The following is a 452,241-nucleotide window of genomic DNA, read 5'->3' on the forward strand; positions in this document are numbered from 1 at the left end:
AGACAACACCGTTCTGGTGGGCTGAAGCCCACCCTGCATTTCTAGGTGCATGCGAGCACTGGATCTTACTGAACCGTCGCCCTCGCCTGCCGCCACTCACGCAGGCCCATCACCGCCAGCAGCGTGAACAACCCGTACAGCCCCGCGGTGAGCCAGTACGCCTGAAAGAGGAAGAACGCTACATAGAGCACGTCCACCACTATCCACAATACCCAGCACTGCCAGCGCTTGAGCGCCATCCACAGCTGTGCGAGCAGGCTGAACGCCGTCAAGGCCGCATCCGGCCAGGGATAGGCCGCTTCGGTAGCCGTCGCCATCAACAGCCCAAGCCCGACACTGCCCAGCGTCGCCACAAGCAGTCCCGCGCCCACCTCCAGTGCCGTCGCACCCACCACGGGCCGCCCGCCGTCCCCTCCGCTACCCCGCGTCCACTGCCACCAGCCATACAGCTGCATGGCGGCGAACACACCGTTGAGTAACACCTGCGAATACAAGCGCGCCTCGAAAAAGAACCAGCCATAAAGCGACACCATCACCAGCCCAATGGGCCAGCACAGCGGGTTCTGGCGCACGGTGAGCCAGACGGCAAGCACGCCGAGGGCGGAGGCGATGAGTTCGAGGGTGGTCATGGGAGGGGTCAGTAGCGGTTGCGGTCGGGCATGATACGACAGACGCTCGGCGCTATTTGACGCACTCCTGTTGCTGCAAAGATAAACGCACAGGTTGCGCCCGCTCCACATAGCTGAATGACGAGCAACCGGAGCGTAATTCAACGTTCGGATGGGCGTATCCGGTGCGGGGGCGATGGCCGCGGCCGTGTCGCGGTTAACGACGTAAGCGCCTCCGGCGATTCCGTCACACGAAACGCAATCGGCCATACCCCGATATTTGTACTTTTGATCCACGCTTACACGCAGCGCACTGAAACTATCGGTCCCTACACCTTAGTTACCTACAAACATGACCCGTCCGGAGGGCAAGTGAAAGAATCTGATACGTCCATGTCGACGCAAATGGCAGACTTTGAAAGCATCTGTGGGTACCACGCACACGTTTATTTCATGACCAGCGAACAGGAGCAGACGGCGCAGTGGATTCGCTCGCAGATCGCGGAGCGATACCCGGACGTGCGAATCGGGCGTTGGCATGAACGCCCCGTCGGACCGCATAGCCAGCCGATGTATCAGCTGGCCATTTCAGTAGCGGACATGCCGAGCGTACTGCCGTGGTTGATGTGCAACCAGCGTGGCCTTTCCATCCTGATCCATCCCGAAACGCGGGATGCCTACCGAGAGCATGCCGAGTACGCGGCTTGGCTGGGTACACCGCTGCCCTTGAACCTGGGCGCCCTGCCTCGCACGACTAGCTAGCTGCCACTTCGCTGTGCTCGGCATACGGACGTTGTGCTCGGTAGCCATTCTCGTGGGCTAAAGCAGATCGCAGCCCGGCGCACCCTACCTATCATTCAGCCGGTTGGTAATTCAGCGCTCAGAGAAACATGGATGCGGTAGCGGATAGAAACTTATGAGATGGAAGCGCCTCGCGATATACCACGGAAGCAGCTGCGGCAATCTCATCTTACGAAGCAATCCGCCACACAGAGACCACGCTAACAAGCGCCCCTTTCGATGGGTATGCTTCAACCTCGTATCTATGTAGCGCAGCGCGATGAACAGACTCAGCACAGACCGCGACTGGCTTGCGCGCGCCACGCCCTCGACGAAGATGGAGCGCATCGAAGCCTATTTCCGCGGTCACGGCTATACGCCCCATCGACACGACACCTACGCCATCGGCACCACGTTGTCGGGCGTGCAGAGCTTTCATTATCGACAATCGATGCGGCATAGCCTGCCGGGCGGCACGATCGTGCTCCACCCGGACGAGGTCCATGATGGCGAGGCCGGTACAGAGGCCGGCTTCCGCTATCGAATGCTCTACATCGAACCGTCGTTGATTCAGGACGTGCTGGGCGGCGAGCCGTTGCCCTTCATACCGGGCGGGCTGTCGAATGACCCTCGGCTGCTTTCAGCCACCCGGCGCTTGCTTTACAGCCTGGACGCCGCACTCGACCCGCTCGAAGAAGACGACGCCATCTACGACCTGGCGCAAGCGCTAAAGGCTGCGGCGGGCAAGCCACGGGGACGTCAGGCCGTTGATTACGTGGCGGCTGAGCGGGCCCGTGCGTTCATCCATGACGCACTGGGCGAAGGCATCACCCTGGATGCCCTGGTGCAGGCCAGCGGTCGCGACCGCTGGAGCCTGTCGCGTGATTTCCGTGCGCTGTACGGCACCAGCCCCTACCGCTACATCACCCAACGGCGCCTTGCCGAGGCACGCAACCGAATGCTGGCAGGTCAGTCGCTAACCGATGCGGCGCTTGCGAGCGGCTTTTTCGATCAAGCCCACATGACCCGGCTGTTCACCCAGACCTTCGGCATATCCCCTGCCCGTTGGTTGAAGATGCTCAAGCACCGGTAGCCCACCCAATCGGTGCTTGCACGATCATGCAATACGGATCGACCGGTACAGCGATAGCGTAGTGGGCAACTACCGCACCCCACTCGCGAGCCCCGCCATGAACACTCAGAACCCTCCCTACTCCGCCATCAACTTCGCCGATAAATTTGCGCTGTTCCGAGACCAATGGGCACAAAAGGTCGTCGCCGAAATGAACGACTACCAGTTCAAACTCGCCCGGCTAGAGGGCGATTTCATCTGGCATCAGCATGCCGACACCGATGAAACCTTCATCGTGCTGGAGGGCGAGCTCGTGATCGAGTTTCGAGACGGTGAGGTCACCGTGCGCGCCGGTGAGATGTATGTGGTGAAGAAAGGGATAGAGCACAAGCCCCATGCGCCGAAGGAGGTGAAGCTGCTGCTGATTGAGCCCAGGGGCGTGTTGAATACTGGTGATGAGACGAATGAGCGGACGGCGGTGAATGATGTTTGGATCTAATCCATAGCTGCCAAAAAAGGCGTGTGGGCAGATCAATAAAGTTCTGCCGCTTTCCTGCTCAAACAATCTGTAGGGTGGGCCGGGCGGCGTTCCGCTTCAGCCCACCAACCATCCAAGGCACCCTCCGGGCGAGCACGCGGACATCGCATGCAGTATCGAGCATGGCGTCGCCAATATCTGATCGCCGAGTGGACAAAAAAAGCGTTGTCCACCCTACGTCACTGAGAATGATGTTTGGATCTGATTCGGAGCGACGAGCAAGCGAAGAGGACAGATGAATAAGTCTGTCCCCTTTTCCTGTTGGTTCGCGGTGGCTGACGCAAAGCGCCCTCGGCAGCGCCATCAGCTGGCGAAAACGTTAACAAGTTGGACTCCTTGGGATGGCGGAGTCGATGAGCTCCGCCAGACTTGTTAGGGTCTTGAGCCTCACTCATGGATTACGAAAGGAACTCGTATGGCCAAGCCCGCTGCCCGCTTATCCGACACCCACTCCTGCCCTATCCCCGGTCACGGTTCCAACCCGATAGCGGTTGGTTCGCCGGACGTCTTGTTCAACAACCTACCTGCTGCCCGAGTCGGTGACACCAGTAACTGCGGTGGCGCGATATCAGAAGGCGAAGCCACGATTTTGGTTAACGGCAAGCCGGTTGCATTCCTCGGCAGCCCCACCACGCACGGAGGCAGTATCGTGACTGGCTCCGGCAACATCCTGGTCGGCTCGTCGGTGAGCACGGCGCCCTTCACCGCGCCAGCGCCGATGCCTAACCAGTTGGACGAGCATTTTGTGCTCAGCGATAGCGATACCGGTCTGCCTTTGGCCAACCGCCCTTACAAGCTGAAGACGGCCTCCGGCAACGTCATCGAAGGGGTCACTGATGAGCACGGTAAGACCAAACGTGCCGCGGCCTACACGGCCGAGACCGTGTCCGTCGAGTTCGCGCCACAAACCGAAATCTACATTGGCTGAGGGCGCAGCATGTCGAGCACGGAGCCATTAGTCGCACAATCGAACCTGAGCCCTGCGAGCAATACGCAAGGCACCCCCGTTCAGGCCAGGCTATTCAAGATCACTGACATTCCGGCAGCCATGGATGCCATCGATTGGCCGGTTTCCGCCGCGCTGATGCGCCACTGGTTTCAGGGGCAACCCTGGCCAACGGAAAATGGCGGCATGTCGCAGCGGGTCAAGGAGCACGCCGAATGGCCCCCAGCGCAGTACATCGAGGAAAGCATCGTCAAGATGAGTTGGGTGGCCGGTTTCGAAAAGGTCCAGCCGGTTCTCGCCGAGCTGCGCAGAAGCTGGAACAACGCCGCCGCCATGGGTGAGATTCGTAAACATCTGCTCAAGGCCTATGGCGACAAGGGGCTCGGCTGCCATCGCCTGGTTTTCCCGAACCTGGCGAGCGCGGTGGAGCGCTTCGGCTACTTCAACTCACGCGCGATCACCTTTTCCAAATGGAGCAGCGAAGGTCTCAACGACCTGCGCGGAGCGCTGGCGGACTTCAACCTGCGGGTGGCGGCCGAGGGCGACGTAGAGGTTCATGCAGATCGCATCCTGTTTCGCCCGAGAACATTGCTGTTCTATGCCGAGGACAATTACGACTTCAACGACGACGGCTCGGTGTTCAGCCAGCCGCTGGGCTACTGGAACTTCGATGGCATCGCTCCCAGCCTGCTGGCGGCCACGGCGCACAATGCCGGCGTCGATGCCGTCTCCCGCGGCATCATGCAGCGGTCGTTGTTCAACATGAGTGAGCAGAACCAAAGGCGCTATATAGACGAGCAGCGCAAACGCTACATGCTTGTGTTGAACAGACATTTCGCCGATTACCGGGCCAGATACAAACGAGGCGGAGACTTCCGCGTGTTTTCCGATCTGCTACGCGAACCCTTGCCACCTGGCACGCCCGCCATCACCCTGCCGAAACACTGACATGAATAAAGCCATTCTCGCTGTATGCAGCCTTCTCGCCGCGCTCGCCCTGCTCTTTGGCTGGAGCCTTAACGATGCACTGAGCGCGCCGCCGTCGGTTTCGCAAGTCAGTCCGCAAGGCGGCCATTTGATCGAAAGCGTGCCGGTACAGGGCCTGCTCGCCCCTGGCGGTGGCCTGTCGTATCTGCGCATCGTCGACCGTGCGGATCGGTCGAAAGTATTTCGCAGCCCGCTCTTTACCAGCCGCTCAGTGGACATGCGGACGAGCGAGGACAACCAAAGCCTGGGCGTGACCTGGATCGCCTTCGACAAGCGCACCCATGGCTTTACCCTGAGCATCCCTCAATGGCGCCCGGACTGGCGCAATATCTTCTTCAGCAATACGCCTTATGAGGTCGTGCCGAACGGGTGAGTCATAAGAGGGGGCAGTTGAAGCTAAGTGCGACATGGCTGGATAGAAATCGGGCGGACATAATGCCGCAGCGGTGCCAGACCATTTCAGACGCGCCGGGATATTAAGGACGCGACAGGGGGCAGAAAATAGATCTGTCCCCTCACTGGACGAATGAGCGGACTGCTGTGAATGATGTTTGGATTCGATTAGGGGCGGCCAGCAGAGGTAGATAGGATGGATAAATCCATACCTGTATTTCTATGCCTCCTTTCTGTCGATTTGTCAGGTGGGCTTCAACCCACCGCCCATCCAAGGAACCACCCGGCGTGCGGGTATGTCATTCCATGAGTTTCAAGCGAGGCGTTGTTATCATGTAATCGCCGCATGGACAAAAAAGCGTTGTCCACCCTACGTCGCCACACCCGCCTGCATGATCGAAGCCCCGCCATTGCGTAGGGTGGAAAACGGCGAAGCCTTTTCCACGCGTCACATCCAGGCTACCTCGCTACCTCGCTTTGTTAATTAACTGCATCATCAGCGTTGGGATCGGGCTTCATCGCCAACCCTGCCCTTAGCATTAAAACGAAATATTTCGCCAGCAGGTGTAATTCATATATCTCCTCAGATGTTTTTTCAATGGTGTACTGCCCGAAATTCTGATGTACAAGCCTATTACGCTCGGCTCCAATTTCAATAAAGGCTTTAATTGCTTTATCAAGCGCATCGTCCATCGTTATTAACTTGCAAAACTCAGTTTTGAAATCTTCGCCAAACAAACCGAGAAACGCATTGCAATTTTTTGAATCCCAATTGAATAGGCTATGATATTGTCTTGCTAGGCCTTTCTTTTGCACAAAAGATACTATCCTGTGATCGTTTTTCGTAACTTCTTGGGCTAGAGATACTATAATATTTGTTATCTCGGTCTCAAAAAAACTGGCAGACGCAAGTAGCACGGACTTCCTGAAGTTAGAGTCAGCTGCACTCTTCAATGAAATCTCACCACTTCCCATAAGAAACTCATCGATTTCTTTAACTTGACCATATAGAACTTGGACAGTATCCATAGTCAAGCTCCGAGATAGCTTTCGACGACTTCAAACCGCTTTATGACGTTAGCTGTATTCATGGTCCCAGCTACACAGGCTGCGGCGAAACCATCGTCATCAAGGATACTGCAAACTACATCGTTTGAAATTTTCGCTTCTATTAAAACGTGGTCTGCACGTCGTTTATTCGCGAGCACCGCAAATAAAGATTCCAAAACAAAAATATTAAACCTTCTAGATTTCGAGCTTACAAACAAACTAGCATCTACTTCAGCGATAGATTGTAGGAATGATATAAATAGCTTTTCTAATAAAAGGATTTGCTCAACATCGAATTTTTTTGCTTTTTTTGAAAAAATATTTAGGAAATTTGCCAATGATGGCTTGTAGCTTTTATACGCGTCAGCCATGGCGAAACAACGTATTAAAAGCTCATTATCCTTCATATGTATATCTAGATCCTGCATGCCTAGAACTCTCCGCCACTCCGGATGATAATTAAGCCTAGCCACCATTGAGAAGAATTCTGAATGATAAAGACAAGCTCTAATTTCTTGTGGTCGTAGATTCACACCGCCTGAGTTTAGCCTGTTGAATATTTCGTATATAGCAGAGTCCCCGTCCTTTGGGGCGTTCTGCTTGACGATGATATTTCTGATAGGTCTCAGATCAAACTGAGACTTATAATCCCCCAACGTTGAGTAATTTAAACCATGAAATTTGTTTTTATGTGCGTCCGCGACTTTCGATAATATAAGCTTAAATGGCTGAAAGTATTCGTCATCTTCAAGAACCTCGTCAGGAATACCGTTATGCTCAGTAAAAATTCTCCTGATTTCGGCGCGCTTTTCTTTCCTTGGAAACCTTTTTTTAATGAAATAGAAAATGGACATCATGCGCTGCTGTCCGTCAATAACAAGAAACTTATTTCTACCACTCTCATATAGAAATAGCTGAGGGACTGGCAAACCTAATAATAACGACTCAATCAGCTTGGATGCCTTCTTTATATCCCAAACAAAGTTTCTTTGAAAGCCCGGTATGATTATCGAGCCAGAATCTATGAAACTATTAATCGTCATTACATTGAAGTCATTCGGCGTTGCGGTAAGGTCATACTCGTCTATCTGGAACTCAGTATCTAACTCTTCTTGCTCTTCCTCTACATTTAACTGTGAGGAATGGTCTTCGTAAAGGTCATCTTTGTTTTCAATCATATTCTTAGCACTCTCACTAGTATTAAGCTTTAACGTAGTTGCTTTGATTACAAAACAGGTACATATCAATTTTTTCAGCAGGATGGTCCATCAATGATGATAAAACTGTACCTGCCCCTAAAATAACAAAATCTGCCAAACAAATCGTTCGCTTTATCAATTGGCGATTCTTTAAATGAACAAACTGCCTTGTCCTTCGATATATTTTTTTGCATGACGGTATTTTTTTCCTTGTATTGTTTCAACCGATAAAGGACCGTCAACTTTTTCAATCACGGTTGTGACAGCATATCCGGTGATCTTAACATCCCCAACTTCGTCTAGCTCGCGCTCTATACGTAACACACATAGGATGGATGACCCATGCTGAAAACTAATACTGTCTAGCAACACCATATCTTTAAAAGCCAAATCTAGCATGTCAAAGCCAATTGGCTGACCGTTGTACAAACCTTTCCACTTATATTTACCTTCCTTTAATACAGGAGAAACTATCTCAATTTCTGCCTCGACCTCTTCAGCTTTTAGCTTATTGCTATTTAGCACATGCTTTCTAAAATCATGCCTTTCTACCTGTCGCTCTGCAAAGCGCGGAACAAAGTCCGAATCAAGAATAGCAAATCCGATTTTAGTGACTTCAGATCGCTGGCTAAGCATGGAATAAAAATTTGATTTTCGCTTGATTATTCTTAAATTTTTAGAAAGATTATTAGAAATATTTTCTGCTTTTTCAGGAGCAGGGCTTGATCCATTTGCCTCTTCCCGTAAATTTTCGATATTTAGCTTAGCCTCTTCTATCAGTAACCTGTTTAGCTCTTTTTCCAGTTCCTCTTTCTCGGACTTGTGCAGCATGGGCGCTAAAGTAAGCATCAGCTGGGCCACCATAAGCACCACTGTGATTGCATTCGCATTGCCTTTGATAACGTCCCAAAAATCCCGAAAACCACCTTCCCTTGCTGCAGTTGCAATTAGCTCTGCCTCGACATCTAAGATCGCAGCAATTTCTGTGACTATCGCTAACAACTCAGCCTCGCACTTATTTCTAAGAAGCGCATTTATTTGGTGCGCCCCATCTCTCAAGTAATAGTGCAATTCAAACTTGTTGGCAATTTCCATATCCACATACCCATTGTAAAAATAAGAGAACAGGTTGATTTTAATCACGCATATCTCTGCTGCAGTTCCCCAAGCCCCTCCCTTACCCCACCAATCGCCTCCTGCACTCTCTTCGTAAAATCCGAATGCGCCTGATACGTCATCACTAACCGATCAATCGCCCGCGTCATCGCCACATACAGCAACCGCGCTTCATCCGCTTCGGCCTCGCCCTTCTTCGGCATTTCACCCAGGCCCGGGACCAGCACCAGCCCGAATTCCAGGCCTTTGCTGGAGTGCATGCTGACGATCTTCACGCTGTCTTCGCTGCCGTAGAGTTCACCGCGGCCTTTGGAACTGGTGCCTGAAGCGTAGGCGATGCCGGCTTGGGTCAGGGCGCGTCCGGCGGCTTCGGCCTGGGCGTTGTTGCGGTAGATGATGGCCATGTCGTTGAGCACGCGGCCGTTGGCCTGTTCGTCGCGGATGCGGGTGACGAGGCAGTCCCATTCCTGCCAGTGGCCTTCGCAGTGGATGAGTTCGGGGAAGGCGCCGCGGCGGCCGGCGCTTTCGGGGACGATGATGGGGACGCCGTCTTCACCGGCATCGCGGCCGGAGAGCAGTTCGGTGGCGAAGGCGCGGGCGACCGAGAGCACTTCTAGCGTGTTGCGGTAGTTGAGTTTGAGGATGGTGGTGCGGCCCTGGGCCTGGATGCCGACGCTGGCGAAGCTGAAGTCCAGCCCGGTCTTCTTGCCCTTACCGCGGTAGATGGACTGGGCGTCGTCGTAGAGCACCAGCAGCGCGTTGGTGGCAGGATCGACCATCTGAACGACGAGCTTGAACCACTCCGGTGCGAAGTCGTGGCCTTCGTCGATCAGCACGGCGGAGTATTGCGCGCGCGGGATCTGGCCACGGTCGACGCCGTCGATGGTGAGCTGAATCATCTGCTCCATCTTCTGGCCGACCGGCAGGCGCGGGCTGGGCTTGTCCACCTGGTAGGCCGTGAGCATGTCGGAGCACCACGCATGGAAGTTGCGCACGCTGACCTTCTCGCCCAGGCCTTTCTCCTCCAGCACTTGGCACAACCGGCCTGCCAGGGACTTGTTGTAGCAGAGCACCAGAATCGGCTTGGGCGAGACCTTGGCCAGCTGTTCGCAGCGGTAGCCGAGGATCATGGTCTTGCCGCTGCCGGCCGCACCGTGGATAACGCGATGGCCTTCGCCCAGTGAGCGGGCAAGTTGTTCCTGCTGGAGGTCCATCACCTTGATGAGGCTTGGGATCGGCACGTCGCCATCGGCAAACAAGCCAAACTGGCCGGGCAGGGCGCTGACGCGGACCTCGGGGTATAGGTGATAGCGCACGCGGTCGATCTGCGGCAGCGTCAGGGTGCAGGGAAACACGTGAGGGAACATGTTCCACAGCCGCTGCTGAAAGGCTTCCGGATCGGCCGTTTCGGTCATTTCATCTTGGAAGATGACACGCTGCGGGTCGAGCACGTCGTGGAGGTCGGTCTGTTCGAACTGGCGGCGAGTGATATTGGTCAGCACCACGCCCCAGCCCCACGGCATGATCAATTCGCCCGGCCGGGGTGAGCTTTTGCTCTGGCGCAGCAGCGGGTCCTTCTTCAGCACCATGTCGACTTCTTTGACGTAGGTGTGAGCTTGCAGCATCGGGTTGGCCACGGTCTTGAGGCCGCTGCTGGTGTGCAGGGTGGCCTGGCCGTGATTCATGCTCTGGATGGTGGCGAGCTTCCAGTCCTTGACCTCAAGCACAAGGATGCCGCGCCGCGGATGCAGCACGACGAAGTCGGGGTAGCGGGCCTTGGGGCCGACCGGGACGTTGCTCCAGCAGAGGTAGTCGTCTTCGAGCAGCTTTTCCAGCCGCTCGGCAAAGCGGCGTTCGCCAGGCGTATCGAACTGGCATTGCGACCGAACGGGGAAGAAGCGCGCCATCTGTACCTTCCTTGGTAGCGGACCGGTGCAGATCGTAGCGTCGCAGCGGAACCGTGAACGAATGCGCAGGTGCTGCGCGTGATGGCACATTAACCACTGCTTACGTACGGGTAAAGCAGACGATGGATTAATCCCGACTTTTCACGCCGGCTCCTGACGCGCGGTCATTCGCGCCATTTGCACTTTCCCCTTGCCAACCCTGTCCACCCTGCATGACCCACTTGCGGAGGTGATCATGGAAGGCATGTTTTTCAGTAGCGGAACGACGCTGATACGCACACTGGTGGTTGGCGTGCTGGCCTATATCAGCCTGATCTTGCTGTTGCGCCTTTCGGGGCGGCGTACGTTGTCGAAAATGAATGCGTTCGATCTGGTGGTAACGGTGGCGCTGGGGTCGACCTTTGCGACGATTCTGCTCAATCGCAATGTGTCGCTGGCCGAGGGGGTGCTGGCCTTCGCGCTGTTGATCGGGCTGCAGTATGTGGTCACCTGGTCGAGCGTGCGGGTGGCGTGGGTGCGGCGTACGGTGACGGGTGAGCCGGCGCTGCTGTTCTATCGCGGGCGCTTTCTCGGCGACGCCTTGCGCGCGGCGCGGGTGACCCAGGACGAGGTGCGTGCCGCGGCGCGCAGTCAGGGGCTGGCCGCGCTGGATGGCATCGAGGCGGTGGTGCTGGAGACCGATGGCAGTTTTAGCGTGATTACCGATGGCGCGGGCGAAAGCCGTTCCACGCTGGACGGGGTGAATATTCCAAGGCCGAATGAAAAGGGCGTTTAAGGCCCTGGCAGGGTGCCGCGGCGGCTGATCGACAGGCCTATGCCCAGGCGACCGCGCCGGTCCGGTTGCCACAACGGACTGGCATTGCGACCGAATGGGGAAGAAGCGGGCCATCTTTAGCTTCCATGGTGACGGGCCGGATGCCCCGTCGTGGTGGCCGCTTTTGGCTTAAGCCGAGCGGCTTGTTGGTGATCCGCGTGCGCAATTCCAGACGCGTGCGCGCCACGTTACCGATGCGTTTGACGGGCAAAGCGTCGCCGCCGATGAATCGCTATTTTTGGGTTATCAAACGTATGGCTAGGCAGGATGCGAGCCCGCTTGGCGCAGGCTCGCATGGAAGTAGAGCTTACTTTTGCTCGTCTGAAGACTTGGGCATAGGGATCGCGACACTACTTTCAACACTGCCGGCCGTGGCATCGCCTTCCTTGTAGAAGGGCTCCATCTCGTCTCTTGCTTGCGCCCAGTGTTCGCCTTCCTGTCCTTCCGGTCGGCCTTTGGCCTCCCAAATTTCGTATGCCTTTTCACGAATGCGTTGTTCGTCGCTCATCTCGCTCACCTCGCCGTGTGGATTAAGCCGGCATCGGCCGCAACGTTGCCTTGGACGTCGTCGACCCACCTGTTCAGCAGAGAGGGGTAACGCGAAGATGGTTCCGATATTCCTTGCGCAGCCGACGAACCGACTGTTCGCTGATGCCCATGGCGAACGTTGTGCGGCTTCGCTTGATTACTGGCGCGGGCCGGTTGCAGTGGCAGGCGTCTGCTCTCGTTCGATTTCGATCTGCAAGGCGTAGGCGGGGCGTTCGACGCTGCGATGGTCGCGGGTATAGCGCCGGGCGAATTCGCCGACCCCCCATTGCAGATATTGCTCGACGTGCTTGAGCTCATGAGCCCAGAGCGCGACGTTGTCGAGGGCATCCGCCTCGTTGCGAAAGACGATGATGTCGATCAGCGTCACGGCAGTGACGTCGGGGTGTTGCAGCAGAGTATTGGCGGCGTTGAGCACGGCGTCATCGCCCACCCGGTAACGTGCCGTTTCCAGCACGGCAAGATCGAAGCGCGACTCAAGCTGCGAGCGGATATGCAGCGGTATCGGATGGCTCTCCTGTAGCGCCAGCTGGTCACGGGATTGGCGTATCCAGGTTTCCAGTCCGGCGGCGGCCAGCCATTGCACCTGCTCGTAAAACGCCTCGGTATCGCGTGGCGAGCCGGGCAGGCAGACACAAACGCCCAGGCAGATGGGCTGCTCGCCCGGCGGGCAAGCGGTCTGGGCGGGCGCCGCGGTGGCGTAAAAGCAGGCAGCGCCAAGCAATACTTGGCGGAACAGGCGAAGGGCAGCGGTGAAGGGCACGCGAATGACTCTCGGATCAGAGATGCGGACGGCACCGAGGGGTGCCGGACGGCGCGCACTATAGCCGCGCCGTCTAGCGCGGCGAAGGGCCAGTCACGCCGTCACCCTCGGTTAAAGCACCGACGAAGCCGCACTCACCACGCGCAACGCCAGCCCTTCATAGGGATCGAGGTTGAGGGTCACTTCGCAATTGTCGGTCAGGTCGCCCTCGACCCGCTCATGGATGATGTCCACCACCGGGCCGGGCGCGATGCCGGGCAGGCAGAGGGTTTCACTGATCGGCTCGGCGCTGAAATTCAGTGCGGTAATCTGTACACCCTTGCCAGCCGGCAGCTCATGCACCATGACCAGCAGCCCTGGCGTCTGGACGTCGGGAATCATGATTTGCTTGCTCGCGGCTATGTCATAGGCGCGACGGACGCTGAGGATGTGCTTGAGCTGACAGGCGAAGGAGCCAGGGCGCTGCAACTGTTCGACCAGGCTGCCGTAGAGCGAGCGCGCCTTGGGCAAACCTTCGGTTGAAGCGTCGGCCTCGGGTGCGAGGTCGGCCAGGTCGTAGGCACCGCGGTGCAGCCAGCGGGTATCGCCGTCGCCCATCAGGTGTGCAACCTGCTCGGCTTCCAGCGGCAGGGCGCCGACCAGGTCCCAGCCGGAGAGGGCGAACACACCGGGCTGCATGGCGTTGAACATGACCAACAGGATATGCAGGCGTTGGATCTGTTCGATCTCGGCCGCGCCGATGGTGTTCAGGTCGCGAATGCCCAGCGCGGCGGTAATCACGCTCACGGTGGTGCAGGACACGCCATTGGTGACGAACTTGAGGTTGTAGGGCGCGTGCTCACCGGTCAGCCGCTCGTACATTTCCTCGCGGATGTGCTCGCGCAAGATGCCGCCCGACAAAGTCTGGCCGTGGTAGTGGTAATGGTCGTAGGCATGAAGCGTCCAGAAGTGCACCAGCTCCAAGGTCAGCTCGTCGTGGTTCTGCATCGCGTGGATCAGCGAGGCCGGGTCGATGCCGAAGGCGTGAACCTCGCGCAGCATCAGCCGCAGGAACTCGGTGTCGCCGGTCAGCAGCGCATGGTGGTAGGCCGGGCGGGTGATGAAGTCATAGGAAAGGTCGGCGCCGCCATGGGACATGCTGGCGATGTCGTCGATAGTCAGATTCAGCTCCTGGAAGCTGAAGCCGCCGGCCTTGCGGATGGTGCTCGCGATCAGCTGGTTGCCGGTGACCGACAACGGGTGACTTTCAGACCAGGCGGTGCCCTCGGCACGGCGCTCGACCCCGAGAAAACCGTTGGCATCCAGCCGCAGCACGCGCGCGCCTGACACGTCGATGGCATGCAGGGCATCGCCGATGATCAGTTGCTGCGCAGCGAAGGTCGGGTCGAGCCAGTTCAGCGAGGGCTGACCTTCCTTGAAATAATGCAGGTACACCCAGCGGCGGCGCTTGCCGTCCACGCCGGTCACAACCCCGGTGGCGCTCCAGTCGGTGTCCTTGATCCCCGGTTCGAAGAAGATCACCCGCTGCAGCTGGCCGACGATGTAGTGCTTGTCCTTGAGCTGGTCGACCACCGGCGGCGCGAGGTTGACCGAATCGCGGCCGGCTGGCACCTCGGGCAGCAAGGGCCAGTCCTCCTCGTTGATCTCCACCATGTGGTACAGGCCCGGATAGTCCCCGTAGGCCATCTCGGCCAGCCGGAAATCGGCGCCCTTGCCAGTGTGCGCAGGGACGATGTCGTCGATGACGATGGCATTGTGCGCGGCGGCCATGCGGCTGAGCTGCAGCATTTCCGCCTCGGTGCCGAGATTGGGGTCGATATCGAAGCTGATGCGGTCGAAGTTGCCGTCGATGGTCGGGGTGAATTCACGCCCGCGCAGACCGCCGGAGCGTTTCATCGGGCCGTTGTGAATGCCTTGCACGCCAAGTTCGGAAAGCGCGCTCCACAGGCGGTCGTCGCCCAGCGCCTGCAGCACCGAGCCGCCTTCCGGCGTGATGATGGCGGCAGGGTAGGCGGTGAACCACACCGAGGAAATCGCGCTCGCATCGCGCGGTCGCGCCTGGGCGTAGGGGCGCTGCCAGAGTCGGGCTTGCCCGGCATAGAGACGGGCCCGCTCGCGGGCTGTACGAAGCATGGATTGGCTTTCCAGCCATTCGATGTAATTGCTGTCTGGTGTGCTCATAGCGACGTTCGTTTCCCGGTGCGCTGAGGGACGATGTTGTCGTTTGAGTCGGACGCACCGGCATCGTTGCATCAAGAGTGCGATGCGTTGAAGCCAGACGCTCGTTGCCGGTTAGTCAGTGTAGGAGCCAGCTCGCGAACTGCCGCGTCGTGCAGCCCTGTTCGCGAGCAAGCTCGCTCCTACGCGTCTTGGCTCGCCTTCTCGCGGGGGCGCTTCAACGCTCGGAAAGCACCGCAGCCGCCGCATCGCCAGGTTGCCCGGCCAGTTGGCGCGCGGCCTGCTTCTGCTGCTTGTAAGCCAGCGCGGCAGGCGCCACTGGCGTGACCTTGCCGGTCTCAAGCCATTTCTTTAGACGACTGGCATCGGCCATGTGGGTGTACTTGCCGAACGCATCGAGCACGACGAAGGCCACTTCGCGTTGATCCATGACGGTGCGCATCACCAGGCAGTGGCCGGCGGCGTTGGTGAAGCCGGTCTTGGTTAGCTGGATGCTCCAGCCGGGTTTGCGCACCAGGGCGTTGGTGTTGCGAAAACCGAGGGTGTAGTTGGGCTTGTGGAAGGCGACGGTCTTTTCGTCCGTGGTGCTGAATTGTTCGATCAGCGGATAGCCCTGGCTGGCCTTGAGCAGCTTGACCAGATCACTGGCGCTGGAGACGTTCAGCTCGGACAGGCCGGTCGGTTCGACATAGCGTGTGTGGGTCATGCCCAGCGCCAGCGCCTTGGCGTTCATGGCCTGGATAAATGCGGCGTAACCGCCCGGATAGTGATGCGCGAGGCTGGCGGCAGCGCGATTCTCGGAGGACATCAGGGTCAACAGCAGCATCTCGCGGCGGCTGATCTCACTGCCAATACGCACCCGCGAGAACACGCCTTGCATTTCCTGCGCATCACGGATGGTAACGGGCAGTCGTTGATCGAGAGGCAGCTTGGCATCGAGCACGACCATCGCCGTCATCAGCTTGGTCACCGATGCGATGGGCACCACCCAGTCGGGATTGCTCGAATAGAGCACTTCGTTGCTGTTGAGATCGATCAGCAGGGCACTGCTGGAGGCCAGCTCTTGTTGCACGGTCGATTGTGGGGCAGCGCTCACCGCCGGAGACGCGATGACGCTGCCGCAAGCAAGCAGCAGGCCGAGGATGGATTGACGAAATTTCAAAATGGACACCGATGAATTGGCATTGAAGAAAGACGCGCCGAGGCCGACAGACGCGGCGCGCATTTTATAGATAAACCCGAACCGCGCCTTATATTTCTGCACGTTCGGCACCGTTACCACCAGTTTGCGGGCATACCGCTGCGCTTGTTATTCCGCGAATGTGGCGACGCTCAACGCAGCGCTGCAGAGTGTAGAAGAACATTGCGAGCCTCGCTTGGAGTCGGGTGGGCCATTCCCTCGCTATCGGCAGCGGGGCGCAGCCAACCAATCAGCCCGACGGACGGGAACCCGCGCGGATGCTGCTGGTCCGCTACCTACCAGGACGATGCCGGGAGGCTGCACCTTCGCCCGCCCATGGGGTCCAAACAGCACATTCAAACGGGGAGGACCGATTATGTCCCGCTTCAGCAAGCCCACCACACGCGACGAAATCGAGCGCGAGATCCACAACCTGATGACGGCGCTCGACGAGCTCAAGCACGACGCGAGCCGTGGTTCACGGCATCGCTTCGATTCCCTGCGCTCGCGTGCCGAGTCGCTGTGGCACGACGCCGATCTGGACGCGCACTATCGTGATCTCTCCAAGCGAAGCCGCGAAGCCAGCCGCCTGGCTAAGGATTGCGTACGCGAACATCCGCTGAGCACTCTGGCGCTGGCCGCCGGTGCAGTGGCGCTGATTGGCTATCTGGCCACACGTCGGTAGTCGTTAGAGGCATCCGCTCATGCTCAACGCCGAGACGCCGCGCCTCAAGTTCGCCCTGTACGGGGCTCATTCCAGCCTGGGCAACGCCTTGTTGTGCGAGTTGCTGAGCCGGCAGCACGAAGCCGTGGCGCTGGTCAACGACCTCAACTCGATGACCGCGCGTCCCGGACTGCGGGCCAAGCCCGGCGACCTGTTCGATGCCACCAGCGTCGCGCGCAGTGTCGCCGGCATGCATGGGGTGATCTGCCTGTTCGACAGCCCCTCGGTTCCCACCGCTCCAGGCGCCGCCGCCGTGGGGCAGCCGCAGGATCTGTATCAGGCGGTGGAGACGCTGCTGTCAGGGCTACGTGAGGTGGGCGTCGAACGCCTGCTGCTGGTGGCAGACTTCACCGCCCATGCCGATGAGCCAGAAGTCATGGCCGCCTTGCAAATACTCGCCGCCGAGCATTCGCTGAAATGGACCCTGGTGGATGCCAACAGCGCGGGTGAGGATTTGTCGATCGAAGACTTCACCAATCTCGAAGGGATGGACACCGAGGACCGTCGCGTGCAGCTGCGACGCATCGCGGCGGGCATGGTCGACGAGCTGGAGAACCCGCAGCACCTGCATCAGGAAATCCGCTTTCGTATCTGATCTGAAGCCTGTTTCGTGAAGCGGTGACGGCTCGGAGCGCTTACCTGAAGTCGTGCCGTTCCATTGGCGTGCATTCGCCGCGGGGCGAAGCTTTTGCTCTTGTGTTGGCAGGTTCCGAATTCGCCGCGAGGCGCGCCTCCTACAGACTGGTGCGCACCGTCAGGCCGCGAGCTGGCGGCGCAGCTCAGCCAGCACCGGCGCCGACTCCGGGCGCACACCACGCCATAGCTCGAAGGCCGCCGCAGCCTGTTCGACCAGCATGCCCAACCCATCGCGGGTGACCGCGCCGCGTGCTGCGGCCCATTCACAAAAGGGTGTGGGTTTGGCGTCATACATCATGTCGTAGCAGAAGGTTTCGCCGGCATGGATCAGGCCTTCGGCCAGCGGCGGCAAATCTCCACCGAGACTGGCCGAGGTGCCATTGATGATCACATCGAAGTGGCCTTCCAGCTGCTCGAAGGCGCTCGCGCTCACCGCACCCAGCTCGTCGAATTCCGTGGCCAACCGCTCGGCCTTTGCCAGGGTGCGATTGGCGATCACCAGTGCGCTGGGGCGCTGAGCCAGCAGCGGTTCGAGTACGCCACGCACCGCGCCACCCGCGCCCAGCAACAGGATGCGTTTGCCCTGCAGATCGATGCCGGCGTTATCCAGCAGATCGCGCACCAGGCCGATGCCGTCGGTGTTGTCGCCTAGCAGGGTGCCGTCATCGAGTTTCTGCAGGGTATTCACCGCACCAGCACGACGTGCGCGTTCGGTCAGTTGATCGGCCAGCCGATAAGCGTCTTCCTTGAAGGGCACGGTGACGTTGGCGCCCCGGCCTTCGGTGAAGAACTGACGGGCATTGCCGGCGAAATCGTCCAGCGGCGCCAGCAGGGGCTCGTAGCTGAGCGACTGGCCCGTCTGCTCTGCGAACAGGCGATGAATCTGCGGCGACTTGCTGTGGCCGATGGGGTTGCCGAATACGCCGTAGCGATCCATGGGATTCCTTAGCTGGAAGCTTAAAGCCGGAAGCTTGAAGCTTTTTACTCCCAGCTTCCAGCTTCAGGCTTCAGCCAGTCGCGATCCGTCAAAAAGTATTCGGTCAGCCGCGCTTCCGGCGTGCCGGGCTCGGGGTGCTTGTCGTAGCCCCAAGCGACCTGCGGCGGCAGCGACATCAGGATCGATTCGGTGCGCCCACCCGATTGCAGGCCGAACAGCGTGCCGCGGTCGTAGACCAGGTTGTATTCCACGTAGCGACCGCGGCGCAGCAGCTGGAATTCCCGTTCACGCTCACCGAAGGGCATGGCCTTGCGCTTGCGCACGATGGGCAGGTAGGCCTCGATATAGGCATCACCGACCGCGCGCATGAAGGCGAAGCTGGTATCGAAATCCCATTGGTTGAGGTCATCGAAGAACAGCCCACCAACGCCGCGCGGTTCGTTGCGATGCTTGATATGGAAGTAGCGGTCGCACCATTCCTTGTAGCGCGGATAAACATCGGCGCCGAAGGGGGCGCAGGCGTCACGGGCGACCCGATGCCAATGCACGCAGTCTTCATCGAAGCCGTAATAGGGCGTCAGATCGAAGCCACCACCGAACCACCAGACCGGCTCTTCGCCTTCCTTCTCGGCAATGAAGAAGCGCACGTTGGCGTGGGAAGTCGGCACGTAGGGGTTGTTCGGGTGAATCACCAGTGACACGCCCAGTGCCTCGAAGCCGCGCCCGGCCAACTCGGGGCGATGCGCGCTGGCCGAGGGCGGCAGACCGCTGCCGTGCACGTGGGAGAAATTCACCCCACCTTTTTCGATCAGTGCGCCGCTCTCGATCACTCGGGTCCGTCCACCGCCGCCGGCCGGGCGGGTCCAGGCGTCCTCGACGAAGCGCGCGCCGCCGTCTTCGGCTTCCAGCGCGGCGCAGATACGATCCTGCAGATCGAGCAGGTAGGCTTTGACGGCTTCGGTTCGGTCGTTCACGAGATCACCTTGGCAAGAGGAGGGCAGTGCGATGAAGCGAGCAAGCATATCATCCGCCCGGTTGACGAATGCCCGCCGGAGGGGTTGGATAGCCTCCTTTATGCCCGCCAGGAGCTCTTCATGTCGCAGCGTATCCAGTTCAGCCAGCACGGTGGTCCCGAGGTTCTCGAACAGGTCAAGGTCGAGGTTCCCGTCCCCGCCGCCGGTGAGGTTCGCGTGCGCAACCACGCTATCGGTCTGAATTTCATCGACACCTATTTCCGCAGCGGCTTGTATGCGCCGCCGAGCCTGCCCTCGGGGCTGGGCACCGAAGGTGCAGGGGTGATCGAGGCGGTGGGCGAGGGCGTCGATCAATGGCAGGTTGGTGATCGCGTCGCCTACGCCACCGGTCCTTTGGGTGCCTACGGCGAGCATCACGTGCTGCCGGCGCGGCATCTAGTGAACCTACCGGAAGCGATCAGCTTCGAGCAGGCAGCCGCAGTGATGCTCAAGGGCCTGACCACGCAATACCTGCTGCGTCAGGTGCATCCGCTGCAGGCAGGCGAAACCATTCTGTTCCACGCGGCGGCCGGTGGCGTCGGCTCGATTGCCTGCCAGTGGGCGAACGCATTGGGCGCACGGCTGATCGGCGTGGTCGGTTCGGCGGAAAAGGCCGAACGCGCCAAGGCGCTGGGCGCCTGGGCCACCATCGACCGCACCCGCGAGGACGTGGTGCAGCGAGTCATGGAGCTGACCGATGGCCAGAAATGTCCGGTGGTCTACGACTCGGTGGGCAAGAGCAGCTGGGAAGTTTCGCTCGATTGCGTCGCGCCGCGCGGGCTGCTGGTCAGCTTCGGCAATGCCTCGGGCGCGGTGACTGGAGTCAACCTCGGCGTGCTGGCGCAGAAGGGCTCGCTGTTCGTTACCCGACCGATCCTGGCCGGCTACGCGGACACGGCGCCACGGTTGCAGGCGATGGCAGCCGAGCTGTTCGAAATGATCGCCAGCGGCAAGATCAAGGTGGAGATCGGCCAGCGCTTTGCGCTCAGTGAAGCGGCCGAAGCACAGCGGCTGCTGGCCGAGGGACGCACTACGGGGTCGACGATTCTGGTGCCGTAATGCAGCTGGAAGCTGGAAAGTACTTTGAGACTCCCAGGCTTTTTCTTCCAGCTTCAGGCTTCAAACTGCTTTTAAGCTAACTTGCCCGTATGACTTCTCCGCTACGTACATCCCGGATGGTGCTGGGATTGCGCCTCCCACCCAGCCGGCCACCGAGCACTGCGTCGAGCTGGCGAGGAAAATACTGCTCGACGCGCAAACGTGTACGGGCCGATGGGCGCCCGGCGGGATTTGCCGAGGTGGATACCAGCGGACCCGTCAGCTCGCAAAGCCGCGCGACCAATGGGTGATCGCTGACGCGCAAGGCCACGCTGTCATGTTTGCCGGTAATCCACTCGGGTAGGCGCTGCTGGTGCGGTATCAGCCAGGTATTGGGACCAGGCCAACTGCCCGCCAGGCGATCCAGCCAGCGCTCGGGCAGGTCTTCCAGAAGAAAATCGAACTGCTCGATGCGGTCAGCCACCAGAATCAAACCCTTCTCCACCGGACGATCCTTCAGCGCCAGCAACCGGTGCACTGCTTCGCTGTTCCAGGGATCGCAACCCAGCCCCCAAACGGCTTCTGTCGGATAGGCGATGACACCGCCGTTTCTGACCGCCCGAGCCGCCTGTTGCACACGCCAGTTACCGACCATCGCCACCTCCGCTGACTGATCTGCGCAGTGTACCCAAGCGCATGTGGCGAGACAGCTGCACTCAACCGGCTCGCGCGATCCACACTCCGTTTTCGCAGGCGACCAGCCCTTCGATCTCCAGCTCGGTCAGTTCCGCCAGGACCTGCGCCAGCGGCTGCGCGACCGCCCCGGCCAGGGTCTCGCTGGTCATTGGCGCAGCGTGCAGCTGGTCAAGCAGCGGATGGGTCGGTCGATCGGGTTGCTGCTGGCTGGCAGGAGCTGTCTGCTGCCAGCCCCGGAGTGCCTGAAGGATGTCGTCGACGCTTTCCACCAACGCCGCGCCCTGGCGGATCAGCTGATGGCAGCCGCGGGCGCCTGGATGATGAATCGAGCCGGGGATGGCATAGACCTCGCGTCCTTGCTCGGCCGCAAGCCGGGCGGTGATCAGCGAACCGCTGGAAGGGCTGGCCTCAACCACCAAGACACCCAGGGACAGTCCACTGATGATTCGATTGCGACGCGGAAAATTGGAAGCATGAGGCGCGCAGTCCAGCGGTAATTCGGAAACCAGTGCGCCCCCCGCTTCGACGATGCGCGCGGCGAGACCGATGTGACGGCGCGGGTAGAGATGCTGCAGACCCGTCCCTAGCACCGCCACGGTCTTGCCGGCGACATCCAGCGCGCCCTGGTGCGCCGCACCATCGATGCCGAGTGCCAAGCCGCTGGTGATCACGAAGCCGCCATTCGCCAGGCTTCGTGCGAACGCCGTGGCGTTGTCCAGCCCGGGACGCGAAGCGCGGCGGCTGCCGACCATCGCCAGTTGCGGTCGCTCCAACAGACTTGGGTCGCCGTCGATGAACAACAGCGGCGGTGCGTCCGGCAGTTCTGCCAACAGAGCAGGGTAGGCGGGATCGTCCCACATCAGTAGATGGTGGCCTGGCTGCTCCAGCCAACTCAGTGCCGTAGCGGCCTGCTCGCGTATCGCCGGGCTGCGCCTGGGTTCGGCACAGCTGGCCGGCAACCCCAGGGCACGCCAGGCAGTTGCAGGTGCGCTGAGCGCGGAAGAGGCGTCGGGAAAAGCGCTGAGCAGTTTTTGCAGGCGCCGTGGGCCGAGCTCCGGCAGCAGATGGAGGCGCAGGCGGGCTTCGAGTTCGGCAGGAGAGATCGCAGGCACGTAAACGTTCCTTGTCTTGGCGCACCGCATCCATACGGTGCCAGTCAGCAGAAAAAGCCCCGCATCGGCGGGGCTCGGGTAACTCAGGGATTGCGGACCTTGTCCATCACCGACAGCGAGCGGGTCGCTTGCAGCACCAGACCGTAGCTGAGCTTGTCATAGGTGCGGAAGACCATCAGCAGGCCCGAGCGCTCGTCGGGAATCTTGACGTTTTCGCCCGTGACCCGGTCGCGTACGGTTTCGCCGGTCTTGTACACCGCCAGTACGTTGCCAATGCTCAAGCCGTCACGCGCGCCCTTGTTCACGGTAACTACGTCGAACTGACCGATCTGCGTCACGCCGCGCGGCACGTCGAGAATCACGCCGTTAACTTCTTCTTCCGGCTCGCTCGGCATGAAGGTCGAGTTCACTGCGCGCTCTTCGCTGGGGAACATGCGGTCGCCGATGCGTGCTTCCTGGGTGACACGCGTGAGCATCATAGTCGCGATATCACCTTCCATGTCGATACGCTCGGCGGTTCCGACGTCATCGGCATTGATGCCCAAAAACTCACCTGTCTCAGGATCCGCGTAAGTCTTGCCCTGACGGAAGATGCCATAGACGGCGATATCGTCCTGGAACTCGCCACGCCCGTAGATGCGATCGCCGGAGCCGCTGATGACGCGCTCGGCGTTGCCGGCGACGATATAGGGCGCGGCTTCGAATTCGGCGGCGCTGTCGACGATGCGGTTGCTCAGCAGAAAACTGTTGATGGCCTCCAGCGGGATGGTGCTGATGGCTTCGGCCATGGGCGTCGAACGTACGGTGGGGGAGAGCTTGATGGTCCCACGCGATGCGCCGCGGTTGAGCATGACGCGCGGCTGCCCGTCGATATAGACCAGGCTCAAGCTGTCGCCGGGGTAGATCAGATGAGGGTTTTCGACCTGGGGATTGGCGTGCCAGAGTTCTGGCCATTTCCAGGGTTCGCTGAGAAAGCGCCCGGAAATATCCCAGAGGGTGTCGCCTTTCACTACGGTGTACTGCTCCGGATGATTATCCTTGAGCTGCACAGCGGCCTGCGCCATGCCGCCAACCGCCACCAGCAGCAGGGCGAGTAGTGATTTCCTCATGTGGTGAATCCCTTTATGATGTGCCTTCACGTAAAGCGCCCTAGCGCCGCAGAAACCCTTGTGGAAAGCGGCGTTAAGCCGTTTACAAGCTGCCCGGCATCTTAGCAGCGGCTTTTCACTTTATTCCATAAGTGCATCACAAACGCATATGGCAATCCTGAACATCCTTGAGTTTCCCGATCCACGCCTGCGTACCATCGCCAAACCGGTGGACGTGGTCGACGACGGTATTCGTCAGCTGATCGACGACATGTTCGAGACCATGTACGACGCGCCGGGCATTGGCCTGGCGGCGACGCAGGTCAATGTGCACAAGCGCGTGGTGGTCATGGATCTGTCCGAGGACAAGTCCGAGCCGCGGGTTTTCATCAACCCTGAGTTCGAGTTTCTCACCGACGAGATGGAGCAGTACCAGGAAGGTTGCCTGTCCGTGCCCGGTTTCTACGAGAACGTCGACCGTCCGCAGAAGGTCAAGGTCATGGCGCTGGACCGCGACGGTCAGCCCTACGAGCTGATCGCCGAAGGCCTGCTCGCGGTGTGCATTCAGCACGAATGCGATCACCTCAACGGCAAGTTGTTCGTCGACTATCTATCCAATCTCAAGCGCGACCGGATCAAGAAGAAGCTGGAAAAGATCCACCGTCAGCAGGCTTGATTCCCGACACCAAAGGCTTGCAGCAGCAAGCCTTTTTTATTGATGAGTGTTTGACATGCGCATCGTTTTTGCCGGAACGCCGGAATTCGCCGCCCAGCACCTGCAGGCTCTGCTCGACACCAATCGGCAAGTGGTGGCGGTTTACACCCAGCCGGATCGGCCTGCAGGTCGCGGGCAGAAGCTGATGCCCAGCCCGGTCAAGCAGCTCGCGCTGCAGCACGGGATTGCCGTGTACCAGCCACAGACCCTGCGCGATCCGGCGGCTCAAGCGGAACTGGCGGGACTGCAGGCCGACCTGATGGTGGTAGTCGCCTATGGCTTGATCCTGCCGCAAGCGGTGCTGGATATGCCGCGGTTGGGTTGTATCAACAGCCATGCCTCGTTGCTTCCGCGCTGGCGCGGTGCGGCGCCGATCCAGCGTGCAGTCGAAGCCGGCGATGCCGAATCCGGGGTCACGGTGATGCAGATGGAAGCCGGCCTGGATACCGGTCCGATGCTGCTCAAGGTCAGCACACCGATCACAACTGACGACACCGGCGGCAGCCTCCATGACCGCCTTGCCGAGCTCGGCTCGCGCGCAGTGGTCGAAGCGGTCACGGCGCTGGAAGCCGGCTCGCTGAAAGGCGAAGTGCAGGACGACAACCTGGCGACCTACGCGCACAAGCTGAACAAGGACGAAGCGCGCCTCGACTGGAGCCGCCCGGCCGTCGAGCTGGAACGTCTGATCCGCGCCTTCCATCCCTGGCCGATCTGCCACAGCAGTCTGGACGAAGCCGCCGTGAAGATTCACGGCGCACGTCTGACGGATGGGCAGGGCGAGCCGGGTCAGATCATCGGTGCCGGCAAGGACGGCCTGCAGGTCGCGTGCGGTGTAGGCTCGTTATTGATTACGCGTCTGCAACTGCCGGGCGGCAAGCCGCTTGGTTTCAGCGATCTGTACAACAGCCGACGTGAGCAATTCGCGCCGGGCAAGGTGTTCGAATAATGTCGATGAACCCGCGCCTCGCCGCGGCCCGTGCGCTCGGTGTGGTACTGGCCGGCAAAGCCTCGCTGAACAGCAGCCTGCCCGATGTGTTGAGCAAGGTCGACGCGCGCGACCGCGGTCTGACCCAGGAACTGGCGTTCGGTGCTGCACGTTGGCAGCCGCGTCTGGCCGGCCTGGCCGAGCGCCTGCTGCAGAAGCCATTCAAGGCCGCCGATCGAGACGTCGAAGCTCTATTGCTGATCGGCCTGTATCAGCTGTTCTACACCCGCATACCGCCGCACGCCGCCATCGGCGAAACCGTCGGCTGCGTAGACAAACTGAAGAAGCCCTGGGCCAAGGGCCTGCTCAACGCCGTGCTGCGCAATGCTCAACGCGAAGGCGAAGCGCTGTTCGCCGAACTGGAGCGTGATCCGGTGATCCGCTTCGCCCATCCGCGCTGGCTGCAGAAATCGCTGAAGGCGCATTGGCCGGAACACTGGGAGGCGATCTGCACCGCGAACAACATCCATCCGCCAATGATGCTGCGGGTCAACCACCGTCAGATTGAGCGCGACGACTATCTCGCCGAGCTGCGGACTGCCGGTATCGAAGCCTTCCCCTGCAGCCACAGCGAGGACGGCATCCGTCTGGCCGAGGCCTGCGACGTCAATCAGTTGCCGGGCTTTGCCGAAGGGCGGGTCAGCGTACAGGACGAAGCGGCGCAGCTGGCTGCCGGCCTGCTCGATCTGGCGCCCGACCAGCGCGTGCTGGACGCCTGCTGTGCGCCGGGCGGCAAGACCTGCCATATCCTCGAACGCGAGCCCAAGTTGGCGGAAGTCGTCGCGCTGGATCTGGAGCCCAAGCGGCTGCAACGCGTGCAGGAAAACCTTGATCGTCTGCAACTGAAGGCACAGCTCGTTGCCGCCGATGCACGCACGACGGATCAATGGTGGGATGGCCGACCCTTTCAACGGATTCTGCTCGACGCGCCCTGTTCGGCGACCGGCGTGATTCGCCGTCATCCAGACATCAAGCTGGCCCGCCAGGCCGATGACATCGCGCCGCTGGCCGCGCTGCAGGGCGAAATGCTCGATGCGCTCTGGCCAACGTTGGCGGTCGGTGGGGTGCTGTTGTATGCCACCTGCTCGGTGCTGCCGACCGAGAATCGCGAGGTGATCGAGGCGTTCCTGGCGCGCATGCCCGGTGCCCGTCAGTTGGATCTGCCGAAAGGTTTCGGTGTCGAGCAGTCTCATGGGCGTCAACTGCTGCCGCAGGAGAACGGCCATGACGGCTTCTATTACGCCAAACTGATGAAGATCGCGGCCCAACCCACGGCCAGCGTGTCTCAATGAGACAGGCCGGGGACATCGGTAGGCTGAAGCCCACCCTACGGCTTTGTGCCGGGCAGCGCCCCGCTTCAACCCACCGACAGGCAATCGACAAGTTTGGCCAATATGGGCGTTGAAAGCTGCCCTTCAGGAGCGACTTTGTGAAAATCATCATTCTCGGTGCGGGGCAGGTGGGCGGTACGCTGGCCGAAAACCTCGCCAGTGAAGCCAACGACATCACCGTGGTCGACACCGATCCTGATCGCCTGCGCGATCTCGGTGATCGCCTGGACATTCGCACCGTCGTCGGCCGGGGCTCGTTTCCGACCGTGCTGCGACAGGCCGGTGCGGACGACGCCGACATGCTGGTGGCGGTGACCAACAGCGATGAAACCAACATGGTTGCCTGTCAGGTTGCCTACACGCTGTTCCACACCCCGACGAAGATCGCACGGGTGCGCGAGTCCGTATACCTCACCCGCTCCAATCTGTTCAGCAACGAGGCGATACCGGTCGACGTGCTGATCAGCCCCGAGCAGGTGGTCACCAACTACATCAAGCGCCTGATCGAGCATCCCGGTTCGCTGCAGGTGATCGACTTTGCCGGTGGCAAAGCCCAGCTGGTCGCGGTGCGGGCCTACTATGGCGGGCCGTTGGTGGGCCAGGAGCTGCGCCAGATTCGCAAGCACATGCCCAACGTCGACACGCGGGTGGCGGCGATCTTCCGTCGCAACCAGGCGATCCTGCCGAAGGGCGATACGGTCATCGAGGCCGACGACGAGGTCTTCTTCATTGCAGCGCGTGCGCATATCCGCGCGGTAATGAGCGAGATGCGCCGACTCGACGATTCCTACCGCCGCATCGTCATCGCTGGCGGTGGACATATCGGCGAGCGCCTCGCCGAGGCCATCGAAAGCCGTTATCAGGTGAAGATCATCGAGATGAATCCAGCACGCTGCCGCTACCTCTCGGACACCCTCGATAGCACTATCATCCTCCAGGGCAGCGCCTCGGACCGCGATCTGCTAGTGGAGGAGAACATCAACGACGCCGATGTGTTCCTGGCGCTGACCAACGACGACGAGGCCAACATCATGTCGTCGCTACTGGCCAAGCGCCTGGGCGCGCGCAAGGTGATGTGCATCATCAACAACCCGGCTTACGTGGACCTGGTGCAGGGTGGCGAGATCGACATCGCCATCAGCCCCCAGCTGGCCACCATCGGCACGCTGCTAACCCACGTACGCCGCGGCGATATCGTCAGTGCCCACTCGCTGCGCCGGGGCGCGGCGGAGGCGATCGAAGTGATTGCCCATGGCGACTCGCGTTCGAGCAAAGTCGTCGGTCGCGCCATCGGCAAGATCACCTTGCCGCCGGGCTCCACCATCGGAGCGGTGATTCGCGCCGAGCAGGTGCTGATCGCCCATGACGACACCGTCATCGAGTCGGGCGACCATGTGATTCTGTTCCTCGCCGACAAGAAGCACATTCGCGACGTGGAGCGGCTGTTCCAGGCGGGCCTCACCTTTTTCTGATCTGGCGGATTGCTGCCGTTTTCTCACCGACGCCGGGCAAGCCCGGCACCGCAGTAGCTGGCCGGATTCAAGCCAGACGGTGACCCTTCTCTTTTTTGCAGCTGATTCGAGACGAATCGGCTCAGATAGCCTCTACATTTCCGTTAACTGCTCGGCTTTTGTATCCTCCGGTCAGGATACGAAGCCAGCAAGCCGTGTGACGGCGCTTCGTTAACCTGCGGTGATGGCAATAACAACAACCGAGGCAACCGCATTCAACACAGGTTTGACCACGTTCGCCCCTGGCGGCGGCCTCCTAAAGCTAATGATCCGCCTTGCGGATTTCAAAGGAACACAGGAGAGACACCCCATGAGGAATTTCAGCATCTCACCCATTGCCCGGCTACTGGTCGGTTGTACTGCGCTAGCGAGTGTGACCATCAGCAGCCTGGTCCAGGCCGATACCCTGGATGACATCAAGGACAGCAGTAGCGTCCGCATCGGCTACGCCAACGAAACCCCCTTCGCCTACACCGCCACCGATGGCAGCGTCACCGGCGAGTCCCCCGAAATAGTCGAAAAGATTTTCCAGCAGATGGGCATCGAGACCATCAACCCCGTCCTCACCGAATGGGGCTCGCTGATTCCCGGCCTGCGCGCCAGCCGCTTCGACCTCATCGCTGCCGGCATGTACATCACGCCGGAGCGCTGCAAGCAGGTGCTGTTCACCGATCCGCACTACCAGTTGCCCGATACCCTGCTGGTGAAAACCGGCAACCCGAAGAACCTGCGCAGCTACGCCGATATCGCCAACGACCCCGAAGCCAAACTGGCCATCATGTCCGGCACGGTCAATCTCGCCTATGCGCGCGAAGCCGGTATCAAGGATTCGCAGATCGTCCAGGTGCCCGACACCACCTCGCAACTGCAGGCCGTACGCACCGGCCGCGCCGACGCCGCGATCGGCACCCAACTGACCATGAAGGGACTGGCCGATAAGGCCGGCGATCAGGTCGAAGCGACCACCGACTTCAAGGACGACCCGGCCCACACCGGCTATGGCGCCCTGGCATTCCGTCCCCAAGACAAGGCGCTGCGTGATGCGGTCAACGCCGAGCTGAAGAAGTGGCTGGGCAGCGACGAGCACCTGAAAACCGTCGAGCCGTTCGGCTTCGATCGCTCGAACATCACCGACAAGACTGCCGAGGAGCTCTGTAGCGCCTGAATGGATTCGGTGCGGCCACGCTGATGCCGCGCTGGACTTCCCTCGGTGAACAGTCCTTCGATAGTGCTTCTGCCTCCGGTCGGTCGCCGCGCGTCATCGCGCTGCGCCGACTTACGCATGCCTGCTTCCCACCGCCGGACGCAAGACGCCACGCGGTGGCCGGACCGCAGCCCGCTCACGCAGCCGGCCTTACCGGGTCACCTGCGATCCCAGCTCCAACATCCCCGGAGCCAACCGGAAATCCAAGATGAATGAATTACTTCCCCTTCTGCTGCAAGGCGCCTGGGTGACCGTGCAGGTCACCTTCTGGGGCGCCTTGCTGGCCATTGCCGCGGCGCTGATCGGCGCACTGGGTCGGCTCTCGCCAATCGCACCGCTACGATGGCTGGCGATCACCTACATCGAGGTGTTTCGCGGCAGCTCATTGCTGGTCCAGCTGTTCTGGCTTTATTTCGTGTTGCCGATGCCGCCGTTCAATCTGTCCATGAGCGCCTTCAGCGTCGCGGTCGTCGGCCTCGGTCTGAACATCGGCGCCTATGGCGCGGAAGTGCTGCGCGGCGCCATACGTTCGGTGCATGAGGGGCAATACGAGGCGTGCCAGGCGCTGAACATGACCGCTTGGCAGCGCTTGCGCCGGGTGATCCTGCCACAGGCCCTGCTGGCGGCGATTCCGCCGGGCACCAACCTGCTGATCGAGCTGCTGAAGAACACCTCGTTGGTTTCGTTGATCACCCTGTCGGATCTGGCATTTCGCGCGCGCCAGCTGGATCAGGCCACGCTGATGACGCTGGAAATCTTCGGCCTGGCACTGGTCATGTATTTCGTTCTTGCGCAGCTCATCAATTTCTCCATGCGCATGCTCGAGCGGCGCCTGGCACGCGGACGCGTGCGGGGAGGGCTGTCATGAGTTTCTTCGATTGGGCATTCGCCCTGGAGATTCTGCCCAGGCTGCTCGACGCCTCGCTGAAAACCATCGGCATCACCCTGGCGGGCTTCTCCATCGCCATCGTTCTGGGTCTGTTCCTCGCCGTGGGCCGACGCAGCCGGCATCGCTGGTTGTCCTGGCCGGTGACCGGGCTGATCGAATTCATCCGCAGCACGCCGCTGCTGATTCAGGTGTATTTCCTGTTCTTCGTGCTGCCCAACTACGGCCTTAATCTGTCAGCGCTGCAGGCTGGCATCATCGGCATCGCGCTGCACTACGCCTGCTACACCGCAGAGGTCTACCGTGCCGGGCTCGATGCTGTGCCGCGTGCGCAATGGGAAGCGGTGACGGCATTGAACATGAAGCCGCTCAACGCCTACCGCACGATCATCCTGCCGCAGGCGCTGCGGCCCATTCTGCCGGCGCTGGGCAACTACCTAATCTCGATGCTCAAGGACACGCCGGTGCTGTCCGCAATTACCGTGGTGGAAATCATGCAGCGGGCCAAGAACATCGGCTCCGAGCATTTCCGCTATCTGGAACCGATCACCATGGTCGGCCTGTTTTTCCTCATTCTCAGTCTCGGCCTCGCCTGGTTCGTGCGCCGTCTGGAAAACCGTATGGAGCTCGCCCGATGAACGCAGTGATGCCCGCCACCGAAAACCCGAACCCGACCGCTGCGGCCAACGAGCCGGAAACCATGGTGCAGTTTCGCGACGTGACCAAGCGCTACGGCGACCTGACCGTGCTCAATCAGCTCGATCTGGATGTGCGCAACGGCGAAAAGGTCGCCATCATCGGCCCCAGCGGGTCCGGAAAATCCACACTGTTACGCGCGTTGATGACGCTGGAAGACATCGACGAGGGCGTGATCATGGTTGATGACGAGCCGCTGACGCATATGCCCGGCGCCAACGGCGAACTGGTCCGCGCCAACGCCCGGCATCTGCGCCGTGTTCGTGGCAAAGTGGGCATGGTATTCCAGAGCTTCAATCTGTTTCCGCACATGAGCACCCGGCAGAACGTGATGGAAGCGCCGGTGCAGGTGCTGGGGCTGTCGAAAAAGGAAGCGCGCGAGCGCGCCGAGGAACTGCTGGCGATGGTCGGGCTGGAAGACAAGCTCGACCATTACCCGTCGCAGCTGTCCGGAGGCCAGCAGCAGCGGGTTGCCATCGCCCGCGCGCTAGCCATGCGGCCAAAGGTGATGCTGTTCGACGAGGTGACGTCGGCGCTGGACCCCGAGCTGTGCGGCGAAGTGCTCAATGTCATCCGCCGGCTGGGAGACGCGCATAGCCTGACCATGCTGATGGTCACGCACCAGATGGGCTTCGCCCGTGAGTTCGCCGACCGCGTATGCTTCTTCAACGAAGGCCGGATCCATGAGCAGGGCACGCCGGAAGAGCTGTTCGGCAATCCGCAGGAAACGCGCACTCAGGAATTTCTCAGCGCGGTCACTCAGGCAAGCTAATGTCCTGATTCGGATTCATTGAAAAATGGCGGCTGGTGTGTAACCGGGCAAGGCACTCTTTGGGGCGGCGGCCTTAGGGCCGAACTTGTTCGGCCTTCCTACTCTCAGGCCGAATGAATCGGCCCTACGGACTTGAGCTCCAACCTGTCGCACGTGCTTATTGAAGGGGAGCGCAGATGCTCGAATCACTGGAAAAGATGCTGGCCAAGGGCATGGATAATCCCATGCTGCGCTTCGGCCTCGGCAAAGGTTATCTGGATGCCGGCGATGCGGCGCAGGCTGCGACGCATCTACAGCGCTGCGTCGAACAGGATCCGAAGTATTCCGCGGCCTGGAAATTGTTGGGCAAAGCGTTGCAGACCAGCGGTGACCGCGACGGCGCGCGTCGGGCCTGGGAGCAGGGCGTGGTCGCGGCGCAAGCACACGGCGATAAGCAGGCGGAAAAGGAGATGGGCGTGTTTCTGCGCAAACTGGACAGGCAGGCCGGTGTCTAGTGCCAGCCATTGCGCGACAGGTTCGGTCTCAGCTGTCCTGCACGAAGCGCAAGCCGACACCTTCGGCATCGACACGCATCACTTCCATCTGCAGCACAGGCGCCGGGATCGGCAGATCCTGCACCTGTCCGCTGACGATCATGCCGGGCCGAAGCTCGGTCAGCTGAGGGTGTTTGACGTACACGCCGCCATCGGACAGGTCGCGGGTGTGGGCGAGCACCTCGCCGAAGGACTCATGAGTGATGCGTATCCGGCACTTCATGGGCGCGCGTGGATGCTGTCGCTGGTTGGCCATCTGACGTTCCTATTTGTCTTCGTTAGCTTTCAGTACCAGCGACGCTCGCCGGCAGGGCGCTTTTTGAAGCGCTTCATGGTCCACATGTACTGGCTCGGCCAGGTGCGCACGTAGCGCCCGATGACGTCGCTCATGGCCGCGACCGCGACCTCGACGTCCTCGTCGTACATGGCCGGTGGTGCCGCTTCGATGATCACCTTGTAGCCCGAACCGTCCTCCAGACGCAACGCATGGAGGAACACGCCGATGGCCTTGCCGCCAGTGAGCATGCCGGGTACGAACTTGCTGGTCAGCGCCTGCGTGCCGAGGAAGGGGACGAATACGCCGGCACCTTCACTGGGCTCCGGGTCCGCCGGAATACCCACGGCGCCGCCGCGGCGCACTTCCTTGATCACGCTGATAATGCCTTCGCGGGTCGATGGCGCAACCTTGTTGCCCATTTGTACCCGCTGACGTTGCAGCAGGTCATCGACCGCCTTGAGCTTTGGCGGACGATAAAAAATGATCGGCTTGCACTGCGCGCAGTAGAAGTGATTGAGCACTTCCCAGTTACCCAAATGGCTGGTGATGCCGACGACGCCCTTGCCGGACGCCAGAGCCTGTTCCAGCACCTCGAGTCCTTCGACCTGTCTGACCAGACGCAACGTCCTGTCCGCCGGCCAGATCCAGGCGCAGGCGCTCTCGGTAAAGGCTTTGCCGATCTGCTGCAGGCTTTGCCCCAACAGCGCTTCGTGTTCGACGGCAGACAGTTCTGGAAAACACTTGGTCAGGTTGATCCGGGCGACTTCGCGGGAACGGTTGGGCAATTTCCACATTAACCAGCCGATGGCGCCGCCCACGCTTTGCACCGCGCGCCAGGGCAGCAGGGCGAACAGGCGCAGGAAACCGACCACCAGCGCACCTTTGAACTTGTCCAAGGATCTCTCCCGAAAATCAAAGCCGCTAGTGTAACTGCTTCCAGTGCTCGGCTACTCGTACTAGGCACTGGCCGAGGTGCCGGCGAGCATCGCGTAGCGCTCGCAATCGATGGTGTGGTCCATGACCATGCCGCAGGCCTGCATGTAGGCGTAGCAGATGGTCGGGCCGACAAAACTGAAGCCGGCCTTCTTCAGCGCGCGGCTCATGGCCTCGGCTTCAGGGGTCACCGCCGGAACCTCGCTGTGCGACCGGAAATGGTTGACCTTCGGTTGGCCGCCGACGAATGACCATAGCCAGCCAACCGGGTCCTCCAGCGCCAACCAACGCTGGGCATTGCTGCGTGCAGCCTCGAGCTTGCGTCGGTTGCGGATGATGCCCGCGTCGAGCATGCGCTCGTTGATTTCGGCGTCGCTCATCTGCGCCAGCCGCTGCGGATCGAACCCGAACAGCACCTGGCGATACCGCTCGCGCTTGCGCAAGACGGTGATCCACGACAGCCCAGCCTGAAAGGCTTCGAGGATCAGGAATTCGAACAGAACCTGGGGATCACGCGTCGGCACGCCCCATTCACTGTCGTGATAGTCGATGTATAGCGGGTCATCGGTGCACCAGGCGCAACGCGGCATTTTCCGGATCTCGAAAGGGGACGTGAGCAGAGTGCCGAGGTCACCGCTGCATCCAACCCAAAGGCAAGCGCCACCACGGGTTGGAACGGTTATCGGGTATACTCCGAGGCTTTCTGTCGAAGCCAGCACAGGTGAAATTTTGACCCAGCCTACGCCTGCCGTGCGCACCTTCCAAGACCTGATCCTCGCCCTGCAAAGCTATTGGGCAGAGCAGGGTTGCGTCGTCTTGCAACCCTATGACATGGAAATGGGCGCCGGTACTTTTCACACCGCCACTTTCCTGCGCGCAATCGGTCCCGAGACCTGGAATGCGGCCTACGTCCAGCCTTCACGCCGCCCGGCCGACGGCCGTTATGGCGAGAACCCCAACCGCCTGCAGCACTACTACCAGTTTCAGGTGGTGCTAAAGCCCAACCCGGACAACATTCAGGACCTGTACCTGGAGTCGCTGCGCCGTATCGGCGTGGATACCTCGGTGCATGACGTGCGCTTCGTCGAGGACAACTGGGAATCGCCGACGCTCGGCGCTTGGGGCCTGGGCTGGGAAGTCTGGCTGAACGGCATGGAAGTCACCCAGTTCACCTACTTCCAGCAGGTCGGTGGCATCGAATGCTACCCGGTCACCGGTGAGATCACCTACGGTTTGGAGCGCCTGGCCATGTACCTGCAGGGCGTCGATTCGGTCTACGACCTGATCTGGACCGATGGCCCGTTCGGCACCGTCACCTATGGCGACGTGTTCCATCAGAACGAGGTGGAGCAGTCCACCTATAACTTCGAGCATGCCAACGTCGACAAGCTGTTCGAACTGTTCGATTACTACGAGTCGGAAGCCAACCGGTTGATCGAGCTGGAGCTGCCACTGCCAACCTACGAAATGGTGTTGAAGGCGTCGCACACCTTCAACCTGCTGGATGCCCGTCGGGCCATCTCGGTGACGGCGCGTCAGCAGTACATCCTGCGCGTACGGGCACTGGCCCGCTCGGTAGCGCAGAGCTACCTGCAGGCCCGCGCCAAGCTGGGCTTCCCTATGGCAGCCCCCGACCTGCGTGACGAAGTACTGGCCAAGCTGGAGGCAGCAGAATGAGCGCACTGGATTTTCTGGTCGAACTCGGCACCGAAGAGCTGCCGCCCAAGGCGCTGGGCAGGCTGTCCGACGCCTTCCGCGCCGGTATCGAGAAGGGTCTGAAGGAAGCCGGCCTCAAGCATGCCCGCGTACAGGCCTTCGCTGCGCCGCGGCGTCTTGCGGTGCTGGTCGAGCAGCTCGACACCGACCAGCCCGATCGCAGCATCAACCTCGACGGACCACCGCTGCAGGCCGCCTTCGACGCTGAAGGCGAACCGACCCAGGCCGCGCTGGGCTTCGCTCGCAAGTGTGGTGTGGATCTCGCAGAGATCGACCGCAGTGGCCCAAAACTCCGCTACAGCCGCTCGATACCCGGCCAGCCGACCGCCGAGCTGTTGCCTGACATCGTCGAAACCTCGCTGAATGAGCTGCCGATTCCCAAGCGCATGCGCTGGGCCGCGCGCAAGGAAGAATTCGTTCGTCCAACTCAGTGGCTGGTGATGCTGCTAGGTGATCAGGTCATTGACTGCACCATTCTCGCGCAGCGCGCTGGACGCGAATCGCGCGGCCACCGTTTCCACAGCCCGGGTCAGGTGCGCATTTCCAAGCCAACCAGTTACTTGGAAGACCTGCGCGCAGCCCGTGTGATCGCCGACTTCGCCGAGCGCCGCGAGCTGATCGCTAAGCGCGTCGAGCAGCTGGCAAGCGAGCAGAACGGCACCGCCATCGTGCCGCCGGCCCTGCTCGATGAGGTCGCTGCGCTGGTCGAATGGCCGGTTCCGCTGGTGTGCTCCTTCGAAGAACGCTTCCTGGAAGTCCCGCAAGAAGCGCTAATCACCACCATGCAGGACAACCAGAAGTACTTCTGCCTGCTGGATGTAAACGGCAAGCTTCTGCCGCGCTTCATCACCGTGGCCAACATCGAATCGAAAGACCCGGCGCAGATCGTTGCCGGCAACGAGAAGGTGGTGCGCCCGCGCCTGACCGACGCCGAATTCTTCTTCAAGCAGGACAAGAAGCAGAAGCTGGAAAGCTTCAACGAACGGCTGAAGAACGTGATCTTTCAGGCGCAGCTGGGCACCGTTTACGACAAGGCCGTGCGGGTATCGCAGCTCGCCGCTTTCATCGCCGAGCGCACCGACGGCAATCCGCAATGGGCCGCTCGTGCCGGCCTTTTGAGCAAGTGCGATTTGGCCACTGAAATGGTCGGCGAGTTCCCGGAAATGCAGGGCATTGCTGGTTACTACTACGCGCTCAACGATGGCGAGCCGCAGGACGTGGCGCTGGCGTTGAACGAACAATACATGCCGCGTGGTGCCGGCGCCGAGCTGCCAAGTACCCGTACGGGTGCGATTCTGGCAGTGGCGGACAAGCTGGACACGCTGGTCGGGATCTTTGGCATCGGCATGTTGCCTACCGGCAGCAAAGACCCCTACGCGCTACGTCGTGCGGCGCTGGGTATTCTGCGCATCCTCATCGAGAAGCAACTGGATCTCGACTTGGTAGAGGCCGTGCGCTTCTCCATCGGCCAGTTCGGCAAGCAGGTCAAGGCCGACGGGTTGGCCGATCAGGTGCTGGAGTTCATCTTCGATCGCCTGCGGGCACGCTATGAGGATGAGGGCATCGAAGTTGCCTCCTATCTGTCGGTACGCGCCGTGCAGCCAGGCTCCGCGCTGGACTTCGATCAGCGTGTGCAGGCGGTGCAGGCGTTCCGCACGCTACCGGAAGCAGAAGCGTTGGCAGCGGCCAACAAGCGTGTCTCGAACCTGCTGAGCAAGTTCGAAGCGAAGCTGCCGGAAACCGTCGAGCCCCGCTGGTTCGACAATGCCACCGAGTTCTCGCTTTATTCGGCGCTGCAACAAGCCGAACAGGCCGTGCAGCCGCTCGCAGCGGCGCGCCAGTATCGCGAGGCGCTCGAGCGTCTGGCGCATCTGCGCGGCCCGGTGGATGCCTTCTTCGAGGCGGTACTGGTCAATGCCGAAGACGCTTCGGTACGTGCCAACCGCTATGCCTTGCTTGCCCGGTTGAGAGGACTTTTCCTTGGCGTCGCCGATATTTCCGCACTTGGCTAAGCCGGTGAAACTGATAGTGCTCGACCGCGACGGCGTCATCAATGAGGACTCCGATGCATATGTGAAGAACCTGGATGAATGGATTCCGATTCCAGGCTCTCTCCAGGCCATCGCCAGCCTGTGCAAGGCGGGCTGGACGGTGGCGGTCGCCACCAACCAGTCCGGGCTGGCGCGAGGCATGTTCGATGCCTCGATGCTCGACGATATGCACTTCAAGATGCAGCAGCTGGTGATGGAGCAGGGCGGACGCATCGACCTGATCATGCATTGCCCGCATGGTCCGGACGATGGCTGTGACTGCCGTAAGCCCCTGCCGGGGCTGTTCCATAAAATTGCCGAGCATTTTCATTTGCCCGATCTCAAAGATGTACCGGTGGTCGGCGACAGCCATCGTGACCTTCATGCCGGTATGCTCTTGGGCGGTGCGCCTTACCTGGTCAGGACTGGCAAGGGCATGCGTACACTGGAAGGCGCACTACCGCCTGGAACCCAGGTATTCGATGATCTCGCGGCGGTTGCCGAACATCTGCTGAGGGCATCGTGATGAACCTTCTGTTTGCTGCTCGGATCGCGCTGTTCTATTTCCTCCTGGCCTTCACCGCTTTCGCCTGGTGCCTGGTCTGCCTGGTCTGCGCGCCGTTCATGGCATTCCGCATGCGCTATCGCTTCGTCGTACAGAACTGGTGCCGCTGCGCCGTATGGCTGGGTAAGACGCTGGTCGGCCTGCGCTACGAGGTGCACGGTGCGGAGAACGTCCCGTCGCGCCCTTGCGTGATTCTGGCCAAGCACCAGAGCACCTGGGAGACGTTCTTCCTGTCGGCCTACTTCGAGCCTCTGACCCAGGTGCTCAAACGTGAGTTGCTGCGTGTGCCGTTCTTTGGTTGGGCAATCATGTTGCTCAAACCCATCGCTATCGATCGCGACAATCCCAAGGCTGCGCTGCGGCAGGTGGCTAAGCAAGGCCATGAGCGGCTGGAGCAGGGCGCCTGGGTGCTGATTTTCCCAGAAGGCACGCGCGTACCGGTCGGCGAGCAGGGTAAGTTCTCCCGGAGCGGTGCGGCGCTTGCCGCCAACGCCGGGTTGCCAGTCCTGCCGATCGCACATAACGCCGGGATGTTCTGGCCCAAGAGTGGCTGGGGCAAGAAACCCGGCACCATTCAGGTGGTTATTGGGCCAGCTATGTATGCCGAAAGCGAAGGTCCTCGCGCTGTCGCCGAACTCAATCAGCGCGCTGAAGACTGGATCAATGCGCAGGTCAGGCTGCTCGAGGATGGGTATCTGACCGCAAAGAAATAGCAGTCCAGAGCACAACGAAAGGGAGAGCAGACCGAAAATCTGCTCCCCCTTTTTTGTGCTCGTCAGACTCAGTCTTCGACGGAGCTGCGGATCAGATGGTCAAAGGCGCTCAGCGAGGCCTTGGCGCCTTCGCCGACTGCAATGACGATCTGCTTGTACGGCACCGTGGTGACGTCGCCCGCCGCGAAGATGCCCGGCAGCGAGGTCTCGCCCCGCGCATCGACGATGATTTCGCCGCGCGAAGTCAGTTCGACGGTGCCCTTCAGCCAGTCGGAGTTGGGTAGCAGGCCGATCTGCACGAAGATGCCTTCCAGTTCCAGGTTGTGGAACTCGCTGGAGTTGCGGTCCTTGTAGGTCAAACCGGTGACCTTCTGCCCGTCGCCGATGACTTCACTGGTCAGTGCACTGGTGATCACGGTGACGTTGGCCAGGCTGTGCAGCTTCTTCTGCAGCACGGCGTCGGCACGCAGCTGGCTGTCGAACTCGATCAGCGTGACGTGAGCGACGATGCCGGCCAGGTCGATGGCCGCTTCTACGCCTGAGTTTCCGCCGCCGATCACCGCGACACGCTTGCCCTTGAACAGCGGGCCGTCGCAGTGCGGGCAGTAGGCAACGCCACGGCCACGGTATTGCTGCTCACCCGGCACGTTCATTTCACGCCAGCGGGCACCGGTGGCTAGGATCAGCGTCTTGGCCTTGAGCGAGCCGCCATTTTCCAGCTTGATTTCGTGTAGGCCGCCTTCACCGGTAGCCGGTATCAGAGCCGCAGCGCGCTGCAGGTTCATGATGTCGACGTCGTATTCGCGCACGTGGTTTTCCAACGCACGGGCCAGTTTCGGGCCTTCGGTCTCGTTGACCGAGATAAAGTTTTCGATGGCCATGGTGTCCAGCACCTGACCGCCGAAACGCTCGGCCGCCACGCCGGTGCGGATGCCTTTACGCGCCGCGTAGATGGCCGCTGCGGCACCCGCCGGGCCACCGCCGACGACGAGTACGTCGAAGGCGTCCTTGGCGCTGAGTTTTTCGGCATCACGCGCCGAGGCGCCGGTGTCGAGCTTGGCGAGAATTTCCTCTTCGCCCATGCGGCCTTGGCCGAACAGCTCACCGTTGAGGTAGATGCTCGGTACGGACATGATCTGCCGGGCTTCGACTTCGTCCTGGAACAGCGCGCCGTCGATGGCGACATGGCGGATGTTCGGGTTGAGCACGGCCATCAGGTTCAGCGCCTGGACCACGTCGGGGCAGTTCTGGCAGGACAGCGAGAAGTAGGTTTCGAAGCTGTAGTCGCCTTCGATGTTCTTGATCTGCTCGATGACTTCCGGTGCGGTCTTCGACGGATGGCCGCCGACCTGCAACAGGGCGAGCACCAGCGAGGTGAACTCATGGCCCATCGGGATGCCGGCGAAACGCAGGCTGATGTTGCCACCGATGCGGTTGAGTGCGAACGACGGGCGACGGGCATCATCACCATCGGTGCGCAGGGTGATCTGGTCGCTAAGGCTGGCAATGTCTTCCAGCAGGGCGAGCATTTCCTGGGATTTCTCGCCGTCACCGAGGGACGCGACGATCTCGAACGGCTGAGTGACCTTTTCCAGATAGGTTTTCAACTGGGTCTTGAGATTGGTGTCCAGCATTGGATTACCTCGTAAGTGATTTGACGGCTTCTTGGGAAGCCGAGGAACCTGAAAGTCTCGATAGAGAAAGCTTACGTACCGCAAGGGAATTCGGAAAATTGATAAAACCAAGAAGGCCCATGGGGTAAAGCTATCGAAGAGCGGGAAACTTTTTATGTTCCACGTGAAACAAAAAACCCGGCGGAAGCCGGGTTTTAGGAAGTAAGTAACTAGAACGAGAGAATCAGAAATCCAGATTGGATACTGCCAGCGCATTGGATTCGATAAAATCCCGACGGGGTTCTACCGCGTCCCCCATCAAGGTATTGAAGATCTGATCAGCCGCTATGGCATCGTCGATAGTGACCTTGAGCATCCGCCGAACCGCTGGATCCATGGTGGTTTCCCACAGCTGATCCGGATTCATCTCTCCCAGCCCTTTGTATCGCTGGACGCTGTGCCGACGTGTGCCTTCCGTCATCAACCACCCCAGCGCGTCCTTGAAGGTGCTGACCTGCTTCCTTCGCTCACCGCGCTTAACGTAAGCACCTTCTTCTAACAGGCTGTTGAGCTTGTCACCCAACACTGTCACGGTCTTGTAATCGTTACTACCGAAGAAATCTCGGTTGAACGTGACGTAACTGGCCAACCCATGGGAAAGGATCTCGACTTCCGGCAGCCACAGGTTGCGCTCTTTATCTTCTCGCAGGCTCGCCTTGTAGGTCAGTCCAGACTGCTCGACGCCTTTCAGTAGCGAGGAATACGACTCCATCCAGGCTTGCATTGCAGCGTGGTCGCCCAGTTGGTCGATCGATACGCGTGGCAAATAAATGAAGTGCTCAGTCAATTCCTGAGGGTAGAGTCGGGACAACCGTTGTAACGTCTTCATCACTGTGCGGTAGTCGTTTACTAGACGTTCAAGCGCCTCACCCGAAAGGCCGGGAGCATCTTCATTGACGTGCAAGCTTGCATCTTCGAGCGCCGATTGGGTGAGATACTCATCCATCGCCTCGTCGTCTTTAATGTATTGCTCCTGCTTCCCGCGTTTGACTTTGTAAAGTGGCGGTTGAGCGATGTATACATACCCACGCTCGATTAGCTCGGGCAATTGACGGAAGAAGAAGGTGAGCAGCAGCGTACGAATGTGCGAACCGTCAACGTCGGCATCGGTCATGATGATGATGTTGTGATAGCGCAGCTTGTCGATGTTGTACTCGTCTCGACCGATACCGCAGCCAAGGGCGGTGATAAGCGTGCCGACTTCCTGCGAGGAAATCATCTTGTCGAATCGAGCTTTCTCGACGTTCAGGATTTTGCCCTTGAGAGGCAGAATCGCCTGGGTCCGGCGGTTGCGTCCCTGCTTGGCAGAACCGCCCGCGGAGTCACCCTCCACTATGTAGAGTTCGGAAAGGGCAGGGTCCTTTTCCTGGCAGTCGGCGAGTTTTCCGGGGAGGCCGGCAATATCGAGAGCCCCCTTGCGCCGGGTCATTTCACGGGCTTTTCGCGCCGCCTCACGAGCGCGTGCAGCGTCGATCATCTTGCCGACGACCGCTTTCGCTTCGTTGGGATGCTCAAGCAAGAAGTCAGCAAAATGCTTGCCCATTTCTTGTTCCACGGCCGTTTTGACTTCGGACGAGACCAGCTTGTCCTTTGTCTGCGAGCTGAACTTTGGATCCGGGACCTTCACCGAAATGATTGCAGTCAGACCTTCACGGGCATCGTCACCGGTGGTCGCCACCTTGTGCTTTTTCGCCAGACCTTCCTGTTCGATGTAATTGTTGAGATTACGCGTCAATGCCGATCTGAAACCGGCCAGATGCGTACCGCCATCGCGCTGAGGAATGTTGTTAGTGAAGCAGAGCAGATTCTCGTTGAAGCTGTCGTTCCACTGCAGAGCTACTTCGACACCGACCCCGTCGTCACGCTGGACATTGAAGTGAAACACCTCATTGACCGGCGTCTTATTGGTGTTGAGGTAGGCGACGAACGCACTCAAACCGCCCTCGTACTTGAAAAGCTCGTCCTTGGCGTTGCGCTCGTCGCGCAGCACGATACCCACACCGGAGTTAAGGAACGACAGCTCGCGTAACCGCTTTGCCAGGATATCCCAACTGAAATGGATGTTCTGAAAAGTTTCTGACGACGGCTTGAAATGGATCTGAGTACCTGAATCTTCGGTCTCACCAACGGCTGCCAGCGGTGCCTGTGGCACACCATGGCGATAAATCTGCTCCCATACTTTACCTTCCCGACGGATCGTCAGCACAAGCTCTTCGGATAGGGCGTTCACCACCGACACACCAACACCGTGGAGGCCACCGGAAACTTTGTAGGAATTGTCATCGAACTTACCGCCGGCGTGGAGCACAGTCATGATGACTTCGGCTGCCGACACACCCTCTTCGTGAATATCGACGGGAATCCCACGGCCGTTATCACGAACGGTAATGGACTCATCGACATGGATAGTGATCGATATGTCGCTGCAGTGTCCGGCGAGCGCCTCGTCAATCGAGTTATCGACCACTTCGAAGACCATATGATGCAGGCCGGTGCCATCATCCGTGTCGCCAATGTACATGCCGGGACGTTTGCGTACGGCATCGAGGCCCTTGAGAACCTTGATGCTGGATGAATCGTACGTGTGATTTTCGCTCATGCCTTCACTCCCGAGGGGCCGTGGACTGGGTGATCGCACCATGTTCCACGTGAAACAATGAGACTGGGGTATCGTCACGCCAGCCTTCTCGCAATACATTCGAATCGACGCAGGTGATGAATACCTGGCAATTCAGTTGTTCAAGCAGCCGGCATAGTGCCAGCCGATGTTGGCCATCCAGCTCGGACGGCAGGTCATCAACCAGATAAACACACTGGCCTCGCTTGGTCTCGCTCACTAAGTGCCCCTGGGCAATCCGCAGGGCACACACAACCAGCTTCTGCTGGCCTCGCGAGAGAATCTCCGCAGCGTTGTGACCGGCTATTCGCAAGCGCAGATCGGCTCGCTGCGGCCCCGCCTGGGTGTGTCCCATTATTCTGTCGCGGTCAATCGATGCCGTTAGAACCTCGGCCAAAGAACGTTCTTTGTCCCAACCGCGGTAATAACTCAATTGAAAGCCTTCGAGTTCAAGAAGAGACGCCAGCGTTTGCTCGAATACAGGCTTCAATGCCTGAATATAAGCTCGCCTATAAGCATCTATTTCGTCGCTCGCTACGCTCAGTTCTTGGCTCCAGGCGGCCTGCGAAGCGGCGTCCAGTGTACCATGCCGCAGCCAGGAGTTTCGTTGCCGCAGCGCCTGCTGGAGACGCTGCCAGGCTCTGAGAAAACGTGGTTCCACGTGGAACACGCCCCAGTCAAGGAACTGTCGGCGAAGCTTGGGGGCGCCTTCCAGAAGCCGGAAGCTATCTGGATTGATCAGCTGCAGCGGCAGGGTTTCAGCAAGCTCAGCCGCACTACGCGCGCTCTGGCCGTTGATGCGAATGCGAAATTCACCAGAGCGTTCTCTGGCGATGCCCAGCGCATTGGACTGGCCCTCACCCAGCTCAACCTGGCCAAACACCGTACAACTGACGTGCTCGTGGCTGATTACTGGGTTCAGCCGCGTACTGCGAAACGAACGGGCCATTCCAAGCAGATGAATGGCTTCGAGAAAACTGGTTTTCCCGCTGCCGTTGTCGCCGTGAAGGATGTTGATCCGAGGGGAGGGGATGAGCGTCACCGGCTGCAGATTGCGAACGCCGGTGACAGATATACGGCTGAGGGACATTAAGGGTCGAGCGTTACAGACGCATCGGCATCACGACATAGGCTGAATCGTCGTTGTCGTATTCCTGAACCAGCGCACTGCTGTTGGCATCGGAAAGAATCAGACGAACCTGGTCAGTGGTCATGACACCCAGCACGTCGAGCAGATAGCTGACGTTGAAACCGATCTCCAACGATCCGCCGGCGTAGTCGACCGCAACTTCTTCTTCCGCCTCTTCCTGTTCCGGGTTGTTGGCCTGGATTTTCAACAGCCCGCTTTCGAGCTGCAGGCGGATACCGCGATATTTCTCGTTGGAGAGAATCGCCGTGCGGCTGAATGCTTCGCGCAGCGTCTGGCGCTCACCGACGACCAGCTTGTCACCGCCGCGGGGCAGTACGCGCTCATAATCGGGGAACTTACCATCCACCAACTTAGAAGTGAAAGTGAACTCATTGGTCGTTGCGCGGATGTGGTGCTGACCAAGCACGATGCTGACGTCGCCGTCCTGATCGGTCAGCAAACGGGCCAGTTCGAGAATCCCTTTGCGCGGCACGATGACTTGGTGACGATCCGGTTGCTCGATACCGGCCTGCATGGAACACATCGCTAACCGATGGCCATCGGTCGCGACCGCACGCAGCATTCCGCTGGAAACTTCGATTAGCATACCGTTCAGGTAGTAGCGCACGTCCTGCTGTGCCATGGCAAAGCTGCTGCGTTCGATCAAACGACGCATCTTGCCCTGGTTGACGCTGAAATTGAGAGAGCCTGGCCCTTCCTCGACGGTAGGGAAATCGTTGGCCGGCAGGGTCGAAAGGGAAAAACGGCTACGCCCCGACTTGATCACCACTTTCTGATCATCCAGCCGTATATCAATCAACGCATCGGGCTGCAGGCTCTTACATATGTCCATCAGCTTACGCGCCGGTACCGTTATCTCCCCCGGCTCGGATGCATCCTCTAGGGCTACGCGGCCGACCAGTTCGACTTCGAGATCAGTGCCGGTAAGGGATAACTGATGATCCTGAACCACCAGTAACACGTTGGACAAAACGGGCAAGGTCTGGCGTCGCTCGACGACGCCGGCCACCAACTGCAGAGGTTTCAACAGGGCTTCGCGCTGAATAGTGAAATGCATGGTCTGGTCCCTTGCCTATTAATTGGCCGCAGTTCAGGTTGTCAAAGTACGCAGCAGATTTTTGTAATCTTCGCGAATATCCGCGTCCAATTCACGAAGTTCAGCAATTTTACGACAGGCATGAAGCACGGTCGTGTGATCGCGCCCACCAAACGCATCGCCGATCTCCGGCAGGCTATGGTTGGTGAGTTCTTTTGACAAAGCCATCGCGACCTGCCGCGGTCTCGCCACTGATCGGGAACGTCGTTTCGACAGCAGATCGGAGATCTTTATCTTGTAGTACTCTGCGACGGTGCGCTGAATATTATCCACACTGACCAACTTGTCCTGCAGAGCAAGCAAGTCTTTCAAAGACTCTCGAATGAGCTCGATGGTGATATCGCGGCCCATAAAATGAGCGTGAGCGATGACGCGCTTCAGTGCGCCTTCAAGCTCACGCACATTCGAGCGGATCCGCTGCGCGATGAAGAACGCAGCATCATGTGGCAAATCCACATTGGCTTGGTCAGCTTTCTTCATCAGGATCGCCACTCGCGTCTCAAGCTCTGGCGGCTCGACAGCAACCGTCAGGCCCCAGCCGAAACGGGACTTGAGTCTTTCTTCTAGTCCGTCGATTTCCTTCGGATAGCGGTCACTGGTGAGAATCACCTGCTGCCCACCTTCCAATAACGCATTGAAGGTGTGAAAGAACTCTTCCTGGGAGCGCTCCTTCTTGGCGAAGAACTGAATGTCGTCGATCAGCAGCGCATCCACCGAGCGATAGAAGCGTTTGAATTCATTGATGGCATTGAGCTGCAGCGCCTTGACCATGTCGGCGACGAAACGCTCCGAATGAAGATAGACCACCTTAGCGTTGGGATTTTTCTTCAGCAGGTGGTTGCCCACCGCATGCATCAAGTGAGTTTTACCGAGACCCACCCCACCATAAAGAAACAGCGGGTTATAGCCATGCTTGGGATTGTCGGCGACTTGCCATGCAGCAGCGCGAGCCAGCTGATTGGACTTGCCCTCGACGAAATTTTCGAAGGTAAAGGTCCGGTTGAGGTAACTGGTGTGCTTGAGTCCACCTTCGACCTGGACGTTACGCTCCGCACGCGCAGGCGCAGCTGCTGGTGGCGGAGCAGATGGAAGTGCAACGGCAGCGGGTTCCGAATGTGCCGTTTGCGAGGGCGCGGCAGAAACGCTGGCCTGCTGTTGAGCACGGGCCATCGATGCAGAAGGGAGCGCGGCGGCGGCCGTACGTTTGCTTCCTATCAATAGAGACAACGAAGGTGCCGGGCCGGTAGCGCGTTCGGATAGCAACTCAAGCAAACGGGAAAGATACTTTTCGTTGACCCAATCAAGAACGAATCGATTGGGTGCGTATACGCGCAGCTCATCTCGCTCAGCCTCGACTTGAAGCGGACGGATCCACGTGTTGAATTGCTGGGCCGGCAGCTCATCTCTCAAGAGGTCAACGCACTGCTGCCAAAGTTCCACCGACACGGAATCTCCTAGACGCTGTCGAGCTTCAAACGGCAGTCATTGTAGCCTTGGCCAGCCCGGTTATCCACAGTCGGCATCCTTATAGGGGCGAACTCAGGCAAAAATATAGCTAGTAACAATCTCGGCACAGGGCCTGAGCGCTGTTGATAACCCCCCGTCAGGGTTCCGGATAAGCCTGTGCAAAGGTCAGTGCGGAACCTGCCTGTTGATAACCTGCAAAAGTGTTCACAGGAAATCAAATGCGTTCCCACCGTAAACGCACCGTTTACGAAGAGAGTTTAGTAACGCCTAAGATGGCGTGTGTCCTGGGCTATAGGAGGTTATCCACAGAACAGGTACACACCATTAATAAGCTCTGTTTTAAGAAAGCTTTAAAACTCTTTCTATCTTTTTTATTTGTCTTTCGTGCCGCTGGTTGGAAATTGACCTCGCAGCGCAGCTTCTCTACAATCGCCGGTCTCTTAAAAGGGGGCCATTCCGGCCCGCAACGGATCACCAGGTAAACGCATCATGAAACGCACTTTCCAACCCAGCACCCTCAAGCGCGCTCGCACTCACGGTTTCCGTGCTCGTATGGCCACCAAGAACGGCCGTGCCGTCCTGTCGCGCCGTCGCGCCAAAGGTCGTAAGCGCCTGGCAGTCTGAACACGTCGGAACAGGTAGTGAGTCGAGACTTCGCTCGGGAAAAGCGATTGCTGACCCCGCGTCAGTTCAAAGCAGTCTTCGACTCCCCTTCCGGCAAGTTACCGGGCAGGAACGTCCTGCTCCTGGTGCGCGAAAACGAACTGCCGCACCCCCGAATCGGGCTGGTGATCGGCAAGAAGAGCGTCAAGCTCGCGGTTGAACGCAATCGCATCAAGCGGCAACTGCGTGAGACCTTTCGTCTCCACCAGATGGAACTGACGGGGTGGGACATCGTGGTTATCGCTCGCAAGGGATTGGCTGATCTGGATAATCCCGAACTGGCACGGCAATTCGCCAAACTCTGGAGGCGGTTGTCCCGTACACCCTCCCAGACCGCCGGCAGTCCGGAACAGAGCAAGTCCGCCCATGCGTAAACTGGCCTTGATTCCGATTCGGATCTACCGGTACGCCATCAGCCCCATGATGGCGAGCCATTGTCGTTTCTACCCAAGTTGCTCCTGCTACGCACAAGAGGCCATTGAGAATCATGGCCTGCTGCGCGGTGGCTGGCTGAGCCTCTGCAGGCTTGGCCGTTGCCATCCATGGAATCCGGGCGGCTATGATCCCGTGCCTTCCAACAACACCTCCAATTCATCTTCGATGACCGAGTAACCATGGATATCAAACGCTCGATCCTGCTTGTCGCATTGGCAGTCGTTGCCTACCTGATGGTTCTTCAGTGGAATCAGGACTATGGTCAGGCTGCTCTGCCTGCCGAGACAAATCAGGAACAATCTTCGGCCACTCAGCTACCCGAGACGCCAACCACTGTTACTGCTGAAGGTTCGCAGGGTGACATTCCTGCTGTCGCTGGCGAGCAGTCGGTCAGCGCGCTTCCTGAAACTCAGGTCAGCTCTCAGCTCATCCGTGTGCGTACCGATGTCCTCGACGTGGCGATCGATCCACGTGGCGGTGATATCGTCGACCTGCGCTTGCCGGAGTTTCCGCGCCGCCAGGATCGGCCGGATGTTCCTTTCCAGCTTTTCGAGCGTAGCGCCGAGCGAACGTACGAAGCTCAGAGCGGGCTGATTGGCGATGGTCCAGACAAAGCCAGCGGCCGCCCACTGTACAGCAGCGAGCAACAGCACTATCAGCTCGCCGAAGGGCAGGATCAGCTCGTCGTCGACCTGAAGTACAGCGAAGATGGCGTCAATTACACCAAGCGTTTCACCTTCGATCGTGGCGATTACGATCTGGGTGTACGTTACCTGATCGACAACCAGAGCCAGAAGGCCTGGACTGGTTACATGTTTGGTCAGCTCAAGCGCGACGACAGTGGGGATCCCTCTTCGAGCACGGCAACCGGCACGGCAACCTATCTAGGTGCGGCACTGTGGACCAAGGACGAGCCCTATACCAAGGTGTCCATGGGCGACATGGACGACCAGAACCTGAAGAGAACCGTCGACGGCGGCTGGATCGCCTGGTTGCAGCACTACTTCGTGACCGCCTGGATTCCTGCGCCCGATCAGACCAACCAGGTACAAACGCGCAAGGATAGCCAAGGTAACTACATTATCGGTTTCACCGGTCCTGCCATTGCAGTCGCGCCCGGTAGCCAGGGTGAAACAGCCGCGACCCTCTATGCGGGTCCCAAGAGGCAGGACAAGCTCGAGGAACTTTCCCCCGGTCTGCGTCTGACCGTCGACTACGGCATTCTCTGGTTCATCGCCCAACCGATCTTCTGGCTGCTGGAAAACATTCACGCACTACTGGGTAACTGGGGCTGGTCGATCATCGTACTGACCATCATCATTAAGCTCGCGTTTTTCCCGCTGTCTGCCGCCAGCTATAGGTCGATGGCGCGCATGCGTGCGGTATCGCCGAAGATGCAGGCACTCAAGGAACAGTTCGGCGATGACCGCCAGAAGATGTCCCAGGCGATGATGGAGCTGTACAAAAAAGAGAAGATCAATCCGCTTGGCGGCTGTCTGCCGATCCTGGTGCAGATGCCTGTTTTCCTTGCGCTCTATTGGGTTCTGCTGGAAAGCGTCGAGATGCGCCAGGCGCCCTGGATGTTCTGGATCACCGACCTGTCGATCAAGGATCCGTTCTTCATCCTGCCGATCATCATGGGCGTGACCATGTTCATCCAGCAGCAGCTGAACCCCACTCCACCGGATCCGATGCAAGCCAAGGTGATGAAGCTGTTGCCAGTCATCTTTACCTTCTTCTTCCTGTGGTTCCCGGCAGGTCTGGTGCTGTACTGGGTCGTCAACAACGTCTTGTCGATCGCTCAGCAGTGGTACATTACCCGCAAGATCGAGAGACAGGCCGCAGCCTGATCTGCTGAACGAACAGAACGCCCCTTGATTGGGGCGTTTTGCTTTGGATCCTCTGGAGAGACGCATGAGTCACGATCGTGAAACCATTGCCGCAGTCGCCACCGCACCCGGGAGAGGGGGAATAGGGGTCGTGCGTGTTTCCGGCCCGCGGGCGAAAGCGGTGGCCATCACTCTCAGTGGCCGGGAGCCGACAGCCCGCCATGCACATTACGGCCCGTTCCATGCCGACGATGGAGAGGTCATCGATGAAGGGCTGATGCTGTTCTTCCCAGGTCCTAATTCCTTTACCGGCGAAGATGTACTGGAACTGCAGGGCCATGGTGGCCCGGTGGTGATGGACATGCTATTGCGCCGCTGCGTGGAGTTGGGCGCGCGCCTGGCTCGCCCCGGCGAATTCAGCGAGCGGGCTTTCCTCAACGACAAGCTGGACCTGGCGCAAGCCGAGGCGATCGCCGATCTGATCGAAGCAAGCTCCGCCCAGGCCGCCCGCAACGCCGTGCGCTCGTTGCAGGGCGAGTTTTCCCGGCGGGTGCATCAACTGACAGAAAAACTCATCCAGCTGCGGATCTACGTGGAGGCAGCGATCGATTTCCCGGAAGAGGAAATCGATTTCCTGGCCGATGGTCGAGTGCTTGCATTGTTGCAGGGTGTCAGACAGGAACTGGGCGAGGTCATCCGTGAAGCCGGTCAGGGTGCACTGCTGCGAGAGGGCATGAATGTCGTGATCGCCGGTCGCCCCAATGCTGGAAAGTCCAGCCTGCTCAACGCACTGGCCGGTCGGGAAGCGGCGATCGTCACCGATATCGCAGGCACCACGCGCGACGTGCTTCGCGAGCACATTCATATCGACGGTATGCCGTTGCACATCATCGATACCGCCGGCTTGCGAGATACCGATGATCAAGTGGAGCGCATCGGAGTGGAGCGCGCCATCAAGGCCATCGAGGATGCCGACCGGATACTCCTGGTGATGGACGCCAGCGCAGCATCCGGCGACGCTGGCGAGCCAGGTTGGCCCGAGTTTCTCACCATCTGGCCGGACCGCACCAAAACCACCCTCATCCGCAACAAGGCCGACCTGACCGGCGAAGCCGCCAGGCTTGCTATCAATCCTGACGGCTATACCACCCTGAGCCTCTCGGCGAAATCAGGTGACGGCCTCGAAATGCTGCGTGAGCATCTAAAGGACTGCATGGGCTATGACCAGACCGCCGAGAGTGGTTTCAGCGCCCGTGGTAGACACCTGGATGCGCTGCGACAGGCTGCGGAGCATCTGGAACATGGTCATGCCCAGCTCACGCTCGCTGGAGCGGGGGAGCTGCTGGCCGAGGACCTCCGCCAAGCTCAGCAAGCGCTTGGCGAAATCACTGGAGCCTTCAGTTCAGATGATCTGCTGGGCCGCATATTCTCCAGCTTCTGTATTGGTAAGTAGCTCGAAGCCTCGTTCGACGGCTCCTTAGGCTTCGCTAATTCCCGCGCGCTTGAACGCCACCGTGCTTCGTTCTGCGGCTGCCTGCGGGAAACCTCGTCATTAACATCGCCAATGCCCTTCAACCCTACCCAACGTCTCCACTGGCTTGCCGCAAGCTATGGCAGAGCTTACCAATCCCTACCGCTAAGCTCTGTGGAAAAGTACGCCTAAGATCGGTCTATAACCAGTTGAACAACAGGCATGCAGATTGCCCTGTGCATAACTTGCCCTTTCATACACAGCCTATGAACCGGCAGCGCACGGGTAGAGCGCAGCATTAACACAACCTTTTAAATCGCTGTAAGCCTTTAAATACGGGGCTTCTGGTGATCTATCCACAGAAATTTTGGTCCTATTTATAAACATAAACATAAGCTTTAAATACTTTCTCTATTCTTTCTAATGATGCGTCTGTTTTACCTAGTCATGCCTGAAGCGGCAGCTGGTCAATTTTTGTTCAAAGGACTTCTTTCGAAATCTTCTAACCCCTATACTTGCGCGTTTCCCAGAACTCATCTGAACAGGCACGAGGTGCGTGGTGGATTTCCCTTCCCGTTTTGACGTCATCGTTATCGGCGGTGGCCATGCCGGTACCGAAGCTGCTTTGGCAGCCGCTCGAATCGGCGTGAAGACATTGCTGCTCACTCATAACGTCGAGACGCTAGGGCAGATGAGCTGCAATCCGGCCATTGGTGGCATCGGCAAAAGTCATCTGGTCAAGGAAATCGACGCGTTGGGCGGCGCCATGGCGACTGCCACCGACAAGAGTGGAATACAGTTCCGCGTGCTCAACAGCCGCAAGGGTCCGGCGGTCCGGGCTACGCGTGCGCAGGCCGACCGTGTGCTCTACAAGGCTGCGGTGCGCGAATCGCTGGAGAATCAGCCGAACCTGTGGATATTTCAGCAGGCTGCTGACGATCTGATCGTAGAGGCGGATCAGGTCAAAGGTGTCATCACACAGATGGGCCTGCGTTTCTTCGCCGAGTCGGTTGTTCTGACGACCGGGACCTTCCTTGGTGGACTTATCCACATTGGTTTGCAGAATTACTCAGGTGGACGCGCTGGCGATCCGCCGTCCATTGCTTTGGCCGCACGTCTGCGCGAATTACCGCTTCGTGTCGGTCGTCTGAAAACCGGGACGCCGCCTCGTATCGACGGCCGCAGCGTCGATTTCTCGGTGATGACCGAACAGCCGGGCGACACGCCCATTCCGCCGATGTCATTCCTCGGTCATGCGGCGCAGCATCCAGAGCAGGTCAGTTGCTGGATTACTCACACCAACGCCAAAACCCATGAAATCATCGCGGCCAATCTCGACCGCTCGCCGATGTATTCCGGTGTCATCGAGGGGGTCGGGCCACGCTACTGTCCATCGATCGAGGACAAGATCCATCGTTTCGCCGACAAGGACAGCCACCAGGTTTTCATCGAGCCCGAAGGCCTGACTACCCATGAGCTTTACCCCAATGGCATTTCCACCTCGCTGCCGTTCGATGTTCAGTTGCAGATCGTGCAGAGCATTCGTGGGATGGAGCAGGCCCACATCGTCCGACCTGGCTATGCCATCGAATACGATTATTTCGATCCGCGCGATCTGAAATACAGCCTGGAAACCAAGGTTATCGGCGGGCTCTTTTTCGCTGGCCAAATCAATGGCACCACGGGTTACGAAGAAGCCGGCGCGCAGGGCTTGCTGGCCGGTACCAATGCGGCCCTGCGCGCGCTAGGAAAGGACAGCTGGTGTCCACGTCGCGACGAAGCCTACCTGGGCGTGCTGGTCGACGATCTGATCACCCTGGGAACCCAAGAGCCGTATCGCATGTTCACTTCTCGCGCCGAGTATCGGTTGATACTGCGCGAGGACAACGCCGACCTTCGGTTGACCGAAAAAGGCCGGGAGTTAGGACTGGTGGATGATGTTCGCTGGGCGGCGTTCGAGCGCAAGCGCGAAAGTATCGTTCAGGAAGAACAGCGTCTGAAAAGCACCTGGGTGCGTCCTGCCACCCAGCAGGGCGATGCCATCGCCGAGCGTTTCGGCACACCGCTGACCCACGAGTACAACCTGCTCAATCTGCTTGCGCGTCCGGAAATTGACTACCAAAGCCTGATTCAGCTCACTGGCGCTGGGGTCGAAGATCCCCAGGTCGCCGAGCAGGTCGAGATCAAGACCAAGTACGCCGGATACATTGATCGCCAGCAGGAGGAGATAGTCCGCCTGCGTGCCAGCGAAAGCGTGGTGCTACCGGCGGACCTGGTTTACGCGACCATCAGCGGCTTGTCGAAGGAGATCCAGCACAAGCTTTCCCAGGCGCGCCCCGAGACGCTAGGCCAGGCTTCGCGGATACCCGGCGTGACACCGGCAGCCGTATCGCTCCTGATGATCCATTTGAAAAAACGCAGCGCCGGTCAGAAGCTGGAGCAACGCGCTTGATGGACGCCGAATACTCCCGCTATGCCGAAGAACTCAAGCAGGGTGCGGCCTTGCTGGGCGTCGATCTGAACGAAACCCAGCAAGAGCTACTGCTCGGCTATTTGCGGCTGCTGAACAAGTGGAACAAAGCCTACAACCTGACCGCCGTGCGCGATCCGGCGGAAATGGTTTCGCGGCATCTGCTCGATAGCCTCAGCGTCGCGCCGCAAATAGAGCAGGGCGGCTCGCGCTGGCTCGATGTAGGGAGCGGTGGTGGTATGCCTGGCATACCGTTGGCAATTCTGTTTCCCGAGTGCAGCTTTACACTGCTCGACTCGAACGGCAAAAAGACCCGCTTTCTGACGCAGGTCAAGCTCGAACTGAAACTCGCAAATCTGGAAGTTGTCCACAGCCGCGTCGAAGAGTTCAGACCGGAGCAGCCCTTTGCCGGTATCACCTCCCGGGCTTTCAGCTCTCTGCGTGACTTTGCCGACTGGACGCGCCATCTAGGCGATCGCGATACGCACTGGCTTGCCATGAAAGGTATCCAGCCGGACGATGAGCTACAGGCGCTGCCGGAGGATTTCCAACTGGAGCGCTGTCTGGTTCTCAAGGTTCCCGGTTGCCAAGGGCAACGCCATCTGTTGATACTGCGCCGCACTTCATGACTCCGGACAGACACTGACCATGGCTAAAGTATTTGCCATCGCCAACCAGAAGGGCGGTGTCGCCAAGACCACCACCTGCATCAACCTCGCCGCTTCGCTGGTTGCGACACGCCGTCGCGTCTTGCTTATCGATCTTGATCCACAGGGCAACGCCACCACCGGAAGCGGTGTGGATAAGTTGAGTCTCGACTACTCGATCTATGACGTTCTCATCGGCGAATGCAGCTTGATCGATGCGATGCAGTTTTCCGAGCACGGTGGTTATCAGTTACTGCCGGCCAACCGTGACCTGACGGCCGCAGAAGTCGCCCTGCTCAATTTGCCGGCCAAGGAAAACCGCCTGCGCGAGGCGCTTGCGCCAGTACGCGAGAATTACGATTACATCCTCATTGATTGTCCGCCTTCTTTATCGATGCTGACCATCAACGCCCTGACAGCGGCGGACGGCGTGATCATTCCGATGCAGTGCGAATATTACGCCCTCGAAGGTCTGACTGACCTGGTCAATTCCATTCAGCGCATCGGTCAGGCGTTGAATCCAACGCTGAAAATCGAGGGCCTATTGCGCACCATGTACGATCCGCGCAGCAGCCTGACCAACGATGTCACCGAACAGCTCAAGGCGCATTTCGGAGAGAAGCTCTACGACACCGTCATCCCGCGCAATGTGCGACTGGCCGAAGCGCCCAGTCATGGCATGCCGGCGTTGGTCTACGACAAGCAATCCAAGGGCGCCTTGGCCTATCTGGCACTGGCGGGCGAACTGTCGCGTCGTCAGCGTCGAGCCGCCCGCAGCGTAACCGCATAAGGAACTTTCATGGCGACCAAAAAACGAGGCCTAGGACGCGGACTGGATGCCCTGCTCGGCGGCGCCAATGTAACAGCGGCGCAGGAACAGACCGTTCAGGTCGACGAGCGCGAGCTGCAACAGCTGCCCCTCGACGTCATCCAGCGGGGCAAGTATCAGCCGCGTCGCGATATCGACCCGGTGACCCTCGATGAATTGGCGAATTCGATTCGTAGCCAAGGCTTGATGCAGCCGATCGTTGTTCGCTCTATCGGCTCGGGCCGCTACGAGATCATTGCAGGTGAGCGGCGCTGGCGTGCCAGCCAACAGGCGGGGCTCGAGAAAATTCCGGCATTGGTACGCGAAGTCTCGGACGAAGCGGCCATCGCCATGGCGCTGATCGAAAACATCCAACGCGAAGATCTCAATCCGATCGAAGAAGCTGTGGCTCTGCAACGACTTCAGCAGGAATTCCAGCTGACCCAGCAGCAGGTCGCTGACGCGGTGGGCAAGTCACGGGTGACCATCAGCAACCTGTTGCGTCTGATTTCCTTGCCTGAAGAGATCAAGACGCTTCTGTCCCATGGCGATCTTGAAATGGGACATGCGCGGGCGTTGCTGGGGTTGCCCGTTGAACAGCAGGTCGAAGGCGCGCGTCATGTTGTCGCACGAGGATTGACGGTGCGCCAGACCGAGGCGCTGGTTCGGCAGTGGCTCAATGGCAGCAAGGACACCAAAGCCGAGCCGAAGAGCGATCCGGACATTGTTCGCCTGGAACAACGGCTAGCCGAGCGCCTGGGTTCTCCAGTGCAAATCAAGCATGGCGAAAAGGGCAAGGGTCAGCTGGTGATCCGCTACAATTCGCTGGATGAGTTGCAAGGCGTACTGGCGCACATTCGTTGATACAAAATTTATGTAGTGCCGATCGGAAATAACTACCGGAAGGTTGAACGCCGCTGGGGCTGCTCCTATACTCGCGGCGCTTTTTTGACTGCCGTCATTTTCAGATGGCATGGGTATTTGGCGGTGGTTGTAGGTGAATATACGTAACAGAACACCTCTCCATCGGATGCCTGTAGTACGTGTGCTGGTGGTACAGGCGCTCGTTGCGTCGGTCACCGGCATTTTTTGTGGTGTTTTTTTTGGTATGGTTGCGGGCTATTCCGGCCTGCTGGGCGGTTTGATAGCTCTATTGGGCAATACATATTTTGCATTCAAGGCGTTTCGTTATTTCGGCGCGCGTTCGGCAAAGGCCATCGTTCAGTCATTGTGGGCTGGCGAGATGGGGAAGCAGATTCTGGCAGCAGCGCTATTCGCGCTGGTGTTTGTGGGAGTGAAACCTCTGGAACCGGTAGCGTTGTTTGCCGGCTATCTGATGGTTCTTGGCGCCGGAGCGAGCGCCCTCCTGCTGATGAAAAATAATCCGAAGCATTGAACACTGAGGCGTTTATGGCGAGTACCCCGGCGGAATACATCCAGCATCACCTACAGAATCTGACTTACGGAAAATTGCCGGAAGGTTACGTTCGCGCAGACGGCTCGGTGGTCGACCAGGCCACCTGGACCATCGCCCAGACGGGCACTGAAGCCCGCGACATGGGCTTCATGGCCGTCCATCTCGATACACTCGGATGGTCGTTGTTCATGGGCCTGATCTTCGTCCTGGTTTTCCGCATGGCCGCCAAGGGCGCAACCGCTGGCATTCCGGGGCGCCTGCAGAACTTCGTGGAGATGTGCGTCGAGTTCGTCGAAGGCGTGGTGAAAGATACTTTTCACGGCCGCAACGCGCTTATCGCGCCACTCGCTTTGACCATTTTCGTCTGGGTGTTCCTGATGAACAGCCTGAAGTGGATTCCTGTGGATTACATCCCGGGCCTGGCTACGCTGCTTGGGCTGCCCTACTTCAAGATCGTCCCGACTGCCGACCCGAACGGCACCTTCGGCCTGTCGTTGGGTGTATTCATCCTGATCCTGTTCTACAGCTTCAAAGTCAAGGGCGTCGGTGGTTTCACCAAAGAGCTGGCCTTCACCCCGTTCAACCACTGGTCTCTGGTTCCGTTCAACCTGTTTCTCGAAATCCTCGGTCTGCTGACCAAGCCGCTGAGCCTGGCTCTGCGTCTGTTCGGCAACATGTATGCCGGTGAGGTGGTATTCATCCTCATTGCGCTGCTGCCGTTCTACGTGCAGTGGACCCTGAATGTACCCTGGGCGATTTTCCACATCCTGGTAATCCCGCTTCAGGCGTTCATCTTCATGGTTCTGACCGTGGTGTACCTGAGCTCTGCACATGAAGATCATGGGCACGCCGAGCTCACGCCATAACAGCTGAATCGTTCGAAACGTTTTTGCTTTACCCGAAAAACCTTAACCCCCTTAGCTTCAGGAGCTTTACATGGAACTCGTCTACATCGCCGCCTCCATCATGATCGGTCTGGGTGCCCTGGGCACTGGCATCGGCTTCGCCCTGCTGGGCGGCAAGCTGCTGGAATCCACCGCTCGTCAACCCGAGCTGGCTCCTCAGCTGCAAACCAAGACCTTCCTGATGGCCGGTCTGCTCGACGCCGTACCGATGATCGGTGTTGGTATCGCGATGTACCTCATCTTCGTTGTCGCTGGCTAATACATTCCGGTTCCTGATGGGGTTCGCTCGCCGAGCCCCGTTGCCGTGGAATTGACAACCGCGTCGAACGAGATAGCACGAGGTATATCGCTGTGAACATTAACTTGACGCTGTTCGGTCAAACGTTCGCTTTCGCTATTTTCGTCTGGTTCTGCATGAAGTTCGTATGGCCGCCTATCACCAAGGCCATGCAGGAACGCCAGAAGAAAATTGCCGAAGGACTGGACGCCGCAGGCCGTGCGCAGCAAGACCTAAAATTGGCTCAGGAAAAGGTGTCCAACACCCTCCGCGAGACCAAAGGGCAAGCTGCCCAGATTCTTGAGCAGGCCAACAAGCAGGCCAACGCCATTGTTGAGGAAGCCAAGCAGCAGGCGCGCGCCGAAGGTGAGCGACTGGTAGCCGGCGCCCGCGCCGAAATCGAGCAGGAAGTGAATCGTGCCAAGGAGCAACTGCGCAATCAGGTAGCGGTATTGGCCGTGATGGGTGCGGAGAAGATCCTGGAGTCCCAGGTGGACGCCAAGGCGCACAACGATCTGGTCGAAAAACTGGCCTCCCAACTCTAAGCGAGGCAAGCGATGATCAATACCCAGACGCTTGCCCGGCCTTACGCGAAGGCAGCTTTCGAGTTTGCCAGCGCAGCTGGTCGGATCGATGCCTGGTCAGGCATGTTGAGCCTGGCTGCGGTCGCCGTTGACGTTCCCCAAGTTGCCGAACTGCTGAAGAACCCCCGTCTGACTAGCGAAAGCAAGGTACAGACGCTGGTACAGCTGTTTGGTAGCGACATCGATGAAGCCTTCCGTAACTTCGTCTCCACCCTAGGCGATAACGATCGTCTGGACGTGTTGCCGATGATCGGAGAGCTGTTCGAGGAGCTCAAGGCTGAAGCTGAAAAGACACTCGACGTAGAAGTGCAGACAGCTTTCGAGCTGTCACCTGCACAACTCCAAACTTTGGCTGCCGCCTTGTCGAAGCGGCTAGATCGTACCGTCAACCCCCAGCAGGTCGTGAACCCTGCGCTGATCGGCGGCGTTGTCATTCGCGCCGGCGATGTGGTTGTCGATGGTTCGGTCCGCGGCAAACTGAGCCAGTTGGCCGAATCGTTGAAATCCTGATTTGAGGGTCGTGGCATGCAGCAACTGAATCCTTCCGAGATTAGTGAAATCATAAAGCAGCGCATCGGTAGTTCCGATGTGTCTGCCCAAGCGCGCAACGAAGGTACCGTCGTCAGCGTTTCTGACGGCATCGTTCGCATTTACGGCCTTGCCGACGTGATGTACGGGGAGATGATCGAGTTCCCTGGTGGCGTCTTCGGCATGGCTCTGAACCTGGAGCAGGACTCCGTAGGTGCCGTGGTACTGGGTGCCTACCAGAGCCTGACCGAAGGCATGAGCGCCAAGTGCACCGGTCGCGTACTGGAAGTTCCGGTAGGTCCGGAGCTGCTGGGTCGTGTCGTCGATGCACTGGGCAACCCGGTTGACGGCAAGGGCCCGGTCAACGCGCAGGCAACTGACGCGGTTGAAAAGGTCGCCCCTGGCGTGATCTGGCGTAAGTCGGTCGACCAGCCGGTACAGACCGGTTACAAGTCGGTGGATGCGATGATCCCGGTTGGTCGAGGTCAGCGCGAGCTGATCATTGGTGACCGTCAGATCGGCAAAACCGCTCTGGCCATCGATGCGATCATCAACCAGCGCGACAGCGGCATCAAATGCGTTTACGTCGCGATCGGCCAGAAGCAATCGACCATCGCCAACGTGGTGCGCAAGCTCGAGCAGCACGGTGCACTGGCCAACACCATCATCGTCGCCGCTTCGGCTTCCGAATCCGCTGCGCTGCAGTTCCTGGCTCCGTACGCTGGCTGCACCATGGGCGAGTACTTCCGTGACCGCGGTGAAGACGCGCTGATCGTTTATGACGATCTGTCCAAGCAGGCCGTGGCCTATCGCCAGATCTCTCTGCTGCTGCGTCGTCCGCCGGGACGTGAAGCCTACCCGGGCGATGTGTTCTATCTCCACAGCCGTCTGCTGGAGCGTGCATCGCGCGTTTCCGAGGAGTACGTCGAGAAGTTCACCAACGGTGCCGTGACTGGCAAGACCGGTTCCCTGACCGCTCTGCCGATCATCGAAACCCAGGCCGGTGACGTATCCGCGTTCGTTCCGACCAACGTGATTTCGATCACCGACGGTCAGATTTTCCTCGAGTCGTCGATGTTCAACGCGGGTATCCGTCCGGCCGTCAACGCCGGTATCTCGGTATCCCGTGTAGGTGGTGCCGCTCAGACCAAGATCATCAAGAAGCTGTCTGGCGGCATCCGTACCGCGCTGGCTCAGTATCGTGAACTGGCGGCATTCGCCCAGTTCGCGTCCGACCTGGACGAAGCGACCCGCAAGCAGCTCGAGCATGGTCAGCGTGTCACTGAGCTGATGAAGCAGAAGCAGTACGCGCCGATGTCTATCGCCGACATGGCGGTGTCTCTGTATGCGGCCGAGCGTGGCTATCTGCAGGATATCGAAGTCGCCAAGGTTGGTGCCTTCGAGCAGGCGTTGATCGCCTATTTCCGTCATGAGCACGCTGCTCTGCTGGACAAGATCAACGTGAAGGGCGACTTCAACGACGAAATCGACGCAGGCATCAAGGCCGGCATCGAGTCGTTCAAGGCCACCCAATCCTGGTAAGCCGCAGCGGGAGCCGCAAGGCTCCCGCCTGCTAACCCGATAGGTGTCAAATGGCAGGCGCAAAAGAGATTCGCAGCAAGATTGCGAGCATCAAAAGCACGCAGAAGATCACCAGCGCCATGGAAAAGGTGGCGGTCAGCAAGATGCGCAAGGCACAGATGCGCATGGCTGCCAGCCGTCCTTATGCGGAGCGGATCCAGCAGGTAATCGGCCATCTGGCCAATACCAATCCTGAGTACCGTCACCCGTTCATGGTTGAGCGCCCGGTCAAGCGTGTCGGTTACATCGTCGTTTCGTCCGATCGCGGCCTGTGCGGCGGCTTGAACACCAACCTGTTCAAGGTGCTGGTCAAGCACATGAAGGAATGGCACGACAGCAAGGTCGAGGCCGACCTCTGCGTGATCGGTAATAAGGGCGCGAGCTTCTTCCGCAGCTTCGGCGGCAACGTGGTCGCGGCAGTCAACGGGCTTGGCGAAGAGCCGTCGATCAATGATCTGATCGGTAGCGTCAAGGTTATGCTGGATGCCTTCGATCAGGGCCGTCTGGACCGTCTCTTCTTGGTGTCGAACAAGTTCATCAACACCATGACGCAGAAGCCGACCGTAGCCCAGCTGCTGCCGTTGGCAGCCAGTGACGATCAGACCGCGCCGAAAGGTCAGTGGGACTATCTGTACGAACCCGACGCACGGCTACTGCTGGATGCCTTGCTGGTTCGCTACGTCGAGTCCCAGGTGTACCAGGCCGTGGTCGAGAACGGTGCCGCCGAACAGGCAGCCCGGATGATCGCCATGAAGAACGCAACCGACAACGCCGGTGAGCTGATCAGCGACCTGCAACTGGTCTACAACAAGGCCCGTCAGGCTGCGATCACGCAAGAAATTTCGGAAATCGTCGGCGGCGCTGCCGCGGTTTAAGAACGGTTCAAATGTTAACAATGGCTGAAAGGTCAGAGGAACCAAACATGAGTAGCGGACGTATCGTTCAAATCATCGGCGCCGTTATCGACGTGGAATTTCCGCGCGATCTGGTACCGAACATCTATGACGCGCTGAAGGTGACTGGCGCCGAAACCACCCTGGAAGTCCAGCAGCAGCTGGGCGACGGCATTGTCCGTACCATCGCCATGGGTTCGACCGAAGGCCTCAAGCGCGGTCTGGACGTCAGCAACACCGGCGCTGCCATTTCCGTACCGGTGGGCACTGCCACGCTGGGCCGGATCATGGACGTGCTGGGCAACCCCATCGACGAAGCCGGTCCTATCGGCGAAGAAGAGCGTTGGGGCATCCACCGCGCGGCGCCGAGCTATGCCGAGCAGGCTGGCGGCAATGAGCTGCTGGAAACCGGCATCAAGGTTATCGACCTGGTCTGCCCGTTCGCCAAAGGCGGTAAGGTCGGTCTGTTCGGTGGTGCCGGTGTCGGCAAGACCGTAAACATGATGGAGCTGATCCGTAACATCGCCATGGAGCACAGCGGTTATTCCGTGTTCGCCGGCGTGGGTGAGCGTACTCGTGAAGGTAACGACTTCTATCACGAGATGAAGGACTCCAACGTTCTGGACAAGGTTGCGCTGGTCTACGGCCAGATGAACGAGCCACCAGGAAACCGTCTGCGCGTGGCACTGACCGGCCTGACCATGGCCGAGAAGTTCCGTGACGAGGGCAAGGACGTTCTGCTGTTCGTCGACAACATCTACCGTTACACCCTAGCCGGTACCGAAGTATCCGCGCTGCTGGGTCGTATGCCGTCCGCGGTGGGTTATCAGCCGACGCTGGCCGAGGAAATGGGCGTTCTGCAGGAGCGCATCACCTCCACCAAGAACGGTTCGATCACCTCCGTTCAGGCCGTTTACGTACCTGCGGACGACCTGACCGACCCATCCCCGGCGACCACCTTCGCCCACCTCGACGCCACCGTGGTTCTGTCGCGTGACATCGCTTCCCTGGGTATCTACCCGGCAGTCGATCCGCTCGACTCCACTTCGCGTCAGCTGGATGCCAACGTGATCGGCCAGGAGCACTACGACACCGCTCGCGGCGTTCAATACGTGCTGCAGCGCTACAAGGAACTGAAGGACATCATCGCGATCCTGGGCATGGACGAGCTGTCCGAAGCCGACAAGCAGCTGGTATCCCGTGCTCGTAAGATCCAGCGCTTCCTGTCCCAGCCGTTCTTCGTGGCTGAAGTCTTCACAGGTTCGCCAGGCAAGTACGTCTCGCTGAAAGAAACCATCCGTGGCTTCGCCGGCATTCTCGCAGGTGACTACGATCACCTTCCGGAGCAGGCGTTCTACATGGTTGGCGGCATCGACGAAGCCATCGAGAAAGCTAAGAAACTGTAACTGGCGCGCCCGCTTGCGGGCGCCAATAAGCTCGACCGGCGGCACCAGTCGTGGGTCGAGCTGATTACCGAGGCATAAGTATGGCTATGACAGTCCACTGTGACATCGTCAGTGCGGAAGAAGAGCTGTTCTCGGGGCTGGTGGAGATGGTCGTCGCTCACGGTCACCTGGGTGATCTGGGCATTCTGCCGGGCCACGCTCCTTTGCTTACTGATCTCAAGCCCGGTCCGGTGCGTGTGATCAAGCAAGGTGGTGAGGAGGAGATCTTCTATATCTCCGGCGGCTTCATTGAAATCCAGCCGAACATGGTGAAGGTGCTTGCCGATACCGCTACGCGCGCCAAGGATCTGGACGCAGCGGCGGCGCAAGCTGCCGTGACGGCCGCTGAGAAAGCGCTGCATGAGAAAGGCGCAGAGTTCGACTACGGGTCTGCTGCTGCTCGTCTGGCCGAGGCAGCCGCTCAGCTGCGGACGATCGAGGCGATGCGCAAGAAGTACGGTCGCGGTTGATTCGCTAACGCTTCATCGCGCACGAGTAAAAGGGTAGCCTTGGCTACCCTTTTTCTTTTCCGTTTCGCAAACTTCTCGCGTGGGCCCACGGGTCACGATTGTTCAGGATCTGCCATGTCTCTCGATATCGTCATTCTCGCTGCTGGTCAGGGCACGCGTATGCGGTCCGCTCTACCCAAGGTACTTCACCCGGTTGCCGGTCAGTCCATGCTGGGGCATGTGATCGAGACCGCCCGTGGGCTCGAGCCTAAAGCCATCCACGTGGTGATTGGTCACGGCGCCGAGCAGGTGCGTGAGCGCCTGGCCGCAGACGATCTGAACTTCGTGGCCCAGGCCGAGCAGTTGGGAACAGGACATGCGGTGGCCCAGGCACTTCCTGCGCTTACGGCCGAGCGGGTGCTGATCCTTTATGGTGACGTGCCGCTGATCGAAGCGGCGACGCTCGAGCGACTCCTGCACAAGGTCAGTCCGCAGCAGCTTGCGTTGCTTACGGTGAATCTGGCTGACCCAACTGGTTACGGCCGAATTGTGCGCGACAGCCAGGGGGTGGTCCGGGCAATCGTCGAACACAAGGACGCTACCCCCGAACAGAAGCTGATTGCAGAAGGCAACACCGGCATTCTGGCAGTGCCTGGCGAGCGACTGGGTGACTGGCTGGGACGGCTCTCCAACAGCAATGCACAAGGCGAATACTATCTGACCGATGTGATCGCCATGGCCGTCGCCGATGGGCTGACGGTCGCTACCGAGCAGCCGGAAGATGCGATGGAAGTACAGGGCGCCAACGATCGCATTCAATTGGCCGAGCTCGAGCGGCACTATCAGCAGCGTGCGGCGCGTCGTCTGATGGCGCAAGGGGTCACGCTGCGCGATCCGGCACGCTTCGATCTGCGTGGCGAAGTGAGTGTCGGCCGCGATGTCTTGATCGACGTGAATGTAATCCTCGAAGGCCGAGTGGTGATTGAGGATGGTGTGGAAATCGGCCCCAATTGCCTGATCCGCGACAGCACGCTGCGCCGCGGCGCGGTGGTCAAGGCCAACAGCCATCTGGAAGGCGCCGAACTGGGCGAGGGCGCCGACTGCGGGCCATTCGCGCGCCTGCGTCCCGGTGCGGTGCTGGGAGCCAAGGCGCACGTCGGCAACTTCGTCGAGGTGAAGAATTCGCGCATGGGCGAGGGCGCCAAGGCCGGCCACCTGGCCTATCTCGGTGACGCCGAAATCGGCGCGCGGACCAACATTGGCGCCGGCACCATCACCTGCAACTATGACGGTGCCAACAAGTTCCGCACGGTGATGGGCGAGGACGTGTTCATCGGATCCAACAGCTCGCTGGTGGCCCCGGTCAATCTCGGTGATGGTGCTACCACTGGCGCCGGTTCGGTGATCACGGCCGATGTGCCGGCCGGCACCCTGGCACTCGGGCGCGCTCGGCAGGCGTTAATCAAGGGCTGGCAGCGCCCGCAAAAAACGCGCAAATAAACACCTGATGAGACGCAGCCAGGGCTCGGTGCGTTTCGTTGTTCTTACAGGCGGTACTCAACGGATGGGATATCTGGTCGATCCTTAAGGGCATAACGTCACGAGGAAGCGATGATGCCCTCCCTTATCCGCCTGTCCATCCAGTGGAAGCTCACCCTGCTGGCTGGTCTTTGTCTTTTGCTTATAGTCGGCTTGTTGGTCGGTGCTTCGCTCTATCAATCGCGTCAGGCCGCAGTTCTGGTCAGCGCATCGAGCGGTGCCATGCTGGAAGAGTCCGCGCACAACAATCTGCAGGCGCGTGGCCTGGCGCAGGCCCTGCGCATTGAGCGACAGTTCAACGATGCCTATCAGTACGGCCACGGTATCGTCCGTCAGGTGCTGTCCCTGCGCGAGCAGGCCATCGAGCGGATGGCCAACGCCTTCGAGCTTCGTGAGGATTTGCACCATCAGATCAAGACGGCGCTAGAGGCCAATCCCGACCTGATCGGCCTTTACGTGGTGTTCGAGACCGACGCGCTGGATGACAGGGATGGCATGTTCATAGACAACGCCGAAATGGGCGGCAACGACAGCGGGCGCTTTTCGCTGTACTGGTCGCAGCGCAAGCCTGGCCAACTCAGTGCTGAGACCATGAGCGAAGAGGAGCTCGCCGATACCTCACCCAGCATCACGGGCGCACCTTATAACGCCTGGTACAGTTGCCCGCGCGACAACGCCAGGGTCTGTGTACTCGAGCCGTATTTCGACGAGGTGGAAGGTAAGCCGCTGCTGATGACCAGCGTCGCCTTCCCCCTGATAGAAGGCGGCAAGGTCATCGGCGTCGTCGGCGTCGACATTAGCCTGGCTTCGCTGCAGCAGCTCAGTCAGGAGGCGCAACAGGTTCTTTATCAGGGCGAAGGCCACCTGAGCGTGATCAGCCCTGCGGGATTCCTGGCTGGTCATAGTCGCGACGCCGGGCTGCTCGGCAAACCGTTGAGCGCCGCGTTCGGTGCCGAGAGCGAGGCGATCGGACGCGTGGTCGATGCCGGTAAGCCGGCCTTGCTCGGCGATGGCGATATGTTGCGGGTGTTGCAACCCGTACAGCCAGTGCCGGAACTCGAATCCTGGGCGATTCTGCTGGAAGTGCCACGTCAGGTGCTGCTCGCTCCGGCAGCGCGTCTGGAGCAGACGCTGCAGGCTCAGAACCGGGAGAACAGCATGATCGCCCTAGCCATCGGCCTTGTCGCGGTGTTACTGGGCCTGGCACTGATGTGGCTAACCGCGCGGGGAGTGACCCGTCCTATCGAAGGGGTCGCCGCGATGCTCAAAGACATCGCCAGCGGTGAAGGTGATCTCACCCGGCGGCTGGGCTACACCCGCCAGGATGAATTAGGCGAGCTGGCCGGCTGGTTCAATCGCTTCCTCGACAAATTGCAGCCGACGATCGCCGATGTACAGCGCTCGGTTCAGGATGCGCGCAGCAGCGCCGACCAGTCTGCTGCGATCGCCACGCAGACCAGCGCTGGCATGCAGCAACAGTTCCGCGAAGTCGAACAGGTGGCGACCGCATCGCATGAAATGAGCGCCACGGCGCAGGATGTCGCGCGCAACGCTGCGCAGGCAGCGGAGGCCGCACGGGCAGCCGATCAGGCAACCCACGAAGGGCTGAGTGTCATTGATCACACTACGCGCAGCATCGACAGCCTCGCCGATGAATTGAACCGTGCCATGGGGCAGGTCGAAACGCTGGCTGCCAGCAGCGAACAGATCGGCTCGGTGCTCGAAGTGATTCGCGCGATCGCCGAGCAGACCAACTTGCTGGCGCTTAATGCCGCCATCGAGGCGGCACGGGCAGGCGAGGCCGGGCGTGGTTTCGCCGTAGTGGCCGATGAAGTTCGCAACCTCGCTCGACGCACCCAGGAATCCATCGAAGAAATCCGTCTGGTCATCGAACGTCTGCAGAGCGGAACCCGCGACGTGGTCACGGCGATGCAGGGCAGCCATGCTCAGGCGCAGGGCAGTGTCGATCAGGTAGGCAATGCGGTCGCTGCGCTGCGCAAGATCGGCGACGCGGTGGCGGTGATTTCCGACATGAACCTGCAGATCGCCAGCGCAGCCGAGCAGCAAAGTGCGGTAGCCGAAGAAATCAACCGCAACGTGGCCGGTATTCGCGACGTTACCGAATCGCTGTCTGGCCAGGCGGACGAATCGGCCCGCGTCAGCCAGGCGCTGAATCAGCTGGCCAACCATCAGCAAAATCTGATGAGCTATTTCCGGGTTTAATGCCTGGGAGTTGACGGCGTTGCTAGTTTAGGTTTTGATTCGCGCGTTTTTCTTTCGAATCGAAACTTAAGTATGTCGAAGCGCAACACCCCTCAACGACGCCACGCCATCCTCGCCTTGCTCAACGAGCAGGGCGAGGTGAGCGTCGATGAGCTGTCCAGACGTTTCGAGACCTCCGAAGTGACTATCCGCAAGGACCTTGCCGCACTGGAAAAGAACGGCCTGTTATTGCGCCGTTACGGTGGCGCTGTGCCCTTGCCGCAGGAACTCATCGGCGACAGTGCACAGCCGATTTCCCCTTGGAAGCAGGCCATCGCCCGAGCCGCCGTCGGCTGCATTCGCGAGCACGCGCGCATCATCATTGATAGCGGCACCACGACCGCCGCGATGATTCCGGAACTGGGCCGCAAGCACGGCCTGCTGGTGATGACCAATTCTCTGAGCGTGGTCAATGCCCTGCGCGAGCTAGAGCACGAACCGACCCTGCTGATGACGGGCGGCACCTGGGACCCGCATTCTGAATCCTTCCAGGGGCAGGTGGCGGAACAGGTGCTGCGCTCCTACGATTTCGATCAGCTGTTCATTGGTGCCGATGGTATCGACCTGCAGCGCGGCACCACCACATTCAACGAATTACTCGGCCTGTCGCGTGTCATGGCTGAAGTGGCGCGAGAAGTCATAGTGCTTGCCGAATCCGACAAGATCGGCCGTCGCATTCCCAATCTGGAGTTGCCCTGGGGCGACATCCACACCCTCATAACGGACGACCGCCTCACCGCCGAGGCGCGTTCAAGCATCCAGGCTCGCGGCATCAAGCTGATCTGCGCAGCCATCGGAACCCATCAGGAGACCTGACCATGTGTGGCATCGTTGGCGCCGTCGCTGAACGCAACATCACCGCAATTTTGCTCGAAGGCCTCAAGCGTCTCGAGTACCGAGGCTATGACAGCGCCGGTGTGGCCGTGCTGGATGCAAGCGGCCAACTGCATCGCTTGCGCCGCTCCGGCAAGGTCGCCGAGCTGGAACAGGCGCAACAGCTGGAACAGCTTACCGGTCGCCTGGGCATCGCCCACACGCGCTGGGCCACTCATGGCGCGCCTTGCGAGCGCAACGCGCATCCGCACTTTTCCGGCGAAGACCTGGCGGTGGTGCACAACGGCATCATCGAAAACCACGAAGCCCTGCGCCAGCAACTGAAAGCACTGGGTTACGCCTTCGTTTCCGACACCGATACCGAAGTCATCGTGCATCTGCTGCGGCATAAGCTCGACGAATACGGCGATCTGACCGTGGCCCTAAAGTCGGCCGTTAAGCAGCTCCATGGCGCCTATGGCCTGGCCGTGGTCAGCGCCAACCAGCCTGATCGCCTGCTGGCGGCCCGCAGTGGTAGTCCCCTGGTGATCGGGCTGGGTATGGGAGAAAACTTTCTTGCCTCGGATCAGCTAGCTCTGCGTCAAGTAACCGACCGGTTCATGTACCTGGAAGAAGGCGATATCGCTGAGATTCGCCGCGACAGCGTCAAGATATGGGATGTGAACGGTCAGCCGGTCGAGCGCGAGAGCGTGCAGTACCACGAGGGCGCGGAAGCCGCAGACAAAGGCGAGTACCGCCACTTCATGCTCAAGGAAATTCACGAGCAGCCCAAAGTCGTGCAGCGAACCCTGGAAGGCCGCCTGGGTGATCAGCAAGTGCTGGTGCAGGCATTCGGCCCGCAGGCAGCCGAGTTGTTCGCCAAGGTGCGCAACGTGCAGATCGTCGCGTGCGGTACCAGCTACCACGCCGGCATGGTTGCGCGTTACTGGCTAGAGGAGTTGGCGGGTATTCCCTGTCAGGTCGAGGTCGCCAGCGAGTTTCGTTACCGCAAGGTGGTGGTGCAGCCCGATACGCTGTTCGTCACCATCTCCCAATCCGGCGAAACCGCCGATTCGCTCGCGGCGCTGCGAAACGCCAAGGCGCGCACGGATGAGGAGGGCCGCTATCTGGCCAGCCTGGCGATCTGCAACGTCGGTATCAGTTCGCTGGTACGCGAGTCAGACCTTACCCTGCTGACCCAGGCCGGCCCGGAGATTGGCGTGGCCTCGACCAAGGCCTTCACTACCCAGCTGGTCGGTCTGTTACTGCTGACCCTTTCGTTGGGTCAGGTTCGAGGCACGCTTGCACCAGCGCTGGAAGCCGAGCTGGTTGATGAACTGCGTCGTCTGCCGACCCGTCTGGGCGAAGCGCTGGCGATGGACACTACGGTCGAGAAGATCTCCGAGCACTTCGCAGAAAAGCACCACACGCTGTTTCTCGGCCGTGGCGCGCAGTATCCGGTGGCGATGGAGGGGGCACTCAAGCTCAAGGAAATTTCCTACATTCATGCCGAGGCTTATCCGGCGGGGGAACTCAAGCATGGTCCTCTGGCGCTGGTCGACGCCGACATGCCAGTCGTCACCGTAGCGCCAAACAATGAGTTGCTGGAAAAGCTCAAATCCAATCTGCAGGAAGTACGCGCTCGCGGTGGCGAATTGATCGTCTTCGCCGACCGCGAAGCGGGCATCGAGAACGGCGAGGGCACGTTCATTGTTAGCATGCCGCATATCCATGACGTGCTGGCGCCGATCCTCTATACGCTGCCGTTGCAGCTGCTGTCCTACTACGTCGCTGTGCTGCGTGGCACCGATGTCGACCAGCCACGTAACTTGGCGAAGAGCGTGACGGTGGAATAACAGCGGCCCTGTTAACCAGCCACCATCACACAACGATTGGTACTGGTTAGCCAATGCGCGGGCTTGTATAAACGGCGCATTCCGGAAGACGACTAAGGGGACTGTTGTGGAAGAGGTGATCGAGCAACTGCGTGAGCTCAACGAGCCGGTACCGGTTCCGTTGGAACTGCCGGACGATGAGCGTCTGGTTGAGGTCGAAGAAGAGTTGCTGATCAATTTGCCGTTCGGCCTGCGCGAGTTTCTGCTCACGGTCAGCGATGTCGTCCATGGCCGGCTCGAGCCGGTCACGGCAGTCGATCCGCAGGCGCACACCTATCTGCCGGAAGTCGCGGCTCTGGCATGGGATGCCGGCGTGGAGCGCGACCTGCTGCCGCTCTGCCAGGACGGTAACGACTTCTATGTCGTCGATCTGGAAGGCGAGGTCACGCTGTTTGACGGTGATGAACACGAAATGACCGACGAAACCTGGGAGTCGGTCTGGCATTGGGCGCGGGACGTCTGGCTGGAGAGCTGAGGCGCTTCAGCGACGCAGTTGATCGGCGCATCAGCTTGCCGGGCGAGTGTTCGATGCCCACATTGGCCGGCTACTGGATCGATGCGATAGATCAGGACGTACAACTGCAGAGGCTGACTGAGCGGCGTGGCTCGAAACGTCGCCAGGCCAGCGCGCCGAAGGGTAGAGCACAACAGGCAACCTTCATGGTCTTTGCCGGATTGAATCCGACCACTGTTGATGCTTCATTGGCTATGAGCGATGCCCGCAGGATGACGGCTGTGGTTGCACATCGCGGACATCGCCCAAGCAGTCGAGGCTCAGGTTAAACCTCGAAGTCGAATGGCCCTCTAGAAGCCCTTCGGCCTGTGACCGTTCCAGGGGCAGGCCTCCTCCAGCGCAGCTGCAGCACGGAAAATCGCGCACTCCCCATGCATAGACCCAACGATTTGCAACCCCACGGGCAGCCCATCCTTTGTCATACCAGCGGGTGCAGAGGCAGCTGGCTGCCCAGTCAAGTTGAACGGATACGTATAAAAGACCCAGGAAACAATATTCCGCCCAGCGACTTCCGGTGGCACATCCACTCCGATCTCTGGTGCTGGAACCGGAATGGTCGGCGTCAATAGCAGGTCGTATTTGCTGAAGAACTGCCGCATCTTTTCGCGGAAGTCATAGCGGGCGAATACCTTGGCGTAGTACTCATCAAGCGTCTGATCAAGGGCTCCGGCCAAGACGTCGGAAACGGCGCTGTCGATCAGGTCAGGTTGATCGCGCAGGACGTTCTGCAGCCTGGTCCCGACGCCCGCATAGAATTCGGCCATCCAGAGTTCACCCGGATCGTCCATGACATTCTCGACCAGCTCCAGGGTGCATCCCATCTGCTCGTACGCACGGGCCGCACGCTCGGCTATCTCGACGACCTCCGGGAGCGGTTTCGCGTAGCCCAAGGTGGGCGACCAGGCGATACGCATTCCTTTGACCGGCTTGTCGCAAGCTGAGAGAAAGTCCGGTACTGCGCCGGCGACCGAGAACGGGTCACGCTGGTCATACCCGGCGATGGCCTGCAGCAGTAATGCGGAGTCCCGAACGGTACGTGTCAGGGGGCCCACATGGGCCAGAGTCGGTGTGGCGGATGCAGGAAAGACCGGGACCCGACCGAACTGAGCCTTCATCCCGAAGAGGTTGGTCATCGACGCCGGGATGCGCAGCGAACCGCCGCCATCAGTGCCGAGCGCCAGCGCACTGACTCCAGCGGCCACACTTGCTGCGGCCCCGGCGCTGGAGCCGCCGGGCGTCTTGGTCAGATCCCAGGGGTTACGAGTGATGCCTGTTAACGGGGAGTCGCCGACCGCCTTGCAGCCGAACTCACTAGTCGTAGTTTTGCCGATGATGCAGCCACCGGCAGCCTTGATCCGCTCGGCGGCCGGGGCGTCTACCTGGGCAAGATTATCGGCAAGGGTACGGGAGCCGAAGGAGCAGGGCGCCCCGGCCACCGTGATGAGGTCTTTAACCGATACGGGAAGGCCATGCAGTAGCCCGAGTGGCGCGCCATCCATAACGGCTTGCTCTGCCTTTCTCGCGGCGGCCAGGGCAAGATCGGGTGTGCGGGTGGCGAACGCGTTGAGCCTGGGCTCGGTTTCTTCCATCCGCTCCAGTGCCCGCTGCACCACTTCGACGGGGGAAACCTCCTTGCGAGCAATGGCTGTGCGCATTTCCAACGCCGACATGAAATCAAGTTCTTGTTTCATAGGTGTCCTTCTCAGATGGCGCCCAGGGCGCGGTCCAGCGTCGCCCTTGCTTGCGCTTTGCACAGAGACAGGCGTTGCAGGATCACGTTGCGCTGAAGGTTCTTGCCGATCAGAACCAGACGCGAGTCCGGTACATCTCCAGGCCAGGATTCGGCGTAGGTCAGCGGGCTATAGACCTGCTGCACGCCCTGAAGAATGACGGGGCGTGAGTCATTGCCGAACTGAATAAGGCCCTTGATACGGAAGAGGTTATCGCCGTATTCCTCGGTGAACTCGGAAAGCGCCAGCATCAGCTCTGCGTAATCCAGCGGCGCCTCTTCGCGGAACGATACGGAAACGATATCTGCGTGCTGGCTGGCTTGGTCAGGGGTATGGCCATGATGCGCATGACTGCAGTCCTGCCCACACGCGGCATGATCATGCTCATGGTGTGCCGGTACGGTCTCGCCGATCCAGGTTGCGACGGCGCTTTCCTTGGTATTCGGGTCGAACAGGCTGAGATCCATGACCTTAGAGGCCGACAGTTCAGCGTAGGTTGTGGTCTCCACAGGACAGCTGGGGTTCAGGCGCCTTACAGCGGCCAGGGCTGCTTCGTAGGTTTCGTCATCCACCAGGTCGCGCTTGTTGAGAATGATCTTGTCGGCCATTGCGATTTGCTTGCGCGCCTCATCCGAGGCTTGCAGCTGTTGAACGACATGCTTGAGATCGACCATGGTGACGATAGCGTCCAGGCGATAGCTCAGGTTGAGCTGCATGTCCGTGTAGAAAATCTGTGCCAGTGGCGTGGGGTCGGCGATTCCGGTGGTTTCGATCAGCAACTTGTCGAACTCGATCTTGGGCTCGAGGGCACCGACCTTGCGCATGAACAGCTCATAGATGGTTTTGACCAGGTCGTCCTTGCTTGCGCAACAGATGCAGCCGTTCTTGAGTTCCAGCATGTCTTCGGAAGCCGATGAAACCAGGTCGCCGTCGATGCCGATTTCGCCGAACTCATTGACGATGACTGCGATGCGTCCCGCTTCGGGATCGGTGAGCACGCGGTTGAGGCAGGTGGTCTTGCCTGCTCCCAAGAAGCCGCTGAGCACGGTGATGGGGATTCGTTGGTCCACAGGGGTTCCTCCGCAGGAGAAGGCTGCGGCGCGAGCCGCAGCCAGAGTCGATTACTGCACTTCAGCCCAGGCGCGCACCGGCGAGCCGCTGCCGTTGTCGATCTTCAGGGGTGGGCCGTAGAACATGAATTCGCCCTTGCCGACAAGCTCCTCCAGGTTGACCAGCCACTCGTAGTGGGTGATGCCGCGGTCACGGCATACGCGGTGGCTGGGGAACTCGTTGTGCGAGGGTTTATCGGTGGAAGGGCCTTCGACGCCATGCAGCTTGGAATTACGGTCGGCGAGCCAGTGGGTGGCGGCCTCGGTCAGGCCAGGGTTGGACCAGACGACCTTGACGTCCGGATAGTATTTCTTATGCAGGCCGGTACACATCAACACGATATGACCGTCGATTTTCACGCCAGCCATTGCCTCGGCTTCTTCCAGGTCCGCGACATCGATGTCGCCCAGGTCCGGGATATGGCGAAGATCCAGGCAGACCGCCTTGCCCATGAACATATCCAGGGGCATGTTATCGATGGTCAGTCCGTTAGGGCCCACATGGTAAAAAGCGTCCACGTGGGTGGCGATATGGTCGAGCATCGACAGGTGCGTGGTGGCGAAGGTCATCTGGTCGCCAGGCACGCCGAGATTGAACTTCTTCGAGGTTTCGTGGGTGAAGTGAGCCGTGATGACCGGACGCTGGAACAGCTTGTGCGCCGGCATGTTGTCTTCGATCTTCAACGTAAGGTCGATGATGGGCATTGCGTTTTTCCTTTTGTTAGACGCAGTGGAATAACGTAGGCGCGATTGCGACTACATCATTTTCGTGGGAAGCCAGCTGGCGATCCCGGGAAAGAGAGCTACCAAGAGGACGACTAGAAGCAGGATGATCCAGTAGGGGATCGAGCCCCGGAAAATGAGCCCCAGCGTGGCGTCGGGGTCGGCTATGCATCCCTTGACCGTGTACACGCATAGCCCGAGTGGGGGGGTGAGTAGGCCTGCCTCGATGGCCAGGATGCCGAGAATTGCGAACGCCAGTGGCTCGAAACCCAGCGCCGTGGCGATCGGCGCGAAGATCGGTACCGTCAGCAGGATGATGGAGGTGCTGTCGAGAAACATGCCCAGCACCAGCCAGATTCCGACCATGATGGCCAGGGTCAGATAAAGGCCGCCAACGCCCAGGAACAGGTCGCCGATCATGTCGCCGATGCCGCCCATGGACAGCAGGCGGGAATACATCTGCGCGGTGATCAGCAGGAAAAGCAAGGGTGCGGAGATGCGTCCGGTGTTGAGGATCGATGCGGAAAAGTCGCGCCATCCCATGCCCTTGGCGAGCCCGACCACTACGGCACCAAGCACGCCGATGCCGGCTGCCTCGGTTGGCGTGAAGAGGCCGAACCAGATGCCGCCGAAGATCATCATGATCATCAGGATCACGCCCGTGGCACCGATCTTGGCGCGAGCATCGGCTTTTTCCACGACGGCGTCATGCTCGTGGTCAGCACCGAAAAGGTGCGGACGCAGCAGGGCGAAAACCAGCAGGAACAGGAAGAACAGCGATGCCAGCAGCACGCCGGGAACCACGCCTGCAATAAAGAGCTTGCCGATGGATTGTTCGGCCATGACGCCCCAGATGATCAACAGTACGCTGGGCGGTAACAGCATGCCGAGGGATGCGCTGCCGGCAATGCATCCCAGCGCAATGCCTTTGTCGTATTTGGCGCGTGCCATCTCCGGATAGGCGATGCGGGAAAAGGCGGCAGCCGATGCGATGGAGACCCCGGTGACCGCACCAAAGGCCGCGTTGCCTCCGACGGTCGCGAGCGCCAGGCGACCCGGCAGGCGCTTGAACGACTGGTTGATCAGCTGGAACAGATCGGTTGCGGCTCCCGACCTGGCCAGTATCTCGCCCAGTAGCACAAACAGGGGAATCGTCGCGAATTCATAAGCCCGAATAGCTCCGAAAGCACTGCTGGCGAGCAATGAGCTGGCAATATCGAAGGTGCCCATCAGATAGGCGAGGCCAAAGAAACTTGTCAGTCCGAGCGAAATAACCACCGGTACTCCAAGAAGAATGCTCATTATCAGAACCGCAATGATGATTGCGGCAAACTCTGGACTACCCATGTTCAACCTCCTGCCCCTTTAACATGTTGAGCGGCTCTTCATTTCCAGTGAAAAGGGCAACTGCTGCGGGAATAGCCATTACCAGATAAGTCATGGTGGCGAGAATGGAACCTGCCACGATAGCCAGCCGACTTGGAAATACAGGTACCGCAAAGGTTACATGCCCTTCAAACTCGCCATTGATAAAGGCATTGACCATGTTTTCCCATTCGGCTATTGCAAGAATTGCAAACAGAAACGCCCCCAGCAGGTAACCAGCCAACCATAGGAAGCGCTTGACTGACGGTGGCGCTAACATATCCATCAGCTCTGTACGCAGCATGCCGCCAATCCGCACGGTATAGGGCAACTGAAGAAAGGCGATGATGACCAGGCCATTAATAACGACCTCGGCAACGCCAATAATGGGCGTATTAAATAAGCCTCGTCCGAAAACATCTGCGGCAATCAGCAATGCCACTAATATCAATAGCGTTGCGGCTATTACCATTAGTGCCTTACTGATTATTCGGAGCGTAGAATCCAGGATTCCGACCCAGCCTGTGGTGGAACTCTTGTGCGCTAACATGAAACGCCCTCGCTTGCGGTAGGTCGCTTATTTCAGATCAACTCATGAGCAGTACGGCCGAGCCTCTCGGCTCGGCCACAGATATCAGTCGATTTCATAGGCATACGGGAATTCGTAGCCACGCTTCTCGAGTTCACTGATATAGGTCTTCATGATGGCGGTGCCAGGCATCCCCTGCTTGTTCACTTCCTGGGCCATGCGGTTGGGGAAGTCTTTCAAGGCTTCGGCCCAGGTTTGGCGCGCTTCAGGGCTGATCTCTTTCACGTTGACACCCAGTTCCCTGGCTTTCTGCAGACCGTTACGGTCATTGGCGGCGCAGACTTCAGCAGTAGCGTCTTCGTAATCCCTGGCTACTTCTTTAAGTATCTGCTGAACGTCGGCAGGCAGTTTGTTCCAGGTTTTCAGGTTTACCGTAACGCTATTGACCGGCATTGCGCCGAAGTCAATCTTGGTATAGTGCTTTGCAATTTCGTTGAGTTTGAACGTCGTCCACCAGGTTGAAGTACTGATGTAGCCCTGATACACGCCAGTCTGCATTGACTGGTAGGCTTCGTTCAGATTGGACGCGACAGGAGTTGCGCCCTTGATCCAGTCCAGGTTTACCCCGGCGCCTGCAATCTTGTGTCCTTGGAGATCAGAAAAATTCTCCCAGGCAAAGGTGGTACCCAGGCCATAGTTTGACAGGCAACTGACCGCGAGCAGCTTCTGGTTGTGCTTCTTCTCGAAGGTCTCGGCCAGTTCGGGGTGAGCTGCATACGTGGCGCGTACGGCTTCGCTTGCCATTTTGGCGTCGGGAGAGCCGAAAGGCAGGAACAGGGGGAAGTTCTGCGCGAGCAGTTCCGAAGGCTCGAAGATCATGCTTGTGAAACCTATGTCCAGCAATCCGTCCCGTGTTGCCTCTAGAACCTCGGTTACCTTGGCGATCTGGCCCGCATGAAGTTCCATAACCCGGATGCCGTGGTCCGTATTGGCTTCGATTCTTTTCTTGAGCTCTGGCACGAAAAAGTGGTGTGCCGTTTCCATATAGGACAATAAGCCAACCGGGTGGCCGGAACCTACTCGAAGGTTGATCTGGTCCGCTTGCGCGCTTGTCACGGCGGTTAAGAGCCCAGCTGATAGCAAGAAATGAAAGCCAGTTTTCCTTATTTGTTTCATACCAGTCCCCGATGCGATTAGCGCGTGCGGCGCCAGTTCGCTTGTTGTGAGATTCCAGTCCGGGTGGTTGCTCTACTGCGTAGTCGATAACCTGCAATAAAAGAACCCCGGTCTCTTTATGTGCGCATTCTTGGTGTTGTTTGATACGCCAGGTGTAAGCCGCGTCCTGTTCTTTGCCGCATGTCATTTGGAGGTATCAGTGAACGACTAAAGATCACATAAGACAAATACTGTTTATGCCTGGCTAATATCGTTTATTCTTATGGGTTCAAGCTGGTGCGAGACGCGTGCGCGATGCACCATTAAGTGGCCTTTATGTGGGAGTCTGGTGAACTATTTAGGGGCGTTAGGAGTGATATTTGCTTTCTTATGGGGAAATTCTGCGGATTTGATAGGCTGAATTTGCAGGCGCAAGCTATATTCCTGTCCTTATGGCTAAGAACTAGCGAATCTCTATAATCAATGGCTGGAACGCGATGAATCTCAAGCAGTTGCGTTATTTCGTGCGGATTGCCGAGTGCGGAAGCCTTTCGAAAGCCGCTGAAGAGCTGGGGATCGCTCAGCCGGCTTTGAGCCAACAGTTGCGTGCTCTGGAAGATGAGTTAGGCGTCGAACTCGTAACCCGCCATTCTCGGGGTATCGCGCCCAACGACCTAGGCACGATGCTGTTGAGCCATTTCGGCACCATACTCAATGAAATCGACAGGACGCCTCTGCTAGTACAGGATCTGACTCGCAATCCAGCCGGGGAAGTAAGGCTCGGCGTCACCACCACCGCCGCCCGCTCCCTGACCGCGCCGCTCGTAGCCAAGGTACATGAGCACTATCCGGGCATCACTTTGCACGTGGTCGAGGCCATGAGTGGGAGCTTGAGCCAGTCCCTGCAGCGCGGAAGCCTTGACCTGTCGATTCTTTACGAGCCGAAGCTTCTGGAACTGGATGATGCCGACCTCATGCCGATGCTCACGGAAGAGCTGTACCTCATTTCCAAGAACAAAGGCATCGTAAAAAACAGAAAGGTCGTGCCGTTCTCAATGCTCGAAGAGCTTCCGCTGGTCCTTCCGTGTTATCCGAATGTGTTGACGAGGCTGTTGTACGAATTGGCGGCCAAGCGGGAAGTCAAGCTGGACGTGAAGTTTGAAATCGACTCACTGAGCAGCATCGTCGAATTGGTGAATGCCGATTTCTGTACGGTCCTCCCGCTTGTCTGCCTGGGTCGTGAGATCGAGGAAGGAAGAGTGGTAGCAACGCCTATCACTGACCCGCGCGTGAGCTGGAGCGTGCATATTGCCGCCGCCCGCAAGGGGGTGCGTTCACGCGCGGTGCGTGCCGTCCATAAGCTTCTGATCGAAGTGGTGCATGAAATGGTCGAGAGCGGCTCATGGCCCGCTCGGCTTATCTAAAGAGCGCCGCCCTGTTTTAATTGTCCGGCCCCGAGGAGCTTCTCCCTATGCGTGGTGGGCCTCAAGATAAATGTAGAAGCATGTAATCTCGCCCCGGGCTCCGCTTGGAGAAGCGTGCCGGGAATGGATTTAGTCTGTCTGCTCATGGCTGTTAAGCTGGCGCCCTGTTTCGAAGAGTTCTTTCCATGCTGACCCTGGGCAATTTCACCGTCTTTCTTCTTTTCGCTGCTATTGCTGCCTGGCTCTGGCATTCGCACGGTATTCGCGAGCGCGCACTGGTGGCAGTGCAGCGTCACTGCAAAAAGATGGATGTCGAGTTGCTCGACGGCAACGTGGCATTCCGGCGCATCGGCTTGCAGCGCGACAGCCGTGGCCGGCGCCGGATCGGGCGTGTTTACGGCTTCGAGTTCACCGTCACCGGCGAGCAGCGGCATCCGGGGAGCATCGTCATGTTCGGCGCGCAGGTGGGACGTATTGAGCTGGCGGCGCATCCCTTCGAGCCGGCTGCCGAGTCCGCGCGCGTCATTACGCTCGATGAATGGCGTCGGCCGCCGCATTGAGCCGGCGTGTTGGCTAAGCCATTACGGTTTCGCGAGCAAGCCCGCTCCGAACGATACGCAACCGATGCTCTTGTAGGAGCCAGCTTGCTGGCGATTGCCACGCCTCACCAGCTCTACGGAATACGAGATGGTTCAGCCAGGCAGCGGCGTAGTCCTTGGGTTAGTGCCTCTTCCAGCTGTGCCTCGGCAAAAATCAGTTCCAGACGCGAATCACGCCGCCATTCGCTTGCGCTAAATTCCAGCGGCTCGCCATCTAGCGCATTGGCCGACAGCCATGACTGTTCGCCATGCAACACTAGCTTGGCGCGCCGCCAGGGCAGCGAGACTAGCCATTCGCGGACCTTGCCGATGTCGAACCGTAAATCTGGCTGCCAGCGCCAGCCGATGCTCCAGCCTTCGGCAGCGGCATGGCTGAGCATGATCGGCTGTAGCGGATCGAGCCAGATACTTGCCAGCGGCGGCTGGGCGGTCGACGGCAAACTTCCCGTTTCAACCTCACGAGCACCGACTTCGATACCCGGTAGTCGCGCCAAGTCGAGCTGGCCTTGTTGGGTCCAGCAGATGGGCCGCGCCGGCAACCGTCGTTGTAAATGCCGGCGAGCATCGTCATCCAGCGTTTCACTCTTGTTCAGCACCAGCAGCCCCGCGTGATCGACAATGCTCTGCTGGCTGGCTGTGAGCGCTTCGTTTCTTGCCAATGCCGCAGTATCCAGCACCACCAGGCTCGGTTGCAGCGCAAGTACGCGATCCCAAGGATGCTGGCGCATCTGATGCAGCAACTGCTGCGGATGACTCAGCCCGGAAGGCTCGATCAGCAAACGGTCCGGCTTGGCCTTGCGCAACAAGCGGTTCAGGCCAACCTGAAAGGGCACGCCGTTGACGCAGCACAGGCAGCCGCCTGCCACTTCCGCCAGGCTGATACCTGCTTCATTGGTGGCCAGCAGCGCCGCGTCGAGTCCGATCTGGCCGAACTCATTGATCAGCACCGCCCAGCGCTCAGCCACGGGCTTCTGCGCCAGCAGTGAACGGACCAGGCTGGTCTTGCCGGCGCCAAGCGGTCCGCAGATAAGATGAGTGGGTATTTGAGTCAGCATGGGCGCCATGGTGCGCATTCGGCTAATGGATTGGAAGCGGCCGTGCAGCCTGCATGCTAGAGTCGCCGCGGTCAAATCGAGGGGCTAATCGATGCGTTTATTGGGTTTTCTGCTTTCGCTGAGCGTGGCGGGTCAGGCGTGGGCCGAGGGCTGCGTGATCCATAGTCAGGACGAGCGTATCGAGGTAAAGGTCTGTCAGCAGAACCTCAATATTCCGGCCGAATTGTTCCGGACCGGATTCTGTCAGCCCGAGCTCAAGGGACAGAAGGTCGAAGTCAGTTTCGTCGAACAATGCCCTGACGGCGCCTTCGGTATCTGCCGCAACGCCCAGGTATCCAACATGCCCTATCGGCAGGACATCCATTATTACGGCGTCGCCAGTGATGCGCGCTTCCTCCAGCCCGCCTGCGAGCAGTCCAGCGGTGGTGAATGGTCGGTTCCCTGAGCATTTTCGGACGTTCCACGTGAAACCCTCACGCCTCGCTGGGATAAACACACTGCCGTAGCTTGCGAAGTTGAGAAGCGTTAGCATTACGATCTCGACAACGAAGGGCAGCAACCATGGCAACCCAGGGGATGGTCCGGCAACAGCTTGTACATCGACTCTATGTCGACCATCAGGGCTGGCTGAATGGCTGGTTACGCCGTCAGCTCGGCTGCAGCCAGAAGGCAGCGGACCTGGCGCAAGACACCTTCGTGCGTGTCCTGACCAAGGATCATTGCCTCGAAGCGATTCGTGAACCGCGCGCCTTTCTGCATACCGTCGCCAGGGGGCTGTTGATCAATCACTGGCGTCGCAAGCAGATCGAGCAAGCCTATCTGGACGCGCTGGCTTTGCAGCCCGAGGCATTCGCGCCGTCACCCGAATCCCAGGCGCTGGTCGTCGAAACCCTGTTGCAGGTCGATGCGATGCTGGCGCGGTTACCGCATAAGGTTCGTCGCGCCTTTCTGTTTTCCCAGCTGCAGGGGATGACCTATGCGGCGATAGCCGCCGAGCTTGCCGTCTCCGAACGCATGGTCAAGAAGTATATGGCGCAGGCCATGCTGCACTGCCTGACTCTGCTCGACGACGCGCCATGAGCCTCGATTATCAGGTACTGCAAGCCGCAGCCCAGTGGTTCGCGGTGCTGCAGTCCGATGCGGTCAGCGAGTCCGATCGCCAAGCCTGGCGCGCTTGGGTCGCCATACCGGAGCACGCCGAGGCCTGGCAGCGGGTGGAGCAGATCAGCGGGCGGTTCGAGCCGTTGACGGGCAGCCCGTTCAGTCCCGCGGCGGCTGTTCTTCTGCGGCGCCGTGAGCCAAACCGGCGGCAGGCACTCAAGACCCTTTCGGTTCTGTGCGGCGGCGCATTGCTGGCATTCGCCGGTGGTTCGCTGCCTTGGCGTAGTTGGGCGGCAGACCATCGAACGGCCGTGGGAGAGGTGCGCGACTGGCGTCTGGATGATGGCTCGCGGCTGTGGCTGAACACCGATAGCGCGTTGGCTGTCGCATTCACCGCTCAGGCTCGGCAGCTGTCGCTGTATCGGGGCGAGGCGTTGCTGCAAGCCTCTGACGAACGACGCCCGCTGCTGTTGCGCACGTCCGAAGGCGACCTTCAGGCACGCGGCGCTGCGAAATTTTCGGTATTGCAGCGAGACGGCAGCACTCAGCTCAGCGTGTTCGAAGGCGCCATCGATATCCGGCCCGCCGGGCGTGATGGCGTCCATACCGTCCTGCAAGGCCAGCAGGTGGCGTTCGATGCTCGGCTGCTCAGGCCTGAGCGGCTCGCTCAGCCGGGCCGTCAGGCATGGAGCAGCGGCGTTCTGTTGGCCGATGATCTGCGCTTGGACGAGTTCGTGACCGAGCTGGCACGCTACCGCCAAGGCTATCTCGGTTGTGATCCGCAAATCGCCGGCCTGCGCGTGGTGGGCGCCTATCCGCTGGCTGATACGGAGCGGATTCTCGAGGCTCTGGCCAGTACATTGCCGCTGCGCATCAACCGGCGGTTGCCCTGGTGGGTCAGTATCGAGCCGTTGTCAGCCTGAAACGCGAATGTAAAAAGTTCTTATCCGCAGTTCCCTTTTGTATGGCGTCGCTGGGCATAACCGCATCGATCACGATTTTTGCTCTCGCAAAAGGATGACCCATGCGCTCCATCGCTCCGCTTCGCCGTTCCAGTCTGTCCCGCGCCATCCGCGCCGCCATGTTTTGCTTGCCGCTGACAACGCTCGTCGCCTCGCCAACGGCGCTGGCACAGGCGGCCAGTCAGCAGGAGGTGCGCGGCTACGATATCCCAGCCGGTCCGCTGTCCAGCACGCTGAGCCGCTTTGCCGGCGAGGCTGGCGTGATGCTGTCCGTCGATGGTCGTCTCACCGAGGGGCGCGAATCGGCTGGCCTGCAGGGACAGTACGGCGTCGCGGAGGGCTTCGATGCATTGTTGCAGGGCAGTGGTCTGCAGGCGGTGCGCGATGAGCGTGGCACTTACTCGCTGACGTTATCGCCGCCTCGCGAACAGGCCGAGGCCGTCGAGCTGAAGCCGATGGTGGTTGAAGGTTTCGCGCTGGGTAACGCCTTGGGCGAGATGGAAGGCTACAACGCCACCCACAGCAGCGTGGCGACCAAGACCAGCATGCCGCTGGTGGAAACCTCGCAGACGGTCTCGGTGGTCACGCGTCAGCAGATGGATGATCAGGGCTCGCTGACCGTGGCCCAGGCGTTGCGTTATACCCCCGGTGTGATGAGCACGCCTTATGGAGCCACCAGCCGCTACGATTATGTGGCCATGCGCGGGTTCAACGATGGATCGGTGGACAACCTGTATCTGGACGGCCTCAAGATCATGGGTGACAGCGGCACCTACAGCACCATGCAGATCGATCCTTACTTTCTCGAGCGTATCGACGTACTGAAGGGGCCATCATCGGTTCTGTATGGCCGCAGCCTGCCTGGCGGCCTGGTAGCCATGACTTCCAAGCAGCCGACGGAAGAGGTTTATCGGCAGGTCCAGGCAACGCTCGGCAGTAACGATCAGAAAGGCATCGGCGTCGATTTAGGCGGGCCGCTGGACGAAGGAGGAAAGCTCTCCTATCGGCTGGTCGGCCTGGCCGACAAGGGCGATACCCAGTACGACCATGTGGAGTCGGAGCGCTACGCCATCGCCCCATCGCTGCGTATCGCCTTTTCCGAAGACACCGCGCTGACCCTGCAGGCCTATCTGCAGCACGACCCGGAAAGTGGTTATCACGGCGGCCTGCCTGCTGAAGGCACTCTATATCGTCGTAATGGACGCTATCTCTCCGACGATTTCTTCGAGGGTGAGCCCGGGCACGAGAAGTTCGAGCGCACCCAGCAAATGCTCGGCTATCAGTTCGAGCATCGTTTCGACGATGTCTGGTCGATGCGTCAGAACTTCCGCTACCTGGATTCGAAAGTCGAGTCCGAGCAGGTCTACAGCCTAGGCTGGGTGGGCGATTCGTCAGAACTACTACGTGGTTATACGGGCGCGGATGAGCGCCTGCATTCGTGGATCATCGACAACATGCTGCAGGCCGAATTCGACACGGGTGCTGCCCGGCATACCTTGATTACTGGCGTCGATTATCAGCGTGGAAAGGCCAAAGTGGACTATTACGGCGGCACCGTCGGCAATCTCGATGCGTTCGATCCGGTCTATGGCACGCCTGTGGTGGTTGGCGGCCCGTTCGGCCAGACCCGCCGGCTGGAGCAGACGGGTCTGTACATGCAGGACCTGATCGAGCTGGACCGTTGGCGTGTTTCCCTGGGCTTGCGTCAGGACTGGGTAGAAACCGAAGTGGTGTCAGACGGGGCGAGTGCGCCCTCGGGGAAAGACTCGGACCAGCTGACGACCCGCGCTGGCGTGCTTTATCTGTTCGATAACGGCGTCGCGCCTTATATCAGCTACTCGGAGTCGTTCAACCCAAACTCGACCAGTGACGCCAATGGTGATCCGCTTGACGCGACCGAAGGCACTCAGTGGGAACTGGGCATCAAGTATCAGCCGGTGGGTACCGACGATCTGTATACCGCTTCGCTGTTTCACATCGAGCAGGAAAACCTCGCTTCCAAGCTCCCCAACGAGGATTTCTACAGGCCTATCGGGGCCGTACGCTCGCAGGGCCTGGAACTCGAAGCGCGTCTGCAGCTGACCGACAGCCTGCGTCTGCTGGGCAGCTACACCTTCACCGACATCGAATATTCCAAATCCGTGTTCAGCGCTGTGGACGCGACTCTAGATAACAAAGGCAATACTCCAACACAGTCGGTACGCCACATGGCGTCCATCTGGGCGGACTACCGTTTCATCGGCGATAGCCTGGACGGGCTGAGCACCGGCGCTGGCATTCGTTATGTCGGCGAAGGCTGGGCCGATGCCGAAAATACGCAGCGCATACCGCCCTACACATTATTCGATGCTTCTATCGGCTATGACCTCGCCAGGGTCGGGCTCGATGGCATGGATGTCCGGTTGAATGCCAACAATCTCACCGACAAACGATACGTGGCGGGCTGCGGTAGCAGCCTGAACTATTGCTATCTGGGTGAAGAGCGCAACGTCACGGCGACGGTCAGCTACGAGTTCTGAATACATGCATACCTCGCCGCCAGCCTTCGGGCCGGCGGCTTTCGCGTTCTCCAAGCGGTTATAACTGATGCGTTACCTCCTTGTTCTGCTGCACCGTTACATCGGCCTGGCCACCGCGTTGTTCCTGTTTCTCGCGGGCATTACCGGCGCGATCCTGGCCTTTCACCACGAACTGGACGAGTGGCTGAACCCCGAGTTCTACCACACCACCAGCGAAGGCCCGGTGCTCGCACCGGGTACGCTGGTCGAGCGCGTCCAGCAGGCCAACCCGCGGATGCAGGTCTGGTACATGGAATTCCCCGACGAGCCGGGGCATGCCGCGCTGATGGCATTGGTACCGCGCGACGATCCGGCCACCGGCAGGCCCTATGACGAAGAACCGGTGGTGCAGTACCTCGACGCGGTGACGGGCGAGCAGGTGGGCACACGTTACTGGGGCGAATGCTGTTTCTCGCGGGAGAACTTCGTGCCCTTTATGTTGGAGTTCCACTACAACCTTTCGCTGTCGGGCAACTGGGGGCTGTGGCTGATGGGCATCGTGGCGATCGCCTGGACGCTCGATTGCTTCGTCTCGCTGCTGCTGACGTTCCCACGTGGGCGGCCGTTCTTCGGCAAATGGTGGATGTCGTGGAAGATCAAGCGGCAGCGCATGAATCACGACGTGCACCGTGCCGGCGGGTTGTGGCTGTGGCTGCTGCTCACGCCAGTGGCGGTGAGCAGCATTGCGATGAACCTACCCGAGCAGGTGTTCAAACCGGTGGTGTCGCTGTTCTCACCAGTTGAGCCGAGCGTCTACGAGGCCCGTGGTCGGTTGCCGGCCGACCAGCTGGGCGCCACCGCCTACGACTTCCATCAGGCCTACGACTACGCCATGCAGCATGCGGCCGAGCTGGGCCTGAGCGAACCCATCGGCGAGCTGTACTACAGCTTCGAATACAACTTCTACGGCGCGGGCTTCGGCGATCACGACAGCAACCAGGGCAACGCCTGGCTGTTCTTCCATGGCACTGATGGGACGCAGTTGCTGGGGCAGGAAATACCGGGGCAGGGCACTCTGGGCGAGCAATTCCACATGCTGCAGCCAGCGATCCATGGCGGGCGCATCCTTGGCATGCCGGGGCGGATTCTAATAGCGGTGCTGGGCGTGGCGATTGCCGTGTTGTCGGTGACCGGTGTGGTGATCTGGTGGCGCAAGCTGCGCGCGAGGAGGGCGGCGGCGCTTAGGCGGGAGGCGGAACTGGCGGTTTGATGGATTGCTCACGTGATCGTGGGGTCGGTTGTCGAGCGGACCTGCCGTCAGGCTGATGTCTGATCGTGCCACGCTCATGCGTGGGCACGCCTGGTGGCCTGCGTATGGATCACAGCACCGGTTGGAGGAGTCCCACGCAGGAGCGTGGGAAGAACCATCAGGGCCATGGTGCAGTGAGTCGCCTCTCACCGATTCATTCTGCGCACCGAGGTTGGGCGCGGTTTTTATGCTTTGCTGGTGTGCGGAGCGCACCCTACTGCGGAACTCGAGCGGACTTGCTGTACTCAAGAGGAACTGTTTGCCGGCACGCTGCAACTCCACAGCTCCAGCGTGGGCTGCTCCGAAGTGGGCGGGCCGAGCCATTCGCTCAGCGCGTGGCAGCGCTGGTCGAAACACAGCTGATAATCGCCGGCTTCAGGGGTTCGCCCCACACGCAGCGGTTGAAGAGGCGGCAGCTGGCGCTGGTAGTGCCAGCTGCCGTCGCGCAACTGGGCGTCATCCGGAACTTCCATGCCGGCGCCGGTGCCCTTGATCCGCGCTTCGCCGAGCAGCAGCCCGTCCGGCGTCACGCGATAGTCTTCTTCCCAGCGGATCTTCTCAACCGTGTGGTTCCACGCCAGGGTGAAGGCGGGTGTGGGCACCTGCGCCCACACCACACCGGCCAGCCCCAGGCACAACCCGATCACGCTGCCGCCAGACGCTCGGCGCGGCGGGCGCGCCAGACGTGCTGGGCTACCAGTGCGATCCCCAGGGCGAAGCCGATTTCGTCGCTGATCGGCATCGCCAGGATCAGGGCGACTCCGGCCCCAAGTGCCCACAGCCGTTCCCACAGCGGCATGCGTATGCTCAGGTGGCCTGTTACCGCCATGCCCCACAGGCACACCGCGAAGAGCGCCTTGATCACCATATAGAGGGTGGCCAGCCAGTTATCGCCCTGCATCATCAGCGCTGGATCGTAGACCGCCATGAATGGCACGACGAAGCCGGCGGCGGCGATTCGGATCGCCCAGAGGCTGATCTTGAAGCCGTTCTCGCGCGCGATCGGTGCCGCGGCGAAGCAGGCCAGCGCTACCGGCGGTGTCAGGTCGGCCATCAAGCCGAAGTAGAAGACGAACATGTGCGACACGATCAGCGGCACGCCCAGCTGCTCCAGCGCTGGCGCGGCGATGGCGCTGGTGATGATGTAGTTGGGAATGGTCGGGATGCCCATGCCCAGCACCAGGCAGGTAATCATGGTCAGCACCAGCGAGAGGAACAGGTTGTTCTCGCCGATGGCCAGGATATAGCCGGCGAAAGTACTGGCGATGCCGGTCAGCGAGACGATGCCGATGATCACCCCGACCAGCACGCAGGCGATGCCCACCGGGATCGCGTGGCGTGCGCCTTCCACCAGCGCGAAAAGGCAGGCGCGCAGGGTGTCGTGGCCGCCCTTGATGAACCAGCAGGCCACTACCAGTGCACCAATGACGCCGAAGATCACTCCGATACCGAGCTGGAAGAAGCCGGCGCAGAGCACGCCCAGCGCGATCCAGAAGGCGCCGCGTAGCCAGAAACTGCTGGCTTTGAGAATGATCGCCGAGCCTAGGATGACGATGGCCGTCAGTGCCAGACCGACAGTGCCGGAGAACATCGGCGTGCGGCCGGAGAACAGTAAGTAGACGAGCACGAACAGTGGAATCAACAGATACCAGCGTTCCTTGACCGCACTCCAGGCGCTCGGGCATTGGTCCTTCGGCAGGCCCTTTAGCCCTTTGCTGCGCGCTTCCAGATGCACGATCCAGAACACCGCGAAGAAATACAGCATGGCTGGAATCAGCGCCGCCTTGGCCACTTCGATGTAGGGCACGTTGATGGTTTCGGCCATGATGAAGGCCACCGCGCCCATTACCGGCGGCATGATCTGCCCACCCATGCTGGCCGTGGCTTCCACCGCGCCGGCAAAGGCCGGTCGGTAGCCGAAGCGTTTCATCAGCGGAATGGTGAACTGCCCGGTGGTGACCACGTTGGCCACGCCGGAGCCGGTGATGGTGCCCATCAGCGCCGATGACACCACCGATACCTTGGCCGGGCCGCCGGTCTTGTGGCCGAACATGCCCATGGCGAAATCGGTGAACAGCTTGATCATCCCGGCCTGCTCAAGGAAGGAGCCGAACAGGATGAAGAGGAAGATATAGGTCGCCGAGACATACGTTGGCGTGCCGTAGAAGCCCTCGGTACCGAACGACAGCTGGTTGATGATCTGATCGAAACCATAGCCACGGTGGGCGAAGTCGCCCGGCAAATACTCGCCGAACAGGCCGTAGGCCAGGAAGATCGCGCAAATGGTCGGCAGTGCGATGCCCATCACCCGGCGGCCTGCTTCGAACACCAACACGGTGAGGATGATGCCGATGTACATATCGGTAGTGGTCAGATCACCCGAGCGTTGAACCAGATCGCCCTCGAAATACCACTGATAGAAAGCCGTCGCCATGCCGGCCAGGCCGAGCAGCCAGGCCAGCGGCTGCCAGGGGCGGCCATTGCCTTTTGCCGGGTAGCAGAGAAACACCATCAGCAGCAGGAAACCGACGTGACCCGCGCGCAGCACCTGGCTGGACACCGGATGGAAGGCGGCGGTGATGATCTGATAGGTGGAAAACAGCAGCGCGACGTAGAACAACGTCTTCGGCCATTCGCTGGGACTGCTGTGCAGCCCTTGGGTCTCGCTCATGGGATGGCTCTCTCGGAAAGGTTGAAGCGTCGCGCCAGTGCGGAGCATGGGCGTTCTTCGCGATGGCCCGGGATGCGGACCATCAGGCTATGCAGTCTTGAAGGCAAACCGGGCGGGTACCAGACCCGCCCGGCCCGGCTGTCACTTAAGGACGCCGGCTTCCTTGTAGTAGCGCTCGGCGCCCGGATGCAGCGGAATCGGCAGACCTTCGGTCGCGGTTTCCAGCTTGATGTCCTTGGCTGCGGAGTGAGCGCTGGACAGGTGATCGAGGTTCTCGAAGATCAGCTTGGTCATCTGGTAGGCGACATCATCGGAGACCTTCTCGTGGCTGACCAGGATATTGGTGATGGCGGCAGTGGGAATGTCCGCGTCCTGACCGTCATAGGTGCCGGCCGGAATCATCTTCGACTGATAGGCGGCGCTGCCGATCTTGGACACCACGTCCTCGGGTACCGCGACGAAGGTGATCGGGACCATGGAAGCCAGGTCGCGAATCGCTGCCATGCCGAGGCCCGAGGACTGCAGGGTGGCATCCAGCTGACGGTTCTTGATCAGTTCGACCGACTCGGCATAGGGCATGAACTCTACGCGGCCCATGTCCTCGTAGGTCAGGCCGGCGGCCTTGAAGATGGCCCGGGCGTTGAGCTCGGTACCGGATTTCGGCGCGCCGACGGAGATGCGCTTGCCCTTCAGGTCTTCCAGGGTCTTGATCCCGGACTCCTTGCTGGCAACGATGTGGATGTAGTTCGGGTAGGTGGCGGCGATGGCGCGCAGACGCTTGAGCGGCGCCTTGAAGCCTGCATCCTCGACGCCGTTCCAGGCATCGTCCACGGAATCACCTAGGGCGAAAGCCAGCTCGCCGCGACCGGCCTGCAACAGGTTGAGGTTTTCGACCGATGCCTTGGTGGCCTGAACCGAGGTCTTGGCACCGTCGATCTTGTTGTACTGCTGCGACAGGGCTACGCCGATCGGGTAGTACACACCGCTGGTGCCGCCGGTGAGGATGTTGATGAAGGTCGGCGCAGCGACGGCTGCGGTGCTGGCAGTGAAGGCTGCAGCGGCTGCAAGCAGGCCAAAGCGTTTGGTCAGTCTCATGATGTAACTCCGTTTCGTTGTTATTGGTTTTCGCAACCCTTGACGATAGACGATCGGCCGCAGCTTCAAAGGCTGCAAGGACAAGAAGGGCGGTTACGGCGGCGGGTAAGCTTTCACTAGGGAAAAGCGGGCGCGCTGTGCGGCTTTCTTGTCTTGGTAATCGCATCGGGCTAGGCAGGAGCAAGCACGAGCCGTGCCATACACCCCCAGGGCTCTGCCACGTTGAGTTAACGCGTCTATTCGAAGGGTATTGGCAATAAACCGCTCACCATCCTCAAGCAGTAGGCGGAAACTTGCCGATGCTAGGGGCACGCCGACGGTTACTTGGATGGATAAATCTCGAACCTAGCGTCATCGCCGTCGTCGCATCATGAAGAACTGCTGAAACGAGGCGCCAATGGCACGTGAAATTAGCGCAAAGGACCTAGGTATCGAAATCGAGAAAGGCGAAGGCGAGTTGTTCAAATGGTTCATCGCCAGCTTCCTGTTCGGCAAGCGCATCCAGCAGGACATCGCCGCCGAGGCCTATCGGGTCATCGTCGACAAACACAAGCGCGACACGCCGAGAAAACTCTGCAACTGCAGCCGGCAGCAATTGGTAAGCATGCTCGGCGAAGGGCGCTATGTGCGTTACGACGAATCGACCGCCGAACGCTTGCTCAAACTGTGCGACAAACTTAACAACGACTACGGCGGCAAGCTCGGCAACATCCATGAGCAAAGCGAGAACCGCAAAGCGCTGGAAAAGCGGCTGGCGGAGTTCGAAGGCGTCGGGCCGAAGACGGTAGAAATCTTCATGCGCGAGGCAGCGGAGGTCTGGTACTGAGTCGATCGTCCGCTCGCGCTTCGTAGGAGCGAGCTTGCTCGCGAACCAGAGCAGCCACCCTCGCCAGAAAGGACAGGCGTCCCCCTTGGCTACAGGCTCTATCCGACCTTGCCGAGCGGTGCTTGCGCCACGCGCCGATCCGGCTACAGTGGCGCCAGCTCCCTACCGAAGCCCTGCCATGCGTTTCTTGTTCCTTGTCTTCAGTCTCTTCCTACCGCTGCTGGCCTCTGCCGGCCCTGCGCCGTACTACCAATGGCAGAGCAAGGCCGACGGCACCGTCATCTGTCGGCAAACACCGCCCGGTCATGGCTGGGAGCTGCTCAATGGCCAGCCCTTTCGCGACCTCAATTGCACCATGCCCGCCGCTCGCGTAGAGCGTCCCAGTGCGGTGCCGGGCTTCCGCTCGCAACCGGGGCGCTGAGCCCAGGCTTCGCGCCACGGCTCTGCTGATTTGTAGCGCTCATGTTGGAGCTGTCCGGTTACTTCGGTCTGTTTCTTGCGGCTTTTGCCGCTGCCACATTGCTGCCGGCTCAGTCCGAAGCGGTGCTGGTCGGGTTGTTGCTGAGCGAGTCGTTCTCGCCAGGGATGCTGCTGGGCGTGGCCACGTTCGGCAATGTCCTGGGTTCGCTAGCCAACTGGCTGATCGGCCGCTATATCGAACGGCTGCGCGGCAAGCGCTGGTTTCCGGTAAGCGAACAACAACTCGACAAGGCTCAGCGCGCTTATCACCGCTACGGCCGGTGGTCGTTGCTGCTGAGCTGGGTGCCGATCATCGGTGACCCATTGACGGTGGTGGCCGGCACGTTGCGCGAACCGCTCTGGAGTTTTTTGCTGCTGGTAACCCTGGCCAAGGGCGGCCGCTACCTATTGCTCGCTGGTATCACGCTCGGCTGGCTGTAACGTCCGGTACTGCGGCATCGTTAACTTAAGCGTAACGAAGCGCCTCTGTGCTTGATTGATGACTCGTCGGTCATCTCCCTACTGTGCGCTCCACAAAGCGGAAACCTGTGGAGTCAGCATGACAACAACAATATCCCCACCGCCGCAGTGGTCGCGCCGTCGAGCCGAAAAGGCTCGTCGTCTCGATCAGGTGCGCAGCCTTGCCGATGGCGTGGTGCTGCCCAGCGAGCGGATCGTCGAGGCCCTGGAACTCTTGATCGCCCCTGGCGACCGGGTGGTGCTTGAGGGCAACAACCAGAAACAGGCGGACTTCCTCTCCCGCTCCCTGGCCAAGGCCGACCCCGGCAAGCTTCTTCAGCGTGAGTTCTTCGTCGATCTGCATGGCGGGCGCTCAGGCAATGGCAGCCGATTATGCCTAACGCAGCCCAACTTCGGGCTTGGCAGTAGGAGTCAGCTGCCGCTTGCTGTGCTGATGAGCTGAAGTGCACATCGCATGGAATTGCGAACTCAGTCATGCAATTTGCAAGGGTTTTGGAATTTACTGGTTCTGTAACTACTTGATATTAAACGGAAAAATATATTCAAAGTGGTGGCATGTTTGATGCTCTAGTTGCGTATTGCCACTTCGGCAACCCACGACAACTCGAACACATGGCTGGGCGGACGCTCAGCTTAGGAACTAAAAATGGATGACAGGCTGAACGTTAAGACTCAGATATGGGCCGATGGGTACTCATTCATGGAAGTCACCGAGACGCTGCTGTCAGCGTTGGGGATTCGCACCGAAAACAGCCCGGAATCGGAGCCTGGCCGGCCTGAAGCCGCCGTTGTTTCGACAGTTACGGCGTCATGCCATGACGCGGGAGCCGACCGGTAGGCCGCCTGCGGCACCGATGGTGCCGGCCCAAGGCTTTGCCACCAATCCCAACTTAGTCAACAGCTAGCCAGGATCCAGTAAGAAGGTTTCGCTCGCTCGGCCAGCATGACAATCCCGAGCTGTCTAGCTGGAATGAAGCCAGTGCTTGTGGGCCTCCTAGCTTTCGACGGCTACGCCCATAAGGACTGTTTTGTTTACACACGCAGGCTGTGCGCTGCCTGACCCGGGTTGCTCCACTAGGCCGGTTTCGGTGACGCTGCCGCGACGCTCATTCAACCGGGATCGAGTGAAGGTTCTGAAGCCGGTCGGGAAACCGATCAGATCCGCGTTGCCGCTGTACTATCACAGGACGCGATAGTACAGCCTGCTATGGAGCCTGTTTATGCAACCACGAATCACCGTCATCACTCTCGGGGTCGAGGATCTCGAGGCGTCATTGCGGTTCTACCGCGACGGCCTCGGTTTTGCGAGCGAAGGCATCATAGGTGAGGCCTTCGAGTACGGTGCGGTAGTGTTCATTCATCTGCAACCCGGCCTACGCCTGGCGCTCTGGCCGCGCAGCAGCATTGCTCACGACACGGGGCTGGACCTCGGTCCGGCCAGTTCGACAGAGATGACGTTGGGCCACAACGTGGCGTCGAAAGCCGACGTGGATGCCGTCATGGCGATAGCCGAGACGGCCGGAGCCGTCATCGTCAAGCCGCCACACGAGACGTTCTGGGGCGGTTATTCAGGCTATTTCAAGGACCCGGACGGGCACCTCTGGGAAATCGTATGGAACCCGCAGTTCCTGGACTGAGGCATTACCGGTGAACGCCAGCCCGGACTGCCTCAGAGCAGATGCCTGGATATGTACTTGGATATCTCAACGACCGAAGCCTTGCCGGTGAATTCGAACCTCACTTTGCCCAACGATGAAAAGTAGATTTCCAGTGACCTGCCCCCAGTTTTAGTACCGCTGCCTATTTAGTAGGCCCTGGGGTTGATATGAGTATTTCGTGTTGCGATTGGTGCTGGCTCGCTCGCCAATGCGTAGCGAACTCTGCCGGGGTGTGATTACCGATGGCGCTGTGCGGTCGGTGTTCGTTGTAGTCCCTTCGCCAGGCCGCGATGCGGATTCTGGCCTCGGCCAGTGAGCAGAACCAGTGCTCGTTCAGGCATTCATCTCGAAACTTGCCGTTGAATGATTCGATGAACGCATTCTGTGTGGGCTTGCCAGGCTGAATCAGCTTCAGCTTGATGTCGCGTTGATAGGCCCATTGATCAAGTGCCTTGCCGGTGAATTCGGGGCCCTGGTCGGTGCGGATTGCCTTGGGGTAACCGCGGAATCGAGCCATTTCATCCAATGCGCGAGTAACGCGAAAGCCGCTGATGCCGTGATCCACAAGGATACCCACCGCCTCCTTGGTGAAATCATCGACCACCGTCAGACATTTGATCCTCCGCCCCGTACTGAGTGCATCGAAGACGAAGTCCATCGACCACACCTGATTCGGCGCGCTCGGCAGACTCAGCCGCTCGCGCTCTACGGCGACACCGTGGCGGCGCCTCCGGCGCTTCACCATCAAACCGGCAGCCCGGTACAGGCGATAGATCCGCTTATGGTTGACCTGCATACCAGCCCGCCGCAGCAGGATATGCAGGCGCCGATAGCCAAAGCGCCGACGCTCCTGTGCCAGCTCCACGAGTTGGGTTTGCAGCCTGGTGTTTTGCTCGCTGGAGCGGGGTTGATAGCGCAGCACCGAACGAGACAGCCCGATCAGCTGACAGGCACGGCGCTCGGAGATGCCGGTTCTGGCCTGCATCTCCTGCACCGCCTCCCGCCGTGCTGTCGGGCTTACCCTTTTCCCCGGGCGACCGCCTTCAGTGCCTCGATATCCAGATGGGCTTCGGCCAGCAGCTTCTTCAGCCGGCTGTTCTCCAGTTCGAGATCCTTGAGCCGCTTGGCGTCCGGCACGGTCATGCCACCGAACTTGGCACGCCAGGTGTAGGACGAGGCATCACTGAAGCCATGCCGCCGGCACAGCTCCTTAACCGGAACACCGGCCTCTGCCTGCTTGAGAAAGTCGAGAATCTGTTCTTCCGTAAAACGCTTTTTCACTGCCGTCTCCTGCTCGGAAAACGGACTCTACTAAGTTCAGCGTGGTACTGAAATCGGGGAGCAGGTCAGTCGAGCAGATCGACAAAATCGTGAAGGCCACTCGCTTTGAGGGCTGGCAGAACTCCAAAAGCGGCCCGCGTGAAATCCAGAAAGCACTGATGCTGACCTTGGCGCAGTTCGGCCTAAGCAAAGATAAAGACCTATTTGAAAAGGCATACGCTTATATCGAAGAGCACTACTGAGAAGGGCGCGAAGTAAGCTGCGACCCTGAAACGCAAAAAGCCCTGGAGGAAAATCCAGGGCTTTTTGCTATGAACGTGGCGCACCAGGCGGGATTCGAACCCACGACCCCTGCCTTCGGAGGGCAGTACTCTATCCAGCTGAGCTACTGGTGCGTTGCGGGGCGCAATCATACGCATGTCGCTTGCGGTCGTCCATGGCGCTTCGGCGCCTGCGCGGTGGATGGTGTGCGGGTTGTGCCGCCTTACTGAGTGGTCATCAGGCTGGGCTATGGTGCGTTAATTTTTCCGAACATGGTGTTGCCTGCTGTCTGGCGTTAGGCCTAGCATTCGTTCGAGATTTCAAACGCTTTCAGGCGGTAGGAACCCAGAGGCTGACCCTCGTTCTGAGATAGCTCAGACGGTTCCGCTGCCAATCGCCTCATATTGGCCAGACGGCCTTGGTCCATACCCGGCGCCCCGCCGGCCTCAGGAGACTGCCATGCAACTTAAAGACACTTCGCTGTTCCGCCAGCAGGCTTATATCGACGGCACCTGGCAGGACGCGGACAGCGGCCAGACCATCAAGGTCAACAACCCGGCCAGCAACGAGATTCTGGGTTCGGTGCCAAAGATGGGCGCCGCCGAAACCCGCCGCGCCATCGAAGCGGCCGAGCGCGCACTGCCGGCCTGGCGTGATCTGACCGCCAAGGAGCGCTCGCAGAAGCTGCGTCGCTGGTTCGAGCTGATGATGGAGAACCAGGACGATCTGGGCCGCCTGATGACGCTGGAGCAGGGCAAGCCGCTGGCTGAATCCAAGGGTGAGATCGCCTACGCCGCCTCGTTCGTTGAGTGGTTCGCCGAGGAAGCCAAGCGCGTTTATGGCGACACCATTCCGGGGCATCAGAAAGACAAGCGCATCATCGTCATCAAACAGCCGATCGGGGTCACCGCGGCCATCACGCCGTGGAATTTCCCGGCGGCAATGATCACGCGCAAAGCGGCTCCCGCGCTGGCGGCGGGTTGCACCATGGTGGTCAAGCCAGCCAGCCAGACTCCGTTCTCTGCCTTGGCGCTGGCCGAATTGGCAGAGCGCGCCGGCATTCCCAAGGGTGTCTTCAGCGTTGTCACCGGCTCGGCCGGTGATATCGGCAACGAGCTGACCGCTAACCCGACGGTACGCAAGATCAGCTTTACCGGCTCCACCGAAGTCGGCGCGAAGCTGATGGCCCAATGTGCACCGGGCATCAAGAAGGTATCGCTGGAACTGGGTGGCAACGCGCCGTTCCTGGTCTTCGATGACGCCGATCTCGACGAGGCGGTCAAAGGTGCCATGCAGTCCAAGTACCGCAACGCCGGGCAGACGTGCGTCTGCGTCAATCGCATCTATGTACAGGAGGGGGTGTACGACGCTTTCGCCGAGAAGTTTCAGGCGGCAGTGGCGAAACTGAAGGTCGGAAACGGCCTTGATGAAGGTGTCGATATCGGTCCGCTGATTGATGAAAAGGCCGCGGCTAAGGTCAAGGAGCATATCGAGGATGCCGTCGCCAATGGCGCCCAGGTGCTTACCGGCGGCAAGGCGCATCAAATGGGCGGTAGCTATTTCGAGCCGACGTTGATGGTCAATGTGCCGCATGACGCCAAGGTGGCCAAGGAAGAGACCTTTGGCCCGCTGGCACCGCTGTTCCGCTTCAAGGACGAGGCCGAAGGCATTGCCCTGGCCAATGACACCGAATTTGGGCTGGCTGCGTACTTCTATGCGCGGGACTTGGGTCGGGTGTTCCGTGTGGCCGAGGCGATCGAGTCGGGTATGGTCGGCGTCAATACCGGCATGATTTCCACCGAGGTGGCGCCGTTTGGCGGGGTGAAGTCGTCCGGCCTGGGCCGCGAGGGCTCGAAGTACGGCATCGAGGATTATCTGGAAATCAAATACCTCTGCCTGGGGCTCTAAAACCGCACTGTTCCACGAGAGCCAGTTCCTATCCAGGGCTGGCTCTTTTTTTTGTTCCGGTTTCGTCATTGCCTGATGACCGGCGCGCCCTGAGCGCCGCTCCTCTGCCCATCTCGCATGGCAGAGATACCAAGCCTCGGTTATGCCCCGAGCGCGGCATGGTTTATGTCGCTTGCTAGCCGAGGGGATTATTGCCAGTCTCTCGACATGCGGAAATGAGTCCACTATTCTGCTGTGCGAAACCTGATTCCGTGAAATAACAAATCCAATCATCATTTCACAAGCGGAGGCCTGACATGACGGAAGCCGTACGGCTCGAACTTCAGGGCGATATAGCTCTGATCACGGTCAACAACCCACCGGTCAATGCGCTCGGCCATGCAGTGCGTGAGGGTCTGCTGCAGGCCTTTCGCAGCGCTGATGCAGACGCCCAGGTGCGCGCCGTGGTGCTGGTCTGCGAGGGCAACACCTTTATCGCGGGCGCTGACATCAAGGAATTTGGCAAGCCGCCGCAGGCACCGAGCCTGCCGGAGGTGATCGAGGTCATTGAAGGCAGCAGCAAGCCCAGCGTTGCAGTGATACATGGCACTGCCTTGGGCGGCGGATTGGAAGTCGCGCTGGGGTGCCATTACCGTATCGCACGCCGTGACGCCAAGGTCGGTCTGCCGGAAGTGAAGCTGGGTTTGTTGCCTGGTGCTGGTGGCACCCAGCGCTTGCCGCGTCTGGCCGGCGTCGAGAAGGCGCTGGACATGATCGTCAGCGGCACGCCGATCGGTGCGGCCGAGGCGGTGGAGCACAACATCGTCGATGAGCTGTTCGATGGCGACCTGCGCGAAGCAGGTCTCGCCTATGCTCGTCGCATGATCGAAGGAGGCCGCGCACCGCGTCGCACCGGCGAGCAGACCCGCGGTTTGGAGGGTGCCGACAATGAGGCGCTGATCCGCGCCAAGCATGCCGAAGTAGCCAAGCGCATGCCCGGGCTGTTTTCACCGCTGCGCTGCATCGCTGCGGTTGAGGCGGCAACCAAACTGCCACTGGCCGAGGGCCTCAAGCGCGAGCGCGAGCTGTTTGCCGAATGCTTGAACTCCCCACAGCGCGGCGCGCTGATTCATTCATTCTTTTGTGAGCGTCAGGCAGGAAAGATCAACGATCTGCCAGCCGATGTGAAACCGCGTGCGATCAATAGCGCCGCGGTGATCGGCGGCGGCACCATGGGGGTCGGTATCGCCCTGAGCTTTGCCAATGCCGGTGTGCCGGTGAAGCTGCTGGAAATCAATAACGAGGCGCTGCAGCGGGGCTTGCAGCGCGCCCGTGATACTTACGCCGCCAGCGTCAAGCGCGGCAGCCTGACCGAGGAGGTGATGGAAGCGCGTCTCAAGCTGGTCGAAGGCGTCACTGACTACGCTGCACTGGCAGACGTGGACGTGGTGGTCGAAGCCGTGTTCGAGGAAATGGGCGTCAAGCAGCAGGTGTTCGAACAGCTGGACGCTGTGTGCAAGCCAGGCGCAATTCTCGCCTCCAACACCTCGTCGCTGGATTTGAACGCCATCGCCGCCTTCACCAAGCGCCCGGAAGACGTGGTCGGCCTGCATTTCTTCAGCCCGGCCAACGTCATGCGTTTGCTGGAAGTGGTGCGCGGCGAGAAGACCAGTAATGAAGTGCTGGCCACTGCCATGGCCATTGGCAAGAAATTGAAGAAGGTCTCGGTGGTGGTCGGTGTGTGCGACGGCTTCGTCGGCAATCGCATGGTCTTCCAGTACGGTCGAGAAGCAGAGTTTTTGCTGGAAGAGGGCGCCACGCCGCAGCAGGTCGATGGCGCGCTGCGCAATTTCGGCATGGCCATGGGGCCATTCGCCATGCGCGATCTGTCCGGCCTCGATATCGGTCAGGCGATCCGCAAGCGTCAGCGCGCTGACCTGCCGGCTGATCGCGACTTCCCCACCGTTTCCGACAAGCTCTGCGCCGCCGGAATGCTCGGGCAGAAGACTGGGGCTGGCTATTACCGCTACGAGCCGGGCAACCGCACGCCACTGGAGAACCCTGAGCTCGCGCCTATGCTGGAAGCAGCGTCGCAGGAAAAGGGCATCGAGCGTCGTGAGCTGGACGAGCAATACATCGTCGAGCGCACCCTCTTCGCCATGGTCAACGAGGGCGCGAAGATCCTCGAAGAAGGCATTGCCCAGCGCTCCAGCGATATCGACGTCATCTACCTTAACGGTTACGGCTTTCCAGCCTTCCGTGGCGGGCCGATGTTCTATGCCGACAGCGTTGGCCTCGATAAGGTGTTGGCGCGGGTCAAGGAACTGCACGCACGCTGCGGCGACTGGTGGAAGCCAGCGCCGCTACTAGAGAAACTGGCCGCCGAAGGCCGCACTTTTACCGAATGGCAGGCCGGACAATGAGCGCCGCACGCCTGCACTCTGCCGATCGGACATCGAGGAGCCATCCATGAACGTCAACTACACGGCCGAAGAGCTCGCCTTTCGCGATGAAGTGCGCGCCTTCCTGACAAATGAATTGCCGGCGGACATCGCCGCGAAGGTCAAGCTCGGCAAGCACATGTCCAAGGAAGACCATCAGCGCTGGCAGCATATTCTGGTCAAGCGCGGCTGGTATGCACCGGGCTGGCCGGTGGAGCTGGGCGGCACCACCTGGGGCCCGGTGGAAAAACACATCTTCGACGAGGAGTGCGCCGCGTTTGGTGCGCCGCGTACCGTGCCGTTCGGCGTCAACATGGTCGCCCCCGTGATCATCAAGTTCGGCAGCCAGCAGCAGAAGGATCATTACCTGCCGCGCATCCTGTCCGGCGAGGATTGGTGGTGTCAGGGCTATTCCGAGCCGGGTGCTGGCTCGGATCTGGCGAGCCTCAAGACCCGTGCCGTGCGCGACGGCGACCACTACGTCGTCAACGGCCAGAAGACCTGGACCACCCTGGGTCAGCACGCCAACATGATCTTCTGCCTGGTGCGCACCGACCCTGAAGCTCAGCAGCAGCGCGGTATCAGCTTCCTACTAATCGACATGAGCACGCCGGGCATCAGCGTGCGGCCGATCATCACCCTGGACGGCGACCATGAGGTCAACGAAGTCTTCTTCGATAACGTCCGCGTGCCGGTGGAAAACCTCGTCGGTGAGGAAAACCAGGGTTGGACCTGCGCCAAGTATCTGCTGACCCACGAGCGCACGGGCCTGGCCGGTATCGGCGCTTCGAAGGCGGCGCTGGCGCATCTCAAGCGCATCGCTATGAAGGAAGTCTGCGACGGCAAGCCGATGCTCGAAGACCCGCTGTTCCGCGCCCAGGTTGCCGAGGTCGAGATGCAGCTCATGGCCATCGAAATGAGCACCCTGCGTATTCTCGCGGCGGCGAAGGAGGGTGGCGTGCCCGGCGCCGAGTCTTCGATCCTCAAGGTCAAGGGCACCGAGATTCGCCAGGCCATCACCAGCCTGCTGCGCAAGGTCATCGGCCCTTATGCGTTGCCGTTCCTCGATGAAGAGTTGCAGCTGGACTACGAAGGCGAGCTCTTGCACGCCGACTACAGCGCGGCGCTGGCTGGCGACTACTTCAACATGCGCAAGCTGTCGATTTTCGGCGGCTCCAACGAAATCCAAAAGAACATCGTCTCGAAGATGATTCTCGAGCTGTAAGGGGGCACCGCAATGGACTTCAAACTGACTGAAGAGCAGCAAATGCTGCAAGACACCGCGGCGCGTCTGGTGCGCGACGCCTACCCGTTCGAGCAGCGCGAGAAATTCAGCGAGTCGGAACTGGGCTTCTCCGCCGAGTTCTGGGGCCAGCTGGGCGAGCTGGGCCTGACGGCCGTGCCGTTCGCCGAAGAGATTGGTGGCTTCGGTGGAGGCGGCGTGGAAACCATGCTGGTCATGACCGAGCTGGGCCGTGGCCTGACGCTCGAGCCCTACCTGCAATCGGTCATCTATGGCGGCGGCTTGCTCAATCAGCTCGGCAGCGACGCGCAGAAGCAGGATTTGCTGCCCCAGGTGGCTGCTGGTTCGCTGCAGTTGGCGGTGGCCTTCGATGAGCCGCAGAGCCACTACAACCTCAACGATGTGCAGACCAAGGCCGAGGCGGTTGATGGCGGCTATCGGCTGTCCGGACGCAAGGCCGTGGTGATCGGCGGGCACAGCGCCGGCCAGATCATCGTCTCTGCGCGCACCTCGGGCGATAGCCGCGACGAATCGGGCATCAGCCTGTTCCTCATCGATCCGAATGCTGAAGGTGTCAGCCGCCGCGTGTACCCGACCATCGACGGGCGCAAGGGCTGCGAACTGTTCCTCGACAATGTACAGGTGGGTAACGACGCCGTGCTCGGCGAAATCGGCAACGCGCTCCCAGCGCTGCGCTACCAGCAAGGCCGCGCCATTGCCGCGCAGTGCGCCGATGCACTGGGCAGCATGGACGAAGCCTGCAAACTGACCCTCGACTACCTGAAGACGCGCAAGCAGTTCGGCGTACCGATCGGCAAGTTCCAGGTCCTGCAGCACCGCATGGTCGACATGCAAACCGAGCTGGAACAGGCCACCAGCATGGCGATCCTCGCCGCGACCTTTGCCGACGGCGAAGACAACGACGACCGCCGCCGCATCCTCGCCGCCGCCAAGTACATCTGCGCCCGCGCCGCACGCAAGGTCGCCGAGGAGGCGATCCAGCTGCACGGCGGCATCGGCATGACCTGGGAATACAACCTCGCCCACCACGCCAAGCGTCTGGTGATGATCGCCCACCAATTCGGTGACGATGACCATCACTTGAAGGCCTATGCAAAGCTGATGCAGGTGGCGTGATCGGTTGGTTGATCGCGTGACAGAAGAACCCGCTCTCAGGAGCGGGTTTTTTTATGTGCGGGGCGTGGGTGGCAGGCGACGTTTTATGCGTCTGGATGGGCACCGGTTACCGGTGGATCAGTGGATCGTGACCACCCATGGCTGGAGTGGCATTCGCGAGCAAGCTCGCTCCTACAGGTACGGTGCTTCCCATCGGGAGCTGCTGCGGGTTCTGCCGCTTTGTAGGAGCGAGCTTGCTCGCGAAGAAGGCAACTACGCTGCATCTCCCCAGCGCGGATGCCGGCTTTTTTACTGGAGCGATCAAACCGGTTTGGCCTGCGCCCCGGTTGGCGTGGCACTCTGCGGCTTCCACTCCTGCAGCCGGTCCAGGCTGCCGCGATAGTGCTTCAATCCCATGCCGAGCAGGATGATCGCGCCGACCAAGGCGATGCCGGTGACGATCAGCAGCGAGTAGCGCAGGGCGTTGTCGTCGCCGAAGACGAAGTCGGTACCCAGCGCCACTGCCGTCGGGCCGATACCGAGGCCGACCATGGTGATGACGAACAGGTACACCGCCGAGGCCTGGCCGCGCATGGAGTTGGGCATGATTTCCTGGATCGCCGCCGGGCCGACCCCAAAGGGCATGGCGATGGTGAAAACATGCAGGGCAATCAAGGCCAGCGCCAATTCGCCAGTGCCAGCCAGGTAGGCGAGGTTGAGCGGCAGCGTCAGCGCGGCGGAGATGATTCCCACGCGCAGCGGCGCGTCCCGATAACCGCGGCGGTGCAGCAGATCGGACAGCCGCCCGCCGGCGATGATGCCCAGCGAGCCGGCTACCGCCACCACCGAGCCGTAGAGCACGCCCACGTCGCTGGCGGACCAACCGTAGGTGCGGATGAAGAAGGTCGGGATCCACGCCGAGCTGCCATAGGCGGCAAAGGCCAGGCAGGCGAAGCCGAAGTTGTGGCAAAGCACGGTGCGTCGGTTCTGGCGGATATAGCCGGCCACTTCGCTTAGCGGCACCTCGACGCCGGCGCCGACGCCCTTACGCGACGGTTCGCGGATCAGCAGCAGGACGGCGGTGAACAACACCCCGGCAGCGCCGAGCACGAGGAAGATCAGCTGCCACGGGCGAACCATGCCGAGGACCGGCAGGAGCACATCGCCCTGGGCCGAGGCGAATTTGACCACCAGACCGCCGAGCAGGAAGGCCAGGCCCGAGCCAATGTAGATACCCATCGAGTAAACACTCATCGCCGTGCCGCGCAGCTTGGGCGGGAAGCTGTCAGCGATCAGTGAGTAGGCCGAGGGCGACAACGCGGCCTCGCCGACGCCCACGCCGATACGGAACACGAGGAACTGCCAGAACGTCCGGGCGGTGCCGCACAGCGCGGTCATCAGGCTCCAGACCAGCACGCCAACGGCGATGATGCCGCGGCGGCTCTTGCGATCGGCGAGGCGCCCGATCGGCACGCCGCAGATGGTGTAGAACACCGCGAAGGAGAAGCCCATCAGCAGGCTCATGTGGGTGTCGGTGATGTCCAGATCGCGGCGGATCGGCTCGACCAGCAGGTTGAGAATCTGCCGGTCGACGAAGGATAGGACGTAGGCGAGCATCAGAATCGCGACCGTTACCCAGGCGCGGGTGCTCGAGGGGTAGCCATTATTGTTGTTGTCCATGGCAGGCTCCGAATTGATGGGATCGCTGTAATCAGCCCACCTCAATGTCGTCGGAGTTCAGCCATCCGGCAAGTTCGATAACCGCTGTATATGTTTCGAAATATGGTCGCTGTGTTCCGCAGTGCAAAACATCTGTTTTGCTGCGTTAGGCCACCGTTCGGCTTTCCTCAGACGCCAGCTCCGGCAACAACCAGCGTAGCCACAGAGTTGGTTCGAAGGACTTACGGAAAAAGCCGAAGTGACCGATGCGAGCCACGCCGATTTCGCTTGGAGCGATTCGGTAAAGGTTTTTCGGCGCGGATGTATAGAAACCGTGCAACGACTCAGTGTTGCGTGCCGACATCATCTCGTCGTCGGTGAACGACAGCGACGTCAGCGGTGTTCGCACGGCGTCGAAGGCGCGGCGCACGGGCTCGCCCTCGACGCCGACCAGATATTGGGGATGCAGGCACCAGCGGCGCCACTGACGGATTACGCCGGCGGGCAGGTCGCCGACCGCGCCAATGCGACCACCGGGGAAATATCCGGCCAGCGCGGTGAGCACCGGCGCCAGGCCATGCCAGAGGAACCAGGCCTTGCGACGAATCTGTGGGCTGTTCTCTCGCCAGTAACCGCTACCGGCGGCGATGGTAACGATGCGGGTGAGCCGCTCATGCCCCTTCACTAAGGGGAGGATCTGCGCACCGACGCTATGGCCGATCCAGTACAGCGGCAGGCTTCCAGCCGCTTCGGTGACCTTCGCTAGCACCGCGCTGGCGTCGTGGCGGGCCCAGTCGAGCACATCCACGTCGAGCTGGCGCAGTGGAACCCGGCGGGACAGGCCCATGCCGAGGTAGTCGAAGGTGACCGCCAGAAAGCCCTGCTCGGCGAGCCAGCCAGCGAAATCGGCGTAGAAGCGCTGCTCAACGGCCATCGCCGGTGCGACTAGCACCGCGCCGCGTGGCGTGCCGGCTGGGTGGTACCAGTAGCTGGAAATCAGATGACCGTTGCCGTTGTCGATGGTGCGTGCCTCAGCCTGTATCGTCGCCATATTTATTCTCCGGTCTTTTTGTATGGCCTGGATCGGTGCAGTATACGAACGGCAGAAAGTAATTCTAGAAAAATATTCTAGCTGGAGTCCGGATGGCCCGTAGTAGCCGCAAACAGGAAATCCTTCAGGCCGCGCTGGCCTGCTTTACCGAACACGGCGTGGAAGCCACGACCATCGAGATGATCCGCGATCGCTCCGGCGCCAGCATTGGTAGCCTTTATCACCATTTCGGCAACCGCGAGCGGATCATCGCCGCGCTTTATCTCGAAGGCATCGGTGAGTACGCCGCGCTGCTGGAAGCAGGGCTGATCGAGACGCTGGATGCCGAAGCCTGCATCAAATTGTTCGTTACCTGCTACATCGACTGGGTGGTGGTGAACCCGGACTGGGCGCGCTTCGTCCTGCACAACCGTGGCCGGGTCGAGGCGGGCGAGATGGGCGAACGGCTGCGAGAGGTCAACCAGGCGCATGGCGAGCGGGTGGGTGCGATCCTGCGTCGCCACCGTGAAAGCGGCGCCTTTCGCCGAATGCCGGGCGATTGCTTTCTGGCGGTGGTGATCGGACCCTGTCACGACATGGCGCGCAACTGGCTGGCCGGGCGTTCACGCACCGCCCTGGCCGATTGTCGCGAACTGCTCGCCGAGATTGCCTGGGCGAGCGTCAAGGCCTAAAAAGCGCGTCGGCGCGGGTCAGACGCCGAGGCTTTCGATATCGCGCGCCAGCATTTCCAGCTGGTGCGCCAGCGAACCCCGGAGGGTTTCTTCGCTGAGTTGGAATGATGGGGCACCGCAGGTCAGCGCCATAACGCTGCCGTCGGCCAGATGCAGTGGCACGCCAGCGGCCTTCACGTTGCGGTCCCAGTCGCCCAGAGACAGGCAGAAGCCATGCTGGCGGAATTCCTCGAAGGACACTTCCAGCGACTGCTTCATCGCTGGCCAACCTTCGCCGTACTTGGTTTCCAGCGCTGCCATCAGGTGCTCACGCTCCTTTTCCGGCGTGGCGGCGAGAAAGGCCCGGCCCGCTGCGGTGGTGGCTAGCGGCAGGCGAACACCGGCGTCCATGCGCAGCGTCGAAACCTCGGCGGGACGGCAATTTTCGATGTAAATCATCGACAGCCGGTCGCGGCAGGTCAGTCCTACGGATGTATTGGTGCGTCGGGAGAACTCGTCCATGTACGGCTTGGCTAGCTGCCGTACGCGCAGATTGGACACGTATGCATAACCCAGGGCCAGCACGCCGGAGTCGAGCTGATACTTCTCCAGTTGCTGCGAGTAGCTGAGGTAGCCGAGCTTGGTCAGGGTGTAGGTCATGCGCGACACCGTAGGCTTGGGCAGCCCGGTAATGCGTGCGATGTCCTGGTTGCCCATCACCACCGAGCCGTGGGTGAAGGCGCGCAGTACGTCCAACCCGCGAGACAGGGCCTCGACGAATTTGCGGTCCTTGGGGTTCTCGATGTCTTCAGCGTCGCTCATGGTGATGTCGGTCTGTCTGTTGGTGGCAGCGGGCGCGAACGATAGCAGATCGCCCTGATGGCTGGCAGTGCGCTCAGTCCGCCTTGCTGTAGATGATGTTGTTTCATACTAGTCGAATAAAACGAGCTTGTGTTCTGCACAGTAAAACAATGGTTCGCTGTTTTGCTTGCTTAAGTGATTGCGGTGAGGCTTTGTGCGAAAAAGGCGCGTAGCGCGCTTTAACTCCATCTACTAAGCGGGCACCGAATAACAGGCGACGAACGGTGTATCTCTGCAAGTCTTGGAGATGCCGGCCCGCGAGCGCTTGAAGGCTGTATGAGCCGGTACGGAAAAGTCACTCCGCGCTTGTTGCTCTGGGGGCTTTCTGATATAAAGCAGCGCTCTTTTCTAGGGGCCCGGTTTCTTCGCTTGCCGCGTAGCCGGTAAGACCCCAATGAAACGTGGCGCTGAGCGCCAAAAGACAAGTGAATTCAAGCGGCCAACCCATGCCGGGTTGGGCATGTGGTTTTAGAGGGCTGAGGCATGTCGAGAGTCTGTCAAGTTACCGGTAAGGGTCCGGTAACCGGGAACAACATTTCCCACGCGAACAACAAAACCCGTCGTCGTTTTCTTCCGAACCTGCAGCATCATCGCTTCTGGGTCGAGTCCGAGAACCGCTTCGTACGTCTGCGCCTGACTGCCAAAGGCATGCGCGTTATCGACAAGCGCGGCATCGACGCCGTTCTGGCTGAACTCCGCGCACGCGGCGAAAAGGTTTAAGGAGAACTATCATGCGTGACCTGATCCGTTTGGTGTCCAGCGCCGGTACCGGCCACTTCTACACCACCGACAAGAACAAGCGCACCACCCCCGACAAGCTCGAAATCAAGAAATTCGATCCTGTCGTACGTAAGCATGTGATCTACAAGGAAGCCAAGATCAAGTAATTGATCGGCCCTTGAAGGAAAAACCCGCCACTCGGCGGGTTTTTTCGTTTCTGGGGTGTCGTGTTGTTGGGCTGCAGGACAGTCCAAAAGCTTCGCCCCGAGGGTGGGCCTCCTACAAAGGCAGCAAGCACACACCGTAACGTTTTGGTGGGAGGCGCGCCCTCGCGGCGAATGCAGACGCTAGCCTGCCGGAAAGCAAAGCTTCGCGCCGGGGCGGTGCTCCCACAAGCGTAGTCGGTGGGCACCGATTCAGTGGAGCGCCCCGGCGTCCGGGTGTGGTGATTCGCTTCGGCGTCTGTCAGGCAGCTTTGCGGATCGCATCGGCGAGGCGTTCGATCATCGCGTCGATGTGTTCGCGCTCGACGATCAGCGCCGGTGACAGCGCGATGGTGTCTCCACTGGCGCGGGCCAGCAGACCATCCTCGAAGCACTGACGGAACACCTCGTAGCCGCGCTTGCCAACGCCGTCGACATGGGTGGCGAACTGGATGCCGCCAACCAGGCCCACGGTGCGAATATCGGTCACGTTCGGCAGGCCTTGTAGGCTGAACAGCGCGTCCTGCCAGTAGCCTTCTATCTCGATGGACTTCTGAAACAGATTTTCCCGCTGATAGATCTCCAGAGTCGCCAGGGCCGCAGCGCAGGCGACCGGGTGGCCCGAATAGGTGTAGCCGTGGAAGAACTCGATGACGCTTTCCGGGCCCTGCATGAAAGCATCGTGGATCTGTTCGGAAACCAGCACCGCGCCCATCGGAATCGCGCCGTTGGTCAGGCCCTTGGCGCAGGTAATGATGTCCGGCGTGACGCCCCAGCGCTGGGCGGCGAAGGCCTCGCCGACGCGGCCGAAACCGGTGATCACCTCGTCGAAGATCAGCAGGATGCCGTGCCTGGCGGTGATTTCGCGCAGGCGCTGCAGATAGCCCACCGGCGGCAATATCACGCCCGCCGAGCCTGACATGGGTTCAACGATTACGGCGGCGATGTTTTCTGCGCCATGCAGGGCGACCAGCCGCTCCAGCTCATCGGCTTTCTCTGCGCCATGTTGCGGCAGGCCACGGCTGAACGCGTTGCGCTGCAGATCCAGTGTATGCGGCAGATGATCGACGCCCGGTAGCAGCGAATTGCCGAACGCCTTGCGGTTGTTGCCCATGCCGCCGACCGAAATGCCGCCAAAGCCGACCCCGTGATAGGCCAGCTCACGGCCGATCAACCGAGTGCGGCTGCCCTGACCGATAGCACGTTGATAGGCCAGGGCGACTTTCAATGCGGTGTCGGCCGACTCGGACCCGGAGTTGGTGAAGAACACCCGGTTCAGTCCCGTTGGACTGATTTGCGTCAGCCGTTCGGCCAACTCGAAGGGCAGCGGATGGCCCATCTGAAAAGTCGGCGCGAAATCCATCTGGGCGATCTGCCGGCTCACCGCCTCGGTGATTTCCCGGCGCCCATGACCGGCATTACAGCACCAAAGCCCAGCCGTCCCATCGATCACCTGCCGACCGTCGCTGTCGGTGTAGTACATGCCTTCGGCGCGCTCCAGCAGGCGCGGGCTGCCCTTGAACTGACGGTTGGCGGTGAAAGGCATCCAGAAATGTTCGGCAGAGGCGGTGGGGTGCAGATCGTTAGCCATGACTAGCTCCGGAAGGGCAGTTTTGACGACTATGCTGTAACGCGACGTCATTGCAGACGCACAGCGGCTTCGGCGAGTCTATGTTTAATAAATCGAACAAAACAAGGCAAAATCCGCGCCTGCGTAAAAAATATTGATAGGGCTGGCGCCGCTGGTTTAGGGTGCCTTTCTGATTATTCGACTGTTACCGAGGACGCCCCATGACCACCCTGACACTCGCCGATTGGCAACAGCGTGCCCGCGACCTGCGCATCGAAGGCCGCGCCTTCATTCAGGGCGAATACACCGCATCCAGTGCTGCCGCCAGTTTCGATTGCATCAGCCCGGTCGATGGGCGCGTGCTGACGCAAGTGGCGAGCTGCGACGAGGCCGATGCCGACCGCGCCGTGCTCAGTGCGCGGATGGCTTTTGAATCGGGTGTCTGGTCGCGCCTGGCGCCGGCCAAGCGCAAGGCGGTGATGATCCGCTTCGCCGACTTGCTTGAAGCTAATGCCGAGGAGCTGGCATTGCTGGAAACCCTCGACATGGGCAAGCCGATCAGCGATGCGCTGGGTGTGGATATTCCGGGCGCGGCGCGGGCGCTGCGCTGGAGCGGCGAGGCGATCGACAAAATCTACGATGAAGTGGCGGCGACTCCGCACGACCAGCTAGGCCTGGTCACTCGCGAGCCAGTTGGCGTGGTAGCAGCCATCGTGCCGTGGAATTTCCCGCTGATGATGGCCTGCTGGAAGCTCGGCCCGGCGCTGTCTACCGGTAACTCGGTGGTGCTCAAGCCGTCCGAAAAATCGCCGCTCAGTGCTATCCGCGTGGCGCAACTGGCGATCGAGGCTGGCATTCCGGCCGGCGTGCTCAACGTGTTGCCGGGCTACGGCCATACCGTGGGCAAGGCGCTGGCGCTGCACATGGATGTCGATACGCTGGTGTTCACCGGCTCCACGCGGGTCGCCAAGCAATTGATGATCTACGCTGGCGAATCGAACATGAAGCGCGTCTGGCTGGAGGCCGGCGGCAAGAGCCCGAACATCGTCTTTGCCGACGCACCGGACCTGGCAGCGGCGGCGCGCTCGGCAGCGAGCGCCATCGCCTTCAACCAGGGCGAGGTCTGCACCGCCGGCTCGCGGCTACTGGTGGAAAGTTCAGTCAAGGAGCGCTTCCTGCCGATGGTGGTCGAGGCGCTCAAGGGCTGGCAGCCGGGCAACCCGCTGGACCCCGCGACCAATGTCGGCGCGCTGGTCGATACCCAGCAACTCGATACCGTGCTCGGCTACATCGAAGCCGGCCGCAACGACGGCGCGCAGGTGCTGATCGGCGGTCAACGAACTTTGGAAGACACCGGCGGGTTGTATGTCGAGCCGACCATCTTCGATGGCGTGAGCAACGCGATGAAGATCGCCCAGGAGGAAATCTTCGGTCCGGTGCTGTCGGTGATCACCTTCGATACGGCAGCCGAAGCTGTGACCATTGCCAACGACACTCCGTACGGTCTCGCCGCTGCGGTGTGGACTTCGGACTTGTCCAAGGCGCACCTGACCGCCAAGGCACTGCGGGCCGGCAGCGTCTGGGTCAACCAGTACGATGGCGGCGACATGACCGCACCCTTTGGTGGCTTCAAGCAGTCGGGCAACGGTCGCGACAAGTCGCTGCATGCGTTCGACAAGTACACCGAATTGAAGGCGACCTGGATAAAGCTGTAACAGCAGCGGCACGCTTCAGCTGCAAGTAGAAGCAAGAGCGGTGACGCCTAGGCGTTAGCCTGATTCGCTTGCAGCTGCAGCCAAGTGGACACTGCCGAGGCATTGATCTAGCTGACCTACGAGATGCCCTTGATTCATGCATTGGCTTCGCCGGCATCCGGAGGCTGGCCAGATGGCCAGTGTTGAAGCATGTGCTGGATAAGGTTGGCCAACTCGTGGCCGTCGTGGCGCGATTTGATCAGCTGGCGCATGGCCAGGCGACTGTCATGCACGGGCGAGTCCAGCGCGGAAAAGATGATGACCGGCGGCGGTGGCACGGTCTGGGCCAACTGGTCGAAAAGCTCGCTGCCGTTACCATCGGGCAACATCAGGTCGATGATCGCCAGGTCATAGCGTTGCGCAGTGATCCGCTCGCGGGCTTCGGCCAGGGTCGCTGCGCCCTGCAGGTCGATGTCCAGGGGTGCGATCTGTCGTGCCAGCAACACGCGCAGATCCTCGTCGTCTTCGACGTGCAGAACCCGCGGGCGAGTGCCGTTGGTGTCGAGGCAGGCGCGCACCACATCCATTACCCGTGACGGGTCGATCGGCTTGTGCAGCCAGTCGATCACGCCCACCGCGCCGCCGCGCAGCGCGCCGTCATCGTTGTCGCGTCGCTGGGGTTGCAGGCTGACGATGAGCACCGGCAGATGACGATAGGCGCTCTGGCTGCGCAAATTGTGCAGGAAGGCAATGCTGTTCTCATCGTTCAGCGCAGGGCTCAAGGTCAGCGCCTGGATGCTGTATACGGCCAGCAGATCGCGGGCCTGGGCGGCGGTCTCGGCGATCAGAGTCGAGTAGCCATGTTGTTGCAGCGCATTGGCCAGCTTTTCGGCAGCGGCCGCATCGGGTTCGAGTATCAGGATACGCGCCGCGGACCGCTGCATATCGGTCGCCGGTAGCGGTTGCAGTACGGTAGGTGGGCTCGCGGGCGGTTCCGCCGACAACGGCAGTCGCAGCCAGAACCGCGTGCCCTGGCCCTCTTGCGAGTCGAAGCCGATGTGCCCGTGCATCTGCTGCACCAGCGAACGGGTGATCGCCAGCCCCAGCCCGGTGCCGCCGCGTTTGCGCGTATCGGAGGAATCGGCCTGGGCGAAACGCTCGAATATGCGTGAGCGGAAGTTTTCCGGAATGCCCTGGCCCTGATCCTGAATACCGATCTCCAGACTGTTGCCATCGCTGCGCAGGTCAACGCTGACTATGCCGCTGCGTGGCGAATGCTTGATGGCGTTAGACAGAAGATTGGCCATGACCTGGGTGAATCTGTCCGGGTCGACGATCGCTTCGACTGGCCCGCCGTGGTCCGGTGTCACGAGCCGCAGCTCGACGCCATAGTCATCGCCGTATGGCGTGAGATCCAGCAGCGCCTGCTCTACCAGCGCTCGTACGTCGCAGCGGCTGAAGTGGAACGACAGGTGTCCGGCTTCGAGCTTTTCGATGTCGAGAATGTCGTTGATCAGGCGCACCAGGCGCTCGCTGTTTTTGTGGGCTATATCCAGCAGCGGCCGTGCGCCATCGCTGAATTCGCCGGCCACGCCGCCGACCAGCATACCCAGCGCGCCGCGAATGGCAGTCAGCGGCGTGCGCAATTCATGGCTGACCGTGGAGATGAACTCCCCTTTCATTTGTTCTACACGTCGGCGCAGCGAAATATCGACCGCAACCGTGACGATATGGCAGGCGCCGTTGGACATCGTCATGGGCCGCTTGACCATCTGCAGCCAGCGCTCCTGGCCATGCACGTCGGTGACGCTCACTTCGGCGATACGCAGCTCGCCGCTACCGCTCAACAGCTCGGTTTCGCCCTGCAACAGGGGTAGCAACAGCTGTGCGCCAGCGATTTCATCGGCTCGACGCTGCTCGATGGCTTCGGGCTGATAATCGAGCAGCGCGGAAAACGCGCGGTTGCAGAGCACGAAACGGCCATCTTCGTCGCGCACGAAAATCAGATTTTCGTTGGTATCGGCGACCCGGCGCATGTAGGTCTTCTGATCTTCGAGGGTGTCTCGGCTGCGCTGAAGTTCGGTGATGTCCCGCGCGATGGCCAGGTGATCGCCGAGCCCAGTGGGCACCAGCCGTACCTCGAATATTCGTTGTTGTTCGATTTCGCACCACGTCGTATAGCGCAGCTTGCGGGTGTCGTCCGCCTGCGGCAGCAAGCCCGCCAGCAAAGGCCCGATTGCGCCAGGTGAGGGGCCACGATCAGCGTTCGGCTGGGACAGGGCCGACACCCGATGCTGGCTGTCGATGGCATAGAGGTTGTCCGGGATGGCTTGCAACAGAGCGCCCATACGCGCCTCGCCGGCTTGCGCCTTGACTGCCAGCGCTTGGCGCAGCCGTAGATTGCGTTGGACCGACCACATGGCGGTAAGAAACAGGATGGCCACCAGCAAGCTGCCGATCAGTGCGAGTTGTCGATTGCGCTCGATGGTCTCGGCCACGGCGCGGTTGCCCGCAGCGAGGTGACGCCGCTCGTGTTGTTCCACCGCAGCGAGCAATACGCGGAGCTCGTCCATGACCTCTTTGCCCCCGGCGTGCGCAAGGTAGGCGGCGGCGGTTTGCAGATCGGTATCACGACGCGTCTGGATATCTGCGGCGGCGATCATTAGTTGAACGGCCGCTTTTTCGTCGAGCCGGTCGAACCATGGCGGAGCGGGAAAAGTGTGCTCGCTGGCAAGCATCTGTAGCTTGCGGCGATGCTGCTCAAGTTGCACCAGACCGTGCTCGTAGGGCTCTAGATAGGCTGGCTCGCCGGTCAGGACGAAGCCACGTACACCGGTTTCGATGTCCTGCAGGGACGACAGTATCGCTTGGGTAGCTGTGATGATTTCCAGGCTGTGGTTGACCGACTGGTTGGTTTCAAGCATCGCTTCCTGACTACGCTTGCCTTGCCAGCCGAGCGCGACGAGCAGAAGGAAAGCGACTAGAAAAGCGAGTGAGTGCCAACTTGTCGCGGGCTTTGCAGGCAAAGCGGAGCTCCTTTGGCCGGTAACGGTTGAGGTGTCACGGCGGGTGGGTTCGCAGCATTCGCGTGAAGCTACCCAACCGCAGCTTCAGGCAGTGTAGTTGGAACCGAAAGCGGCGCAGCGGTTCGCTTTAACTGCCAATGAAGTGATTACCGCGGCGGGGTGATCGCGATCTGGTTGCGGCCCTGGTGCTTGGCGGCATAGAGCGCCTGGTCAGCACGCTCCAACAAGGTGCTCGCGTTGGAGTGCCCATCGGTCGCGCTGATGCCGGCGCTGAGGGTGACGTTAAATGTCTGCCCGCCCGCGTGGAAGCGCAGCTCCGCGAAGCGCTGGCGGATCTCGTCGAAGATCTGCCATGCCTGCTCAGTGGTGCAATTGGGCAGTACCGCTACGAACTCCTCACCGCCGTAGCGGCCGAGGCTGTCGATCCGGCGCAACCGCTGGTGCATCAGATTGGCCAGCGAGCGGATCACATTGTCTCCGGCGGCATGGCCGTACTGGTCGTTGACCTGCTTGAAATGGTCGAGGTCGAGCATCACTACGCTGGCGGGATTGCCGCTGCGCAGCGAGCGCTCCACTTCCAAGGCGACATGCTCCTTGATGTCGGCGTGCTTGAGCAGCCCGGTCAGGCTGTCGCGTGAAAGCGCCGTGCTCAACGATCGCGCGCGCTGGGCATGAGAGAACACGGCGGCGATCAGCGCGTTGTCGCTGATGGGTTTGGTGATGAAATCGTCGCCGGCCTTGAGCAAGGCCGCCATTTGCCGATTGACGTCGGTTTCGGCCGACAGATAGATGATGGTCACCCGTAGCCAATCGTCGTTCAGGCGGATGATCTGCGCCAGCTCCGGGCCGGAGAGCTCGGGCATGTTGACATCGAGCAATAGAATTTCCGGTTTGAACGTGCGCATGACCTCGAACAGCTCGCCAGGATCGGTCAGCGTCTGCACCAGCATTTGCGAGTTACGCAGAACGAGGCTGTAACGAGCGGCCAGATCGACGTCGTCGTCGATGATGAGCACGCGATAGGGCTCGCTCAGCTGCAGGTTGAGGCAATTTTCGAGACGATTCTCCAGTCGCGTAACGTCCACGGGGCGCGTGAAGTAGCCCTTCGCGCCCGCCCGTACGGCAGCCAGCTGGCTGTCGAAATCGTCGCGATGGTCGATCACCAGCAGCGGCAGCGGTGTTTCCAGGGTCTGCTGCAGCGCGCTCATCTGTTCGAGCTCGCCATCGTGCCGGCTGACGATGAGAGCGTCCGGCAACTGCCCGTTCATGGCCGTTTGCAACAAGGCTATCTCCTGAAACACCAGCACCTCGTAACCAAAGTTGCCAAGGGTCTGGCGCATCTCTTGACCCGCCGCAAAATCGCTTTCGAGCAAATAGATGCGGTGAGCGGCTGGCGGTTTGTGCGCTTCATGCTGCTCAAGAGATGTGCTGGCCGAGTCGCTGAGCGGTGCATCGATGGCCAATTGGCGGACTGCCTGGACGAATTCGCCAAGCGACTGCGGGTCGGGGTCGATGGTTTGCAGCCAACTGTCAGCGCTTTGCTCCAGTAGCCGTGACCGCTGTCCTAGCGTGGCGAAACCGAAGGTGCCTGCGGTGCCAGCAAGGCGATGCAGGCGTTCATGGAGGTCGAGCAACCGCTGCCGGCGCTGCTCCGGCTCGTCCGCTCGCAACAGCTGCACGGCGAGGCGCTCGAGCTCCGCCAGCTCCTCGCTCAGGCGTTCGGCAAATTTCTCATTCAGGGCCTGCAGTTGGCTTTGCAGCGCTTCGCGAGCGCTGTCACTCATGTTCGGCATTCCATACTTCTTTTAGCTGTGCGGCCAGTTGAAGGGGATCGAAGGGCTTTCTTAGCAGCTTGCGCACGCCGAGTTGGCGCAGCTCGGCGGGGCTGGCGGGTTCATCCTGCTGTCCGGTCAGCAGCACAACCGGTGTGTGCTGCAGATCAATCAATGACGAGAGCTGGCGCAGCAGCTCCAGGCCGCCCATTTGCGGCAGCATCACGTCGAGCAGGATCATATCCGGCGCGAACAGCTGGGCGCGCGCCAGTGCTTCCTGTCCGGACGCGCAGCTGAGCACCTCGAAGCCGCCGAGCTTCTCCAGGGAGATGCGGGTCACCACCTGTATGGATGGCACATCTTCGACGTGGAGAATCCGCTGCAAAGGCCTCACTGCTGTGTCTCTGAGCGCCGATAGCAAGGCAACTCGAACCAGAAGCAGGCGCCAGCGCCGGGTACCGAGTCGAAACCGATCTGTCCGTGCATATGCTCGATCAACTCCTTACTGATGGCCAAGCCAAGGCCGGTGCCGCCTTGTTGGCGCGTGTCCGACGCATCCGCCTGAGCGAATTTGCTGAATATGCGCTCGCGGAAGGACTCGGCGATCCCCGGCCCCTTGTCGCGCACGCTGACACGCACCGTTGCGTCATCGACCGTTTCGGCCCACAGTTCAATGGTTTCGCCGGGCGGCGAATACTTGGCGGCGTTGGACAGCAGGTTGCTCAATACCTGCTCCAGACGCATCGTGTCGACCTCGATCGACACGGCCGGGCAACTCCCGAGATCGATGCCGACAGTGTAGCTGTCGGCGTAGCCCTGATTGCTGCGCAGCGCCTGCTCAAGTAACGGCTGCAACGGCTGCAACTGCATCTCGAAGCGCATCTTGCCGGCATATAGCTTGTCGATATCCAGCAGGTCGTCGATCAGCGCACTCAGGCGCTTGCTGTTCTGGTTGGCGATGTCCAGCAGCTCCTCCAGGTGCTCGGGCACCTCGCCGACGATCTCGCCACAGATCAGCCCCAGCGAGGCGGTAATGGAGGTCAGCGGTGTGCGCAGCTCGTGGCTGACGGTCGAGACGAAGTCACGCTGCAGGATCTCGACCTGCTTGCGCTCGGTGATATCGTGCAGCACCACCACCGCGCCGTTCTGCTGGCCGTCGGATGCGAACATGGGGTCGGCATTGGCCAACACGTGTCGCACTGTCCCATGCACCACGATCGTCATTTCCAGGTTGCGGATATGTTCGCCACGCAGTGCACGCAGTAGCGGGACTTGGTCATAGGACAAGGGCGTCACGCCATCTGCCTGAAAGAGGCGGTAGTAGTCCGGCCACTGTTCCGGTGAGAGCTGCGCTGCGTCCAAACCGTGCCAGAGCCGGGCGGTATTGTTGAATAGCGTCAGGTTGCCTTCGGCATCGCAGGCCACGACGGCTTCGGACAGCGCCTCGAGTAACCGCCGGTTCATTTCCTGCTGTTTGTCCAGCTCGGCCTGCTCGGCCTTGCGCTCGGTGATATCGGTCACCAGACCATGCCAGAGCACCGAACCATCGGCTTGGCGCATCGGCGTGGCGCGCGCCTCGACCCAGATGACGCCTTTGCGCGGGTGATCGATGCGGTGCTCGAAATGCCAAGGCGTCAGGGTCGCGGCGGCGTACCGGATGCTCGACAGCACGCGCGTGCGGTCATCTGGATATACCCGGGTATAGATCGGTGCAATGCTCGGCTCCATTTCCACCGAGCTCAGTCCGTAGATGTCCTCGAGGCCTTCGCTGAGGTAGGGAAAGGAGCTGCTGCCGTCAGGCCGCCAGCAGAATTGGAACAGCAGGCCCGGCACCTGCGCGGCGATTTGCTGCAGGCGCAGTTGCAGATTTTCCTGATGGGCCAGGTCGTAGGCGCTGACGATATAACCATGCAGCAGTTCGTGTTCGTCATGGATTGCCGATACGTTCAGCAGTACCGGCACGCTGTCGCCGTTTCGGTGCAACAGGCGCCACTCACGCATTTCACGCCGCCCTTCGAGCAGCGGCGCGATGAGCACGGCGAATCCCGGCTCGACGGTATCACCCAGTTCGTTGCTGAGAATGGCGGCACGCCGGACCAGGGCATCCAGCGGGAACAGTGCCGTTGTCAGTGGACGGTCGATAAGCATCTGCTCGGAATAACCGAACAGGCGCTCGGCGGTCGGGTTGACTCCCGAGATTCGCCCGTCAGCGGTGGTCAGCACCATCGCGCTGGCAGCGCTGTTGAGCAGGGCCTGATGCAGCGCCGCCTGGTCGGCGTAACGGTGCCGCTGCAGCCGCTCTTCGAACAAGCGCATGATCTGCCGACTCAGGCGCATCAATGCGTCGCGCTGTCCTTCGCTGAGGCGGCGCGGTTGCCGGTCGATCACGCACAATGTGCCGAGGTTGTAGCCATCCGGCGTGGTCAATGGCGCGCCGGCATAAAAGCGGATCTTCGGATCGCCGGTCACCAGTGGGTTGTTGCGAAAGCGCTGATCCTGCAGCGCGTCATGGACTTCGAAAAGTCCGTCACCCTCGATGGTGTGGGTGCAAAAGGAAATACCCCGTGGGGTTTCGCTGACGTCCAGACCGAAGCGGCTCTTGAACCATTGGCGGTGGTCGTCCACCAGCGAAATCAGCGCAATCGGAGTGCTGCAGATGCAAGAAGCCAGCTGGGTGAAATCGTCAAAGGCGGATTCATCCGGGGTATCGAGAATCTCGTAACGCAGCAGCGCGGCGAGTCGAGACAGCTCGCGTGGTGGCGAGGGTGCCGGCATTGGTTTCGGTGGCTCCATCTGGCTGACCTGTCTCGCTGGTTTGAGGGCTGGACGCCGTCGACTTACGCGCGACCGGAATCCCAGATCGCGCGAATCTGGCTGGCCAAGCGCATCGGATCGAAGGGTTTGATAATCACGTCCCGCGCGCCGAGCTTGCGCAAATATTCTATTTCACCCGGCTGGACCTTGGCGGTCATGAAGGCGACTGGTATTTGGGCCAGGTCGATCCGCTCGCTGAGCCGGGTCAGGGTTTCGGCGCCGCCCATACCGGGCATCATCACATCGAGCAGAATGAAATGCGGATCGAATTCTTCAACCTCCTCAAGTGCCTGAAGACCGGACGAACAGGACCGTACCTGATAGCCGCCGATGGCTTCCAACGCGACTTTCGTCACAGCCTGTATGGACGGATCGTCCTCGACGTGGAGTATCCGTTTCAGCTCGGTCATGCGATGCCTCCGTCGGCCAGTGCGCCATTGCGAACGATCAAGCGAGCAGTGTGCCAGCTTGCCCGCTGACTGACGCGGCACAATGAAAAAATAGCCTGCGTTCACGATTCCTGAACAGGCAGTTCGAACCAGAAACAGGCACCCTGGCCCAATTCGGAGTCGAAACCGATGCATCCGTGCATGTGCTCGATCAGCTCTTTGCTGATCGCCAGGCCAAGGCCGGTACCGCCTTTCTGTCGGGTGTCGGAAGAATCGGCCTGGGAAAATTTCTGGAAAATACGCTGCCGAAACGTCTGCGGAATACCTGGGCCAACGTCGCGGATGCTCACGCGAACCCGATCGCCCCGACGGCTGCTACTCAAGACTACGACTTCGCCAGTCGGCGAGAATTTCGCGGCGTTGGAGAGCAAGTTCGCCAGCACCTGCTGCAGGCGATGCTCATCCACCGACACCTGCACATCCACCCGCTCGCCCATTTCCAGGCGCACCTGGTGCTGTTCAGCGTAGCCCTGATTCGAACGAAGCGATTCTTCGAGCAGCGGCGCCAGAGGCTGAGTCTGTAGTTGGAAGTTCATCTGGCCGGCGATCAGCTTCTCCATGTCCAGCAAGTCGTCGATCAACAGGCCGAGGCGCTGGCTGTTCTGTTGCGCGATGCTGAGCAACTGCCCGATCGCTGGCGAAACCTCGCCGACGGCCCCGCCGTTGATTAGCCCCAGGGCGCCGGAAATTGAGGTCAGGGGCGTGCGCAACTCGTGACTGACAATGGAGACGAATTCGCTCTTCATCTGCTCGATGCGCTTGCGCTCGGTGATGTCGCGCACCAGGCCGATGAATTTGCGTTCGCCTCGGTGGCTGATTTCTGAGACGCGCAGTTCGATGGTGAACAGCTCGCCATTGCGGCGCATTCCCTGCAATTCACGGTTCTGCTCCAGGCTGCGGCCTTCGCCGCGGCGCTCGTAGTCTTCAAGGTGACCATCGTGCGCGGCGCGGTGCGGCTCGGGCATCAGCATCGACAGGTTGCGCCCGAGTACTTCTTCTTCGCTATAGCCGAAGGTGCGCTCGGCGGCGTGGTTGAACGTTTCGATCAGGCCGCGCTGGTTGATGATGATGATCGCGTCGACGACGTTGGCAATCAGCAGGCGTACGTATCGTTCACGCTCGTTGGCTTCTTGCTCGGCGAGGGCGCGCGCGCTGACATCCCGGATGAAGCCGTCGTACCACAGCAGACGCCCTTCGGCGTCACGCAGTGCGCGGCTGTTCTCTTGCACCCAGAGCGTTTCGCCGCGCGCGTTGATCAGCCGGTAGGTGCGTTCGAATTGATCCTCAACCTTGCTCGCTGGACCGGGGCAGTCGTCTGGGTGGATCAGGCTGCTGAAACAGCGTGTGCCGGGGGGGAGGAAATCGCTGGCGGGGTAACCTGTCAGCCGTTCTATACCGTCGCTGAGGTAACGAATCGTGCGGTTGGCATCGCCGTCACGCCGGTAGACCACACCCGGCAGGTTGCTAACCATGCTACGGAAGCGACTCTCGCTTTCGCCGAGTGCGATAGCGGTGTCCATGAGTGGCGTGATATCGGCGATGAAGCCATGCCAGAGCACCGAACCGTCACGCAGGCGCTCGGCAGTCGCCCTGACTTCGACCCAGACCAGCCCTTTTTCGCGGTGATTGATCCTATAGCGCGTGAAGCCCCCGCCCAGAGTCGCCGCCGAGCGCTCGATCGCGGCGCGCAACATGGGGCGGTCGGGGTCATACACTGCGGCGAAAGCATGGCTGGCGTCCTCGATCAACTGCTCCGGGTCTATCCCATAGAGTTCGCGCGAGCCTTCACTGGCGTAGAGCGCGCTGTAGGCGCCTTCCGGGGAGCGCTTCAGCTGATAGACCATGCCGGGCAGCAGGCTGGCGATTTTCTGCCCGCGTTCGAGCAGGCGCTTGCGATTGCGCTCCTGCTGCGTCGAGTGGATCCGGTGGACGCGCTGAAGGACGCCGCGGCGATGAAGCATGAAGGCCAGGATCAACAGCAGCAATTCGGCAATCAGCCAGGCCAGTCCCCATTTGATCAGGATGCGGCGTTCGGCCTGCTGTTGCTCACGCAATGCCAGCGTGATGTCTCGCCAGACCAGCGCAACGGCCACAGGCATACGCCTTGGATCGTGTTCGGCCCTGATATCGTGCAGCGGCACCTGATTGAGCACGAAGCTGCGGCCTTCGGATTCGAGCAGACGCAGCGCTTGACCGGACTCGGGCGCTGGCAATGATCGCTGTTGCGCCCACTGCAGAATCTGCGGCGCCGAGTGGGTATCGAGCAGCCAGCCATTAAGACCTTGCAGCTGGATCCCGACCGGACGGGTCCAGAGCACATTTTCTAGCTCGTCACGATTCACCAGCAGCCCCAGCCCGGCGTTCAGCTGGTCAGCCAGCTCTTTCAGATCGGGAAGGATGCCGAATCCCACTTCGAGGGCTCCGATCACTTCGCTTTCAAAGCTGCTGCTGCCGCGGATCGGTACGATGGCCCGGTTCCCTGCGTTGTGCCGACCGATATCCAATCCGGAAACGATCCGGCCATGGGTCAACGATTGGTAGAGCATAGGGCGGCGGTCCGCGACCGCATCACCAAACGCGTCGGGCTCCTGCATGCGCAGCAGCGCCAAACCCGCTTCGCCCAAGTACAGCTGAAGCTGGAGCGCGCCGTGGGCTTGCATGGCCGTCCAGGTCGGGGTAAGCGAGCTGAACAGCTGCTCGCGGATACGGGCCAGTCGAGGGCCGTCCCACTGAGCTCCGGCCTTCACGGCGCGGTCAGCCTGGCGAACCAGCCGAAGCGTCTCCGGGCTGGCGCTCAATGCACTGGCGATCAACCGGGCCTGCTCTTCCAGTCTCTGCTGAGCGCTGCGCAACGCCAGTGCCTGGAGCTCGCCTTGCTGCGCCGTCTGCAGCGTCCAGACAGCATCGCGCGCCTGGTGGTCATTGATGGCAAGACCACCGAACAGCAAGGCGAGAAGCAGACTGCCGAGGCCGAATATCCATCGTGGGTCGGTGGGATGGGGGATGGTTTTCATGAAGATTCTGAGCACCGTACGGCGTGGACGTGCTGCGACGCGCTACGTTTCCGGAACTGTGGCAGTGCCGAAAAGCGCGACGAAACAAATAGTGGCGTAATGCTACATCTGTTGACGCGTGTTTGGATTGATTCAGATATCGGCCGCGCTGCGTATTACTGTCAGACGCCGAAACAAAAAATAGACGCCGAACGACAGGCGGACACTCATCCGGGTAAGCAGCGTAGATAATGCGAGCAGACTCGCATCTGCGGATCTGCAATCTTCACCCGAGGCTTCAACACTATGTGGTACACCGGTTTTCTCGACCTCTCGGCTTGGCAGGTGGTTGCTGCCACGCTGCTTCTGACACACGTGACCATCGTTGCCGTCACGGTCTACCTGCACCGTTATTCGGCACACCGCTCGCTTGAGCTGAACGCGGGTCTCAAGCACTTCTTCCGTTTCTGGCTGTGGCTGACCACGGCGATGAATACCCGCGAGTGGACCGCCATCCATCGTAAGCACCACGCTAAATGCGAAACGCCCGACGATCCGCACAGCCCGGTACAGAAGGGCCTGGGCACTGTGCTGCGGCGCGGTGCCGAGTTGTACATGGAGGAGGCGAAGAACGAGGAAACCCTGCGCATCTACGGCAAGAACTGCCCGGACGACTGGATCGAGCGCAACCTCTATTCACGTTTCCCCAACCTGGGCATCGTGCTGATGCTTACCCTCGATCTGGCGCTGTTCGGTGTCATAGGTCTGACCGTCTGGGCGGTGCAGATGATCTGGATTCCGCTCTGGGCCGCCGGGGTGGTCAATGGGCTGGGGCATGCCGTGGGCTATCGCAACTTCGAATGCCGCGACGCGGCGACCAACCTCGTGCCCTGGGGCATCCTCATTGGGGGCGAGGAACTGCACAACAATCACCATACCTACCCGAACTCGGCCAAGCTGTCGGTGCGCAAGTGGGAATTCGACATGGGCTGGGCCTGGATCAAGCTGTTCAGCCTGTTCGGTCTGGCGAAGGTCAACCGCACCGCGCCCATCGCGCATCGCGTCACGCCCAAGCATCAGCTGGACATGGACAGCGCCATGGCGATCCTCAACAACCGTTTCCAGATCATGGCGCAGTACCGCAAGCTGGTGATCAAACCGCTGGTGCGTCTGGAACTGCAACGCGCCGATGCATCGGTGCGCCATCAGTTCCGCCGTGCCAAGCGGCTGCTGTCGCGCGAACCGAGCCTGCTGCAGCATGAGCAGCAGGCGCGCATCGAGGTGATACTCGAGCAGAGCCAGTCACTGAGGGTGATCTACGAACAGCGCCTGGCGCTGCAGCAGATCTGGACTCGCACCAGTGCCAACGGCCACGAGATGCTCGCTGCGATCAAGCAGTGGGTGCAGGACGCCGAAGCCAGCGGCATCCAGTCGCTGCGTGAATTCGCCGAGCATCTGCGAACCTATTCGCTCAGGCCTGCGGTCGCCCACGGATGACCATTGATCGGCGCAATTAGTGGTAATTGCGCCAACTGGAACTTTGTTCTGCCGGCGTTCTCTCAACAGCATTCTGGTGTATAGCGACAGCTGCTCAGCGGGCTCCCGCCGGTACCTGGCGCTCGTTTGGGAACGCAGGTATGACTCTGGTGAAGCAGCGAAGTGAAAAAGGGGTTGGCATCCTTCCCCCGACCGAAGGGCAGACGCTTTTGGCGTTGATGCATGCCCGGGCCGAAGTCGAGCGCTTGAGCGAGCGCGAACAGCTATTCAGCACGCTGATGGGCGCGGTTAACGCGGTGCTCTGGGCGTTCGATTCCGAGGCTCAGCGGATGGTCTACGTCAGCCCGGCCTACGAGCAGATCTTCGGGCGCTCGGCTGCGCTGTTGCTGGCGGACTTCGGCGAGTGGCGCAACAGCGTCTACCCGGATGATTTGGAACACGCGCAGCAGGGGCTAACCGATGTGCTCGAAAAGGGCGCCATCGAAGAGCGCGAGTACCGCATCATCCGTGGCGACGACGGTCAGTTGCGTTGGCTTAGCGACAAATGCTTCATCGCGCGTAACGTCGACGGCGCGCATGGGCCCATCGTCGTCGGGATCGCCGAAGACATCACCGATAAGAAGCAGCTCGAAGGCGAACTGCAGCGCCTGGCCACCGTCGACGTTCTGACCCAGAGCAGCAACCGCCGCTACTTCTTCGAATGCGCCAAGCGCGAGTTCGACCTGGCCCGGCAATACGCCACCCCGCTGGCGTTTCAGCTGCTGGACATCGACGACTTCAAGCGGATCAACGATACCCATGGCCATCAGATGGGCGATCAGGTACTGCAGCGCGTCGCCGAGTGCGGCTCGTCCGTGCTGCGTCGTGGCGATCTGTTCGGTCGCATCGGTGGCGAGGAGTTCGCCTTGCTGCTGCCGGGCTGCCAGCCGGACCTTGCCGAGCAGATCGCCGAGCGTCTGCAGCGGGAGGTGCAGCGGCTGGTATTCACCACCTCCGATGGTCAGCGCTTCGGCGTCACTATCAGCCTCGGCGTGACCTGTCTCAGGGCAGGCGATCCAGATCTCGGGGCGCTGTTCGCCCGTGCCGATGCGGCTATGTACACCGCCAAGCGTCTTGGCAAAAACCAGGTGATCATGGCCTGAGTCAATGGCGCGGGCCCGGCGCCATCGGACCTATCAGCCATCAGACATCAACGGGTGAACTGCTGCGCCAGTTCCTCCATCTGCTGTTTGAACTCGTCACACTTGGCCTGCCGTTCGGATGCCGGGATGCTGTCCCATTTCGCTTTGCCCTGTTCGACGCCGTTATCGAAGCCCTTGTCGAAGCTGGCCGCATCCATGCCGTTGCGCGCCAGATGATCTTTCTGCTGTTGCTTATGCTCGACCAGCTGTTCGTCCGTATAGCCGCCACAGACCTCTGCCGTGACCTGCATCGTGCCGCCCAGCTTCGCCAGCTGTGCGTTCATGTTCGCCATCATCGGATTATTCGGCTGCTGAGCCAGGCTCGGAAGACTGATCAACATGGCGGCGCTGACGAGGGACAGGTATCGCAACTTTGCTGGTAAGGACATGTTCGTTCCTGATTGTTGTTTGCTGCTCGAAAATCTGCGGTTCGGCCAAGGCTGACCTTGCGGTTGTTGGGTTGCCAATCGGGCCATATGTTCCGGCTAGCTGCAATTTGTACTCAACGAAGGGATTTGTGCAGCGCGACCGCACTCTGAATGGCCTGATCGTTGGTAATGCCCTGCATGCTTTCCACCTTCTGCAGAGCGATGCCGCCTGCGGCGGCGATGATAGTCACTCTGCCGACCACGACCTGCGGGCCGACTATGCTCAGCTGTTCAGAAGGGTCCAGTTTTTTACTTACATCAACGATAAACCCGCCGATCTCTTTGACTCTGGGGTCGTCATACACCATGCCCATCTGCCGCAGCATCTCTTCGTCCGAAGGCACCTCATCGACAGAGATACCGACCGACAGGCCACCGCCTTTGACCATTTCAAAGACATTTCCGCTGGTCAATTCCTGTGATAACCAGGTGCAACTGACTCCGTAGACGGTCACGTTATCGTATCGGCCATCGCCTTCCTCAGCGACCAGCACCAGACCCTCGATCAGCGGGCCAAGCGTCGTCGCGATCCGGCCACAATCGGGAAGTTGTTCCAGGCTCGGCACCACATAGCTGGCCTGTGGGCCAGAGCCAGGGCCGCTGTCATCATCGCAACCGCTGGTGGCGAGGGCGAGGGTCAGCAGTGCCGGCAGTGCAGAACGAGGCGTGAGCACGCAAGAGTCCTTTTTAGATGCTGTAGATGGCATGGCGACTGCGGCCGTTGCGCGCGCCACATGCCAAGAAGACCTCAACTCTAGACCAAATCGTTCGGCTTTCAAGTTAGCGAAGGCAGGCAAAAACTGCGTCAGGGTGCTTTGCGGTAGACGTCATCGAAGCGAACGTTGAGGCCGCCGCAGCGGCTGTTGTCGGTCACTACGAGGTTCGCTGCGACGTACTGCAGGGTGACGCGGCAGGCGTATTCATCCGCACCCTCGACGATCCTCAGCAGATCACCGGAGGGTTGTGCTTGACCTTCGAAGGCGCCGACGTGGACAACCGGCTCGCCATAACTGTTCACGCCGCCCTGCCAGATCGCCTCGCCTACGAGCGCAAGCGACCCGGTGGGCGAGGCGCGAGAAATGACGATGCTGTTGCCGCCGGCGATGGGCAGCCAGCGACCTATCCAGTCCTGCGCTGTGGGAGGCGTAGAAGCAGTGTCGATTTCAATGTTGCGTGCTGGCAGCCAGCCTACGAATTCGCGCTTTTTGCCGAAGTACCATACGCAGGCCCAGCCATCGGTTTGATTGCCGACCAAGAGTTCGTCGCCGTCCACGAGATAGGCCTTGCGTATGCAAGATTCATCATCGGGGCAGCCAGCGGCGTCATCCCTGAAGTGCACTCGCGAGTCAGCAGTGGCAACCACTTGTGCAGGTTGTACCTGATCGGCGAACGCCGGAAAAAAGCCGTTGCGGCAGGAATAGGCTTCGATGGCCTGCACAGTTGGCGCTAGCAGCAGGCACAGCAGAAAGGCTTTGTATTGCACGGCCTGCAAGCTCCTTCAGACTGGCTGCCCGCGTCGATGGCACGGACAGCGCGGGTGCGTTACACCGGTGGTTGGCTCGATGCCGCCGGTTGCTGCTGAGTGATGCAGTGGATGTTGCCGCCGCCGAGCAGGATCTCCCGGCCCGGCACCATCACCACCTGATGCTTGGGGAAGATCCGGCTGAGGATGGCTTCTGCTTCGGCGTCCATCGGATCGTCAAATGACGGGGCGATGATGCCGCCATTGACGATCAGGAAGTTGACGTAGCTGCCAGCCAGGCGAATCGACGGATCGCGCGGCTGACTGCCGATCAGCGGCACCACACCGGCGCATTCCTGCTCGGTGGCATGCAACGGGCCGGGGATCGGCATCTTGTGCACCACGAGCTCGCGATCCCAGGCATCGCGCGCCAGCTCCAGCACGCGCATGGCAGCTTGGCAGCGCTCGTAGTTCGGGTCGTCGCGATCATCGGTCCAGGCCAGTAGTACTTCACCGGGACGCACGAAGCAGCAGAAGTTGTCCACGTGACCGTCGGTTTCGTCGTTGTACAACCCGTGTGGTAGCCAGATGACCTTATCGATCGCCAGATAATCGGCCAGGACCGCTTCGATTTGCTCACGGGACAGGTGCGGGTTGCGATTGCGGTTGAGCAGGCACTCCTCGGTGGTGATCAGGGTGCCTTCGCCGTCGACGTGAATCGAACCGCCTTCCAGTACGAAGCCCTCGGTGCGGTAGCGATGGCAGCGCTCGATTTCGAGAATCTTGCGCGCCACTTCGTCGTCGCGCTGCCAGTTGTCGTACAGCCCGCCCTCGAGGCCGCCCCAGGCGTTGAACATCCAGTCGACACCACGCAGACCACCCTTGCCGTTGACCAGGAAGGTTGGCCCCGTATCGCGGACCCAGGCGTCATCGCTGCTGATTTCCACCAGCCGAATACGCGGGTCATCGAGTTGCTCCCGTGCGGCCTTGTATTGCTCGGCAGTGGCGCAGACGGTGACCGGCTCGAAGCGTGCGATGGCCTTTGCCACAGCGGTGAAAGCCGCCTGCGCCGGCGTGCCCTGGTCGCGCCAGTTATCCGGACGCTGCGGCCAGACCATCCAGGTCTGGCTGTGCGGCGCCCATTCGGCGGGCATGTGGAAGTCGTCGGCGCGAGGCTTGGTGCTGAGGGTCGTCATCGGTGTTTTCCGTGAGAGCGCTTTGTAGGAGCGAGCTTGCTCGCGAACAGTTTGCATAGCCGAATTCGCGAGCAAGCTCGCTCCTACAACGATGGGTCAATCTTCGGTCAGGACTCCAGCGAGCCGTCCAGGGTCTTGATCGGGCTGTAGAGGTTTGGTCGACGGTCGCGGAATACACCCCAGGCGCTGCGGATGTGCTCCAGCTGGTCCAGGTCGAATTCATGTACCAGTACGCCTTCGCTGGTCTGGTCCATTTCCTCGACCTTGGCGCCAAACTGATCGGCGATGAACGACGAGCCATAGAAGGTGATGTCGTAGCCGTCCTGCTCTTCGGTGCCGACGCGGTTGCTGGCGATCAACGGCATCAGGTTGGCGCCAGCGTGGCCCTGCTGGACGCGCTGCCAATGGTCGCGCGAGGTGATATTTGGGTCATGCGGCTCGCTGCCGATGGCGGTGGGGTAGAACAGCAGCTCGGCACCCATCAGCGCCATGCTGCGCGCGGTTTCGGGGAACCACTGATCCCAGCAAATGGCCACGCCGATCTTCGCGTAGCGGGTGTTCCAGACCTTGAAGCCGGTATCGCCGGGGTTGAAGTAGTACTTCTCGTGGTAGCCGGGACCGTCTGGAATGTGGCTCTTGCGGTAGACGCCCAGTACCTTGCCATCGGCATCGATGATGGCGATGGAGTTGAAGCGCGCGCGTCCGGCGACTTCGAAGAAGCTGATCGGCAGCACGACCTGCAGTTCGGCGGCGATCTTCCGGAAATGCTGAATCGCCGGGTTGTCCTCGACCGAGGTCGCCAGCTGCAGGTACTCGGGATTGGGCTTCTGGCAGAAGTAGGGGGTTTCGAACAGCTCCTGGATGAGAATCACCTGCGCACCCTTGGCGGCAGCTTCGCGGACCAACTTCTCGGCATTGGTGATATTTGCCTGGCGATCCCAGGAGCAGGCCATCTGAGTGGCGGCGACGGTAACGGTACGGGTCATGGCGGCCTCACTGAATTGGGGCGTTTAGAAAATGGAGTGGATTTTAGGCGGGAAGTTTGGAAAAGACGATAAAGGCGCTGGAGGCAGAACGAGAAATGCGGCGCCAGCGCTTCAGTGAGGTTGTGGGGTGGGCCGGACCGCCGTAGGGTGGGCTCCAGCCCACCGCCGACACCTCGGTGGGGCCGACTTGGTGGGCTGAAGCGGAGCGCCGCCCGGCCGACCCTACGATTGTTTCTCTGCCCGCCAGCGCTTTGATCGGCTTCCGCTTTTAAACCGTATGCAGATACCAGTTGTATTCAAGATCGGAGATCGAATGCTCGAATTCGGCCAGTTCGCTTTCCTTGCAGGCCACGAAGATGTCGATGTACTCCGGGCTGATGTAGCGGGCCATGATTTCGTTGTCATCCAGCTCGCGCAGGGCGTCGCGCAGGTTGGAGGGTAGGCTCGGTTCGACCTGCTCGTAGGAGTTGCCCTCAATCGGCTGGTCGGGTGCGATCTTGTTGGTCAGGCCATGATGGACGCCAGCGAGCACGCTGGCCAGCAGTAGGTAAGGGTTGGCATCCGCCCCGGCGACGCGATGCTCGATGCGTACTGAGTCCGCGCTGTCGGTCGGCACGCGTAGCGCTACGGTGCGGTTGTCCAGGCCCCAGCACGGCGCATTCGGTACGTAGAACTGAGCGCCGAAGCGGCGGTACGAGTTGACGTTGGGGCAGAGGAAGGCCATCGACGCCGCCATGGTCTGCTGGATACCGCCGATGGCATGACGCAGGGTTTCGCTCTCCAACGGATTGTCGGTGGCGAAAATATTGTTGCCGTTCTTGTCGAGCAGCGAGATGTGCACGTGCAGCCCGTTCCCGGCCTGGCCCGGGTAGGGCTTGGCCATGAAGGTGGTGTCCATCTCGTGGTCGTAGGCGATGTTCTTGATCAGCCGCTTGAGCAGCACGGCGTAGTCGCAGGCCTTGATCGGATCGGCGACGTGATGAAGGTTGACCTCGAACTGCGCCGGCGCGCTTTCCTTGACGATGGCGTCGGCGGGAATGCCCTGTTCCTTGGCCCCCTCGAGAATGTCCTGCAGGCAGTCGACGTATTCGTCCAGATCGTCGATCAGGTAGACCTGGGTCGACTGCGGGCGCTTGCCGGAAATCGGTGAGCGCGGCGGTTGCGGACGGCCATTCACGTTCTCCTGATCGATCAGATAGAACTCCAGTTCGAAGGCCGCACAGATGGTCAGGCCCAGCTCATCGAACTTGCTGACGACCTGGCGTAGCACTTCACGTGGGTCGGCAAAAAAAGGCGAGCCGTCGCGCTCATGCATGGTCATCAACAGTTGCGCAGTGGGACGCTTCTGCCAGGGTTCGTTGCTGAGGGTGTTGGGAATGGGGAAGCAGGTCCGGTCCGAGTCGCCGATGTCCATCCCGAGCCCGGAGCTTTCCACTGTGATGCCATTGATGTCGAGTGCGAATAGCGAGGCGGGCAGGTTGATCCCTTTTTCATACACCTTATGCAGACTGGCGCGCTCGATGCGCTTGCCTCGAACGACACCGTTCATGTCTGCGATCAGCAGGTCGACGTACTGGACCTCCGGGTGTTCTTTCAGAAACGCGTTCGCTTCATTGAGCTGAACGGCACGCGGCGGCGGAAGCATGATGAAAACACCTTAATTGTTAAAAATTTCAATCATCAAACAACATGACTTGGAGTCAATCGGAAAGCCAAGTCGCTGTCAATAGCGCCTCAAAACGCCCCATGAATGCCCATTAGGGGCGGTTTTAGGGCACGGCCGGAAAAAAATTCACGGCGCTGCGGTTGCTTTCGGAAGGACAACGGGTCGGCTATTGTCTATAAAAATGAACAAGACTACTCTCCGATGAGCACCCTTCTGAAAGACGAGTATCACATGCCTCGCGTGCCATTGATCGGCGTATCCGCCTGTACCAGGCAGATCGGCCACCACAGCTTCCATATCGCCGGTGACAAATACCTGCGTGCCGCAGCGGTCGCCGGCTTGCCCCTGGTCATCCCAGCGCTGGGTGACCTAATCAATCCGACAGCTCTACTAGATAGCGTAGACGGCCTGCTCTTCACAGGCTCGCCATCGAACGTCGAGCCTCATCATTATGGCGGGTCGGCCAGTGCCGAAGGCACGCCACACGATCCTCCTCGTGACCAGCTGACCCTGCCGCTGATTCGCGCGGCGGTAGAGGCCGGTATTCCGGTGTTCGGCGTCTGTCGCGGTTTTCAGGAAATGAACGTGGCGTTCGGCGGCAGTCTGCATCAGAAAGTGCACGAGGCCGGCCCCTATGCCGACCATCGCGAGCGGGCCGAAGACCCGGTCGACATCCAGTACGGGCTTAGTCATCCGCTGCATGTGCAACCCGGTGGCTTGCTGGAGCGTCTCGGGTTGCCGCCGCATATGGAAGTCAATTCGGTGCACGGCCAGGGTGTCGAGCGCCTTGGCGAGGGGCTGCGCATCGAGGCACTGGCGCCGGACGGACTGATCGAGGCGTTTTCCGTCGAGGCGGCGCAGACCTTCGCGCTCGGCGTCCAATGGCATCCTGAATGGAAGGTGCATGAGCACCCTTATTACCTGGCGTTGTTCCAGGGCTTTGCCCGCGCTTGCCAGGAACGCGCGGGACGGCGCTGAGCGCAGGCCGGCCCGGCGCTCGTTTCATCAACTCTGAGGTCATCATGACTAGCACGCTCGACCAGCTCACTGGCTGGCTCAAAGAACGCAAGATTACGGAAGTGGAATGCCTGATCAGCGACCTGACCGGCATCGCCCGCGGCAAGATTTCACCGACCAACAAGTTCCTCGACGAGCGCGGCATGCGCCTGCCGGAAAGCGTCCTGCTGCAGACGGTCACCGGTGACTACGTCGAGGATGACATCTACTACGAGCTGCTCGATCCGGCGGACATCGACATGTTCTGCCGCCCCGATCCCGACGCGGTGTTCCTGGTGCCCTGGGCCATCGAGCCGACCGCGCAGGTGATCCACGATACCTACGACAAGATGGGCAACCCCATCGAGATCTCGCCGCGCAACATCCTCAAGCGTGTGCTGAAGATGTACGCCGAGCGCGGCTGGCAGCCCATCGTCGCGCCGGAGATGGAGTTCTATCTGACCAAGCGCTGCGAGGACCCGGACCTCCCGTTCCAGCCGCCGATTGGCCGTTCGGGGCGACAGGAGACCGGCCGTCAGTCGTTCTCCATCGACGCGGCCAACGAGTTCGATCCGCTGTTCGAAGACATGTACGACTGGTGCGAGGCCCAGGGCCTGGACTTGGATACGTTGATCCACGAGGAAGGCACCGCGCAGATGGAAATCAACTTCCGTCACGGCGAAGCGCTGCACCTGGCCGACCAGATCCTGGTGTTCAAACGCACCATGCGCGAGGCGGCGCTCAAGCACAACGTCGCCGCCACATTCATGGCCAAGCCGATGACCGGCGAGCCGGGCAGCGCCATGCACCTGCACCAGAGCGTGGTGGACATCGAAACCGGGCGTAACGTGTTTTCCAACGCCGATGGCTCCATGAGCCAGCTGTTCTTGCACCACGTCGGCGGTCTGCAGAAATACATTCCCGAGCTGCTGCCGATGTTCGCGCCCAACGTCAATTCGTTCCGCCGTTTCCTGCCCGATACCTCGGCGCCGGTGAACGTCGAGTGGGGCGAGGAAAACCGCACCGTAGGCCTGCGCGTGCCGGATTCCGACCCGCAGAACCGCCGCGTCGAGAATCGTCTGCCGGGCGCCGACGCCAATCCGTATCTGGCCATTGCCGCCAGCCTGTTGTGCGGCTACATCGGCATGGTCGAAGGGCTGAACCCGAGTCCGCCAGTCAAGGGCCGCGGTTACGAACGCCGCAACCTGCGCCTGCCGCTGACCTTGGAAGCCGCGCTGGAACGCATGGAGAATTGCCGCGAGCTGGTCAAATACCTGAGCCCGAAATTCATCACCGGCTATGTCGCGGTCAAGCGCGCCGAGCAGGAGAATTATCACCGGGTGATCAGCTCATGGGAGCGGGAATTCTTGATGTTGTCGGTTTAACAACAGCTAGAAGCCGGAAGTTAGAAGCCGAAAGCTCGGAGCTTCAAGCTTCAAGCTTCAAGCTTCAAGCTTCAAGCTTCAAGCTTCAAGCTTCAAGCCAGAGCAAAAGCAAACGACGGGACCAACCAAAAGAGGTGACCATGAGTGATTCGCAAACCCTGCAATGGCAAGCCCTGAGCCGCGACCACCATCTGCCGCCGTTCACCGACTTCAAGGCGCTCAACGCCAAGGGCACGCGCATCATCACCCGTGGAGAGGGGGTCTATCTCTGGGATAGCGAAGGCCACAAAATCCTCGACGCCATGGCCGGGCTCTGGTGCGTCAACCTGGGTTATGGCCGTGAGGAACTGGTCGAGGCCGCGACCCGGCAGATGCGCGAGCTGCCGTACTACAACCTGTTCTTCCAGACCGCCCACCCACCAGCTCTGGCGCTGGCCAAGGCGATCGCCGAGATCGCGCCCGAGGGCATGAATCACGTGTTCTTCACCGGCTCGGGCTCCGAGGCCAACGACACCGTGTTGCGCATGGTGCGCCATTATTGGGCGATCAAGGGGCAGCCACAGAAGAAAGTGGTCATCGGTCGCTGGAACGGTTATCACGGCTCGACCATCGCTGGTGCCAGCCTCGGCGGCATGAAGGCCATGCACGAACAGAGCGACGGCCCAATTCCAGGCATCGAACACATCGACCAACCCTACTGGTTCGGTGAGGGCGGTGATCTCGATCCGCAAGAATTCGGTATACGCGTCGCGCAGCAGCTGGAGGACAAAATCCGTGAAGTGGGCGAAGACAAGGTTGCCGCCTTTATCGCCGAGCCGATCCAGGGTGCTGGCGGTGTGATCATCCCGCCGGACAGCTACTGGCCGAAGGTCCGCGAAATTCTTGACCGCTACGACATTCTGCTGGTTGCCGATGAAGTCATCTGCGGCTTCGGCCGTACCGGCGAATGGTTCGGCAGCGACCATTACGGCAACGCCCCTGACCTGATGCCCATCGCCAAGGGCTTGACCTCCGGTTATCTGCCCATGGGCGGCGTAGTCGTGCGCGACGAAGTGGTGCACACCCTTAACGAGGGCGGCGAGTTCTATCACGGCTTCACTTACTCGGGGCACCCGGTGGCCGCCGCTGTGGCGCTAGAAAACATCCGCATCATGCGTGAAGAGAAAATCGTCGAACGGGTCAAGGCGAAGACGGCACCCTATTTGCAATCTCGCTGGCGTGAGCTGGTCGAGCACCCGCTGGTCGGCGAGGCGCGTGGCGTCGGCATGCTCGGTGCGCTGGAGCTGGTGAAGAACAAGAAAACCCGCGAGCGTTTCGCCGATCCGGGCGTGGGCATGCTCTGTCGCGAGCATTGCTTCCGCAACGGTCTGGTGATGCGCGCGGTGGGCGACACCATGATCATTTCGCCGCCGCTGGTGATAAACGAAGAGCAGATCGACGAGCTGATCGGCAAGGTTCGGCAGTGCCTGGACGCAACCGCCAAAGACGCGTTGGGCTGACATGGGCGTGCCGGCAACGGTGTGTTCAGGGCTAAATGAACTAACGTTCGGGCTGTTGAAAAACAGCCACCGACCTTGCCAGACTGCGCGCCTGTTCTGGCCTGACTTACCGAGGGGTGTGTCGATGCCGGCACAGCCATTAGCTGTCCAGGTGCAATGAGGGTGGCCTCAGCGTGACCTGTCCTTAGCCGATACATGACAACAACAGGAGCTGCACGGATGAAACCCTTTGCCAAGACCCTACTCGCGATGACGCTGGCTGGCGCAGTTGCCGGCGCTGCGCAGGCCCAAGAAAAGGTCCTGCACGTTTTCAACTGGTCCGATTACATCGCCGAAGACACCTTGGAGAACTTCACCAAGGAGACTGGCATCAAGGTCGTTTACGACGTCTTCGACAGCAATGAGGTGCTGGAAGCCAAGCTGCTGGCCGGTAGTTCCGGCTACGACGTGGTAGTGCCGTCGAACCCCTTCCTGGCCAAGCAGATCAAGGCTGGCGTGTTCCAGAAGCTCGACAAGTCCAAGCTGCCGAACTGGGAAAACCTCGACAAAGACCTGCTCAAGGCCCTGCAACCGAGCGACCCGGGCAACCTTTATTCGGTCCCGTACATGTGGGGCACCATCGGCATCGGCTACAACGCCGAGAAGGTCAAGGCCGTGCTCGGTGAAGATGCTCCGGTGGATTCCTGGGATCTGGTCTTCAAGCCCGAGAACATGGAAAAGCTGAAAGCCTGCGGCGTCTCCTTCCTCGATTCGCCGACCGAAATCCTCCCGGCAGCGCTGCACTATCTCGGCCACGCGCCGGACAGCAGCAAGGCTGATGAGTTGAAAAAGGCCGAGGAACTGTTCATGCAGATCCGCCCGAACGTGGCCTATTTCCATTCCTCCAAATACATCTCCGATCTCGCCAACGGCAACGTCTGCGTCGCCATCGGTTATTCCGGTGACATCTACCAGGCCAAGGCGCGTGCCGAGGAAGCTGGCAACAAGGTCAAGGTCAGCTACAACATTCCCAAGGAAGGCGCGGGCACCTTCTTCGACATGTTGGCCATCCCGGCCGATGCGAAGAATGTCGAAAGCGCGCATGTATTCCTCAACTACCTGATGAAGCCGGAGGTGATGGCGTCGATCACCGACTACGTCCAGTTCCCCAACGGCAACGCAGCGGCGACTCCATTGGTGGATGAGGCGATCCGTACCGACCCGGGCATCTATCCGAGCCAGGCGGTGCTGCAGAAGCTCTACACCTTCCCCGACCTGGACCCGAAGACCCAGCGGACCATGACCCGCAGCTGGACCAAGATCAAATCCGGCCGGTGATGGGTCGTTGATGTTGGAGCGCTCAGGCTGGCTCTCGCGAGCGGCCTGGGTGCTGTGTCGGTGCTTTATTTGGGGGGGATGTCATGCACACAGCCGCATTTTTCTGCCCGGCACGCCTCATGCGTCGTTCTTATCCTGAGGCAGTCACGCACGCCAGTTGCGTTCTGCCAGTTGATTTTTAGAGGTTTTTCCAATAAACAGCCCGCCTTTCGCCCGCTGTGGCAGGCGCGGTCTGTAACAAGAGGACAATCCCATGCACTCGACACTGAAGTCGCTCATCATCGCCGCTGCCGTTGGCGGCGCCGCCTCTGCGCAGGCCGCCACCGTCCATATCTACAACTGGTCGGATTACATCGGTGAGACGACGCTGGAAGCGTTCGAGAAGGAGACCGGCATCAAGCCTGTCTACGATGTCTTCGACTCCAACGAAACCCTCGAGGGCAAACTGCTCGCCGGCCGCACCGGCTATGACGTGGTAGTGCCTTCCAACCATTTCCTCGGCAAGCAGATTCGCGCCGGCGCGTTCCGCGAACTGGACAAGAGCAAACTGCCGAACTGGGAGAATCTCGACCCGGGCCTGCTCAAGCAATTGCAGAAGAACGACCCCGGCAATGCCTACGCGGCGCCTTATCTCTGGGGCACCAATGGCATTGGCTACAATGTCGAGAAGGTTACCGCCGCGCTGGGGATCGAGAAGGTGGATTCCTGGGCCGTGCTGTTCGAGCCGGAAAACGCCAAGAAGCTGGCCGGCTGCGGGATCGCCTTCCTCGACTCGGCCGACGAGATGATCCCGGCGATGCTCAATTACATGGGGCTCGATCCCAACAGCGAGAACCCGGACGACTACGCCAAGGCCGAAGCCAAGCTGCTGGAAGTGCGCCCCTACGTGCGCTATTTCCACTCCTCCAAATACGTGTCCGATCTGGCCAACGGCAATATCTGCATCGCCGCTGGCTTCTCCGGCGACGTCTTCCAGGCCGCGGCCCGCGCCGACGAGGCGGGCAAGGGCATCGACATCGCCTATTCGATCCCCAAGGAGGGCGGCAACCTCTGGTTCGACATGCTGGCCATTCCTGCCGATGCACAAAACGTCGACGAAGCCCATGCGTTCATCAACTATTTGTTGAAACCGGAGGTAATCGCGCAGGTCAGCGATTACGTGGGTTATGCCAACCCCAACGTGAACGCGGGCGAGTTGATGGATCAAGAAGTGCGCAACGATCCCTCGGTCTATCCGTCTCAAGAAGTGCTGGACCGACTGTATGTCTCCGCCGAACTGCCACAGAAGGTGCTGCGTCTGAAAACGCGTAGCTGGACCAAGGTGAAGTCCGGCCAGTAACGGCCACGGGCGCGGCGGCTCACTAGCGCCGCGCTCACTCGAATCGATACCACCCGGCGCTGTCCGGGCCCTTTTCTTTCAATCGGGAGTTCGCGCATGGCCGTTGCCTCCAGCGCCTACAAAAAGGCCCTCACCGGAGAGAGCCAGAACAAGCAGGTGCTGCTGAAGATCGACCGCGTCACCAAGAAATTCGATGAAACGGTGGCGGTCGATGATGTCTCGCTGAGCATTCACCAGGGCGAAATCTTCGCGCTGCTCGGTGGTTCGGGCTCGGGAAAGTCGACCCTGCTGCGCATGCTGGCGGGCTTCGAGCGGCCTACCGAAGGGCGGATCTTTCTCGACGGCCAGGACATCACCGATATGCCGCCCTATGAGCGGCCGATCAACATGATGTTCCAGTCCTACGCGCTGTTCCCGCACATGACGGTGGCGCAGAACATCGCCTTCGGCCTCAAACAGGATGGCCTGGCCAAGGCCGAGGTCGAGGAGCGCGTCAACGAGATGCTCGCACTGGTGCAGATGACCCAGTACGCCAAGCGCAAGCCGCATCAGCTCTCGGGCGGCCAACGTCAACGCGTGGCGCTGGCCCGTTCGCTGGCCAAGCGACCCAAGCTGCTGCTGCTCGACGAGCCCATGGGTGCGCTGGACAAGAAGCTGCGCTCGCGGATGCAGTTGGAACTGGTGCAGATCATCGAGCGCGTCGGCGTGACCTGCGTGATGGTGACCCATGACCAGGAAGAGGCCATGACCATGGCCGAGCGTATCGCCATCATGCATCTGGGTTGGATCGCTCAGGTCGGCAGTCCGATGGATATCTACGAGACGCCGGCGAGCCGGCTGGTCTGCGAGTTCATCGGCAACGTCAATCTGTTCGACGGTGAGTTGATCGAAGACGTCGAAGACCATGCCGTCATTGCCTGCCCCGGGCTTGAAAACCCGATCTACGTGGGTCACGGAATCAGCACCCGCGCTCAGGACAAACAGATTACCTACGCGCTGCGCCCCGAAAAAATGCTGATCGGTACCGAGCTACCGGAATTGCAGCGGCCCGGCTACAACTGGGCGAAAGGGATCGTGCATGACATCGCTTATCTCGGCGGGCACTCGGTGTACTACATCAAACTGCCGTCGGGGCATCTGGTTCAGGCGTTCCTCGCCAACTCCGAGCGCCACGTGAAGTGGCCGACCTGGGAAGAGGATATTTACGTGTACTGGTGGGATGACAGCGGCGTGGTGCTGCAGGCATGAGCCGCTCACGCTTGAATACCGGGCGCCGACTGGTCATCGGCGTACCCTTCCTGTGGCTGTTCCTGTTCTTCTTGTTGCCGTTCGCTATCGTGCTGAAGATCAGCTTCTCCGAGGCGGACGTGGCGATCCCGCCCTACACGGAGATCTTCGCCTACGCCGAGCAACAGCTGCAGGTGGTGATCAACCTCGGCAATTACATCTTCCTCAGCGAGGACGACCTGTACTGGGCGGCCTATGCCGGCTCGCTGAAGATCGCGTTCTTCAGCACGCTGCTGTGTCTGCTGATCGGCTACCCGATGGCCTATGCCATCGCCCGGGCGCGCAAGGATCTGCAAACCGTGCTGCTGCTGCTGATCATGATGCCGACCTGGACGGCAATCCTGATTCGCGTCTACGCCTGGATGGGCATTCTCAGTAGCAACGGCATCCTCAATGGCCTGCTGATGGGACTGGGGCTGATCGACGAACCCCTGCGCATTCTCAACACCGACGTCGCCGTCTACATCGGCGTGGTTTATTCCTACCTGCCGTTCATGATCCTGCCGCTCTACGCCAACCTGGTGAAGCACGACCTCAGCCTGCTCGAGGCCGCTTCGGATCTGGGCGCGCGCAGCCTCACGAGTTTCTGGAAGATCACCGTGCCGCTGTCGAAGAACGGCATCATTGCCGGCTGCATGCTGGTGTTCATTCCGGTGGTGGGCGAGTTCGTCATTCCCGAATTGCTCGGTGGCCCCGAGACGCTGATGATCGGCAAGGTGCTCTGGCAAGAATTCTTCAACAACCGCGACTGGCCGGTGGCTTCCGCTCTGGCGGTGGTGATGCTGGCGATCCTGCTGGTGCCGATCATTCTGTTCAACAGAAACCAAGCCAAGGAACTGGAGGGCAAGCTATGAAGCGCTGGAGCTTTTCCAACCTGATCCTGGTGCTTGGGCTGCTGTTCATCTACCTGCCGATGGTCATCCTGGTCATCTATTCGTTCAACGACTCGCGGCTGGTAACGGTGTGGGGCGGCTGGTCGGTGAAGTGGTACGTCGGGCTGCTGGATAACAGTCAGCTGATGGGCGCGGTGATGCGCTCGCTGGAGATCGCCCTGTACACCGCCATCGCCGCGGTGGCGCTGGGCACCATGGCGGCCTTCGTGCTCACGCGCATTCCGGTGTTCCGCGGTCGCACGCTGTTCGGCGGCTTGGTGACGGCGCCGCTGGTGATGCCCGAAGTGATCACCGGCCTGTCGCTACTGCTGCTATTCGTCGCCATGGCGCAGCTTGTGGGCTGGCCGGCGCAACGGGGCATCGTGACCATCTGGATTGCGCACACTACGTTCTGCTCTGCGTATGTCGCGGTGGTGGTGATGGCGCGTCTGCGCGAACTCGATCAATCCATCGAGGAAGCGGCGATGGACCTCGGCGCGCGGCCCTGGAAGGTGTTTTTCCTGATCACCATGCCGATGATCGCGCCGTCGTTGGCTGCTGGCGGCATGCTCTCGTTCGCCCTGTCGCTGGACGACCTGGTGCTCGCCAGCTTCGTCTCCGGCCCCGGTTCGACCACGCTGCCGATGGAAATCTTCTCGGCCGTGCGCCTGGGCGTGAAGCCGGAAATCAACGCGGTAGCCAGTCTGATCCTGCTGGTGGTGTCATTCGCGACTTTCATCGCTTGGTACGTCAGCCGTCGTACCGAGAAGCGCCGTGTTCGCTCCATGCGTCAGGCCATGGATGAAACCAGTACGCAAAACTGGCGTCCGGCGGCCACCAATACGGTGGTGGCGCCGCCATCGGCGCATAGCTGACGCAACGAATTGCCTGGCGCGCCGGCCTGAATCTTCAGGCCGGCTCCATCGTCATTCAGGTGTTGTCTCGTTCCAGTCGCAAAAACAGGCCACCGCCAAGGAGTGTGTCGCGCGCACTTCGCGGCCAGCCAGCACTGCCTCGAGAATGGGCTCGACGAAGCTGTTGTCCGAGCTGCATACCGCGCCTTCACTGTAGGGGCCGATATAGGCGAGTCGGCCCTGGGTGTCCCAGATGGCCACCGCCGGGCTGGCCGGCAGCTGGTCGGCACCAGCGAGATTGTCGAGCGGTTTCAGCGCCGCCAGTTGCTGCGACAGGCGTCCGGTACTGCCAGGTTTCTGCACCGCATAGAACTCGGTCTCCGCGCCGGCAAAGCGCGTCAGTAGTTCCTCCAGATGCTGCTGATTGCCGACGTTGCAGGGGCAACCCGGATCCCAGAAATGCACGAAGCGCACCGGGCCGGGCCCCTGCAACTCGGCTGGCAGCTGCAGCGCGTCTCCGGAGAACAGCTCGGCGCGCTCGCCTTCGAAGGTGCGCAGATAGCGCGCTTCGAACCACCAGAAGGCTGCCAGCATGGCGCCACCCCAGAGCAGGGCGATGAGTGCCGCGATCAGATATTTGTGGCGTACGGACATGGCGGCGCTCTTCGGTGGGGGCGTCAGCTTGCCACGTCACGCAGCAGAGCTGAATATCGCCGTCAATTCGAGCCAGAAAACCCGTCATGCCTTCGCTAATCGATCCCGATGCACTGCGCGCTCAGCTGCGCCCTATCAGCCACGGTGCCGAGCTGACCGCCGATGCACATGCGTACCAGGCTTACTACGGCCTAGATCTGCCTCATCACCGCAACGTCCGGCGGCGCCTTGGCTGCTTTGCGGTACATGGTTACGAAGTAGCCGTGCAGGCCTGGAGCCCTGAGCAGCCGGTGGCGACGCTGCTGATCCTGCACGGCTATTACGACCACATGGGACTTTACCGGCACGTCGTGGACTGGGGGCTGCGGATGGGCTTCGCGGTACTGGCCTGCGACCTGCCGGGGCATGGATTGTCCAGCGGACCGCGCGCCAGCATCAACGAGTTCGACGAATACCAGGCGGTGCTGCAGGGCCTGCTGCATGAAGCGGCCGAGCTGAAGCTGCCGCAGCCCTGGCATTTGCTGGGGCAGAGCACTGGCGCTGCGATCGTGCTGGAGTATCTGCTCGGCCAGCCGGAGCACCTGGGCCGCGGCATTCTGCTGGCACCGCTGGTGCGACCGCGTGCCTGGGGTTGGTCCCGCTTCAGTTACGAGGTGATGCGCCGCTTCGTCAAACAGATTCCGCGGCGTTTTAGCGAAAACTCGGGCGACCCGGTGTTTCTGGAGTTCATTCAGTCGAACGATCCGCTGCAGCCGACTATCCTGCCGACCGCCTGGGTCGGCGCGTTGTCACGCTGGATTCCGCGCATAGAGAGTGCGCCGCCGAGCCCCCATAGTCCGATCATCGTTCAGGGCGAGGCGGACATGACCGTCGACTGGCAGCACAACCTGCCGATTCTCGAAGGTAAATTCACCGCCCCTGAGATCTTGCGTCTACCTGACGCGCGGCATCACCTGGTCAATGAGCGCGAAGGGCTTCGTCGCGAGTATCTCGATTTTCTCAGTGAACGGTTGAAGTAACGGCTTGCGCCTGGACGCCGGGCTCGCCGGTATCGGCCGCCAGGCCGGCACGCAGCGCCTGAAGCGCGGCCTTGTAATAGTCCTGGCCTGCTTGCGATTGGGCGAATTCGACGAACTGCTCCAGTTCGGCATCTTCCAGATCGCGATAGATGTACAGCAAGGTATTGTCCAGATCGCTCTCGACCTGCTGTTGCAAGCGCTCGCGCTGGCTGTCCAGCAAGCCCTGTGCTTGGCCGCCGCCGAGCAGGCCGGGAATCATCTGGCTGAGACTGTCGGCTGCGACACCGGCCAACGCCAGGCTGACTTCGGCGCCCGCTTCGGCCGCCGGCAAGGCCTGGGCCAAATGGCGGATCAGCAGCTGCCGATTGCTGCCGGCCTCCATACGTGGCAAGCCATTTTCGTAGCGGGTGAGCTGTTCGCGACGGCCTGCCAAGGTTTCCGCCGAAACCACCTTGCGGCCCAGTGGTGATTGAAAGAAATCAAGCGCTGGCTGCGGGTCGGACAGATTCTGCCGTAGCGCCTGCTTGGCGCGCTGGTCGATGGCGTCGACGGCGAAGCGTCGGTTGCTGTTGGTCACCAGCGCTTGGTAAACCGCTGGCGGCAAACTGTTCTTGTAGCGTTGCTGCGCGGCTGTCAGGGCGTCAGAAAAGTTGGCGCGTTGTTCGGTCCAACCCGCCGCCTCGTAAAGTTCATCGTAGCTATCGGCCCAAACGTTCAGGCTCAAGGCAAGCAATACACAAGCAATAAGGGCGCGCATGGAAGCTCCTTTGTGGCGGCGGTTTATTTTCGGCGTCGCAACCCGGGCTTGTCGAGCAGCGAAAGCGCTGCTGCTAGACTCATCCGCTGTTTTACTCCGGCCTGCCGAAGGCCGTAGAGAAACGCCATCAGCCCATTGGAGTCACGTCCTTGCCGTTCTCTACCATCATCGACGACCTCGCCACGCGCGGCTGGTCGTTGCAGAGTGCTTTCCTTTCCAGTGATGTGACCCGCCAGCTGGCCGATGAGTGCCGCAGACGCTATGCCGAAGGTGCGCTGGCGCCGGCCGGGGTTGGCCGCGGTGAGGAGCAGGCGGTGCGCGAAGGCATTCGCGGCGACCACATTCACTGGCTGGAAGAAGGGCAGGCGGCGGTCTGCGATGCCTACCTGACGCTGATGGACGAGTTGCGACAGGCGCTCAACCGCGAGCTGTTTCTCGGCCTGGAAGAGTTCGAGTGCCACTTTGCGCTCTATCCGCCCGGCGCCTTCTATCAGACGCATCTGGACCGCTTCCGCGATGACGACAGCCGTTGCGTCAGCGCCGTGCTCTATCTGAATCCGGATTGGCGAGCGGCCGATGGCGGTGAGCTGCGCATGTACCTGGCCGATGGTTCGAGCCTGGATATCCCACCACTGGCCGGCAATCTGGTGGTTTTTCTATCGGGGAGTTTCCCGCATGAAGTGCTGGTCACGCAGACCGACCGACTGTCGCTGACCGGCTGGTTCCGTCGTCGCCCGGCGGACGTGTTGGCGCTCTGAAGCGCGCACAAAAAAGCCCGGCACAAGGCCGGGCTGGATGCGTCTGGAGCGGTTACATCCCTAGCAGATTGGGCAGGCCGAGCGAGATGGACGGCACGTAGGTGATGAGAGCTAGGAAAGCCAGCATCATCGCGAGCCATGGCATGACTGCACGGATTACCTGAGTCACCGGCATACCGGTCACGGCCGAGGCGACGAACAGGTTCAGTCCCACCGGCGGTGTTATCAGCCCGATTTCCATGTTCACCACCATGATGATGCCCAGATGGATCGGGTCGATGCCCAGCTGCACGGCGATCGGGAACAGGATCGGCGCCAGGATCAGGATGATCGCCGACGGCTCCATGAAGGCACCGGCAACCAGCAGCACGATGTTTACCACCAGCAGGAACATCCAAGGCTGTAGACCGGCCTCGAGCACCATGGCAGTGATCTGTTGCGGAATCTGTTCGGTGGTCAGCACGTGGGCGAACAGCATCGCGTTGGCGATGATGAACATCAGCATGATGGTGAGCTTGCCCGACTCCAGCAGCACTTTCGGGCAATCGCGAATGGTGATGTCCTTGTAGACGAATATCGCGATGAAGGCCGAATACACCGCCGCCACCGCCGCCGCTTCGGTCGGCGTGAACATGCCGCTGTAGATGCCGCCGAGGATGATCACCATCAGCAGCAGGCCCCAGAGTGCCTTGCGTGCCGAAGACAGCCACTCGCGGAAGGTCGCGCGCGGCATTGCCGGAAGGTTCTTCTTCACCGCGATGATGTAGATCGCCGCCATCAGTGCGACGCCAAGCAGAATGCCCGGGACCACACCAGCCATGAACAGCTTGCCTACCGAGGTTTCGGTCGCGGCGGCGTAGACCACCATGACGATCGACGGCGGGATCAGGATGCCTAGGGTACCGGCGTTACAGACGATACCGGCGCCGAAGGCCTGCGGATAGCCGGAGCGGACCATGCCGGCGATGGCGATGGAACCCACGGCCGCTACGGTCGCAGGCGACGAACCCGAGAGCGCGGCGAACAGCATGCATGCCATTACCGCACCGATGGCCAGACCACCGCGGATGTGACCGACAGTGGCGTTGGCGAAATCGATCAGGCGACGCGCCACGCCACCGGTGGTCATGAAGGCACCGGCCAGCAGGAAGAACGGAATGGCCAGCAGCGTGTAGTGCTCGGAGGTCTCGAACAGCTTGATCGCCAGTGAGGTGACCGAGTCCGGGCTGAACAGCAGGATGGTCAGCGAGCCGGCCAGGCCGAGAGAAATGGCCACCGGCACACCGATGAACATCAGCGCGAACAGCGCCACGAAGAGGAACAGGATAGTCATTATTTCGGCTCCTCTTCACCGAGCTTAAGTGCCTCGGCGGCCTCATCGGCGAGTCCCAGCCCGGTTTGTTCGTTACGCAGGATGCGCACGAAGATTTCAACGAAACGGATGAACACCATGGCAAAACCAATGGGCACGATCATGCCGATATGCCACTGCTTGACGCCGATATGGCCGAGGTCTTCGGCGCCGATGTTGGCGACGAACAACGCCTGGATCCATTCGAAACTGGCCACCGTCATCAGGCCGGCGTAACCCAGGCAGAACAGACAGGCGAGGATGCTGATGTAACGCTGTACCGGGCGCGACGCGAGCTTGACCAGCGCATCGACACCGATATGGCCGGCGGTGCGTACGCCGTAGGCGAGGCCGGTAAAGATCAGCCAGGCGAACAGCGCCTTGGTCAACGCGGTGCTCCACGTCATCGCCTGGGCGAAGCCGATAACGAAATCGCCGATTGCGAAGAAGAAGTCTTCAGCCGCTGGAAAGCTGTCCGCGAGGCTGTAGAAAATGGTGTAGAGGTTGTTCAGGACCACATAAACAAAGGTCACCAGCGTCATGGCGGCCAACAGGAAGGCGATGAAAGCCTCCTCGAAGTGGTCCCAGACGCGCCGGAGGGCGTTCATGGATGACATCTCCCGATGGAATGCATTTTGTTTTGACGGGCGTACAGAACGTTCGCCATGAGCCGGTGTGGTGACCGGTTTATAGAGCAATGAAAAACGCTTGTTTTCGTCCAGACCTCAGGCTCGGGATCGCCTTGCCTCGATGACTGCCTGGTCGGGTTCTTTTTTCACTGATCTATCGGTGTTGTAGCTGTCGCAACGGAGAGGGCGAGTTGTGCCCGCCCTCTCTTCAGGCTTACTGAGCGTTGGACGCTTCGGCGGCCTTGATCAGGTCAGCACCGATTTCGTTCTCGAACTTCTTCCAGACCGGCTTCATGGCTTCGCGCCACTTAGCCCGCTCTTCCGGAGTCAGCACCAGAATCTCGGTAGTACCGGCAGCCAAAATGTCTTGCTTGGCTTTCTGGTTCAGCGCGTCGGCTTGCTTGTTCACCTCGACGGTCACCTCGGCCAGGATGCTTTCCAGCTCGCCGCGAACATCGTCGGGCAGGCCGTTCCAGAACTTGGTGTTGGTGATCAGCATGTAGTCGAGCAGACCGTGGTCGGACTCGGTGATGTGCTTCTGCACTTCATGCATCTTCTGCGAGTAGATGTTCGAGTAGGGGTTCTCGGCACCGTTGACCACGCCGGTCTGCAGACCCTGATAAACCTCGGCGAAGCTCATCTTGCGCGGGTTGGCGCGCAGGGCTTTGAATTGCTCGTCGAGTACGGCGGAAGCCTGAACGCGGAACTTCATACCACGGGCGTCTTTCGGCTCGCGCAGTTCTTTGTTGGCCGACAGCTGCTTCATGCCGTTGTGCCAGTAGCCCAGACCGGTGATGTTCTTGTCTTCCATGGAGCGCAGCAGGCCTTGGCCGGCTTCGCTCTGCTGGAAGCGGTCTACCGCCTGGATGTCGTCGAACAGGAACGGCAGGTCGAATACCTGAACGCCCTTGGAGTAATGCTCGAACTTGGCCAGCGACGGGGCGATCAGCTGCACGTCGCCCAGCAGCAGGGCTTCCATTTCCTTGCCATCACCGAACAGCGAGGAGTTCGGGTAGACCTGAACTTCGACCTTGCCGGGCAGACGCTCTTCTACCAGCTTCTTGAACAGGTTGGCGCCCTGGCCTTTCGGCGTGTTGTCGGCAACCACGTGGGAGAATTTGATCGTGATCGGATCAGCGGCCTGGGCCAGACCCGCGATACCCAGTGACAGAGCGCAGGCAAGCGCCGTGGCAGTCAGCTTGAACATTGTTGTGTTTCCTCTTGTTGTGGATTGAGCCGCCGCGTTGGCGAGGCAACTCGGTGAAGTCAGCAAGACCAGTCTAGGCGTCATTGAAAAAATCGCTGCGCGCTAGGCTCGCTTGCCGGCTCATGGATTAGCGAGAGCAAGTGCTGTGCCAGAAGCACGCACTTGTCTCGCGGTGCGAGAGTTTACTGGTGTAGTGGCGAAATGCTGACGAATATTTATCAGGCCGACATGTCTATCTCGTAGCTTTTGACGATTCGGGACGGATTCGACGGCGCGGGTTATCTAGCCCAGGCAACTGTTGCAGCGGCGTGGCAACCCGGTCTTGGATATGTCCGTTGTGAACTGGCGCACAGCATGCTGGCGGAAATCCGCCAGCTATTCGCCGTCGTCCGGCGAGGTTCCGCCAGTATCACTGAAGACCAGCCCATGCTTGCGCAGCTTGTCGTGCAGCGTCTTGCGCGGCAGACCGAGGGCTTCGGCGACGCTGCGCAATGAGCCGTGCGGTCGCGCCAGCTCGGCGGCGATCAGCGCGCGTTCGAAGGCATCGACCTGCTCGTTGAGCGCATTTCCCGCCGCGTCCGCCGTGCCGTCGGCATGCCGGGCTCGATCATCGAGGCCCAGCTCCAACCCTAGGGCGAAGCGCTCCGCAGTGTTCTGCAGCTCGCGCACGTTGCCCGGCCAGGCATGTCTGAGCAACTGCGCGCGCTGTTCGGGACGTAGTTCGCGGATCGGCAGCCCGTGGCGGTTGGCGGCGGTCTCGGCAAAATGCTGGAACAGGAACAGTAGGTCCTCGCTGCGCTCGCGCAACGGCGGGATGCGCAGCGGCGCGACGTTCAGTCGGTAATAGAGGTCGGCGCGAAAACGGCCCTGATCAGAGGCTTGGCGCAGGTCTTCCTTGGTCGCGGCGATGACACGGATGTCGAGCGGGATCGTCTGGTTGCCACCCAGCCGCTCGACGACCCGCTCCTGCAGCATGCGCAGCAGTTTGACCTGCACGTCCAGGCTCATGCTTTCGATCTCGTCGAGGAACAGAGTGCCGCCATTGGCGAATTCGAATTTGCCGATGCGGCGCTTCTGCGCGCCGGTAAAGGCGCCCGCCTCGTGACCGAAGAGTTCGCTTTCGACGACCGACTCAGCCAGCGCGCCGGCGTTGATCGCGACGAATGGGCCATTACGGCGACTGGACAGGTCGTGTAGCGCGCGTGCCACCACCTCCTTGCCAGCACCGGTTTCGCCAAGGATCAGCACGTCGGCCTGGGTGCCAGCCAGCGCCCCGATCTGCTCGCGCAGGCGCCGCATGGCCGGCGATTGACCGAGCAGGCGCATCGAAAGCTGCTGCCGGTCGGCCAGCGCCAGACGCAGGCTGCGGTTGTCGAGTACCAGCTGACGCAGCGCCAGGGCGCGACGCACGCTGTCGAGCAGCGCCTCGCTGGGGAAGGGTTTCTCGAGAAAGTCGTAGGCACCGGCACGCATCGCCTGCACGGCCAGCTGAACGTCGCCATGGCCAGTGATCAGCAGAACCGGTAGCTCGCTGTCGAGCGCATGCAACTGCTGTTGAAGTTCGAGGCCATCGAGACCGGGCATGCGGATGTCGGTAACCACCACGCCGGGCCAGTTAACCGGCAACAGGGTCGACAGGCCGCGCGCATCGCCCAGGCTGAGGACCTTGAGCCCGGCGAGGTCGAGCGTCTGACTCAGCGCCTTGCGCAGATGGGGATCGTCATCGACCAGGACTACCTGAAACTGCGGGTCGATCTGGCTGGTCATGCTAGTCCTCGCTGGGGAAGGCGACGCCGGGATCGGCGGATTGCAGATAGAGACTGAGCTGGGCGCCGCCCTCGGGATGGTTGGCCATTTTCAGCTCGCCATCCAGGGCGCGGATCAGGGTATCGCAAATGGCCAGTCCCAGCCCGAGGCCCTGGGCGCTGGTCTTGGTCGTGAAAAAGGGCTCCCGAGCGCGCTGCAGTGCCGCGTCGGAAAACCCCGGGCCGTTGTCGCGCAACGTCAGCAACACGCCATCGTCCGTACGTTCGGCGCGTAGCCAGATACGCCGCGCCGGTGGTCGCTCGTTGAGCGCGTCGAGCGCGTTGGCCAGCAGGTTGGACAGAATCTGTCGCAGCCGTGTCTCGCCTGCTTGAACCCAGAGAGTGGCTTCCGGCAGGTCACGGATCAGCTCGACGCCCATGGCTTGTCTTCGTTTGGCCAGCAATGCCAGCGCGTCGTCCAATGCCGGTTGCAGGGCGACCCGTTCAGGTGCATGCCGATCGCGCCGTGCGAACGCGCGCAGATGGGCGATGATCGAGGCCATCCGCGCGGTCAGTTCGCTAATCAACTTGAGGTTGTCGCGAGCTTCCTCGTTGCGTTGCTGATCGAGCAGCACGCCAGCGTTATCGGCGTAGCTGCGGATGGCGGCGAGCGGCTGGTTAAGTTCGTGGCTGATGCTCGCCGACATGGTGCCCAGCGCCGAGAGCTTGCCGGCCTGCAGCAGTTCGTCCTGAGCGCGGACCAGTTCCTGCTGCGCCTGCTCGCGTTCGAGCACTTCCTGCTTGAGCCGGCTGTTGAGGGCTTCCAGATCCTGCGTGCGCTCCTGCACGCGCCGTTCGAGTTGCTGTCGGGCCTTGGCGTCCATGGCCATGCGCTCCAGCAAGTGGCGTCGCCGCTGCATCCACAGGCCGAGCAGCAGCAACAGCGCGGCGAGGGTCGCGCCACCGATGGCAACCACGGTGCGCACCGGGCGCTCGACCAGGTTGATCGGCGCCAGGATACGGACCGTCCAGCCGGTTTCCTTCAGTTCGCGGCTCTGGATCAGCCAGCGTTCGATGTCCAGCGTCAGGTTTTGTGGCGTGGTTGTGGGGTAGGGCTGGTCGAAGGCGATCTGCTCGCGCTCCTCGGCATCCAGGGCACGGCTGGCGCGAAACCGCCAGTCAGGGCGAGAGGTAAGAATGACCACGCCGAAATTGTCGGTGACCAGCAGTTGCTCGGGCGTATTGCCCCAGAGCGTTTCGGTGTGGTCCAGATCGACCTTGACCACCAGCACGCCGAGAATCCCCTGGCTGTCGCGCACCGCTGCCCCGAAATAGTAGCCGCGCTTACCGGAGGTGTTGCCTAGGCCGTAGAAGCGCCCGAGCTGGCCGTCCATGGCCTGGCGGAAATACGGACGGAAGGCGAAGTTTCGGCCGATGAAGCTGTCTTCGGCATTCCAATTCGAGGTCGCCAGGGTCTGGCCGTTGGTGTCCATCAGGTAGATGACATCAGCGCCGGTCTGCTGGCGCAGCCGGTTCAGCAGACGATTGGCCCGGTCGATCAGGGCTGGGCTCTGGCTGTCACGCAGCAGGCTGCGCAGGTCCGGCAGGTCGCCCAGAATGCGCGGCAGGACTTCGTAGCGGCGTAAAGTGCCAAGCAGGTTGGCGACGTAGAGATCCAGCGTCTGGCGGTTCTGTTCGATCAGCTCGTTGCGGTAGTAGCGCTCGGTCAGCTGTTGCAATGGCCAGAGCAATGGCGCGAGCAGCAGCGCCAGCAACGCCAGGTTGCGCCAGCGTGGGCGGCGAGTAGAAAGGGATGCGGTCATGCGTGCGTGCCTGTTGTCCGGGCGACATTATGCACGTTCAGAACTTGCGCGTTAGGGCCGTGCCCGTTTGGGACATGCGCGCCAGGGACATGCGCGTTCGGGACATGCGCGTTGGGGACTCGAACAGCGCCGCAGGGCCGTCGCTTGGTTTCGATCCGGAATCAGACGTTCTGCGCAGCGACGGCGTCTTGCCCGGTCTGCACGTTGCGCGGGCTGTTCAGGCACTGATGCAAGACGTCTTCCCAGTCTGGCAATTCGATGTTCCAGTCGCGCTGCAAGCGTGAGCAGTTGAGGCGCGAATTGAGCGGGCGCTGAGCGGCGGTGGGGTAGTCGCTGGACAGGATGGGTTCGAGGCTGGCGCGCAGGCGACCCTGCTGGCTCAGGTGTTCGGCGATGCTGCAGGCGAAGCCGTACCAGGAAGTCTCGCCGTTGGCGGTCAGATGATAGAGCCCGCTGGGGCCGCCGCTGCCGTTGCGCCATTTGCGCACCAGCTCGGCGGTGACCGTGGCGAGGGTACCAGCCCAGGTCGGCGCACCGATTTCATCGTCGACGACCGACAGCGAATCGCGCTCCTGCAGCAGGCGCTGCATGGTCAGCAAGAAGTTGTGACCGTGCGATGAGTAGACCCAGCTGGTACGCAGAATCAGATGCTTGCCGCCGACCGCCTGAACCGCCTGCTCACCGGCCAGCTTGCTTTCGCCGTACACGCTCAAAGGGGCTGGCTGATCCTCCTCCCGATACGGCTCGGATTTGCGACCGTCGAAGACGTAATCGGTGGAGTAGTGAATCAGCGGCACGCCAAGAGCGGCCGCTTCCTCGGCTAGCACGCCGGGGCCGATGGCGTTCACTGCGAAGGCCTGATCGCGATCAGCCTGCGCCGAGTCGACGGCGGTATAGGCAGCCGCGTTGATGATCAGGTCGGGACGCAGTAGGCGAACCTGCCGGCGAATCTCCGCCGGTTTGGCCAGGTCCAGAACGTTGTGACCCAGGGCGAGCACCTTTCCTTCACCGGCGAGTGCCAGTTGCAGCTCCCGAGACAGTTGCCCCCTGCTACCGGTGATGAGAATTTTCATGCGAACAGCTCCGCCTCGCTGAGTACCTTGCCGTCAATGTCCTTCTGCGACAGCTGAGGCGGCTCGCTGAATGGCCAATCGATGCCGATCTGCGGATCGTTCCAGAGCAACGAGCGCTCATGGGCCGGCGCGTAGTAGTCGGTGGTCTTGTAGAGGAACTCGGCGCTCTCGCTGAGTACCACGAAGCCGTGCGCGAAACCTTCCGGAATCCAAAGCTGACGCTGATTCTGTGCGCTCAGGTGGGTACCGACCCAGCGGCCGAAACTGGGCGAGCTGCGCCGCAGGTCCACCGCCACGTCGAACACTTCGCCAGCCACGACCCGCACCAGCTTCCCCTGGGGCTGCTGGATTTGATAGTGCAGGCCCCGCAGCACGCCGCGCTGGGACTTGGAATGGTTGTCCTGGACGAAGGTGCGCTTGAGTCCCGTCGCGGCTTCGAAGGCCGCGGCGTTGAAGCTCTCGTAGAAGAACCCGCGTTCGTCACCGAAGACCTTGGGCTCGATGATCAGTACGTCGGGAATATCGGTTTCGATGATCTTCATGCGGTTTCACCCGCCAGCTTGAACAGGTACTGGCCATAGCCGGTCTTGCCCAGGGCATCGGCGCGGCGCAGCAGTTGCTCGCGGTCGATCCACTTGTGCTGGTAGGCAATCTCTTCCAGGCAGGCGACTTTCAACCCTTGGCGGTGTTCGATGGTCTGCACGTACTGCGAGGCTTCAAGCAGGCTGTCATGGGTGCCGGTGTCGAGCCAGGCGAAACCGCGGCCGAAGCGCTCGACGTTGAGATCGCCACGCTTGAGGTAGGCATTGTTTACGTCGGTGATCTCCAGTTCGCCGCGTGGCGATGGCTTGATCGACTTGGCGATCTCGACCACATCGTTGTCGTAGAAGTACAGGCCGGTCACGGCGTAGCTGGACTTCGGCTTGGCAGGCTTTTCTTCGATCGACAGCGCCTTGCCGTTTTCGTCGAAGTCGATCACGCCGAAGCGCTCCGGATCCTTGACCCAGTAGCCAAATACCGTGGCGCCTTTCTGCTGCGCCGAGGCACGCTGCAGCTTCTCGGTGAAATGCTGACCGTGGAAGATGTTATCGCCGAGGATCAGGCACACCGAGTCGTCGCCGATGAATTCTTCACCAATCAGAAACGCTTGAGCCAGGCCGTCCGGTGACGGCTGCTCGGCGTAGCTGAAGTTCACACCGAACTGGCTGCCGTCGCCCAGCAGGTTCTTGTACTGCGGCAGGTCCTGCGGCGTTGAGATCAGCAGGATGTCGCGAATCCCGGCCAGCATCAGCACCGAGATTGGGTAATACGCCATCGGCTTGTCGTAGATCGGCAGCAGCTGCTTGGATACGCCCAGGGTGATGGGGTGCAGACGGGTGCCGGAGCCTCCGGCGAGGATGATTCCTTTCATGCGTTCTCCAGCGCGCCAAGGCGCTCACGTTGATAGCTGCCGTCCTGAACGCGACGGCACCATTCCAGATTGTTCAGGTACCACTCGACTGTTTTGCGTAGACCGGTCTCGAAGGTTTCCTGCGGGACCCAGCCGAGCTCGCGCTCGATCTTGCTGGCGTCGATGGCATAGCGCAGATCGTGGCCGGGACGGTCCTTGACGAAGGTGATCAGGTCCTCATAACGTGCCAAACCTTCCGGCTTCTGCGGTGCCAGTTCTTCGAGCAGGGCACAGATGCCGCGTACCACGTCGATGTTCTTTTGCTCGTTGTGGCCGCCGATGTTGTAGGTTTCGCCAACCTTACCTTCGCTGACGACCTTGAACAGCGCGCGCGCGTGGTCCTCGACGAATAGCCAGTCACGCACCTGGGTGCCGTTGCCATACACCGGCAGCGGCTTGCCATCTAGCGCGTTGAGAATCACCAGCGGAATCAGCTTCTCGGGGAAGTGATAAGGCCCGTAGTTATTTGAGCAGTTGGTGATCAGCACCGGCAGGCCGTAGGTACGTTGCCAGGCACGAACCAGATGGTCCGACGAGGCCTTGCTGGCCGAATAGGGCGAGCTGGGTGCGTAGGGCGTGGTTTCGGTGAACAGGTCGTCGACGCCGTGCAGGTCGCCGTAGACCTCATCGGTGGAGATGTGATGGAAGCGGAACGCCTGGCGGCGGCCTTCGGGCAGCGTCTGCCAGTAGGCACGAGCGGCTTCCAGCAGTTGATAGGTACCGACGATGTTGGTCTGGATGAATTCGGCCGGGCCGTCGATGGAGCGATCAACGTGAGATTCGGCGGCCAGATGCATGATGGCGTCTGGCTGGAATTCCAGCAGCGCTTCGGCCACGCGCTCGCGATCGGCGATGTCGGCTTGCAGGAACTGATAACGATCGCTGCCCTGCACCTCTGCCAGCGACTCCAGATTGCCGGCATAGGTCAGCTTGTCTAGGTTGAGGACGCTATGCGGGGTGTCGTGGATGAGGTGACGGATCAGTGCAGAGCCGATGAATCCGGCTCCGCCGGTTACGAGAATGCGCATGATGATTGGCTTCCTTGGCGCGCTACAGAGCAACAGGCTCTTGGCATGTCGGCAGGATAGACCTGCTGAAAATACAAAAATTCCCAGCCATGGTCTGGAGATGTGAGGCGGTGGTGTAAGTCTGAGGCCGGCGTCTTCGGCAGGCAACGATGTCGGCACGTTACACGGCGGAACGCCCAAGATGACGGCTGGGGATGCCTTTATTTGCGCAAGTGCGCGCCTGGCTCTTCCAATGCGCGTGGCGATATAAACGAAGGGGGCGGATACATGAGTGGCGAGCACGCCCAGCTCCGGCGCGCTTACGCTGCGGCGGCCCGAAGACGGAGTCTGACGCCGTTTCGGGCCCGCTCATAAGAGGAGCGCCCTAGAGAGTGAAGCGACCAACCTTGTCGTTCAGCCCGCTGGCATGCCCTTGCAGCAGGTGCGCCTGCCGTTCGCCTTCCACCGAGTTGGTCGCCAGCGTGTCGCCCAGCGACTTGATGGTGACCACGTTGCGGGTGATTTCCTCGGTGACGGCGGACTGCTCTTCGGCCGCGGCGGCGATCTGCATGGACATATCGGAAATCTGCTGCGCCGCCTGGGTGATTTCCTCGCACGAGCCCGCCTGGAAGATGGGTAGCGAGCGCCTCAGCCTTGCGGCAGTTGCCGTGCGTGGGAAAGGGTCCATTCAAGCACCTCGCGGCTTAGCGTGTCGCTGGCCTGGCCGAACGCCTCGACCACGCTTTCCACGCTGGGGTTGGCGCTGGGCTGGCGCACTTCGAAACGCCGGCTGGACAGGGTGCTCTGGTCGTGCAGGTTCACCAGGCGCGCATCGAGACGGATTACTATCTGCGGCTCGCCGTCGATGTATTCGGTTTGAAACGCGCGCAGATCGCTGTGCAGGCCAAGATCGGCGTAGAGGTTCACCTCTTCGTTGCTCACCGAAGGCATGCGCCCGTCGCGCTGGAAGGCTTCGATCAGGCGATCGCGCAGCAGCATCGGCGCCGCATCGCTCCAGCGAGCGCCCTGATAGCCGCTGATCTGGTTGCCTTGCGGCACCACGGCGATCCTTGAGCTGGAAAGGATGCGGCTGGCCTGCGGGGTATTGATGCGCAGCGCATGTTGCAGCACTGGTTCGCTGACCTGTTGTGGCGTCGTCGCGGTCGGCAGCAGGAAGATGCGCAGGGTCTGTGACTCGGGCAGGATCGAACACGCCGCGAGCGCCATGATCAGCCCGGACAGGGCGAGGCGGAACGAGGTCTGGCGAAGGTGGCGAAGGCTCATGGGGTGAACTCCTGCAATTTGTCACGGCCGAGCAGAAAGCCGCTCGGGTTGTCTTCCAGGCGCTGGGTGACCCGGCGCAACGCACCGAGCGTGCTGCGCAGCTCGTTGATCGCCGGACCGAGGTCGTTGAACCCCTGCATGCCGTTGTTCAGCGCGCCCTCGTTCTCTTCAAGCAGCGTATCCAGGCGGGCGGTGGTGCGATCCAGCGCGCTCATCGAACGCGCGGCACTGTCCAGCACGCTGCGGCCCTGGTCGTCGAGCAAGCCGTTGGCGTTGCGCGCCAGGCTCGACAGTTCGCCCATGACGGTATTGGCTTGCTGGCTCAGTTGATTGAACTGTTGCAGCGTCTGGGCCAGGTCGCCGCGCTGTTCGGACAGCACGCTGGTGGCTTGCTCCAGATGTTCCAGCGTGCGGCTCAGCCGTGTGGTGTTTTCTTCGGAGAAAATCTTGTTGGCGCTGAGTAGCAGGTTGTTGATGTTGCTCATCAGGTCTTCGCCGTTTTCCAGCAGCGCACTGAGCGGAGACGGGTCGGCGACGATCAGTGGCGGTTCATCCCGGTTGCCTTCGAGCCGCGGGCTTTCCGGTTTGCCGCCGTGCAACTGGATGACCATGCTACCGGTGATGTTGGCCAGCGCCAGGCGCGCCTGGGTGTCGGTCTTTATCGGCGTGCCGCCATAGACGCGAATGCGTGCGCGGACCTTGCGCGGGTCTTCGGGATCGAGCCACAGGTCGGTGACATCGCCGACCTTGATGCCGCTGTATTCCACCGAGCTGCCGCTGGACAGGCCGCTGACCGCCTGGCTGAAGCCAACGTCGTAGTAACTGTATTCGCGGTCCATGCTGGACTTGCCCAGCCACAGCGCGAAGAGCAGCGCGCAGCCGACCGCGACCACGGTGAACAATCCGATCAGAACATGATGGGCACGGGTTTCCATTTAGGGCGTCTCCAACTTTTGCGCGGCATCCTGCGCGGCGCGGCCACGTGGGCCGTGGAAATAATCGCGAATCCAGTCGTCGTCTGTTGCAGCAACCGCTTCCAGCGTATCGACCACCAGCACCCTCTTCTGCGCCAGCACCGCAACGCGGTCGCAGATGGTGTAGAGCGTGTCCAGGTCGTGGGTGACCAGAAATACGCTGAAACCCAGGGCATCGCGCAGGGTCACGATCAGCTGATCGAAGGCCGCTGCGCCGATAGGATCGAGGCCGGCGGTGGGCTCGTCGAGGAACAGCACTTCCGGATCAAGCGCCAGGGCGCGGGCCAGTGCGGCGCGCTTGACCATGCCGCCGGACAGCTCGTCGGGGTACTTGCAGGCGGCGTCGGGCGGCAGCCCGGCCAGCGCCAATTTCTGCCGCGCCAGATGCTCGGCATCGGCGCGCTTGAGCCCGGCGTGTTCGATCAGCGGCAGGGCAACGTTCTCCTGCAGATTCAGCGAAGTGAATAGGGCGCCGCGCTGAAACAGCACGCCGAAGCGCCGTTCGACCTCTGAGCGGCGCTGCGTCGAGAGCTTTAGCAGGTTCTCGCCGAACACTCTGACGCTGCCGGCGTTGGGCTGGCGCAGGCCGACGATGCTGCGCAGCAGGACCGACTTGCCGGTGCCGGAGCCACCGACCACACCGAGGATCTCGCCGCGACGGATATCCAGGTCGAGATTGACGTGCACCGCCTGGCTGCCGAAGCGGTTGACCAGGCCCCTGACCTGGATCACGGGTTCGTCTGATTTCACCAGCCCATCTCCATAAAGAACAGCGCGGCGATGGCATCGAGCAGGATCACCATGAAGATCGACTGCACCACGCTGGACGTGGTGTGCTCGCCCACCGACTGCGCGCTGCCGCTGGCCTTGAAGCCTTCGAGGCAGCCGATCACAGCGATCAGGAAGGCAAATACCGGCGCCTTGCCCAGGCCGATCAGAAAGTGGCTGATTGAAATGTCGCGCTGCAGGATGGTGAAGAACATCGCCGGCGAGATATCCAGCGCCAGCGAACAGACCACCAACCCGCCGACGATGCCGCTGAGCATGCCGATGAAGGTCAGGATCGGCAGGGTGATCAGCATCGCCAGTACCCGTGGCAGCACCAGCAGTTCGACAGGGCTAAGGCCGATGGCTCGGATGGCATCGATTTCCTCGTTGGCCTTCATCGCGCCGATCTGCGCGGCGAAGGCGCTGGCGGTGCGCCCGGCGAGCAGGATCGCCGCCAGCAGCACGCCGAATTCGCGCAGAAAGGAAAAGGCCACCAGATTGACCGTGTAGATAGTGGCGCCGAAATCGGCCAGCACCGTGGCGCCGAGGAAGGCCACCACCGCGCCGACCAGAAAGGTCAGCAGGGCGACGATGGGAATGGCGTCCAGGCCGGTCTGCTCGATGTGCGCGACCAGCGCGGTGATGCGCCAGCGGCGCGGGTTGAAGATGGCGGTGAACAGCGTTTGCAGCGTCAGGCCGATGAAACCGAGCAAGGTGCGTTGCTGGTTCCAGACGCCGGCTACGCTGCGCCCGATATGCGCCAGCACGTCGGCCAGCCCGTTAGTTTCTGGTTCCTGTTTGGCTTGCGGTTGATCCAGCGCGGCGGCGACGGTCTGCAACAACGCCTGGCGTTCCGGCGGCAGTTGCGGCGCCCATTCCGGCAGGCTGGCGATGCGCGCCGAGCCGAGCAGCTCGACCAACAGGCCGGCGCCAGCGGTATCCAGATCGCCCATGGCATCGAGCTCGACGCGATCAACGTCAGTGACCTGATGGCGTGCCTGTTCGACCTCACGCCGCAGCGCCGCGTAATGCCGCAACGTCCAATCGCCTCCGATCGTCAGCGTGTCGCTGTTCGGGTGACGCTGCAAACTGCCGGGCGTAGACGTCGGGTGAGTCAACATTCTTATCCGTATGCGATGGCGTCAGAGCGAGTGCCCGGGCGCTGCGGCTTTTGACGATCCTAACAGTTGGGACTCTGCCAGCGTGGTTCGGTTTAATTGGCGGCGCAGTCGAATGAATGGGCCGTGCACATGACCGCCGAGCAATTCGTTGCAGGTGGACGCGAACTATCGACAGCAATCAGCCTCCATAGCGTGCAAGCCGGACAGCCATATCCGGTACGCATCGCGTCACGTGACTTATGCGCTGGTCGTGACGCCACCATTTTTTGCCCGTTCGGGTCCTGCTCACCTTTACCCCGACCACTGCGAGAGTTTCCGTTTGTCTATCAATTGTTTGCGTGCGTTGCCCTTCATCGTGGTCCTGGGAATCATCCTGTTCAGCGGGCTGCGGCCCGAACCGGTGCCACAGGTGTTCGACCAACAGGACAAGCTGCACCACATGCTGGGCTTTGCGGCATTGACCTTCACGCTGCGCCTGGCCTTCCCGCGATGGCGGGTGGTCTGGACCATTCTGGCCAGCCTTGGCGCGGCCTTGCTGATCGAGGTCGGTCAGAGCTTTCTACCCAATCGCCAGGCATCGCCGGGCGACATGCTGGCCAATGCGGCGGGCGTGCTGCTGGGCTGGGGTTGTTCGCATCTGGCGTATCTCTGGTATCTGCGGCGTATCGGCGTCACCACCGTTCCCGAAGCCACCGACGCGGTAGAGCGAACCGCGAGTACCGCGCGTCGCTAGCCTGTCGCCCATCAAGACGGCGTCTGTCGGGTGGACCGATTGGCGCGCCATGACAGCAGCGCCGTGCAGAGCATCGCGATGAGCGCGCCTAATGCTGCCAAGGCCATGTCCTTCTGCGGGTCCCAGCGGTCGTCCTGCGTGGCCAGAAAGGTCCGTCCCTGCCCGCTGGGAAGCATCTCTGCCCCGAACCATTCGATCAGCTCGTACACCGCCGAGGTCGACAACACGATATCCACCGGCAGCACCAGGCTCCAGACACCGGGGCGCAGCCCCAGGCGAATCAGCACTTCGCGGATGGGGTAGGCCAGCAGCAGTCCGTAACTGAAGTGAGCCAGACGGTCGAACTGATTGCGCTCCCAGCCAAGCGCCTGATCCAGGCTCGCGCCTGTCAGCGCCTGCCACCAGGCGTCATAGGGCACCTTGGCATAGGTGTAATGGGCGCCCAGCTGGTGGATGCACAGATAAAAGACGATCAGCGTCGCCGCGCTGCGTGAGGGTAGGTAGTGCCTATGGCCCAGGAGCAGGGCGATGGCCAATGCGAGAACCAGCATGTTTTCCAGCAGCCAGTCATGGCGATCCAGCGGGGCGATGGCCAGGCCTGCCCAGACCAGCAGAAACAACAGGGTCAGCGTCAGCAAATAGCGTCGATGACTGCGATCGGGATCCATTTTTCTCTCTCTGAACTTCAACGCGCGATTTGTTTGACCAGCGTAACGGCGAGGTGTCCGCTGTTTTTACGCTTCGATAGCGCCGAGGGCGCGCATCGCCATCCAACTTTTCGGCGTTATCAGGGGTCACACGGACGGGACCTTCAACGAGCCGGACCATGTGGCCTCAGCTGAGCAAAGACATCCTGCCCGCGCGGTATCAGAAATGCGGTTTCGGCCTGTCGCTGCCGGCATTGCTGGTCGCCTGTGATGGTCAGCAATCGACCCTGAACCCCGCCGGCACTGGTGCCCAACGCATCGCCGAACTGTTCTGGTGGATGTGCGGGGGCGGCCTGCTGATCTGGGCGCTGGTGATGGGTATCGCCTTCTATGTCACCCGGGCGCAGCCCGAAGCGCATGGCATTCGCAGCGCACGTTGGCTGATCCTGGGCGGCGGGATCGCCTTTCCCGTCGTGGTGCTCACCGGGTTGCTGATCTATGGGCTGATGCTGATTGAGCCGTTACGCTCGACCGCCGATATCGACCTGCAGGTGGATGTCTCGGGCGAACAGTGGTGGTGGCGGGTGCGTTACCAGACCGAGGCCGGCGCCAAGGTTGAGCTGGCCAACGAAATTCGTCTGCCGGTCGGTCAGCGGGTGGCCTTCAGCCTGACCAGCCCGGACGTGATTCACTCGTTCTGGATTCCCTCGCTCGGCGGCAAAGTCGACATGATTCCCGGCCGTACCACCGAGCTGGTGCTCGAGCCGACCCGCACCGGCACCTTTCGCGGCGCCTGCGCCGAATATTGCGGCACCGCGCATGCGCTGATGAATTTCCCGGTCGTGGTGATGGAGCCGGCAGCGTTTGACGCTTGGCTCGCCGGGCAGGCCGAACCGGCGCGGGCACCGCAAACCGATCTGCAGCGGCAGGGCCAGCAGGCCTTTCTCGCCAACGGCTGCGGCGCCTGCCACAGCGTGCGTGGCACCGAAGCCGACGGCACGCTCGGCCCGGATCTGACCCACGTCGGCAGCCGTCTGAGCCTTGGCGCCGGGACCCTGCCGGTGGACGTTGACGCCTTCCAGCGCTGGATCGGCCACACCGGTGAGATCAAGCCGGACGTGAGAATGCCCGCGTTCGGTATGCTGCCCGAAGAGCAATTGAACGCCATGGCGCACTACCTGAGCGGACTGAAATGAGCGAGCCGATGGACGACCGCGATCCGCACGACGAAGCCCGTGCCAAGGCGCAGGCCGAGCGCCTCGCCGCCGCCTGGAAGACGCCCACCGGCTGGCGCTACTGGTCGGCGGTAAACAACACCGAGGTCGGGCTCTGGTACACCGGCGTGTCCTTTCTGTTCTTCCTCTTCGCCGGTGTGCTGGCGATGCTGATTCGCGCCCAGCTGGCGGTGCCGGATAACGATCTGCTGTCCGCCGAAACCTACAACCAGGTCTTCACCCTGCATGGCTCAGTGATGATGTTCCTGTTCGGCGTGCCGATCTTCGAGGCGTTTTCGATCCTCATCCTGCCTCAGATGCTTGGCGCGCGGGACCTGCCGTTTCCGCGCCTGTCGGCCTACGGCTTCTGGTGCTTCATCATTGGCGGCGTGTTCGTCTGCGGTTCGATCTTTTTTGGCGTCGCGCCGCAGGGCGGCTGGTTCATGTATCCCCCGTTGACAACTACCTACCAGGACGGTATCGGCGCGGATATCTGGCTGCTTGGGCTGTCGTTCATCGAAGTGGCGTCGATCGCGGCGGCGGTGGAACTGATCGTCGGCGTGCTGAAGACACGCCCGCCGGGCATGCGCATCAACCTGATCCCGCTGTATTGCTGGTACATCCTGGTGGTGGCGGGCATGATCCTGTTCGCCTTCCCGCCGCTGATCGCCGGCGATCTGCTGTTCGAACTGGAGCGCGCCTTCGACTGGCCGTTCTTCGATCACACCCGCGGCGGCGATCCGCTGCTATGGCAGCACCTGTTCTGGATTTTCGGCCATCCGGAGGTGTACATCATTTTCCTACCCGCCGTGGCGCTGGTGGCAACCATCGTACCCACCGCCTCCCAGCGGCCCATCGTCGGCTACAGTTTTATCGTGCTGGCCGCGGTGGGTACCGGCTTCATCAGCTTCGGGCTGTGGGTGCATCACATGTTTACCACCGGCATGCCGGGCATCTCGCTGGCATTCTTCTCGGCGGCGTCCGAGGCGGTGGCGATTCCCACCGGGGTGCAGATCTTCTGTTTTCTGGCCACGGCGCTGGCCGGACGCTTCGTCAAATCGGTGCCTATGCTGTTCGTCGCCGGCGCGTTGGCGATCTTCGTGCTTGGTGGCTTGACCGGGGTGATGGTGGCGCTGGCGCCGTTCGATTTCCAGGCGCACGACACCTACTTCATCGTCGCGCACCTGCACTATGTGCTGATCGGTGGCATGCTGTTCCCGGTGATTGCCGGGTTGTACTACTTCTTCCCGCTGGCGAGGAGTAAGACGCTGTCTGACAAGCTCGGGCGAATCGCCTTCTGGCTGATGTTCATCGGCTTCAACATCGGCTTCCTACCGATGCACTTCACCGGCCTGCTGGGCATGCCGCGACGGGTTTACACCTACGCCCCTGACATGGGCTTCGACGTGCTCAACATGGTCTCTACCGTCGGCGCCTTCATCCTCGCCGCCGGGGTCGCGGTGCTGGTCTGGGATGTGCTGCGGCCCAAGGGCAAACAGCCGTTAAGCCCGCGCAATCCATGGAATGCAGGCACGCTGGAATGGCTTGCGGAAATGCCCGGCAAGTCCTGGGGCGTACGCTCGATCCCGATCATAAAGGGCCGTTATCCGCTCTGGGACCAGCCCAACCTGATACGCGACGTCGATGCCGGACGCTTCTATCTTCCCGATGCACAGGAGGGCAAGCGCGAAACGCTGATCAGCAGCATCATCGACGCCGAGCCGATCCAGTGCCTGCGGGTGCCGGGGCCGACCTTCCTGGCCTTCTGGGCGGCCGTGTTCACCGGCGGGCTGTTCATCTTCTCGACCTACAGCTGGTATGTCGCCGCGCTGACCAGCGGCTTTCTCGCCCTGGTGACCTTCCTCGTCTGGTTGTGGACCGGCACCGCAGTGATTCCGGAAAAACCGCACAAGGACATCGGCCTGGGCGTGACGGCGCCGCTCTATGCTTCGGGTGCCAAATCGGTGGGCTGGTGGGCTATGTTCATCACCATGATCGGCGACATGAGCGCCTTCGCCAGTCTGGTGTTCGGCTACTTCTTCTTCTGGACGGTGCATGACGACTTCCCGCCGGCGGACGCTGCCGGTCCCGGCGTGCTCTGGCCGCTGCTCGCATTGGGCTTGGTGTTGGCGTCCTGGGGCCTGACGGTGCTGGCACGCCGCTGCAACCGCCGCGATCAGGCGGCGGGGTTCTATCTGGCGCTGGGGCTGGCTGCCTTGCTGACCCTTACCGGAGGCGGTGCGCTTTTCGCCGGGCCGCATTTCAGCGGGCTCGATCCGACTAGCAATGTCTACCCCGCGACCGTCTGGGTGCTGGTGCTCTGGTGTCTGCTGCATCTTGCCGTCGGCCTGATCATGCAGCTCTACGGTCTGGCGCGGCGTGCTGCCGGACGAATGACCGCCGAGCACGACATCGACATCCACAATGTCGCGCTGTACTGGCATTTCATGGCCATTACGGTCGGTGTGACCGTCGCGGTCATTGCCGGCTTCCCGGAGGTCGCGTGAACGAATCAATCGAAACTCGACCGGAACAAGCATCCGAAGTACCACCGGACGAGCACCGCACGCTCTGGCTGTTGACCTTCGGGCCGACCATCTGGGCTGTGCATTTTCTGCTGTGCTATGTCGCCGCCGCGGTCTGGTGCGCCAAGGTCGCCGGGCGGGCGGGGCCGTTGGGCGACCTGCGCATGATCATCGGCGGGCTGACGCTGCTGGCCCTTGTCGGCATCGGCCTGACCGGCTGGCGCGGGTGGCGCATGCATACCTTCGGTCACGCCACGGCGCCCCATGACTTCGATACGCCGGCGGACCGTCATCGCTTTCTCGGTTTCTCGACGCTCCTGCTCAGTGGTCTGAGTTTCGTTGCCACCATTTTCGTCGCGCTGTGCGTGGTGTTCGTCAGGAGTTGCGAATGATCTGGCGTCCCTTGGCCTTGATGCTCGGTCTGGCCACGCTGGCGGCGGTCTGGCTCGGCCCGCTGCCAGCGATGGCGGAGCGGATGTTCGTCGGGCATATGCTCATGCATGTGATGGTGGTGGCCGTCGCGGCGCCGCTGCTGTCGATCGGGCTCGCCGGAGGCCGGCTGGATCTTTCCAGCCGCATACCCGCGCTGTTCTCGCCGATTCTGGCTTCGGTGATCGAACTGTTTGTGGTCTGGGCCTGGCACATGCCGGCACTGCACCACGCGGCACGCGCCTCGCAAACCGCACTGGTGCTGGAGCAGGGCAGTTATCTGTTCGTCGGGCTGCTGGTGTGGCTGGCGGCGTTCGGCGGCGTCCGGCATCGGCGCGCGCTGGCCGGCATCGCCGGCTTGTTGCTGACCTCGATGCACATGACGCTGCTCGGTGTGCTACTGACGATGTCCAGTCGACCGCTGTTCGAACACACCGGCCTGTCGAGCCTGACGCCGCTCGAAGACCAGCAGATCGGCGGGGTGATCATGCTGGTCTTCGGCGGTACGTCCTATCTGATCGGCGGGTTGTATCTGCTCTTCGGCCTGTTACAGGACAAACGCGATGCCGTTTCGCTCAGCTAAGCGCATCCTGCAGCGAGGTGCGGCGCGCTTGCGGCGCTGGCTGTGCTGGCTGTCGGGCGGCTCCTGGAAGCGCGTGCTGGCAGCCTTGGCGCTGGTGGCGACGCTCGCTGGTGCGGGCGGTTTCGCACTGGTCTCGCTGGGGCTGGTGTCGATCAGCGCCCGTTCCGGGCACTGGGGCGCTACTGGCTGGTTGTTGCACTACGCCATGCGCCGCGCCGTGAGCACCCAGTCGATGGGCATCGAGGTGCCGCCGCTGGACGACCCGGCGTTGGTGCTCAAAGGTGCTGGGCATTACGAATCCAGCTGTGCCATCTGCCATGGCGCACCGGGGCGCGAGCGGTCACTGATCGTGCGCCATATGACGCCTGAACCGCCATTCTTGCCGCCGCGAATCGAGCAATGGAAGCCGCAGGAACTGTTCTGGATCGTCAAGAACGGCGTTAAGTTCACCGCCATGCCGGCCTGGCCGAGCGCCAACCGGGACGATGAAATCTGGGCCATGGTGGCTTTTCTTCAGGCATTGCCGGAAATGTCCGAACAGCGCTATGACGAGCTTGCGCTGGGTGATCGCGCCGGTGATGAGAAGACGGCGACCATTGAGCGTCTCGGACCATCGGAAGATAGACTGGAATTGGCGCTGACTGCCTGCAGCCGCTGCCATGGCGCGGATGGCGGCGGACGCGGCGCCGGCGCCGTCCCGCGGCTGGCAGGGCAGAGCGAAGCCTATCTGCTCGGCACTTTGCAGGCCTATGCCAACGGCAAGCGCCACAGCGGCATCATGCAGCCGGTCGCAGCCGGGCTCGACTCACAAATTCTGAGTGAGCTTGCCAAGCACTATGCCGGTCTGCCGGTGTCTGTTCCTGCGGACGGCGCCGCGCCTGAAGCGCTGGCGCGCGGTAAAGAGTTGGCCGAACGTGGAATACCGGAGCGTGGCATACCGTCCTGCGTTCATTGTCATGGCCCCAAACGCTCGCCGCGCAATCCAATGTACCCGGAAATCGCCGGCCAGTACGCCCGCTATCTGAAGCAACAACTGGACCTGTTCACCGCTGGTACCCGCGGCGGTAGCGAATACACGCACGTCATGCATAGCGCCGCGCAGCGCCTCACACCCGAACAGATACAGGCGCTGGCGGACTACTATGCGTCGCTACCGCCGGTCGCCACACTACAACCGCAGAGGTAACCGATGTTCGATAAGGTCGTGGAAGTCGTTTCGGGGTTCGGTTACCTAGGCGTGTTCGCGCTCATGTTGCTGGAGAATATCTTTCCGCCGATTCCGTCCGAACTGATCATGCCGCTGGCGGGCTTCGTGGCGGCCCGCGGCGAACTGAACTTTGCCGGTGTGATCGTCGCCGGCACTGCCGGCTCGGTGGCGGGTGCGTTGCCCTGGTATTACGCCGGCGCAAAGCTCGGCCAGGAACGCGTGAAGCGCCTCGCCAAGCGTTGGGGACACTGGCTGACGTTGTCGCCCGAGGATGTTGACGCAGCGAGCCGCTGGTTTGATCGACATGGCAAAAGCGCGGTGTTCTTCGGCCGTCTGGTGCCGGCGGTGCGCACCCTCATTTCGGTGCCGGCCGGGATCGTCGGCATGCCGATGATGCTGTTTCTACTGTATTCAACACTGGGTTCGTTAACCTGGACCGCGCTGCTGGCGCTGGCCGGCTTCGTGCTCGAATCACAGTACGAAAAGGTCGCCGATTACATCGATCCGATCTCCACCGGCGTGGTGGTGTTGTTTGTCCTGTTTTACCTGTACCGGCTGATCCGCCAGCGCTCTGCCCGGCGTCGCTGAAGATGTGGGCTGAAGCGGAACTCCGCCCGGTCCGCTCTACCAATTGTTCACACATGTAGGGTGGGCTTCAGCCCACGCTTCTGCGCACAAACAGGTTTCAACGCCGCCGCCTGGGCTGTTTCGGCTGGCTTCGATTACTGGTGGGCTAAAGCGGAACGCCGCCCGGCCCACCCTACTAGGCTGATTCGCCAGGCCTGCCGCGCTCAGGCGGCGCCAGCGGTTTCGCGGTCGGCCCGGCGGCTGCGCTGGCACTGGTCGATGACCGCGAAGACCTCCTGCCACATCCGCTCGGACTGTTGCTTGAGCTGATCGGTGCGGGCCTGAATCAGCGCTCTTATCCGCTCGGCGTCGTCGGTCACCAGGTCGATCTTGCGTTCGATTTCCGCCTGGTTGGTGGTCACCTCGACCAGTCCATCCGGGAAGCCGTAATCCTCGAACAACATCTGATACTTGTGGCTCCAGCCCGTCGCCAGCGCCGGCACGCCCTGTGATAGCGCGCTGACCAGGCCATGAAAGCGGCTGCCGAGGGTGCCGCTGCATGCACCGAGGATGCCCTTGATTTCCAGCGCACCACTTTCCTGAACGATCGGGATGCCGCCCACGGCGGCGGACAGCTGCTCGGCCAGCTGCTGGTCGTCCTTGCCTTCGTGTACCAGCACGAAGGGTTTGGCGTTTTTCTTCAGCAGGTAGCGCGTGCAGGTGATCAGAAACGGCAGGTACGCCTCACGCGTCTTCTGATCGGTCTTGTCGAGCATCCGGCAATTGGGAACGATGCAAAAGCGGTTCTGCTCGACATCGAAACCCTGAGGCAGCACGCCGCTCACCAGATTGGTGAAGTCCGGCGACTGCTTGATCTTCGCCTGCTCGCCGACCAGCCGGGTCAGGTGTTCGTAAGAGACGCGTTCGCGGGGGAAGATCAGGTCGACGTTCTCCACCACGGTTTTCATCGCCGCCTGGTTCTTTTCCGATTCGAACGGCCCCAGCGCTTGGGGCAGTAGGATTACGCGGGTGCCTTTCTTCTTCCAGCGCTTGGTCGATTGCGCCAGTTCCGCACAGGGACTCTCGCCCCATTGATCGCTGTAGGCAAAGCCGGCGGCATCGATGACCACATCGACTTCCTTGTCCAGCACCACGCCGTACATCTCGCGCAGCGGGCGCGGCGCGAAGTTGGCCAGCGTGCCCCACTGGATGCCGTAACGCCACAGCCATGCCTTGGGATAGAAGCCCAGCTGGACTAGCTTGCGAAACGGCTGCTCGGCCTTTTTCGGCGTGGGCGCCATGACGTAGGTAGCGTCGGGATAGCGGGCTTTCAGCTTTTGCAACGTCGCGTGAAGCATCAGCTCCGCGCCTTTATTGACGAAGCCTGCCTTTCTGATCTCGATAATCATCGCTTACCTCAGTTGAATACGATCAAATCTTGCTCGGTCTTCTTGTCCGAATAGGGGATCCCTCCAGTTGGATCGGCATAGCCCACCGCCAGCAGCATCACCGTGCGCTCGTGATAGGCCAGGCCCAGTTTCTTCGCCAGTTGGCGTTCCTTTTCTTCAACGTCCGGCCAGTTGATCGAACAACTGGACAGGCCCAGGCTTTCCAGCGCGAGCATTAGCTGCATCGCCGCCAGCGAGCCGTCGATATAAATGACATGGCGGTCCCGCGCTTCGGGATAGCAGCCGAGGTCGCCCACCACCGCAATCACGCAGGGCAGGTTGTCGTGAAAGCCCGCGGTGCCGCCGGCGCACTGGGCGACTTCCGCGGCCTTGGTCCGATCGTTGCTGACGTAGAAGCGAAACGGTTGCCGGTTGCAGGCCGAAGGCGCGAGGGCCGCAGCTCTGACCGCTTGCTCGATCAGCTCATTGGCGACCGGCTTGTCCTGATACCAACGCACCGAGCGACGGCGGCGGAACAGCACCATCAGTTCGTCATAACTGACCGGGCACGCCGGCAGCTGGCTATGCGGGTAGGGCACGCAACGGCTGGATTCATCGGGGCGTTGCGCGTCGGCGAAGGCCTGTTTAGCCGAGTCGATGCGCGGCGTGCTGCCGACTGCAGAGAAGTAATCGCCCAGCACGTCGTTGGCCCAGCGCTGCTGGCCGTTGACCACCCCGGCCTGAGTCGCATCGGCGAAGCAGCGTACCGTCGCACCGATGTAGTCCTCGGCGAAGGTCGAGCGGCGCGGGCGCATGATCAGCCCCTTCTCCAGGCGATGCACGTTGCGCCGCAAAAAAGCATCGTTCTCGCCTTTGCTGCGCATCAATCGGGCGAACCGCAGGCGTCCCAGCAGCACCGCTCGGTGCTCGCGGTCGAACTCGCGGCTGAGCAGGCAGTAATAAACGGAGGACAGAAAACCGTTAACGGAGAACAGCCGGACCAGCGCCAGACGGGCGTTGTCTCGGGTGGCCTTGAGCGTGGTCTTGATCGGGTCGGGCAGGGCCTTGGCAAGTGATTTCAAGCTCATCGACTGGCTCCTACGGCGCTGAATGCATAACGGAATGGACTGAACATGGATTTGGTCATCATGTAGAACACCGGCCGGGTCTTCTTGTGCACCAGCAGCGCGGCGTAGGAGGCGACGGCATAGGAAATCAGGGTCGCCATGGCGGCACCTTCACCACCGTAATGGGGAATCAGCACCAGATTCAGGCCGACATTGGCCAGCGCGCCGAGGCTTTGGGTTATCAGCGAAAACACAAGCGCGCCCTCGATCAGAATCCAGCGGCTGAACGCCGCGCGCATGAAAATGAACACGCCACCCCAGATATGGATGGTGAGAATCGATGCGGAGCTTTGGTATTCGGTGCCGAACAACAGCGCGATCAGCGGCCCGGCGATGAGCGACACCAGCACCGCAACGGCGATGGCCAGGATGAACAGCACATCTAACAATTGCTGGAAACGAAGGTTGAAACGCGCCGCATCGGCCGCATGCAGCTTGATCAACTTGGGAAAGAAGGAGGCGACGATGGCCGTCGGCAGGAAATACCAGGCCTCGGAGAGCTGCGCGGCGACCGCATAAACGCCGACCTCTTCGGCGCCGACTATCCACTTGAGCATCACCTGATCGATCTTCATGTAGATCACCGCGAAGATCGAGCCGAGGTAAATGATCCAGCCCTGACTGAGCAGCTCCTTCGCCTTGGCGAAACTGGCTTTCCAAGTCATCAGCGAGACGGTCGTCGTGCCCTTGTAGAGCATCGCCAGAATCACTGCGGCAAGCACGAACTGCGCGGTATGGGCAAAGGCAAAGGCCACCACGCCGGCACCGCCAAGGGCCAGCAACAGCTTGAGACCGGCCGACAGCAAAATCGCAGTGGATTTGGCGATCGCCGGGTACTTAGCCTGCACCTGCGATTGGAACCAGTACTCGACCACATCGAAGGTCTGAAAAAAGATCGCCGTGGAGACGATCAACAGCATCCAGAATTCGGTGCCGCCGATCTCTTCGAACAGCAGCGAATAGATGAGGATCAGCGTAAAGCCGATGGTCATCCCGGTCAGCTTCAGCACGAAGGTGGTGCCAAGGGTTTCCGGTATTTTATCCGGCTGCTGGACCACCTCACGCACCACCAACCCGGCGAGGCCCATATGCCCTGCGGAGGCGAAGATGGCCGTCATTGATATCGCGTAGGAGAGGATGCCGAACTGCTCCGGTCCCAGATACCGCGCCAGCAGTATCGCCGTGAGAAAACCTACGCCGATGTGTAAAAGCCGCTCCGCCATCATCCAGGAGGCGTTGAAGAGGTAGAGCTTGAGCTTGTTGAAAAGAGTATGGATCGCTGTCATCGAATGGCCTAACTCCTCAAGGCTGCTGGCTCCGTGGTGGCAGTCATATGCCCGGTTTGTTGCGCTGGAGTGCGGCGACGCTCAGCTGACCGCAGTAACCCCCTCATGTTCCGGTGATGTGCGGAGCGGAAATGTATCGAGACCGTTACCAATGTTCGGTGCTGTTGCTGCCTGGCCAATGGCTACGCCGACCGAACCCAGCATTCGCGGCATGTGCGGGCTAAAGCGCGTGGCGGGCCGTGCGGGCTTGGAAAAACAGGAATTCGCCGACCTGCGGAGCGCGCCCCGATCAGCGGTATCGTCACGAAGACGAGCCCAGGTTGATCGTGCCGCTTAATCCTGGTGGCCTTTTCATTTCAAAAGTTGAACTTTTGCCATCACGCCTGCTCTTAACCCTGCGCCGCTTGTTAGCCGCTCCATAACCCGTTTCGACGCGTCATGGATCGCCTAGCACGGCGCACGGCCCGCCACGTTTCGGGCCGTCGGCAACGCTGCCGCGAAGGATCTCGCAAGCGCCTGGATGGCGTAGGGAATTGCCGCTCGGAGCGGCTTAAAGGAACAGGACTCAGCGCCAAACAGAAAAGCCCCGCATCGTTTGATGCGGGGCTTTTTTGTATGTGTTGCCCCTCAGTATCTTCAGCCAGCAAACCTGGCAACACTGCCGGCTATGCGTTCCGGCGGGCTTCGTAGCTGCTTCCTCTTTCAATGCCATCCTCGTGCCCGGCTTCGAGAGCCAGAACTGGCATACAGGGGCAGGCGCACCTGGTCACACTAGGGCCAACCCGGCATAACGTGGGCTAGCGCGATCTAAGCCTTACGCCGAAAAGACCGCCGTTTCCCCGTCGTTGCTGAGCGTTGAAATGACCAGGCCATGGCTGCACATGACGAGCATTCTGCAGGGAGAACTCAGAACAATGGCTGACCCAGAAGACGACGCAAGCGCTGAGACAATCGCACAGCGGATTTGTGGGTTCGATTGGCCGCAGGCCATAGACGACTTGGATGCGCGCGGTCACACCGTCTTAAGAAGCCTACTGTCGCTGAGTGAATGCGAGTGGCTCGCCAGATTGTATGAGCGTGACGACTGTTTTCGGAGCCGAGTCGTCATGCAGCGTCACGGTTTTGGCCGTGGCGAGTACAAGTATTTTGGTTACCCGCTCGTACCGGTCATATCCCAACTGAGGGCGGAGCTCTATCCCCGTTTAGCGCCGATAGCAAACCGCTGGAATCAGACGTTGCGTCTTTCCGTACGTTATCCACTGGCACTGGCCGACTTTCTCGCTAGCTGTCACGCCGCCGGGCAGTCGCGGCCTACGCCTCTGCTGCTGCGGTACGGCCAGGACGATTACAACTGTCTGCACCAGGATATCTACGCAGAACACTTCTTTTCGCTGCAAGCCACGGTCCTGCTGTCTCGGCCGGGTATTGATTTCACAGGCGGCGAGTTCGTATTGACCGAGCAACGTCCCAGGATGCAGTCGCGCATAGAAGTCGTCCCCCTTGAACAAGGAGACGCAGTGGTGTTTGCCGTTCAACATCGACCGGTTCTTGGAAAACGGGGCTTTTATCGGGTCAATATGCGTCACGGGGTCAGTCGGGTCCGCTCTGGAAACCGCTACGCGACAGGGATCATCTTTCACGATGCGCCGTGAAAATCGCTACTCGGCGGCGCTGGGTGCCGGGGCTGACAGGGCCGGGCAATTGCGGTGCACAAGCACACCCTGGTTGGGAAGGCCTACAAAAAAGCCAGGCGTTGCCTGACTTTCTCATACCTGAACAGTGCGCATGAACTGCGCCACAAGCGGTTAGCGAGCCAGCGCTGCCGCACTTGCCCGGGCGCTATGCAGCTTCTTGTAGCTTTCGATCAAGCGTAGGTGCCTGTCGAGGCCTTTCAGTTTCATGCTGGTCGGCGTCAAGCCGAAGAAGCGAACGTTGCCGTTCACCGAACCGATTGCAGCGTCCATCCGCTCATTGCCAAACATTCTGCGGAAGTTGACTTCGTAATCGGCCAGCTCAAGTTCGTCGTCCAGTTGTATTTCAAGCACTACATTCACGGCCTGATAGAACAAGCCGCGTTCGACGGTGTTGTCGTTGAACTGCAGGAAGGTTTCCACCAGCTCTTTCGCTTCATCGTATTGCTGCAGGGCAAGATAGATCAGCAGCCTCAGCTCAAGGATGGTTAGCTGGCCCCAAGCTGTGTTGTCGTCAAACTCGATACCGATCAAGGTGGTGATATCGGTGTAGTCATCCAGTTCGCTTTCGACCAATCGCTCGACCAGTGCACGCAATTCGTCATTGCCCAGGCGATGCAGATTCAAAATGTCTTCGCGAAAGAACAGTGCCTTGTTGGTGTTGTCCCAGATCAGATCGTCGACCGGGTAGATCTCCGAGTAATCCGGCACCAGAATTCGGCACGCGGTAGCGCCAAGCTGGTCATATACCGCCATGTACACTTCCTTGCCCATGGCTTCAAGAATGCCGAACAAGGTGGCAGCTTCTTCGGCGTTGGCGCTTTCTTTTTCACTGGAGCCGCCCTGGCTCGAAAAATCCCACTCAACGAACTCGAAATCTGCCTTGGCACTGAAGAAGCGCCACGACACGACTCCGCTGGAATCAATGAAGTGCTCAACGAAGTTGTTCGGTTCCGTTAACGCGTAGCCTTCGAAAGTCGGCTGGGGCAGATCGTTCAGCCCTTCAAAACTGCGGCCTTGCAGCAACTCCGTCAGGCTGCGCTCAAGCGCCACTTCGAAACTGGGATGCGCGCCAAACGAGGCAAACACACCGCCGGTGCGCGGGTTCATCAAGGTGACGCACATAACCGGAAATTCGCCGCCCAGTGACGCATCCTTCACCAGCACAGGAAAGCCCTGTTCTTCCAGGCCCTGAATACCAGCCAAAATGCCGGGATCTTTCGCCAGCACCTCATGCGGCACATCGGGCAGGGCAAGTTCGCCTTCAAGTATTTGGCGCTTCACCGCACGCTCGAAGATTTCCGACAGGCATTGCACCTGTGCTTCCGCCAACGTATTGCCGGCACTCATGCCATTGCTGAGGTAAAGGTTCTCGATAAGGTTGGACGGGAAATACACGGTTTCGCCATCCGACTGACGTACGAAGGGCAGCGAGCAGATACCGCGCGCTTCGTTGCCAGAGTTGGTGTCGATCAGGTGCGACCCACGCAGTTCGCCATCGGGGTTGTAGAAATTGAGGCAGTACTCGTCGAGGATCTCTGCGGGCAGCGCATCGTTGCGGCCAGGCTTGAACCAGCGTTCGTTCGGGTAATGCACGAACGGTGCGTCGGCGATCTCTTCGCCCCAGAACTGATCGTTGTAGAAGAAGTTGCAATTGAGCCGCTCGATGAATTCGCCCAATGCCGAGGCCAGGGCCGCTTCTTTCGTAGCGCCTTTGCCATTGGTAAAGCACATCGGCGACTGCGCGTCACGGATATGCAGCGACCACACGTTGGGGACGATATTGCGCCAGGAGGCAATTTCGATCTTCATGCCAAGGCCCGCCAGGATGGCCGACATGTTGGCGATGGTCCGTTCTAGCGGGAGATCCTTGCCAGCGATATAGGTGCTGGCGTCGGGGTCCGTATCGAGCATCAACAGCGCCTGGGCGTCGGCATCGAGGTTTTCGACTTCTTCGATGACGAACTCAGGTCCGGTTTGCACCACCTTTTTTACGGTGCAGCGGTCAATGGAACGCAGGATGCCCTGGCGGTCCTTGTCGGAAATATCCGCTGGCAACTCGACCTGAATCTTGAAAATCTGGTTATAGCGATTTTCTGGGTCAACAATATTGTTCTGGGACAGACGGATGTTGTCGGTAGGGATATCGCGCGTCTGGCAGTACAACTTCACAAAGTAAGCTGCGCACAATGCTGACGAGGCCAGAAAGTAATCGAAAGGGCCCGGTGCAGAACCATCGCCCTTGTAGCGGATGGGTTGATCGGCCACCACCGTGAAGTCATCAAACTTGGCTTCAAGCCGAAGGTTGTCGAGAAAATTAACCTTGATTTCCATGCGGGATTCCCTCAAGGGTTCTGCCAACAAATCTCGACGATGCGGAGCCTCGTCTGGAGTCTGGAGCGGACCTGTGGTTTCGGCTGCGGTAGCGAAGAGGCGCTGGGGATGATTCCGCTTAGCCGTTAATCGACGCCGTTTTTGCGTATGACAGAAAAAACAAAGGCCTGCATTGCTGCAAGCCTTTGTTTTATATGGTGCCGGCACCAAGAGTCGAACTCGGGACCTACTGATTACAAGTCAGTTGCTCTACCAGCTGAGCTATACCGGCTAAAAGATGGGCGCCATTATAGCGATTGCTCGCCGCGAGTAAACTGTTTGTTAACAGTTGTTTTGCATGACTTTTATCCGGTGGCTGCGTGCGGCTCTTTCGAGCGCTGCTAGCGGCTTAGATTGTGCGGCTTAAGGTCGGAGGGCAAAAGATGACGAGCCTTACCCGTAGCCGTTTTCGGCCACGAATGGTGATGTTTCTGGTGGCGGCGTGCGTCGATACCGGGCAGTGCAGAAGCGGAGCGGGAACGATGTCGAGAGCGGATGCCGGCTAGTTACCGGCGCGCCGCGGGAGCGGGCGCAATGCCGTGTCGAAAACCATAAGGATTGCCACCCTCGATAGGCGGACCGGAGCAATCAGGGGATGGCCGGGTGCATTCCTTTGCCTGGCCTATCGGCAACCTCGTTGCGCAAGTGATCGATGAGGCTTCGTACGGCCTGGGGTGTGCCGCGATAAGACGGTGTCATGACATACAGTGCTGACGCGCTTGGCTCGTCCTCCTTGCAAGCACGGCACAGGTCGCCCGCCTCGAGTTCACGGTGGCAGGCCAGTAACGGCAAGCAGGCCAAGCCCAGTCCTGCCTCCGCGGCATCCTTGAGCGCGGCGAGGCTGTCGGTTCTGAGCGCAGGGGTTTGTACGGTACGGGGATGGTCTTGCAAGCGCCACGGTTGCAATTCCTGCGGGCCGCTTAGGGCGAGCAGGTCGCTGTCTCCCACCTCAGCGATACTGGCGGGGCGTGCCAGACGCTGGAGCAACGCAGGCGAGCCGACGATCAGGTTGTCGAGCGTGGCGAGCGGACGTACGACGATATCGCCGCTGTCGAGTGGAACGCTATCAAGCGTCAGGGCTAGATCCAGGCGCAGCTCCGTCAAGCTGACAACCGTGTCCCGTGGCATGAAGGCAAACTGCACTTTCGGATAGCGACGTTGAAAGCGCTCCAGTGCCTTCAACACCCAACTGGACAAGATCGCCGGGGCCGCGAGTCTGATCAGGCCGCTGGGAACGTCGTTGGCTTCACGGGCGCGAATCTCGGCGGTCTCGGCCGAGGTGAGCATGTCCAGGGCGTTGCGGTAAATTTGCTCGCCGATGGCGGTCATGGCGAACCTCCGGGTACTGCGATTGAGCAGTTGCACATCCAGACGCTTCTCCAGCTGCATGATGCGCCGGCTCAGGCTGGATTTCGCCACTCCAGTGCGCTCCGCTGCTGCGGAAAAGCCTCCCGCTTCGACCACCCGGACGTACCAGTACAGCTCGCTCAGCATGCTGGCCTGGGCGGTGGCATGTGTGGGTTGGCTGCGAGACGCTGTGTTGCTCTGAATGGAACGGTCAGTCATGTTTCTCCCCTGCGCTGTGGGGTATCTTATGACCCTTTTGCAACGAAGCCTTTGCTGAAGCGGACCATTCTTTTGCTAGAGCGGAGCGCGCCTTAACAATCAACGCGTCAGCAATAACAGGGAAACCGGGCGATGCAGGCCAATGCTGCCCCACATGCGGACAGCACCGGACAACCACACTATCGCCCGGATATTTATCAACGCGACCGTGACCTGATCGCCATGAACGCCGCCGCGCCGAGATCGAACGGCTGGAAAGCGAGGCGTTCACCCGCAGCCTGTTGGACTCAGCCAGCGAAGGCTTCTATTCCATCGATACCGATGGTCTTGTCACCCTCTGCAACGAGGCCTTCGTCAACCTGGTCGTGTGAGCAATGCCGAGCGTGGCAGTGATCGCTTCGATCAGCGTCAGGTACTGGCCGATTATCGTCTGGGCGAGAACGACACGCTCAGCGGCGAAGTACGCAGCGTCACCGAGACCCGCAGCGCTCAGGCGGTGGATGGCACTCTCGGCGCGCTGCGCTATGGACATCGCATCGGCAGTTCGCTGGAAGTGTACGGAATCGCCCAGGCGACCCTGGACAACGATGGCGGCCGCTACCGCGACAACGATGCCGCGACTCTGGGCGGCAAATACCTGTTTGGTGACCTATCCAGCATCGGCGGTGAGGTCACTGCTGGCGACCGCGGCAATGCGGCGGGGATCAATGGTGAATACCGCGTCGCGGCTGATCACACCCTGTACGGCGGCTACACCTATTCCACCGACACCTCGGCGGAAACCGACCCGCTGTTCGGCGGCACGCCCGGTGGCCTGACGCTCGGCCAGCGCTGGCGTGTCTCCAACCAGACCAGCATGTTCAATGAGAGCCAGTGGCTGAAATCCGGCCAGGACCAGGGGATCGCGCACACCTTCGGTATGGACTTCTACCCGGCCGAGGGCTGGAATTACGGCTTCACCATTCAGGAAGGCGAACTGGAAACTCCGGCTGGCGATGTCGACCGCGAAGCCTACAGCGTGCGCGGCGGCCACACCTCCCCGCGCACTGGCTGGAGCAGCGCAATGGAGTTCCGCCGCGACACCGGGGCCGAGCGCCGCCGCCAGTGGCTGACGACCAACCGCCTGCTGCACAAGCTGGACGAGTCCTGGCGCATCGCCGGTCGCCTCAACTACTCGGACACTCAGGACCAGCTGGATGCCCAGCAGGGTGCGCGTTTCATCGAGTCCAACGTCGGCTTCGCCTGGCGCCCGGTGGACAATGTGCGTTGGGCAGCGCTCGGCAAGTACACCTACCTGTACGACCGCTCGACGCTCGACCAGATTGACTCATCCTCGCAGTTCGACCAGCGTTCCCACGTGTTCGCGCTCGAGGGCACCTACCGCTTCGACCAGCGCTGGGAATTTGCCGGCAAGCTGGCCCAGCGTCTTGGTGAGGCGCGGGCCGGACGCGACCAGGGTGAGTGGTTCGACAGTCGGGCACGGTTCAGCGCCATGCAGGGGCGGTATCGCCTGCAGGGTGCCTGGAGTGCGCTGGGCGAGTATCGCTGGCTCGATGTGAAGGACGGTGGGGCGCGTCAGGGCTGGCTGGTCGGAGTTGATCGCGACGTCGGTGAGAACTTCCGTGTCGGTGCCGGCTACAACTTCACCGACTTTAGCGACGATCTGACCCGCCTCGACTACCGCTACCAGGGCTGGTTCCTCAACTTCGTCGGCTTCTACTAAGGGGTCGCTCCCCCCGACGCGTTCGTCCTGTCGGCCGAGGCTGGCAGGTATCTGGGACGTCCCGGGGGAGGCATTACGGATGCGTCTGCATGGTGCTAGCTCGCATCGCTGGGCAGCTCAGCGATCAGCATCAGATTGCGCGGCGTGAGCTCGGGTTCGCAGAAGGTGCCGAGCCGGACCTCATAGCCGTTTTCAGCTAGCCGTAGAGCCCGGTCGAGCAGCAGCCAGAGTTCCAGCGGGCGACGAAACAGGCCCCGCAGCAGTTCCAGGTTGCGCACTTCGGCAAGGCGCTGCCAGCCGCGCTGTTCGAGCGCGTGCCAGTCGAGCGCGGGCGGCTCGGGTAGTCGCTTCATTTCAGCCAGGTCACGGCAGTAGCGTTCAAAGCTTTTCTTCAGCCAGCCGCTCGGGAGCGACGGAGTTGGTAAGTATTCATCGTTACCGCGCAGCTTGCGCTGGAGCAGGTCGAAGCCCAAGCGCCAGGCCATCGACTGGTCTCGCTGGCGTCGCTCGCGGGCGCCGGCGGTAACCGTTTCACTGAGCGGCAAGCCAAGGTCTTCGCGCGAGAGCTCAAGCGATGATGCTGCGGCCAGCTTCGAAAGAGGTTGATAGCGGTTGGCCTGAATGCGGTTGTAGCAGCAGGGTGCGATCGCCAGCTGGCGACAGCGTTGCGCAATGCAGAGATCAATCAAGCGTACATGCAGGTCGCCGCAGGCGTGCAGTGCTACTGGGGTCACCAGAGGTCCGAGCTGTGCAGTCGCGCCTTCATGCATCACGTCCTGCCGGCAGTGCTTCGCGTCGATACCAAGCCGCTCACTGAGTCTGTTGCCTGCGGCGACCAGTGCTGGATCCCACTCAAGGCAAGTCAACGAGCCGCCGCGATTGGCCAACTGTCGCCCTAGATGGCCTTTGCCGGCGCACCAGTCGAGCCAATGCTGAGGGTGCTCGCTGAACGCCAGTGCAGAGCTGAAGGCCTGTATTTGCCGCCATTTGCGACCGGGTACGTCGACCGACTGACGGGTGCTGTCGCTGGAGGGCGGTGAGCTGGGCAGTTCGCCCAGATAACTCAATGTTATGGCTTGCTCGGCCAGCTCTGCGAACGGAGCAGGTGCGTTGAGGTAGACGGGTTGGTTGTGTGCTGCATCGGCTTGCTCCAGCGAGCGGGCGCGTAACCATTCAGCCAGCTCTGGATGAATCACTTCCCAGCCGAGATGTAGATGCGTGAACGGCCGCGGCTTCCAAAGCGCCTGATGCTGCAGCAGGAAAGCATCGAGCTGCCGGAAGCGCTTGGCAAGGTGCGGGTAGCTGGAGGATTGGGTCGGCATGGGGGCTCGGCTGTGGCGGCTGCCGCTATATGATCGCGCTGAAACCCGCTGCCGGATAGTCAGACGCCCGTCGAAACGGGCGTCTGGATGGTGCTATTTGCCGTAGACCTGCTCGGGTAGCCAAGTGACCAGCCCAGGGAACTGATAGGCGATCACCAGCAGCAGGATCTGGATCAGAATGAAAGGGATCACCCCTTTGTAGATGGTGCTCGTAGGCACTGATTTGGGTGTCACGCCGCGCAGGTAGAACAGGGCGAAACCAAAGGGTGGCGTGAGGAAGGACGTCTGCAGGTTCAGCGCGATCATCACACCGAGCCACACGGGGTCCAGGCCCATGGCCAGCAACACCGGGCCGACGATCGGCACCACCACGAAGGTGATTTCGATGAAGTCGAGGATGAAGCCCAGCAGAAAGATCACGACCATCACGAGGAAGAAGGCACCGAGCACGCCGCCAGGCAGCTGGGCGAAGACATCTTCGATCATCGCTTCGCCGCCGAAGCCGCGGAACACCAGCGAGAACAGTGAGGCGCCGATCAGAATCAGAAACACCATGGCGCTGATTTCAGTGGTGCCGTACGCCACATCACGGACCTGACCGAAGTTCAGCTTGCCTTTGTAGAACGCCAGAACCATCGCGCCCAGTGCACCCAATGCAGCGGCCTCGGTGGGTGTCGCGTAGCCCGCCAAAATCGAGCCAAGCACGGCGCTGATCAGCAGCAGCGGAGGCACCAGGGCATTGATCAGTTTGCCCCACTCGATCGGGCCAAGTTCTTCCTGTGGCAAAGCAGGCAGCTTCTTCGGCTGGAGGATTGCCACTGCGATGATGTACAGGATGTACAGACCGACCAACAGCAGGCCGGGAAGCAGCGCGCCGACGAACAGGTCTCCGACAGAGACGGTCTTAGGCGAGAAGATGCCCATCTTCAGCTGAGCTTGTTGATAGGCGCTGGACATTACGTCACCCAGCAATACCAGCACGATGGAAGGCGGGATGATCTGGCCCAGCGTGCCAGTCGCAGCGAGTGTTCCGGTGGAGATGGCCGGATCATAGCCGCGGCGAAGCATGGTCGGCAGCGCCAGCAGGCCCATGGTCACAACGGTGGCCCCGACGATGCCAGTACTGGCCGCGAGCAGTGCGCCCACCACACAGACGGAGATGGCCAGACCGCCGCGCAGCGTGCCGAACAGCCGGGACATGGATTCAAGCAGATCCTCGGCCACACGGCTCTTTTCGAGCATCACGCCCATGAACACGAACAACGGTACGGCCAGCATCGTCTGGTTGTTCATGATGCCGAACAGGCGGTTTGGCAGAGCGCTCAGGTAGCCGCCATCGAAGGTGCCAGTGAGCACGCCGATACCGGCGAACAATAGCGAGACGCCACCCAAGGTAAAGGCTACCGGGTAGCCGGCCATCAAGGCCGCGCAAATGCTGATGAACAGCAGTATTGCCATCATCTCAGCCATGTTTCACCTCCGACGCAGGCAGGCGACCGGCGAAGGTGTAGGCGGCCTTGATGATTTCCGAAATGCCTTGCAGGGCCAGGCAGACGACTAGAACCAGAATGATGCTTTTCTGCACGAAGACGAACTTCAGCCCGCCCGACTCGCTGGAGCCCTCCAGCGTCGCCCAGGAATTGCTGACGTAATCCCAGCTGGCCCAGCCGAGAAACAGGCAGACGGGCAAGAGAAACAGAAGGGTTCCGAGCACTTCGACCAAGGCCTGGTAGCGGGGCCTGAACCGCTGGTAGAAGATGTCGACGCGAACATGGCCGTTGCGCTGTAGCACCCAGGCGGCAGCGCCCATGAATACCAGTGCGTGTGCGTAGAGAACGGCTTCCTGGAGGGCGGTTGCGCCGATGCCGAAACCGTAGCGCAGCACTACAACCACCGCAGTGCCAAGGACCAGAAACAGGGTAAGCCAGGCGCAGGCCTGTCCGAAGCGGGCATTCACCGCGTCGATCACCCTGGCGAGACCGAGCAGTGGAGGGGCATGTTTCGACATTGCAGATCCTTTATTGTTATGGCCCAAAAGGCCGGCGATTCTAGGCAGCTGGGCTACGGTGTCGCAACCGGCAGTACTACGTACGTAGTCTGAGTACGTAGTCGCGGTGCTTGAGCGAGAGATAGCCATATGATAGCTAGAACCACCTGAATTCGGGGTTCCGAAATTCAGCATTACAACAACAAGGAGTTACTCATGAAACGTCGTCAAATTCTGGCCGCCGCAGGCGTTGGTCTGGCCGCAACGGCGCTGGCCGGTTGCAACAAGGAAGCCGATACCGCGAGCAAGCCGGAAGGCACCGCAAGCACTGAGAAATTCAATTGGAAGATGGTCACCTCCTGGCCAAAAAACTTCCCGGGCGTGGGCGTCGGCGCGGAAAACTTCGCGAAACTGGTCAACGAAATGAGCAATGGCCGTCTGACGGTCAAGGTCTACGCTGCGGGTGAGCTGGTCCCGGCGTTGGAAGTCTTCGATGCGGTCTCCCGCGGTACCGCCGAGATGGGTCATGGCGCTCCTTACTACTGGAAAGGCAAGGTCCCGGCTGCTCAGTTCTTCTGCGCACTGCCGTTTGGCCCGAATGCCCAGGAGATGAATGCCTGGTTGCATCGCGGCGGCGGCATGGAGCTGTGGGAGGAGGTGTACAAGCCTTACGGCGTACTGCCAATGGCGTGCGGTGCCTCTGGCGTGCAGACCGCAGGCTGGTTCAACAAGGAAATCAATTCGGTCGACGATTTCAAGGGACTAAAAATGCGTACTCCTGGCCTTGGTGGCGAAGTGCTGACCAAGATGGGCGGGACCGTGGTCAACATGCCGGCCGGTGAGATCTTCACTGCGCTACAAACCGGTGCCATCGACGCCACTGAGTGGATCGGCCCGTACAACGACTTGGCCTTGGGCCTGCACAAGGCGTCGAAGTACTACTACACGCCAGGCTGGCAGGAGCCGAACGTAACCTTTGAATTGGACGTCAACCTGAAGGCCTGGGAAACACTGCCAGACGACCTCAAGGCCATCGTTCGTGCCGCTGCCCGTGCCGTCAATGGCGACATGCTCGACGACTACAACGCAAAAAACATGGAAGCACTGGAGCAACTGCGCGAGCAGGGGGTAGAAGTTCGTCGCCTGCCGGACGAGGTGCTGGCTCGGCTGAAGGAGGTCGCGGCCGAAGTGGTCGATGCATCCGCCGCTGCCGATCCGGTCGCCAAGAAGGTCTGGGATCAGCAGAGCGCGTACCTGAATCGTTTGTACGAGTACGCCGAGCTGAACGAAAAGGACATTTACAACATTCGTGGCTGATCGTCACAAGCCGTCCGAAACAAAAACGCCGTCCACTGGGCGGCGTTTTCATTTCAGCCTGTCAGGTCAGTTTTCCAGCGTTGCGCTCAAGCTGATCTGCGCGTTGAGCACCTTGGACACTGGGCAGCCTTCCTTCGCTTGGTTGGCGATCTGCTGAAACTGGCTTTCATCTGCGCCAGGTACCTTAGCGGTAAGCGTCAGGGCAATCGCGGTGATCGAGAAGCCTTCGCCGTCCTTGTCCAACGTAACTTCCGCCTTGGTGTCGATGCGTTCAGCGGTGAGGCCAGCCTGGCCAAGCATCATTGACAGTGCCATCGAAAAGCAACCCGCGTGGGCCGCACCGATCAGTTCTTCAGGATTGGTGCCAGGAGCGTCTTCAAAGCGGGTGTTGAAGCCGTACGGGTTGTCCTTCAGGGCGCCGCTCTGGGTGCTGATGGTGCCTTTGCCGCTTTTCAAGTCACCTTGCCAGACGGCGGATGCGGTTTTTTTCATGATTCCTCCGGATGCTTAGGGTTGAACGAATGGCGAGGCCGGCCGCGCAATGCCGTGTCAGACCATGCGTCCGGGCTTTCGGCCAGCCTGCTTGCCTACTGCTGTTCGGCTGCGAGAATGGCGCTCGCCAGCTGCATGTCACTTGCTTGCAGCTCGGGTTGCTCGCTGCGCAGCTTCGACAGCATCGCTTCCAGATAGGGGCCGCGAATCGCGCCATCGCTGGCCACGAAGCTACCGGCGTCTTCACGTGCGGCGGCGACCAGCTTGTCGTCGCGGAATGTCATGTAAGTCGACGCGGTGGTTGCACCTGAGGAAAGAATTTGCCGGACGAAGCTGCTGTCCGCCATTGCCGCGCCAAAAGGAACACAGCTCAGGATAACTGCCGACAGTAGTGATTTGCGCATGATGGTGCCTCCGCTTGATCCTCCTTTAGAGAGTGCGCGGCGGTTGGCAGAGTTCCTTGCGGAGAGTTCCTTGCGGTTCATCCGCTGCGCTCGATCAGCTGGCGGACCTTGGTACCGAGCATCTCGATGCTGAACGGCTTGGCCAGCATATCCATGCCAGGTGCGAGAAACTCGCCGCGCACTTCGGTATTCGGCGCATAGCCGGAGACGAACAGCACCTTGAGCTGCGGTCGGTGCTGACGGGCCATTTCCGCCAACTGACGACCGTTGATGCCGGGCAGGCCAATGTCGCTGACCAGCAGATCGATACGTTGACTACCTTGCAGATAAGGCAGCGCGGTGTTGCCATCGACCGCTTCGAGCACCTGATAGCCCAGCTCTTGCAACACCTCGACCACTAGCATGCGTACCGCGGCTTCGTCTTCCACCACCAGTATGGTTTCGTTGGTCTGCGCGCCCTGTACCGCCGCTGGCGCGCCGGTGTGTTCTGCCTGCGGCTCGGCCTGCGTTCGATTGCGCGGGAGGAACAGCGTGATCAGGGTGCCGTGACCGGGCGTACTGTCGATGCGCACATGGCCGCCGGTCTGCTTGACGAAGCCATACACCATCGACAGCCCAAGGCCGGTGCCCTGGCCGATGGGTTTGGTGGTGAAGAACGGATCGAACGCCTTGGCGACCACCTCAGGGGGCATGCCGGAGCCATTGTCGGCAACGCTCAGGGTGACGTAGTCTCCTGGCTCGGGACTGTCGGGCTGGGTGTCCTTGATCTGTACGCAGCCGGTCTGAATGATCAGCCGGCCGCCGTCGCTCATGGCATCGCGCGCGTTGATCACCAGATTGAGCAGGGCGTTTTCCAGCTGGTGCGCGTCGGTATAGGCCAGCCAGGGTTCCGGCTGCAGGTGCGTCTCGAACTGGATGTGTTCGGCCATGGTGCGGCGAAGCATGTCCTCCATCGACAGCACCAATTGGTTGACGTCTACAGGTTGCGGATCCAGCGACTGGCGACGGGCGAAGGCCAGTAGGCGGTGTGTCAGAGCGGCGGCGCGGTTGGCTGAGCTGGTCGCGGCATCGACATAGCGACCCAAATCGTTCACTCGACCGTCGGCAATCCGGCGCTGGATCAGGTCGAGCCCGCCCAGCACGCCGGTCAGCATGTTGTTGAAGTCGTGCGCGAGACCGCCGGTGAGCTGGCCGATGGCCTCCATCTTTTGCGCATGGCGCAGGGTTTCCTCGGCGCGCTCGCGTTCGCCCATCTCCAGGTGCAGGAGATGGTTGATCTCTGCCAGTTCACGGGTGCGCTCGGCAACGCGACGTTCGAGGTTGTCGTTCAGCTCGCGCAGCGCCTCTTCGGCCGCTACCTGCGCGTTGACGTCGGTGTTGGTGCCGAACCAGTGCGTGACTTGGCCAAAATCATCGCGAATGGGCACGGCGCGCGCGAGAAACCAGCGGTACTGGCCATCCTTGCCGCGCAGCGGGAAGGTTTCCTCCCAGGTCGAGCCGATCGCCACGGCGCGTTTCATCGAGGCGCTGACACGAACGTGGTGATCGGGGTGATGTACCGAGCGCCAGCCCAGGGCACGCATGGCTTCCATGGTGGTACCGGTGTAGTCGTACCAGCGCTTGTTGTACCAGTAGATCCGCCCGGCGGGGTCGGCCATCCAGGCGAACTGGCTCATGTTGTCGGCCAGGGTGCGGAACTGTTCTTCGCTGGCGCGCAAGGCGCGTTCGGCGCGCATCCGCTCATCGGTGGTCCAGGCACGGTCGGCCACTTCGCGTATGAACGAGATGTCTTCCTCGGCCCATTGGCGCGGGTGCTCCTGCAATAGGATCAAGGCGGCGCTCAGGCGCCCTTGTTCCTGCAGCGGCACGCACACCAGGCTCTGGATACGCCGTAGCCGGAGGCTCGAAGCCTGCGCTGCGGTACGGGTGTCGTGCAGGGTGTCATTGACGACCACCAGCTCGTCGTTCTGCAGGTCGTAGATGAAGTCGCCATAGTCGGTGAAGCACATGCGCTCGTTGTAGTCGCCCAGCGCACCGTCGCTCCAGTAGCGCTCGACGGTGGCGTAGTGGCCGCCGGGATCTACGGAAAGAAACGCCGCGCGGGTCACGTTCAGTGTCATGCCCAGTGCGCGCACGGCCGCCGTGATGATGGTGGTGCTGTCCGGTTGTCCGCGCAGCAGATCACCAAGCTCCATGAGCACCGTCTGGCGCTGCTCGGTGCTCTTGCGCTCCTGTATCTGCTCTTCGAGCAGGGCGTTCATGCGCAGGAGTTTCAACGCCGCGTTGCGCTCGGCGGTGATTTCTCGGGCGGTGCCGAGCAGGCGAATCCTACCGTCGGCGTCGAGCAGGCGTCGCCCGCGATTGGTCAACCAGCGGAACTGTTCGCTCGCCTCGTCGTAGACCCGGTAATCGAGATTCAGCTCGCCACCGCCGATGCCTTCGAGGGCGCTGCGAAAGGCGTCGAGCAGGGCGGTCCGGTCATCGGCATGAACACGTGCGAGAAATTCGCTAACGCTCAATTCCGGTGCGTCGGGAGCGACGCCGGCGAGTGCCTTGAGCTGCGCATCCCAATGCAGTGTGTTGCGCTGGTAGTCATATTCCCAGACGCCGATCGAGGCGATTTCGTTGGCCAGGCTGACGCGCTGTTCGGCCTCGAGCAGGGCGCGACGTGCCCGTGCGCGCTCGGTCGCGGCACGGAGGCGCTCGGCCATTTCGCGTACGAATGAGATGTCCGCCTGGCTCCACTGCCTCGCTTGTTTGTCAGCCAATAACATGAACGCACAATCCGGCGCCTGCGCCCGCAACGGCGCCAACAGGAGACTGCAATAGCCGAGACGCTCATGCAGAGCGCCGCAGTCATCTCGGCAGTCAGCCTCGTCGAGCAGGTCTTCGAAGGGCACGATCATCCCTTGCGCCAGCCGCAGGCGCAGGGACCGGGCGCAGCCGCCAAGCGGATAACGGATCGATCGGCCCGCATCGTTGACCGATGGCCATTGCTGCACGATCACCAGGTGATCGTGCTCATCGAGATGACCATAGGCCAGGCACTCGATGCCGATCAGCTGCACCAGGCGTTCGGGCATTACCTCGCTCAGATCGATGCGGTCGCCGGCGTCGTGCAGGCGGTCGCTGAGTTCCAGCAGGTAGGTTTGCTGCGCGTCGCCGCGGGCCCGCTCGCTGATGTCGGTAAAGGTACATATCGCACCCTGCAGTATCTCGTCGCGGTACAACGGCGCGACTCGATACTCGACCGGCAGGCTGCTGCCGTCTTGGCGGAAGAACAGTTCATATTCGACATGCGCCGGTTCGCCGGTCTTGGCGGTGCGCTGGATCGGGCAATCTTCCGCCGCATAGGACGAGCCGTCCGGGTGGCTGTGGTGAATCACGTTATGCAGCTGGCGACCCAGCACCTGCTCTTTGCTGTCGAAGCCGAGTAGCTTGACGAACGCCTCGTTGCAAAGGGTGACAAAACCATGGGTATCGATGGAATAGAAGCCTTCGCTGGCCGAGTCCAACAGGCTGCGGGTGAACGCCTCGCTTTCCAGCCGTTCGATTTCGGCGCGGCGGCGTTCATGGATGTCCTGCGCCACCAATACCCAATGCAGCAGGCGACCGTCATGCCCGTAAACCGGTGCGCCGCAGCCCTGGAACCAACGTGGCTCGCCGGCAACGTTGAGCAGCGGCACTTCGAAACTGCCGGATTTGCGGCTCTTCAACGCGCCATGCCATTGCTGCAGCACCGCGTCCCGGTGGTCCGGCGCGACGGCGGTCAGCCAGCCCATGCCGGCGGACTCACTTTCCGTCAACCCGGTGAGTTCGCACCAGTAGCGATTGCAGAAGATCAACGAACCGCTGGCATCGCATTGCCAGATCACCTGAGGGCTGAGATCGACCAACGCGCGGTATCGCTCCTCGACCTCGCGAATTGATGCTTTTTCATGCAGCCGTTCGGTCAGGTCGCGCAGAATCTTGACGAAGCCCTGCGGCTGCCCCTGATCGGTCCTGAGCTGCATCAACACGCCGGCTGCCCAGAACTGACTGCCATCCTTGCGCCGATGCCAGCGTTCGTCGTTTGACGAGCCGCCCTGTGCGGCCCGTTGCATCTCGCCATCCGGCACACCGGTGGCGACGTCTTCATCGGTGAAGATCCGGGCGATAGGGTGGCCGACGATCTCCTGGCGCTGCCAGCCGAGAATCTGCTCGGCGCCTCGGTTCCAGCTGATTATGGTGCCTTGGGAATCGGTGCTGAGAATCGCGTAATCCAGCGCGCTGTCGATGATCCGGCGGTTGTGCTCCTCGTGCTCGCAGCTGCGGCGCAACTCGAGCAATGCCATGACCTGCCGGGCCAATGCCTGCAGATGGCCGAGCTGGCGGGGCGACAAGGTCTGTGCCTGGTCGCCGATCACGCACAGTGCGCCGAGCAACAGGCCTTCCGGGGACTTAAGCGGCGCGGCTGCATAGAAGGCGGATGCCTCCGCCGGGCTTTCGATCACCTGCGTTTGCGCGCCGCTCATGCTGCAGGCATCGAGTGCCTGGACAAGCGTTCGGCTGTCATCGTCAAGGTTGAGCGAGGCCTTGATCCAAAGGCGTCCCTGGTCGCGAAATACGATGGCGGCGCTGTTACTCGCGCACAGCTCGGCCGCGAGCGTCACCAGATCATCGAACGCCGTTTCCGGTGGCGTATCGAGAATGCGGTATCGCGCCAGCGCTGTCGTTCGGTCAGCTTCTACCCGGCTGTCGACTTTATTTTCAACGTTCAAATTTCTGCTCGGCTATCCATGGCGGCAAGACGTCCCCAGCATAAGGCGTCCGAGCACCTGCATGTGGCGGGGCGTTACTGATTGTTTGCAGATATTGTCGCTGCGAAACAGGCGTTTGTCGCAAGTAGACCTCGGTCTACGGGCACTCTGCCAGAGCCGCCGGTCTGGTCTGGGGAATACCTGGCTGGCGACGTCCAATACGCGCGGCTTCATTAATCTTTCATTAGCTTCTGGTCAGCCATCCGCAGCGAGGCGATCAGGTCACGGTCGCGTTGATAAATGTCTGGGCGATAGTGTGGTTGTCCGGTGCTGTCCGCTTCGGCCGTCCAGTACGCGAGCAGCACCGGGGTGGGCTCGGTCAGGCGAAACTCGTGCGTCTTGTCTGTATCGAGCAGTCGGGCGAAGCGTTCGCGTTCGCCATCGACCAGCAGCAGGTCGACCAGCTGCATGACCGACTCGACCCTGACGCAGCCGGAGCTGAACGCTCGTTGGGAACGGTCGAACAGGCCCTGGCTAGGCGTGTCGTGCAGATAAATCGCAAACGGATTGTCGAACCGAACGACCAGACGTCCGAGCGGATTATCCGGCCCTGCGGCCTGGCGCAGCAAAATGCGGCCAGGATTGTTCCAGTCGATCTGCTCAGGGTCCAGCGGGTTGCCGTCATAGTCGAGGATTTGCAGACCCTGCTCGGCCAGATAGCTGAGGTCCTCGCGGATCTTGGGCAGTTTGTCTTCGCTAAGGATGGTGGGTGGCACGGTCCAGGTCGGATTGAGGGTCAGCCGGGTGACGTTCGATTTGATCTCCGGTGTCTGCCGCGTCGCGCGGCCAACCTGGCTGCGAGTCTCCCATTGGGCGCGTCCATCATGGATATAGACGACGCGCCCGCCGGCGATGTCGACCAGCAGCGAGCGCGCCTCGATATCGCGGGATAGCCAGCGGAAGCGTTCCAGATTGATCTTCAGCTGCTCCAGTCGCTCACTCGGGGTGACGTTTAGCGCGGCCAGGGTATCGGCGCCCAATATGCCGTCGTCCTGCAGGCCGTGGCGGGCCTGGAAGGCTTTCAGCGCTTGCTTGAGGGTTGGGTCGTAGCGGGTCTTGAGGTCTTCCACCGCGCTGGCATTGGGAAGGTAGCCGCCGTCGACCAGACGTTGGCGCAACAAGGGAACCCGGGCATCTGACATACCGGGACGCAAAGTCTCTCCGGGAGGGATCGGCAGCCAGCGCTGCACGGGCTCGGCTCGCAGGCGGGCATGGGCCTTGCGCAGGTTGTGGTACTGCTCGAGCGTCGGTCGAGCCTGATCGAAGGTCCGTTCGATGTTCATCAGGCCGGCATCGGCGATGTCCAATAGCCGTGCATCCGCCCGCTGCGGGGCCACGGCATCGGTGCTGCGCCAGACCGGCTCCAGGCGATCCTGCGGCAGCCGCCCGTGTGATAGATGCCGCAGCGCCAGCAGGTAGGCGTGCGTCGCGAGAATGTCGCCACACTCGCGATGCAGCGGTTCGGCCGTTGCCGTGTACAGGCTTCGGCGAATGGCTGCGGGGTGGTAGACCGCAGGATTCAGACCGTCGTCGACCAGCGCATCGAGTTGCGCCAGCAGCGCGTCGACCTGGCCATAGGATGTCCACAAGGCTTCGAACTGCTGCCGGCGATAGAACTCGGTCAGCCGTTGAGAGGCTGTCTGGTCGATATCGGCGAGGGGGCTGTCGCAGGCGCTGGTGAGGTTTTCCAAAACACTTTGGATCGGGCTTACTGGATTGCCGGCAGGTTGTGCGAACGCCAATGCAGGTGCGAACAACAAGATGCCAACCAGACGAAATGCATGTTTTTTGTACAACGCTTTACTCCCGGCAAACCCATCGACTGCTAGACTCCGCCGCTAATCCGGCTGTGGCTTTTCGGAAAACCAGACCCATCCGGGCCACCACAAAATGCGCTGTCAGACGAAGTGGGAGTGTTCGCTCCCGTCTGGCCTGTTTCGCTGCCACCCGCTCGGGCGGCAGTAGATATGGACGCCAGCCAAGAGGGAATTACGGCTTTTGGCGTCGATGAGGTATTTCGCACATGATGGCTTCGCTCCGACGCCTTTCCCTCGTGGCGGGTCTGCTCCTGTCAGCTCCGCTTCTCGCGGCTAGCCCTTCCTACCAGCCAATCGTGGATGACCTGTCTCACGTGGCGCCCACGATAGATCCCAAAGTGCTCACACATGCCGTAGCGGCCATGCAATGCGCGGTGAATAACGGTGCCAGCGCCGCGAAGCGGCTGGCGGTGATCGATTTCTCGTTGCCGTCGTCGGAACGCCGGCTCTGGATATTCGACCTGCAGCAGCGGCGGTTGTTGCTGGAAGATTTCGTCGCCCACGGAATGAAGTCCGGCGAAAACCTCGCCACGCGCTTCTCCAACGTGTTGGGTAGCCATCAGTCGAGCATCGGCCTGTTCCGCACGGCGGAGAGCTACAGCGGCAAGCATGGGTATTCGCTGCGTATGGATGGGCTCGAACCCGGTGTGAACGATCTGGCCCGCGAACGGGCTATCGTCATCCACCCGGCTGATTACGTGAACCCGGCCTGGATCGTTACTCAAGGCCGCATCGGCCGCAGCCAGGGCTGCCCAGCGGTGCGCCCGGAAGTGGCGCGCATGGTGGTCGATAGCCTCAAGGGCGGGCAGTTCATGTTCTCCTGGTATCCCGACCAGGAGTGGCTGCAATCGTCGGCTTACCTCAATTGCGAGCCTTCGCGGGTGGCGGGGATATTGGCGGCGCGGCAGGGGTGAGAAGCAGCTTTAAGCCTCAAAGCTGGAAGCTTGAAGTAAAAGCAGAAGAGCTTGAAGGCGTTCCGGCGTCCGCCCGCACACTGGTTTAGCTTCCAGCTACCTTTGCTCACTCTGCGGCGTCACCCGCAACACCTCTTCCAACGTGGTCAGCCCCGCCGCGATCTTCTGCGCGCCGGATAGGCGCAGGCTGTGCATGCCATCTTTGAAGGCCTGGCGGCGCAAGGCGATGAGGTCGGTATCGGCGGTGATTAGCGGCTTGATCGCATCGTTGAGCAGCATGATCTCATAGACTCCGGCGCGTCCCCGATAACCAGTATCTCGGCATTCGATGCAGCCCACTGCTTGCTGCGCGTGGCTTGGCAATGGAGCATTCCAGGGCTTGGTTAGGGCCTGCCAATCATCGGCATCCAACTCCACCGGCGCCTTGCAATGAGGGCACAGCGTGCGCACCAGGCGCTGGGCCATCACGCCCAGCAGCGTCGCGCGCAACAGATAATGGGGTACGCCCAGTTCCAGCAGGCGGGTGATAGCGCTGGGGGCGTCGTTGGTGTGCAACGTGGAGAGCACCAGGTGGCCGGTCAGCGCTGCCTGAATCGCCATTTCGGCCGTTTCCAAGTCACGGATCTCGCCGACCATGATGATGTCCGGGTCCTGGCGCATCAGCGCACGCACGCCGCTGGCGAAGGTCAGGTCGATGTTGTGCTGCACCTGCATCTGGTTAAAGGCACCCTCGATCATCTCGATCGGGTCCTCGATGGTGCAGACGTTCACTTCCGGCGTCGCCAGCTGTTTGAGCGTGGTGTAAAGCGTGGTCGTCTTACCCGAGCCGGTCGGGCCGGTGACCAGAATGATGCCGTTGGGCTGGCCGGTCATGGTCTGCCAGCGGCGCAGGTCCTCGGCGGAAAATCCGAGCTGGTCGAAGCCCTTCAGCAGCACCTCCGGGTCGAAAATGCGCATCACCATCTTCTCGCCGAAAGCGGTCGGCAGGGTCGAGAGGCGCAGCTCCACCTCACCGCCATCCGGCGTCTTGGTCTTGACCCGGCCGTCCTGTGGCTTGCGCTTCTCGGCGACGTTCATCCGCCCCAGCGACTTGAGCCGGCTGACCACCGCCATGGTCACCTGCGGCGGGAACTGATAGACGTTGTGCAGCACCCCGTCGATGCGAAAGCGCACCGTGCCCTGCTCGCGCCGCGGCTCGATGTGGATGTCGCTGGCGCGCTGGTCGAAGGCGTACTGGAACAGCCAGTCGACGATATTGACGATGTGCGAGTCGTTGGCGTCCGGTTCCTGATCGCTGGCGCCGAGGTTGAGCAGCTGCTCGAAGTTACCAGTACCGCTGATCTTCTGGTCCGTGGCGGTGGCGCCGCTGACCGACTTGGCCAGCCGGTAAAACTCCACGGTGAAGCGCTGCAGCTCTACCGGGTTGGCTACCACGCGCTTGATCGGCCGCTTGAGCACGTGAGTCAGGTTGGCTTCCCAGCTCTTCACGAAGGGCTGGGCGCTGGCTATGGTCACGCTCTGGCTATCCACCGCCACCGCAAGAATCTTGTGGCGCTGGGCGAAGGCATAGGACATCAGCGGCGTGATGGCCGCGACATTGATTTTCAGCGGGTCGATGCGCAGATAGGGCTGCCCGGCTTGTTCGGCGAGCCAGAGGGTCAGGGTTTCCAGGTCGAGCTTCTTACCCGGGCGCTGCAGGTCGTCGAGTTGCTGCTCGGCGAGAAACTCCAGCGGATGCTGCTGTGCTGTCGTGCTGCGTCGAAGGGTCAGGCACTGTTCGGCTGTGTCCTGCAGCAGCCGACCCTGCGCCACCAGGTCGCGCAACAGATCGTTGAGGTCGAGCAGGCGATCGGCGGTGGAAGGGGCGAAGGCAGACATGAAAGCTCCTGGGAAATCGATAAAAGCGCTGAAAATAGGAGCTGTAGGGCCGAATTTATTCGGCCACGTATTTGCAAAAGGCCGAATAAATTCGGCCCTACAGGCCAGCTTCCAGCGTTGAGAGCTTACTTCGTCAGCGCCTTCCAGGCCTTGAGCGTCCACACAGTACGCGCCTGCTCGACGCGGGCGTCGAGCAGTTCGTCGCTCAGCGGCTGCTGCGTCAGTTCGTAGAGCTTGGCCAGTTCGCCGTAGAGACGGTCTGTTTCCGGCACTTCCAACGTCGTGCGCGCCAGGCGCAGCCAGACCAGCAGCCGCTCCATGCGCGGGCGTTGCTCGGCGAGGTCTTCGGGTTGCTGCTGATAGCGCAACAATTGCAGCGCCTCGGCTTCCTCGCCCAACAGGCGGGGCAACCAATTACCCAGTTCGGCGGCACCTTGACGATTGCCGCGGTTGTTGCGAGCTAGGGTCCAGCCACGCTGCCACAGCCACAGTGAGGCCTTCAGCGAGAACTGGCCCCAGCGTGGCTGATCCAGTTCGGCGGCGAATTGGCCGGGTGCGCTCTGGCGGATCGCCTCGTCATCCTGGCCGGCTTCGATGCGCGGGCGCCAGTCGCCGATCAGTGCGTCCAGTCGTTCGCGCAGTTCGTGGCTGCTGGCGCGCGGTGCCGCCTGGCCGAGGCTGCCGAGCAGAGCACGCAAGTCGACCAGTTGCTGCAACCATTGGCTGAGCAGTTTCCAATGACCGTTGAAGCGGTACTGCTCGGCCAGGCGCTGGCTGTTGCCCAGCAGGTGCCAGGCCAGCGCGGCGAAGGCATCGTCCAGCGGCATGACCGCATCGAGTGCCGGCGTCGGCAGATTCAGCGCATAGCTGTCAGCGTCGTGCAGGCGATAGCCGCGCTCGGCCTTGCTGATGTCGCAGGGCATCAGCGGCAGTTCGGCGGCCAGTTCGGCGGCCAGCTCCAGTAGCGCTTCGGGCTCGCCCTGGCGCAGTTCCAGTTCCAGCTCGCAAATGTCCTCGCTCTGCTTGCCGACCACGACCTTGCCCAGGTCCAGCGCCGCTTCGATGACGACCTTGGCCTTGCCACGGCCCCATGCGATTTCGGCCTTCTCGCGGACGAAGTCGGTGGTGAAGATAGGCTTGAGGGTTTTCTTGTCCAGTTCGGCGAGGGCCGACGGCCAGCAATCGTCGGTGAGTTTCTTCAGGTCCAGCTTGGCCTTGTCGAGGTGCCAGTCCCACTCGTTGCGCTCGGACAGGCCGGCCACGCTCTGGCCACGGCTCTTGAGCGTCTGGATGAACTGCTCGCCATCGCGCCGCAGACGTAACGCAACTTTAGCTTGAGCAAGTTCACGCTCGGGCGTGTCGTAATACTGATTGAACAGTTCGTGGCGTTGCCAGCCGCTCTTGTTGCGTTTTTTCAGCAGCGGGTGATCGCGTAGCGCCGCGAGGGTTTCGCGGCTGGCGCGCAGTTTGATTTCGGTTTCTTTCTGCATGATGCCCAGGTGATGCCTATGTTTGAGTGTGACTGATATCACGCGGTGGCGGCCGTTTAAGGTCATCCGTATACTTGCCGCCTTCTGAAGCCGGGGTATTCCCTATGCCAATCAATCCATTCGTCAGCCTGTTCGGACGCTCGCCCATCGGCCCCATGCAGCAGCATATGGCCAAGTCCCACGAATGTGCCGCCAATCTGGTGCCCCTGTTTCAGGCGATCACGGCAGAAGACTGGGAGCGGGTCGAGCAGATCCAGCAAGAGATGGCCCGCTTGGAAAACGAGGCCGACAAGCTCAAGAAGAGCGTGCGTCAGCACCTACCCAAGAGCCTATTTCTACCGGTACCGCGCTCCGATCTGCTGGAGCTGCTGAGTGTACAGGACAAGATCGCCAACCGCGCCAAGGACATCGCTGGGCTGATGTTGGGCCGTTGCATGACGGTGCCACCAGCCATGCAGCCTGAAATGCTGGCCTTTGTGCAGCGCAGTGTGGATGCCAGCTGCCAGGCCTTAAAAGCGCTCAAGGAACTGGACTCGCTGCTCGAGACTGGCTTCAGCGGCCGCGAAGCCACCTTGGTGGAAAGCATGGTCGAAGAAATTGGCGAAATCGAGCGCGAAACCGACCGTATGCAAATCACGGTGCGCCGTGCGCTGTTCAAGCTGGAAAAGGAATTGCCACCAGTAGACGTAATGTTCCTCTACAAGATCATCGAATGGATCGGTGACGTAGCTGACCGTGCCGAGCGTGTCGGCAACCGTCTGGAACAATTGCTGGCGCGCTGAGGCGCCAGCATCCTTTCTGGGTTCAATAGGTAATTCTTTATGTCCTTTATTGCGGAATACGGCTTCGTACTCCTGGTGCTTGCCTGCGTCTTCGGTTTCTTCATGGCATGGGGCGTAGGCGCCAATGATGTCGCGAACGCCATGGGCACCTCAGTTGGCTCCAGAGCGCTGACCATCAAGCAGGCCATCCTAGTGGCGATGGTTTTCGAGTTCTGTGGTGCCTACCTGGCCGGTGGCGAAGTTACCGAGACGATCAAAAGCGGCATCGTCGACGCGTCGATGATTTCGCCTGATCTGATGGTCCTCGGAATGATGTCCGCACTTTTGGCTGCAGGCACTTGGCTTCTAGTGGCCTCGATGAAAGGCTGGCCGGTATCTACTACGCATTCGATTGTCGGTGCGGTGATAGGTTTTGCGGCAGTCGGGGTCTCGATGGACGCGGTGCATTGGAGTGGTGTCGGTCCGATCGTTGCCAGCTGGGTCGTTTCGCCGGTCCTGTCCGGCACCATTGCCTTCGGTGTGTTCATGAGCGTGCAGCGCCTGATCATCGACACCGAAGACCCATTTCGAAATGCCAAGCGCTTCGTACCGCTGTACATATTCCTCACCGGATTCATGGTGGCGCTCATGACGCTATCCAAGGGCCTCAAACACATCGGCCTGGATCTTAGCGGTGGCCAGAGTTTCTTGCTCGCAGTCGGGGTTGGCGTGCTGGTCATGCTGATGGGTATCGCATTGCTGACACGCATCAAAGTCGACGTCGAAGCGGACAAGGCTTTCCACTTTTCCAGCGTGGAGAAGGTCTTCGCCGTTCTGATGATCTTCACCGCCTGCTCCATGGCGTTCGCCCACGGCTCGAACGATGTGGCCAATGCGGTCGGCCCGCTGGCGGCCGTTGTAGGCGTGCTGCAATCCGATGGGGCCGCCGCGATCACCGCCAAGTCGGCCGTGCCGGGCTGGGTACTGTTGCTGGGCGCGATTGGCATTGTCATTGGCCTGGCCACCTACGGTTACAAGGTGATCGCCACCATCGGCAAGCAGATCACCGAGCTTACGCCGAGCCGCGGTTTCGCTGCGGAACTGGCGACCGCCACCACGGTGGTTGGCGCGTCGGCGATTGGCTTGCCGGTTTCCACTACTCATACGTTGGTGGGGGCGGTGCTCGGCGTGGGCATCGCGCGCGGTATCGGCGCGCTGAACCTGGGCGTGGTCGGCAAGATATTCATGTCCTGGCTGGTTACCCTGCCGGTCGGTGCGGGCCTGGCGATCGTGTTCTTCCTGATTCTTCGAGCCATCTTCACCTGATCTTTTGCGCGACAGGCTGCTACACCTCATACGCCCCGTCGATCTGACGGGGCGTATTCGTTCATGGGTCCCGTCTTGATGCGTTTCATGTTTCACTGGCGGCTCTGTTCCGATCTCGATACGGAGGTAGCCGGTGCCCGTTCCCTCACTCAAGGATCAATTTGCCGCACTGGTCGCCGCGCCTTCGGTGAGCTGTACACAGGCGCATTGGGACCAGACCAATCGGCCGGTGATCGACCTGCTCGCCGGCTGGCTGAGTGATCTTGGTTTCTCCTGTGAAGCGCAGGAAATAACCCCCGGGAAGTTCAATCTACTGGCCAGTCATGGCAGTGGTCCCGGCGGGCTGGTGTTGGCCGGGCACAGCGACACCGTACCTTTCGATGCCGAGCTGTGGACGTCCGATCCGCTGCGCCTGCGCGAAGCCGATGACCGCTGGTACGGTCTGGGCAGCTGCGATATGAAAGGCTTCTTCGCGCTGATCATCGAAGCGGTGCTGCCGCTGTTGGACCAGCCGTTCAGGCAGCCGCTGCTGATCCTTGCCACCTGCGACGAGGAAAGCTCCATGTCCGGCGCCCGGGCGCTGGTCGATGCCGGCCGGCCGCTGGGGCGTGCCGCTGTGATCGGCGAGCCCACCGGGTTGCGGCCCGTGCGCCTGCACAAGGGCATCATGATGGAAGGCATCGAGATTCATGGGCAGAGCGGGCATTCCTCCAACCCGGCCTATGGCCATAACGCGCTGGATGCCATGCACGGCGTGATGGGCGAGCTGATGGCGCTGCGCCGTGAGTGGCAGGGCGAATACGACAATCCTCTGTTCGACGTGCCGCAACCGACGCTCAACCTCGGCTGCATCCACGGCGGCGACAATCCCAACCGCATCTGTGGCCAATGCGCACTGGAATTCGACCTGCGGCCGTTACCCGGTATGGACCCCGAGCAGTTGCGCGCAGCCATTCGCCGGCGCTTGCAACCGCTGGCCGAGCAGCATCAGGTAGCGATCGAGCTGTCGCCGCTGTTTCCCAGCGTGCCACCCTTCGAGCAACCGGCGGGCGGCGAGTTGGTCTGCCTCGCCGAACGGCTGACCGGCCATGCCGCCGAGGCAGTGGCGTTCGCCACCGAAGCGCCTTATCTTCAGCAGCTTGGCTGCGAGACGCTGGTGCTCGGCCCCGGCGACATCGCCTGCGCCCACCAGCCGGACGAATACTTGGATCTCGACAGAATCGAACCCACCGTGAGGCTGCTGCGCGCCATGATCGACCACTATTGCCTGCAGCCGGCCAGCCGAGGTTAGGAGCAGTTTCGGAACGAACTGCTCCCGCGCCCGCTCTCCCGACCCGGCTACCGGACTTTTAAGCTGTCACTTGAAGGCTTCTGCAACATGCACGACTACGTCACCTGGCTTCGCGACTCCTCGCCCTACATCAACTCGCACCGTGAGCGCACCTTTGTGGTCATGCTGCCGGGCGATGGGCTGGAACACTCCAATTTCGGCAACATCGTCCACGACCTGGTGCTGCTGCACAGCCTCGGCGTGCGGCTGGTGCTGGTGTTCGGCTCGCGTCCGCAGATCGAGGCGCGACTGGCCGCACGCGGCATCGAGCCGCGGGTATACCGGGGCTTGCGCGTTACCGATTCCGCTGCGCTGGAGTGTGCAATCGATGCCGTCGGGCATATGCGCATCGCCCTCGAAGCGCGGCTGTCGATGGATATGGCGGCCTCGCCCATGCAAGGCGCACGGCTGCGTGTGGCCAGCGGCAACTTCGTTACCGCGCGGCCGATCGGCGTGGTCGAGGGTGTCGATTACCAGCACACCGGCGAGGTGCGGCGCATCGACCGTAAGGGTATTGGCCGCCTCCTGGACGAGCGCACCATCGTGCTGCTCTCGCCACTGGGTTATTCGCCCACCGGCGAAATCTTCAACGTGGCCTGTGAAGACGTCGCCACCCGCGCGGCCGTCGATCTGCAGGCCGACAAGCTGGTGCTCTACGGCGCCGAACGCGGGCTGCTGGACGAAGCCGGCAATCTGGTGCGCGAGCTGCGCCCGCCGCAGATTCCAGCCCATGTCGAGCGGCTGGGCAGCGATTACCAGGCCGAGCTGCTGGACGCCGCCGCGCAGGCCTGTCGTGGCGGCGTGAGGCGCAGCCACCTGGTCAGCTATGCCGATGACGGCGCGCTGCTTAACGAACTGTTCACCCGCGACGGTGGTGGCACTTTGGTGACGCAGGAGCAGTTCGAGCAGTTGCGCGAGGCGACTATCGAGGACGTAGGCGGCCTGATCGACCTAATCACGCCGCTAGAGGAGCAGGGCATCCTGGTGCGCCGCTCGCGCGAGGTGCTGGAGCGTGAAGTGGAGCAGTTCAGCATCGTCGAACGCGACGGCCTGATCATCGCCTGTGCCGCGCTCTATCCCATTCCCGATTCGGACTGGGGTGAACTGGCCTGCCTGGCAGTCAACCCCGAATACCGCCACGGCGGCCGTGGAGACGAACTGCTCGAGCGCATCGAAGCGCGCGCCCGCCAGCTGGGCCTGAAAACACTGTTCGTGCTCACCACCCGCACCGCCCACTGGTTCCGCGAACGCGGCTTCCAGCCCAGTGGCGTCGAGCGCCTGCCGGCGGCGCGGGCATCGCTGTACAACTTTCAGCGCCAGTCGAAGGTGTTCGAGAAGAAGCTGTAAAAAGCAGCTGGAAGCCTGAAGCTGGAGGTAAAGCAGTGCTGTAGGGTGGGCCGGGCGGCGCTCCGCTTCAGCCCACCAGAACTGCGCCGGCGGCAACACGCCAGGCGAGTGGTTGATACGGAGCGTAAGCAAGCGGTGGGCTAAAGCCCACCCTACGCGGTTGGACATTCGACCGATGTACACCATGGCCGAACAAGTTCGGCCCTACGAGTCTGCCGCGCTCAGATGTCGATGGATAACAGGCTTGCCTGATAGGCCGCGACGAACTGGTCGAAATCCGATTCCTGTTGGGCTTCCAGCTTGGCCTGTTCAACGTGTGATTGCTGCGCGGCGGTTTCGAATCCGGCCTGCTCGGCAGTGCTCAAGGGGCGGCTGCGGAAGTGTTCGGCATGTGCCCGGCTTTGCCGCAGGGCGAACTGGCCGAAGCTCTCACCGCTGCGTTTCAGCTCGTCGAGTACTCGCGCCGATGGTGTGAGGCTGCTGTCAGCGACCTTCGCTTGTTGCGCGGCGAGCGCCCGCGCATGTTGGTCGCCGCCCTGGGCCTGGTCCAGCAGCGCGGCGACCAGGCCGATTTCACCCAGCAGTTCCTGCGCCCAGGCTTGCAGGCTGATCTGCTCGCCGCCGCGATGCAGTTCGAGGCCCGGCTTGCGTCCTTCAGTGACTACCTTGAGAAAATTGTCGCTGCTGGCGCGGCACTCGCCCGCGACCAAGCAGGGGCTTTCTTCCAGTGTGCAGAACAGCAGGAAGGCATCGAGGAAACGCGCTTCGTCAAGATCGATGCCCAGCGGCAGGAAGGGGTTGATGTCCAGGCAGCGCACTTCAATGTACTGGATGCCGCGGGCGCGCAGCGCCTGCAGCGGGCGCTCGCCGCTCTCGGTGACGCGCTTGGGGCGGATGTTCGAGTAGTACTCGTTTTCGATCTGCAGCACGTTGGTGTTGAGCTGCAGCCAGTTGCCCTCGGCGTCCTTGGTGCCCATCGTGGCGTAGGCCGGGTAGGGCGTCGAAACGGCCTTGTGCAGGCTATCGGTGTAGCTGGACAGATCGTCGTAGCAAGGCGTCAGGCCGGCCTGGGCATTGCTCTGGTAGCCCAGGTCGCTCATGCGCAGGCTGGTAGCCCAGGGCAAATAGAGAGTATCGGCGTCGAGCTGTTCGAGCTGGTGCGGGCGGCCGCGCATGAAGCTGGCATCCAGCGCCGGCGAGGCGCCGAAGAGGTACATCAGTAGCCAGCTGTAGCGGCGGAAGTTGCGGATCAACGCGATATAGCGCGAGGACTGATAATCCTGCCGACTGCGCTCGTCGCCGTCCTTGGCCTGCAGTAACGACCACAGTGCCTCGGGCAGGGAGAAGTTGTAGTGAATGCCGGCGATGCACTGCATGGTCTTGCCGTAGCGCAGTGCCAGGCCCTGGCGGTAGACGTGCTTGAGCCGGCCGATGTTAGAGCTGCCGTACTCGGCGATGGGGATCTGCGCCTCTTCTGGCAGGCGCCCTGGCATCGAGGGGCTCCAGAGCCATTCGTCGGCGAGCTTGCCGTAGGTGTAGCGATGGATGGCGTCCAGCTCGGCCAGCGTCTGTTGCGGATCGGTTGCGGTGCCTGTGATGAACTCCAGCAGCGCCTCGGAGTAATCGGTTGTGATCCTCGGATGCGTCAGCGCCGAACCCAGCGCGTGGGGGTGTGGCGTCAGCGCCAGTTCGCCGCGATTGTCGATCCGCAGACATTCGCGTTCTATCCCATGCAGGCATTGCGAGAGCAGCGGAAGGTGGGGAGGCTCGGCCAGCAATGCCAGGCGGTGGGAGAGGAGGTCGCTCAAGTTCTGGTTCCTTCACGCATCAGTCGGCCCAATATGGGGGGGCGAACTTCAAGCTTCAAGCGGCAAGATAGAAAACAAGGGGTGCCTTACTCGCCGCTTGCGGCTCGAAGCCTGCCCCTTATTAGAGACAGGCGAAGGTGGATTGTGCCTTGGCTACCAGCTTCTCGCCTTGATGAACCTCGGCTTCGAGAACCTGAGTACGGCGCCCGGCATGTACGACCCAGGCGCGGCAGGTCAGTTCGCCTTCGGTCACCGGGCGGATGTAGTTGAGCTTGCACTCCAGCGTCACGCTGTTCGGCACGCCGTCGTTGAGGCTGTGGCTGGCCTGACCCATAGCGGTGTCGATCAGCGAGAACAGCGCACCGCCATGCAACTTGCCGTGCAGGTTGCGTAGGCCGTCGTGCATGCTCAGCCCGAGTACGGCCTCGCCGTTTTCGGCTTTGTGAATCTCTAGGCCGAGTAGGCGGCCGAAGGCGCTGGAACTGCCCACCGCCTCGACTTGAATGCTCATGTTATTTCCTCAGCTGCTTGGCATTGGCGAACAACGCCGCCATGGCTGCATTGGTCGGAGCGGGCTTGTCCTGCTTGGTGTGGCGCTCAGTGCGTGGCGCGTTGCCGCGCGGCTTGCCTGCGCCGCCACGTGGGCCCTCGGTCTTCTCGCCGGGGGTGTCGCTCATGCGCATGGACAGGCCGACGCGGTTGCGCGGAATGTCCACTTCCATGACCTTGACCTTGACGATGTCACCGGCTTTGACCACCTCGTAGGGGTCTTTGACGAATTTCTCCGACAGCGCGCTGATGTGCACCAGTCCATCCTGATGCACACCGATGTCGACGAAGGCGCCGAAGTTGGTCACGTTGGTCACCACGCCTTCGAGCACCATGCCGGGCGTCAGGTCGCTGAGCTTCTCGACGCCTTCCTGGAACTCGGCGGTCTTGAACTCGGGGCGCGGGTCGCGGCCAGGCTTTTCCAGTTCCTGCAAGATGTCGCCGATGGTCACCAGGCCAAAGGTCTCGTCGGTGAATTTCGCCGGGTCGAGCTTCTTGAGGAAGGCCGAGTCGCCGATCAGCGAGCGGATATCGCGACCGGTGTCGGCGGCGATGCGCGTGACCAGCGGATAGGTTTCCGGGTGTACGGCGGAGGCGTCCAGCGGGTTGTCGCCATTCATCACACGCAGGAAGCCGGCGGCCTGCTCGAAGGTCTTATCGCCCAGGCGCGGCACCTTCTTCAGTTCGCTGCGGGACTTGAACGCGCCGTTGGCGTCGCGGTAGGCGACGATATTCTGCGCCAGGGTGCCGTTGAGGCCGGAAATGCGTGCCAGTAGGGCGGCGGAGGCGGTATTCACATCCACACCGACGGCGTTCACGCAGTCCTCGACCACTGCATCCAGCGAGCGCGCCAGCTTCAACTGGGACACATCGTGCTGGTACTGGCCGACGCCGATGGCTTTCGGTTCGATCTTCACCAGTTCGGCCAGCGGGTCCTGCAGACGACGGGCGATGGACACCGCCCCACGGATCGAAACGTCCAGATCGGGGAATTCCTTCGCTGCCAGCTCCGAGGCCGAATACACCGAGGCACCGGCTTCGCTGACCATGATCTTGGTGAGCTTCAGGCCCGGCACCTTCTTGATCAGCTCGCCGGCCAGCTTGTCTGTTTCGCGGCTGGCGGTGCCGTTGCCGATGGCGATCAGGTCGACGCCGTGCTTGGCGCACAGCTTGGCCAGCACCGCCAGGGTGCCGTCCCAGTCGTTGCGCGGTGCGTGCGGGTAGACGGTGGCGGTATCCAGCAGCTTGCCGGTGGCATCCACCACGGCGACCTTGCAGCCGGTGCGCAGGCCAGGGTCAAGGCCTAGGGTTGCGCGCGGGCCGGCCGGGGCGGCTAGCAGCAAATCGTGCATGTTGCGGGCAAACACACCGATGGCATCGTCCTCGGCCTTGTCGCGCAGCTCGCCAAGCAGGTCGGTTTCCAGATGGGTGTAGAGCTTGACCTTCCAGGTCCAGCGCACCACCTCGCCGAGCCACTTGTCGGCGGCGCGGCCGCGATTGGAGATGCCGAAGCGCTCACCGATCATCGTCTCGCCTGGATGCATGGCTCCTGGGGTTTCGTCGCCGACCTTGAGGCTGACGCTCAAGATGCCTTCGTTTCGGCCGCGGAAAATTGCCAGGGCGCGGTGCGACGGCGTGTTCTTCAGCACTTCGTCATGCTCGAAATAGTCGCTGAACTTGGCACCTTCCTGCTCTTTGCCCGGAACCAGGCGGGCACTGAGCGTGGCGTTGTGCTTGAGGAAGTCGCGCAGCTTCGCCAGCAAGTCTGCGTCCTCGGCGAAGCGTTCCATGAGGATGTACTTGGCGCCTTCGAGTACGGCCTTGGTGTCGGCGAAGCCTTTTTCAACATCGATGAAGCGCTCGGCTTCGCTTTCCGGGGTCAGGCTTGGGTCGGCGAACAGCGCGTCGGCCAACTCGCCGAGACCTGCTTCCAGGGCGATCTGGCCCTTGGTGCGGCGTTTCTGCTTGTACGGCAGGTAGAGATCTTCGAGGCGGGTCTTGGTGTCGGCCAGGTTGATCTCGCGGGCCAGTTCGGGCGTCAGCTTGCCCTGCTCCTCGATGCTGGCGAGGATCGAGGCGCGACGCTCGTCCAGCTCACGCATGTAGCGCAGTCGCTCTTCCAGGTTGCGCAGCTGGGTATCGTCGAGGCTGCCGGTCACTTCCTTGCGGTAGCGGGCGATGAAGGGCACGGTGGAGCCTTCGTCGAGCAGCGCCACGGCGGCGGCGACTTGTTGCGGGCGCACGCCCAGTTCAGCGGCGATACGGGAATTGATGCTGTCCATGAACCTACCTGGGTCAGTCAAACCATGCAGGCCGTGCCTGCGCGAAAGGGCGGGATTATAAAGGCAGCGGGGAGCTTGAGGCTGGAAGCAGGAAGAAAAAGCATCGGGGGGCGTTGTCCCTGGTAGTGGCGCACGGAGCGGGTTGCACCGCTCTACGATTTTGTCCACCTTCCAACTGCTTCTCTCGCAAAATCTGCTAACAATGGCTGTCAATTGCCTTGTCATCCGTAGGCGCATAATGCGCCGTCGATAAATTCAGGAGTTTTCCATGAGCAGCACTGCGCCCGCCAGCGAAGGCGAAAAAATCCTGATCGTCGATGACGATGCCCGTTTGCGGCGTCTGCTTGAGCGGTTTCTCGACGAGCAGGGCTATCGCGTCCGTACCGTCGAAAGCGCTGAGCAGATGGACCGTCTGCTCAGCCGCGAACTGTTCCATCTGGTGGTTCTTGACCTGATGATGCCCGGTGAGGACGGCCTGTCGGCCTGCCATCGTCTGCGCGAAAGCGGCAATGGAATTCCGATCATCATGCTCACCGCCAAGGGCGACGAAGCCAGTCGCATCCAGGGTCTGGAACAGGGAGCCGACGATTATCTGGCCAAGCCCTTCAACCCGCGCGAACTGCTGGCACGGATTCGCGCCGTGCTACGGCGCCAGGCGCCGCAGGTGCCGGGCGCGCCGGGCAGCGAAGACGAGACGGTGACCTTCGGCGACTACGAGCTGTTTCTCGGCACGCGCGAGCTGAAGAAGGGCGACCAGATCCACATGCTTACCACCGGCGAGTTCGCCGTGCTCAAGGCATTGGTCCAGCACGCCCGGGAGCCGTTGACCCGCGACAAGCTGATGAACCTCGCCCGTGGCCGCGAATGGGACGCCCTGGAGCGCTCCATCGACGTGCAGATATCCCGCCTGCGCCGCCTCATCGAACCCGACCCGTCCAAGCCGCGCTATATCCAGACGGTCTGGGGCGTGGGCTACGTGTTCGTACCTGATGGCAACAAGGGCTGAAAGCCGCTAGAAACGCCTAGCGCTGGAGGCTGGAGAAGGATCGCTTTCTTCGTCCGGCCTGCAGTGCCGTAGGGTGGGCTTCAGCCCACCACGCCCGGTCGACTTAGTGGGCTGAAGCGGGGCGCCGCCCGGCCCGCCCTACAGATGGAAGCCATAGCGCTGTGCATTTTCGTACCGCTTTCCAGACTCCAGCGCTCTTATTCGGCTATTGATTTTATGAAGACTCCGCTCTGGTTCCCACAAAGCTTCTTCGCTCGCACCCTGTGGATGGTGCTGATCGTCGTGCTGTTCTCCAAGGTACTGATGCTGGTGTACCTGATGATGAACGACGACATGCTCGTCGATCGTCAGTACAGCCACGGCGCGGCCTTGACGCTGCGCGCCTATTGGGTCGCCGACGAGGCCAATCGCGAGCGCATCGGCGAGGCCGCAGGGGTGCATCGGGTGGCGGAGGCAGACGTGCCGCCGAGTGAATACCACTGGCCTTACACCGAAATCTTCCAGCAGCAGATGCGCGCCGAGCTGGGCCCCGAAACCGAAGTGCGAGTGCGCATCCAGCCGGACACGGCGCTCTGGGTGCGCGCTCCGAGTCTGGGGCCGGATTGGCTGCAGGTGCCGCTCTATGCCTATCCACTGCGCGGGCAGCGGATCTGGAGCGTGCTGGGCTGGTTCCTCGGCATCGGTCTGCTTTCCACCGCCGCCGCGTGGGTTTTCGTCGGTCAGCTCAACCTACCGCTAAAGCGCCTGGTCTATGCCGCTCGGCAGATTGGCAAGGGGCGTAGCGTGCGCCTGCCGGTCAGCGACACGCCGAGCGAGATGACCGAGGTCTATCGCGCTTTCAATCAAATGGCGGAGGACGTCGAGCAGGCCGGGCGCGAGCGCGAGCTGATGCTTGCCGGCGTCTCCCACGACCTGCGTACACCGCTGACTCGCCTGCGCCTGTCGCTGGAGCTCATGTCCAGCGAGGCCGAGCTGACCGAGGATATGGTCCGCGACGTCGAGGACATGAACGCGATCCTCGATCAGTTCCTCGCCTTTGTCCGCGACGGCAGCGACGAACCGGTGGAAAGTATCGATCTGGGCGAGCTGGTGCGTGAAGTGGTGGCGCCCTACAACCAGTACGGCGAAACCGTGCGGCTGTGCGTCGAGCCTATGCCACAGCTGGCCCTGCGACGCGTGTCGATCAAGCGTCTGCTGGTCAATCTCATCGAGAATGCTTTGCGCTACGGCGGCCATGGCGTCGAGGTTGCCGCACACGTTTCTGGTGATGGCAGTGCGCCCTACGTGGTGCTCAGCGTGCTGGACCGAGGCACTGGCATCGATCCGAAAGAGCTCGGCGAAATCTTCAATCCCTTCATCCGCGGCGACCGCGCGCGCGGTGGTCAGGGTGCCGGGCTTGGGCTGGCGATCGTCAAGCGCATCGCTTCGCAGCACGGTGGTGTGGTCGAGTTGCGTAATCGCGAAGGCGGCGGGCTGGAAGCTCGGGTCAGCCTGCCGTTGGGGTTGCTGCTGCCGAGGGATGCAATAAAGCCGTAAAAGCAGCTCAGAGCGTACTGGTCGCGGGCCTATTCGCTATATCGAAGCTCAAGCGCCGTCAGCGCGGGCTTCAGCCTGCCCAGGCTCACAATGGCTAGACGAAAAAGCGACGATTCTTGTCTTCCAGCTTTCGCTTACCCCTTCCCCTTCGTCCTCGTCAGATGCGGGCCGGCGTTCTTCTCCAAGTATTGAATGATCAGCCCGGCAACATCCTTACCGGTCGTTTCTTCGATGCCGGCCAGGCCCGGCGAGGAGTTGACTTCCATCACCAGCGGGCCGTGGTTGGAGCGCAGGATATCCACGCCGGCCACGGACAGCCCCATGACCTTGGCCGCGCGGATCGCGGTCATGCGTTCTTCCGGAGTGATCTTGATCAGGCTGGCGGTGCCGCCGCGGTGCAGGTTGGAGCGGAATTCGCCGGGTTTGGCCTGACGCTTCATCGCGGCGATTACCTTGTCGCCGACGACAAAGCAGCGGATGTCCGCCCCGCCGGCTTCTTTGATGTATTCCTGCACCATGATGTCCTGCTTGAGGCTCATGAACGCCTCGATCACCGATTCGGCGGCCTTTTCGGTCTCGCACAGCACCACGCCGATACCCTGGGTGCCTTCCAGGACCTTAATCACCAATGGCGCACCATTGACCATCTGGATCAGGTCAGCGATGTCATCAGGGGAGTGGGCGAAACCGGTGACGGGCAGGCCAATCCCACGTCTGGCCAGCAATTGCAGCGAACGTAGCTTGTCGCGTGAACGGGCGATGGCCACCGATTCGTTGAGAGGGAACACGCCCTGCATCTCGAACTGGCGCAGCACCGCGCAGCCATAGAAGGTAACGGAGGCACCGATGCGCGGAATCACCGCGTCGAAGCCTTCCAGCGGGCGCCCGCGGTAATGGATCTGCGGCTTGTGGCTAGCGATGTTCATGTACGCGCGCAGGGTGTCGATCACCACCACTTCATGGCCACGTTGCTGGCCGGCCTCTACCAGGCGGCGGGTCGAGTACAAGCGTGGATTGCGCGACAGCACGGCGATTTTCATTGGGCACCGGAAGTAGTGAGAGTCTGGGGTTTTTCCTGCACATAGGTGCGTGCAGGGTCGACCAGCCATTTGCCATCCATCAGGGCTTTTGACCCCAGCAGCAGGCGATAGCGCATGGTCTTGCGACAGGTCAGGGTGAATTCCACCGGCCACAGGTGATCGCCCAGCGCCAGCAACGTGCGCACCACGTAACGGGTTTGGGTATGGCCGTTGGAGCTCTTGATCAGCTTGCGGGTCACCAACGGCGCTTCGCAACGATGCCGGCGCTGTACCAGCGTGCCCAAATGCGCGGTGAAGCGCACCCAGCGCTCGCCGTCACGCTCGAATTCGCTGATGTCGGTGGCATGCAGCGCCGAGGTGCTGGCGCCGGTGTCGATCTTTGCGCGCAGGCCGACCACGCCGAGTTCGGGCAGGGCGATCCATTCGCGCAAACCGATGACTATCTGAGGGTCGGGATTGTTCAAGAAAGCGTATCCACTGAATTTCCGCGCATTCTAGATGCCGAGCATGACATCCGCATCTACCTGTACGACCCTATGACAACACGACGATTGACCGAGTTGAGCAATGAGCGAAAAAGACGACGGTAAAGTCCGCTTGGATAAATGGTTATGGGCCGCGCGTTTCTACAAGACGCGTGCCTTGGCGAAGGCCGCCATCGAAGGCGGCAAGGTGCATTGCCGTGGCGAGCGCTGCAAGCCGAGCAAGGAGCCGAAAGTGGGCGAGGAACTGGTGATCCGCGCCGGCTTCGATGAACGCACCGTGGTGATCCGTGCGCTTTCCGCGGTGCGCCGGGGCGCGCCGGAAGCACAGCTGCTCTATGAGGAAACTGCCGACAGTCTGGCCAAGCGCGAAAATGCCGCGGCCATGCGCAAGGCAGGTGCGTTGGGTGTGGAAACCGATGGCAAGCCGAGCAAGAAACAGCGCCGCGCCTTGCAGCGTTTCCGCTCGGATGCCGAGTGACTCGCCGGTTGGACGGTCGCCACTTTCGCCCTAGAATGCGGTCCCTTCTCGCAGGGGCCATGCAGATACCGAGATTCGATGAGTCGCGGTATCCCAGTCAACGGCTCCGGCCTTCAACCTGCTCTGGTCATGCCCATGCTCGATTCCGATTACACCCAGCGTTTCCTTTTCGATAACACCGACGTGCGGGGCGAGTGGGTCGGGCTCGAGCGCAGCTATGCCGAGGTGCTGGCCAAACACGCCTACCCGGAGCCGGTCGCCCAGCTGCTCGGCGAGCTGCTCGCGGCAGCCGCACTGCTGGTCGGTACGCTGAAATTTGACGGGCTGATGGTATTGCAGGCCCGTTCGGCCGGCGCGGTTCCGCTGCTGATGGTCGAATGCTCCAGCGACCGCGAGGTGCGCGGTATTGCCCGTTATCACGAAGAACAGCTGACGCCCGGTGCGACCCTGTCCGAGCTGATGCCTGAAGGTGTGCTGGCGATGACCATCGATCCGGCCAATGGGCAGCGTTATCAGGGGATCGTCGCCCTGGATGGTGTGACCTTGGCGGATAGCCTGTCGAGCTATTTCGCGTCGTCCGAGCAGTTGCCGACGCGCTTCTGGCTGGCCGCCGATGGCCGCCGTGCATGCGGCATGTTGCTGCAACAGCTGCCGGTCGATCGGATCCGTAACGGTGAAGAACGCGAAGCCAGCTGGCAGCATTTGCGCACGCTGGCCGATACGCTGTCCGCCGAAGAGTTGCTCGGACTCGACACGCAGACCGTGCTGCACCGGCTCTATCACGAAGAGCAGGTACGCCTGTTCGAGCCACGGCCGATCACGTTCCGCTGCAGCTGTTCGCGTGAGCGCTCGGCCAACGCCGTGATCAGCCTCGGCCAGCACGATGCCGAGCAGTTACTCAGCGAGCAGGGCGGTGCGATCACCATCGATTGCCAGTTCTGCAATCACCGCTATCGCTTCGATGCGGCCGACATCGCCCAGCTGTTCGCAGGTGCGGGGACGGAGGGCCCCTCCGGCACACGGCATTAAAAGGCCGTGGGGGCGTAGAACCTTTTCGCCATTACGCCCTCATACCCAGCGCAGCGTCATTTCTGTCATAATCGCGCGCACTTTTTTTCGATGTAGTCCACCGTTTGGTGGGCTACAACAGCATGGAGGATTCGGCCTAGGGCCGACGGGAAACTCATGACGCAAGCTATTAACGCCGTGTACGTTGATATCAGCACCGCTCGATTGATCGAAGAAGCCGTCAAGCGTGGTGAAGGTGAATTGGCCGCCAATGGCGCGCTCGTTGTCAAAACTGGTCACCGCACCGGTCGTTCGCCAGCCGATCGCTATATCGTCGAAGAGCCGAGCACCAAGGATTCCATCGCCTGGGGCCCGATCAATCGTCCGTTCCCTGCCGACAAGTTCGATGCCCTGTGGGATCGCGTCGAGACCTTCAACAAGGCTCAGGAGCACTTCGTTTCCCACGTCCACGTAGGCTCCTCCGAAGCTCACTACCTGCCGGTCAAGATGACCACTGCCACGGCCTGGCAGAACCTGTTCGGTCGTCAACTGTTCATCAACCCGGCTCAGTACAACCCGGCCGGGAAGGACGAGTGGCAGGTTCTCAACGTCGCCAATTTCGAGTGCTCTCCTGAGCGCGACGGCACTAACTCCGACGGCTGCGTGATCATCAATTTCGCTGCGAAAAAAGTGCTGATTGCCGGCATGCGCTACGCCGGTGAAATGAAGAAAGCCATGTTCTCGGTACAGAACTATCTGTTACCGGAAGCTGACGTACTGCCGATGCACTGCGCCGCGAACATCGGCGAAGAGGGCGACGTGACCTTGTTCTTCGGGCTGTCCGGCACCGGCAAGACCACCCTGTCCGCCGACGAATCGCGTTACCTGATCGGTGATGACGAGCACGGCTGGGGCACCGGCGTGGTGTTCAACATCGAAGGCGGCTGCTACGCCAAGTGCATCGACCTGTCCGAGAAGAACGAGCCGGTGATCTGGAAAGCCATCCAGTTCGGTACCGTGCTGGAAAACGTTGTGCTCGATGACGAGCGCGTCGCCGATTACACCGACGACAGCCTGACCCAGAACAGCCGCGCCGCCTACCCGCTGGAATACGTCGAGAAGCGTTCCGAGAAGAACCTCGGCGGCGAGCCGAACGCGGTGATCTTCCTGACCTGCGACCTGACCGGCGTGCTGCCGCCCGTGTCGATCCTGAACAACGAACAGGCCGCCTACCACTTCCTCTCCGGCTACACCGCACTGGTTGGTTCCACCGAGATGGGTTCGGGCAGCGGCATCAAGTCGACCTTCTCCACCTGCTTCGGCGCACCGTTTTTCCCGCGTCCGGCCGGCGTTTACGCCGAGCTGCTGATCAAGCGTATCCAAGCGTTCGGTTCCAAGGTCTACCTGGTCAACACCGGCTGGACCGGTGGCGGTTATGGCGTTGGCAAGCGTTTCAACATTCCGACTACCCGTGCGGTGATCGCAGCGATTCAGAGCGGCGCACTGATCGGTACGGAAACCGAGCACCTGCCGATCATCAACCTGGACGTGCCGAAAGCCGTTCCGGGTGTCGAAACCCAACTGCTCAACCCGCGTAATACCTGGGCTGACCAGAACGCCTACGACGAAGCGGCCAAAGAACTGGCGAACAAGTTCATCGAGAACTTCAAGAAGTTCGAAGTCTCCGACGCCATCAAGGCCGCCGGTCCGCAGCTCTAAGCTCTAAGCCGCCGCGTCAGAATTAGCCGCCTTCGGGCGGCTTTTTCGTGGTGCTTACCAGAGTAGGGCGTGTTAGGTCGTTCGTAGGTTGGGCCGGGCGGCGCTCCGCTTCAGCCCACCAATAGTGCAGGTGGTGGGCTAAAGCCCACCCTACGGCTATGCGTCTCAAGCCCACCTGTACTGCCCAAAGAATCGACGACTGCGATAAATATCATCAGCAAAGACGCATGGATTCGATCATTCCGTCGACATAGCATAGTGGCCACACATTCCAACCAGTGGAGCCGCCATGCATATCGAAGAAGCCATCCAGACCCGCCGCGCCGTTAAAGTGTACGACACCAGTTTTCAGCTCAGCCGCGAAGAAAAGGACGAGTTGTTGCGACTGGCACTGCTCGCGCCATCGGCCTTCAACCTGCAGCACGTGCGTTTCGTCGAGGTCAGCGACCCGGCGCTGCGCGCGCAGATTCGCGAGGTGGGTTGGAACCAGGCGCAGATGACCGACGCCTCGATGCTGGTAGTGGTTTGCGCTCAGGTGGACAGCTGGGAAAAAAACGTCCGCCGCGTCTGGGAGGGCACGCCGCCCGAGGTGCAGGACTACATGGCCGGCGCCATTGACAACTACTACCGCGACAAGCCGCAGGTCCAGCGTGACGAAGCCATGCGCAGCTGCGGCCTGATGGCGCAGACCCTGATGCTCGCCGCGCGCGGCAAGGGCCTGGATTCCTGCCCCATGGACGGCTTCGATTTCGATGCGGTAGGTAAGCTGATCAACCTGCCGGACAACCATGTCATCGCCCTGATGGTGGCAATCGGCAAGCGTGCCGCGGAACCCAAACCGCGAGTTGGCAAGCTGCCGTTCGACGAGGTGATCATCCGCGATCGGTTCTGACCGATCGTTTATGTGCCGCATCCCTGCTCAACACGGAGCGTGGCTTCGATCAGTAACGGTCTATCGGCCCGCCCATGGATGAGCTCGTAGGGTAGGCCGGGCGGCGCTCCGCTTCAGTCCACCGAAATGGCGGAGTGCGCTGCCTGTAGGCAGAAGCGGAAGTCGCCGATTTATCTACGGAAGGCTTCTCGCCTGACGCATGTAGACGAGATGGCGACGCCTTGCTCATTCACCCCAGTGCCGCTCGATGGATCGCAGAAGCTTGACCGAACGGCAGGCGTGTCGATGCCGCTATTAACAGGGCGACAGGCTCAGTTTTGGTTCTTGCAGCTTTCGGCCAGGGTCCGATAGGAGAGCTTGCGGATCTCACCAGACGAATCCCGGTAAGTCATCACCGCATCGGTGACTTCGCAGTAGGGCGTCGGCTCGACTTTGATCGACAGGACCGAGGCGATATCAATCTTGGTGCCGTAGGTATAGGTCTCGGCTTCGGCGCCGTTGGCATGGGCGAGCGAGGCGGCGGATAGCAAAAGGGCAGTGGCAAATGCAAAGGTAGTGCGCATGACAGGGCATCCTGTTTCTGGTTCGTGGATTCCTCCTGTTGGCAAGCCGCATCACCCGATACGGCTTCGCTTGTGATTTTTCTCAGGAGCCCGGCGATGATGAGTTAGTAAGCTCACTAACGATAATTGCGAATTCCGATGAGCGTGATTGAGCGAAATGCGTGGCCGCCTCGTTAGCTACTGCCTCAAGGCGCTTTCGCGTTCTTGCCGACCGCTGACCGCGCCTCGTGGACCGCTTTGCTTTACCGTCTCCCTCCTTTTGCTACTCTCCGGCTCCCAGTCAAAGGAGTGACTAACGATGATCGAACAAACTCTCGCCCAGACCTTCGGCTACGACGGCTTTCGCCCCGGCCAGGAACAAACCATCCGCGCAGTGGTGGCGGGCCGTTCGGCGGCGGCGATCTTTCCTACCGGTTCCGGCAAGTCGCTGTGCTACCAGCTGTCGGCGTTGCATTTGCCGCATCTGACGTTGGTGGTCTCGCCGCTGCTGGCGCTGATGCAGGATCAGCTGGCTTTTCTGCATCGGCACGGCATTGCCGCAGCCAGCATTGACTCGGCGCAAAATCGTGAGCAGATAAGCGACACCATGAGTCGCGCCAAGTCCGGCGAGCTGAAGATTCTGATGCTCTCGGTGGAGCGCCTGAAGAACGAGCGTTTTCGCCATTTCATCAGCCAAGTACCGATCTCGCTGCTGGTGGTGGACGAGGCACACTGCATCTCCGAATGGGGCCACAACTTCCGGCCGGACTACCTCAAGCTTCCCGACTACCAGCGCCAGTTCAATATCCCCCAGGTGCTGCTGCTGACCGCTACGGCGACGCCGCCAGTGATCGCCGACATGCAGGCGAAATTCGCCATTGCCGCCGAGGATGTGGTGACCACCGGCTTCTACCGCGCCAACCTCAACCTGTTGGTCGAGCCGGTCGCGGGCGCCAACAAGCAGCGCCGGCTAGTGGAATGGCTGACCGGCAAAGGCGAGCAGCCGACAATCGTCTACGTGACCCAGCAGAAGACTGCCGAGCAGGTTGCCGAACATCTGGCGCAGCGCGGCTTTCCGGCCAGCGCCTATCACGCCGGGATGGGCCACGAGTTGCGCGAGACCATTCAGCGGCGTTTCATGGCCGGCGAGCTGAACTGCATCGTCGCCACCATCGCCTTCGGCATGGGCATCGACAAGTCCGACATCCGCAACGTGGTGCATCACGACCTGCCGAAATCGGTGGAGAACTATAGCCAGGAAATCGGCCGGGCCGGGCGCGACGGGCAGCCGTCCGACTGCTTGGTGCTGGCCAACCGCGACAGCCTCAACGTGCTGCAGAATTTCGTCTACGGCGACACGCCGGAGCGTGAGGGCATTTGCCATGTCCTCGATGAGCTGGCGAGCGTCGGACCGGACGGCCAGTGGGAGCTGATGCTCAATCGGCTGTCCGAGCAGAGCAATATTCGTCAGCTGCCGCTGAAGACCCTGCTGGTACAGCTTGAACTCAAAGGCATCATCGCACCGCGTTTTGCCTATTTCGCCGAGTATCGCTACAAACATCTGCTCGAGCCCGAGGCGCTGATTGCGCGCTTCGAGGGCGAGCGGCGGCAGTTCGTCGAAGCCATCGTGCGCACCTCGGCCCGAGCGCGAACCTGGTGCACGCTGGACTTCGATGCGCTCTACCAGCAACACGGCGCCGACCGGGTGCGGGTGGTCAAGGCGCTGGATTACTTCCAGGAAAAGGGCTGGATCGAACTGGAGAGCAAGCAGATGACCGAGGTCTATGCGCTAGTCGATCCGGACTTCGATGCCGCCGCGCTGAGCGCCGAACTGCACGGCTATTTCAAGCAGCAAGAAACCAGCGAAATTACCCGCATAGACAACATGCTTGCGCTGTTCGAGTCGCGTGAATGCCTCAGTTGGCGCCTGGCCGATTATTTCGGTGACGCCCAGGCGCCGCAGCGCTGTGGCCATTGTTCGGTCTGCCTGGGGCGGTTCGCGCAGCTGCCCGAACCGCCACCACTGGCGCCGCTGACCGAGATGGATCTCGCTACCCGCTGTGCCGATTTCAGCCAGCGCTATCGGCAGTTGAAAAACAGCGAGCCCAGTGCCGAGTGCCTGACGCGTTTTCTCTGCGGTATCAGCGTGCCGCTGTTCACCAAGCTGAAGGCGCGAGGCATGGCGGGATTCGCCTCGCTGGAGGCTTACCCTTACGCAGATGTGCGCGAGCAGGTGGCGCGTTCGTAATTTGCGCATAGAGAGCCGGACTCGGATGTGCCGAGGCGATCAATCACCGCGTGGTGTGAGACCCGGCATCGCGCTCGCTCCACAGCAGCTTGCCCAGGCCCGTATCGTCGGGCAGCAGCAAGAGACTGAGGGCAAACACCAGTAGCAGGCCCAGCACATAAGCAAGATTGATCAGCCAATGATGTCGGTGCCGCTGCGCCTTGATCTGCTGGGTCGATCCCTCTGGCCTATCAGGCAAGGCGGCCGATGGTTGGCCGGGGGACATGGGCGAATGGCTGGGCATGGGTGTCTCGATTGTTGCGAGCCGGTGCATGCACGGCGGGCGCGGCGCAAGGATCAATGGTCATCAGGCGCGGCGAAGTAGAACCGAAATAGAGGCATATTGCCAGCACGGAGATCCCTCAAACCAGTTTCAGCGGCGCTCGGTCAGCGGGCACCGGCGCGACGTCGCGGCGCGCCCCATTGAAACAAACTGAAAAGCTCCCGTGCGTCGGCCCGACGATGCGCCCGCTGGTGTCGACCATACTCAAGCGTCGAAGCCGCTACCGACACGGAGAACCCACCGATGCAGACGCGCCGCCAGCTCCTCCACCGCTCTGCCGTGCTGACGGCCATCGCCGCACTGGGACCGTTGCTGCCGTTCGTGGCACATGCCGCCGAACCACTACGGATGCGCCCGATTCCATCTACCGGCGAGAAGTTACCGGTGATCGGGCTCGGCACCTCGCGCACCCATGATGTGGATCTCGATGATTCGCAGATGGACGCGTTGCTGGAGGTGTTGCGGATTTTCGTCGACGGTGGCGCCCGCCTGATCGATACCGCGCCGAGCTATGGCAACGCCGATCGTGTGGTTGGTGAGCTGGTGCAGCGGCAGAACGCGCGCGAACGGGTGTTTATCGCCAGCAAGGTCTCCGCCACTGGCCGCGAGCGTGGGCTGGCGCAGATTGAGGCCAGTTTCGAGGCGCTGCAGAGCGACAGCATCGACCTACTCCAAGTGCACAACCTGCAGGACACCAGCACCCAGCTCGGTCTGCTGCGCGAGCTGAAGGAGCAGGGCCGCATCCGTTATATCGGCGTGACGCACTATGTGGAGTCGGCCCACGATCGGCTGCTGGACGTGCTCAAGCGGGAAAAGGTCGATTTCGTCCAGTTCAACTACTCGGTCGGCGAGCGCAATGCCGAGAAGCGGCTGCTGCCCTACTGCGCCGACAACGGCATCGCCACCCTGATCAACCGGCCCTTTACTCGCGGCAACCTGCTGGGGCGAGTCAAGGACCGGCCGCTGCCCGATTGGGCAGCCGAGCTTGATGCGACGTCCTGGGCGCAGCTGGCGCTCAAGTTCATCCTCGCCGAGCCGGCAGTGACCACGGTGATTCCAGCGACTTCGACACCGCGCTACATGGCTGACAACCTGCTGGCCGGGCAGGGCCGCCTGCCGGATGCCAGCCAGCGGCAGATGATCGTCGATGCCTTTGGTTGAGCCCAGCAGATGTCCTTGGGCTCGAACCGGGTGCGTCTGGCCGGGCTGATCAACGCCCGGCCCGCTGAATTGCGCGCGGCGCTGGCCGGCTTCGGGCTGTTCTTCTGCCTGTTCAGCGGCTACTTCATGCTGCGGCCGATCCGCGAGTCCATGGGCATCCAGGGCGGCGTGGAGAACCTGCAGTGGCTGTTCACCGCGACCTTTGTCGCCATGCTGGTGGCGGTGCCGCTGTTCGCCTGGCTCAACTCGCGGGTGGCGCGCGTCCATTACATCGACTGGGTGTACGGCTTCTTCTGCGTGAATCTGCTGGCGTTCGCCGGGCTGTTCTTCGTCCTGCGTGACAGCGTCTGGCTGGCGCGGGTGTTCTATGTGTGGATCTCGGTCTACAACCTGTTCGTGGTGTCGGTGGCCTGGAGTCTGATGGCCGATGTGTTCGACGCGCCTCAGGCCAGGCGCCTCTTCGCGTTTATCGCCGCGGGAGCCAGTGTCGGCGGCCTGGTCGGCCCGGCCGCCAGTGCGCTGCTGGTGGGCGTGCTCGGGCAGTTCGGGCTGATGCTGCTGGCGGCGCTGCTGCTGGCGTTGGCGGTGGTGCTCAAGCATTACCTGATGGCGTGGCGCGAAGTGGCAGGCGCCGGACGCCCCGGCGCCGAACAAGCGGAAAGCCCGCGCCGTCCGGTGGCGGGCAACCCGTTCAGCGGGCTGACGCGGGTGCTGGGTTCGAGTTATCTGCTGGGGATTGCTGCCTTCGTGCTGCTGCTGACCACGGCTAGCACCTTCCTGTATTTCGAGCAGGCACGGCTGGTTGCCGAGCTGTTTCCCGATCGCGCCGAGCAAGTGCGGGTGTTCGGTGCGATTGACTTTGTGGTGCAGGCCGGCGCCTTGCTGTCGCAACTGTTCATCACCGGACGCATCGCCCAGCGCCTTGGTGTGCGGGCGCTGCTGGCGGTGGTGCCGGCGCTGGTCTGCCTGGGTTTCATCGGGCTGGCGCTGGCACCGACCTTCGCGGTGCTGGCAGCGGTGATGATCGTGCGGCGCATCGGTGAGTACGCCTTCGTCCGTCCGGGCCGCGAGATGCTCTTTGCGCCGCTGGATGCGGAGAGCAAATACAAGGCGAAGAACTTCATCGATACCGTGGTTTACCGCGGCGGTGACGCCTTGAGCGGCTGGGCCAAAACGCTGCTGGACATGCTTGGCCAGGGCACGCTGCTGATCGCGCTGGTGGGCGCCGGCTGCGCAGCGGTCTGGGGCGCGCTGGGCTGGTACCTGGGCGGCCGGGCGGATCGGAAGGCGAGCGGGCGGGAGGCGGAATAAGCGCACCTCTGCGCAAGCGAGTGGTGGCAAAATGCCTGTCTACTTTCCGACACGGAGGTCGCCATGCGCGCCGCATCGCTTTTTACACTCATCGCTACCGTTGCCATCAGCGGCTGCAGCATCAAACAGAACGTTACTCCTGCGGCCCTGTCCGCCGAACTGACACCGGAAATCTGCATGATCCCAGCGCTGAACCTGCGTGCTGGCTTCACCAGTGCCTACCAGGCCTCGTTGATGGAAAAAGGCTTCAGGACCCGCCTGATGGCGCCCGGCAGCAGCCCTGATCGTTGTGCGCTTGCTACCACCTTCATTGGACGTTGGGGTTGGGATCTGGCGTTGTACATGAAATACGCCGATATCCGCGTCTACGAAAAAGGCCGTCAGGTCGGCCAGGCGGAATACGATGCGCGCTGGGGCGGCGGGCGACTGGATAAGTTCATCAGTGCCGAGGAGAAGATTGTTGAACTGGCCGATCAGCTGTTTCCCAATGGGGCGGCCGGCCTGGGTCGCGCTCCCGCCCCGGTGATAGCCGGCGATATGGCACCGTTGAGCCGGGAGGCTTATCGGCAACAGCAAGTGCAACGCTTGATGGATGAGGGCCTGTCCTACGAGGAATACCAGCATCGCTATCGGCAGTTGATGGACGAGTAGGTCGCTTGGCCATTGAGCGAAGCCGCTGAACCTCGTGGGCGTCGGCGCCTCGAACCTATTAGGTACCCAACCATCAGGAGTAGCCGTATGCATGTTCAAGTCAACAGCCAACACGTTCCCAGCAGTGTCGAGTTGCATGAATGGGTGGGTTCGACCGTAGAGGAGCGGCTGGAGCGCTTCGACGATTTCCTTACCCGCGTCGAGGTTCACATCAGCGACGAGAACGCGCAAAAAGCCGGCGCTGATGACAAGCGCTGTCAGATCGAGGCGCGGCCTAAGGGCCATCAGGCCGTATCCGTCACGCACAAGGCAGAGTCGCTGCAGTTGGCGGTCGATGGTGCGGCGGAAAAAATGCGTCATGCCCTTGAGCACCTGGTGGGCAAGCTCGACGCCAAGGTACTGTCCAGTGGTGAACTCAACGATCCGCTACTCGACGAAGAACCACAGGCCGTCAAGGACGCCATGCTTGAAGAAGACTTTCTCCAGAACCAGGAAGCACGTGGCAAGGAATAATTTGTTCTGAAGAGCGGGACGTACGCACCGAGGTGCGTGCGCTATCCAACCGTAGGAGCGAGCTAGCTTGCGAGGCATCCCGGCCAGGAGCCGCCGATACTCCGACATCGCCACTCCGCGGTTACCGCCGCAGGCCAGAGCTATGCAGATAACCTTGGTACGCCACGGCAGGCCCGACCACACTGCCGCGAGTTGGTGTACTCCAGCGCAGATGAAGGGCTGGATCGCCAACTACAACCAAGCGGATGTCATCGCCCACGAGCTGCCGGACGGTCTAGGTTTACTCGCTGAAAAAACCGGCGTCGTGGTCTGCAGCTCACTGTCGCGCTGCGTCCAATCGCGCGGGCACCTGGCTTGCGATTGCCGCCAGGAACCTGACCCGTTGTTTGCTGAGGCGCACTTGCCCTACCCGGATTGGTCGTTTCCACCTATGCCGTCTCGACTCTGGCGATTGCTGTTTCGCGGCGCCTGGTTCTTTGGTTTCGCCCGCCATACTGAGCCCATCAGCGAATCCAACCGGCGCGCCAGCGCGGCGGCGGAACGACTTATAGAACTTGCCGAGGCGCATGGCAGTGTGCTGCTAATGGGCCACGGCATCATGAACATCCTCATCGCGAGGCAGTTGCGCAAGCGCGGCTGGGCAGGCCCACCTAACCTCGTCCTCAAGCGGTATTGGGAGCCGTGCAGCTATTACAAGGAAGATTGAGACGCCTGCATCTTCGTCAAGAAGGCGAGTGACCCCTGATTGTTGCGATGAGGTATTGGACTCGAATATGAGCTATCGCAACGTGGCTATAGCGAAAGGCTTACAAGCGGCAGTGACGTTCAGCGCTATGCCTACCAACGGCCGAGGATTAATCTGTGCCAACTCTGAAGCGCAGGACGCGCTCAGGATCAAGGATGATCGACCACCGCCAGGATGGCATTCGAAAGGATTCGGAATGGTCAGGAAAAACCCGCTTCGGCGGGTTTTTTGTTGTCTGAAGAAACGTGACAGTTGCCGAGCCGGACAGCACTTTTCTCTAGACAAAAAAAGCCCCGCCGAAGCGGGGCTTTTTTAATCAGGCGTCTTAAGCGACTTGAACCTGATCGGCCTGCATCCCTTTCTGACCTTTGGTGGCCATGAAAGAGACCGATTGGCCTTCGCTTAGGCTTTTGAAGCCAGCGCTTTCGATTGAGCGGTAGTGAACGAAAAGATCTTCGCTGCCATCAGTTGGGGTGATGAAGCCGAAGCCTTTTTCATCGTTGAACCATTTAACAGTGCCGTTTTGACGAGTAGACATGATGTATCTCCAAGGTGGTTTTAAGACTGCGATGCTGATTTTTCAGCGTCGAGACTGAGAAGCGAGAAGCAAAACGAACCAGGGAGACGAAACAAAGAAACATCAAGCTGGGTGTCGAAGTGTTAATTGCGAAGCAGTGGGGGCGAATATACGCAGTTAACTAGGTAAGTACAGGATTTATAATTTAATTTCCAAAAATGCTATTCGCTGAGGTCATTAATCCGCTCTAAACGGCTGTTAATCATAGGTATTAATTGGAGGGACCGCACGTCGGTTGGTGCATGCACTAGTAGCGGCTTTGTATTCCTAGATAACCGCCACTGTCGATCAATGTCCTCTTGAATCAGATAGCGCTGAGATGTGAGCGCGGCATTGCCGAGCGGCTGTCCTGCTTTGACAGGCTGGATCGATGGCGTGACTTGACATATATACGGCCCGGTTCGCCAGCAAAAATCTGACGTTCCTCTCGCATCTACGCAAAAGCGAAAATCCAATCCGGCTATCGGTGCCTCGCAACCGCCACGATCTGTTCGATCAACCACTGCAGCGCGGCATCGCGTTCCCGCTGGGCGACGCTGGCTATATCCAGTTGGAAGGTACCGAGATCGAAGGGCAAGTCGAACAATTGCAGCGGCAACAGCGTGGCGAAATAGCGGGCCAGCTGGGTTGGCAGTACAGCCGCCAGGTCGCTGCTGGCGACGATATGCGCGGCCTGCAGGTAATTCGGTGTTGTGTAGACCAGTTCGCGGCTCAAGCCCCGTTCTTCCAGCCACTGATCAACCATGCCGCGCGTCTGCCCGCCATGCACCCAGAGATGGCGCAGACGCAGGAAACTGTCCAGATCCAGCCCTTCACCCATTAGCGGATGATCCTTGCGCAGCGCAACCTGTAACGTCTCGCTGGCCCAGCGGCGGCGGTGAAAACGCGTCGGCACTTCGATAAAACGGCCCAGCGCCAGATCCAGCTCACCGTTATCCAGCGCCTCGGCCGGCAGCGTCGGGGTCAGGTGCTCAATCGCTAGCTGAATCCCCGGCGCCACCTTGGCCAGATGGGCCATCAGCGGCGGCATACAGATCAATTCAACGTAGTCGGTGACGGCGATGGCGAAGCGCTGTCGGCTGGTTGCAGGGTCGAAAAAGTCACCGGCTTTGAGCGTGTGTTCGATCTGTTGCAGCGCATCGCGAATCGGCGCTTCAAGGCTCAGTGCGCGCGGCGTCGGTTGCATGGCACGACCCACGCGCACCAACAGCGGATCATCGAGCAGTTCGCGTAGGCGATTGAGTGCGTTGCTGACAGCCGGTTGGCTGAGCGATAGGCGTTCGGCCGCACGCGATACGTTGCGTTCACGCAACAAGGCGTCTAGCACGCGGAGCAGGTTGAGATCGAAATTGTAGATATTCATCGGATGAATCTGATACATCACAAGACTAAATTTCAAAAATAGTACCGTCTTCATCTAAGGTAGGTCTTCTGATTTTTTGCCTTGCGACGAGGACTGCTGCAATGAGCCAAACCCGCTTCGATATCCAGACCGCCGCCGTGATCGGTGCGGGCACCATGGGCCGCGGTATCGTCATGAGCCTGGCCAACGCCGGCGTGCAGGTACTGTGGCTGGATAACAACCCCGAGATGCTGGAGCAGGCGCTGGGCGTGGTGGCTGACACCTACGCGCACAATGTGCGCCAGGGGCGCATTGACGAAGCTCAGGCGCAGGCGCGCCGGGCCTGCATCAGCAAGGCGGCGGATTATCAGGCGCTGGCCGATGTGGATCTGGTGATCGAAGCGGTCTATGAAAACCTGGAACTCAAGCAGAAGATCTTCCGCGAGCTGGACGGCATCGTGAAGCCGGCCGGCATCCTTGCGAGCAACACCTCAGCGCTGGACATCGATGCCATTGCTGCCGTCACCGGCCGCCCAGAGCAAGTCGTGGGCCTGCACTTCTTCAGCCCGGCGCACATCATGAAATTGCTGGAAATCGTCCGCGGCGCGAAGACCTCGACAGCGGTGCTCGAGGCCTCCACCGCGCTCGGCAAGCGCATGGGCAAGGTCAGCGTGATCGCCGGCAACTGTCAGGGTTTCATTGGTAACCGCATGCTCGCCACGTACGTGCACGAGGCACGCATGATGCTACTCGAAGGTGCTTATCCGCATCAGGTGGATGCTGCGCTGCAGGGCTTTGGCTTCGCCATGGGGCCGTTCCGCATGTACGACGTGGTCGGCATCGACTTGGAATGGCGCGCCCGTGAACTGGCCGGCAAGGGCCAGGACGAGGCGGAAGTGCAGGTGGACAATCGCCTCTGCGAGATGGGCCGCTTCGGCCAGAAAGCGCGCATGGGCTATTACCGCTACGCTGAAGGCAGCCGCCAGGCCGAGCACGATCCAGAAGTGGACGTGCTGGTGCAGCGCGAGTCCGAGCGCCTCGGCTTCGAACGGCGCGATATTGGCGCCGAGGAAATTCTCGAGCGCTGCCTGCTGGCGCTGGTCAACGAAGGGGCAAAGATCCTCGAGGAAGGCATGGCCGAGTCCAGCACAGATATCGACACCGTCTACCTCAACGGCTATGGCTTCCCGGCGGAAATCGGCGGGCCGATGACTTGGGCCGACCGCCAGGGCTTGCCAGCCATTCGTGATCGTTTGATCGCATTGGCCGAACAGCACGGTGCGCACTGGCAGCCTGCCGAATTGATCGACAGCCTGGCCACCCTGGGTGGTCGCTTCGTCGACTACAAGAAGGAGGCCTGAGCATGGAATACAAAGCTCCCCTGCGTGACATGCGCTTTGTGCTGCACGAGCTGTTCGACGCCAGCGCCCATTGCGAGCTGCTCGGCAACGGCCTCGACCGCGAGCTGATCGACGGCGTGCTGGAAGAAGCGGCGCGCTACACCGGCGGCGAGATCGCACCGCTCAATCGCAATAGCGATGAAGAAGGCGTGACCCTGGAAAACGGCGAGGTGAAGACGCCGCAGGGCTTCGTCGAGGCCTACCAGCAGTACGTCGACAACGGTTGGGCGAGCATGACCGGGCCGACCGAGTACGGCGGGCAGGGCTTCCCGCAGCTGGTCGCCTGTAACTTCCATGAGATGTTGATGGGCGCGTCGCTGTCCTTCCGTATTTACTCCGGCCTGACCGAGGGCGCGGTGCTGGCGCTGTACAAGCACGGCAGCGACGAGCTCAAGAACGCCTATCTGGAAAAGCTGGTCAGCGGTAGCTGGAGCGGCACCATGTGCCTCACCGAGCCGCAGGCTGGCACCGACCTGGCCCTGCTGCGCACCAAGGCCGAACCTCAAGCGGACGGCAGTTACCGGGTCAGCGGCAGCAAGATCTTCATTTCCGGCGGCGAGCACGATATGAGCGAGAACATCGTGCATCTGGTGCTGGCGCGCCTGCCGGATGCGCCTGCCGGGGTGAAGGGCATCAGCCTGCTGCTGGTGCCCAAGTTCATCGCCAAGGCCGACGGCACGCCGGGCGAACGCAATGCGCTGAGCTGCGGCGCCATCGAGCACAAGATGGGCATCAAGGGCGCGGCCACTTGCGTGATGAACTTCGACGGTGCCACCGGCTGGGTCGTCGGTGAGCCGAATCAGGGCCTGGCCTGTATGTTCACCATGATGAACGACGCGCGTTTCCAGGTCGGTCTGCAAGGTCTCGGCATTGCTGAGCAGGCGTATCAGGGCTCGCTCGCTTACGCCCGCGAGCGCCTGCAATCCCGAGGACTTGCCGGTGCCCAGTATCCGGACAAGGCCGCTGACCCGATCATTGTCCACCCGGATGTGCGGCGCATGTTGCTGACGCAGAAGACCCTGGTCGAGGGCAGCCGCATGCTGGCGGCCTACACAGCGCGGCAATTGGATCTCGAGCATGGCCATCCCGAGCCAAGCGACCGCAAAGCCGCCAGCAAGCGCGCGGCGTTGCTCATTCCGATCGTTAAAGCTTTCTTTACCGACATGGGGCAGGAAGTCGCGAGCCTTGGCGTGCAGGTCTACGGTGGGCACGGCTACATCCGTGAGTGGGGCATGGAGCAACTGATGCGCGACAGCCGCATCACCCAGCTTTACGAAGGTACCAATGGCATCCAGGCGCTGGATTACATCCGGCGCAAGCTGCTCGGTGATGGCGGTGCAGAGCTGTCGGCCCTGCAGGCGGAGTTCAGCGAGGTTTGCGATCGCCAGATCGACCGGCCGGCGCTGCATGAGATGGCCAGCAAGGTACAGGCACGAATCGGCGAATGGCGCGAGCTGACCGCCGAAATCATTGCTGCGACCGGCCGCGACCCGCAGGAAATCGGTGCGGTGTCGGTGGATTTTCTGCAGTACTCGGCCTATGTCTTGTTGGCGGGCTTGTGGTTGCAGGCGGCGGCGCGCGCGCAGGATGCGCTGGAACAGGGCGCCGGGGAGGAGGCGTTCTACCAGGCCAAGCTGGCCAGTGCTGACTTCTATCTGCGCCGCGTGTTGCCGCGTGCCAGCGGTCATCGCGAGGCGATACAGGGTGGTGCTGATTGCTTGATGGCGCTGCCAGAGGCGGATTTTGCGTTTTGATTGGTGGTCACTGGCTGGTGACCGATGCGGTTGAGCTGTCCGGAAGCTCTTCCAACCCAGATCCTCCGCAACGAGGAGTTATTTCTTGAATCAGGAGGCACCGATGCATCCGTTCAGCTTTGCCACAACCGCTCAATTGATTTGCGAGCCCGGCTCGTCGCGACGTTTGGCCAGCCTTTGCAAGGAGCGCGGGGCGCGCTCGGTATTGGTGGTGACCGATCCGGGCATTACCCGCTTCGGCCTGCTCGATGAAGTGTTGCCGGGCTTCGATGAAGAAGGCCTGCAGGTCGCCGTCTACGACCAGGTGGTGGCTGACCCGCCGGAAAGCATCGTCCTGGCTGCGGTTGAGCAGGCAAAATCGGACAAAGCGGACCTCGTCATCGGGTTCGGTGGCGGCAGCTCGATGGATGTCGCCAAGCTGGTGGCATTGCTGGCGCACCCGAACTGCGCGCAGTCGCTGCAGGACATCTACGGCGTCGGCAATGCCAAGGGCCAGCGACTGCCGCTGATCCAGGTGCCGACTACCGCAGGTACCGGCTCGGAAGTTACTCAGATCGCCATTATCACGACCGGCGAAACCACCAAGATGGGTGTCGTCTCGGCCCTGCTGCTGCCGGACTTGGCGCTGCTCGACGCCGATCTCACGCTTGGCCTGCCTCCGGCCGTCACCGCCGCGACCGGCATCGACGCCATGGTGCACGCCATCGAGGCGTACACCAGCGCGCTAAAAAAGAATCCGCTGTCCGACCTGCTGGCTCGCGAGGCACTGCGCCTGCTTTCGGCCAACCTGCACGAGGCGGTGCACAACGGCGGCAATCGCGAGGCGCGCCAAGCGATGCTGCTCGGCGCCTGCCTCGCCGGCCAGGCCTTCGCCAACGCGCCGGTGGCGGCGGTGCATGCGCTGGCCTATCCGTTGGGTGGCAACTTCCATATTCCCCACGGCCTGTCCAATGCGCTGGTGCTGCCGCATGTGCTGCGCTTCAACGTCAGCGCGGCGACTACCCATTACGGCGAGCTGGCACCCATCGTGCTGGGTGAACGGCTGCGCAGCGACGATCCAGCAACCTTTGCCGATCAGTTGATCGAGGAACTTGGCGAGCTGAGTGCGCGTATGGGGCTGCCGACCCGCTTGCGCGACGCCGGCGTGCCGGAGGACATGCTGCCGCAACTGGCGAAGGAGGCGATGCTCCAGCAGCGATTATTGGTGAACAACCCGCGCGAAATCACCGAAGCCGATGCGCTAGCTATCTACCGCGCCGCCTACTGATCTTAATGGCGCACCGCGCTTACCGCGCCGCGTCGACTTGCCTTCAAGGATTTGCCGAATGGCCGAACAACCGCAGCACCTGCGCGACGATTACCGCCACTTCCAGCCGATCACCACGCGCTGGCACGACAATGATATCTATGGCCACGTAAACAACGTCGTTTACTACAGTTATTTTGACAGCGCGGTGAACACCTATTTGATCGAGCGGGGCGGGCTGGACATCCATGAAGGCGAGGTGGTGGGCTTCGTCGTCAGTTCATCCTGCGATTACTTTGCGTCGATTGCCTTTCCCGATGCCCTGGAAGTTGGCTTGCGGGTCGGTAAGCTTGGCAACAGTTCGGTGCAGTATGAGTTGGCGATCTTCAAGGCAGGTGAGTCGCAGGCCTGCGCGGCGGGGCGCTTCGTCCATGTATTTGTAGATCGAGCCAGCAACCGGCCGACGCCGATCCCGAATGACTTGCGCCAGGCGCTGGAAGCGCTGTTGGTGGTGGCCGAATAATTCGGCCCTACGGTTTTTTCTACTGTAGGGCCGAACGTGTTCGACGTCGGGGCGCTGTTGTCGACAGAGGTCGAGTAACGGATTTTAAGACTGATGTGCCGGCTCAGTCGTGATGCCGGTGCTTATGCTTGTGCTTGTAGTGGCCCTTGGCTTTACCCGGATGGTACCGACGGTCGTCGCGGTAACGGCGGTCGCTTCGATCGTCATCATCGCCGTAGGCATTGCCAACCGCGCCACCGGCGCCGCCACCCATGGCAGCGCCGATCAAACCGCCGGTGCTGCCACCGACACGCTGGCCAATCACGTTACCGCCTGCGGCACCCAGGCCGCCGCCGATAGCCGCTTCGGTGCGGCTGCGCTTGTCGGCGCCGACCATGCCGCCGGCCGCACCGCCTACGCCGGCGCCAATGGCAGCACCCGTCGAGCCGCCAAGATGTTCACCGACCACCGAGCCCAGGGCACCGCCCAACGCGCCGCCGACAGCGGCTTCAGTGTTGCTTCCAGCAAAGGCGGCGCTGCTGAGCAGGCTCGCGGACAACAGCAGAATCGAGGAATACTTCATGGCGAACCTCTTGAATGGATGGCGCCGCGATGCTCACGTGGCGAGCGAAGCTTGCGCAAGTGTTCACCGATGAAAGGCATGACGGGGTTCTCGTTCCGTAACTTTTTGATTTAACAAGGGAACTTGTGACAAGCGAGACGGTATCCAGCTGCTTGGCCATGACCGCAAAGGGTAGGAAATCAGCGAATCGACGCATCCGGTAGCAGATGCTTTTGCGCTTGGACTTATGCCTCACCCTCGTCCGAGACGCTCGCAGGGCTGAAGACACGCGGTGGACTGCGGTGCGGGATGTGAATCAGGTTGAGGTTATGACGCTGCGCCCAACGCGCCGCCAGGCCGGTGGGCGAGGAGAAGCTGACGAGCGTGGGAATGCCGGCGCGCTGCACCTTATGAATCAGCTCGAGGCTACAGCGGCTGGTGACCACGGCAACGCCCCCGGAGACGTTCTGTCCCATGCGGCTCAATGCGCCGATCAGCTTGTCCAGTGCGTTATGCCGGCCGATGTCTTCGCGACCCAGGCGGATTTCGCCCTGCGCGTCGATGAACAGAGCGGCGTGCACCGCGCCGCAGGTTTGAGCCAATGGCTGATATTCGGCGATGCGCTGACGCAGGTCATGCAGCCAATGGGCCGGCGGCAGGGGCGCGACCGGCATCACCGGTAGGTGTGGCAGCGCCTGCTCCAGGGCTTCGACGCCGCATAATCCGCAACTGGCGTTGCCGGGCAGCTGTCGGCGCTGCTCCTTGAGCTTCCAGAAGGCGCGACTGGCGATCTCGACATTGGCCTGGCGCCCGCTGCCGGTGCCGCTGATATGAATGTCGTAGATCTCGCTGACATCCTCGACGATGCCGCTGCCAAGGCTGAAGCCCACCACGAAATCCTCGAGGTCGGCCGGCGAGACCATCATCACCGCCTGGCTGATGCCGTTATAGGCGATCGCCAGAGCACATTCCTCGGCCAGTTCCACAGATTCGCGCTGCGTCTCTCCGACCGCCTGAAAGTAATAGCGCTGGCTGGCCTCGGTTGGCGTGTTGTTATCGGAGGCAATGTTGAGGTGGCGTGGCGTGTTCATAGCAGGCTCGATATTGACCGCAGGTGATGTACCGCCCGGTCGACTGTGAAGGGCTCCGGGCGGATTTTCAATGTCTAGGAAATCTGTTCGGCCGTGCCAGCCCTGCGGCCGAATGAATTCGGCCCTACCGTTCGAATCGCGGCGAAGGTGTCGCGCTGCGCCCGAGGCCCGTCCGGCGCGCTAACCACCACGTGCCAGCATGCCGCGAACCCGTGCTGCCAGATGGTCGATCTGGAACGGCTTACTGATCATGTCCATGCCCGCTTCGAGAAAGCCGCTGCTGGCCGCCTGCTCGGCGTAGCCGGTCATGAACAACACGCTCAGGCCAGGACGATGCTGGCGGGCAATGTCCGCCAGTTGCCGGCCATTCATCCCCGGCAGACCGACGTCCGAAACCAGCAGGTCGATGCGTTCGCCGCTTTCCAGAAGCTCAATGGCGGCGTTGGCCTCAACGGCCTCCAGCGCGCGGTAGCCGAGCATGCCCAGCACATCTAGAACCAATTGGCGCACGGCTGGATCGTCTTCGACAACCAACACGGTTTCGCCTTGCGTCGCCGGCGGCGGCTGCTCCGTCAGGCTGCTGATCGCCGCCGCTGGCACCGTCAGTGCGTGGTGCGCTGGAAAGTACAGCGTGACCTCGGTGCCTTTACCGGGTTCGCTGCGGATCTGCACGTGTCCGCCGGCCTGGCGGGCGAAGCCATAGATCATCGACAGCCCGAGGCCGGTGCCCTGCCCAATTGGTTTGGTCGTGAAAAATGGCTCGAACGCGGCGGCCAAAACCTTGGGCGTCATGCCGCAGCCGCTGTCGATCACGCTGAGGGTGACGTAGCGGCCCGGAGCCAGTTCACCCACTTGCGATTGGCTCGACAACTGCACGTTGGTGGTGGCGATATACAGGCTGCCTCCGTCGGGCATCGCATCGCGGGCGTTGATGACCAGGTTGAGCAGGGCGCTTTCCAGTTGGTTTTCGTCGCTGTTGGCGGCCCATAGGTCTGGCTGCAATTGGGCATCGACCAGAATATGACCGCCCAGGGTGCGCACTATCAGGTCGCGCATCGATTCGACCATTGCATTCAGGTCGACCCGCTTGAGGTTCAGCGGTTGACGCCGGGCAAACGCGAGTAGGCGATGGGTGAGGGCCGCGGCGCGGTTGGCCGAGGTGGCTGCGGCATCGATGAAGCGCTGGGTTTCGGCGTGACGGCCAGTCTGGTTGTAACGCTGGATCAGGTCCAACCCGCCGATGATGCCGGTGAGCATGTTGTTGAAGTCGTGGGCGATGCCGCCGGTAAGTTGGCCGACCGCTTCCATTTTCTGCGCCTGACGCAGGGCTTCCTGCGCCTGTTCGCGGCTGACCATTTCCTTGAGCAGCCGCTCATAAACTTCAGCCAGTGCGGTGGTGCGTTCCTGCACGCGGCTTTCCAGGGTTTCGTTGAGCTCGCGTAACGCCTGTTCCGCCTGCCAGCGCTCGGTCACGTCCTGGCAGAGAACGAAGAATCCCTGCACCTGCCCTTCAGCATCGCGGCGTGGCAAGTAGTGCATCAGCGCATGGCGTGGCCTGCCGTCCTGGTGCGGCATGTAGGCCTCGAAGACCATCGGTTCGCCTGCCAGCGCGGCCTTTATCTGCTCGCGACGTTCGTTGTAAGCGCGTTCGCCGACGACCTCTATCAGGCGCTTGCCGTACAACCACTCGGGTGATTGGCCGAACCAGCTCTGGTAGTGGCGGTTGTTGAAGCGATAGCGCTCGTCTTGGTCCACGTAGCCGATGAGCACCGGCAACGCGTCGGTGATCGTCATGATTTCCGCTTCGCTGCGGCGCAGCGCTTCCTCCTCGCTGTGGCGCAGGCAAAGCAGACGGCCTGCGATCTGCTGATCATCCCTGATGGGGCTGAGGGCCAGATCGAACCAGACGCCGGTCTGCGCGTCTCCGTCCGGCAACCGGTAGTTGCGCAGCAGGCATGCCTGGCTGCGGTCGCCGCCGCTGCACGTATCGGTCAGTGCTGGCCATATTTCAGCCCAGGTTGAAGCGACCGGCGCGCCGAGCGCGGCGGGATGGCAACTGCCGATCAGCGCCGCGTGGGCGTCGTTATACAGCTGCACGTCACGGTCACCCCAGAGCACGCACATGGGCAATGGCGCTTCGAGCAAGGTGTCGAGCAGCACGCGCAGCGAGACCGGCCAGCTGTCGATCGCGCCTAGCGGCGTTGCGCTCCAGTCGTGGTTGCGGATGCGCCCGCTCATTTCGCTACGACCGGCCGGCCAGGCTCCCGGATCTATTGGCATAGGTCTCCCATCGGATGTACAGCGGGCCATTCGGCATCTTTCATTACGGTTAGGCGTCGTGGTCTGGCATCCACAGCATAGTTACCGAAGGCACTGCCGTCCTCGGCATCCCCCTGACACGCGCCGTGGGAGAAAAGGCCGGCGAAGCGCCCACGATCAGTCCGCATGACCCTGCAGGCTGCGAATCAGCTCCAGATAGTCATCGACGGCGGTGAATTCTTCGGTATTTTTCTGCCCTCGCCGGCTGTCCGGCTCACGGATGGCCAGCAGATGAGCGACGCCGTAGTCGCGGGCGCTGCGCAATACCGGCAGGCTGTCGTCGATGAACAGCGAAGTGGCCGGATCGAAATCCAGATCCGCTTTCAGCGCATCCCAGAACTGGGCCTGCTCCTTGGGAAAGCCATAGTCGTGGGAGCTGATCAGCCGGTCGAACCAGGGCGCCAGCTCGATGCGTTCGAGCTTTAGCGACAGGGAGTCGCGGTGCGCATTGGTGATCAGGACCACCCGCTTGCCGGCATCGCGCAGTGCCGCGAGAAATTCGTCCGCGGCCGGACGCAGGGCGATCAAGTCGGCTATCTCGCGTTTCATTTCGCGTATCGGCAGGTTCAGCTCGCGGGTCCAGAAATCCAGGCAGTACCAAGTGAGCTTGCCCTCGTGCTCATTGAACAGCGGCGCCAGTTCCAATTCGGCCATGGCCTGACTGATGCCGTGCAGCTGGGCATAACGTTGGGGTAGGAATTCGAGCCAGAAATGGTTATCGAAGTGCAGATCCAGCAGGGTACCGTCCATGTCCAGCAGGACGGTGTCGATTTCAGACCAAGGCAGCGAAGCGATCATGGCGGGCTCTTTTCGGCAATTGGCGCAATGGTGCGACAGCGGTCGGTTCGATGCAAAGCCTTCGCGGTCGGCACGAAAAGCCGGGTTATGATTGCGGTTCGCGTTTCAAAGGATCCTTCCATGCGCCAGAAACCTACAGTGCTTGCCCGTGAGATCGTCGCTACCAGCCGTCTGTTCCGTGTCGAGGAGTTGCAGTTGCGGTTTTCCAATGGCGTCGAGCGCACCTATGAACGGCTGGCCGGCAAGGGCGCCGGTTATGGTGCGGTGATGATCGTCGCGCTGGAAGACGACGGCAAGGCGCTGTTGGTCGAAGAGTACTGCGGTGGCACCGACACCTATGAGCTGTCTCTGCCCAAGGGGCTGATCGAGCCGGGTGAAGATGTGCTGGACGCCGCCAACCGCGAACTCAAGGAGGAAGCCGGGTTCGGCGCGCGCAAGCTCGAATGGCTGACCGAGCTCTCGCTCTCGCCTGGTTACATGAGCCAAAAGATCCAGGTGGTGCTGGCCCGCGATCTTTATCCCGAACAACTGCCAGGCGACGAACCGGAGCCGATGCGCGTCGATCGGGTCGACCTACGTGAGCTGTCGAGCCTGATCCAGAATCCGCAATTCAGCGAAGGTCGTGCGTTGGCGGCGCTGTATCTGGCACGTGATCTTTTGAGCCAGCGCGGGGAATTCGACCAATGAGCCATCCGTATCTGGCACCGGTTATCGATCTGGTACGCGCCGCGGGCCAAGTCATCCTGCCGCATTGGCGCAGCGGCGTGCAGGTGCATGAAAAGGCTGATGCCTCGCCGGTTACCGCCGCCGACATGGCTGCGCATCATCTGCTGGCCGACGGCCTACGCGCGCTGGACCCCGACATCCCGGTGTTGTCAGAGGAAGATTGCAACCTGAGCCTGGCCGAACGGGCCGGTTGGACGCGCTGGTGGTTGGTCGATCCACTGGACGGCACCAAGGAGTTCATCGCCGGCAGCGAGGAGTTCACCGTCAACGTGGCGCTGATCGAACAGGGGAAGGTGCTGTTCGGCGTGGTGGGCATTCCGGCCAATGGCCGCTGTTATTACGGCGGTGCCGAGTACGGTGCCTGGCGCGCTGAAGCCGATGGCGCGGCACAGCCGTTGCAGGTGCGCCACGCGCCGGCCGAGGGTTTCACGGTGGTCGCCAGCCGCCGCCATTCGAGCCCGGCGCAGGAGCATTTGCTGGACGGGTTGCGCCAGCGCTTCGGGGAGCTGGTGCTAGCCAATGTCGGCAGTTCTCTGAAACTGTGCCTGCTGGCCGAAGGTGCTGCGGATTGCTATCCGCGCCTGGCACCGACCTCGCAGTGGGACACTGCCGCAGCCCAGGGCGTGCTCGAAGGCGCACGTGGCGAGGTGCTGGATGTCACAGGCGCGACGCTGACCTACGAAGCGCGAGAGAGCTATCTCAATCCATCCTTCCTGGCGTTGCCGCGCGGCGTGGAGTGGCGCACCGCGCTCATCGAGCTGGCGAATCGCTGAATCGAACCCATCTGTGCAAGCTGTGCCGGGGCCGTTAGTGCTAAACCTCTACTTGAAGGCGGCCACCATGACCGGCCAGGCGTTTGAAGGGATCGTTGGAGCCGTGTCGTGTCACTGAAAACACCCATCGGGATACGCCAATGGATCTGGCGCGCCTTTGTCCAGAGCGCGTTGATCCCGCTGGTGCTGGTCGAAGTGGTGCTGATCGCCACCTATTTGCTGACCAACAATGCGATCCGGGATGCGCAGACCGAGCATTTGCGCGAAACGGCGCTCGCCGAACTGCAAACCGCGGTTGGCCGCGAGGCGCGAATCATCAGCCAGCAGTTGCAGCAGGTGGCGAGCGCCACCACCCTGTTTCGCAACTTCACCGCGCGTGCGCTGGAAGACGAAAGCACCGAACTGCTGCCGCAGCTGCAGCTCGACCCTCGCGGGGTGCGCTACAGCCCGCACGACGATGGCGGTGCGGCAAGTTTCTATTCCGCGGCTACCGCGCCCGAACAGCAGGAGCTTGAGAAAGTGGCGCGCTTGCGCCGTCTCGATCCGCTGATGAAAGAGCTGCACGCCGGCAATCCACTGATCGCCAGCCTCTACTTCAACAGCTGGGACAGCTACAACCATATATATCCTTGGTTCAACACGGCGGAGCAATATCCGTCGGATATGGACATCCCCAGCTACAACTTCTATTACCTGGCCGGCTCCTGGCACAACCCGGCGCGTCGGGTCGTTTGGACGGATGTGTATCTGGACCCGGCCGGGCACGGCTGGATGATGTCGGCCATCGCGCCGGTGTACCTCGACGACTTTCTGGAAGGCGTCAGCGGCATCGACATTACCGTCAACGGCATCCTGCAGCAGATCGCCGACTTGCGGGTGCCTTGGGGCGGTTACGCGATGCTGATCAGCCGCGACCTCAACATCATGGCATTGCCCGAAGCCGGCGAGCGCCAGTTTGGCCTCGATGAACTGACCGAGCATTCTTACGAAGAAGCGATTCGCCGAGAAATATTCAAACCTGAAGACTTTCATCTCGGTCGCCGCCCCGAAACCCGACAGTTGGCATATGCCATCGCCACGCAGCCCGATGGCGTGCAGCGTGTGAGCCTCGACGGGCGGCAACAGCTGGTGGCCTGGGGAACGGTGGAGCAGACCGACTGGCACCTGCTGACGGTGGTGGACGAGGCCGAGGTATTCCGGCAAACCAATACGCTTGCCAGCCACTATCGGCAGATCGGCTATCTGCTGATCGCCGGCCTGCTGCTGTTCTATCTGCTGTTTTTCGCCTACATGTGGTTGCGTGCGCGGCAACTCAGCCAGTCGCTGCTTGCGCCTATCGCCAGCATTTCGCAGATGACGGGGCAGATCGGACAGCGTCAATGGCGATCGCAGCCGATCGCCTCCGATATCCGTGAGCTCGACGATCTGGCGCAGCACACCCATGCCATCGGCGGTCAGCTGGAACTCAGCGAGGCGCAGCGCTCGCAAGCGCAGGAACGCCTCGAACTGGTGCTCGAAAGTGCAACCGAAAGCCTTTGGGAAAGCGACACGCGCAACGGCACGCTGCACGTTCGCGGACGCCTGCCGGCCCGCTTCGGGCTCCCTTCGTCGAAGCTCAGCCAAGCGCAGTTCCTGCAACGCGTCCATCCGCGCGACGAGCCCCGCGTGCGTGCCGAGATGGCGCGTATGCTCATGGGGCAGGCGCTGCACTACGAATGCGAGTTCCGCCTTGCCGACGCGCTCGGCGAGTATCACTGGTTGTTGAGCCGCGGCAGGGTGATCGAGCGCGACCCGCAGACCGGCGAGGCCACTCTGCTGGCCGGCACTCATGTCGATATCGATGCGCTCAAGCGAGTCGAGCAAGACCTGCGCCATGCCACGCAGCAGGCCCAGGCGGCCAACGAGGCCAAGACCCATTTGATTTCCAGCATCAGCCACGAACTGCGTACGCCGCTGAACGCCATCCTCGGTTTCGCGCAGCTGATGCGCATGGATTGCTCGCCCGAGTCCAATCCGGAAGCGGCCGACTACCTCGATGAAATTCTGCTGGCCAGCCGCCATTTGAACCAGCTGCTCAGCGACATTCTCGACTGGTCGAGCCTGCAGGCCGAGCGCCCGCGATTGAAGCTCGAGTCGGTCGAAATCATAGCGCTGATGCGTGAATGCGCCGAGCTGGTGGCGCTCGAGGTCAAGCGTCACGGCCTGCAGTTGTCATTCGATCTGCCGGCGAAACCCATCGAGGTACTGGCCGAGCCGCGGCGGCTGCGTCAGGTACTGCTCAACCTGCTGTCCAATGCGATCAAGTACAACAGACCGTCCGGGCAGATTCTGCTCAGCATCGAAACGGTGGCCGGCCAGGTGCGCCTGTTGGTCGAAGATACGGGCCTCGGAATAGACGAGGCGCAGCAAGCGCGGATGTTCGAGCCCTTTCAGCGTCTGGGTCGCGAGAGTTCGAACATTCAGGGTGCCGGCATCGGACTGTCCTTGTGTCTGGAATACGCCAAGCTGATGGGTGGCAGCATCGGTGTGAAGAGCGAGTTGGGCACCGGTAGCCTGTTCTGGATTGCACTGCCGGTCATCGAAGCGCAGCCGCTTCGGCCGATTCATGAGCGGCCGCGCATCGTCTATGCCGAAGACGATCCGGCCAGTCAGTTGCTGGTGCGCAAGGCGTTGGAGGATCTCGGTGAGGTCAGCGTGATCGGCAATGGCCGGACGGCGCTGGAGCAGCTGCTGAGCGATCCGCCGGACCTGCTGTTGCTGGACCTGAACCTTCCCGAACTGACAGGAGAAGAACTGCTGAGGCTGCTGCGCAAAACTCCGGCCACACGAGAGTTGCCGGTCATCATCCTCAGCGCGGCCCCGGAAAATAAAGAGGGCTTCGATTGCCAGGGGCGCCTGAGCAAGCCGCTGGATCTCGACGAGCTGCGCCAGCGGGTAAGCGCCTGCCTATAGCCGCTGGACTTTCGGATCGCTCGAGTCATAGGACCGAATTTATCCGGCCTCAGATTTGTTAAAGCCGAATAAATTCGGCCTACGGTATTCCGCAGTCGGTATGGCCTAGTCTCGCCAAGGGCGCAGCGAAACGGGACCAGACCCGAGAGCCTGTTCCGTTTCAGGCGTGATCCGTAAGCAAAGTTATTTGGATCGCTACAGCCTGTAGGGCCGAATTTATTCGGCCCTACAGTATTCCGCAGTCGGGAAGACCGAGTTCCTTCGCGGACGCTACGAAACGGGATGCAGGCCCTAGTCGGCGCGCTCGCCGCAGAGATCGAGCGCGAACCAGTGTTCGACTTCCGCTTGCGACAGCCCGGCGCCGAGCAATGCGAACAGCTTGCCCAGCGCCGCCTCACGGGTCATTCCGCCGCCGGAAACCAGACCGCTGGCGGCCAGCTTGCTGCCGGCCGCGTAGATGCCAAAATCGACGTGACCCTGCGGGCACTGGCTGATCGCCGCGAGCACCACGCCACGCGCATGCGCTTCCTTCAATGCGGCCAGCAGCTGGTCTTCATTCGAAGGCCCCGTGCCGCTGCCGTAGCATTCGAGCACCAGTCCCTGCACATCACTGGCAAGTACCGCGCGCACCTGCGCGGCCTGGATGCCGGGGTGCAGCGGCAGCACTGCTAGGCCAACCGTACGACGCGGTTGCCGATAGCCGAGCGCGGCGGGAATGCTCGGCACCCGTTGGCCTTGACGCAGCCGCGGCAATACGCCGAACGCATCGAGGCTAGCGGTACCGAGTTTGCTGGCATTCGCCCCAGACATCAGCTTTCCGGCGAAATACAGATGCACGCCTGGCTCGACGCCCGCCTGCAGCGCCTGCATGGCGCCGAACAGGTTATCCCAGGCATCACTGCCAGGTGCATCGGCCGGTAACATGGCACCGGTTAGCGCCACCGGCACTTCGAGACCCAGCAACAGGAAGCTCAGGGCAGCGGCGCTGTAGGCCAGCGTATCGGTGCCGTGCAGTACCAGCACGCCATCGCAGCCATCCTGTTCCACGCCGGTAAGGATGGCCTGGACCATGGCGAGCCAATGGGTTTGATTCATGTTGGCGCTGTCGATGGGCGGGAGCAGTTCGCGGAATTGCCAGCTCGGCAATTTCAGCTGGGATTGCCGTTCCTGCTCGGCGCGCAACCTGCCAGCGAAGCCCGAAGCGGGCTTCAAGCCCTCGGCGCTCTGTTGCATGCCGATGGTGCCGCCGGTGTACAGCACCAGGATGTTTCTGGAAGCCGGCATAGGAGTCTCCTATATGAAAACAGGGGCCGTGGCCCCTGTTCAAACGACGCTGAAGAACGCTTAGTGCTGATGCGTCTGACTGGCGGTAGCCACATTATTGACTGGCGCTTCACCACCAACCCTGGCTGGCCAGACGCTCGGGTCGAGATCCAGATCGGCGAAGTTCTTCGCATCGAACACCGGCGACTCGACGCCTGCCTTCCGCTGACTGTCGTAGTCGCGCATCAGACGCAGGCCGACCTTGAACAGCAACGCCAGGGCGATCAGGTTGCAGATCGCCAGTAAGCCCATGGTCACATCGGCGAAGGCGAAAACCGTACCCAGATCCTGGATCGAGCCCCACATCACTAGAGCGATCACCATGACCCGATAGACCATGACGGGCCAGCGCTGGCCGGTGAAAAAGCCCAACGCGTTCTCGCCGAGGTAGTAGTTGTAGATCAGCGTTGTGAACACGAACAGCAACAGCGCGAGGCTGATGAATACTCGGCCCCACTCGCCGACCACCGCGGCGACCGCGGTCTGGGTAAGCACTACGCCACCCATCTCGCTACCCGGCTCGAACACTCCGGAAAGAATGATGATCAGCGCAGTGCAGCTGCATAGCACGATGGTGTCGATGAACACGCTGAGCGACTGCACGATGCCCTGCGCTACCGGATGTTTGACCTCCGCCACCGCCGCTACGTTGGGCGCGCTGCCAAGGCCCGCTTCGTTGGAGAACAGGCCGCGTTTGACACCCATGATGATCGCCGCGCCGATGCCGCCAGCGAATGCCGGTTCGAGACCGAAGGCGCTGCGGAAGATGGTGGCGAAGGCTTCGGGAACCGCGCCGGCATTGCTGCCAATGACGAAGATGGCCATGGCGATGTAGGAGAACGCCATCACCGGGACCAGCACGTCGGCGAACTTGGCGATGCGCTTGATGCCACCGAAGATGATCAGGCCGATCACCACCATCAGCACGATGCCGCTGATAAAGGTGGGCACGCCGAAGGTGTCGTTCAAAGAGCTGGCAACGGTATAGGACTGCACAGCGTTGAAGCCGAAGCCGAAAGTCATCAGCAACAACAGCGACACCACGATGCCCAGCCAGCGCTGGCCGAGGCCGTGCTGGATGTAGAACGCCGGGCCGCCGCGATAGCCGCCGTCGGCTTCACGACGCTTGTACAGCTGCGCCAGGGAGCATTCGAAGTAGCTGGTGGCCATGCCGACTAACGCCACGATCCACATCCAGAAAATCGCACCCGGCCCGCCGAGCATGATGGCGACCGAGACACCGGCAATGTTACCGGCACCAACGCGGCCGGCGACGCTGAGCATCAACGCCTGGAATGAGCTGAGCTGACCTGGCTGGCGTTTGAAGGCTTCGCTGAAAATGCGAAACATGCTGCCGAAGTAGCGAAACTGGACGAAGCGCGAAACGATCGTGAAGTACAGGCCGAGGCCTATCAGCATCACGATAAGCAACTTGCTCCAGATGAGATCGTTGAGAAGATCGAGCATGGCGGAGAGTTCTCTCTTGTTTTTTGACGGGGTGCAAAACGCAGGCTGGAAATGGTTGGCCAGACGCATCGGTCACACAATTACGCAGGTCGCGGCGAGTTGGCGCGAGTTGATGCTAGAATCGCGCCGCTCGCATCAACGGATCAGGCCATGCACGACCATCTCGGCGCCAACCTAAAACTGCTCTGCAGTCACTACCGCTCGATCGCCGAGGTGTGCCGGAAGCTGTTGATCAACCGCGCCCAGTTCAACAAATACCTGAGCGGCCAGAGCCGCCCGACTGCGCACAATCTCAAGCGTATCTGTGATTTTTTCGGCGTCGAAGGCTATGAACTGGCGCTGCCCAGCGACCAGTTCGCCCAGCTGATCGGCATGCGCAGCCATGATCAGGAACGCATCGCCGCCAGCGACCCGCTGCTCGAGCTGTTTCAGCCGCTACGCGACAACGCTAGCAGCCTTTCGCGCTATTGCGGGTATTACTTCGAGTACGCCAACTGCATGTCGGTGCCGGGGCATATCCTACTGTCGCTGGTGCATTTGCGTGAGGATCGCGGCAGCTTCGTCTTCGAACGGCAGGAGCGACAAGAGCAGTCGCGCGCCGACAACACCAGCGGGACCGAGGAAGGCGTGGTGCGCTGTCGCTATCTGGGCGCGGCCTTTTATCTGCAGGATCGTCTGTTCCTCATCGACTACGAGTCGCTGACGAGCAACGAGATGAGTCAGACCATTCTGATCCCCAGCTTCAAGAGCCGCATCAATCGCCTCAACGGGCTCAAGACCGGCGTTTCCAGCGGTGACCGGCGCACTCCGGCCTGCACGCGTGTGGTGTGGGAATACCTGGGTAGCGAGATCAACCGGGTCAATGCCTATCGCCAGGTCATGCTCTACGAGCTAGACGACCCGCGAATCGACCCGGAGATTCGTGAGCGGCTGGCATCGGTATCCATTCGCGACGGCTTGTTCGAAATCGAATAGCGCTTCAGCCGCTCGGCGCTTATCCGAGCAGTTTTCGGTACTGGATGAAACCGGGACGGTCGGCGATGCGGTCGTAGAGCATGCGGCCCTGGTAGTTGGTCTCCTGGGTCAGCCAGTGCACGCGCGCAGCGCCGGCGGCGCTAGCCTCGGCGTAGACATGCTCGATCAGTGAGCGACCGATGCCGCCGCCGCGAATCCCTTCGGCCACGAAGAGATCCTGCAGGTAACAATAGTCGCCGGGGGTCCAGCAGCTGCGGTGGAAAATCCAGTGCACCAGGCCTACGGCCTTGCCGTCGCGCCAGGCCAGCGCCGCATGCATCGGCTCGGCGGGATCGAGGAAGCGTTCCCAGCTAAGGGCGCTGGTCGTCTCCGGGATCTGGGTGTTGTAGAAGCGCTGGTAGCCCTGCCAGAGCGGCAGCCAGGCGGCGTGGTCGTCAGCGGTCAGCGGGCGGATATCGGCCATAGGAGTCATCCTTCTTGAGTCATGTGTGCGGCCAGGGCCTGCTCGCGCGGATGGGGCGAGGCGGCCAAGCCATCGCGCACGCCGGCCTGGTCGGCGGCCGAGCGGTTCTGGCTCAGCTTCCACTTGCCTTCAAGACGGCGGATCGGCAGGGCGAAGCCAACGATGGCGCGCAGCATGCCGTCCAGGTAGTCGCGCGGCGCATCGCTTACTGCCCAGGGCTGCGGACGGGCTGCCTCGTGACGGTCGCTGAGGCGGCTGACGATCTGCAGCAGGCGCTCGGGCTCCTCGATCAGCTCGACCGGGCCGCGTGCGTGCACGGCGATGTAATTCCAAGTCGGCACCACCTTGCCGTGCTCGGCCTTGGATGGATACCAGTTCGGGCTGACGTAGGCGTCCGGCCCGGAAAAGACGGCCAGCGCTTCGGCAACGTGCAGCTCGCGCCAGTGCGGATTGGCCCGGGCGAAGTGGCCGTAGAGGGTACCGAACTCACCTTCTTCCGGCTCTAGTAGCAACGGTAGATGGCTGGCCTGCATGCCGCCGCTCCCGGTGCTGGCGAGCAGGGCGAAGGGATTGGCCTGGATCTGCGCGTGCAGCTCGGTGAGGTCGTCCTGGCGGAAGGCGGCGGGCAGGTACATGGCGGGTTCTCCGAGCGGAAAATGGCTTCAGGTTGGGCAGGATATTGATCCGTTCCAGGTGCCATTTCTAGCAGGGCGTAAGACCCGGCGCGCAGTGACCGATGGGGAGAACGGAAACGGGATGGCCTAAGCCATCCCGGGAAGATAAAGCGTGGGTACTCGCCGAACAGGCCGGAATCAACCCTTCAACGGCACCAGCCGCGGCGCGATCATGTTTTCCGGACGCAGAATGTCGTCGAGGGTGGCGTCATCCAGCAATTGTTCCTCGCGTACCAGCTCCAGCACACCGCGACCGCTGAGCAGTGCCTGGCCGGCGATGCGGGTCGCATTCTCGTAACCGATGTAGGGGTTGAGCGCGGTGATCAGGCCGATGGAGTTTTCCATCAGCTCGCGGCAGCGATCCTCGTTCGCCGTGATGCCGACGATGCAATGCTCGCGCAGCATGTCCATGGCGCGTTGCAGCAGGCGGATCGAATCGAACAGTTTGAAGGCGATCAGCGGCTCCATGACGTTGAGCTGCAGCTGGCCAGCTTCGGCAGCGATGGTCAGCGACAGATCGTTGCCGATCACCTCGAAGGCGACTTGGTTGACGGCCTCCGGAATCACTGGATTGACCTTGCCCGGCATGATCGAGCTGCCCGGCTGGCGCGGCGGCAGATTGATCTCGTTGATGCCGGTGCGCGGCCCGCTGGAGAGCAGGCGCAGGTCGTTGCAGATCTTCGACAGCTTCACCGCCAGGCGCTTGAGCATGCTGGAAAACGTGACGAAAGCGCCCATGTCCGAGGTGGCTTCAATCAGGTCAGCGGCGGGTTTCAGTGGGTGCCCGCTGATGGTCGCCAGGCGCTGCACGGCCAGCGCCTGATAATTCGGGTCGGCGTTGATGCCGGTGCCGATGGCGGTGCCGCCAAGATTGACCTCCACCAGCAGCTGTGGCGCGATCAGACGCAGGTGCTCCAGGTCCTCGCCGAGGGTGGTGGCGAAGGCGCGGAATTCCTGGCCGAGGGTCATCGGTACCGCGTCCTGCAGCTGGGTGCGGCCCATTTTGAGCACATGCGCGAATTCCGCGCCCTTGTCGGCGAAGGCTCCGACCAGGCTGTCGAGGCTGGCCAGCAGGGTGTCATGGCCGAGCAACAGGCCGAGGCGGATCGCCGTGGGGTAGGCGTCGTTGGTCGACTGCGCCATGTTCACATCGTTGTTCGGGTGCAGATGGCGGTACTCGCCCTTGGCATGCCCCATGTATTCCAGCGCCAGGTTGGCGATCACCTCGTTGGCGTTCATGTTGGTCGAGGTGCCAGCCCCGCCCTGGATCATGTCGACGACGAACTGGTCGTGAAAATCGCCGCGGATCAGCTGCGCGCAGGCCTGGCTGATCGCGAGGTGCTTGGCATCGCTCAAATGGCCCAGCTCGCGGTTGGCATCCGCTGCCGCCTGCTTGACCATCGCCAGCGCGACCACCAGCTTCGGGTAATGCGCCAGCGGCACGCCGGAGAGGCGGAAGTTGTGTACGGCGCGCAGGGTCTGAATGCCGTAGTAGGCGTCAGCGGGTACTTCGAGGGAGCCGAGTAGGTCTTTTTCGAGGCGGAACGATGCAGCGGAGGACATGAGGGATCTCTTCCGAGAGAAAGCGGCATTTACCGCGAAGGCCACTACCATAGGGCCTGAGGCCCTTTTGCGGCCAATGCCGTTAAACTCTGGGTCATGCATGATCGGCATAACGATGATGTGACGTCGTTTCGCTCTGGAGCGTTATTGCGACGCACGATCGGACCCCTCACACGCCTGCCAGGAGCCGGCATGAACATCGAAACCAAATGGCTGGAAGACTTCGTCACCCTGGCTGCGACACGCAGCTTTTCCCAGGCGGCCGAGCGGCGCTTCGTCACCCAGCCGGCATTCAGCCGCCGCATTCGCAGCCTTGAGAACAGCCTCGGCATCACGCTGGTGAACCGCACGCGCACGCCGGTCGAGCTGACCGAGGCCGGCCAGCTGTTCCTGATCACCGCGCGAAGCCTGGTCGAACAGCTCGGTGAGGTGCTGCGTCATCTGCATCATCTGGAAGGCCAGCAGGGCGAGGTGCTGCAAATCTCCGCCGCGCATTCCCTGGCCCTGGGCTTCTTTCCGCAATGGATCGCCGGCCTGCGTGAGCTGGGCCTGAACCCCAGCACGCGGCTGATGGCGACCAACGTGGGCGACGCGGTGCACGCCCTGCGCGAAGGTGCCTGTGACCTGATGCTGGCTTATCACGATCCCGACGCCGCGCTGCAGCTGGATGCGGACATCTTTCCCTCCCAGCACTTGGCCAACAGCGAGATGTTACCGGTCTGCGCCGTCGATAAGCAGGGCAGCCCGTTGTTCGACCTGAACAGTGGCCAGAGCGTGCCGCTACTGGCCTACAGTGCCGGCGCCTTTCTTGGTCGCTCGGTCAACGGCCTGCTGCGCCAGCGCCGGCTGCGCTACACCACGGGGTACGAAACCGCCATGGCCGACAGCCTGAAAAGCATGGCCTTGCAAGGCCTCGGCGTAGCCTGGGTACCGCGCCTGAGCATTACCGCCGAACTGCAACGCGGCGAACTGGTGGAGTGCGCCGACGAAACCTGGCGCCTGCCGCTGGAAATCCGCCTGTATCGCTGCGCGCTGGTGCGCAAGGCGGCGGTGCGACTCTTGTGGCGCCGGCTGGAGGGTGGCGGGTAGCGACAAGATTTGCGTCGCAGTTCTGTCAGCAACCATTCATGCGGCATTGGCGAGCGCCTGAAGCGTGCGGTCAGGCCCGCCGCCATAGGCGTCGTTTTGGTGGCTCGGGCCAGTTCACTGTCTTATTCACACAGCGCACGATGCCCCCAGCACCCAGGCGCAGCGTCCAGCGCTGCGCCACGGTGGCTTCCTGTCCCGGCTGGCGATGCACCAGCAGCAGGTTATAGTCGTGCTGCTTTTCGATGGTGTGCGCCTGGATGGCCACCGGCTGGTCCTCTGCTTCCTTCCACTCGAACAGTTGCTGATGGCTGGCCTGGATCATCGCGCACAGCGGCTCGCAATCGAGGATCAGGCGTTCCTGGAGTTCGTCCTGTACCAGCGCCGCCTTTTCCAGGTGCAGCCATGAACGGTAGCAGACGATCTGCCGCTCCTCGTTGGTGGCCCACTTGCCGGAATGCTCGCGCACGGCCTTGCTCAGCTCGGAGAGCTTGCGGTAGTCGAGCCAGACCAGCTGCTGGGCCATGGACGCCTGGGTGTAAGGCATCAGCAGACGGATCTTCCAGCGCGGCTTGCCCTTGCGCAGCCAGCGTGTGACGGTGTCGATCAGGTCGTCGCGCAGCAGGTCGCGCACCGCGTACACCAGCGCGATACCCACCAGCAGCGCCAGGGACATTTTCTGGCTGGCGTCGCGCACGTTGAACAGAAAATAAGTGAACAGCGACATGATTAGCATCGTAGAGGCCGCCTTCACCAGCTTGCGGGTGCCGGCGCCTAGTTCGGTGAGTTTCTGACGCAGCACCACCGGGTATTCCAGCAGCCGCAGATAAAGGCTCATGCGGTTCCAGACGCGGGTCGGCGCCCCCTGGAAATCGCTGAGATAGCCGCGTTCGGTGCGGTAGCGCCGTTCTTGGTGCAGGAATTCGTGCACCGCCTGTTGCAGCTCTTTGTCGAGGTCCGCGAATCCCTCCAGAGTCATGTTTTCCAGCAGGAACTGCTCCGCAAGCCAGGAAAAATAGATATCCAGCTGGCGAAAGTAGCGCGATTGCTTGCTCTGCTTCGGCTCGGCCTTGCGCAGGCGCTGGGCGTAGTTCTGGCTGAGCCGCAGGGCACGCGCCAGCGGCTCGGCCATCGCTTTGCCCTGCAGCTGCTGGCGCAGGCGGTCCAGGGACGCCTGGAACTGGAAGAACGAGGCTCCCTGCATGATTTCGTAGTGCGGCGACAGCAGCGAATAGGAGGTATCCAGCTTGCTGGCCCGGTCTTTGGCCGGCAGGCCCAGCAGCCGAAAGCGGTGGGTCAGGGCGCTGTGAAAGAATTGCTCTTCGGTCAGGGCACGGGTGGAAAAGGTAGTCTCATGGGGCGTGAACAGGTACAGCTCGACCTGATGACGCCCCGGCTTGGTCAGCGTACGGCTCAATTGCAGGCGAAAATCGCCCTGGCGCTTCAATGAGAACACGGCACCTCCGATACGGTACGCGAGGAGCATACCAAGCCTGGCCGGAAGCAGCGCCGGCCATCATGAGGGCTGGCTTGCCTGCCAGCGTTCGGGGTGGGGCTCGCCATTGGCCTGGCAGGCGTGCGGTGTTCCGCTTAGGGCATTCGCTACGGCATCGAAGATGAGCGGCCTTCATGCAGCCGTCCGGCTGTCAAGCCGCAGGCGCGACATGCGCGGCTTTCCGGTATAATGCCGCGCCTTCGAACCAGCGCCTTCGCTGGTTTGCCCTGCATGCAAGCCACGCTCCCGGTGCGTGGCTTGTCGTTTTTGTAGCGCTGCGCAGCGCACGACGAGAGGCACGACGATGACCGCACTGGTAGGCGTGATCATGGGCTCCAAGTCCGATTGGTCCACCCTCAGCCACACCGCCGAGATGCTGGAAAAACTCGGCATTCCGCACGAAGTCACCGTGGTGTCCGCACACCGCACGCCCGATCTGCTGTTCCAGTACGCCGAGCAGGCCGAGGAACGCGGGCTGCGCGTGATCATCGCCGGGGCCGGCGGTGCGGCGCATCTGCCGGGCATGTGTGCTGCCAAGACGCATCTGCCGGTGCTCGGGGTGCCGGTGCAGTCGTCCATGCTCTCGGGTGTCGATTCGCTGCTGTCCATCGTGCAGATGCCCGCTGGCGTGCCGGTCGCGACCCTGGCCATCGGCAAGGCGGGCGCGGTCAACGCGGCATTGTTGTCGGCCAGCATCCTCGGGCATGAATTCCCTGAATATCACGTTGCGCTGAAGAAATTCCGCGACGAACAGACCCAGACCGTGCTCGACAATCCGGATCCGAGGAACGCATAAATGAAGATCGGCGTGATCGGTGGCGGCCAGCTCGGCCGCATGTTGGCCCTGGCGGGAACGCCGCTGGGCATGAACTTCGCCTTTCTCGATCCGGCGCCAGACGCCTGCGCCGCGGCGCTCGGCGAGCACCTGCGTGCCGACTATGGCGATCAGGATCACCTGCGCCAGCTGGCCGATGAAGTGGATCTGGTGACCTTCGAGTTCGAGAGCGTGCCCGCCGAGACGGTCGCCTTTCTCTCCCAGTTCGTGCCGGTCTATCCGAGCGCCGATGCGCTGCGTATCGCCCGTGATCGCTGGTTCGAGAAGTCGATGTTCAAGGACCTTGGCATCCCTACACCGGCTTTCGCCGATATCCAGTCCCAGGCTGACCTCGATGCTGCCGCGGCCAGTATCGGCCTGCCTGCCGTGCTCAAGACCCGCACCCTGGGTTATGACGGCAAGGGTCAGAAGGTGCTGCGCAAACAGTCCGACGTCAGCAGCGCTTTTGCCGAGCTGGGCAGCGTTCCGTGCATCCTGGAAGGTTTCGTGCCGTTCAGCGGTGAGGTGTCGTTGATCGCCGTGCGCGCTCGCGACGGCGAGACCTGTTTCTATCCGCTGGTTCACAACACTCACGAAGACGGCATCCTGCGGTTGTCGGTGGCCAGCAGCAATCATCCGCTGCAGTCGCTGGCCGAGGATTATGCCGGCCGGGTGCTGACAGAACTGGAATATGTCGGCGTGCTGGCCTTCGAGTTCTTCGAGGTGGACGGCGGCCTCAAGGCCAACGAGATCGCGCCGCGCGTGCACAACTCCGGTCACTGGACCATCGAAGGCGCTGAGTGCAGCCAATTCGAGAATCACCTACGCGCGGTGACCGGCTTGCCGCTGGGCTCGACGGCGAAACTGGGCGAAAGCGCCATGCTCAACTTCATCGGCGAAGTGCCGCCGGTGGCGAAGGTCATCGCGGTCGAGGACTGCCACTTGCATCACTATGGCAAGGCGTTCAAGGTCGGACGCAAAGTCGGTCACGCAACGTTGCGCTGTCCGGACCGCGCCACGCTGGATCGGCAGATCACTGCGGTCGAGTCGCTGATCGACCGCGACTGATCACCGGCCGTCTGGCCTGGGGCATTCAGTGGCGAACTGCCTAGCCCCTCTCCGGTCCGAAGATACGTAACGCGTATTTTTCGGACCTGAGGGAGACTGCCAATGGGCATCATCGGAACCATCATCATCGGCCTGATCGTGGGCCTCATCGCACGCTTCCTGAAGCCCGGCAACGACAGCATGGGCTGGATCATGACCATCCTGCTGGGTATCGGCGGCTCGCTGCTCGCTACCTATGGCGGCCAGGCGCTCGGCCTGTACGAGGCGGGCGAAGGTGCCGGCTTTATCGGCGCGGTGGTCGGTGCGATCATCCTGCTGGTGATTTATGGCATGGTGACCAGTCGTAAACACTGACCCGTCCGGGGCCGCGCTTCGGGCGGCCCCGATCTCACTACCCCTCGGTTCTCATGCGCTCGATCATCCTGCCTCTTTTGCTGTGCGTCTCAACCCTCATTCAGGCGGCTCCGGACGAACTCGACTGGCTCGAATTGATGCCCGCCGAAGACCGCAAGGCGCTAGAGGAAATGCCAGAGATCGAACACGACTCCCCTGAGGCCGATGGTTTCAGCGATGAGGGTGGGCTCAAGCAAGGGCGGGGCTTACCCGAGGTCATGTATTCGGCCAAGACAGTGACATCGCTGAACGGCCAGCAGATCCGCCTCGGCGGTTATCCAGTGCCGCTGGAAACTGACAGCAGTGGCCGCAGCACCGAGTTCTTCCTAGTGCCATATCCGGGCGCCTGCATCCACGTTCCGCCGCCACCGCCCAATCAGATCGTGTTGGTTCGCTACCCGGCCGGCATCATGCTGGAAGACATCTATGCGCCCTTGTGGGTGGACGGCACGCTGCGGATCGAGCCGGTCAGCAATGATCTGGCCGACGCGGCATACGCACTAACTGCCGCAAACGTGGCGCTGGTGGACGAGAGCGACTTTTGAACGAGGCCAATGCCAGTGACTGTGAATCAGGGGCAACGCCAGGCTTTTCGCGAACTCGCCGCACAGACCGAGGGCATCGACGTCGAGGTCTACCAGCGCTTCGACAAGGATCCGCTCGAGCCGATCATCGGCCTGGGCGACGCCGATGCGCCGATCGCCTTCTTCGGTCGCGATCGGGGCGCGAGGAGGTTCGCTATGGCGAGCCGTTCATCGGCAGCGGCGGGCAGCTGGTGCGCAAGGTGCTCTACCGGCACCTGCATGGCGAGGAGATGCCGGACTTCGAAGCCGGGCGTGCGCTCAGTGAAAGGTTCTTCTGGATCAACACCGTGCCGTACAAGCCAATCGGCAACAAAGCCTGGTCGATGAAGATCAAGCGCCGTTTTCACCCGCAGATGCGCCAGCTGTTGGTCGAAAGCTGGAACGGCGAGGCGATCATCACTCTGGGCCGCGAAGCCTTCCTCTGGTTCGGCATCGATCAGCCCGCCGAGGTACGCCAGCGTCTCGAGCGGTTCTGGCAGAGCGAGAACCGTTTCAGCGCCTCTATCGAGATTGAGCTGCAGGCCGAGGACGGTGCGAAGCGCGCCTTTAAGCTTTATCCATTGCCGCATCCGTCACCGCTGAACCAGACCTGGTTCAAGCGGTTTCCTGCACTGCTCGAAGCGCGGCTGGTACTGCTGGATTCCGAATCGCGGTAAACGTAGGGTGCGCTCTGCGCACCGAGATATCGAGATCAGAACGCGTTAGCTGAGCGGGGTTACCACTGAGCTCAGCATCGGTGCGCGGAGCGCACCCTACGAAGAGGGCCGGCAGTGGGCTCCATCCAGTGCCAAAGAAACGGGGTAGACCCTAGAGTGATTCGCTGCCGATGGAGACCGCAAGCGTATGGCTGGCGCCTGCGTTGAGAACGATCCGGTCGTCCATCGCATTGGCGGTTTCGATGCAGGCCATGCGCTGCCAGGCATCGTCGGCGAATTGCGACAGGCGCTGCGCCTTGGCAATCCACGGGTTCCACAGCACAGCTGAGCGCGAACCCTGGGTTTCCAGCGTGATTCGGCGATTCAGCTGCGGGTCGCGCAGGCTCAGCACCGGCGGCAGATCGAGATAGATGCGGTCGGTCTCGCCCTCGTAACGGAGGTCACCCTGTTGCTGACGTTGCTGCCAGTTTTCCAGGGTATCGATATAGCGACAGCCATCCAGGCCCTCCACCGACACCTGATGGATATCGCCGATGGCGAAGTAGGTGTGCAGCGCCTGGCTGAGGGCGACGGGTCGATCGCTCAGATTGCGGCTGATCAGCGCGATGTGCAGGCGCTCGTCGAGACGGACCTGCAGCTTCAGCTCTACCCTATGGGGCCAGCCGGGCAGCGCTCCCTGAGCCTGAGGACAAATGAATTCGAGGATAGCGGTGTCGCCTTCAGAGCCCTGTCGCTCCAGCTGCCAATCCAGGCTGCGTACCAGCCCGTGAAAAGGCGCTTCGGCTTCGCCCCGATACATCGCTTGCACATCTTCGGGGTTGCGCCCTAGATCGCCGAACCAGGGCCAGCAGATCGGCACGCCGCCGCGTACCGACTGGCCGTGCTGGAAGGCAGCTTCCTCGCTAAGCCAGATGATCGGCGGCGCATCGCCCTGGCGGTAGCTGAGTATCTGCGCGCCCTGCTCGGCGATCAGCAGTTCGTCGTCGCCACGGCGGATTAGCCAGCAGGCGAGTTGATCCTTTTCGATGCGTTGAATATCGACTGACATGGGCGATCTCGTGGTTGGTTCAGGTGTCCGTCTGACCGCGCGGATAGGGCAGGATTCAGCTGCGAAAGCCTCTTCGCCCCCTAGGCGAAGAGGCATGTATCGCGATCAGCGCCCCTGGCAGGCATCCACCCGCAGCCAGCGCTCGATCAGCTTGAAGCCCTGCATCAGCACGAAAGCGATGAGGAGATAGATGAGGCCAGCGGTGAGGAACATCTCCTCATGCATATAGGTGCGTGCGGCGATCTTGCGGGCCATGCCGGTCAGTTCCAGCAAGGTGATGGTGCTGGCCAGGGCGCTGGCCTTGAGCATTAGAATCACCTCGTTGCTGTAGGCCGGCAGGCCGATGCGTGCGGCGCGGGGCAGAATGATGTGCCAAAGGGCCTGGGGGCGAGACATGCCCAGCGCCCGCGCGGCTTCGACCTCGCCTGCCGGCACGTTCTGGATCGCGCCCCGCAGGATTTCGGCGATATAGGCGGCGGTATGCAGTGTCATGGTAATGATCGCGCACCAGTAGGGGTCACGCAGATACGGCCAGAGCACGCTTTGGCGCACGGCCTCGAACTGCGCCATGCCGTAATAGACGAGAAACAGCTGCACCAGCAACGGTGTACCGCGGAAAAAGAAGATGTACCCGTAAGGCAGCGCACGCACCGCAAGCATGCGCGAGGACCGTGCGATGCCCAGCGGTAACGCGAGAATCAGCCCGGCTATGACCGAAACGCCGACCAGCTGCAGAGTGAGCCAGGCGCCTTCGAGAAAGTCTGGCAGCCACTTGATGAATAATTCCCAGCTCATGCCGCGCTCCTGACAAAGCCGCGTCCGGCGCGTTTTTCGAGAAAGTACATGCCGGTCATGGCGATGACGGTCAGGCCGAGGTAGATGAAGGCGGCGACGACGAAGAAGGTGAAAGGCTCCTTGCTGGCGGTCACGGCGATCTGAGAGCTACGCATGATCTCTTCCAGTCCGATCACCGAAACCAGCGCGGTGTCCTTCATCAGGATCATGAACAGGTTGCCCAGGCCGGGCAGGGCCAGGCGCCACATCTGCGGCAGGATCAGCCGCATGAAGATACGCCGCTTGCCCAGGCCCAGCGCCAGTCCCGCTTCGCGATGGCCTTTGGGAATGGCCAGCAGCGCGCCACGGAAGACCTCGGTGGCATAGGCGCCAAAACACAGGCCGAGGGCGATGGTGCCGGCGACGAAGGGGCTGAGGGCCAGATTCTCGATGCCGAAGATCTCGCCGATGCCACGTACCAGGCCGATGGTGCCGAAATAGATCAGCAGCACCCAGAGCAGTTCGGGGATGCCGCGCACGATGGTCGAGTAGGTGCCGCCAATCCAGCGCAGCGTCGCGTATGGGGACGTCTTGGCGAGTGCGCCGAGCAGCCCGAGCACAAGGCCCAGGGCCAGGGCCGCGAGGGCCAGCTGAATGGTCATCCAGGTACCGGCGATCAACGCCGGACCGAATCCATGAAGGTCGGGAATCATATGGGCTCAAACACCAAAGCCCGACCTACCAGTTCGGCGGTCGGGCTTCGGTTCAGACGGATCAGTAAATGTTGAAAGGGAAATACTTGGCGTTGAGTTTCTCGTAAGTGCCGTCAGCGATGATTTCTTCCAGCGCCTTGTTCAGCTTCTCACGCAGTTCATCGTTGCCCTTGCGCACGGCCATGGCGATCTTGTCGTCGTCGAATACCGGCTCGCCCTTGAATTCGAAGTTCTTGCCGGCATCGCTCTTGAGCCATTCCCACTGCACGAAGGAGTCGGCGAGGATGCCGTCGACGCGGCCGGAGGCCAGATCGAGATAGGCGTTTTCCTGGGTGTCGTAGAGTTTGATGTCGACCACGTCATCCATGTTGTCTTCCAGCCATGTGCCGGCGATGGTTGCGCGCTGGGCGCCGATCACCTTGCCGTCCAGGTAGTCCTTGTCGGTCTTGAAGTCCACGGACTTGGGCGCCACGAACTGCAGTTTGTTGGTGTAGTAGTGGTCGGTGAAATCGACGGCGTTCTGCCGTTCCTCGGTGATCGACATGGACGCGGCGAGGAAGTCGAATTTGCCAGCGTTCAGGGCGGGAATGATTCCGTCCCAGTCGGAGGTGACCACTTCGCACTCGACTTCCATCTTGGCGCAGAGCGCATGGGCGACGTCCAGATCGAAGCCGACCACCTGGCCGCTGGCGTCGATCAGGTTGAAGGGCGGGTAGGCGCCTTCGGTGCCGATGCGTAGCTTGTCGGCGGCAAAGGCGTTGGCGCCGAGCATCAGCGTGGCGGCGGCAGTCAGCAGAATCTTCTTATAGCTTTTCATGCGGTGTTGCTCCATTAGCGATGACTGGACATGAACTGTTTACAGCGTGCCGAGTTGGGGTTGTCGAACACCTGCTCCGGCGTTCCTTGCTCTTCGACCAGGCCCTGATGGAGAAAAACAACCTCACTGGATACCTGTTTGGCGAAGTTCATTTCATGGGTGACCAGCAGCATGGTGCGGCCCTCGTCGGCCAGCGACCGGATCACTGCAAGCACTTCTTGTACCATTTCCGGATCGAGAGCTGAGGTCGGCTCGTCGAACAGGATCACCTTGGGTTGCATCGCCAGGGTGCGCGCAATCGCGGCCCGTTGCTGCTGACCGCCCGATAGCTGGTTCGGATAGACGTGGCGTTTGTCGGCGATGCCGACCTTGGCCAGCAGCGCTTCGGCGGCTTCAGTGGCTTCGGCTTTGCTCTGGCCGAGCACTCGGCGCGGTGCCTCGATGATGTTGTCGAGCACACTCATGTGCGGCCAGAGATTGAAGTTCTGGAACACGAAGCCAAGCTTGCTGCGCATCTGGTTGATTTGCTTGGCGTCAGCCGCGACCAGGTCGCCGTCTTTGGCGCGCTTGAGGCGTAGCTGCTCCCCGGCGACGAGAATTTCGCCTTCGTTTGGGTTTTCCAGCAGATTGATGCAGCGCAGAAACGTCGACTTTCCGGAGCCGGATGAGCCGAGGATAGAGATCACATCGCCGTCGCGCGCAGTCAATGAGATGCCCTTGAGTACTTCCAGATCGCCGTAACGCTTGTGCAGGTTGCGAATTTCCAGGGCGGGTATGGCCTCAGCCATTGAGCTTCCTCTCTCGGACCAGCGCTTTGCCTGGTCTTTTCTGTGTAAATTGCGCTCCGGCCGACTGCTCGCCCTCCTGGCGAGGCGCAAACCTAGCATGGGCAGGGTCATGCGCCAAGCGTGGCGCCGCCACCGGAACGGTGACCGTTTGGTCACCGTTCGATGGACGGACTCTTGGTGGCGCGGCGAATCGTCCTGTATCTATATAGATGAACTTCCCCTGTTTTGCCGCCTCATGGCGTGGGTTTCGGTGCCTCGGGTTCGTTGCTGAGCATCTCGTCGTGTTCGCCCATCTTCCAGGGCAGGCTGCCGGGCGAGATATGCAGGAAATTCAGGTACTTCTCGAACTGGTCGAGTATGTCGCTGATGATGTCCTGCTGGTCGTAGCCGTAGACGTCGTAGGACTGACCGCCGCGACGCAGGAAGACCTCGGCGCGGTAGTACTGCTCGTCGGTGTCCGGATCCTCGGTGAGCACGAAGGACGGCATGGCATAGCCCACCAGGCGAATCTCATAGATGAAATCGACCTGATCCTCCTTGATCACTTCCAGATAGACCCGCGAATTGTGCTCGTCGGTATGCACTTCGGCCGGCCAGTCCTGTTCGGCCAGAGCGCGTTGCACCCGGCGCATGCCCTTGAGCACGCTGGTGGCGATGAAGTTTTCCGCCTCTTCGCGGCTGGGGAAGTTGACCAGCCCGGCCAGACGCTTTTTCCACAGGCCCGGCCCGGCATTGCTGGCCAGTCGGCTGCCGTGCATGTGGGTCTGCAGGCTGACTTCGTGATGGCCCTCGATCACCAGTGCCCGCCACATGCCCAGCGCCGCGATGATCATGATGATGGCGAACGGCAGCGCGCTGGTGATCGCCATGGTCTGCAAAGCGCTCAGGCCTCCGGCCACCAGCAGGGCGATGGCGACGAAGCCCGCCGTGGTCGCCCAGAACACCCGCTGCCAGACGGGCGTCTGCGCCACGCCGCCAGCGGCCAGCGAGTCGATCACCAGCGCACCGGAGTCGGCCGAGGTGACGAAGAAGGTGGCGATCAGCACCACAGCGATGAACGAGGTGATGGCGCTTAGCGGCAGGCGTTCGAAGAGCTGGAACAAGGCGATGGAGTGGTCGCTCTGCACCTGGCCGATCAGCTCGGTGTAGCCTTCGACCATGATCAGGTGCAAAGCGGTGTCGCCGAAGATCGAGAACCAGAGAAAGGTAAAGATCGTCGGTACGAACATCACGCCGAAGACGAATTGGCGAATGGTCCGGCCGCGGCTGATCTTGGCGATGAACAGGCCCACGAACGGCGACCAGGCAATGGTCCAGCCGAAGATGAACAGCGTCCAGTTGCCGATCCAGTCGCTACGGCTGTAGGCCTGTAGGTTGAAGGTGCGCTCGATGATGTTGTTCAGGTAGCTGCCGGTGTTCTGCAGGAAGGTTTCCAGAATGAAGATGGTCGGCCCCACGGCGAACACGAACACCATCAGCGTGATCGCCAGGATCATGTTCAGCAGCGAGAGATTCTTGATGCCCTTGTCCATCCCGGCCACCACCGAGCAGGTGGCGAGCGCCGTGATCAACACGATGGCAATGACCTGCACCGTGGTACTGACAGGGATTTGCGGCCACAGGTAGTTCAGACCGGCATTGATCTGGGTGACCGACAGACCGAGGGTGGTGGCGATGCCGAACAACGTGCCGAGAATCGCGAATACATCCACAACGTGCCCGATGGGGCCATGAATGCGTTCGCCGATGATCGGATACAGCGCCGAACGCATCGACAGCGGCAGGCCGTGGCGAAACGAGAAATAGGCTAGCACCAGGCCGGTCAGGCCGTAGATCGCCCAGATGTGAAAACCCCAGTGGAAAAAGGCGATCTGCATCGCTTGCTTGGCCGCATCGACGGTTTCCGGTGCGCCGGCCGGTGGCGTGGAAAAATGCAGCACCGGCTCGGCGACGCCGAAGAACAGCAGGGCGATACCGTAGCCGGCGGAGAACAGCATGGCGAACCAGGCCGGGAAGCTGTACTGCGGTTCGGCATGATCCGGCCCGAGCTTGATGTTGCCCCACTTGGTCAGCGCGATGCCGACGACGAAGACCAAAAAAAAGGCCACCGCCAGCATGTAGAACCAGCCGAACGAGCGGGTGATGAAGGCCAGCGTCGAGCTGAATACCTCACTCGCCAGTTCGGGGTTGCTGATCGTGCCGATCACCAGCAGCAGCGTTACGACAACGGCTGGGATGAACACCGGGAAAAGGATGACGGCTTTGGGAAGTTTCTTCTCTGCTTCCATATGTCCTTCTGTTCTTGGCTGATCGAGGGGAACGAAAACGCGCCGTGGCTCCGAAATGAAACTGTTGACTGAAGGGTAGACGGTGTTCGGCGGAGGATTGCTCACACAAAAAACGAGATCGAGCCGAGTTTGTCCGGACGTGTGAGGTCCAGTGACTACTCAGGCATCGTAAGGAGGCGGTTGCCGTCCGGGTTGTTTGAGCGCGTCGGACGGCTCAGTACGCCGGTTCCAGTTGATGGTGGCGCAGGATTTCCGACACGGTGCCGTCGGCAATGAGCTCATCCAAGGCTCGCTCGAAGCTCTGAAACTGCGCCTCGCTGATCCGCTTGCGCGACAGGCCGATCCCATATGAGACCGACGTCAGCTCGCCGGCTTCACGGAGCTCATCGAGCTGCTCCTCTTCTATCAGATACCAGGCTACATCCTGATTGAGAACAGCCAGGCCGCCTTCACCGAAGCGGCCGGACTTCAGCATGCGCAACAGCCGACGGTTACTGGCAGTCAGATGCACCTGCGCTCCGGCAACCGGTTCGAGGTATTGGGAGAGGACGTAAGACGTGCCGGATGGGCCGTAGACGCCGATCAGCCGACCGGCCAGATCACCCGGCTGGCTATACACGAAGCCACTGTCCTTGCGAGCGAATACGGCATAGCGCGAAGTGACCAGCATGCGGGTGATATGAAACGCGCGCTCGCGTTGCGGCGAACGAACCACGGTGAAAATACCTTCGACTTCCCCGTCTTCGGCCAAGTGCAGGGCGCGCTGCCATGGATGGACCACGATCGGGCAATTCAGGTCCAGGCGCGCGCAGACCGCCTGTACGATTTCCACCAGCGGGCCGCCCGCCTTTTTTACCCCTTCATGGCTCTGGGGCGGCGTTCCCGCAGCGCGGCTGAACGGCGGGAAATCCTCGGTGACGAACCGCCACTCTTCGGCACTCGTCTGGGTGGCGAGTGTGCACAACCCTATCAGTAGAATCGAAGGAAACATCCGCACTGCTTATGCTCCTGCCTGGTCGGCCATCCATAGCGTTTCAACCGCGTAGTCGAGAGTATCCGCAGTTCCAAGGGTTCGCCAGTTCACCCGGCTCATGACGCAACGTCGGCCGCAGGGCTCGTTGCCGGTTTGGTCTTTTAGCGGTGCGTGTGAAAGGCGGGCCCGGCTGCGCCGATAATCCTGGATCGAGTCACGCTGCTTGCTCATATATGTGGTAATCCATATATTCGCGCATCCGTATGTTTAGGTGCTTTGCCGTGACGCCCCCTGCATTGTTCAAATGTTTGTCTGATGAAACCCGCGTGCGAGCCGCTTTGCTTGTTATCCAGGAGGGTGAGCTTTGTGTTTGCGAGCTGGTCTGCGCGCTGGATGACAGCCAGCCCAAGGTGTCCCGCCATCTTGCGCAGCTTCGAGCTTACGGCCTGCTGGTGGATCGGCGTCAGGGGCAGTGGGTCTACTACAGCCTCAATCCGGACCTGCCGTCCTGGGTCCGGGACGTTCTTCAGGCGACGCTGCAAGCCAATGCGGAGTGGTTGAAGCAGGATCGAGCCCGGCTCGAGCAAATGGGCGACCGCCCAGTCCGCGTCGCCTCTTGCTGCTGAGCCAGGAGCGCCAGTCGTATGCTTATCGCAGTCGCCATCTTCATCGCCACCATCGTCCTGGTCATCTGGCAGCCCCGGGGGCTCGGGGTCGGCTGGAGCGCCTCCCTGGGTGCGGTCGTCGCGCTGTTGGCAGGAGTCGTCACGCTCGCTGACATCCCCACCGTATGGGGCATCGTCTGGAACGCGACGGCGACCTTCATCGCAATCATCATCATCTGCCTGCTCCTCGACGAGGCCGGGCTGTTCGAGTGGACTGCCCTGCATGTCGCGCGCTGGGCCAGGGGGAGGGGGAGCCGCCTGTTCGCCTTCACGATCCTCCTGGGTGCCGCCGTCTCGGCCGTATTCGCAAACGATGGTGCGGCGCTCATCCTGACGCCCATCGTGGTGTCGATGCTGGTCGCCTTGCGCTTCTCGGCAGCGTCCACGCTGGCCTTCGTCATGGCGGCCGGCTTCATCGCCGATACCGCCAGCCTGCCATTGGTCGTTTCGAATCTGGTGAACATCGTCACGGCTGATTATTTCGATGTGGGCTTCAGCGAGTACGCCGCCGTCATGGTCCCGGTCAACGCGGTCAGCGTGGCGGCGACGCTGGCCGTTCTCTGGTTGTTCTTTCGGCGTGACGTTCCGTCGACTTATGACTTGGCTTTGCTCAAGGCCCCGGCTATGGCGATTCGCGACCGAGCTGCTTTCCGAGTCGGTTGGGTCGTCCTCGTCGCGCTCCTGGCTGGTCTGTTTGCGCTCGAGCCTTTGGGCATTCCCATAAGCGCCGTTGCGGCCGCTTGTGCGGTTGTGCTGTTTGCCGTCGCCGCCCGTGGGCACGTCATTTCGACCCGAAGGGTGCTGCGCGAGGCGCCCTGGCAGGTGGTTGTCTTCTCGCTGGGTATGTACCTAGTCGTCTATGGCCTTAAGAACCAAGGGCTCACCGATTACCTGACGACCGCCCTGAATCATCTGGCCGGCTACGGCGTTTGGGGCGCTGCGCTGGGAACGGGGTTTTTGACAGCGGGCCTGTCTTCGGTCATGAACAACATGCCCACCGTGCTGGTCGGCGCCCTGTCGATTCATGCGACGGATACGAGCGGCTTAGTGCGTGACGCGATGATTTACGCCAACGTCATCGGCTGCGACCTGGGGCCGAAAATCACCCCCATCGGTAGCTTGGCCACGCTTCTCTGGCTCCACGTCCTGAGCCGTAAAGGCATCCGCGTGACCTGGGGGTATTACTTCAAGGTTGGTGTCGTTCTGACGCTGCCGGTCCTGTTCGTCACCCTGTCCGCCTTGGCCATCAGGCTGAGTATCTGAAACCGCCGTCAGCGCGGAGGAGAAGCCGTGAAAGTTCTGTTTATGTGTACGGCCAATAGCTGCCGAAGCATTTTGTCCGAAGCCATGTTCAACCATCTCGCCCCGAGCGGGTTCGAGGCCGTGAGCGCCGGGAGTGTCCCCCGGGGCCAGGTTCTGCCTCGCACGCTGATAACGCTCCGCGAGGCCGGGCTTTCGACCGAGGGGCTGGCTAGCAAGGGCAACGAAGCCCATCCGAAGGTTCAGGAGCTGCTGCAGCTCATGCAATGGTCGGAAGGGCAGGTCTGGTGCTCGCCGGAGCGACATGGCTCGATGTCGGCGGTCTTCAAGGCGCAAATTGATTGGGTTCCGCTGGCGATGGGCGCGGTCCGTCCGACCCAGGGCAAAACCTTGGCGGTCATGCAGGTCTGCGGCGGCTCGCAATCTTTCAACGTGGTCAACCAGCTCCGCGTTCTGGGGCGGTGGATGCGGATGTTTGCTATCCCCAACCAGTCGTCCGTGCCCAAGGCTTATCTGGAGTTCGACGAACAGGACCGGATGAAGGCCTCGCCTTATTACGATCGGGTTGTGGATGTAATGGAGGAGCTGATGAAGTTCACCATCCTCCTGCGGGACCGGCCGGACCTCGTGGACCGCTATTCAGAGCGAAAGGAGTCGGCCGAACAGCTCTCGAAGCGGGTCAATCAACGATCCATATGACTATGGGTCCGGCAGCGACGAGCTCGTCCACCGCAGGTCGGAGCGTCATGCGTCCTTGGGGGAGGTGGCGATGAGTAGCTGTCGCTTCGTTTGCCTTGGGTTGGGCCATAAACGCCATCGTGTACCCGTCACGTGTATCCAGTCGGGGGAGGCACACGGGCCCCAAAACGACGAAACCCCTGAGACCTCACGGAATCAGGGGTTTACAAGTCATGGTGCCCAGGGACGGAATCGAACCGCCGACACGGGGATTTTCAATCCCCTGCTCTACCGACTGAGCTACCTGGGCAACGGGGCGCTATTAGACGGATTTGGCTTTTGCCTGTCAAGCGCGGCCGAGAAAATATTTAGTCAGAACGGGCGTTTAGCGTTTTGATGAAGCTTGAAAAGCGTTTTCCGATCGTCCTGCTGGATGCCGGCAGCAGCCAACAGGACGCGTTCCCGCTAGGGGTGAATCACTGACTCGGCGGTACGTAACCTTCGGCCTGGGCGTAATCCTCGCCGGAAAAGAACTTGTCCATTTCGGCCTGCAGGAATTTGCGATCTTCGGCATTCATCATGTTCAGCCGACGCTCGTTGATCAGCATGGTCTGGTGCTTCTGCCAGTCGTCCCAGGCCTTCTTCGACACGTTGTTGTAAATGTCCTCGCCCTTGGCGCCCGGATACGGCGGGCGGTCGAGGCCGGGAAGCTCTTCTTTGTACTTGCGGCAGTTCACGGTGCGAGTCATGACATCTCTCCTGCGTTTAATTCGGCGGCGGCGCGCTTGAGCAGCGTCTTCACCGGGGCGGCGAGCCCCAGTCGCGGCGGGGTGGCGAGGTTATACCAGAGCCAGTCCGCCTCGGCCACGGCGTCGGCCTCGGACTTGACTCTGATCAGCCAGGGCTCGATGGCGAGCTGAAAATGGCTGAAGGTGTGGGTCAGACCGGGCAGTTCCAGGCGCTGTTGCAGCTGCAGGGCGTGGCGTTCGGCGAGCGGGTTGAGCGCGGTCAGGTCGTCCAATTCCGGCAGACTCCAAAGTCCACCCCAGAGGCCGGTCGAGGGGCGGCGATAAAGCAGAATGGCGCCCTCATGATTGGCGAGTAACGGCATCAATGTGCGCTTTTGTGGCAGCGCCTTGCGCGGCTTGGACACCGGAAAATCTGTTTCACGGCCAAGCAGATGGGCGCGGCAGCCAGACTTCAGCGGGCAAAGCAGGCAACTGGGTTTGCTGCGTGTGCAGAGCGTCGCGCCCAGGTCCATCATCGCCTGGGTGTAGTGGTTGACGCGCGTGTGCGGCGTCAGGCGCTCGGCCACGTCCCAGAGCTTTCTGGCGACTTTCGGCTCGCCCGGATAGCCATCCTGGGCGACGTAGCGGGCCAGCACGCGCTTGACGTTGCCGTCGAGTATCGGCGCGCGCAATTCCATGCTCAGGCTGGCAATGGCGCCGGCGGTCGATCGACCGATACCGGGAAGTTCGGCGAGCTGATCGACCGACTTTGGAAACTCGCCGCCATGCTCGGCGACGATCAGCTTGGCGGTCTTGTGCAGGTTGCGTGCGCGGCTGTAGTAACCGAGCCCGGTCCACAGGTGCAGCACTTCATCTTCGTCTGCGCTGGCCAGGGCCTGCACCGTCGGCAATGCAGCCATGAAGCGATCGAAATAGCCGAGCACGGTGCTGACCTGGGTCTGTTGCAGCATGATCTCCGATACCCAGACCCGGTAGGGCGTGATGCCTTGTTGCCAGGGCAGATCCTTGCGGCCGTGGCGGTCGTACCAGTCGAGCACGGCCGCGCCGAAGTGTTCGTCACTCAACACGTGCGGGTTCATCGGTTGAACAGGCCTTTCAGTGCGTCTTTCAATTCAGGGCTGACCTTGTCACCGAGCTTTTCTTCGATGGTTTCGTTGAGTTTTTCACCGGCGAGGCGGGCAGCGATCTTGCCGAGACCGTCTTTGTCGAAGCGGCAGGCCTTGGCGCCAAGTTCCAGCGGGCCACGGCAACGCAGTGGCCATTCGATGCCGACGTAACGCTCGTTGACTGCGCAGGCCGGGTCGGGCATGGCGCCCTTGTCGCCCTCGATGACGATCCCGACGCGGTAGTCCATGCCCAGCACACGCAGATCCACATCGCCGTTGCCGTTTACCGTCAGCCCCGGAATGCTGGCCTTCAGGTCCGGATTGCTGGCTACGCCGTTGCGCAGGGTCAGGTTGCCCTTGAGTTCGCGGAACGGCGTGTCCTTGCTGCGCGGGTCGCTGGTCAGTGGCTTGCGATTCAACGTGGAGATGGCGCGACAGAGTTGCTGTTCGAGATTGGCGTCGACCAGAATGCCGTTGTCGATGATGAAGCCGATCTTGCCGTTTAGGTTGTCGACCCAGGCCTTCTGGCTGTTGCCCTGACTGCGAATGTCGCTGTCCAGATTGAGCAAGCCCTTGACCACCACTTTTTCGCCCTGGCTTTCGAGCAAGCGCTCGACCGGGACGCGAGCGAAGCGGGTCTGAGCGGTTATTAGCGGTATTTGGGGGCGCACATCGAGGCTGGCCGAGGCTTCCACGCGACCGTTGTAATAGCCGCCGCGCATTTCCTCCAGGGTCAGCAGGCCGCCTGCGCTGCGTGCCCGGAGCGCGAAGCTGTCGAGCGGCAGTTTCATTGCGGTGAGGCTGCCGATATCCAGATTGATTCTGGTATCCAGGCGGCGCAGCGTGGCGATCGGCAGGACCGAGGCTTCGCTCCAGGCCTGCTGGGTAGGCTTGTCCGGCAGCGGTGTGGTGCCGCTGCCGATCACGGCGGCTTCGGTGGCCTCTACCTCGCTCTTGCGGGCAGCGCCGGATGCATCTTCCTGGCCTGGCGGTGGCAGATAGCGGTCCAGATTCAGCTGGTCGCCCTTGAGATCTACGCGCAGTGCCTGTTTGGCGAAATCGCTGATGCCGATCTGTCCGGTAAAGGTGCTGCCGTCCAGTTTCAGGTCGAGTTCTTCGAAGGTCAGGCTGGTCGGGGTCCCGGCCAGGCGGGTGACCAGTTCGGCCTTGCCCAACGCCGTGTTGTCGGCCATGGGCGGGAGTTGCTGGCCGATGCCGCCGAGGAATTCGCGCAAGTTGAACTCGGCGATGGACAGCGTACCGGCGAGCTTCGGTTGCTCCTGCAGATCGCGCACCTTCAACTCGCCAAGGCCGCGCAATTGGTTGGCGGTGAACTTGAGACTGGTCCACTCGGCGATATCCGCCGCCAGGTCGATGAGCAATTGGCCCTGCGCGCTGAAGGACAGCGTCTTGCCTTCCAGAGGTTCGCCCGAGGCTTCGCCGCTCAGGCGCAGGTTCTCGAACTGATAACGCTGCAGTTTGTTATCGAAGCGCAGGTCGCCTTGTAACTCGGTGCGCGCCCGCATCACGGGCTGGTTGCTGCCGAAGAAGGCGTTGAGCTTGACCGGGATCGAAGTGGCTTCGCGGATGGCGCCGGTGCTGAGCTCGATACCTTCGGCGCTGAATTGCTGGCCGCTTTGCGCGTCGTGGTAGCTCACCCGGGCATCGCTGATGGTCAGGCTATCGATATCCAGCTGCAGCGGACGCCTTGGTTTTCCGGCTCGCGGCTCTTCATTCGCTGTCTCGGCCTGTTCCGCTGGGGCGGGTTCGCCGGGTTGCGCTTCGCCGCCGGCTGGCTGGCCTACGCCTTCCCAGTTGCTGCTGCCGTTTTCGTCGCGAGCCAGGGTCAGGTTGAGGCCATTGAGGGCGATGTCACTCATTTCAACTTCGCGGCTGAACAGCGGCAGCACCCGGACCGAGAGGCCGAGCATGCGCAGATCGGCGAACGGCTGCTCTGGCGTGCGCACGCTGGCCAGGGTGGTGTCGTGCAGTTCCAGGCCGAGCCACGGGAACAGGCTCCAGCCGATATCGCCGGCAATGTTCAGTTCCAGGCCGGCCTTGTCACGGGCAAGCGCGCGGATTTCATCCTTGTAATCGTTGGGGTCGAACAGATGAGTCAGGGCGAAGCCCAGTGCGACGAGGAGCAGCAGCAACCCGAGGATTACCAGGCCCAGGATCTTGCCGAGCGCTTTCATGACAGGTCCTTTGTTTTTGGCGTTTCAAAAGCAGCGAGTATAGCGCCACGAACGTCGGCTTTCGCCGCAGATGGCGTTGGAGTGGCTGTCTGCGCCTGGGTTCCGGTGGTCGGTCGGAGCTAGATGGAATCCAGCGGCAGATGCGTTCTGGCGGCCAGCGCCTGGGCTTCCAGATGCTCTCTCGGCGCGGCCAGGCGCAGGTCCGTTCCGGCTTCCCGGGCCAGGCGCAGGCTCTCTTCGAGGATCCGTTTGCCGACGCCACGGCGGCGGGTGATCTTGCGCACGCAGAGATGCGACAAGCGCCAATGCGACGTGCCGCGCTGCAACAGGGCGGCTCCGAGCAGGCGATCGTTGAAACGACCGGCGATCAGGCTGTGATCTGCCAGCCCTGCCTCGATCAGAGCCGTGGCATCCGCGTAGGGCGCCAACAGCCAATCGGGGGCGTCGGCAAAGATCTTCGCAAGATCGATGTGATCCTGCGGGCTGGGCTCGGTGAGGGTTTCGACGAATACGGGCATGCTGACCTGACGCGTTGAATGGGTGCCGGCAAGCATAACCGTGCCGGCTTTTCAGCGCACGACGGCGCTACGATTCGGCCGATAGGCTGCTTCGTTGAGCGGTTGCGGGCGATTGCCGGGAGCGTGTGACCGACCAGCCGGGCTGGCGCTTCGGTCGTTCCGCTGAACCCAAGACAGAGGCGCAGACCCGTTGGCGGCCGCCGAGCCGCCGCTCGCGTATCCCCGTAGGTTGGTTTGAGCCTATAATGCGGACCTTTTTAGCCCCACGATCAGCGGAGCTGTCGATGTCCGAACGTACGGCATGCGTAGAGCGCAACACCCTGGAAACACAGGTCAAGGCCACCATCAATCTGGACGGCACCGGCAAGAGCCGCTTCGCCATTGGCGTGCCGTTCCTGGAGCACATGCTCGATCAGATCGCCCGCCATGGCCTGATCGACCTGGACATCGAATGCCAGGGCGATCTGCATATCGACGACCACCACACTGTAGAAGATGTCGGCATCACCCTCGGCCAGGCGTTTGCCAAGGCAGTCGGCGACAAGAAGGGCATGACCCGTTACGGGCATTCCTACGTGCCGCTGGATGAAGCGCTGTCGCGCGTGGTGATCGATTTCTCGGGCCGCCCGGGCCTGACCATGAACGTGCCCTATACCCGCGCCACCGTAGGCGGTTTCGACGTCGACCTGTTCCAGGAATTCTTCCAGGGCTTCGTCAATCACGCCCTGGTCACCCTGCACATCGACACCCTGCGCGGCACCAACACTCATCACCAGATCGAAACCGTGTTCAAGGCCTTCGGCCGCGCGCTGCGCATGGCGCTGACGCTGGACGAGCGGATGGCCGGACAGATGCCTTCGACCAAGGGTTGCCTGTAATGCAGACCGTTGCTGTCATCGATTACGGCATGGGCAACCTGCACTCGGTCGCCAAGGCGCTGGAGCACGTTGGCGCCGGCAAGGTGCTGGTGACCAGCGATGCGCAGGTCATCCGGGAAGCCGACCGCGTGGTCTTCCCCGGCGTCGGTGCGATCCGCGATTGCATGGCCGAGATCCGCCGTCTGGGCTTTGACGAGCTGGTGCGCGAAGTCAGCGTCGACCGTCCTTTCCTCGGCATCTGCGTCGGCATGCAGGCGCTGATGGAGCGTAGCGAGGAGAACGGTGGGGTCGATTGCATCGGGCTGTTCCCGGGCCAGGTGCGCTTCTTCGGCAAGGATCTGCAGGAAGACGGCGAGCGCCTCAAGGTGCCGCACATGGGCTGGAACGAGGTCAAGCAGGCGGTCGATCATCCGCTCTGGCACAACATTCCGGACCAAGGCCGCTTCTATTTCGTGCACAGCTATTACATCGAGGCCGGTAACCTGCGCCACGTCGTCGGTCGCGGTCACTACGGCAAGGACTTTGCCGCTGCGCTGGCCGACGGCTCGCGCTTCGCCGTGCAATTCCATCCCGAGAAGAGCCACACCCACGGCCTGCAGCTGCTGCAGAATTTCGCCGCCTGGGATGGCCGCTGGTAATGAGCCGGGCCAAGACGAAAGCACCTGTGCTGACGCTGGACCCCGCTCAGGAGCAGGCTGCGCAGCAGACCATCAAGCGTTTTCTCGAAGATCGTTTCGAACTGGAGCTTGGCTCCTTCGAGGCGCAGGAAGTGCTCGATCTGTTTGCGCGTGAGATTGCTCCGCTCTACTACAACAAGGCGATTTTCGATGTGCAGATGCACCTGAAAGACAGGTTCGAAAGCATCGAAAGCGACTTGTGGGCGCTCGAAAAGAGCTGACCTTTAACCGATTCCCGATTTGAACAGGTTCGAGCCATGCTGATTATCCCCGCAATCGATCTGAAAGACGGCGCCTGCGTGCGTCTACGTCAGGGCCTGATGGACGACGCCACGGTATTCTCCGATGACCCGGTGGCGATGGCCGCCAAGTGGGTCGAGGCCGGTTGCCGCCGCTTGCATTTGGTTGATCTCAACGGTGCCTTCGAAGGCCAGCCGGTCAATGGCGATGTGGTCACCGCGATCGCCAAGCGCTATCCGAACCTGCCGATCCAGATCGGTGGCGGTATCCGTTCGCTGGAAACCATCGAGCATTACGTGCGCGCCGGCGTCAGCTACGTGATCATCGGTACCAAGGCGGTCAAGCAGCCGGAGTTCGTCGGCGAGGCTTGTCGGGCGTTTCCGGGCAAAGTGATCGTCGGTCTGGATGCCAAAGACGGTTTCGTCGCCACCGACGGCTGGGCCGAAGTATCCAGCGTGCAGGCCGTCGATCTGGCGCGCCGTTTCGAGGCTGATGGCGTATCCGCGATCGTCTACACCGACATCGCCAAGGACGGCATGATGCAGGGCTGCAACGTCGAGGCGACGGTGGCCCTGGCCAACGCCAGCAAGATCCCGGTGATCGCCTCCGGCGGCATTCACAACATCGGTGATATCCAGAAGCTGCTCGATACCAATACCCCCGGCATCATCGGCGCCATCACCGGTCGCGCGATCTACGAGGGCACGCTCGATGTGGCCGAAGCGCAGGCGCTCTGCGATCTGAAGTACAAGGACGAATAAACGTAGGGTGGGCGTAGCCCACCGTAAACGATGTATTTTTGGTGGGTTGCACCCACCCTACGGGAAATCCGCTATGGCTTTGGCAAAACGCATCATCCCCTGCCTCGACGTGGACAACGGCCGCGTGGTCAAGGGCGTTCAGTTCGAGAACATCCGCGACGCCGGCGACCCGGTGGAGATCGCCCGTCGCTACGACGAGCAGGGCGCCGACGAGATCACCTTTCTCGACATTACCGCCAGCGTCGACAACCGCGACACCACGCTGCACACCGTCGAACGCATGGCCAGCCAGGTATTCATCCCGCTGACCGTCGGCGGTGGCGTGCGCACCGTGCAAGACATCCGCAACCTGCTCAACGCCGGGGCCGACAAGGTCTCGATCAATACCGCCGCCGTCTTCACCCCCGAGTTCGTTGGTGAGGCCGCCGATCGCTTCGGCTCGCAGTGCATCGTCGTGGCCATCGATGCGAAGAAAGTGTCCAAGCCGGGCGAAGCGCCGCGCTGGGAAATCTTCACCCATGGCGGACGCAAGCCCACGGGGCTGGACGCGGTGCTCTGGGCACAGAAGATGGAGGCGCTGGGTGCCGGTGAAATCCTGCTGACCAGCATGGATCAGGATGGCGTCAAGAGCGGCTACGACCTCGGTGTCACCCGCGCCATCAGCGAGGCGCTGAGTATCCCGGTGATCGCCTCCGGTGGTGTAGGCAACCTGCAGCACCTGGCCGATGGCATCCTCGAGGGCAAGGCCGATGCGGTATTGGCGGCCAGTATTTTTCACTTTGGCGAATACACCGTGCCGGAAGCAAAAGCCTATATGGCCAGTTGCGGCATTGTGATGCGTTGAGTCGGCAGCCGATTCGATCGAGCAAACAACACTTAAAGGAACGTAACGGGCCATCCGTGCGGGAATAAAGGAATTAATGCCATGTTCAAATCCACGCTTCTTGCTTTAGCGACCAGTTTGATCTTGGGCACCACCGCCCAGGCCGCACCGGAGCAGATCGATCTGCTCACCGAAAATTTCCCGCCTTACAACATGGCCGTCGATGGCAAGAATTTCGCCCGTGACGAGAACATCAGGGGCATCGCTGCCGACATCATCCGCGAGATGTTCCAGCGCGCCGGTATCGATTACACCCTGACCTTGCGCTTCCCTTGGGAGCGGATATACAAGATGGCTCTGGAAACGCCTGGCTATGGGGTGTTCGTGACGGCTCGGTTGCCTGAGCGCGAGGAGCTGTTCAAATGGGTAGGTCCTATCGGGCCGGATGACTGGGTGCTGCTGGCGCGCGGTGACAGCACCATTGAAGTCGACAGCCTCGAGCAGGCCCGGCAATACCGGATTGGCGCATACAAGGGCGATGCCATTGCCGAGCATCTCGTTGCGCAGGGGCTGCAGCCGACCTTGGCGCTGCGCGACCAGGTCAACGTCGAGAAACTGCAAAGCGGCGCGATCGATCTATGGGCGACGGGCGACCCAGCGGGGCGCTTCCTGGCGAAGCAGCAGGGCGTGTCCGGTCTCAAGCGGGTACTGCGTTTCGACAGTGCTGAGCTTTTCCTGGCGCTAAACCGTCAGGTGTCCGATGAGACGGTCGAGAAGCTACAGGCCGCTCTGGATCAAATGCGCGCCGACGGCACGATCAATACCATCACTGGCCGGTATTTCTGATCGGCGCCTCGCTAGCTGCGTGTATGCATCGAAGACCGGTGGGGCGCTCCAGAGGTGAGCGCCACGCCGTTTCCCCGCGACTGAACATCTTTTTCCCTCCTTATTAAGCAAACCTCGTGCAGGTTGGCGCCGCGGATGCGAGTGCTGGCCAAATGATGTCTCAATTTGTGCGGTTCGTCCCAGTTCGGTGACAGTCTCCGTGCGTCTGGTTCTTCCGTTGCTACACATAAAAGGTGGCACGCATGACATCTGTTAATAGGTGCCGGTGCGCCGCCTGGTATTAGCAGAAGTAGGGGGAGAATCGATGAAGCGAATTCTAGCGGTCGGCCTGCTGTTGCTCGCGGCCGCCTCGGCCAAGGCCGCATTGCCAGCCGACTACAGGGTGGTGATGCTGACGGAGAATTTCCCGCCGTTCAATATGGCGGCCGACGGCAAGAACTACGCAGCGGATCGCAACGTCAGCGGCATCAACGCCGACATCGTGCGCGAAATGTTCAAGCGTGCCGATATCGATTACAGCCTGACACTGCGCTTCCCCTGGGAGCGCATCTATAACCAAGTACTGGATAAGCCGGACCAAGGGTTGTTCTCCACCACCTATACGCCGGAGCGCGAGCCGCTATTCAAGTGGGTCGGCCCGCTCGCTAGCACCGGCTGGGTGCTTCTCGCTCCGCCCGGCAGTCCGTTACGCCTGAGTTCGCTTGAGCAGGCTCGGCGGTATCGGATTGGCGCCTATCAGGATGACGCGGTCAGCCAGCATCTTGAGAGCAATGGGTTCGAGCCGATTAACTCGCTGCGTGACCAGGCAAACATCGGAAAACTGCTCAAAGGACATATCGATCTGTGGGCGACCACCGATCCGGTCGGCCCTTATCTGGCCAAGCAGGAAGGGGTAAACGGGCTGGTGACTGCATTGCGGTTCAACGATGCGCAGCTGTTTCTCGCGCTGAACAAGCAGACGCCGGACGATGTCGTGGCGCGGCTGCAAAAGGCGTTGGACGAGATGCGGGGCGACGGTTCCATCGACGCCATCATGCGTCGTTATCTCTGATCCTGGGCTGAGCGATAAATGCCGCCTGAGCCATGGGCAACCATCGCGCGGTTGCCACGGGTAGCGATCATCTGTCCGATGTCCACCCAGTCGATCCCCTGAGCCTGCAGACGTGGCAATTCCCGCTCCAGAAGCGCCAGCGTGCTGGGGTGGGGATGGCCGATGATCACCACTGAACCCTGCTTGCGCGCAAGCTTCAGGGCTGTGCGGAACTGCGCCGCAACGGCGTGAGGGCTGGGGTCGTCGTCGAGAAAAATATCCCGCGACAGGCTGGCCAATCCGATCCGTTGAGCGGCGGCGGCTGCAACCGTTCCGGCATGGGTGCGGCTGTCGAGAAAGAACAGATGGCGCTGCTGCAGCTCGTTCATCAAGGACGCCATCGGCTGCGCTCGAGCGGTCATCAGGCTGCCCATGTGGTTGTTTACACCGCTGGCATGGGGAACCTTTGCCAGTGCGCTGTCCAATCGGTTGGACAGCTCCGTCGGCCCCAGTTGCGGCTGCCAGGCATAGGGGCCATCGGCCGGAGCCATGGGCAGATGCAGCATGACCGTCTTACCTGCCGCGTTGGCCCGTTCGGCCAGCGGAGTGGCGTGGCGACTGTCCGGCAGGATCGCCATTGCCACCGGGCCGGGCAGTGCCAGAACACGACCGTCGCGAGCAGCGTTCTGTCCGAGGTCATCCATTACCAAGGCTAACTTCGGCATTCGCGAAAGGGTTGTCAGGCGCTCTGAGTCGCCTGTTGCATCCGCGCCCGGAGCGCCGATTACCAGCAGCGGTGTCAAGAGTCCCAGCAGCAGGATGGCAAGTCGGGACATCCTACTGGCCGCGGGTGAGGTTCAACCCCTTGAGCAGATTCAGTGCCTGGCCGAGCTGGAAGTCTTCGTCCTGCGGGCGTGGTGAGTCGCTAACGACCTGGGTGCTGGTGGGGCGTTCCGGGCCGCCGTTACCGTTGCCCAGATGTCCGGCCAGATCCGCCTCGCGTACGCCTTCGACCGCCTGCTCGCGGGTGAACTTGGCGCGGGCCACTTGGATATCCGGCTCGATGCCCTGGGCCTGGATGGAGCGGCCGTTGGGGGTGTAGTAAAGCGCCGTGGTGAGCTTCAGCGCGCGGTCGTTGTTCAGCGGCAGGACGGTCTGGACCGATCCTTTGCCAAAGCTGTCGGTACCCATTACGACGCCACGCTTCTGGTCCTGCAGGGCGCCGGCGACGATTTCCGAGGCCGAGGCGCTGCCGCCGTTGATCAGCACCACCAGCGAGACGCCTTCACTGGCATCGGCTGGATCGGCGTTGAAACGCAGCTCGGAATTGGCGATGCGGCCTTTGGTGTAGACGATCAGCCCATCGGTGAGGAAGTGATCGGATACTTCCACCGCGGCCTGCAGCACGCCACCCGGGTTGTTGCGCAGATCGAGCACTAACCCGTTGAGCTTCTTGCCGTTCTCTTTGCGTAGGCGCGCCAGAGCCTTGCCAACTTCCTCGCCGGTATTGATCTGGAACTGGGTGACGCGCAGATAACCGTAGCCGGGCTCGAGCATTTGGCTTTTGACGCTGGTGACCTTGATCACCGCGCGGGTGAGTTTGACCGTGAAGGGTTGGCCGCCCTCGCGTACCAGCGACAGCGAAATATCGCTGCCCGGCTTGCCGCGCATCATGCCAACGGCGTCCATCATCGACATGCCCTTGGTTGGCTTGTTATCGATCTTGACGATCAGATCGCCCGCCTCGATGCCGGCCTTGGATGCGGGGGTGTCATCGATTGGCGATACCACCTTGATGAAACCGTCCTCCATACCGACCTCGATTCCGAGCCCCCCGAACTCGCCGCTGGTGCTTTCCTGCAGCTCGGCGAAGGCTTCGGGTTCGAGATAGGCGGAATGCGGGTCGAGGTTGCTGAGCATGCCCTTGATGGCGTTTTCCAGCAGGGTCTTGTCGTCAACCGGCTCGACATAGGCCGCCTTGATCCGGTCCAGCACCTCGGCGAAGGTGCGCAACTCGTCCAGCGGCAGTGGCGCCTTGCTGGCCGTGGTTCCCAGCGAGATGGGCTCCGCCAGCTCTGCCGGTGGTTGCTGAGCCCAGGCGCTACCGTGAATTCCCAGCATAAGAGCCAGGGTCAGGGCAGATGGTTGGGCGAAACGGCGCAGGTGCAGCATTGTCGAACTCCGGTTATGAAGGCGCATTCAATGGCTGGTCTAGCCTTGCGCACGGCACCAAACCGCCGGATCGCTCGGGCGACCCTGCTGACGAATGGCGAAGTACAGCGCAGCGGCTTCCTGCCCGCCACTGTTTCCTACGGTGGCGATCGGATCGCCCGCCTTGACGATGTCTCCGGCGTCGCGCAACAGGCTCTGATTGTGGCCGTACAGGCTCAGATAGCCGTTGCCGTGGTCCAGAATCACCAGCAGACCCGCACCGCGCAGCCAATCGGCAAATACCACTCGGCCGCCGTGCACGGCGCGCACTTGGCTGCCCAAGGCTGCGCCGATCAGCACGCCGTCCCACTTGGTTCGAGCATCGCCGCCGCGTGGAGTGCCGTAGCGAGCGACTAATCTTCCATCCACCGGCCAGGGCAGCTTGCCCTTAGCGCTGGCGAAGGGCCCGCCAAAATTGCCGCCGGCACTCGATACGGTAGGGCCGGTTGCTGCGGGAGCGGCACTACCGGCCTGCTGGCGTCGTGATTGTTCCTCGCGAGCCAGTGCAAGGGCACGCTGACGTGCCTGCTCGGCTTCACGTGCCTGGCGTGCCAGGGTTTCCTCGATGGTCTTGAGTACACGCTCGAGCTGCGCCTGCTCCTGTTTACGGGCCTTGAGCTTTTGATCACGGCTGGAATAGTCGCGGTCGAGTTTGGCCAGCGCCAGCTGACGCTCTTTGCTCACTTCAGCGAGTTGGGCGCGTCGTTCCTTTAGTCCATCCTGCTGCTCGGCCAGGGTTGCCTGCTGCACCTCGATGCCGGCTTCGACGTTGGCCAGCTGGCTGAGCGTTTCGTTGAAATTGGCGACCTGCTCGAAACGAGCTTTGCTGAGGTAGTCGTAATACGTCAGGGTGCGGCTGAATTTTTCCGGGTTCTGTTGGTTGAGCAGGAGCTTCAGGTATTCCTGACGACCGCTCTGATACGCCGCGCGTGCCTGAATGCCAATCAGGCGCTGCTGCTCGATACGAGCGCCTTCAAGGGTGGTCTTCTCTTCGTTGAGCCGTTCCAGCTCCGCTTCGCTGCGGTCGATTTCCTGTTGCAGTGAATCGACCTGCTTTTCCAGCTGGCCCATCTCGCTTTCAGTTGTTTGCAGCTGCTTCTGGACAGTAGATTTCTCCTGCTCGATCTGCTTGAGCAGCTTTTGCAGTTCGGCTACGTCCTGGCGGGCCGCTTCGATCTGTTTGCGAGCGTCGGCGCGCTCGTCCGCCATGGCAGAGCCGAGCAGGCAAAAAAGCGCGAATGCGAGAAGAATACGAGGCATGAGAGGGTGTAACCGAGCGATCGACGACCGCCGTAGTATGCCTAAAAAAACAGCCGGAAGCTTGAAGCCTAAGCTGGAAGCAAGAGCTTGGCTTCCAGCTTCCAGCTTCCAGTCTTCAGTCTTTCAGTTCGACGATCGAGCGCCCGGTCATCTCCGCCGGCACTGGCAGGCCCAGCAGCGTCAGCATGGTCGGGGCCACATCGGCGAGCACGCCGCCTTCGCGGATCGTCAGGTTCCGCTTGCCGTAATAAATGAACGGCACCGGTTCGCAGGTGTGGGCGGTGTGAGCCTGGCCGGTCATGGCGTCTTCCATCTGCTCGACGTTGCCGTGATCGGCGGTGATCAGCGCCTCGCCGCCCACCTTGTCCAGCGCTTCGACGATGCGTCCGATGCACTTGTCCAGACATTCGACGGCCTTCACCGCGGCATCGAACACGCCGGTATGGCCGACCATGTCGCCGTTGGCGTAGTTGACGATGATCACGTCGTGGCGCTGGTTCTCGATGGCATCGACGATGCGATCGGTCACCTCAGGTGCGCTCATTTCCGGCTGCAGGTCATAGGTGGCGACCTGTGGCGAGGGAATGAGAATGCGCTCTTCGCCGGCAAAGGGCTCTTCGCGGCCGCCAGAGAAGAAGAACGTGACGTGCGCGTATTTCTCGGTCTCGGCGATGCGCAGCTGGGTCTTGCCGTTGTTCGCCAGGTATTCACCCAGCACATTGGTCAGCGCTTCCGGTGCGAAGGCAGCCGGCGCGGGAATGCTTGCGGCGTACTGAGTGAGCATGACGAAACCGGCTAGTTGTGGGGCGCGGACACGCTGGAACTCGTTGAAGCCGGGCTCGACGAAGCAGCGGGTCAGTTCGCGCGCACGGTCGGCGCGGAAGTTCATGAACACCACGGCATCGCCATCTTCCACGCGAACCGGCTCGCCAATACCCGTGGCTTTGACGAACTCGTCGCTTTCGCCGCGCTCGTAGGCGGCGATCAGGCCATCCACTGCGTAGTCAGAGCGATAAGTCGCGGCGCCATCGACGATCAGGTTGTAGGCCTGCTCGACGCGATCCCAGCGGTTGTCCCGATCCATGGCGAAATAGCGGCCGATCAGGCTGGCGATGCGGCCCTTGCCCAGGCGAGTGAAAGTGGCTTGCAACAGCTCGATCGAGTGCTGCGCGCTTTTTGGCGGGGTGTCGCGACCGTCGAGGAAGGCATGTAGGTAGATCTTCTCGGCGCCGCGCTTGGCCGCCAGCTCGGCCATGGCGACCAGATGATCCTGATGGCTATGGACGCCGCCGTCGGAGAGCAGGCCGAGGATATGCACCGCTTTGCCAGCTGCCACAGCCTTGTCCACAGCGGCGCAGATGTTCGGGTTCTCGAAGAAATCGCCGTCGCGGATGGATTTGGTCACGCGTGTGAAGTCCTGGTACACCACGCGGCCCGCGCCCAAATTCATATGGCCGACCTCGGAGTTGCCCATCTGGCCGTCCGGAAGACCGACGTCCATGCCGCTGCCGGAGATCAATCCGTGCGGCTGGGTCGCGCGCAAGCGGTCATAGACGGGCTTGTTGGCGGCATGAATAGCGTTGAATTCGGGGCTGTCGCTATGTCCGAAGCCATCGAGAATCATCAATACGAGAGGTTTGGGCGCGGCGGGCATCTACTTGGCTCCTTGTACGAGGGCGCAAAAATGGTGGCCAGTCTACTGATTGGCCGGTTTATGGTCACGATTGGCAGGCCGTTAAAGGATCACTGCGCTCGGCTATGCAGCGTTGAGCGAGTTCCAAAAGCTCATTGCGACGCTGGGCGTTTTGACTCTTTGCTCGCTAAAGCCCGCCCTACGGGCCAGCCGGGAGCTGTCATTCAATGGTCGTTTCGCCCGGTCTAGCCACCGATTGCGACATTTTCCAGCGGTTTGCAGCAGGGTTCAGCCTGGGGGAGGGGCTGTGTATACTGGCCCGCATTTTATCCTCCGGGTACCCTTTTGATGGTCGCTAACCTGATTGAATTTGTCTCTAACCACTATGTTCTAGTCAGCATCTTTTTGGTGCTGTTGGTTCTCTTAGCCGTCACCGAAGCGCGTAAAGGCGGTAAAAGTCTGAGCAATCGCGAGCTGACCGCTCTGGTCAACCGCGACGAAGGCGTGGTGTTGGACGTGCGCGCTAAGAAGGAGTTCGACGCCGGTCACATCGTCGATTCATTGAACATTCCCTACGAGAAGCTGGTCAGCCGAGTAGGCGAGCTGGAAAAGCACAAGGCCAAGACGATCGTCGTCGTCGATGCCATGGGTCAGCACGCCGGAACGGCCTGCCGCGAGCTGCAGAAGGCAGGCTTCACTGCCGCCAAGCTGTCCGGAGGGATTTCCGGCTGGCGCGGCGAGAATCTGCCAGTGGTCAAGTAACTATGCCTAAAGTCGTCATCTATACCACCGCCTGGTGCCCGTTCTGCATTCGAGCCAAGGGTCTGCTCGATCGCAAGGGTGTCAGTTACGAGGAAATTGCCGTCGACGGCAAACCCGCATTGCGTTCGGAAATGGCAAGCAAGGCCGGACGTACCTCTGTACCGCAAATATGGATAGGCGATGCGCATGTCGGCGGCTGCGATGAGCTGCACGCACTGGAGCGGGCAGGGCGGCTGGATGCGATGCTGCAGGCATGACTCCATACCAGACCTGCCGGACGGCCGACAAGCACTGATGCTGGCAGGACGATCACCAACACATGGACAACAAGAAGGTTTCACATGACTGAACAAGCGAACAACGGCGCGGCTGCTGGTCAGGAAGAGCAGGGTGCGCAGTTTTCCCTGCAGCGGATCTATGTCCGTGACCTCTCCTTCGAGGCGCCCAAAAGCCCGGAAATCTTCCGTCAGGAGTGGAATCCGAGCGTTGCGCTGGATCTGAACACCAAGCAGAAATCGCTCGAAAACGACTTCCATGAAGTTGTGCTGACGCTGTCAGTGACCGTCAAGACCGGTGAGGAAGTGGCCTTCATCGCCGAGGTTCAGCAGGCTGGTATCTTCCTGATCAAGGGCCTCGAAGCCCAAGCGATGAGCCATACCCTCGGCGCGTTCTGCCCGAACATCCTGTTCCCTTATGCCCGTGAAGCGCTGGACAGCCTGGTAACGCGTGGCTCGTTCCCGGCTCTGATGTTGGCACCGGTGAACTTCGACGCGCTCTACGCTCAGGAAATGGCTCGCATGCAACAGGGCGGCGACGCTCCGGTTACTGCCCACTGATAGCTCCCTCGCTTCACCCTGCAGCAAACAGGGTGGATGTACACGACATCCACCCTACGCTTGTTTCCAATTCGCCTTAACGCACCTTCACGACCAGTTTGCCCACAGCTCGGCGCTGGGCCAGCGTATTGATCGCTTCGGCAGTCTGCTCGAGCGCAAAAGTCTGCGAGACCAGGGGTTTGAGCTTGCCTTCGGCGTGCCAGGCGAACAGCTGACGGAAATTGGCGGCGTTGTCATGCGGCTGGCGCTGCGCAAAACTGCCCCAGAAGACTCCGATCAGCGAAGCGCCCTTGAGCAGCGGCAAGTTCGCAGGTAACGACGGAATATCCCCTGCAGCGAAACCAACCACCAACATGCGGCCATTCCAGCCGATGCTGCGGAAAGCCTCTTCGAACAGCTTGCCGCCTACCGGATCGTAGATGACGTCCACACCTTGACCGCCGGTGAGCTCTTTCAGACGATCCTTGAGGCTGGTCTCGGTGTAATTGATCAGCTCGTCAGCGCCTGCATTCTTTGCGATCTCGAGTTTCTCGGCAGTGGAAGCGGCGGCGATAACCTTCGCGCCCATCGCCTTGCCTATCTCCACAGCCGCCAATCCGACGCCGCCCGATGCGCCCAGTACCAGAAGCGTCTCGCCGGGTTGCAGGTTGGCCCGCTGAGTCAACGCATGCATCGAGGTGCCGTAGGTCATGCTGAACGCTGCCGCCGTCTCGAAATCCATCGCTGGAGGAATCGGCAATACGTTGTTGCCAGGCACGGCAACCTGCTCGGCGAAACTGCCCCAGCCCGTCAGGCCCATGACGCGGTCACCGACCTTCAGGTGGGTGACCTTCTCGCCGACGGCGGCGACAACGCCTGCGGCCTCGCCACCTGGGGAAAACGGAAACGGCGGCTTGAACTGATATTTGCCTTCGATCATCAGCGTGTCCGGGAAGTTGACGCCGGCGGCATGCACGTCGAGCAGCACCTCGCCCTTTTTGATCTGCGGGCTAGCGGCTTCTTCGATGACGAGGTTTTCGGCCGGGCCGAATTCTTTGCACAGGACAGCTTTCATCGGGTTTCCTTTTATCGTTTGGGATGAGCGTGGCCGTTTCTGGATAGGAGCAGTCTAGAAGTCTGCACGTGCCGTGCAATGAGCATGGTCCGCCCTGATGGCAATACATAAGGCCAGGCTTGGGTCTGTGCCGGGCAATGGTTATGCTGACGGCGTATCCCTTGGAGTTGTCCTCGTGACGCGCATTCTTTCTATATTTCTCACTCTTTGCATGGCGCTGCCGGCGCTTGCAGAAACATCCGAAGCCGACGCCGATTCAGCAGCGGTGAAAACCATTTACTACGCACTGGTGCCCGCACTGGTGGGCAACTACGGTTCCGATGGCCGGTTGAAGTATTACAAGGCCGATATTGCCTTGCGCGTCAGTGGCGCCGAGGCGGAAGCCAAGGTCAAGCATCACGAGCCGCTGATCCGCAACCAGTTGGTGACGCTGTTTTCACAGCAGACCGATGCCAGCCTTTCGACGGTCGAGTCCAAGGAGGCCCTACGGCAGGAAGCGCTCAAGCAGGTGCAGGCGGTCCTCACGCAGGAAGAGGGCAAGCCGCTAGTGGACGACCTGCTGTTCAATAACCTAATCGTCCAATAGCGCGGAGCAAGGGGCGCCGTCTGGCTCAGCGCATCGCCAGGATGGCGTGCCACTCGCTCTCGCTGACGGGCATCACCGAGAGCCGACTACCCTTCTGCACCAGCGGCATTTGCGCGAGCGCCGGTACAGTCTTCAGTCGAGGCAGTGTAAGCGTGGCTGCGAAACATTCGACGAAGCCGACATCGACTGCGCTCCAGGGGTTCTTCGCCTCATTGGCTTTGGCGTCGAAGTAAGGGCTTTGCACGTCGAGCGCGGTCGGGTCTGGGTAGGCCGCGCGCGTGATGCTGCCGATACCAGCGATGCCTGGCGTTGCGCAGCTCGAGTGATAGAAGAAGAAGCAGTCGCCTTCGACCATCTGACGCAGAAAGTTCCGGGCCTGGTAATTGCGGACACCATCCCAGCGCCCGGTACTTAGTTGCTGCAGATCTTGAATTGAAAACTCATCGGGTTCGGACTTCATCAGCCAGTACGGCATGGTCTTTGCTCACGTCAATTTCGTTCGGAAGGGTTCTTGACGCCATTCCCCGACAACCGGTCGCAGGGCTGTTTGCGCTGCGCCGGGGCTTGACGGAGAATGCCGCGCTTGAGATGGGCATTGTCGAGTCTGGAAAACGAAAACGATACTGACTCGACGGCAGCTGTTCGCCTGGCAGGGGGAGGCGAAATACTATGAAACGCAAACCAGATATTCTTTGGGTCCTGGTGCTGATTTTCGGTCTCGGCGTCGTAACTACGGGCTATACCCAGGGATTATGGGAACGACCGGATGATAGTTCTTCGATGGTGCCGATCAGTCACTCGCAGCAGCTCCAGCGCTGATTCGGTGAGCCGCATGGACGCGGCCGTTACCTCAGTTTTAATGCCTTCCGTTTCACTTCGCGTACCAGCCCTGGTCTGTCACCGTCGCTTGCAGCGGCACATCCCAGCTAGCAAGGGGAAGTCGATCGACTTTCTGGCATTCATGGGCGAGACCCAATAGCGTCGGTTTGTGACCATTTTTGCGCCTGCTGCGATATGCCAGGCTGCGATCGTAAAAACCGCCCCCCATCCCCAGGCGACCGCCGTGCTCGTCGAACCCCACCAATGGCATCAGAACCAGATCGAGCGTCCAGATCGGCCGCTGCCGTGCGGGCCGAAAAGCCGGCTCGGCGATACCGAAACGGTTCGACTTCAGATGCTCGTTCGGCATGATGCGTTGAAAGGCCATGCGGGTGCGGGGCCAGGCGTTCAATACGGGTAGATAAGTCGCCTTGCCGCGGCGTTGCGCTTCCAGCAAAAGTGCACGCGGGTCGATTTCGCCGTCGTTGGGCAGATAAAGCGCGACGTGGCGGGCGCGACGAAACAGCGGATGCTGGGCCAGTTGCCTATAGAGATTTTTGGCAGCTTGGCGTTGTTGAATGGGGGAGAGCTGACGGCGTGCTTGCCGCAGTTGGCGTCGCAGCGTCGGACGCGAAAGGCCGGTGGCTACGATCATGAAATAAGGCTCCCCAGCATGCCGCTGCCCGCGTAGGCCCTTGAACCCGAGAGTTCAAGGTGGCGACTACAGAGTACCTTAAGGCTTTCCGTCAGGCGGACATGCACACCGGCACTACGTGTAGCCTCCATGGTGTTGCTTATCGGGAGAGGGTCATCGCCGACTGGCGAACATGCCAGGGAGTTGCCGGGATTATAACTCAATCTGCCTGCCGTTCATCGGTTACCGGAAGGGTTTGGATCGGCGGCCAATGCGCTGTCGACCCGCTCCAGCAAAACACGCACATGCTCACGCGCACTGTTGGCTTCCGCATCAAGGCGATCGTGTTTGTGTAGCAGCTCATGTGTGATGTTGAGCGCAGCCATCACGGCGACGCGGTCCGCGCCGATGACTTTGCCGCTGCTACGGATTTCGCGCATCTTGCGGTCCAGGTAATGGGCGGCGCCTTCGAGATTGCTGCGTTCTTCGGGTGGGCAGGAAATGCAATATTCCTTATCCATGATGTGCACGGTAACGGTGTTCGGCTGGGTCATGAGTCCTGCTCCAGGGCTTTCAGGCGCGAAATCATCGCTTCGACCTTCACCCGCGCCATTTCGTTCTTTTCGATCAGATGAGCGCGCTCTTCGCGCCATGTCTGCTCGCTGTGAAGCAGCAAGCGATTCTGCGCCTTGAGTTGCTCGATGTGCTGAATCAGCTGTTCCAACTTGGCGGTCAGCAATTTCAGGTCGGCGTCTTCCATGGGATTCCCGGGGTAAATGGCGCGAGCGGTGGGCAGTCCGGCTTCGATGGTCTTGGCTCGCGTGCCGATGCTAGGATACGAGGCCTTCATTCTAGACATTAGCGCCGCCGCGCGCCTAGCCGCCATGCCCATTCAGAACTCGCCGTACGCTGCTTTCGCCACTTTGCTGGCCAGCAGTGCTCAATCTGTCACACCTGCCGAACTACACGGCTTTCTGCTCGGGCGCAGCTGCGCCGGGGCTGGTTTCGATTCCGAATCCTGGCTTGCCGATGCCACCGAGCTACTCGGCTCCGCTCCCGAAGAGTCGGTGCATCAGGCGCTCATCGGCCTGCAGGAAATGGTCAAGGGCGAGCTCGCCGGTGATGACATCGCCATCGTTTTGCTGTTGCCGTCGGACGATGCACCGCTCGCCGAGCGCGCGCTTGCCCTGGGCCAGTGGTGCCAGAGCTTCCTGGCCGGCTTCGGCCTGGTCGCCGGTGATCGCGCACTGAGCGGTGAGGCCATGGAAGTCCTGCAGGATCTGGCCGCCATCGCACAAATCCAAGATTCGCTGGACGAGTCCGAAGATGGTGAGAGCGATTACATGGAAGTCATGGAATATCTGCGCGTCGCGCCGTTGCTGTTGTTCACCGAGTGCGCCAAGCCAGTGCCGCCGGCACCCAAGCCTTCCCTGCATTGAGGACCGTCCGCCCATGACCCGCATCCCGAAATCGGAATACGCCCGCCGGCGCAAGGTGCTGATGGCGGAGATGGAACCCAACAGCATCGCCATCCTTCCGGCCGCGCCAATGTACATCCGCAACCGCGATGTCGAGCACATTTACCGTCAGGACAGCGACTTTCAGTACCTTTCCGGCTTTCCCGAGCCGGAAGCGGTGATTGCACTGATTCCCGGTCGCGAGCATGGCGAGTACGTGTTGTTCTGTCGTGAGCGCGACCCGGCTCGCGAGTTGTGGGACGGTTTGCGGGCCGGCCAGGATGGCGCCATCGCCGAATATGGCGCGGACGATGCCTTCCCCATCGGGGATATCGACGAGATTCTCCCCGGCCTGATAGAAGGCCGTTCGCGCGTTTATTACGCCATCGGCAGCAACCAGGAGTTCGATCACCGCTTGATGGAGTGGATCAACACCATCCGGTCCAAGGCCCGTCAGGGCGCACAGCCGCCGAACGAGTTCGTCGCCCTCGATCATCTGCTACACGACTTGCGTCTGTACAAGTCAGCCAACGAAGTGAAGGTGATGAAGCACGCGGCGGAGATTTCCGCTCGCGCCCATATCCGTGCCATGCAGGCCAGTCGTGCTGGCCTCTACGAATACCATCTCGAAGCGGAGCTGGATTACGAGTTTCGCAAGGGCGGGGCGAAAATGCCGGCGTACGGCTCGATCGTCGCGGCGGGGAAGAACGCCTGCATCCTGCATTACCGCGAGAACGATGCTGCGCTCAAGGATGGCGATTTGGTTCTGATCGACGCCGGCTGCGAAATCGATTGCTACGCCAGCGACATCACCCGGACCTTCCCGGTCAATGGTCGCTTCTCGCCTGAACAGAAAGCCATTTACGAACTGGTGCTGGCCGCCAACGAAGAAGCCTTCAAGCACATCGCGCCTGGCAAACACTGGAACGAAGCGCACGAGGCAACCGTTCAGGTCATCACCGCCGGACTGGTCGAGTTGGGGCTGCTAGAAGGCGATATCGAGGAGCTGATCGCCACAGAAGCCTATAAACCGTTTTACATGCATCGCGCCGGCCATTGGCTGGGCATGGACGTACACGATGTCGGCGACTACAAGGTCGGTGGCGAGTGGCGCGTGCTCGAGCCCGGCATGGCGATGACCGTCGAGCCTGGCATCTATATCGCCGCCGACAATCAGGACGTGGCGAAGAAGTGGCGCGGCATTGGTGTGCGCATCGAAGATGATGTGGTGGTGACTCGCACCGGCTGTGAAATTCTCACCGGCGGCGTGCCCAAGTCCGTCGCCGAGATCGAGCAATTGATGGCGGCTGCCGCCGAGGTCGCTTAGCCATGAGCGCGCTGGCGATCATTGGTGGCGGACTTGTCGGCGCCAGCTTGGCGTTGGCGCTGCAAAAAGGAGCGAAGACGCGTGGCTGGTCGATCGAGCTGATCGAGCCGTTCGAGCCGGGCAGCGAATACCAGCCGAGCTACGACGCCCGTTCCACGGCGCTGTCCTACGGCACCCGGCTGATTTATCAGCGCCTTGGCGTCTGGGAGCAGATTGCCCAGCGTGCCGAACCCATTACCCAGATCCAGGTGTCCGACCGCGGCCGTGCAGGCGCTACCCGGCTCGACGCCAAGAAAGAGCAGGTGCCGGCGCTGGGCTATGTGGTGGAGAACGCCTGGATCGGCCATTGCCTGTGGCAGGCGCTCGACGACGCGGTCGTGGTTCGCCGCTGTCCGGCCGAGGTCGACCGCATGCAGCCGGTGGAAGATGGTTTTCGCCTCAGTCTGACCGATGGCAAGCAGCTCGGCTGCGATCTGGCGGTGCTGGCCGATGGCGGCCGTTCGGCGTTGCGCGAACAGCTCGGTATTGCGATCAAGCGGACCCCTTATGGCCAGACCGCGCTGATCGCCAACGTGACGCCGGGCAAACCTCACGGCGGACAGGCGTTTGAGCGCTTCACTGATGAAGGCCCGATGGCACTGTTGCCGCTGCAGGACAATCGCTGCGCGCTGGTCTGGACGCGCCCGGAACAGGACGCGGCACGCCTGGTCGCGCTCCCCGAAGCGGAATTCATTGGCGAATTGCAGCAGGCGTTCGGCTATCGCCTGGGCGGCTTTCAGCAGGTTGGAGCGCGGCATCTCTACCCACTGGAATTGATCGAGGCCGAAGAGCAGGTTCGCTCCAGTTTGGTCGTATTAGGTAACGCGGCTCACAGCTTGCACCCGATCGCCGGCCAAGGTTACAACCTGTCGCTGCGGGACACCGAGGCGTTGGCCGCCGCGTTGTTAGGCGGTTCGGGGCGGCCCGGTGAACTGGCCGTGCTGCAGGCATACCACCGAAGGCAGCGTTCGGATCAATGGCTTACCGTGGGTTTTTCCGATCGGGTGACCCAGCTGTTCGGTGATTCGGGGGGCTTGTCAGTTGCCGGACGAAATCTTGGTCTGCTGGGGCTGGATCTTTTGCCACCGGCCAAGACCTGGTTTGCACGACAGGCCATGGGATTGGGCGTCCGCGAACGCTGAGCATTGGCGAAAGCCGTCAGCGCCGGCAGGGCAACCCTTCTGAATAAGCCGCAGCGATGCGCGTGCGAACCGGCAAGCAGACCCACTAGACATGCCGCAAGCCACAGGCTCGGCGCGCAGGAGAGCAATAATGCAAGCGGACATCATCATTGTTGGTGCCGGGATGGTCGGCAGCACCCTGGCGCTGGCGCTGCAAGACGCCGGTCTTACCATCAAGCTGGTCGACGCCGGTCCGCTGGACGTTCAGCCGTTCACGCCAACCGATCCCTTCGAGCCGCGTGTCAGCGCGCTGTCCGCCGCCAGCCAGCGGATTCTCGAACGCGTCGGTGCCTGGCCCGGGATTGTCGAACGCCGCGTCAGCCCCTACCGCGACATGCATGTCTGGGATGGCTCCGGTACGGGTCAGATCCACTTTTCTGCGGCGTCCGTGCATGCCGAGGTGCTCGGCCACATCGTCGAGAATCGCGTGGTCCAGTATGCGTTGCTGGATGCGCTGAGCGGCTGTGATTCGGTCGAACTCGTTTCCGCGCGGCTAGAGCAGCTGCGTCAGACCGAAAGCGGCTGGAACCTGACCTTCGATGATGGGCAGCAACTCAGCGCCGGCCTTGTGATTGCGGCCGATGGCGCCAATTCCGCAGTTCGCCGCCTGGCTGGCTGTGAAACCCGGGAATGGGATTACCTGCATCATGCCATCGTGACCAGCGTGCGCTGTGCCGAGCCGAACCAGCAGACCGCCTGGCAGCGCTTCACCGACGATGGCCCGCTGGCATTCCTGCCACTGCAGCGTGAAGGCGATGAGCATTGGTGCTCGATCGTCTGGTCGGTCACCGACGGCGAGGCGCAGCGCCTGATGGCGCTGGATGATGAAGGGTTCCGCCAGGCGCTCGGTCGGGCTTTCGAATACCGCCTGGGCGAAGTGTTGGAAGTCGATCCACGGTTGTGTATTCCGCTGCGTCAGCGGCACGCCAAGCGCTATGCACAGCCTGGTCTGGCATTGATCGGCGATGCCGCGCACACCATCCATCCGCTGGCGGGGCAGGGCGTGAATCTCGGCTTGCTCGATGCAGCGGTGCTGGCGGAGGTCCTGCTCGCGGCCATCGAACGCGGAGCGCCGCTGGGCGACCCGCGCGTGCTGGCCCGTTTCGAGCGGCGCCGGAAGCCGCACAACTTGAGCATGATGGCGGCGATGGAGGGCTTCGAGCGACTTTTTCAGGCCGACAATCTGCCGCTGCGCTGGTTACGCAACGCCGGGTTGAAAGGCATTCAGGCGCTTCCTGAAGCCAAGGCCATATTCGTGCGTCAGGCCCTGGGCCTGAGCGGTGACCTGCCGGACCTGGCGCGATTGTGATCGACGACTCGCCTTGATCCAGGTGACTGCGCGAATTGTCGCGTTGAGAAAGTAAATGACATTCACTACTATTTGGCCTCTTTCACGGATACAAGAGGCATGACCCATGCAGGCAAGCAAAGGTTTACTCGCCGCTCTGACGCTCACCGCGCTGTCAGGCGCTGTGCAAGCTGCCGATGAAGTAGTGGTTTACTCCTCCCGGATCGACGAGCTGATCAAGCCGGTTTTCGATGCGTACACGGCGAAAACAGGCGTCAACGTCAAATTCATCACCGACAAGGAAGCTCCGCTGATGGCCCGCATCAAGGCCGAAGGCGAGAACACTCCGGCAGATCTGCTGCTGACGGTGGACGGCGGCAACCTGTGGCAGGCCGAAGAAATGGGCATCCTGCAACCGTTCGATTCACAGGTGATCAAGGACAACATCCCGGCCCAGTACCGTTCCTCCAGCGATGCGTGGACCGGCTTGTCGCTGCGTGCACGGACCATCGTCTATTCCCCGGAGCGGGTCGAAGAAGGCGAACTGACCACCTACGAAGCGCTGGCGGACGAGCGCTGGGAAGGCCGTTTGTGCCTGCGTACCAGCAAGAAGGTCTACAACCAGTCGTTGACGGCCACCCTGATCGAAACCCACGGTGCCGCGAAGACCGAAGAGATCATCAAGGCTTGGGTGAATAATCTCGCAACCGACGTCTTTGCCGATGACAATGCCGTGATCCAGGCGGTCGACGCGGGGCAGTGCGATGTGGGTATCGTCAATACCTACTATTACGGCCGCTTGCATGCGCAGGACCCGGACCTGAAAGCCAAGCTGTTCTGGCCGAACCAGGAAGACCGCGGTGTTCATGTCAATCTTTCCGGCATCGGGCTGACCAAGCACGCGCCCAACCCGCAAGCGGCGCAAAAGCTGGTCGAGTGGATGACGACGCCCGAGGCACAGAGCATCTTTGCCGGCACCAATATGGAATTTCCCGCCAACCCAAATGTGGAGCCGTCGGCGGAAGTCGCCGCATGGGGCGATTTCAAGGCGGACACCATTCCGGTCGAAGTCGCTGGCAAGCGTCAGGCTGAAGCCATAATGCTGATGGATCGCGCGGGCTGGAGGTAAAAGCAGCCATAAGCTTGAAGCTTGAATAAAAGCAAAAGCCTAGCGGGCAGCGAAGCCGCTGGAAGCTTGCTTCCAGCTTCCAGCTTCCAGTACCGATATACTCGACGCCCCCGCTTGCCGGGGGCGTTGTTTATCTGCTTCCGAGGTCTGCGTGTCCCACCCCGTCGAGCGCCGTTGGTATCCCATTTCCTTTGCAGTCGCGTCACTGGTGCTGTTGCCGCTGAGCGTTCTGCTGTTCAGCTGGGGCGATATCGACACCAGTATCTGGTCGCACCTCTGGGAGACCCAGATACCACGGCTGTTGAGCAATACGTTGACGCTGGTACTGGGCGTCGGGATTGGGGTGACGGTTCTCGGAGTCAGTCTGGCCTGGCTGACGTCGTTGTGCGAATTCCCGGGCCGGCGCTGGCTGGATTGGGCGCTGATGCTGCCTTTCGCGATTCCCGCCTACGTGCTGGCATTCGTTTTCATCGGCTTGCTGGATTTCTCCGGCCCGGTGCAGACGCTGGCCCGCGAATGGCTCGGCACCGGGGTGCGCTTCCCTCGTGTTCGTTCCACGGGTGGCGTGATCATCGTGCTGGTGCTGGTGTTCTACCCTTACGTCTACCTGCTCGCCCGGTCGGCATTTCTCGCCCAGGGCAAAGGATTGATGGAGGCGGCGCGGGTGCTCGGGCAGTCGCCGTGGAAGGCGTTCTGGAGTGTCGCGCTGCCCATGGCGCGACCGGCGATCGGGGCTGGACTGGCTTTGGCGCTGATGGAGACGCTGGCCGATTTCGGCGCTGTTGCAGTGTTCAATTTCGATACCTTCACCACCGCCATCTACAAGACCTGGTATGGCTTTTTCAGCCTCACCAGCGCGACTCAGCTGGCCAGCCTTTTGTTGTTGGCGGTGATGCTGGTGCTCTATGGCGAACGCCGCGCGCGCGGCGCAGCGCGGCCGGCCAACGACCGGGCGCGGTCTGCCGTGCTGTATCGTCTTCGCGGTTTCAAGGCCTTTGCAGCCTGCGCCTGGTGTGGCCTGGTGTTCCTCTGCGCGTTCGTCATTCCGGTGCTGCAATTGCTGGTCTGGCTCTGGCAGCGCGGGCGTTTCGACTTCGATGAGCGTTATGGCGCGCTGATTCTGCACACGCTCTACCTCGGCGCGTTGGCTGCGTTGATCACTGTCGCGGTGGCGCTGCTGCTGGCTTTCGCTCGGCGCCAGGCGCCGGTGCGCACGGTTAAAGCAGCGGTTGGCCTGGCCAATCTCGGCTATGCGCTGCCGGGCTCGGTGCTGGCCGTTTCGATCATGCTCGCGTTCAGCTATCTGGACCGTGAGTTGGTCATTCCGCTATCCGCTTGGCTCGGCGGTGCTGGAAAACCGATACTGCTGGGCAGTCTCGGTGCCTTGCTGCTGGCCTATCTGATTCGCTTCATGGCAGTGGCGTTCGGGCCGCTGGAAAGCGCGCTGGCACGGATTCGACCTTCGCTGCCGCAGGCATCGCGCAGTCTCGGTGTGGGTGGGGCGGGGCTGTTTTTCCGGGTTTACCTGCCGTTGTTGCTGCCCGGCACGCTGAGTGCCGCGTTGCTCGTGTTCGTCGACGTGCTGAAAGAAATGCCGGCTACGCTGTTGATGCGGCCGTTCGGCTGGGACACGCTGTCGGTAAGGATCTTCGAGATGACCAGCGAGGGTGAATGGGCGCGTGCCGCGCTGCCGGCATTGACGCTGGTGTTGGTCGGGCTGCTGCCGGTCATCCTGCTGATTCGCCGTTCGGCCCGCCGGATCGGCTGAGTTCGCTCCATCGCCTCACCGTGACCTGTCCCAACCTTGAAGCTACAATGCGCCATCCAAAAAATCGTCGGGCTTGTCTGCTCGGCTCTAATGAGCTTCACCCACGCCGCTTCGGCGACCTGCCCGGAAGGAGAAACCCATGGGTCAGCGTACTCCCCTCTACGATCAGCACCTCGCACTTGGCGCCAAGATGGTTGATTTTGGCGGCTGGGACATGCCGCTGCATTACGGCTCCCAAGTGGAAGAACATCATCAGGTGCGGCGTGATTGTGGAGTGTTCGACGTCTCCCATATGACGGTCGTCGATGTCGCTGGTACTGACGCCAAGGCCTATCTCCAACACCTGCTGGCCAACGATGTGAGCCGCCTGGAGCAGGTGGGCAAAGCGCTTTATACGGCGATGCTCAATGAGCGCGGCGGGGTGATCGACGATCTGATTGTCTACCTCACCGATTGGGGCTATCGCCTGGTCGTCAACGCCAGCACTCGCGACAAGGATTTGGCCTGGATGCAGGCGCAGGCCGAAGGCTATTCGGTCGAAGTGAGCGAGCGCCCGGAGCTGGCAATGCTGGCTATTCAGGGGCCGAATGCGCGGGCCAAGACAGCCGAACTGGTCAGTCAACCTCGCGCTGCGCTGATCAACGAACTCAAGCCATTCCAGGGGCGGGCCGTCGGTGACTGGTTCATCGGTCGCACCGGCTATACCGGCGAGGACGGCCTGGAAATCATCCTGCCGGCCGAACAGGCTCCGGACTTTCTAAGTGAGCTGGTCGGAGCCGGCATTTCACCGATTGGCCTGGGCGCGCGTGACACGCTGCGTCTGGAGGCCGGGCTCAATCTCTACGGTCAGGACATGAACGAGGATGTCTCGCCGCTGCAGGCCAACATGGGCTGGACCGTAGCCTGGGAACCAGCCGAGCGCGATTTCATCGGGCGCGCAGCGCTGGAGGCGCAGAAGTCCCAGAGCGACCTGCAGAAGCTGGTGGGACTGGTGCTCGAAGAGCGCGGCGTGCTGCGTGCGCACCAGACCGTACGGGTCAATGGCCTTGGCGAAGGCGAGATTACCAGTGGCAGTTTTTCGCCTACGCTTGGCAAAGCCATCGCGCTGGCGCGCGTCCCTGCCGCAGCTGGTGACCGCGCCGAGGTGGAAATTCGCGGTAAATGGTATCCGGTGCGCGTGGTGCAGCCGACTTTCGTGCGTCACGGCAAAGTACTGGTGTAAATTCGGCCGACTGCTTCATTGCAGCGGGCCGTTAGAACCTGCTTCGTGCCCGCAAACCGACAGTTTCTCGAGGAGATAAGAATGAGCGACATCCCCAGCGATCTGCGTTACGCCGCCAGCCACGAGTGGGCCCGCCATGAAGCCGACGGCAGTGTGACTGTCGGAATCTCCGATCACGCCCAGGAAGCGCTGGGCGACGTTGTGTTTGTGGAATTGCCGGAAGTCGGCCAGCAGCTCGCAGCCGGACAGCAGGCGGGCGTGGTGGAGTCGGTGAAAGCCGCTTCCGATATCTACGCTCCGGTTTCCGGGGAAGTGGTGGCCGTCAATGACCAGCTCACCGACTCGCCCGAAATGGTCAACAGCGAACCCTATGGCAGCTGGTTCTTCAGGCTCAAGCCGAACGATGCCGCAGAGCTGGACAAGTTGCTCGATGCAGAGGGCTACAAGGCCTCCTGCGACGCTGACGCTTAAGCGTTCCCTATCACGAAGCCCCGCTATGTCGGGGCTTTCCTTTTTTCGAGAGTAGCTGTCATGTCGCAAATGCCGCGCCTTTCCCAACTCCAGCAACCTGACGCCTTCCTGCGTCGTCATCTCGGTCCCGATGCGGCTGAACAACAGGCCATGCTCGACTTGCTCGGGCTGTCCAGTCGTGAGCAGTTGATCGAACAGACGGTGCCGCCGGCGATTCGCCTGAAGGATGAACTGGCGCTGCCGCCGGCGCTGGATGAACAGGGCGCGCTGGCACGGCTACGTAGCTATGCTGAAAAGAACGAGCTCTGGACCAGCCTGATCGGCATGGGCTACCACGGCACGATCACGCCGCCAGTCATTTTGCGCAACGTGTTGGAAAATCCGGGCTGGTACACCGCCTACACGCCTTATCAGCCGGAGATCGCCCAGGGCCGCCTGGAGGCGCTGCTGAATTTCCAGCAACTGACGATCGACCTGACCGGGCTGGACCTGGCCAATGCGTCGCTGCTCGACGAGGCCACCGCAGCGGCCGAGGCGATGAACCTGGCGCGGCGCATGGCAAAGAGCAAGAGCAACCGCTTCTTTGTCGACGAGAACTGCCATCCGCAAACGCTATCGGTCATGCAGACCCGTGCCGAGGCGTTCGGCTTCGAGCTGGTAATTGGCACGATCGAGGAGATTGACGGACAGGATCTGTTCGGCGGGCTGCTGCAGTATCCGGACACCCACGGCGAGATTCGCGATCTGCGACCGGCCATCGAGCAGCTGCACGCCAAGCAAGCGCTGGCCTGCGTCGCAGCCGACCTGCTCAGCTTGCTGCTGTTGACCCCGCCGGGTGAGCTTGGCGCCGACGTGGTGCTCGGTTCGACTCAGCGCTTCGGTGTGCCGATGGGCTATGGCGGCCCGCATGCGGCCTACTTCGCCACGCGTGATGCGTTCAAGCGGGCGATGCCGGGGCGGATTATCGGTGTGTCCAAGGATTCGCGCGGCAACACGGCGCTGCGCATGGCGTTGCAGACGCGTGAGCAGCACATTCGGCGCGAAAAGGCGAACTCCAACATCTGTACCGCGCAAGTGCTGCTCGCCAATATCGCCAGCTGCTACGCCGTGTATCACGGGCCCGAGGGGCTCAAGCGTATCGCCCAGCGTACCCATCGGCTAACCTCGATCCTGGCCAGTGCGCTGGAGCGAAACGGCATCAAGCGCGTCAATCAGTATTTCTTCGATACGCTAACTCTGGAAGTCGGCGGCGCGCAGACGGCGATTCTCGAAAGCGCGCGAGCGGCACGGGTCAACCTGCGCATTCTTGGGCGTGGCAAGCTCGGCGTCAGTCTTGACGAGACCTGCAGCGAGGCGACAGTACAGCAGTTGCTCGATGTCTTTCTGGGTGCCGATCACGGGCTGGAAATCGCCATGCTGGATGAGAGTGACATCCCCAGCGGCATCCCTTCCGAGTTGCAGCGCAGCAGCGCCTACCTGACGCACCCGGTCTTCAATACCCATCACAGCGAAACAGAGATGCTGCGCTACCTCAAGCAGCTGGAGAACAAGGATCTGGCGCTGAACCAGGCGATGATCCCGCTCGGTTCCTGCACCATGAAACTCAACGCTACCAGCGAGATGATCCCCATCACCTGGCCCGAGTTCGCCAACTTGCACCCCTTCGCGCCACGCGAGCAGGCGCAGGGCTACAAGTTGATGATCGAGGAGCTGGAAGCCTGGCTTTGCGCGATCACCGGCTTCGATGCAATCTCGATGCAACCGAACTCCGGTGCCCAGGGTGAGTACGCCGGGCTGGTGGCGATCCGCAAATACCACGAGAGTCGCGGTGAAGGTCAGCGCGATATCTGTCTGATCCCGTCCTCCGCTCACGGCACTAACCCGGCGTCGGCGCAGATGGTCAGCATGCGCGTCGTCATTGTCGAGTGCGACAAGGCGGGCAACGTCGACCTGGAAGATCTCAAGCGCAAGGCTGCCGAGGCGGGTGACAAGCTCTCTTGCCTGATGATCACTTATCCGTCGACCCACGGCGTTTACGAGGAGGGCGTTCGCGAGATCTGCGAGGCGATTCATGCCCAGGGCGGCCAGGTCTACATGGACGGCGCCAACCTCAACGCCCAGGTCGGGCTGGCGCGGCCAGCGGACATTGGTGCCGACGTTTCGCACATGAACCTGCACAAAACCTTCTGCATTCCTCATGGTGGCGGTGGCCCGGGCATGGGCCCGATCGGCATCAAGGCGCATCTGCTGCCTTTCGTTTCCAACCATCCGGTGATCGAACTGCAAGGGCCGAATCCGGAAAATGGCGCGGTCAGTGCGGCGCCATGGGGCAGCGCGAGCATTTTGCCGATCAGCTGGATGTACATCGCGATGATGGGGCCGCAGCTGCGCGATGCCACGGAAATAGCGATTCTCAGTGCGAACTATCTGGCGGTACGTCTCGACGAGGCGTTCCCGGTGCTTTACAGCGGCCGCAACGGGCGTGTGGCGCATGAGTGCATCATCGATCTGCGCCCGTTGAAGGCGCAAACCGGCATCACCGAAGAAGATGTCGCCAAGCGCCTCATCGACTACGGCTTCCACGCGCCGACCATGTCCTTCCCCGTGCCCGGCACCTTGATGATCGAGCCTACGGAGAGCGAATCGAAGGTGGAGCTGGATCGCTTCGTCGAAGCGATGCTGAGCATTCGTGCCGAAATCGCCAAGGTCGAGAGCGGTGACTGGCCGGCCGAGGACAATCCGCTGGTACATGCGCCGCACACCCTGGCAGATGTGACCGGCGTTTGGGATCGTCCCTACAGCATCGCCGAGGGCGTGACGCCGAGTGCGCATTCTCAGGCGCATAAGTATTGGCCGGCGGTGAATAGGGTCGACAATGTCTTTGGCGATCGCAACCTGTTTTGCGCGTGCGTGCCGGTGGATGACTACCGCGAGTAGCGGTGAGTGGCTGCCCGCTCTGGATCGATTCCAGGGCGGGCGGCATTGCATCGGATAAAGGGGTCAGTGTTGTGACGATTGTTCGCCGTGAGTCTCGTCACTGTCCTCGCCGATCATCCCCAGCAGCTGCGCCAGCACCAGCTGTGCCTCTTCCACGCCCTGACGTTTCGGCGCTGAGAAAAGCTGCACGCTGACGCCGTCTCCCCAACCCTTGCGAATGTCTCGCTGGATTGCCAGCAGGGCGTTCTTCGCCGCACCGAAGGCTAGCTTGTCTGACTTGGTCAGCAGGATATGCAGTGGCATGTCGCTGGCGGTGGACCAGTCGAGCATCATTCGGTCGAACTCGGTCAGTGGATGGCGGATATCCATCATCAGAAACACGCCAGCGAGACTCTCGCGACTGCTCAGATAGGCTTCCAGGTGGCGCTGCCAGTGCTGCTTCAATGGTATCGGCACCTTGGCGTAGCCATAGCCGGGAAGATCGACCAGTCGGCGGTCGTCATCGAGACGGAAAAAATTGAGCAGCTGGGTGCGACCCGGCGTCTTCGATGTACGGGCAAGGCTGGCGTGGGTGAGGGTGTTCAGCGCACTGGACTTACCCGCATTCGACCGGCCGGCGAATGCGACTTCAAGGCCCTCGTCAGCCGGGCATTGATCGACCTTGGCGGCGCTGGTCATGAACGTGGCTTGCTGGCAGAGGCCGAGAATCGGGTTTTTTGGGAGCATGGGCTTTCCGGTGAGCGCGCAGGGTGCGGCAATGGTTCATTTCCGTTTCAGGGCCGCCAGTATATAATGCCGCAGATTTTGTGTGCGCTTTGGTCTTGAAAGAGCCGGTACAACGGCTTGCCGGCTGCGGCGGGAGCTATCGCTAACGTGTTCGACGCGAGACCAGATGCCACCCTCAAAACGAGCATGCCATGGCTCATTAGCTGGCCTGCCGAATAAGACTTCTTTTAAACCCTTAGCCGTAGTTGGATGAGCTGATGAACAAAGTACTCGTGAGTCTGCTGTTGACCCTTGGCATCACCGGTATCGCCCACGCGGCTGGAAATGCCGAAGCCGGTCAGGAAAAGATTGCCGTCTGTGGTGCCTGCCACGGCGCTGATGGCAACAGTCCCGCACCGAACTTCCCCAAACTGGCAGGCCAGGGCGAGAGTTATCTGTTCAAGCAGCTACAGGACATCAAGGCCGGCAGCACCCCGGGCGCCCCTGAAGGTGTTGGACGCAAGGTGCTGGAGATGACCGGCATGCTCGATCCTTACAACGAACAGGATCTTGCTGATATCGCAGCCTATTTCGCTAGTCAGAAGATGACCGTTGGTATGGCCGATCCGGCGCTGGTCGAGCAAGGTGAACAACTGTTCCGCGGTGGCAAATTGGACCTGGGCATGCCGGCCTGCACTGGCTGTCACGCGCCGAACGGCGTCGGTAACGACCTGGCGGGCTTCCCGCAGCTGGGTGGTCAGCATGCTGCCTACACGGCCAAGCAGCTTACTGATTTCCGCGAAGGCAATCGCACCAATGACGGTGACACCATGATTATGCGGACCATCGCCGCCAAGCTGAGCAACAAGGATATCGAAGCGCTGTCGAGCTACATCCAGGGTCTGCACTGATAACTTCGGCGCAACCTATACGGGGCGTTCAGGTGAGAGCCTGAGCGCCCTTTTTGTTTTGCACCGCTACAATGATTGTCAAGATATTGAAAAGCGGCGAAAAGCGCTGGCGAGCACGAATGATTTGCTGCAGCCTGTGGCGCTATCGGTCAGCCGTTCAAGCCAAGGGAGTCACCATGCGTAAACTCGTTCTCAGTGCCGTTCTCGTAACCGCCAGCCTGTTCGGCTTGCCGGTCCACGCGGCGGAATTCCAGGCGGGCAAGGAATATGTCGAACTTAAGACTCCGGTACCGGTAGCCGAACCGGACAAGATCGAGGTCGTCGAGCTGTTCTGGTACGGCTGCCCGCATTGCTACCAGTTCGAGCCGATCATCAACCCATGGGTCGCAGAGCTGCCAGATGACGTGGATTTCAAGCGCATCCCGGCCATGTTCGGTGGCGTATGGAACGTCCATGGCCAGATGTTCCTGGCGCTGGAATCCATGAACGTCGAGCAGAAGGTTCACGACGCGGTATTCAATGCCTATCACCGCGACGGCAAGAAGCTGGACACGCCAGAAAAGATGGCTGAATTTCTCACTGGGGAAGGCGTCGATCAGGACGCGTTCCTCAAGGCTTATAACTCCTTCGGTGTGAAAAGCCGCGCCGAGCAGGCCAAAAAGCAGGCCATGGCCTATCAGATCACGGGCGTACCGGTCATGATCGTCAATGGTAAGTACCGTTTCGATATCGGCTCCGCAGGCGGCCCGGAGCGTGCGCTGGAAGTCGCCGACTTCCTGATCGAAAAAGAACGAGCAGCCCGGTAATCGCCACATGCTTCGCCGTTGGAGTTCACCACGCCTGGCCGGACCGGGTCAGGCGCGGGTCAATCCACTCTGCCTGGACTCCAGCGGGCTACCCTGCAATGGCCGGTTGCGCCTGCTCAGCTTCAACATCCAGGTCGGCATCAGCACCGAGCGCTACCATCACTACCTGACCCGCAGCTGGCAGCACCTGTTGCCGCATCCGGGGCGAACCGGGAATCTGCAGCGCATTGGCGAGTTGCTCAGCAACTACGATCTGGTGGCGTTGCAGGAAGCAGACGGCGGCAGCATGCGCTCCGGCTATATCAATCAGGTGGAACATCTCGCGCAGCTCGGGTCCTTTCCTTACTGGTATCAACAGCTGAACCGCAACCTGGGTCGTTTTGCCCAGCACAGTAACGGCGTGCTTAGCCGTCTTGAGCCGCAGGGCCTGGAAGATCATCCGTTACCCGGTCCGTCCGGCCGCGGCGCCATCCTGCTGCGGTTTGGTGAAGGCGAGGATGCGCTGGCGGTGGTCATCATGCACCTGGCGCTCGGCGGTGGTACCAGAACGCGCCAGCTGGCCTATATACGCGACCTGATCGGGGGCTACCGTCATCAGGTATTGATGGGCGACATGAATACCCATGCCAGCGATCTGCTCGAAAACTCTCCGCTGCGTGACCTTGGACTGCAGGCCCCGCAGGTCGAGGCGACCTTTCCCAGTTGGCGTCCGCAGCGCTGCCTCGACCATATATTGCTGAGTCCAAGCCTGACACTCGAACGCGTCGACGTGCTGGCGAAGATCAGTTCGGACCATCTGCCCGTAGCCGTGGAGATTCGCTTGCCCGATTCGTTGCATGGCGATGCTCTGCCAATGCCGCTAGGCACGCCGACATGAGCGACGATACGCAGCGCTGGAAGGACAAGTACCTTCAGCTAGTGGAACAGCAAGAGCAGCTCGAAGAGCGTTGGCGCTCGCATCTCGATTTGCTACGGCGCAGCCTGGTGCGCAGCAGCTACGCAGTGGATGGCACCGACCCAGTCATCGAACAGTGCATGCATGAGCTTCGCGAAGTCCTGCGCGACGATGTACCCGAAGATCGTCTGGCGGCGCTGGTGCCGCGCCTCGAACGCGCCGTGCTGGACACCGAGCGTCGCAAGCAGGAGCGTCTGGAGCACTTGAGTCGGTCTTTGCACCGTCTGGTAGCGCAGCTGCTTACATTACCGCTGCCCCGAGAAATCCGCCAACCGTTGAAGCGTTTTGCTCGGCAACTCGACGAGCGAGCCGCGCGGCCGATTGAGTTGCCCGCTCTACTGGGCGAGTTGGGTGACTTCCAGGATCGAGCGCTGACCTTGCAGCTAGCCGAGACCGGGGGCTCGGTGGGGCTGCTCGGCAGATTGTTCGGCCAGCGGACACGGGGTGCGGAAAAACTGTCGGACGCCGGCGCTGTGGCTTCTCCGGAGGTTATCGAAGCCGATCGAACGGACCTGCCGGAGCCCGACGAGGCAGCGTTAACTTCGCGAGTCGAGCCGTTGGTCGAGGGTGATTGCCTGCCCCCAATAGAGGCGGACCGTGATGACCTGAAGGAAGCGCTCTGTCTGGAAGCGGCTAGCGCGTCGGTGGTTGTCGCTGCTCCGGCGGCAGACGATCATGACCTCCCTGCGTCACCCGAGTATGCCTACAGCGCCATCGCCGAGCGGGTGGAGTCCGCGTTGTATAACCTGCTCGATGGTCTGCAGTTGCCAGAGCATCATCAGTCGCAGTCGATCGCCCTTCGAGGGCGGATCGAGCAAGGGCTGAACTGGTATGAATTGGTGCCGCTTCTGGACGATCTGGCGCAACTGATAATCGCGGTCGCTGACCAAGGGCAACGCGAGTTTGAAAGTTATCTGAAGCAGCTCAATGAGCGCTTGGCGATCATGCAGGACAACCTGCGCTCCGCCCATGAAGGCCACGCGCATAGCAGAGAAACCGCACAAGCGCTGGATGAGCAGCTTCGTCACCAGGTGGATGGCTTACAGAGCAGCATGCTCAACGCCAAGGATCTCCCAACGCTGAAGCATGCCGTTCAGACCCGAATTGATCGTTTGCTCGAGACTGTCGATACCTATGAGCAACAGCGCGGCGAGCATGAGCAGACTGTTGGTGAAAGGCTTAATGTTCTAGTTGAGCGGGTTGCGAGTCTTGAATTGGCTGCTAGCACGATGCGAGATCGTCTCGAAGAACAGCGGCAAATCGCCTTGCGTGACCCGCTGACCGAACTTCCCAACCGCGCTGCATGGGATGAACGCCTGGAGTTGGAAGTGGCGCGTCAGCAACGCTACGGCGGCCAGCTGCTGCTGGCCGTGCTGGACGTCGACCATTTCAAGCGCATCAATGACAGTTTTGGCCATCTCGCCGGCGACCGCGTGCTCAAGATCGTTGCAGGTGAGCTGCGCAAACGGCTGCGCAAGACTGATTTCATTGCCCGTTTCGGTGGAGAAGAGTTTGCGCTACTGCTGCCTGAAACACCGGCAGAGGCGGGCCTGAATTTGCTTGAAAGCCTGCGTACGGGCATTCAGAACTGCCCGTTCCACTTCAAGGGTGAGCGCATTCAAGTGACGCTATCGGGCGGGTACACAAGTTTCGCCGAGGCCGATCAGCCCGAGCAGGTATTCGAGCGCGCCGACCGTGCGCTCTATCGGGCCAAGGATGCCGGGCGCAACCGTATCGAAGCGGGCTGACCAGCCGCTCTGGGAGCAATTCGGGCGCCTCGGTATAATCCCTTCTCTTATTCCAGCGCCAACTCTCGCGGTGCTGACCGCGTGCCGTTGGTACTGCACTGTCCAGCTGCCAATGTCTGCGTCATTTCGCTGTTGATCAGAGGTACCGATGAAAGCCTTGATTCTCACTGCGTTTGCCTTGCTGCTCGCAGGCTGCGCCAGTGGCCCGCGTATCGATACCAGCCATACGTCCGTTGGCCAGGACAGCAGGGTGCAATTCATCGTCCTGCATTACACATCAACCGATCTTCAGCACTCGCTCGATATCCTCAAGGGTGACGGCGTCAGCAGTCATTACCTGATCGCCGAGGCACCAGCGACAATTTACCAGTTGGTGGACGAGAATCGCCGCGCCTGGCATGCCGGCGACAGCCAATGGAATGGCCGCACCTGGCTCAACTCCAGTTCCATCGGCATCGAGCTGGTCAATCGCGGTTATATCGAAGGCGAGAGCGGGCGGCTGTGGTATCCCTATTCCGAGCAACAGATCGACGCGCTGATCGTGCTGCTCAAGGACATGATGCAGCGCCATGGCCTGAAGCCGGGCGCTATCGTCGGCCACAGCGATATCGCCCCGCAGCGCAAGGTCGATCCCGGCCCGCTGTTTCCCTGGAAGCGCCTGGCCGACGCCGGATTGGTGCCTTGGCCGGACGCCGCCGAAGTCTCACGCCAGCGCAGTCTGTTCGTCATGCAATTGCCGGATGTGGCCTGGTTCCAGGAGCAGCTCGTCAGGCAGGGTTATCAAGTGCCGAAGCACGGCCATCTCGATCTTGAAACGCGCAACGTGATCGCGGCCTTTCAGATGAAGTATCGCCCGACACGCTTTGACGGCGAACCGGATGCCGAAACCGCCGCGATTCTCGCCGCGCTAGGCTCTCAGCGTTGAGCTGCACTCAGGCGCTTGGAATGCAGCCGATCAGCCGCGAGTCGGCCAGCGCAGCGGTGCGGTGCATGGCTGCCGCCTGGTATTCCTCATCCGCCAGCATTGCCAGGAAGGCTTCCGGCGAGGGATATCGCACCAGCAGCATTTGATCCCAGCGCTCCTGGTCCGGGGCTATCAACGCGAACTGAGCTCTGGCAGCTACCTGTACCTCACCCCCGGCCGCCCGTACCTTGCGTAGCGCAGTGCGGCTGTAGCGTGCATAGGCCTCCGTGCCGCTGCATGGTGCATGTTCGCTATCGATGGGATAGGCCGCCTCGTGATTGAAACGCAGCAGATTGAGCATGAGGATCGGTTCGCCGGTCGGCATCTGCTCGGCGAAGCGCTTCAGTTGTTCGACGCTGGGATTGAGGCTGGGCATGCGCGGCTCCTGATTGTTCTTCTAGGCCCTGGCTCAGATCGGCAGGGCGATGTAGAAGATGGTGCCGTGACCGATTCGCGAATGCACGCCGATACGACCACCATGCAGCTGGGCGATTTCCTTGCATAAGGCCAACCCCAGTCCGGCACCACCGCGGCGGCGACCGATCTGCACGAACGGCTCGAAAATCCTCGCCTGCTGGCTGTAGGGAATCCCTTCGCCATTATCTTCGACGCTGAGAATGACCCGCTCGCCGTGATGCCGTGCCAGCAGGCGGATCTCGCCACCCTCGGGGGTGTGCCGCAGTGCGTTGCTGAGAAGATTGTCGAGCACCCGCTCCATCTGTTGCCGGTCCAGCAGCAGGTTGGGCAGCGGCTCCTGCAGTTCCAGCTCGATATCGATATCGCTCTGCGCGGCGACGGCCTGGAAGCGCTGGCGCGCTTGCTCGAGAAGCTCGGTCGGGTCGCATGGCTCGCGCTCTAGTTTTTGTTGGCCGCTCTGGTAACGCGAGAAATTCAGCAGATCGTTGATCAGCGTGACCAGACGCTGCATTTCTTCATGCACGGTGCTGAACAGGTCGGCCTCGCGGCTGCTGTCCGGATAGTGCGTCCGCTCGCGCAGCAGGCTGAACGCCATCTGCATGCCGGTAACTGGAGTACGCAGCTCGTGCGAAGCGCGCAGGACGAACTCGTTGCGTACGCGCTCGAAGGTGCGCTGGTCGGTGACATCGTGAAGGACCATCACAGCACCGCTGATGCGTCCGTCGTGATGATTCACCGGACTCAAGCGCCACGACAGCAGCCGGCGCTCGCCGTCCGCCTCGATCACCAGATCTTCCGGCGGGCCGGATAATGGCTTGTCATCCAGCACCTGTTGCGCGGCCTCGTCCAGCTCCGGATAACCGAGGGCCTGACCGAGTGTCGAACCCAGGTGCTCGTTCTCCCAGGCCAGCTGCCGTTGTGCGACCGGATTGGCATGCTCCAGCCGGCCCTGGCGGTCGACGATCAGCAGGCCGTCATCGATGCTGTCCAGCAAGGCCTGCAGGCGCTGTTGGCCATTGACCAGCGCCTCGACATTGGTTTGCTTGAATTGGTGCAGGGCCTGCGCCATCAGACCGAAGCGGCGGATCAGCGAGGACAGTTCGGCGATGGGCGAGGAGGGCAGGTCGATGCTGAAATCGCCGCGACCGATCTGGTCGGCCACACCGGACAACTGTTCGATCGGATCGCCGAAGCGGCGGGCGAAGCTGTGCGCGGTGATGAAGCCGATCAGCAGCACCGCAATCCCGGTCAGACCGAGCAGCCCGGCCAGCAGTTGCGCCCGTTCACGGCTGCGAATCTCGGTGTCGCGAATCTGGGCGTATGCACTGTGCTGCATCTCGACCATCAATTCACGTACGCGATTGAAGGACTGGCTCAGGGCATTGTCTTCCAGCAGCGTCGAGTTCAGGCTTGCAGGCGTTTCCAGCTCATTGATGAAGCTGGCGTACGCCTCTCCGATCGCCCGGTACGCCTGTTGGTCGGCTGCCTCCGATGCCTGAGACAGGCCGCGCGACAATGCCGTCTGGAACACATCGCGCGATTCCGCGAAGGCGGCGCTGTCACGCTCCTCGCGCACCAACAGCAGCAGATGATTGCTCAGGGCCTGGCGCAGTTGCTGGTTGACCTCGATCACGCCGAAGTTGTCGCGGATGAGCTTTTCCTGGCTCTGGGCCATCTGCACCACGCTGACCAATGCCAGCACCAGCCCTAGCAGTGCCACGGTCATCAATGCCGAGAAGCCCAGGAAGAGACGGGTTCTCAGCTTCATCTGGATTTTCATAAGCCGTATTGCTTGCGCTTTCGGTAGAGCGTTGAAGCGTCGATGCCGAGGATCCGGGCGGCCTGTTCGAGGGTGTCGCTGGTGCTCAGCACGCCGGAGATATGCGCTTTCTCCAGATCTTCCAGGCTGAGCGGCTCACCGATGCGCGGTGCGTTGTTGATGTTCTGATCGGCCAGTCCGAGATGGCTGACTTCGATCATCTCCTGCGGGCAGATGATGCTGGCGCGCTCGACCACGTTGCGCAATTCGCGCACGTTGCCAGGCCAGCGGTAGGTTCGCAGTGCCGCGATGGCACTGTCGCTGAAGCCACGCGCCGGGCGACCGTAGTTCTTGACGAAGAACGCGAGGAAGCGCTCGGCCAGCGCAACGACGTCTTCCGGACGCTCGCGCATCGGCGGAAGGTTCAAGGTGATGACGTTCAGGCGATAGAGCAGATCCTCGCGGAAGCGCCCTTCACGCACCATTTCCTCGAGATTCAGGTTGGTCGCGGCGAGGATGCGCACGTCGGCACGCCGCGTGACCGGATCACCGACGCGTTCGTATTCCTTGTCCTGAATGAATCTGAGCAGCTTGGGTTGCAGGGCGAGGGGAAAGTCACCGATTTCGTCGAGGAACAGTGTGCCGCCGTCAGCCTGGTTGACGCGCCCGAGGGTGCTTTCGGTCGCGCCGGTGAAGGCGCCGCGGTTGTGTCCGAACAGCTCGCTCTCCATCAGGTCCGCTGACAGCGACGGACAGTTGATGGTGATGAAGGCTTTCTTCGCGCGGCGGCTCCAATTGTGGATTGCCCGCGCCAGTTCGCCCTTGCCGGTACCGGATTCGCCGAGAATCAGGATGTTCGCATCGGTGTCGGCCACCTGTCGGCCGGTCTCCAGGACGCTCATCATCGCCGGGCTATAAGAGCCCAACGCGTCACTGCGCTTCTGCACCTCGCCTTCCAGCGCTTCCAGCCGCGCCGCCATCTGGCGGACCTCCAACTGCTTGGCGGCTGACAGGCGCAATTGCTCCGGGCTGCACGGCTTGACCAGATAGTCCGCGGCGCCGGCCTGCATGGCGTCCACCGCGGTATCCACGGCCGAATGAGCGGTGACGATCACGACGCGCATCCAGGGCGCGAGTACACGCATCTGTTGAAGGACGTCGAGGCCGTTGTCTTCGCCAAGGCGTAAATCGAGGAAGCACAGGTCGAACACCTGACGTTGCAGAATCGCTTCGGCCTGCGAGGCGCTAGCGGCCGTGACTACCGTGTAGCCCCGATCCTCGAGGCAGTAGCGGAAAGTACGCAGGATCGCGGCTTCGTCATCTACCAGGAGAATGCGCCCACCGCTGTCGGTCGTTTGGTCCATGGATGCTCCAGTCAGGCAAAGGCGGCTTTGCTGGCCAATCGGGGAATAGTCGTGTCTTGTCGAGCGCTCGGATCGCCGAGCCTATGTTGGCGCCTGCTTTAGTCTACGAAAAGGCTTGCAAGTTGCACGGTGTCATTGAGCCTTTCCTGCACCCTGCAATCAATCATCAAGCGTAACGCTTGCGCAAGTGTTTGATTATGAAGGCAGCGGGTTTTGCGTTCGTCTGGCACGCAGCTTGCGGCCAAACCTTCGGAACGCGCTCGACCGGTTCGGTTCGCGCATCGTAGCAGTCATCCCGGAGGCCATATGAATCAGAACATGAGTCAGCTCAACGAGCTTATCGAGATCACCCGTGACGGCCAGCATTTCTACCACCACGCGCTTGACGTCGTAAACGACGTCGAGTTGCAACATCTGTTTCGCGACCTCGCTCAGGCCAAGACCCACATTATTCAAGCGCTGTCGGTGAAAGTCGCTGCCAACCAGGAGCAACCGGCCCAGGGCGGCACCACTGCCGGCAAATTACGCGAGATGTATGCCGACACCAAAGCACGCCTCGGTGATGCTGATGCTGTGTACATCGATCAGCTGGATCAGACGGAAGAACGCATCCTCGCCGCATTCGAAGATGCCTTGAAAACTGCCGAACCGGATGTGAGGGCGTTGCTGGCCATTGAGCTGCCGAAAATACGCGCCTGCCACGAGAAGATTCACAGGCTCAACCACGGCTCGGCCCTTTGAGCATGAGGCCGGGATTAGTCCGTCGTGCAAATCGCCCGGTGATCGAAGCAGGCATCGTGCAATATAAGTTGACGATCGGCCTAATAGACGAGCTAAGTTATTGAAAATAAAGCAGAAAATAGATTTTATAAGGCTGGCATGACGTCTGCACTGTAATAAGCAAGACAGAGGGTAAGACCGACATGCCCCGCATGCTTAGAAGGAGTTTGAGGATGAATCGTCAGGCGCGTTTCTCACTGGTTGGCAAAGGTTTTCTAACCGCAGCTGTAGTTACTCTTATCGTTGGTGCCGAGCGTCCGATGTCGCAACCGCTCAGCCAGGCACAGCATGAGTCAGCGGAACGAATCCGGATGTATGACGCTCAACCAGTAGGGATCGTGCAAACCGGCCCTGCACCGAAGACGATTGATTACATGCAGGTGCGGTCGGAGCAACGCTGGGTTTTTTAGTGGTAATCCGCGAGCTGATCAATTGCTGACATCGGTCCCGCAAAAGATGTCTTGAACCGAAGAGAGGTAACACCATGCTGAGCTGGGCTATTACATTTCTGATCATCGCCATCATCGCCGCGGTACTGGGCTTCGGTGGTATCGCTGGCACCGCAACGGGTATTGCCAAGATCCTGTTCGTGGTTTTCCTGGTGCTGTTCGTCGCTTCGCTGATCTTCGGCCGAGGCCGCGGTCCGCGTGTCTGATGCAGTGATGCCGCCCGAAAGGGCGGCTGCAACACCAACGGATGTAGTAAAGGCGGGATGCCAGAATTCAGTGCCTTCGCATGATGCTTGCGCGGGCCTACAAAGACTGAGGTGACTCGCCCAGCGAGCACCACTCAGCCCGCGTAGCGGGGAGGCCAAGGGGTCGGGACGCTCTGTTCGACGGAGTGACCTAAGGGTACATGGAGTGCCCTCTTCAGGGACCAGGCTCAGCAAAAGGCAACCGAAGGTGGAGTCACCACCTTCGGCTTGCGATCTCTTCAGCGTCTGCCACTTCGAAATATTGCTCAGAATCGTTCGGCGCTCATGCCTGCCGATTGTTCGGACGCAGCGTAGTATCGTCATCTCCCCATTGGCTTTGGCCGAAACTTTCTCCTCGTTCCGCCGAACGTCTCAGACGTGTGCGCATGGCTGTTCACCAGCCGCACCGCTATCATCGCGTGCAGTCAAAATCGGAGACTCACATGCTCAACGGCCTCTGGCTGGGCTTTTTTCTGATCGCCACCGTTGCCGCGCTTGGGCGTTGGCTGCTGGGCGGCGATCCGGCGGTATTCGCCGCACTGGTCGAAAGCCTGTTTGCCATGGCCAAGCTGGCCGTGGAAATCATGATCGTGCTGTTTGGCACCCTGACGCTCTGGCTGGGTTTCCTGCGCATCGCCGAGAAGGCGGGTCTGATCGACGTGCTGGCGCGCATGCTGGGGCCGCTGTTTCGGCGGCTGATGCCCGAGGTGCCGGCCGGACACCCAGCCTTGGGGCTGATCACGCTCAACTTCGCCGCCAATGGTCTTGGCCTGGACAACGCCGCGACGCCCATCGGCCTGCGCGCCATGCGTGCACTGCAGGAGCTTAATCCCAGCAAGACGGTCGCGAGCAACGCGCAGATTCTTTTTCTCGTACTCAACACCTCATCGCTGACGCTGCTACCGGTATCGATCTTCATGTACCGCGTGCAGCAGGGCGCTGAAGACCCGACCCTGGTGTTTCTGCCGATCCTGCTGGCAACCACCGCCTCTTCCCTGGCGGGTCTGCTGGCGGTGGCGCTGGTGCAGAGACTGCGCATCTGGGACCCGGTGGTGCTCGCCTACTTTATTCCCGGTGCGCTGCTGCTTGGCGGCTTCATGGCGCTGCTCGCCGGGCTCTCGGCCACCGCGCTGGCATCGTTATCATCGCTGCTGGGCAATCTCACCCTGTTCGGGCTGATCATCGGCTTTCTGGTCGTCGGGGCGCTGCGCAAGGTGCCGGTCTACGAGAGCTTCATCGAGGGCGCCCAGGAAGGTTTTGAGGTTTCCAAGAATCTGCTGCCCTATCTCATCGCCATGCTCTGCGCCATCGGCGTGCTGCGCGCTTCCGGCGCGCTGGATTACGGGCTGGATGGCATTCGCTGGCTGATCGAAGCACTGGGCTGGGATACCCGTTTCGTCGATGCGCTGCCCACGGCGCTGGTCAAACCCTTCTCCGGTAGCGCTGCGCGGGCGATGCTGATCGAGACCATGCAGAACCACGGCGTCGACAGCTTCCCGGCGCTGATCGCGGCGACCGTGCAGGGCAGCACCGAGACCACCTTCTATGTGCTTGCCGTGTATTTCGGTGCGGTTGGCATCCAGCGCGCCCGGCATGCGGTGGGGTGTGCGCTGGTGGCGGATTTTGCCGGTGTGGTGGCGGCGATTCTGGTTTGCTACTGGTTCTTTGGGTGATACGTCGATTTGATTGCAAGGGTGACGTGTGGGTGGCGGCTTGCCCTGTAGCTGGGCGGCTAAGCGGGGCGGTGGCGGATTGATGCCGGACTGGCAATTTTGGGTGTTGCTGTTGGTTTGAAAAGTTGGTCTCAAACCGATTATCGAGTCTCTTGATAGTGCGGTTTCGCCCTGCTGGGCGAGTCACTTTTTCTTGTTTGGCCAAGAAAAAGTAACCAAAAAGAAGGCCACCCAACATCCGGGTTTTGCTTCGCAAAACTTCCCTCACTCCGACGCCGCTCCAGGGGTCGTCGCGAAGGGCCATCCCTGGCCCATCACTCCTCGCTCGGCATCCATGCCTCGCGCCCCCTGCGCAGCGCCTACGCTCGGCCTCCTGAAGGGGGTTCGGGACCGAGTCGTCTATCAGTTTCTAAACAGCAATAGAGGCAAGGCGTTTCGCTTTTTTTGCACGAGTCGTCAGGCGACGCGAAACGCCCCATCAGGAGGGTGAGCGGAATCGTTGCGTAGAGGGGCGAGCCGCATGGATGCGGCGAGAGCCGTAATGGGCCATGGATGGCCCTTGTACGGCGACCCTCGGAGCCGCGATGGAGCGAACGAACCCGGAGCGAAGCGCAGGGCCGTATGGCGGGGCAAGCGTTTTTGCTTACTTTTTTCGCGTTTGAAAAAAGTGAGTCGCCCAGCAGGGCGAAACCATGCCATCAAGCGACTCGATAATGGCCTTGAATCAAAGCTTTCAGCCAACAACAACACCCAAAATTGCCAGTCCGGTAGCAACATCAACCGTCTTATATAGGATGTCCCCAAGGTCCGCCTTGTAGCCGATCAAGGCACGACCCGCTGCCACAACCGAAACAACGGCTCGGCGAGAAACATCACCAGAAACAACCTCAGCACCTGCAACGCGGTGACCAGCGCTACCGACAACTGCAGCGCCTCGGCCGTCAGGCACAGCTCGGTGATCCCACCCGGCATCATCCCCAGCATCAGCGAGGTCTGGTTCAGCGTCGCCGCCCAACCCAGCGCCTCGGCCAGGCCCGCCGCAGCGAGCATCGCCAGCAGTGTGAATAGCAGAATGCGCAGCATGAATCGCGGAGCGCTGCGAAAGAACGGTCGGTCGAAGTGACAACCCAACGAGCAGCCGATCAGCCATTGGCCGAACTGACCGATGCCTTCGGGCATGCCCAGATGAAGGTCGAAAAGGGCACTGGCGGCAGCGCAGACTGTCAGCGGCCCAAGCATCCAGGGGTTGGGCTGATTGAATTTCTTCCACAGCAGTGCAAGCAGCGCACCGGCCGGCAGCAGTATCGTCAGCCAGGGCCAGCTGACCGGTGCCGGCGGCGGCGCGTCCACCGGCGGCAAACTCCAGGTAAACACTGCGGGAATGATCAGCACCACCAACAGCAAGCGCATGCTGTGGGCCGCTGCGACCATTGCGGGCTGCGCTGCGTGTCGCCCAGCCAGGTTCACCATTTCGCTGGCACCGCCCGGCATGCTGGAGAAGAACGCTGTGGCGCGATCGGTGCCGCTGCGCAGGAGAATGGCGAGGCCGATCAGGCTCAGCAGCAGGGTGCCCAGCGCGCCAGCGAGGATCACGCCGAAGTGCTCGATGACCTGCTGCATGACCTCGCTGGTGAAATGCAGGCCGATGGCGCTGGCGATTAGCCATTGTCCGGTTTGCCGTCCATAGGGGACTTCCTTTACCAGCCAGCCGCTGCAGCGCACCGCGATGACTGCCAACAGTGAACCGACCATCCAGGGTAACGGCCAGTTCGCCAGGCTTGCCAGCCAGCCGCCAAGGGCGCCGACCAAAGGCGTCGCCCACCACGCTGGAAGCCTGCGCTGCGGCATCATGTCAGGCGTGCGCCTCGTTCAACTTGGCGCGACGGCGCTGACGCCACCAGCGAAGGCCGGGCATTGCCAGCATCAGTGCGGCCATCGCCCACAGCACCAGGGTGATCGGGCTGCTCCAGAGGATGCCGAGTTCACCGGCAGAAATCGACAGCGCGCGGCGCAGGTTGTCTTCCATCATCTCGCCGAGGACGAAGCCGAGAATCAGCGCCGACAGCGGGAATTCCAGCTTGCGCAGCAGATAGCCGAACACCCCGAGACCGACCATCAGCACCAGGTCGAACGTAGTGCTGTGCACCGAGTAGACCCCGACCACACTGATGGCCGTGATGGCCGGTACCAATACCCAGTTGGGCACGCTGAGCATCTTGGAGAACAGCCCGACCAGCGGAATGTTCATCACCAGCAGGATCACGTTGCCGATGAACAGCGAGGCGATCAGACCCCAGACCACGTCGGGCTGCTGTTCGAACAGCAGCGGACCGGGCGTGATGTTGTATAGCGTCAGCGCGCCGATCATCACCGCCGTGGTACCAGAGCCGGGCACGCCCAGAGTCAGCATCGGAATCAGCGATCCGCAGGCGGAGGCGTTGTTGGCGGCTTCCGGGGCGGCCAGGCCACGCAAGTCGCCATCACCGAATCGGCCCTTTTCGCCGGCCATGCGCTTTTCGCTCATGTAGGTCATGGCACTGGCGATGGTGGCACCGGCGCCGGGCAGGGTGCCGATGACGAACCCGGCCAGGGCGCTGCGCACCATGGTCCAGAACGTCAGGCAGAACTCCTTGAAGTTGAACAGCAGGCGTCCGCTGGCCTTGACCGCCTTCTGCCCGCTGTGGGTCTTTTCCAGCATCAGCAGCACTTCGCTGACGCTGAAGAAACCGATCACCACGATGACGAATTGGATGCCATCCGACAGGCTGACGCTACCGAAGGTGAAGCGATAGACGCCAGTGGTCGAGTCCACGCCAACCGTGGCCAGGCCCAGGCCGATCAGCGCCGCCATCAGAGTTTTCACCGGCTTGTCACCGACCATGCCGCCAAGACAGGCAATGGCAAAGATCATCAGCACGAAATATTCCGCAGGGCCGAAGGCCACCGCCCATTTCGCCAGCAGCGGAGCGAACAGCACCACGCCGCAGGTGGCGATGATGCTGCCGATGAACGAGCTGACCGCGGACAGCGACAATGCGATACCGGCTTTGCCCTGACGCGCCAGCGGGTAACCGTCGAGCGTGGTCATCACGGCTGCGGCATCGCCCGGCACATTGAGCAGAATTGCAGAGATACGGCCGCCGTATTCGCAGCCCAGATACACCGCGGCCAGCAGGATCAGTGCGGTTTCCGGTGGCAGGCCCAGGGCAAAGGCCAGTGGCAGCAGCAAGGCCACGCCATTGATTGGCCCCAGCCCCGGCAGCAGCCCGACAACAGTGCCAACGAAGGCGCCGAACAGCGCTACCAGCAGGTTGGTCGGTCGAGTGGCGACATCGAAGCCCTGCATTAAAAAGTTCAAGGTTTCCATTTTCAGCTCTCCAGCAAGCGCAGCACGCCGAGCGGCAGCGGCACATCAAGCAATAGGTCGAACAGGCCGAAGAGCAGCACGCCCATCAGTACGCCACTGATCAGGCAGGGCCACAGGCGTCCGTTGAACAGCAGGCCCAAGGCGAAGGTGGCCAGTGCCGTGGTAATGACGAAGCCGAGCGTCTCGAACAACAGCGCGTAGCCCAGCAGGACCAGCACGCAAAACAGGGCTCGCCGGGCCATCATCCAGTCGAACGGCGGCGTCGGTTCCCCGTGCGGTTTGCAGAGCAGCCAGAGCGCGCCGCAGCCCATCAGAAACAGCAGCAGAAGCGGGTAGGCGCGCGGGCCGACCGGGTCGTAGGCGAAAGGCGCCTCGAAACTCCAGGCGAGCAGCGCTAGACCGGCGCAGGCGAGCAGCCACGCCGCGGCGAAGACACGAACGTACATGGGGGGTTACCTCGAGAGGAGCCGGCAGCGGCTCCCATCCGGAAGCCGCTGCCAGCGGGGTGTTACTTGACCAGGCCGAACTCGGCGGCGAGTGCCTTGTAATCAGTGACCTGCTGGTCGACGAACGCTTTGAGCTCGTCACCGGTCATCGACAGCGGGAAGAGATCACGCTGCTCGCGCAGCTTGGCGAAATCGTCTGCGGCGAGCAGGCTGTCGAACCGGGTCTTCCACCAGTTGAAATCCTCGTCGCTGACCTCAGGGCCCATGTAGAAGCCGCGAATCACCGGCCAGCTGATGTCGTAACCCTGTTCCTTGGCGGTCGGAATGCCCGACAGCTTGCCGGGAAGACGGTCATCGGACAGCACCGCGAGGACGCGTACCTTGCCGGCGTCGAGCTGCGGTGCGACCTCACCCAACCCGCTGCTGGTGACCTGGACATGACCGCCGAGCATGGTGGTGAGGGTTTCGCCGCCGCCTTCGAACGCGACATAACGCAGCTTCTTCGGATCAACACCGGCGGCACGGGCGATCAGCGCGGTCTGCATCCAATCCTGACCACCGATGGTGGCACCGGCGCCAAACACCACGCTGGCAGGGTCTTTCTTAACCGCATCGATCAGTTCATCGAGATTCTGATAGGGCGCGTCGGCACGTACCGAGATGGCGCCATAGTCGGTGCCGATACCGGCCAGCCAGCGCACGTTGGTTTCGTCGTAACGACCAAACTTGCCCTGCGCCAGGTTCAGCAGCGAGCCGCTGGAGAAGGCCGTGATGGTCGCCGGATCGGCGGCGCGCTGAGCGATCACTGCGTTGTAGGCCACCGCGCCGACACCGCCGGGCATGTAGGTGACGCGCATCGGTGCTTCGAGCAGACCTTCGTCCTTTAGGCCGCTCTGGGCCAGTTTGCAGGTCAGGTCGAAGCCGCCGCCGGGCTTGGCCGGGGCGATGCACTCGGGGCGCTTGGGCTCGGCGAACAACTGGCTGGACAGGACCAGACAGGATGAGAGCAGGGCGATACGGCGGATAGCAATTTTCATAGATGTCTCCTCTATTCTTATTGTGGACGGCTTACCAGATCGGCAGGCTGTAGCTGACGATCAGTCGATTCTCGTCGGCGTCACGGGCGAAATCGGAGCGGAACATGGCGTTGCGCATGCGCACCGCGACATTTTTCAGCGGACCGGTCTGCACGACGTACTTGAGCTCGATATCGCGTTCCCACTCGCTGCCGTTGCTGCCGCCGGTGTATTCGGCGTTGTCGCCGGAGATGTAGCGGGTCAGGAAGGTCAGACCGGGTATGCCGACAGAGGCGAAGTTGAAGTCGTAGCGGGCCTGCCAGGAGCGCTCTTCGGCGTTGGCGAAGTCGTTGATCTGGACGAAGTTGACCAGGTACGGATCGCCGCCGTCGATGTAGGCGTAACCGGTGTCGCCGTTCATCTGCTGGTAGGCCAGGCTGATCTTGTGGCCGCCGAGGCTGTAGCCGACCATCCCGTTCCAGGCCTGGTTGTCGATCTTGCCGGCGTTGGCCGCGCCGGTGTCGTCGCTGATCATCAGCCGCAGGTCGGCGGTCAGCTCGGAGGCTTCGCCCAGCGGCCGGACCATTTGCAGATTAAAGAAGTGCTGACGGTAGATGTCGTCCAGCTCCGCCGCGTAATAGGTGCCGGTGAACTGATCGCTGAAGGCGTACTTGGCGCCGACGAAGGTCAGATGATCGGCTTCGGCGGAGCTGTCGAAACGACCGTTCTTGTTGTTCAGCTGCAGGTCCTGGGAGTTGGTCGAGGCGCGGTCGATGACCTTGTCGAGACGCCCACCGCTCAGGGTCAGGCCGGTCACGTCCTGAGACACCAGCATCGTGCCTTCGAACACCTGGGGCAGGGTGCGGCTGTCGCTGGCCATCACCACCGGAGTTTCGGGGATGTGGCTGCCGTAGCGCAGCTCCGTCTCGGAAATCTTCGCCTTGGCCGTCAGCCCGAGGCGGCTGAATTCGTCCGGGGTGCTGCCATCGTCATGCACCGGGAGCAGATCGGTGCCGGTGCGGCCGCCGCCGGAGTCCAGCTTGATGCCGAGCATGCCCATGGCATCGAGGCCGAAGCCCACGGTACCTTCGGTGAAACCGGATTCGATATTGAGCAGAAAGCCCTGCGACCATTCCTCGCGTTTGGACTGGCCATCCCCTTCGCGAAAATCACGATTGAGGTAGATATTGTGAGTCTGCAGCGTGGCGCTGCTATCTTCGATGAAATCGGCCTGCGCCAGGGGCGACAGCGAGGCGGCTGCGACGGCGAGGGTAAGGCGAGCGTATGTGGGTTTAGTTCTGACGGCAGTCAGCATCTTGTCTCTCCATTCTTGTTTTTGTTGTGACGGCGATGTGCCGTAGCAGGTGGTTCGAGCCACCTGTATGCGATCCTAGGCGGCGAAACTTTCGCCAGGCTTTCAGGCGTGAAAGCAGCGTGCAGCGTGCCTTGTCGCTACACTTGCGCTCCTTTCCGTGTGTGGCAGAGGACAGGCAATGCGGATTCTTCTGGTCGAGGACCATCCCCAACTGGCTGAAAGCGTCGCCCAGGCGTTGCGCGCCGGCGGATGGACGGTGGACCTGCTCAACGATGGCGTGGCGGCCGATCTGGCCCTGGCGACCGAGGATTACGCGCTGGCGATTCTCGACGTCGGGCTGCCTCGGCTCGACGGCTTTGAGGTCCTGGCGAGGCTGCGTGAACGCGGCAAGACGCTACCGGTCCTCATGCTCACCGCGCGTGGCGAGGTCACTGATCGCGTACACGGGCTCAATCTCGGTGCCGACGATTATCTGGCCAAGCCGTTCGAGCTGTCCGAACTCGAAGCGCGGGTCAAAGCGCTGTTGCGGCGCAGCGTCGGTGGCGGCGAACGCCAGCAGCGTTGCGGCGTGCTGGCTCATGATCTGGATGCCCGGCGCTTCACCCTGGCTGGCGAGCCGCTGGCGCTGACCTCGCGCGAGCAAGGTGTGCTCGAGGCGTTGATCGCCCGTCCTGGGCGGGTAATGAGCAAGGATCAGCTCGCCGCGCAGGTCTTCGGCCTGGACGAGGACGCCAGCGCCGACGCCATCGAGATCTACATCCACCGTCTGCGCAAGAAGCTCGAGGGTCAGCCGGTGCGTATCGTCACCTTCCGGGGCCTCGGCTATCTGCTCGAGGCCACCGATGGCTGAGGTCGGCAGCCTGCGCGGGAGGCTGCTGCGCCGGCTGGCGGTGCTGCTGGCGCTGTTGCTGCTGTTCAGCGGCTGGAGCGCTTACTGGAATGGCCGCGCCGCCGCCGATACCGCCTATGACCGCACGCTGCTGGCTTCGGCCCGCGCCATTGCCGACGGACTGGTCGCCAATGACGGCAAGCTGCGCGCCAATGTGCCTTATGTGGCGCTGGATACCTTTGCCTATGACAGCGCCGGGCGCATCTATTACCAAGTGCTCGATATCAGTGGCCGCCTGGTCAGCGGCTACGAAGACCTTCCAGCACCAGGCGCCGAAGTCCGGCGTACCGACGACTATCCTGCGTTGGCGCGGTTCTATGACGGCGAGTTCAAGGGCGAGGGTGTGCGTCTGGTCAGTCTGTTGCAGCCGGTCAGCGAGCCGGAGCTCAACGGCATCGCCGAAATTCGCGTGGCCGAAACCCTCGGTGCCCGTGAACGCATGGCGCGCAGTCTGCTCACCGACACCCTGTGGCGGGTCGGCTTGCTGGCGATCACGGCGCTGCTGCTGGTGTGGCTGGCGGTGAGCGCCGCGCTGCGTCCGCTGGGCAAGCTCAGCGAGGCGGTCGAACTGCGTCAGCCGGACGATTTGCGTCCGTTGCCGCTGGTCACGGTACAGCGCGAACTCAAGCCGCTGGTGGCTGCGCTCAATCATTTCACCGAACGCCTGCGCGGCCAGTTCGAGCGCCAGGCGCAGTTCATCGCCGATGCCTCGCACGAGTTACGCACGCCGCTGGCGGCGCTCAAGGCACGCATCGAGCTGGGCCTGCGCGAACAGCAACCGCAGCGCTGGCTGGAAACCCTCGAAGAAGCCGAGGCGCATACCGACCGGGTCATTCATCTGGCCAACCAGCTGCTGTCCCTGGCGCGCATCGAAAGCGGCGCGCAGTCGATTGCCGAGGGTGGCGCGCAACGCCTCGACTTGAGCCAGCTGGCCCGCGAGCTGGGTTTGGCGATGGCCGCGTTGGCGCACAAGCGTGGCGTCGCCATCGCCCTCGAAGCGGACCACCCGGTATGGATTCATGGCGAGCCGACGCTGCTCAGCGAGCTGCTGAGCAACCTGCTGGACAATGCTTTGGGACATACGCCCGTTGGCGGCAACGTGGTGCTGCGGGTGAAGGAAGATGGCGTGCTGGAAGTCGAAGACGATGGTCCTGGAATCCCGCCGGAGGAGCGCGAGAAGGTCTTCGCGCGGTTCTACCGTGTGCAGCAAAAGGGGCAGGGTGCCGGGCTCGGGCTGGCCATCGTCGGCGAGATCAGCCGCGCCCATCGCGCCACCATCGAGTTGGGTCAGGGCGCGTTGGGCGGTTTGCTGGTCAGGCTGCGCTTTGCGTCGACGCTCGACTGAGTCAGCTCGGCTCTTGCGGGTCGGCGACCTCTACTTGATTGCGGCCATTGCGTTTGGCTCGGTAGAGCGCGGCATCGGCTTCGGCAAGCAGCTGGACCGTCGAGCAAGGCGCCTGTGGGTTCAGCGTTGCCACACCGATGCTGATTGTCAGATCGATGCGGGTATCGCCGTAGGTCGGGTGCAGCTCCGCCACCGCCGCGCGGATACGCTCGGCCTGTTCGCGGGCCTGATGGCTGTCGACACCCGGTAGCGCAATGATGAACTCCTCGCCGCCGTAGCGCGCCACCACATCCCCGGCGCGCTGTCCGTGCTGTTTGAGGATGGCGGCGACCAGGCGCAGGCATTCGTCGCCGAAGGGGTGGCCATAGGTGTCATTGATCCGTTTGAAGTGGTCGATGTCCAGCAGTAGCACGGACAGTGGCGCGTCGATGCGCTGCGCGCGCCGAATCTCCTGTTCGAACATCAGATCGAAGTGGCCGCGGTTGGACAGCTGCGTCAGCGCGTCGGTAACGCTCATGCGGGTCAGTTGCGCGTTGACCTGCTCCAGCCCACGCTTGGCCTCTTCCAGCGCTTGGGTCCGTTCGAGTACGCGGGCTTCCAGTGCCTCGTTGGCGCGCATCTGCAGGTCCAGCGTCTGTTGCTGCGCGCGCAAGCGGGACTCGCGTTCCTGGGCGAGGGCCTCAGAACAACGCATTCGCTAAAGCCCTGTGAGTTGGCAAGTAGCGCGCAATGTGAGCCACGCTCCTGAGGAACACCATACGGCCGGTGCCGTCCCGGCGCCAGCGCCAGCACGCGCCTGGAGCAAGGGCTTCAACCTGAGCCGCCGTGCGTATCAGTTCCGATTTGCTATGGCCTGCTCAGCGTCGTGCGGCATCGCCTGGCCGCGCAACTGTTCGACGCGCAGCTCGGGCTGCGAACGGTTGCGTATCGCCACCCACTCCTCCAGCGCGGCCACCGAACGTGGCGGCGATATCAGATAGCCTTGGAACAGATCGCAGCCGGCCTGCAGCAGTGCGGATTGTTTTTCCAGAGTGTCCACGCCCTCGGCATTGACCCGCTTGCCCTGCGCCTGGCAGAAGGCGACGAGTGCGGTCAGGCTTTGCTGCAGTTCCGGTTGCGTCAGGCGCTGCACAATGGCCATGTCCAGCTTGATGGTGTCGGCCGGATATTCGAGCAGTTGCTGAATCGAGGTATAGCCGACGCCGAAATCGTCGATGGCCACGCGGAAGCCCGCCAGACGGATGGCCCGCACCACTTCCATGGTGTTGCTGCTCAGTTCGGCGGCGTAGGTTTCGGTCAGCTCGATCTCGATGTTGCCGGGCGCGACGCCATGGTGCGCGGCGCGTTCGATCAGGTAGCGGCAGATGTGACCGTCGGTCAATTGCGCCGACGAAACGTTGATCGCCAGAATCATGCCTTCGCCGAACAGCCTGACCAGTTCCGCATAACCTGCCAGGGCCCTGTCGATCACCCAGCTGTCGATCTTCGGAAACAGCCCGGCGCGCTCGGCGATGGGAATGAACTCGCCCGGTGAAACTGTGCCGAGCAAGGGCGAATGCCAGCGCAGCAGCACCTCACAGCTGACCACGCTGCCGTCGCGATCCACCGCCGGCATGTAAACCAGGCGCAACTGTTCGTCGCCATCGAGCAGGCGCAGCTGTTCCTCGACGAGGCGGATGCGCTGGTTGCGTTGCTCCAACTGGGCCGAGAAGGCCACCGCGACGTTCTTGCCCTCGGCCTTGGCCTGATACATCGCGGTGTCGGCGCGGGTCAGCAGTTGCGTGATGGAATCGGCGTCGGCGGGATAGCGGGCGGTGCCGATGCTCACACCGACCGGGTAGAGCCGGTCTTCGAGGCGGAAGCCGCTGCGGCACAGATCCAGCAAGGCATCGGTAAGTGCCGGCAAACTGTCGTACTCGGTACCGGTCAGCAGCAGGATGGCGAACTCGTCGCCGGAGAGCCGGGCGAGCGCTGTCTCGTCCTCAGGGTGGGCCTTGCGGTGGTGCTCGAGTACGCCTTGCATGCGTTTGGCGAGGATTCGCAGCAGGGTGTCGCCGGCATCGTGGCCGTGCTGGTCGTTCACCTGTTTGAAGTTGTCCAGATCGAGAAACAGCAGCGCCAGTTGCCGTCCGCCGCGTGCGCACTGGTTATACATGGCGGTGGCCAGCAGGCCGAAGTGGGCGCGGTTGCTGATATGGGTCAGGCTGTCGGTCCAGGAGATTTCCTGAATACGCTGCAGCGCGGCCGTGTTGCGCTCGTGCAGGGTTTTCATATTCAGCGTCAGGCGACCAATCTCGCCGCCATCGCTGGGTTCGTCCAACGCGTGGCGTTTGCCCTGCAGCAGCTCGGTGAGCTGCTGGTCGAGCCAGCTGATCGGACCGGTGACATAGTGATGGATCAACACCAGCAACAGGCCGACGGAGATCAGGCAGATCAGCACGACGCCAAACAGAAATGCCAGCCCCAGCGTCTGCAGGCGCGCGGCAATGTAGTCGGGTGACGGCGTCAGGCGTGCGGACAGCGAGCGTGACAGCTCGATATCGGCCGATAGGCCCTGTGGCGCGGGTTTCAATTCGGATGCGATCTCCACCGTCGCACCGTATTCGGCCTCCAGGCGTTGCTTGAGGCTGATAAAGCGTTCAGGGCGCACCGCCAGTTGCAGGGCGAAGGCTTCCGCTCGCTGGCTGGGCAAAGGGCGGCTGATCGAGGCAGGCAGGATGAAATCGGTATCCAACAACAGGCCGCCCTCGGCTGTTTCCACATAGGTCATTTCGCCGGTATGTGGCGTCTGCTTGGCCTCTCGGACAACCTGTTGCTGCGTGGCGCTCATGGTTGCGAAAGGTGACAGGCTGCTCTCGTAGTAGTAGGCCACCTCACCGCCAGGTTGGACGATGGCGAAGGACACGAATGACATGCGGGTCGTCGACAGCGAGCGAATGCTTTGCTGGATACGCAGCCCTAACGTTTCGTTACGGTAGGCGGTATTCGACTCACGCAGGAACAGCAGCAACGCTTCGCTGTTGGCAATCGAGTGGAGCACGCTGCGATTGAACGCCTCGTAATCCAGATAGGCGGATTTGAGCGCCAGCAGCTGTTGCCCCAGACGCGCCTGTTCGAGGCCCAGCAGTGAAGCGCGCTGGGTCAGGTAAGCGGTCGTTGCAGCCAGCAGCTGGATGATCAGAATGACCGGGAAGATCACCAGCAGCGTGCGTTTACCGAGCGTCATGGGCGTTGATCAGTGCGTTGATGATGCGCCGCCGGGTCTGCGTCGCGTCCATCGGACGTGGCTCATAGACCTGGCTGTTCTGCAGTATCGCCTCGGGAGGATAGATGCTTCGATCCTGGCGGATCTCATCCGGCAGCAGCGCGATGGCCGCCGTGTTGGCCGTTGCGACACCCAGCTCGGCGGCATTCAGGGCGGCGATTTCGGGCGTATTGATAAAGCTCAGGAAGCGGTAGGCCAGTGCCTTCTTCTGGCTATTGATCGGCACCGACAGGCAATCGACCCAAAGCAGTGTGCCTTCCTCCGGCACCACGTAGCGCCAGGGTTCGCCTTCGACGCCCTCGATCGCGTTGAGCACCTGCTGATCGCCGCTGTAGGTCAGCGCCATGTCGGCCTTGTCGAGGTAGCGCTGGCTGCGTAGCGATGTGATCACGTATTCATAGGTCAGCACGGCGTGGGACTGCGCCATCAGCAACTCATAGGCGGCCTTCAATTCGTCGATGCTTGAGGTGTTGATCGAGCGTTGCTGGTAAAGGAGCGGGCCGGCGAGGATGTCTTCGTGGTCCTCCATCATGATGATGTGCGGCGCGTCGCGTTCGGCCGGTTGCAGCAAGTCGGCCCAGGAATGGGGCGCGACGGGCAGGCGGTCGGAACGATAGGCGATGCCGAGCGTGCCCCAGAGATAGGGAATCGCGTGGGGCCCGCAGTGGTCGCGCCAGCGTTGCGGCGTGTGCCTCAGATTGGGCAGCGTCTTCTCATCGATCAGGTCCAGCAGCCCGCGTTCGCCGAAGCGGTTGGCGCTGATCAACTCGGTCAGCGCGATGTCGATCCGGTGATCCGGCTCGGAGAGCACCTCGTCGCGCTTGTCGCCGCTGTCGAAGTAGACCTGTTGAATCTGCACGCCGGTCTCGGCCTGCCAGCGCTCGATCACCGCCTCGCTGAGAAAATCCTCCCAGTTCAGCAGATTCAGCGTTTGCGCGGCTTGCAGGGCAGTAGACGGAAACAGAAGGCTCGTCGCAACCAGAGTCGCGCCGCAGAGCCGCCGCAGATGTGACGCCGACACCAGAGTCTTGTTGTTCATTCTTCGCTCATCCGCTATGCAGGCCGGGACTGCACGCTGCAGCGTTCGGCTAGGGTTTGGCAGGCTTCGCAGCTAGGGTTCTATCCGCGTTCCGGCGTTCTCGATCGCAGCGAACATGTGTTCGCCGGGCATAGCGAGTTAGCGGCGCGCCTGGGTGGCACTTTAATGGCGCCAGACAAACGGCAGCAATATTTTTATAACAATCTTCGGGTTATGCCGATCAGCGGATAGGGACCGGCTGTTTTGCAGGGCGCACCACGGGGCGGGGCGAAGCGCGCAGCCAGGATGCAAGCAAGCGCGTGGACAGAGGAATGAAGAGATAGGTCATCAACGGCGTCAAAGCCAAAGTGCTGAGCAATATCCGCATGACCAGGTTGAGTTCGCTGAGCATCCCCCCGAACAGCATATTGAACAGCAGTGAGACGGGAAAGAATGCCAGCCAGATCGCCACGCTTTGCTTCCAGCGCGGTGGTACGGCGCTGTCATTGCTACCGAACCAGGCGTCGATGCCTCGAGCGCGGCGCTCATGGGGCTGAGCGAAGAGTTCGCCGCCACGCTGCAGCCAGGCACGACGTGAGGCCGAATGCTCCCAGGCATCGAGCGTTTGTTCATCGACAAAGCGGAAGACGATCTGGAACTCATCGTCGCCAGGCGGGGGCGCCAGCACGCCGGAGCCGAGGTAACCGGGAAAGTCCGCGGCCAGCAGTTCACCTTCATGCAGCCAGGCGAGGAGGTCATGGTAGCGGCCATCGCGGACGCGGCGGGCCACCATCAGCGTAACGGGTTCGGTAGACATCGTGTGTCTCCAGCATAAGCCGGCCACCCGGATAGGGTATTGGGCAAACGCAGCGCCGGGGTGGTGGGCTGCGGAACAATTCAGGCAAGGATCATGCCCTGATCGTCTGACCGCGACAGGCCCGGTAAGGTCGGTGCATGCGGTAGACGACGGCGCACTATACGGAGATTTTCTGCACTTGGAAGAGGCCCCGATCGACGGAGCCGCGCTGAAGCGGGCCGCGACAACGGGTTAGTCGTCGGGCTGTGTCTGACCGGGTGAGCCCGTTTCTGGTTCGGCGGTCGGCGTGACCTTTAGAAGACGGCCCTTGGCGCCGTCGGTAAGCAGATAGATCGCCCCATCTGGCCCGACCTGCACATCCCGAATCCGCTCGTCGAGCTCGGCGAACAACGTTTCCTGCTCGGCTGGCTTTCCCTCGACGAAGCGGACCCGACGAACCTCTTTCGATGCCAGTGCTGCATTCAACAGGTCCCCCTGCCAGGCTGGGAACAGCTCGCCGTCGTAGATAGCCAATGCGCTCGGCGCAATGGAGGGCGTCCAGTGTAGTAACGGCGCAACGGTCTCCGGCTGGCTCTGGAAAGGGCTGACCTGAGCCCCGGTGTAATCGAGGCCGAACGTCGCCAGAGGCCAGCCGTAGTTGGAGCCGGCCTCGATCAGGTTGATCTCATCGCCGCCCTTCGGGCCGTGTTCGTTGATCAGAAGCCGGTCGTTCTTCCGGTCGTAGGCGATGCCTTGGACGTTGCGGTGGCCGTAGCTGTATACCTCATTCGCCATGCCGGTGCGGCCATGAAAAGGATTATCTTCGGGCGCTTTGCCCTCGCGTGTCAGGCGCACCAAAGTACCTAGATGATTATCGAGATTCTGCGCCTGCTCCCGATAATCGAAGCCGTCGCCCAGGGTCAGAACGAGCGTCTTGTCCGGTAGGAACGCGATGCGCCCGCCATAATGAGAGCCACCCGCCTTGGCGGGATGGGCGTCGAACAGTGTTTCGACCTCTTCCAGGCGATCCTCCACCAGCCGACCTCGGATCAGCCGGGTGTTGTTCGCACTGTCCTTGCCGTACGCCAAGGTCAGGTACACCCATGGTGAGGTGCGGAAGTCGGGGTCCAGCGTTACGTGCATCAGGCCCGCCTGGGTGTCCTGATAGCCCATGGGTACGCCGTCGACGGGCTCGTCCCGGAGCTCGCCATCAGCCCCGATCATGCGCAGCCGGCCCACGCGCTCGGTCACCAGCATTCGCCCGTCAGGGAGAAACGCAAGTGCCCAGGGATACTGAAGGCCTTCGGTCAGCGTTTCGATCTGGTACTCACGCTGTGCGGTAGCAGGGCTCACCAGTGCGAAAGACAACAGTGCAGCGATAAGCGGTTTCTGGAACATCAGCCTGAGCGAGTTCACTGGCGTGGCCTCCGTAGCGTGGCGAACAGAAGGCCGCCGAATGCGCCGCTGAGCATCATTGCCGCGGTCCCCTCGGCGCTGCGAGTGGCGGCGATCAGCGTCGGCATGGGCGCGAACGCGTCGGCGATCTGGAACGCGCACAGCAATCCGAGGCCGCCGGCCAGGAAGTACAGCGGTAATCGCCAAGCGGGTAGAAAGCGGGACGCGAGAGCTGCGAGGGGCATCGCGAACAGAAGCGTGACGCCAGTAATTGCTGCGTACGCCGGAGTAAAGCCGAGCAGATCACGAACAGTGGCGTTCAGCCGCACCGACAGGCTGACCGGTGCGCCCAGGCTCTGAATCGCAGCCAGGTTGATCTGGGTTTGAATGATCGAGCCGAGAACAGTGGCAAAGGCCACTGCCAGCAGAAAAATCAGGAGGGCGCGCAGGTAGGCGGTCATGCTCAGCTTCCGGAAGTTGTGCCGAGGATTATCTACAGGCATCGTCGCGTGTAGGCATAAAGACTGTTACGGGGTTTTTGCCTGGTCAGCCAGCCGCGCCCCGAACGCATCGAGCGCCGCTTCACCCACGACATCTTCAGCCAGCAGCGGCAATTGTTGCAGAGCAAGGATGGGTAGCGCTTGGCGCAAGGTGTTCAGATGCCGTTGCTCCTGCTCATGGCGTTCGGCGAGGAAGGGGCCGGCGTCGGCTGGGGAGCGCTTGTTCACAACGAGGCCTGCCACTTCGATACCGCTGCGTTGCAACTGCGCCTGCAGCTCGATGGTTTCCAATACGGGTAGTCGCTCAGCGGCGAGGACGATGACAAAGGCGCAGCGCTCTCGATCCTGGATCAGGTCACGCAGCCGGCTGAAGCGTTCACGGCGTCGGTAGAGCAGCTGTCTCACGCGCTGTTGACGGTCTTCCCCGTCCCCCTTGTCCTGGCCGAGCACGCTTTCGCCCAAACCGCTGTCGTCCTTGCCGAAATTGCGCAGCACATCGCCGAAGCGTTTGCTGCGTTCCTGGCGTTGCAGCAGGCCTTCGGTCCAGGCCGTCATCATTTCCGGCAGTGCCATCAGGCGCGAGGTGTGGCCGGACGGTGCGGTGTCGAATACCAGCAGGTCGTAGTCGTCCAGACCTTGAACGACGGTATCGGCGATGCGTTCGAGCAGGGCCGCTTCGTGCATGCCGGGTGCGTCGCGGGAGAGTGTCATGTGCTTGTCGACCTCGCCTGCCAGATGCGGCGGCATCAACCGTCGCAAGGCGCTGCCCACTTCGTCGAGGTGTTGGCGTACGGTCTCGTCGGGATCGAGCTCCAGGCCGTCGAGCCCGGCCGCCAAACGTACGATATTCGGGCCGATGGAGCGGTTCCACAGATGGCCGAGGTTGTGCGCGGGATCGGTGGAAACCAACAGCACTCGGCGCCCGGCTCGTGCCTGATGCAGCGCGGTGGCTGCAGCGACGGTGGTCTTGCCGACGCCGCCCTTACCACCGATGAACAGCACCCGGCTTCGTGCGGCCAGTGCTAGCAGCATCCGATGTGATCCAGTGGTGAATGCTCCATGCCCATGCGGCGATGCCAGTCATGGAAGCGTTCATAGAGTTCCGGCATCAGCTCCAGGGTGTACCAGGCGGCAGGGTTGGGTACGCCCAGCGCCTCGGAAAACACCAGCAGCATGAACAGGTCGTCCTCGTCGCGCCGGGCGCGGGCGAAGGTACGCCGGTAGGGCGCGACGTAGAACTCCTGTAGCCCGTCCGACAACCGCTGGAAGAACGGCCGCTGCGTCACGGCAGCGGCTCGTCGGTGGTCATCTCGGCAGCCGGATCGCGGCCCTTGCGCATGGCGATGATCGCTTCAAGGGTGACCCACAGCGCTGCGATCAGAATCACCACGTCCATGCCCAGCAGCAGCCAGTTCTCGGCGCGGTAGAACTGGCCCATCTGCACTAGCAGCGCATAGATCGACATCGCCAGCAGGAACACCAGCGGCACCAGGGTGTACATCGCCGGACGACCCTGCTTGATCAGCAGCACGGTGATGATCGACAGCGTCAGGCCCGCCAGCAGCTGATTGGTGGTGCCGAACAGCGGCCAGATCGCCATGCCGCCGCTGCCCTCGGAGCCAGCGCCAAAGGCCAGGGCCATGCACACGCCGACTGCGATCAGCGTGCCGACCAGAGTGTTCACCTTCATGCCCGCCAGCTCGCCGGCTTCCTGAATCACGAAGCGTTGCAGGCGCAGGCCGGTGTCCATGGTGGTGCCGGCGAAGAGAATCGCCATTACCGCAAGAATAGTGGCGCCGAGGTCCGCTGGCAGACCCAGGCCGTTGGCAAGCAGCGTGCCGCCGCCTTGGACGAAGGCATTCACGCCGCCCTGGCCGAAGGCGGTGTAGACCTGTTGCCAGTCGAGCAACGTAGCGAAACCGGCAGTGCAGCAGATGATCGCCGCCAGCGAGAGCATGCCTTCACCCACCGCGCCGAAATAGCCGACGAAGCGGGCGTCGGTCTCCTTGTCCAGCTGCTTGGACGTGGTGCCGGACGCCACCAGCCCGTGGAAGCCAGAGATCGCCCCGCAGGCGATGGTCACGAACAGCAGCGGCACGATGCTCGGACTATCGGCAGGTAATTCGGTGTTGTACGCCGGCGCAACCAAATCCGGCGCACCAAACAGCACCGCCAGATAGAGCAGGCCGAGACCGACGAACAACTGCAGGCCGTTGATGTAGTCACGCGGCTGCAGCAGCACCCACACCGGCAGCAGCGACGCGATGGCGGCATAAGCGAACAGCAGCAGAATCCAGAACGACTTGGCGCTCAGGCCCAGCACGGTATCCGGCAGGGTGATCGGGTAGGCGTTGCCCAGCAGGATCAGCAGGTAGAGCACGATCACGCCGCCCAGGGAGGGCCACAGCAATTTGACGTTGTAGCGGTAGATGAGCTGGCCGATTATCAGCGCGACGAGGATGGCGCCCCATACTGGAATTACCGAAGTCGGCGTCGACACCAGCAGGTTGGAGATCACCGCGGCAAAGGCGCCGTTGACCATCAGCAATACAAGGAAGATCACGACCAGAAACAGACTGCGGCCGCGCGAACCGATCAGCCGGCCGCTGAGCATGCCCACCGATTGGCCCCGGTTGCGAGCGCTGGCCCAGAGCGCGCCGAAGTCATGAATGCCGGCGAAGAAGATGGTGCCCAGCACCACCCAGAGAAACGCCGGCACCCAGCCCCAGATCACCGCAATGGCTGGGCCGACGATAGGTGCGGCGCCTGCCACTGAGGTGAAGTGGTGGCCCCAGAGTACGAACCGGTTGGTCGGCACATAATCCACACCGTCGCGCATGGTATGGGCCGGGGTGCGGTAGTTCGGATCGAGGCGGTAGATCTTCTCAGCGATGAACTTCGAGTAGAACAGATACCCCAGCGACATCGCCGCCAGCCCCACAATCATCAACGCAATCGCACTCATTCGAAGGCTCCTCGCACGCGTGCCGATACAGGCATCACGCAGGCTTGGGCTGTTGCCCGACAGTAACTTGAACACCCTGACGGGTGCGGTGTTCGGTATCGCCAGCAAGCCCCGGCATGGATGCCTTGGCGCTGCGCCAGTGTTGGCGATTGAGGTTCGAGCGGCCGCGGCGCCAATGGGTTCCCGCCGATTGCCTCGCATCGGTAGGAGCCGCCTGCGCGTTGAAGTGCGAAAAGAAGCGGGGCGGGCGCTTCCCGCGATTGGTCAGAGCTGACCGATAAGGTAGCGAAACGCGAACCCTGGCCAGCCGTTCAGGTCCGTTAAAGGACGAGCTTGAACCACCGGAGCATGTTCATGGAGCGCCTAACGCTGTTGTCCTTGGGCAGCATCAATGCCGATTTTCAGGTGCGGGTCGACGAACCGCCCGGCGGTCGCGAGACCCTGCTGGCCCATGATCTGTGTCGCCTGTCCGGCGGCAAGGCCAGCAATACCGCCTACCTCGCTGCACGCTTCGGCCATCGCAGCATCCTGCTGGGTCGGGTGGGTGACGACGATCTGGCCGAGCAGGCGCTCGGCCCATTGCGCGAGGCTGGGATAGAGATCGACGGCGTCGGTCGCGCGGCGGGCCAGGCCACTGGCGTTTCGATGATCATGGTGCCGCCGGATGCAAAGAAGCACATCGTGCTGGCGACCAATGCCAACGATTGCTGGGACGAGGCGGCCGCCGATGCCATCTGTTCATGCATCGAGAGCTGCGAGACCCCGGCCCGTCTGGCGCTCGACTACGAAATCCCCGCCTGGGTGGTGCGGCGCGCCGTCGAGACCGCGGCGCGCCGAGACATCCCGGTGGTGCTCGATCCGTCGTTTCCGGATCGGCTGGAGCGCGACCTGCTGCCGATGTTGCACGCGATCACGCCGAACGCCGACGAGGCCGAAGCGCTGGTCGGGTATCCGGTCGACAACATCGAGGCCGCTGCCGATACCGCGCGTGAGTTGCAGCGGGCCGGCACGGAGATCGTTTGCATCAAGCTGAGTGATGGCGGTTGCGTCCTGGCCTGTGGCGAGGAGGGTTCGCATATTCCGCCGGGGCAGGTGGAGCCGGTCGATACCACGGGCGCCGGCGATGCCTTTACCGGCGTCTTCGCCATCGCGTTGCTGGAGGGGCGCGCGCCACGCGAAGCCGCTGCCTGGGGCGTGGCCGCGGCCAACCTGGCCGTCACCGCCTATGGCTCGCAGCCGGCGTATCCCGATCGTGAACAGGTCGCCGCGATGGCGCAGCAGCTGTTGCGTGCTGCGAGGGTGCTGCATGACTGAGTCGAACGCTCCGAGCCAAGTGGTTTTCGATAGCTACGACCCGGATGACGAACGCCGGCGCGAGGCGCTGCTGGCACTGGGCAATGGCCTGTTGGGCTGCCGCGCCTGCGCGCCGGAGGCAGCCGCCCTGCATTCGGCTGATGGGGGTGACCATTACGCCGGCCTGTACCGTGCCGGCTGGTACGACGATGCTCCGCGCGAGGTCAATGGCAGTGCGGTGCGGATGGCCGCGCTGGTCAACCTGCCCGACCCGTTCGGCCTGAGCTTCGCGCTGGACGACGGCGACTGGTACAGCCTCGACGGTGTCGAGCTGCGCGGGTACCGCCAGTGCCTGACGCTGGAAAACGGCCTGCTGGAGCGCGAGCTGGATTTCGTCTTGGCGGGCCATGCGCTGCGGCTGCACGAGACGCGCTTCGTCAGCATGGCCTCGCCACAGCTTGCGGTGCTGCGTTGGGAGCTCAAGGTACCGCGAGACGTCGCTCGCATCCGTCTTCGCGCGATCCTCGATGGCGGCGTGACCAATGCGGCGATCCCCCGCAATGACGCGTACGAAGGGCGACGTCTCAGTGCGCTGAGCATCCAGCACGACGAGCAGGGGCGTGCTGCGCTGAGTGCCAGCGTCGACGACAACCATCGCCGCCTGGCGATGGCCGTGGGCCTCCGCACGCCGGGGCAGGAATCGCACTGGCATGGCCAGCAGGTCGAGCAGCGGCTCATCCAACAGGCTGAATGCACGGTGCCGGCGGACGGGCGGCTGGTCATCGAAAAGCGGGTGTTGGTGCAGGTCGATGACGAGCGGCCAGCCGACGATGATCACGCGCGCGAGCAGGTGCTCCAGCAACTGCCGCAGGCTGATTTCGACGACCTGCAACGCGCGCACACCGATGCCTGGGAGCAGCTGTGGCGGCGCATGCCGATCGAATCGGATGATGCCCAGCTGCAGCTGGCGCTGCGCTTTCATGCCTTTCATCTCTTGCAAACGGTGTCAGGGAACAGCGTCGGCAAGGATCTCGGCTTTCCCCCGCGCGGCTGGATGGAGGGGTACTACGGCCAAGTGTTCTGGGATGAGCTGTTCGCCTTCCCGTTTCTCGTCACCCATTTTCCCGAGCTGGCGCGCAACCTGGTCGACTATCGCCATCGACGTCTGGATACGGCCCGTGAACGGGCGCGTCGAGCCGGTTTGCGCGGCGCCATGTTTCCCTGGCGCAGTGCCGACAGTGGCGAGGAGGAAACCCCGCCATGGCAGTTCAACCCGATGTCGGGGCGCTGGATGCCCGATCACACCCACCTGCAGCGCCATATCGGCTCGGCGGTGGCGTTCGATGCGTGGCAACTCTATCTCGCCACCGGTGACGAAGCGCTGCTGGCCGGGCCGGTCGGCGAGCTGATCATCGAAGTGGCGCGCTTCTGGGCCAGCCTGGCGCGCTTCGACGAGTCTCGGCAGCGCTATCTGATCTGTGGCGTGGTCGGCCCCGATGAGTATCACGACGGCTATCCCGGCGCGGCGGAGCCCGGCCTGAACGACAACGCCTATACCAATCTGATGGCGGTCTGGACGCTGTGCTGCGCGCGGCAGGTGCTCGAGTTGCTCCCCAATGACAAGGCCGATGCGCTGCGCGACAGGCTGCAACTTGAAGCGAATGAGGTGGAGAATTGGGAGCGGATCAGCCAGCGCATCTATCTCCCCTTCGTGGAAGACGACGTGCTCAGCCAGTTCGAGGGGTTCGAAAGGCTCGAACTGCCTCCGCAAGAGTGGCTGCACGGCGACCGTCCGCGGCTGGACTGGATGCTCGAAGCGCGACATGACAGTTGTGACCGTTATCAGCTGACCAAGCAGGCGGATGTGCTGATGGCACACCATCTGTTGCCGCAACACCAGTATCAGGCGCTGTTTCAGTGGCTCGGCTATCGGCACGACGAGGACGCCCTGCATCGCACGCTGGCTTACCATCTGGCGCGCCTGACACATGAGTCGAGCCTGTCGAACGTCAGCTGCGCCGGCGCGCTGGCCGAGGTCGATAGCGAGGCGTCATGGGCCTATTTTCAGCAAACCCTGGATGTCGATCTGTGTACGCCGGGCGACGAAGGCACGCAGGAAGGCGTGCATCTTGGCGCCATGTCCGGGTCACTGGATGTGCTGCAGCGCCGTTACCTCGGCGTGCGGCCAGAGCTCGATGGCCTGCATGTTTTTCCCATGCCTCCGGCTGAGCTGCGGCGCGTGGCGCTGTCTTTGGTCTACCGTCAGGCGCGCCTGCATCTGCAGCTGGACGATGGTTGGCTGACGGTGACGGCTGACAGCGCCAACCACCGGTCGGTAGCCGTGCATCACGCGGCAGGTCGCGAGCAGCTCGAACCGGGCCAGTCGCTGCGGATGCCATGTCGGGCATCGAAGTGAGCAACTTGCGCTCTAGGTTCGCCCGCCGTTGCAACGACCCGAAACAAGCCCATCACCAGCGCGACGGAACGCCATGAACGATTTTTTGATCGACACTTCGATCAGCCGAAAGGAGACCTTGTGAGCAGAGAAACCGGATCGCACCGCCGCTGGATCGATGGACTGGGTTGGGTGCTGCTCTATGCCGCGGTCTGGGCGATGTTTGCTGGAGGCAGCGGTTGGGCCCTGGGTGTGCCAAGCGTACTGCTTGCTGCAGGGCTGTCGTTCTGGCTGGGTCTGCGGTCCTGGCAACCCTCGCTGGTAAGCCTGCCGGGCTTCGTCTGGTTCGTCCTCAAACACATGACGCTGGGTGCCTGGGACGTGGCGCTGCGCGCGCTGCATCCAGGGCGGTCGCTGCAGCCGGCGTGGGTCGATTACCCGCTGCGCTGCGAGTCGCCGCAGATACGGCTGTTGCTGTCGGCAATGGTCGGGCTGCTGCCGGGCACGCTGGCGTCGCGGATCGATGGCGACTGCATGCGTATGCACGTGCTGGACGAGCGGCAGCCGTGGGAAGCGACGCTGATCGAGCTGGAAGCGCGTCTGACCCAGTTGCTCCCCGCGAGGGACGAGCATTGATGGCGGTGTACTCGGCGCTGTTGCTGCTGACCATCGGCGTCGGTCTGGTGCGCGTCGTGCTGGGCCCGAAGCGGGTGGACCGGCTCCTTGCGATCCAGCTGTTCGGCACCGCCGGCACGGCTTTGCTGCTGGTCATGGCGCAGTGGCAGGAACAGCCCGCGCTGCGTGATGTGGCGCTGCTGCTGGGTTTGCTGGCGGCGGTTGCCAGTGCCGCGTTGGTGCAACTGCTGCGGCAAAGCCACCATGATTGACCTACTTCTCAACGGCTTGAGTTGGTTGCTGCTGCTCGCCGGCCTGCTTTTCTTTGCCGCCGGCAGCATCGGCCTGCTGCGCTTTCCCGACGCGGTCAGCCGGCTGCACGCCCTGACCAAGGCCGATACCCTGGGACTCGGACTGGTGGTCGCCGGCTTGTCGGTCCGCGCCGAGAGTCTGCTCGAAGTGGGACAGATGCTGCTGATCTGGCTACTGCTAATGGCCTCCAGCGCCACCGCCTGCCAGCTGCTGGCACGCCAGGCGAGCGAGGATCCGGACGATGACTGACTGGCTGTTCGACGGCACGCTGGGTCTGCTGTTGCTTGCACTCGCGCTGGGCGCGCTGCACGGGCGCAACCTCTACGCCAGCGTGCTGCTGTTCGTTGCCTTCGGCATGGTGATGGCGGTGATCTGGGCACGCTTGGGCGCGGCGGATCTCGCGCTGGCCGAGGCCGCCATCGGCGCCGGGCTGACCGGCGTGTTGCTGTTTGCCGCGCTGGCGCGTGAGCCGGGTCGCCAGGAATTGCCGGACATAACCCCGATCCGTCAGCGACTGGCGGCAGCGGTGGTGGTGTTGCCGTTGCTGTTCATGCTGCTGCAAGGCATCGCTCCGCTGGCCGAAGGCACATCAACGCTGCCCGATGAGCTTGACCGGGTGATGCCGCGCACCGGTGTCAGCCATCCGGTGACGGCGGTGCTGCTGAACGTGCGGGCCTGGGACACGCTGCTCGAACTGGCCGTGCTGCTGCTGGCGCTGCTCGGTGCACGACAGCTCGGCCCGCGCCGCCTCGATCTGGCCGAACCCTGGCCACTGTTGCGTGCCTGGGCACGGGTGCTGGCACCATTGCTGGTGCTGGCGGCGGGCTACATCCTCTGGCGCGGCGCCAGCTCGCCGGGCGGGGCCTTCCAAGCGGGTTCGCTGCTCGCTGCGGGCGTGGTGCTGCTGCGCCTGTCGGCTCTGCTGCCGAGGTTGCGCTGGTCGTTCGCTCCGCTGCGGCTGCTGGTGCTGGGCGGATTGTTGCTGTTCATCGGCGTAGCCATCGCCACCGCCTGGCTGGGCGATGGCTGGCTGAACTACCCGGACGATTCGGCCAAGCTCATCATCCTGCTGATCGAAGCCGTGGCCACCCTGTCGATCGCCGCCAGTCTGAGCCTGTTGGTCATTGGCGAAGGCGAGGAATCGTCATGAACAGCGCACTGTTCTGGATGGGTGTAGGCGCCGCGCTCTGGTTACTCGGGCTGCACGGGCTGCTGACGCTGCGCCAGGCGTTGCGGCGGGTCATCGCGTTCAATCTGATGGGCAGCGGTGTGTTTCTGGTGATGATCGCCCTGGCGACGCGCATTCAGCCGAGCGACCCGGTGCTGGTGGCGCTGGTGGTCACCGGCCTGGTGGTGGCGGTCAGCGCCACGGCCCTGGCCTTGCGGTTGGCGGGTGCGGTGCAGGACGACCGGGAGCAGCGCCGATGACGCCGGCACTCGCTCTGGCACTGGTGAGTCTGACCCTGCCGCTGCTGGGTGGCCTGCTTCTGCTGGGGATACAGCCGCGGCGTAAGGGGCTGTGGGTGATTGCAATCACCTTCGCCAGCTTGCTCGCCGCGGCTGCAGCCCTACATCACGTCATGCAGTTGGGACCGCAGCTGCTGAACATTGGCGGCTGGGACACCCCGCTGGCGATCCGCTTCCAGCTCACGCCGCTTACCGCCTTGCTGATGGTCTTCACCGCCGGGCTGCACCTGCTGGTGGCGCTTTACGCCGCGCGTAGCGCGCACGCCATCGGCAATGAGGACTACTGGCCCTTGTCCTGCCTGCTGCACGCCGCGCTGGTCGCCTTGTGGCTGTCGGGGGATCTGTTCAACCTCTACGTCACGCTCGAACTGCTCAGCCTCACGGCGGTTGCGCTGGTGGCGCTGGCCGGGCGCAAGGCTTACCGCCCGGCGTTCAACTACCTGATGCTTTCGCTGGCCGGGTCGCTTGCCTATCTGTTCGGCGTCGCGCTGTTGTATGGCCGCTACGGTGTGCTCGATATCCTGCTGCTGGCGGAACTGGCCGAAGCGGATGCCAGCACCCGGCTAGCGCTGCTGTTGATGAGTGTCGGATTGATGTTGAAAGCGGCGCTGTGGCCGCTGCATCTGTGGTTGCCGCCCGCGCACTCCGGCGCGCCGACGGCGGTCAGCGCCTTGCTCTCGGCGTTGGTGGTCAAGGGACCGATCTACATTCTCTGGCTGGTCTGGACCCAAATTGCGCCGCCCGAACTGGGGCGCCATGCCGGCTTGCTGTTCGCTGTAGCGGGCATCCTGGCGTTGCTATCCGGTGGCTGGTCGGCTTTGCGGGCGCCGCGTTTGAAGATGCTGGTGGCCTATTCGACGGTCGCGCAACTGGGTTATGCGTTGCTGGCACTGGGTCTGCTGCTGCACTGGCAGGAACCGCGCATGACCGCCGCGTTGTGGCTGTTCATCCTTGCGCACGGCCTGGCCAAGGTGTCGATGTTTCTCTCTGCTGGCGAGCTGCTTCGGGTGCTCGGCACGCGCCGGGTGCGTGCATTGAAAGGCGCCAGCCAAAACATGCCGGTGGCGATGGCAGCCTTCGCGGTGGCCGGCGGCAGCCTGATCGGTTTGCCGCCCAGTGGCGGCTTTCTCGCCAAATGGCTGTTGCTGCAACCGCTGTTCGAGCAGCCACAGCATTGGCCCTGGGCCTTCGGCGTGCTGCTCGGCACGCTGATGTCCGCCGCCTACGTATTTCGCGTAGTGGCGCTGGGCTTCGACCGCGCCCGACCGAATCCGCCCAGCGTCGTACCGGACCGCCTCGCGCAGTGGCTGGCGATGCTGCCGGCGCTGCTGGCCTTGAGCCTGGCGTTGATCAGCGAACCGCTGCTGCTCTGGCTTGGCGGGGTGGAGCGATGACCTGGACCAGTTGGTTGCCGTTAGCCATCGTGCTCAGCTCGATGCTGCCGGGGTTGCTCATCTTCATCTTGCGCGAGGAACAGCAGCGCACCCGTGTGGTGCTTAACCTGCTGGGCGTGGGCGTCAAGCTGCTGTTGGTGGGGGCAATGATCTACGGCGTCAGCCGCGGCCTGGAGTTCCGCTTCAGCCTGCCGTTCTTGCCCGGCGCGCCTTTGGTGCTGCAGGGCGATGCGCTGTCGCTGCTGTTCGTCGCGCTGTCTTCGGTGCTGTGGATGGCGACGACTGTCTATGCCATCGGCTATCTGGAAAACTCGCCGCTGCGCTCGCGCTTCTTCGGCTACTTCAGCCTCTGCGTCAGCGCTACCGTGGGGTTGGCCCTGGCGGGCAATCTGGTCAGCTTCCTGCTGTTCTACGAGATGCTCACCCTGGCGACCTTTCCGTTGGTGGTGCATCGTGGCACGCCTGAAGCGCTGCGGGCCGGACGCGTCTATTTAGCCTATACCGTAGGCGGCGGAGCGCTGGTGCTGATGGGGGTGGCGCTGCTGCACGGCCTGGCAGGCGGGCCGGATTTCCAGCCCGGCGGCTACCTGCTGGAACAGGTCGGTGAGCAGAATTTGGCACTGCGTGTGGCGTTCGTCTTGCTCATCGCTGGCCTTGGGGTCAAAGCGGCGCTGATTCCGCTGCACGGCTGGCTGCCCAAGGCGATGGTGGCGCCGGCGCCGGTCAGTGCGTTGTTGCATGCGGTAGCGGTGGTCAAGGCCGGCGCGTTCGGCATCATCCGCGTGGTCTATGACGTATACGGTGCGGAAGCGATGCGGCTGCTGGACATCGCCGGACCACTGCTCTGGCTGGCCGCGGCCACCATTCTCTATGGTTCCGTGCGCGCACTACAGCAGCAGGAACTTAAGAAACGCCTGGCCTACTCCACCATCAGTCAGGTGTCCTACGTCACCCTTGGGGTTGCCTTGCTCGGGCCGATCGCCGCGGTTGGCGGGCTGGTGCATCTGGTGCATCAGGGGCTGATGAAGGTCACGCTGTTCTATTGCGCGGGCAACTTCGCCGAAACGCTGGGCATTCACCGGATTCGCGAAATGGACGGCGTCGGCAAGCGCATGCCCCTGACCATGACTGCATTCAGCATCGGTGCGCTGGGCATGATCGGCATTCCACCCATCGCCGGCTTCGTCAGCAAATGGGCGCTGGGCATGGGCGCGCTCGAGGTTGGCCAGGACTGGGTGCTGCTGGTCCTGATGGGGTCGGCCTTGCTCAATGCGGCCTACTTCCTGCCGTTGCTGTGGCGCGGCTGGTTCGCCGAGCCGGCCGACTGGCATGAGGACAACTGGCGCGAGGAGCGCTGGGAGACGCACTGGATGTTGTTGCTACCGGCGCTGTTCACCGCACTACTGGCGGTGCTGGTCGGTTTGCTGGCTGGTACCGGATTGAGCCCGCTGGGCTGGGCGCAGCTGATCGTCGCCCGGGAGTTTGAAATATGAGCTGGCTGTGGCTCCTCGTTCCGCTGGCGCCCTTGCTGGCCGGCTCGCTGTCGGTGTTCCGCGAACGCATAGCGGGCTGGCTCTGGCTCGGCTGCGTGCCGGCGCTGGGCATGGTGGTTTGGCCAATGCCTGTCCTGGAGCTGCCAATGCTCTGGGAAGGTGTGCGTTGGGGCGTGGCCGATGAGTTGAGCCGCGCCTGGCTGGGCTTTACCGCGTTACTCTGGGGTTGCGCCGGGGTGTTCGCCAGTAGCAGTCAGCGGGACGATCCCAAACGCAGGCGTTTCTGGACGTTCTGGTCGCTGGCGCTGTCCGGCAATCTATTGCTGATCATCGCCACCGATGCGCTGAGCTTCTACCTAGGCTTCAGCGCCATGAGCCTCGCCGCCTACGGGCTGATCGTGCATCAGCAGGGCCCGGGTCCGCGCCGCGCCGGGCGCCTGTATCTGCAACTGGCGATCTGTGGCGAGATGGCGTTGCTGGCTGCGCTGATGCTGCGCAGCCATGCCGCCGGCGGCGAGTTCGCCTTCGCCGCCTGGCAGTCGCTGCCCATGGACGGCCTGACGCTGCTGTTATTGCTGATCGGCCTCGGCCTGAAAGCCGGCTTCTGGCCGCTGCACGTGTGGTTGCCACTGGCGCACCCAGTGGCACCAGCGCCCGCCAGCGCGGTGCTCTCCGGGGCGATGCTCAAGGCCGGTTTTCTCGGCCTCTGGCGCTGCATGCCGGAAGGCGATCCGCTGCTGGCGAACTGGGCGGACGTGCTGCTCGGCATTGGCATTTTCGGCGCCCTCTATTCAGCGCTGCTGGGGCTGACCAGCGGCAGGGCCAAGGCGGCGCTGGCTTATTCTTCGGTCAGTCAGATGGGCTATTTGCTAATGGTCGTGGCACTGGCCTGGCGGCATCCGCAGCAAACGCAGGCGCTAACGGTCGTGCTGATGCTCTACGGCGTGCATCACGGCCTGGCCAAAGGGGCGCTGTTTCTTTCTGCAGGTTTGATCCATGCCGGACGCCTGCCGCGTATCGGCTGGCTGCTGCTGACAATACCGGCGCTGGCGATCATCGGTTTGCCGTTGACCAGCGGCGGGGCGGTCAAGACGGCGTTGAAAGAGGGCTGGAGCGCCGGCGACTTCAGCGGATGGCTGGTCTGGTTGACCTTGAGCAGCCTGACCACCGCCTTGCTGCTGCTTCGCGCCGTGTGGCTGTTACGCCGGGATGCGCGCGACGCGCCGGCGTGCCGCCCACCGTTACCTCAGCTGTTGCCTTGGGCACTGCTCAGCAGCTCCTCGCTGCTGCTGCCATGGTTCTGGCCCGCCCTGCGTGAGCCCATGCTGCATGGCTTGTATCCGGGCGGTATTTGGGCCGCGCTGTGGCCGTTGCTACTGGCTTTGGGTGTGGCTGGCGTGGCCTTGAAGCGTGTCTGGAGGGTGCCGGCGCGCCTGGCCACGCTCCCCAACCCGGCGCTATCGCTCTCGCTGCGACTCAAACGGCTGGTACTACGGCCGCCAATGGCCGTGCCGACTGTGCGCCTGGTTGCCTCGCGCTGGCGTAAACGGGAGCGGCGCTGGAACCGGTTGTGGAATACCGGAGCACTTGCCATGAGCGCCTGGCTACTGGCGGCCTTGCTGTGGTTTGGCTGGTGGTCATGAGAGTTCACCACAGCAATATCCGAACGATTCGGATCGTTAACAAACCAGCCGGCTAGCTAATCGTTTCACTGCGTGCGATTGTCCGGTTTGGGCGAGGTTGGTCAATTGCGGCCATGCTGCGGTCGTGAACGCGCACCAGAAGCGTCATCGCGGTCAGGCTGCCGAGCAGGGCGCAGAACATGTCGGCTTGGGTGTCCCATTCATCCCCCTGCATGCCTAGAAACTCTTCCGCGCCCTGGCCGAGCGCAAGGGCAGCTGCCCATTCCACCAACTCGTAGACGGCACTCAGCGTCATTGCCATGCATACGCACACAAACGGAAGCAGATGCCTACCAAGAACGAGGCCTTTGCGCACCAGCAGCTCCCGTGCGATCAGTGCCGGCACGATGCCTTGAAGGATATGCCCGAGCCGGTCGTAAGGGTTACGACTGAGATCAAGCCAGTCCTGCAACCAGAACCCCATGGGCACGCGGGCGAAGCTGTAGTGGCCCCCGGCGATGAGCCCCAGCGCTTGAACGGCCAATAACAGATAAAGCAGGGTCGAGAGCGGAAACCGCCGATGGTTGTAGATCAGCGCGGGTAGGAGAATGGCTGCGGGAAGAACCTCCAACAGCCATGTGGTGCGGTCATGCGGGTCGATGGCGGACGCCAGCAGTGCAAGTACGACGAGGCAAACCAGAGTTCTGAGCAACAGCGGACGGAGCATTCAACCAGCCTTTCCGGGGGTGCAAGCTCAATGGACCACAAAACCGAGGCGATGACTGCTGCGGACAGTCCATGCGCCTGTATCACCAGATTACGCCGTCAGGGCAACGCTTTTTCAGCGTAGGTGCGGGTCGCCAGTCCGAGTTGGGAGCGAAAGCTTTCCATGTCGAACATGGTGCAGATTTCACGAATCTGTCCGCTCGATGTCAGCGTCCAAAACGCCATGGCCGAAATGCTCAGCACCTTGTCGCTCGGTGGGTAGCCGAGCGCCGGATTCTCGATGGTGCCGATCAGGGTGCTCCAAGTGACCACCTTGTCACCCTCGGCGACGCACTCCTCGATCACCACTTCGAGTTCGGGCATGGCGGTACGGATCTGGGTGACCATGCGGGCGAACTCGTCGCTGGCCAGGGAGTGGCCAACGAAAGAACTCTTGTAGAGGAAGTCCTTGCTATGAAGCTGCTCGGCAAGGGCCAGATGCCCGCGGTTCCAGGTCAGGTCGATGTGTTTACGGACCAGCCGTTTGTTGTCGTCCAGTGACATTCGATGAATCCGTTGTGCTTCAAAAACCGGAACTGTATCAGCCGCTACCGCGAGCGGATATCCATCAGCAGCGCTCTCCGTCGACTCAACCGAGCGGCAGGCACAACCGGAACGCAGCGCCGCCGAGGCTGGAATCATCGAGCCTGAGCTCACCGCCGTAGCTGTCGAGAATGTCTTTTGCCACCGCGAGGCCAATGCCCTGGCCAGGGTGCTGCGCGTCCAGCCGCTCGCCGCGACGCAGGATGCGTGCGCGCTGGTCGACCGGAACGCCGGGTCCGTCATCCTCGATGCTCAGCATCAGGTGCTCGGCGTCTTCCTGCAGGGTGATGCGCACCTGATGCAGGCAGAGTCGATAGGCGTTTTCCAGCAGATTGCCCAGCAGCTCCATGAGAGCGCCTTGCTCCAGCGGCAGGGTGGCGTTCAGCGGAATCTCAAGGTCGACCCGCACGCGCTTGTCCTGATAGACCTTGTCGAGCGTGCTGCACAGGCGTACCAGCAGCGGTTGCAACGCTACCCGGTGGCGCACCAGCCCGCTCTGGCCCAGGCTCGCCCGTTGCAGTTGATAGCCGATCTGCTGGCTCATGCGTTCGATCTGTGCACGCATGACGCGGGCCTGCTCGCGGTTGTCCGGCTGCGCGCTCATCACCTCCCCAACGCTTTGCAGCACGGTCAGCGGCGTCTTCAGGCTGTGAGCCAGGTCACCGAGGGAGTTGCGGTACTGTTCGCGCTGGCGCCGCTCACCGTCGAGCAGACGGTTCAGCGAACGCGTCAAACGCAGCAGTTCACGGGGATGCTGATCGCTGAGCCGGTCAAGCCGGCCAGCCTCGACCTGATCCAGCTCGTGACTGAGGCGCTTCAGCGAACGAAAGCCCCACGTCAGGCCTAGCCACAGCAAGGTCAGCAGGACGAGCAATCCTCCGCCAAGCCACAGATAGAGCTGTTGGCGAAATTCCTCGAAAAGGCTGCGGTATTCGCTGGTGGGTTGCATGGTGACGAAGCTGAATGCCTGGCGCTGGTCGTCGTTGGTCAGGCGCAGTTCGACGTCGTAGACGAAATACTCCACGCCCTCGATATCACGAATTCGCTGGAATTCAGTGACGTCGCCGTGCAGCCGCGGCCGGTAATCGATGGTTTCATCCTCGGCCGACCGCGACTGCCAGAGCCGCTTGCCCTGCGGGTCGTAGATATAGCCGAGGAGCTTGGCATCCGGCAGATCGAATTCCTCGTCCGGTAGCCGATCCGGCATGATCAGCTGGCCTTCTTCGATGCGCGATGCGGTAATCAGCGTGTTGGCATCAGCGGCCAACCGCTCTTCTATGACGCGCTCGAAGGCGAGGCTGAACGCGGCTTGCAGCACCGGCAGCAGGGCGAGCATGAAAAGAATAGCCAGACAGGTCGCGCCCAGCATGAGGCGCAGGCGCAGCGAAAGACTGCCGTTGCGTGAGGCTCGCAGCTCAACCAGCCAGCGGCGCCACCGCAGGCTCATCGGCAGCGCTCGGTGAAGAGATAGCCCAGGCCGCGAACGGTATCGATCGGCTTCAGCCCGCCCTGGGCTTCCAGCTTGCGCCGCAGGCGGCCGACCAGCACCTCGATGACATTGGCATCGCGCTCGTTGTCGTCGGGGTACAGCTGTTCCATCAGGCGTTCCTTGGCCACCACCTGCTGTTGGTGGCGCATCAGGTACTCGAGGATGCGGTATTCGAAGGCGGTCAATGCGAGTGGTTCGTCATTGACCAAGGCCTGCTTGCGGTTGAGGTCGAGTTTCAGCGGCCCGGCCTCGATGCTGGCTTGGGTGAAGCCGGACGAACGACGCAATAGTGCATTGAGCCGCGCCTCTAACTCCTCGAACTGGAACGGCTTGACGACATAGTCGTCAGCGCCGGCTGCGAGCCCCTCGACCTTATCCTGCCAGTTGCCGCGCGCAGTCAGGATGAGGATGGGAAAGCGTTCGCCATTGCTGCGCAGCTGACGGATCAGGTCCAGGCCGCTGATACCCGGCAGGCCGAGATCGACCACCGCCAGGTCATGATTGAATTCGCGCGTCTGGTAGAGCGCCTCCTCGGCATTGGCCACCGCATCGACCACGTGACCGCTTTCGCTCAGGCGAGTCAACAGGTGGTGGCGCAACAGCGCCTCGTCTTCCACCACCAGCACTTTCATTTGCGGCTCCTATCATGCAAACGGCCGGGACGATCCCGGCCGTGGTCCTGTTGAAGCAAGCTTAGAAGTGATAATTCACGCCCAGATAGGCCTGCTTGCTGCTGTGTACGTCGATCGAACCAACCTTGCCGACGCCGCGCTCGGACACCTCGGTACCGGCGTTGCTGCGCAGGTAACGGTAGCCGGCTTCGATCGACGCGTTGTTGCCGAGCTCCTGCAGAACGCCGGCCTGCAAGCCAACCAGGTAGCCGATGTCGCTGTCACGGCTGTAGCCGCTGGATTCGTTCTCAAGCTTGGTCAGACCGGCGCTGGCGCCGCCGAAGAGGCGGGTGGTATCACCGACCGGCAGGAACATGTCGTAGCTGCCGATCAGGTTCTGCTGACGCAGTTTGAGTGCGCTGCCGTAGTCGTCGGAGACGTTTTCGTAGGTGGCATAGTAGCGCGCCTCATCGGTCATCTGACCGGCACGGATACCCCAGGTGCCGCTGTTCTTGATGATGTCATCGAAGCGGTCTTGGCCCATGTTCTGCTTCAGGGTGCTGGAGCGGTCGATATTGACCGTGCTCTTGCCCCAGGTGAGACCGGCGAAGTTCTCGGCGGCATGGGCGCCCAGGGTGAAGAGGCTCAAGCCGGCGGCGATGGCGAGGGTGTGCAGCTTGTTCATGTGTCGCTCCTTTGCAGGCGTGGAAAAGTCACGTCTGCATCCTGCCTGCGACCCGCTGAACGACGCCTGAACCCTGGCTGAACCTGAGCTGAACGACTGGCCAAGACAGCGCAGCGAGGGCTGCGCCGTTGACCCGCTAACGCCCGCGGCGTCCCAGCAAGGCGCCCAACGCCGCTGCGCCCACCGCCACGGCCACCGTTGTGGCGACGGGATGTTGCGTGGCACGGGTGTAGAGGCTGCGCGTCAGCACCATTCCTGGATAATCGCCGCTGGCCTTGCCGTCGCCGGCGCTGCCGACATCACTGGCGTGGAGTGCGCCGCGAGGGTGCCGGTCCGGGCGTCCGCTCTGGATGGCATCGTAGACAAAGGTGCGGTTGATCCAGTCGGCCAGGCGCGGGGCATTCTGCGCCAGCTTTGACAGCAACTTGGCGTTGCCGATATAGACGTCGCGCTGCGGATGCTCAGCCGCATGGAGAATCGCCTGTGCGACGACTTCCGGCGCGTAGACCGGCGGCGGAAACACCGGTGCGCTGGGCAGGTAATTCTTGGAGTGGTCCATGAACTGCGTGTCCGTGGAGGACGGGCGTACCAGGGTTACCGACACGGGCGTACGGGACTTCTGCAGCTCGACGCGCAGCACGTCGGTCATGGCCTTGATCGCGTGCTTGCTTGCGCTGTAGCTGGCATGAAACGGCAAGGCATTGGCGGACTCCACGCTGCCGATGTTGATCAACGCTCCGCCTTTTTCGCGCAGATGTTTCACGGCGATGGACGACCCGTAGTGCGTGCCCCAGAAATTGGTTTGCATGACTTGGTAGTGGTCTTCATCGCTGACCTCGTCGAAGCGCCCCCAGACCGAACTGCCGGCATTATTGATCCAGGTATCGAAGCCGCCGAAATGTTCGATGGTCTGCCGGGCGACGTGTTCGAGCTGCTCGCGTTCACCGACATCAGCCATCACATGCAGGACCCGATCGCCCGCGTTCAGGTCGCGCTGGATATCCGCCAGGGCGAGTTCGTTGCGTGCCACCAGTACCACGCGAGCGCCTTTTTCGACGGCCATGCGGGCCGTGGCCAGGCCGATGCCACTCGACGCGCCCGTGATTACGATGACTTGGTCATGCAAGGGTTTCAGGGAAATGCGCATGGGATCTCCTCGGTAGCAGCAACGATGGGTTGGCTCGGTAGAAGCCATAGGCCCGTTGCAGGTTCCGAGCAGACGATGGATGGCGATGCTCGTCAGAGAGCGCCGGTCATTGCAGACGGATCCGTGTCGTCCCGGCAGGCAGATGCTTGATCAGCAGGCGATTGCCCTCGAGCAGTTCAGCGGTCGGCGTCGGGCCGCTGACGCTCAGGCCTGCCGGCAATCGCATGCTGATATTGTCGATTGGCTCGGCGCTGGTCAGGCTGATGACCGTGGCAGACTTCTCCCGGGCGACGTCGATGCCCAGCTGATCACGCGCGGCCCACCAACCACCCAGCTGCGCCAGGGTGCCGAACCAGGCGAAGGGCTGCAGGCGCGGGACGACGTTTTCCAGGAAGCGATATTTGTGCTCGGTCTCGTTGGGGTGCACAAGGATGACGAAGCTGCCGCCATAGGCGGCAAGCTGGTGCGCCAGCGCAACGGCATCGTCGGTGCGCTGGTCCATCACTGGCGGGAGTTCATCTTCCACCGCGATCGGAAATTCGTAGACCGACGTCTCACGCCCATACAGTCGGTCGTGGTTGCTGCGGTAGGGCAGGTGCGTCGTCACGTTGCCGGCCGTCGCGGACGAACCGAAGCGATACCCCGACGCTTCCATCGCCTGCGGCAGGCTCGGCGGCGTGGCCAGGTAACCGGGGCGAAACGAGACCACCTCGGAATCGCTCAATTGTTCGAGCAGAAATTTGCTGACGCGCAGTTCGCCCAGCACGCTGGCGTTTCGGGTGTCGCCCTCGGCCTTCACCCTCGGCTGGTAGTCCGGATAGGTTTCGCGTCCATCGCCGAGGGAAACCGCGGCGTACATGTCGGAGTGGCTGACCGAATGGCTGGCGATCTCCATACCGGCGCGCTGCAGCTCAGCGATCGCCTCAAGCGTTCTGTCGTTGAAGAAACCTTCATCCTGAAAGTCGCGGTAGTACTTGGTCTGGATGAAGAAGGTCGCGGGTACCTGCAGGCGCTTGAGCAGGTCTCGATAGACCAACAGATGCTCCATCGATTGAACGAAGTCGACGTCGAACGTCACCACGGCTGCGAGCGGCTTGCCTTCGGGCACCGTGTCCAGAGTGACGGCCAGCGGCTCGTGCTGGTGGTACAGCTCACGGAGCCAGCGCAGCCAGACGTCTACGGAGGGTTCGTAGTGATTGGCATAGCTGCGATAGCCCTGGTCGTTGCGGTCGCCGTGCGCGCGCATGATGAAGAAACCAAGGTCGAAGCCCAGCGCATAGGCCGAGCCACCGCGCGCATCCTGACGCCGAATCAGCGCTGGCGAGCCGTCGTCAAAGCGCGCCAGGACTGTCTCGGCGTCTTGGTAAACCTGAGTACCGATCCAGCTGTCGGGGTTATCCGGGTTGCCAAGCAGCACCGACCGCTCGTGCGGATGGTTCAGCCAGCCCAGTGATGGCCTCCGTGGCCGATGCGGCGGCGTCGAAATCGATACGGTGGTGGCTGCGTGATTCGCTTACCGCGTCGAAACCGAACACATCCTGCATGCCACCACCGAGGACCTGAGTGGCGATCAGCGTGCCGCCGCGTGTTACGTGCTGGCGCAGCGCGACCAGTGCCTGTTTGTCGAGCATGCGTCCCGAGATGGTCGGGTAGGCGAGCACCACTTTGTGTCGGGTGGCCGCCGCCGCGTCCCGAGTGATGGTGAACGGCACGCCAATGCTCCTCAAACCATGCGCGAGCCCGAGCCAGGCGGAGTCTTCGTCGGTCAGCAAGATCGCCAGCCGCGAGGTCTCACCGTTCTTGTATATGCGCCAGTCGGTTCTCGTATCGGCTGCTATCTGGCTGTGGCTCTGCGGACCCTTCAGGCTGTCGAAACGGGCAAAGGTGTTGCGTTCGAGATACGCCGCCAGCCCGAGCGCGAGCAGGGCGGCGATGCCTAAAGCGACAGCTGCGCGAAGGAGGTTCGAGGGATGGCACCAACGTGGCAAGAAAACCTCGGCGTCCGGATTCGACAGGAAGCCTAGACCGTACGGACAAACCCGAGGCTCGTCCACCCCGTGCCGACCGCCAATGAGCTGCGCTGTTTGCAAAGCAACGGAACGCTTCGTACGGCTTGGTTCTCGCATACGGCGGATGTGAGTTCGGCACCGACGTGCTCAAGCGCGATCATCAACCGCATCTTTCGTCTGTATCCGCTGCACCGGCGATACTGCTGGTTTTCATTGGCTGGAAGTTCGACAAGCTTGTCGAGTTGAAGGGGATCGAAATAAGTCGCCGGATTACGCGCAACGAGCCGCTAAGGCTGTCACGTGTCTGAAGAGTCGTCGGCCGGTCAGGACGGTGGCTGTGAGCGGAGGCCATCAATCGTTCGGTTGCTTGCGCAGGCTCGCCGGGCGGCGTTGATTGCGGTTGCGGGCTGGCAGGTGCCGTCGTCGGGTAGCTGCGCTGTATCGGCGCTTGCGGCTGGCCATCGATCGACCAGTTCAACACCGCCTCCAGTCGACCATCTTCGGAAAGGCTGACTCGATTGCTCAGCGGGCACTGACGGTTGCTGCCGCTGACCAGCTCGCCTGCCTGTCGCGAACGGTTGGTCCCGGCGGAACCGGTGGACGTCACTTCCAATTGATAGCGCAGCTGGTGGGGCTGCTGGCTGGTGAAGCACAGCCGCAAGCTGACGCGACCGGTGCCATCGGGGGTCAACTCAAGTAGTGCGTCGACCGGGGAGGGTGCGGCTGCCAATATCCAGGTCGCCAGTGCGGCGCTCAACATAACGATGCCCTATCTGTTTTTGCCGCCCCGGTGACTACTGCTGGTTGATCGTCGCCATGTTGCCGTTGCCGGCCTGCTGGATGATCGCGCTCACGCCTTCGGCGCTCTGCATGATGAAGGCCTGGTTCGACGCGCCCAGCTGCGAAATCGCCGCCTGGCTGTAGGCAGTGATCTGGTTGATCGAAGCGAGGTTGTCCGTGCCGTTCTGCAGTACCGCAGCTTCGTTGCCTTCGTAGGCCTGAACGATATCGATGCGGTTACCGCTGCCTGCGGATGAGCCCTGGATGCTGTGCCCTCGGCCGCTCTGCTCGACGGTGAGCAGGTTGTCATCACCGCTCTGGCTGAAGTCGAGTTCATTGAAATAGCCCAGCTGCTGGACCTGCGCAACGTTGAGCGTGCCGGTCTGTATCAGCTGCAGGCCATTGCCATCGTCCTGCTGGATATTGGCGAGGTTCTCATCACCGACCTGATAGACGGCCAGCGACGAGCCGTGGAACGAGCCGTTCTGAACGAAGCTGAGCGAGTTGCCATTGCCGATCTGGCTGGTCTGCGCATTGGCGAAACCGGTCTGGGTCGCCGAGACGTAGTTGTCATTGCCAATGCTGCTGATCTGTAGCTCGTTGACTCGCCAGGTCTGCTCGACTTCGGCGCGGTTGCCGTTGCCCTGCTGATAGACGCTTGCGGTGGAGAAATGACTGTCGAGTGCCTGGTAGATCGAGGCGCTGTTGCCGTTGCCGAGCTGTTCGATACCCGCCTGGTTCGACTCGGCGATATCACCCTGGTAGATGCTGGCGTCGTTATCGTTGCCGTGCTGGCTGATGACGGCCTGGTTGAGCAGCCCGGTCTGATCGACAGTGGCGCTGTTGGTATCGCCGATCTGTTCGAGCTCGGCGCTGTTGTCCGCGTAGAGGTTGCTGGTGGCCGCAAGCAACACGGCAAGCGCAATGGGGTGCAAGTGGCGCATGTTGCTTCCTTTCAATTGTTATTAGCCATCAGTGTTGGACGATCTGAACGCGCTGCCCGCTTCCGTATTGAATGACGCTACTGCTCAGGCCGCTACCGAGCTGTTCGATGCTGGCATTGTTGTCGGAGCCCACCTGGGCGATCGCGGCCTGGTTGTCGCTGCCGATCTGGCTGATGTCAGCCATGTTGCCTTGGCCGATCTGAAGGATGGTGGCGAGCTGGTTTTCGCCCTGCTGGAGAATGAAGGCCTGCTGGTCGCTGCCTTGCTGAACGATGCTGGACAGCTGGTTCTCGCCGAGCTGGTTGAGATCGGCCAGGTTGTCGCTACCTTGCTGCAGCACATGCGCGGTCTGGCCATCGACCAGCTGCGGGCCAAGCGCCGCCGGGTTGCTCAGGCTCAACGAACCGACGGCCAAATCGGCGTTGTCCATCAGATCGGCGGCATGAACGGGGATATTGGCAGACAGCAGGAGGGCGGCAAACAAGCCGCGACGAAAAAGCGCTAGACGTTCCATGCAGGCACCTCGAAATAGTGCTCGGATTCTTGATTGGCGGAGCGGGGCTGAACATCCATCGAACGGTGCAAAAAGGATCCACGGTGACGTGCGGTGCGGATTAATCCCTCAAAGCTCGTCCCGATCCATGTCGAAGGTGTCCTGCAGCAGGTTTTGCAGCTTGCTACGGCTGATGTCCTCGAGGATCACTCGCGCGGCGTCCTCAGCGATCGCCTCGATTTCGGTCATGTTCGGCTGTAGAAATCGGCGATAGACGGTGCGCGGCCCATATTCCACCCAGACCAGGCTGCCCCAGCGCGCCGAGGGGCGCTCGCGAACGACCAGGTCATTTTCCAGCTCTTCGGCGTCCTGCAGCTGGAAACTCAGATACCGGTGAAAGTCATGGCCGAAGCGGGAGATGGTGTTGTCGATGATCAACCCGCTCAGTTCCGCCTCGCTCCTGGCTTGAGCCGATTGCTGCTCCTCTGCCTGCAACGGGCCGAGCAGGCAGAGGAGCAGCAGGCCGAGTGTCAGGCGTGACATGACTCGGACCAGTCCAGCCGGCCACGTAGCAGGAATGCCGCCTCGGCACGGTTGGAGGCGCCAATCTTGCGCAACAGATTGTGAATATGGCTCTTGATGGTATGCGGGCTCAGGCACAGCTGTTCGGCAATCTCGGCATTGGACAGGCCTTTGCCCGCCAGGCTGAGAATCTCGCGCTCGCGCAGGGTCAGTGACGGTTTGCTACCGGCCATCTGGCGCATTCGGCGCCACTGGCTGAGCAGGCGCTCGGTCAGGACCCGCGGTAGCCAGTCGCCGCCATCGAGCAGTACCTGGATGCCATCGAGCAGGTGTTCACGCGTGGCGTGGCTGTAAAACACACCACGAATGCCGGGGTGCTTGTCGACGAGCTGTTCGGCCTGTTCCGCCGCGATGTTCACCAGCGCCACGGGGGTCTGCTCATCGAGCTGGTCGATAAGTGTCGAAAGTTGTTCGGTCTGGCTGCTGCCCGCGTCGACCAGATAAAGATCGCTGGCGCCTCTGGAAACTTCTTCGAGTCGGTTAAGCGATACGTCCAGCTGGGCCTGCTCACCGAGAAAATGCTTGAAAAACAATCCCAGAAGCTCGTTGCCGGTAAGCAGGGTGACGGTAGGCTGATGGGCTTCCAGGTGGGTGAGGTCCGCGTCGTCCATGTTCGATCCTTGGTATGGGCCGTTATGCTGCTGATGAAAAGTTACTAAACGACCGGACAGAAATGCCGAAGTTCAGCGTTCAGGTGGGGATTAGGCTGGCATCTGCATATGAATGACGACAACCCGACAGACGGTTGACGAAACGGCCAGTGGGTTGAATTGACTAAAGTGAGTCAATCACCCATAGGATGGAGTCGGCATGAGCGGACCCACTCGTGAGCTCACGCTCCGCGCTTTGCTAACCGGCTTGCTGCTGGGCGCCGTGCTGACGCCTTCGAATATCTATTCGGGATTGAAGATCGGCTGGTCGTTCAACATGTCGATCATCGCGTTGTTGGTTGGCTTCGCCTTCTGGCAGAGCCTGACGAAGATGCTGGGTCGGCCCGCCTGGACGTTGCACGAGAGCAATATCAACCAGACCACCGCGTCGTCCGCGGCCTCGATCATCTCCAGTGGCCTGGTGGCGCCGATACCGGCTTACACCCTTATCACCGGCCAGCAGTTCGAAACCGTGCCACTGATGGCCTGGGTGTTCTCGGTCAGCTTTCTCGGCATCTGGGTCGCCTGGTATCTGCGGCCGTCGCTGATCGTCGAGTCACAGCTGCGCTTTCCCGAAGGCATGGCGACGCTGGCGACCATGCAGCAGATCTACAGCCATGGAGCCGAAGCGGTGCGGCGTCTGCTGGTTTTGGGGTCGGCCGCGCTGCTGGCGGCCACGGTCAAGCTATTGGACAGCCTGTTTTGGGCATTGCCGCGCTGGGCGCCGAGTGCGCAGTTGGAGCGCCTGACCTTCAGCCTGGAACCATCGCTGCTGCTGGTGGGGTTCGGTGGGATCATAGGGCTACGCGTCGGCTTGTCGCTGCTGCTCGGCGCGGTGATCGCCTGGGGAATGCTCGCGCCGTGGTTGGCCGCGGAAGGCCTGGTGGCGATGCCTGCGGATGCCAGCGGGCCGCAGTTCGCGTTGCTGATCGAGTGGCTGTTGTGGCCGGGGGTCAGCCTGATGGTCTGCGCCACGCTGACCTCGCTCGGGCTGCGCCTGCTGCGTGCGCGCCGGGACTCGGAGCGCCGTCTGCGGCTACGTCGACCGGCTGCGTTGCCGCTGCTCGGACTGGTCGTCGCGGCGGGGCTGGTGATGGTCCTGCAGGTATCGCTGTTTGGCATCCATGTGCTGATGGCTGCATTGTCGATTCCCTTGGCGTTGCTGCTGGCAATGGTGGCGGCGCGGGTGGTCGGTGCGACGGGTATCCCGCCGATCGGCGCCATCGGTCAGCTGTCGCAGCTGAGCTTCGGTGTGATTGCGCCCGGCCAGGTGGCGATCAATCTGATGAGCGCTAACACCGCCGGCGGCGCGGCGGGGCAATGCACGGACCTGCTCAACGACTTCAAGGTGGGTCACGCCATCGGTGCGGCGCCGTCGCGACAGGCGATCGCGCAATGCCTGGGAATATCGGTAGGCAGCCTGGTAGGGGTATTGGCCTACCAGGTGCTGATCCCCGATCCACAGACGATGCTGATCACCGCGGAATGGCCCGCTCCGGCCGTTGCCACCTGGAAGGCGGTAGCCGAAGCGCTGACGGCGGGGTTGGGTTCGATCGGCAGCGATATCCGTTGGGCGATTCTCGTCGGTGCCCTTGCCGGGGTGCTGCTGGGCGCGCTCGAAGGAACGCTGTCGGTCAGGCGTCTGCGTTGGCTGCCGAGTTCTGCGGCGCTGGGTCTTGCGTTCATCATCCCGGCCTCGATTTCGCTGATGATGTCGCTTGGCGCGGTGCTGGCCTGGTTGTTCGCGGCGCGCTGGGGGTCTCTGGCCGAGCGGTTTGTCATCGTCGCGGCAGCCGGATTGGTGGCGGGTGAGAGCATGGCCGGTATTGGCATCTCCTTGGCACAGCTGCTGAGCTGAAGCAGGAGCGCTGCTGCGTTTTCGTGTGGGCTTATCGCAGCGCCGACCGACGGTGATGCCATACATAGCCGACGAACGGTTGCCGGCAGCGAAAGCACTAGCTCGCGCCTTTGCGCCGTTGGAAAGAATTTGTAATGCGCCCGACGCAACCCCTGTGCCTAGTGGGTGCCCGAATAGAGGTAACGCCTCAAAAAAGGAGAGTGCACATGCAAACGAAAAAATTAGCGGCCTTGACCCTGGCCGGTTTGATGTCTACGGCTGTTTTCGCGGCAGGTAATGCTGATCATGACGGCACCACCAGCGGCGAAGGCATGAATGATTCGATGAATGGAACAATGACCGATGACACTCGTCCTGGAATGACCACAGGTACAGGTACAGGTACAGGTACAGGTACAGGTACAGGTACAGGTACAGGCATGGGCACCGATGGAGGATCCGGTGCAGGCACTGGTACCGGCGATACCACAGGTGCCGGTGGCGGCGCAGGTACTGGAACCGGCGCAGGCGGCACGGGCATGGGCACGGGCACAGGCGGGGCCGGCGGTACCGGCGCGGGCGGTGCGGGTAATTGATTTGACCACAACCAGATAAAAAGCCCCGGCCTCCGGCTGGGGCTTTTTGTTTGAAGCAGCGCTGACGCCTATGTTTCGTTGAACCGCTGTCGCGCGAGGCGCCGAGCTGCCCCTTTCAGGAGTGAGCCATGGACCTGCGTATTCCGTTGTTTCTAGCAACCTTGGTATTGGCGTCCGCCGCCGCGGCGACCGGCACCGGTCCAACGCTGCCGGAGAAAAGCCGCGAACACCCGCTGGACAATCGCGAGCCTCGGCAGGATGTCATCGAGCGGCAGGACGAAAGCGAATCCCTGCCGCGACCGCCGACGCTCGACGCTCCGCCGCAAATACAGCCGGTCGAGCCGATCGAACAGCGGCCTCAATCGGATCCCGAGCGCCGCGGAGCCGACACCGGTTCCGCACCGACGAACTGACCGCTGCGCATGAAAAAGGGAGGCCGAAGCCTCCCTCAATATTCACCCGCTGAGCTGCCCGCTTAGAACAGCACGCGGCTGCGGATGGTGCCGTTGACGTGCTGAAGCTTCTCCAGGGCCAGGTCGGAGTATTCCTTGTCTACGTCGATTACCACGTAGCCGACCTTCTCGTTGGTCTGCAGGAACTGGCCGCAGATGTTGATGCCGTTGTCGGCGAAGACCTTGTTGATTTCGCTCATCACGCCCGGGATGTTCCGGTGGATGTGCAGCAGGCGATGCTTGCCCGGGTGCGACGGCAGCGCCACCTCAGGGAAGTTGACCGAAGATACGGATGTACCGTTGTCGCTGTACTTGACCAGCTTCTCCGCCACTTCTAGGCCGATATTCGCCTGGGCTTCGGCAGTGGAACCACCGATGTGCGGCGTGAGGATCACGCGATCCAGGCCACGCAGTGGGCTTTCGAACTCTTCGTCGTTGGACTTGGGTTCGACCGGAAACACGTCGATCGCAGCGCCGATCAGATGCTCGTCCTTGATCGCCGCGGCCAGGTGATCCAGCTCGACCACGGTGCCGCGCGCGGCGTTGATCAGGATGCCGCCCTTCTTCATGGCACGGATTTCCTTTTCGCCAATCATCCATTGAGTGGATGGCAGCTCGGGGACGTGCAGCGAAACGATGTCGGACATGCCTAGCAGTTCGTACAGCGAACCGATCTGAGTGGCGTTGCCCAGCGGCAGCTTGGTGACCACGTCGTAGAAGTACACCTGCATGCCCAGGCTTTCGGCAAGCACCGACAGCTGCGTGCCGATGGATCCGTAGCCGATGATGCCCAGTTTCTTCCCGCGGATTTCGAAGGAGTTGGCCGCCGACTTGATCCAGCCGCCGCGATGGCAGGAGGCGTTCTTCTCGGGGATGCCGCGCAGCAGCAGGATGGCCTGGGCCAGTACCAGTTCGGCCACCGAGCGGGTGTTGGAATAAGGTGCGTTGAACACCGCGATACCGCGCTCGCGGGCGGCATTGAGGTCGACCTGGTTGGTGCCGATGCAGAAGCAGCCGACGGCTATCAGCTTCTTGGCGCAGTCGAAGACCTCTTCGGTGAGCTGGGTGCGCGAGCGGATGCCGATGAAATGGACGTCGGCGATCTTTTCCTTCAGTTCGCTCTCGGACAGCGCAGTCTTCAGATACTCGATATTCGAGTAGCCTGCAGCCTTGAGAGTATCGACAGCGTTCTGGTGCACGCCTTCGAGAAGAAGGAACTTGATCTTGCTCTTGTCGAGAGAGGTCTGGCTCATCTGCGTTAAAACCTTAAGGCCGAGTGATAACTGAAGTGTCCAGCGAGGGCTGGCCGACCCGGTATTGGCGGTGTCGGAAGTCTGCCGAGGCACGTCTTAAAGGGGCTCGTATGCTAGCATACGGCCCCCTCGAAACACCCTATGTCCTGAGCTGAAGCGTACTCAGGGTGACCATGAATCGAATGAGAGTTCACATGATGACCGATGCTGCCCTGATCGATGAGCTGAAGACCCTGGTCGAGCCCGGCAAGGTGTTGATCGATGCCGATTCGCTTAATACCTACGGCAAGGATTGGACCAAGCACTTCGCCCCGGCGCCCTCGGCCATCGTTTTTCCGAAGTCCATCGAGCAGGTGCAAGCCATCGTGCGCTGGGCCAATGAGCGCAAGGTGGCGCTGGTGCCCTCGGGCGGGCGCACCGGGCTGTCCGCGGCGGCCGTGGCGGCCAACGGCGAAGTGGTGGTCTCCTTCGATTACATGAACCAGATCCTGTCGTTCGACGAGATGGACCGCACCGTGGTCTGTCAGCCGGGCGTGATCACCGTGCAGCTGCAGCAGTTCGCTGAGGACAAAGGCCTGTACTACCCGGTGGATTTCGCATCGGCCGGCTCCAGCCAGATCGGTGGCAATATCGGCACCAACGCCGGCGGCATCAAGGTGATTCGCTACGGGATGACCCGCAACTGGGTGGCCGGACTCAAGGTCGTCACCGGCAAGGGCGACCTGCTGGAGCTGAACAAGGACCTGATCAAGAACGCCACCGGCTATGACCTGCGTCAGCTGTTTATCGGCGCCGAGGGGACGCTGGGCTTCGTGGTTGAGGCCACCATGCGCCTGGAGCGTCAGCCGACCAATCTCACTGCGATGGTGCTGGGCACGCCGGACTTCGATTCGATCATGCCAGTGCTGCACGCCTTCCAGGACAAGCTGGACCTGACCGCCTTCGAATTCTTCTCCGACAAGTGCCTGGACAAGATTCTCGGCCGCGGCGATATCCCGGCCCCCTTCGAGACCCGCTCGCCCTTCTATGCGCTGCTGGAGTTCGAGGCCACCACCGACGAGCGTGCCGAGCAGGCGCTGGCGACTTTCGAGCATTGCGTCAATGAGGGCTGGGTGCTCGACGGCGTGATGAGCCAGAGCGAGCAGCAGCTGCAGAACCTATGGAAGCTGCGCGAGTACATCTCCGAGACCATCAGCCATTGGACGCCGTACAAGAACGACATCTCGGTCACCGTTTCCAAAGTGCCGGCCTTCCTTGCCGACATCGATGCCATCGTTACCGGCAACTACCCGGATTTCGAAGTGCTCTGGTACGGTCACATCGGCGACGGCAACCTGCACCTGAACATCCTCAAGCCCGAAGCGCTGTCCAAGGACGAGTTTTTCGACAAGTGTGCTTCGGTCAACAAGTGGGTGTTCGAGACGGTCGAGAAGTACAACGGTTCGATTTCCGCCGAGCATGGCGTCGGCATGACCAAGCGCGACTACCTGGAATACAGCCGTTCGCCGGCAGAAATCGCTTATATGAAGGCGATCAAGGCGGCGTTCGACCCCAACGGCATCATGAACCCCGGCAAGATATTCGCGGTATGAAGTAGGCGGGTGTAACCCGCCAAGGGCATCGGCGGGTAGCACCCGCCCTACGGATCAAAAAAGGATCTCCCCATGACCTACAAGCACCAGTACACCGATGGCACGCCGATCCATTACCCGCTGGGCAAGGTAGTCTGCATCGGCCGCAATTACGCCGAGCATGCCAAGGAACTGAACAATCCGGTGCCTACCGAGCCACTGCTGTTCATCAAGGCCGGTAGTTGCACGGTGCCGCTGGACGGCGGTTTCAGCATCCCGAGCGACCGCGGCGCAGTGCATTACGAAGCGGAAATCGCCGTACTGATTGGCAAGCCGCTGTCGCGCAAGCCCAACGAGGAAGAGGTCCGCGATGCTATCTCCGGCTTCGCTCCGGCGCTGGACCTGACCCTGCGCGACGTGCAGGCGAAGCTCAAGGAAAAGGGCCATCCCTGGGAAATCGCCAAGAGCTTCGACGGTGCCTGCGTGCTGGCGCCGTTCGTGCCGGGCGATGCGGTCCAGGACCTTACCGATATCGGGATCCGGCTGACCATCAACGGCGAGGTTCGTCAGGATGGCAACAGCAACCAGATGCTCAACGCCGTGCTGCCGCTGCTGCAACACATCGCCGGGCATTTCAGCCTGCAACCGGGCGACGTGGTGCTGACCGGCACACCGGTGGGTGTCGGCCCGCTGAATCAGGGCGATCAACTAGTGATCGAGCTCGTCGGGTTGTCTCGCTTCGAGAGCCACGTGCTCTAATCCAATCCGGCCGGATGCGCGCACAGCGTCCGGCCACATTTCCATATCGTCATCTTCCTGGCTCGTGCTGTAATCCGGCGCCTCGTTCTTGTGTCGGTCCGTTCATGCCAGCCAAATCCTCACGCCGTTCCCGCCTGCGCCTGTTCCTTTATGTTCTGCTGGGTTTAACCGTTGCCGCGGTAGTGGTCGCGGGCGTGCTGCTGCATTGGAACGATCAACTGGAACTCTATTGGCAGGAGCAGTTCGTCGATGCAGAACAGCGGGCGGCGAGTGTCTGGCTGCCGGATTACGAACTGGTGCTGGAAACCACCCTGACCGGCCTGGAAGAGGACGAAACTTCGGGCCTGAGCTGGAGCCCCGCTACCGGCACACTGTTCACCGTCACTGGACAGAATCCTCAGCTGGTCGAATTCACGACGAGTGGAGTGATGCTGCGTCGTGTACGGCTGACTGGCTTCTCCGATCCTGAAGCAGTCGAGGTGCTGGGTGACGGCCGGTTGGCCATCGTCGACGAGCGTCGCCGGCTGGTTGCGGTGTTCCAGCTGCAACCAGATGTTGAAGAGCTGGACCTCGGCGATCTGGCGCACTACGACTTGGGTTTTGATGATGCAGGCAACAAGGGATTCGAGGGCTTGGCCTGGAATCCGCATACCCAACGCATGCTGCTTGCGAAGGAGCGCGATCCGCAGGGCCTGTTCGAACTGCCATTCCCTGGTGAGGACGGCGCTGCCGGTGCACTCGAGGCACTGCCCAGTCAGCCACTGTTGGTACGCGACATTTCCTCCGTAGCCATTGACCCGCGTACAGGCCATACCCTGATGCTGTCAGACGAATCGCGCCTGCTCGTTGAGCTCGATTTGCGTAGTCGACCGCGCAGCTTCATCAGTTTGCTCGGTGGTCTCAACGGCCTGGTAGAAGGCATTGATCAGGCCGAAGGCGTGGCCATGGATGAGCGCGGCAATATCTACGTGGTCGGCGAGCCCAACCGCTTCTATATATTCAGCCGCAAGCGGTGACGAGCGGCGCCAACCACTGTCATAGCGGCAAAGGCCGTTTCGCCTGTTAAGGTTCGGATAAGCCTGATGGCGCACACTGGCGGCCCTTTCATTTTGCAGAGCGGCAATATGCGTCGAGCTTTCAAGTTACTTCTAGCCGGGTTTTTCGGCGTGGCCCTGCTGCTGACGATCGCGGCAGGCCTGCATTACCAACTATTTGAACGCGCCTGGTTTCATCTCTCGCAGTGGCAGCAGGCGGGTGAGCGTCCGGCCGCTTCGCTATGGCTGCCGGACTATCGTGCCGTGATACAAGCCAAGCCCGTGCACGGCATTGAGGATGACCTTTCCGCGCTGACCTACGACCCTGACCGCCAGAGCCTGATTGCCGTGACCAACGGAAACCCGCAGCTGATTGAGCTCAGCCTGGAAGGCACGCTGCTGCGGTCGATTCCGTTGAACGGTTTCGGCGATCCGGAGGCAATCGAATACATATCGCGTGGCGTGTACGTGATCGGCGATGAGCGCCTGCAGCGGTTGCTGAGGGTCGAGGTTGACGAACACACTCAGTCGATCAACGCAGCAGACATGCAACAGCTCTCGGTGGGCATCGAGCAGAACGGTAATAAGGGCTTCGAAGGGTTGGCCTATGACCAGGCGGGCAAGCGACTGTTCGTGGCCAAGGAGCGTGACCCGGTGCGAATCTATGAAATTACAGGATTCCCTTTCGGCGATGATGCTCAGCCAATCGTGGTGCACATCAGTGAAGACCGGGAGCGTGACGCCGACCTGTTCGTGAGGGACTTGTCCAGCCTGCATTACGACGAGCGGAGTGGGCACCTGCTGGCGCTTTCGGATGAGTCGCGTCTGGTGGTTGAGCTGGATGTTCGAGGTAAGCCCATCAGCAGCCTGTCGCTAAGTGCGGGCACTGATGGGCTGGCAGAGGATGCCCCACAGGCAGAAGGCCTCGCCATGGGGCCCGACGGCACGCTCTATGTGGTCAGTGAGCCAAACCTGTTCTACCTGTTTCGCAAAGACTAGCCGGCTCAACTGGCCGGCAGATCGAAGGGGCTTAACGCTTGAGTGTCTGCACGCCGTCCTTCGTGCCGAGCAATAGAATATCGGCGGGGCGTGCGGCGAACAGCCCATTGGTAACCACACCGACGATGTTGTTGATCTGCGCTTCGACATCCGGCGCGAAGCCGATCATCAAGTTGTGCACGTCGAGAATGACGTTACCGTTGTCGGTCACTACGCCGTCGCGGTAGACAGGGTCGCCGCCTAGATTGACCAGCTCGCGGGCCACGTGGCTGCGTGCCATGGGGATGACCTCGACCGGCAGCGGGAACTCGCCGAGGCGCTCGACCAACTTGCTGCCATCGGCGATGCAGATGAAGGTTCTGGCCACCGCTGCGACGATTTTCTCGCGGGTCAGGGCTGCACCGCCGCCTTTGATCAGCTCGAGATGGCTGTTGGTTTCATCGGCGCCGTCGATGTAAAACTCGAGTTCGGACACGGAGTTCAGGTCGTAGACCGGGATTCCATGTCCCTTCAGACGCTCGGCCGTTGCATCGGAACTGGCCACGGCACCATCAAAGAATCCCTTGTGCTTGGCCAACAGGTCGATGAAAAAGTTGGCAGTGGAACCGGTGCCGATGCCGACGATGCTGCGGTCGGTGAGCTGCGGGACGATGAGGTCGACGGCGGCCTGGGCGACGGCCTGCTTGAGTTGATCCTGAGTCATGGCGTATGGGTCCGGGCGAAGTGGAATCGAAGGTGCGAAATTATAACGGGGCCTCACCGGTGGGTCTTGTCCGGCGAGACTGTAACGGTGATTTGCGCGCCGATTGCCGGTGGTCGGCGGGTTTTTCGCAGAGTAGACTCGTTGGCCCCGCAATGCCCGCCAAGATAGCCACGATGCTCGAACAATACGTCAAGAAGATCCTCACCTCGCGCGTCTACGACGTCGCCGTGGAAACCCCGTTGCAACCCGCCCGCCAGCTTTCCGAGCGGCTCGGCAACCAGATTCTGCTCAAGCGCGAAGATCTGCAGCCGGTGTTCTCCTTCAAGATTCGTGGCGCCTATAACAAGCTGGCGCAGCTGTCGCCCGAGGAGTTGGCGCGCGGCGTGGTCACCGCCTCTGCTGGCAACCATGCCCAAGGGCTGGCGTTGGCTGCGCGTGAGCTGGGTATCAAGGCGACTATCGTCATGCCACGCACAACGCCGGAGCTCAAAGTACAAGGTGTGCGTGCACGCGGCGGCAAGGTGGTGTTGCACGGCGATGCCTTTCCCGAGGCGCTGGCGCATTCGCTGAAGCTGGTTGAAGAGAAGGGCTACGTCTATATCCACCCCTATGACGATCCGCATGTGATCGCAGGGCAGGGCACCGTGGCGATGGAAATCCTCCGCCAGCATCAGGGGCCGCTGGATGCGGTGTTCGTGCCGGTCGGCGGTGGCGGCCTGATAGCCGGCGTTGCGGCCTACATCAAATATCTGCATCCAGAAACCAAGGTCATCGGTGTCGAGCCGGACGATTCCAACTGCCTGCAACAGGCAATGGCGGCGGGCGAGCGCGTGGTGCTGTCGCAGGTGGGGCTATTCGCCGATGGTGTCGCGGTGGCCCAGATCGGCGAACACTGCTTCGAACTCTGCAAAGACTATGTCGACGAAGTGATCACCGTCAGCACCGATGAGATCTGCGCGGCGATCAAGGACATTTATGATGACACCCGCTCGATCACCGAGCCGGCGGGCGCCCTCGCGGTGGCCGGGATCAAGAAGTACGTCGAGCGCGACGGCGTGACCAAGCAGGTGCTGGTGGGTATCGATTCGGGTGCCAATGTCAACTTCGATCGCTTGCGGCACGTCGCCGAACGCGCCGAGCTGGGCGAAAAGCGCGAGGCTATCATCGCCGTGACCATCCCCGAGCAGCCGGGCAGTTTCAAGGCTTTCTGCGAGGCCCTGGGTAAGCGTCAGATCACCGAATTCAATTACCGCTATCACCAGGATCGCGAGGCGCACATTTTCGTTGGCGTGCAGACGCATCCGGAACACGATCCCCGCGCGGCGCTGGTCGAAGGGCTGCGTGCCAAAGGCTTTCCGGTGCTGGATCTCACCGACAATGAACTGGCCAAGTTGCACACGCGTCACATGGTGGGTGGGCATGCGTCCGGCGTCAGCGACGAGGTGGTGTTCCGCTTCGAATTCCCGGAGCGGCCGGGTGCACTGTTCAACTTTCTCAACAACCTGGGCGGCCGCTGGAACATCTCCATGTTCCATTACCGCAACCACGGCGCAGCTGATGGTCGAGTGGTCGCTGGCCTGCAAGTGCCAGCCGAAGAGCGCCACCTGCTACCGGCCGCGCTGGACAAGATCGGCTACCGCTATTGGGACGAAACAGATAACCCTGCCTATCAACTATTTCTCGGCTAACCAGCCGTACCGCGAGGATTGATGGAACACTATCAACTGCTGAACATCGTCCACGCCGCGCTGGCGATCATCCTGACGCTCGGTCTGGTTGCCCACATCGCGATGCTGTGGAAGGCCTGGCGGCGTGCCGACTCGGCCGTGCTGCAGCAGAAGCTGCGAAGAACGCGCCTGATGTCGCTGCCGCTGCTTGCGGTAATGGCATTGTCGTTGCCGGTGACCGGCTGGTGGCTGGCGCATCTGGCGGGCTTTCCGCTTGGTCAGCTGTGGTTGCTCGCCAGCTCGGTGCTGTTTCTGCTGCTCGTGCCGCTCGGGTTGTTGCTCGGCGGCCGTCTGCGGGCCTGGCAGGGGCTGGGTGATACGCCGGCGCCTGCGTCCCTTCCACGTTTTGCGCTGGTGTATGCCGGCCTGATCCTGCTGATTCTGATCGTCATCATGGGCCTGATGGGGGCCAAGCCGGTCTGATGCGCATCCTGCTGGTGGGTGCCGGCGGCTTCATTGGCCGGCATTTGCTGCGGGCGTTGCATGCCGAAGGCCATCAGCTGTTCGCGACTTCGCGATCGGGGCACGGCGCCGAACTCCCCGGCGTGCGCTGGCTGCCGCTGGAACTCGTCAAACTGTCCAACCAGCCTGAGCATTTCAACTGGCCGGACGGCATCGATCTACTCATCAATGCCAGCGGCGTGCTCAGCGCTGACGCGCATCACCTTAGCGAAGTGCAGGATCGTGGCGTACGTGTGCTGTTCGATCTTGCGGCGCGTAACGGCGCGCGCATTCTTCAGCTGTCCGCGCTGGGTGCGGGAGAGCAGCCGGATGTGCCCTTTCTAGCCAGCAAGGCCGCTGCCGACGACTACCTTCTCTCATTGCAAGCGCCCGCCGTGGTGCTACGGCCTTCGCTGGTGCTTGGCGAGGGCGGGGCGAGCAGCGGCTGGCTGAGTCGTCTTTCGCCCTGGCCGCTGATTCCGTTGCTCGATACCCAGGCGCGGGCGCAGCCGCTGCATGTAGATGATCTTGTCGCAGCAATACTTGGATTGCTGCGCCAGTGGCCTAAACGGGCATGCATCGTACCGCTGGTGGGTCCTGAAACGATGACCCTGCCGCAGTTGATCGATCGGCTGCGTGCGGCCCAGGGCTGGCATCCAGCGCGCTATGTCCAGGTGCCAGCAGTGGTTAGCGGCTTGGGCTCACGGCTCGGTGATCGGCTGGGTTGGCGTGCGCTCAATTGCCAGACGCTGACACTGGCCCAACGCGACAATCTCGCTTCGCCGGACGCAATGAAAACTATCTGTGGCTGCGCTGCGGCGCCTCTGGCGAGCCGGCTGATCGGCTGGCCGCGGCGCGAACAGAGCGTGGCCTTGACGTTGCGTCCGTTGCTGCTCGCGATGTTGGTGCTGATCTGGCTGGGCACCGCGCTGGTTTGCCTCGGCCCGGGCTACGACTGGGGGCTGCGTATCATGGCCGAGATCGGCGTGCGGAGCTGGCAGGCCGCCGCCGCGGTGATCGCCGGTGCTCTGGCCGATGCCGCGCTCGGGGTTGGCCTGCTGCTGCGGCGCTGGCGCCGTCACGCCCTGCGTGCGCAGCTGGCATTGATGCTCGGCTACATGCTGATAATCAGCCTATGGCTGCCACATTACTGGTTCGATCCTTTCGGCGCGGTGGCCAAGAATATCGTGCTGCTGGTCGCTACCTTGTGGCTGCTGTGGACCGAGCCAGTACCGGAGAAACGACGATGAGCCTGTATCTGTTGCTGAAGACGCTGCACATCCTGTCCTCGACGGTACTGTTCGGCACCGGGCTGGGATCGGCGTACTACAGCTGGCGCGCCTGGCGTAGCGGCAAGGTCGAAGTGATCGCCGTGACCTTTCGCCACTTGGTGTTCGCCGACTGGGCGTTCACCGCGACCACGGCAGTCATCCAACCGCTCAGCGGTCTGGCGCTGGTGCACCTGGCCGGTTTCGACCTGACCCAGCCCTGGTTGATGTGGAGCATCGCGCTCTACGTACTGGCCGGCGCCTGCTGGCTGCCGGTGGTGTGGTTGCAGATTCGCGTGCACAAGCTGGCCGAGCAGGCGCTGCGCGACGGCACCCCTCTGCCTGCCGAGGCGTTCCGTTACATGCGCTGGTGGTTCGCCCTCGGCTGGCCGGCGTTCATCTCGTTCGTGGTGATCTTTTACCTGATGGTGGGTAAAGGCGCCCCTTGAAGTCCGTAGGGCCGAATTTACTCGTCCGCGGAGTCGTGCCAGGCCGAACAAGTTCGGCCCTACAGGCTACTCCAAGGACAGTTCCTTCGAGGGCGCAGCGAGCTGAAAGATCTAGCGCAGGCTGATGATGTCCCAGCCGCGCTGCTGCGCGATCTCACGCAGGATCGGATCGGGATCGACCGCAACCGGATGGCTGACCCGCTCGAGCAGCGGAAGGTCGTTGCGCGAATCGCTATAGAAGTAGGCGTCATCCAGGCTCTGGTCGTTTTCCTCAAGCCAGCGTTCGATCCGAGTGACCTTACCCTCCTGGAAGCAGGGCACATCGGTGAGGCGCCCGGTATAGCGACCGTCGGCCATCTCGCATTCGGTGGCCAGTAACGTATCGACGCCCAGCCGCTTGGCGATCGGCCCGGTGATGAAGCGGTTGGTGGCGGTAATGATCACCACCCGATCGCCAGCTTCGTGATGCTGGCGCACCAGGGCCTCGCCCTTGGCCAGCACGATGGGTTCGATATGGTCGCGCATGAATTCGTCATGCCACTGCGCCAACTGCGCCATCTCGCTGCGCCCCAGCAGTTCCTGGCAGAAGTTCTGATACGCCAGCACGTCCAGCTCGCCGGCCAGGTAGTCCTGATAGAAAGCGTCGTTGCGGGCCCGGTAATCGGTAGCGTCGACCAGGTTGCGCTGGCAAAGGAATTCGCCCCAGGCGTGGTCGCTGTCACCGGCCAGCAGGGTGTTGTCGAGATCGAATAGGGCCAGGCGCACGCTGCGTTCCTCAGAGCGATGAAGGGACGCGAAGCATAGCGGGATTGCCCGGCGCATGGCACCCGCAAGGCGTCGAACGGGCCCCGGAGGCGGTTGATGATCGGCATGCTCAGCGCGCTTTCTGCTTATCGTCTTTTTGTGGAACAATGCCGCGACATGCGTTTGCGAGGTTGTATGCCGTGATCGACTCCGATGGTTTTCGCCCCAATGTCGGCATCATCCTGACCAATGATGACGGGCAGGTATTGTGGGCCCGACGGATTAATCAGGACGCCTGGCAATTCCCGCAGGGCGGTATCAATCCGCGCGAGACGCCGGAAGAGGCGCTCTACCGCGAACTCAACGAAGAAGTCGGGCTGGAACAGCAGGATGTGAAGATCCTCGCCTGCACGCGGGGCTGGCTGCGTTATCGTCTGCCGCAACGCTTGGTGCGTACTCATAGCCAGCCGCTGTGCATAGGACAGAAGCAGAAGTGGTTTCTGCTGCGTCTGACCGGTGCCGAGGACCGGGTGCGCATGGACCTGACCGGCAAACCCGAATTCGATGGCTGGCGCTGGGTCAGCTACTGGTATCCACTGGGCCAGGTCGTCACCTTCAAGCGCGAGGTTTACCGTCGCGCCTTAAAAGAACTCGCCCCGCGCCTCCTGGCGCGGGATTGACGGGAGAAAGCCCCTGAGCATGCTCGGCACGCTGCGCAAGATCGTCCAGGAAGTGAATGCCGCCAAGGACCTCAAGGCGGCATTGGGCATTATCGTGCTGAGAGTTCGTGAGGCCATGGGCAGCCAGGTCTGCTCGGTCTATCTGCTCGACCCCGAATCGGGCCGTTTCGTCCTGATGGCCACCGAGGGTCTGAACAAGAAAGCCATCGGCAAGGTCAGCATGGCCCCGAACGAGGGTCTGGTCGGTCTGGTCGGTACCCGTGAGGAACCGCTCAATCTCGAGCACGCCTCCGAACATCCCCGCTACCGCTATTTCGCCGAGACCGGAGAAGAGCGCTACGCCTCGTTCCTCGGTGCACCGATCATCCACCATCGGCGGGTGATGGGCGTACTGGTCATCCAGCAGAAGGAGCGGCGCCTGTTCGATGAGGGTGAGGAAGCCTTCCTCGTCACCATGAGTGCGCAGCTCGCCGGCGTCATTGCTCACGCCGAGGCGACCGGTTCGATCCGCGGCCTCGGTCGGCAGGGCAAGGGCATTCAGGAAACCCGCTTCATCGGCATCCCAGGTGCGCCGGGCGCGGCCGTGGGGACCGCGGTGGTGGTCCTGCCACCGGCCGATCTGGACGTGGTGCCGGACAAGACGATCGATAACATTCCGGCCGAACTCGAGCTGTTCGAAACCGCGCTCGAAGCGGTGCGGACCGATATGCGCGCGCTGTCTGAGAAGCTCGCCACACAGATGCGCAAGGAAGAGCGCGCGCTGTTCGACGTTTACTTGATGATGCTCGACGATTCCGCCCTGGGCGGCGAGGTGACCAAGGTCATTCGCACCGGCCAATGGGCCCAGGGGGCCTTGCGCCAGGTGGTCGGCGATCACGTCGCACGTTTCGAGATGATGGACGACGCCTATTTGCGCGAGCGTGCATCGGATGTCAAAGATATCGGCCGGCGTCTGCTCAGCTACCTGCAGCAGGCACGCCAGCAGACCCTGACCTACCCCGACAAGACGATACTAGTCAGCGAGGAGCTGTCTCCGGCCATGCTAGGCGAAGTGCCGGAAGGCAAGCTGGCGGGCATGGTGTCGGTGCTGGGCTCAAGTAACTCCCATGTCGCCATTCTGGCCCGTGCCATGGGCATTCCGACGGTGATGGGTGCGGTGGACCTGCCGTACTCGAAGGTCGATGGCATCGAGTTGATCATCGACGGCACGCGCGGCGAAATCATCACCAACCCGGCGAAGGTGTTACGCGAGCAATATCTGGTCCTTGCCGAGCAGGAACGCCAGCTTTCCGAAGGCTTGGACATCCTGCGCGAGCTGCCCTGCGAAACCACCGACGGCGTACGCATCCCGCTGTGGGTCAACACCGGTCTGCTGGCCGACGTGGTGCGAGCGCAGGAGCGCGGCGCCGAAGGCGTCGGCCTGTATCGCACCGAAGTGCCCTTCATGATCAAGGAGCGCTTCCCTAGCGAGAAGGAGCAGATGGCGATCTATCGCGAGCAGCTTGAAGCCTTCCACCCGCTGCCGGTGACCATGCGCACCCTGGATATCGGTGGCGACAAAAGCTTGCCGTATTTCCCGATCAAAGAAGAGAACCCCTTCCTCGGCTGGCGCGGCATCCGCGTCACGCTGGATCACCCCGAGATCTTCCTGCTGCAGACCCGGGCGATGCTCAAGGCCAGCGCCGGGCTGAACAACCTTCGCATCCTGCTGCCGATGATCTCCGGCACTCACGAGCTGGAAGAGGCCATGCACCTGATTCACCGTGCCTGGGGCGAGGTGCGCGATGAAGGTACGGACGTCGAGATGCCGCCGATCGGCGTGATGATCGAAGTGCCGGCGGCGGTCTATCTGACGCGCGAGCTGGCGCGTCAGGTGGATTTCCTTTCGGTGGGCTCGAACGACCTGACGCAGTATTTGCTGGCAGTCGACCGCAACAATCCGCGCGTCGCCGATCTCTACGATTATCTGCATCCGGCGGTTTTGGAGGCTTTGCAGCGCATCGTTCGCGAGGCCCACGACGAGGGCAAGCCGGTAAGCATCTGCGGCGAGATGGCCGGCGACCCCGGTGCGGCCATGCTGCTGCTGGCGATGGGTTTCGACAGCCTTTCGATGAACGCCACCAACCTGCCGAAAGTGAAGTGGATGCTGCGCCAGATCAGCTCATCCATGGCCCGCGAGCTGCTGGCCAAGGTGATGGTGATGGACAGCCCGCAGGTGATTCGCGCCACGGTGCAGCTGACCCTGCGTAACCTTGGCCTGGATCGCATGGTCAACCCGTCGGCGGCGATCTAGGTCCTGAATCAGGGTTGGCTGTTCAACCTACCGACGCCTTTACCACCGGCTGCATTACCGCGCCTTGCCTTGCCTTGTACGAAATTCATTCGCCACTCTTGAGGGAACTTCAGACCCTAGCCCAGCAACGGCGGGAGACTGATTCGGCTCTCGCCCAACGCACCGGACGGGCCGAAGCGGCGTTCGATGATGTCCGCCGAGCCATCGGCGCGGCGAATCAGTGCGGTGCTGGCGAGGGTTCCATAATCGGCGCTGGTGATGAACACGCTGGACAGCCTTTTTTCCCATTCGTACGGCACGCCGGTGCTGGGCAGCTCGGCGTCTGTGGCGAGCTGCGAGTCGCTCAATAGCCGTAGCAGATCTTCCGCTTCCGGTGCGCTCAGGCATTCGTGCAGTGCCGAGCGGGCGCGCACCAGTTTCGGCCAGGGTGTGTTCAGCGCCGCGTTGGATAAGCCGTAGACGCCAGCGGACAGCTGTTCCGGTATCCCGGTGTTCGAATTGAGATACCAGAGCTCATGTGCGTCGCCTGCGAGCAGATTGAATCCGGAATAGTGCTGCAGGCTGCCGGCCAGTTCGACCAGGTAAGCCTTCGGCGATAGCTGACCGCGTAAAAAGCGCTCCGGCAACTCGCCCCGTGAGCGCGTTCCGAGAGGTGAGCCAGGCGCCCGAATATTCGTCAGCGCGGCGAAACGACCAGCAGGCCCTACGCCCATCCAGGTACCGCCGGCCTGCAGATCGCGCCCCGCGACGATGTGCGGCGCGTCGTCCCAATAGCCCAGCGGCTGGCTTGGGCGCGCATGAAACTCGTCACGGTTGGCCGCGACGATCAGCGGTAGCGCATGGGTCGGGCGCCAGGCGAATACGATCAGGCACATAGGTTTGCTCAGCTAAAAGCTTGAAGCCATAAGCTTGAAGCCAAGCAGCCCGGATCGGCAACCTGTTCCAGCTTTTCAGCTACCATGCCGCTTTGTTTTTTGGGACGGTCCGATGGAGTTCGTGCTTTATCTGCTGCTTGGCGGATTCGCTGGTGTGCTGGCCGGGCTGTTCGGTGTTGGTGGCGGGATGATCATCGTCCCGGTGCTGGTGTTCAGCTTTACCCTGCAAGGTTTCGATCAGCAGGTACTGACCCATCTGGCCGTCGGCACATCGCTGGCGACGATCATCTTCACTTCGCTGAATTCGATCCTGGCCCACCACCGCAAGGGCGCGGTGCAATGGCCGGTGGTGCTGTGGATGACCCTCGGCATCCTGCTCGGCGCTGCGTTGGGCAGCGTTACTGCCGCCTCGATTCAAGGGCCGATGCTGCAAAAAATCATCGGCGTGTTCGCCATCGCCATGGCGATCCAGATGGCCTTCTCGTTGCAGCCCAAGGCCAGCGCTGGCGTGCCTGGCAAGCCTGGGTTGACGCTGGCGGGCGTGGTGGTTGGCTGGGCTTCGGCGATCTTCGGGATTGGCGGGGGCTCACTGACAGTGCCCTTCCTCAGCTGGCGCAGCGTACCGATGCAGCAGGCGGTCGCGACGTCCGCGGCCTGCGGTTTGCCCATCGCCCTCGTCGGTGCGTTGAGTTTTGTAGTGGTCGGCTGGCAGGATGCGCATCTGCCGGAATGGAGCTTCGGTTTCGTCTATCTGCCGGCAATGGTGGGTATCGCGATAACCAGCATGTTTTTCGCCCGCATCGGTGCGCAGCTGGCGCATCGGCTGTCGGCGCCGATGCTCAGGCGCCTGTTTGCGCTGTTGCTGCTTTGCGTTGGTATCAACTTCTTGATCTGAGGAAACCCGGATGTTGCCTTATCCGCAGATAGACCCAGTAGCTGTCTCGCTCGGACCGCTGCAGATTCACTGGTACGGCCTGATGTACCTAATCGGCATTGGCGGCGCCTGGCTGCTCGCGTCGCGCCGGCTGCATCGTTTCGACTCCAGCTGGAACAAGGACAAACTCTCCGATCTCGTCTTCTGGGTCGCCATGGGCGTGATCGTCGGCGGGCGGCTGGGCTACGTGCTGTTCTACGATCTGGCAGCCTACCTCAACGACCCGAGTTTGATCCTGCAGGTCTGGAAGGGCGGCATGTCGTTCCATGGCGGCCTGATCGGCGTGTTGCTGTGCACCTGGATCTTCGCGCGGCGTAACGGCAAAAGCTTTTTCCAGCTGATGGATTTCATCGCACCCTTTGTACCGATCGGCCTGGGCGCGGGGCGCATTGGCAACTTCATCAATGCCGAGTTGTGGGGCAAGGCGACGGATGTGCCTTGGGCGATGGTGTTCCCCACCGATCCGCAGCAACTCGCGCGGCATCCCTCGCAGCTCTACCAATTCGCGCTGGAAGGCGTGGCGCTGTTCGTCATTCTGTGGATTTACTCGAGCAAGCCGCGCCCGACCATGGCGGTGTCCGGGCTGTTCGCGGTGTGCTATGGCATCTTCCGCTTCATCGTCGAATTCGTGCGAGTGCCCGATGCACAACTCGGCTACCTGGCCTTCGGCTGGTTGACCATGGGGCAGGTGCTGTGTGTGCCGATGGTGCTGATCGGCCTCGGCATGATCGCATGGGGCTACCGCAGCGCCCCGGCCAAGGCATCGGCCTGAGCCACGCGCCCGGCTTGTCGCCAAGCGCGAGACAAGCCGGGCGCGGGCTCTTACTATTCACAGGTTTCCTTTCACCGCGCCTCGGCGCCCGCTTCGAGCCCATCGATGAAACAGTATCTCGACCTGATGCGCCATGTGCGCGAGAACGGCACTTTCAAGAGCGATCGCACCGGCACCGGCACCTACAGCGTGTTCGGCTACCAGATGCGCTTCGACCTGGACGATGGTTTCCCGCTGGTGACCACCAAGAAGTGCCACCTCAAATCCATCATTCATGAGCTGCTGTGGTTCCTTCAGGGCGATACCAACGTGCGCTATCTGCAGGAAAACGGCGTGCGCATCTGGGACGAATGGGCCAACGAGAATGGCGAACTCGGACCGGTCTACGGCTATCAGTGGCGTAACTGGCCGGCGCCCAATGGGGAATCGGTCGACCAGATCGCCAAGCTGATCGAGATGATCAAGAGCAATCCAGACTCCCGCCGCCTGATCGTATCGGCCTGGAACCCCGCGTTGGTCGACCAGATGGCGCTGCCGCCGTGCCATGCGCTGTTCCAGTTCTACGTCGCTGACGGCAAGCTCAGCTGCCAGCTGTACCAGCGCTCGGCGGACATCTTCCTCGGCGTGCCCTTCAACATCGCCAGCTATGCGCTGCTGACGCTGATGGTGGCGCAGGTCTGCGACTTGCAGCCGGGCGAGTTCATCTGGAGTGGTGGCGACTGCCATCTGTACGCCAATCATCTGGAACAGGCCGATTTGCAGCTGACGCGTGAGCCGCTGCCGCTGCCGACAATGAAGCTCAATCCCGAGGTCAAGGACCTGTTCGCCTTCCGTTTCGAGGATTTTGAACTGGTCGGCTATGAAGCGCATCCGCACATCAAGGCGCCCGTGGCGGTTTGATATCGGACTTTGGTCGGGTTCTTCGTGGGCGATAACCTGACTGTCACATTTGCGCTATAGACTCGACCGATTGTGTTTCGGGAGGTCGGGCATGCGCAGGGTAGTGTTCAATCAGAAAGGCGGTGTTGGTAAGTCCAGCATTGCCTGCAATCTCGCGGCGGTGAGCGCGGCCGAGGGTTATCGCACCTTGCTGGTGGACCTCGATGCCCAGGCTAACTCCAGCCATTACCTCAGCGGATTGGCGGGGGGCGATCTGCCCACCGGCATCGCCGACTACTTCAAACAGATACTCGCCGGTGGCGCAGCGGGCAAAAAGGCGCGGCCGCCGATCAGCGAGACCCGCTTCGATAATCTGCATCTGGTCGGCGCCACCGCCGAGTTGGCGGATCTGCAACCGAAGCTCGAAGCCAAGCACAAGATCAACAAGCTACGAAAGCTGCTGGAAAGCCTCTCAGAAGAATACGAGCGGATCTATATCGATACGCCGCCTGCCCTCAATTTTTTTACGGTATCGGCATTGATCGCGGCGGACCGTTGCCTGATTCCGTTCGACTGCGACAGCTTTTCTCGCCAGGCGCTGTACAGCCTGCTCGACGAAATCGACGATCTACAGGAAGACCACAACGAGGGGCTGCAAGTCGAGGGCATCGTGGTCAATCAGTTTCAGCCGCGGGCGGCGCTGCCGCAGCAGATGATCGACGAGCTGCTGGCGGACGGTTTGCCGGTGCTGCCGGTGCATCTGATGAGTTCGGTGCGGATGCGTGAGTCGCATCAGGTCTGCGTGCCGCTGATTCATTTCGATCCGCGGCACAAGCTGACCCAGCAGTTCGTCGCGCTGCATGCGCATCTGGAAGGTCACTGATTCACTCGTCGCGCGAACCTTCGATCTTGCGTCCCAGCCGGGAAGCGTAGAGCTCGCCAATGATGCCGCGGCGGAAGATCAGCACACAGACCATGAAGATGATCCCGGTTACCAGCGTGACCGGCAGCTCCGAGGTCGCGAAATAGTTGCCCAGCGTAGTCACCAGCGCGGCGCCGAATACCGGGCCGACCAGCGTGCCGATGCCGCCGAGCAGCGTCATCAGCACCACTTCACCGGACATCTGCCAACTGACATCGGTGAGGGTGGCGAACTGGAACACCAGCGCCTTCAACCCGCCGGCCAGCCCGGCCAGCGCCGCCGACATGACGAAGGCGCCGAGCTTGTAGCGGGACACCGAATAGCCCAGGGAAATGGCGCGGTTTTCGTTCTCGCGAATCGACTTGAGGATCATGCCGTAGGGCGAGTTGATGATGCGCCAGATCGCCAACAACCCCAGCAGAAACACCGCCAGCACGAAGAAGTACATGCTCAGCGGCTCTTTCAGATCGATCAGGCCGAACAGGTGGCCGCGCGGAATGCCCTGGATGCCGTCTTCGCCGTGGGTGAAGGGCGCCTGCAGGCAAAAGAAGAAGAACATCTGCGACAGCGCCAGGGTGATCATCGTCGAGTAGATGCCTTGCCGGCGGATCGCCAGAAAGCCGATCACCAAGCCCAGAAACGCGGCGCCGACCACGCCGACCAAGATGCCCAGTTCCGGCGTCAGGCCCCATTCCTTGACCGCATGGGCGGTGAAATAGGCGGCGCCGCCGAAGAACGCGGCATGGCCGAACGAGAGAATGCCGGTGTAACCGAGCAGCAGATTGAACGCGCAGGCGAACAGGGCGAAGCACATCACCTTCATCAGGAACACGGGGTAGAAATACAGCGGCGCCAGTACCAGCGCGACGATGCCGAGCAGGATCAGAATCCTTTCCGGATTCCAATGCTTTCGCTTTGCTGCGGACGTTGCGGTCGCTTGCATATCAGCCATCCCTTCCCATCAGGCCCGCGGGGCGCATCAGCAGCACGATCGCCATGACCACGAAAATCACGATGTTGGAGGCCTCTGGGTAGAACACCTTGGTCAGCCCCTCGAGGATGCCGAGCAGGTAGCCGGTGATGATCGCGCCGAGGATCGAGCCCATGCCGCCCACCACCACCACCGCGAACACCACGATGATCAGGTTTGAGCCCATCAGCGGGCTGACCTGGTAGATCGGCGCCGCGAGAATTCCGGCCAGCCCCGCTAGTCCGGCGCCCAGCCCGTAGGTGAAGGTCAGCAGCAGCGGCACGTTGATGCCGAAGGTGCGCACCAGTGTCGGGTTCTCGGTCGCCGCGCGCAGATAGGCGCCGAGTTTGGTTTTTTCGATCAGCAGCCAGGTACCCAGGCAGATCAGCAGCGAGGCCAGCACGACCCAGGCGCGGTACTTGGGCAGGAACATGAAGCCGAGGTTGTAGCCGCCCGACAGCAGGCTCGGCACCCCATAGGGCTGGCCGGACGAGCCGTAGTAGTAGCGGAACGCGCCCTCCAGTGCGAGGGCCAGGCCGAAGGTGAACAGCAGGCCGTAGAGATGATCGAGGTTGTACAGGCGCGATAGCGCCAGCCGCTCGACCGCCGCGCCGACCAGGCCGACGATCAGCGGTGCCAGGATCAGCGCCGGCCAATAACCGATGCCCAGTACCGCCAGCAGCAGATAACCGGCGAAGGCGCCCATCATGTACTGCGCGCCGTGGGCGAAGTTGATCACCTTGATCAGGCCGAAGATGATCGCCAGGCCAAGGCTGAGCATGGCGTAGAACGATCCGTTGATCAGGCCGATCAGCAATTGCCCGAGAAAGGCCTGAATGGGTACGCCGAAGATCTCGGTCATCAGACCCCCAGGGTTTCGTTGAGTATCGTCATGCGATCGGGTAGCTCGCTGACATGGAAGTTGTCGACGATCTTTCCGTGATCGACGAGATAGAAGCGGTCGGCGACCTTGCTGGCGAAACGGAAGTTCTGTTCCACCAGCAGGATGGTCATGCCGCGCTGCTTGAGGGTCAGCAGGACGTCGCCGATGCGCTGGACGATCACCGGTGCCAAGCCTTCGGTGGGTTCGTCGAGCAGCAGCAGTTTGGTTCCGGTACGCAGGATTCGCGCGATGGCCAGCATCTGCTGTTCACCACCCGAAAGCTTGGTCCCGGCGCTATGGCGGCGTTCCTTGAGATTGGGGAACAGCTCGTAGATTTCGCCGACGCTCATGCCGCCCTGGGCGATGATTGGCGGCAGGGTGAGATTTTCCTCGACCGTCAGGGTGGCAAAGATGCCGCGTTCTTCCGGCACGAAGCCCATCCCGGTATGAGCGGTTCGGTGCAGCGGCACGCGCATCATGTCTCGGCCATCGAACTGAATCGTTCCGGTCCGTTTGCGGATGATGCCCATAATCGAACGCAGCGCCGTAGTCTTGCCGACACCGTTGCGGCCAAGCAGCGTCACGGTCTCGCCCTGATGCACGTCCAGGTCGATGCCGTGCAGGGCATGGCTTTCGCCATACCAGGCGTTCAGTTCGCGAACGCTCAGCAGTGGGGTCGCCTCACTCATCTTCGGTCCCCATATAGGCTTCGCGGACGCGCGGGTCTTGGCTCACGCTGCGGTAATCGCCCGAGGTGAGGATTTCCCCGCGCTGCAAGACGGTGACCTGATCGCAGAGGTCGGCGACGACTTTCAAGTTGTGTTCGACCATTAGCACGGCGCGGTCGCGGGCGACCTCACGGATCAGGTCGGACACCGTATGCACGTCTTCGTGGCCCATGCCGGCCATGGGTTCATCGAGCAGCAGCACCTTCGGCTCCAGCGCCAGGGTCGTGGCGATTTCCAGCACGCGCTTGCGCCCGTAGGAAAGATCCGCGGCGGGTCTGTTGCATGCATCCTGCAGGCCGACCGACTCGATCAGCGCCATGGCGCGCTCGTTCAGCCGGTTCAACGAGCGCAGCGGCAACCAGAACTGAGTGGCCAGTCCGCCGGGCCGTTGCAGCGCCACGCGGACGTTCTCCAGTACGCTCAGATGCGGAAACACCGCGGATATCTGAAAAGATCGTACCAGTCCCATACGGGCCACCTTGGCCGGGTCGGTGCGAGTGATGTCCTGGTCGAGCAGCCTGATGCGGCCGCTCGATGGCTGCAGAAACTTGGTCAACAGATTGAATACCGTCGTCTTGCCCGCGCCGTTGGGACCGATCAGCGCGTGGACCCGGGCGTGATGGACGTCCAGATCGACATTGTTCACCGCCACGAACCCACCGAAATCGCGGCGCAACCCACGCGCCGACAGCACGACGCGCGGCTGGTCGTCGACGCCCGGGGAAGCCACGGCTTCCCCGGCTGCGTTGCCCATGCTGGCCGCCATGCTTATTGCTTGACCAGATCGCAGCCGCTCTCGGCTGGTTTGATGTACGCCTCATCGCCCGGCACCGTGGCGAGCACCTTGTAGTAATCCCAGGGCTCCTTGCTTTCGTCCGGCTTCTTCACCTCCATCAGATAGACGTCGCTGATCAGGCGTCCATTGGCGCCGACCTTGGCATCGCGGGCGAAGAGGTCGTTAACCGGCATCTCGTGCATGGCCTTGGCGACCGCTTCGGTCTCATCGGTGCCGACCTTGTCGATTGCCTTGAGGTACTGCAGCACGCCCGAGTAGGTGCCGGCGTGCACCATGTTCGGCATGCGGCCGGTGCGTTCGAAGAAACGTTTGCCGAATTCGCGGGACTGGTCGTCACGATCCCAGTAGAAGCTCTCGGTAAGCGTCAGGCCTTGCGCCGCCGCGAGACCGAGCCCGTGCACTTCGGAAAGAGTGAAAAGCAGCGCCGCCAGACGCTGGCCGCTGGCAACGATGCCGAATTCCGCTGCCTGCTTGATGGCGTTGGCTGTATCCATTCCTGCGTTGGCCAGGCCGATGACTTCGGCGCCGGATGATTGTGCCTGCAGGAGGAACGACGAGTAATCGTTGGTCGCCAGCGGATGACGCACTGCACCCTTGATCTCGCCGCCCTTGGCTTTGACGAATGCGCTGGTCTGCTCCTCCAGCGAGTAGCCGAAGGCGTAGTCGGCGGTGAGGAAATACCAGCTATCGCCGCCCTGGGATACCAGCGCTCCACCGGTGCCGACTGCCAGCGCGTGGGTATCGTAGGCCCAGTGGAAACCGTAGGGTGAGCACTGCTTGCCGGTCAGTTCGGCGGTGGCGGCGCCGGTCACCAGATTGATCTTCTTCTTTTCCTTGGAAATGCCCTGCACCGCGAGTGCGACGGAGGAGGTGGTCAGCTCCATGATGGAGTCGACCTGCTCGCGGTCGTACCACTGACGGGAAATGTTCGAGGCGATGTCGGGTTTGTTCTGATGGTCGGCGGTGACGATCTCGATGGGTGCGCCTAGCACCGTCCCGCCGAAATCCTCGGCCGCCATCTTCGCCGCCTCGTAGGACCATTTGCCGCCGAAGTCGGCATAGACGCCGGATTGGTCGTTGAGGATGCCGATTTTAACCTTGCCATCGGATATCTCCGCTGCCGACGCGGGAATCACCGCCGCTGCGCTCAGTGCTGCCGTTGCAATTGCCAGAAGCTTCATCGCCTATCTCCTTGCAGGGGTTGACCGCTTACAGACGGCCCGTGTGGGCTGCCAAGACTGGACGGTTCGGTAAGTCAGGTGGTGACAGTCGGGACTGCCGATCAACACGACGATCGGACGCCGATGGGCGCCGCAGTGGCGGGCGCGATCCATGGGGCGTGTCGATGACAAAATTGTTGGGGTTGCGGCGGGAATAGCGCCGGAAGTAGTGACCTGCCGCCGTGCCTGGCTGGCACGGCGAGGTCGATGGGGTAGGGTCACTCGGTCCGACATATGACTCTTCTTGTTTTTATTGTTTAGAACTAAACGTAGCAGGGGAACGACCAGACGCAACTGGCCGCGGCGAATGAATGGGCTGGGTAAGGCCACCTCATTCAACGCAACACGCGAGGTTGACGCTTGCGTTAGGGTTCGGTGAATTAAAATAAACAGGCGCAACGCTGACGTTATGCCGTCAGCTCATCCGTTTCGCGACACTTCGCCTCGCTTCAGAGCCGATTCGAACCCCGCCGAGCACGGCCGAAGCTCGACGCTGGTCGGCTGTGCTTTTTTCAAAAGCCGGCTGCCGCTATGCTGGCCACCATTCAAGCAGGAGCGATTGATGAGCAAGGTCAGTGTGCTGGTAGTGGACGACGCGCCCTTCATCCGGGATTTGGTGAAGAAAGGCCTGCGCAGCCAGTTTCCGGGTATCCGCATCGAGGAAGCGGTGAATGGTCGCAAGGCCCAGCAGATGCTCGATCGCGACCGCTTCGATCTGATTCTCTGCGACTGGGAAATGCCCGAGATGTCCGGGCTCGAATTGCTCACCTGGTGTCGCGCTCACGAGAAACTGAGCACCACGCCATTCATCATGGTCACCAGCCGTGGCGACAAGGAGAACGTCGTCCAGGCGATCCAGTCCGGCGTATCCGATTTCATCGGCAAGCCCTTTTCCAACGAACAGTTGACCACCAAGGTCCGCAAGGCGCTGGGCCGCGCAGGCAAGCTCGATGCGCTGGCTGCCAGCGCGCCGGTCAGGCCCACCGCCACCGGTATGGCCAACGACTCGCTGGCCGCGCTTACCGGCGGCAAGGCCGAGGTGATCAAGCCTGCGTCCGCCGCAGTCAGTTCGCCGGCATTCGCCGCGCCGTTGATCCAGCCGAGCGCGCCCAAACCCTCGGCGTCGAGCGGTGGACGCGGTCAGGGCCAGCTGCGTCTGGCATCCGGGACGCTGGCCTGCGTCATCAAGGCATTGAGCCTCAAGGAGGGTTTGCTGGTCATCAAGCGCAGCGAGAATCTGCCGCAGGTGCTGGAAAGCGCTGTGCTCGACCTGGAACAGGGGGAGGGCGGCGAGGTGGCGCGCCTGAATGGCTATCTGCACGCCGTTGCGGCGCTGGAGCCGAAACCCGACACCGAGTGGTTGCAACTGACCTTCCGTTTTGTCGACCGCGATCCCCAGAAGCTCGATTACCTGTCGCGGCTGATTGCCCGCGGTACCGCGCAGCGACATTTCGTACCGGGCGCCTGAGCCGGCGCAGCGGCGGCTCTTTGGAAACCGCTCGTCCGGAAACAATCGCGTTCATTGGAACGATTTCACAGCCCGACGGTCGGTGGCTCGCGCATGCCCCGTTGCGCTGCTAGTCTGCAGCGCTCTGAATACATAACCCTATGAAGTCTGCCGTTATGTTGGGGCGCATCCTTTTCTGTCTCGTGTCGTGCTGGCTGGCATCGCCCGCATCGGCGCTGACCATCTACAAGTACACAGACGCCAACGGCGTGGTCACCTACAGCGACCAGGCCGCTCCCGGCGCGCGCGTGTTCACCTTCAACGACCGCATGGTCGAGACGCTCGATAATCAGGTGAAGCTGGAGACGCGCAAGCATGCCGCCGGGGAAACCTTGCTGGTGCGCAATGATCTCTTCGCGCCGGTGGATATCGAGCTCCAGCTGACCGGTGTGCAGAACGCCGTCGGCGTGCCGGATGAACCGATTCGCTGGGTGCTGCCGCCACGCAGCCAGATCCGTCTGGCGACCCTGGCGCCGCTCGACCCTTCAAAACCGCTGAAATACACCCCCAAACTGCGCCATGCGCTGGGCGATCCGCGCCTGCTACCCAAACCCTATCGTTATCCGCTGCCCTGGCGCGGCGGTCCGTTCCGCCTGACTCAGGGCGCCAATGGTAAATACAGCCACTTCACGCCCAAGGGGCGCTACGCCGCAGACATCGCCATGCCCGAAGGCACGCCGATCATTGCGGCGCGTGGCGGCATGGTGGTGAAGATCGAGAACAGCCAGAGCGGGCGCGGTAACAATCCCGCGGGCAACTTCGTGCGGATCATGCATGACGACGGCACCATGGGCGTCTACCTGCATCTGATGAAGGGTTCGGTGAGCGTCCGGGAAGGCCAGCGGATCGATACCGGAACGCTCATCGCTCGCTCCGGCAATACCGGCAATAGCACTGGCCCGCATCTGCACTTCGTGGTGCAGCGCAATGTTGGCCTGGCGGTCGAATCGATTCCCTTCGACTTCTCCCAGCCGGTCAACAGCCTGCCGAATTTTGCGGTGGGAGGGGAATAAAAGCAGCTGGACGCTTCGAGCCAAACGCTTCAAGTAACGGTCGAAACTCCGGCCGGCGTTTCGGCACTGCCCCCTAACTCACTTACAGTTTGCAGCCGCTTATTCCTGCTTCAGCACCTTAGCCAACACGATCTTCGGACCGCGCATCTTCTTGATGACGATCTGCAGGTCCTCGATGAGCAGCACTTCGTTCTCTTCCGGAACGCGTTTCAGGGTTTCGTAGATCAGGCCAGCAAGGGTATCCGCCTCGATGTGGTCGAGGTCGACGTTCAGCAGCCTTTCGACCTTGAACAGCGGCGTGTCGCCACGCACCAGCAGTTTGCCGGGCTGATAAGCGAGGATGCCGCGCTCGGTCTTGCGATGTTCGTCCTGGATGTCGCCTACCAACACTTCGAGCACGTCTTCCATGGTTAGGAAGCCCACCACCTTGTGGTCGCCTTCCTCCACCAACACGAAATGCGCGCCGCCTTGACGGAACTGATCCAGCAATGCGTTCAAGGGCAGGTGCCGGGGCACCCGCTCCAGCGGTCGCAGCAGAGCGGTGAGATCGAAATGCTGCGCCAGTTGCTCGTCGCTGGCCAGCGCCAGCAGCAGATCCTTGATATGCAGCAGACCGATGTAATCCCCTTGCTCGGCATCGAATACCGGGTAACGGCTGTACTTATGACGACGAATCAGGTCGAGGATTTCCGACAGCGATGCGCTGTGCTCCAGCTGCAACAGGTCCTCGCGCGAGTTGGCCCAGTCGGCGACTTCCAGCTCGCTCATCTCCACGGCGGAGGCCAGCACTTTGATGTCCTGGTTGGCCGGGTCGAGCGCGCGGTTGGAATGCAGGATCAGCTTCAGCTCGTCGCGGCTGTAGTGGTGTTCGTGATGGCTTCCGGGCTCGCCTTGCCCTGCGACGCGCAAGATGGCGTTGGCGCTGGCGTTGAGCAGGTAGATAGCCGGGTACATCGCCCAATAGAACAGGTACAGCGGTACGGCCGTCCACAGGGACAGCAGCTCGGGTTTGCGGATCGCCCAGGACTTGGGCGCCAGCTCGCCGACGACGATGTGCAGGTAGGAAATGATGAAAAACGCAGTGAAAAAGGCGATCCCGTGGATCACTGCTTCGTTGTCGATGCCGATGAATGCCAGCAGCGGCTCGAGCAAATGAGCGAAAGCCGGTTCACCGACCCAGCCGAGGCCGAGTGAGGCCAGGGTGATACCCAGCTGGCAGGCCGACAGATAGGCATCCAGCTGATTGTGAACCTTGCGCAGGATGTGCCCGCGCCAGCCATGTTGCTTGGCGATGGCTTCGACCTTGGTGGCGCGCAGCTTGACCATGGCGAACTCTGCCGCAACGAAGAAGCCGTTGAGCAGGACCAGAAACAGGGCAAAGAGGATCAGGCCGAAATCGGCGAAATAGGAGGGTGCAACGTAGCTGGTTGCGAAACTGGGGGAAGGGTCCATGAGGGGTTCGGGTAGTCGGCGACGGCACAAGAATGGGGCCGGTTACCGGTTATTTCAAGGAGCGCATCCGAACCCTCCCTCGGCAGGTGACGGTTGATGTTCAGCGAACCGTTACCTGGGATAGCGGGAAGTGACAGGTGAAGACACTGCCTTTGCCCGGCGTGCTGTCCACATCCAGACGACCTTGGTGGCGCAGCAGCACATGCTTGACGATGGCCAGGCCCAATCCGGTACCGCCGGTATTGCTGGCGCGGCTGGAGTCGACCCGGTAGAAGCGTTCGGTCAGGCGCGGCAGGTGCTTGGACTCGATGCCGATCCCCGAATCCTGAACGGCGAGGTGCGCCCCGTACTCGTTGCACCACCAGCGGATGCGGATTTCACCCTCGCTTGGGGTGTACTTCACCGCATTGAATATCAAATTGGAGAACGCGCTGCGCAGTTCGGACTCGCTGCCCTTGAGTAGCAGGATGGGATCGGCTTCGAGGTGGATGTCATGGTTCTGATCGGCTGATAAAGCTTGTGCATCGCTTTTGATCGACTGCAGCAGAGTGGCGATATTGACCGGTTGGCCGTTGTTTGGGGGATTGGTGGCTTCCAGCTTGGCAAGCAGCAGCAGGTCGTTGAGCAGGTGCTGCATGCGACCGGCCTGCTGATTCATTTGGTTCAGCGCCCGCGGCCAGCGCGATGGCATCTCGTCGGTATGCTCAAGCATGGTTTCCAGATAACCGGCAATCACCGTCAACGGCGTGCGCAGTTCATGCGAAACGTTGGCGACGAAGTCCTTGCGCATCTGTTCCAGCAGGTGAAGGCGGGTGATGTCGCGCACCACCATCAGATGCTCGCTGTTGCCGTAGCGGGTGATGGTGATCTGCAGCCAGAGGCGATCGTTGACGGGGGAGGCCAACTCCAGCGGCTCATCGTGACGGCCGCTGTCGAAATATTCCTTGAAGCTCGGGTGGCGCACCAGGTTGCTGACTGGGTGGCCGGCATCCTGTGGCCGCTTCAAACCCAGCAGGCGCTCGGCAGCGGGGTTCCACCATTCCAGATTGCCTTCACTGTCGAGCATGATCACCGCGTCCTTGAGCGCCGTGGTGGAACCCTGCACGCGATCGATCACCGATTGCAGCTGGCTGCGCAGCCGCTGGTCCCTGCGCTGCATCTGATAGAGATTGTCGAAAATGTCGCCCCACAGACCGTGGCCGTCCGGCGGCGGCTCATCGTGTTCGCTGCGTTTGAGCCATTGCTGCAGGCGACGCATCTGATGCAGCGTCCAGCCGAGATAACCAGTCAGGCCGACGACCAGCGCCCAGGCATACTCGCCAGTAATCAGGCCGATCAGCAGGCATACGACCAACAGCACAAGCAGTTGGCGCACCAGTGCACCTTGCCAATCTTGGTTCACGCTAATGCTCCTTGAGGCCGCCTGGGGTCGGTTGGAAATCTTGCCACGCCGAACGTTCGGCGGCTCGGGTCGAGTGAAGGCTGCGCACTGGCGCAAGCTTCACCTCCCTCGGAATGCGGTTTCGTTCAGCTCTTGGTGGAGAAGCGATAACCCGTGCCGCGCACCGTCTGCACGAGATTTTCGTAGGTTTCGCCCAAGGCCTTGCGCAGGCGGCGGATATGCACATCCACGGTGCGTTCTTCGACATACACATTGCCGCCCCAGACCTGATCGAGCAACTGCCCGCGAGTGTAGGCACGCTCCTGATGCGTCATGAAGAACTGCAGCAGCCGATACTCGGTCGGGCCCATGTCAGCAGGCGTACCGTCGATGGTTACGCGGTGGCTGATGGGGTCGAGCAGCAAGCCGCCAATTTCGATGGGCGTTTCGTTATCGCTGGTGCCCGCACGCCGCAGCACCGCCTTGAGGCGCGCCACCAGTTCGCGTGGCGAAAATGGCTTGGTGATGTAGTCATCTGCCCCTACCTCGAGGCCTTGGATCTTGTTGTCCTCGGCGTCCTTGGCGGTGAGCATGATGATCGGGGTGTTGGCAGTCATTTCGTCGCGCTTGAGGCGCCGTGCCAGCTCGATGCCGGATGTGCCGGGCAGCATCCAGTCGAGCAGGATCAGGTCCGGTTGACGGTCGATGATCAGCGCGTGGGCCTGCTGAGTGTTTTCCGCTTCGAGGCATTCGTAGCCGGCCATTTCCAGCGCCACCACGATCATTTCCCGAATCGGCGCTTCGTCATCGACGATCAGTATGCATTTGCCGTTCATGTCCGCTCTCGGTCCGTTTCTTGTCGCTCGGCATTAGATAACGGAAATGTTGCAGCCATGTGACAAAAAAGAGCTGTCCGGCACGTGAGACCGGCGCGGATCGGCTCTAGGCCGTCTTCATTGCGTAATCGAGCACAATTCCCGCGAGAATTGCCAGCCCCGCCCAATGATTATGCAGGAAGGCTTTGAAGCAAACCTGTGGTTTGCGTGAGCGGGTTTTCCAGAACTCCCAGGCGAAACAGGCGCCGGCAATACTCAGGCCGAGGTGGAACCACTGGCCGAGCTCGAAGCGCACGCCGGCGAGAATCAGACAGAAGAGGGCGAGGCCCTGGAGCGTGGCGATGATGATTCGGTCCGCCTCGCCGAAGAGGATCGCGGTAGATTTGATGCCTATTTTCAGATCGTCGTCCCGGTCGGCCATGGCGTAGTAAGTGTCGTACCCGACGGTCCAGACCACATTGGCGATGAACAGCAGCCAGGCTTCCGGCGGCAGCTCGCCGCGTTCGGCGGTAAATGCCATCAGCATGCCCCAGGAAAAGGCCGCACCGAGCACCACCTGTGGGTAGTAGGTGTAGCGCTTCATGAAGGGATAGAGCGCAGCAACGCCGAGGGCGCCGAAGGACAGCCAGATGGTCGCTGCGTTGGTGAACAGAACCAGGACAAAGCTCAGGGCAACGAGGATGGCGAACAGGATCCAGGCTTCTTTGACCGATACCTTGCCAGTCGCCAGCGGCCGGCCCTTGGTACGGCTGACATGACCGTCGAGGTTGCGGTCGGCAAAGTCATTGATCACACATCCGGCGGCTCGCATCAGGATAACGCCGAGCAGGAAGATCCCGACATTCTTCACGCTCGGCGAGCCCTCACCCGCGATCCATAGTGCCCAGAGCGTGGGCCACAGGAGCAGGTAAGTACCGATCGGGCGATCCAGGCGCATGATCTGGATGAAGTCCCAGGCACGCGGGTGGAGACGATTGCTCGATTGCAGAAGCTTCTGATACATCGGCAGAACTCCGATCAGTTAAAGGCGGATATCGGCAGTCTGTGCCGCATTCACGTAGTGATCCGTGCCGCTCGCCACAAGGCTGGCAGAAACACTTCGGCAACCACAACGCGCAATTCTTCCTGGCTGAAGCAGGAGCGGCGGGCCCAAAGTTGAGGCTGACGGACATCCGGCGGCAGCCAGGCTTCGGGATAGCGCCGGGCTTGCAGCGGGCCGCGCGCGAACGCGGGATCGCTGAACAGCAGCTCGCCCAATGAGCGGTTGCCCAGGTGGGGAAGGTCCAGACCGGACCGTTCCAGGGCTTCGCGGGCGGCAACACTGCGGGCGAATACCCAAGGCTCTTGATGGCCCCGTAAGTAGACCTCACGAACCCAGCCTTGGCTTCCTTCAGCTACACCCAACGCCGCGCATTCGTCATCGCGAAGGGCCTGCCAGCCCTCGGTCAGCGGGGTCACGCTGAAAGCGCCCTCGGCCAGATCGGTAAGACGACGGGTGAGCGAGCCTTTGTCGACATACAGCCAGTCGTGCAGATCATTGTCGAGCGGGGCGGAGAGGTGGTCGGCGGGCAACCAGGCTTGAGAGTCGGGCACGAGCGGTAACAGTTAGCGGAAAGAAGCGGCGAGTCTAGCATGGGGGAGAAAAGCAGCTCGAAGCCTGAAGCTGAAGGCTGGAAGAAAAGGTGCCATCAGGCCTTCAGCAGAACACTTTTCAGCTTCTAGCTTCTAGCTTCTAGCTTCTAGCTTCTAGCTTCTAGCTTCTAGCTTCTAGCTTCTAGCTTCTAGCTTCTAGCTGCTTTCTTACGTCCACCCCTCTAACCGCATCGTCGCCCGAACCAGGCGCTGCTCCTCCTGCTCGATTTCCTTGAGGTTGTCGCGAATGCTGTGGATATGGTCGCGCGCGGCACGCTGGGCCTGGTCCGGTAGCCGCTCGGTGATTGCGTGAAACAGCCGTGAATGCTGTCGGTCGATCTGCCGCTTTTGTATCGGTCGGTGGTAAAGGTTGTTCACCGAGGCGAACACCGTGGACAGCATCAAGTCGGTCAGCGACTGCAGCGTGTGCACCAGGACGGGATTGTGTGACGCCTCGCTCACGGCCAGGTGGAAGGCATGATCGAGGCGCGCATGCTCGCGAGGGTCAGCCGCCTCTTCAGCGTGTGCGGCGAGCATTTCCTCGTAACGGCGGCGCAGCAGGATGAAATCAGCGTCGGTACCACGCAGCGCGGCCAGTCGCGCCGATTCACCCTCCAGCAGGGCGCGGACTTCGAGCAGATCGAACAGGGTGCGCGGCTGTGAGTTGAACAGATGCATCAAGGGGCTGGCATCTTGTTCGCCAGATAGCTTGGCTACGTGCGAGCCGCGTCCTTGTGCAGTTTCGATGATGCCGCGACCCCTGAGCACCCGCAGGCCTTCACGCAACGCCGAGCGTGAAATACCGAGCTTTTCGCACAGGCGTCGCTCCGATGGCAGCGCCTGTCCGACCTTAAGAACGCCATCGACGATTAGGCGCTCGATGCGCTCGGCTACTACGTCCGCCAACTGGCGACGTTCTTGGGTGTTTTCGATCAGCATTGAAGGTCTCCCATAACTGGTAGGACCAGTTTGGCTGGATCGTACCTTAAACGGGTTGCGAACAGCTGCACCGCGCGATATTCGGCGCATTCCGCATGTTCGGCTGAAACTCTGGCGAAAGAAACTGGTAGGACCAGTGGTTTTCAATATGGACGGGCAGGTGGTGCAAGGCTAATGATGCGTCAATCCACCGCAGCTGGCCGTGCTGCGGTGAAAACGAAGAGCACAGACTGCCATGAATATTCTCTACGACGAACGCGTCGATGGTGAGCTGCCCAAAGTCGACAAGGCGGCGTTGCTCGCCGATCTACAGGCGCAGCTGCCCGGTATGGATATCCTCCACCGCGACGAGGATCTCAAGCCTTATGAGTGCGATGGTCTGTCCGCCTACCGCACCACGCCGATGCTGGTGGTGCTGCCCGAGCGCATCGAGCAGGTTGAGACCCTACTGAAAATCGCCCACAAGCGTGGCGTACCGGTGGTTGCTCGCGGCGCCGGAACCGGGCTGTCCGGCGGTGCGCTGCCGCTTGAGCAGGGCATTCTGCTGGTGATGGCGCGCTTCAACAAGATTCTCGAAGTCGATCCGGCTGGTCGCTTCGCTCGGGTTCAGCCTGGCGTGCGCAACCTGGCGATTTCCCAGGCCGCGGCGCCTTATGACCTCTATTACGCGCCCGACCCCTCGTCACAGATCGCCTGTTCGATTGGCGGTAACGTGGCCGAGAATGCGGGCGGCGTGCACTGTCTGAAATACGGCCTGACCGTCCACAACCTGCTCAAGGTAGAAATTCTCACCGTCGAGGGTGAGCGCATGGTGCTCGGCTCCGATGCGCTGGACTCGCCCGGCTTCGACTTGCTGGCGCTGTTCACCGGCTCCGAAGGCATGCTTGGCATCGTCACCGAGGTCACCGTGAAGCTGCTGCCCAAGCCGCAGGTCGCCAGGGTGCTGCTGGCTGCATTTGACTCGGTGGAAAAAGCCGGTCGTGCGGTGGGTGACATTATTGCCGCAGGCATCATTCCCGGTGGGCTGGAGATGATGGACAACCTGTCGATCCGCGCCGCCGAAGATTTCATCCATGCTGGCTACCCGGTGGACGCTGAGGCGATCCTGCTCTGCGAATTGGATGGTGTCGAGGCTGACGTCGTCGACGATTGCGCGCGCGTCAGCGAGGTCCTGAAACTGGCTGGAGCCACCGAAGTGCGGCTGGCCAAGGATGAGGCCGAGCGGGTCAAGTTCTGGGCCGGGCGCAAGAACGCTTTCCCAGCAGTCGGGAGGATTTCGCCAGACTACTACTGCATGGACGGCACCATCCCGCGGCGCGAACTGCCGGGCGTGCTCAAGGGCATCAGTGATCTGTCGGATGAGTACGGCCTACGCGTAGCCAATGTGTTCCACGCCGGTGACGGCAACATGCACCCGCTGATCCTGTTCGATGCCAATACCGAAGGCGAGCTGGAGCGTGCCGAGGCTCTGGGCGGCAAGATTCTCGAACTCTGCGTTAAGGTCGGCGGTTCGATCACCGGCGAACACGGCGTGGGGCGCGAAAAGATCAATCAGATGTGCGCTCAGTTCAACGCCGATGAGCTGACGCTGTTCCACGCCGTCAAAAAGGCGTTCGACCCCAGCGGGCTGCTTAATCCCGGCAAGAACATTCCTACGCTGCATCGTTGCGCCGAATTCGGCGGCATGCACGTGCACGGCGGGCAATTGCCCTTCCCTGAACTGGAGCGTTTCTGATGACGGTTTCCTTCGACGACAGCCAGCAGCTGCTCGATCAGGTCAACCAGGCGTTGGCCAGCAATACCCCGCTGCGCATTCAGGGCGGCAATAGCAAAGCGTTTCTGGGCCGCGAGGTGCAGGGCACGCTGCTCGATACCCGAGCCCATCGCGGCATCGTCACCTATGACCCGACCGAATTGGTGGTCACCGCGCGCGCCGGTACGCCATTGGCGGAGCTGGAAGCCGCGCTCGACGAGGCGAATCAGATGTTGCCTTGCGAGCCACCTCACCTGGGCGAGGGTGCTACCGTCGGCGGCATGATCGCGGCCGGCCTGTCCGGGCCGCGTCGGCCCTGGAGTGGTTCGGTGCGTGATTTCGTACTGGGCACTCGGGTCATCACTGGCCACGGCAAGCACCTGCGTTTCGGTGGCGAAGTAATGAAGAACGTTGCCGGCTACGACCTGTCACGGCTGATGGCCGGCAGCTTCGGCTGCCTCGGTGTGATCACTGAAGTCTCCCTGAAAGTGCTGCCCAAGCCCCGTCTGTGCCGCAGCCTGCGGGTCGAGATGCCGGTCGATCGTGCGCTGCTCAAGCTTGCCGAGTGGGGGCAGCAGCCGGTGCCGATCACCGCGGCGAGCCATGATGGTCATGCGCTGCATTTGCGTCTGGAAGGAGGCGAAGGCTCGGTCAACGCTGCCTGCGACCGCATTGGTGGCGAGGCGCTGGACGTTGGCTACTGGAATGACTTGCGCGAACAGCGAGTGGATTTCTTCAGCGATGCCCGTCCGCTGTGGCGGCTGTCGCTGCCCACCGATACCCCGGTGTTGGCCCTGCCCGGCGAGCAGCTGATCGACTGGGCTGGTGCTCAACGCTGGCTGAAATCCGATGCCGATGCGCAAGCCATTCGCGCCATCGTCAGCGAAGTGGGCGGTCATGCCACGTGCTTTACCGCCGGCGCCACGGCCAGCCCGTTCCAACCGTTGGCCGAACCCTTGCTGCGCTACCACCGCCAGCTCAAGGCCGCGCTGGACCCGCAGGGGATCTTCAACCCCGGCCGCATGTATTCGGAGGTTTAAGCCGTGCAAACCAATCTGAGCGAGCAAGCCAAGCTTCATCCCCGTGCCGAGGAAGCCGAAAGCATCCTGCGCTCCTGCGTGCATTGTGGCTTTTGCAACGCTACCTGCCCGACCTATCAGCTGCTTGGCGACGAGCTGGACGGCCCACGTGGGCGCATCTATCTGATGAAGCAGATGCTCGAAGGTGGCGAAGTCACCGAGAGCACCCAGACCCATCTGGACCGTTGCCTGACCTGCCGCAACTGCGAAACCACCTGCCCATCTGGCGTGCAGTACCACAACCTGCTGGATATCGGTCGGGATTTCATGGAGCAGCAGGTGCAGCGCTCGGCGGGCGAACGCCTGTTGCGCACCGGCTTGCGTACCGTCATCCCGCGTCCAGGTTTGTTCAAGGCGCTGCTGGGCACCGGAAATGCGCTGCGCCCGCTGTTGCCGGCGACGCTGCGTGCGCACATGCCGCGACAAGTCACGCCGGCCAAGCCGCGACCGCAGGTGCTGCATGCGCGTCGCGTGCTGATGCTTGAAGGTTGTGTGCAGCCAAGCCTGTCGCCCAACACCAATGCTGCGACGGCTCGCGTGCTCGATCGTCTCGGTATCAGCGTGAGCACTGCCCGCGAAGCGGGCTGCTGCGGCGCGGTGGACTATCACCTGAACGCCCAGGAGGCCGGCCTCGACCGCGCTCGGCGTAACATCGATGCCTGGTGGCCGGCCATCGAAGGCGGTGCAGAAGCCATCGTGCAGACCGCCAGTGGTTGCGGTGCGTTCATCAAGGACTATGGTCATCTGTTACGGGACGATCCGGCGTATGCGACGAAAGCCGCCCGCGTCAGCGCCCTGGCCAAGGATTTGGTGGAAGTGATGCGTAGCGCCGAGCTCGAGCGGTTGAACGTCAAAGCAGACAAGCGCATGGCCTTTCATTGCCCGTGCACCTTGCAGCACGCACAGAAGCTCGGCGGCGCGGTCGAAGACGTGCTCACACGACTGGGCTTCCAGCTCACAGCGGTGCCCGATGCGCATCTGTGCTGCGGTTCGGCGGGCAGCTATTCGATTACCCAACCGGTGCTGTCCAAGCAGCTGCGCGACAACAAGCTCACCGCGCTGGAAAGCGGCAAACCGGAAGTCATCGTCACCGCCAACATCGGTTGTCAGACGCACCTCGATGGTGCCGGCCGGACGCCGGTTAGGCACTGGATCGAGATCGTCGAGGAAGCGATGCTGTAACTCGCAATTGAGCGTAACGAAGAAAACGTAGGAATAGAGGAACACCTCGCGCCTACTTCATTTGCGCCGTGACGCAGACCAATTCGACAGGAGAACACATGAAAACCAAAGCCGTACTGACCCAGACCGAAGTTGCCAACATCCTTGCCGCCGCGCGTACCGAAGCACAGAACAATGGCTGGGCCGTAACCATCGTGGTCGCCGATGATGGCGGCCATCCGCTGGCGCTTGAGCGTCTGGACGGCTGTGCACCAGTCGCCTCTTACATCGCCACGGAGAAGGCTCGCAGCGCTGCAGTGGGTCGTCGCGAAACCAAGGGCTACGAGGACATGGTCAACGGTGGCCGCAACGCCTTCCTGTCCGCCCCGGTGGTCTGCTCGCTGGAAGGCGGCGTGCCTGTGATCGTCGATGGCCAGGTGATCGGCTCGGTCGGCGTCTCTGGCGTTACCGCTACGCAGGATGCGCAAGTAGCCAAGGCTGGCGTCGCGGCAGTCGCCAACTGATCGACGAAATTCAGGAGAAGAACATGACCGAGCGCGTAACCCTGGGCCGCCTGCAAGTCGCGGCCAACCTGCACCGTTTTGTCGAAGACGAAGTCCTGCCCGGTACGGACGTCGATGCGGCCGCTTTCTGGAGCGGCTTCGACCAGCTGGTTCACGACCTGGCGCCGAAGAATCGCGCGCTGCTTGCCGAGCGTGATCGCCTGCAGGCCGAACTGGACAACTGGCACCGTAGCAATCCTGGCCCGATCAACGACATGCCGGCCTACCGCACCTTCCTGGAATCCATCGGCTACCTGCAGCCCGAGCCGGGCGAGGTGAAGATCAGCACCAGCAATGTCGACAGCGAGATCGCGACCCAGGCTGGCCCTCAGTTGGTGGTGCCGATCGGCAACGCCCGCTATGCACTGAATGCTGCGAATGCCCGCTGGGGCTCGCTGTATGACGCGCTATACGGCACCGATGCTATCAGTGAAGAGAACGGCGCACAGAAAGGCCCGGGCTACAACGAAGTACGCGGCGCCAAGGTCATTGCCTTTGCGCGCAACTTCCTCGACCAGGCCGCACCGCTAGCCGAAGGCAGCCATGTCGATTCCGTCAGCTACCGCGTGCAGGACGGGCAACTCAAGGTCACCCTCGAAAGTGGCAACGTGACCGGGCTGAAGCAGCCAGAGAAATTCATTGGTCATCAGGGCGAAGCGGTCGAGCCGACGGCAATCCTGCTGAAGAACAACGGCCTGCATGTCGAGATCCAGATCGATCCGAACAGTCCGATCGGCCAGACCGATGCCGCCGGGGTCAAAGATCTGGTCGTAGAGGCTGCCGTCACCACCATCATGGACTGCGAAGACTCGACCGCCGCGGTCGATGCCGAAGACAAGGTGCTGGTCTATCGCAATTGGCTGGGCCTGATGAAAGGCGACCTGGTCGAAGACCTGGAGAAGGGGGGCAAGCGCATCACCCGTCGCCTCAACGCCGACCGTGAATACACCGCCGCTGACGGCTCGAACCTGACCCTGCATGGCCGCTCGCTGCTATTCATCCGCAACGTCGGTCACCTGATGACCAACCCGGCGATCATCGACGGCGAAGGTCACGAGATCCCGGAAGGCATCATGGACGGTGTGATCACCAGCCTGATCGCCAAGCATGACCAGCAGCGCAAGGGCAACTCGCGCACGGGCTCGATGTACATCGTCAAACCGAAGATGCACGGTCCGGCCGAAGTGGCCTTCACCGACGAGCTGTTCGGGCGTGTCGAAGATCTGATCGGCCTGCCGCGCCATACCCTGAAGGTCGGGATCATGGACGAGGAGCGTCGTACCAGCGTGAACCTCAAGGCCTGCATTGGTGCCGCGAAGAACCGCGTGGCCTTCATCAATACCGGCTTCCTCGATCGCACCGGTGACGAGATGCACACCATCATGGAAGCCGGCGCCGTGCTGCGTAAGGGCGACATGAAGAGCACCCCATGGATTCAGGCTTACGAGCGCAACAACGTGCTGGTCGGCTTGAATTGCGGCCTGCGCGGCAAGGCGCAGATCGGCAAAGGCATGTGGGCCATGCCTGACCTGATGGCCGCCATGCTCGAGCAGAAGATTGCGCATCCCAAGGCTGGCGCCAACACCGCCTGGGTGCCTTCGCCGACAGGCGCCACCCTGCATGCGTTGCACTATCACCAAGTCGACGTACAGGCCGTTCAGGCAGATCTGGAGAAGATTGATCTGGCTTCCGAGCGCGAACAGCTGACCAATGACCTGCTGACCATTCCGGTGGCGACGGACCGTAACTGGAGCCCCGAGGCGATCCAGCAGGAACTGGACAACAACTGCCAGGGCATCCTCGGCTACGTGGTGCGTTGGGTAGAGCAGGGCGTAGGTTGCTCCAAGGTGCCCGACATTCATGATGTTGGCCTGATGGAAGACCGCGCCACGCTGCGAATTTCCAGTCAGCATCTGGCCAATTGGCTGCGCCACGGTGTGGTCGATGAGGCGCAGGTTCGCGAAACCCTGGAGCGTATGGCCAAGGTGGTCGACCAGCAGAACGCGGGTGATCCGGTCTATCGCCCGATGGCAGCCGACTATGCTCAGTCAGCGGCCTTCCAGGCGGCGTGCGATCTGGTGTTCAAGGGGCGCGAGCAGCCGAGCGGTTATACCGAGCCGCTGCTGCACGCCTGGCGTCAACGCTTCAAGCAGCAGGCTGGTTGAGCGGATCGGATGCCTGTCATACCGAAGCGGGGAATAAATTCGCCCCACGACTGGTTTGTAGAGTTGAGTTCATTCGACCGGCAAGGTATCGGCGAGCTGACAGATGGACGGAAGATTGAGATGAAATCTGAGCGCCATTGATTGACGAGCCCCGGACGCTTTTAGCGTTCGGGGCTTTCGAGCAAGAGGGGCCGGCCAATGTGACTGATTGGTCAGTCTTTCAGGCTGACGTGGTCTCCATGTCAGCTATGCGTGGGAGCCGGGATATCCCGGAAAAGAAGTGGTTCACAACAAAAAACAAGGAACCCAACAATGAGTCAGACACTGCTGTCCATACTGGCCTTCGTGCCGCTGGTGCTGGCGGGGGTACTGCTGATCGGCTTTCGCTGGCCAGCCAAGTACGCAATGCCGCTGGTTTTCGTGCTCACTGCGTTGATCGGCCTGCTGGCCTGGGACATGACCTTCAATCGGGTCCTGGCCTCCACGCTGCAAGGGCTGATCCTCACCGCCGCGATCCTCTGGATCATCTTCGGCGCCATCCTTCTCCTCAACACCCTCAAGCATTCCGGTGGCATCGCTGCGATTCGCCGGGGATTTTCCAACATCAGTCCTGACCGGCGTGTACAGGCGCTGATCGTGGCCTGGCTGTTTGGTTGCTTCATCGAAGGTGCGTCGGGCTTCGGCACACCGGCCGCAGTGGCCGCGCCGCTGATGGTTGCGCTGGGCTTCCCGGCACTGGCCGCCGTGGTCATGGGGATGATGGTTCAATCCACGCCGGTATCCTTCGGCGCTGTCGGTACACCGATCATTGTCGGGGTCGGCGGCGGCCTCGATCAGACGGGTATCGGTGCTCAACTGGCGGCAGTGGGCAGCAACTGGGAGGTCTTCTTCCATCTGATCTTCTCGCGCGTCGCGATCATCCACGCGCTGTGCGGCATCCTGATGCCGCTGATCATGGTGTGCATCCTGACCCGCTATTTCGGGCGCAAAAAATCCTGGGCTGAAGGTCTGGCGATGGCGCCGTTCGCGATCTTCACTGGCTTGGCGTTCGTCATTCCCTATGCCGCCGCTGGCGTCTTCCTCGGCCCGGAATTCCCCTCGATGATCGGCGCCCTGGTGGGTCTGGCCATCGTTGTGCCGGCTGCCAAGGCTGGCTTCCTGCTGCCGAAGGAAACCTGGGACTTCGCCCCGGCCAGCGAGTGGCCTGCCGACTGGATGGGCAAGATCGAGATGAAGATCGAAGATGTGGCCGGCAAGACGCCCATCTCGGTACCTATGGCCTGGGCCCCGTACCTGCTGCTCGCCGCCTTCCTGGTGATCTCGCGAGTCTTCCCAGACGTCAAGGCGGCGCTGATGTCGGTCAGCTTCGGCTGGAAGGACATCCTTGGTGAAACCGGCGTGTCCGGCACCCTGGAACCGCTATTCCTGCCGGGTGGGATTCTCTGCATGGTGGTGCTGGTCACCTTCTTCCTACATCGGATGAAGGCCAGCGAACTAGGTGCGGCAATCAGCGAGTCGAGCAAGACGCTGCTTGGTGCCGGCTTCGTGCTGATCTTCACCATTCCCATGGTGCGAATCCTGATCAACTCCGGCGTCAACACCTCCGATCTGGTCTCCATGCCTGTGGCCATGGCGCAGCTGGTGGCCAACAGCGTCGGCGACGTTTATCCCTTCTTCGCTCCTGCGGTGGGTGCGATCGGTGCCTTTATTGCTGGTTCCAACACAGTATCGAACCTGATGTTGTCACAGTTCCAGTTCAACACCGCCGGCCTGCTGGGGCTGTCCGGCGCGCTGATGGTGGCGCTGCAATCGGTTGGCGCGGCGGCGGGCAATATGATCGCTATCCATAACGTGGTTGCGGCTTCGGCAACCGTGGGCCTGCTGGGGCGCGAAGGCGTGACCCTGCGCAAGACCATGCTGCCGACCCTGTATTACCTCATCCTGGCCGGCAGCATCGGCCTGATCGGGTTCTACGTCATGGGTATCACCGATCCACTGGCGGGAATCCCTAGCGCCAGCTAAAGGCATACGTGAACCCGAACGGGCGGCTTAGGCCGCCCGTTTTGTATCGTGCTGAGATCCTTCTCCGGCCGGTGGTCTATCGACGGGACTCTAGGGTTTGGTGGATCGCAGCGTTCTGGTATAGCGTGCAGCGCAACCGAAAATGATCGAGGTGAACGATGAGAAAGTGGCAATGCGTGGTATGCGGATTCATCTATGACGAAGCCGAAGGCTGGCCGGACGAAGGCATCGCCCCAGGTACCGCCTGGGAAGATGTGCCCGAAGACTGGCTGTGCCCCGACTGCGGCGTCGGCAAAATGGACTTCGAAATGATCGCGATCGGTTGATATGAACGAATCGAACAATATGGCTGCGTCGACCGCGCCACTGGTCATCATCGGCACTGGCCTGGCGGGCTACAACCTGGCCCGGGAGTATCGCAAGCACGACAGTGAGACGCCGGTTCTACTGATCACCGCCGATGACGGTCGGTCCTATTCCAAGCCAATGCTGTCCACCGGTTTTGCCATGAACAAGGATGCCGATGCCCTTGGCATGATGAGCGCCGGGCAGATGGCCATCCAGCTCAACGCCGAGATCCGCACCCATACCCGGGTGACGCGCTTGGATCCTGGCAATCGCCGCGTGTGGATCGGCAACGAGCCGGTGTCTTATCGTGATCTGGTGATCGCCTGGGGCGCGCAGACGATTCAGGTACCGGTTGCCGGCGACGCTCAGGATGCCATCTTCCCAATCAACGACCTGCTCGACTACGGCCGCTTCCGTGAAGCCGCCAGAGGCAAGCGGCGCGTATTGATCATCGGCGCCGGGTTGATCGGCTGCGAGTTTGCCAATGACTTGCTGCAGGGCGGCTATGAGGTGGAATTGGTCGCACCCTGCGAACAGATCATGCCGTCACTGCTGCCGAGGGACGTTGCGGGGGCCGTGCAGCGTGGGCTGGAATCGCTGGGTGCGCGCTTTCACCTTGGCCCGGTACTAGAGCGCCTGGACCGGAGTGGCGACGCCCTCGAAGCACGGCTGTCGGACGGCCAGCGGTTGAGCTGCGATTTGGTGGTGAGCGCCGTTGGCCTGCGCCCGCGCACTGAGCTCGCGGCGGCAGCAGGGCTCGAGGTCAATCGCGGTATTACCGTTGACCGGATGCTGCAGACCTCGGCCGAGCACGTCTACGCGCTGGGGGATTGCGCAGAGGTCGGTGGGCTCAATCTGCTGTACGTGATGCCCTTGATGAGTGGTGTGCGCGCGCTTGCACAAACGCTTTCCGGCAAGCCGACCTCGGTGGCTTACGGACCGATGCCGATCACGGTGAAAACGCCAGTTTGTCCTCTGGTGGTATCACCGCCGGCGGCTGGCAGCGACGGGCGTTGGAGCGTGGAAGGCGAGGGCAGCGACCTTAAGGCTCTATTCCGCGGCATCGATGGCAATCTGTTGGGTTACGCGCTGACCGGGGCGGCCGTGCGGGAGCGGCTGGACTTGAATAAGCAGCTGCCGCCGGTCTTGGCGGAAGTGCCTCAGCTTCTGTCGTTAAAGTCTTCTGAATGACTCGGTAAAGCGCTGGCGGGGACTGGCGCGAGTGCTAGCAGCGTGCCATGCTCCCAGTGGCACTGCCGCAGCGTAGAGCTGTTGCAGTGCTCGGAACGCTGTTTGGAAACAGCGAATACAAAAACAAAAAAGTCAGAGGCTACCCATGCGTAAACCGGAACTCGCTGCCGCTATCGCAGATAAAGCCGATCTCACCAAGGATCAGGCCAACCGTGTACTTAACGCCGTACTGGACGAAATCACCAACGCGCTCAACCGCAAGGACAGCGTCACCTTGGTTGGTTTCGGTACCTTTGTGCAGCGCCACCGAGGCGCCCGCACGGGCAAGAACCCGCAGACGGGCGAACCCGTCACCATCAGGGCCAGCAATACCGTGGCGTTCAAGCCGGGAAAGATGCTGAAAGACGCGATCAACTGATACGCGCTGCCCGGGGCCCGAGCGGCTCCGGGTCAGCCTGACCGGCCGGTCCGCTCCGGACCTGCCTGTTCCCGCACTTCCGCTGCTCAGAGCAGCCGCTACAATGCGGCACCTTCGCTAACGGTCGGCAAATTCATGAAATTTCGTTTTCTTCTCTGGATGCTGGGCCGCCTGATGGCCAAGGCCAGCCGCACCAATCCCGATTTCCAGCAGCAGCTGGGCGACAAGGACCTGACCTTCCAATTGCATACCCTGGACGGCAAGGTTGCGCGGCATTACGTCGTCAAGAATCAGCGCGTCACCAGTCATGGCGGTCCCGCTGCCGAGCCGGCTTTCGCCATCGGCTTCAAGGACAGTACCTATGGCTTCGCCGCCATGAATGCCAAGAACAAACAGTTGGCCTTTATGCAGGGCATCCAGAACAAGGACATCCAAATTCAGGGCAACCCGGCGCTGGTGATGTGGTTTCAGGGGCTGACCAAGTACCTCAAGCCGAAGAAGAAGAAACCGGAAGCCGTTTGATGGTCGAGGGGTGCGCCTGCCGTTCTGTGCGGGAATAGCGGGACGTTGAGCTTTGAGATGAGGCGCAACCGTGCAGGCTTTGTAAGCAAGCCAGCCCTCGTCTGGTTCGAGACTCACTTTTAAATTCCTGTCGGGAACATCAGCTATATGACGAGCCTCTACCAGCTTCCGTACGGGATGCCGTACTTGTCGATATAGCGCTGAGATTTCTCGTTGATCTTGTAGGCGTAGCGGCCATCTGTCTGGCCTTGAGAAGGGCCTAGTGGTTCTACTTCAGCTTGTGCGCGAGAAATCTTCACCGCATGGCCACAGCTGTTTACTACCCAAGCTTGGACTATTCCGCCCGGAGCCAATCCAAGGTAAACCGAGGCCATATAGCGCGCGCTCCGCTCAGGTGTTTCTGGGCAACGGCGGTTTACAGATGTATGCATGATTTCTCTGGCCGCTTCAGGAATTTCCACCCAGGCCCGGTAGGTCTGTGGCTCCACTATCGATTGCCAGCGCACAAAGATCCGTTTTGGCAGATCCGAGCCGACAACCCCTCTTGTATTTCCACCTACCCCATCGATCCAGCCTCTGGCCGTTTCGGTTGCATATCCCGGGTTTCCGTTGCCAATAACCCCACCGCTGCCGTGATCGAAAGATTGGCCACCAATGTCTTCGACTACGCTCGACTCGACCCAGCCGGTCATGTAGTTGGGCCCGATAAACTCAAGGCTCCACCAGCGGGCCTTCGGATCGCTCTCCGCCGACAATGGATCTGCGGTTTGGCATCCGTATAAGAGCAGCGCGCCCAGTAAGGCGATAGAAGGCTTTATCAAAATAATTTCCAGTCGGGTACGTGGGGGTGTTGCTGCCGAATCCCGTCAGGGCTTGGGGCATTGATATATATGAGGTCTAAACCGTTGGCAGATCGCGCTTTAAGCGGGTTGTTCCAATGTGCCGAGACATGAATGTAGTGACGCTTCAGCAATTCTTCTTCGGCGATGGAAGTGCTGTAGTCGCCTCTGGCAAAACGGTTGCACAGAGATTCGAGCTCCGCAGGAATTAGATATTGCGGCTCGTCAGGAATGTTTTCGAACCGTACACCCTTCCGCTTGGCCAATTCATACATAACGCGTAAATACACTCGCGACAGCTCGCCCCTGACCCGCCGCCTTAGCTGTAGTCCGGCATAAACCCGCTGTTGTCGGGGCGCCAGGCGATCTTGCGAATCCACAGGCAGCAATCGAGGCGTCGGAGTAACGATCTCTAGCATGGAGGCCGGCCAGCCTTCGTCAACCAAGCGGGCCTTGGCTTGCGAAGCGTCCCGGTAGATGGAAGTCGTCTTCACGTCAACGCCCACGCTTACCGTTAACGCCTGCATAGGGGTGACCAGCACGCATTCTTCGGCCTCGCTGAGATAGCCTCCGCCAATGTCAGAGTGCGCCCCTGGCAGCGTAATCTCGGTGTGGTCTGGCTTCACTCGGCTCAGGGGGAAGTTGGCGCGAACCTCATCGCGGGCTGCCAGTTGAACCACATCAGTGAAATATTTTCGAGGCAGGTGCAGCTTTACCCACGGGGCGATCGAGCTGCTGACATTACCCATATTTGCAAGGCCTGCTACCGCAGCGACGGTATCGAACAGTCCGATGAAGCCCACAGTAATGTCGCGCTGGTAGCGGCCGTTGAACGTAGTGCTGAAAGCTTCGCTATTTGCTTGCAGTGCAACTCCCAAAGCCCCTTCCGGGCCTCGAACAATTTCATTGGCAAAGTGCCGGGCCGCGGCCGCGCCTCGACTGAAACCGAAACTGTCAAAAGTCAGCGAGTTGATTTCGCAGTTCGGGTTTTCTTTGAAGACGCCATCGATCAGATCGGTGATACGGTCAAAGGCCTGCTGTACGCGCCCGGCGACGCCCGTGCTGCCTCGGCCTGCGCCCAAGCCCACAACGCTGTCATCCATCCCGGCCGTAGTGCCGATGCCATCGATGTACAACTTACGAAAAGCCCTTCTTTGAGGTCCGGAACCTTCCAGCGATGGAGGGGCTGAGTACAGCTCGCTGAGCTTCTTGATGTTAGTTATGTCATTTCCATAACTACTATCCGGTTCAGCCATATACGGCTTGCAGCTGGCGTCCAGGTCTTCCGGCTGAACCGGGTGGTGCGCTCCGCAGGCCAGGCCTAGCGCGGTGTTATTGGCGTTGTTGCCCGTGCCATCGAAAAACACACCGATGCGAAGCGCAAGTTTGACCTTCTCGGCGGGTTTGGCAGGCTGCCTGGAGTAACGTTCGTATTCAGCCCAGCGTTCGGCATGGATGTCGGTCGGCTCGACCTCCCTGAGTTCGGCTTCCCGCTTGGCTTTGGGAATATTGGGTACGTAACCGCTCATTCTTCTACCTGTCCTTGGTTGAAATGCTGCTGCGCCGCGTGCACGGCCGTTGGACTGCATCCATGTATGCAACGGCGTGGTGGTAGTAAGGGACAGAGCGGTAGACGTTTCAAGCGCACCGTTCACAAAGCGAAGGACCGGCGTCGTGGTTACGAGTACAAGGCGGCACATCGACTAGCGAGACGGCACCGTGCAGGCCTACGCCTGCTGCGCCATCCAAGCCCGCGCTTCGTTCAGTAGCCAGTCACGAAAAGCGTTCAGAGCAGCCGATTCCACGCGTCGCTCGGGAATCATCAGGTGATAGGCCTGATCCTCGCGACGGAACGAGTGCGGGTGTGCGATGACCAGGCGTCCTTCGGCAAGCTCGCGCTGAATCAGAAATGGCGGAATAAGCGCCACGCCCATCTGATGCTCGGCGGCCTGCGCCAGCATCGAGAACAGCTCCAGGCGGGGGCCGGTCATGTCGCGGGCGACCTTCATTCCCAGCGAATCGAACCACTGCCGCCAGGCGTAGGGACGGGTGGTTTGTTGCAACAACGGCATCTCGGCAATGGCCTGAACACTCAGCTGACCGGTGCTACCGAGCAAGACAGGACTGCAGACGGGCAGGGAGCGCTCCGGCATCAACGGGTAGGCGACGGTGCCAGACCAATCGCCATCGCCGAAATAGATCGCTGCATCGAAATCCGTGTCGGCGAATAGAAAGGGGCGGGTACGGTTGGTCAGGTTGACCGTAATTTCCGGATGCAGCGCCTGGAACTGCTGCAGCCGCGGCAGCAGCCACTGCGTGCCGAACGTCGGTACCAATGCCAGCTCGATGGTCTGCGCGCCCTGTTGACCCATCACCGACAACGTATCTCGTTCTACCGCATCGAGCTGAGTAGCAATACGACGTGCATAGGATTGTCCGGCCTCGGTCAGCTTCACGCCGCGGCGCGAGCGGCGGAACAGCTCAAGTCCAAGGAATTCCTCCAGCCCGCCGATTTGTCGGCAAATGGCGCTTTGAGTCAGCGCCAGTTCTTCGGCTGCGCGAGTAAAACTTTGGTGACGGGCTGCCGCTTCGAAGGCAACAAGCGCGGCTGTGCTGGGAATCTTGCGGCGCATTTATGCGGCTGCCTCACTAATAATCGGGAAATCAGGTGTACTAGCATAAGTCGGAATTACAAAAGCGCACAGGTGATTGCAAATTACTCGTTTGCTGCTTACCGATTCTGCTTCTAGGATCAATCCATACGAAATGCTGTGCCGGGCCCCGCCCGGTTAACTGTCTACGACTAGAGGACCATCCATGGCCGGCAAAGCAAGCTTCAATTGGATCGACCCCCTGCTGCTCGATCAGCAACTCACCGATGAAGAACGCATGGTGCGCGACAGTGCGCAGCAGTTTGCGGACGACAAGCTGGCGCCACGTGTGCTCGAAGCCTTCCGCCACGAGCGCACCGACGCAGCGATCTTTCGTGAGATGGGCGACACCGGCCTGCTCGGCGCGACCATTCCTGAAGCGTACGGCGGAAGCGGGCTGAATTATGTCTGCTACGGCCTGATCGCCCGCGAAGTCGAACGTATTGATTCGGGCTACCGCTCGATGATGAGCGTGCAGTCCTCGTTGGTGATGGTGCCGATCAACGAATTCGGCAACGAAGAAACCAAGCAGAAGTATCTGCCCAAGCTGGCCAGCGGCGAATTTATCGGTTGCTTCGGCCTGACCGAGCCCAACCACGGGTCCGACCCGGGCTCCATGGTCACTCGCGCCAAAAAGGTCGACGGTGGCTATCGCCTCTCCGGCGCCAAGATGTGGATCACCAACAGCCCGATCGCCGATGTGTTCGTGGTCTGGGCCAAGGATGACGAAGGCGCCATTCGCGGCTTCGTGCTGGAGAAAGGCTGGGAAGGCCTGTCTGCCCCCGCGATTCATGGCAAGGTCGGCCTGCGCGCCTCGATCACCGGTGAGATCGTCATGGACAACGTCTTCTGCCCAGAGGAGAACGCGTTCCCTGATGTGCGCGGCCTGCGCGGTCCGTTCACGTGCCTGGATTCGGCTCGTTATGGCATTAGCTGGGGTGCCCTGGGCGCCGCCGAGTTCTGCTGGCACACCGCGCGTCAGTACACCTTGGACCGTCAGCAGTTCGGCCGTCCGCTGGCTGCGAACCAGCTGATCCAGAAGAAGCTGGCCGACATGCAGACCGAGATTACGCTTGCCCTGCAAGGCTGCCTGCGCCTCGGTCGAATGAAGGACGAAGGCACTGCCGCGGTCGAAATTACCTCGATCATGAAGCGCAACAGCTGCGGCAAGGCCCTGGACGTGGCGCGCCTGGCCCGCGACATGCTCGGTGGGAATGGCATCAGCGACGAGTTTGGTGTGGCGCGGCATCTGGTCAACCTCGAAGTGGTTAACACCTATGAGGGCACCCATGACGTACACGCGCTAATCCTTGGCCGTGCCCAGACGGGTATCCAGGCCTTTTTCTAGGTCCTGTCCGTAGGGTGGATGACGCTTCTTTCATCCACCTTCACCCCCGCGTGGTGGATGGATAAAGCGCCAGCTACGTGCCCCGATCCGCCCTACGTTCACTAGATTTTTCGAGATCTCGACCCTATGCCCGGTGCTCTGTCGCACATCCGCGTCCTTGACCTGTCTCGCGTGCTTGCCGGCCCCTGGAGCGGGCAGATTCTCGGTGACCTTGGCGCCGAGGTAATCAAGGTCGAGCGTCCCGGCACCGGGGACGATACTCGCCACTGGGGACCTCCCTATCTCAAAGACCGGGAGGGGGCGAACACTTCGGAAGCGGCTTATTACCTGTCGGCCAACCGCAACAAGCAATCGCTGACGCTGGATTTCACTCAGCCGGAAGGCCAGCGCATCGTTCGCGAACTGGTAGAACAGTGCGACGTACTGCTGGAGAACTTCAAGGTTGGCGGGCTGGCGGCTTACGGGCTGGATTACGAAAGCCTCAAGGCGATCAATCCACGGCTGATCTATTGCTCGATTACCGGCTTCGGCAGTGATGGTCCTTATGCTCAGCGCGCCGGGTATGACTTCATGATTCAAGGCCTCGGCGGTCTGATGAGCCTGACCGGGCGGGCCGAGGGCGAAGAGGGCGCGGGCCCTGTGAAAGTCGGCGTGGCGCTGACCGATATCCTTACTGGGCTCTACGCCACGGTGGGCATACTGGCGGCGCTCAATCATCGCGAGCAGAGCGGAATCGGCCAGCACGTCGAGTTGGCGTTGCTGGATGTGCAAGTTGCCTGTCTGGCCAATCAAGCGATGAACTACCTGACCACCGGCGTGGCGCCCAAGCGCATGGGCAATGCCCATCCGAATATCGTGCCGTACCAGGACTTTCCCACCGCTGATGGCGACATCATTCTCACCATCGGGAATGACGGGCAGTTCCGCAAATTCGTCGAAGCGGCGGGGCACCCCGAGTGGGCAGTAGACGCCCGGTTTGCCACCAACAAGGCCCGAGTCGCCCATCGTCAGGAACTGGTGCCGCTGATCCGTCAGGTCACCGTGTTCCGGACCACCGCAGAATGGGTCGCGCTGTTGGAGCAGGCGGGTGTGCCCTGTGGGCCAATCAATGATCTGGCCCAGGTGTTTGCCGATCCGCAGGTGCTGGCGCGTGGGCTGCGTGTCGATCTGCCGCATCCGCTGGCAGGCAGCGTGCCACAGGTCGCCAGCCCGATTCGCTTGTCCGAGACGCCCGTTGAGTACCGCAAGGCTCCACCGGTGCTTGGTGAGCACAGCGAAACGGTCCTGCTGGAACTGGTCGGACTGAGTTTCGAGAAGATTCTGTCCTTGCGACAGTCCGGAGTAATCTGAAACCCTAACCCAGCCTGAACTCTCCAGCCGCTTGGCTATCCTTATTCCTGTACTTTGGATTTTTGGATGGACGAGCGAATCATGCAGACGCAGCGTTTACGTACTACCTGGCAAGTTACGGTTGTTCTTTTGATGTCCTGGCTGTTGGCCGGCTGCGGCATCAATAACATTCCGCAGTACGACGAGCAGGTGAAGTCGGCCTGGTCTCAAGTGGAAAACCAGTACCAGCGTCGTGCCGACCTCATTCCCAATCTGGTCGAGACGGTCAAAGGCTTCGCCCGGCAGGAGCAGGAAACGCTGACTGCAGTGATCGAGGCCCGCTCGCGGGCCACCTCGATTCAGCTTAGCGCGGACGATCTCGACGATCCCCAAAAGTTACAGCAGTTTCAGCAGGCTCAGAACCAGCTAACCGGAGCGCTGAGCCGATTGATGGCGGTGTCTGAGCGCTATCCAGATCTGAAATCCAACCAGAACTTCCTCGCCCTGCAATCGCAGTTAGAGGGCACCGAAAATCGTATAGCCGTCGCACGCCGCGACTTCATCACCGCAGTCGAGCGCTATAACACCGAGATCCGGACGTTCCCCGGCCGCATCTGGCATAGCCTGATGTACAGCGACATGCCGATCCGCGAAAACTTCGAAGCCACAGCCGAGAACGCCGAACAGGCGCCGCAAGTGCAGTTTCAATGATTCGTAAGCTCCCGCTGATCCTGGCGCTGCTGTTCTGGGCGAGCGGCCTCTTCGCCCAGCAAGCTGAGCTACCGGCACTCACCGGCAGGGTGGTGGATCAGGCCGAACTGCTCGACACCCAGGCCGAAGCGCGACTGACCAGCATGCTGGCTGCCCATGAACAGACCACCGGCGAGCAGGTGGTGGTCGTTACCGTGCCGGACCTTCAAGGCCGAAGCATCGAAGAGTTTGGCATTGCCCTGGGTCGCGAGTGGGGCATTGGGCAAAAAGATGAAGACACGGGCGCGCTTTTGATCGTTGCCCGGGATGACCGCCGGGTGCGCATCGAAGTCGGGTACGGTCTGGAAGGGCGGCTTACCGATGCGCAATCGTCGGTGATCATCAATCGAGTCATTACGCCGGCCTTCCGTGAAGGCGACTTCACTCGCGGGATTACCGAAGGCACTGCGGCGATGATCCAGGTGCTAGGTGGCGATCCGCTGCGTACTGCCGGTATGCAGCCAGCCATGCCCATGGGTGCGCAAGAACCGGGCGGGCTCGGCATCCTCGGCTTCTTTCTGATGCTTGTCGCTATCTTCGTCATCGGTGGTGGCCGAGGCGGGCGCGGCGGTGGTCGCGGCGCCGGCCGCGCGTTGCTGCTTGGTGCGCTGCTGGGCGGTATGGGTCGCGGAGGTGGTGGCGGCTTTGGTGGCGGTGGTTTTGGCGGCGGCGGAGGCGGTTTCGGCGGCGGTGGTGCTTCCGGTGGTTGGTGATCGCTCGATCGCACCCCCGCGCAATGTGCGCCTAGCTTCTTGATGTAATGAGCGAAACGAGAGTTCTCTTCATGATGAATACGCAATGACCCTACTTTCCGAAAGCGAGCTGAAACAGGTATCCGAGGCGATTGATCGCGTCGAGCGCGATACCGACGCTGAACTTGTGACGGTCCTGGCCGCCCAGGCGGATGATTACCGCTACATTCCGTTGCTTTGGGCGAGCCTGCTGGCATTATTGCTGCCGGGTGCGCTGTTGTTCTTCACGGGTTGGCTGGCCGCTTGGCAAATGCTGTTAGTGCAATGGTTGACGTTCATCGTGCTGGCCGCCGTGTTTCGCATTCCAAGCCTGACTAGCCGGCTTATCCCTCGTTCGGTACGGCATTGGCGTGCGTGTAACCTGGCGCGACGGCAGTTTATAGAGCTGAACCTGCACCACACGGCGGCAGGGACCGGCATGCTGATCTTCGTCTCCGAAGCTGAGCGCTACGTGGAGATTCTGGTGGATCAGGGCATTTCCAGCCGCATCGACGACAGCGTCTGGCAGTCAATCGTCGACACCTTCACCGCGGATGTGCGAAACGGTCGGGTGCTTGAAGGCTTCCTCGGTTGTATTGACAGCTGCGGCTCGCTACTCAAGCAACATGTGCCAGCCACTCATGAGCGCAACGAGCTGCCGAACCATCTGGTGGTGCTTCCTTAGCGTTGAAACCATGGCACGCCAAAACCAAAACGGCGAAGGCAGCACGACTATTCATCGAGCGGCCTTCGCCGTTTGCCGTTGCGAACTGCGTCAGAGCATGCCCGGGCCGTCATCTTCGGGTAGCTCGACCGGTGTCAAATCGAGGAATTGCGTGTTTTCCATGGCGCTGGCAGCGACGCGATCGATGCTGCTCATGGCATGGCCGATGATCGAGCTGACACTCGCTTCGTGATGCTGCTCGGGCAGTCGCTCGATTGCTGCCAGAACCTCTTCACCGGGGACCGTTTCCTCGGCCAGCAACTTGTCGGCAATCTCATCCAACGCCGGCTTCAGGCGCTGCAGCAGGGCCATGCATTCACGGTCGAGCTGCTTGAGCAGATTGTCGGCGGCGCGTATCGATTCGCCGGAATCGAACTCGATGTGTGCGTCGCGTACCGCCTGTAGGCTCAACAGCGAGCCGGTTGGCCCCATACCTAGTGCACCTACCATCGATAGCGCGATCTTCGAAGCTTCCTGCAGATCTTGCCCGGCACCGGACGATACTTCATGGAAGTACAGCTGCTCAGCGCCACGGCCGGCCAACAGCATCTGGATGCGGTTGCGCAATTCGGATTCCATATGCAGACGCTTGTCTTCCACTGGCGTCACCAACGTCACACCCAAGGCCTGACCACGCGGCAGGATGGTCACTTTTTCCACCCGACCGACTTTCAACGCGGCGGCCACCAACGCGTGGCCAGCTTCATGCACAGCGATGCGCTTGCGGTCAGTGGGCGACATCGGCGTAACGCCCGATGGCTGCTCGCCAATACGGCAGGTTTCCACGGCATCGACAAAATGCGCCATGGTCACTTCCTTCGCGGCACCACGTGCGGCAAGCAATGCCGCATGGTTGGCGATGTAAGCGATGGCAGCTGGAGTCAGTCCGACGGTATTACGGGCCAGCTGAGCGAAGTCGAGGTTCTGCTCGGCGCGGATCTTTCCGGCATATAGACGGAACAGCGCTTCACGGTCGCTTAGCCCGGGCAGGCCGACAGCAATGGAACGGTCGAAGCGGCCTTCGCGTACCAGCGCCGGGTCCAGTGAGTTGGGGAAATTGGTCGCGCCCAGCACCAGCACGCCGCTGGCGCCGTCGAAGCCATCCATCTCTGCGAGGAACTGGTTGATGATGCGGTTGCTTTCGGCATCGCTGGAGCGCTGTTGCTCGGCGCGCTTGCCGATACCGTCGATCTCATCAATGAAGATGATGCACGGTGCCTGTTTGCGCGCGGTGCGAAACAAAGCTTTCACTTTCTGAATACCGACGCCGAAATACATCGAGGAAAAATCACTCCCCGTGACCTGGATGAAACTGGCGTTGGATTCGGTCGCTAGCGCCTTGGCCAGTTGGGTTTTACCGGTGCCAGGCTCGCCCGTGAGTAATACGCCTTTAGGTGGACGCGCACCCAGCGCTGCATAAGCGGCGGGATCACGCAGATAGTCGGTCACATCGGTGAGCGCCTGCTTGGCTTCGCTGGCGCCGATCACATCGGCAAAGGCAATGCCGCTGCCTTTGCGCTGCACGCGGAAACCTTGGCTCTTGATGGCCAGATAACTGAGCGCACCGACCAACAGAAGAATGAAGGGTGCGTAGGGCACCAGCGCCTTGTACCAAGGCGCTTCACCGTCAGTTTCGAACAACGTCAGCGGGAACAGCTGGCCTTCGCTGCTGGCGTAGTGATCGAGCAGCAACTGGGCCACGCGACCGGACTGATCCGGGACCCAGTAGCGTAGCCCGTCGTTCAGGCTGATATAGACCGCATCCTGGCCGAGCGCTGCGCTGGCGATGGTGGCGCCACGCAGGTCACTCATCAGTACCGAAAGATCCTGACGGTTGGCTTCCCAGGGTTCGGTGGATTGCTGCAAGGCTTCGAGCATGCTGGCCGCAGCGCCGCTGGATGGCGTGGCCGGAACGCTGGGCTTGAATTGCAAGTATGCCAAGCCGGCGGCGAGCGCCAGTACCAGCAGAACGGAGAGCACAGGGCCGCGGCGGCCTTGTAGCAGACGTGGTGTCTTCATTTCACATCCAATCGGGAGGCCCGACGTTTGACAAACAACCGCCATCGAGGCGGACCACAGTTGTACGCGGGGAAACCCCGCAAGCGCCAATTGCGTGGCGCTGAGCAGTACGGGCTCGTCGGATGCGATTTATATGCCGAACTGCAGGGTCGGGCGCTTCGGCTCCGATAGCCGGCGAGAATACGGCAAGTGCCATCATTCGCGAGCCTGGGCGACGAATGGCGAGCAGGTTTACGACGAATGACCGTTCGGTCGTGGAACGAAGTAATCGGACATGATTCATGCAGCGTGCATCAGCCGTTTCATGTGCGGCCTATGGCCGTTCCGATGAGCGGCCTGCTAGGCGTCGGACGTCGAGCGAGATTATTCGCGATCCGTAGTAAATAGCCTGCCTTTCGCATCCAGAGCAGTTCCCGCACCATGTCCACCCTTACCGAATTGGCCCAGCAGATTGCGGCGCTTTATCCACTGCAAGACAAAGCGGCCGGCAAGCGCTACCGCATCGTCAACCAGCTCGCCGGCATGACCGAGCTGGAAGAGATAAACGGCGCGCCGCGCTATGTCGATACCCATCAGCTCGCCGATCGGAATCTGTGGGATGGCGGCCCTGGGCGGTCGATTGAACGTTTCGCCTCGGCTTAGTCGATTCGCGCCGCTCTACCGAGAGGTTTCTGCTGGCCGTTGCGCTTGTAATTGCCAACCGCCATCCTGCATTCTCCGACGCTGGCCTGACGCTTACGTCGGCGTGATCGTGGTGCTGCGTAAGGGGCCGCGGACGAAGGCCTGACAATCGGCGATCCGCTAGGGAGACTGAATGATGACGTGCGATAGCAGCCGCGCCATGACAAGCCGTATACGGCCTTTGCTGATAGTGGGCCTGCTGGCGCTGTCACCGCTGGGGCAGGCGCAGACGTTGGTCGAGCCGGTCGGCTACATCATGAAGGTACAGGGCGAGGCGACCGTCACCAGCCGTGATCAGACCATCGACGCGGCCATTGGCCAGGCAGTGATCCTCGGCGCGGTGCTGCGCACCGGTGCCGACGGCGCGATGGGGGTGACGCTCAGTGATAACACGGTCATGTCCTTTGGCCCGAATAGCGAATTCACCCTGGACGAGTACGCGTTCGAACCCACCCGCGAAGAGCTGCGCCTGAGCGGCCATATCAGCCGCGGCACCTTGAATTTCATCTCAGGCGTCATCGCCAAGCTCAAGCCTGAAGCGGTCGAGCTGAAAACCCCAACGGGCACCATTGGTGTGCGCGGTACGCATTTTCTGGTGAAGGTCGTTCAGTGATCAGGATGCTGCTGCGGTATTCGCTTGCGCTGCTGTGTCTCGTGCTGTTGTCGGGCTGCGTGACGGGCAACTATGTGGTGCTGCTGGAAAGCCCTGACGGCACCACTGGCGCTGTGGTGATTGATAATGCCAAAGGCCAGACACGTCTGGATCAGGCACATCAAGGCGTCACCATCGGCGGCGCCTCGGCCAGGCCGTTCAACGTCGGTCAGCTGCGGATCACACACGATTTCTCGGCGGCGTTGGCGGCTCAACCCGCACTGCCGCAGCGCTTCCAGCTGTACTTCAAAATCGGCAGCGCCGAGCTGACCGAGGAATCGAAGCGCGCCGTCGAGCAGGTTTTCGAGGCGATCCGCCTGCGTGGCCCGTCAGCCGTCTCGGTCATTGGCCACACCGATACCTTGAGCGGCCCGTACTGGAACGAGCAGCTGGGCTTGTTTCGAGCTCAGGCGGTTGCGGACATGCTGCGCAACCGAGCCATCGAGGTAATCGATCTACGTGTGTCCTCACATGGCGAGCGAAACCTGCTGATCGATACGCCCGATGGAGTATCCGAGCCGCGCAATCGCAGGGTCGAAATCAGCGTTCGCTGAAGCGCTTCACTTCTCCGTCAACTGAATGCACTCGCCGCGCTGGCCGGCCCGCAAACGCTGTAGCTGATAACGCACCAGCAGGTCATCCGGTCGCTCGGTGGACAGCTGTTCGAACGCATCGGCAGCATGCTCATGCTCACTGGCCAGCAACCGGTATGCCGCATCGTAGTCGTTGTCGAAGGCTGTTTCGCAGGGCTCGTAAAGGCGGATCGGCTGCGTCTTGCCCTTGAGCAGTACATCGCCGATGGCGCGCATCGGCACGTCCGGATTGGCGGCACGGATGGCCTCCGAAACGCAAAGATCGGTGCCCAGATAACGATTGAGGCTTTCCAGGCGAGCCGCGACGTTGACCGCATCGCCCAATGCCCGGTAGTCGAACAGGGTGGCGCCACCGAAATTGCCGACCACGACCTCGCCGCTATGTGCACTGATGCGCGTGCGGCCCAGCGGGATGCCGGCGGCATGTTGAGCGGCTGCGTGGGCGCGGGTGAAGCTGCGGATCTCCAGTGCGCAGGCCAAGGCACGGGCTTGGTGGTCGGCCTGGGTCAGGGGCGCCGAGAACAGAATGGCCATGCCGTCGCCGACGATGCGCTCGAGCGTGCCCTGGTGGCGGAAGGCAATCTGGATGAGCCCTTCGAGATATTCGTTGAGCATGCCGACCACTCGCTCCGGTGAGTGACTCTCCATCAGCGTGGTGAAATCGGTGATATCGGTGAAGACGAAGCTGCAATAGCGGCGTTCGCCGCCGAGTTGCAGTTGTTCGGGATGACGTACCAGATACCTGACCAGGTTCGGCGAGATGTATCGTGAGAAGGCATTACGTATCCAGCGCTGCTGATATTCGCTGGCGCGGTGCCGCGCAAGGCTGGCGCCGAGGTAGACCAGCAGCAGACCGATCGAGGGCGTGAGGGCGTCAAGCAGCAGGCCATGGCGCGAGTAGGCCCACCAGGCCGCAATGTTCAGTGTCGCAATCGCTATTGCTGCGATCCAGGCGGCGGTGAGCGCGCCGCTGGTGAGGATCAGAACACAGAGCAGCGATCCGGCGAGCAGCAGGATCAGCGCTTCCAGCGAACTGGCCCAGAACGGGCGTTGCAGCGGCGAGCCGGTCAGTGCCTGTTCGATCGCCTGGGCATGCACCTGAACGCCTGGAAGCATCCCACCAAGAGGGCTGAAGCGCAGATCCTGCAGACCTTGAGCCGAGCTGCCGATCAGCACGATGCTGCCGTCGAGTGGGGCGGTGGACGTGCCATCCAGAACGCGCCACGCGGGCAGGCTCTGCGCGGTCATGTCGCGGCGATAATGCAGCCAGAGCTCGCCTCGACGGTTGGTCGGGAGCGTTAGCGGGCCTATCGCAACCTGTTCGACCGCTCCATTGCTTGCCGTCTCGATGCGGTACAGCTGTTGGTCGAGATAGGTCCGCAGCGCTTCGGCGACCAGCGAGGGGAGCAGCTGATCACCGACGCGAATCATCACCGGTACGCGGCGCACAACGCCGTCTGCATCAGGGTGAAAAGTCATGGCGCCGCTGCCTGCTGCAGCCCTTTCAAGCGAGGGCAATGCGCTGACGGTGCCGGCGTAGGTTTTGAAACGCGGTAGGGCGGCATCCGCACGCTGTCGCACACCGAAACGGCTGAGCGGACGGGTCTGCGACGACGAGTGCGAGGTGGCAAAGCCAAGGACGCTAGGCTGTCGCTCGAGCGCCTCGGCAAACGAGTGATCGTGATCGGGCAGGGCGTCCAGCGTGTCGGCCAAAGCGGGCGGTAGGTCCAGCTGGTTCAGCAGATAGCGTGGCGAGCTGCGGTCGGCCTCGGCGAAGAGCACATCGAAGACCACCACGGCGGCGCCGGCCTGCTGCAGGCGTTCCAGCAACTGCGCCAGTAGATCGCGCGGCCAGGGCCATTGGCCGTGGCGCGCGAGGCTGGCTTCATCGAGGTCGACCACCCGAACCGGTGTTTGCGCCGGCGCTGGCCGCGGATGCCAGCGCTGATACTGATCGAACAAGCCGTTGCGTAGGCTTTGCAGCATCAGCGGTTGAGCCAAGTACAGAACGCAGGCGGCGAGCAATCCGGCCAACGCGAGCAGCAAGCGAGGCGTAAGTCGGGGTACTGCCATCAGTCGCGCTTCCTGCGTCCGCTCGGGTCAGGGGTTCAGTCGAGTACCAGAATGGCGTCCATTTCAACCTGCGCGGCTTTCGGCAGCGCGGCGATGCCGATGGCGGCGCGGGCGGGGTAGGGCTGCTGGAAATAGCGACTCATGACCTCGTTTACCGTGGCGAAATTGCCCAGGTCGGTGAGGAAGATATTCAGCTTGACGATGTCCTTCAGCGAGCCGCCGGCCGCTTCGGCTACCGCCTTGAGGTTCTCGAACACCTGCACGGTCTGCGCTTCGAAGCCTTCCACCAGCTCCATGGTCTTGGGGTCCAATGGAATTTGGCCGGACAGATACACGGTGTTGCCGGCCTTGATCGCCTGGGAGTAGGTGCCGATGGCGGCGGGGGCTTTGTCGGTATTGATCACGGTGCGGGGCATGGGGGTTCCTCGTTCGAGAGCTTCAAGCAGGAAGCCAGAAGCTGAAGTAAGGGCAGGATGCTAGACGAAGCTAAGTGGATGTGACCACCCTTTCCAGCTTCCAGCTTCCAGCTTCCAGCTTCCAGCTTCCAGCTTCCAGCTTCCAGCTTCCAGCTTCCAGCTGCTTAAGCTTTAACCCGTGTAATCCGCATTACACCCTTGATGGTGCGCAGCTTCCGGATGACCCGGGCCAGATGAACCCGGTCATGCACGCTGACCACCAGCTGGACCACGCTGATGCGGCCGTCGCGCTCGTCCATGCCGATCTTCTCGATGTTGCCATCGGCGGCGTTGACGCTGCCTGCGAGCAGGGCAATCAGGCCGCGCTGGTGTTCCAGCTCGACGCGCAGCTCGACGTTGAATTCGCCTGTGACGTCCTTGGACCAAGACAGCTGGATGCACTTGTCCGGGTTGTGGCGGATTTCGGCGATGTTGCGGCAGGTATCCAGGTGCACCACCATGCCCTTGCCTGCGGACAGGTGACCGACGATGGGGTCGCCGGGAATGGGTGTGCAGCACTTGGCGTAATTGAGCACTAGGCCCTCGGTACCGCGAATGGCTAGTGGTCCTTCGGCGCTCGGCGCCTGTTCGCCGTCGCTGGCCAGCAGGCGGCGGGCGATGACGTAGGCCATGCGATTGCCCAGGCCGATATCTTCGAGCAGGTCTTCGATGACCTCCATCTGATACTCGTTGAGCACGGCCTTGATGCGCTCAGGCGATATGCTTTCCAGACTGGTTTCGAAGCCGGTGAGCACCTTGTTCAGCAGGCGCTCGCCCAGATTGATCGACTCCGAGCGGCGTTGCAGCTTGAGTGCGTGGCGGATATGCGTGCGCGCCTTGCCGGTGACGACGAAATTCAGCCACGCGGGGTTGGGGCGTGCGCCAGGGGCCGTGACGATCTCGACCGTGCTGCCGCTTTCCAGTGCCTGAGACAGAGGCGCCAGGCGTCGATTGACGCGACAAGCGATGCAGGTGTTGCCGACATCGGTATGCACCGCGTAGGCGAAGTCGACGGCGGTCGAGCCCTTAGGCAACTCCATGATGCTGCCCTTGGGCGTGAAGACGTAGACCTCGTCGGGGAACAGGTCGATCTTGACGCTCTCGATGAACTCCAGCGAATTGCCGGCGCGTTCCTGCAACTCCAGCACGCCCTTGACCCACTGCCGTGCGCGGGCATGGGTGCCTTTCGGAGTCTCGTCCTCGTTGGACTTGTACAGCCAGTGCGCGGCGATGCCGTTGTTGGCCATCTCTTCCATTTCCCGGGTGCGGATCTGGATCTCGATGGGCACGCCATGCATGCCGAACAGGGTGGTGTGCAGCGACTGATAGCCGTTGGCCTTGGGGATCGCGATGTAGTCCTTGAAACGGCCGGGCAGCGGCTTGTACAGGCTGTGCACGGCGCCAAGTACGCGATAGCAGGTGTCGACCTTGTCGACCACGATGCGGAAGGCATAGACGTCCATGATCTCGTTGAACGCTTTGCGCTTGCCGCGCATCTTCTTGTAGATGCTGAACAGGTGCTTCTCGCGGCCTACCACCTCGCCTTCCAGGCCTTCGCGTGCGAGGCAGTGGATCAGCGATTGCTCGATCTTCTCGACGATTTCGTTGCGGTTGCCGCGAGCCCGGCGAACAGCTGCGCGAATACGCTCGGAGCGCATCGGGTGCATCGCCTTGAAACCCAGGTCCTCGAATTCCACGCGCATCGAATGCATGCCCAGGCGATTGGCGATGGGCGCGTAGATTTCCAGCGTTTCCTTGGCGATGCGGCGGCGTTTCTCGCCGGCCAGTACTTCCAGGGTGCGCATGTTGTGCAGACGGTCGGCGAGCTTGACCAGGATCACGCGGATGTCGCGGGCCATAGCCATGGCCATTTTCTGGAAGTTTTCGGCCTGGGCCTCGGCCTTGGTCTCGAAGTTCATCTGGGTCAGCTTGCTGACCCCGTCGACCAGTTCGGCCACGGTCTCGCCGAACTGCGCAGTGAGCGCTTCCTTGGCGATGCCGGTGTCCTCGATGACGTCGTGCAGCATCGCGGCCATCAGGCTCTGATGGTCCATGTGCATGTCGGCGAGGATGTTGGCTACCGCGAGGGGGTGGGTTACGTAGGCTTCACCGCTGCGCCGACGCTGGCCGTCGTGGGCCTGCTCGGCGTAGAAGTAAGCGCGGCGGACCAGATTGACCTGGTCTGCGCCGAGGTAGGTCGACAGGCGATCGGCAAGAACGTCTATGGCTGGCAAGGGATTGCTCCTCGCCGGCAGGGCGGCTCCGTATTGGCGGCTCGACTTCGACCTGGCATTTAATCAGATGGCCTCGTTGGACTCTTCCTCGTACTGCACGAACAACGGCTCGTCGTCGACGATGTCGTCTTGGGCGATAACGTCGTAATCCACCAGGCCGGAGGCGATTTCACGCAGCGCAACCACGGTCGGCTTGTCATTTTCCCAGGCTACTTTAGGCTCCTTGCCGCCTGTAGCCAGCTGGCGCGAGCGTTTGGTAGCGAGCATGACCAGCTCGAAGCGGTTATCTACGTTGTCCAGGCAATCTTCAACGGTAACGCGGGCCATGGTGTTCCTCATCAAATTCGTAAAGCGTGCCCAAGTGGGCGAGCGGACGGGATAGTCTAAAAAATCACCAGCTGTTAGGGAAGCGGTAAAAGTGAAAAGCAGCGGCAAGCCTTAAGCTGCAAGCTGCGAGTAGAAGAAAAAAAGCCAGTCACGCTCGGGTTCCGGAGTGGCTATCGCACTGATTCGCTTGCAGAGCCCTAAGCCAGCAGCTGCTTGAGCAAACCCTCGAAGCGCTTTTGTTGCGCGCTTTGCAGCAACTGATTGGCACGAAAGATCGCCTGCAAGTCGATCAATGCATGAGCGAAATCGTCATTTATTACGAGGTAATCGTATTCGACGTAATGCGTCATCTCGCTGACGGCCTCGCGCATGCGCTTGTCGATCACCTCGTCGCTGTCCTGGCCGCGGTTGGTCAGTCGCTGGCGGAGCGCTTCCTGAGTAGGGGGCAGGATAAAGATCGATTTGGCCTGTGGCATCAGCCGGCGGACCTGCTGAGCGCCCTGCCAGTCGATCTCCAGAATCAGGTCGTAACCTTCGCCGAGGGTCTGTTCGACCCAGCGCTGGGAGGTGCCGTAGAGGTTGCCGAAGACTTCCGCGTGTTCGAGGAATTCATCGTGCTGTAGCCGTTCGAGAAACTCTTCTCGGCTGACGAAGTGGTAGTTGGCACCATCCACCTCGCCCGGACGCATGGGGCGAGTGGTGTGCGAAACCGAGACTCGAACCTGTGGTTGCGCGTCGAGCAGCGCCTTGACCAGGCTGGTCTTGCCGGCCCCGGAAGGCGCGGAAACGATGTAGAGCGTACCGGTTGAGGCTGACATGAATTTCTCTGGGGCTGTTGCCTGATGAAGCCCGGCGGAACGGATATGCGACGGTCGCATCCTGCGCCAGGCGTGATTGCTATTCGATGTTCTGAACTTGCTCGCGCATCTGTTCGATGAGCACCTTGAGGTTTACTGCCGCCTGGGTGCTGCGCGTGTCGAACGCCTTGGAGCCGAGCGTATTGGCTTCGCGGTTGAGTTCCTGCATCAGGAAGTCCAGACGCCGACCAGCGGCGCCGCCAGCTTTCAGCACTCGCCGCACTTCGCTGACATGGGTGCCGAGACGATCCAGCTCCTCGGCCACGTCGCTTTTTTGCGCAAGCAGCACCATTTCCTGCTCGATGCGTTGAGGGTCCAGTTCGGCACGCATTTCGGCGCAGCGGTCGAGGATTTTTTGCCGCTGCGCGGCAAGCATCTGCGGGACCTGGGAGCGCAGCGTGGCGGTTTCCTCGGTGATGGCGTCGAGACGCTCGTTGATCAGCCGGGCCAGCTCTTCGCCCTCACGCTGACGGCCACTCTTCAGCTCCGTCAGGGTGGCGTTAAAGAGCTTCAGGGCCGCGTCGTTCAGCACCTTAGGGTCAGCTGAATCACCAACTAGCACGCCCGGCCAGGACAGCACTTCCAATGGATTGATCGGCGCCGGCTGCTTGATCAGTGCCGCAACGCTTTCCGCTGCGGCGATCAGCTGGCTGGCGCGATGGCTGTCCACCTGCATCGAGCGGTTCGTGGCGTCCTCGGCAAAGCGCAGCGTGCACTCGACCTTGCCGCGTGAGAGCCCTTTGCGCAGCGCCTCACGGACAGCGCCTTCCAGGTCACGGAAGGTGTCGGGCAGGCGCAGGTGCGGCTCCAGGTAACGATGGTTTACCGAGCGGATCTCCCAGATGAGAGTGCCGTGAGCGCCGGCCTGCTCGGCACGTGCGAAGGCAGTCATGCTGTGAATCATTGCGGTAGCCCTCGGTACGATGCGAAAGGCGGAGGATTGTAAATCAAAACGGCGCGAAGACGCATGAGGCGTGATATGGGCCAGCGTGACGACCCCGCTTGGCGCTGGATGTTGGTCATTCAACTCCAGCGCTTTGCCCGATCAGCCGACTGGCCGCGTAACTACGCATCAAAGGCGCCTATAATGCCGGGCACCCGAATCCATGAAGTAGGAACTGTCCCATGAAGCGTCCCAGTGGCCGCGCTGCTGACCAGCTGCGTTCGATCCGCATCACCCGCAACTACACCAAGCACGCCGAGGGATCGGTATTGGTCGAGTTCGGTGATACCAAGGTGATCTGCACCGCCAGCATCGAGAATGGCGTACCGCGGTTCCTCAAGGGCCAAGGGCAAGGCTGGTTGACCGCCGAATACGGCATGTTGCCGCGTGCCACCGGCGAGCGTAATCAGCGTGAGGCGAGCCGAGGCAAGCAGGGCGGGCGTACCCTCGAGATCCAGCGGCTCATTGGGCGCTCCCTGCGGGCATCCTTGGACATGAGCAAGCTGGGCGAGAACACCATCTATATCGATTGTGATGTGATTCAGGCTGATGGCGGTACCCGTACAGCCTCGATCACCGGTGCAATGGTTGCACTGGTGGACGCTCTGAAATTGCTGAAAAAGCGCGGCGGGTTGAAGGGCGGTGATCCGCTCAAGCAGATGGTCGCTGCGGTTTCGGTCGGCATCTACCAGGGTGAGCCGGTGCTCGACCTGGATTATCTTGAGGACTCCGCGGCGGAAACCGACCTGAACGTCGTGATGACCAGTGCCGGTGGCTTCATCGAGGTACAGGGCACGGCCGAAGGCGCGCCGTTCCAGCCTGCCGAGCTCAACGCCATGCTCGCGCTGGCGCAGGACGGTATGAAAGAGCTGTTTGCATTGCAGTCCGCGGCGCTCGCCGACTGAGTCGAAGGAGAGCGCCATGTCTGATCAAGAGCTGATTCCACAGCCCTCGCCGAAAGCACGGCAATGGGCAATGTTCTGTCATTACTCGGCGTTTTTCTGGTTTCTGGTGCCGATGATCGGCAACGTGCTGGGCCCGCTGATCGTTTGGCAGCTGAAAAAAGACCTGGATCCCTTCGTCGACGAGCAGGGCAAGGAGGCTCTGAACTTCCAGATCACCTTCAGCATTTTGCTAATGATCTGCGGCGTGCTCGCCTGGATTCTGATCGGCTTCCCGCTCATGGCGCTGATCAGTGCGGTGGCGCTGGTACTGGTGGTAATAGCCGGCATTCGTGCCAACGAGGGCAAGCCTTATCGCTACCCGTTTTGCTGGCGGATCGTCAGGTAGCGGCAGGCTTCAAGCTTGAGCTTATAGATACGGGAAGTTGAGAGGCGTCACTGCGTCAGCTTCCATGCTGACTCGCTGGCAGCTTAGAGGCTCAGCGTCCAGTCGTAATCCACTACCAGCGGGGCGTGCTGGGAGAAACGTGGCTGACGGGGCAGGCGGGCGTTGCGCACGAAGCGGCGCATGCCCGAGGTCAGTATCTGGTAATCGAAGCGCCAGCCCAGGTTGAGCATCTGCGCTTGTTCGGTGTCCGGCCACCAGCTGTACAGGTCGCCTTCTCGGCTGGCTTCACGCAGCGCATCGACGTAGCCCATGTTGCCGAATATCTCGTCGAGCCAGGCACGCTCCGGCGCGAGGAAGCCGGTGGCCTGCTGACAATCGCGCCAGTTTTTCACGTCCAGCTTCTGATGGGCGACATACAACGATCCGCAGTAGATGTATTCGCGTCGCTTGCGACGTTGTTTGTCCAGATAATGGGCGAAGTCGTCCATGAACTTGAATTTCTGGTTCAGATCTTCGTCACCGCTGCGGCCGGTTGGTAGCAATAGACTGGCAATGCTGACCTTATCGAAGTCGGCCTGTAGATAACGGCCATAGCGGTCAGCGGTTTCGAAGCCGAGTCCCATGATCACGGCCTTCGGCTGCAGTCGGGAATACAGCGCGACGCCGCCCTGTTCTGGAATTTCCGCGTCGACGGTATAAAGAAAGTAACCGTCGAGCTGGTAGGCCGGATCGTCAAGTTCTACTACGGAGGCGCGGGTATCCTGCAGGCAGATGACATCGGCATTCTGCGCTTGCAGCCAGCTGAGAAGACCCCGCTGTGCCGCCGCTTGAATGCCATTCACGTTGACGCTGATAATCCGCATAAATGGCCCCTAAAAACACGTGCGTGTATGATAACCCAAGCTCTTTGCATTAGCTAAACCAGTGTCTTCCGGGAATATTCTTCATGCAGGCGTACCAGCGCGACTTCATTCGCTTCGCCATCGGACGCGGTGTTCTGCGCTTCGGTGAATTCACTCTGAAATCCGGGCGTACCAGTCCTTATTTCTTCAACGCCGGCTTGTTCAATACCGGATCGGCGCTGGCTCAATTGGGTCGTTTCTACGCGGCGGCGGTTGTCGAAAGCGGCATCGATTTCGACGTCATCTTCGGCCCGGCGTACAAGGGCATCCCGCTGGCGGCAGCAACGGCTATTTCGCTGGCTGAGCATCATCAACGCGACCTGCCCTGGTGCTTCAACCGCAAGGAAGCCAAAGATCATGGCGAGGGCGGCACTTTAGTGGGATCGCCGCTCAACGGCCGGGTGCTGATCGTAGATGATGTGATTACTGCCGGAACGGCAATTCGCGAAGTCATGCAGATTATCCGTGCGCAAGGCGCGCAGGCGGCTGGCGTGCTGATCGCACTCAACCGGCAGGAGCGTGGGCAGGGCGAATTATCGGCCATTCAGGAAGTGGAGCGTGATTACGATATGCCGGTGGTGAGCATCGTTTCCCTCGCTCAGGTGCTGGACTTCCTGGCTCAGGATGAAGAACTCAAGCGGCATTTGCCTGCAGTAGAGGCTTACCGGGACCAGTACGGGATCTGAGTGCGGCTTGTTCGAGCAAGCAGCCAGTTGAATCGTCGCGTAGTCTGTTGTTGGGACGTTAGGCCTGAGTCCAATGTTCTGTTTTGTGTCAGCAACTGACGAATAACGGTCGTTTTGTGTCGCGCTTCAAAAGAAATTTCGCTTAGCGTCGTTGATATGGCACCGCGGGATCGCTGCGGTGCTGTAGCTGTACGCCTGGATGCTTGTTGGTGTGCTTATTGCTGCTCGGTCTGGCCGGTTTGTATAAGCTGGCGTTGTCCGAACATAGAAGGGCGTTTCGAGTGGCTGCGCCGAGCGCGTCAATAAGAAGAGGCGGAAGTATGCAAATAGGGTGCAGGTTGATGTTGCTGTTGGGCTTGCTGGGAGCTGCCGCTGCTCAGGCCGACCTGTATCGCTATGTCGACGACAAGGGCGTAGTGGTGCTCGACCGTCACGGTGTCCCGCCTCAGCATATCGGCAAGGGATATGAGGTCCTCAACGATCAGGGGCGTGTAACTCGGGTGGTACCCCCTGCGCCAACCCCCGAAGAGCGCCAGCGCCTGCTCGAGGCCCAGGCCCGCGCCAGCTCGGATGCGCAGCTGCTGCGTCTGTATGCCAGCGTCAAGGATGTCGAGCGAGCACAAGCGCGAAAATTATCGGAGCTCGACAGCGTCATCGGCATCACGCGTGGCAATCTGCAGTCGCTTCGTACCCAGCAGGCCAACCTGCAGAGCCAGGCGGCCGGGCATGAGCGTGCCGGTCGTGAGGTGCCTAAGCCGCTACTCAAGCAGATCGACAACCTCAGCAGGGAGCAGGCCAGCCTGCGCCGCGATATCGCGCGTTACCAGGGGGCCCGCAAACACGCGGAAGTCAGCTTCGCTCAGGAGCGTCAACGAGTCGCCGAGTTACTCGGCCAATCTGAATAGCGATGCATAAAAAACCCAGCATTTCATGAAGCGCTGGGTTTTTGTTGGCGCGGTATAGCCGCGATATTACTTGCGATTGGTGATCAGCGTGCCGACACCGATGTCGGTGAAGATCTCCAGCAGCACCGCATTGGGGACGCGACCGTCGATGATGTGGGCGCTCTGGACGCCATCCTGGACGGCGTCCAGTGCACAACGGATTTTCGGCAGCATGCCGCCATAAATGGTGCCGTCAGCGATCAGCTCGTCGACTTGCGCGGTGGTCAATCCAGTGAGGACCTTGCCCTGCTTGTCCATCAGGCCAGCGATATTGGTCAGTAGCATCAACTTCTCGGCTTTGAGCGCTTCGGCGACCTTGCCCGCGACCAGATCGGCGTTGATGTTGTACGACTCACCGTCGGGGCCGACGCCGATCGGCGCGATGACCGGAATGAAGTCGCCTCGTACCAGCATGTCCAGTACCCCGACATTGACGCCGGTGACTTCGCCGACCTGGCCGATGTCGATGATTTCCGGCTGGCTCATGCCGGGAGTCTGCCGGGTCGCCTTGAGCTTCTTCGCGCTGATCAGGCGTGCATCCTTACCGGTCAGGCCGATGGCGCTGCCGCCGTGCTGGTTGATCAGCGTGACGATGCTTTTGTTGACTAGGCCGCCAAGCACCATCTCTACTACGTCCATGGTCTGGCTGTCGGTGACCCGCATGCCGTCGATGAACTGGCTTTCGATATTCAGACGCTTGAGCAGATCGCCGATCTGCGGGCCGCCGCCGTGGACCACCACCGGATTGATGCCCACCGCCTTCATCAACACGATGTCGCGGGCGAAGCCGGTTTTCAGCTCCTCGCTTTCCATCGCGTTGCCGCCGTACTTGATCACCAGCGTCTTGCCGACGAATCGGCGGATATAGGGCAGCGCTTCGGACAGGACCTGGGCGAATTGGGTGGCAGCTTCACGGCTGAGGGTCATGCAGGGCTCCGCAAATCAGAACGGCAGGGTGAGATCAGGCGCGACAGTATAAAGCTGTGCACGGAAGACTTCCTGTATGCGCTTGAGTTCTTCCTCGGTTTCGGCCTCGAAACGCAGCACCAGCACCGGAGTTGTGTTGGATGCGCGCACCAGGCCCCAGCCTTTCGGATAATCGACGCGCACGCCATCGAGCGTGGTGATGTTGGCTTCGCCCCAATGGGCATCGCGATGCAGCGCTTCGATGATGGTGAACTTGCTTTCCTCGGTGACCTTGATGTTGATCTCCGGGGTAGAAATGTCGTTGGGGAAAGCGGCGAATACTTGCTCGGCAGTGCGCTTTTCCTGGCTGAGGATTTCCAGCAGACGCACGGCGCTGTAGATGCCGTCGTCGAAGCCGTACCAGCGCTCCTTGAAGAACACATGGCCGCTCATTTCGCCGGCCAGTAGCGCACCGGTTTCCTTCATCTTTTTCTTGATCAGCGAGTGGCCGGTCTTCCACATCACCGGACGACCGCCGTAACCGCTGATCAATGGCGTCAGGCGCCGCGTACATTTGACGTCGAAGATGATGTCGGCGCCGGGATTACGCGAGACCACATCCTTGGCGAACAGCATCAGCAGGCGGTCGGGGTAGACCACGGTACCTGCGTTGGTTACCACGCCGACGCGGTCGCCGTCGCCATCGAAGGCCAGGCCCAGGTCAGCGTTTTCCGACTTGACCTTGGCGATCAGGTCTTCGAGATTTTCCAGCTTGCCCGGGTCCGGATGATGGTTGGGGAAGTTGCCGTCGACGTCACAGAACAGCGGGATTACTTTGCAACCAAGTGCTTCGATCAGCTGCGGGGCGATTACGCCGGCGACGCCGTTGCCGCAATCGACCACGACCCTGAGTGGCTTGGCCAGTGCGATGTCGTCGCGGATGCGCTTGAAATAGCTTTCCAGCACGTCGACCTGCTCAACCTGGCCGACGCCTTCTGCGAGATTGCCAGTCTCGATGCGCTGGCGCAGCGCCTGGATCTGCTCATTAGCCAGGGTGTCGCCAGCGATGACGATCTTGAAGCCGTTGTAGTCCGGCGGGTTGTGACTGCCGGTCAACATCACGCCCGATTTGCCGGCCAGTACGTTGGCCGCGTAGTAGAGCACCGGAGTCGGCACCATGCCGACGTCGCTGACGCTGCAACCGCTGTCCACCAGACCCTGAATCAGGTGCTGGACCAGCTCCGGGCCGGATAGGCGGCCATCGCGGCCGACCGATACATCGGGTTCGCCCTGAGCCAGGCTCTCGGAGCCAACCGCGCGACCGACCCAATAGGCGGTTTCGTTGGTTAGGGTATCGCCGACTACGCCACGGATATCGTAGGCGCGGAAGATGCTCGCGGGCAGTTGCGGGGCTTTCGGGGCGCTCATTGCGGTTTCTCGCTCCTTGGTGTCGAGGCCAAGCCAGTCCTGGTCCTCGTCGAGAATGTCTATGTCGAGAATATCGGTGTCTTGGAACAACGGATCGACGTACTCGTTGGATGGGGCTTGCCGGGCCGCCGGCTGTGGTACGGCCGTGGCTTTGGTCGGCGCCGTACCGGCAGTTCGCAGCGGCAGACGGGCCAGACTTTTGGCCAGCGCGTCGAGCGCCGGCAGGCTCAAAGTCGGTGTTTTGATGGCCTTGCCAGTGGAGAGTTCCTGGACCATCTGTCCCAAATGCATGACATCTTCGCGAAGCCGCCGCTGCTGAGTGCTCAGTACCAGTTGCAAGCCCAGCAGGAGGCCGCACAGTGCCGCCAGCACAGAGGCAAGCAACAGGAGGGGAGATATTGACGCGGTGCTGGACCCGGCGCCGGGCAGGAAGCTGAGCTTCCAGTTGGGATTGGCGGAAGGCAGGGCGATCGCTTCGCTTTCCACGCCGTTGCCGCCTCGTTGCGCGAGAAGCTGAGCTGGCGCACTGCTGAATTGCTGGACCAGACGAAACTGGCCAGCCTCACCGGGCAGTTTTGGCAGGGTGGAAAGCAGGCGCTCCAACGTCGTCACCAGCAATAACGTGCCCTGCACAGGCCCTTGAGGGTCCGGGCGCAAAGCTACGGCGCTATATAGCAGCCAGCGGTTGTCTACCTTGAACGCCTCGGGCATCGGCGGCTGGCCATTCTCGGCGCGCTGTAACAAGTCCAAGGCAGCGAAATTCAGCGGGCCGGGACGCTCCGCGTTCTGGCGGGCTTGGCCGCGAAGGCTCAAATGCGCATCGACCACCCCGTCGCGATAGCTCAACTCGCGCTCGGTGGTGCGTAGCTGGTCGGGCTGTTCGCTACGCAGCGCGTCGAGCAGTTGGGGATCGCTGGCGGTTGAGCGAACGTCATCAGCCAATTGGCGCAGGGCTTGTTCCACTGCCGAGGCCTGGCTCTGACCCCAGGCCTGGGCCAGTTCGGATGCGTGTTCTCGCTGACTGGTCTGATAGGCGACCCAGAGCAGCGCACTGGCTGCCGCAAGCCCCAGCAAACCCGGCAGCAGACCGGGCATGAGCATCTTCAGCCCTGCGTTACGGCGCGGCTGAGCGGGGGCAGTGTCGGCGGGGTTGAGTACGCCGGTGTCCTTGGCTGTGCGCTTGAAGCGTTTCATGGAGCTCCTCTGATCGTCCCGAAAGCGGCTGGCTCAATGGCTGCCAGAGTGTCCGAAACCACCGGTGCCGCGGTCACTGTCACAGAATTCGTTCACCAGTTCGAACTGCGCCTGGATGACCGGCACCAGCATCAATTGCGCGATGCGTTCGCCAACGGCGATGCTGAAAGATGTCTGCCCGCGGTTCCAGCAAGACACCATCAATTCGCCCTGGTAGTCGGAATCGATCAGCCCGACCAGGTTGCCGAGTACGATGCCGTGCTTGTGACCCAGCCCCGAGCGCGGCAACACCAGCGCCGCGAGATTCGGATCGGCGATATGGATCGACAAGCCGGTAGGAATCAGCAGGGTCTGACCTGGTTCGAGTGTGGTGTCCACTTGCAGCATGGCGCGCAGATCAAGCCCGGCGGAGCCGCTGGTGGCGTATTCAGGGAGGGGGAAGTCCCGGCCAAGGCGCGGGTCGAGAACTTTCGCTTGGAGTTTGTGCATGTCGGTCAGGCCTTATGGAAACGGTCGGCGATGAAGGCGATCAGCTGGCGGGCGATGTGCCCTTTGCTGGCCTGGCTGAAACGGGTTTCGTGCTGCTGGCGATCAATGACCGTGACGGCGTTTTCTTCACTGTTGAAGCCGATGCTGGGGTTGGCCACATCATTGGCTACGATCAGGTCAAGATTCTTGTCGCGCAGCTTGCGCGTGGCGTATTCCAGCAGATTCTCCGTTTCGGCGGCGAAGCCGACGCTGAAGGGACGGTCTTCGCGGCTGGCCAGCGTGGCGAGGATATCCGGGTTGCGGACCATCTGCAGAAGCAGGCCGTCACCTTTGGTGGGGTCCTTCTTCAATTTGTGCGGCGCGACTACTTCTGGACGATAGTCCGCAACGGCCGCGGCGGCGATGAACAGGTCGCAAGGCATTGCCGCCTCGCATGCCGCGAGCATGTCGCGGGCACTGACCACATCGATGCGCTGCACGCGGTCGGGAGTCGGCAGGAAGACGGGACCGGCGACCAGCGTCACGCGCGCCCCCGCTTCAGCGGCAGCCTCAGCCAGGGCGAAGCCCATCTTGCCGGAGCTGTGATTGGTGATGTAACGCACTGGGTCGATGTTTTCCTGAGTCGGCCCGGCAGTGATCAACAGATGAAGACCGGTCAGCAGGCTGCGCTCGAAGCAGTCGGCGGCGGCATGGGCCAGATCATCGGGCTCCATCATCCGCCCCATTCCGACGTCGCCACAGGCCTGACTGCCCGCTGCGGGGCCGAACATGCGAATGCCTCGTTGCTGCAGTAGAACGTGGTTCGCCTGGGTTGCGGGATCGGCCCACATCGCCTGGTTCATCGCTGGCGCCAGCGCGACCGGCGCGTGGGTGGCCAGCACCAGTGTGGTCAGCAGGTCGTTGGCGACGCCCTGGGCCAGACGTGCCATGAGGTCCGCCGTGGCGGGGGCGATCAAGACCAGATCGGCCCAGCGCGCCAGCTCGATATGTCCCATGGCGGCTTCGGCGGCCGGATCGAGCAGGTCCAGATGAACCGGATGCCCGGAAAGGGCCTGAAGGGTCAGCGGCGTGATGAATTCTCGACCGCCGCTGGTCATCACAACACGTACTTCGGCGCCCTGGTCGCGAAGCCGGCGAACCAGCTCGGCACTCTTGTAGGCGGCGATGCCGCCGCCGACGCCCAGGACGATGCGTTTACGATAAAGCCGCTGCATAGGCCTGCCTTGTTACGGGTGAGAACTGGTTCCGGCGGGGAGCCGGTTGCCGTGGATAAAAGGCCGCTAAGATAGCACAGCGCCCCAAAGGGTCTGTTCCCGTTTCGCTGCGAGCCGCGAACGGCAACAGACCCTAGTGCGGCGCGCGCTCAACATGGAGGTGACATGAGCATTCGGGACTGGCCTGCGGCGGAACGCCCGCGGGAAAAACTGCTGGAACACGGCGCGGCGGCTCTTTCCGACGCGGAGCTTCTGGCGATCTTTTTGCGCACCGGCGTGGCCGGCAAGAGCGCCGTGGATTTGGCCCGGCATCTGCTCAGAGAGTTCGGCAGCCTGCGCGCGCTGCTGGAAAGCGAGCTTGAGTCGTTCAGCGATCATCTGGGATTGGGGCCGGCGAAGTTCGCCCAATTGCAGGCGGTGCTGGAGATGTCGCGCCGGCACCTGGCTGAGCGCATGCGTCGCGATTCGGCCTTGGAAAGCCCGCAGGCGGTACGCGATTACCTCAAGGCGCGGTTGCGGCATGAGCCGCACGAGCTGTTCGCTTGTCTTTTTCTCGACGCCAAGCATCGCGTGCTGGCATTCGAAGTGCTGTTTCACGGCACCATTGACGGTGCCAGCGTTTATCCGCGGCAGGTTGTCAAACGCGCGCTAGCGCAGAACGCGGCGGCGGTGATCCTGACCCATAACCATCCCTCCGGCGTCGCCGAGCCGAGTCAGGCCGATCGGCAACTGACCCGCAAACTCAGCGATGCGCTGGCGCTGATCGATGTGCGGGTGCTTGATCATTTCATCGTTGGGGATGGCGAGCCATTGTCGATGGCTGAGTACGGCTGGATGTGAGCGGCAGTGGCTCATGCTAGCAGCGGTACCAGCAGCAACGGGATGAGCACGCTGAGCACGAAGCGTCCGTTCCAGCCCACGGCGATGCGCCAGGGCGACAGCTGGGCGTGGCGCGCCAGTAACAATGCAGAGGGCCCGTAAGGCGACAGCAGCATCGCCAGGGAGAAACCGAATAGCAGCGCTACTGCTGGCTGCAGCACCGCAAGGCCCTGGCTTGCCAGCTGCGCCAGCAGCGCCGCGCACAGGTTCAGCGAAATGAGCGGGGCGACGCCAAGCAGCGCCAGCGCCATGATCGCCAGGGTGCCCACCGCGCCCAGCACGAACAGCGCAAGTGGGGTATTGCCGAGGTGATCGGCCAGGTGATGCACCGGCAAGATCGCCGCCACCAGCCCCGCGAGCAGTGCAGAGCTGGCGAAAATGAAGGTCTCGTTGCGCATGCCGAGCAGGGTATCGCTGACCTCGCGGAGCACCTGGCCCGGCGCTGTTCCTTGCCAGAGCAGAATGACGATCACCGCGAGCGGCACCAGCAGCATCGCGGCCTGGGTGGCGGAAAGCCAGGTCGACGCCGCTAGTATGGCAATCAGCGTGATGCCGATCAGACTACCGATGAACAGGCCGCGCAAGCTGCCGCCGGGTTGCGTCGAGGGATCGACCACAGGTTGGTCGGCCAACTGTTGTAGACGGCGGTTTTCGGTCGGCCAGCCGAACAGCAACAGGAGCACGCCGCCGATGAGCCCGAACGGCAGCAGTGCGCTCCAGCTCAGTCCCGGCAGTTCGCGAGTCAGGATGGCGACGGCGACACTGGTCGGCGCTAATAAAGGAACCAGCGCGAAGCCGCGCAGCGCGGTGACCATTACTCCGCGCCGGCCCTCGTGGCGCTGTGCGTCGCTGTAAGGGCGCCGTTTTAGATGGCTCTCCAGCGAGCCGCAAATCAGATTGAGCATGCCGAAGCTGAGCACCGAGCTGATCGCGAAGGTGCTCACCAGGTAACCGGGATAGAGCCACGCGCGTGGTCCCGCCAGCAACAGGCGATGCAGGTCGCTGAGCTGATGAAGCCGCTTGACCAGACAATGCATCAGCCCCAACGCACCGATGAAGGCTGCGTAATACGCCGCCGATGACAACATGCGCGCAGCCTGTTGCCAATTCGCCCCGCCGGACAGCAACCAGTAACCGAGCAACGCCAGGGTGACCATTGCCAGCCGTCGCGGGTAGGGCATCAGCGAACGCCAGTGCCAGGCGAAGAACACCGCCAACAAGGCGCCGCTGGCGACGCTCAGCGGTTGCAATCGGGTGATCAGCGCCAATAATTCGAAGAGCAGCGCCAGAGGCAGCAACACGCTCATTAGACGGGCAGCTCACGACGCAGGGCGCCACGCTTGAATACCCCTTCGCCGAACGCGATCAACCGATCCTGGTCATCCAGCAGATCGCAACTGGCCATGAACACCTTGTGCCCGCTGGAACGGCAGCGAGCAATCGCTCTGACCCGGCTGCCCGTGGCGGCTGGCGCGCTGAAATTGATGTTCATGGACAGCGTCAGTGCGACTCGGCGCTCCGCCGGGTCCGGCTCCCAAGTGCCGCACAAGCCCATGGCGACATCCATCAGGGTTGCCATGACGCCGCCGTGCATGTTGCTAGCATTGTTCAGGTGGCGGGGCAGCAGATCCAGCGCGAGGACGGCGTGCTCCGGACCGTAAGCCAGCAGTTGGCAACCGATGTCCTGGAAGAAGCCGGTAACGGAGGCCTGAACCTGCTGCAATTGCGTAGGTGAATATAAAGAAGTGGACATGGCGTTTCGGTCGCGGATGGCTTGCTAAGGAGACTGGCAGTCTTTAGGCTCAGGGTCAATCAAGGCGGAATGTTATTCCGCACTGCGGAATTTTAAGGGTGGGTCCGAACAGTCGCAACGCTATCTTCATCGAGGAGGTTCGCATGTTTTCCCGTATCGGCATCATCGGCGCTGGCGCCATGGGGCGCGGCATCGCGCAGTTATTCGCCAGCGCCGGTCAGCAGGTCTGGCTGTATGACAGTCGTCCCGAAGCCATCGAGCAGGCGCTGCAATTCAACCGTGAACTGCTCGAGCGCAGCGTAGCCAAGGGCCGCTTAAGTGCCAATGAATTGCCCACGATTCTGGAACGCATGCAGCCGGCTCATCAGCTGGCCGAACTGTCCGGCTGCGATTTGCTGATTGAAGCCATCGTCGAAAATCTCGAAGCCAAGCAGAGCCTATTCGTCGAGTTGGAAGGCCTGGTTGCCGCCGATGCCGTGCTCGCGACCAATACCTCATCGCTTTCGGTAACCCGCATTGCCAGTGCCTGCGCGCGTCCCGAGCGGGTCGCCGGCTACCACTTCTTCAATCCGGTGACCTTGATGAAGCTGGTCGAAGTGGTTCGCGGCGAGCGCACCGACCCTGCGGTTATCGAGCGGCTGGTGCAACTGGCCGAGCAGGCTGGTCACTTCCCGGCGATCACCCCGGATACTCCGGGCTTTCTGGTCAATCATGCCGGCCGCGCATACGGCACCGAGGCGCAGCGCATCCTTAGCGAAGGCATTGCCACGCCGGAGCAGATCGACCGTATTCTGCGCGACGGTCCCGGTTTCCGCATGGGCCCGTTCGAGCTGTTCGACCTGACGGGGCTGGACATTTCCCATGCGGTGATGGAGTCGGTACACGACCAGTTCTATTACGACCCGCGCTATACGCCGTCCTACCTTGCTGCGCAGCGAGTGGCGGCTGGGTTGCTTGGGCGCAAGACGGGGCAAGGGTTCTATCGCTACGAAGAGGGTCAGCAGATCCGCTCGCCGGAGCCCCGTTTCGAGCCGGTGACCCTCGACCGGCCGTTCTGGCTCGACAGCATCGAGCCCGAGCTGCGCAGTCAGGTCGGCGCGATCCTGCAACAGGCGGGTGCCGTACTTGAAGACGGCATCGATCCGTCGAGCCAGGCGATCTGCCTGATCACGCCGTTGGGCGAGGACGCCAGCAACTATATCGAGCGGCTGGCGCTACCAGCGGTGCGTACCATCGCGCTGGACCCGTTCAGCGACCTCGACAAGCGCCGCGTGCTGATGCGCCAGCCTGCGCTGGATCCGGCGCTGGAAGCGCAGGCGCGACAGGCGCTCGGTGCGGACGGCGTGCCGGTGGAGGTGATCAACGACTCGCCGGGCTTCGTCAGCCAGCGCATCATTGCCAGCATCGTCAATCTTGGCTGCGAAATCGCCCAGAAGGGCATCGCTTCGCCGGATACGCTCGATCGCGCCGTAACTGTCGCGCTCGGCTATCCAAAGGGGCCGCTGGGGTTTGCCGAACACTACAACCCCGCACGAATCCTCACGATTCTGGAAGGCATGCAAACCTGCTATGGCCACGAGCCGCGTTATCGCCCGAGCCCTTGGCTGCGGCGGCGGGTGCAGCTCGGTCTGCCGCTAACCGCGCCGGATGCGCCGCGCTGAATTCACACCCGGAGCGTTCAATCGGCCCTCGAGAGAGCGCGGCTTAAGGTTGGCAGCGTGCTGCCGCTAACCCGGTAGACCCGAATGCCGAGCGGTATGAGGTGTAGTCGCGTCCATGCCGCTTAATAAAGGCCAGTTGCTACCAAGGGGCTATGTTCATTGGTGGCCAAGAGGGGTACAACTCGCTCGTTACCGGATGAAAACAAGAGGCCATCGATGCGCCCTGCCTTCCGCCTACACCCCAATGTCTGCCTGTTGCACGCGGTCTCGCTGCTGGCGCTTTTGTCCTTCCTTCAGTGGATGGAACTGCCGTTCTACCTAACAGCCCTTTCGATATTGCTGCTCAGCCTATGGCCCTGGTTAGGTCCGTGGCGCGTCCAAACGGATCCGCCTGGTTCGAGCGAGGCCAATGCCCAGAGCTCTGCTGCGCTGAGCAAAAGCCTTTCGCGGCACACTTGCCACAACGCCCTGTCGGCGGCTCAAGTGTCATTCAGTGCCGAGCAACTTGCGGCACGCCTGCAATCGCAGCTGGCGGCAATCAGCGAGATTGCCAAAGGCGCCGAGGCGATGACCGCGACCGAGCAGGACAGCGCTACCCGCGCGCGTCACTCGCTGGAGGCCGCCGAAGCGGTGCGGCGCAGCAGCGACAACGGGCGAGCCGAACTGCAGCATGCGATCGAACGCATGCAGCGGCTCAGCGCACAGACCGAAGCCAGTCGCGAACTGCTCGACGGACTTTCAGCGCGCACCGAAGAGATACGCCAGATCACCGATGTGATCCAATCCATTGCCAGCCAGACTAACCTGCTTGCGCTCAACGCGGCGATCGAGGCCGCGCGTGCCGGGGAGGCCGGTCGCGGCTTCGCGGTGGTCGCCGATGAGGTGCGCAACCTCGCCGGGCGCACCAGCAGCGCCACCGAAGCGGTCGGACGGATGGTGAGTGATATCCGCGAGCAGAGCGGGGCGGTGGTCAACCATATCCAGAAACAGGCTAGCGAACTCGACGAAGCCGCCGAGCAGATTGCAGGCACCGGCGCCCAGCTCACCGGTATTGCCGATCTGGCTGGCAATGTCGAAACCCAGGTGGCGGAAATTGCTTCCGGTACCGCCACTAATCACGAGCGACTCGCGCAGCTTTTCGTGGCGCTGGACCAGCTGCGTGGTGACGTGCTGGAGAGCGAGACTCAAACCCGTCAGCTGGAGCAGTCCGCGGAGAAGCTTGTCGGCCAGGCGGAAACCGTCAGCGAGCAGCTCGCCGAAGTGCAGCTCGACGACTACCACCAGGGCATCTTCGATCTGGCACGAGAAGGCGCGGCGGCTATCGGTGCGCGTTTCGAGGCGGATCTGCAAGCTGGGCGACTAACGGTCGATGATCTTTTCGATCGCAATTACAAAGCGCAGCCGGGGACCAATCCGATCCGCTACAGCACCCGTTTCGATCGCTATGCCGATGAAGTCCTGCCGGCGATTCAGGAGCCGTTGCTCGAGCGTGACGATGCGCTGATCTATGCCATCGCCACTACGCCGGACGGCTACGTGCCGACTCACAACCGCGCCTTCAGCCAGCCCCCGATCGGCGATCCCGAGGTCGACAAGGTCAAGAGTCGCAGTAAGCGGCTGTTCAATGACCGCACTGGCGGTCGCTGTGGCAGTCATCAACGCAAGGTGCTGTTGCAGACGTATAGCCGCGACACTGGCGAGCTGATGCATGACCTTTCGGTGCCGATCATGGTGGGCGATCGTCATTGGGGTGGTCTGCGGTTGGGCTATCGCCCCGAGCCTTAACGGGCAACGGCGTGTTGGCACAAGCGCCTTGACCTTTGGCACTCGTCCACCACGGGTTGCCGCCCCCGCATGTCGACAAGCTGGCTAAGCTTGCCGGACAACATCTGGAGCTCGCTCTATGAAAACCTTGACCGACCACTTGGCACAGTACGCTGCCTACCACCGCGACCCGCGCAACCTGCTCAGCCATTTCATCGGCATTCCGATGATCGTGCTGGCCGTCGCGGTGTTGCTTTCGCGTCCCGGTATGGATGTTTCAGGACTATGGTTGAGTCCGGTTGCGCTGGTTGCCTTGGCCTCGGTGCTGTTCTATCTGCGGCTAGACTTGCGCTTCGGTGCACTCATGGGGGCGGTGTTGCTGTTCTGCGTCTGGGTCGGTGCGCAGCTGGCGCAGCAGACGACCGCCATCTGGCTGAGCGCGGGGGTTGGATTGTTCGTGGTGGGCTGGATCATCCAGTTCGTCGGGCATTACTACGAAGGACGCAAGCCCGCGTTCGTCGACGATCTCACCGGACTGATCATCGGGCCGCTGTTCGTCGCGGCTGAACTGGGGTTCATCCTCGGCTTGCGCGAGCCGTTGCGCCAGGCCATCGAGGCGCGAGTCGGGCCGGTACGGCTGCGTCAGCGTCCGATCGATGCCTGACCTGGCGCGCTGTTAGGGAACGAGCGCCATCCACTGATCGCTGAGACCACGGGCATGGCGGTCCACCATGATCGGCGCGAAAGGCCGACCCGACGCGGTATTGAAGCTGTTGTTACCGCTGTTCATGTCTTCGAGCGCCACCTTGAGGAAATCCCAGCGAGTCTTCAGCTTGGCGATGGCCGGATTCGATTGGCTGTCCAGGGCGGCGAGTTGCTCATCGATGGAGGGCACCAGATGTCGCTCGTCTTGCCCAAGGTAAGTGTCCGGTTGTTCGCGAGCCGTTTCGAAGGAGCCCACATAGGCGCGGCTCAGGTATTGAACGGTCAGGTATTCCACCTTGGCTGGCAGTTCGGCGCGGAAATCGGCGCCCTGCTGGCTGCGTACCTCGCTGAGGAAGTCGCGTAGCGCCTTGCTCATCTGCAGCGGCCAACCCCAGGGCATGTCGTCTTCTTCGTAACCGAAGCCAGCCCCTTCGCGGAGTGTGGCCTGCAAGGTCTGGTGCAGCTCGCGCAGCTCGGTACTGGCGGCTGGGAAGCTGTTCAGTGTGTCGGTTAGCGCCTTGAGGTCGCCTTCCATCCTTGCCAGATGGGCTTTTTGAAAGCCTTCGCCGCGGTAGAGCAGAAGACTGCTAACTGCACGGTTGGCATGGATCTGCATGCTTTCCAGAGCGGTGAAGGTTTGAGCCTGGGCGGAATTGAGCAGCGCTGGGAACCAGCTCGCCAGCACAATCACCATCAATATCCATTTACGATGATGCATGTCGCGCTCCTTTTTATTTTTATAGAAGCAGTGCCGTATCCGGCATCGGTGCGGCAGCCTAGCTGCCCGATGGCACCTTGGTACCATGGCGAGAAGCGAAAGCAAGCGAGGCGGCGGGTTCGCGGGTTAGATTGGCGGAAATACCTTGCAACCTATATGCCCCGCTAAGGTCGGTCAGAGCATCCGTTCCAGCCCGATCCACTGACTGAACCAGGCGTTGAAACGCCGCCAGGCGCCACCGGGCTCATCCAGGAGCACCTTGCGCCGGCCCTCGTCTTCAGCGATCCAAACCAGCTGTTTTTCGCCGTCGAGCTCGACCAGCCGGACCTCGTAGCTCACCGCCGGCGAGGTGCCTTCAAGTGTAAGCCGTTGTACTTCCCCGGCCAGTTCGGTGCTTTCGATCAGGATGCCGACTTCGGTGTTCCAGAGAACCGAGCGCGGGTCGAAGTTAAACGAGCCGAGAAACACTTCCTGTCGGTCGAATACCGCGGCCTTGCTGTGCAGGCTGGATTCCGACTCGCCGCTCAGGTTATAGGACGCTTCCTGATCAGGCTGCCGACGCAGCTCGAACAAACGCACGCCAGCTTCGAGCAACTCGCGACGGTAGGGTGCGTAACCGCCATGCACGATCGGGACATCGGTCGCCTCCAGCGAGTTGGTGAGAATGCGGATGGCCACGCCGTTTTCGGCGTGGCGCGCGAGGTAGTCCACGCCGTCCTGGGTGGGGACGAAATAGGCGGAAATCAGCGTCATTTCGCGGGTGACGGCGTCCATGCTCGGCTGCAGCTGGGTGGTCAGCAGCAGGTGCGCGTCGGGAATGCCGTCGGCGGTGATCTTGTCCGGGTGGTCCCACATGGCTTCGCCGGGCGCCCAGATCATCCCCTGCAGCCACTGTGCCAGAGGCGGCCCGCCCAGATCTGCCATCAGCCGCTGGTAGCGCTGCGGGGTGCGCTGGCGCTCCGCTTGCAGGTACTCGACGATCTCCTGGCGCGCTTCGTCCAGCGCCGCGGCGCTAGGCGGACTGCGCAGGAAATGCTGGATGGGGACGCTGAGACCATGGTTCCAGTACTGATCGAAGCTGGTCGCCAGCTGCCGGGCCACCGGCCCAGCGCCAAGCAGATCGATGTCAGTGAAGTTCAGGCCTTTTTCAGCATCGAAATATTCGTCGCCAAGATTACGCCCGCCGACGATGGCCAGGCTGTTGTCGGCCAGCATCAGCTTGTTATGCATGCGCCGATGCTGCAGTGAAAGATGCAGCAGGCGACCCACAGTGCGGGTAACGATGTTGCTGCGCCCGACATGCAGGGGATTGAAAACGCGGATGAGAATGTTCGGGTGGGCTGCCAGGGTTGCGATTTGATAGTCGCTGCCGTCGCTGGTTGTGTCATCGAGCAGCAACCGGACCCTGACGCCGCGATCGGCAGCCTTGAGCACTTCGTCGATCAATGCACGGGTGCTGAGGCCGTCGTGGACGATGTAGTACTGCACGTCCAGGCTCGTTTCGGCCGCACGGATCATTCTGACTCGAGCGGCGAAGGCTTCGGCGCTCGAAGACAGCAGGCGAAAGCCCGAATGTCCGGACGGCTGGTCGACGGTCAACGCTTCGATTCGTCGGGCCAGTTCCGTATCCTGGCTCGGCAGGGCGTGGCTCGTGGGTGCGGTAACCAGCTGTCCGGCGCAGCCTGCCAGCAACAGCATCGCCACGAACACCAGATGTTTGCGCAAGAAGCACCTTTTTCGTCGTTAGGGTTCCATGACAATTGGACGCCAGCGCAACGGCGAAATTCAGAACTGGTCCTTGAGCCTGTACCAGAGCATGCCCAATGCCAGCAGCTGCGAGCGCAGCCGCTGGCCGCCGGGAAAGGTCGGATGCGGTACGCGGGCGAACAGATCGAAGCGGCCTTGGACCTGGCCGCTGATGGCTTCGGCCAGTAGTCGCCCGGCAAGGTGGGTGGCGTTCAGCCCGTGGCCGGCATAGGCCTGGGCGTAGTACACGTTGGGTTGATCGGGCAGGCGACCGATCTGCGGCAAACGATTGGCGCCGATGCCGATCATCCCGCCCCACTGAAAGTCGATACCGGTGCCGTGCAATTGCGGAAACACCTTGAGCATCTTCGGCTGCATGTAGGCGGCGATGTCTTTCGGGTCACGACCGGAATAGTGGCAGGCACCGCCGAACAGCAGGCGCCGATCGGCCGAGAGGCGAAAATAATCCAGCGCCACGCGCTGATCGCAGACCGCCATGTTCTGCGGTAACAGTTCATGGGCAAGCGCCTCGGGCAAAGGCTCGGTGGCGATGATGTAGCTGCCGGCTGGCAGTACTTTGCCCGCCAGGTCCGGATTCAATCCGCGAAGGTAAGCATTGCAGGCGAGCACCAGTTGTCCGGCGCGGACGCTGCCGTGCGCGGTATGCACGCGCACCTCCTTGCCGTAATCGATACGCGTGACCGTCGACTGTTCGAACAGGCGTACGCCCAGCGACTGCGCCGCGGCGGCTTCTCCCAGCGCCAGATTGAGCGGATGCAGGTGTCCAGAGCCCATATCCACCAGGCCGCCAACGTACTGATCGGAACCAATCACCTCGCGCATGTCATCTTTCGCCATGCGGCGCAGCGGATGCGGATAGCCCAGGCGCATGAGGTCGGCGTAATCGGCGTCGAAGCCGTCGACATGTCGCGGTTTGGTCGCCAGATCGCAATAACCCCAGGTCAGATCGCAGTCGATGGCGTGGCGCTCGATACGCTGGCGGACGATATCGACCGCCTCGAAGCCCATGCGCTTGAGCGCGTCGACACCTTCAGCGCCGATGATCGGCTGGAACTGCTCGACGTCGTGCCCAACGCCGCGAATCAGTTGGCCACCGTTGCGTCCGCTGGCGCCCCAGCCGATACGGTGGGCCTCCAGCAACACCACTGACAGGCCGCGCTCGGCCAGTTCGATGGCTGTATTGAGGCCACTGAAACCGCCGCCTACGATGCAGACGTCAGCAGTCTGTTCACCTTCCAGGGGTGACAGAGCGAGCGGTTGGTTGACGCTGGCTGCGTAATAGGAGGCTGCGTGATTTTCGCTGTGAATGGCCGCTTGGCGGGTGTGCATGAACGAACCTTGAGTGGATGGCTTGCTTCAAGGGTAGACCGGGGGCGGGTTGGGGAGCAAAAAAGCAGCTTGAAGCTTGAAGCTTGAAGAAAAAGCCACATTCACTTGGCTTCCAGCTTCCAGCTTCCAGCTTCCAGCTTCCAGCTTCCAGCTATTCCGGCACTGGCAATTCGAGCGACTCCTTTACTTCTTCCATGACGATGTAGCTCTTGGATTCGCGCACATGCGGCAGCTTGAGCAGGATGTCGCCGAGCAATTTACGGTACGAGGCCATCTCTGAAATGCGCGCCTTGATCAGGTAATCGAAGTCGCCTGACACCAGATGGCACTCCAAGACGTGCGGCAGCTTCAGCACAGCACGGCGGAACTCTTCAAAGATATCGCCGGATTTGTAAGCCAGGCTGATCTCGACGAACACCAGCAGCCCGCCCTTGAGGTGCTGCGGGTTCAGCCGCGCGGTGTAGCCCATGATGATGCCTTCGCGCTCCAGCCGGCGCACCCGCTCGGTGCAGGGCGTGGTGGACAGGCCGATGCGTTCGCCCAGTTCTGTAAACGGCATACGGCCCTCTGCCTGAAGCAGGCGAAGGATTTGGCGGTCGATCTTGTCCAGCTCACGGCGGGTCTGATGCTTGGTTCGCATAGGTTTATCGACTCCAAGAAATGCGTTTTCGACGTGAATAAAACACGAAGATAGCCGTTTATATAGAGAAAACCACTAGTCAGCGCTTTCTATACTCCGCACTAACAGTGACTGAAAAACCCCGGTCAGCGAGCGGGTGGGAGGCGGCGATGCGTGTTCTGGTGATGGGTGGCGGAGTGATCGGCACGACCAGTGCCTTTTATCTGGCTCGTGCCGGCTTCGAAGTGGTGGTCGTCGACCGTCAACCAGCCGTGGCGATGGAAACCAGCTTTGCCAACGCCGGGCAGGTGTCGCCCGGTTACGCCTCGCCCTGGGCTGCGCCCGGCGTGCCGCTCAAGGCCATCAAATGGCTGTTGCAACGGCACGCGCCGCTGGCGATCAAGCTCACCGGAAACGTCCAGCAATACCTGTGGATGGCACAGATGCTGCGCAACTGCACGGCGGCGCGCTATGCGGTGAACAAGGAGCGAATGGTGCGGCTGTCCGAATACAGCCGTGATTGCCTCGACGAGCTACGTGCCGAAACCGGTATCGACTACGAAGGTCGGCAATGCGGCACGACTCAGCTGTTCCGCACCCAGGCGCAGCTGGACGCCGCAGCCAAGGACATCGCCGTGCTGGAAGCCTCGGGCGTGCCTTACGAGTTGCTCGACCGCGCCGGCATCGCCCGTGCCGAGCCGGCACTGGCGAAGGTGGCGGACAAGCTCAGCGGCGCGTTGCGTCTGCCCAACGACCAGACCGGCGACTGTCAGCTGTTTACCACCAAGCTGGCCGAGATGGCACGTGAGCTGGGTGTGGAGTTCCGCTTCAACCAGGACATTCAGCGCCTGGAATATTCTGGTGATCGCCTCGATGGCGTGTGGATCGACGGCAAGCTGGAAACCGCCGATCGCTATGTGCTGGCCCTGGGCAGCTACAGCTCCCAGATGCTCAAGCCGCTGGGCATCCGCGCCCCGGTTTATCCGCTCAAGGGTTACTCGCTTACCGTGCCGATCAGCGACCCGGCCATGGCGCCGGTATCCACGGTGCTGGATGAAACCTACAAGGTCGCCATCACTCGCTTCGATCAGCGCATCCGTGTGGGTGGGATGGCTGAGATTGCCGGTCACGACCTGTCGCTCAATCCGCGCCGGCGCGAAACCCTGGAAATGGTCGTCGGCGATCTGTTTCCGCTGGGTGGCGATCCGAGCGGCGCGGAACTCTGGACCGGACTGCGCCCGGCGACTCCCGACGGCACCCCGATTGTCGGTGCCACCGCCTATCGCAACCTGTATCTCAATACCGGCCACGGCACCCTGGGCTGGACCATGGCCTGCGGGTCTGGCCGCCTGCTGGCCGATCTGCTGGCGAATAAACGCACCCAGATCAGCACCGATGGCCTGGATGTTTCCCGTTACGGCACGACCAAGGAGCCGCACAAGCATGCCCATACAGCGCCTGCACACTGACGCTCGCATGAGCCAGATCGTCATTCACGGCAACACCGTCTATCTGGCCGGTCAGGTGGGTGAAGACATGAGTGCCGGTGTCGAGCAGCAGACGCGCGAAACCCTCGATAACGTCGAGCGGCTGCTGCGTCAGGCCGGCACGGACAAGCAGCACATTCTGTCGGTGACCATCTACCTCAAGGACATCGAGGCGGATTTCGCCGGCATGAATGCGATCTGGGATCAGTGGTTGCCCGACGGCGTCGCGCCAGCACGGGCCACCGTCGAAGCCAAACTGTGCGAGCCGGAAATTCTCGTCGAACTGTCGGTCGTTGCGGCGCTGCCGGAGTGAATCCCGTCCGTTGCCGTCAGTCACTTCATTTCGGCCTGACGTGTTGTAAATACTGAACGCCCTCGCCATCATAGCGGCACTGTATTTCGCGCTTGATTGAGGGCTCCCGTATTGGACGTCGGCGTTCGACTGCAAACCATCCGCAAACTCAAGGGCTTGTCCCAGCGCGAACTCGCCAAACGTGCAGGCGTTACCAACAGCACGATTTCCATGATCGAAAAGAACAGCGTCAGCCCGTCCATCAGCTCGCTGAAAAAGGTGCTGAGCGGCATTCCCATGTCGCTGGTCGAGTTCTTCTCCCCCGATTTCGAGCAGGACGGTGACACCCAGGTGGTCTACAAGGCGGGTGAGCTGATCGATATTTCCGACGGTGCGGTGAGCATGAAGCTCGTCGGCAAGGCGCATCCGGGGCGGGCCATCGCGTTTCTCGCCGAAACCTATCCGCCCGGCTCCGATACCGGTACCGACATGCTGGCGCACCAGGGCGAAGAGGCCGGCATGTTGGTTGAGGGGCGCCTGGAACTGACGGTGAGCGGGCAGACCTATCTGCTCGAAACCGGCGATAGTTACTACTTCGAAAGCAGCAAACCGCATCGTTTCCGCAACCCGTTCGATACGCCTGCCAAGCTGATCAGCGCGACAACGCCAGCGAATTTCTAAGCCTGCCCGACGGCATCGTGAAAGGCATTGGCGGTGCGACACGGCGTCGCTGGGCAGGCCTGCACGACATGGGTTGTTTCGGCAAGCATGGCTTGCCGCTATACTAGCCGCCGCCCGCGTAACCGTGGCCGCGGGCGTGTCTAGCCACATGAGGGTGTAAGGTGAACCTGATTAAGAAGATCCTGGTAGCACAGACTGCCGTAGTGGCCCTGTGGGCAGTGAGCGCTCAGGCTGCGACCAACGACGACATCGCCGAGCGACTCAAGCCGGTAGGCGAAGTATGTATTCAAGGTGAAGAGTGCGCAGCGGCCGGTCCGGCAACTGCTGCCGCTGGCGGCGCCGCTCGCAGTGGCGAAGACGTATATGGCAAGTTCTGCACTGCCTGCCACGGCTCCGGTCTGCTCAACGCACCGAAGACTGGCGACTCGGCTGCCTGGACTGCACGTGCCGATGCAGCCGGCGGCCTGGATGGCTTGCTCAAGCACGCCATCAGCGGCATCAACGCCATGCCGCCGAAAGGTACCTGTGCCGATTGTTCGGATGACGAGCTGAAAGCCGCCATCCAGCACATGTCCGGCCTCTAAGCTTCTGCTGGACAGACATCGCCGCCTTCGGGCGGCTTTGTCGTTTCTGGCGGGGAGAAAAGCCGCGGAGCATCGGTCGAATCTACGAATCCGTTCCGAGGGCCGGCGTGATACCTGCCCTCGGCATGACGATGAGGTGCCCATGCCCAGTTCCGCCCCGCAACCCGAGCAGCTGCATTTTTCCAGTGACGGCCGCACGCCGAACAGCCCGCATCCGCTGCTGGTGTACCGGCAATTACCGCTGGCCGATGACGACTACGCCAGCGCGTTCGAGAACCTGTTCAACAGCCATCTGTGGCCAGCGCAATGGCGCGCGAGCGTATACGACTATCACCACTTTCACTCCACCGCCCATGAAGTGCTCGGCGTTTCGCGTGGTTCGGCGCGGCTGATGCTTGGCGGCGAGCATGGGCAGGAAGTGGAGGTGCGTGCGGGTGATGCGTTGGTACTACCTGCTGGTACCGGCCACTGCCGGCTGAGCGCCAGCGAGGATTTCGAGGTGGTCGGCGGCTACCCGGTGGAGCAGCAGTACGATCTGCTGCGCCCGGACGAGCGCAGCCATGATGAGGCGCGTGCGCGCGCCGAGCGGGTTGGCGTGCCGGTCAGTGATCCGGTCGCCGGGACCCAGGGCGCACTGGTAACGCTGTGGCGTAGCGAATAGCGCAGGCGCTTACTCGACGAATACCACCTGACCGTCCGCCAGCGCGGCGACGCGGGCCAGCGATTCGACGCGGAAGCCCGCTTCTTCCAGTTCCTGACGACCGACCTGGAAGGATTTCTCGATGACGATACCGAGTCCGGCAATGCTCGCGCCGGCCTGCTGGATGATTGACACCAGGCCCTTGGCCGCTTTGCCGTTGGCCAGGAAGTCGTCGATGATCAGCACGCGGTCGGCAGCCGACAGATGGTTGGTGGAAATCGCGATGGTGCTTTCGACCTGCTTGGTAAAGGAATACACCGAGGCGGTCAGCAGATGGTCGGTCATGGTCAGCGACTGATGCTTACGGGCGAAGATCACCGGTACGCCTAGTTCCAGGCCGGCCATGATCGCGGGTGCGATGCCGGAGGCCTCGATGGTGACGATCTTGGTGATGCCTTCGTCGCGGAACAGCCGGGCGAATTCCTGGCCGATCTGCTGCATCAGCACGGGGTCGATCTGATGGTTCAGGAAGGCATCGACCTTGAGTACTCGGTCGGACAGTACGATGCCTTCATCGCGGATCTTCTGTTTCAGCTGTTCCACAAACGCGCTACCTCATGCGTGGGCGGCCCGGTACTTCTGACGATTCGCCGTCCCGAAAGGCGACTGGGCGCTACGCCACGATGGCGAGCGCCCAGCCCGTTTCGATCCTGCATCCATTTCGCCAGCGTTCCCGCTGCCTGGAAAGCCGCGCATTCTCGCTCAATTTCATGCCTGGGTCCAAGCGGAGCTTTCAGCCCGGCGTTTCGATCGACAAGCGGCGAAAGCGTGCGGCCTCGCCATGGTGCTGCAGCACGATGAAGCCCTCCGTGGCCTGGGCGAAGCGTGGAAAGGCGGCGAACTTGCTCTGCGCGATGCGGGCGTGCAGGCCTGGATCGTCGAGCCGATAGCCGAGCACGCAACGGCCGCGCAGCCAGTGTTCGACATGACCCTCGCGAACACTCACTGCCGCATTGACGAACTCCCCCTGCTCGATGGGCGTTTCCTGCTTGGCTGCCAGCAACCCGTACAGCGCGCCGTTGCGCGTGGTGGGCTCGCGGCCGTCGGGATGGCCGGCGTCGTCGAGCAGCTGCATCTCCGGGCCGCTGTGCCAACTCTCTTCGGCATCGTCCTCGACCCGGTAGAGCACGCCCGAATTTCCGGCGATCGGCAGTGCAAATTCGAAACGCAGGACGAAATCGCGATAGCGCCGCCGCGACACCAGGTCGACCCGCGGCGCACCGGCGATGGCTTGTAGCTCACCGTCGTGGCGCCGCCAGCTGCCGGTGGGAAAGTTGTCGGTATGCCAGCCCCGCCAATCTTCGGCATCGAGTTGGATTTCCATGAGCCTTAGCCAAACAGCTGCTGTTTGCGACGCAGCCAGCGATAGCCATAGCCGCGCAGACGTAGCCGTAGCGGGTGGCCCTGGGGCTGCTCGTAATCGCTGTCGGCCAGCACGTCGACCATGTTCTGTAGATCCTGCTCGGTGATTTCGACCTCGACGTCCTGGTCCGCCAGGTTCACCAGCATCAGTACGGTCGAATCGTTGTCGTGGCGGATGGCGAAGACCGAGGGGCAACCCGTGTCGACCGGTCGATGCTGGCCCCCGCCGATCTCGCGCAGACCGATACGAGTACGGATCATATTGCCGGTCTTGGCCATCAGGGAGTCGTCACGCAGGGTTTGGGCGTACACATTTATCCGTGAATGGCCGAAGTCACCGTCTTCGATCACCGGCGCGGCCAGCTGCTTCGCGTCCGCGCAGGAAAATCCGGCGTTAGGTTCGTTGGACCATTGCATCGGCGTGCGCACCGCCAGGCGCTCGGGCCGTGACAGGTCCTCACCCATGCCGATTTCCTCGCCGTAACGGATGATCGGCGTACCGGGCAGCGCGAACATCAGCGCATGGGCCATGGCAAGACGTCGCTCGTCGCCGTCGAGCATCGGCGCCAGACGCCGACGGATGCCACGGTTGTAGGCGCGCATGTCTGGGTCGGGGGCGAAGGCCTGCATCACCTCTTCGCGCTCATCATCGCTCAGGCGCTCCAGATCCAACTCGTCGTGGTTGCGCAGCCAGATGGCGTACTGCGCGCGCTCGGGCGGTTCCGGCTGGTGTTCCAGTGCCCGATGCAGGGGCTCCGCCTCGCTGCGTGCGAGCGAGAGGAAGAAGTGGTTGTTGGCCCAGAAATTTAGCAACAGGGTCAGTCGATCGCCTTCGCCAAAATAATCGCGGTATTGCTCCGGCTCGACGTCGACCTCGCCCAGCAGCACGGCTTCCGGTCGGCGCAGGGTGACGAAATCGCGCATGTGCTCGAGCAGCCAGTAGCCGTCTCCTTCGCCTTCGCCGGCCTGTTCGATCAAGTGTGAGGCGGCGTCGACGCGAAAGCCCGAGACGCCCAGGCGCAGCCAGAAGGCGATGATCCTTTCGATTTCCTTGATCACCTTCGGGTTGGCCAGATTCAGATCCGGCTCATGGCTGTAGAACAGGTGGCGGTAGTACTGGCCGGCTTCCTCGTCCCAGGTCCAGACGCTGTCCTCGATGGTGGGAAAGATCGGCTCGATGCTGTCGTCCGGCTCGTCCGCCCAGATGTAATAGTCCCGATAAGGCGATTGCCGATCGCGCCGCGCCTCCTGAAACCAGCGATGCTCGGTGGAGGTGTGCTGCACCACCAATTCGATCATCACGTGCAGGCCCAACTCCTCGGCTTTCTCCAGCAGATACACCACGTCGGCGAGATCGCCGAAGCGCGGGTCGACCTGCAAGTGGTCGCTGACATCGTAGCCGGCGTCCTGGAAAGGCGATTGGTAGAAGGGCATCAGCCAGACTGCCGTCGCGCCCAGGCCGCGGACGTAATCGAGGCGGTCGGTAACCCCGCGCAAGTCGCCGCAGCCGTCGCCGTTGATGTCGAGAAACAAGGACGGGTCGATCTGATAGATCACCGCATTTCGGTACCAAAGTGGGCGCATCAGTGTTCCTCCGGGCTGAGAATCAACGCCTGGCCTGCTGCCAGTTCGCCGCTGTAAGGTTCGCCTTCGCGCTGGGCGTCGCTGGCGATTTCGATCTGCCAGTGCCCGTTGATCGGAAAGGCGTGGGGCTCATCGGCGAAGTTCAGGCAGATCACCCGCAGGTCATCGCCCAGTTGCCGCCTGTAGGCCAGCACGTTCGGGTGCGATGGCAGTTCGTGCCAGTCGCCGTGCAGCAGCGCCGGGCTGCTTTTGCGCGCGGCGATCAGGCGGCGGTACAGCTCGAGGGTCGAGCCTGGTGCACGCAGCTGGCGTTCGACCGCCAATTCGTCGCTTTCGGGCGGAAAGGGTAGCCAGGGCTCGGCGCCATCCCAGCCGTGGGGCGCTGTCGCCAGCCAGGGAATCGGCGCTCGGCACCCATCGCGGCCGCCGGGATCGACCTGCTCGTCCGGCGCGATCACCGCGTCCTCCAAACCCAGCTCTTCGCCCTGAAAGATGAACGGCGTGCCGCGCAGGGTCAGCAGCAGTACCGCGGCGGCATAGGCGCTGCGAAGCGAGCCCTGATAGCGGCTGCGCTGGCGTTGATTGTCGTGATTGGACAGCACCCAGGTCGGCCAGGCGTTGGCCGGTTTCAGCAGCGCCTCGACGTCGCGGATGCAGGTGCGGAACATCACCGGCTCCCAGGGCGCGTCCAGCGGCTGGAAATTGAATGACATGTGCAGCTCGTCGCCAGCCCCGTAGTACTGCAGGACCCGTTCGGTGGAGCGGATATTGACCTCGCCGACCAGCACGCGCTCGCCGGGATAGCTGTCGACCAGCCGGCGCAAACCACGCAATACCTCGTGGCTGTAGGGCTGGTCGTTGAATTCCACTAGCGGCTGGCCGGCCAGGCAGCGCGGATCGTCGGCGAATGTCGGCTCTTTGCCCGTGCAATGAATGACGTCGATGCGAAAGCCATCGATGCCGCGCTCGAGCCAGAAGCGCAGCACGCCGTGCATCGCCTCGACCACCTCGGGGTTACGCCAGTTCAGATCCGGCTGCTCGGGCAAGAACAGGTGCAGATAGTACTGCTGGCTGTGCTCGTCCCAAGTCCAGGCGCTACCGGCATTGAGCGCGGCGCGCCAGTTGTTCGGCTCGTCGCGCCAGATGTACCAGTCGCGCTTGGGGTTGTCCCGCGAGCTGCGCGATTCGATGAACCAGGGGTGCTGATCGGAGGTGTGATTCGGGACGAAATCGAGCAGCACGCGGATCCCGCGGGCATGCGCCTCGGCGATGAGCCGGTCGATGTCATCCAGCGAGCCGAACAGCGGGTCGATGTCGCAGTAATCGCTGATGTCATAGCCGGCATCGCGCATCGGCGAACGGAAGATCGGCGACAGCCACAGGGCGTCGACGCCGAGGTACTGCAGGTGATCGAGGTGGCGCAGCACGCCATTGAGGTCGCCGATGCCGTCGCCGTTGCTGTCGGCGAAGGATCGCGGATAGATCTGATAGACGGTGGCGCCTTTCCACCAGGGTGGCTGGGTTGACTCGCTCATGCTCGTTCCCTTTTCTGGTGTTCGTTTCCGGTGTTCGGCAGGCCGGCTTGGCGGACCTGTCTGGTTACGACTGATGTGGGCCGCTCGGGTTCGCCGTTCGGCGATCTTCTTCGGATGCAGTGAACGACATCCGTGATCGTCCGACTAATCTTGCACAAGCCTCAACGATCCCCTGGGAGACCGCCATGTTGCGTATTGCCATCAATGGTTATGGCCGTATTGGCCGAGCCGTGTTGCGAGCCCTGTTCGAGCGGAATCTGGAAAGCCAGATTCGTATAGAGGCGATCAACGACCTCAGTGACCGGGCTGCGATGGCGCATCTGACGCGCTTCGACACCACCTTCGGGCGCTTTCATGGCCAGGTCGACCTGCACGAGGACATGCTGCAGATCCGTGGGCAATCGATTCGACTGCTGCAGGAGCGCGACCCCGCGCAATTGCCCTGGAAGCAGCTCGGCGTCGATGTGGTGCTGGAGTGCTCGGGCAAGTTCAAGAAGCGCGCGTTGGTCGACCAACATCTGCAGGCCGGAGCCAACCGGGTGTTCGCCTCGCACCCGCTCGATGGCGCCGACCTGACCGTAGTCTATGGCGTCAACCATGAGCTGCTGGGCACCCAGCGAGTGATTTCAAATGCGTCCTGCACCACCAATTGCCTGGCGCCGTTGGCCAAGGTGCTGCATGAGGCTATGGGGATTCGTCAGGGCTTGCTCAATACCGTGCACGCCTATACCAACGACCAGAATCTGCTGGACAAGGCGCACAAGGACCTTTACCGCGCCCGTGCCGCGGCGGAGTCGATGATTCCCTCGACCACCGGCGCCGCCAAAGCCATCGGTCTGGTGCTGCCGGAACTGGCCGGGCGGCTGGATGGCCTGTCGGTGCGGGTGCCGACGCCGAACGTCTCGCTGGTGGACCTCACCTTCGTTGCCGAGCGTGCGCCTGCGAGTGTCGAGGCGGTCAACCAGATCTTGCGTGACGGCGCGCAGACGATGCCGCTCGGGGTAATGGAGTGTAACGACCTGCCACTGGTGTCTCGCGACTTCTTTGGGTATCCGGCATCGTGCGTGGCTGATCTCAGCCATACGCGTGTACAGGGTGATCTGATCAAGGTGCTGGCTTGGTACGACAACGAGTGGGCATTCTCAAATCGCATGCTCGATGTTCTGCTGGCCTGGGGCAACGGCACGGCGCGCGCCAGCTGACGGGCCGCTTGCATGAGCAGAAGCACGAGCGTCTGGTTGCAACCATTAGCGGACTTTCGCGCGGCGACTGCTGCTCGCCAGCCCACGCCCGGTTGCGGCGCAGCGGCTGCGGTCACCGCGGACATTGGCCTTGCGCTGGTGGTGAAGGGGCTCCGTATCAGCGAGGCCCACGGCTCCGACCCGGCCCGGCTCGAGCTGCTGCAGGCAGCCGAGGCGCTGCTGGGTAGGCCCGGCGCTTTTGCGGACGATGACATGCAGGCGTTCGGCGATTACCTGAGCGCCGCCCGTGAAGGCGAGCCCAAGCGTAAGCAGGCGGCCGCGCGTCAGGCCTGTGCGGTGCCGCTGGCGTTGGCGCACTGCTGCCTGGAGGCGCTCGAACTGGCCGTCGCGGCCTGGCCGTGCACGGCGTCGAATGTCCGCAGCGACGTGCAGGCCGGGGCCATGCTCATCCATGCCGGGCTCAATGCAGCCTTGATCAATGTCGCTGCTGACATGCCGAGCCTCGACGATGCACAAGCTCAAGAACAGGCGAGGCAGACACGCCAGCGGCTGCAGACGGAAGGCGATGCTCTGTCGAAGCGGTTGCTCGATTAGGTCGGATGCGGTCACGCGGATGGACTGGAACCCTTCCGGCGCTGGCCGACATTGGGTTGGCGGCCTCGTCGGCCACTGCTCATATCGCCGCACAATCAATCGACACCTGCGAAATCGCGCTCTGGTTCTCTGAAACAGGCTGCCATTTCTTACTTTAAATCTGCGTGACAGGCGCCATAACGCCTCGCGCCGCTGCGGGTGGGCGTCGTTGTGCTGGAGCAACCACGCGGCGGGTAGAGACTGATTTTTCCCCGCGCCGGCATACCTCCAACAGTCTCGATTCAGCTGCGAATTTTGATAATGAGAAAAAACGTCTCGTTTTAGCTTGACGCTGACCGCTGTTGTTTCTAGTCTCAAACACGAATTGAAAGGTCATCCAGAATAACAACCGAGGCCCCGAGGTCTCCCTTAGCAGCTTTGCCTCGTGCAGGCGCTCCGTCTGGCCAAGCAGCCGTCGTTTCAGAGCGCTCCGCGAATGCCCACTGGAGAACACCATGAGCCATCGCATCGTCCTGCCGCGCCTGATGGAAGTTGGCGCCGGCGCCAGCCAGCAGATCGTTTCCGTTTTGCACAACCTGGGCTGCAAGCGCCCACTGATCGTCACCGACCGGATGATGGTCGAGCTGGGCTATGTTGCTCGAATCAGCGAGACGCTGGCCAAGGCCGACATCCCCAGCGACTGCTTCGCCGATACCTTGCCGGAGCCGACTGCGGCATCCATTCATGCCGGCGTCGAGATGGTGCGCCAGGGTAGTTACGACTCGATCATTGCCCTAGGCGGCGGTAGCCCGATCGATTCAGCCAAGGCCATCGGCATCCTTGGCAAGTTCGGCGGTGAAATGCGCGATTACCGTTTCCCGCGCGATGTCAGCGAGGCCGGTTTGCCGCTGATCGCCATTCCCACCACTGCTGGCACTGGCTCGGAAGCGACGCGCTTCACGATCATCACGGACGAGACCAGTGACGAGAAGATGCTCTGTGCCGGCCTCGGCTTCATGCCAGTTGCTGCACTGATCGACTACGAGCTGACCCTGTCGCTGCCGCCGCGGGTGACCGCCGATACCGGGATCGATGCGTTGACCCACGCCATCGAAGCCTACGTCAGCCGCAAAGCGAGCCTCTACAGCGATGCCCAGGCGCTGCAGGCCATGTGCCTATTGGCGCCGAACCTTCGCGCGGCCTATCACCAACCCGGCAATCGCGAGGCCCGTGAGGCGATGATGCTCGGGGCGACACTTGCCGGTATCGCCTTTTCCAATGCCTCGGTGGCGCTGGTGCATGGCATGAGCCGGCCCATCGGTGCGTTCTTCCACGTACCGCACGGGTTGTCCAACGCCATGCTGTTGCCGGCGATCACTGCGTTTTCGATTCCCGCGGCGCCAGAGCGCTATGCCCAGTGCGCGCGTGCCATGGGCGTCGCAGGTGAAGGCGACAACGTCGAGGTGGCGAACGGCAAGCTGCTGAGCGAGCTCCGTGCCATCAACCAAGAGCTTCAGGTGCCGAGCCCTGAGCAGTTCGGCATTACCCGCGAACGCTTCTTCGAACTACGCGAAACCATGGCGAAGCAGGCGCTGGCCTCCGGCTCGCCGGGCAACAACCCGCGCGTGCCCACGGAAGCGGAAATCATCGACCTCTACGAAACCGTCTGGAACCAGGAGTGATCCCCATGCAGACCCTCGGCAACCTGATCAACAACGAGGCGGTCGCTGGCCGCTCCGAACGCCACGCGACCGTGTACAACCCGGCCACCGGCGAGCCGCGATTTTACGTGTCGCTGTCATCAGCGGAGGAAACCCGCGAGGCCATCGCCGCGGCCCAAACCGCCTTCGAAGGCTGGGCGAAAACGCCGCCGCTGGTGCGTGCCCGCGTCATGTTCCGCTTCAAGGCGCTGCTCGAAGCCCGGCGCGATGACGTGGCGCGGCTGATCTCTCTGGAGCACGGCAAAGTGTTTTCCGATGCGCAGGGTGAAGTCACGCGCGGTCTGGAAGTGGTGGAGTTCGCTTGTGGGATTCCGCACCTGCTCAAAGGCGAGTTCTCACCCAACGTCGGGCGCGACATCGATTCAAACTCTCTGATGCAGCCGCTGGGCGTCTGTGTCGGCATCACACCGTTTAACTTCCCGGCCATGGTGCCGCTGTGGATGCTGCCGGTGGCCATCGCCTGCGGCAATACTTTCGTCCTTAAGCCGTCGGAGAAGGACCCGAGCGCGACCCTGCTGCTCGGTGAATTGCTGGCCGAAGCCGGTCTGCCGGCCGGCGTACTGAATATCGTCAACGGCGACAAGGAAGCGGTGGATGTGCTGCTGACCGACGAGCGCGTGCAGTCGGTCAGCTTCGTCGGTTCAACGCCTATCGCCGAGTACATCTACACGACCGCGTCGGCGCACGGCAAACGTTGCCAAGCGTTGGGCGGCGCGAAGAACCACATGGTGATCATGCCGGACGCCGATCCGCAGCAGGTTGTCAGCTCGCTGATGGGGGCTGCCTATGGTTCGGCTGGTGAGCGCTGCATGGCGATCTCGGTGGCGGTCTGCGTAGGTGATGATGTTGCGGACAATCTGGTGGAAATGCTCAAAGGTGAGATCAGCCAGATGCGCACCGGCCCGGGAACGGGTGTCGAGCCTGAGCCGCACATGGGCCCGCTGGTAACTCGAGAGCATCAGCAGAAAGTGGTGAGCTATATCGATCTGGGCGTGGAAGAGGGCGCCACGCTGGTGTGCGATGGTCGCGGCATCGAAGTGGATGGTTTCGAAAATGGCTTTTATGTTGGCCCGACGCTGTTCGATCGTGTGACGGCTGAGATGCGCATCTACAAGGAGGAAATCTTCGGTCCGGTACTGGCGGTGGTGCGCGTCAGTTCCTTCGACGAAGCGCTGAAGCTGGTCAACGATCACGAGTTTGGCAACGGCACCTCGATCTTCACCCGTGATGGCGACACGGCGCGGCAGTTTGAAGAGAACGTCAAGGTTGGCATGGTCGGCGTCAACGTGCCGATCCCCGTGCCGATGGCCTTCCATTGCTTCGGTGGCTGGAAGCGTTCGGTCTTCGGCCCGCTGAACATGCACGGTCCGGATGGTGTGCGCTTCTTCACCCGGATGAAGACGGTGACTCGGCGCTGGCCGACCGGTATTCGTGCCGGCACGGATTTTTCGATGCCGACGATGAAGTAGATACTCTCAGGGGGCTGCGCTCGTCTTGGTGGGCTGAAGCCCACCCTACGGATGAGCATGCACGGGCCGGGCGCCACGTGATCCGTGCCGGTGCGTGAAGAAGGCACTCGTAGGGTGGGCTTCGGCCCACCCGCGTGTTCAGCCCGCACTCGTCTATACACTCATCCCGCGCTACGCGATTCATTCTTTCCAACAATAGGCCAGGCGATGCGCAGTACCCCTCGCGAAAAAGGTTCTTCCATCACTCGCGTGCTGGAAATTATCGAAGCCGTAGCCGGCGCGGCGGAGCCGCTGTCGCCCAGTGCCCTGGCGGAAAAGCTGGATATTCCCAAGGCCAGCGCTCACCGACTGGTGCAGACGCTGGAAAAAGAGGGCTTCTTGCAGTTTGGTTTGCGTGGCGGCCTGCTGCCTGGCGATCGGTTGCACTCCACCGCAGTAAACATTCTCGGCAGTGGGCGGCACAAAGCGCTGCGCCAGGCGATCCTGCGGCAACTGTCGGATGAGATTGGCGAAACTTGCGGTCTGTCCGTGCCGGATGGCCTGGATATGCTCTATTTCGATCGGGTTCAGACCAACTGGCCTTTACAGATCTATCTGCCCATCGGTAGCCACACGCCGCTCTGGTGCACCGCCAGTGGCAAGCTTTACCTCGCCTCACTGCCGGACGACCAGCTAGAACGCATCCTGCCACGCCTGCCGATTCGGCAGATGGCGCGCAACACGCTGACTGATCTGAGTGCATTGCGCGACGACCTGGTGCGTATTCGCGAAGAAGATCTGGCCACCGATTCGGAAGAGTTCATCGACGGCATGGTTGCCTGCGCCGTACCGGTGCGCGATGCCCGCGGCGAGTTGAGTGCCTGTCTGTTCACCCATGCTCCCGTTATTCGCTGTGGGATGGAGCCGCTGCTGGCATTCGTGCCCCGGCTGCGCGCGGCAGCGAAGGAGCTGGAGGCGATTGTCAGCGGCTGAGCCGCGGCGCGGCGCTATGCGTAGCGCGGGCTTCCAGTCGTAGGGTGGGCTTCAGCCCACCAATGGGGAAGTTACTAGGTGGGCTGAAGCGATTCTACGAGTCCGCAGCCCCTCACCCCAGCCCTCTCCCCGCAGGGAGAGGGGGCGGCTTGTGCGTTTGTGAAATTCGTAGTGCTTATTCAGGCGCGGCAGTCAGGGTTGATTCGCTTCCAGTTTCCAGTTTCCAGTTTCCAGTTTCCAGTTTCCAGCTTGCCGCTTCTCTTACCGCTTCAACATCGCCCGCATCGCCGCCAGCGCATCGTTGCCGCGCGCGGCTTTCACTTCGGCAGGTGCTTCGTCCTGGCCTTCCCATTCCAGGTCTTCCTGCGGCAGCTCGTCGAGAAAACGGCTGGGCATGCATTCGATGATCTCACCGTACTGCTTGCGCTTGGCGGCAAAGGTCATCGCTAGATTCTGCCGTGCTCGGGTAATGCCGACGTAGGCCAGGCGGCGCTCCTCTTCGATGGTGTCGGCTTCGATGCTAGAGCGGTGCGGGAGGATTTCTTCCTCCATGCCGAGGATGAACACGTAGGGAAATTCCAGGCCTTTCGAGGCGTGAAGGGTCATCATCTGCACGCCCTCTGCGCCTTCTTCCTCTTCCTGCTGACGTTCGAGCATGTCGCGCAGCACCAGTTTGGCAATGGCCTCCTCGATGGTCATCTCGCCTTCTTCGTCTTTCTCCAGCGTGTTCTTCAACGCATCGATGAGGAACCAGACGTTGCCCATGCGGAAGTCCGCAGCCTTGTCGCTGGAGGTCTGCTGGCGCACCCAGGTCTCGTAGTCGATGTCCATGACCATGCTGCGCAGCGCGGCGATGGGGTCGTTCTGCGCGCATTGCTGGCGCAGGTTGTCCATGTAGCGTTTGAAGCGCGACAGGCGATCGGTGAAGCGGCTGTCCAAATGCTCACCCAGGGCCATTTCGTCGCAGGCGGTGTACATGGAGATCTTGCGCGCGGTGGCGTAGTTGCCGAGCTTTTCCAGGGTCGTCGAGCCGATTTCCCTGCGCGGCACGTTAATCACGCGCAGGAAGGCGTTGTCGTCGTCCGGGTTGACCAACAGGCGGAAATAACTCATCAGGTCCTTCACTTCCTGCCGGGCGAAAAAGCTGGTGCCGCCGGACAGGCGATAGGGAATCTGATGGTGCTGCAGTTTCAGCTCGATCAGCTTGGCCTGGTAGTTGCCACGGTAGAGGATCGCGAAATCGCTGTAAGGCCGATCGGTTTTGAGATGCAGCGTGAGGATTTCCATCGCCACGCGCTCGGCCTCGGCTTCTTCGTTGCGGCAGCGGATCACGCGGATCGCATCGCCGTGGCCCATTTCCGACCACAGCTGCTTTTCAAAGGCATGCGGGTTGTTGGCGATCAGGACGTTCGCGCATTTCAGGATGCGGCTGGTGGAACGGTAGTTCTGCTCGAGCATCACCACCTTCAGCGAGGGAAAATCATCTTTGAGCTGCATCAGGTTTTCCGGCCGCGCGCCGCGCCAGGCGTAGATTGACTGATCGTCGTCACCCACTACGGTGAAATGCGCGCGCTCCTGCACCAACAGTTTCACCAGCAAGTACTGGCTAGCGTCGGTGTCCTGATACTCATCCACCAGCATGTAGCGAACCTTGTTGCGCCACTTCTCCAGCACCTCGGGGTGGTTCTGGAACAGCTTGACCGGCTGCATGATGAGGTCATCGAAATCCACCGCGTTGTACGCCTTCAGCGTGCGCTGGTAGTGGGTGTAGACGATGGCAGCGGTCTGCTCCTTTGGGTTGCGCGCGTTTTCCAGCGCTTCCTCTGGCGTGATCAGGTCATTCTTCCAATTGCCGATGTAACCCTTGATCTCGTCCACGCCGTCGTCGCCAGCGTATTCCTTCTGCATGATGTCGGTCAGCAGCGCCTTGATGTCACCCTCATCAAAGATTGAAAAGCCGGGCTTGTAACCCAACTTGGCGTATTCCTTGCGAATGATGTTCAGACCAAGGTTGTGGAAGGTCGAGACTGTCAGGCCTCGGCCTTCTCCGCCGCGCAGCAGGCTGCTGACGCGTTCCTTCATCTCGCGGGCGGCCTTATTGGTGAAGGTCACGGCGACGATGTACTGAGCGCGAATGCCGCATTGCTGAATCAGGTAGGCGATCTTGCGGGTGATCACGCTGGTCTTGCCGGAGCCGGCGCCGGCGAGCACCAGCATGGGGCCGCCGACGTAGTTCACGGCTTCCTGCTGCCGGGGATTGAGTCGGGACATCGTTGTTTGGGGTGTCTGAGGGCGGGGCGGGGAGTTTAACAGGCTTGAAAGCTTGAAGCCGGAAGCCAAAGCTGGCACGTCTCCCAGCTTAAAGCTCCCAGCTTCCAGCTGCTGTTATCGGACCATATGCAAGAAGTGCATGTGTTTCTCGTACTGATCGAGGATGTCGCCGATCACGCCTTCGCGGCTCCAGCCCATCACGTCGTAGTCTTGGCCACCTTCCTTGAGGTGAACTTCGGCGCGGAAATACTTACGTTCGCCGGGCTCGTCGTCTTCGTTGCTGGGCACGAAGCTCGGCATCGCATAGGCGCGGGGGCGTATTTCGTAGATAAAGTCAGGCTCGCCTTCGTGGGTGATTTCGATGCGGACGCGGCGGTCTTCGCCTTCTTCGACGGTTGCGCCGTAGCCTTGTTTGCGAATCTCCTCGGCGACTGCATCACAGGCGGGACGAGCTACGCCGGAGATGAAGCGCACCACGTCGGGGCGTCGTGGGAACTTCGTCAGATTGCTTAGGCGTCGCTGCCAGTCGCTGTAGGCACGCGGTGTGGTCGGTGAGGTGGTGATCGCCTGGTAGCGCAACCCCTGCTTGGTGGCATCCAGGCGCAAGGCCTTGAGCAGGCCCCACATCGAGCACAGCAGCGCGAGAGTAAAGGGCAGGGCGCTGGCGATGGTGGCGGTCTGCAGCGCTGTCAGGCCATCGGCCAGCAGCAGGGCTATGGCCACCGCACCCATGGAGCCGGCCCAGAAGACGCGCTGCCAGGCGGGCGTGCCTTCCTGGCCACCGGACGCGAGCATGTCCACGACCAGCGCGCCGGAGTCAGCCGAGGTGACGAAAAACACCACCACCATGATGATCGCCACCAGTGAAAGCACGGAGGCGAATGGGAAGTGCTCCAGGAAGGCGAACAAGGCCAGCGAGCTGTCTCGGTCGATGGCTTCGCCCAGGCTGGTTACATGCTCCCAGAGAATCATGTGAATGGCGGTATCGCCGAAAACGGTCATCCACAGAAGGGTGAAAGCGGTCGGCACCAGCAGCACGCCGGTGACGAATTCGCGAATCGTGCGGCCACGGGAAATGCGCGCGATGAACAAACCGACGAAAGGCGACCAGGCCAGCCACCAGCCCCAGTAGAACAGAGTCCAGCCACCGATCCAGTCGTTCGGCTCGTAGGCGTAGAGATTGAAGGTGGCGGTGACGATCTGCGAGAAGTAATTGCCGGTGTTCTGCACAAAGGTCTGCAGGATGAACACCGTCGGGCCTGCTATCAGAACCATCAGCATCAACAGTGCGGCGAGGCTGAGGTTCAGTTCCGAAAGCCGCCGCACACCCTTGTCCAGGCCGGTGATGACGGAAATGGTGGCCAACAGTGTCGTAGCGGCGATCAGGCCGATCTGCACCGGTACTGAAATGGGCAGGCCATACAGATGGTTGAGACCGGTATTGATCTGAGTGACGCCCAGCCCCAACGAGGTGGCGACGCCCAGCACGGTGCCGATAATGGCGAAGATATCCACGGCGTGACCGATGGGGCCGTAGATGCGCTCGCCAATGAGCGGGTAAAGCGCCGAGCGCAGGGTCAGCGGCAGGCCATGGCGGTAGGCGAAGTAGGCCAGGATCATCGCCACGATGGCGTAGATCGCCCAGGCATGCAGACCCCAATGGAAGAAGGTGATCTTCATCGCCTCGCGCGCGGCGGTAACCGTGCCGCCTTCACCGACGGGCGGCGAGAGGAAATGCATCACCGGCTCGGCGACGCCAAAGAACATCAGGCCGATGCCCATGCCGGCGGAAAACAGCATGGCGAACCAGGTCAGCATTGAGTAATCAGGTTCACTATGATCTGGGCCGAGCTTGATATCGCCGTAGCGACTGAGCGCGAGCACCGCCACCATCAGCAGGATGATGGCGACGGCGAGGATATAAAGCCAACTGAGATTGGCGATGATCCAGGCCTGGACATCACCGAACAACGTTTGCGCATGGTCGGAGAAAGCGACGCTGTAGATCACCAGCGCGAGAATCAATACGGCAGAGCCGTAAAACACGGGGGGATTGATGGTGGAAGAGGAAGACTTTTGGGCCTCCATGCTGCGCTCCTTGGTACCGAAAGGGAGTGGGCCGCCTGTGGCGAAAGAGGGTGCACTCTAACATAGCGGCCGACATCGACCGGACAACGGGCCGTAACCACGACCGCCTACAGAGTGTGACCGCGCCGTTCGGCGTATTGCGGCACGCATCTGCCAAATCGTGAGCAGGACCCGCACGGTGGTCCAAAGACCGCATCGTATCTCAGGACGCCTGGCTACCCGGTCGATACTGCAGCGCTTCGGCTAGATGCCGCCGGCCGATCAACGCCTCCTGTTGCAGGTCCGCCAAAGTCCGCGCGACCTTCAGAATCCGGTGCGCCGCACGCAGTGAAAGCCCCAAACGTTCACAGGCGCGCTCCAGCCACTGCTGGTCGTCGGCCTGCAGTTGGCAATGAGTGCGCAGTCCGGTGAGATCGAGAAAGGCGTTCGCGCAGCCTTGGCGGCGCAATTGAATGCGTCGTGCCTGAGCAACCTGTTCGGCGACCACGGCGGTATTGTCGCTGGTTGCGGGTGGCGCGTTCAGCGCGGTGGCTTCGCGTGCCACGGTGAGGTGCAGGTCGATACGATCAAGCAGTGGCCCGGAAAGCTTGCCTCGGTAGCGCTGGATCTGATCTGGCGAACAGCGACAGCGGCCACTCGGGTCGCCCAGGTAGCCGCAGGGGCAGGGGTTCATCGCCGCGACCAGCTGAAAACGGGCCGGGAAACGCACCTTGTCCCGCGCCCGTGCGATCACGATACAGCCTGATTCCAGGGGCTCTCTGAGTACCTCCAGTACCTTGCGATCGAACTCCGGCAGCTCGTCGAGGAATAGCACGCCCTGGTGCGCCAGCGTAATCTCGCCGGGCCTCGGCCGGCTGCCTCCACCGACCAGTGCCGGCCCCGATGCACTGTGATGGGGCTGGCGAAATGGTCGTTGCGGCCAATGCTCCAGCGGCGACTGGCTGGCGACCGAATGAATCGCCGCGACTTCCAGCGCTTCCTGCTCTTCCAGCGGTGGGAGCAAACCGGGTAGACGGCTGGCCAGCAGCGTCTTGCCGGTGCCCGGAGGGCCTGAAAAAAGCAGATTGTGCGCGCCGGCCGCCGCGACCAACAATCCGCGTTTGGCGGCGGCCTGGCCCTGCACATCGGCCAGATCGGGGTAAGGCAGCACCTGACGCAGCAGGCCCTGGGCCTCGAAGGGAGCGATAGGCGTGACGCCGTTGAAGTGCGCCGCGACTTCCAGCAAGTGATCGGCGGCGTAAACCACCAGCCCTGAAGCCAGACTAGCTTCCTCGGCATTGGCTCGAGGTACCAGCAGCGCGCGCCCGGCCTGACGTGCCGCCAAGGCCGCAGGCAACACACCCTGCACCGGTCGTAGCGCGCCGGATAGCGCCAGCTCGCCCAGACATTCCAGGGTATCGAGGCGGTCTGCGGGAATCTGCCCGCTGGCGGCGAGAATGCCCAGGGCGATGGCCAGATCGAAGCGGCCACCGTCTTTCGGGAGATCGGCGGGGGCGAGATTGAGGGTGATGCGGCGGGCTGGGAAATCGAAGTCGGAGGTCAGGATCGCGCTGCGCACGCGATCCTTGCTTTCCTTGACGGCGGTTTCCGGCAAGCCGACCAATGCCAGCGAAGGCAGGCCGTTGGCCAGATGGGCTTCGACCGTGACGGCGGGCGCCTCAACGCCCACCTGGGCGCGGCTATGAACTATGGCGAGGGACATTCGATCACTCCTTTGATCGTGTCGCCACCGAGCTTATTCGGCGGCGGGTGGCTGCAGTCTTTCTTCCAGCTCGGTGACCTTGGCCTCAAGCGCCTCCAGCCGTGCTCGGGTGCGCGCGAGCACTACCATCTGGTTATCGAATTCGTCGCGGCTGACAACGTCCAGTTTGCTCAGCGCGCCCTGCACGATGCTTTTGAACTGGGCTTCGATTTCGGGACGGGGTAGCGGCGTCTCGCCGTTGAACAGGCGTGAAGCCTGAGAGCCGATGGCGTCGAGAAAAGCTTTGGGTGGGAGCATGGACATCACCTGTTTCTGAGCGGCGGGCAGTGTAGCACGGCCTGTTTGAGGCCGATTTTCGTCTCAGTGCACGTTTATGGGCAGACGGTCACATCGCTTTGCCCGGTATTGGTGCGCGGGTTTCGTGGGTTTTGCCAGCGATGCGACCCGCGCGGCTGCGGTGGGGCGCGCTATCACACAGTTCTCACGGACCTGGCATCGATTCTGCTTGGCTCGTCATGAAGACGCACCGGTGCGTTGCGGTGCGCAGACGATTCAGGACGTTTCGTCGGATCGGCTGATGGTGTTGGAGGTCGCTCGGCTATGTCGACGCGTTACAAGAGCCAGACACAGAGCTTAGACTTGTCCTGGGTTCGTACTTCTGAGGCAAGTCCACCTAAACGGGAGAAGTTTTCATGAAATTAGTTACTGCCATCATCAAGCCGTTCAAGCTGGACGACGTACGCGAGTCGCTGTCCGAAATCGGCGTCCAGGGCATCACGGTCACTGAGGTCAAAGGTTTCGGGCGCCAGAAAGGCCACACCGAACTGTATCGCGGCGCTGAATACGTGGTCGATTTTCTGCCGAAGGTGAAAATCGACGTGGCGATTGCCGACGACCAGCTGGACCGTGTGATTGAGGCCATCACCAAGGCCGCCAACACCGGCAAGATCGGCGACGGCAAGATTTTCGTCGTCAATCTGGAACAGGCCATCCGCATCCGCACAGGCGAAACCGACACCGACGCGATCTGATCGGCGTCGTCGCGTAGTGAACGATTGACCGGTCAGCGCCCGGGCTCAGGCGAAATCAGGCAAGCCAGCCGAGTCTGATTTCACACGCTACGCAACGATCCGACGCTTTGCGATTGCCTGCTTCGGCAGGCCTACGAACCCCCACGCCCCAGGAGTAAAACCATGACTCTGCGAAGATTCGCAGGGCTAGGAGCCCTTTTGTCTCTGATAAGCCCCGGCATCGCCTTGGCACAGAACGCGACGCTCGATTCAGGCGGCACAGCCTGGTTGCTTACAGCCACTGCGCTGGTCCTGTTCACGGGCTACCTCTCCAGCCAGAAATCGGGAAGCGTAGGGCCCGTTCCTGGTTCGCACTGCGAGCGCAGCTACTCCTTGTAATTCCATCCAAAAACGAACCCCGGAGCCAACCCCTGGGGTTTGGGGCCGGCTTGCCGAAAGAAAGCTGGCGACCGGCAACCGAACGGCGCGACCTGCGCGACAGCAAGAGGTGACACATGGACAGCACAGCTCTGATACCCGTCCAGTACGGACTCGATACTTTTTACTTCGTCATCTGCGGCGCGCTGGTGATGTGGATGGCGGCCGGTTTCGCCATGCTCGAATCCGGTCTGGTGCGGGCCAAGAACACGGCGGAAATCCTTACCAAGAACATCGTGTTGTATTCGGTGGCATCGATCATGTATCTGCTGATCGGCTACTACATCATGTATTCGAGCCCCGAAGGCGGCATCCTGCCAAGCCTGGGTTTCCTGATCGGTGATGAAAATGCCGTGGACGTGGTCGCGGCGGGTGGTGAGGATGCCCCTTACTACTCGGCGAGGGCCGACTTCTTCTTCCAGATCGTGTTCGCCGCAACCTGTATGTCGGTGGTGTCCGGCGCGGTGGCCGAGCGCATGAAACTCTGGGCCTTCATCGCCTTCGCCGTGGTGATGACCGGATTCATTTACCCGATCCAGGGCTTCTGGAAGTGGGGCGGCGGTTTCCTCGACGCGGCGGGCTTCCTTGATTTTGCCGGCTCGGGACTGGTGCATATGGCGGGTGCTTCGGCCGCGCTGGCTGGCGTGCTGCTGCTGGGCCCGCGAAAGGGCAAGTACGGCCCGAACGGACAGATCAATGCGATTCCCGGCGCCAACCTGCCGCTGGCGACCCTGGGTACCTTCATTCTTTGGATGGGCTGGTTCGGCTTCAACGGTGGCTCGCAGCTGCGCATGAGCACCATTGAGGACGCCAACGCAGTCGCTCAGGTGTTCACCAATACCAACATGGCCGCAGCTGGCGGTCTGGTCGCGGCCCTGATCACCGCACGGCTGCTGTTCGGCAAATCCGATCTGACCATGATTCTCAACGGTGCACTGGCCGGTCTGGTGGCGATCACCGCCGAGCCGTTGACTCCGAGCGCCCTGCAATCCGTGCTTATCGGCGGTGTCGGCGGTGTGTTGGTGGTGTTCAGTATTCTCGGTCTGGACAAGCTCAAGCTGGATGACCCGGTCGGTGCTATTTCGGTGCACGGTGTAGTTGGTATGTGGGGGCTGCTGGCGGTGCCGCTGACCAATGCCGATGCGTCCTTCGGCGCGCAGCTGCTGGGGCTGGTTTCGATCTTCGCCTGGGTCTTCATTGCCAGCCTGATCGTTTGGGGCGTCATCAAGGCCGTCATGGGCCTGCGGGTGAGCGAGGAGGAAGAGTATGAGGGCGTCGATGTAGCTGAGTGCGGCCTCGAAGCCTATCCGGAGTTCACCAGCAAGCGGTAACCGTCAACGTCACGATGAAGGGCGCCTGCGGGCGCCCTTTGTTTTTTCTGCCGCCGCGCTAGAATGCGCCCGTTCAGATGCCGAGGGGCGTTTCAGCATGTGGCAACAGACCGTGATCATACTGCGCCCTAGACCGCGTGGCTTCCATCTGATTACCGATGAGCTGCTTGCACAACTACCGGAACTGCAACAATGCCGGGTCGGTCTGTTACACCTGTGGCTGCGCCATACATCGGCCTCGCTGACCATCAACGAGAACGCCGATGGCGCGGTGCGGCGCGACTTTGAGACGTTTTTCAACCGCCTGGTGCCACAAGGCCAGAGTGGTTATGAACATGATTACGAAGGGCCGGACGATCTGCCGGCGCATTTCAAGGCGAGTCTGCTCGGTTGCCAAGTGAGCTTGCCGGTGGGCGAGGGGCGGCTGGTATTAGGGACTTGGCAAGGTATCTATCTGGGTGAGCACCGCGATCGAGGGGGTGCCAGACAGGTCGTCGCAACGCTGCACGGGATGGCAAGTTGAATTTTTTTTGGCGATGGCGAACAAAGCACATCGCTGGTGTAGGGTCTGTTCCCGTTTCGTCGCGGCCGCGACGGCCCGTCCCTACGGGTTGCGCGGCAAATCTCGCCATGCGGCGTTGCGGGACTTGGCAAGGGAGCGACCATTACCTGCGTCCCGCGCCTTGCCTGGCGAGATTTGGCGCAGCAACGCGGCTCGCAGCGAAACGGGAACAGACCCTTAAACTTCCGCTTTGGCAAGGTACGAGGTTGAACATGAGCGACGAAGAATTAGAACAAGACGATCTGGACGTTAACGACGAGGAGGAAGGCGAGGAGTTAGCCGCCGCTGATGATGGCGACGACGCTGACGACGAGGGGACTGACAGTGAGCGCGCCACCCCGACGACCAAGAAGGCCAAGGCCAAGACGGTGGTCGTCGAGGAAATGCCAAGCCTGGAAGCCAAGCAGCGCGAACGTGACGAGCTGGCACGTGCGATGGAAGAGTTTCTCGCCCGTGGCGGGCGCGTGCAGGAAGTCGAACCGAACGTAGTCGCCGATCCGCCGAAAAAGCCTGACAGCAAGTACGGCAGCCGGCCTATCTAAGCCGGAAAGCGCCTTTATCCGCCCTGTTCGTTCCGGCTGATCATAGCGAAGCCCAACACCGACCGTGTTGGGCTTTGTCGTATTTGCGATTCGTTGAAACCCTATTGCCAACCGGCCAGCAACGTCGGGAGCTCTGCGAGACTGCGGATCACCGCGTCTGGCTGGCCGTCATGCTGCCACGGCGTTCCGGCAGGATTGAACCAGATGGCGCGAACGCCGGCCCGCTGCGCGCCACCGATGTCGTCATCAGGATGATCACCGATATGCACCGCGTGCTCGGCGCTCACCCCCGCGCGGCCGAGCGCTTCCTGGAAAGGCCGCGGGTCCGGCTTGCCGATGCCCAGTTCTTCGGCACAAAGGGTGAACTGGAAATAATCGGCGAGGCCCAGGCGACGGACATCGGCGTTGCCATTGGTCAGCACGCCGAGTGTGTATTGGTTGGCCAGGCACTCCAGCGTCGGGTGCACATCGGGAAAGAGATCAATGGCATGGCGGGCTTCGAGAAAAACCTCGAATGCCTGGTCGGCAATGTCTTGCGCTTCACCACTCGGATAGCCGGCGTCATGCAGCGCATGGAAGAGGATGCGCCGGCGCAGTTCGCTGATGCGGTGCTTCAGGCCTGGCTCGGACTCGACCAGCATGCGACGGAGCGCGGCCAGCGACTCGACAGGAAAGTCCCCCAGGCGCGGCGCGTATTGGCCGAGCCAATCTCGCAAGCGAATTTCGGCGCTCTGAATGACCGGGCCTACATCCCACAGCGTGTCATCGAGGTCGAAGGTGATCAGCTGAATGCTCATGGGTCACTGTCCTGCTTACGTTTGGCACGCGGGTGCGCCTGGTCATAGACCTTGGCCAAATGCTGAAAATCCAAGTGGGTATAGATCTGCGTGGTGCCGATGTCGGCATGGCCGAGCAATTCCTGTACGGAGCGCAGGTCTTGCGACGATTCGAGCATATGGCTGGCAAAACTGTGCCTGAGCATGTGCGGGTGCAGGTGCTGGCCGAGCTCGCGCACACCGGCCTGGCGCACCCGCAATTGCACCGCACGCGCACCGAGGCGGCGGCCCTGCTGGCTGACGAATACCGCACCATCGGGCGGATTGCTCAGCGCCCGCAGCGGCAGCCAGGCTTGCAGCGCTTCGCGCGCCTTGCGTCCGATAGGGAGCACGCGATCTTTGTTGCCTTTGCCATGGACGTGGACCAGTCCTGCGGGGACGTCGAGCTGATCGATATCCAGGCCAACCAGTTCGGCCAGGCGCAGACCGGATGAATAGAACAACTCAAGCATGGCCTGATCGCGATGGCCGATGAAATCGTCCTCGATGCCACCATCGAGTAGCTGCATCGCCCGGTCGGTGTCGAGTAGTCGTGGCAAGCGTTTCTCGCCCTTGGGCGCGGAGATGCCGGCGGCCGGGTCGTGGGCGCAGCGTCCTTCTTGATTGAGGTAGCGATACAGGCCGCGCAGTGATGAGAGCAGGCGTGCCAGGCTGCGGCTGGATTGACCCTGGCGATGCTGTTCGGCAATCAATTGGCGAACGTGGGCGCTTTTCAGCTCGGACCACTGCCCAAACTGCTGTTTCTGGCAGTAGTCCATCACTTTGATCAGGTCGCGCCGGTAAGCATCCAGCGTATGCGGCGACACGTGCCGCTCGCTGCGCAGATGTTGGAAATAAGCGTCGAGATCGGTTTGCATCAGAGCTCACTTCGATATGAGGCAGCCATAAGCTTGAAGCTGAAAGCTAGACGCGAATCGCTCGTGGGCCGCGCATTGGCTTCCAGCTTGCACCTTTTTAGCGTACCGATCGCAGCGGCGCAGAGTAATGCGGCAGTACTCGAGTCAGCACCTCGGCGATGTAACTGAGGAAAAGCGTGCCCAGCGAACTCTTGTAGTGCTGCGGGTCCTTGCTCCCGATCGCCAGAATGCCTTGCTGCTGGTTGAGTGTGACGACCGCCGCCGAGCCGATCTCGCTGCTTTCCTCTTCGCCGAACAGAAACACCAGCTCATGCGGGCGCAGTACGCCGCAAATGGTCTTGCCGCCGCCGAGCAAACCGCCGATGGCTTGTTGTGCTTCGGCGCTCGTCACGCTGCGACCGACTGGTAAGGGCGCTTCGCTGAACAGGATCAGGCTGACATAGGGCACCTGGAATTCGTGCCGAAGGCTTTCGTCCACTGCGCCGATGACCTCTTCCAGGCTGTTGGCGTCCAGCAGGTCGAGCACTAGTCGGCGGGTCTTGTCGAACAATCTGTCGTTGTCGCGGGCCACGTCCATCAGCTGCGAGAGACGATGGCGCATCTCGATGTTGCGTTCGCGCAGCAGCTTCACCTGCCGCTCGACCAGCGACACCGCGCCACCCGGCAGATGCGGAATGCGCAGCTCGGGGATCAATTCATCATGGTCGACGAAAAATTCTGGATGAGCACTCAGATAAGCCGCGACGGCTTCGGCGTCTGGCAGTTGCGGCTTATCCTGGTTTTGCTCGGTCATAGGCGAACCTGTCCTTCGAAAACGCGAACGGCGGGGCCGGTCATCATAACGGGCTGACCTGGGCCTGCCCATTCGATAGACAGACGGCCACCTGGCAGGTCGATCTGCACCGGAGAATCCATCCAGCCCTGCCCAATCGCAGCGACTGCGGCGGCACAGGCGCCAGTGCCGCAGGCCTGGGTCTCACCCGCGCCGCGTTCCCATACGCGCAGTTTGGCGTGCTGGCGATCGATAACTTGCATAAAGCCGGCGTTGACCCGCTGTGGAAAGCGCGGGTGATGCTCGATTTTTGGCCCGAGCTCATGCACCGGCGCGCTGTCGATGTCGTCCACACGCAGCACGGAATGCGGATTGCCCATGGACACCGCGGCGATTTGAAGCTGCTGTCCATCGACGTCCAGCGGATAGCTCAGCGCTTCACCGTCGGCCTGGAACGGAATGTCGGCCGGGACCAGCCGTGGCGGGCCCATGTCGACGCTAATCTGCCCGTCGGGACGGATATCCAGTTCGATAGTCCCGCCCTTGGTCTCGACGCGAATCCGGCGCTTCGTGGTCAAGCGCTTGTCCAGCACGAAACGGGCGAAGCAGCGCGCACCGTTGCCGCACTGCTCCACTTCGGAACCGTCTGAATTGAAGATGCGATAGCGGAAATCCACATCGGGATTGTGCGGCGGCTCGACTAGCAGCAGCTGATCGAAACCGATGCCGGTATGCCGATCGCCCCATTGCTTGGCGTGCTTGGGCTGGATATGCGCGTGCTGGCTGATCAGGTCGATGACCATGAAGTCGTTGCCCAGGCCGTGCATCTTGGTAAAACGCAAAA

General features: G+C 61.5%; 418 protein-coding genes, 3 tRNA genes, 1 other RNA gene and 5 pseudogenes (1 of these 427 only partly in view). 224 read left to right on the top strand and 203 right to left on the bottom strand.

Annotation, left to right across the window (positions count from 1 at the left end; all coding sequences use genetic code 11):
• Positions 1-65: 65 nt before the first annotated feature.
• The gene (gene pnuC / locus NA647_RS02785) at positions 66-629 is read right to left on the bottom strand and encodes a nicotinamide riboside transporter PnuC (RefSeq protein ID WP_256056318.1); all 564 of its coding nucleotides are present in this window, start codon (positions 627-629) and stop codon (positions 66-68) included.
• Positions 630-1,013: 384 nt separating this feature from the next.
• Between pnuC and NA647_RS02790 the strand changes: the two genes are divergently transcribed.
• The 6 genes from NA647_RS02790 to NA647_RS02815 all read left to right on the top strand — a co-directional run bounded on the left by NA647_RS02790 (position 1,014) and on the right by NA647_RS02815 (position 5,304).
• Positions 1,014-1,370: a DOPA 4,5-dioxygenase family protein gene (locus tag NA647_RS02790; RefSeq protein WP_256056762.1), complete on the top strand. Its 357-nt coding sequence runs from the start codon at positions 1,014-1,016 to the stop codon at positions 1,368-1,370.
• 298 nt (positions 1,371-1,668) lie between these two features.
• Positions 1,669-2,481 carry an AraC family transcriptional regulator gene (locus tag NA647_RS02795; RefSeq protein ID WP_256056319.1) on the top strand — a complete coding sequence of 271 codons (813 nt, stop codon included), beginning with the start codon at positions 1,669-1,671 and terminating at the stop codon, positions 2,479-2,481.
• Between the two features lie 97 nt (positions 2,482-2,578).
• Positions 2,579-2,959, top strand: coding sequence for a cupin domain-containing protein (locus NA647_RS02800; RefSeq protein WP_256056320.1), 381 nt, complete (start codon positions 2,579-2,581; stop codon positions 2,957-2,959).
• A gap of 454 nt (positions 2,960-3,413) precedes the next feature.
• Complete coding sequence (locus NA647_RS02805) at positions 3,414-3,926, top strand: PAAR domain-containing protein (protein WP_256056321.1); 513 nt, start codon at positions 3,414-3,416, stop codon at positions 3,924-3,926.
• A 9-nt stretch (positions 3,927-3,935) separates the two neighbouring features.
• Positions 3,936-4,892, top strand: coding sequence for a DUF6402 family protein (locus NA647_RS02810; RefSeq protein ID WP_256056322.1), 957 nt, complete (start codon positions 3,936-3,938; stop codon positions 4,890-4,892).
• Position 4,893: 1 nt separating this feature from the next.
• Positions 4,894-5,304, top strand: coding sequence for a hypothetical protein (locus NA647_RS02815; RefSeq protein ID WP_256056323.1), 411 nt, complete (start codon positions 4,894-4,896; stop codon positions 5,302-5,304).
• Between the two features lie 500 nt (positions 5,305-5,804).
• On the opposite strand, the gene NA647_RS02820 is transcribed toward NA647_RS02815, so the two are convergent.
• From NA647_RS02820 to NA647_RS02835, 4 genes are all read right to left on the bottom strand, one after another.
• Positions 5,805-6,353 (bottom strand): HEPN domain-containing protein, encoded by a 549-nt coding sequence (locus NA647_RS02820; protein ID WP_256056324.1) that lies wholly within the window; start codon positions 6,351-6,353, stop codon positions 5,805-5,807.
• A gap of 2 nt (positions 6,354-6,355) precedes the next feature.
• Positions 6,356-7,552 (bottom strand): DUF262 domain-containing protein, encoded by a 1,197-nt coding sequence (locus NA647_RS02825; protein ID WP_256056325.1) that lies wholly within the window; start codon positions 7,550-7,552, stop codon positions 6,356-6,358.
• Between the two features lie 171 nt (positions 7,553-7,723).
• Complete coding sequence (locus tag NA647_RS02830) at positions 7,724-8,716, bottom strand: hypothetical protein (RefSeq protein WP_256056326.1); 993 nt, start codon at positions 8,714-8,716, stop codon at positions 7,724-7,726.
• Positions 8,713-10,596 (bottom strand): 3'-5' exonuclease, encoded by a 1,884-nt coding sequence (locus tag NA647_RS02835; RefSeq protein ID WP_256056327.1) that lies wholly within the window; start codon positions 10,594-10,596, stop codon positions 8,713-8,715. Before NA647_RS02835 ends, NA647_RS02830 begins: the two co-directional genes overlap by 4 nt.
• 235 nt (positions 10,597-10,831) lie before the next feature.
• On the opposite strand from NA647_RS02835, the gene NA647_RS02840 reads away from it, so the two are divergent.
• Complete coding sequence (locus NA647_RS02840) at positions 10,832-11,371, top strand: DUF421 domain-containing protein (RefSeq protein WP_256056328.1); 540 nt, start codon at positions 10,832-10,834, stop codon at positions 11,369-11,371.
• A gap of 346 nt (positions 11,372-11,717) precedes the next feature.
• On the opposite strand, the gene NA647_RS02845 is transcribed toward NA647_RS02840, so the two are convergent.
• The 4 genes from NA647_RS02845 to pbpG form a co-directional block, all read right to left on the bottom strand.
• Positions 11,718-11,918 carry a DUF2934 domain-containing protein gene (locus NA647_RS02845; protein ID WP_256049469.1) on the bottom strand — a complete coding sequence of 67 codons (201 nt, stop codon included), beginning with the start codon at positions 11,916-11,918 and terminating at the stop codon, positions 11,718-11,720.
• Positions 11,919-12,095: 177 nt separating this feature from the next.
• Complete coding sequence (locus NA647_RS02850) at positions 12,096-12,719, bottom strand: DUF4157 domain-containing protein (RefSeq protein WP_256056329.1); 624 nt, start codon at positions 12,717-12,719, stop codon at positions 12,096-12,098.
• Positions 12,720-12,830: 111 nt separating this feature from the next.
• A complete protein-coding gene (gene treS, locus NA647_RS02855; RefSeq protein WP_256056330.1) occupies positions 12,831-14,900 on the bottom strand; it encodes a maltose alpha-D-glucosyltransferase in 2,070 nt (689 codons plus the stop codon).
• Between the two features lie 214 nt (positions 14,901-15,114).
• The gene (pbpG, locus tag NA647_RS02860) at positions 15,115-16,059 is read right to left on the bottom strand and encodes a D-alanyl-D-alanine endopeptidase (protein WP_256056331.1); all 945 of its coding nucleotides are present in this window, start codon (positions 16,057-16,059) and stop codon (positions 15,115-15,117) included.
• A 394-nt stretch (positions 16,060-16,453) separates the two neighbouring features.
• Between pbpG and NA647_RS02865 the strand changes: the two genes are divergently transcribed.
• Positions 16,454-16,762 carry a DUF883 family protein gene (locus tag NA647_RS02865; protein WP_256056332.1) on the top strand — a complete coding sequence of 103 codons (309 nt, stop codon included), beginning with the start codon at positions 16,454-16,456 and terminating at the stop codon, positions 16,760-16,762.
• Between the two features lie 19 nt (positions 16,763-16,781).
• Positions 16,782-17,396 (top strand): NAD(P)-dependent oxidoreductase, encoded by a 615-nt coding sequence (locus NA647_RS02870; protein WP_256056333.1) that lies wholly within the window; start codon positions 16,782-16,784, stop codon positions 17,394-17,396.
• A gap of 159 nt (positions 17,397-17,555) precedes the next feature.
• Here the strand turns inward: NA647_RS02870 and aroE are convergent, their stop codons facing one another.
• The gene (gene aroE / locus NA647_RS02875) at positions 17,556-18,374 is read right to left on the bottom strand and encodes a shikimate dehydrogenase (protein ID WP_256056334.1); all 819 of its coding nucleotides are present in this window, start codon (positions 18,372-18,374) and stop codon (positions 17,556-17,558) included.
• A gap of 44 nt (positions 18,375-18,418) precedes the next feature.
• Positions 18,419-19,348 (bottom strand): oxygen-dependent coproporphyrinogen oxidase, encoded by a 930-nt coding sequence (gene hemF, locus NA647_RS02880; RefSeq protein WP_256056335.1) that lies wholly within the window; start codon positions 19,346-19,348, stop codon positions 18,419-18,421.
• Between the two features lie 120 nt (positions 19,349-19,468).
• Here hemF and NA647_RS02885 point away from each other — a divergent pair, with 120 nt between their 5' ends.
• Positions 19,469-20,446, top strand: a complete 978-nt coding sequence (locus NA647_RS02885; RefSeq protein ID WP_256056336.1) for a quinone oxidoreductase family protein — start codon at positions 19,469-19,471, stop codon at positions 20,444-20,446.
• A 76-nt stretch (positions 20,447-20,522) separates the two neighbouring features.
• Here the strand turns inward: NA647_RS02885 and NA647_RS02890 are convergent, their stop codons facing one another.
• The 3 genes from NA647_RS02890 to NA647_RS02900 form a co-directional block, all read right to left on the bottom strand.
• Positions 20,523-21,080, bottom strand: coding sequence for an L-threonylcarbamoyladenylate synthase (locus tag NA647_RS02890; RefSeq protein ID WP_256056337.1), 558 nt, complete (start codon positions 21,078-21,080; stop codon positions 20,523-20,525).
• Positions 21,081-21,141: 61 nt separating this feature from the next.
• The gene (dprA, locus tag NA647_RS02895; protein ID WP_256056338.1) at positions 21,142-22,233 is read right to left on the bottom strand and encodes a DNA-processing protein DprA; all 1,092 of its coding nucleotides are present in this window, start codon (positions 22,231-22,233) and stop codon (positions 21,142-21,144) included.
• An 83-nt stretch (positions 22,234-22,316) separates the two neighbouring features.
• The gene (locus tag NA647_RS02900; protein WP_256056339.1) at positions 22,317-23,342 is read right to left on the bottom strand and encodes a LysM peptidoglycan-binding domain-containing protein; all 1,026 of its coding nucleotides are present in this window, start codon (positions 23,340-23,342) and stop codon (positions 22,317-22,319) included.
• 148 nt (positions 23,343-23,490) lie between these two features.
• On the opposite strand from NA647_RS02900, the gene def reads away from it, so the two are divergent.
• From def to NA647_RS02945, 9 genes are all read left to right on the top strand, one after another.
• Positions 23,491-23,997 carry a peptide deformylase gene (gene def, locus NA647_RS02905; RefSeq protein ID WP_256056340.1) on the top strand — a complete coding sequence of 169 codons (507 nt, stop codon included), beginning with the start codon at positions 23,491-23,493 and terminating at the stop codon, positions 23,995-23,997.
• Positions 23,998-24,052: 55 nt separating this feature from the next.
• Positions 24,053-24,982 carry a methionyl-tRNA formyltransferase gene (gene fmt / locus NA647_RS02910; protein ID WP_256056341.1) on the top strand — a complete coding sequence of 310 codons (930 nt, stop codon included), beginning with the start codon at positions 24,053-24,055 and terminating at the stop codon, positions 24,980-24,982.
• Between the two features lie 5 nt (positions 24,983-24,987).
• Positions 24,988-26,313, top strand: coding sequence for a 16S rRNA (cytosine(967)-C(5))-methyltransferase RsmB (gene rsmB / locus NA647_RS02915; RefSeq protein WP_256056763.1), 1,326 nt, complete (start codon positions 24,988-24,990; stop codon positions 26,311-26,313).
• A gap of 137 nt (positions 26,314-26,450) precedes the next feature.
• On the top strand, positions 26,451-27,824 hold the full coding sequence (gene trkA, locus NA647_RS02920) for a Trk system potassium transporter TrkA (RefSeq protein WP_256049456.1): 1,374 nt from the start codon (positions 26,451-26,453) through the stop codon (positions 27,822-27,824).
• Between the two features lie 349 nt (positions 27,825-28,173).
• On the top strand, positions 28,174-29,028 hold the full coding sequence (gene ehuB / locus NA647_RS02925) for an ectoine/hydroxyectoine ABC transporter substrate-binding protein EhuB (RefSeq protein WP_256049455.1): 855 nt from the start codon (positions 28,174-28,176) through the stop codon (positions 29,026-29,028).
• Positions 29,029-29,275: 247 nt separating this feature from the next.
• Positions 29,276-29,935, top strand: coding sequence for an ectoine/hydroxyectoine ABC transporter permease subunit EhuC (gene ehuC / locus NA647_RS02930; protein ID WP_256056343.1), 660 nt, complete (start codon positions 29,276-29,278; stop codon positions 29,933-29,935).
• Positions 29,932-30,591, top strand: coding sequence for an ectoine/hydroxyectoine ABC transporter permease subunit EhuD (ehuD, locus tag NA647_RS02935; RefSeq protein WP_256049453.1), 660 nt, complete (start codon positions 29,932-29,934; stop codon positions 30,589-30,591). Before ehuC ends, ehuD begins: the two co-directional genes overlap by 4 nt.
• Entirely contained in the window at positions 30,588-31,421 is an 834-nt protein-coding gene (gene ehuA, locus NA647_RS02940; RefSeq protein ID WP_272889539.1) for an ectoine/hydroxyectoine ABC transporter ATP-binding protein EhuA, read from the top strand. The genes ehuD and ehuA overlap by 4 nt, the downstream gene beginning before the upstream one ends.
• Positions 31,422-31,597: 176 nt before the next feature.
• On the top strand, positions 31,598-31,915 hold the full coding sequence (locus NA647_RS02945; RefSeq protein ID WP_256049452.1) for a tetratricopeptide repeat protein: 318 nt from the start codon (positions 31,598-31,600) through the stop codon (positions 31,913-31,915).
• Between the two features lie 28 nt (positions 31,916-31,943).
• Here the strand turns inward: NA647_RS02945 and NA647_RS02950 are convergent, their stop codons facing one another.
• From NA647_RS02950 to NA647_RS02960, 3 genes are read right to left on the bottom strand one after another with little or no spacing between them, the layout of a single operon-like run.
• Positions 31,944-32,210, bottom strand: coding sequence for a PilZ domain-containing protein (locus tag NA647_RS02950; protein ID WP_256056345.1), 267 nt, complete (start codon positions 32,208-32,210; stop codon positions 31,944-31,946).
• A gap of 29 nt (positions 32,211-32,239) precedes the next feature.
• Positions 32,240-33,127, bottom strand: a complete 888-nt coding sequence (locus NA647_RS02955; protein ID WP_256056347.1) for a lysophospholipid acyltransferase — start codon at positions 33,125-33,127, stop codon at positions 32,240-32,242.
• 60 nt (positions 33,128-33,187) lie between these two features.
• Entirely contained in the window at positions 33,188-33,754 is a 567-nt protein-coding gene (locus NA647_RS02960) for a DNA-3-methyladenine glycosylase I (protein WP_256056349.1), read from the bottom strand.
• 139 nt (positions 33,755-33,893) lie between these two features.
• Between NA647_RS02960 and glyQ the strand changes: the two genes are divergently transcribed.
• The 4 genes from glyQ to NA647_RS02980 are packed head-to-tail and all read left to right on the top strand — an operon-like array spanning position 33,894 to position 38,188.
• Complete coding sequence (gene glyQ, locus NA647_RS02965) at positions 33,894-34,841, top strand: glycine--tRNA ligase subunit alpha (protein ID WP_256056350.1); 948 nt, start codon at positions 33,894-33,896, stop codon at positions 34,839-34,841.
• Positions 34,838-36,892: a glycine--tRNA ligase subunit beta gene (gene glyS / locus NA647_RS02970; protein WP_256056351.1), complete on the top strand. Its 2,055-nt coding sequence runs from the start codon at positions 34,838-34,840 to the stop codon at positions 36,890-36,892. The genes glyQ and glyS overlap by 4 nt, the downstream gene beginning before the upstream one ends.
• Positions 36,893-36,896: 4 nt before the next feature.
• Complete coding sequence (gene gmhB / locus NA647_RS02975; RefSeq protein WP_256056352.1) at positions 36,897-37,436, top strand: D-glycero-beta-D-manno-heptose 1,7-bisphosphate 7-phosphatase; 540 nt, start codon at positions 36,897-36,899, stop codon at positions 37,434-37,436.
• The gene (locus tag NA647_RS02980; protein WP_256056353.1) at positions 37,436-38,188 is read left to right on the top strand and encodes a lysophospholipid acyltransferase family protein; all 753 of its coding nucleotides are present in this window, start codon (positions 37,436-37,438) and stop codon (positions 38,186-38,188) included. The genes gmhB and NA647_RS02980 overlap by 1 nt, the downstream gene beginning before the upstream one ends.
• 68 nt (positions 38,189-38,256) lie before the next feature.
• Here the strand turns inward: NA647_RS02980 and ahpF are convergent, their stop codons facing one another.
• The 5 genes from ahpF to dnaA form a co-directional block, all read right to left on the bottom strand.
• Positions 38,257-39,822 carry an alkyl hydroperoxide reductase subunit F gene (gene ahpF, locus NA647_RS02985; RefSeq protein ID WP_256056354.1) on the bottom strand — a complete coding sequence of 522 codons (1,566 nt, stop codon included), beginning with the start codon at positions 39,820-39,822 and terminating at the stop codon, positions 38,257-38,259.
• Between the two features lie 223 nt (positions 39,823-40,045).
• The gene (gyrB, locus tag NA647_RS02990; protein WP_256056765.1) at positions 40,046-42,460 is read right to left on the bottom strand and encodes a DNA topoisomerase (ATP-hydrolyzing) subunit B; all 2,415 of its coding nucleotides are present in this window, start codon (positions 42,458-42,460) and stop codon (positions 40,046-40,048) included.
• A gap of 4 nt (positions 42,461-42,464) precedes the next feature.
• The gene (recF, locus tag NA647_RS02995) at positions 42,465-43,568 is read right to left on the bottom strand and encodes a DNA replication/repair protein RecF (protein ID WP_256056355.1); all 1,104 of its coding nucleotides are present in this window, start codon (positions 43,566-43,568) and stop codon (positions 42,465-42,467) included.
• A 13-nt stretch (positions 43,569-43,581) separates the two neighbouring features.
• Positions 43,582-44,685: a DNA polymerase III subunit beta gene (dnaN, locus tag NA647_RS03000; RefSeq protein WP_256056356.1), complete on the bottom strand. Its 1,104-nt coding sequence runs from the start codon at positions 44,683-44,685 to the stop codon at positions 43,582-43,584.
• Positions 44,686-44,718: 33 nt separating this feature from the next.
• Positions 44,719-46,170, bottom strand: coding sequence for a chromosomal replication initiator protein DnaA (dnaA, locus tag NA647_RS03005; protein ID WP_256056357.1), 1,452 nt, complete (start codon positions 46,168-46,170; stop codon positions 44,719-44,721).
• A gap of 510 nt (positions 46,171-46,680) precedes the next feature.
• On the opposite strand from dnaA, the gene rpmH reads away from it, so the two are divergent.
• The 23 genes from rpmH to NA647_RS03120 all read left to right on the top strand — a co-directional run bounded on the left by rpmH (position 46,681) and on the right by NA647_RS03120 (position 69,577).
• The gene (gene rpmH / locus NA647_RS03010) at positions 46,681-46,815 is read left to right on the top strand and encodes a 50S ribosomal protein L34 (RefSeq protein WP_019340723.1); all 135 of its coding nucleotides are present in this window, start codon (positions 46,681-46,683) and stop codon (positions 46,813-46,815) included.
• Positions 46,816-46,832: 17 nt separating this feature from the next.
• Complete coding sequence (rnpA, locus tag NA647_RS03015) at positions 46,833-47,228, top strand: ribonuclease P protein component (RefSeq protein ID WP_256056358.1); 396 nt, start codon at positions 46,833-46,835, stop codon at positions 47,226-47,228.
• Positions 47,221-47,466 (top strand): membrane protein insertion efficiency factor YidD, encoded by a 246-nt coding sequence (gene yidD / locus NA647_RS03020; RefSeq protein WP_131649147.1) that lies wholly within the window; start codon positions 47,221-47,223, stop codon positions 47,464-47,466. The genes rnpA and yidD overlap by 8 nt, the downstream gene beginning before the upstream one ends.
• A gap of 2 nt (positions 47,467-47,468) precedes the next feature.
• Positions 47,469-49,139 carry a membrane protein insertase YidC gene (gene yidC, locus NA647_RS03025; protein WP_256056359.1) on the top strand — a complete coding sequence of 557 codons (1,671 nt, stop codon included), beginning with the start codon at positions 47,469-47,471 and terminating at the stop codon, positions 49,137-49,139.
• A gap of 64 nt (positions 49,140-49,203) precedes the next feature.
• Complete coding sequence (gene mnmE, locus NA647_RS03030; RefSeq protein ID WP_256056360.1) at positions 49,204-50,571, top strand: tRNA uridine-5-carboxymethylaminomethyl(34) synthesis GTPase MnmE; 1,368 nt, start codon at positions 49,204-49,206, stop codon at positions 50,569-50,571.
• Positions 50,572-51,148: 577 nt separating this feature from the next.
• Positions 51,149-53,041, top strand: a complete 1,893-nt coding sequence (gene mnmG / locus NA647_RS03035) for a tRNA uridine-5-carboxymethylaminomethyl(34) synthesis enzyme MnmG (protein ID WP_256056361.1) — start codon at positions 51,149-51,151, stop codon at positions 53,039-53,041.
• Entirely contained in the window at positions 53,041-53,688 is a 648-nt protein-coding gene (rsmG, locus tag NA647_RS03040) for a 16S rRNA (guanine(527)-N(7))-methyltransferase RsmG (protein WP_256056766.1), read from the top strand. Before mnmG ends, rsmG begins: the two co-directional genes overlap by 1 nt.
• Positions 53,689-53,707: 19 nt before the next feature.
• Positions 53,708-54,496: a ParA family protein gene (locus NA647_RS03045; protein ID WP_256056362.1), complete on the top strand. Its 789-nt coding sequence runs from the start codon at positions 53,708-53,710 to the stop codon at positions 54,494-54,496.
• A 9-nt stretch (positions 54,497-54,505) separates the two neighbouring features.
• On the top strand, positions 54,506-55,378 hold the full coding sequence (locus tag NA647_RS03050) for a ParB/RepB/Spo0J family partition protein (RefSeq protein WP_256056363.1): 873 nt from the start codon (positions 54,506-54,508) through the stop codon (positions 55,376-55,378).
• Positions 55,379-55,511: 133 nt separating this feature from the next.
• Positions 55,512-55,910 (top strand): F0F1 ATP synthase subunit I, encoded by a 399-nt coding sequence (locus NA647_RS03055; RefSeq protein WP_231752265.1) that lies wholly within the window; start codon positions 55,512-55,514, stop codon positions 55,908-55,910.
• A 14-nt stretch (positions 55,911-55,924) separates the two neighbouring features.
• A complete protein-coding gene (gene atpB, locus NA647_RS03060; RefSeq protein ID WP_256048992.1) occupies positions 55,925-56,797 on the top strand; it encodes a F0F1 ATP synthase subunit A in 873 nt (290 codons plus the stop codon).
• A 70-nt stretch (positions 56,798-56,867) separates the two neighbouring features.
• Entirely contained in the window at positions 56,868-57,095 is a 228-nt protein-coding gene (gene atpE, locus NA647_RS03065) for a F0F1 ATP synthase subunit C (RefSeq protein ID WP_003290909.1), read from the top strand.
• 92 nt (positions 57,096-57,187) lie between these two features.
• Complete coding sequence (locus NA647_RS03070; protein ID WP_256056364.1) at positions 57,188-57,658, top strand: F0F1 ATP synthase subunit B; 471 nt, start codon at positions 57,188-57,190, stop codon at positions 57,656-57,658.
• Between the two features lie 12 nt (positions 57,659-57,670).
• Positions 57,671-58,207, top strand: a complete 537-nt coding sequence (locus tag NA647_RS03075; protein WP_256056365.1) for a F0F1 ATP synthase subunit delta — start codon at positions 57,671-57,673, stop codon at positions 58,205-58,207.
• Between the two features lie 15 nt (positions 58,208-58,222).
• On the top strand, positions 58,223-59,767 hold the full coding sequence (gene atpA / locus NA647_RS03080; RefSeq protein WP_256056366.1) for a F0F1 ATP synthase subunit alpha: 1,545 nt from the start codon (positions 58,223-58,225) through the stop codon (positions 59,765-59,767).
• A gap of 50 nt (positions 59,768-59,817) precedes the next feature.
• Positions 59,818-60,681: a F0F1 ATP synthase subunit gamma gene (gene atpG, locus NA647_RS03085; protein WP_256056367.1), complete on the top strand. Its 864-nt coding sequence runs from the start codon at positions 59,818-59,820 to the stop codon at positions 60,679-60,681.
• A 47-nt stretch (positions 60,682-60,728) separates the two neighbouring features.
• Positions 60,729-62,105, top strand: a complete 1,377-nt coding sequence (gene atpD, locus NA647_RS03090) for a F0F1 ATP synthase subunit beta (protein ID WP_256056368.1) — start codon at positions 60,729-60,731, stop codon at positions 62,103-62,105.
• 80 nt (positions 62,106-62,185) lie between these two features.
• Complete coding sequence (locus NA647_RS03095) at positions 62,186-62,614, top strand: F0F1 ATP synthase subunit epsilon (protein WP_256056369.1); 429 nt, start codon at positions 62,186-62,188, stop codon at positions 62,612-62,614.
• 114 nt (positions 62,615-62,728) lie between these two features.
• Positions 62,729-64,093 carry a bifunctional UDP-N-acetylglucosamine diphosphorylase/glucosamine-1-phosphate N-acetyltransferase GlmU gene (gene glmU, locus NA647_RS03100; RefSeq protein ID WP_256056370.1) on the top strand — a complete coding sequence of 455 codons (1,365 nt, stop codon included), beginning with the start codon at positions 62,729-62,731 and terminating at the stop codon, positions 64,091-64,093.
• Positions 64,094-64,207: 114 nt separating this feature from the next.
• Positions 64,208-66,355: a methyl-accepting chemotaxis protein gene (locus tag NA647_RS03105; protein WP_256056767.1), complete on the top strand. Its 2,148-nt coding sequence runs from the start codon at positions 64,208-64,210 to the stop codon at positions 66,353-66,355.
• A gap of 72 nt (positions 66,356-66,427) precedes the next feature.
• The gene (locus NA647_RS03110) at positions 66,428-67,210 is read left to right on the top strand and encodes a DeoR/GlpR family DNA-binding transcription regulator (protein ID WP_058065464.1); all 783 of its coding nucleotides are present in this window, start codon (positions 66,428-66,430) and stop codon (positions 67,208-67,210) included.
• A 2-nt stretch (positions 67,211-67,212) separates the two neighbouring features.
• Positions 67,213-69,063, top strand: a complete 1,851-nt coding sequence (gene glmS / locus NA647_RS03115; protein WP_256056371.1) for a glutamine--fructose-6-phosphate transaminase (isomerizing) — start codon at positions 67,213-67,215, stop codon at positions 69,061-69,063.
• 106 nt (positions 69,064-69,169) lie between these two features.
• Positions 69,170-69,577 (top strand): SMI1/KNR4 family protein, encoded by a 408-nt coding sequence (locus NA647_RS03120; RefSeq protein ID WP_256056372.1) that lies wholly within the window; start codon positions 69,170-69,172, stop codon positions 69,575-69,577.
• A gap of 329 nt (positions 69,578-69,906) precedes the next feature.
• Here NA647_RS03120 and NA647_RS03125 read toward each other — a convergent pair whose 3' ends face one another.
• The 6 genes from NA647_RS03125 to NA647_RS03150 form a co-directional block, all read right to left on the bottom strand.
• Complete coding sequence (locus NA647_RS03125; RefSeq protein ID WP_256056373.1) at positions 69,907-71,307, bottom strand: amidase; 1,401 nt, start codon at positions 71,305-71,307, stop codon at positions 69,907-69,909.
• Between the two features lie 11 nt (positions 71,308-71,318).
• The gene (locus NA647_RS03130; RefSeq protein ID WP_256056374.1) at positions 71,319-72,416 is read right to left on the bottom strand and encodes a CobW family GTP-binding protein; all 1,098 of its coding nucleotides are present in this window, start codon (positions 72,414-72,416) and stop codon (positions 71,319-71,321) included.
• Positions 72,417-72,467: 51 nt separating this feature from the next.
• Positions 72,468-73,160, bottom strand: a complete 693-nt coding sequence (locus NA647_RS03135; protein ID WP_256051921.1) for a cyclase family protein — start codon at positions 73,158-73,160, stop codon at positions 72,468-72,470.
• 51 nt (positions 73,161-73,211) lie between these two features.
• Complete coding sequence (locus tag NA647_RS03140; protein WP_256056375.1) at positions 73,212-74,525, bottom strand: TRAP transporter large permease; 1,314 nt, start codon at positions 74,523-74,525, stop codon at positions 73,212-73,214.
• Entirely contained in the window at positions 74,518-74,985 is a 468-nt protein-coding gene (locus tag NA647_RS03145; RefSeq protein WP_256056376.1) for a TRAP transporter small permease subunit, read from the bottom strand. Before NA647_RS03145 ends, NA647_RS03140 begins: the two co-directional genes overlap by 8 nt.
• 192 nt (positions 74,986-75,177) lie before the next feature.
• Complete coding sequence (locus NA647_RS03150) at positions 75,178-76,248, bottom strand: C4-dicarboxylate TRAP transporter substrate-binding protein (RefSeq protein ID WP_256056377.1); 1,071 nt, start codon at positions 76,246-76,248, stop codon at positions 75,178-75,180.
• Between the two features lie 476 nt (positions 76,249-76,724).
• Here NA647_RS03150 and NA647_RS03155 point away from each other — a divergent pair, with 476 nt between their 5' ends.
• Together NA647_RS03155 and NA647_RS03160 are read left to right on the top strand one after the other, a co-directional pair.
• Entirely contained in the window at positions 76,725-77,651 is a 927-nt protein-coding gene (locus NA647_RS03155) for a LysR family transcriptional regulator (protein WP_256056378.1), read from the top strand.
• A 185-nt stretch (positions 77,652-77,836) separates the two neighbouring features.
• Positions 77,837-78,211: a DUF3301 domain-containing protein gene (locus NA647_RS03160; RefSeq protein WP_256056379.1), complete on the top strand. Its 375-nt coding sequence runs from the start codon at positions 77,837-77,839 to the stop codon at positions 78,209-78,211.
• A 113-nt stretch (positions 78,212-78,324) separates the two neighbouring features.
• On the opposite strand, the gene NA647_RS03165 is transcribed toward NA647_RS03160, so the two are convergent.
• Positions 78,325-79,323, bottom strand: a complete 999-nt coding sequence (locus NA647_RS03165; RefSeq protein WP_256056380.1) for a CobW family GTP-binding protein — start codon at positions 79,321-79,323, stop codon at positions 78,325-78,327.
• 73 nt (positions 79,324-79,396) lie between these two features.
• Here NA647_RS03165 and NA647_RS03170 point away from each other — a divergent pair, with 73 nt between their 5' ends.
• The 5 genes from NA647_RS03170 to NA647_RS03190 all read left to right on the top strand — a co-directional run bounded on the left by NA647_RS03170 (position 79,397) and on the right by NA647_RS03190 (position 85,136).
• A complete protein-coding gene (locus tag NA647_RS03170; RefSeq protein WP_256056381.1) occupies positions 79,397-79,750 on the top strand; it encodes an NADH:ubiquinone oxidoreductase in 354 nt (117 codons plus the stop codon).
• A 116-nt stretch (positions 79,751-79,866) separates the two neighbouring features.
• A complete protein-coding gene (locus tag NA647_RS03175) occupies positions 79,867-80,385 on the top strand; it encodes a sigma-70 family RNA polymerase sigma factor (RefSeq protein ID WP_256056382.1) in 519 nt (172 codons plus the stop codon).
• On the top strand, positions 80,382-81,329 hold the full coding sequence (locus NA647_RS03180) for a FecR domain-containing protein (RefSeq protein WP_256056383.1): 948 nt from the start codon (positions 80,382-80,384) through the stop codon (positions 81,327-81,329). Before NA647_RS03175 ends, NA647_RS03180 begins: the two co-directional genes overlap by 4 nt.
• A 101-nt stretch (positions 81,330-81,430) precedes the next feature.
• Positions 81,431-83,887: a TonB-dependent siderophore receptor gene (locus NA647_RS03185; RefSeq protein WP_256056384.1), complete on the top strand. Its 2,457-nt coding sequence runs from the start codon at positions 81,431-81,433 to the stop codon at positions 83,885-83,887.
• Positions 83,888-83,954: 67 nt separating this feature from the next.
• On the top strand, positions 83,955-85,136 hold the full coding sequence (locus NA647_RS03190) for a PepSY-associated TM helix domain-containing protein (RefSeq protein ID WP_256056385.1): 1,182 nt from the start codon (positions 83,955-83,957) through the stop codon (positions 85,134-85,136).
• A 284-nt stretch (positions 85,137-85,420) separates the two neighbouring features.
• On the opposite strand, the gene NA647_RS03195 is transcribed toward NA647_RS03190, so the two are convergent.
• The 3 genes from NA647_RS03195 to NA647_RS03205 form a co-directional block, all read right to left on the bottom strand.
• Positions 85,421-85,822, bottom strand: coding sequence for a DUF1850 domain-containing protein (locus NA647_RS03195; protein ID WP_256056386.1), 402 nt, complete (start codon positions 85,820-85,822; stop codon positions 85,421-85,423).
• On the bottom strand, positions 85,819-87,846 hold the full coding sequence (locus NA647_RS03200; protein ID WP_256056387.1) for a TRAP transporter permease: 2,028 nt from the start codon (positions 87,844-87,846) through the stop codon (positions 85,819-85,821). The genes NA647_RS03195 and NA647_RS03200 overlap by 4 nt, the downstream gene beginning before the upstream one ends.
• 141 nt (positions 87,847-87,987) lie before the next feature.
• On the bottom strand, positions 87,988-88,941 hold the full coding sequence (locus tag NA647_RS03205; protein ID WP_256056389.1) for a TAXI family TRAP transporter solute-binding subunit: 954 nt from the start codon (positions 88,939-88,941) through the stop codon (positions 87,988-87,990).
• Positions 88,942-89,338: 397 nt separating this feature from the next.
• On the opposite strand from NA647_RS03205, the gene NA647_RS03210 reads away from it, so the two are divergent.
• From NA647_RS03210 to NA647_RS03230, 5 genes and pseudogenes are all read left to right on the top strand, one after another.
• Positions 89,339-89,767: a DNA methylase gene (locus tag NA647_RS03210; protein ID WP_256056390.1), complete on the top strand. Its 429-nt coding sequence runs from the start codon at positions 89,339-89,341 to the stop codon at positions 89,765-89,767.
• 178 nt (positions 89,768-89,945) lie between these two features.
• Positions 89,946-90,188: a hypothetical protein gene (locus NA647_RS03215; RefSeq protein WP_256056391.1), complete on the top strand. Its 243-nt coding sequence runs from the start codon at positions 89,946-89,948 to the stop codon at positions 90,186-90,188.
• A gap of 41 nt (positions 90,189-90,229) precedes the next feature.
• A complete protein-coding gene (locus NA647_RS03220; protein WP_256056392.1) occupies positions 90,230-90,667 on the top strand; it encodes a YqaA family protein in 438 nt (145 codons plus the stop codon).
• Between the two features lie 118 nt (positions 90,668-90,785).
• A pseudogene (locus tag NA647_RS03225) lies at positions 90,786-91,019 on the top strand (malonate decarboxylase subunit alpha); the annotation flags it as partial.
• Between the two features lie 907 nt (positions 91,020-91,926).
• Positions 91,927-92,343 carry a VOC family protein gene (locus tag NA647_RS03230; RefSeq protein WP_256056393.1) on the top strand — a complete coding sequence of 139 codons (417 nt, stop codon included), beginning with the start codon at positions 91,927-91,929 and terminating at the stop codon, positions 92,341-92,343.
• A 32-nt stretch (positions 92,344-92,375) separates the two neighbouring features.
• Here the strand turns inward: NA647_RS03230 and NA647_RS03235 are convergent.
• Together NA647_RS03235 and NA647_RS03240 are read right to left on the bottom strand one after the other, a co-directional pair.
• A pseudogene (locus tag NA647_RS03235) lies at positions 92,376-92,480 on the bottom strand (PH domain-containing protein); the annotation flags it as partial.
• A gap of 26 nt (positions 92,481-92,506) precedes the next feature.
• Positions 92,507-93,645, bottom strand: a protein-coding gene (locus tag NA647_RS03240; RefSeq protein WP_256056394.1) for an IS3 family transposase whose coding sequence is annotated in 2 segments (ribosomal slippage) — positions 92,507-93,396 and positions 93,396-93,645 — 1,140 coding nt in all. Because the reading frame shifts where the segments join, the coding sequence is not laid out codon by codon here.
• An 89-nt stretch (positions 93,646-93,734) separates the two neighbouring features.
• Between NA647_RS03240 and NA647_RS03245 the strand changes: the two genes are divergently transcribed.
• Positions 93,735-93,887 carry a hypothetical protein gene (locus tag NA647_RS03245; RefSeq protein WP_256056395.1) on the top strand — a complete coding sequence of 51 codons (153 nt, stop codon included), beginning with the start codon at positions 93,735-93,737 and terminating at the stop codon, positions 93,885-93,887.
• A 76-nt stretch (positions 93,888-93,963) separates the two neighbouring features.
• Here the strand turns inward: NA647_RS03245 and NA647_RS03250 are convergent.
• Positions 93,964-94,040 (bottom strand) — tRNA-Arg (locus tag NA647_RS03250).
• 325 nt (positions 94,041-94,365) lie between these two features.
• Between NA647_RS03250 and gabD the strand changes: the two genes are divergently transcribed.
• From gabD to NA647_RS03270, 4 genes are all read left to right on the top strand, one after another.
• Positions 94,366-95,814, top strand: a complete 1,449-nt coding sequence (gene gabD / locus NA647_RS03255) for an NADP-dependent succinate-semialdehyde dehydrogenase (RefSeq protein ID WP_256056396.1) — start codon at positions 94,366-94,368, stop codon at positions 95,812-95,814.
• A gap of 296 nt (positions 95,815-96,110) precedes the next feature.
• Complete coding sequence (locus tag NA647_RS03260; RefSeq protein ID WP_256056397.1) at positions 96,111-98,216, top strand: 3-hydroxyacyl-CoA dehydrogenase NAD-binding domain-containing protein; 2,106 nt, start codon at positions 96,111-96,113, stop codon at positions 98,214-98,216.
• Between the two features lie 46 nt (positions 98,217-98,262).
• Positions 98,263-99,459, top strand: coding sequence for an acyl-CoA dehydrogenase family protein (locus NA647_RS03265; RefSeq protein WP_256056398.1), 1,197 nt, complete (start codon positions 98,263-98,265; stop codon positions 99,457-99,459).
• A gap of 12 nt (positions 99,460-99,471) precedes the next feature.
• On the top strand, positions 99,472-100,614 hold the full coding sequence (locus NA647_RS03270) for an acyl-CoA dehydrogenase family protein (RefSeq protein ID WP_256056399.1): 1,143 nt from the start codon (positions 99,472-99,474) through the stop codon (positions 100,612-100,614).
• Between the two features lie 300 nt (positions 100,615-100,914).
• Here the strand turns inward: NA647_RS03270 and NA647_RS03275 are convergent, their stop codons facing one another.
• Together NA647_RS03275 and NA647_RS03280 are read right to left on the bottom strand one after the other, a co-directional pair.
• A complete protein-coding gene (locus tag NA647_RS03275) occupies positions 100,915-102,273 on the bottom strand; it encodes a spinster family MFS transporter (protein WP_256056400.1) in 1,359 nt (452 codons plus the stop codon).
• A 145-nt stretch (positions 102,274-102,418) separates the two neighbouring features.
• Positions 102,419-103,303 carry a serine aminopeptidase domain-containing protein gene (locus NA647_RS03280; RefSeq protein ID WP_256056401.1) on the bottom strand — a complete coding sequence of 295 codons (885 nt, stop codon included), beginning with the start codon at positions 103,301-103,303 and terminating at the stop codon, positions 102,419-102,421.
• Positions 103,304-103,395: 92 nt separating this feature from the next.
• Between NA647_RS03280 and NA647_RS03285 the strand changes: the two genes are divergently transcribed.
• Entirely contained in the window at positions 103,396-103,974 is a 579-nt protein-coding gene (locus NA647_RS03285; protein ID WP_256056402.1) for a TetR/AcrR family transcriptional regulator, read from the top strand.
• An 18-nt stretch (positions 103,975-103,992) separates the two neighbouring features.
• Here NA647_RS03285 and NA647_RS03290 read toward each other — a convergent pair whose 3' ends face one another.
• Entirely contained in the window at positions 103,993-104,775 is a 783-nt protein-coding gene (locus NA647_RS03290; protein ID WP_256048935.1) for an IclR family transcriptional regulator, read from the bottom strand.
• A 522-nt stretch (positions 104,776-105,297) separates the two neighbouring features.
• On the opposite strand from NA647_RS03290, the gene rpmB reads away from it, so the two are divergent.
• Entirely contained in the window at positions 105,298-105,534 is a 237-nt protein-coding gene (gene rpmB / locus NA647_RS03295) for a 50S ribosomal protein L28 (protein WP_019339373.1), read from the top strand.
• Positions 105,535-105,545: 11 nt separating this feature from the next.
• Positions 105,546-105,701: a 50S ribosomal protein L33 gene (rpmG, locus tag NA647_RS03300; protein ID WP_131649089.1), complete on the top strand. Its 156-nt coding sequence runs from the start codon at positions 105,546-105,548 to the stop codon at positions 105,699-105,701.
• Positions 105,702-105,999: 298 nt separating this feature from the next.
• On the opposite strand, the gene NA647_RS03305 is transcribed toward rpmG, so the two are convergent.
• Complete coding sequence (locus NA647_RS03305; protein ID WP_256056403.1) at positions 106,000-107,328, bottom strand: aspartate aminotransferase family protein; 1,329 nt, start codon at positions 107,326-107,328, stop codon at positions 106,000-106,002.
• 200 nt (positions 107,329-107,528) lie between these two features.
• Here NA647_RS03305 and NA647_RS03310 point away from each other — a divergent pair, with 200 nt between their 5' ends.
• Positions 107,529-109,022 carry an aldehyde dehydrogenase gene (locus tag NA647_RS03310; RefSeq protein WP_256048932.1) on the top strand — a complete coding sequence of 498 codons (1,494 nt, stop codon included), beginning with the start codon at positions 107,529-107,531 and terminating at the stop codon, positions 109,020-109,022.
• 134 nt (positions 109,023-109,156) lie between these two features.
• Here the strand turns inward: NA647_RS03310 and NA647_RS03315 are convergent, their stop codons facing one another.
• The 6 genes from NA647_RS03315 to NA647_RS03340 all read right to left on the bottom strand — a co-directional run bounded on the left by NA647_RS03315 (position 109,157) and on the right by NA647_RS03340 (position 120,076).
• Positions 109,157-112,027 (bottom strand): ATP-binding protein, encoded by a 2,871-nt coding sequence (locus NA647_RS03315; RefSeq protein WP_256056404.1) that lies wholly within the window; start codon positions 112,025-112,027, stop codon positions 109,157-109,159.
• A 146-nt stretch (positions 112,028-112,173) separates the two neighbouring features.
• Positions 112,174-113,811 carry a diguanylate cyclase gene (locus NA647_RS03320; protein WP_256056405.1) on the bottom strand — a complete coding sequence of 546 codons (1,638 nt, stop codon included), beginning with the start codon at positions 113,809-113,811 and terminating at the stop codon, positions 112,174-112,176.
• Positions 113,804-114,193 carry a response regulator gene (locus NA647_RS03325; protein ID WP_256056406.1) on the bottom strand — a complete coding sequence of 130 codons (390 nt, stop codon included), beginning with the start codon at positions 114,191-114,193 and terminating at the stop codon, positions 113,804-113,806. Before NA647_RS03325 ends, NA647_RS03320 begins: the two co-directional genes overlap by 8 nt.
• Positions 114,190-116,592, bottom strand: a complete 2,403-nt coding sequence (locus NA647_RS03330; protein WP_256056407.1) for a PAS domain S-box protein — start codon at positions 116,590-116,592, stop codon at positions 114,190-114,192. The genes NA647_RS03325 and NA647_RS03330 overlap by 4 nt, the downstream gene beginning before the upstream one ends.
• 44 nt (positions 116,593-116,636) lie before the next feature.
• Positions 116,637-117,023, bottom strand: coding sequence for a response regulator (locus NA647_RS03335; RefSeq protein ID WP_256056408.1), 387 nt, complete (start codon positions 117,021-117,023; stop codon positions 116,637-116,639).
• Positions 117,024-117,124: 101 nt separating this feature from the next.
• Complete coding sequence (locus NA647_RS03340) at positions 117,125-120,076, bottom strand: PAS domain S-box protein (RefSeq protein ID WP_256056409.1); 2,952 nt, start codon at positions 120,074-120,076, stop codon at positions 117,125-117,127.
• 285 nt (positions 120,077-120,361) lie between these two features.
• On the opposite strand from NA647_RS03340, the gene desA reads away from it, so the two are divergent.
• Together desA and NA647_RS03350 are read left to right on the top strand one after the other, a co-directional pair.
• Positions 120,362-121,552, top strand: a complete 1,191-nt coding sequence (desA, locus tag NA647_RS03345; RefSeq protein ID WP_256056410.1) for a delta-9 fatty acid desaturase DesA — start codon at positions 120,362-120,364, stop codon at positions 121,550-121,552.
• A 140-nt stretch (positions 121,553-121,692) separates the two neighbouring features.
• Positions 121,693-122,694 carry a GGDEF domain-containing protein gene (locus tag NA647_RS03350; protein ID WP_256056411.1) on the top strand — a complete coding sequence of 334 codons (1,002 nt, stop codon included), beginning with the start codon at positions 121,693-121,695 and terminating at the stop codon, positions 122,692-122,694.
• 47 nt (positions 122,695-122,741) lie between these two features.
• On the opposite strand, the gene NA647_RS03355 is transcribed toward NA647_RS03350, so the two are convergent.
• The 6 genes from NA647_RS03355 to NA647_RS03380 all read right to left on the bottom strand — a co-directional run bounded on the left by NA647_RS03355 (position 122,742) and on the right by NA647_RS03380 (position 128,450).
• The gene (locus tag NA647_RS03355; protein WP_256056412.1) at positions 122,742-123,122 is read right to left on the bottom strand and encodes a hypothetical protein; all 381 of its coding nucleotides are present in this window, start codon (positions 123,120-123,122) and stop codon (positions 122,742-122,744) included.
• Positions 123,123-123,235: 113 nt separating this feature from the next.
• Positions 123,236-123,835 (bottom strand): lytic murein transglycosylase, encoded by a 600-nt coding sequence (locus NA647_RS03360; RefSeq protein ID WP_256056413.1) that lies wholly within the window; start codon positions 123,833-123,835, stop codon positions 123,236-123,238.
• Positions 123,836-123,966: 131 nt separating this feature from the next.
• The gene (locus tag NA647_RS03365; RefSeq protein ID WP_256056414.1) at positions 123,967-124,644 is read right to left on the bottom strand and encodes a hypothetical protein; all 678 of its coding nucleotides are present in this window, start codon (positions 124,642-124,644) and stop codon (positions 123,967-123,969) included.
• A 59-nt stretch (positions 124,645-124,703) separates the two neighbouring features.
• Positions 124,704-125,819, bottom strand: coding sequence for an agmatine deiminase (gene aguA / locus NA647_RS03370; RefSeq protein ID WP_256056415.1), 1,116 nt, complete (start codon positions 125,817-125,819; stop codon positions 124,704-124,706).
• A 107-nt stretch (positions 125,820-125,926) separates the two neighbouring features.
• Positions 125,927-126,805, bottom strand: a complete 879-nt coding sequence (gene aguB / locus NA647_RS03375; protein WP_256056416.1) for an N-carbamoylputrescine amidase — start codon at positions 126,803-126,805, stop codon at positions 125,927-125,929.
• A gap of 268 nt (positions 126,806-127,073) precedes the next feature.
• On the bottom strand, positions 127,074-128,450 hold the full coding sequence (locus NA647_RS03380) for a glutamine synthetase family protein (RefSeq protein WP_256048916.1): 1,377 nt from the start codon (positions 128,448-128,450) through the stop codon (positions 127,074-127,076).
• Between the two features lie 252 nt (positions 128,451-128,702).
• On the opposite strand from NA647_RS03380, the gene NA647_RS03385 reads away from it, so the two are divergent.
• The 8 genes from NA647_RS03385 (at position 128,703) to NA647_RS03420 (ending at position 138,041) form a co-directional block, all read left to right on the top strand.
• Positions 128,703-129,449 (top strand): gamma-glutamyl-gamma-aminobutyrate hydrolase family protein, encoded by a 747-nt coding sequence (locus NA647_RS03385; protein WP_256056768.1) that lies wholly within the window; start codon positions 128,703-128,705, stop codon positions 129,447-129,449.
• A 44-nt stretch (positions 129,450-129,493) separates the two neighbouring features.
• Entirely contained in the window at positions 129,494-130,852 is a 1,359-nt protein-coding gene (locus NA647_RS03390) for a glutamine synthetase family protein (RefSeq protein ID WP_256056417.1), read from the top strand.
• 140 nt (positions 130,853-130,992) lie between these two features.
• Positions 130,993-132,351, top strand: coding sequence for an aspartate aminotransferase family protein (locus NA647_RS03395; protein WP_256056418.1), 1,359 nt, complete (start codon positions 130,993-130,995; stop codon positions 132,349-132,351).
• 219 nt (positions 132,352-132,570) lie between these two features.
• Positions 132,571-133,668, top strand: coding sequence for a polyamine ABC transporter substrate-binding protein (locus NA647_RS03400; protein WP_256056420.1), 1,098 nt, complete (start codon positions 132,571-132,573; stop codon positions 133,666-133,668).
• 253 nt (positions 133,669-133,921) lie between these two features.
• Positions 133,922-135,007, top strand: a complete 1,086-nt coding sequence (locus tag NA647_RS03405) for a polyamine ABC transporter substrate-binding protein (protein ID WP_256056421.1) — start codon at positions 133,922-133,924, stop codon at positions 135,005-135,007.
• A gap of 96 nt (positions 135,008-135,103) precedes the next feature.
• Positions 135,104-136,255: a polyamine ABC transporter ATP-binding protein gene (potA, locus tag NA647_RS03410; RefSeq protein ID WP_256056422.1), complete on the top strand. Its 1,152-nt coding sequence runs from the start codon at positions 135,104-135,106 to the stop codon at positions 136,253-136,255.
• An 11-nt stretch (positions 136,256-136,266) separates the two neighbouring features.
• The gene (locus tag NA647_RS03415) at positions 136,267-137,148 is read left to right on the top strand and encodes an ABC transporter permease subunit (protein WP_256056769.1); all 882 of its coding nucleotides are present in this window, start codon (positions 136,267-136,269) and stop codon (positions 137,146-137,148) included.
• Entirely contained in the window at positions 137,145-138,041 is an 897-nt protein-coding gene (locus tag NA647_RS03420; RefSeq protein ID WP_256056423.1) for an ABC transporter permease subunit, read from the top strand. Before NA647_RS03415 ends, NA647_RS03420 begins: the two co-directional genes overlap by 4 nt.
• Before the next feature lie 51 nt (positions 138,042-138,092).
• Here NA647_RS03420 and NA647_RS03425 read toward each other — a convergent pair whose 3' ends face one another.
• Positions 138,093-138,674, bottom strand: a complete 582-nt coding sequence (locus NA647_RS03425; protein ID WP_256056425.1) for a DUF6436 domain-containing protein — start codon at positions 138,672-138,674, stop codon at positions 138,093-138,095.
• An 86-nt stretch (positions 138,675-138,760) separates the two neighbouring features.
• Between NA647_RS03425 and NA647_RS03430 the strand changes: the two genes are divergently transcribed.
• Positions 138,761-139,693: an alpha/beta hydrolase gene (locus tag NA647_RS03430; protein WP_256056427.1), complete on the top strand. Its 933-nt coding sequence runs from the start codon at positions 138,761-138,763 to the stop codon at positions 139,691-139,693.
• Here NA647_RS03430 and NA647_RS03435 read toward each other — a convergent pair.
• A complete protein-coding gene (locus NA647_RS03435; protein WP_256056428.1) occupies positions 139,674-140,450 on the bottom strand; it encodes a DUF2059 domain-containing protein in 777 nt (258 codons plus the stop codon). The two genes, NA647_RS03430 and NA647_RS03435, sit on opposite strands and share 20 nt — an antisense overlap.
• Before the next feature lie 149 nt (positions 140,451-140,599).
• Here NA647_RS03435 and NA647_RS03440 point away from each other — a divergent pair, with 149 nt between their 5' ends.
• A complete protein-coding gene (locus NA647_RS03440) occupies positions 140,600-141,208 on the top strand; it encodes a 2OG-Fe(II) oxygenase (RefSeq protein ID WP_256048905.1) in 609 nt (202 codons plus the stop codon).
• A 52-nt stretch (positions 141,209-141,260) separates the two neighbouring features.
• On the opposite strand, the gene dctM is transcribed toward NA647_RS03440, so the two are convergent.
• The 14 genes from dctM to NA647_RS03510 all read right to left on the bottom strand — a co-directional run bounded on the left by dctM (position 141,261) and on the right by NA647_RS03510 (position 155,640).
• Positions 141,261-142,541, bottom strand: coding sequence for a C4-dicarboxylate TRAP transporter large permease protein DctM (dctM, locus tag NA647_RS03445; protein ID WP_256056429.1), 1,281 nt, complete (start codon positions 142,539-142,541; stop codon positions 141,261-141,263).
• Positions 142,541-143,167: a TRAP transporter small permease gene (locus NA647_RS03450; protein WP_256048903.1), complete on the bottom strand. Its 627-nt coding sequence runs from the start codon at positions 143,165-143,167 to the stop codon at positions 142,541-142,543. Before NA647_RS03450 ends, dctM begins: the two co-directional genes overlap by 1 nt.
• Positions 143,168-143,402: 235 nt before the next feature.
• Positions 143,403-144,395, bottom strand: a complete 993-nt coding sequence (gene dctP / locus NA647_RS03455) for a C4-dicarboxylate TRAP substrate-binding protein DctP (protein WP_131649055.1) — start codon at positions 144,393-144,395, stop codon at positions 143,403-143,405.
• 375 nt (positions 144,396-144,770) lie between these two features.
• Positions 144,771-146,162: a sigma-54-dependent transcriptional regulator gene (locus NA647_RS03460; RefSeq protein ID WP_256056430.1), complete on the bottom strand. Its 1,392-nt coding sequence runs from the start codon at positions 146,160-146,162 to the stop codon at positions 144,771-144,773.
• Position 146,163: 1 nt separating this feature from the next.
• The gene (locus NA647_RS03465; RefSeq protein ID WP_256056431.1) at positions 146,164-147,963 is read right to left on the bottom strand and encodes a sensor histidine kinase; all 1,800 of its coding nucleotides are present in this window, start codon (positions 147,961-147,963) and stop codon (positions 146,164-146,166) included.
• 161 nt (positions 147,964-148,124) lie between these two features.
• The gene (gene rfbD / locus NA647_RS03470; RefSeq protein ID WP_256056432.1) at positions 148,125-149,036 is read right to left on the bottom strand and encodes a dTDP-4-dehydrorhamnose reductase; all 912 of its coding nucleotides are present in this window, start codon (positions 149,034-149,036) and stop codon (positions 148,125-148,127) included.
• Positions 149,033-149,578, bottom strand: coding sequence for a dTDP-4-dehydrorhamnose 3,5-epimerase (gene rfbC / locus NA647_RS03475; protein WP_131649051.1), 546 nt, complete (start codon positions 149,576-149,578; stop codon positions 149,033-149,035). Before rfbC ends, rfbD begins: the two co-directional genes overlap by 4 nt.
• On the bottom strand, positions 149,575-150,447 hold the full coding sequence (gene rfbA, locus NA647_RS03480) for a glucose-1-phosphate thymidylyltransferase RfbA (RefSeq protein WP_256056433.1): 873 nt from the start codon (positions 150,445-150,447) through the stop codon (positions 149,575-149,577). The genes rfbC and rfbA overlap by 4 nt, the downstream gene beginning before the upstream one ends.
• On the bottom strand, positions 150,444-151,514 hold the full coding sequence (gene rfbB, locus NA647_RS03485) for a dTDP-glucose 4,6-dehydratase (protein ID WP_256056434.1): 1,071 nt from the start codon (positions 151,512-151,514) through the stop codon (positions 150,444-150,446). Before rfbB ends, rfbA begins: the two co-directional genes overlap by 4 nt.
• A gap of 364 nt (positions 151,515-151,878) precedes the next feature.
• Complete coding sequence (locus NA647_RS03490; RefSeq protein WP_272889543.1) at positions 151,879-152,181, bottom strand: methyl-accepting chemotaxis protein; 303 nt, start codon at positions 152,179-152,181, stop codon at positions 151,879-151,881.
• The gene (locus tag NA647_RS03495) at positions 152,142-152,777 is read right to left on the bottom strand and encodes an ABC-type transport auxiliary lipoprotein family protein (protein ID WP_256056435.1); all 636 of its coding nucleotides are present in this window, start codon (positions 152,775-152,777) and stop codon (positions 152,142-152,144) included. The genes NA647_RS03490 and NA647_RS03495 overlap by 40 nt, the downstream gene beginning before the upstream one ends.
• Complete coding sequence (locus NA647_RS03500; protein WP_256056436.1) at positions 152,774-153,712, bottom strand: MlaD family protein; 939 nt, start codon at positions 153,710-153,712, stop codon at positions 152,774-152,776. Before NA647_RS03500 ends, NA647_RS03495 begins: the two co-directional genes overlap by 4 nt.
• A complete protein-coding gene (locus NA647_RS03505) occupies positions 153,713-154,501 on the bottom strand; it encodes an ABC transporter ATP-binding protein (RefSeq protein ID WP_256056437.1) in 789 nt (262 codons plus the stop codon).
• Positions 154,498-155,640, bottom strand: a complete 1,143-nt coding sequence (locus NA647_RS03510) for an ABC transporter permease (RefSeq protein ID WP_256056438.1) — start codon at positions 155,638-155,640, stop codon at positions 154,498-154,500. The genes NA647_RS03505 and NA647_RS03510 overlap by 4 nt, the downstream gene beginning before the upstream one ends.
• A 325-nt stretch (positions 155,641-155,965) precedes the next feature.
• On the opposite strand from NA647_RS03510, the gene NA647_RS03515 reads away from it, so the two are divergent.
• Positions 155,966-156,373, top strand: a complete 408-nt coding sequence (locus NA647_RS03515; RefSeq protein ID WP_256056770.1) for a VanZ family protein — start codon at positions 155,966-155,968, stop codon at positions 156,371-156,373.
• Between the two features lie 11 nt (positions 156,374-156,384).
• Here NA647_RS03515 and NA647_RS03520 read toward each other — a convergent pair whose 3' ends face one another.
• Complete coding sequence (locus NA647_RS03520; protein ID WP_256056439.1) at positions 156,385-157,041, bottom strand: DUF2238 domain-containing protein; 657 nt, start codon at positions 157,039-157,041, stop codon at positions 156,385-156,387.
• Between the two features lie 158 nt (positions 157,042-157,199).
• Here NA647_RS03520 and coxB point away from each other — a divergent pair, with 158 nt between their 5' ends.
• Genes coxB through NA647_RS03550 form a run of 6 tightly spaced genes read left to right on the top strand, consistent with a single transcriptional unit; the run spans position 157,200 to position 163,566 of the window.
• Positions 157,200-158,216: a cytochrome c oxidase subunit II gene (coxB, locus tag NA647_RS03525; protein ID WP_256056440.1), complete on the top strand. Its 1,017-nt coding sequence runs from the start codon at positions 157,200-157,202 to the stop codon at positions 158,214-158,216.
• Between the two features lie 8 nt (positions 158,217-158,224).
• On the top strand, positions 158,225-160,741 hold the full coding sequence (gene ctaD / locus NA647_RS03530) for a cytochrome c oxidase subunit I (protein WP_256056441.1): 2,517 nt from the start codon (positions 158,225-158,227) through the stop codon (positions 160,739-160,741).
• Positions 160,738-161,151: a hypothetical protein gene (locus NA647_RS03535; RefSeq protein ID WP_256056442.1), complete on the top strand. Its 414-nt coding sequence runs from the start codon at positions 160,738-160,740 to the stop codon at positions 161,149-161,151. The genes ctaD and NA647_RS03535 overlap by 4 nt, the downstream gene beginning before the upstream one ends.
• Positions 161,148-161,771, top strand: coding sequence for a cytochrome c oxidase assembly protein (locus tag NA647_RS03540; RefSeq protein WP_256056443.1), 624 nt, complete (start codon positions 161,148-161,150; stop codon positions 161,769-161,771). Before NA647_RS03535 ends, NA647_RS03540 begins: the two co-directional genes overlap by 4 nt.
• On the top strand, positions 161,752-162,957 hold the full coding sequence (locus NA647_RS03545; protein ID WP_256056444.1) for a c-type cytochrome: 1,206 nt from the start codon (positions 161,752-161,754) through the stop codon (positions 162,955-162,957). Before NA647_RS03540 ends, NA647_RS03545 begins: the two co-directional genes overlap by 20 nt.
• Before the next feature lie 3 nt (positions 162,958-162,960).
• On the top strand, positions 162,961-163,566 hold the full coding sequence (locus NA647_RS03550; RefSeq protein WP_256056445.1) for a DedA family protein: 606 nt from the start codon (positions 162,961-162,963) through the stop codon (positions 163,564-163,566).
• A 203-nt stretch (positions 163,567-163,769) separates the two neighbouring features.
• Here the strand turns inward: NA647_RS03550 and NA647_RS03555 are convergent, their stop codons facing one another.
• From NA647_RS03555 to NA647_RS03565, 3 genes are read right to left on the bottom strand one after another with little or no spacing between them, the layout of a single operon-like run.
• Positions 163,770-164,954, bottom strand: a complete 1,185-nt coding sequence (locus tag NA647_RS03555; RefSeq protein ID WP_256056446.1) for a polysaccharide pyruvyl transferase family protein — start codon at positions 164,952-164,954, stop codon at positions 163,770-163,772.
• Positions 164,955-164,962: 8 nt separating this feature from the next.
• Positions 164,963-166,021 (bottom strand): nitroreductase family protein, encoded by a 1,059-nt coding sequence (locus NA647_RS03560; protein WP_256056447.1) that lies wholly within the window; start codon positions 166,019-166,021, stop codon positions 164,963-164,965.
• Positions 166,018-167,346: a flippase gene (locus tag NA647_RS03565; RefSeq protein ID WP_256056448.1), complete on the bottom strand. Its 1,329-nt coding sequence runs from the start codon at positions 167,344-167,346 to the stop codon at positions 166,018-166,020. Before NA647_RS03565 ends, NA647_RS03560 begins: the two co-directional genes overlap by 4 nt.
• A gap of 914 nt (positions 167,347-168,260) precedes the next feature.
• On the opposite strand from NA647_RS03565, the gene NA647_RS03570 reads away from it, so the two are divergent.
• Positions 168,261-168,998 (top strand): 2OG-Fe(II) oxygenase, encoded by a 738-nt coding sequence (locus NA647_RS03570; protein ID WP_256056449.1) that lies wholly within the window; start codon positions 168,261-168,263, stop codon positions 168,996-168,998.
• Between the two features lie 153 nt (positions 168,999-169,151).
• On the opposite strand, the gene NA647_RS03575 is transcribed toward NA647_RS03570, so the two are convergent.
• From NA647_RS03575 to NA647_RS03585, 3 genes are all read right to left on the bottom strand, one after another.
• A complete protein-coding gene (locus tag NA647_RS03575) occupies positions 169,152-171,371 on the bottom strand; it encodes an OsmC domain/YcaO domain-containing protein (protein ID WP_256056450.1) in 2,220 nt (739 codons plus the stop codon).
• A 195-nt stretch (positions 171,372-171,566) separates the two neighbouring features.
• Positions 171,567-171,642: transfer RNA gene (locus NA647_RS03580), tRNA-Thr, on the bottom strand.
• A gap of 356 nt (positions 171,643-171,998) precedes the next feature.
• The gene (locus NA647_RS03585; RefSeq protein WP_256056451.1) at positions 171,999-172,976 is read right to left on the bottom strand and encodes a LysR substrate-binding domain-containing protein; all 978 of its coding nucleotides are present in this window, start codon (positions 172,974-172,976) and stop codon (positions 171,999-172,001) included.
• A gap of 367 nt (positions 172,977-173,343) precedes the next feature.
• On the opposite strand from NA647_RS03585, the gene NA647_RS03590 reads away from it, so the two are divergent.
• Positions 173,344-174,699, top strand: a complete 1,356-nt coding sequence (locus NA647_RS03590) for a hypothetical protein (protein WP_256056452.1) — start codon at positions 173,344-173,346, stop codon at positions 174,697-174,699.
• A 95-nt stretch (positions 174,700-174,794) separates the two neighbouring features.
• Here NA647_RS03590 and NA647_RS03595 read toward each other — a convergent pair whose 3' ends face one another.
• The 3 genes from NA647_RS03595 to NA647_RS03605 all read right to left on the bottom strand — a co-directional run bounded on the left by NA647_RS03595 (position 174,795) and on the right by NA647_RS03605 (position 178,029).
• Positions 174,795-176,021, bottom strand: a complete 1,227-nt coding sequence (locus NA647_RS03595; RefSeq protein WP_256056453.1) for a methyltransferase — start codon at positions 176,019-176,021, stop codon at positions 174,795-174,797.
• A 93-nt stretch (positions 176,022-176,114) separates the two neighbouring features.
• On the bottom strand, positions 176,115-177,491 hold the full coding sequence (locus tag NA647_RS03600; protein ID WP_256056454.1) for a TRAP transporter large permease: 1,377 nt from the start codon (positions 177,489-177,491) through the stop codon (positions 176,115-176,117).
• Positions 177,484-178,029, bottom strand: a complete 546-nt coding sequence (locus NA647_RS03605; RefSeq protein ID WP_256056455.1) for a TRAP transporter small permease subunit — start codon at positions 178,027-178,029, stop codon at positions 177,484-177,486. Before NA647_RS03605 ends, NA647_RS03600 begins: the two co-directional genes overlap by 8 nt.
• Positions 178,030-178,224: 195 nt before the next feature.
• Here NA647_RS03605 and NA647_RS03610 point away from each other — a divergent pair, with 195 nt between their 5' ends.
• Positions 178,225-179,325 carry a TRAP transporter substrate-binding protein gene (locus NA647_RS03610; protein ID WP_256056456.1) on the top strand — a complete coding sequence of 367 codons (1,101 nt, stop codon included), beginning with the start codon at positions 178,225-178,227 and terminating at the stop codon, positions 179,323-179,325.
• A gap of 66 nt (positions 179,326-179,391) precedes the next feature.
• On the opposite strand, the gene NA647_RS03615 is transcribed toward NA647_RS03610, so the two are convergent.
• The 4 genes from NA647_RS03615 to NA647_RS03630 form a co-directional block, all read right to left on the bottom strand.
• Positions 179,392-179,817: an OsmC family protein gene (locus tag NA647_RS03615; RefSeq protein WP_256056457.1), complete on the bottom strand. Its 426-nt coding sequence runs from the start codon at positions 179,815-179,817 to the stop codon at positions 179,392-179,394.
• Between the two features lie 95 nt (positions 179,818-179,912).
• Positions 179,913-180,221, bottom strand: a complete 309-nt coding sequence (locus tag NA647_RS03620) for a DUF2388 domain-containing protein (RefSeq protein WP_256056771.1) — start codon at positions 180,219-180,221, stop codon at positions 179,913-179,915.
• Between the two features lie 77 nt (positions 180,222-180,298).
• Entirely contained in the window at positions 180,299-184,981 is a 4,683-nt protein-coding gene (locus tag NA647_RS03625) for a PAS domain S-box protein (protein ID WP_256056458.1), read from the bottom strand.
• A 212-nt stretch (positions 184,982-185,193) separates the two neighbouring features.
• A complete protein-coding gene (locus NA647_RS03630; protein ID WP_256056459.1) occupies positions 185,194-186,816 on the bottom strand; it encodes a L,D-transpeptidase family protein in 1,623 nt (540 codons plus the stop codon).
• 227 nt (positions 186,817-187,043) lie between these two features.
• Between NA647_RS03630 and NA647_RS03635 the strand changes: the two genes are divergently transcribed.
• Positions 187,044-187,751 (top strand): murein L,D-transpeptidase catalytic domain family protein, encoded by a 708-nt coding sequence (locus tag NA647_RS03635; RefSeq protein WP_256056460.1) that lies wholly within the window; start codon positions 187,044-187,046, stop codon positions 187,749-187,751.
• A 96-nt stretch (positions 187,752-187,847) separates the two neighbouring features.
• On the opposite strand, the gene NA647_RS03640 is transcribed toward NA647_RS03635, so the two are convergent.
• Complete coding sequence (locus NA647_RS03640) at positions 187,848-189,629, bottom strand: GspE/PulE family protein (RefSeq protein WP_256056461.1); 1,782 nt, start codon at positions 189,627-189,629, stop codon at positions 187,848-187,850.
• 125 nt (positions 189,630-189,754) lie between these two features.
• A complete protein-coding gene (locus tag NA647_RS03645) occupies positions 189,755-191,119 on the bottom strand; it encodes an inorganic triphosphatase (protein ID WP_256056463.1) in 1,365 nt (454 codons plus the stop codon).
• Positions 191,120-191,223: 104 nt separating this feature from the next.
• Here NA647_RS03645 and NA647_RS03650 point away from each other — a divergent pair, with 104 nt between their 5' ends.
• From NA647_RS03650 to argA, 4 genes are all read left to right on the top strand, one after another.
• Positions 191,224-191,901: a TIGR00153 family protein gene (locus tag NA647_RS03650; protein WP_256056464.1), complete on the top strand. Its 678-nt coding sequence runs from the start codon at positions 191,224-191,226 to the stop codon at positions 191,899-191,901.
• A 39-nt stretch (positions 191,902-191,940) separates the two neighbouring features.
• Positions 191,941-193,206, top strand: coding sequence for an inorganic phosphate transporter (locus NA647_RS03655; protein ID WP_256056465.1), 1,266 nt, complete (start codon positions 191,941-191,943; stop codon positions 193,204-193,206).
• 133 nt (positions 193,207-193,339) lie between these two features.
• Positions 193,340-194,497 (top strand): acetylornithine deacetylase, encoded by a 1,158-nt coding sequence (gene argE / locus NA647_RS03660; protein WP_256056466.1) that lies wholly within the window; start codon positions 193,340-193,342, stop codon positions 194,495-194,497.
• An 87-nt stretch (positions 194,498-194,584) separates the two neighbouring features.
• Positions 194,585-195,883, top strand: a complete 1,299-nt coding sequence (gene argA, locus NA647_RS03665) for an amino-acid N-acetyltransferase (protein WP_256056468.1) — start codon at positions 194,585-194,587, stop codon at positions 195,881-195,883.
• Between the two features lie 221 nt (positions 195,884-196,104).
• Here the strand turns inward: argA and gshA are convergent, their stop codons facing one another.
• The 3 genes from gshA to NA647_RS03680 all read right to left on the bottom strand — a co-directional run bounded on the left by gshA (position 196,105) and on the right by NA647_RS03680 (position 200,522).
• Positions 196,105-197,691 carry a glutamate--cysteine ligase gene (gshA, locus tag NA647_RS03670; RefSeq protein WP_256056469.1) on the bottom strand — a complete coding sequence of 529 codons (1,587 nt, stop codon included), beginning with the start codon at positions 197,689-197,691 and terminating at the stop codon, positions 196,105-196,107.
• A gap of 121 nt (positions 197,692-197,812) precedes the next feature.
• Positions 197,813-198,202 (bottom strand): PaaI family thioesterase, encoded by a 390-nt coding sequence (locus NA647_RS03675; RefSeq protein WP_256056470.1) that lies wholly within the window; start codon positions 198,200-198,202, stop codon positions 197,813-197,815.
• A 1-nt stretch (position 198,203) separates the two neighbouring features.
• On the bottom strand, positions 198,204-200,522 hold the full coding sequence (locus NA647_RS03680) for a Tex family protein (RefSeq protein WP_256056471.1): 2,319 nt from the start codon (positions 200,520-200,522) through the stop codon (positions 198,204-198,206).
• 268 nt (positions 200,523-200,790) lie between these two features.
• Here NA647_RS03680 and ompR point away from each other — a divergent pair, with 268 nt between their 5' ends.
• Entirely contained in the window at positions 200,791-201,528 is a 738-nt protein-coding gene (ompR, locus tag NA647_RS03685) for a two-component system response regulator OmpR (RefSeq protein WP_256056472.1), read from the top strand.
• Between the two features lie 216 nt (positions 201,529-201,744).
• Positions 201,745-203,064 (top strand): ATP-binding protein, encoded by a 1,320-nt coding sequence (locus NA647_RS03690; protein ID WP_256056473.1) that lies wholly within the window; start codon positions 201,745-201,747, stop codon positions 203,062-203,064.
• 134 nt (positions 203,065-203,198) lie between these two features.
• Here NA647_RS03690 and rimK read toward each other — a convergent pair whose 3' ends face one another.
• Together rimK and NA647_RS03700 are read right to left on the bottom strand one after the other, a co-directional pair.
• Positions 203,199-204,104, bottom strand: coding sequence for a 30S ribosomal protein S6--L-glutamate ligase (gene rimK / locus NA647_RS03695; protein WP_256048865.1), 906 nt, complete (start codon positions 204,102-204,104; stop codon positions 203,199-203,201).
• Positions 204,101-204,568 (bottom strand): ATP-dependent zinc protease, encoded by a 468-nt coding sequence (locus NA647_RS03700; protein WP_272889545.1) that lies wholly within the window; start codon positions 204,566-204,568, stop codon positions 204,101-204,103. The genes rimK and NA647_RS03700 overlap by 4 nt, the downstream gene beginning before the upstream one ends.
• Positions 204,569-204,671: 103 nt before the next feature.
• On the opposite strand from NA647_RS03700, the gene NA647_RS03705 reads away from it, so the two are divergent.
• From NA647_RS03705 to NA647_RS03720, 4 genes are all read left to right on the top strand, one after another.
• The gene (locus NA647_RS03705) at positions 204,672-205,067 is read left to right on the top strand and encodes an RNA-binding S4 domain-containing protein (RefSeq protein WP_131649012.1); all 396 of its coding nucleotides are present in this window, start codon (positions 204,672-204,674) and stop codon (positions 205,065-205,067) included.
• Positions 205,068-205,202: 135 nt separating this feature from the next.
• Positions 205,203-206,096 (top strand): Hsp33 family molecular chaperone HslO, encoded by an 894-nt coding sequence (gene hslO / locus NA647_RS03710; protein WP_256056773.1) that lies wholly within the window; start codon positions 205,203-205,205, stop codon positions 206,094-206,096.
• A 156-nt stretch (positions 206,097-206,252) separates the two neighbouring features.
• The gene (locus tag NA647_RS03715; protein WP_256056474.1) at positions 206,253-207,794 is read left to right on the top strand and encodes a phosphoenolpyruvate carboxykinase; all 1,542 of its coding nucleotides are present in this window, start codon (positions 206,253-206,255) and stop codon (positions 207,792-207,794) included.
• A 289-nt stretch (positions 207,795-208,083) separates the two neighbouring features.
• Positions 208,084-208,686 carry a nitroreductase family protein gene (locus tag NA647_RS03720; RefSeq protein WP_256056475.1) on the top strand — a complete coding sequence of 201 codons (603 nt, stop codon included), beginning with the start codon at positions 208,084-208,086 and terminating at the stop codon, positions 208,684-208,686.
• Between the two features lie 311 nt (positions 208,687-208,997).
• Here the strand turns inward: NA647_RS03720 and NA647_RS03725 are convergent, their stop codons facing one another.
• The gene (locus tag NA647_RS03725; RefSeq protein WP_256056476.1) at positions 208,998-209,249 is read right to left on the bottom strand and encodes a DUF2790 domain-containing protein; all 252 of its coding nucleotides are present in this window, start codon (positions 209,247-209,249) and stop codon (positions 208,998-209,000) included.
• A gap of 298 nt (positions 209,250-209,547) precedes the next feature.
• On the opposite strand from NA647_RS03725, the gene NA647_RS03730 reads away from it, so the two are divergent.
• The gene (locus NA647_RS03730) at positions 209,548-211,476 is read left to right on the top strand and encodes a RecQ family ATP-dependent DNA helicase (protein ID WP_256056477.1); all 1,929 of its coding nucleotides are present in this window, start codon (positions 209,548-209,550) and stop codon (positions 211,474-211,476) included.
• A 43-nt stretch (positions 211,477-211,519) separates the two neighbouring features.
• Here the strand turns inward: NA647_RS03730 and NA647_RS03735 are convergent, their stop codons facing one another.
• Positions 211,520-211,759 carry a hypothetical protein gene (locus NA647_RS03735; protein WP_256056478.1) on the bottom strand — a complete coding sequence of 80 codons (240 nt, stop codon included), beginning with the start codon at positions 211,757-211,759 and terminating at the stop codon, positions 211,520-211,522.
• A 282-nt stretch (positions 211,760-212,041) separates the two neighbouring features.
• Between NA647_RS03735 and NA647_RS03740 the strand changes: the two genes are divergently transcribed.
• The 5 genes from NA647_RS03740 (at position 212,042) to NA647_RS03760 (ending at position 216,140) form a co-directional block, all read left to right on the top strand.
• Entirely contained in the window at positions 212,042-212,959 is a 918-nt protein-coding gene (locus tag NA647_RS03740; protein ID WP_256056479.1) for an aldo/keto reductase, read from the top strand.
• A 9-nt stretch (positions 212,960-212,968) separates the two neighbouring features.
• Entirely contained in the window at positions 212,969-214,270 is a 1,302-nt protein-coding gene (locus tag NA647_RS03745) for an NTP/NDP exchange transporter (protein WP_256056480.1), read from the top strand.
• Between the two features lie 63 nt (positions 214,271-214,333).
• Positions 214,334-214,921, top strand: coding sequence for an Sbal_3080 family lipoprotein (locus NA647_RS03750; protein ID WP_256056481.1), 588 nt, complete (start codon positions 214,334-214,336; stop codon positions 214,919-214,921).
• An 87-nt stretch (positions 214,922-215,008) separates the two neighbouring features.
• The gene (locus NA647_RS03755) at positions 215,009-215,434 is read left to right on the top strand and encodes an HPF/RaiA family ribosome-associated protein (RefSeq protein WP_256048853.1); all 426 of its coding nucleotides are present in this window, start codon (positions 215,009-215,011) and stop codon (positions 215,432-215,434) included.
• Between the two features lie 142 nt (positions 215,435-215,576).
• A complete protein-coding gene (locus tag NA647_RS03760; protein ID WP_256056482.1) occupies positions 215,577-216,140 on the top strand; it encodes a histidine phosphatase family protein in 564 nt (187 codons plus the stop codon).
• A gap of 364 nt (positions 216,141-216,504) precedes the next feature.
• Here the strand turns inward: NA647_RS03760 and NA647_RS03765 are convergent, their stop codons facing one another.
• Positions 216,505-216,717 (bottom strand): cold-shock protein, encoded by a 213-nt coding sequence (locus tag NA647_RS03765; protein ID WP_256047548.1) that lies wholly within the window; start codon positions 216,715-216,717, stop codon positions 216,505-216,507.
• Positions 216,718-217,216: 499 nt separating this feature from the next.
• Positions 217,217-218,119, bottom strand: a complete 903-nt coding sequence (locus NA647_RS03770; protein WP_256056483.1) for a LysR family transcriptional regulator — start codon at positions 218,117-218,119, stop codon at positions 217,217-217,219.
• A 101-nt stretch (positions 218,120-218,220) separates the two neighbouring features.
• Here NA647_RS03770 and NA647_RS03775 point away from each other — a divergent pair, with 101 nt between their 5' ends.
• The 4 genes from NA647_RS03775 (at position 218,221) to NA647_RS03790 (ending at position 223,021) form a co-directional block, all read left to right on the top strand.
• A complete protein-coding gene (locus NA647_RS03775; RefSeq protein ID WP_256056484.1) occupies positions 218,221-219,459 on the top strand; it encodes a 3-hydroxyacyl-CoA dehydrogenase in 1,239 nt (412 codons plus the stop codon).
• 2 nt (positions 219,460-219,461) lie between these two features.
• Positions 219,462-221,252, top strand: coding sequence for an acyl-CoA dehydrogenase C-terminal domain-containing protein (locus NA647_RS03780; protein WP_256056485.1), 1,791 nt, complete (start codon positions 219,462-219,464; stop codon positions 221,250-221,252).
• Between the two features lie 103 nt (positions 221,253-221,355).
• On the top strand, positions 221,356-222,519 hold the full coding sequence (locus NA647_RS03785; RefSeq protein ID WP_256056486.1) for an iron-containing alcohol dehydrogenase: 1,164 nt from the start codon (positions 221,356-221,358) through the stop codon (positions 222,517-222,519).
• A 58-nt stretch (positions 222,520-222,577) separates the two neighbouring features.
• On the top strand, positions 222,578-223,021 hold the full coding sequence (locus NA647_RS03790) for an acyl-CoA thioesterase (protein ID WP_256056487.1): 444 nt from the start codon (positions 222,578-222,580) through the stop codon (positions 223,019-223,021).
• A 103-nt stretch (positions 223,022-223,124) separates the two neighbouring features.
• Here the strand turns inward: NA647_RS03790 and NA647_RS03795 are convergent, their stop codons facing one another.
• The 4 genes from NA647_RS03795 to yrfG form a co-directional block, all read right to left on the bottom strand.
• Positions 223,125-223,583 (bottom strand): glycine zipper domain-containing protein, encoded by a 459-nt coding sequence (locus NA647_RS03795; RefSeq protein ID WP_256056488.1) that lies wholly within the window; start codon positions 223,581-223,583, stop codon positions 223,125-223,127.
• Between the two features lie 224 nt (positions 223,584-223,807).
• Positions 223,808-224,653, bottom strand: a complete 846-nt coding sequence (gene fdhD, locus NA647_RS03800) for a formate dehydrogenase accessory sulfurtransferase FdhD (RefSeq protein WP_256056489.1) — start codon at positions 224,651-224,653, stop codon at positions 223,808-223,810.
• Positions 224,654-224,833: 180 nt separating this feature from the next.
• Positions 224,834-226,933 (bottom strand): hybrid sensor histidine kinase/response regulator, encoded by a 2,100-nt coding sequence (locus NA647_RS03805; RefSeq protein WP_256056490.1) that lies wholly within the window; start codon positions 226,931-226,933, stop codon positions 224,834-224,836.
• Between the two features lie 156 nt (positions 226,934-227,089).
• Positions 227,090-227,770 (bottom strand): GMP/IMP nucleotidase, encoded by a 681-nt coding sequence (gene yrfG, locus NA647_RS03810; protein ID WP_256047556.1) that lies wholly within the window; start codon positions 227,768-227,770, stop codon positions 227,090-227,092.
• A 120-nt stretch (positions 227,771-227,890) separates the two neighbouring features.
• Between yrfG and nudE the strand changes: the two genes are divergently transcribed.
• The 3 genes from nudE to NA647_RS03825 all read left to right on the top strand — a co-directional run bounded on the left by nudE (position 227,891) and on the right by NA647_RS03825 (position 232,221).
• Entirely contained in the window at positions 227,891-228,457 is a 567-nt protein-coding gene (gene nudE, locus NA647_RS03815) for an ADP compounds hydrolase NudE (protein ID WP_256056491.1), read from the top strand.
• Positions 228,454-229,269 carry a 3'(2'),5'-bisphosphate nucleotidase CysQ gene (cysQ, locus tag NA647_RS03820; RefSeq protein ID WP_256056492.1) on the top strand — a complete coding sequence of 272 codons (816 nt, stop codon included), beginning with the start codon at positions 228,454-228,456 and terminating at the stop codon, positions 229,267-229,269. Before nudE ends, cysQ begins: the two co-directional genes overlap by 4 nt.
• Positions 229,270-229,377: 108 nt before the next feature.
• Positions 229,378-232,221, top strand: coding sequence for an ATP-binding protein (locus NA647_RS03825; protein ID WP_256056493.1), 2,844 nt, complete (start codon positions 229,378-229,380; stop codon positions 232,219-232,221).
• 291 nt (positions 232,222-232,512) lie between these two features.
• Here the strand turns inward: NA647_RS03825 and NA647_RS03830 are convergent, their stop codons facing one another.
• Positions 232,513-233,505, bottom strand: coding sequence for an asparaginase (locus tag NA647_RS03830; protein WP_256056494.1), 993 nt, complete (start codon positions 233,503-233,505; stop codon positions 232,513-232,515).
• 60 nt (positions 233,506-233,565) lie between these two features.
• Positions 233,566-235,011, bottom strand: a complete 1,446-nt coding sequence (locus NA647_RS03835; protein ID WP_256056495.1) for an alanine/glycine:cation symporter family protein — start codon at positions 235,009-235,011, stop codon at positions 233,566-233,568.
• Between the two features lie 150 nt (positions 235,012-235,161).
• Here NA647_RS03835 and NA647_RS03840 point away from each other — a divergent pair, with 150 nt between their 5' ends.
• Positions 235,162-235,986, top strand: a complete 825-nt coding sequence (locus tag NA647_RS03840; RefSeq protein ID WP_256056496.1) for a helix-turn-helix domain-containing protein — start codon at positions 235,162-235,164, stop codon at positions 235,984-235,986.
• Between the two features lie 19 nt (positions 235,987-236,005).
• Here the strand turns inward: NA647_RS03840 and NA647_RS03845 are convergent, their stop codons facing one another.
• The 3 genes from NA647_RS03845 to NA647_RS03855 all read right to left on the bottom strand — a co-directional run bounded on the left by NA647_RS03845 (position 236,006) and on the right by NA647_RS03855 (position 238,686).
• Positions 236,006-236,449, bottom strand: coding sequence for a GNAT family N-acetyltransferase (locus NA647_RS03845; protein WP_256056497.1), 444 nt, complete (start codon positions 236,447-236,449; stop codon positions 236,006-236,008).
• A gap of 5 nt (positions 236,450-236,454) precedes the next feature.
• Positions 236,455-237,084: an FMN-binding negative transcriptional regulator gene (locus tag NA647_RS03850; RefSeq protein ID WP_256056498.1), complete on the bottom strand. Its 630-nt coding sequence runs from the start codon at positions 237,082-237,084 to the stop codon at positions 236,455-236,457.
• 177 nt (positions 237,085-237,261) lie between these two features.
• A complete protein-coding gene (locus tag NA647_RS03855) occupies positions 237,262-238,686 on the bottom strand; it encodes an aspartate ammonia-lyase (protein WP_197445315.1) in 1,425 nt (474 codons plus the stop codon).
• Between the two features lie 192 nt (positions 238,687-238,878).
• Here NA647_RS03855 and NA647_RS03860 point away from each other — a divergent pair, with 192 nt between their 5' ends.
• Entirely contained in the window at positions 238,879-239,775 is an 897-nt protein-coding gene (locus NA647_RS03860; RefSeq protein WP_256056499.1) for a LysR substrate-binding domain-containing protein, read from the top strand.
• 70 nt (positions 239,776-239,845) lie between these two features.
• On the opposite strand, the gene NA647_RS03865 is transcribed toward NA647_RS03860, so the two are convergent.
• Positions 239,846-241,228, bottom strand: a complete 1,383-nt coding sequence (locus tag NA647_RS03865) for a hypothetical protein (protein ID WP_256056500.1) — start codon at positions 241,226-241,228, stop codon at positions 239,846-239,848.
• 343 nt (positions 241,229-241,571) lie between these two features.
• On the opposite strand from NA647_RS03865, the gene purE reads away from it, so the two are divergent.
• From purE to NA647_RS03890, 5 genes and pseudogenes are all read left to right on the top strand, one after another.
• On the top strand, positions 241,572-242,063 hold the full coding sequence (purE, locus tag NA647_RS03870) for a 5-(carboxyamino)imidazole ribonucleotide mutase (protein ID WP_256047570.1): 492 nt from the start codon (positions 241,572-241,574) through the stop codon (positions 242,061-242,063).
• Entirely contained in the window at positions 242,064-243,149 is a 1,086-nt protein-coding gene (locus tag NA647_RS03875) for a 5-(carboxyamino)imidazole ribonucleotide synthase (RefSeq protein WP_256047571.1), read from the top strand.
• Between the two features lie 102 nt (positions 243,150-243,251).
• Positions 243,252-243,503, top strand: a complete 252-nt coding sequence (locus NA647_RS03880; protein WP_025243550.1) for a GlsB/YeaQ/YmgE family stress response membrane protein — start codon at positions 243,252-243,254, stop codon at positions 243,501-243,503.
• 53 nt (positions 243,504-243,556) lie between these two features.
• Positions 243,557-244,087, top strand: coding sequence for a DUF3299 domain-containing protein (locus NA647_RS03885; protein ID WP_256056501.1), 531 nt, complete (start codon positions 243,557-243,559; stop codon positions 244,085-244,087).
• Between the two features lie 9 nt (positions 244,088-244,096).
• Positions 244,097-244,782: pseudogene (locus tag NA647_RS03890) on the top strand (uracil-DNA glycosylase family protein).
• A 151-nt stretch (positions 244,783-244,933) separates the two neighbouring features.
• On the opposite strand, the gene NA647_RS03895 reads toward NA647_RS03890, so the two are convergent.
• The 7 genes from NA647_RS03895 to NA647_RS03925 form a co-directional block, all read right to left on the bottom strand.
• Positions 244,934-245,830 (bottom strand): D-hexose-6-phosphate mutarotase, encoded by an 897-nt coding sequence (locus NA647_RS03895; RefSeq protein WP_256056502.1) that lies wholly within the window; start codon positions 245,828-245,830, stop codon positions 244,934-244,936.
• 105 nt (positions 245,831-245,935) lie between these two features.
• Positions 245,936-246,625, bottom strand: coding sequence for an ABC transporter permease (locus NA647_RS03900; RefSeq protein WP_256056503.1), 690 nt, complete (start codon positions 246,623-246,625; stop codon positions 245,936-245,938).
• Complete coding sequence (locus NA647_RS03905) at positions 246,622-247,317, bottom strand: ABC transporter permease (protein WP_256056504.1); 696 nt, start codon at positions 247,315-247,317, stop codon at positions 246,622-246,624. The genes NA647_RS03900 and NA647_RS03905 overlap by 4 nt, the downstream gene beginning before the upstream one ends.
• Positions 247,318-247,378: 61 nt before the next feature.
• Positions 247,379-248,134, bottom strand: a complete 756-nt coding sequence (locus NA647_RS03910) for an ABC transporter substrate-binding protein (RefSeq protein WP_256056505.1) — start codon at positions 248,132-248,134, stop codon at positions 247,379-247,381.
• 14 nt (positions 248,135-248,148) lie between these two features.
• The gene (locus NA647_RS03915; protein ID WP_256056506.1) at positions 248,149-248,922 is read right to left on the bottom strand and encodes an ABC transporter ATP-binding protein; all 774 of its coding nucleotides are present in this window, start codon (positions 248,920-248,922) and stop codon (positions 248,149-248,151) included.
• 233 nt (positions 248,923-249,155) lie between these two features.
• The gene (locus tag NA647_RS03920; RefSeq protein ID WP_256056507.1) at positions 249,156-251,210 is read right to left on the bottom strand and encodes a BCCT family transporter; all 2,055 of its coding nucleotides are present in this window, start codon (positions 251,208-251,210) and stop codon (positions 249,156-249,158) included.
• Between the two features lie 214 nt (positions 251,211-251,424).
• Positions 251,425-252,201, bottom strand: a complete 777-nt coding sequence (locus NA647_RS03925) for a substrate-binding periplasmic protein (RefSeq protein WP_256056508.1) — start codon at positions 252,199-252,201, stop codon at positions 251,425-251,427.
• Between the two features lie 245 nt (positions 252,202-252,446).
• On the opposite strand from NA647_RS03925, the gene NA647_RS03930 reads away from it, so the two are divergent.
• From NA647_RS03930 to NA647_RS03940, 3 genes are read left to right on the top strand one after another with little or no spacing between them, the layout of a single operon-like run.
• Entirely contained in the window at positions 252,447-252,809 is a 363-nt protein-coding gene (locus tag NA647_RS03930; protein WP_256056509.1) for a metalloregulator ArsR/SmtB family transcription factor, read from the top strand.
• Positions 252,810-252,827: 18 nt separating this feature from the next.
• A complete protein-coding gene (locus tag NA647_RS03935; RefSeq protein ID WP_256056510.1) occupies positions 252,828-254,111 on the top strand; it encodes an arsenic transporter in 1,284 nt (427 codons plus the stop codon).
• A gap of 27 nt (positions 254,112-254,138) precedes the next feature.
• Entirely contained in the window at positions 254,139-254,807 is a 669-nt protein-coding gene (locus tag NA647_RS03940) for an NAD(P)H-dependent oxidoreductase (RefSeq protein WP_336604945.1), read from the top strand.
• Between the two features lie 213 nt (positions 254,808-255,020).
• Here NA647_RS03940 and NA647_RS03945 read toward each other — a convergent pair.
• From NA647_RS03945 to panM, 5 genes are all read right to left on the bottom strand, one after another.
• Positions 255,021-255,096 (bottom strand) — tRNA-Phe (locus tag NA647_RS03945).
• A 166-nt stretch (positions 255,097-255,262) separates the two neighbouring features.
• Entirely contained in the window at positions 255,263-255,535 is a 273-nt protein-coding gene (locus tag NA647_RS03950; protein ID WP_256047584.1) for an oxidative damage protection protein, read from the bottom strand.
• Positions 255,532-256,599: an A/G-specific adenine glycosylase gene (mutY, locus tag NA647_RS03955; RefSeq protein WP_256056775.1), complete on the bottom strand. Its 1,068-nt coding sequence runs from the start codon at positions 256,597-256,599 to the stop codon at positions 255,532-255,534. The genes NA647_RS03950 and mutY overlap by 4 nt, the downstream gene beginning before the upstream one ends.
• A gap of 11 nt (positions 256,600-256,610) precedes the next feature.
• Positions 256,611-258,836: an AsmA family protein gene (locus NA647_RS03960; RefSeq protein ID WP_256056511.1), complete on the bottom strand. Its 2,226-nt coding sequence runs from the start codon at positions 258,834-258,836 to the stop codon at positions 256,611-256,613.
• A 119-nt stretch (positions 258,837-258,955) separates the two neighbouring features.
• Positions 258,956-259,354 carry an aspartate 1-decarboxylase autocleavage activator PanM gene (gene panM, locus NA647_RS03965; RefSeq protein WP_256056512.1) on the bottom strand — a complete coding sequence of 133 codons (399 nt, stop codon included), beginning with the start codon at positions 259,352-259,354 and terminating at the stop codon, positions 258,956-258,958.
• 284 nt (positions 259,355-259,638) lie between these two features.
• Between panM and hisB the strand changes: the two genes are divergently transcribed.
• From hisB to NA647_RS04000, 7 genes are all read left to right on the top strand, one after another.
• A complete protein-coding gene (gene hisB / locus NA647_RS03970; RefSeq protein WP_256056513.1) occupies positions 259,639-260,232 on the top strand; it encodes an imidazoleglycerol-phosphate dehydratase HisB in 594 nt (197 codons plus the stop codon).
• A complete protein-coding gene (hisH, locus tag NA647_RS03975; RefSeq protein ID WP_256056514.1) occupies positions 260,232-260,870 on the top strand; it encodes an imidazole glycerol phosphate synthase subunit HisH in 639 nt (212 codons plus the stop codon). The genes hisB and hisH overlap by 1 nt, the downstream gene beginning before the upstream one ends.
• Complete coding sequence (locus NA647_RS03980; protein ID WP_256056515.1) at positions 260,870-261,130, top strand: DUF2164 domain-containing protein; 261 nt, start codon at positions 260,870-260,872, stop codon at positions 261,128-261,130. Before hisH ends, NA647_RS03980 begins: the two co-directional genes overlap by 1 nt.
• Positions 261,131-261,166: 36 nt before the next feature.
• Positions 261,167-261,910: a 1-(5-phosphoribosyl)-5-[(5-phosphoribosylamino)methylideneamino]imidazole-4-carboxamide isomerase gene (hisA, locus tag NA647_RS03985; protein ID WP_256056516.1), complete on the top strand. Its 744-nt coding sequence runs from the start codon at positions 261,167-261,169 to the stop codon at positions 261,908-261,910.
• A 73-nt stretch (positions 261,911-261,983) separates the two neighbouring features.
• Positions 261,984-262,754, top strand: a complete 771-nt coding sequence (gene hisF, locus NA647_RS03990) for an imidazole glycerol phosphate synthase subunit HisF (protein WP_256056517.1) — start codon at positions 261,984-261,986, stop codon at positions 262,752-262,754.
• An 81-nt stretch (positions 262,755-262,835) separates the two neighbouring features.
• Positions 262,836-263,579: a substrate-binding periplasmic protein gene (locus NA647_RS03995; RefSeq protein ID WP_256056518.1), complete on the top strand. Its 744-nt coding sequence runs from the start codon at positions 262,836-262,838 to the stop codon at positions 263,577-263,579.
• Between the two features lie 304 nt (positions 263,580-263,883).
• Complete coding sequence (locus NA647_RS04000) at positions 263,884-264,630, top strand: substrate-binding periplasmic protein (protein WP_256056519.1); 747 nt, start codon at positions 263,884-263,886, stop codon at positions 264,628-264,630.
• Here the strand turns inward: NA647_RS04000 and NA647_RS04005 are convergent.
• The 4 genes from NA647_RS04005 to gpmI all read right to left on the bottom strand — a co-directional run bounded on the left by NA647_RS04005 (position 264,621) and on the right by gpmI (position 269,734).
• Positions 264,621-265,445, bottom strand: coding sequence for a divergent polysaccharide deacetylase family protein (locus NA647_RS04005; RefSeq protein WP_272889547.1), 825 nt, complete (start codon positions 265,443-265,445; stop codon positions 264,621-264,623). The genes NA647_RS04000 and NA647_RS04005 overlap by 10 nt on opposite strands.
• Position 265,446: 1 nt before the next feature.
• On the bottom strand, positions 265,447-266,781 hold the full coding sequence (locus NA647_RS04010; RefSeq protein ID WP_256056520.1) for a S41 family peptidase: 1,335 nt from the start codon (positions 266,779-266,781) through the stop codon (positions 265,447-265,449).
• Between the two features lie 39 nt (positions 266,782-266,820).
• Entirely contained in the window at positions 266,821-268,080 is a 1,260-nt protein-coding gene (locus NA647_RS04015; protein WP_256056521.1) for a murein hydrolase activator EnvC family protein, read from the bottom strand.
• A gap of 115 nt (positions 268,081-268,195) precedes the next feature.
• Positions 268,196-269,734, bottom strand: a complete 1,539-nt coding sequence (gene gpmI / locus NA647_RS04020; RefSeq protein ID WP_256056522.1) for a 2,3-bisphosphoglycerate-independent phosphoglycerate mutase — start codon at positions 269,732-269,734, stop codon at positions 268,196-268,198.
• 327 nt (positions 269,735-270,061) lie between these two features.
• On the opposite strand from gpmI, the gene NA647_RS04025 reads away from it, so the two are divergent.
• The 3 genes from NA647_RS04025 to secB all read left to right on the top strand — a co-directional run bounded on the left by NA647_RS04025 (position 270,062) and on the right by secB (position 271,311).
• Entirely contained in the window at positions 270,062-270,475 is a 414-nt protein-coding gene (locus tag NA647_RS04025; protein ID WP_256047595.1) for a rhodanese-like domain-containing protein, read from the top strand.
• Positions 270,476-270,477: 2 nt separating this feature from the next.
• Positions 270,478-270,732: a glutaredoxin 3 gene (gene grxC, locus NA647_RS04030; RefSeq protein WP_131651314.1), complete on the top strand. Its 255-nt coding sequence runs from the start codon at positions 270,478-270,480 to the stop codon at positions 270,730-270,732.
• Between the two features lie 84 nt (positions 270,733-270,816).
• Complete coding sequence (gene secB, locus NA647_RS04035; protein ID WP_131651315.1) at positions 270,817-271,311, top strand: protein-export chaperone SecB; 495 nt, start codon at positions 270,817-270,819, stop codon at positions 271,309-271,311.
• Positions 271,312-271,387: 76 nt separating this feature from the next.
• On the opposite strand, the gene NA647_RS04040 is transcribed toward secB, so the two are convergent.
• A complete protein-coding gene (locus tag NA647_RS04040; protein ID WP_256047596.1) occupies positions 271,388-272,365 on the bottom strand; it encodes an NADPH:quinone oxidoreductase family protein in 978 nt (325 codons plus the stop codon).
• Positions 272,366-272,576: 211 nt separating this feature from the next.
• Between NA647_RS04040 and NA647_RS04045 the strand changes: the two genes are divergently transcribed.
• On the top strand, positions 272,577-272,951 hold the full coding sequence (locus NA647_RS04045; protein WP_272889570.1) for a flagellar basal body-associated protein FliL: 375 nt from the start codon (positions 272,577-272,579) through the stop codon (positions 272,949-272,951).
• Between the two features lie 25 nt (positions 272,952-272,976).
• Here NA647_RS04045 and NA647_RS04050 read toward each other — a convergent pair whose 3' ends face one another.
• The 5 genes from NA647_RS04050 to NA647_RS04070 form a co-directional block, all read right to left on the bottom strand.
• Positions 272,977-273,426, bottom strand: a complete 450-nt coding sequence (locus NA647_RS04050) for an EVE domain-containing protein (RefSeq protein ID WP_256056525.1) — start codon at positions 273,424-273,426, stop codon at positions 272,977-272,979.
• A 396-nt stretch (positions 273,427-273,822) separates the two neighbouring features.
• On the bottom strand, positions 273,823-274,425 hold the full coding sequence (locus NA647_RS04055) for a 5-formyltetrahydrofolate cyclo-ligase (protein WP_256056526.1): 603 nt from the start codon (positions 274,423-274,425) through the stop codon (positions 273,823-273,825).
• Between the two features lie 6 nt (positions 274,426-274,431).
• Positions 274,432-274,610: non-coding RNA, 6S RNA (gene ssrS / locus NA647_RS04060), on the bottom strand.
• Between the two features lie 30 nt (positions 274,611-274,640).
• Positions 274,641-274,958 carry a cell division protein ZapA gene (locus NA647_RS04065; protein WP_131651320.1) on the bottom strand — a complete coding sequence of 106 codons (318 nt, stop codon included), beginning with the start codon at positions 274,956-274,958 and terminating at the stop codon, positions 274,641-274,643.
• Entirely contained in the window at positions 274,955-275,164 is a 210-nt protein-coding gene (locus tag NA647_RS04070; protein WP_131651321.1) for a TIGR02449 family protein, read from the bottom strand. The genes NA647_RS04065 and NA647_RS04070 overlap by 4 nt, the downstream gene beginning before the upstream one ends.
• 124 nt (positions 275,165-275,288) lie before the next feature.
• On the opposite strand from NA647_RS04070, the gene NA647_RS04075 reads away from it, so the two are divergent.
• The 9 genes from NA647_RS04075 to gcvP all read left to right on the top strand — a co-directional run bounded on the left by NA647_RS04075 (position 275,289) and on the right by gcvP (position 287,223).
• Complete coding sequence (locus NA647_RS04075) at positions 275,289-275,843, top strand: YecA family protein (RefSeq protein WP_256056527.1); 555 nt, start codon at positions 275,289-275,291, stop codon at positions 275,841-275,843.
• Between the two features lie 13 nt (positions 275,844-275,856).
• The gene (gene pepP / locus NA647_RS04080) at positions 275,857-277,188 is read left to right on the top strand and encodes a Xaa-Pro aminopeptidase (protein WP_256056528.1); all 1,332 of its coding nucleotides are present in this window, start codon (positions 275,857-275,859) and stop codon (positions 277,186-277,188) included.
• Between the two features lie 2 nt (positions 277,189-277,190).
• Positions 277,191-278,369: a 2-octaprenyl-6-methoxyphenyl hydroxylase gene (ubiH, locus tag NA647_RS04085; protein WP_256056529.1), complete on the top strand. Its 1,179-nt coding sequence runs from the start codon at positions 277,191-277,193 to the stop codon at positions 278,367-278,369.
• 130 nt (positions 278,370-278,499) lie between these two features.
• Positions 278,500-279,717: a 2-octaprenyl-3-methyl-6-methoxy-1,4-benzoquinol hydroxylase gene (locus NA647_RS04090; RefSeq protein WP_256056530.1), complete on the top strand. Its 1,218-nt coding sequence runs from the start codon at positions 278,500-278,502 to the stop codon at positions 279,715-279,717.
• A gap of 106 nt (positions 279,718-279,823) precedes the next feature.
• Positions 279,824-280,825 carry an extracellular solute-binding protein gene (locus NA647_RS04095; RefSeq protein ID WP_256056531.1) on the top strand — a complete coding sequence of 334 codons (1,002 nt, stop codon included), beginning with the start codon at positions 279,824-279,826 and terminating at the stop codon, positions 280,823-280,825.
• A gap of 151 nt (positions 280,826-280,976) precedes the next feature.
• Entirely contained in the window at positions 280,977-282,593 is a 1,617-nt protein-coding gene (locus NA647_RS04100; protein ID WP_256056532.1) for an ABC transporter permease, read from the top strand.
• Between the two features lie 139 nt (positions 282,594-282,732).
• The gene (gene gcvT / locus NA647_RS04105; RefSeq protein ID WP_256056533.1) at positions 282,733-283,815 is read left to right on the top strand and encodes a glycine cleavage system aminomethyltransferase GcvT; all 1,083 of its coding nucleotides are present in this window, start codon (positions 282,733-282,735) and stop codon (positions 283,813-283,815) included.
• 81 nt (positions 283,816-283,896) lie between these two features.
• Positions 283,897-284,286: a glycine cleavage system protein GcvH gene (gcvH, locus tag NA647_RS04110; RefSeq protein WP_256047607.1), complete on the top strand. Its 390-nt coding sequence runs from the start codon at positions 283,897-283,899 to the stop codon at positions 284,284-284,286.
• A 60-nt stretch (positions 284,287-284,346) separates the two neighbouring features.
• Complete coding sequence (gene gcvP, locus NA647_RS04115; RefSeq protein ID WP_256056534.1) at positions 284,347-287,223, top strand: aminomethyl-transferring glycine dehydrogenase; 2,877 nt, start codon at positions 284,347-284,349, stop codon at positions 287,221-287,223.
• A 63-nt stretch (positions 287,224-287,286) separates the two neighbouring features.
• Here gcvP and yihA read toward each other — a convergent pair whose 3' ends face one another.
• Positions 287,287-287,949: a ribosome biogenesis GTP-binding protein YihA/YsxC gene (yihA, locus tag NA647_RS04120; protein WP_256056535.1), complete on the bottom strand. Its 663-nt coding sequence runs from the start codon at positions 287,947-287,949 to the stop codon at positions 287,287-287,289.
• Positions 287,950-288,206: 257 nt separating this feature from the next.
• On the opposite strand from yihA, the gene NA647_RS04125 reads away from it, so the two are divergent.
• The 5 genes from NA647_RS04125 (at position 288,207) to NA647_RS04145 (ending at position 293,273) form a co-directional block, all read left to right on the top strand.
• Positions 288,207-288,839 (top strand): c-type cytochrome, encoded by a 633-nt coding sequence (locus tag NA647_RS04125; RefSeq protein WP_256056536.1) that lies wholly within the window; start codon positions 288,207-288,209, stop codon positions 288,837-288,839.
• Between the two features lie 176 nt (positions 288,840-289,015).
• On the top strand, positions 289,016-289,645 hold the full coding sequence (locus tag NA647_RS04130) for a thiol:disulfide interchange protein DsbA/DsbL (protein ID WP_256056537.1): 630 nt from the start codon (positions 289,016-289,018) through the stop codon (positions 289,643-289,645).
• 7 nt (positions 289,646-289,652) lie between these two features.
• Complete coding sequence (locus NA647_RS04135; RefSeq protein ID WP_256056538.1) at positions 289,653-290,522, top strand: endonuclease/exonuclease/phosphatase family protein; 870 nt, start codon at positions 289,653-289,655, stop codon at positions 290,520-290,522.
• Entirely contained in the window at positions 290,519-292,348 is a 1,830-nt protein-coding gene (locus NA647_RS04140) for a GGDEF domain-containing protein (RefSeq protein WP_256056539.1), read from the top strand. Before NA647_RS04135 ends, NA647_RS04140 begins: the two co-directional genes overlap by 4 nt.
• Positions 292,349-292,496: 148 nt before the next feature.
• A complete protein-coding gene (locus NA647_RS04145) occupies positions 292,497-293,273 on the top strand; it encodes an N-acetylmuramoyl-L-alanine amidase (protein ID WP_256056540.1) in 777 nt (258 codons plus the stop codon).
• Between the two features lie 7 nt (positions 293,274-293,280).
• Here NA647_RS04145 and NA647_RS04150 read toward each other — a convergent pair whose 3' ends face one another.
• The 3 genes from NA647_RS04150 to algB are packed head-to-tail and all read right to left on the bottom strand — an operon-like array spanning position 293,281 to position 296,852.
• Positions 293,281-293,688, bottom strand: coding sequence for a DUF1330 domain-containing protein (locus NA647_RS04150; RefSeq protein WP_256056541.1), 408 nt, complete (start codon positions 293,686-293,688; stop codon positions 293,281-293,283).
• 33 nt (positions 293,689-293,721) lie between these two features.
• Positions 293,722-295,509, bottom strand: a complete 1,788-nt coding sequence (locus tag NA647_RS04155; protein WP_256056542.1) for a KinB sensor domain-containing domain — start codon at positions 295,507-295,509, stop codon at positions 293,722-293,724.
• Complete coding sequence (gene algB / locus NA647_RS04160; RefSeq protein ID WP_256056543.1) at positions 295,506-296,852, bottom strand: sigma-54-dependent response regulator transcription factor AlgB; 1,347 nt, start codon at positions 296,850-296,852, stop codon at positions 295,506-295,508. Before algB ends, NA647_RS04155 begins: the two co-directional genes overlap by 4 nt.
• A gap of 306 nt (positions 296,853-297,158) precedes the next feature.
• Between algB and NA647_RS04165 the strand changes: the two genes are divergently transcribed.
• The 4 genes from NA647_RS04165 (at position 297,159) to NA647_RS04180 (ending at position 299,999) form a co-directional block, all read left to right on the top strand.
• Positions 297,159-297,593 carry a ferritin-like domain-containing protein gene (locus tag NA647_RS04165; protein ID WP_256056544.1) on the top strand — a complete coding sequence of 145 codons (435 nt, stop codon included), beginning with the start codon at positions 297,159-297,161 and terminating at the stop codon, positions 297,591-297,593.
• A gap of 212 nt (positions 297,594-297,805) precedes the next feature.
• The gene (locus NA647_RS04170) at positions 297,806-298,042 is read left to right on the top strand and encodes a hypothetical protein (protein WP_131651341.1); all 237 of its coding nucleotides are present in this window, start codon (positions 297,806-297,808) and stop codon (positions 298,040-298,042) included.
• Between the two features lie 74 nt (positions 298,043-298,116).
• Positions 298,117-298,287, top strand: coding sequence for a DUF1328 domain-containing protein (locus NA647_RS04175; RefSeq protein WP_003282841.1), 171 nt, complete (start codon positions 298,117-298,119; stop codon positions 298,285-298,287).
• A gap of 482 nt (positions 298,288-298,769) precedes the next feature.
• Entirely contained in the window at positions 298,770-299,999 is a 1,230-nt protein-coding gene (locus tag NA647_RS04180) for a nucleoside recognition domain-containing protein (protein WP_256056545.1), read from the top strand.
• 822 nt (positions 300,000-300,821) lie between these two features.
• Here the strand turns inward: NA647_RS04180 and NA647_RS04185 are convergent.
• From NA647_RS04185 to NA647_RS04205, 5 genes are all read right to left on the bottom strand, one after another.
• Positions 300,822-301,850, bottom strand: coding sequence for an AbrB family transcriptional regulator (locus NA647_RS04185; RefSeq protein ID WP_256056546.1), 1,029 nt, complete (start codon positions 301,848-301,850; stop codon positions 300,822-300,824).
• A 1-nt stretch (position 301,851) separates the two neighbouring features.
• On the bottom strand, positions 301,852-303,366 hold the full coding sequence (locus tag NA647_RS04190; RefSeq protein WP_256056547.1) for a tripartite tricarboxylate transporter permease: 1,515 nt from the start codon (positions 303,364-303,366) through the stop codon (positions 301,852-301,854).
• Between the two features lie 2 nt (positions 303,367-303,368).
• On the bottom strand, positions 303,369-303,812 hold the full coding sequence (locus NA647_RS04195) for a tripartite tricarboxylate transporter TctB family protein (RefSeq protein ID WP_131651345.1): 444 nt from the start codon (positions 303,810-303,812) through the stop codon (positions 303,369-303,371).
• A 62-nt stretch (positions 303,813-303,874) separates the two neighbouring features.
• Positions 303,875-304,849, bottom strand: coding sequence for a Bug family tripartite tricarboxylate transporter substrate binding protein (locus NA647_RS04200; RefSeq protein WP_256056548.1), 975 nt, complete (start codon positions 304,847-304,849; stop codon positions 303,875-303,877).
• A 31-nt stretch (positions 304,850-304,880) separates the two neighbouring features.
• Positions 304,881-306,143 carry an OprD family porin gene (locus NA647_RS04205; protein ID WP_256056549.1) on the bottom strand — a complete coding sequence of 421 codons (1,263 nt, stop codon included), beginning with the start codon at positions 306,141-306,143 and terminating at the stop codon, positions 304,881-304,883.
• Positions 306,144-306,321: 178 nt separating this feature from the next.
• On the opposite strand from NA647_RS04205, the gene NA647_RS04210 reads away from it, so the two are divergent.
• Together NA647_RS04210 and NA647_RS04215 are read left to right on the top strand one after the other, a co-directional pair.
• Positions 306,322-306,993: a response regulator gene (locus NA647_RS04210; protein ID WP_256047625.1), complete on the top strand. Its 672-nt coding sequence runs from the start codon at positions 306,322-306,324 to the stop codon at positions 306,991-306,993.
• Positions 306,986-308,377 (top strand): sensor histidine kinase, encoded by a 1,392-nt coding sequence (locus NA647_RS04215; protein WP_256056550.1) that lies wholly within the window; start codon positions 306,986-306,988, stop codon positions 308,375-308,377. Before NA647_RS04210 ends, NA647_RS04215 begins: the two co-directional genes overlap by 8 nt.
• A 1-nt stretch (position 308,378) precedes the next feature.
• Here the strand turns inward: NA647_RS04215 and NA647_RS04220 are convergent, their stop codons facing one another.
• From NA647_RS04220 to NA647_RS04260, 9 genes are all read right to left on the bottom strand, one after another.
• Complete coding sequence (locus tag NA647_RS04220) at positions 308,379-309,071, bottom strand: GGDEF domain-containing protein (protein WP_256056551.1); 693 nt, start codon at positions 309,069-309,071, stop codon at positions 308,379-308,381.
• Positions 309,072-309,209: 138 nt separating this feature from the next.
• On the bottom strand, positions 309,210-311,603 hold the full coding sequence (locus NA647_RS04225; protein WP_256056552.1) for a putative bifunctional diguanylate cyclase/phosphodiesterase: 2,394 nt from the start codon (positions 311,601-311,603) through the stop codon (positions 309,210-309,212).
• Complete coding sequence (locus NA647_RS04230) at positions 311,590-312,681, bottom strand: ABC transporter substrate-binding protein (RefSeq protein ID WP_256056553.1); 1,092 nt, start codon at positions 312,679-312,681, stop codon at positions 311,590-311,592. The genes NA647_RS04225 and NA647_RS04230 overlap by 14 nt, the downstream gene beginning before the upstream one ends.
• Before the next feature lie 220 nt (positions 312,682-312,901).
• Positions 312,902-313,477: an antibiotic biosynthesis monooxygenase gene (locus NA647_RS04235; protein ID WP_256056554.1), complete on the bottom strand. Its 576-nt coding sequence runs from the start codon at positions 313,475-313,477 to the stop codon at positions 312,902-312,904.
• Positions 313,478-313,708: 231 nt separating this feature from the next.
• Positions 313,709-314,854 carry a PQQ-dependent sugar dehydrogenase gene (locus NA647_RS04240; protein WP_272889572.1) on the bottom strand — a complete coding sequence of 382 codons (1,146 nt, stop codon included), beginning with the start codon at positions 314,852-314,854 and terminating at the stop codon, positions 313,709-313,711.
• 14 nt (positions 314,855-314,868) lie between these two features.
• On the bottom strand, positions 314,869-315,312 hold the full coding sequence (locus tag NA647_RS04245; RefSeq protein WP_256056556.1) for a hypothetical protein: 444 nt from the start codon (positions 315,310-315,312) through the stop codon (positions 314,869-314,871).
• A gap of 66 nt (positions 315,313-315,378) precedes the next feature.
• Entirely contained in the window at positions 315,379-316,383 is a 1,005-nt protein-coding gene (locus NA647_RS04250) for an ArsA family ATPase (RefSeq protein WP_256056557.1), read from the bottom strand.
• Positions 316,374-316,637 (bottom strand): cory-CC-star protein, encoded by a 264-nt coding sequence (locus tag NA647_RS04255; RefSeq protein WP_131651355.1) that lies wholly within the window; start codon positions 316,635-316,637, stop codon positions 316,374-316,376. The genes NA647_RS04250 and NA647_RS04255 overlap by 10 nt, the downstream gene beginning before the upstream one ends.
• Positions 316,634-318,316: a carbon starvation CstA family protein gene (locus NA647_RS04260; protein ID WP_256047633.1), complete on the bottom strand. Its 1,683-nt coding sequence runs from the start codon at positions 318,314-318,316 to the stop codon at positions 316,634-316,636. Before NA647_RS04260 ends, NA647_RS04255 begins: the two co-directional genes overlap by 4 nt.
• A gap of 354 nt (positions 318,317-318,670) precedes the next feature.
• Here NA647_RS04260 and NA647_RS04265 point away from each other — a divergent pair, with 354 nt between their 5' ends.
• The 10 genes from NA647_RS04265 to NA647_RS04310 all read left to right on the top strand — a co-directional run bounded on the left by NA647_RS04265 (position 318,671) and on the right by NA647_RS04310 (position 328,928).
• Positions 318,671-319,630: a PfkB family carbohydrate kinase gene (locus NA647_RS04265; RefSeq protein WP_256056558.1), complete on the top strand. Its 960-nt coding sequence runs from the start codon at positions 318,671-318,673 to the stop codon at positions 319,628-319,630.
• The gene (locus NA647_RS04270) at positions 319,623-322,025 is read left to right on the top strand and encodes a glycoside hydrolase family 65 protein (protein ID WP_256056559.1); all 2,403 of its coding nucleotides are present in this window, start codon (positions 319,623-319,625) and stop codon (positions 322,023-322,025) included. The genes NA647_RS04265 and NA647_RS04270 overlap by 8 nt, the downstream gene beginning before the upstream one ends.
• Positions 322,026-322,145: 120 nt before the next feature.
• Positions 322,146-322,640 carry a Na+/H+ antiporter subunit E gene (locus NA647_RS04275; protein WP_256056560.1) on the top strand — a complete coding sequence of 165 codons (495 nt, stop codon included), beginning with the start codon at positions 322,146-322,148 and terminating at the stop codon, positions 322,638-322,640.
• Complete coding sequence (locus tag NA647_RS04280) at positions 322,640-322,891, top strand: monovalent cation/H+ antiporter complex subunit F (RefSeq protein ID WP_256056777.1); 252 nt, start codon at positions 322,640-322,642, stop codon at positions 322,889-322,891. Before NA647_RS04275 ends, NA647_RS04280 begins: the two co-directional genes overlap by 1 nt.
• A complete protein-coding gene (locus NA647_RS04285) occupies positions 322,887-323,180 on the top strand; it encodes a cation:proton antiporter (RefSeq protein WP_423836458.1) in 294 nt (97 codons plus the stop codon). The genes NA647_RS04280 and NA647_RS04285 overlap by 5 nt, the downstream gene beginning before the upstream one ends.
• Positions 323,173-324,081, top strand: coding sequence for a hydrogenase subunit MbhD domain-containing protein (locus NA647_RS04290; RefSeq protein ID WP_256056562.1), 909 nt, complete (start codon positions 323,173-323,175; stop codon positions 324,079-324,081). The genes NA647_RS04285 and NA647_RS04290 overlap by 8 nt, the downstream gene beginning before the upstream one ends.
• Positions 324,078-324,359 carry an NADH-quinone oxidoreductase subunit K gene (locus NA647_RS04295; RefSeq protein ID WP_256056563.1) on the top strand — a complete coding sequence of 94 codons (282 nt, stop codon included), beginning with the start codon at positions 324,078-324,080 and terminating at the stop codon, positions 324,357-324,359. Before NA647_RS04290 ends, NA647_RS04295 begins: the two co-directional genes overlap by 4 nt.
• A complete protein-coding gene (locus NA647_RS04300) occupies positions 324,356-325,792 on the top strand; it encodes a complex I subunit 5 family protein (RefSeq protein ID WP_256056564.1) in 1,437 nt (478 codons plus the stop codon). Before NA647_RS04295 ends, NA647_RS04300 begins: the two co-directional genes overlap by 4 nt.
• Complete coding sequence (locus NA647_RS04305) at positions 325,789-327,285, top strand: complex I subunit 5 family protein (protein ID WP_256056565.1); 1,497 nt, start codon at positions 325,789-325,791, stop codon at positions 327,283-327,285. The genes NA647_RS04300 and NA647_RS04305 overlap by 4 nt, the downstream gene beginning before the upstream one ends.
• Positions 327,282-328,928, top strand: coding sequence for a complex I subunit 5 family protein (locus NA647_RS04310; RefSeq protein ID WP_256056566.1), 1,647 nt, complete (start codon positions 327,282-327,284; stop codon positions 328,926-328,928). The genes NA647_RS04305 and NA647_RS04310 overlap by 4 nt, the downstream gene beginning before the upstream one ends.
• A gap of 52 nt (positions 328,929-328,980) precedes the next feature.
• On the opposite strand, the gene NA647_RS04315 is transcribed toward NA647_RS04310, so the two are convergent.
• The 13 genes from NA647_RS04315 to NA647_RS04375 form a co-directional block, all read right to left on the bottom strand.
• Positions 328,981-329,634 carry a DUF2238 domain-containing protein gene (locus tag NA647_RS04315; RefSeq protein ID WP_256056567.1) on the bottom strand — a complete coding sequence of 218 codons (654 nt, stop codon included), beginning with the start codon at positions 329,632-329,634 and terminating at the stop codon, positions 328,981-328,983.
• Between the two features lie 98 nt (positions 329,635-329,732).
• Positions 329,733-330,176, bottom strand: coding sequence for a ketosteroid isomerase-related protein (locus NA647_RS04320; RefSeq protein WP_256056569.1), 444 nt, complete (start codon positions 330,174-330,176; stop codon positions 329,733-329,735).
• Between the two features lie 85 nt (positions 330,177-330,261).
• Entirely contained in the window at positions 330,262-331,662 is a 1,401-nt protein-coding gene (locus tag NA647_RS04325; protein ID WP_256056571.1) for an ATP-binding protein, read from the bottom strand.
• Positions 331,659-332,336 carry a response regulator gene (locus NA647_RS04330; protein WP_256056572.1) on the bottom strand — a complete coding sequence of 226 codons (678 nt, stop codon included), beginning with the start codon at positions 332,334-332,336 and terminating at the stop codon, positions 331,659-331,661. The genes NA647_RS04325 and NA647_RS04330 overlap by 4 nt, the downstream gene beginning before the upstream one ends.
• A 61-nt stretch (positions 332,337-332,397) precedes the next feature.
• A complete protein-coding gene (locus NA647_RS04335) occupies positions 332,398-333,000 on the bottom strand; it encodes a hypothetical protein (protein ID WP_256056573.1) in 603 nt (200 codons plus the stop codon).
• A gap of 136 nt (positions 333,001-333,136) precedes the next feature.
• Positions 333,137-334,147: an SDR family oxidoreductase gene (locus NA647_RS04340; protein WP_256056574.1), complete on the bottom strand. Its 1,011-nt coding sequence runs from the start codon at positions 334,145-334,147 to the stop codon at positions 333,137-333,139.
• Between the two features lie 106 nt (positions 334,148-334,253).
• Complete coding sequence (locus tag NA647_RS04345) at positions 334,254-335,564, bottom strand: polysaccharide deacetylase family protein (protein WP_256056575.1); 1,311 nt, start codon at positions 335,562-335,564, stop codon at positions 334,254-334,256.
• Positions 335,542-336,135: a hypothetical protein gene (locus NA647_RS04350; protein ID WP_256056576.1), complete on the bottom strand. Its 594-nt coding sequence runs from the start codon at positions 336,133-336,135 to the stop codon at positions 335,542-335,544. Before NA647_RS04350 ends, NA647_RS04345 begins: the two co-directional genes overlap by 23 nt.
• Positions 336,136-336,316: 181 nt before the next feature.
• The gene (csgH, locus tag NA647_RS04355) at positions 336,317-336,916 is read right to left on the bottom strand and encodes a curli-like amyloid fiber formation chaperone CsgH (protein ID WP_256056577.1); all 600 of its coding nucleotides are present in this window, start codon (positions 336,914-336,916) and stop codon (positions 336,317-336,319) included.
• Positions 336,917-336,950: 34 nt separating this feature from the next.
• Positions 336,951-337,880, bottom strand: coding sequence for a hypothetical protein (locus tag NA647_RS04360; protein ID WP_256056578.1), 930 nt, complete (start codon positions 337,878-337,880; stop codon positions 336,951-336,953).
• 28 nt (positions 337,881-337,908) lie between these two features.
• Positions 337,909-338,394 (bottom strand): curli production assembly protein CsgB, encoded by a 486-nt coding sequence (locus NA647_RS04365; RefSeq protein ID WP_256047651.1) that lies wholly within the window; start codon positions 338,392-338,394, stop codon positions 337,909-337,911.
• A gap of 108 nt (positions 338,395-338,502) precedes the next feature.
• On the bottom strand, positions 338,503-338,916 hold the full coding sequence (locus NA647_RS04370; protein WP_256047652.1) for a CsgE family curli-type amyloid fiber assembly protein: 414 nt from the start codon (positions 338,914-338,916) through the stop codon (positions 338,503-338,505).
• Positions 338,904-339,488, bottom strand: a complete 585-nt coding sequence (locus NA647_RS04375; protein WP_256056778.1) for a helix-turn-helix transcriptional regulator — start codon at positions 339,486-339,488, stop codon at positions 338,904-338,906. The genes NA647_RS04370 and NA647_RS04375 overlap by 13 nt, the downstream gene beginning before the upstream one ends.
• Before the next feature lie 277 nt (positions 339,489-339,765).
• Here NA647_RS04375 and NA647_RS04380 point away from each other — a divergent pair, with 277 nt between their 5' ends.
• From NA647_RS04380 to NA647_RS04390, 3 genes are all read left to right on the top strand, one after another.
• On the top strand, positions 339,766-341,463 hold the full coding sequence (locus tag NA647_RS04380) for an OPT/YSL family transporter (RefSeq protein ID WP_256056579.1): 1,698 nt from the start codon (positions 339,766-339,768) through the stop codon (positions 341,461-341,463).
• A 206-nt stretch (positions 341,464-341,669) separates the two neighbouring features.
• Positions 341,670-342,038: a hypothetical protein gene (locus NA647_RS04385; RefSeq protein WP_256056580.1), complete on the top strand. Its 369-nt coding sequence runs from the start codon at positions 341,670-341,672 to the stop codon at positions 342,036-342,038.
• A 128-nt stretch (positions 342,039-342,166) separates the two neighbouring features.
• A complete protein-coding gene (locus NA647_RS04390; protein ID WP_256056581.1) occupies positions 342,167-342,451 on the top strand; it encodes a hypothetical protein in 285 nt (94 codons plus the stop codon).
• A gap of 62 nt (positions 342,452-342,513) precedes the next feature.
• Here NA647_RS04390 and serA read toward each other — a convergent pair whose 3' ends face one another.
• Positions 342,514-343,743: a phosphoglycerate dehydrogenase gene (gene serA, locus NA647_RS04395; protein ID WP_256056582.1), complete on the bottom strand. Its 1,230-nt coding sequence runs from the start codon at positions 343,741-343,743 to the stop codon at positions 342,514-342,516.
• Between the two features lie 197 nt (positions 343,744-343,940).
• Between serA and NA647_RS04400 the strand changes: the two genes are divergently transcribed.
• The 4 genes from NA647_RS04400 to NA647_RS04415 all read left to right on the top strand — a co-directional run bounded on the left by NA647_RS04400 (position 343,941) and on the right by NA647_RS04415 (position 348,106).
• Positions 343,941-345,335: an FAD-binding oxidoreductase gene (locus NA647_RS04400; protein WP_256056779.1), complete on the top strand. Its 1,395-nt coding sequence runs from the start codon at positions 343,941-343,943 to the stop codon at positions 345,333-345,335.
• A gap of 72 nt (positions 345,336-345,407) precedes the next feature.
• Positions 345,408-346,073 (top strand): fumarylacetoacetate hydrolase family protein, encoded by a 666-nt coding sequence (locus tag NA647_RS04405; protein WP_256056583.1) that lies wholly within the window; start codon positions 345,408-345,410, stop codon positions 346,071-346,073.
• Positions 346,074-346,177: 104 nt separating this feature from the next.
• Entirely contained in the window at positions 346,178-347,089 is a 912-nt protein-coding gene (locus NA647_RS04410; RefSeq protein ID WP_256056584.1) for an SdiA-regulated domain-containing protein, read from the top strand.
• A gap of 108 nt (positions 347,090-347,197) precedes the next feature.
• On the top strand, positions 347,198-348,106 hold the full coding sequence (locus NA647_RS04415; protein WP_256056585.1) for an SdiA-regulated domain-containing protein: 909 nt from the start codon (positions 347,198-347,200) through the stop codon (positions 348,104-348,106).
• Between the two features lie 31 nt (positions 348,107-348,137).
• On the opposite strand, the gene rpiA is transcribed toward NA647_RS04415, so the two are convergent.
• Positions 348,138-348,809 (bottom strand): ribose-5-phosphate isomerase RpiA, encoded by a 672-nt coding sequence (rpiA, locus tag NA647_RS04420; RefSeq protein WP_256056586.1) that lies wholly within the window; start codon positions 348,807-348,809, stop codon positions 348,138-348,140.
• A gap of 152 nt (positions 348,810-348,961) precedes the next feature.
• Between rpiA and ilvA the strand changes: the two genes are divergently transcribed.
• The 4 genes from ilvA to NA647_RS04440 are packed head-to-tail and all read left to right on the top strand — an operon-like array spanning position 348,962 to position 352,694.
• A complete protein-coding gene (gene ilvA / locus NA647_RS04425; protein ID WP_256056587.1) occupies positions 348,962-350,497 on the top strand; it encodes a threonine ammonia-lyase, biosynthetic in 1,536 nt (511 codons plus the stop codon).
• A 21-nt stretch (positions 350,498-350,518) separates the two neighbouring features.
• Positions 350,519-350,959 carry a DUF2269 family protein gene (locus NA647_RS04430; protein WP_256056588.1) on the top strand — a complete coding sequence of 147 codons (441 nt, stop codon included), beginning with the start codon at positions 350,519-350,521 and terminating at the stop codon, positions 350,957-350,959.
• Positions 350,959-352,227: an SDR family oxidoreductase gene (locus NA647_RS04435; protein ID WP_256056589.1), complete on the top strand. Its 1,269-nt coding sequence runs from the start codon at positions 350,959-350,961 to the stop codon at positions 352,225-352,227. Before NA647_RS04430 ends, NA647_RS04435 begins: the two co-directional genes overlap by 1 nt.
• Positions 352,224-352,694 carry a DUF2269 family protein gene (locus tag NA647_RS04440; RefSeq protein ID WP_256056590.1) on the top strand — a complete coding sequence of 157 codons (471 nt, stop codon included), beginning with the start codon at positions 352,224-352,226 and terminating at the stop codon, positions 352,692-352,694. Before NA647_RS04435 ends, NA647_RS04440 begins: the two co-directional genes overlap by 4 nt.
• 111 nt (positions 352,695-352,805) lie before the next feature.
• Here NA647_RS04440 and NA647_RS04445 read toward each other — a convergent pair whose 3' ends face one another.
• Entirely contained in the window at positions 352,806-353,459 is a 654-nt protein-coding gene (locus NA647_RS04445) for an HAD family hydrolase (protein WP_256047664.1), read from the bottom strand.
• Positions 353,460-353,638: 179 nt separating this feature from the next.
• On the opposite strand from NA647_RS04445, the gene NA647_RS04450 reads away from it, so the two are divergent.
• Positions 353,639-354,118: an RNA pyrophosphohydrolase gene (locus tag NA647_RS04450; RefSeq protein ID WP_256047665.1), complete on the top strand. Its 480-nt coding sequence runs from the start codon at positions 353,639-353,641 to the stop codon at positions 354,116-354,118.
• Between the two features lie 19 nt (positions 354,119-354,137).
• Positions 354,138-356,411 (top strand): phosphoenolpyruvate--protein phosphotransferase, encoded by a 2,274-nt coding sequence (ptsP, locus tag NA647_RS04455; protein WP_256056591.1) that lies wholly within the window; start codon positions 354,138-354,140, stop codon positions 356,409-356,411.
• A gap of 116 nt (positions 356,412-356,527) precedes the next feature.
• On the opposite strand, the gene NA647_RS04460 is transcribed toward ptsP, so the two are convergent.
• Positions 356,528-357,286, bottom strand: coding sequence for an NRDE family protein (locus NA647_RS04460; protein WP_256056592.1), 759 nt, complete (start codon positions 357,284-357,286; stop codon positions 356,528-356,530).
• A 112-nt stretch (positions 357,287-357,398) separates the two neighbouring features.
• Here NA647_RS04460 and NA647_RS04465 point away from each other — a divergent pair, with 112 nt between their 5' ends.
• The 4 genes from NA647_RS04465 (at position 357,399) to NA647_RS04480 (ending at position 360,754) form a co-directional block, all read left to right on the top strand.
• Positions 357,399-358,181 carry a sulfite exporter TauE/SafE family protein gene (locus NA647_RS04465; protein WP_256056593.1) on the top strand — a complete coding sequence of 261 codons (783 nt, stop codon included), beginning with the start codon at positions 357,399-357,401 and terminating at the stop codon, positions 358,179-358,181.
• 10 nt (positions 358,182-358,191) lie between these two features.
• Positions 358,192-358,992 (top strand): prolipoprotein diacylglyceryl transferase, encoded by an 801-nt coding sequence (gene lgt / locus NA647_RS04470; protein WP_256056594.1) that lies wholly within the window; start codon positions 358,192-358,194, stop codon positions 358,990-358,992.
• A 105-nt stretch (positions 358,993-359,097) separates the two neighbouring features.
• On the top strand, positions 359,098-359,892 hold the full coding sequence (locus NA647_RS04475) for a thymidylate synthase (protein WP_256056595.1): 795 nt from the start codon (positions 359,098-359,100) through the stop codon (positions 359,890-359,892).
• A gap of 91 nt (positions 359,893-359,983) precedes the next feature.
• Entirely contained in the window at positions 359,984-360,754 is a 771-nt protein-coding gene (locus NA647_RS04480) for a ParA family protein (protein ID WP_256056596.1), read from the top strand.
• Position 360,755: 1 nt separating this feature from the next.
• Here the strand turns inward: NA647_RS04480 and NA647_RS04485 are convergent, their stop codons facing one another.
• The 5 genes from NA647_RS04485 to NA647_RS04505 are packed head-to-tail and all read right to left on the bottom strand — an operon-like array spanning position 360,756 to position 365,351.
• The gene (locus tag NA647_RS04485; protein ID WP_256056597.1) at positions 360,756-361,736 is read right to left on the bottom strand and encodes a branched-chain amino acid ABC transporter permease; all 981 of its coding nucleotides are present in this window, start codon (positions 361,734-361,736) and stop codon (positions 360,756-360,758) included.
• A 1-nt stretch (position 361,737) separates the two neighbouring features.
• Positions 361,738-362,625, bottom strand: coding sequence for a branched-chain amino acid ABC transporter permease (locus NA647_RS04490; RefSeq protein WP_256056598.1), 888 nt, complete (start codon positions 362,623-362,625; stop codon positions 361,738-361,740).
• Positions 362,625-363,335 (bottom strand): ABC transporter ATP-binding protein, encoded by a 711-nt coding sequence (locus tag NA647_RS04495; protein WP_256047674.1) that lies wholly within the window; start codon positions 363,333-363,335, stop codon positions 362,625-362,627. The genes NA647_RS04490 and NA647_RS04495 overlap by 1 nt, the downstream gene beginning before the upstream one ends.
• Entirely contained in the window at positions 363,328-364,140 is an 813-nt protein-coding gene (locus NA647_RS04500; protein ID WP_423836457.1) for an ABC transporter ATP-binding protein, read from the bottom strand. Before NA647_RS04500 ends, NA647_RS04495 begins: the two co-directional genes overlap by 8 nt.
• A 2-nt stretch (positions 364,141-364,142) precedes the next feature.
• Complete coding sequence (locus NA647_RS04505; RefSeq protein WP_256056599.1) at positions 364,143-365,351, bottom strand: ABC transporter substrate-binding protein; 1,209 nt, start codon at positions 365,349-365,351, stop codon at positions 364,143-364,145.
• 601 nt (positions 365,352-365,952) lie between these two features.
• Here NA647_RS04505 and NA647_RS04510 point away from each other — a divergent pair.
• Together NA647_RS04510 and NA647_RS04515 are read left to right on the top strand one after the other, a co-directional pair.
• A complete protein-coding gene (locus NA647_RS04510; RefSeq protein WP_256056600.1) occupies positions 365,953-366,858 on the top strand; it encodes a response regulator in 906 nt (301 codons plus the stop codon).
• Between the two features lie 155 nt (positions 366,859-367,013).
• The gene (locus NA647_RS04515) at positions 367,014-367,910 is read left to right on the top strand and encodes a peptidoglycan DD-metalloendopeptidase family protein (protein ID WP_256047824.1); all 897 of its coding nucleotides are present in this window, start codon (positions 367,014-367,016) and stop codon (positions 367,908-367,910) included.
• A 99-nt stretch (positions 367,911-368,009) separates the two neighbouring features.
• Here NA647_RS04515 and NA647_RS04520 read toward each other — a convergent pair whose 3' ends face one another.
• The 6 genes from NA647_RS04520 to glcC all read right to left on the bottom strand — a co-directional run bounded on the left by NA647_RS04520 (position 368,010) and on the right by glcC (position 374,150).
• Positions 368,010-369,362, bottom strand: coding sequence for a hemolysin family protein (locus tag NA647_RS04520; protein WP_256056601.1), 1,353 nt, complete (start codon positions 369,360-369,362; stop codon positions 368,010-368,012).
• Positions 369,363-369,462: 100 nt separating this feature from the next.
• Positions 369,463-370,764: a phosphate regulon sensor histidine kinase PhoR gene (gene phoR, locus NA647_RS04525; protein ID WP_256056602.1), complete on the bottom strand. Its 1,302-nt coding sequence runs from the start codon at positions 370,762-370,764 to the stop codon at positions 369,463-369,465.
• Positions 370,765-370,889: 125 nt separating this feature from the next.
• Entirely contained in the window at positions 370,890-371,579 is a 690-nt protein-coding gene (phoB, locus tag NA647_RS04530) for a phosphate regulon transcriptional regulator PhoB (RefSeq protein ID WP_256056603.1), read from the bottom strand.
• A 106-nt stretch (positions 371,580-371,685) separates the two neighbouring features.
• Complete coding sequence (gene ubiA, locus NA647_RS04535) at positions 371,686-372,582, bottom strand: 4-hydroxybenzoate octaprenyltransferase (protein ID WP_256056604.1); 897 nt, start codon at positions 372,580-372,582, stop codon at positions 371,686-371,688.
• Between the two features lie 50 nt (positions 372,583-372,632).
• Entirely contained in the window at positions 372,633-373,172 is a 540-nt protein-coding gene (locus NA647_RS04540; RefSeq protein ID WP_256056605.1) for a chorismate--pyruvate lyase family protein, read from the bottom strand.
• Between the two features lie 207 nt (positions 373,173-373,379).
• Positions 373,380-374,150, bottom strand: coding sequence for a transcriptional regulator GlcC (glcC, locus tag NA647_RS04545; protein ID WP_256056606.1), 771 nt, complete (start codon positions 374,148-374,150; stop codon positions 373,380-373,382).
• 235 nt (positions 374,151-374,385) lie between these two features.
• Here glcC and glcD point away from each other — a divergent pair, with 235 nt between their 5' ends.
• From glcD to NA647_RS04595, 10 genes are all read left to right on the top strand, one after another.
• Positions 374,386-375,885 (top strand): glycolate oxidase subunit GlcD, encoded by a 1,500-nt coding sequence (glcD, locus tag NA647_RS04550; RefSeq protein ID WP_256056607.1) that lies wholly within the window; start codon positions 374,386-374,388, stop codon positions 375,883-375,885.
• Positions 375,885-376,943 (top strand): glycolate oxidase subunit GlcE, encoded by a 1,059-nt coding sequence (glcE, locus tag NA647_RS04555; RefSeq protein WP_256056608.1) that lies wholly within the window; start codon positions 375,885-375,887, stop codon positions 376,941-376,943. The genes glcD and glcE overlap by 1 nt, the downstream gene beginning before the upstream one ends.
• Positions 376,944-376,946: 3 nt before the next feature.
• On the top strand, positions 376,947-378,164 hold the full coding sequence (gene glcF, locus NA647_RS04560) for a glycolate oxidase subunit GlcF (protein WP_256056609.1): 1,218 nt from the start codon (positions 376,947-376,949) through the stop codon (positions 378,162-378,164).
• Positions 378,165-378,262: 98 nt separating this feature from the next.
• The gene (locus NA647_RS04565) at positions 378,263-378,667 is read left to right on the top strand and encodes a heme-binding protein (protein WP_256056610.1); all 405 of its coding nucleotides are present in this window, start codon (positions 378,263-378,265) and stop codon (positions 378,665-378,667) included.
• Positions 378,668-378,690: 23 nt separating this feature from the next.
• Positions 378,691-380,871, top strand: coding sequence for a malate synthase G (locus NA647_RS04570; protein ID WP_256056611.1), 2,181 nt, complete (start codon positions 378,691-378,693; stop codon positions 380,869-380,871).
• A gap of 312 nt (positions 380,872-381,183) precedes the next feature.
• Complete coding sequence (locus NA647_RS04575; protein ID WP_256056612.1) at positions 381,184-382,893, top strand: L-lactate permease; 1,710 nt, start codon at positions 381,184-381,186, stop codon at positions 382,891-382,893.
• Between the two features lie 158 nt (positions 382,894-383,051).
• On the top strand, positions 383,052-383,219 hold the full coding sequence (locus NA647_RS04580; RefSeq protein WP_131651414.1) for a rubredoxin: 168 nt from the start codon (positions 383,052-383,054) through the stop codon (positions 383,217-383,219).
• Between the two features lie 19 nt (positions 383,220-383,238).
• A complete protein-coding gene (locus NA647_RS04585) occupies positions 383,239-384,432 on the top strand; it encodes an NAD(P)/FAD-dependent oxidoreductase (RefSeq protein WP_256056613.1) in 1,194 nt (397 codons plus the stop codon).
• Between the two features lie 145 nt (positions 384,433-384,577).
• The gene (locus tag NA647_RS04590; RefSeq protein ID WP_131651415.1) at positions 384,578-384,850 is read left to right on the top strand and encodes an HU family DNA-binding protein; all 273 of its coding nucleotides are present in this window, start codon (positions 384,578-384,580) and stop codon (positions 384,848-384,850) included.
• A 135-nt stretch (positions 384,851-384,985) separates the two neighbouring features.
• Complete coding sequence (locus NA647_RS04595) at positions 384,986-385,372, top strand: SCP2 sterol-binding domain-containing protein (RefSeq protein ID WP_256056614.1); 387 nt, start codon at positions 384,986-384,988, stop codon at positions 385,370-385,372.
• A 158-nt stretch (positions 385,373-385,530) separates the two neighbouring features.
• Here the strand turns inward: NA647_RS04595 and NA647_RS04600 are convergent, their stop codons facing one another.
• From NA647_RS04600 to NA647_RS04610, 3 genes are all read right to left on the bottom strand, one after another.
• Positions 385,531-386,190 (bottom strand): DUF2931 family protein, encoded by a 660-nt coding sequence (locus NA647_RS04600; protein ID WP_256056781.1) that lies wholly within the window; start codon positions 386,188-386,190, stop codon positions 385,531-385,533.
• A complete protein-coding gene (locus NA647_RS04605) occupies positions 386,190-387,740 on the bottom strand; it encodes a T6SS phospholipase effector Tle1-like catalytic domain-containing protein (protein WP_256056615.1) in 1,551 nt (516 codons plus the stop codon). The genes NA647_RS04600 and NA647_RS04605 overlap by 1 nt, the downstream gene beginning before the upstream one ends.
• A gap of 198 nt (positions 387,741-387,938) precedes the next feature.
• Positions 387,939-388,844 (bottom strand): LysR family transcriptional regulator, encoded by a 906-nt coding sequence (locus NA647_RS04610; RefSeq protein WP_256056616.1) that lies wholly within the window; start codon positions 388,842-388,844, stop codon positions 387,939-387,941.
• A 184-nt stretch (positions 388,845-389,028) separates the two neighbouring features.
• Here NA647_RS04610 and NA647_RS04615 point away from each other — a divergent pair, with 184 nt between their 5' ends.
• The 5 genes from NA647_RS04615 (at position 389,029) to NA647_RS04635 (ending at position 393,705) form a co-directional block, all read left to right on the top strand.
• The gene (locus NA647_RS04615; protein ID WP_073302831.1) at positions 389,029-390,210 is read left to right on the top strand and encodes an acyl-CoA dehydrogenase; all 1,182 of its coding nucleotides are present in this window, start codon (positions 389,029-389,031) and stop codon (positions 390,208-390,210) included.
• Between the two features lie 126 nt (positions 390,211-390,336).
• Positions 390,337-391,560 carry a CaiB/BaiF CoA transferase family protein gene (locus tag NA647_RS04620; protein ID WP_256056617.1) on the top strand — a complete coding sequence of 408 codons (1,224 nt, stop codon included), beginning with the start codon at positions 390,337-390,339 and terminating at the stop codon, positions 391,558-391,560.
• Between the two features lie 66 nt (positions 391,561-391,626).
• Complete coding sequence (locus tag NA647_RS04625; RefSeq protein ID WP_256056618.1) at positions 391,627-392,250, top strand: LemA family protein; 624 nt, start codon at positions 391,627-391,629, stop codon at positions 392,248-392,250.
• Positions 392,247-393,002, top strand: a complete 756-nt coding sequence (locus tag NA647_RS04630) for a TPM domain-containing protein (RefSeq protein WP_256056619.1) — start codon at positions 392,247-392,249, stop codon at positions 393,000-393,002. Before NA647_RS04625 ends, NA647_RS04630 begins: the two co-directional genes overlap by 4 nt.
• A gap of 85 nt (positions 393,003-393,087) precedes the next feature.
• The gene (locus NA647_RS04635; protein WP_256056620.1) at positions 393,088-393,705 is read left to right on the top strand and encodes a TPM domain-containing protein; all 618 of its coding nucleotides are present in this window, start codon (positions 393,088-393,090) and stop codon (positions 393,703-393,705) included.
• A gap of 90 nt (positions 393,706-393,795) precedes the next feature.
• On the opposite strand, the gene NA647_RS04640 is transcribed toward NA647_RS04635, so the two are convergent.
• Complete coding sequence (locus tag NA647_RS04640) at positions 393,796-395,763, bottom strand: AAA family ATPase (RefSeq protein ID WP_256056621.1); 1,968 nt, start codon at positions 395,761-395,763, stop codon at positions 393,796-393,798.
• A 420-nt stretch (positions 395,764-396,183) separates the two neighbouring features.
• Between NA647_RS04640 and NA647_RS04645 the strand changes: the two genes are divergently transcribed.
• The 3 genes from NA647_RS04645 (at position 396,184) to NA647_RS04655 (ending at position 397,650) form a co-directional block, all read left to right on the top strand.
• Positions 396,184-396,405, top strand: a complete 222-nt coding sequence (locus tag NA647_RS04645; protein ID WP_256056622.1) for a hypothetical protein — start codon at positions 396,184-396,186, stop codon at positions 396,403-396,405.
• A 199-nt stretch (positions 396,406-396,604) separates the two neighbouring features.
• Positions 396,605-397,057 carry a FecR family protein gene (locus tag NA647_RS04650; RefSeq protein ID WP_256056623.1) on the top strand — a complete coding sequence of 151 codons (453 nt, stop codon included), beginning with the start codon at positions 396,605-396,607 and terminating at the stop codon, positions 397,055-397,057.
• Between the two features lie 5 nt (positions 397,058-397,062).
• A complete protein-coding gene (locus NA647_RS04655) occupies positions 397,063-397,650 on the top strand; it encodes an OmpA family protein (protein WP_256056782.1) in 588 nt (195 codons plus the stop codon).
• Between the two features lie 6 nt (positions 397,651-397,656).
• Here the strand turns inward: NA647_RS04655 and NA647_RS04660 are convergent, their stop codons facing one another.
• From NA647_RS04660 to NA647_RS04685, 6 genes are all read right to left on the bottom strand, one after another.
• Positions 397,657-399,762 (bottom strand): CHASE2 domain-containing protein, encoded by a 2,106-nt coding sequence (locus tag NA647_RS04660; RefSeq protein WP_256056624.1) that lies wholly within the window; start codon positions 399,760-399,762, stop codon positions 397,657-397,659.
• Between the two features lie 35 nt (positions 399,763-399,797).
• Positions 399,798-400,178, bottom strand: coding sequence for a RidA family protein (locus NA647_RS04665; protein WP_256056625.1), 381 nt, complete (start codon positions 400,176-400,178; stop codon positions 399,798-399,800).
• Positions 400,179-400,342: 164 nt separating this feature from the next.
• On the bottom strand, positions 400,343-402,451 hold the full coding sequence (gene spoT / locus NA647_RS04670) for a bifunctional GTP diphosphokinase/guanosine-3',5'-bis pyrophosphate 3'-pyrophosphohydrolase (protein WP_256056626.1): 2,109 nt from the start codon (positions 402,449-402,451) through the stop codon (positions 400,343-400,345).
• Positions 402,452-402,514: 63 nt separating this feature from the next.
• Positions 402,515-402,778, bottom strand: coding sequence for a DNA-directed RNA polymerase subunit omega (rpoZ, locus tag NA647_RS04675; RefSeq protein WP_148923929.1), 264 nt, complete (start codon positions 402,776-402,778; stop codon positions 402,515-402,517).
• A 197-nt stretch (positions 402,779-402,975) separates the two neighbouring features.
• Positions 402,976-403,596 carry a guanylate kinase gene (gene gmk / locus NA647_RS04680; RefSeq protein ID WP_256056627.1) on the bottom strand — a complete coding sequence of 207 codons (621 nt, stop codon included), beginning with the start codon at positions 403,594-403,596 and terminating at the stop codon, positions 402,976-402,978.
• Positions 403,597-403,675: 79 nt separating this feature from the next.
• The gene (locus NA647_RS04685) at positions 403,676-404,539 is read right to left on the bottom strand and encodes a YicC/YloC family endoribonuclease (protein ID WP_256056628.1); all 864 of its coding nucleotides are present in this window, start codon (positions 404,537-404,539) and stop codon (positions 403,676-403,678) included.
• Between the two features lie 221 nt (positions 404,540-404,760).
• Between NA647_RS04685 and rph the strand changes: the two genes are divergently transcribed.
• Both rph and NA647_RS04695 read left to right on the top strand, forming a co-directional pair.
• Positions 404,761-405,483, top strand: coding sequence for a ribonuclease PH (gene rph / locus NA647_RS04690; protein ID WP_131651444.1), 723 nt, complete (start codon positions 404,761-404,763; stop codon positions 405,481-405,483).
• A gap of 16 nt (positions 405,484-405,499) precedes the next feature.
• Positions 405,500-405,868, top strand: a complete 369-nt coding sequence (locus NA647_RS04695; protein WP_256056629.1) for a DUF4870 domain-containing protein — start codon at positions 405,500-405,502, stop codon at positions 405,866-405,868.
• Between the two features lie 83 nt (positions 405,869-405,951).
• Here the strand turns inward: NA647_RS04695 and NA647_RS04700 are convergent, their stop codons facing one another.
• Positions 405,952-406,731, bottom strand: coding sequence for an exodeoxyribonuclease III (locus tag NA647_RS04700; protein ID WP_256056630.1), 780 nt, complete (start codon positions 406,729-406,731; stop codon positions 405,952-405,954).
• Positions 406,732-406,814: 83 nt separating this feature from the next.
• Between NA647_RS04700 and pyrE the strand changes: the two genes are divergently transcribed.
• Positions 406,815-407,456, top strand: a complete 642-nt coding sequence (gene pyrE / locus NA647_RS04705) for an orotate phosphoribosyltransferase (protein ID WP_256056631.1) — start codon at positions 406,815-406,817, stop codon at positions 407,454-407,456.
• A 341-nt stretch (positions 407,457-407,797) separates the two neighbouring features.
• Complete coding sequence (locus NA647_RS04710) at positions 407,798-408,361, top strand: DUF4124 domain-containing protein (protein ID WP_256056632.1); 564 nt, start codon at positions 407,798-407,800, stop codon at positions 408,359-408,361.
• A gap of 66 nt (positions 408,362-408,427) precedes the next feature.
• Here the strand turns inward: NA647_RS04710 and argB are convergent, their stop codons facing one another.
• The 4 genes from argB to coaBC form a co-directional block, all read right to left on the bottom strand.
• Positions 408,428-409,327, bottom strand: a complete 900-nt coding sequence (argB, locus tag NA647_RS04715; protein WP_256047716.1) for an acetylglutamate kinase — start codon at positions 409,325-409,327, stop codon at positions 408,428-408,430.
• A gap of 15 nt (positions 409,328-409,342) precedes the next feature.
• Positions 409,343-410,734 carry a phosphomannomutase/phosphoglucomutase gene (gene algC, locus NA647_RS04720; RefSeq protein ID WP_256056783.1) on the bottom strand — a complete coding sequence of 464 codons (1,392 nt, stop codon included), beginning with the start codon at positions 410,732-410,734 and terminating at the stop codon, positions 409,343-409,345.
• Between the two features lie 1,227 nt (positions 410,735-411,961).
• Positions 411,962-412,417 carry a dUTP diphosphatase gene (gene dut, locus NA647_RS04725; protein ID WP_256047717.1) on the bottom strand — a complete coding sequence of 152 codons (456 nt, stop codon included), beginning with the start codon at positions 412,415-412,417 and terminating at the stop codon, positions 411,962-411,964.
• Between the two features lie 5 nt (positions 412,418-412,422).
• Positions 412,423-413,631 carry a bifunctional phosphopantothenoylcysteine decarboxylase/phosphopantothenate--cysteine ligase CoaBC gene (coaBC, locus tag NA647_RS04730; RefSeq protein ID WP_256047718.1) on the bottom strand — a complete coding sequence of 403 codons (1,209 nt, stop codon included), beginning with the start codon at positions 413,629-413,631 and terminating at the stop codon, positions 412,423-412,425.
• A 165-nt stretch (positions 413,632-413,796) separates the two neighbouring features.
• On the opposite strand from coaBC, the gene radC reads away from it, so the two are divergent.
• Positions 413,797-414,471, top strand: a complete 675-nt coding sequence (radC, locus tag NA647_RS04735) for a RadC family protein (RefSeq protein WP_256056633.1) — start codon at positions 413,797-413,799, stop codon at positions 414,469-414,471.
• A gap of 11 nt (positions 414,472-414,482) precedes the next feature.
• On the opposite strand, the gene NA647_RS04740 is transcribed toward radC, so the two are convergent.
• A complete protein-coding gene (locus NA647_RS04740) occupies positions 414,483-415,817 on the bottom strand; it encodes a hypothetical protein (protein ID WP_256056634.1) in 1,335 nt (444 codons plus the stop codon).
• On the bottom strand, positions 415,817-416,263 hold the full coding sequence (locus NA647_RS04745; protein ID WP_256056635.1) for a PaaI family thioesterase: 447 nt from the start codon (positions 416,261-416,263) through the stop codon (positions 415,817-415,819). Before NA647_RS04745 ends, NA647_RS04740 begins: the two co-directional genes overlap by 1 nt.
• Before the next feature lie 143 nt (positions 416,264-416,406).
• On the opposite strand from NA647_RS04745, the gene NA647_RS04750 reads away from it, so the two are divergent.
• The 3 genes from NA647_RS04750 (at position 416,407) to NA647_RS04760 (ending at position 420,352) form a co-directional block, all read left to right on the top strand.
• Positions 416,407-417,924: a 3-hydroxyacyl-CoA dehydrogenase gene (locus tag NA647_RS04750; RefSeq protein WP_256056636.1), complete on the top strand. Its 1,518-nt coding sequence runs from the start codon at positions 416,407-416,409 to the stop codon at positions 417,922-417,924.
• Positions 417,925-418,140: 216 nt separating this feature from the next.
• The gene (locus NA647_RS04755; RefSeq protein ID WP_256056637.1) at positions 418,141-419,709 is read left to right on the top strand and encodes a methyl-accepting chemotaxis protein; all 1,569 of its coding nucleotides are present in this window, start codon (positions 418,141-418,143) and stop codon (positions 419,707-419,709) included.
• Between the two features lie 118 nt (positions 419,710-419,827).
• A complete protein-coding gene (locus tag NA647_RS04760) occupies positions 419,828-420,352 on the top strand; it encodes a DUF962 domain-containing protein (RefSeq protein WP_256056638.1) in 525 nt (174 codons plus the stop codon).
• Positions 420,353-420,364: 12 nt separating this feature from the next.
• Here NA647_RS04760 and NA647_RS04765 read toward each other — a convergent pair whose 3' ends face one another.
• The 4 genes from NA647_RS04765 to NA647_RS04780 all read right to left on the bottom strand — a co-directional run bounded on the left by NA647_RS04765 (position 420,365) and on the right by NA647_RS04780 (position 424,847).
• Entirely contained in the window at positions 420,365-421,111 is a 747-nt protein-coding gene (locus tag NA647_RS04765; RefSeq protein ID WP_256056639.1) for a hypothetical protein, read from the bottom strand.
• A gap of 174 nt (positions 421,112-421,285) precedes the next feature.
• Entirely contained in the window at positions 421,286-422,836 is a 1,551-nt protein-coding gene (locus NA647_RS04770) for a phospholipase D family protein (RefSeq protein ID WP_256056640.1), read from the bottom strand.
• A gap of 60 nt (positions 422,837-422,896) precedes the next feature.
• Entirely contained in the window at positions 422,897-424,207 is a 1,311-nt protein-coding gene (locus NA647_RS04775) for an NAD(P)/FAD-dependent oxidoreductase (protein WP_256056641.1), read from the bottom strand.
• A gap of 151 nt (positions 424,208-424,358) precedes the next feature.
• Entirely contained in the window at positions 424,359-424,847 is a 489-nt protein-coding gene (locus NA647_RS04780; RefSeq protein ID WP_045431082.1) for an Lrp/AsnC ligand binding domain-containing protein, read from the bottom strand.
• 149 nt (positions 424,848-424,996) lie between these two features.
• Between NA647_RS04780 and dadA the strand changes: the two genes are divergently transcribed.
• From dadA to NA647_RS04805, 5 genes are all read left to right on the top strand, one after another.
• The gene (dadA, locus tag NA647_RS04785; protein ID WP_256056642.1) at positions 424,997-426,295 is read left to right on the top strand and encodes a D-amino acid dehydrogenase; all 1,299 of its coding nucleotides are present in this window, start codon (positions 424,997-424,999) and stop codon (positions 426,293-426,295) included.
• Positions 426,270-426,626 carry a RidA family protein gene (locus tag NA647_RS04790; protein WP_256047728.1) on the top strand — a complete coding sequence of 119 codons (357 nt, stop codon included), beginning with the start codon at positions 426,270-426,272 and terminating at the stop codon, positions 426,624-426,626. The genes dadA and NA647_RS04790 overlap by 26 nt, the downstream gene beginning before the upstream one ends.
• A 111-nt stretch (positions 426,627-426,737) precedes the next feature.
• Positions 426,738-427,286 (top strand): cupin domain-containing protein, encoded by a 549-nt coding sequence (locus NA647_RS04795; protein WP_256047729.1) that lies wholly within the window; start codon positions 426,738-426,740, stop codon positions 427,284-427,286.
• A 161-nt stretch (positions 427,287-427,447) separates the two neighbouring features.
• Positions 427,448-427,870, top strand: a complete 423-nt coding sequence (locus NA647_RS04800) for a c-type cytochrome (protein ID WP_256047730.1) — start codon at positions 427,448-427,450, stop codon at positions 427,868-427,870.
• A 142-nt stretch (positions 427,871-428,012) separates the two neighbouring features.
• Entirely contained in the window at positions 428,013-428,531 is a 519-nt protein-coding gene (locus tag NA647_RS04805) for a cupin domain-containing protein (RefSeq protein WP_256056644.1), read from the top strand.
• A gap of 9 nt (positions 428,532-428,540) precedes the next feature.
• Here NA647_RS04805 and xpt read toward each other — a convergent pair whose 3' ends face one another.
• The 4 genes from xpt to NA647_RS04825 all read right to left on the bottom strand — a co-directional run bounded on the left by xpt (position 428,541) and on the right by NA647_RS04825 (position 433,051).
• A complete protein-coding gene (gene xpt, locus NA647_RS04810; RefSeq protein WP_131651465.1) occupies positions 428,541-429,113 on the bottom strand; it encodes a xanthine phosphoribosyltransferase in 573 nt (190 codons plus the stop codon).
• 190 nt (positions 429,114-429,303) lie between these two features.
• The gene (locus NA647_RS04815) at positions 429,304-429,894 is read right to left on the bottom strand and encodes a 3-keto-disaccharide hydrolase (protein ID WP_256056645.1); all 591 of its coding nucleotides are present in this window, start codon (positions 429,892-429,894) and stop codon (positions 429,304-429,306) included.
• Between the two features lie 5 nt (positions 429,895-429,899).
• A complete protein-coding gene (locus NA647_RS04820) occupies positions 429,900-431,516 on the bottom strand; it encodes an alpha-amylase family protein (protein ID WP_256056646.1) in 1,617 nt (538 codons plus the stop codon).
• Positions 431,516-433,051 carry an alpha-amylase family glycosyl hydrolase gene (locus tag NA647_RS04825; protein WP_256056647.1) on the bottom strand — a complete coding sequence of 512 codons (1,536 nt, stop codon included), beginning with the start codon at positions 433,049-433,051 and terminating at the stop codon, positions 431,516-431,518. The genes NA647_RS04820 and NA647_RS04825 overlap by 1 nt, the downstream gene beginning before the upstream one ends.
• 185 nt (positions 433,052-433,236) lie before the next feature.
• Between NA647_RS04825 and gap the strand changes: the two genes are divergently transcribed.
• The 5 genes from gap to NA647_RS04850 all read left to right on the top strand — a co-directional run bounded on the left by gap (position 433,237) and on the right by NA647_RS04850 (position 438,988).
• Positions 433,237-434,253, top strand: coding sequence for a type I glyceraldehyde-3-phosphate dehydrogenase (gene gap, locus NA647_RS04830; protein ID WP_256056648.1), 1,017 nt, complete (start codon positions 433,237-433,239; stop codon positions 434,251-434,253).
• 12 nt (positions 434,254-434,265) lie between these two features.
• Positions 434,266-434,847 carry a cyclodeaminase/cyclohydrolase family protein gene (locus NA647_RS04835; RefSeq protein WP_256056650.1) on the top strand — a complete coding sequence of 194 codons (582 nt, stop codon included), beginning with the start codon at positions 434,266-434,268 and terminating at the stop codon, positions 434,845-434,847.
• A 494-nt stretch (positions 434,848-435,341) separates the two neighbouring features.
• Positions 435,342-436,508, top strand: coding sequence for an iron-containing alcohol dehydrogenase (locus NA647_RS04840; RefSeq protein ID WP_256056651.1), 1,167 nt, complete (start codon positions 435,342-435,344; stop codon positions 436,506-436,508).
• Positions 436,509-436,513: 5 nt separating this feature from the next.
• Entirely contained in the window at positions 436,514-438,016 is a 1,503-nt protein-coding gene (locus NA647_RS04845) for a CoA-acylating methylmalonate-semialdehyde dehydrogenase (RefSeq protein ID WP_256056653.1), read from the top strand.
• A 207-nt stretch (positions 438,017-438,223) separates the two neighbouring features.
• Positions 438,224-438,988 carry an IclR family transcriptional regulator gene (locus tag NA647_RS04850; RefSeq protein WP_256056654.1) on the top strand — a complete coding sequence of 255 codons (765 nt, stop codon included), beginning with the start codon at positions 438,224-438,226 and terminating at the stop codon, positions 438,986-438,988.
• A gap of 261 nt (positions 438,989-439,249) precedes the next feature.
• On the opposite strand, the gene rep is transcribed toward NA647_RS04850, so the two are convergent.
• The 4 genes and pseudogenes from rep to NA647_RS04870 all read right to left on the bottom strand — a co-directional run bounded on the left by rep (position 439,250) and on the right by NA647_RS04870 (position 445,346).
• On the bottom strand, positions 439,250-441,259 hold the full coding sequence (gene rep / locus NA647_RS04855; RefSeq protein WP_256056655.1) for a DNA helicase Rep: 2,010 nt from the start codon (positions 441,257-441,259) through the stop codon (positions 439,250-439,252).
• A 114-nt stretch (positions 441,260-441,373) separates the two neighbouring features.
• A complete protein-coding gene (locus NA647_RS04860; protein WP_256056656.1) occupies positions 441,374-443,347 on the bottom strand; it encodes a BCCT family transporter in 1,974 nt (657 codons plus the stop codon).
• 202 nt (positions 443,348-443,549) lie between these two features.
• Positions 443,550-445,055, bottom strand: a pseudogene (locus NA647_RS04865) (YifB family Mg chelatase-like AAA ATPase); the annotation flags it as partial.
• A 27-nt stretch (positions 445,056-445,082) separates the two neighbouring features.
• Positions 445,083-445,346 (bottom strand): accessory factor UbiK family protein, encoded by a 264-nt coding sequence (locus NA647_RS04870; protein ID WP_256056658.1) that lies wholly within the window; start codon positions 445,344-445,346, stop codon positions 445,083-445,085.
• A 395-nt stretch (positions 445,347-445,741) separates the two neighbouring features.
• Between NA647_RS04870 and glnK the strand changes: the two genes are divergently transcribed.
• From glnK to sutA, 5 genes and pseudogenes are all read left to right on the top strand, one after another.
• Positions 445,742-446,080 (top strand): P-II family nitrogen regulator, encoded by a 339-nt coding sequence (glnK, locus tag NA647_RS04875; RefSeq protein WP_003096476.1) that lies wholly within the window; start codon positions 445,742-445,744, stop codon positions 446,078-446,080.
• 162 nt (positions 446,081-446,242) lie between these two features.
• Positions 446,243-446,377, top strand: a pseudogene (locus NA647_RS04880) (ammonium transporter); the annotation flags it as partial.
• A 197-nt stretch (positions 446,378-446,574) separates the two neighbouring features.
• Positions 446,575-447,828, top strand: coding sequence for an ammonium transporter (locus tag NA647_RS04885; protein ID WP_256056659.1), 1,254 nt, complete (start codon positions 446,575-446,577; stop codon positions 447,826-447,828).
• Positions 447,829-447,925: 97 nt separating this feature from the next.
• The gene (locus NA647_RS04890; protein ID WP_256056660.1) at positions 447,926-448,351 is read left to right on the top strand and encodes a secondary thiamine-phosphate synthase enzyme YjbQ; all 426 of its coding nucleotides are present in this window, start codon (positions 447,926-447,928) and stop codon (positions 448,349-448,351) included.
• A 251-nt stretch (positions 448,352-448,602) separates the two neighbouring features.
• Entirely contained in the window at positions 448,603-448,932 is a 330-nt protein-coding gene (gene sutA, locus NA647_RS04895) for a transcriptional regulator SutA (RefSeq protein WP_256056661.1), read from the top strand.
• A 101-nt stretch (positions 448,933-449,033) separates the two neighbouring features.
• On the opposite strand, the gene NA647_RS04900 is transcribed toward sutA, so the two are convergent.
• From NA647_RS04900 to dapF, 4 genes are all read right to left on the bottom strand, one after another.
• Entirely contained in the window at positions 449,034-449,729 is a 696-nt protein-coding gene (locus NA647_RS04900) for an HAD family hydrolase (protein WP_256056662.1), read from the bottom strand.
• Complete coding sequence (gene xerC, locus NA647_RS04905) at positions 449,726-450,625, bottom strand: tyrosine recombinase XerC (RefSeq protein WP_256056663.1); 900 nt, start codon at positions 450,623-450,625, stop codon at positions 449,726-449,728. The genes NA647_RS04900 and xerC overlap by 4 nt, the downstream gene beginning before the upstream one ends.
• A 97-nt stretch (positions 450,626-450,722) precedes the next feature.
• On the bottom strand, positions 450,723-451,418 hold the full coding sequence (locus NA647_RS04910; protein ID WP_256056664.1) for a DUF484 family protein: 696 nt from the start codon (positions 451,416-451,418) through the stop codon (positions 450,723-450,725).
• Positions 451,415-452,241: the 3' portion of a diaminopimelate epimerase gene (gene dapF / locus NA647_RS04915; RefSeq protein WP_256056665.1), read on the bottom strand. Its footprint extends 4 nt past the window's final position; the window shows 827 of its 831 coding nt (coding positions 5-831); its start codon lies off the right edge, out of view; it ends in the stop codon at positions 451,415-451,417. The genes NA647_RS04910 and dapF overlap by 4 nt, the downstream gene beginning before the upstream one ends.

The organism is Stutzerimonas stutzeri, assembly GCF_024448985.1.
GTDB classification, from domain to species: Bacteria; Pseudomonadota; Gammaproteobacteria; order Pseudomonadales; family Pseudomonadaceae; genus Stutzerimonas; species Stutzerimonas stutzeri_AP.

Excerpts from the sequence above, each read along its gene's own strand:
- pnuC (WP_256056318.1), bottom strand. The coding sequence starts at position 629 with ATGACCACCCTCGAACTCATCGCCTCCGCCCTCGGCGTGCTTGCCGTC.
- NA647_RS02790 (WP_256056762.1), top strand. The coding sequence starts at position 1,014 with ATGGCAGACTTTGAAAGCATCTGTGGGTACCACGCACACGTTTATTTC.
- NA647_RS02795 (WP_256056319.1), top strand. The coding sequence starts at position 1,669 with ATGAACAGACTCAGCACAGACCGCGACTGGCTTGCGCGCGCCACGCCC.
- NA647_RS02800 (WP_256056320.1), top strand. The coding sequence starts at position 2,579 with ATGAACACTCAGAACCCTCCCTACTCCGCCATCAACTTCGCCGATAAA.
- NA647_RS02805 (WP_256056321.1), top strand. The coding sequence starts at position 3,414 with ATGGCCAAGCCCGCTGCCCGCTTATCCGACACCCACTCCTGCCCTATC.
- NA647_RS02810 (WP_256056322.1), top strand. The coding sequence starts at position 3,936 with ATGTCGAGCACGGAGCCATTAGTCGCACAATCGAACCTGAGCCCTGCG.
- NA647_RS02815 (WP_256056323.1), top strand. The coding sequence starts at position 4,894 with ATGAATAAAGCCATTCTCGCTGTATGCAGCCTTCTCGCCGCGCTCGCC.
- NA647_RS02820 (WP_256056324.1), bottom strand. The coding sequence starts at position 6,353 with ATGGATACTGTCCAAGTTCTATATGGTCAAGTTAAAGAAATCGATGAG.
- NA647_RS02825 (WP_256056325.1), bottom strand. The coding sequence starts at position 7,552 with ATGATTGAAAACAAAGATGACCTTTACGAAGACCATTCCTCACAGTTA.
- NA647_RS02835 (WP_256056327.1), bottom strand. The coding sequence starts at position 10,596 with ATGGCGCGCTTCTTCCCCGTTCGGTCGCAATGCCAGTTCGATACGCCT.
- NA647_RS02840 (WP_256056328.1), top strand. The coding sequence starts at position 10,832 with ATGGAAGGCATGTTTTTCAGTAGCGGAACGACGCTGATACGCACACTG.
- NA647_RS02845 (WP_256049469.1), bottom strand. The coding sequence starts at position 11,918 with ATGAGCGACGAACAACGCATTCGTGAAAAGGCATACGAAATTTGGGAG.
- treS (WP_256056330.1), bottom strand. The coding sequence starts at position 14,900 with ATGAGCACACCAGACAGCAATTACATCGAATGGCTGGAAAGCCAATCC.
- NA647_RS02865 (WP_256056332.1), top strand. The coding sequence starts at position 16,454 with ATGTCCCGCTTCAGCAAGCCCACCACACGCGACGAAATCGAGCGCGAG.
- NA647_RS02870 (WP_256056333.1), top strand. The coding sequence starts at position 16,782 with ATGCTCAACGCCGAGACGCCGCGCCTCAAGTTCGCCCTGTACGGGGCT.
- aroE (WP_256056334.1), bottom strand. The coding sequence starts at position 18,374 with ATGGATCGCTACGGCGTATTCGGCAACCCCATCGGCCACAGCAAGTCG.
- NA647_RS02885 (WP_256056336.1), top strand. The coding sequence starts at position 19,469 with ATGTCGCAGCGTATCCAGTTCAGCCAGCACGGTGGTCCCGAGGTTCTC.
- NA647_RS02890 (WP_256056337.1), bottom strand. The coding sequence starts at position 21,080 with ATGGTCGGTAACTGGCGTGTGCAACAGGCGGCTCGGGCGGTCAGAAAC.
- NA647_RS02900 (WP_256056339.1), bottom strand. The coding sequence starts at position 23,342 with ATGAGGAAATCACTACTCGCCCTGCTGCTGGTGGCGGTTGGCGGCATG.
- def (WP_256056340.1), top strand. The coding sequence starts at position 23,491 with ATGGCAATCCTGAACATCCTTGAGTTTCCCGATCCACGCCTGCGTACC.
- fmt (WP_256056341.1), top strand. The coding sequence starts at position 24,053 with ATGCGCATCGTTTTTGCCGGAACGCCGGAATTCGCCGCCCAGCACCTG.
- rsmB (WP_256056763.1), top strand. The coding sequence starts at position 24,988 with ATGAACCCGCGCCTCGCCGCGGCCCGTGCGCTCGGTGTGGTACTGGCC.
- ehuB (WP_256049455.1), top strand. The coding sequence starts at position 28,174 with ATGAGGAATTTCAGCATCTCACCCATTGCCCGGCTACTGGTCGGTTGT.
- ehuC (WP_256056343.1), top strand. The coding sequence starts at position 29,276 with ATGAATGAATTACTTCCCCTTCTGCTGCAAGGCGCCTGGGTGACCGTG.
- ehuD (WP_256049453.1), top strand. The coding sequence starts at position 29,932 with ATGAGTTTCTTCGATTGGGCATTCGCCCTGGAGATTCTGCCCAGGCTG.
- ehuA (WP_272889539.1), top strand. The coding sequence starts at position 30,588 with ATGAACGCAGTGATGCCCGCCACCGAAAACCCGAACCCGACCGCTGCG.
- NA647_RS02945 (WP_256049452.1), top strand. The coding sequence starts at position 31,598 with ATGCTCGAATCACTGGAAAAGATGCTGGCCAAGGGCATGGATAATCCC.
- NA647_RS02950 (WP_256056345.1), bottom strand. The coding sequence starts at position 32,210 with ATGGCCAACCAGCGACAGCATCCACGCGCGCCCATGAAGTGCCGGATA.
- NA647_RS02960 (WP_256056349.1), bottom strand. The coding sequence starts at position 33,754 with ATGCCGCGTTGCGCCTGGTGCACCGATGACCCGCTATACATCGACTAT.
- glyS (WP_256056351.1), top strand. The coding sequence starts at position 34,838 with ATGAGCGCACTGGATTTTCTGGTCGAACTCGGCACCGAAGAGCTGCCG.
- NA647_RS02980 (WP_256056353.1), top strand. The coding sequence starts at position 37,436 with ATGAACCTTCTGTTTGCTGCTCGGATCGCGCTGTTCTATTTCCTCCTG.
- ahpF (WP_256056354.1), bottom strand. The coding sequence starts at position 39,822 with ATGCTGGACACCAATCTCAAGACCCAGTTGAAAACCTATCTGGAAAAG.
- gyrB (WP_256056765.1), bottom strand. The coding sequence starts at position 42,460 with ATGAGCGAAAATCACACGTACGATTCATCCAGCATCAAGGTTCTCAAG.
- recF (WP_256056355.1), bottom strand. The coding sequence starts at position 43,568 with ATGTCCCTCAGCCGTATATCTGTCACCGGCGTTCGCAATCTGCAGCCG.
- dnaN (WP_256056356.1), bottom strand. The coding sequence starts at position 44,685 with ATGCATTTCACTATTCAGCGCGAAGCCCTGTTGAAACCTCTGCAGTTG.
- rpmH (WP_019340723.1), top strand. The coding sequence starts at position 46,681 with ATGAAACGCACTTTCCAACCCAGCACCCTCAAGCGCGCTCGCACTCAC.
- yidD (WP_131649147.1), top strand. The coding sequence starts at position 47,221 with ATGCGTAAACTGGCCTTGATTCCGATTCGGATCTACCGGTACGCCATC.
- yidC (WP_256056359.1), top strand. The coding sequence starts at position 47,469 with ATGGATATCAAACGCTCGATCCTGCTTGTCGCATTGGCAGTCGTTGCC.
- mnmE (WP_256056360.1), top strand. The coding sequence starts at position 49,204 with ATGAGTCACGATCGTGAAACCATTGCCGCAGTCGCCACCGCACCCGGG.
- rsmG (WP_256056766.1), top strand. The coding sequence starts at position 53,041 with ATGGACGCCGAATACTCCCGCTATGCCGAAGAACTCAAGCAGGGTGCG.
- NA647_RS03045 (WP_256056362.1), top strand. The coding sequence starts at position 53,708 with ATGGCTAAAGTATTTGCCATCGCCAACCAGAAGGGCGGTGTCGCCAAG.
- NA647_RS03050 (WP_256056363.1), top strand. The coding sequence starts at position 54,506 with ATGGCGACCAAAAAACGAGGCCTAGGACGCGGACTGGATGCCCTGCTC.
- atpB (WP_256048992.1), top strand. The coding sequence starts at position 55,925 with ATGGCGAGTACCCCGGCGGAATACATCCAGCATCACCTACAGAATCTG.
- atpE (WP_003290909.1), top strand. The coding sequence starts at position 56,868 with ATGGAACTCGTCTACATCGCCGCCTCCATCATGATCGGTCTGGGTGCC.
- NA647_RS03075 (WP_256056365.1), top strand. The coding sequence starts at position 57,671 with ATGATCAATACCCAGACGCTTGCCCGGCCTTACGCGAAGGCAGCTTTC.
- atpA (WP_256056366.1), top strand. The coding sequence starts at position 58,223 with ATGCAGCAACTGAATCCTTCCGAGATTAGTGAAATCATAAAGCAGCGC.
- atpG (WP_256056367.1), top strand. The coding sequence starts at position 59,818 with ATGGCAGGCGCAAAAGAGATTCGCAGCAAGATTGCGAGCATCAAAAGC.
- atpD (WP_256056368.1), top strand. The coding sequence starts at position 60,729 with ATGAGTAGCGGACGTATCGTTCAAATCATCGGCGCCGTTATCGACGTG.
- NA647_RS03095 (WP_256056369.1), top strand. The coding sequence starts at position 62,186 with ATGGCTATGACAGTCCACTGTGACATCGTCAGTGCGGAAGAAGAGCTG.
- glmU (WP_256056370.1), top strand. The coding sequence starts at position 62,729 with ATGTCTCTCGATATCGTCATTCTCGCTGCTGGTCAGGGCACGCGTATG.
- NA647_RS03105 (WP_256056767.1), top strand. The coding sequence starts at position 64,208 with ATGCCCTCCCTTATCCGCCTGTCCATCCAGTGGAAGCTCACCCTGCTG.
- NA647_RS03110 (WP_058065464.1), top strand. The coding sequence starts at position 66,428 with ATGTCGAAGCGCAACACCCCTCAACGACGCCACGCCATCCTCGCCTTG.
- glmS (WP_256056371.1), top strand. The coding sequence starts at position 67,213 with ATGTGTGGCATCGTTGGCGCCGTCGCTGAACGCAACATCACCGCAATT.
- NA647_RS03125 (WP_256056373.1), bottom strand. The coding sequence starts at position 71,307 with ATGAAACAAGAACTTGATTTCATGTCGGCGTTGGAAATGCGCACAGCC.
- NA647_RS03135 (WP_256051921.1), bottom strand. The coding sequence starts at position 73,160 with ATGCCCATCATCGACCTTACGTTGAAGATCGAAGACAACATGCCGGCG.
- NA647_RS03140 (WP_256056375.1), bottom strand. The coding sequence starts at position 74,525 with ATGGGTAGTCCAGAGTTTGCCGCAATCATCATTGCGGTTCTGATAATG.
- NA647_RS03150 (WP_256056377.1), bottom strand. The coding sequence starts at position 76,248 with ATGAAACAAATAAGGAAAACTGGCTTTCATTTCTTGCTATCAGCTGGG.
- NA647_RS03155 (WP_256056378.1), top strand. The coding sequence starts at position 76,725 with ATGAATCTCAAGCAGTTGCGTTATTTCGTGCGGATTGCCGAGTGCGGA.
- NA647_RS03160 (WP_256056379.1), top strand. The coding sequence starts at position 77,837 with ATGCTGACCCTGGGCAATTTCACCGTCTTTCTTCTTTTCGCTGCTATT.
- NA647_RS03165 (WP_256056380.1), bottom strand. The coding sequence starts at position 79,323 with ATGCGCACCATGGCGCCCATGCTGACTCAAATACCCACTCATCTTATC.
- NA647_RS03170 (WP_256056381.1), top strand. The coding sequence starts at position 79,397 with ATGCGTTTATTGGGTTTTCTGCTTTCGCTGAGCGTGGCGGGTCAGGCG.
- NA647_RS03175 (WP_256056382.1), top strand. The coding sequence starts at position 79,867 with ATGGCAACCCAGGGGATGGTCCGGCAACAGCTTGTACATCGACTCTAT.
- NA647_RS03180 (WP_256056383.1), top strand. The coding sequence starts at position 80,382 with ATGAGCCTCGATTATCAGGTACTGCAAGCCGCAGCCCAGTGGTTCGCG.
- NA647_RS03185 (WP_256056384.1), top strand. The coding sequence starts at position 81,431 with ATGCGCTCCATCGCTCCGCTTCGCCGTTCCAGTCTGTCCCGCGCCATC.
- NA647_RS03190 (WP_256056385.1), top strand. The coding sequence starts at position 83,955 with ATGCGTTACCTCCTTGTTCTGCTGCACCGTTACATCGGCCTGGCCACC.
- NA647_RS03200 (WP_256056387.1), bottom strand. The coding sequence starts at position 87,846 with ATGAGCGAGACCCAAGGGCTGCACAGCAGTCCCAGCGAATGGCCGAAG.
- NA647_RS03205 (WP_256056389.1), bottom strand. The coding sequence starts at position 88,941 with ATGAGACTGACCAAACGCTTTGGCCTGCTTGCAGCCGCTGCAGCCTTC.
- NA647_RS03210 (WP_256056390.1), top strand. The coding sequence starts at position 89,339 with ATGGCACGTGAAATTAGCGCAAAGGACCTAGGTATCGAAATCGAGAAA.
- NA647_RS03215 (WP_256056391.1), top strand. The coding sequence starts at position 89,946 with ATGCGTTTCTTGTTCCTTGTCTTCAGTCTCTTCCTACCGCTGCTGGCC.
- NA647_RS03220 (WP_256056392.1), top strand. The coding sequence starts at position 90,230 with ATGTTGGAGCTGTCCGGTTACTTCGGTCTGTTTCTTGCGGCTTTTGCC.
- NA647_RS03230 (WP_256056393.1), top strand. The coding sequence starts at position 91,927 with ATGCAACCACGAATCACCGTCATCACTCTCGGGGTCGAGGATCTCGAG.
- gabD (WP_256056396.1), top strand. The coding sequence starts at position 94,366 with ATGCAACTTAAAGACACTTCGCTGTTCCGCCAGCAGGCTTATATCGAC.
- NA647_RS03260 (WP_256056397.1), top strand. The coding sequence starts at position 96,111 with ATGACGGAAGCCGTACGGCTCGAACTTCAGGGCGATATAGCTCTGATC.
- NA647_RS03265 (WP_256056398.1), top strand. The coding sequence starts at position 98,263 with ATGAACGTCAACTACACGGCCGAAGAGCTCGCCTTTCGCGATGAAGTG.
- NA647_RS03270 (WP_256056399.1), top strand. The coding sequence starts at position 99,472 with ATGGACTTCAAACTGACTGAAGAGCAGCAAATGCTGCAAGACACCGCG.
- NA647_RS03275 (WP_256056400.1), bottom strand. The coding sequence starts at position 102,273 with ATGGACAACAACAATAATGGCTACCCCTCGAGCACCCGCGCCTGGGTA.
- NA647_RS03280 (WP_256056401.1), bottom strand. The coding sequence starts at position 103,303 with ATGGCGACGATACAGGCTGAGGCACGCACCATCGACAACGGCAACGGT.
- NA647_RS03285 (WP_256056402.1), top strand. The coding sequence starts at position 103,396 with ATGGCCCGTAGTAGCCGCAAACAGGAAATCCTTCAGGCCGCGCTGGCC.
- NA647_RS03290 (WP_256048935.1), bottom strand. The coding sequence starts at position 104,775 with ATGAGCGACGCTGAAGACATCGAGAACCCCAAGGACCGCAAATTCGTC.
- rpmB (WP_019339373.1), top strand. The coding sequence starts at position 105,298 with ATGTCGAGAGTCTGTCAAGTTACCGGTAAGGGTCCGGTAACCGGGAAC.
- rpmG (WP_131649089.1), top strand. The coding sequence starts at position 105,546 with ATGCGTGACCTGATCCGTTTGGTGTCCAGCGCCGGTACCGGCCACTTC.
- NA647_RS03305 (WP_256056403.1), bottom strand. The coding sequence starts at position 107,328 with ATGGCTAACGATCTGCACCCCACCGCCTCTGCCGAACATTTCTGGATG.
- NA647_RS03310 (WP_256048932.1), top strand. The coding sequence starts at position 107,529 with ATGACCACCCTGACACTCGCCGATTGGCAACAGCGTGCCCGCGACCTG.
- NA647_RS03320 (WP_256056405.1), bottom strand. The coding sequence starts at position 113,811 with ATGAGTGACAGCGCTCGCGAAGCGCTGCAAAGCCAACTGCAGGCCCTG.
- NA647_RS03330 (WP_256056407.1), bottom strand. The coding sequence starts at position 116,592 with ATGGAGCCACCGAAACCAATGCCGGCACCCTCGCCACCACGCGAGCTG.
- NA647_RS03335 (WP_256056408.1), bottom strand. The coding sequence starts at position 117,023 with ATGACCGAGCTGAAACGGATACTCCACGTCGAGGACGATCCGTCCATA.
- NA647_RS03340 (WP_256056409.1), bottom strand. The coding sequence starts at position 120,076 with ATGAAAACCATCCCCCATCCCACCGACCCACGATGGATATTCGGCCTC.
- desA (WP_256056410.1), top strand. The coding sequence starts at position 120,362 with ATGTGGTACACCGGTTTTCTCGACCTCTCGGCTTGGCAGGTGGTTGCT.
- NA647_RS03350 (WP_256056411.1), top strand. The coding sequence starts at position 121,693 with ATGACTCTGGTGAAGCAGCGAAGTGAAAAAGGGGTTGGCATCCTTCCC.
- NA647_RS03355 (WP_256056412.1), bottom strand. The coding sequence starts at position 123,122 with ATGTCCTTACCAGCAAAGTTGCGATACCTGTCCCTCGTCAGCGCCGCC.
- aguA (WP_256056415.1), bottom strand. The coding sequence starts at position 125,819 with ATGACGACCCTCAGCACCAAGCCTCGCGCCGACGACTTCCACATGCCC.
- aguB (WP_256056416.1), bottom strand. The coding sequence starts at position 126,805 with ATGACCCGTACCGTTACCGTCGCCGCCACTCAGATGGCCTGCTCCTGG.
- NA647_RS03380 (WP_256048916.1), bottom strand. The coding sequence starts at position 128,450 with ATGCTTCCGCCGCCGCGTGCCGTTCAGCTCAATGAAGCGAACGCGTTT.
- NA647_RS03385 (WP_256056768.1), top strand. The coding sequence starts at position 128,703 with ATGCCTCGCGTGCCATTGATCGGCGTATCCGCCTGTACCAGGCAGATC.
- NA647_RS03390 (WP_256056417.1), top strand. The coding sequence starts at position 129,494 with ATGACTAGCACGCTCGACCAGCTCACTGGCTGGCTCAAAGAACGCAAG.
- NA647_RS03395 (WP_256056418.1), top strand. The coding sequence starts at position 130,993 with ATGAGTGATTCGCAAACCCTGCAATGGCAAGCCCTGAGCCGCGACCAC.
- NA647_RS03400 (WP_256056420.1), top strand. The coding sequence starts at position 132,571 with ATGAAACCCTTTGCCAAGACCCTACTCGCGATGACGCTGGCTGGCGCA.
- NA647_RS03405 (WP_256056421.1), top strand. The coding sequence starts at position 133,922 with ATGCACTCGACACTGAAGTCGCTCATCATCGCCGCTGCCGTTGGCGGC.
- potA (WP_256056422.1), top strand. The coding sequence starts at position 135,104 with ATGGCCGTTGCCTCCAGCGCCTACAAAAAGGCCCTCACCGGAGAGAGC.
- NA647_RS03420 (WP_256056423.1), top strand. The coding sequence starts at position 137,145 with ATGAAGCGCTGGAGCTTTTCCAACCTGATCCTGGTGCTTGGGCTGCTG.
- NA647_RS03425 (WP_256056425.1), bottom strand. The coding sequence starts at position 138,674 with ATGTCCGTACGCCACAAATATCTGATCGCGGCACTCATCGCCCTGCTC.
- NA647_RS03430 (WP_256056427.1), top strand. The coding sequence starts at position 138,761 with ATGCCTTCGCTAATCGATCCCGATGCACTGCGCGCTCAGCTGCGCCCT.
- NA647_RS03435 (WP_256056428.1), bottom strand. The coding sequence starts at position 140,450 with ATGCGCGCCCTTATTGCTTGTGTATTGCTTGCCTTGAGCCTGAACGTT.
- dctM (WP_256056429.1), bottom strand. The coding sequence starts at position 142,541 with ATGACTATCCTGTTCCTCTTCGTGGCGCTGTTCGCGCTGATGTTCATC.
- NA647_RS03450 (WP_256048903.1), bottom strand. The coding sequence starts at position 143,167 with ATGAACGCCCTCCGGCGCGTCTGGGACCACTTCGAGGAGGCTTTCATC.
- dctP (WP_131649055.1), bottom strand. The coding sequence starts at position 144,395 with ATGTTCAAGCTGACTGCCACGGCGCTTGCCTGCGCTCTGTCACTGGGT.
- NA647_RS03460 (WP_256056430.1), bottom strand. The coding sequence starts at position 146,162 with ATGACCAGCCAGATCGACCCGCAGTTTCAGGTAGTCCTGGTCGATGAC.
- NA647_RS03465 (WP_256056431.1), bottom strand. The coding sequence starts at position 147,963 with ATGACCGCATCCCTTTCTACTCGCCGCCCACGCTGGCGCAACCTGGCG.
- rfbD (WP_256056432.1), bottom strand. The coding sequence starts at position 149,036 with ATGAAAATTCTCATCACCGGTAGCAGGGGGCAACTGTCTCGGGAGCTG.
- rfbC (WP_131649051.1), bottom strand. The coding sequence starts at position 149,578 with ATGAAGATCATCGAAACCGATATTCCCGACGTACTGATCATCGAGCCC.
- rfbA (WP_256056433.1), bottom strand. The coding sequence starts at position 150,447 with ATGAAAGGAATCATCCTCGCCGGAGGCTCCGGCACCCGTCTGCACCCC.
- rfbB (WP_256056434.1), bottom strand. The coding sequence starts at position 151,514 with ATGCGCATTCTCGTAACCGGCGGAGCCGGATTCATCGGCTCTGCACTG.
- NA647_RS03490 (WP_272889543.1), bottom strand. The coding sequence starts at position 152,181 with ATGGACCCTTTCCCACGCACGGCAACTGCCGCAAGGCTGAGGCGCTCG.
- NA647_RS03495 (WP_256056435.1), bottom strand. The coding sequence starts at position 152,777 with ATGAGCCTTCGCCACCTTCGCCAGACCTCGTTCCGCCTCGCCCTGTCC.
- NA647_RS03500 (WP_256056436.1), bottom strand. The coding sequence starts at position 153,712 with ATGGAAACCCGTGCCCATCATGTTCTGATCGGATTGTTCACCGTGGTC.
- NA647_RS03510 (WP_256056438.1), bottom strand. The coding sequence starts at position 155,640 with ATGTTGACTCACCCGACGTCTACGCCCGGCAGTTTGCAGCGTCACCCG.
- NA647_RS03520 (WP_256056439.1), bottom strand. The coding sequence starts at position 157,041 with ATGGATCCCGATCGCAGTCATCGACGCTATTTGCTGACGCTGACCCTG.
- coxB (WP_256056440.1), top strand. The coding sequence starts at position 157,200 with ATGTGGCCTCAGCTGAGCAAAGACATCCTGCCCGCGCGGTATCAGAAA.
- ctaD (WP_256056441.1), top strand. The coding sequence starts at position 158,225 with ATGGACGACCGCGATCCGCACGACGAAGCCCGTGCCAAGGCGCAGGCC.
- NA647_RS03540 (WP_256056443.1), top strand. The coding sequence starts at position 161,148 with ATGATCTGGCGTCCCTTGGCCTTGATGCTCGGTCTGGCCACGCTGGCG.
- NA647_RS03545 (WP_256056444.1), top strand. The coding sequence starts at position 161,752 with ATGCCGTTTCGCTCAGCTAAGCGCATCCTGCAGCGAGGTGCGGCGCGC.
- NA647_RS03550 (WP_256056445.1), top strand. The coding sequence starts at position 162,961 with ATGTTCGATAAGGTCGTGGAAGTCGTTTCGGGGTTCGGTTACCTAGGC.
- NA647_RS03555 (WP_256056446.1), bottom strand. The coding sequence starts at position 164,954 with ATGATTATCGAGATCAGAAAGGCAGGCTTCGTCAATAAAGGCGCGGAG.
- NA647_RS03560 (WP_256056447.1), bottom strand. The coding sequence starts at position 166,021 with ATGAGCTTGAAATCACTTGCCAAGGCCCTGCCCGACCCGATCAAGACC.
- NA647_RS03565 (WP_256056448.1), bottom strand. The coding sequence starts at position 167,346 with ATGACAGCGATCCATACTCTTTTCAACAAGCTCAAGCTCTACCTCTTC.
- NA647_RS03570 (WP_256056449.1), top strand. The coding sequence starts at position 168,261 with ATGGCTGACCCAGAAGACGACGCAAGCGCTGAGACAATCGCACAGCGG.
- NA647_RS03575 (WP_256056450.1), bottom strand. The coding sequence starts at position 171,371 with ATGGAAATCAAGGTTAATTTTCTCGACAACCTTCGGCTTGAAGCCAAG.
- NA647_RS03585 (WP_256056451.1), bottom strand. The coding sequence starts at position 172,976 with ATGACTGACCGTTCCATTCAGAGCAACACAGCGTCTCGCAGCCAACCC.
- NA647_RS03595 (WP_256056453.1), bottom strand. The coding sequence starts at position 176,021 with ATGCCGACCCAATCCTCCAGCTACCCGCACCTTGCCAAGCGCTTCCGG.
- NA647_RS03600 (WP_256056454.1), bottom strand. The coding sequence starts at position 177,491 with ATGGCTGAGATGATGGCAATACTGCTGTTCATCAGCATTTGCGCGGCC.
- NA647_RS03605 (WP_256056455.1), bottom strand. The coding sequence starts at position 178,029 with ATGTCGAAACATGCCCCTCCACTGCTCGGTCTCGCCAGGGTGATCGAC.
- NA647_RS03610 (WP_256056456.1), top strand. The coding sequence starts at position 178,225 with ATGAAACGTCGTCAAATTCTGGCCGCCGCAGGCGTTGGTCTGGCCGCA.
- NA647_RS03615 (WP_256056457.1), bottom strand. The coding sequence starts at position 179,817 with ATGAAAAAAACCGCATCCGCCGTCTGGCAAGGTGACTTGAAAAGCGGC.
- NA647_RS03620 (WP_256056771.1), bottom strand. The coding sequence starts at position 180,221 with ATGCGCAAATCACTACTGTCGGCAGTTATCCTGAGCTGTGTTCCTTTT.
- NA647_RS03635 (WP_256056460.1), top strand. The coding sequence starts at position 187,044 with ATGATGGCTTCGCTCCGACGCCTTTCCCTCGTGGCGGGTCTGCTCCTG.
- NA647_RS03640 (WP_256056461.1), bottom strand. The coding sequence starts at position 189,629 with ATGTCTGCCTTCGCCCCTTCCACCGCCGATCGCCTGCTCGACCTCAAC.
- NA647_RS03645 (WP_256056463.1), bottom strand. The coding sequence starts at position 191,119 with ATGCAGAAAGAAACCGAAATCAAACTGCGCGCCAGCCGCGAAACCCTC.
- NA647_RS03650 (WP_256056464.1), top strand. The coding sequence starts at position 191,224 with ATGCCAATCAATCCATTCGTCAGCCTGTTCGGACGCTCGCCCATCGGC.
- NA647_RS03655 (WP_256056465.1), top strand. The coding sequence starts at position 191,941 with ATGTCCTTTATTGCGGAATACGGCTTCGTACTCCTGGTGCTTGCCTGC.
- argA (WP_256056468.1), top strand. The coding sequence starts at position 194,585 with ATGCACGACTACGTCACCTGGCTTCGCGACTCCTCGCCCTACATCAAC.
- NA647_RS03675 (WP_256056470.1), bottom strand. The coding sequence starts at position 198,202 with ATGAGCATTCAAGTCGAGGCGGTGGGCAGTTCCAGCGCCTTCGGCCGC.
- NA647_RS03680 (WP_256056471.1), bottom strand. The coding sequence starts at position 200,522 with ATGGACAGCATCAATTCCCGTATCGCCGCTGAACTGGGCGTGCGCCCG.
- ompR (WP_256056472.1), top strand. The coding sequence starts at position 200,791 with ATGAGCAGCACTGCGCCCGCCAGCGAAGGCGAAAAAATCCTGATCGTC.
- NA647_RS03690 (WP_256056473.1), top strand. The coding sequence starts at position 201,745 with ATGAAGACTCCGCTCTGGTTCCCACAAAGCTTCTTCGCTCGCACCCTG.
- rimK (WP_256048865.1), bottom strand. The coding sequence starts at position 204,104 with ATGAAAATCGCCGTGCTGTCGCGCAATCCACGCTTGTACTCGACCCGC.
- NA647_RS03705 (WP_131649012.1), top strand. The coding sequence starts at position 204,672 with ATGAGCGAAAAAGACGACGGTAAAGTCCGCTTGGATAAATGGTTATGG.
- hslO (WP_256056773.1), top strand. The coding sequence starts at position 205,203 with ATGCTCGATTCCGATTACACCCAGCGTTTCCTTTTCGATAACACCGAC.
- NA647_RS03715 (WP_256056474.1), top strand. The coding sequence starts at position 206,253 with ATGACGCAAGCTATTAACGCCGTGTACGTTGATATCAGCACCGCTCGA.
- NA647_RS03720 (WP_256056475.1), top strand. The coding sequence starts at position 208,084 with ATGCATATCGAAGAAGCCATCCAGACCCGCCGCGCCGTTAAAGTGTAC.
- NA647_RS03725 (WP_256056476.1), bottom strand. The coding sequence starts at position 209,249 with ATGCGCACTACCTTTGCATTTGCCACTGCCCTTTTGCTATCCGCCGCC.
- NA647_RS03730 (WP_256056477.1), top strand. The coding sequence starts at position 209,548 with ATGATCGAACAAACTCTCGCCCAGACCTTCGGCTACGACGGCTTTCGC.
- NA647_RS03735 (WP_256056478.1), bottom strand. The coding sequence starts at position 211,759 with ATGCCCAGCCATTCGCCCATGTCCCCCGGCCAACCATCGGCCGCCTTG.
- NA647_RS03740 (WP_256056479.1), top strand. The coding sequence starts at position 212,042 with ATGCAGACGCGCCGCCAGCTCCTCCACCGCTCTGCCGTGCTGACGGCC.
- NA647_RS03745 (WP_256056480.1), top strand. The coding sequence starts at position 212,969 with ATGTCCTTGGGCTCGAACCGGGTGCGTCTGGCCGGGCTGATCAACGCC.
- NA647_RS03750 (WP_256056481.1), top strand. The coding sequence starts at position 214,334 with ATGCGCGCCGCATCGCTTTTTACACTCATCGCTACCGTTGCCATCAGC.
- NA647_RS03755 (WP_256048853.1), top strand. The coding sequence starts at position 215,009 with ATGCATGTTCAAGTCAACAGCCAACACGTTCCCAGCAGTGTCGAGTTG.
- NA647_RS03760 (WP_256056482.1), top strand. The coding sequence starts at position 215,577 with ATGCAGATAACCTTGGTACGCCACGGCAGGCCCGACCACACTGCCGCG.
- NA647_RS03765 (WP_256047548.1), bottom strand. The coding sequence starts at position 216,717 with ATGTCTACTCGTCAAAACGGCACTGTTAAATGGTTCAACGATGAAAAA.
- NA647_RS03770 (WP_256056483.1), bottom strand. The coding sequence starts at position 218,119 with ATGAATATCTACAATTTCGATCTCAACCTGCTCCGCGTGCTAGACGCC.
- NA647_RS03775 (WP_256056484.1), top strand. The coding sequence starts at position 218,221 with ATGAGCCAAACCCGCTTCGATATCCAGACCGCCGCCGTGATCGGTGCG.
- NA647_RS03780 (WP_256056485.1), top strand. The coding sequence starts at position 219,462 with ATGGAATACAAAGCTCCCCTGCGTGACATGCGCTTTGTGCTGCACGAG.
- NA647_RS03785 (WP_256056486.1), top strand. The coding sequence starts at position 221,356 with ATGCATCCGTTCAGCTTTGCCACAACCGCTCAATTGATTTGCGAGCCC.
- NA647_RS03790 (WP_256056487.1), top strand. The coding sequence starts at position 222,578 with ATGGCCGAACAACCGCAGCACCTGCGCGACGATTACCGCCACTTCCAG.
- NA647_RS03795 (WP_256056488.1), bottom strand. The coding sequence starts at position 223,583 with ATGAAGTATTCCTCGATTCTGCTGTTGTCCGCGAGCCTGCTCAGCAGC.
- fdhD (WP_256056489.1), bottom strand. The coding sequence starts at position 224,653 with ATGAACACGCCACGCCACCTCAACATTGCCTCCGATAACAACACGCCA.
- NA647_RS03805 (WP_256056490.1), bottom strand. The coding sequence starts at position 226,933 with ATGCCAATAGATCCGGGAGCCTGGCCGGCCGGTCGTAGCGAAATGAGC.
- yrfG (WP_256047556.1), bottom strand. The coding sequence starts at position 227,770 with ATGATCGCTTCGCTGCCTTGGTCTGAAATCGACACCGTCCTGCTGGAC.
- nudE (WP_256056491.1), top strand. The coding sequence starts at position 227,891 with ATGCGCCAGAAACCTACAGTGCTTGCCCGTGAGATCGTCGCTACCAGC.
- cysQ (WP_256056492.1), top strand. The coding sequence starts at position 228,454 with ATGAGCCATCCGTATCTGGCACCGGTTATCGATCTGGTACGCGCCGCG.
- NA647_RS03830 (WP_256056494.1), bottom strand. The coding sequence starts at position 233,505 with ATGCCGGCTTCCAGAAACATCCTGGTGCTGTACACCGGCGGCACCATC.
- NA647_RS03835 (WP_256056495.1), bottom strand. The coding sequence starts at position 235,011 with ATGCTCGATCTTCTCAACGATCTCATCTGGAGCAAGTTGCTTATCGTG.
- NA647_RS03840 (WP_256056496.1), top strand. The coding sequence starts at position 235,162 with ATGCACGACCATCTCGGCGCCAACCTAAAACTGCTCTGCAGTCACTAC.
- NA647_RS03845 (WP_256056497.1), bottom strand. The coding sequence starts at position 236,449 with ATGGCCGATATCCGCCCGCTGACCGCTGACGACCACGCCGCCTGGCTG.
- NA647_RS03850 (WP_256056498.1), bottom strand. The coding sequence starts at position 237,084 with ATGTACCTGCCCGCCGCCTTCCGCCAGGACGACCTCACCGAGCTGCAC.
- NA647_RS03855 (WP_197445315.1), bottom strand. The coding sequence starts at position 238,686 with ATGTCCTCCGCTGCATCGTTCCGCCTCGAAAAAGACCTACTCGGCTCC.
- NA647_RS03860 (WP_256056499.1), top strand. The coding sequence starts at position 238,879 with ATGAACATCGAAACCAAATGGCTGGAAGACTTCGTCACCCTGGCTGCG.
- purE (WP_256047570.1), top strand. The coding sequence starts at position 241,572 with ATGACCGCACTGGTAGGCGTGATCATGGGCTCCAAGTCCGATTGGTCC.
- NA647_RS03875 (WP_256047571.1), top strand. The coding sequence starts at position 242,064 with ATGAAGATCGGCGTGATCGGTGGCGGCCAGCTCGGCCGCATGTTGGCC.
- NA647_RS03880 (WP_025243550.1), top strand. The coding sequence starts at position 243,252 with ATGGGCATCATCGGAACCATCATCATCGGCCTGATCGTGGGCCTCATC.
- NA647_RS03885 (WP_256056501.1), top strand. The coding sequence starts at position 243,557 with ATGCGCTCGATCATCCTGCCTCTTTTGCTGTGCGTCTCAACCCTCATT.
- NA647_RS03895 (WP_256056502.1), bottom strand. The coding sequence starts at position 245,830 with ATGTCAGTCGATATTCAACGCATCGAAAAGGATCAACTCGCCTGCTGG.
- NA647_RS03900 (WP_256056503.1), bottom strand. The coding sequence starts at position 246,625 with ATGAGCTGGGAATTATTCATCAAGTGGCTGCCAGACTTTCTCGAAGGC.
- NA647_RS03905 (WP_256056504.1), bottom strand. The coding sequence starts at position 247,317 with ATGATTCCCGACCTTCATGGATTCGGTCCGGCGTTGATCGCCGGTACC.
- NA647_RS03910 (WP_256056505.1), bottom strand. The coding sequence starts at position 248,134 with ATGAAAAGCTATAAGAAGATTCTGCTGACTGCCGCCGCCACGCTGATG.
- NA647_RS03915 (WP_256056506.1), bottom strand. The coding sequence starts at position 248,922 with ATGGCTGAGGCCATACCCGCCCTGGAAATTCGCAACCTGCACAAGCGT.
- NA647_RS03920 (WP_256056507.1), bottom strand. The coding sequence starts at position 251,210 with ATGGAAGCAGAGAAGAAACTTCCCAAAGCCGTCATCCTTTTCCCGGTG.
- NA647_RS03925 (WP_256056508.1), bottom strand. The coding sequence starts at position 252,201 with ATGTTTCCTTCGATTCTACTGATAGGGTTGTGCACACTCGCCACCCAG.
- NA647_RS03930 (WP_256056509.1), top strand. The coding sequence starts at position 252,447 with ATGTTTAGGTGCTTTGCCGTGACGCCCCCTGCATTGTTCAAATGTTTG.
- NA647_RS03935 (WP_256056510.1), top strand. The coding sequence starts at position 252,828 with ATGCTTATCGCAGTCGCCATCTTCATCGCCACCATCGTCCTGGTCATC.
- NA647_RS03950 (WP_256047584.1), bottom strand. The coding sequence starts at position 255,535 with ATGACTCGCACCGTGAACTGCCGCAAGTACAAAGAAGAGCTTCCCGGC.
- NA647_RS03960 (WP_256056511.1), bottom strand. The coding sequence starts at position 258,836 with ATGAAAGCGCTCGGCAAGATCCTGGGCCTGGTAATCCTCGGGTTGCTG.
- panM (WP_256056512.1), bottom strand. The coding sequence starts at position 259,354 with ATGCCCGTATTCGTCGAAACCCTCACCGAGCCCAGCCCGCAGGATCAC.
- hisB (WP_256056513.1), top strand. The coding sequence starts at position 259,639 with ATGTCCGAACGTACGGCATGCGTAGAGCGCAACACCCTGGAAACACAG.
- hisH (WP_256056514.1), top strand. The coding sequence starts at position 260,232 with ATGCAGACCGTTGCTGTCATCGATTACGGCATGGGCAACCTGCACTCG.
- NA647_RS03980 (WP_256056515.1), top strand. The coding sequence starts at position 260,870 with ATGAGCCGGGCCAAGACGAAAGCACCTGTGCTGACGCTGGACCCCGCT.
- hisA (WP_256056516.1), top strand. The coding sequence starts at position 261,167 with ATGCTGATTATCCCCGCAATCGATCTGAAAGACGGCGCCTGCGTGCGT.
- hisF (WP_256056517.1), top strand. The coding sequence starts at position 261,984 with ATGGCTTTGGCAAAACGCATCATCCCCTGCCTCGACGTGGACAACGGC.
- NA647_RS03995 (WP_256056518.1), top strand. The coding sequence starts at position 262,836 with ATGTTCAAATCCACGCTTCTTGCTTTAGCGACCAGTTTGATCTTGGGC.
- NA647_RS04000 (WP_256056519.1), top strand. The coding sequence starts at position 263,884 with ATGAAGCGAATTCTAGCGGTCGGCCTGCTGTTGCTCGCGGCCGCCTCG.
- NA647_RS04005 (WP_272889547.1), bottom strand. The coding sequence starts at position 265,445 with ATGTCCCGACTTGCCATCCTGCTGCTGGGACTCTTGACACCGCTGCTG.
- NA647_RS04010 (WP_256056520.1), bottom strand. The coding sequence starts at position 266,781 with ATGCTGCACCTGCGCCGTTTCGCCCAACCATCTGCCCTGACCCTGGCT.
- NA647_RS04015 (WP_256056521.1), bottom strand. The coding sequence starts at position 268,080 with ATGCCTCGTATTCTTCTCGCATTCGCGCTTTTTTGCCTGCTCGGCTCT.
- gpmI (WP_256056522.1), bottom strand. The coding sequence starts at position 269,734 with ATGCCCGCCGCGCCCAAACCTCTCGTATTGATGATTCTCGATGGCTTC.
- NA647_RS04025 (WP_256047595.1), top strand. The coding sequence starts at position 270,062 with ATGGTCGCTAACCTGATTGAATTTGTCTCTAACCACTATGTTCTAGTC.
- grxC (WP_131651314.1), top strand. The coding sequence starts at position 270,478 with ATGCCTAAAGTCGTCATCTATACCACCGCCTGGTGCCCGTTCTGCATT.
- secB (WP_131651315.1), top strand. The coding sequence starts at position 270,817 with ATGACTGAACAAGCGAACAACGGCGCGGCTGCTGGTCAGGAAGAGCAG.
- NA647_RS04040 (WP_256047596.1), bottom strand. The coding sequence starts at position 272,365 with ATGAAAGCTGTCCTGTGCAAAGAATTCGGCCCGGCCGAAAACCTCGTC.
- NA647_RS04045 (WP_272889570.1), top strand. The coding sequence starts at position 272,577 with ATGGCGCTGCCGGCGCTTGCAGAAACATCCGAAGCCGACGCCGATTCA.
- NA647_RS04050 (WP_256056525.1), bottom strand. The coding sequence starts at position 273,426 with ATGCCGTACTGGCTGATGAAGTCCGAACCCGATGAGTTTTCAATTCAA.
- NA647_RS04055 (WP_256056526.1), bottom strand. The coding sequence starts at position 274,425 with ATGATCGTAGCCACCGGCCTTTCGCGTCCGACGCTGCGACGCCAACTG.
- NA647_RS04065 (WP_131651320.1), bottom strand. The coding sequence starts at position 274,958 with ATGACCCAGCCGAACACCGTTACCGTGCACATCATGGATAAGGAATAT.
- NA647_RS04070 (WP_131651321.1), bottom strand. The coding sequence starts at position 275,164 with ATGGAAGACGCCGACCTGAAATTGCTGACCGCCAAGTTGGAACAGCTG.
- NA647_RS04075 (WP_256056527.1), top strand. The coding sequence starts at position 275,289 with ATGCCCATTCAGAACTCGCCGTACGCTGCTTTCGCCACTTTGCTGGCC.
- pepP (WP_256056528.1), top strand. The coding sequence starts at position 275,857 with ATGACCCGCATCCCGAAATCGGAATACGCCCGCCGGCGCAAGGTGCTG.
- ubiH (WP_256056529.1), top strand. The coding sequence starts at position 277,191 with ATGAGCGCGCTGGCGATCATTGGTGGCGGACTTGTCGGCGCCAGCTTG.
- NA647_RS04090 (WP_256056530.1), top strand. The coding sequence starts at position 278,500 with ATGCAAGCGGACATCATCATTGTTGGTGCCGGGATGGTCGGCAGCACC.
- NA647_RS04095 (WP_256056531.1), top strand. The coding sequence starts at position 279,824 with ATGCAGGCAAGCAAAGGTTTACTCGCCGCTCTGACGCTCACCGCGCTG.
- gcvT (WP_256056533.1), top strand. The coding sequence starts at position 282,733 with ATGGGTCAGCGTACTCCCCTCTACGATCAGCACCTCGCACTTGGCGCC.
- gcvH (WP_256047607.1), top strand. The coding sequence starts at position 283,897 with ATGAGCGACATCCCCAGCGATCTGCGTTACGCCGCCAGCCACGAGTGG.
- gcvP (WP_256056534.1), top strand. The coding sequence starts at position 284,347 with ATGTCGCAAATGCCGCGCCTTTCCCAACTCCAGCAACCTGACGCCTTC.
- yihA (WP_256056535.1), bottom strand. The coding sequence starts at position 287,949 with ATGCTCCCAAAAAACCCGATTCTCGGCCTCTGCCAGCAAGCCACGTTC.
- NA647_RS04125 (WP_256056536.1), top strand. The coding sequence starts at position 288,207 with ATGAACAAAGTACTCGTGAGTCTGCTGTTGACCCTTGGCATCACCGGT.
- NA647_RS04130 (WP_256056537.1), top strand. The coding sequence starts at position 289,016 with ATGCGTAAACTCGTTCTCAGTGCCGTTCTCGTAACCGCCAGCCTGTTC.
- NA647_RS04135 (WP_256056538.1), top strand. The coding sequence starts at position 289,653 with ATGCTTCGCCGTTGGAGTTCACCACGCCTGGCCGGACCGGGTCAGGCG.
- NA647_RS04140 (WP_256056539.1), top strand. The coding sequence starts at position 290,519 with ATGAGCGACGATACGCAGCGCTGGAAGGACAAGTACCTTCAGCTAGTG.
- NA647_RS04145 (WP_256056540.1), top strand. The coding sequence starts at position 292,497 with ATGAAAGCCTTGATTCTCACTGCGTTTGCCTTGCTGCTCGCAGGCTGC.
- NA647_RS04150 (WP_256056541.1), bottom strand. The coding sequence starts at position 293,688 with ATGCCCAGCCTCAATCCCAGCGTCGAACAACTGAAGCGCTTCGCCGAG.
- NA647_RS04155 (WP_256056542.1), bottom strand. The coding sequence starts at position 295,509 with ATGAAAATCCAGATGAAGCTGAGAACCCGTCTCTTCCTGGGCTTCTCG.
- algB (WP_256056543.1), bottom strand. The coding sequence starts at position 296,852 with ATGGACCAAACGACCGACAGCGGTGGGCGCATTCTCCTGGTAGATGAC.
- NA647_RS04165 (WP_256056544.1), top strand. The coding sequence starts at position 297,159 with ATGAATCAGAACATGAGTCAGCTCAACGAGCTTATCGAGATCACCCGT.
- NA647_RS04170 (WP_131651341.1), top strand. The coding sequence starts at position 297,806 with ATGAATCGTCAGGCGCGTTTCTCACTGGTTGGCAAAGGTTTTCTAACC.
- NA647_RS04175 (WP_003282841.1), top strand. The coding sequence starts at position 298,117 with ATGCTGAGCTGGGCTATTACATTTCTGATCATCGCCATCATCGCCGCG.
- NA647_RS04180 (WP_256056545.1), top strand. The coding sequence starts at position 298,770 with ATGCTCAACGGCCTCTGGCTGGGCTTTTTTCTGATCGCCACCGTTGCC.
- NA647_RS04185 (WP_256056546.1), bottom strand. The coding sequence starts at position 301,850 with ATGATGCCGCAGCGCAGGCTTCCAGCGTGGTGGGCGACGCCTTTGGTC.
- NA647_RS04190 (WP_256056547.1), bottom strand. The coding sequence starts at position 303,366 with ATGGAAACCTTGAACTTTTTAATGCAGGGCTTCGATGTCGCCACTCGA.
- NA647_RS04195 (WP_131651345.1), bottom strand. The coding sequence starts at position 303,812 with ATGTACGTTCGTGTCTTCGCCGCGGCGTGGCTGCTCGCCTGCGCCGGT.
- NA647_RS04200 (WP_256056548.1), bottom strand. The coding sequence starts at position 304,849 with ATGAAAATTGCTATCCGCCGTATCGCCCTGCTCTCATCCTGTCTGGTC.
- NA647_RS04205 (WP_256056549.1), bottom strand. The coding sequence starts at position 306,143 with ATGCTGACTGCCGTCAGAACTAAACCCACATACGCTCGCCTTACCCTC.
- NA647_RS04210 (WP_256047625.1), top strand. The coding sequence starts at position 306,322 with ATGCGGATTCTTCTGGTCGAGGACCATCCCCAACTGGCTGAAAGCGTC.
- NA647_RS04215 (WP_256056550.1), top strand. The coding sequence starts at position 306,986 with ATGGCTGAGGTCGGCAGCCTGCGCGGGAGGCTGCTGCGCCGGCTGGCG.
- NA647_RS04220 (WP_256056551.1), bottom strand. The coding sequence starts at position 309,071 with ATGCGTTGTTCTGAGGCCCTCGCCCAGGAACGCGAGTCCCGCTTGCGC.
- NA647_RS04225 (WP_256056552.1), bottom strand. The coding sequence starts at position 311,603 with ATGACGCTCGGTAAACGCACGCTGCTGGTGATCTTCCCGGTCATTCTG.
- NA647_RS04230 (WP_256056553.1), bottom strand. The coding sequence starts at position 312,681 with ATGAACAACAAGACTCTGGTGTCGGCGTCACATCTGCGGCGGCTCTGC.
- NA647_RS04235 (WP_256056554.1), bottom strand. The coding sequence starts at position 313,477 with ATGTCTACCGAACCCGTTACGCTGATGGTGGCCCGCCGCGTCCGCGAT.
- NA647_RS04240 (WP_272889572.1), bottom strand. The coding sequence starts at position 314,854 with ATGTTCCAGAAACCGCTTATCGCTGCACTGTTGTCTTTCGCACTGGTG.
- NA647_RS04245 (WP_256056556.1), bottom strand. The coding sequence starts at position 315,312 with ATGACCGCCTACCTGCGCGCCCTCCTGATTTTTCTGCTGGCAGTGGCC.
- NA647_RS04250 (WP_256056557.1), bottom strand. The coding sequence starts at position 316,383 with ATGCTGCTAGCACTGGCCGCACGAAGCCGGGTGCTGTTCATCGGTGGT.
- NA647_RS04260 (WP_256047633.1), bottom strand. The coding sequence starts at position 318,316 with ATGAGTGCGATTGCGTTGATGATTGTGGGGCTGGCGGCGATGTCGCTG.
- NA647_RS04265 (WP_256056558.1), top strand. The coding sequence starts at position 318,671 with ATGGAGCGCCTAACGCTGTTGTCCTTGGGCAGCATCAATGCCGATTTT.
- NA647_RS04270 (WP_256056559.1), top strand. The coding sequence starts at position 319,623 with ATGACTGAGTCGAACGCTCCGAGCCAAGTGGTTTTCGATAGCTACGAC.
- NA647_RS04280 (WP_256056777.1), top strand. The coding sequence starts at position 322,640 with ATGGCGGTGTACTCGGCGCTGTTGCTGCTGACCATCGGCGTCGGTCTG.
- NA647_RS04290 (WP_256056562.1), top strand. The coding sequence starts at position 323,173 with ATGACTGACTGGCTGTTCGACGGCACGCTGGGTCTGCTGTTGCTTGCA.
- NA647_RS04295 (WP_256056563.1), top strand. The coding sequence starts at position 324,078 with ATGAACAGCGCACTGTTCTGGATGGGTGTAGGCGCCGCGCTCTGGTTA.
- NA647_RS04300 (WP_256056564.1), top strand. The coding sequence starts at position 324,356 with ATGACGCCGGCACTCGCTCTGGCACTGGTGAGTCTGACCCTGCCGCTG.
- NA647_RS04305 (WP_256056565.1), top strand. The coding sequence starts at position 325,789 with ATGACCTGGACCAGTTGGTTGCCGTTAGCCATCGTGCTCAGCTCGATG.
- NA647_RS04310 (WP_256056566.1), top strand. The coding sequence starts at position 327,282 with ATGAGCTGGCTGTGGCTCCTCGTTCCGCTGGCGCCCTTGCTGGCCGGC.
- NA647_RS04315 (WP_256056567.1), bottom strand. The coding sequence starts at position 329,634 with ATGCTCCGTCCGCTGTTGCTCAGAACTCTGGTTTGCCTCGTCGTACTT.
- NA647_RS04320 (WP_256056569.1), bottom strand. The coding sequence starts at position 330,176 with ATGTCACTGGACGACAACAAACGGCTGGTCCGTAAACACATCGACCTG.
- NA647_RS04325 (WP_256056571.1), bottom strand. The coding sequence starts at position 331,662 with ATGAGCCTGCGGTGGCGCCGCTGGCTGGTTGAGCTGCGAGCCTCACGC.
- NA647_RS04330 (WP_256056572.1), bottom strand. The coding sequence starts at position 332,336 with ATGAAAGTGCTGGTGGTGGAAGACGAGGCGCTGTTGCGCCACCACCTG.
- NA647_RS04335 (WP_256056573.1), bottom strand. The coding sequence starts at position 333,000 with ATGAACAAGCTGCACACCCTCGCCATCGCCGCCGGCTTGAGCCTCTTC.
- NA647_RS04340 (WP_256056574.1), bottom strand. The coding sequence starts at position 334,147 with ATGCGCATTTCCCTGAAACCCTTGCATGACCAAGTCATCGTAATCACG.
- csgH (WP_256056577.1), bottom strand. The coding sequence starts at position 336,916 with ATGTTGAGCGCCGCACTGGCGACCTGGATATTGGCAGCCGCACCCTCC.
- NA647_RS04360 (WP_256056578.1), bottom strand. The coding sequence starts at position 337,880 with ATGCGCCACTTGCACCCCATTGCGCTTGCCGTGTTGCTTGCGGCCACC.
- NA647_RS04365 (WP_256047651.1), bottom strand. The coding sequence starts at position 338,394 with ATGGAACGTCTAGCGCTTTTTCGTCGCGGCTTGTTTGCCGCCCTCCTG.
- NA647_RS04370 (WP_256047652.1), bottom strand. The coding sequence starts at position 338,916 with ATGTCACGCCTGACACTCGGCCTGCTGCTCCTCTGCCTGCTCGGCCCG.
- NA647_RS04380 (WP_256056579.1), top strand. The coding sequence starts at position 339,766 with ATGAGCGGACCCACTCGTGAGCTCACGCTCCGCGCTTTGCTAACCGGC.
- NA647_RS04385 (WP_256056580.1), top strand. The coding sequence starts at position 341,670 with ATGCAAACGAAAAAATTAGCGGCCTTGACCCTGGCCGGTTTGATGTCT.
- NA647_RS04390 (WP_256056581.1), top strand. The coding sequence starts at position 342,167 with ATGGACCTGCGTATTCCGTTGTTTCTAGCAACCTTGGTATTGGCGTCC.
- serA (WP_256056582.1), bottom strand. The coding sequence starts at position 343,743 with ATGAGCCAGACCTCTCTCGACAAGAGCAAGATCAAGTTCCTTCTTCTC.
- NA647_RS04400 (WP_256056779.1), top strand. The coding sequence starts at position 343,941 with ATGACCGATGCTGCCCTGATCGATGAGCTGAAGACCCTGGTCGAGCCC.
- NA647_RS04405 (WP_256056583.1), top strand. The coding sequence starts at position 345,408 with ATGACCTACAAGCACCAGTACACCGATGGCACGCCGATCCATTACCCG.
- NA647_RS04410 (WP_256056584.1), top strand. The coding sequence starts at position 346,178 with ATGCCAGCCAAATCCTCACGCCGTTCCCGCCTGCGCCTGTTCCTTTAT.
- NA647_RS04415 (WP_256056585.1), top strand. The coding sequence starts at position 347,198 with ATGCGTCGAGCTTTCAAGTTACTTCTAGCCGGGTTTTTCGGCGTGGCC.
- rpiA (WP_256056586.1), bottom strand. The coding sequence starts at position 348,809 with ATGACTCAGGATCAACTCAAGCAGGCCGTCGCCCAGGCCGCCGTCGAC.
- ilvA (WP_256056587.1), top strand. The coding sequence starts at position 348,962 with ATGCCCGCCAAGATAGCCACGATGCTCGAACAATACGTCAAGAAGATC.
- NA647_RS04430 (WP_256056588.1), top strand. The coding sequence starts at position 350,519 with ATGGAACACTATCAACTGCTGAACATCGTCCACGCCGCGCTGGCGATC.
- NA647_RS04435 (WP_256056589.1), top strand. The coding sequence starts at position 350,959 with ATGCGCATCCTGCTGGTGGGTGCCGGCGGCTTCATTGGCCGGCATTTG.
- NA647_RS04440 (WP_256056590.1), top strand. The coding sequence starts at position 352,224 with ATGAGCCTGTATCTGTTGCTGAAGACGCTGCACATCCTGTCCTCGACG.
- ptsP (WP_256056591.1), top strand. The coding sequence starts at position 354,138 with ATGCTCGGCACGCTGCGCAAGATCGTCCAGGAAGTGAATGCCGCCAAG.
- NA647_RS04460 (WP_256056592.1), bottom strand. The coding sequence starts at position 357,286 with ATGTGCCTGATCGTATTCGCCTGGCGCCCGACCCATGCGCTACCGCTG.
- NA647_RS04465 (WP_256056593.1), top strand. The coding sequence starts at position 357,399 with ATGGAGTTCGTGCTTTATCTGCTGCTTGGCGGATTCGCTGGTGTGCTG.
- lgt (WP_256056594.1), top strand. The coding sequence starts at position 358,192 with ATGTTGCCTTATCCGCAGATAGACCCAGTAGCTGTCTCGCTCGGACCG.
- NA647_RS04475 (WP_256056595.1), top strand. The coding sequence starts at position 359,098 with ATGAAACAGTATCTCGACCTGATGCGCCATGTGCGCGAGAACGGCACT.
- NA647_RS04480 (WP_256056596.1), top strand. The coding sequence starts at position 359,984 with ATGCGCAGGGTAGTGTTCAATCAGAAAGGCGGTGTTGGTAAGTCCAGC.
- NA647_RS04485 (WP_256056597.1), bottom strand. The coding sequence starts at position 361,736 with ATGCAAGCGACCGCAACGTCCGCAGCAAAGCGAAAGCATTGGAATCCG.
- NA647_RS04490 (WP_256056598.1), bottom strand. The coding sequence starts at position 362,625 with ATGACCGAGATCTTCGGCGTACCCATTCAGGCCTTTCTCGGGCAATTG.
- NA647_RS04495 (WP_256047674.1), bottom strand. The coding sequence starts at position 363,335 with ATGAGTGAGGCGACCCCACTGCTGAGCGTTCGCGAACTGAACGCCTGG.
- NA647_RS04500 (WP_423836457.1), bottom strand. The coding sequence starts at position 364,140 with ATGGCGGCCAGCATGGGCAACGCAGCCGGGGAAGCCGTGGCTTCCCCG.
- NA647_RS04505 (WP_256056599.1), bottom strand. The coding sequence starts at position 365,351 with ATGAAGCTTCTGGCAATTGCAACGGCAGCACTGAGCGCAGCGGCGGTG.
- NA647_RS04510 (WP_256056600.1), top strand. The coding sequence starts at position 365,953 with ATGAGCAAGGTCAGTGTGCTGGTAGTGGACGACGCGCCCTTCATCCGG.
- NA647_RS04515 (WP_256047824.1), top strand. The coding sequence starts at position 367,014 with ATGTTGGGGCGCATCCTTTTCTGTCTCGTGTCGTGCTGGCTGGCATCG.
- NA647_RS04520 (WP_256056601.1), bottom strand. The coding sequence starts at position 369,362 with ATGGACCCTTCCCCCAGTTTCGCAACCAGCTACGTTGCACCCTCCTAT.
- phoB (WP_256056603.1), bottom strand. The coding sequence starts at position 371,579 with ATGAACGGCAAATGCATACTGATCGTCGATGACGAAGCGCCGATTCGG.
- ubiA (WP_256056604.1), bottom strand. The coding sequence starts at position 372,582 with ATGTATCAGAAGCTTCTGCAATCGAGCAATCGTCTCCACCCGCGTGCC.
- glcC (WP_256056606.1), bottom strand. The coding sequence starts at position 374,150 with ATGCTGATCGAAAACACCCAAGAACGTCGCCAGTTGGCGGACGTAGTA.
- glcD (WP_256056607.1), top strand. The coding sequence starts at position 374,386 with ATGAATATTCTCTACGACGAACGCGTCGATGGTGAGCTGCCCAAAGTC.
- glcE (WP_256056608.1), top strand. The coding sequence starts at position 375,885 with ATGACGGTTTCCTTCGACGACAGCCAGCAGCTGCTCGATCAGGTCAAC.
- NA647_RS04565 (WP_256056610.1), top strand. The coding sequence starts at position 378,263 with ATGAAAACCAAAGCCGTACTGACCCAGACCGAAGTTGCCAACATCCTT.
- NA647_RS04570 (WP_256056611.1), top strand. The coding sequence starts at position 378,691 with ATGACCGAGCGCGTAACCCTGGGCCGCCTGCAAGTCGCGGCCAACCTG.
- NA647_RS04575 (WP_256056612.1), top strand. The coding sequence starts at position 381,184 with ATGAGTCAGACACTGCTGTCCATACTGGCCTTCGTGCCGCTGGTGCTG.
- NA647_RS04580 (WP_131651414.1), top strand. The coding sequence starts at position 383,052 with ATGAGAAAGTGGCAATGCGTGGTATGCGGATTCATCTATGACGAAGCC.
- NA647_RS04585 (WP_256056613.1), top strand. The coding sequence starts at position 383,239 with ATGGCTGCGTCGACCGCGCCACTGGTCATCATCGGCACTGGCCTGGCG.
- NA647_RS04590 (WP_131651415.1), top strand. The coding sequence starts at position 384,578 with ATGCGTAAACCGGAACTCGCTGCCGCTATCGCAGATAAAGCCGATCTC.
- NA647_RS04595 (WP_256056614.1), top strand. The coding sequence starts at position 384,986 with ATGAAATTTCGTTTTCTTCTCTGGATGCTGGGCCGCCTGATGGCCAAG.
- NA647_RS04605 (WP_256056615.1), bottom strand. The coding sequence starts at position 387,740 with ATGAGCGGTTACGTACCCAATATTCCCAAAGCCAAGCGGGAAGCCGAA.
- NA647_RS04610 (WP_256056616.1), bottom strand. The coding sequence starts at position 388,844 with ATGCGCCGCAAGATTCCCAGCACAGCCGCGCTTGTTGCCTTCGAAGCG.
- NA647_RS04615 (WP_073302831.1), top strand. The coding sequence starts at position 389,029 with ATGGCCGGCAAAGCAAGCTTCAATTGGATCGACCCCCTGCTGCTCGAT.
- NA647_RS04620 (WP_256056617.1), top strand. The coding sequence starts at position 390,337 with ATGCCCGGTGCTCTGTCGCACATCCGCGTCCTTGACCTGTCTCGCGTG.
- NA647_RS04625 (WP_256056618.1), top strand. The coding sequence starts at position 391,627 with ATGGACGAGCGAATCATGCAGACGCAGCGTTTACGTACTACCTGGCAA.
- NA647_RS04630 (WP_256056619.1), top strand. The coding sequence starts at position 392,247 with ATGATTCGTAAGCTCCCGCTGATCCTGGCGCTGCTGTTCTGGGCGAGC.
- NA647_RS04635 (WP_256056620.1), top strand. The coding sequence starts at position 393,088 with ATGACCCTACTTTCCGAAAGCGAGCTGAAACAGGTATCCGAGGCGATT.
- NA647_RS04640 (WP_256056621.1), bottom strand. The coding sequence starts at position 395,763 with ATGAAGACACCACGTCTGCTACAAGGCCGCCGCGGCCCTGTGCTCTCC.
- NA647_RS04645 (WP_256056622.1), top strand. The coding sequence starts at position 396,184 with ATGTCCACCCTTACCGAATTGGCCCAGCAGATTGCGGCGCTTTATCCA.
- NA647_RS04650 (WP_256056623.1), top strand. The coding sequence starts at position 396,605 with ATGACAAGCCGTATACGGCCTTTGCTGATAGTGGGCCTGCTGGCGCTG.
- NA647_RS04655 (WP_256056782.1), top strand. The coding sequence starts at position 397,063 with ATGCTGCTGCGGTATTCGCTTGCGCTGCTGTGTCTCGTGCTGTTGTCG.
- NA647_RS04660 (WP_256056624.1), bottom strand. The coding sequence starts at position 399,762 with ATGGCAGTACCCCGACTTACGCCTCGCTTGCTGCTCGCGTTGGCCGGA.
- NA647_RS04665 (WP_256056625.1), bottom strand. The coding sequence starts at position 400,178 with ATGCCCCGCACCGTGATCAATACCGACAAAGCCCCCGCCGCCATCGGC.
- rpoZ (WP_148923929.1), bottom strand. The coding sequence starts at position 402,778 with ATGGCCCGCGTTACCGTTGAAGATTGCCTGGACAACGTAGATAACCGC.
- gmk (WP_256056627.1), bottom strand. The coding sequence starts at position 403,596 with ATGTCAGCCTCAACCGGTACGCTCTACATCGTTTCCGCGCCTTCCGGG.
- NA647_RS04685 (WP_256056628.1), bottom strand. The coding sequence starts at position 404,539 with ATGATTCACAGCATGACTGCCTTCGCACGTGCCGAGCAGGCCGGCGCT.
- rph (WP_131651444.1), top strand. The coding sequence starts at position 404,761 with ATGAAGCGTCCCAGTGGCCGCGCTGCTGACCAGCTGCGTTCGATCCGC.
- NA647_RS04695 (WP_256056629.1), top strand. The coding sequence starts at position 405,500 with ATGTCTGATCAAGAGCTGATTCCACAGCCCTCGCCGAAAGCACGGCAA.
- NA647_RS04700 (WP_256056630.1), bottom strand. The coding sequence starts at position 406,731 with ATGCGGATTATCAGCGTCAACGTGAATGGCATTCAAGCGGCGGCACAG.
- pyrE (WP_256056631.1), top strand. The coding sequence starts at position 406,815 with ATGCAGGCGTACCAGCGCGACTTCATTCGCTTCGCCATCGGACGCGGT.
- NA647_RS04710 (WP_256056632.1), top strand. The coding sequence starts at position 407,798 with ATGTTGCTGTTGGGCTTGCTGGGAGCTGCCGCTGCTCAGGCCGACCTG.
- argB (WP_256047716.1), bottom strand. The coding sequence starts at position 409,327 with ATGACCCTCAGCCGTGAAGCTGCCACCCAATTCGCCCAGGTCCTGTCC.
- algC (WP_256056783.1), bottom strand. The coding sequence starts at position 410,734 with ATGAGCGCCCCGAAAGCCCCGCAACTGCCCGCGAGCATCTTCCGCGCC.
- dut (WP_256047717.1), bottom strand. The coding sequence starts at position 412,417 with ATGCACAAACTCCAAGCGAAAGTTCTCGACCCGCGCCTTGGCCGGGAC.
- coaBC (WP_256047718.1), bottom strand. The coding sequence starts at position 413,631 with ATGCAGCGGCTTTATCGTAAACGCATCGTCCTGGGCGTCGGCGGCGGC.
- radC (WP_256056633.1), top strand. The coding sequence starts at position 413,797 with ATGAGCATTCGGGACTGGCCTGCGGCGGAACGCCCGCGGGAAAAACTG.
- NA647_RS04740 (WP_256056634.1), bottom strand. The coding sequence starts at position 415,817 with ATGAGCGTGTTGCTGCCTCTGGCGCTGCTCTTCGAATTATTGGCGCTG.
- NA647_RS04745 (WP_256056635.1), bottom strand. The coding sequence starts at position 416,263 with ATGTCCACTTCTTTATATTCACCTACGCAATTGCAGCAGGTTCAGGCC.
- NA647_RS04750 (WP_256056636.1), top strand. The coding sequence starts at position 416,407 with ATGTTTTCCCGTATCGGCATCATCGGCGCTGGCGCCATGGGGCGCGGC.
- NA647_RS04755 (WP_256056637.1), top strand. The coding sequence starts at position 418,141 with ATGCGCCCTGCCTTCCGCCTACACCCCAATGTCTGCCTGTTGCACGCG.
- NA647_RS04760 (WP_256056638.1), top strand. The coding sequence starts at position 419,828 with ATGAAAACCTTGACCGACCACTTGGCACAGTACGCTGCCTACCACCGC.
- NA647_RS04765 (WP_256056639.1), bottom strand. The coding sequence starts at position 421,111 with ATGCATCATCGTAAATGGATATTGATGGTGATTGTGCTGGCGAGCTGG.
- NA647_RS04775 (WP_256056641.1), bottom strand. The coding sequence starts at position 424,207 with ATGCACACCCGCCAAGCGGCCATTCACAGCGAAAATCACGCAGCCTCC.
- NA647_RS04780 (WP_045431082.1), bottom strand. The coding sequence starts at position 424,847 with ATGCGAACCAAGCATCAGACCCGCCGTGAGCTGGACAAGATCGACCGC.
- dadA (WP_256056642.1), top strand. The coding sequence starts at position 424,997 with ATGCGTGTTCTGGTGATGGGTGGCGGAGTGATCGGCACGACCAGTGCC.
- NA647_RS04790 (WP_256047728.1), top strand. The coding sequence starts at position 426,270 with ATGCCCATACAGCGCCTGCACACTGACGCTCGCATGAGCCAGATCGTC.
- NA647_RS04805 (WP_256056644.1), top strand. The coding sequence starts at position 428,013 with ATGCCCAGTTCCGCCCCGCAACCCGAGCAGCTGCATTTTTCCAGTGAC.
- NA647_RS04815 (WP_256056645.1), bottom strand. The coding sequence starts at position 429,894 with ATGGAAATCCAACTCGATGCCGAAGATTGGCGGGGCTGGCATACCGAC.
- NA647_RS04820 (WP_256056646.1), bottom strand. The coding sequence starts at position 431,516 with ATGCGCCCACTTTGGTACCGAAATGCGGTGATCTATCAGATCGACCCG.
- NA647_RS04825 (WP_256056647.1), bottom strand. The coding sequence starts at position 433,051 with ATGAGCGAGTCAACCCAGCCACCCTGGTGGAAAGGCGCCACCGTCTAT.
- gap (WP_256056648.1), top strand. The coding sequence starts at position 433,237 with ATGTTGCGTATTGCCATCAATGGTTATGGCCGTATTGGCCGAGCCGTG.
- NA647_RS04835 (WP_256056650.1), top strand. The coding sequence starts at position 434,266 with ATGAGCAGAAGCACGAGCGTCTGGTTGCAACCATTAGCGGACTTTCGC.
- NA647_RS04840 (WP_256056651.1), top strand. The coding sequence starts at position 435,342 with ATGAGCCATCGCATCGTCCTGCCGCGCCTGATGGAAGTTGGCGCCGGC.
- NA647_RS04845 (WP_256056653.1), top strand. The coding sequence starts at position 436,514 with ATGCAGACCCTCGGCAACCTGATCAACAACGAGGCGGTCGCTGGCCGC.
- NA647_RS04850 (WP_256056654.1), top strand. The coding sequence starts at position 438,224 with ATGCGCAGTACCCCTCGCGAAAAAGGTTCTTCCATCACTCGCGTGCTG.
- rep (WP_256056655.1), bottom strand. The coding sequence starts at position 441,259 with ATGTCCCGACTCAATCCCCGGCAGCAGGAAGCCGTGAACTACGTCGGC.
- NA647_RS04860 (WP_256056656.1), bottom strand. The coding sequence starts at position 443,347 with ATGGAGGCCCAAAAGTCTTCCTCTTCCACCATCAATCCCCCCGTGTTT.
- NA647_RS04870 (WP_256056658.1), bottom strand. The coding sequence starts at position 445,346 with ATGCTCCCACCCAAAGCTTTTCTCGACGCCATCGGCTCTCAGGCTTCA.
- glnK (WP_003096476.1), top strand. The coding sequence starts at position 445,742 with ATGAAATTAGTTACTGCCATCATCAAGCCGTTCAAGCTGGACGACGTA.
- NA647_RS04885 (WP_256056659.1), top strand. The coding sequence starts at position 446,575 with ATGGACAGCACAGCTCTGATACCCGTCCAGTACGGACTCGATACTTTT.
- NA647_RS04890 (WP_256056660.1), top strand. The coding sequence starts at position 447,926 with ATGTGGCAACAGACCGTGATCATACTGCGCCCTAGACCGCGTGGCTTC.
- sutA (WP_256056661.1), top strand. The coding sequence starts at position 448,603 with ATGAGCGACGAAGAATTAGAACAAGACGATCTGGACGTTAACGACGAG.
- NA647_RS04900 (WP_256056662.1), bottom strand. The coding sequence starts at position 449,729 with ATGAGCATTCAGCTGATCACCTTCGACCTCGATGACACGCTGTGGGAT.
- xerC (WP_256056663.1), bottom strand. The coding sequence starts at position 450,625 with ATGCAAACCGATCTCGACGCTTATTTCCAACATCTGCGCAGCGAGCGG.
- NA647_RS04910 (WP_256056664.1), bottom strand. The coding sequence starts at position 451,418 with ATGACCGAGCAAAACCAGGATAAGCCGCAACTGCCAGACGCCGAAGCC.